Here is a 436,778-nt window from a genome sequence, read left to right as displayed (position 1 = left end):
TTCCGGTAACGAACAAGGTGGGAAGGTTGTTCCCGACGTTCTCCGCAGCGGAGCCCGTCGCCTGTGAGAACTCGACGGTCACACTGTCGTCGTTGTTTATCGTATAGGTCGTCGTGGTCTGCGGACCCAATGTTAAAGTGCCATCGGAAGTGGATAATGAAAATACAATATCCTCATCTGGTTCTACCTCAGAATCATCTGTTATTGAAAGCCCTGTAATTGGTAAATTAGATGGAGAAGTATAATCAGCGGCAGGGATTACCACCACCTGTGGACTGGTAAAGGCATAGTCCGTGCCCGATGTGGCGGTCCCCGTCCCGGCGTCCGTGACCGTAACAGAAGTATCAGCGCCAAGTACACCCCCAGACACTATGAGCTCAGGGAGGTTACCACCATTAGCCTCGGCATCCGAACCAGTGGCCTGTGAGAATTGGACATTAATCTGCCCAAACCCTACTCCAATCCCTAAAAGAAAAAAAAGTACAAAGAAAATGTTTCTACGAGCTGCAATGCTCCGCAGTGGATTTGAGGGATTTTTAAAGAAGGTCGACATCACCAATACTATCAGTTTCAGTTTGTTTTAAAGCTAAATGTAGGTTGGTAATTTGGGAGCTACCAATATTACGAAAAAGGCAAGGAACATCCTTGCCTATTTAGTTTAAATCTCTATTTATTCGGATAAACTGTGATACCCAATTAAGAAACTTCGGCAGAACTGGTTTCTGCCTCGCGATGTATTTTCTTTACCAAGCCTTGCAATACCTTACCTGGCCCTACTTCCACAAAGGATGTGGCACCATCTTTCACCATTTGCTGTACGCTTTGCGTCCACTTTACCGGGGCGGTCAATTGCAGTATCAGATTCTTTTTGATTTCCTCGGCATCGGCTACGGCCGTAGTGGTCACATTTTGATAAATAGGACAGCTTGGCGTCTTAAATTCCGTAGATTCAATGGCTGCTGCCAATTCTTCCCTTGCCGGCTCCATCAATGGTGAATGGAAAGCCCCTCCAACAGGCAATAAAAGTGCTCTTCGAGCTCCGGCTTCTTTCATCTTTTCACAGGCAACGTTTACAGCATCCACCTCTCCGGAGATCACCAACTGCCCGGGACAGTTATAGTTAGCGGGTACTACAATACCTTCAACTTCATTACAAATCCTTTCTACCACCTCATCTTCCAAACCTAAAACTGCAGCCATGGTACTAGGTTGAATCTCACATGCTTTTTGCATGGCCAAAGCACGTTGCGAAACCAGTTTTAAACCATCTTCAAAATTCAAGGTGCCGTTGGCGACCAAAGCGGAAAATTCACCTAAGGAATGACCTGCCACCATATCCGGTTTAAAAATATCGCCTAACACCTTGCTCAAAATCACGGAATGCAAAAAAATGGCCGGTTGGGTCACCTTGGTCTGTTTAAGATCATCAGCTGTTCCTTCGAACATAATATCCGTAATGGAAAAACCCAATATCTCATTGGCCTTTTCAAAGAGTTCTTGTGCTTCGGAGTGGTTTTCGTACAGGTCCAAGCCCATACCTACAAATTGCGCTCCTTGTCCTGGAAAAATATATGCGTTCATAGTTGTCGAGTTTTTTTGAGTGGGACAAAAATAGGGAATATTCTTCGATAGCTTTTGGTATAGTTGGATTGTTGGATTTTCGGATAAATAGACTTTAGGATTGGTGGCCTATGGTACCTGAACCTATTGGTTACCTAATCTTCCTTAAACCAGCTGGAATATTTTACGTAATTATTGGCAATCCTATCTATTTCGCCTTTGGAAAGCTCCGGGCTGATATCCTTTATTTTTTTTGCGGGCATTCCTGCATAAATACTTCCTGCTTCAACCTTTGTTCCCGTGGTCACTACCGCTCCGGCAGCTATAATGGAATTGCTTTCCACCACGCAATCATCCATAATTATACTTCCCATTCCTACCAAAACATTGTCTTTAATAGTGCATCCATGTACAATGGCATTGTGGCCAATGGACACATTATTTCCTATTGTGGTCGAGGATTTTTGGTAAGTACAATGTATAACGGCCCCATCTTGCACATTTACCTTATTGCCCATTTTTATAAAATGGACATCTCCCCTGATCACTGCATTGAACCAAACACTGCATTGATCTCCCATGCTAACTTCACCTACAATAACAGCATTCTCGGCAATAAAACAATCTTTTCCAATTTCGGGGGACTTACCTCTTACGGGTTTAATGATCATTGAAATGAATTTTAAATTTTTATTAAAGCATATTCGACCATGGTCGGTGTGACCATTTATTGAAAATACGACAATAGATCGGCTTTTTTGGATGCGGACACGGAAAGTTCCTTGCCGTTGGACAGCACCACACTGCCTCCTTTTCCTTTTTTATATTTCACCACTTCGGTTACGTTTACCAAATACGATTTATGGATACGAGCAAAAGAATAGGACTGTAAGGCCTCTTCAAAATACTTTAGTGTTTTGCTCACCACGATTTTTTTCTTTTCGAGATAGATTTCGGTATAGTTGTCATCTGCTTTGCAGAAATAGATATCGGACACATCCAGCACTTGAAAACCATCTTGCTGAGGCAATGTTATTTTACCTTCTGCCCGAGCAGGTCGGGCCTGTAGTACTTGTCCTTCCAAGGCATTTTCCTTTTCCTTAATGGCCCTTACATAATCCACTGCCTTGATCAATTCATCAATATTGATGGGCTTCATCAAATAATAAGCAGCATGATGGTTTAGCGCATCCATGGCATACTGATTATAAGCCGTGACGAAAATAGTCTCAAAAGTACGATCTGGAATCTGGTCCAACAGGTCAAACGCATTGCCAAATGGCATCTCCACATCCAAAAACACCAGGTCCGGATGCTGTTTTTTGATTTGAACCAAACCTTCTTCAATAGTGGCGCCCTCGCCAAGCAAGGTGATATTTTCACAGTATTTCGCCAAGTAGTTCCGAAGGATTTCCCTGCTATTGGCTTCATCTTCCACAATGACCGCTTTGAGTTCCATTATTGTTTTTTGAGTCTTAGGGATACCCGCGTACCCGTTTGGTCGTTATTTAAATCGGAAATGGATACCTCCACCCTATTTTTGTACATGTCGTTCAAAATTCGGATTCGTTTTTGAATGTTACCCATTCCTTTGGACTTCTGTTTTTTCTGATTGGCCGTCTTCAACGCGGCCGATTTTTTTCTTCCAATACCGTTGTCCTCAATACAGATTTCGAGCATATCCTTGGTTAGCTGCCTTACTTTGATCTTTAAAAATCCTTTCTCATCCTTGTAGCGCAAGCCATGCCAAATGGCGTTTTCGATATACGGCTGAAGTAACATGGGCGGAATATGGAAAGCATCAATATCGATTTTTTCATCCACCTCAATTTCATAATCAAACTTTTCGGAGAAGCGGGAATGTTCCAGTTTCACATAAAGTTCCAGCAACTCCAATTCTTTCGCCAAAGGGATAAAGTCCTCTTCGGAATTCTCCAACACACTGCGCATAAGCACCGAGAACTCGCTTAAAAAACGATTGGCACTTCGTTCATCGCTCTTGGCAATGTAATTGTTCACAGAGTTGAGCGCGTTAAAAATAAAATGGGGGTTCATCTGTGTACGCAGCGATTTCAATGCCAACAGGTTGTTCGCCAGTTTTTGCTGTTTGTTGCTTCGGTAGTACAAAAATGCCGTGAGTGCCAGTGAGGCAATTCCAAATATCAACGAATAAATGATCCACTTTTGGCGCTTGCTGGTCTCCTCGTACAACTGCTGTTCCGTTACCGCCAAGCTGTATTTACTTTGACTGAGTTCTCTTTCTTGTTCCAAGCTCGAGATTCGGTTCTGTGTATTTGCGATCTCTCGGTTAAAGCGGGCTGCTCTCGATATTTCCTGCTCCTTTCTTACGTACAGGCTATCTACCACAGCTACATAATCCTGATAAGACTCCAAAGCCTTGGTATAATCTCCTTTATTCTTGTACACTTCGGATAATTTTCGTGTCGCATCCTTTTGCACCACCAAATCATCGTCCTTATCCGCTTCCACAATACTCTTTTCAAGGTAAGGAATGGCCTCGTCCAACTTATCTTGGGCAATATAGGCATTGGCTATTTTATAGTTGATGCGCTGTGAGGTAATGGTATCCCTGGTTAGTGAAATTCCTTGGTCCACAGAAGCCACTCCCGGTCTGGCAAGCGAATTCAGTTCATTCAAGTTTTTTTTACGGAGCTGGATCTCATCATTGTAGCGACTTTTTTGATTGTAAAAATCAGCCACTTTTTCACTTTCCTGAATCAGTCTTTCCGGCGCCACTTTTTTGGAAAGGTCCAAAGAGTTTTGATAAAAACCTTCGGCCTCGATCACTCTGTCCTCACTGGCAAATACATCTGCTATCTTCGAACTCAGATCAATCTCCTTTGGAGGGATTTGATTTTTTTCAGCAATAAGAAGTCCTTCTTGATAATATTCCTGGGCCCGTTTTAGGTTTGAGAGCCCTTTATTGGCGTCACCTAAAGCTTCATAAAGTTCTATCCGCTGATAGGGAACCATGTTTTTAACTGCCACCAAAGGTTCTAAAACAGCTATTGCATTTTCATGATCGTCATTCAACACATACGCCTGACCCAACAACAACTCGGTTTTGTTGGACTTTTGCGCAGCCAAGGCATCCTTAAGGTTGGTGATGGCCAAATCGTACTGCTTGTGAAACATATAAATTTCACCAAGTGCCCTTAAAGAAGAGGATAGCTCCCTTTTATTACCAGAGTTACCCAGAGATTCCATGGATTGGGCAATAAAATCGATGCTTTTCTCAAAATCGGTCTTTTTATAAAAATTGGCCGAATCCAAAAAGCGCTGATGGTCCATCAAACTATTTCTGGATGGGGGTGCTTCGCGCTTTTGCTTACGGGAAGAAGCTGTGGCTTCATAGCCCTTTACGAGCACATCCACATCTTCATCTGATTTGATTCGATAACGCACGGTTTCCAACTCGGTGCCTTCAAAAATCAACAGGTCTCCTATTGCCGCCTTTATTTTAAATTCTCCTAAGGCATTGGTTGTAGTGTACGCGCCCTTATCCGTAGTGACTTGTACCCCGGAAATGGGTGCACGGCTCTCCATTCCCTTCACGGAACCCTTTATTTCCATTTCTGCCCTGGCATTTCCAACTTGCGCCAAGGTACCCAAGGACGTTAACAGCAACAATAATACTATGTAAGCCTTTTTCACCATAACTATAGGTAAACATACTATTTTAAAAAATGACCTGTTATTGATTTTCACGAAAAAACATGCTGATTTTCCCGGATTACGAAGTTGCAGGTATCAGTTGCTCATTTTAACCCTCCTTTCACTCATTCTGGATTTTTTTTGCCGAAAGTTGCCGATAGATTTACCTCAACATTAAAAATTATTGCATCATGAAACATATCAATTACATACTGGGCTCAGCACTTTTGTTGTTTATGACCGGTACTTCCTATGGCTGCAACCTCAAGGCCCACACCAAAGAAAAAACTACATTGATCACCCCACATGCCAGTAAAAAGACCAAAGAACAATTTGTTAAGATCGCCTTGTTGTTGGATACCAGCAACAGCATGGATGGACTCATCAATCAGGCCAAGGCACAATTATGGGACATTGTAAACGAATTTACCCATGCCAAATGCGGCACCAATGCGCGACCATCCCTTCAAATTGCCCTTTACGAGTACGGAAACGACAATCTTTCGTCCCAAGAAGGTTACATAAGGCAGGTTTTGGGTTTCAGTAACGACTTGGATGAGATATCGGAAAAGCTTTTTTCACTTACTACCAACGGAGGCGAGGAATATTGTGGACAAGTAATCCACACTTCGTTAAAGCAATTGGATTGGGGCAAAAACGCGGATGACCTTAAAATGATCTTCATTGCCGGGAATGAACCATTTACTCAAGGAAAACTGGATTTTAGGGATGCAGCGACCAATGCCAAGGAAAAGGATATTATCGTAAACACGATTTTTTGCGGTAATTATGAGCAGGGTATTTCCACTTTGTGGAAAAAAGGCGCCATGCTCACTGGCGGTGAGTACATGGCCATTGACCATAATAGGCACGTTGTACATATACACACTCCATATGATGACATTATCATCCGTCTGAATTCAAAATTGAACAACACCTACATTTCCTATGGTTCCATGGGCATGCGAAAGAAAGAACTACAATATGCCCAGGATGCCAATGCGGCAAATCTAGAAGAGGCCGTTGCGGTTAAACGAGCTGTGAGCAAAAGTTCAAGGTTGTACAAAAATTCACAATGGGACTTGGTGGATGCGGCAGAGGCTGACGAAGTCGTCATCTCAGAATTAAAGGACGCAGACCTGCCGAAAGAACTCCAAGGAAAATCCGAAATTGAAATTATGACCTACATCAAACAAAAGAAAACGGAACGGGAAGAAATCCAACAAAAGATACAGGAACTCAATGCCAAACGTGAAGTTTATATTGCCGAGCATCAAAAAGAGGAAATGGGAGAGCTTGAAAATGCCATGCTATCGGCCATAAAGGCTCAGGCCTCCAGGAAAAATTTTACCTGGGATTAGTGGTATTGTTGAACAGCTGATTCTAAATGGTCCATCGATATCGGTGGGCCATTTTAATTATTGGCAGCAGGACAATAGCAATCATATCGTTTTCCTTGATCGTTCTGTCCAAATTCGTAACCCAAGGTGATCTGATGAAAACCACCATTATCAAAACGAATATCGCCCGATTGATAGGAGTAATTGTAAGAGAACATAAACCTGTTCACATTCACCCCAATAATCGGTGTGAATAATTGCAGTCGTTGCTCACCAAATTGACCATTGGATTGAAATTGTGCCCCATCAAAACTGCGACGATAGGACAATCCTGCCCATACTGTTCCAAAACTTACATCGCGGTATACCTTAGCGTTCAGGTCCACGGTCTTCTCTTTGGTAAAGTCCGTCATCTGAAACAAAATGGATGGTTCTATTCTTGTTTCCCTGCCAAAAACATATCCCACGGAGAACAAGTACCTCCTTAAGTTATCAAACTCAGCAGCTGTGTACAGGTCTCGTCCAGTACCCAAAATATTAAGAACGGCAGCATGGGCATAGAATTCGAACAAGTTGTAGGAAACACCAAGATCCATGTTAAAATAACTGGTAGTGTTTTTTACCCCGGTCACCACAGGGTCTGGAATTACAGATCTAAATTCTGTTTCGTCCAAACTACTCAAAATAACGCCCGCACTTAAACCAAAAGACAGCTGGTTGAGCGTCCTAAAATCGCCCCCTAATTGAAGATGGTGCGCATAGGTAGCTTTGAAGCCGGTTTGCGAATGGTAACCATTGGAATCGTTAAAAAGTATACCCCCTATTCCACTGCGCTCACCTACCCTGGAATTTATATTCAATGTTTGCAGGCTAGGTGCCTCGTCCACATTAAACCATTGTTTTCTGGCCGTAAGACGAATTTTGGTGCCCTCTGCAATACCTGCCATGGATGGATAGACCAAATAATAATTGTCCGCCAAGTAGTCAAAATACACTGGGATTCCCTCCTGTGCCTTGGCCATACTTCCAAAAAACAGGGTTATAATAATTGAGGTTAAGATGCGTCTCATGTGACGGATGGGGCTAATGGTTGTTCACTACAATAAAACAATAAGATAACGGAAAGCCGCATACATTATTATAATATTTTGCTACGCATCTGAACTATTGGTATTTTTGCATTAAATATTCAAGATGAAAGAGTACAATATCACGATAGTTTCGACCAACAACCCCAAAATCATTAAATTGGAAGCCAACCATTTTTTGGTAAAGGGCAACTACGAATATAAAAATATAGACGAGGCCAAAAATTCGCCACTGGCCCAACAACTTTTCTACCTTCCGTTTGTAAAGACCGTTTACATTGCAAGCAATTTTGTGGCTTTGGAAAGGTTCGACATTGTAGAATGGGAGGATGTAAAGGACGAAGTGGCCCAACAACTGGTGGAGTACCTCAATGCAGGGGAACCCGTGGTAAACGAAGAGGATGTGAAAAAGAAGCAACCCATTACAGTTTACGCCGAGGTAACGCCCAACCCTGCGGTAATGAAGTTCGTATCCAACAAAAAAATCGTACCCAGCACCTACGAGTTCAAGAACATCGATGAGGCAAAAGAATCGCCTTTAGCGATGGAACTGTTCCACCTTCCTTTTGTTAAGGAGGTGTTTATGGACGAAAACTATGTTTCCGTAACTAAATATGAAGTAGCCGATTGGGAAGAAATCAATATGCAACTCCGAGAATTTATTAGGGACTATCTGGCCGATGGCAAAGATGTTGTGACGGCGGAAGCCATTCAAAAAAGCAAGGAAACCGTAGAGCAAAACAAGGCTGGCACGGATTACGATGATACATCGCTCCAAATCATAGATATTTTGGAAGAATATGTAAAACCGGCGGTTGCAGGTGATGGAGGTAACATTCTTTTCCAGTCGTACGAAGAGGAAAGCGGAACGGTGAGCGTAATCCTCCAAGGTGCCTGTAGCGGTTGCCCATCCTCTACTTTCACTTTGAAAAACGGAATCGAAACCATGCTAAAGAACATGATGGGTGAAAAAATCAAAGAGGTTGTTGCCCTAAACGGTTAATTAACTTGATTTTACTGCCATTTTCCCATCAAAAATTGTTAAATTTTAGGGAATCAAAAAAACACATTAACCATGGCAGTTTTAAAAGTTATCGAAGTATTGGCGAATTCCAACAAAAGTTGGGAAGACGCGACCAACAAAGCATTGGAACAAGCTTCAAAATCAGTTAAAAACATTCGTTCCATCTACATCAATGAGCAAAGTGCCACTGTAAAAGATGGAAAAATTGATGACTATAGGGTAAACGTAAAAATCACCTTTGAAGTACAGTAAAAGAATGAAAGAAAAGAGAATGCGTCCCGAACGGACGCATTTTTTTATGCTTAAACATAATGAGGTAATGAAAAAAGTACTTTTCTTCATACTAGTTTTAACAGCAGCCTTAAGTTGCAAAAAAAAATCCGACGAAGTGAGCCATAAACATACCAATGACCTAATCCACGAGACAAGCCCATACCTTTTACAACACGCCCATAACCCCGTGAATTGGGAAGCATGGCATCCCGAAGTACTGGAAAGGGCCCAAAAGGAAGATAAGCTTCTTCTCATCAGTATTGGATATGCCGCTTGCCATTGGTGCCATGTTATGGAAAAGGAATGTTTTGAGGACGAGCAGGTGGCCCAAGTGATGAACGATAACTTCATCAACATAAAAATTGACCGTGAGGAACGGCCGGATGTGGACCAGATCTATATGGACGCCATACAAATGATATCCGGACAAGGTGGGTGGCCCCTTAACATTGTTGCCCTGCCCGACGGGAGACCTTTTTGGGGAGCTACCTATGTTCCCAAGGACAATTGGATAAAATCATTGGAACAACTCGCTGAGCTTTACAAAAAGGACAAACCGCGGGTTACCCAATACGCCAGTGATTTGGCCAATGGGCTACATGCCATCAACCTCGTGGAAAACGAAAAGGACAGTGAACTCTATTCTTTAGAACAATTGGACGCCTCCATACACAATTGGACACAATATTTTGATACGTTTTTGGGAGGACATAAGCGTGCTCCAAAATTTATGATGCCCAATAACTGGGATTTTTTATTGCATTATGCCACCGCAACCAACAATCCCGATATTATGGATTTTGTGGACACTACGCTCACACGTATTGCCTACGGAGGCGTTTACGACCATGTTGGCGGAGGGTTTTCCCGATATGCCGTTGATGTAAAATGGCATGTACCGCACTTCGAAAAAATGCTGTACGATAACGGTCAACTGACAAGTTTGTATGCGAAAGCCTATGCCGTAACAAAAAATGACCTGTACAAGGATGTTGTTAATGAAACCGTGGCTTTTGTAAAAGAAGAGCTTTTGGACCAAAGCGGTGGTTTTTATTCCTCTTTGGATGCCGATAGTTTGGACGAAAATGGAAAATTGGAAGAGGGTGCCTACTATGTTTGGACGAAAGAGGAACTTACACAACTGTTGGGCAACGATTATGAAGTGTTCCAAGAATATTACAACATCAATTCCTATGGGCATTGGGAAGATGAGAATTATGTACTCATACGGGACAAATCCGATAAAGAGATTGCTGAAAAATTTCAAATCCCCGTTCCAGAGTTGAAAGCCAAAATAAACACGGACCTGACGCTTCTCAAAAAGGAAAGAAACAAACGCCCAAGACCAAGACTGGATGATAAAATATTGACTTCTTGGAACGGATTGATGCTCAAAGGACTTGTGGATGCCTATCGATATTTGGGCGAAGAAGAGTACTTGGACCTGGCATTGAAGAATGCAGCATTCATCCAACGGGAAATGATCCGGGAAGATTATTCACTTTACAGAAATCACAAGGAAGGTAAGAGTACCATCAATGCCTTTTTGGACGATTATGCCACCGTAATCGATGCGTATCTCTCCTTGTACGAAGCAACTTTTGATGAAAAATGGCTGGATTTGTCCAAAAATCTACTTGACTATTCCATAAAACATTTTCAGGATGAAGAATCGGGTATGTTCTTTTACACCTCGGACAAAGACCGTTCCTTGATTCGAAGGACCATTGAAATCGATGATAATGTGATTTCTTCCTCGAATTCCATGATGGCCATTAACTTGTTCAAAATGCATAAGATTTATCCGGAAGAAACCTATGGAGCTGCATCCAAACAAATGTTGAAAAACGTTCAAAAGGATTTTGATAAGAGAGCGCAAGGGTTTTCCAACTGGCTGCATTTGGTTCTGTTCGAAAACCAAAATTTTTATGAAATCGCAGTGCTTGGCGAAAATTACAAGTCCATGGGTCAAGAGCTGGCAAAGGCGTATGTTCCCAATAGCATTTTGGTAGGATCAGCAAAAGATGGCCATCTGGAACTGCTGAAAAACAGGACAGTACCTGGAAAAACATTAACTTATGTCTGTATCGAGGGAGCATGCAAACTCCCTGTGGCCAGTGCCGAAAGGGCTTTGGAACAATTATAGATGGCTTTAACATTAACATTTGTTTAAAAACCTTTTCTTTTATTTCATTTGAATATTAACTACGTTGCTATTTAAACTAAAAAACCATTATGGAAGAACTAGAAAATTATCAAGATTACCTAGACCAAGCAGTTGAATGGGCAATTGGCATAGTACCAAGTCTTATTACGGCCATTGTCATATTTTTTGTCGGTCTTTGGGTGATTACATTCATCAATAAAATGGTGCGTCGCTTTTTCAAGAAAAAGGACTACGACGAAACCTTGGAATCCTTTCTCCAAAGTTTTATCAGCATTACCCTAAAAGCTTTGTTGTTTGTTTTGGTTATTACGCAGTTGGGTGTCAAGACCTCATCTTTGGTGGCCATAGTGGGTGCTGCCGGTCTTGCCATTGGTTTGGCCCTACAGGGCTCCCTGGCCAATTTTGCAGGTGGTGTCCTTATTTTGATTTTCAAGCCTTTTAAAGTAGGTGATTTTATTTCTGCCCAAGGCGTGGACGGAACCGTAAAGGAAATTTCTATTTTCAACACAAAACTGAGTACGTTCGGTAACCAAATTGCCATCATCCCTAACGGACAACTGTCCAACGGAAACATTATCAACTACAATATGGAAAACACCCGTAGGGACAAAATAGATGTTGGTATCGGCTATGGCTCCAACATTAAGGAAGCCAAAGAAATTCTTTTAAAGATATGTGCCGAAAACCCTAATATTAACACAGAACCTGCCCCCGAAGTGTATGTAGGTGCCTTGGCAGACAGTTCGGTAAACCTCACCTTGCGTTTTTGGGCCAATAACGATGTATTTTGGCCAGCACACTTTTATGTGATCGAACAAACAAAATTACGCTTTGATGCTGCTGGAATAGAGATTCCTTTCCCACAACGGGTTATGCACAAAGCTATGGAAGATTAATTTTTCTTCTTTTTTTGCTGAAGTACAAAGTCCTTGAGGTAGTATGGTTCAAAATAGGCAACATCCTCAAATTGATTGGACTTGAACTTCTGGAAAGCAATTGGAGCCATCTGTTTTGCAGAGGGAACAACAGAATCGTTAAAAACAAAATTGGGGTGTTGCAAGACACCCCTACATTTTTCTGCACCGCTCCCTGCAACGTAAACTTTATGGCCAGAAACATAATCGGCAAAAGATGCTTCATTGATAACTTCTGCACGGGTTTCGCGTATTTCTTGGTAATCGTTATTATAAACGCAAGCGTATACTTCCATACGTCTGGCATCCAGAACAGGAATTACCATTTCCCCCGGTTCTAATTGCACTTGATGCGCCATGCTTTGCAAAGTTGGAATGGAAATCAAGGGCAAATCCAGGGAAAAACACAATCCTTTTGCCGCAGACACCCCAATTCGGAGTCCCGTATAAGAACCTGGCCCCTTACTTATGGCAATGGCATCCAAGTCCGAAAATAACAAAGAAGCCTCTTCCAAGGCTTCTTTTATAAATACGTGCAATTGCTCGGAATGCGAATAATTCGCCGCATTGTTCTCTTTTAGGACAACAACTTTATCGTCCTTTGAAATGCTCACGGAGCAATTGGTAGTCGCAGTTTCTAAATTTAATATTATGGCCATAGCGGCCACAAAGATACTAGTTTAATGCAATGGGTATACCAAAATAGAATTCCAAAATTTTCAATCGGAAAATGTAGTTGTACTTGGTCCTGATCACATCTGCCTGGGCATTTTCCAGTCTAGCCTGTGCTTGACTAAAATCAAAGGCGTTCATTAAACCAACATCGTAACGCTCCTTGGCATATTCGTAGGACAAACGCCTAGCCTCCAAAGTTTTTTCGGCTGCAACATAGGCTTTCTCGAAAGTACCCACATCCACATAAGCCTGTTGTATAGCGTTTTCCAAATCCAGCTTATCCTGTTCCAACTGTAATCTTGCTTTCTCCAAGCTAATTTTTGAACGTTTTACATTGTTGCGTGTGCTCCATCCGTTAAAAATGGGAACACTTAATTGTGCACCGTAACTAATACCATCAAAAATCCAAAGCTGATCGGTAAAATTAGGAGTATAAGGAACACCGTTTCCATCAGGTATCTGGGTTACATCAGAATACCGTGTACCGTACTGGAAGAAACCGGACAAAGTTGGCAAGTAAGCCCCTTTGGCAATCTTAAGATCTTGCTCGGCCACTTCAACATTGGTTTCAGAGAACTTGATATCATTTCTAAAGCCCAATGCCTTATCAAAAATCACCTTAGGAGAATTGTCCAAAATATCGGAAGGTGGAATATCGAACTCTTCTTCCGCTATATCAAAGTTCTCGTAATCGGTGATCTGAAGTAATTGTGCCAAATTCACCCTGGAAATAACAACCAAGCTCTCGCCGTTGATTATTTGCTGTTCTTGATTGGCAGCTGTAGCCTCAATTTCCAAAAGGTCCCCTCTGGGAACAACTCCCGATTCCACCAATTCCTTGGTTCTGATAAGGTCTTGTTCCGTAACTGCGTATTGCGCCTTAAAGGTTTTAAGCTGCTCTTTATTGGAAACCACTTGCAAATAGGCATTGGCGACGTTCAACCGGATATCGTCCTTTAGGTTTTCCAAACGGTATTGATTGGCTATTGCACTCATTTTTGCCCTGTTCAAGCGGTTGATATTCCTTAACCCGTCAAAAAGGGTTACGTTGGAACTAAACCCGGCATTCACGTTGAAAGCGGTGCTATTGGTGGGCAAGTTGTTCGTTGGATTAATGGAGAAACCCGTATTACTTGAGGCCGACGTGGACCCGTTCAAGCTGGGAAGAAGATTCCCCAGGGCATCTGATTTATCGATTTTGGCATTCTCCAAATCCAGTTCAAATTGTTCTACGGTCAAATTGTTTTCCACTGCATATGCCACGCATTCCTCAAGTGTCCATTTGCGTATTTGAGCACTCGAAAAGGTAACGGCGAACAACAGTAGTACTATCGTTATGCTATTTTTCATTCGTTTTTTGATTTTGGTTTTAAAAATGATTGTGAGCATCGATTAACCTTCGTCAGATTTCTTCTCAAGCTTGTTCCAAACTTTGATCTTATCATCTTCTCCAATGCCTGAAACGATTTCTACATCTATACCATCACTGACACCCAATTCAAGGTCCCTGCGCTCAAATTCATTTTCGCCGGTTTGCACTTCCACATATGGCTTTTCTGTCTCCTTGTCAAACTGAAGCAAAGCTTCTTTAATGGACAGCACATCTTTTTTCTCTTCCAATACAATGGATGCGTTGGCACTGTAACCTGCTCTTACATAAGAAGTACTATCGCTATCTTTTACATCCAGATCACCCTCGATCTTAAATTGAACCGCACCTTCCTCTTCTACACCTTTAGGTGCAATGAACTTAAGTTTTGCATCGAACTTTTGCTCTTCCAGCGCGCCAAGACTGATTTCCAATGGCATACCGACATGCAGTTTACCAACTTCAGCCTCATCCACCTCTCCTTCAAAGATCATCTTGTTCATATCGGCGATGGTTGCAATAGTAGTACCTTCGTTAAAGTTGTTACTTTGAATGACCTGATCTCCCTCTTTAACGGGAATCTCTAGGATGGTCCCGGAAACAGTGGCCCTAATATTGGTGTTGGCACTCGCCGAACCTCCAGCAGAACCTTTTCTAATAATCTGATAATCAGCCTGTGCATTTTTCAATTCTTGCATGGCCTGCTCATAGGTCAGCTTCAAATTGTTGAAGTCCTGGTTCGAAATCACCCCTTTGTCAAATAAGGTTTTATTTCTATCGTACTCCAATTTAGCATTGGACAGTGCCAATTCGGCATTTCGGACCCTACCTGCCGCTTGGTTCAAAGATTGCTCATTGGGAACTACCTTGATTACGGCAATAAGGTCTCCAGATTGTACTCTAACACCCTCTTCCAAAAGGATCTTATCGATGATACCGGAAATTTGAGGTTTGATATTGATCTCATCCTCAGGAATAACCTTTCCGGTAACGATTACCTTATTTACGATGTCCTTTCGTTCTGCTGTTTCGGTTTTATACAGCTCTACAGGAGTACTGTTCTGCTTTAAAAAGTAGACTAAAGCGGCCAAAATACCAATGACCACTACCCCTATCAATCCGTATTTTACATACTTGTTCATTCTTGTTTATTTGATTTCGTTATTTAATTGTATTGATGATTATTCTTCTCTTAATGCATCTATGGGTTTTATTCTTACAGCTCGGTTGGCCGGCAACAATCCGATGAGCACGCTCAGTCCTACCATTAAAATGAATGATATGATAAACTGCGGCACACTGATCATTGGTTTTACAAATGGAAAATCATCCCCACTGCCCCACATGGCATTTAAAATGGACAATATCCCAACTGCAATGGCAAAACCTACCAAGCCGGCAAATGCCGTTAACACAATGGCCTCTACAACAATCTGACGTTTCACTATCTTGGGTGTTGCCCCCAGGGCCCTTCTTACCCCGATTTCCTGTGTACGCTCTTTTACAGTAATCAAAAGGATATTACTGATCGCGATTACACCTGCCAAAAGGGTAAAGATTCCAACGAAAAATGAAAATCCTTTTAGAACCGTGGTAAACGCAGTGATATTGTTGAATATTTCGGACAAATCGAAGCTACCAATGGCACGTTCATCATCTGGATGTATATCGTATTTGGCCTTTAAAATGTCCTTTATTTGTTTTTCAACGACCGGTACCGGAGTGCTTTCTTCCACGGCTATGGCCATCCAGCCCATTCTATCTCCAGAATTAAATGCTTTTTGGAACGTGGTAAAGGGTATAAAAACCGCATTTTCTCCATCAATATTGATGTTGTTGTTCGGTTTATAAATCCCTACGACCGAGAAATAAATACCATTGATACGAATGTCCTCGCCTATGGCTTTTTCTCCTTTATCGAATAAGAGTTTATAGGTTTCCTCCCCGATCACACATACTTTTTTTGAACCTTCAATATCGGTTTGGTTCAAAAATCTACCTTCCACCAACTTCTTTTTGGTGATATTGTCTATTTCCGGAAAATCACCATACACAGCGGAACCACTTGTTTGTCCGTTTCTGTAAACGGTTACGATTCCCCTATGGTTCCCCAATTCAATTCGAGGGGCCAATACTTCAATTTCAGGAATCTGTGTTTTCAGAATGCTTGCATCTTCAAGTTTGTATCGGATTCTTCTTCCCCGCTCAAAACCTTTGTAAGGCTCGGAGGTTGATTGTCCCCAAACAAACAAGCTGTTCGAAGCCGTTCCGGCGAAAAGCTTATTGAACCCATTGCTCATACCATTGGCAGAGCCCAATAACAGAACCAAGATGATCATAGCGAAGATAACTCCAAGCATGGTCAAGAAGGTCCTTAGCATATTCTTGCCCAGGGTATGAAAAATTTCTATCCACAAGTCTTTATCAAATAACCACATAACTATTTATCACTTAGTGCAACAATGGGTTTAACATTTGCAGCTTTCATGGCGGGCAGCAAGCCTGCCAATACTCCTGCAATTACCAATACAATAGTGGCCGTGACCACGACTGAAAGGCTTACGGATGGATTGCTAAAAGCCGGTGTCTGAATCGTAGGGCCTATGGCGGCCAATATCATCCAAGCAAACAACAATCCCACAAAACCTGAAATTGCCGTAATAAAAACCGACTCCAACAGTACCAAGTTCACAATTTGGCTGGGCCTTGCTCCAAGAGCTTTTCGTATTCCAATTTCTTTGGTTCTCTCCTTAATGGTAAATACCATGATATTGCCTATACCCACAATACCCGCAACCAGTATTAAAAACCCGACACCGATACCAATCCCCTTCAAAACAGCCGTAAAACTACTTATGTTGTCATAAGCCTCTGCGTAATTGAATATGTAGAGGCCCGATTGATCTTCTGGGTCAATTTTATGGCGACGCTTCATTATGTCCTCCAATCTACTCGAAAACTCCAATGAGGTAGAAATGTCATAGGTTGGATTGTAGGTCAGAGCGATCATGTTTATATCATTGGTGTTCTTATAAATCCGTTGATAGGTGCTTATGGGAGCATATATCCTTCTTTCGGCATTGTCATCGCCATCATCCGTAAAGACTCCGATGACCCTAAAGGGCAATCCATTGAATTCCACAAATTTGCCCAAGGGGTCTTCATCTTTAAAAAGATCCTCCGCCACTTTTCTTCCGATAACTGCAACTTTGGCCTTGTTAACGATATCGGCCTCATTGATGTATCTACCGGAAACCACCAATGTTTTTTCTATGGCCTGATGATCGGGGTGTACAGCTTGCACAGAATAAGAACCGGTCTCATCTTTGTACCTTGCCGTTGCGTTGGCATAATACCTTGCGCTTATATACTCGACATCCTCAGGAAAGCTTTGCTTGATATATTCCACATCATCGTTTTCCAATTGGATTCTTCTACCTTCTTCAAAACCACCATAGGCTTTGGATGTAGTTCCCGGGCGCACAAAGATGGAGTTGGTAGCGTCATCGTTGAACTGGTTGTAAAAACCATTTTCCATGCCGTTCACAGAGGCAAGGAGCATTACCAATATAAAAATGGCCCACCCCACTGAGAAACCCGTTAAAAAAGTTCTGAGCTTATTGGTCTTCAGCGTATTGAATATTTCCTGCCAAACGTCACGATCAAACATACTGTTCCGCTCTTACTTGTTCGATTTTTTTATCCTCCACGATAACACCATCCTTTAGGTGTACTATTCGTTTGCACATGTGGGCAATGTCCTCTTCGTGGGTCACCACCAAAATGGTATTGCCATCATCATTGATTTTTTGGATAAGGTCCATTACCTCATAGGAAGTTGTACTGTCCAATGCACCGGTCGGCTCATCTGCCAGCAGCACTTTTGGCTCTGCAGCCATGGCCCTTGCAATTGCCACCCTTTGCTTTTGACCACCGGACAACTCACTTGGTAAATGATCTGCCCATGGTTTTAGGCCAACTCTTTCCAAATACTTCATGGCCTTTTCTTGGCGCTCTTTTCTAGGTACTTTCTGATAATAAAGTGGAAGGGCAACATTCTCCAAAGCACTTTTATAATTGATCAGGTTAAAAGACTGAAAGATGAATCCCAAAAATTTGTTTCTATATTGGGCAGCTTTGGTTTCGCTCAAATTTTTGATAGGTACACCATCTAAAGTATACTCACCGGAATCCGCGCCATCCAACATTCCCAAAATATTCAACAAAGTAGATTTTCCAGACCCTGAAGAACCCATAATGGCCACCAGCTCGCCTTCTTCTACTTTAAAATTTATCCCTTTTAAAACATGAAGGACGTTACTCCCCATTTTATAGGATTTATGAAGATCTTTGATTTCTATCATGATTGATGATGTTAGCTATCTTACTTTTACTTCTGCTAGTAAGACATATAAGTTGTTAAAATGTTACAATAAATATTACTTTTTTTTCCGAAGGTGGTTGGTTATCGGCTATTCCTCGGCCAATGCGTTCCATACTTTAACTTTGTCAGTGACCGCTATGCCTGACTTCACCTCCACAAAAATACCATCACTCACACCCAATTCCACCTCTTTTCGCTCAAAGTGCTGATCGGCGGTTTCTACTTCAACAAAGGGCGTTTTGGTATCATCATCAAACTGTACCAAAGCTTCTTTTACTGCCAAAACACTATCGGCACGGGCTAAAATAATGGATGCGTTGGCACTAAGACCTGCTCTTATAAATACGGTATCGTTCTTTTTAAGTGTTCCCTTTATTTCAAATTGAATGGCGCCATTCTCCTCTTTTCCCTTGGGCGCGATATAATCCAGAACAGCATCAAAAACACGATTTTCGATGGCTCCCACGGTTATCTCCAATGGAAGGTCTTCTTTTATTTTACCCACTTCGGATTCATCCACTTTCCCTTCAAATATCATTTTGTCCACATCGGCAATGGCAGCAATCGTGGTACCCTCGTTAAAGGTGTTGCTCTCGATCACCTGATTACCGACCTCAACGGGCACTTCCAGAACCATTCCGCTCACTGTGGCCTTGATCATGGTATTGGCCGAACTGCTCAAGCCGCTCGTGGTTCCCGTTTTTACAATATCATATCTTTTATTGGCTGCCGCATAGGCCTGTTTTGCTTGATCGTAGGACACCTGTGCACGTTCCAAATCAGTTTTAGGGATGACCCCTTTTCCAAAAAGTGTGGATTGGCGTTCATAATTACGTTTTTGATCGTCCAGATTTATTTTAGCTTCATCAATGGCATTTCTGGCATCATTTAGGGCCGATAGGTTAGGCACTACTTTTATTTTTGCCAAAAGGTCTCCTGACTTCACATAATCTCCCCCTTCTACATAAATCTCCTCGATCACACCCGAAATATTGGGTTTGATCAACACTTCTTCCAAAGGAAGAATACTCCCCGTGGCCACTGCCTTTTTTACAATGGTCTGTTTGGAAGGCGTTTCTGTTTGATATACCACTGGGTCCTCAGCATTTTTCTGATACAAGTAGTACATGGAGCCACCGAACACTATTACGATGAGCAACAAGATGACTATGGTTACCGATTTTTTCATTATAATTTCTGTTAATTGATTGATTCTTACCTATTATTCTGTTCGCAATGCTTCAATGGGCCTAACACGTATGGCACTCTGTGCAGGTATAAACCCAGCCAGTAGCCCCGAAACCATTAAAATAGTCAAGGCCCCGGTCACCACACCAACGCTTACACTTGGACTCATGAACATATCCACAGGTCCTACACTATCCAACAGGGAATTGATCCCAAAAATGACCAGGGACCCGAATATGATACCGACCATTCCCGAGATCAAGGTCAGGAAAATGGATTCCATCAAAATTTGTTTTTTTATGGACCAAGGTTGTTCTCCCAACGCCCTTCGTATACCTATTTCCTTGGTACGTTCCTTCACCACGATGAGCATAATGTTGCTCACCCCTATAATTCCGGATAGCAAAACCATAATACCCACGATATAAGCAACTGCTTTTAATGCTCCAAAAAGACTTTCGACACGGTTGTATTGCTCATAGAGATCAAAATAGCCTACTGCGCGGGTATCTTCGGGATGTACTTTATGGCGTTGCTTCATCACATCCACAATTTTGTCCTTGAGCTGGGAAATGGAACTGCCATCGTTTGCTGTAATAGCCATCCACCCTACATCCTCTCCCCTATTAAAGGCTTGGGAAAATGAGGTGAAAGGAACAAAAATTTCCTTTTGGCCTTCTTCTCCCCCTCCGCTGCTATTCTTTTTGTAGGTTCCTATGACCATGAAGTTGACTCCTTGTATTTTGATATAGGTTCCAAGCGCATCTTCATCTTTATCATAAAGATCATTTTTCACCCCTTGACCGATAATGGCCACTTTTCTTTTTTCCTTAATATCGTTGTAGTTCAAAAAGCGTCCGGAGGTCACCGCCATAGGGTCTTGGTTAATGATTTCGGGATAATCCCCATATACATTGTAAGCTCCGGTTCGGATGCCCCGAACCACATTGTTGTTGCCGCCAAATCCACCCAGTTGGTTACGTGGGGAAATAAATCGAAGATTAGGCACATTATCCCGCAATGCGTCTACATCGTCTATTTTAAACTCAAAACGTCGCCCTTTGGGCAATCCTTCATAACCTTTGGTGGTGGCCCTGGTCCACATAAACATGGTATTGGTGGCAATATTCCCAAAATCCTGTTTAATGCCATTCTCCAATCCCTTTCCTGCGGCCAACAGTACAATCAGGATAAAGATGCCCCAGCAAACCCCAAAAGCCGTAAAGATGGTTCGCCACACATTGGTTGTGAGCACCTCTATAATTTCCCGCCATCTATCTTTATTGAACATATCAGCTTTGCTTATTCGTCCCTCAGGGATTCGATTACTTTAACTTTTGCCGCTCGGTAAGCTGGCACAAAACCAGCCAGGGTTCCTGCGACTATCAAAACAATTACAGTGGAAAAGGCCACGTTGAAGTTTACGGAGGGATTCATAATGTAATCCACTTCTATATTGGGGCCGACCAGTTCCAACAGGGCCATACTGAATATCAATCCTCCAAAACCAGAAATTGCGGTAACAAAAATGGCCTCGTGAAGTATCATGGCGATAATGGACCATGGTTTCGCGCCCAAGGCTTTTCTAATTCCTATTTCGCGGGTGCGCTCCTTGACCACGATCATCATAATATTGCTTACCCCTACCACACCGGCAATAATGGTACATACCCCTACAAACCAGAAAAACAGTTTAATGTTATTGGTGAGTCCATAGTAGCGCTTAGCCTCTTCCATCGCACTCCAAACCTCTATAGCTCCAGTATCGTCGGGAGCAATGGTATGGGTTTGCTGTAAATATTCTCGAAGTCCGTTTTTAAAATCTACCGCTTGGGCAACGGCCTTATCAAAATTTTCAACTGGAGGTAATGTAAAGGACAAATTATTCACCCTATTGCCACCATTAAAAGTCCTTTGGGCAGTTGTAATAGGAATATAAATTCGCTCTTCTTCACGATCTTCCATTTCTTTGTAAACACCGATTACCTTAAATGGGATTCCCGAGATATCTATAAACTCACCTATAGGGGTATCGACATCCCCAAAAACATCTTTTTTTATTTTGTTGCCGATAATAGCCACCTTGCCATTGGAAGCTTCATCTTGGTAATTGATAAATCTTCCCTCAATCATTTTGGCGTTTTCTATAAACTGAAAATCAGAAGCCACACCCTGAACTCCGTAGATGAGAGCCTCTTTTCCATAATTTACACTAACACCACGTACAAATATCCTTGCCGAACCATACTCAATATCGTCATTGAACATGGCGCTGGCTTTATTATAGTTTTCGTTTACAAGTTGAATACGTCGCCCAGGGTTTAGTCCTTTGTATTCTTTGGAAGTTACGCCAGGCCAAACCCAAACACTGGTAGAGGCATCTTGCTCGAACTCATGCTCAATACCATTGCGCATGCCTTGACCAAAACCCAAAAGAATTACCAAAATAAAAATACCCGAGGCAACGGAAAGCCCGGTTAAAAAGGTGCGGAGTTTGTTCTTTCTTATGGTGTCAAATATTTCTTGCCACCGTTCCAGGTCGAACATGGGTTAGCGATTTTTGATTGATGAGTGACGCAAGCGTTCACTAATAAGACAATAAAATCCGCTAAATGTTACAGTTTGAAGTAAAAAAAGGCAGATTTAGCCTCTCATTTTTCTATAAATGAAGTAAAACAGCCCCGCCACAAGAACATATGGCACAGCCATTAGATAAACAATTCCATTATTAATGGCTTCGGCAGTTTTTCCACCAGACTCGCTTTCGACCACTGCGCGGCACATGGCACATTGGGCCTCTGACACCGTTGGAATTACCAACAAAACAATAAGTATGATCAGAAATCTTGTTTTCATGGAAAATCAATATTGATAATATGGTGAAATCATAATGTAGACCAAAACACCTGTTATGGCAACGTACAACCAAATGGGAAAGGTATACTTGGCCCATTGTCTGTGACTTTCAAAATCGTCCAAATAAACTTTTGAATACGTGATCAATACCAAAGGAATCACCGAAATGGACAACACAATATGCGTCATCAAAATAAAGTAATAAACAAACTTGATGGGGCCCTCTCCTCCAAAAACAGTGGTTTCGGATGTCATGTGATAGGCAACGTACATTACTAAAAATAATGCTGAAAGTATAATGTTGGTTGTCATTAACCTTTGGTGGATACGTTCTTTACCATTTTTAATGGCGATAAAGGCAGCAATCAATAAAACTGCAGTCAAACCATTGATTCCCGCATAAATGGGCGGTAAAAAAGATAGGGGTTCGGCGTTTGGAATCTTATAACCAAACAATAGGGCAACCACTAAAGGTATTGCAATGGAAATTACGGTTATCAACCTATTGAACCGTTTTTCTTTTAATGTAACTTCCTCGGTCATTCTGCCAATAATTTTTTAATATCCTCCTTTAAAATGGTGATCTGCTGTGTCTCTCCATCAGAATTCACCCCTTGCGCCTCGGTTATTGTTCCACGATAGTAAATCAACGGATTACCAAATTCATCTTCACGCGAGCGAATATACCCATTTTTGTCAACCAGCGCGAACATACCTGAATGTTCAAATCCCCCAGGGGCATCCTGATCTTCACTGGCAAAGATGTAAAAGCCCTGCTGTGCCAATTCATATATTTTCTCATGGTCGCCTGTCATCAAATGCCAATCTTCGTCCATAATCCCATATTTCTCCGCATATTCCGTTAATACGGATGGAGTATCATATCGTGGGTTGATGGTGAAAGATGCCACGCCAAAATCAGGATCATCTTCAAAAGTATCTTGTAGTTCTACCAGATTTTTGGTCATTATGGGACATATGGTGGGGCACGTAGTGAAGAAAAAATCGACCACGTAAACTTTACCCAAGTAATCCTTATTGGTGACCAAAACACTGTCTTGATCATAGAATGAAAAGTCGGGCACTTTACGCTTTTCTCCTTGATTGACCACAAAACCCACTTTGGTGTTTTTAGAACTAACGCTCATTCGGTCGTTTTCCACAATGGTGCCACCTTTTACACGCTTTGTAATTTCGTAAACCGCAAAGATTCCAAAAATCAAAATAATTGCGGACACCCAGATGTAGGTATACTTTTTCTTATTTTTCGCTCCTGTTGGCATTGTTCTTTTTTAGTGCCAGACGATACTCCGCCAAGATAATTTTGACATCGTCCACCATTTTATTGTTCAGTTCTGCTACGGAAGAGGTATCATAACCATATTTGACCCCTTCATCCTCGTCATCGGTACGCCCTCGTAGGCTCAGGTCTTTATCAACTATGAATACATTTGGAGTGGAAAGTTCCTCATCCAATGTAAGATTGGTTTGCAATGATTTGAACAACACTTTAATTTGATCAGTGGTACCAAACGCAAATTTCCATTTGTCTATGTTGGATAGTTTACCCAATTCACCTTTTAATTCATCCACTTGCTTTTCATTACCTTCCCGAACGACCATAATCATTTGAAAATCGTTGAATTCCCCAAACCTTTTATAGATTTTTTGGTTAAGGTTGAAGGCATTCCCTTGCATCCCTTCCACATTATTTCCCAAAAATCCCAAAATGGTGATCTTATCTTTGAGTTGCAGATTGGAATCTATACTGGAAACATCCGATACATTTTCGGTAAGTGTGGGCAACCTTCCAAAATTATTCACCCCCGATGCAAAAAATAGATACACCACCACCGGGAGGATAAAAAGGACTCCTAATACGATTTTCTTTTTCATAGTTTTTTAACCCTACAAAAATAAAAAAAGACGGTTGGAAAACCGTCTTTTAAATTTGTTAAATGCTTTATTGTTAGAAGTTCCATGTTATGAACCCATCCCTATATACATTATGAATATAATCTGCTTCAAAAAGCAAGATGAATATCAAGTAACAAATAAGAAATACAGGTGTCCATACGATCACTCTTCTCAACGAAGTCTTTTCATCCCTTAAGTGCATAAAGTCCCACGCAATATAATAGGCCTTCACCAAGGTTAAGATGATGAAAATCCAGTTAAGCAATTTCATCCCCAAAAGATAGCTGTGGGTTAAAGCTCTTGGCTTAACAATACCCAAAGCAACTTCTACGGTGGTTACTATAGAAAGGAATATAAGTACCCCCCAAATTTTCTGGGTATTCGACTTGAATTTTAAAAGTCCTCTAAAAATCTCTAGTTTATGTTCGTGTGCCATCTATAATCAATGTTTTTATACCAAATAAAAGAATGTAAATACGAATACCCATACCAAATCCACAAAGTGCCAGTACAGTCCAACTTTTTCTACCATTTCATAGTGACCTCTGCGTTCGTAAGTACCCAAAATCACATTAAAGAATATAATGATGTTAATCACTACCCCGGAGAATACGTGGAATCCGTGGAATCCTGTGATAAAGAAAAAGAAATCGGCGAACAATCGATGTCCGTATTCGTTGTGTACCAGGTTTGCTCCCTCAACCACTTGATTGGCTTCCAAAATTTTCGCCAAGGACTGTTTTCTGTCCAAAAGGGTCTTTTCACCTTCTTCGTTCAATTGTTCTGTACGGATAAGAATATTCGGTGTTGCCTTAAAACCTTCAACAACCTCGTTCAACGAATAAGATGTTTTGTATCCTTCCGATTCGAACCAAATACCTTCACTAGCTTGGTGTTTCACCCTTTCTTCCGGCAAGGTTTCGGCAAAGTCGGCCAAAGCGGCCCTTTTACCTGTTTCGGCATTTACAAACTGAAGGATTCTACCTGAGTTTGTCTCAACCGCTCCGTAATCACCTTTTATAAAAGTTGCCCATTCCCAAGCCTGTGAGCCAACGAAGATGGCACCACCGATAACGGTAAGGAACATATAAAGGATAACACTTTTCTGCTTCATTTTATGACCTGCATCCACTGCCAACACCATGGTTACAGAGGACATGATCAAAATAAAGGTCATAAATGCCACATAATACATGGGTGCTTCAACACCGTGCAAGAACGGAAAGTGGGTAAACACTTCATCGGCAATAGGCCAAAGTTCTATGAACTTAAATCTTGAGAAACCATAGGCTACCAAAAACCCGGAAAAGGTCAAGGCATCCGACATGATAAAAAACCACATCATCATTTTTCCATAGCTAGCGCCCAGAGGTCTATTTCCACCACCCCAAACGCTGTCTTCTGTACCGGTACTTACCGTTGCATCCATAAAAAAGGTCGTTTTATTAAAACTTTCACAAATTTACATTTTTTGATGTATTGTAAAAGACAAAGTTGAATGAAAACTGCTTCAATCAAATTTTATTTCACGAAATACATAAATAGAATTAGATATACCCAAAGAAAATCCAGGAAATGCCAAAAAGTAGCTCCCAGTTCCATGCCCAACATGTTCTCCGGTGTATATTTATTTCCCAACTGTCTTACCAGCACCACCAAAAGGGATATCAAACCTGCTACTACGTGTGCTATATGTACAGCCGCAATCAAAAATACGTAGGACATTTTTATATTACTAGTGGGGCCGGTAAAATAATACCCATTCTCCAACATTTGGGAGAATCCGACGAATTGCAGTGATATAAAGGTGATGCCGAGCGCCAAGGTGACAAATAAAAATATAGTGCCCATTTTTTGATTGTTCTTGGCAACTGATCGTTTTGCGATCAAATACGTGACACTGCTCAAAATAATCATGGCAGTACTGATAAAGAATGCACTTGGCAATTCCAAATCGCTTACCCAATCTTCTCGTTTGCTACTAACAATATAGGCACTGGTCCAACCGGCAAAGCCCATGATCAAACTCACAATGCCAAACCAGAGCATCATTTTTTTTGCCCTTTTGTTCTTTTCTTCTACTGTTCCTTGGGTTAAATCCATTTTTAGCTTATAAACTTATCTATTACGTATACTATTTGAATCAATGATATATAGGTAACACTGGCCAACATCAACTTTCGCGCTGATGGATTGTCTCTGTTTTCATATAATTTGACGGCAAAAAATAGCATTACCAAACCGGATAGCAATACAATTACCGCTGCAGGAACGGACAAATGCAAACGCCCAGTAAATCCGAACACGGGTATAATGGATATTACAATCATCCAAATGGTATACAGGATAATCTGAATTGAGGTCCCTTTATCTTTTTTTCCTGTAGGCAACATTTTAAAGCCCGCTTGCTTGTAATCTTCATCCAACATCCAACCCAGAGCCCAAAAATGGGGAAACTGCCAAAAAAATTGAATCATAAATAAAGTTCCGGGTTCTATTCCAAAATCATCGGTTGCGGCCACCCAACCTAACATAAAAGGTATGGCCCCTGGAAAAGCCCCAACAAAAACCGATAAAGGGGACTTTGTTTTTAGTGGCGTGTAAACACTGGTGTACAAAAATATTGAGATTGCCCCGAACATGGCAGTCTTGGGACTAAGTGCCAGGAGGGACAACACCCCTAGTACCGTTAGTGTTACTGCAATGATCAATGCGGTTTTCACCGACATCCTTCCCGAGGGAATCGGCCTGTTCCGGGTGCGCTTCATTAAAGCGTCCAAGTCCTTTTCTATAATTTGATTGTATGCATTTGACGCTCCCACCATGCAATAACCTCCAAACATTAATAGTAGCAAGGATACCACGTTAACTTGATAGGCCCCAAGAAAATACCCGGCAATGGAAGAGAACACCACGCTAATGGCCAACTTGGCCTTGGTTATCTCCTTAAAATCAGTAAGTAGTAAGGAAAGGGTATTATTTTTTACGGAACCTACGGCAGATTTCATCCACATCTTTATTGGCTGGCAAAGATAACGCCACCGATTCTCATTTCCAACCTATTGACGGTCTTTGTATTATTTTTGACAATGAACTACTTTAATGAAAAATCCAAAACAGAACATTATGCGCAACATCTTAAGTTTGATACTCCTAACATCCATATGGGCAACACATGCCCAAGATGATGAAGTAAATATCACTATTGACACCTTGACCCAAAATACATTTATGCTCACGGGAAGAGGCGGCAATATAGGTATTTACGTGGGGCAGGATAAAGTTTTTATGATAGATGACCAATTTGCTCCGCTGAGCAAAAAAATTAAAGAAACTATCGAAACTCTTACCGATAAGCCCATCACCTACCTTGTGAACACCCATATGCATGGTGACCATACGGGTGGAAATGTCAACTTCAACACTGATAACACCATTTTAGTGGCTCAGGATAATGTTAGAAAACGCCTAAAGGTAAATGGACAGGAGAAGATGTCGGCCAACGAGCTGAATCAAAAAGATTTTGAAAAATCATTGCCAGAAATCACTTTTTCTGAAGACCTGACTTTTCATGATGGTAAGGAAACGGTTATGCTTTTTCATGTACACAATGCACATACCGATGGAGACACCATGATCTATTTTGTCAATGAAAATGTATTGCACATGGGAGACACTTATTTCTCGGGCCGATATCCCTATATCGATTTGAACAGCGGAGGAAGTATCAATGGATATATCGAGGCCCACAAAAAAGCCTTAATGGTAATCGATTCGGACACTAAAATCATCCCTGGACATGGCGAACCGTCGAACAAGTCGGAATTGGAAAACTATATTACGGTCTTGGAAGACGTAAAGCAAACCATCCAAAAGGAAATAACCGCAGGAAAATCCTTGGAAGAAGTAAAGGGCAACAACGAGCTAACTTCCCAATATGACGCCCAATATGGAACTGGGTACATTAATCCTGAAAGGATACGGGAAACTATATACCTCAGCCTTACCTCTTCCATTGAAGAGTAAAAAAAAGCCCTGACGTTTCCATCAGGGCTTTTCTCATTCCTGCCTCGACAGGAATCATATATATCTTCTTACTGAAGCTTAAATGTAATAGGAATACTGAAAGGAACCTTCACTGGTCTACCTCTTTGCTTTCCAGGAGTCATTTTAGGCAATTTTTGGATAATTCTCATTGCCTCAGCTTCCAAGTTCTTATCTGGTCCACGCATTCTAATGTTTCCGATGCTTCCATCTTTTTGGATAACAAAAATTACACTTACCCTACCTTGAACTCCCATTTCTTGGGCAATTTCTGGATAACGGAAGTTTTTACGGATGTGTTTCTGCATCATTTCCTGGAAACAAGCTTTTTTATCACTCGCTCCTTCACAACCTGGGAATACCGGCACGTCCTCGATAACAGCAAAAGGCACACTAATGTCCTCTTCTACCTCTTCCACTTCAACTTCTTCGATTTCGATTACCTCTTCCTCTTGGCTAGTTTCAGTAGACTCGATTACGGTCTCTTCCACTTCTTCCTCATCTTCTACAACCTCGATTACTTCGGGGGCAGCAGGTGGCGGTGGTGGCGGTGGAGTCTTAATTTGCTCCGTCATTGGTACTTCTTCGTCCAACTGATCCTCAACATTCATAGAAATGTCGTAATCATTTACCTTGTCATATTTTTTCCACTCCATGGCTCCGTAGACCAATGCCAAAACAGCAGCCAATCCTATAACGAAATATAGTGCGCTGTTTCTTCCTACATCTGCTTTCGGGTTCTTTTTTGGTTCCATCCTTTTCTCCTTTTCTAAATTTAGTGTTTGCTAATTTAATTATTAATTGGTTAAATAAACAATTAAAATTTCCATTTTAACGGGTTTTTCTTAGAAAAAACCCACCGAATCAGTCCTATTCCTGCAAATGCCCCTAACGTATTTGCCAGAACATCGCCCCATTCGGCCATTCTATCGGTTGTGATCGTGTATTGTAATACCTCAATAAGTATACCATATAATATAGCGAAAAACAAAACAATAATCAAGGTTTTGCGCAAACCAAGGTTTCCCGTCGTTCTTTCCCTCAAACTTAGACATCCCACAAAAGCGAATGTGAGATAAAATATAAAATGGGTGATTTTATCGGCATATGGGATATTCAGGCTCCCCGTATCCAAATCCATGCTCGAGAAAGAAAATAAGCTGAGCATTGTGATGACAACTACCCAGCTTACAAACAATAAGGTATATATATAATTCTTAAGCACCTATCAATGCCTTGTAATCGTCGGCACTCATTAAATCCTCCACCTCGGAAGGTTCACTCAATTTTATTTTCACCATCCATCCATCGCCATAAGGGTCGGAATTTACTTTTTCTGGCTCGTCCTCCAGTGCTTCATTAAACTCAACGATCTCTCCGCTCAACGGCAGGAACAGATCGGAAACGGTTTTTACGGCCTCAACGGTTCCAAAAACCTCTTCTTTGTCCAATGTTTCGTCCAAGGTTTCCACTTCAACGTAAACGATATCCCCTAGTTCGCTTTGGGCGAAATCCGTAATACCCACAGTAGCGGTGTCTCCATCTATCTTGACCCACTCATGGTCTTTTGTGTACTTTAATTCTGATGGTATATTCATTACTTTTTGTTTGAATTAGTCGATGGACAAATGTAACGGATTGCGGAAAGTTTTTCAAAGAAACTTTCCGACAAAATAAAGGTAAGCATAAAAAATGCCAATCTTAGTTTCCAAAGTTGTATCGTAACGTAAAGCCCGTATTGATAGTGGTCTGCGGAAATGCCGTGGAAACCGCAAATTCCGAGAAGGAATGATCGTAGAAGAACAGGGCGTTCAAACTTTTGCTCAACGCATAGTCGGCGGTGAACTTTATGGACATCAATCTCTGGCCAGAAGTGATTTGATTGTTATCGATATCCAAGTTTCTGATTATGGTTATGTTATCTCGAAGTGACAGGTCCGCCTTCAGGTTCAAGTCTCCCTTTAAACGAGTTTTCTCGCCCCCGATATTCGTTACGAATTTCACATCTTTAAAGCGGTATCCCAACCCCACGGTATATTCGTTACCATTGATCTCCGTCAATAAATTATTGTCAAAACTCAAGGACAAGGTTCTACTGGTCCGCACCTCGGCCAAAAAGCTGAAGGAATTCTGCATTTCAAAATCCACACGCATCAAGGGGCTGAACTCATCTGTCAAAACCACATTATTGATCAATGTTTTGGGCAATAGATCCCCGTTTTCCTGGTCAAATGTGGTGTTCTGTCGCTCCAAATTGGTCTGGAACGAATTTACACTGTAGGCAGCACGATAACCATGGCTCAACGAAAAACGCTTGAATTTCTTTTTGAACCATCTGTTCTTCATCAAACCTGTGTATTTTATGTTCCAGTTAGGAATTGGGATTTCACGGAAAGCATCCATATTCACCCTATCCACATCCTGTCCTGTATATGCTGCAAAGAATGCCGGAAGCAATACCTCTTGCTGGGTTTTACCATAGCGTTCCGGAAAACCGTCCTCATCCAAGGTACCTGGACTTTCTCCCCTATCGGATACCAGTCTGTTGGCAATAGTAATCCTGTTTTGTTTGAATTGCTCAAAGGTTTCGGAATCAAACTCGTCACTTTTGTTAAATACAGTTCCTATCATCATAGTGGAGATACTAAAGTTCCCCATCTCGTTGATCAGTCCATCTTGGCCGTTCATCCATTCTTCCGGACTATAGCTTTCTTGCAGCGAACTCATATAATTTCTATCGGCGTTCAAGTCTATGGTCAAGTCTTGGGTCGGCTGTGCCGTAGCCGTAATGTTGAGTTGTTTGTTGGTGTTCTGCATAAACTGATTGCTGTACTCTGGGTAATCGGTAAGCCATCCTCTACGTGCGGCCTCGAACCTTACATCTGCCTGGCTACCGAAAACAAAGCCCAAAGTAGGGCGAGTAGTACCGATGAATCCGATAGATTGTGTATATCCCGGCAATACCGTTCCTCGGTTTTCGCTATAATTTACGTTCACCCTTTTTACCATGGTCAGGATATCCACCAAAGTATTGAACCCTTTGCTTGTTTTTCGCGGACTATTGGTTTCTTCACCATTGGCAGGGTTGCCTGCCTTATCTCTTCTAACTCCAGCTTGGTTTGCGGTTACTTTTCCATCACGCTTTTTTAGACCCAAAAAGTCATAAAAACGCTGCATGCTCATATTAGCGGTCAAGTTGTGGGTACTGGCGTTCTGTACCGTGTTGATATTTTCCCCCGCTACTTCAAGAAGCGCATCGCCCCCACGTTGCCAATCAAAATTACTGGTGTAGGTATATTGGGCATTGATAAAACTGAGGAATGGAATCTTGCTGAACGGTAATTCGTAGTTCAACTGCATTTGCTGTGAATGCCTGTTCGGTTCACCAATGTCAAAAAAGCCATCCCACAAATCCAATGCCTGGTTGATTCCGGAATCGCGATCATCGTCCACATTGAAATAATTACGGACAATATTATTGTTGGAGGCGGTCAGATTCAACCTTAGGGATTTTGTCAAACTATAATTGAGGGCATATTGCCAGTTAAAAAGATAGTTTCGCTGTTGCAACAAAGGTAATTCCAAAGCATCCACACCTGGCTCCAGTACATCTCGATATCTTTGTTGGTTAAAGGAACGGTTATAATTCGCGTTTACGGACAAACTTGTGGGTAGTGCGTTAAAGTTCAAATCCTTCAGCCATTGCCAATATTTTCCCGTAAGCATGGAGTCCTTTTTAGCAAATGGCGCCACGGGAGCGGGCCTAAAGTTGTGATTGTATACGAATCCTGTGGACACGTTTTGGTCACGAAGCTCTGCAACCTCGAAGTCCCGGTGGTCGGTTTCGTTATAGGAATAATTAAAGGTAAAGTTTTCCACATCAAAGAAATTCTCTTCGGCTTCCTCTCCCCTGTTTTTTCTAACCCCAATCAAGTTAATGCTGGTACGTTTTGTGTAATCCTCTGCCTGTTCTTTAATAGCTTCTGCCTCTTCTTGCGTTGCTGCCGCGGCAATCCTGTCATCCAACCTTAGGTCATCATAAACAGGATCGAACTCGGGTGTAATCAACGTTTCGGAAATTCCGTAATTGAACGGTAGCTGCAGATTCCACTTTTTCGGGAACAATTGTCCCACGTTCACATTCGTGACCACATCATAGGAGATGGCGTCTTCCAAGGCTCGCTCTGTCGGTGTTTGATCAATACTGCCAAAGCCCGATGTACTTCTGCTTCCGGTAGCGGTCACATTTGCAAAATCGGCCATGTTTGCATCCAAGGCAGCGGTTGCGGCCCAACCACCATTGTTTTCCAGACCTGCCAAGCGGAGCTCATTGAACCAAACTTCACCCCGAGCTGGAATATCATCAATGTTTTTGATACCCACCATCATACCTCGAATACTTCCCAAAGATGGATTACCTCTTATTCCTATTCGAACCCTTCCCACGGTTCGAGGAGCAAATTCATCAACAAGCACGGCCTCGCCATCCACAATTTCATAGTAATTGATTTCATCCAAAGTCTGATTGGATATCCCTTGGGATTTTACCTTGTTCAAATCGTTCAACGCCACATCTATTTCGTTGACATCGGGCCAAATCTCTTCTGCAGATGAGGCTCCGAACGAAGTAAATTGAAGTGGCAGCTCAATCTGATAGAAATTTTCGGAGAAATCGGTACCGATTCTTAGGAACCCTACCAATGGCGTATCGCTATCAGAGTAATCGGTATTGAATATTTTTTCGGCGTGCATGAACATTTTCAAACGCTTGTACTGACGCACATCGATATTTACATTTTTGAAGACCCCTCGAGCATCCTGAGACTCCAAATTCTCTACCACAAAAGACAGGGATTGCTCATTTTGACGGATAATCGTATTGTTGTTGTTCAGCTGCTCACGTACTACTCCAGGGGGCAATACATAAGGTATGGGTTGTCTTCCGTAATTCTCTTCGATGTTCACTGTATTCACATCGGTCACGGTTGCATCGTCCGAAGGGTCGTTGTCCACATTGGGCTGCAAAGATTTGGTATAAGTTCTCCAATCTCCACGCACCAAATCCAAGGTTGCGAATCGAAGTACAACATCGTCCGAAAACCCGGTAAGGTACATCCGCATAAAACTAATCGACCTAAAATCCGAGATTCCACCTACGGCATCGGTAAAATCACTCAATGGAATTTTGTACTGAATCCATCTGCGGTTCAATTGTGTACCATTGGGCAATGTTGGTGTTTGCCCTTCGCGGATATCGGTGACATATTGATCATCAATAGTAGTGTTTGGCTTTATCTGGATGCGGTATTCGTAATAACTGTTCACCGTATTCATGGTCAAATCCCTGTCAATATCCTCAACATCCGGTAAAGTAGTGGAACCTCTATTGGTATTGGTCACTTCTACCGGGGAGTTTCCCTGCGTGTTGTTGAAATCAAAATAACGCTCCAAGATCCCACCTTCTCGGTTCAGGTAATATTGATAATTGTCCAAAGCAGGGTCTTCTGCAGGACCATTGTAAATTGTAGCTTCCTCGGCATCACCGTAGCCGTCCAATCCAACATCCTGGGCCGATCGATTGGTCTCATCCGCATCAAAAGCATATACTAAAGACTGGGTCGAAGGCACTTGCCCCCAAATAGTTTCCCTAGGCACTTCGTTGTTGGTGCTAGCCGGTAATCCATTTTCGTATTGCTTACGACCATCCTTCAGGATATCCTCGGAAATATTTCCCAAATTCAGCACTAGCTCCCCAGCGTTGGCGTCCGTTGTTTCGCCATCAATGTAGGGGTCCAAGACCCAAAATTGGACAAATTCCACGTTGGACTGCTCAAAGTTGGTACTGCTCAAAGGCCTCATAATTCCGCCCCACTTAGTATCTGGCGTTTCCGATTCAAAACTTGGGTTGGCATTGTACGGTCCTTTCTCATTCGGATAATAAACAATATCCAAGGTACTTTGCACCTGCGTTTGTCCTTGGGCGATATCGGTTTCGGTAAATACCTCATCAATAAAAACCCTACGGGTGGAGTTCAAAGAAATATCGTTGTCCGACATTCCGGAAGGTCTTTGATTGGTGTAAAAAATGGGATCGATGGTGTACCACGCCATTTTTGCACGTTCGTAACCGACATCGATTCCAGTTCTATCGTTCAAAAATTCAACTGGGGGACTCGCCAAAGTCCATCCCAATGATGATCGGATATCAATCAATGCCTGTGCGCCTTCAAAATCATCCAGATAGGTGGTGGTTTCTCCCCTAAAGTCTGCATTTTTGGGCGAATTAGGTCTCAAAAAGGCCACCTCACCGCGCAAGGACAGGTTGGAAGGTACGTCCGTGTCAATATTAGGCAACTTATTGGCCAATCTTGTCAAAAAGGGTATTTCGGTACTGAAATTTCCGTTCAGTCCAAAAATGGTATTGTTGACGGGCTCAATCCCGTAATTTGATTTTTGTGTCAGTGGTCGCTCGTTCAAATTGAGCAAGGTTCCCCCCAGAACAAACTTATCGTTGAATTTGTGCTCTACGTTCACCCCTGCAAAGCGTCTTGTCTGTTGGCCAAAGACCGCATTGTTCTCCACAGAAATATTGATGGGTGTATTGGATGCTTCCAAACTTGGGTCGAGAAGCTGAACCGTACCTGCCTGATAGTTCACCGTATAGTCAATACCTTCTTGCAACTGTCTCCCACCAGCGGTCACGGTCACCGAACCTTGCGGCACATTAAAGGCACCGATTGGAATACCGTTATTGGATTGTGAGGTATACTGTCCTTTTATCTGGAATCTGTTTTTTTCGGCGTCCTGTAACGAAGCGGCTTTAGTTTTGGCGTACATGTTTCGGAATACATACTTCCTCTGGTTTGGATTGTATCCTTGGTCGTTGTCCACATCATAAACGCCACCACCCAATCGTTCGAAAAGATATTCCCCAAATGGTTCCACCTTGGTGAAAATAATACGCCCTGATTGGGAATCTACGGTAATCCCTTCTACATAATCAAAAAATCCATCCCCACCTGGCTGCACATCGTTGTAAGTGTTAAGCCTGTCCAGATTAAATACGCTCAATAAAATCTGATCTTGTAATCCCGTAGGCCAACCTGCATTGGGATCCACTGGTGTGATGTAGTTTCTTGGGGTAGGATCGGAATATAAAATGTTTAATTTAAAGTCTTCTTGATTCAGTTGATAAGCTCCCGTGGAATAGATATTTTTCATCATCAAATCCCAAATAGGATCTTGGACATTGGTAATGTTACTCTTTAGCAACTTTAAAACCAATGCATTGTTTTCTATCAAATTGGAGTTTGGCGGAATCGTGGTGGCATCTACCCCTCCATTGGCAAACTCTCCCACCTGGAAAACCTGTCCGTCATACGTATATTGAAAAGCAACACCCAACACCTCATCGTTGCTCAGACTTTGGCTCAAAGAAATGTATCCCAATTGGGAATCAAACTCATAATCACGCCCAGGCTCCAATTTTCTTGCGTTCTCCAAAATAGCATAATCAAAACCTTGATTTACGTTATATCCTGGAATATTGAACCCAGCTTCCACCGTTGCAATGTCTCGAATGGATTGTGTTAGCGCCCCGCTTCCAATTTGATTGGGGTCGTAGGCATTGGCACCGTTCTGAGGCAGTCCGGTTGCAGTAGCTTGGGCATTAAAAAAACCTGCTGGGTCACCATTATTGACACCAATACGGGTATTATCCGAAATGCCTTCGCCCAAATCCTGGATAGCCACAACGTTCCTAACGTTTTGTGTTTGTTGGTTTCGGTTGGTTACCCAAACCTCCAAACGGGTAATCTGCACCTTGGTCTGTATGAATGGATAGAACTCCAGGGCACGGTCATAATTATCTCGGAAATAATGTGCCAAGAAAAAGTGCCTGTCCTCATCGTAATCCAAAGCCGTAAGGGAAAACTCGTTTACGGTGCCACCCCCTTGGGCCACCACGGTATTGTTTTGTGAACGTTGCTCCGAAAAGACCGCAGTCACCGTGGTTTTCCCAAACTGAAGTTGTGTTTTGACACCGAATAAACTCTGGGCACCCGTAATCAAGGAGCTATTGAGTGGCATGCTCACATTACCCACTTCTATTTTTTGAAGGATGTCGTCCTCTGTCGGTGTATAATCCAACTTCACCAAGTTCTGGAAATCGAAAGTAGCTTCGGTATCATAATTTGCGGTAACCTGAAGACGCTCGCCAACTTTCCCTAGCAAACTCAAACTGATTCGCTGGTCAAAATCAAAAGAAAGATTGGTTCTGTTCCTCGGCGATAACGCAGGGTTGTCATTTTTTTGCCACAGCACACCCAAATCCATGGCCACGGACCCTTGCGGGATTACCTCAATGGTATTTCCGCCAAAAATGGTCTCAAAAAAGTTACTGTTCACATAAAAATTGGGCAAAAGATTTCGTCGTGCTTCCTCACTTCCCTCTTTCTTTCCTGCATAGGCATCTGCCTTTTGCTTAAAGTAGGATTTCATCTGCTCCTTTTCCACCAGATCATAATACTGTTCGGGAGTCAGGATTACAGGATAGTTTACATTGAAGTCTCCTATGCTTTCTGTATAAACGTATGTATTGGTCTTGGGGTCGTAGGTATATTTTGCAACAATACTATCCGGGTTTTCCATGATGAGGCGACCCAGCTCAACTCCTGTTTTTACGGAATCTTGAGCCTGTTCGTTAGTTTCCTGAGCCATTAGGTTGGATATGGACAGCAAACAAACAACAAAGAAAATGTACTTAAAACGAGCTCGTTTAAGTATTGGTTTTGCCCCTCTTTTCAAACTTATTACAAATTTTTCAGCGCCTGTTTAATAATGTTCTCTACGCTTAACGAAGTGTCTTGGGAAAGTACCTTGTCCACCACCTTTTCGGATTGCTTTCTGGTAAAACCAAGAACCTCTAATGCAGATAACGCTTCTTCTTTATTTGTATTGTTTGATTGTTGTGAAACTTCGCCCATGTCGTAGACTTTTAAAATCTTGTCCTTAAGGTCCAAGATTACACGCTGGGCAGTTTTGGCGCCAATCCCTTTTACAGACTGGATTGTGGGCACATCGCCATTGGCTATGGCATCCCTAACATCGGTTGGAGACAAAGAAGACAACATGGTACGGGCAGTGCTCGCTCCTACCCCCGAAACCGATATCAATAAACGGAACACTTCGCGCTCAGCCCGATCGGCAAATCCGAACAGGGTGTGGGAGTCTTCTTTGACCAGTAAATCGGTATAAATAAATATACTTTCCTCATCTGGAAGCAAGGAAAAGGTGTGCAGTGATATATTTAGAAAATAACCCACCCCATTACATTCCACAATGGCATAAGTTGGATTCTTTTCTACCAATTTTCCTCTTAAATGGGTAATCATATGTAGTTGGTTTGGTCGGGATTATTCCCCTTGTATTTTTGCTTTTCTTCGTTTCTCTCGTTCTTGGGCATCAATCACGGCTACAGCGGCCATATTCACCATTTCGTCCACACTGGCTCCCAACTGCAGAATATGGGCTGCACGGGTAAGACCGACCATTATAGGACCTATGGAATCGGCATTGTTCAGGCCTTTCAGCAATTTATAAGTGATATTGGCGGATTCCAGATTGGGAAAAACCAAGGTATTGACCTTTTTACCGGAAATTTTGGAAAAAGGGAAGTTTTTATTGCTCATCTCTGGATCAAGAGCGAAATCTGTCTGAATTTCTCCATCAACGACCAAATCAGGGTTTCTTTCATGCAAAATCTTCACCGCTTCCCGTACTTTTTTAGCATGCGGATGGCCCGACGACCCAAAGTTCGCATAGGACAATAGGGCCATTACCGGATTAAAACCAAAGGTTTTGGCCACGTTGGCCGTCATTTGGGCAATCTCGGCAAGCTCCTCCGCATCGGGATCGATGTTAATGGAAGTATCCGCCAAAAACAATGGCCCCCTATCAGTGATCATAATATTTACCGTGCTGGCATTCTGAACATTTTTGGCCCTTCCCAACACTTCAAATACAGGTCTGAGCACTTTTGGGTAAGCTCTGGAATAACCCGATATCATTCCATCGGCATCCCCTTCTTTGAGCATCATTGCACCAAAATAGTTACGCTTGCCCATGTTCACCCTTGCACTATATTTTGTTTCCCCTTTTCTTTTTCTGAGCTCCCATAACTTTAAAGCATAGGCTGTCCTCATCTCCTTAAATTCGTCGGAACGGGGGTCAATGATGGGGACTTCGGCATCAAATTCGAGTTCCTTTTTTAAACTCTCAATAATTGCTTTGTTCCCTAACAATATAGGTATGGCAATACCTTCGTCGTGTACGATTTGTGCTGCTTTCATCACGTCCAGCAACTCGGCTTCGGCAAAAACAATACGCTTTGGGTTAACCTTTGCTCTATTGTGCAGTAATCTAACAACCTTGTTGTCGTTTCCAGACCTTTGGTAAAGCTCTTCTTCATATTTCTCCCAGTCTTGAATTGGCAAACGAGCCACTCCGCTTTCCATGGCCGCTTTAGCGACAGCTGGAGGTATCTTGGTGATCAAGCGTGGATCAAATGGTTTTGGGATGATATAATTTCTGCCAAATGTTAGCCTTGTGGCATCATAAGCAATATTCACTTGTTCGGGTACGGGCTCACGGGTTAAATCGGCCAAAGCTCTTACAGCAGCTTTTTTCATCTCCTCGTTGATTTTTGTTGCCCTTACATCCAATGCCCCCCTAAAAATAAATGGAAAGCCCAATACATTGTTTACCTGATTCGGGTGATCGGAACGACCTGTGGCCATAATAATGTCTTTCCTTGTTTTACAGGCCAAATCATATTCAATCTCGGGGTCAGGGTTGGCCATGGCGAACACAATGGGATTCGCTGCCATGGAGTTGAGCATTTCAGGAGATACGATATTGGCAATGGAAAGCCCAATAAACACGTCCGCATCTTTCATGGCTTCCTCCAGGGTATCTATTTTTCTGTCGGTCGCGAATTCTTCCTTTTGTGAAGTAAGGTTGTCCCGGTCGCTACGGATAACACCTTTGCTATCCAACATTACGATATTTTCGGCCTTGGCCCCAAAAGATTTATAGAGACGTGTACATGAAACCGCAGCGGCCCCTGCGCCACTCACAACGATTTTGACCTCCTCGATTTTTTTATCTGCAATTTCCAGTGCATTCAACAAAGCAGCAGCGGAAATGATTGCGGTCCCGTGCTGATCATCGTGCATTACGGGAATATCGAGTTCCTCTTTCAACCTACGTTCGATCTCAAAGGCTTCAGGAGCCTTAATATCCTCTAAATTGATGCCTCCAAAGGTCGGAGCGATTGTCTTAACGGTCTCGATAAAACGATCAACATCCGTGGTATCCAGTTCCACATCTATTCCATCGATATCAGCAAAAATCTTAAACAAAAGGCTCTTTCCTTCCATTACAGGCTTTGAAGCTTCCGGACCAATGTTACCTAGACCCAAAACCGCTGTTCCATTGGAAATTACCGCGACAATATTCCCTTTTGCGGTGTATTTATACACATCGTCTTTGTTCTTTTCGATTTCCAGACAGGGTTCCGCTACCCCTGGAGAATACGCCAATGCCAAATCCCTTTGGGTAGAATAGGGTTTTGTTGGTACAATCTTTATTTTTCCTGGTTGTGGCTTTGCGTGGTATAGTAACGCTTCGCGTCTCTGCTTTTCCTTGCTCATATCGTCGAAAATGAATTGGTAAAGTTAGGGTATTCCAAGCTTTTATTGGAAAATCCGAAGAATCAATTTCTACTAAAATAAAAACCAAAAAGGTTTGCACCCAATGTAACCTCAGTCAAACTGATCAAGCGTCCAATGGATATTCTTCCTTCGCTTTTGATACATTGAGACGCATGGCCAAAACAGCAGCGATAAGGAAAAATACGGCAGCAAACAACATGGCATTCACTGAGTTGGCACCAAGAAGGTTTTTAAAGATGGGACCAAAAGTCAATGTTTCGATTCCCATTGGGATTACTATCATCATATTCAATATTCCCATATACACGCCTCTTCTCTCTTGAGGTACGATTTTTGAAACCATGCTGTACGGTATTCCCATCATGGCTGCCCATCCGATTCCGAAAAGCACCATGGGGAACAACACATAAACAGGATCTTGAATATATGGGATTGAAAATAGCGCGATTGCAGTACCGAAAAGACTTAGCGCATATATCTTTTTTCCTCCAAATCGCATGGTCAATGGAACCAATACCAATGCCACTACTGCAGTGACAATATTATAGGTCGTGCTCATTTTTGCAGCTTGGGCAGCTGCCTCGGAAGTATCATAACCCAAAGACACCCTGAACAAAGGGGTTATGTATTGCCAGTATACAAAAAGGGCGTACCACTGAAACAGGTAAACTCCTGATAACTTCCACATGAACTTTGGCATTTCCTTTACTGCATGGATGATTTCCACAAAAGGTACCTTAAACCGTTCCATAAAAGGCAATGCTTTGTGCTTGTTGATGTCGGCCAACTCTTCATCTGTTGGTGGGATTTCTGGGGTTTTGAAAACTGACCATAAAATGGTGGCTATGGAAAGAAAAGACCCTATAAAAAAGGAATAGTACAACCATTTGGGAACTGTACCTTCAATTTCCTTTCCGCCTCCGAACCAGTCCTGAAATAAAAATATGGAGGCATTGGCCAACAGGATACCTGCGCCTACAAAAAGACTCTGCATCTGATAACCTATACTGAACTGTGACTCGGGTAATTTATCGCCCACAAATGCCCTGTAGGGTTCCATGGCCATGTTGTTCCCAACATCCAAGATCCATAGCAAACCAACAGCAAACCATAAAGCAGGACTTAAGGGAAATGCAAACAAACATAAACTTCCCATTAGCGCCCCGATCAAAAAGAAGGGTTTTCGCCTTCCCCAACGAGGAGACCAAGTTTTATCTGATATCGCACCGATTATGGGCTGCACTATCAACCCGGTTATGGGCCCGGCTATATTTAAGATTGGTAATATCTCCTCCTTAGCACCCAAAAAAAGAAAAATTGGATTTATGGCACTTTGTTGAAGGCCAAAACTATATTGAATCCCAAGGAATCCAACATTCATATTAAAAATTTGCCAAAAGCTTAATTTGGGTTTTTTGATTTTAATCATCTTATCTGTTTAGCTAGTCATCAATATAATCCTTGGAAAAATAGGAATATCTCAAGAATATTGCTCAATATAGTGTTTTTTCTTTTTGAGCTAAACCCATAAAACCAGTTTTGAGCAAACAAGACACGGTCTATTTTTTCAAAAAATCAATATTTCGTTTTAGACCGGATAGTTTTGTTCGTTTTACCGCTGACTTTTTGAAAACTTTCTTAAAGACATCTTCCGTGATTTCCTCCCAATCTTTTTTACTAAATGATAACAGTTCCGGATTTGGATTGAACAAGGGCTCATTGTGAGATTTTGAAAATCGATTCCAAGGACAAACATCCTGACAAACATCACAGCCAAACATCCAATCATCCAATTTTCCTTCAAATTCGGATGGAATCTCATTCTTTAATTCTATGGTAAGGTAAGAAATACATTTACTGCCGTCTACCACATAAGGTTGCACAATGGCATCTGTGGGACAGGCATCGATACAAGCAGTACATGTACCGCAATGATCTGTAACAGGTGTATCATATTTTAGCTCCAGATCTACGATCAACTCCGCAATAAAGTAATAGGACCCCACTTGTTGGGTAAGCAAATTACTGTTCTTCCCAATCCATCCCAGACCACTTTTCGCAGCCCAGGCCTTATCCAACACAGGAGCGGAATCCACAAAAGCCCTTCCGTGAACCTCACCGATTTCCTCTTGGATAAAATGAAGTAAATCTTTGAGCTTGTCCTTTATCACAAAGTGATAATCCATTCCGTAGGCATATTTGGAAATCTTATAGGAATCTTGGTTTTGTTCTTCAGAGGGGAAGTAATTCAACAAGAGTGATATTACCGACTTTGAGCCTTCCACCAATTTTGTGGGGTCCAGCCGCTTATCAAAATGGTTTTCCATGTACTGCATTTCCCCATGCATTTTTTGGTTAAGCCACTTTTCCAAACGTGGAGCTTCCTCTTCCAAAAATTCGGCTTTGGAGATACCACACGACAAAAAACCGAGACGCTTGGCCTCGGTTTTTATCAACTGTGTATGATCTTCGGCATTCACGCCTTAAAGTTAATCTATATAAATCAGTATTTGAAAAATGCTTCTCAATTCACTTCCTTGATATAGCCCCATCCTTTTTTTTGGAGCATCACAATTTCAAAAATACCGTCTGGGACAGATCTTATACCAGGAATAAGGTCATCCATTTCCATTTCGTGCCTTTTCATGGTCTGTGCACAAACTACTACGGAAACATTATCCCTTTTGACCACTTCTTCCAAAGTTTCCCCGGCAGCGGATGATTTTCTGTCCACCATTTTTATTGCTCCGCTGTAGACCACCAGTTCAAACTCAGAATCTGGATATGCCTCCGCCATTAATCTTAAATGTTTGGCAGCGGTCCTGTGCACATCGGGATTACTGCTGGTTACATCAAACACTACTTTGATGGGTTCGCTCTGTGCCAATGTTAATCCTGACACCAATAACAGTAAACTTAAGATGAGGTTTTTCATGTTCAAATGGTGTTTCCCGCGAAAATGTATCCACAGCCTTCTTCTTGGGCTCTTCCCAATGCCCAGACTCCAGAAGGTACTATTTGAATTCCGGGCAATACGGCTTCTTTCCATTCTTCATACACTTCACCTGCATCTTTTCCCATTTGTTGAGCGGCCGCACCGCTATACACTTGCAGAGCAAGGTTACAGACACAGAACATGGCTCCACGTCCCATCATGTCTTTAATACCTTGGATTACCGGCATAGGAAAATCTCCTTCTTGTGGTTCGTAATATGGGTTTCTGTCATATATAGCGCCATCGGCTGTTTTTACATGGAACATTTCGCCTAAGGGATATTTTTTCCAAAGGTCGGAATGAAGTGCAAATGGTATGGCATCGTGCCTTAAAACGGTCATTGCCGTAACTTCATCATCTGGTGATCCCATCTCGTTGTTGGACAAATAATAGGCCCAGTTCCAAATTATTGGGAACCCATGATGTGGGTAAGATCCATCGTATACCACCCTATGTTTTCCCTTGATTGTTTTCATCCAAGATTCAGCATCGTTCATTTCTGAATCGGTAAAATCCGTCATTCCCGCGAATACGGGATTTGTAAAAGCCGATAATGTGGATGCAGTGGCACCCAGCATCACAGCTCCCATAAAATTTCGTCTTGATGTTGTCTCTGTTGTTTTCATTGTCACGTTTGTTTATTTGGTTTTACGCAGTTGATGTTCCTTTTGGTAGTAATCCATAATAGGTTGGAACGGACCTAATTGGTGCTGTTCGGGAGAGAATGGGTCCACATATGGACCGTAGGGGGTAGAAACTGGTTTTTTAACCAGGTCGGGGAAGTCTTTTTCTCTGTTAGACTTTGTTGGCCTTAATTTTTGGTTGATGTAGCCTGCTACGTCGTAAGCCTCTTCATCGGTAAGTGTAGGGTTATCAAAGGTGATACCAAAAGGCATGTTTCCTTTGATGAATTGGGCGGCGGTAATCACACGTGTCATACCAGCTCCGTTGTTATAAGAATCGTTTCCCCAGAGTGGTGGGTAAAGATATAAGTCGTTCTGTGGTAAACGCTGGCCTTGCCCATCGGAGCCATGACAGATTACGCAATGTTTTTCATATACACTTTCCCCATGGGCCAAATCAACCGCTCTTTCCGGGAGATCTACTTTTAAAAATCCTTGTCCTTCTATTTTTCCGTTTGATGGCGCGGCACGGCCCAACCAATCCATATAAGCAACCATTGCTTCCATTGCATCACTGTTTTCCGGCAATTTTCTTCCGTTCATACTGCGCTCCATACATCCATTGATTCTTTCCTGAATAGTTCCGATTTTATTCTCGCGTCCTCTAAACTGCGGAAATCTTTTGACCACTCCAATCAACGGTGCCGCATAGGGCTTGGTACCTCCATCTAAATGGCAACTTGCACAGGCAAGGTTGTTGCCCGCATATATCTGTGATGAATCCTTTTGTTTAGGACCAATGTGCAATGGTGTATTTCTGAAAATGTCAAATCCCTTTTTTACAAGTATGTTTTTTTCGGTCAAAGGTAAGTTGCCCACATTGTAATCCATGTAGTACACTCCGTCCGGAATTGAGGCAAACCCTTTGTCGACATTGCCAAAATTAAATCCGAAGCGAGACATCATAATACCAAAGGCAATTACGATCATCAATGCTGAAAAAATTCCGATATACATAACCAATTTACGTATTTGACCAGTGACAAGCTGAACATCATCCATTTCGGATGTTCCTGAGTTTTTAAGGTTATCCCCCATGATTTCAATAAGTATTAATAGAAAAGTTTCCGAAAGGAAATAAATTCCTTTTGGGTAAAATTTGGGAGTAAAATCTTGAATTTATGGAGTCTATGATTGCGGATGAGTTTCCCACAAAAATCGTAAACTTACAACCCTCTGTAAACCAAAATAATATATCAATATACAAAAAAGTATTTAATTATTGGTAAATATGTTTGGTGGTGAAGGGAGAAAAATTGAACTGGAAGAATTAGAAAAGTCCTCCTTGTGTTCCTCCTTTTACCCTGCCCAAATGTTTGTAAGCAAGTTCGGTCACTTCCCTTCCCCTTGGGGTACGCATTATAAAACCTTGCTGAATCAAGAATGGTTCATAAACCTCTTCAATGGTTTCGGCACTTTCGGATACGGCGGTCGCCAAGGTGGTTATACCCACAGGACCTCCTTTGAATTTATCTATAATGGTACTTAAGATTTTGTTATCCATTTCGTCCAGTCCATGGGCATCCACATTCAAGGCTTTAAGTCCAAATTGAGAAATTTCAAGGTCAATATTTCCAGTGCCCTTTATCTGTGCAAAATCCCGTACTCTGCGCAAAAGGGCATTGCATATCCTAGGCGTACCCCTGCTACGTCCGGCAATTTCTATAGCTGCATCGTTGGTGATGGGTACTTGAAGAATATCTGCACTGCGCTCCACTATTGTAGACAATAGTTCGGTATGGTAATATTCCAATCGACTTTGAATACCAAATCTGGCACGCATGGGTGCCGTGAGCAGACCGGACCTAGTGGTTGCCCCTACCAGTGTAAACGGACTTAAATTTATTTGTACGGAGCGGGCATTGGGGCCCGTCTCAATCATAATATCAATTTTATAGTCCTCCATAGCGGAGTACAGATACTCCTCAACAATGGGACTCAACCTATGTATCTCATCTATAAAAAGTACATCACGCTCTTCCAGATTGGTCAACAATCCAGCTAGATCCCCTGGTTTATCCAGTACAGGGCCGGATGTAACTTTTATATTTACTCCAAGTTCGTTGGCCAAAATATGGGCCAAGGTAGTTTTACCCAAACCTGGAGGTCCGTGAAAAAGGGTGTGATCTAAGGCCTCCCCCCTTAAGTTAGCTGCCTGCACAAAGACCTTCAGGTTTTCCAATACTTGTTCCTGCCCAGTAAAGTCATCGAAACTGATGGGACGTAAAGCTCTTTCTATATCGAGCTCTTCAGGAGAGAAATTCTCGGCTGATGGATCTAAGTTTTCGTTCATGGTTCAACAAATATAATTGAAAAGCCCCGCTACTGGAAACCAAGTATTGGTGCAAGACAAATATTACTCCTTTTTAATAATCTGTGCAGTATCCAGAAATTCCTTGATGGTTATATGGGGTGTGCCATACAAATAAATACGTGAGTCTGCAGTTGCAGCAATTTCGATATCGCTGAATGTATATACTCTTGCACTGGTATTTCCAGTAACATTAAGTTGGCACGAACTCACCTGCATAGCTTCACCTTTATATTTGGCATAATCCAGCATATTGACTTGTAGTCTCTCCGATGTCCCTTCCATGGTCAATGAGGAGTTTCCATCCAAACCCAACAAACCCGTATTTATTTGGGCATATACATAGGCCTGGGTTCTGTTGTTCAGGTTAATGTTCAAAGAATCAACTTCCACATTAAAATCACCACTGCTGGTATCTTCCAAATTGATATCCATAACCGTAACATTTGCCTTTAAATCCATCCGGGTATTGTTAAATCCATCCACGAACAACTCATCGGATTCAATAACATCTTTGGATATAATGCTTCCGTTTTTTAAGGTGACGGCTTTAAGTTCCGTATAATTCACGGTTATGTCCAATTCCTTTTTGGCGGTAATATTATAGTAGGAACTAATGACCAAAGTACCGTCTTCGACCTCAAATTTTAAGATATCTATCAAATTATCATCAGCAGTAATGCGATACCCGGGGCCAAAGGACCTTTCAAGGTTAATTTCAAGATCATCGTTGAGTACAATTGCATTGAAAGGCGGAAGCTCTTCGCTCACCTGTGTTACTATACGGCTTCCCTTGATTTTTGGCTTACGTTGGGCATTGGACATTATCGGGGATAGTATAAGTAATAGGATAAGCAACTTTTTCATGATGTTCTCTTTTGATGGGGAAATGCTTTTTAAAGATATACAATTCACCTCAAAATCTATTCCAACAAAAAGCCCATCCAATTGGACGGGCTCTTTCACTAATATAAAAATCGTTCTAATGGTTGAGTTCTTCTTCGTTCTCCTGAAGCGGAACGTTTTGCGGAACAAAATCCTGTCCTGCAATAATGTACTCACCATTCTCGTAAGTTTTACTGTAATCGTAGGCCCAACGGTAAACATGTGGAATTGCTCCAGGCCAGTTTCCGTGTATATGCTTTTGTGGAGTTGTCCATTCCAATGTATTGGAACCCCATGGGTTTACAGGTCCTCTTTTACCGTAGAAGATACTTGAAATGAAGTTGTAAACGAATATCAGCTGTGCCAAACCTGCAATAATTGCAAATACGGTCATCAATACCTGAACGTTCGTCAACTCATCGAACATTGGGAACGCGGTGTTCTCATAGTAACGACGTGGCACCCCTGCCATTCCCACAAAGTGCATTGGGAAGAATACCCCATAAGCACAGACTGCGGTTATCCAGAAGTGTACATAACCCAAGTTCTTGTTCATCATGCGTCCTTGGAACATTTTTGGGAACCAGTGATAAACCCCGGCAAAAAGTCCGTAAAGTGCCGATATTCCCATTACCAAGTGGAAGTGGGCAACAACGAAGTATGTATCGTGAACATTGATATCCAAAGTACTATCACCCAAAATGATTCCTGTAAGACCTCCAGTAATAAATGTTGATACCAAACCAATGGAGAACAACATAGCAGGGTTCAGCTGCAGGTTACCTTTCCAGAGTGTAGTGATATAGTTAAATGCCTTTACCGCTGACGGGATGGCTATCAATAGTGTTGTAAAGGTAAATACAGATCCCAAGAACGGGTTCATACCTGATACGAACATGTGGTGACCCCATACAATTGTAGATAGAAACGCAATGGCCAAAATAGATGCTACCATCGCCCTATATCCAAAAATCGGTTTTCTTGCATTTGTTGACATTACTTCGGATGTAATACCCAAAGCCGGCAACAATACGATATATACCTCTGGGTGGCCCAAGAACCAGAATAAGTGCTCATACAAAACCGGTGAACCTCCTTGATAATGTAGCACTTCACCTTGGATAAAGATATCCGATAAGAAGAATGATGTTCCAAAACTTCTATCCATGATCAATAACAAAGCTGCTGAAAGCAATACGGGGAAAGAAATCACCCCAATAATTGCTGTCACAAAAAACGCCCAGATGGTCAATGGCAAACGTGTCATGGACATTCCTTTTGTTCTAAGGTTGATTACCGTAACAATGTAGTTCAAAGACCCCAACAAAGAGGAAGCGATAAATATGGCCATGGATACCAACCAAAGTGTCATACCCAAACCAGAACCTGGCTGCGCCATCGGCAATGCACTCAATGGCGGGTAAATGGTCCATCCTGCGGCAGCTGGTCCTGCTTCAACAAACAAACTGCTCACCATTATGGCCGATGAAATGAAAAACAACCAATAAGAAACCATGTTCAAAAATCCAGAGGCCATATCCCTGGCCCCAATTTGCAATGGAATCAATAGGTTACTAAAAGTACCACTCAGTCCTGCAGTTAAAACGAAGAAAACCATTAGTGTACCATGAATGGTAACCAAAGCCAGATAGATGTCGGCATCCATTACACCATCCGGTGCCCACTTGCCCAAAACGGTTTCAAAAATTGCAAAGGATTCGCCCGGCCAAGCCAATTGCATTCTAAATAGCAGTGACATGGCTATACCTATGAATCCCATAATCAGACCAGTGATGAGATATTGCTTGGCTATCATCTTATGGTCCTGACTGAAAATATATTTTGTTATGAAAGTTTCCTTATGGTGATGTCCGTGATCATCGTGGTGATCATCGTGACTTACATGGGCTACTTCAGACATATTCCAATTAGTTTTTTTCGTTAATCTTTTTTATTTGTTATTCTTCCGAAGCTACTTCTTCTTCAATATCAACACCATCTTCCGTGTTGAATGCTTGCTCCTCTTCTACCGTTTCATCGACCATCACGGTTTCTTTAAACGACTTTTGTTCTGCAAGCCATTTATTGAACTCTTCTTCGGTTTCCACTATAATCTTCATCTGCATATTATAGTGTGATTTTCCGCATATTTTATTACACAACAAAACGTAATCAAACTCCCATGGTTCAGAATTAGGTCTTCCTTCTGCTGCCCACTCGGCCCTAAGGGCATTGGTCCGCTTTACTTTGTCAACAACATCCGGATTCAGGCGCATTTCCTCTGTTGTAACTGTCGGAGTAAAAGAAAACTGGGTAATCATTCCTGGAACACAGTTCATCTGGGCTCTAAAGTGGGGCATGTATGCGGAGTGCAAAACATCTTGGGACCTCATTTTAAAGTTTATTTTTCTACCTACAGGCAAATGCAATTCCTTAACAATGATATCATCTTCAGAATTGGGATCGGACTCATCCAAACCAAGTACATTGGCGCTCCCGATATCGATTAACCTAACGTTGGCATCCCCTAATACGTTATCTTCCCCACCATATCTTGCCGTCCAGTTAAATTGTTGTGCGTAAAGTTCAACAACCAATGGATCATCGTCTTCGTTGACATCCATGATATTGGTCCAAGTATACAATCCCCAAAGGATCAAACCTGCCAATACAATTACCGGGATAATCGTCCAGATAAATTCCAACCTGTCATTATCTGCAAAAAACAATGCTTTTCTTCCTTTTTGGCCTCTGTACTTATAACCGAAGTAATGTAAGAGTGCCTGGGTCACAGTTTGCACAAAGAATATAATTCCCATGGAAACCAACATCAACTGGTCGTATTCACCACCATGTTCGGAAGCAGCTTCCGGCAACAAGGCTTTGCCATATTTCACAAAACTGAAAATCGTGATTCCATAAATGAAGATCAAGAACATAAATAATAGGTAACCATTGTTCTTGTTGTCGGAATCGTTCGCTATCTCAGCCTTTTCTGTTTTAGTTTGCGATAATTCAAAAATCTTGGTCATCTGCCAAATAGCAATCGCAACTAATACTAAAACAGCTAATGTTAAAAATGCAGTCATCGTTTATCTATCTAAGACTTAAATCGTATTAATAATGAAAATGTCTACTTTCCTCAATAAATGGGTTTCTTTTGGGTTGTAATGGGGCTTTTGTCAAAGCAGTAAACACCCAGAACACAAATAAACCTCCAAAGAATAAAATACCACCAATCTCTGGTAAGCCAATGTACCATTGATCACCAACCGTTGCAGGCATCACCATATTAAATATATCCAAATAGTGGCCTAAAAGAACCACAATACCGGTCATGATAACAAACCAGTTCACCCTTTTGTAATCACTGTTCATAAGTACCAACAATGGGAAAACAAAGTTCATGACCAACATCCCAAAGAACGGTAATTTATAATCTTGAAAACGCGCTATATAATACGTTACTTCTTCCGGAATATCAGCGTACCATATCAACATAAACTGTGAGAACCACAGGTATGTCCAGAATATACTAATACCGAACATGAACTTGGCCAAATCGTGAACATGGCTGTCATTGACTTGCTCCAAATATCCTTTTGATTTCAGGTATACGGTAACCATGGCAATAACGGTAATACCAGAAACAAACATACTCGCGAACACATACCATCCAAATAGTGTACTGAACCAGTGTGGGTCCAAGCTCATTATCCAATCCCACGACATCATGGATTCAGAAATTAAGTAAAACACCAAGAAGGCCGCTGACCATCTAAAGTTTTTGACAAAATTACTGTTGTCGTCGGACTCGTCTTGTGCCAGGGACAATTTTCTAGAGTATTGACGATAGAAAATCCATCCGCCCAAGAATATGGCAGCCCTGATCAAAAAGAAAGTTGGATTTAAATAACCCGCTTTTCCTTGCAATAATTCGTCATGTGCTACGGTTTCGGCATCCATCCAAACAAACATATGGTTCATGTGCAATGTGGACAGCAATAAAATCACGAATACAATAATCCCTCCTGGGACCAGGTAAGCGGTGATCCCTTCCATTACCCTAAACAATAAGGGGGACCAACCGGCTTGGGCAGCACGTTGTACGGCATAAAATGCCAACACGCCCAAAGCGATCATAAAGAAAAAGAATGCGGCTACGTAAAGAGCAGACCAAGGTCTGTTCTGTAATTGGTGCAACAAATGTGTGTCATGGGAAGCATCGTGCTCTTCACCATGTGCGGCTTCTGCACCGTGACCTTGTTCTTCGCCATGAGTTTCGGCCGCTTCTGCATGCCCTCCACCATGACCATCATCATGTGCTGCCACCATGGCCTTGGCTTCTTCCACTGTCGAAGGAGCTGACAAAAATCCAATTGCCAAGAAAATAACTCCAAGCCCCATGGCTATGAAAGATCCTATTCTAAGTTTGTTTGAAAAGGTATACATAGTTTATTCTTATCCTATTATTTTGTTAGGTCTTCCTTTAATTTCATCACATATTCGGATACTTGCCACATTTCTTTTTCATTGGCAAACTGAGAGGCATAAGACCCCATAGAGTTCAAACCATAATAAATAGTGTGGTATGTAGTTCCAACAGTAATGTTTCTAGCTGCATCGTCGTAGCTGGGAACACCCAATATTTTTTCTCTTTTCACAAGATTTCCTTGACCATCTCCTTTAGAACCATGGCATATGGCACAGTAAACTCCGTAAAGTTCGGCTCCTTTTGCCAGGTTTTCCTCTTGGTTCAACGAATCCAAAGGGCTGGTGTTCATTCTTGCTAATTCTTTACCTTCCGGAGTGTTTTCGAACTCATAGGGCATGTATCCTCTGTTTATGGTCCCTTCCGGGGGCAACAAGGCTTCCGTTCCATCTGGGAACAACCCATTGTCCACACCTTGATAGGCCTCATATCCTACAGGTTCGTACATGTTTGGCATGAATTGGTAGTTTGGACTGTTCTTATCCGCGCAAGAGGCAGCGAATATCATTAAGACCAAAACAACACTTATTTTACCTAATTGTTTCATATTATTAAGACTCCTTTTCTGTAACTTTTACTTCTACCGCACCTGTTTCCCACAACAAATCGGCAAGTTCATTTTCGTTATCATGCACACCTAACTCCATCAAAAAATGGTCGTCGGTAGTACGTTTATCCGGGTTTTCGGCTTTCTTGAAAGGCCACATTCTACTTCTTAAGTAAAAGGTAATAACCATCAAGTGAGCTGCAAAGAAAACCGTAAGCTCGAACATGATAGGAACAAAGGCCGGCATGTTTTCCAAATAACTAAAACTTGGCTTACCACCAATATCCTGTGGCCAATCCTCAATCATGATATAATTCATCATAACTATGGCAACCGTTAACCCCAAACATCCATAAAGGAAAGAGGTGATAGCTATTCGGGTATCCGCTAAGCCCATTGCCTTATCCAGACCGTGAACGGGAAACGGAGTGTACACCTCTTCAATATGGTGGTGCTCTGCCCTAACCTTTTTTACAGCATGCATCAACACATCGTCATCGTTGTAAAGTGCTTGTATAACTTTTGATGCCATAATTATTTTTCTTCGTTTAATTTTTTAGCCTGACCTGCCCAATCATCACGTTGTGCCCTTCCTGGGAAAGAACCTGTGATAGAATCCAACAAGTTATATTCTTTTTCGGTCATTCTGCTCACCTGAGCGAACGTATAAATACCTATCTGGTTCAGGGCCTGTTCCATTTGAGGACCAATACCCTTGACTTTTTTCAAATCGTCAGCAGTTTCCGTTTCAGCATCAAAAGTTCCAATTGCCTCCAGCAGTGTGGACACATGCTCATGACTTGTATCAACTTTTGGAGCCTCTTCCACCTTGGTTTCACCTTTTGCCTCAGGCATTTCGTACAATGGTTTACCAGCTTCCCTCAATTTTTTGTATTTCTCACCAGAAGCTTTCAAAATGGATTTCACTTCTGCCTGTGCAATTACCGGGAATGTTCTGGAATACAACAGGAACAATACGAAGAAGAATCCTATGGTTCCCACAAATATTCCGATATCAACAAAAGTTGGGGAGAACATTGTCCAAGAAGATGGCAAGTAATCCCTATGCAATGAGGTAACGATAATAACGAAACGCTCGAACCACATTCCTATGTTTACCACGATAGAGATAAAGAAGGAGAACATGATACTGGTTCGCAGTTTCTTGAACCACATAAATTGTGGTGAGAACACGTTACAGGTCATCATGGACCAGTATGCCCACCAGTAAGGACCAGTAGCCCTGTTCAAGAAAGCATATTGTTCATACTCAACTCCAGAGTACCACGCAATAAACAACTCGGTGATATAGGCACATCCAACGATAGAACCGGTAATCATGATTACAATGTTCATCAATTCGATATGCTGTACGGTAATATAAGCTTCCAAGCTACACACCTTACGCATAATGATCAAAAGTGTGTTCACCATGGCAAATCCAGAGAAAATCGCACCAGCAACAAAGTATGGTGGGAAAATGGTGGTGTGCCATCCAGGAATTACCGAGGTAGCAAAGTCAAAAGATACGATGGTGTGTACAGAAAGCACCAAAGGTGTAGCCAAACCGGCCAGTACCAAAGAAACTTCCTCAAATCGTTGCCAATCCTTTGCCCTTCCTGTCCATCCAAAACTTAGAATGCTGTATATTTTCTTTTGGAAAGGTTTTACGGCCCTATCACGAATCATGGCAAAGTCAGGCAAAAGACCTGTCCACCAGAAAACCAATGACACGGAAAGATAGGTTGAAATCGCAAAAACGTCCCAAAGCAAAGGTGAGTTGAAGTTCACCCAAAGAGAACCAAATTGGTTAGGGATTGGAAGTACCCAGTAACCCAACCATGGACGACCCATGTGAATAATAGGGAACAAACCTGCCTGTACTACCGAGAAAATGGTCATCGCCTCAGCAGAACGGTTGATCGCCATTCTCCATTTTTGACGGAAAAGCAAGAGTACAGCTGAAATCAGTGTACCTGCGTGACCAATACCTACCCACCATACAAAGTTGGTGATATCCCAGGCCCAGTTAACGGTTCGGTTAAGACCCCAAACCCCAATACCTGTGGAAACGGTATAAATGATACATCCTAGACCCCAGAGGAATGCCACTAATGCAATGGAAAATACAATCCACCATTGTTTATTGGCCTTTCCCTCAACCGGACGGGCAATGTCCACTGTTACATCGTGGTATCCTTTGTCTCCGACCACTAAGGGCTTTCGAATAGGTGCTTCGTAATGCGACGCCATAATTTATCTTCTAGTTACTTCTTTTTTTATTGATTAAGCCTCGTTGGTGTTTCTAACTTTAACATGATAGAACACGTTTGGTTTAGTGCCTACATGCTCCAACAAATGGTACATTCTATCATCCTCTTTCAACTCCGCTACTTTACTGTCATGATCATTGATGTCACCAAACACCATAGCCCCACTGCTACAAGCTGCAGAACAAGCGGTCTGGAACTCACCATCCTTGATAACCCTTCCATCTCTCTTGGCATCCAAAATGGTTTTCTGAGTCATTTGGATACACATAGAGCATTTCTCCATAACACCTCTTGAACGCACATTAACATCTGGGTTAATCACCATTTTACCCAAATCGTTGTTCATATTAAAGTCAAACTCGTCATTGTTACTGTACAAGAACCAGTTGAACCTACGAACTTTATATGGACAGTTATTGGCACAATATCTAGTACCCACACATCTGTTGTAAGCCATGTGATTTTGGCCCTGTCTACTGTGAGATGTAGCAGCTACAGGACAAACAGTCTCACAAGGCGCATGGTTACAGTGTTGACACATTACAGGCTGAAAGGCTACTTGCGGGTTCGCAGATGGGTCTTCCATCTCCCTGAAACCTCCAAGGGAACCTTTATCTCCCCAAAGACCTTCCATTTCTTCTTTCTTCTCGTTATCCTCTTCAAAGGTCTCCTCGGAAGAATAATACCTATCGATACGCAACCAGTGCATATCCCTTGAACGACGCATTTCACGTTTTCCTACAACAGGAACGTTGTTCTCTGCATGACATGCGATAACACAAGCACCGCAACCGGTACAAGCATTCAAATCGATGGATAGGTTAAAATGATGTCCAATGCTTCTGTCAAATTCCTCCCAAAGGTCGGCATCTGGTGAAGTCACTGGTATTTCGTTGTGATTCAAAGACACATGAGGCATTGGATTCCACTCTTCATGGTCTTTGGTATTGAAGATTTCCAAGGTAGTTTCCTTGATGATATCCCCCCTACCCATTAATGTTTTATGTGACTGGATACAAGCAAACTCGTGTTCTCCGCCCGATTTTTCAACGGTTACGGATTGCACATCGGAGAAGTTGCTATACAAAGTATAGGCATTGACACCAGTTGCCATCTCCTCCTGCATTCCAGCTTTCTTTCCATAACCGAAAGACAGACCTACAGTACCTACTGCCTGACCTGGTTGAATGATGACCGGCACATTTTCCAACACCTTGCCATCAACGGTCAATTTTACGTAGCTACCATTAACTCCACCATCGGCTTCGATTGTATTTTCAAGTCCCCAGGACTCTGCATCCGCTTTGGATACAGTTACGTAGTTATCCCAAGATACTCTGGAAATTGGGTCTGGGAACTCTTGCAACCATGGGTTGTTGGCCTGACGACCATCTCCCATACCCACTTTAGAGTACAACACCAATTCGGTGCCCGAGCTAGTTGCATTCACCAAAGAACGTACTGCAGACGCGATCGGAACAATTTCTGGCTGCTCTTCTTGCGAATCTTCCTGAGCGGTAGTTGCCTCGGCATCATCAACCATCATTGCAGGTGCTACATAAACACCATCTTGCAATGCTTTGTTCCAAGAGCCACCTTGAAGTATATCCACACTCCAAGTTTCTTTGATGTATTCGTAATATGTTTTCTCGACGCCCATCCACGTTAAAAGCGCTGTTTGAAACTGCTTTGTATCAAACAACTCTCGAATAGCGGGTTGCATCAAGCTGTATTGTCCTTTTTTAAATTGGGCATCACCCCAAGACTCCAAATAATGTGAAGCGGCCGCCACATAATTAGAGGCTTGCGCAGTTTCATCATTGGTATAAGCAAAGTCTACCGACACATCTACCTGCTCGAGTCCAGAAAGGAATTCTTCGGCATTTGGTAATGTATAAGCTGGGTTAACACCATCCATGATCAATGCTCCAACTCGACCTGCATTCATATCAGCGATCAACTTACTTACTTTTGCAGCATCTCCTTGGCGCACATATTTTGGCTTTTCTGGATCAAACGCCTCACTGGCCAACAATTTGTTGATGGCCAAAACCACTGTTTGTGCATTTTCATCGTTAAGACCACTAACAACAACTGCTTTGCTACCGGCCTTTTTGATTTCAGCAGCTACCCTGTCAACAGCTTCATCCACATCGGACGTACCTCCACCAACACTACTGCCGTTCAATTTGCCGTACAATTTGGCAAGGGCGATCTTTTGTTGGGTAGGGGTCATCGGGTATCTCTTATCGGCATTGGCACCGGTCAAGGACATATTGGACTCCAACTGTACGTGTCTGGACATTTTTCCATTCTTGGGAACACGACCCCTGGCATAACCGGAATCATATCCACCACCTTGCCAGTCACCAAGAAAATCGGCACCGAAAGAAACGATAAGCTCTGCTTTCTCAAAATCGTAATCGGCCAAGGCACGTTCACCGTAAGCCTTGTTGTATGCATTTATTGCGGCATCCTCGGAAATGGCATCATAAACCACATGGTTCACATTGTCTCCATAAGCCGCCTTAAACTCAGATATTAATTTCGTGGTTGATGGACTAGCATAAGTCTGGGTCAACAACACCACTTGTTTGTTGGAACCTTTCAAAGCATTCAATTTCGCCTTTACGGTAGCATCCAACACCTTCCACTCCACAGGTTCCCCGTTGGCCATTGGACCTTGAACCCTTTTACTATCGTACAAAGTCAGTACGGACGCCTGCACTCTCGCATTGGCTCCGCCATTTACTTTTGCATCGGTATTGTTTTCAATTTTGATAGGCCTTCCTTCCCTGGTCTTCACCAAGATACTGGCAAAATCAAAACCATCGGCAATGGTAGTTGCGTAGTAGTTGGCAACACCGGGAACAATGTTGTCCGGCTGAACTACATATGGAATAGATTTGTGAACCGGGCCTTCGCACGCCGCAACCGTAGCTGCCGCAGTACTGAAACCTACATATTTCAAGAAATCCCGACGGGATGTGTTCGAGGATGACAGGTTTTCCTTGTCGCCCAAAAATTCATCAACGGGAATCTCTTCGGTAAACTCGTTGTTTCTTAGCGCCTCAACAATGGAATCGTTCGGATTCAACTCCGCTTCACTTTTCCAATATTTTTTGTTTGATGCCATACGATATATCTGAGATTATCTTCTTTTAATTCTTAATAGTGACACTTTCCACACTCTAGACCACCCATCATTGCAGCAGTCAATTCCTCAACACCATACTTTTTGGACAACTCCTCGTGAATTGCCTCATAGTATTCATTGCCCTGAACCTTAACATTGGTTTCACGGTGGCAATTGATACACCATCCCATGGTCAAAGGAGCATGCTGATACATGATTTCCATTTCTTCAACCGGACCGTGACATGTTTGACACTCAACACCAGCAACAGATACGTGCTGTGAGTGGTTGAAATACGCAAAATCAGGGAGATTATGGATCCTAACCCACTCTACCGGTTGTGTCTCACCAGTATAGCTTTGATTTTCCTCGTCCCATCCAACGGCCTTGTACAATTTCTTTATTTCTCCTGTGTAGAATTCATTGGTGTATCCGTTGGCCAAGTCTTCGGCAGATGGTCCTTCTGGATTACCGGTATATTCATAAATGGACTTATGACAGTTCATACAAACATTTAACGACGGTATCCCGGAATGCTTGGACACTCTTGCAGAAGAGTGACAGTACTTACACTCAATACCATTGTCCCCTGCGTGAATTTTGTGCGAGTAGTGAATCGGCTGAACAGGTGCATAACCTTGATCAACACCAACCTGCATTAAATATCCATAAGCAAAATATGCACTGGCCAGCAACAAGAAAACAACGCTCACCAAAACCAAGAACTGATTTTGAACAAAAGCCTTCCAAATGGGTAAACGCTTTTCTTTTTCTTTTTCCAATACTACCCCGTTTGCCTCGGCAATTCTGCGCAAAGTCTTGTTCACCAAGATCAACATGATGACCAAAAGCCCAAACACCAAAGCCAGTGCCCCAAGAATCATATCATTGGAAATCCCAGAGCTTGGACCTGCAGATTCACCAGCAGGGGCAGTAGCTGTTGTGGCAGCCGGAGCCGGAGGCGGAGCAGCCGTGTAGGCCAAAATATCATCTATATCCTCGTTGGACAATGTCGGAAAAGGCGTCATCGCCGCCTGATTGTACTCATCGTAAATTTTGTTTGCATAAGCATCCCCGGAAGAAATTACACCAGGACTGTTTTTCACCCATGCGTAAATCCATTCTTTATCCAACCCTTCATCCTCGGCCAATCTAGTTTCCACATTAGCCAATGCAGGCCCCGTCATTTTCCTATCCAAGGCATGACATGCGGCACAGTTCTGATTAAACAGTTGTTTTCCTTTTACCGGATCTCCCCCAACAGCCTCTGCTGTTTGCTCAGTAGCAGCGTCGGTTGTAGCCGCGGCTTCTTCCTGCGCATAAAAAGATGTGGAGAATAATAGGAGAGTTAAACCTAAAACTTTAGAAAATAGATGGCGGTATAAAACCTTTTTCATATTCGTGAAATTTCTATCGAAATCTTTGGCATGGTTCTTTCTATTGAGTATGAGAGCAATAGCCTTTCACCCTACCAAGAATGGCAACAAAAGTAAGACATACAGTCATTTTTTAAAATCTTAAGGTATTCATAACACATAATTTATAAAGATTCTAAATAACTTATGCTCGACTTGGTTAATCTTTAATAATCTACATTTGCAGTAAGCATAAATCATACAACACGTAAATATCATGAAAACGGCTGTATTTAGCATAATTTTACTCGGTTTAACAACTCAAGTTTTGGCCCAGGAAGGACAGGTCACGATTCAACAAGACCCAAAAATCAAGGAGTTGGTGAAACTTTACACCAAGGTTCATGAAAATACGGGATATTATCAAATTCAGGTTGGTTTTGGCAACTACAATAGGGCCCAAGAGCTTTTGGACCAGGTTGAAATCGATTTTCCGAACTGGTACTCCAAAATAGAGTTTGAATCCCCTACTTACCGAGTTAGGCTCGGTAGGTTCAGAACTAAATTGGAAGCTGAAAGAAAATATTTGGAGGTTCGCAAAAAATATCCGGACGCCATGTTGTTGAAACCAGAAGAGAAAAAATCAAAGTCATAAAAAAATCCCGCTAGCTAGCGGGATTTTTTGTTTTTGATCAACTTTTATTTCCTGTTACAGCTTTTTCTTAACCGCAACTTCTTGGAAGGCTTCAACTATATCGCCCTCTTTAATATCGTTGTAATTTTTAATTTGAAGACCACAGTCGTATCCTTTGGAAACTTCCTTAACATCATCTTTGAAACGTTTCAAGGAAGCTAACTCCCCGGTATAGATCACTACACCATCCCTAATCAATCTGATGCGTGAGTTTCTAAAGATTTTTCCACTGGTCACCATACAACCTGCAATGGTTCCAATTTTGGAAATCTTAAAGGTCTCCCTGATTTCCGCATTACCAGTAACTTCTTCTTTCATCTCCGGAGACAACATTCCTTCCATTGCATCTTTCAGGTCGTTGATGGCGTCATATATAATGGAGTAGGTTCTGATATCGATTTCTTCTTTATCCGCAATCGACCTAGCGTTGCCCATTGGCCTTACGTTAAACCCTATAATAATCGCATCGGAGGCACTTGCCAACAATACATCGGATTCTGTGATGGCGCCAACACCTTTATGGATGATATTTACCTGAATCTCATCAGTAGAAAGTTTCTGGAACGAATCAGTCAGTGCCTCCACAGAACCATCCACATCACCTTTAAGTATGATGTTAAGCTCCTGGAAGTCTCCCAATGCGATTCTTCGTCCAATTTCATCAAGTGTAATATGACGTTGCGTTCTAACGGATTGCTCACGTTGCAATTGTGAACGCTTGGCGGCAATCTGTTTTGCTTCTCGTTCATCTTCCAATACATTGAACCTATCACCAGCTTGTGGTGCTCCGTCCAATCCCAAAATAGAGATTGGTGTCGACGGCCCGGCACTTTCTATATTGTTCCCTCTTTCATCTTGCATCGCCTTGACCTTACCACTGCAAGTTCCGGCCAATACATAATCTCCGATTTTCAAAGTACCAGCTTGGACCAAAATTGTAGCAACATATCCTCTACCTTTATCCAAAAATGCCTCTACAACCGTTCCTGAAGCCAGTCTATTGGGATTTGCCTTAAGCTCTAACAATTCTGCTTCCAGCAACACTTTTTCAAGGAGTTCATGAACTCCTTGACCTGTTTTTGCAGAAATATCTTGGGATTGAACTTTTCCTCCCCAATCTTCCACCAACAAATTCATACTGGCCAAGCCTTCTTTGATCTTATCAGGGTTTGCCGTTGGCTTATCAACTTTGTTGATAGCGAATACAATGGGAACTCCTGCTGCTTGCGCATGACTAATGGCTTCTTTTGTTTGAGGCATGATGTCATCATCCGCGGCAATTACGATGATAGCAATATCCGTTACTTGGGCACCACGGGCTCTCATTGCGGTAAACGCTTCGTGACCCGGTGTATCCAAGAATGTGATTTTTTGTCCATCTTCTAGGGAAACACCATAAGCTCCAATGTGCTGGGTGATTCCACCACTCTCGCCTGCGATCACATTCTCTTGACGAACGTAATCCAGCAAGGACGTTTTACCGTGGTCAACGTGACCCATAACAGTTACAATGGGTGCACGAGGCTTCAGATCTTCTGGGGCGTCCTCGACCTCCTCTATGGTCTCCTCGATTTCAGCGGTAACGAATTCAACTTCGTAACCAAATTCATCGGCAACAATGGAAAGCGTTTCAGCATCCAGACGTTGGTTCATTGTCACCATGATACCTAGGGACATACATGCAGAAATAATCTGTGTCGTGGAAACATTCATCATGGTTGCCAGTTCGTTTACGGTAACAAACTCGGTGACCTTAAGGATTTTGCTTTCCAACTCCTGTTGTTCAAGATCTTTCTCCGTTTGCTGACGGTGCTGATCTCTCTTCTCCCTGCGATATTTGGCTCCTCTACCTTTACTGGATTTACCTTGAAGTTTTTCAAGGGTCTCCCTTACCTGCTTTTGTACTTCTTCTTCGGTAGGCTCCACTTTAGGCGCGGATGAACGCTGTCCCTTTCTGCCAGAACCTCCTCTATTGTTACGGCCACCTCCTGATTGAGGACCGTTCTTTACTATTCTTCTTCTACGTTTTTTACGTTCCCCTCCATCAGATGAACCGCCTTTGGATTTTTGACTATCCTCTTTTTTCTTCTTGGCAGGTTTTTTGAACTGCGAAAGATCGATTTTATCTCCTGTAATTTTAGGACCTGAAAGTTTTTGGTACTTCGTCTTTATGGTACCAGTCTCAGTATCCTCGGAGCCTTCTTTGCTTTCAGCAGTCTCCTCTTTGGACTCTGCCACCTCTTCCTTTTCGGCCTTTTCCTTTTCGGGAGCTTTGGGCTTTTCTTCCTTGGCTTTTGCCGGCTCGGCTTTTGGAGCTTCTTCTTTCTTTGGCTCTTCCTCTTTGGGCTGTTCGGGTTTTTTATCCAAATCTATCTTGCCCACGGTTTTGGGTCCGGAAAGCTCGGCTTTGGCTTTTACCACTTGCTGCTCTGCTTCCTTCTTCTCCTTGGCCAACCTGCGCTCTTCCTGTTCTTTTTCCATTCGGATTCGGATAGCTTCCTTCTCCTTGCGCTTTTCCTCACCAACTTCCTTGGAAGCGACCTTTTTACTCTTATCCGTTTGGAACTCATCCAACAGAACTTGATACACCTCATTCGATATTTTGGTAGTAGGACGTGCCTCTACCTCATGCCCCTCCGAGGCCAGGTAATCGACTGCCCTATCCAGTGAAATGTTCAATTCTCTGAGAACTTTGTTAAGTCGTATTGTTGGATTTTCTGCCATAAATAATTTTACTTGCCCTAAATTTTCGCTGCTAATATAAGCCTAATCTTCAAATTCTTCCTTGAGGATGCGAACGACCTCTTGGATTGTTTCTTCTTCTAGATCGGTTCGTTTTACCAAATCTTTTACATCTTGTTCCAAAACGCTACGTGCGGTATCCAATCCAATCTTCTTGAATTCTTCAATAACCCAGCTTTCGATTTCATCGGAAAACTCGGTCAACTCCACGTCTTCTTCGACGCCTTCACGGAACACATCTATTTCGTAACCAGTCAATTGCCCAGCCAAACGAATGTTGTGCCCACCTCTACCGATTGCCTTGGAAACTTCCTCTGGCTTTAGGTATACTTGAGCTGTTTTTTTCTCATCGTTCAATTTAACCGACGACACTCTTGCAGGACTCAATGCACGGGTCACCATCAATTGTGGATTGTTCGTCCAGTTGATCACATCGATGTTTTCGTTGCCCAATTCACGTACGATTCCATGGATACGAGATCCTTTCATACCCACACAGGCACCAACTGGATCAATTCTATCATCATAGGAATCCACGGCAACCTTCGCTTTTTCTCCAGGAATGCGCACTGCCTTTTTTATGGTGATCAGACCATCGAACACTTCTGGAATTTCCTGGAAGAACAATTGCTCCAAGAATTTGGGGGAGGTCCTGGACATAATAATAGCAGGCTTGTTACCTTTAAGCTCTACGCTTTCAATAATTCCACGAACATTGTCTCCTTTACGGAAAAAGTCGGAAGGTATTTGCTTTTCTTTTGGAAGAATGATTTCATTGCCTTCATCATCCAACAAAATAACCGCACGATGTCTGATGTGATGCACCTCAGCGGTATAAATTTCACCTTCCAAGTCTTTGAATTGCTTGTAGATGGTAGTATTGTCATGCTCATGGATCTTGGAAATCAAATTCTGGCGCAAAGCCAAAATCGCCCTCCTACCAAGATCGATCAATTTCACCTCTTCCGAAACATCTTCCCCAACTTCAAAATCGGGCTCGATTTTTCTAGCCTCGGACAAGGATATCTCTTCATTAGGTTCTTCTACTTCACCATCTTCAACAACGACACGGTTTCTCCAAATCTCCAAATCCCCTTTGTCCGGGTTGATAATAATATCAAAATTGTCGTCAGAACCAAATTTTTTCTTGAGCGCACTTCGGAATACTTCTTCCAAAATCGCCATAAGGGTCACCCTGTCAATAAACTTATCGTCCTTAAACTCCGAAAAGGATTCGATGAGCGCTAGGTTTTCCATTTTCTACTACAATTAAAATTTTAATTTAACTTTTGCCTCTTGAATATCAGAAAAGGCGATTTCCTGCTTTTTCTGCACTGTAACTTTTCCTTTACCCACTGGTTTGGGCTCTCGTGCCTTCCACTCCAAGGTAATGCTATTTGTCGAGGTTTCCACCAGTGTTCCTTCAAATTGTTCCGAACTGGTCTTCACCTGTAATTTTCTTCCGATATTTTTATTGTACTGACGCGGTAACCGTAATGGCGAAGTGGCACCCGCGGATGTCACTTCCAAGGAAAAATCCTCCTCTTCACGATCCAAATTGTGTTCTATGGCCCTACTTACATTCATACAGTCCTGCAAGCTTACTCCTTGGTCGCCATCCAACACTACTTTAATACTGTTGTCTCCACCAACGGTAAAATCAACCAGAAACAAGGAAGTGTATTCCTCCAGTGCCTTGTTCAACAATGATTCCACTTTATCCTTCAACATAAGAAACCAGTAATAAAAGAGGGGACTCAAAGTCCCCTCATGAATACTTTTATATCCGTTCAGTTTTGCAAATATACGATAATTAATAGTGTTTTTGCAACCCAACCGAACACAAAAAACATGTTAAAAACTATTTTTCAATGAATTACACGGAATTAGGGATTTACATGGTTCAATTTTTGAATTGATTCATGCCCAACGGATTTGACAAACAAAATCATCAATTACACAACAATCTTTTCGCAACGCTCTGTGTTTATCCTATTTTTCCACGATGTTTTAAAATTTGACGATCCTGTCAGGATAAGTCAAATCGAATCAATTGCTTATGAAATTTTCTTTGGGAAGTACATTTAAAATACTTTTTGTTTTAGGAGTGGCTGTAATCGCCTCAGCAAGGGTTAGCGCCCAATCTTTAGGCGATTACCGTTCTGTTTCCTCGGCCAATTGGACCAATGTATCAATTTGGCAGGTCTACAATGGGACAAGTTGGACAGCAGCTACGAGTTATCCCGGGCAATTGGTTGGGACCAACGATGTTTACATTCAAGGAGGGTACAGCGTTACCATTTCTTCCAATATCCCAAATGCAGTAAATTCGCTTACCGTTGGGGATGGCTCTGGAAGCACTGATAATTTTTACATAGGCAGCACCTCCAGCCTACAAACACAATTGATTACGATAGCGGATGGCGGATTGGCCGAATGGATTTCGAACGTTAGCTTTTCCCTCCCTTCAGGAGCAGCATTTGTTATCGATCCCGGAGGGACATTGGCCAACGATAATCCCTGTAATTCCGCAAAACGTTTGATCATTGGCTCTACGGTCTATTCAACATGTAATGGTGGGGCTGGCACAGACTACAGTTTTGATGATTTAAATGACTCCGGGGGTTCTATTTCTGTTTCTGCTTCATCCAATAGTCCCATTTGTGATAATGAAACCTTGAATCTATACAGCAATCCCTCTGGTGCTGGATCATCGGGAGCAACATATAGTTGGACAGCAACGGCTGGACCAGTGGGCTACACCTTCAATTCCACTGATGAAAATCCTGTGGTGACCAATTTATCTGCTGGCTCCTATACCTTTTCGGTGACCATTTCGGATGGCACCGTTACCAACACCGACAGCGTGGATGTTACCGTAAATTCTTCGCCAACCATTGTTTTACAACCCACCGACCAAACCGTGGCATTGGGCAACAACGGCAATTTTTCCGTTACAGCCACAGGTGCGGACACCTATCAATGGCAAGTAAGTACCGATGGGGGCAGTAATTTTGTTTCTACTGCCGATGGCAGTGAATACTCGGGATCCCAAACTTCCAATCTAACGGTGATTTCACCCGACCCAAGTAAAAATGGATATATCTACCGTGTACTCGTATCCAACTCCACTAATTCCTGTAGCCCTACGACTTCCGACGAGGCAACCTTAACAATACAAACCGGAACAGTTATCACTAATAGAAAAATCACTTTTCGCGTAAATCAAAACTAAAACGGACCAACGATAGCCTCCGGTTAATTTGGTTTGCTTGATTTTTTTTCAAATCACCGACCATCTACTTTTAGAATAAATCCTGATTATCCGATAATATTGTAAGGTCATCTATGGTCGATGGAACGGTAAATTCCTGTGCATAGTTAGTCTTCGCCATCGTGATGTGGTTTGAATAGTTCATGTACCCCCTGCTTGATTTCATTACCTATCAAATAATGTATTCAAAATTCTGAAAATGAAATAATTGAAAGTGAAACACGCCTAAAATGGTGATTTATCCTCCTAACCAATTGAATAATATCTCGTGATATACCTAAAATATCCGGTTGCACCTTAAATTAGGTTTTGACCATCAAACCATACCATCAAAATCAAATTCACGCTACCTTTACCGCATGACCCTGTTATCAAGTCCAAAGTTTGTTTATCATGTAAAGCGTATTTTACCTTTCGGTATTATTTGGTTGGTGCTAAGCTGGTTTATCCTTCTCATCGAGTCCATGGCTACGGAGTATCAGAATCAGCGACCGGAAACGGACATCACCGTAACTTGGAACATCTTTGTGTTCGCCTCCCTAGCTGTTTTTTTAGTGGGCATGGCAATGGGCGCCGTGGAAGTACTTTGGTTGGGCAAACGATTTAAACGCAAGGCATTTTGGCAAAAAATCCTGTATAAAATGGGGTTTTATCTATTATTTATGCTGGTCATCAATCTTGTGACTTTTCCAATTGCCGCAAGTATTGAACTTAGTTCTTCTATCCTGGATGCCCAAGTCTGGCATAAATTTTCGAATTATATCGTCAGTCCCACATTTTTGAGTACCATGGTTTCGTTAACCTTTAGCATTTTTGTTTCGCTCATCTATTCAGGTATCAGCGAGCATCTTGGACACAACGTATTGCTCAATTTTTTTTCGGGCAAATACCATCAACCTAAAGAGGAGTCCCGCGTTTTTATGTTTTTGGACATGAAATCTTCTACATCATTCGCGGAACAATTGGGCCACAAAAAATATTTTCGCTTTTTGAGCGACTACTACAACCAATTGTCAAATGACATTATTCAATATAAAGGTGAAGTATACCAGTATGTTGGAGATGAAATTGTGGTTACCTGGAAAAGAGAGGATGGCCTACAACACCATAATTGTATCCGTTGTTTTTATGCAATGAAGCAAAGTCTACAAAAGAAACGCAACTATTTTGAAGAAACATATGGAGTAGTACCCTCATTTAGGGCAGGATTACATTTGGGGCAGGTAACCACCGGAGAAATAGGAGCCCTGAAGAAAGAAATCTTTTTTACTGGAGACGTTTTGAACGTTACTGCACGTATCCAACAACTTTGCAAGCCATTACAACAAGAAATCATCATTTCTGAAGAGTTGGCAGAACAATTGAAATCGGATGGTCTACGATTAAAATCTTTGGGGAACATGGAGCTCGAAGGCAGAAAAAAACCTGTGGAGCTATTTGCAGCTCAATTAGTTTAGCTGAACACTTTAATCTTGTGACAAAAATTGGAATTCCTCCAAATATTTGGTGTTCATTTCCATGGCGTCCGTATCAATCGTCAAAAGTTTCTCCATGCCATTGTTATAACTTGGCCATTCGGGTAATCCTTGACCATTCGGGTTGCCATTCTTGGCAAAATTCACCCAATAGGCCGACATCTGATTTTCAAGTTGGCGCTCTTCGGACTGCCATGGTCGCTTCCATTGGTCAAGAGTATGCAGCGCAAAAGGCACTTCTGATGTATGGAATGCACCGTAGTTTGGAAACCCTGGTTTATCTGTTGGCACATGGGTGAATTCGTAGAGCCACACCTCCTTATCCATGTATTTGGCAAGCAGGTAAGAAGGCAATCCCGCAAAACTTAACAAGTTCATTTTTTGTTGGGATCGGAGCGCCTCTTCATCGGTTTTGGCTGGGAACATTTTCAAAAACTCGTCCGCATCCGGACCAAAACGTTCTTGGGCCATTGAGCTAAAGCTTTCCTTGGTCACTTCTCCTGTTGGCAAAAGATTGGAATCCCCAGTTACCCAACCTGTCATAACACTGACCTGATTGTGGTTTCCTTCTTTAAAGTGTCCCAATAAATCCTTCGGTAAGAAATAATCATCGAGCACCACCCCGAATCTTCCCATGTCAGGATTATTGCTCAGCTCTTGCAATTTTGTTGCTGGCACCTCCCTTAATTCATCAATGGAAGACACGTTGGCAGACTCCATAAACTTGAGACCTTGTGCTTCAGCCATATTTAAATCTTGCATTAAACGCCCTCCCAAAATGCCTCCACTCTGACAAATGGCCTTATCAAAATATCCACTCGCCAAAGGTGATGCGATTTGGGCATTTACACTAAAGGAGCCTGCGGACTGGCCTGCGATGGTCACATTGTTCGGGTCCCCTCCAAATGCAGCAATGTTTTCCTGTATCCATTTTAAGCCTTGCAATTGATCCATAAAACCATAATTGCCCGATGCATTATGACCAGATTCCTTGCTCAACCCAGGGTGTGCCATAAAACCAAGCACCCCTACCCTATAATTAAGGCTTACAAAAACCACACCTTGTTCCGCCATTTGTTTTCCATCATAAATATCGCAATTGGCACTGCCAGAGCTTAGACCTCCACCATATATCCAAACAAAAACAGGTAGCTTTTCATCCTTTTTATCCGTAGGGGTCCACACATTTAAGTACAGGCAATCTTCGCTCAATGGTTCGGGTTTGGCTATAAATTCCTCTGTCCAGCACAAAAATGGTTCTGGAGTATTTTGAATAGGGCTCGGACCAAACTCCATACATTCCTTTACACCATTCCAATCTTTAACGGGTTGCGGCGCTTTCCATCTCAATTCACCAACAGGCGGCTGTGCAAATGGAATACCTTTAAAAATTTGAATTTCACCCTCGGTGTAACCTTCCACTTTTCCGTTTTGGGTTGCTACAACATTTTGCTTTTCCACATTATTTTGGGCACAACCCAAACAAATACTTACTACGTAAAGAAACAGGATGGTTTTTTTCATGAAGTTGCTGTGTTGTTTTTAAAAATGCTTGTTTCTGAAAAGATAATGTTTTTTAAAAATCTAGTACTATGACAAGAACACATCTTTAATTTAGCACTGCACTTCAACAACTATGTCTCGAACCTTTATTCCTCTCTGGAAGTAATTCTCAAATAATAGCCGTCGGGATCGACCAAACGAAAATCAGTAAGACCCCATGGTTGTGTTTTTAAAGGATCATGAATGGGGTATCCACTTGATTTTACCTTTTCATAAACTGCTGCAACACTATCCACTTCCAACACGATTTCCACTCCATATCCATTTTGAACAGGTTGAACACCGGGATTAAAATGATGGTCTTTGGAAAGTTTGTCCAAGGGGCCTATCCCCAAGATAACATGTCCTCTTTTTACCGGTTGATAGGCATTGTTCATTTGCCCGCCTTCCATTTCAAAACCAAGGATTTCGGTATAAAAATCAACTGATTTTTTCATGTCGGAGGTGAATAGCTCTAAGCGCAAAGTCATGCCTTCTTGAAGGGATCTGCCTTCTCCCATCTGACATGAAAGGCTTAAAAAAAGTAAGGTGGAGAATACTATTGTGTTCAGTCTCATTTGAATTGTTATTGTGAATTCTTTACCCAGTTATGTTTTAGTTTGGGAAGCAATAAATCAACTACCCTTCTCTCGGCAAACTTATACAAGATGAACAATCAAAATCTTAATCTTCTTTAAGAAAAACTGGCTTGGGTTTAGAAATGCATCTTCATGCCTTCATGGGTACCCTTGAACCCGAGCGACTCATAAAAACGGATAGCATCCGGGCGTTCTTTATCGGTGGTCAATTGAAGTAAATGGGCGTTTCGCTCCTTTGCTCTCGCAATGGCCCACTCAAAAACTTTTTTACCGATGCCAAGACCACGATGTTCTTTATGAACGCGTACCCCTTCAATCTGGGCTCGAATACCGCCTTGGTAGGTCAAATAAGGAATGAATGTCATTTGAAAAACAGCAATGATCTGCCCGCTTTCGTTTTCAACCACCTTCAGTTCTTGGTTGTGGTCCGAATCGATGCGCTCAAAGGCATCATAATATTCTTTGGGCAATGGGATGGTATAGTTTTCCCGCTTACTGCCCAAAGCGTCGTCGGCAATCATTTCAACGATGGTCGGCACATCCTTGGTTGTTGCTTTTCTAAATTTCATGACCTTAAGAGTTGTTAATTGGCGCCAATGTTCTTCTCCATTTTTTCTTTTATGGGTCTGAAATCCACCCAATATATCCCCATCATCATCTACTCCCCTATGGAAGAACAAATACTTGCCATCCGGGGAAACACTTGCCGTCATTTCGGTTTGATCAGTGTTTATTTTAGGTCCCAGATTAAAAGGTTTTGTCCACGCACCATCTTTATTAAAACTGATGTACAAATCACTTTCCCCATACCCTGATTCATGTTCAAAATCATAGATCATATAACTTTCGTCCGGTGCAATAAATGAATGAGCTATCAATTTGCCCGAAGCGTTTATTTCCCCTTCCATTCTTTTGATACTTATATATTGACCATCTTCCTTAATTGAATTATAAATAACCCAATCTTCTGGTTTGTCACCTTTTTCTCCAGTGGTAAAATATAAATTACCATTCTCTGAAGATGTTAAGTACATTATTACAGACCTGTCCACAAATGGCTTTTCCAATGGTTTTGGCTTACTCCAACCGTCGACGCTTTTTTTACTGTACCATTGATGTAACCCTGTTGATCCAACTGTATCGTTAAGGGGCCTTAAACTTCCAAAATATAGTTTATCTCCTTTAGGGTTGATATGGGGCTCAAAATCCCATCCTTCGGTTGCAGTAAAAAATGCTGATTTAGGTTTAGACCACTTGCCATCAGTTAATTTCATGGCATAAATTTCATTGTCCTCTTCTGGTTTTCTCCGCGTAAAATACATTTCGTCCATTTCTGGGGAGAAGGTAATGGCAAAATCCTTCGCTTCTTTTATGGAAACAACTCCAGGACCAAAAACCAATGGCTCATCCGTTGGGATTTGATCGTCCAACAACGAAAGGTTCGATCTTTCACTTTCCCGACAGGATGAAATCAAGAAGATCAGTAAAGATAAAATGACAGTGGATTGTATTTGATTCATGCTCGTTTTTTTGTTTGATGATTGATAAATATAAAGATTATTGCCGCTATTTCTTCTTTAATAAAGTTGTGACCAATAGTAGCGTAAATGCAAGTCCAAATCCTAAAATACCAATATTGATTCCGAAAAGTGTTTTCTCACTCCCGTCCAAATATTTCATAGATCCGCCATATAGATCCTTCAAGCAAAAGGCCAATAAGAAGCCACCAGTAACCAACATACTTGTAACTGCACCGATTTTTATTTCCTTTTTTATCCAGACCAGCCATAGACAAAACAACCCAATTCCTGAGTTGGTAATCAATTGCCAGACTTCATGAATCCTCATATGGGGCGTCCAATCCGGATTGAACACGTGGGTGTTGTTTATTTCCAAAAATGGAACCGCAATGGCATACAGCACAATGCTGAAGGTGATTATATATTTGTTCATTTTATGATTGATTATTATTTCAATTTCATATGTAAAATAGGGAAAGGTCAATTTTAAAAGCATTCATGGTCAATGTTATCCTCACTTGATGAAATAGAGTCGAAACAACATGTATGCTTACTCATTAAAATTGACCTTGGTTACTGTTCAAAGTGAGCTTTGGTAAACAGCGTTTACTGAGCCGTTTGCATCACTTTATTCCAAACACCTGTTTTTGCTGTTTCCTTCACGTACTCCTCGAAACTCTTTGGCTTGCGTTTGAGCACTTTTTCTATATCGTTGGTGGTTTCTGAAACCATAGGATTTCCCAACACTTCCGTGAACAAATATTCGATCAACCAAACAAAGTCCGCTGGTACACCATGTTCTTTCATGGCCACCACATATTCTTCAATGGAAATCGGAGCAAAACCTATTTCTCTGTTTGTGGCTTTCGCAATTTCCGCAATGGCTTCCTTAAAAGAAAAAGTCGTTGGACCCGTAAGCTGATAAATATGCCCATTATGCTCATCATGAAGCAGCGCTTCCACTACCACATCGGCAATGTCGCCAGTATCCACATAAGGCACTTGCACATTTGCTTGTGGCAATGCGACAAATCCCTGTTGGATAGGTTCCAAAAAGAAACTTTCGCTAAAGTTTTGACTGAACCAACTGGCACGTACAATGGTATAATCCAATCCCGAGTGAATGACCACCTGTTCACAAAGCTCTGCTTCCCGTTCACCCTTCCCAGAAAGTAGCACCACTTTTTTCAAGTTCTTTTTCTTTGCCATATCGATAAGTTGTTCAATGGATTGTAATGCTCCGGGTACTGCCAGATCGGGCTGATAGGTGATGTACATTTTATCTACTCCTTCAAGAGCTTCTTCCCAGGTATCTTCATTGTTCCAATCGAATGCTGGTTGTGATGATCTTGAACCTATTCTTACGTTTTGGTTGAGGAATTCCAAACTTTCAACAACCTTACGTCCTGTTTTACCGGTTCCTCCGATGATTAAAAAATTGTCTTTTTTCATGATTATAAATTTATATTTGAATTGATTTGATTTTGTAATAGGGCAAGGATCAGTAGCAAAAATGATAGTGCCGAGGTAATGGTCCTAATCAGATGTAGTCTGTTCCATTTGTTCTCAAAGCTGTTTCGTAGTGCCTTCAACTGATCTGCGGAAGAGTTTTCCAGATTGGTGCTTTCCAACATCTCATTTAGGGGTACGTTACCAAATATGGTAATCACCACAACTCCGGCCACAAATAGTATCCCTGCTGCAAAAAGCATCCAAAAAACCAGGTTGGGCTGTTGTCTGTTGAGATATATGTTGGCAATGTGGGCAAAAAACGGTCCAAAAAACACCACCAAAAAAAGCGGGTTGATAATGGCCCTGTTCATTTCTTGAAAGGATTGTAAGTATCCAAGATCATCCAAACGACCTATTCCCTGTGTTATGGCGTTGGTCCAAGTAAAGCAAAGTCCTGCGGTTAAACCTGTAAGCAAGATGGTGCTAATCGTTGTGATTGTGTTTATAGAGAATTCCATGGCAGTCTTATAATCGGTTTATGGATTTTACTTGTTCCGGACGGACCCTTGCATACCAATAGAGGGTAGCAACAGCCACAAATTCCAATGCTATCAACCAGAAATCGGCGGAACCAAAAAAGCTGGCGTAGGTTCCACCGTAGGGGATAATCAACATGGGAACAGTGATCAAGGCATCCAATGTGGCACTGGACAATAACATCAACAATCCCAGAACAAATCCCTGAGGGGACTTCTCTTTTTTATAATACATCCATGCTCCCAACCATACCAATGGAGGGACAACCAATGCCAATCCTATATTGGCCTGCAAATAGCGGTCTTCCATAATCGGCAACATGTATATGGCCGAAAAGGCAGAAACTCCAAGAGTCCAAACCAAGGTTCCAATTGCCAAAGCTTTTACTGTCTTCATTTTTCCTGTTTTTTAGATTACAGGACAAAACTACACTGACGGTCAAGCCTTTATTTATTCCAAAAGGAGTATGATTTGTTGGAAAGGGAGTTTACTTGATTTGGCTGGGACGGTAACCAAATTTTTTCTCGAAGGCATTGGAAAAGGAACTCAAACTATCATAACCAACATGCCATGCCGCTTCCTGTACGGTTGCTTCTTTGCTACTGATAAGTTCATGGGCGGTTTTCAAACGTTCGTTCTGTAGGTATTTAAATACCGGCACCCCAAAAAGTTCTTTAAAATTCTTTTTAAGGCTATAGCTATTCAGGCCTATTTTGCGCGACAGCTCGGACAGTGAAGGAGGATTATCCAGGTTACCGATCAAAATTTCCTTGGCCTTATACAACTTATCCCGTTCCGCAGTATTGATTTTTTCAGTTTGCAAGGTGGCCAATTGTCCGAAAAAATGGGACAGCAAGGCCGTCATTTGGCTACGGAAGAACATCATTTTGGTTTTACCGTGGTATTGCATGTTAAAAACCGAATCCACAATCCGATCCATATCGGGGGTCATAAAAAATTTTGGTCCTTCCACATAGTGATCCGAAGGATTTACCAATTCATTCAATAAGGATGAAAAAATTTCACCTTCTTCATTGGGGAGATTGTCCAAGTTTCTCAAAGCGGTTGCAATAAGGACACACCGAAGTGGCTTTTCTGGCGAAACGGTATGCTCGAACTCAACATTGGAATCGGCATAAAATGAAAGTGCCAATCCTTTTGTATAATTGAACGCTTTGGTTTTACTACCGTATTTTACCTTTAGGTCTACATTGCCCGATCCATAAAAAGCAACGGCAACTACGGGTTCATCAAAGTAACAGGCATCCACAACAACATTTGTGCTGGTAGCTTCCTCTACCAATATGGTGAAATCGTTGATATCAATAAAGTCGCGGGTCATAACAATGATAAAATCCTTTAAAGATAAACAACCTACCATAAACACCATCTTTAAAATAATTTACACATCTCTACTCCTTGCCTCTCAGTTAGTATGCTTTTTCATAATGAAATTACTTTTCTTATTTTCACAATAAACGTAAGGTCAGTCTAGGACGGCTAGCTTTGACATGGAAAAATCCTGCTTTACTTTTTCATGAGAGAAATTTGATTACATCTAAATAATTGGAAACAACCATTTTTATTATTGTACCTAGTGGGGTCCACCCTTTGGACCTAACCGGTCCTGCCCAGGTTTTTTATGAAGCAAAGACCCTTGGTGCCGATTTTGAATTGACATATGCAGGAATTGAGAACGTGGAATCGATACATTCCAGTGCAGGGATAAAATTCGGGGGATTACGTTCCTGGCAAGATATCGCTCTAAAGGAAAATGACATTATTATTTTACCTGGTGCACAAATGGAACAGATGCAGAAGTACAACCGAGACACGTATTGCGATTTTTATGATTGGTTGGTGCTTCAATATCGAAAAAAGGTGTGCTTATGTTCTATTTGTACCGGAGCCTATTTTTTAGGTGTTGCAGGATTGTTGAACGATTCATCATATACCACACATTGGCGTTATCACGATTATTTTCGCAAAGCCTTTCCCTATGGCAAACTGGAAACGGACCATTTTTTTGTTTCAAACGGCAACCTGATTACCAGTGCAGGCATTAGCTCTGGGATAGATCTATCCCTACATCTTGTAGAAAACCGATATGATAGTGCCTTGGCGGCCGAGGTAGCCAGAGAGTGTGTCCTCTATCTTCGTCGTGGACCATCTGACCCCCAGTTATCGGTGTTTATGGATTACCGAAATCATATTGATGATAGGGTTCACAAAGTGCAACAATATATTTCTGAAAATTTGGATACTTCGTTGCGAATTTCAGAATTGGCCGAAATTGCAATTACCAGTCCCAGAAACCTTACACGTAGGTTCAAAAAGGTAACAGGTATTACCATAGGCACCTACATTGACCGCCTTAGAGTTGAATATGCCTATCAACTACTAAAAAAAGGCTTGGTTTTCTCCTCCGTTACACGGCAATGCGGTCTAAAAAGCGAAGAGCATCTAAGAAATTTACTCAAAAAACATCGAAATCAACTCCCTTCGGACATTCTGTCCTAATACCAAGGTATTGTGTCCTTTTCTTGACATTAGCTTTTCAAGTTATTTGTACCTGTAATCAAACTACATGATTTAAGTATGAAGTCTAAAGTAACGTCAAACAGGTTAAAAAGCAATGTTGTTTTATTAATGGTCGCCATGATTCCTCTATTGGAAGCCAAGGGAGCTGAATCAGATACGATGTACTCCCCAATACAATCACCATCAATCTGTCAAACAAGTAATTTAAAAATGAACCCCACCCCAAAAAAGCAACTACGAGTCGCGGTATTTCTACATGAAGGGATCGAGATTCTAGACCTTGCTGCACCGTTGGAAATATTTACCATTGCCGGAATGAACGTATTTACAGTAGGAATCACCGACCAGCCGGTAACCAGTCAAGGAGTACTTACCCTAACCCCCACCTACACCATAGAAAATGCTCCAAAAGCCGACATTGTGGTATTCCTTGGTGGAAATGGGAGAAGAGCATCTGAAAACACAAAAATTACAGATTGGATAAAGAAAATATCCCCGGAAACAGAACAATTTGTTTCAATTTGCACTGGAGCCTTCTTCTTGGCCGAATCGGGTCTGTTGGATGGTAAAACCGTAACCACCTTTCATGATGCAGTGCCACAACTTAGGAAAAAAGTCAGTAATGCAACGGTTCTGGATAATACAAGATTTGTGGACGACGGTACCATTTTCTCTACAGCTGGTGTTTCGGCCGGTATTGACGGAGCCTTGTACTTGGTGGAAAAATGGATGGGGAAAGATGTAGTACAACAGGTTTTGGAATATACAGAGTATCAATGTTGGGATCGGGACTCAGGGCTTATCCTGAAGCATTGAAGACTATCCCAAGGACATTTTTATTAAAATTCAAACAAAAAAAACAAACACAATGAAAACATATTTGATATACCTCGGTCTTTTGATTGTATCATTTTGGTCCTGTAAAGAATCAAAGAAAACAATGGATGTTACGCAATATCAATGCGTACCCTGCGATCTTAGCTGCGATAAGGAAGTTTTCGACCACGAGGGAAAATGTCCTCATTGCAACATGGCCTTGGTCCCAATTGCAGATGAAGACTTTTCCATAGATAAATTAACATTGCACCAAGGGTCAGGATCATTTCCCATGCAAGTGAAAACAGAAAGCTGTCCAAAAGACATTTACGTATTCTATCACATGCCCAAAAATTTTGATCCAGAATCCAAGGTCCTGATTGTAATTCCAGGATCGGGTCGCAATGGTGACGACTACCGTGATACGTGGATAAGAGCTTCTGAAAAACACAATATATTGGTTCTAGCTCCAATATATCCAGAGCCTACCTTCGGATTTGACCAATACCATCTTGGAGGAGTATTGACCGACTTGAACATTATGGAAATTGCTACACCCGTAAAAGGCACTAACCAAGTTCGCCTCGACGAGTCATTGCTTCAATATAAAACGGTCCCAAATAGTGAGTTTTGGATTTTCGACGACATGGACCATATTTTTAACGCTGCAGTTAAAGCGACAGGGTCCCATGCCAAAACTTATGATGTATTTGGACATTCGGCCGGGGGGCAAATCCTTCATCGATTTGCCATTTTCCATCCAGAATCAAAGGCAAATAGAATTCTTACCGGAAATTCAGGGTTCTATACCCTACCGGATTTGGAGCATCCACTATTTTTTGGGTTAGGCGAAAGCCCTATTAACACAAAGAGCCTAAGAAAATCCTTCAAGAACAAACTGGTGGTTTTTCTTGGGGAAAAGGACAATGCTTCAGAAACAGGAGGCACTTTATTACTATCGCCTACGGCGAACTTGCAAGGACATCACCGATTGGAACGAGGACACTATTTTTACAATTTTTCCAAAAAACTTGCCGATTCCCTTCAGGCTGATTTCCAATGGAAGCTTCATGTGGTCCCCGGCGTTGGGCATGAGTACAAGAAAATGAGTGCGGCGGCGGCGGAATACCTTTATTCTTTGGGCGATTAATCATTTTTAAACAATACCATCCAGAAGAAAGGTTTATCAACCGTCCAAAATAAAAGGTTCGCAGATCAATGTTTTGCTGGATAGGTAGGAGACAAATACTTTTCCTATTTTAATTGCTTATGTATTAAGCAAAGTATAAGCCAAAAAACAATCCCTGCAAACACAAATTTGCAGGGATTATCAATTCAACCTTAATTGAAATCAATCATTGGACATTTCAACTTCCAACAACATGGTATCCAGCTTATCTCTGCTAAACCAAGTACCTTTGAGCATAACCCCTTCAATTGATTTTGTATTTCCGATATCTTCAAGTGGGTTTTTATTCAACAAAACCAAATTTGCATTTTTTCCCTCAGAAATTGTTCCTTCAGAAGCCAAAACATCTAAATATCTAGCTGGAACAATTGTGCTTGATTTTAATATTTCATAGGGTGTTAAACCCACTTCTTGTAGAAATTCGAATTCCTCATGCAGTGAAAATCCCGGAATCACCATTCCAAAGGTGTCACTACCTGATAGCATGGGTATATCATATTCGGACAATATTTTGGTGAATACCTTCATCCATTCATAATAACTTTCGAAAAACTCCAATGGGTCCATTCCCAAATCAATTCTATCCTTGCCATTTGCAAAATCTGCGCGGTAATGATTTTCATCGGACAACCAATACATAGCATCCTTTTCCCGAAGATATTTGGCCAAGTCATTTGCTTTTAATTCTGTGAACCTTTCTTCATCAAGATACTGGGTTATCATTTCGAAAATCACTAAAGTGGGAGCCACATAAACTCCGCTATCCTTGATCTGTCTTGCAGCTGCATTTAGAAAATCCAAATCATGGTTTAAATAAGTGAAATCTTCTGAGGTATTAAAAATATAAATGAACTCCTCCACGTGTTCAATGGATTTCATCCTTAATGAGAACTCCAATGGCAATTTATGTTGTGCATGACCGATAACAGGAATGTTTGACCTTTGTGCCTCTTCCAGCAAGTTTAGATAAACTTCTTTGGCAATTTCCCTTCCATCGCCAATTTTAATAAAATCGTAACCTCTGTCCTTATGCTGCCGAACAACCGCTATGACATCTTCAATGGTTTGCAACCTATCGGCTTGCAAATAGGGTCCCGTGGTATAATAGTTTGGACCAAATAAATGACCTTTATTGATTTTATCCCGAATTGCAATATGATCCTGCCCAACATATTCGCCCATGTTTCTTACCGTGGTAATACCGTTGGCCAACAATAGTTTGAACTCGGTTTCTATATTCCGATCATTGTTTCTCCAATGATAGTGCATCTCGGAAAGTCCGGGTATCAAATATTTATCTGTTCCATCAATCAGCAAATCAACAGGGGTTTTAGGGTTGATTGTGTCGGTTACTCGGATGTCCATTATCTTACCGTTCTCAATCAAAACATCCTGATGTTCAAGAACATTCTCCTCATGCATTGGTATGACATTGACATTTTCAATTAAAGTGGTTTTTACCGTGTTCTTGTTCAACCATACATTTCTTAAACGTAACTTGAAGGGTTCCGGATTATCGACTGATACAATGTGTCCGTCTTGAATGATCAATCCAACCTTATCCAAATATTCTTGATAGTTTATCGGTTGGGGACCCACCACATGTTTTCGCATAAACGAACCGATAGAAGGATAGGTCATCTCTGTGATATCCTCAATCAATTCATCGTCCATGAACGGGTTATTTTTGCCATATTTTTCAGACAGCTCTTTTATCAACGACAATAAACTTCTTTTCCCATTGCTTTCTTCCCGCATCAGGATATCCAAACACATTGCAATTAGTGCTCCCTTTCGATATACATTGGGGTAGTTGACTTTAAATTTTTTAGTTAAAATGTTTTCACTCATGGTGGTGAAACTCAAAGAATCATTAAATTTTTTTGAATCTTTGATCTTATAGGCCATTTCACCATAAAAATCCTCCTCCGAGACTAGGTGCTGATCAACTTTGAACAGTTTGGAAAAATATTCGGTAACCCCCTCGTACAGCCATAGATGTTTTGAAAATGTTGGTTTATTGTAATTAAAATAATGAATGTCCTCAGAATGGATCGTCATGGGTGTCACGATATGAAAAAACTCGTGCGCCATCATATCGAACATGATGCTATATAGCTTTGTTTCTTCCCAATATTCCGGCATTACGATCACTGTGGATGTATTATGTTCCAGTCCACCAAATCCTTTTGGGGAATCCTCCTTACCATCTGACAAGTACACTATGATGCTGTAGTTTTTGGCACCTTCAAAATCCTTGAGATAGGCTACTTGGGCCTTCAACATTTGTAGCAGGCTCTTTTTTATCTTGTTGGCAGTATAAAGTTGGTTGGGAGAATAAACACCCAATTCAAAATTTACATTGCCCACTTCAAACCTTTCGACATCCAAATCGCCAAGCATCACGGGATTGTCCGTAAGGTAAAAATAGCGCGGGGCGATATATTTTAAGGTTCTTTTTTCTCCATCAACTGAGAGTTCTTTGGTCGAATACTTTAAGGCTGACGTATATTTAAAATTTACGGGAGTTGTTATCTCCAGTTCATAGGGACTGTTTTTGAGCGAATCGAAATAACCCACAAAACCATGGAGATTCAAGACAAAAACACCTGGTTCAATGTTTGTACCGGACGGTGAAAGCGGAATATTTGGAGTGCCCGACCTTTCCATATCAAAAGTATCGTTTACCCAATACTGAATCTTGTCCAGATTTTGTGCATTGCGGATTTCCCAGGAATTGGCATCCATCTGTAATACCAACAATTCGTTGCCATCGTAATCAAAGGCTTTAAATTGTTCAATAAACCTACCATAGTTTCCAATAGCATAAGTTCCTTGAACAACCTTGGGCAACCTATAAACAACCAAATCAACATCAAGGCTGTCGGGATTGACCGTAACAGGGACTTTATCATTGGCCGCCATGGTCAAATCTATGGAAGCAACTATTTTGGGTTCCACATTTTCTTGTCCACTTACACGAAAAGTACTCAATGTCCAAATGACAAATAGGACAAAGAAAGGGGGAATTACATTTTTCATTTTGTTCAATTATTATTAGTCCAACATGGTTCATCCAATTCATGCATTAAAGGGAAGGGAATACAAAATCTTGAGGTACCCTCCTTCCCTTCAGAACCACAAACCATAGCAAACTATATTTCCAACTAATTGGAATGACTTTAGACCGCTTCTTTTACTTGATAATTCCCAGGAACAAACCTGAAGGTTTTCATCAAGCGGGTCCATGTATTGATTTGGGATATCGCCAACGTTAAATAGCAAATCTCTTCCTTGCTAAAATGCGGGGTCAATGCATCAAATGTTGCTTCGGGCAAAGGATCTCTGCTCAACTTGGTAAGTGTATCGGTCAGGTTAAGTGCCGCCTCTTCTTTTTCGGTGAAATATGGGGTCTCTTTCCATACACATAAGGAAGAAAGCCTTAAATCCGACTCTCCAAGGTGTTTTAGTTCCTTGTGGTGCATATCCACACAATAGGCGCAACCATTTTTTTGGGCAACCCGCAATCTTATCAATTCCAACAGCTTAATTCCTAAAGGGGATTGATTGATGAAATTTTCGGTTGTCATTAAATTTTCGAACATTCCTTTTGGAATATCTTGATAGGTAATTCGTTCCATAATATTTGTTTTTGATGTTTTTAATTATTGTTATTTCATGATTGTTTTCATTCGTAGCTTGTCAATTTGATTTTTACACCGGGATTACTTCCTTATTTTTCATTCTTTCTGGAATCAACGGGTCATGTGAAGGCAAATAAATAGTTGGGTTTTCTCTTGAAAATGCCAGTATGTTTTCAAGGGTTCCAATGCTCTCAACAGTACCTATTCCATCAGGCACCATATTGAGCAGATTTTCTTGGGTGTAAGAAGTGTCCCCTGCCAAGAAATAATATATCCCATCTATTTCTACTATCACGGAAATGTGATTGGCCACATGCCCCGGAGTGGCAACGATCATTACTTTGCCGTCCTTGGTAATGGGCATACTCCTATCAAATGAAAAATAAGGTTTATCCGGAAGGTCTATGAGTATTGGATCAAGCCATTTGGGCCATCTGTGCGGTAAATATCCTGCCAGGATACCTTTTAATCCGGATGCATTTTCAAACTCTTTCCTTTCAATAAGAATATCAGCATTGGGAAAATGATGTAAGCCTCCGGCATGGTCTGTATGTAAATGCGTTAATACTACCTTATTTACATCTTTCTCGGGATCAATTCCCATTTTTAATAATTGTGGACCAATTTCATCTTCTGGCTTTACATCAAAATCTACGGCCAATGCGTAATAAGGGTGCCATTTCGGAAGATATCCTTTTACACTTGTTTTATAGGTTTCGCCCGTGTCAACGACTATGAAACCTTCTTCATGTTCAATCACCCATGCATAGATCGGAACCCAATCGGCCCATTTTCTACTGAACAATACTTTGGCCATTGGAGGGATGACTCCTTTGGTCCTGCTTATCTGACTTTTTTTGATTCTAACTTCCCCTGTTTGTATTCGCTCTATTTTCATTACCTACATCTTTAAATTTTCAATACTATTTGGGTAATTCTTCAGACACCATTGCTAGGCCCCACATTTGGTTTCGTACTTGGTCTCATTATTTTTCACCTCCATCAATCCTGAGCTACAAACCCCGGTTTCGGGCAAGTGTAATTCCACATTTTTTGCGCTTACATAATCCCCGTTTATATGGGCGACAATCGACCTTACCTGTTCGTATCCTGTTGCCATTAAAAAGGTGGGGGCCCTACCGTAACTTTTCATGCCCACGATGTAAAAATCTTTTTCCTTTTGCCTTAGTTCTGCCTCACCATGGGGACGAACAGTTCCACAGCTATGAATATTGGGATCGATCAAATCTGTCAATGCCGGAACACATTCCAAAAATGAATCGGTTTCGAATCTGACTTCCCTTAAAAAACTAAAATCGGGCCGTGTGCCGGTACTGCTGATTATTTCATCAATTCCACTCAATTGGAATAATTCTTCTTGTTTAGTGCCCCTGATGAGCAATCCATTTATTGTTTTTCGTATTTCATCGATGTAAACCGGTGTGTGTACTTCCACGGCACCACTATTGACCAGCTTTTCTATGGCAATGCCCAAAGCTCCCCTAGATTTAAATTCATCGGCCTCTAGACCACCATAAACATCTTCGACTCTTTCCTTTCTCAGGATCCAATGAATCTTGGTATTTGGAAATTCCTTGGAGATTGAGTTCAGAGCCAATATGGACCCAATTGCCGAGTGTCCTCCTCCAACGACCAAGATGGATTTGTTAGCGAATGTTTCCCGTGCCTTGCCTTTAACGTCGGGCATTCCATAATGTATGAATTTACGATTCTCAAGTTCGCCAACAGCAAATATCCCCCCAGAACCCATGGGGTTGGGGTTATGCCATGTGCCTGAAGCATCTATCACCCCTCTTGCCGAATATGTTTTAAATTGACCATTTTCTTTTACCTGAATGGAAAAAGGCAATTTTTCCCTACCAAGGGTTTTTGTTTTATCCAGTCCTTTTCGGCCTACGGCCAGAACCCGGGAATTTAAATGGATGCTTTCTTTTATCCCTTTCAATTCTGCGAGTGGTTTCAAATATTGATGGACAATTTCATTTCCGCAGGGAACACGTTCTTTGTTGGGAATTCGAACCATTGCTGCTCTTAACAACTTTTCCGCAACTTTGTCGATATTGTATTCCCAAGGAGAAAATAAATTCACATGCCCCCACGAAAGGATGTTGGCCCCGACTTCTTCTGCAGATTCGAAGAGAACAAAATTTTGGCCGCAATTTTTTAAATGAGCTGCTGCTGCCAGACCAACTGGACCACCTCCAATTATTGCTATAGGTAATTCAAGGATTTGAGATTTTTTTGTTTCATCAAACTTATTCATTTTGTTTGAATTTATGTACTATATTGGTTTTTTTAGTACTAGTGGTTTAAAAAAATTTAGTCTACCATGATACCATTAAGAAAAACATTCGTTACCTCAGTATAAATGTCTTGACTGTTCATGTTCAAAAGATCGATATATCTATTTTTTAAGGGCAACTCCATAAGATTGAAATAGATTGCGATAATTACATCCAGATTCACATCACTTTTAACAATACCTTCGTCAATTCCAATTTGGAATAACCTTCTATAATACTTATTGATTCGCTCTATTCTGTTCTTTTGATATTCATCCCAGATATCAGGTGTGTTTATTTCTAAATCTTTTAAAAATTCCTCACTGACATTCAACAATAAATTTCTGGTGAAATCAGAAATAGCGTCTAGCTTTCCTTTAAAGTTATTTTGATCATCTTCTAAAATTTCTTCGAGTTTAGCGTTTATTTCTTTGTTCAAACTCTCCATAACAGCCTTGACCAATTCTTCTTTGGAAGAAAAATGATTGTACAAGCTACTCTTACTGGTCCTGAGTTCCTTAACCAAACTATCCATGGATACTTTATAGAATCCATACTTTAGAAACTTCTGTTTGGCTACGTGCAATACTCTAGTTCGAACATTCATGATAATATGTACTATTATAGTTCATTTAGTACAAATATAGACAAAATTTTTTAATTTCATTTAAATCATCCCATTTGGATAGGAATTAAGCCTAATAAAAAAACCCTTCCAAATCAAACGACTTAGAAGGGCTTTTGTTGACCCACTAGGACTCGAACCTAGAACGACTGGACCAAAACCAGCTGTGTTGCCAATTACACCATGGGTCAGTGCCTTATTTGAGCGTGCAAATTTAAAACAAAGTTTGGTTTCAACAAATATTTTTGGCAAGAATACATGCTATTTTTCTTTATAACGGGTGTTAAAGGTTTTCCAAAAAGCGTTAGGCTTCTGTTCTATATTTACTAAATTCGCCACAATTCGGTTAACAACCAACTCTATGTTTGCAAAAGACTTCAAAAAATGGGACACCATCCTCGGGTGGGTTTCCTTCGCCATCGCGTTTATAGTTTATGCCCTGACCGTTGAACCCACAGGAAGTTTTTGGGATGCAGGGGAGTATATTTCCACCTCGGCAAAATTGCAAGTAGGACACCCTCCAGGAGCTCCATTGCTTCAAATGATAGGTGCTTTTTTCGCCATGTTCGCCTTTGGTGATGAAACCAAAATAGCACTGATGGTCAATGCGGTATCCATAGTTTCAAGTGCATTTGCGGTTTTGTTCACCTTTTGGACCATTACCAATCTGGTAGGAAAAATGGTTACCAAAAAAGGTGATTTATCAAACAGTAAGGCCATTGCCATATTGGGAAGTGGTCTTGTTGGAGCATTGGCCTTTACTTTTTCCGATAGTTTTTGGTTCAATGCCGTGGAAACCGAAGTATACGCCATGGCCAGTTTAATTATGGCTCTATTGCTATGGTTGGGTTTAAAATGGACAGACAATTTGGGCGACCCCAGAGGACACCGTTGGCTTATGCTTATCTGTTTTGTAATCGGGCTGACCTTTGGAATACAGTTTATGGGATTCTTGGCAATTCCGTCCATTGGGTTGCTCTATTACTTCAAAAAATACAAAACCACTACGGTAAAGAACTTTTTACTGGCCAATATTGCCGTGGTGGCCGTTCTTATTTTAGTTTATAAATTCTCATTGACCTATGTATTGGAGCTATTTGGTTGGAGCGAGGTATTTTTCATCAACGAAATTGGACTTCCGTTTAACTCAGGTTCCATTATTATGGGGCTCCTTTTTATAGCTGCTTTTTATTTTGGACTGAGATATACCCGAAAAAACAATTACTACAATGCGAACATAATTGTTATCTGCCTCATGTTCCTTATTCTTGGCTTCTCCTCTTGGTTGATGCTACCCATAAGAGCTAATGCAAAAACCGTAGTCAACGAAAACAACCCTGCCGATGCAAGGGCCTTGCTGGCATACTACAATAGGGAACAATATCCGGGTGTGGACAGTCCAGTGTACGGAGCGTATTATTCGGACACCTTTGCTCCCGCCGGAGAAGACAGGGATGACAGCCCCAAATATGAGAAAGATTTGGAATTGGGGAAATATGTGATCGTAAATCATTACAAAGGAGCTATTCCAGGGCCCAACGAAAAACACGTGGGCATTTTACCCAGAATGTGGAGCGATCAGCATGCCGAAAACTATATGCGCTATTTCGGAGCGTTGGATTTCCGGATTAAATCAGAATATATCTCGAACAACGACCTTCGCGAAGCTGTAAATCAATTTAAAACAGCTTACTCCCAAGGCGAGTTGGATAGTGAGCAGTACATTCGCTTTTTGCGTGAGTTTGGGGAATACATAGAAGTAGAGCCACCAACATTGGGGCAAAACCTGGAGTATTTATTCGATTTCCAGTTCAGTTACATGTACATGCGGTACTTTATGTGGAATTTTGTTGGAAAACAGAATGATGTCCAAGGTCGTTACGATGAAAACGGTAATTGGCTAAGTGGTATAAATTTTATTGATAGTATTCGACTGGGCAGCCAGGAAAACCTCCCCAGTGATTGGAAAAACAACAAAGGCCGCAACACCTATTTCTTCTTACCACTGCTTTTGGGAATTCTAGGGATTGTCTTTCAAATATCCAAAAACCAAAAACAGTTTTGGGTCCTGTTCGTATTTTTCATGTTCACGGGACTTGCCATTCAATTCTATACGAACCCATACATCTTCCAACCCCGGGAAAGGGATTATTCCTTGGTGGGATCCTTTTACGTTTTCTGTATTTGGATAGGGATCGGTGTTTATGGCCTATTTGAAGAATTTAAAAAATTGATTTCGGCTAAAATTGCAGCACCCGCTATCACAACATTATGTTTGTTGGCCGTTCCCCTTTTGATGGGATATCAGAATTGGGACGACCACGACCGTTCCAATAGGTATACCGCACCATCCACCGCAAAAGCTTATCTCGACTCGTGCCAAGAAGATGCAGGAGCCATACTCTTTACCATTGGAGACAACGATACATTCCCAATTTGGTATGCTCAAGAAATCGAAAAATACAGAACTGATGTTCGAGTAGTCAACACCAGTCTTTTTGCCACCGATTGGTATATAGATCAAATGAAGCGCAAAGCCTACGAGAGCGATCCAATCCCTTCTCAACTCACCCATGACAAGTATAGTTATGGAACAAGGGATGCCGTGTACTACAGGGGAATAACGGACAATCGTTGGAACATCAAGGATTTCATGAACTGGATCGGGAGCGATAAGCCCCAAACAAAATTCAGGCACATTTTAAGTACCCAAGGAGCCGATTTGAATCAATATTCGGAAAGCACCCTGGACATTGTGTACTATCCAACCAATAAAATCAGGATTCCTGTCAACAAAAAGAATGTATTGGAAAGTGGTCTGGTAAAAGAAAAGGATTCTGCCCTAATTGTGGATTATATCGATATTGATCTGCCACAAAGCGCACTTCCCAAAAACAGGATATTAATGCTGGACCTAATTGCCAACAACGATTGGAAACGTCCGATCTATTTTTCTGGGGGAAGTTTTGATAGTGCTGAATATATTTGGATGAAGGATTACCTACAGCTGGATGGTCTGGTATACAAATTAGTGCCCATTAAAACCCCGAACCGAAACTCCTTTGAAATGGGTCGTATTGATTCGGATTTGATGTACGATATCGTGAAAGACTGGGATTGGGGCAACTCTGGAAGTGATAAAATTTATCATGACCCACAAACACGATCACAAGGGTTGTCATTCCGAAGCAATTTGGCCCGTTTGATGGAAACGCTGATCGAAGAAAATAAGATTGACAAGGCCAAGGATGTAATCAACATCGCCATGGACAATATGCCGGTAGACCATTATGGCTACTATGCTTTTGTTGAACCTTTTGTAGATGGGTATTACAAAGTAGGTGAAACCGAAAAGGCCCGAGAACTGTTCGAAAAACTCAAAAAAGTATATCAAGAACATCTGGAATATTACGCCAACATCCCTCTGGACGAGCAATACGATAAAATTGACGACATCCTATCCGATATGCAGGCATACCGAAGAAACATTGATATCCTAATCGATAACGAGGACAAACAGCTCGCTGAATCCGAGACCATTATTTTTAATGAATATATAGATATGTTCTCGCAGTTTGTGGATGATGGAGAAGATGTACTGGACGAACCAATGCCAATGGATCCGGACATGGGAGATTCGACAATACAACTGGAAACAACGGATAGCATACCGGAGTCTATAATTCCGGATGAAGAATAGTAAAAAAAAAGCGAGGCCAAAACCTCGCTTTTTTATTGGATATATTCATTTAGGATTCCTATGAGTGTATTAGCATCTTGCTCACCACTTTGGCGCCATACCATCTCTCCTTTTTTGTAAATCATTAAAGTTGGCAATCCCTTGATACGAAGTGCCTGTGAAAGTTCCTTGTTCTTGTCCACATCAATTTTTATAACCTTTCCCTTATCGCCAAGGGCTGCGGCCACATCACTCAATACAGGATGCATGGAAGTGGATTGTTCGTTCCATTCTGCATAAAAATCTAACAATACTGGAACTTGTAAATCTATGAGTTCACCAAATTTGGACATGTATTCTAAGGTTTACAGTCAAAAGTAAGAAAAAATGTGAATGTTTTACATCCAGTATGTTACTTACACTTACCTACAATGAATTATATACTCGGTGGTTCAAAACCAATCAACCTCATCATATCAAAAACGACGATTTCATTAGGCTTCCTTCTTTCTAAAGACCAAAAATCATATTCTGTTTTAAAAATTGAATTTTATCGTTATTTAACGGTTAGTTGTCAGGGTATTATGTAGTTCATCGGATTTATGACATTTATCATTACTTTTAGTCTACGTAGTTTATAGGTTTATACCAGAAATAACTTTACAGCAATTGACTGACCATTAACTTATTATTCAGCCACTTACTGTGTAAAACCTCAACAAATGAAAAATATTCTTTTTACACTTGGTGCTCTTTTCATGACCACAGTCACATTTTCGCAGGCCGGACATATTATGCAAGGTGTTGGCTCGGTAAATATGTCAATGGGAGGTGCAGCAACTGCACAGCCTGTGGATATCTCCGGGGCATTGCATTGGAACCCTGCAACCATTTCCGCATTCGATGAGGACATTATCAAATTGGATGTTGGACTCTTCTTTTCCTCTCCAGAACTAAGTTCTACCGTTCCTGAATTCGATAATGAAGGACAGCCCACGGGCAACTTTTACAGTGGAACTACCGAGGATGACCGTGGAATTTCCCCGCTACCCGCACTTGCAGCTGTGTGGAGCAAGCCCGACAGCAAACACACCTTTGGTGCATCTGCCTTCGGTATTAGTGGGTTTGGCGTCACTTTCCCTGAAAATATGTCCAATCCCATAAACATGCCCCAGGCCAATGGTGGATTTGGTAGGATTGAATCCGACTATATGCTTTTACAAATTGGATTTGCTTGGGCCTATGAAATTACTGATGAACTTTCAATTGGGCTACAGCCAACATTCAATTATGCTGCTTTGGAATTAATGCCAAATCCAACAGCGAACCCGAACCAAGCTGGTTACCCTTCAACCGATAAAGCTTCTGCATATGGTTTTGGTGGACAACTTGGATTATTTTACAACTCTAAATCTGGGTTTAAAGCCGGAGTTTCCTATAAAACAGAACAAAATTTTGGGGAGTTTGAATTGGAAAACACCTATTTGGACGGTTCTACTAGCACCAACAACTTCACTATGGACTATCCCTCCATTTTCTCCGTTGGTTTAGGGTACTCATTAGGAACCATAGACCTTGCTCTTGATTATAGAACTGTGGATTACGAAAACACAGATGGTTTCTCTTCAGTTGGTTGGACACAAACAGGCTCTGTGGCCGGGTTCGGATGGGAAAATATCACTATAATTTCCGCAGGGATTCAATATAAGGGAATCAATAAACTTCCTTTACGTTTTGGATACACCTACAGTTCCAATCCAATCAATAGCGACGTGGCGTTCTTTAATATACCCGCAACGGCAATTATTAAAAATGCGTTTCAAGTTGGGCTAAGTTATGAAGTGAGCGATAGGTTCCAATTAGACGTACTTTACCATTATGGTTCAAGTGGCGATGCCACTTCGGGTCCAGTACTGAACCCACAGTTTATTCAGAACTCCCCACCTTATGGAGCAATTCCGGGCAGTGAAGTATCTTATGACATGACTACCTCTATGATAGGCATAGGGGCTTCATTAAAGCTTTAAAAGATAATTAGCAACATAACCAACTTAAACTAAAAAAGGCACTGAAATTGATCAGTGCCTTTTTGTTTTGTTAAAGTTTGGTCTAAGCCAGTCCCTTTTTCTTCAAGGTAATCACCGAAATCTCCGGCCAAATACCAAAACGGCCTGGGTAACCTATAAATCCAAACCCTCTGTTTACGTTAATAAACTGCTCCATTTCCTTATAAATACCTGCCCAATATTTGTAGCGCCATTTTACGGGGCTCCACTTTACCCAACCAGGGATTTCGACACCAAATTGCATACCGTGGGTATGTCCGCTCAAGGTCAAATGAAAATGGTAATCATCATGGATCACTACATCTTCCCAGTGCGAAGGGTCGTGGCTCAACAATATTTTAAAATCTTCTTTGGAAACGCCTTCTTTGGCTTTTTCTAGATCACCTGCTTTCTTAAATCCACCACGGCCCCAGTTTTCGACCCCGACCAAAGCAATCTTTTCACCATCTTTTTCCAAATATCGATTGGAATTCAATAATAGATCAAAGCCCATTTCCTTTTGCATGGTCTTTAAGTCCTCCAAGTTCTGTGCTTTTTCTTCTTCGGTATCCCAAACAGCATAATCACCATAATCGTGGTTGCCCAAAATGGAGTATACCCCATCCTTGGCATCCAAACGAGAAAAAACATCTTTCCATGGTTCCAATTCCTGGGAGCGGTTGTTTACGATGTCACCTGTAAAGAAGATCACATCGCTTTTTTGTTCATTGACCAGATTCACCCCGTACTCCACTTTTTGGTAATCATCAAAACTACCACTGTGTACATCGGAAATCTGCGTTATCTGATAATTATGGAAAGCATCGGGTAGGTCATCAAATTCCAATTCGTACTTCAATACTTGATAATTATATTTTCCGCGGTACATTCCGTACAGCAGGGCACCAAAAGGCAAAGCCGCCAAACCAAGGGCAATACCGCTGATGAACTTTCTCCGCGAAGGAAAATAACCCGTATCTACATCGGAAACCCCAACAATCTTGTTGTATCCATAACCTACTACGCGAATAACATCCTCCAACAAAAGAAAAAAGCCCAACACCATTGCCAACAAAAAGAAAGCTGCAAAAATAGTTCCTGCAATCGCTGCGGTACCCTTAAACCCATCACCGGGGTCGTAGGTCATTACTTTTATGGTCAAAAAAATCAAGGCGCCCAAAAACAGAATAATATACGCCCATTGCATTAACGGGCTCTTGAACAGTGTACGGAATGCCTGAAAGCCATAAACGGCCAGCACCACATATAGGATTGCCAAAATGATAAATCGGGACATACAATTTTTTTACAAAATTAGTGCTAATCTGCTATTAAACAGCGTATTTAAATTTTATTTAACGGCTTTGACCATAGAAGCAAGCGTATCTAAATTCGAAATGGCAACCTTGTTCTCCACCAAATGCTTGCTGGAATTCATACTGATTTTCCCTTCCAGATTCAGTTCATTCCCAAATGAAGTGCCCGAACAGTGAATAGCGCTCAGACCGATATCCTTGAATTTTAATGCATTATTGGGCGATGCTCCTCCCCCAGCCATAATGGTGATTGATGTTTCTCTTTGCCATACACCTAAATTTTTGATCCCCTTTTCTGCCGATGGTTCTCCACCAGAGGTTAGAATGGTCTGAACCCCAATTGCTTCAAGCTGCTTGATGGCTTCCAAAGGCTCTGAAATCCAATCAAAAGCTCGGTGAAATATAAAATGCATTGGTGTTGCCAATTCCACCAAGGCTTTTGTTCTTTCGACATCAACGGAAAAATCTTCCATCAAAATTCCAGAAACAATGCCATGTACCCCTAATGCCTTGCACGCCAAAATATCGGCTTTCATCACTTCAAATTCAGCATCCGAATAGGTGAAATGCCCACCTCTTGGACGAACCAGGACATGAATAGGAATGGTCAACTCCTTTTTTACCAATTGAATCAATCCAGCGGATGGGGTAATGCCCCCCACACCAAGCTCCGAACAAAGTTCAATCCTATCCGCTCCTGCCCTCTCAGCATTCCTTGCCGATTGCAAGGAATTGGTGCAAACTTCTACAAGCATATTGTATATTTATATTTCCTAAAATTAAACATACCAACCCATGGAACGACGCAAATTCCTTAAAAATTCCAGTCTGTCCGCCGCAGGACTGGTTTCCGCCTCCACACTGGTCGCCTGTAAAACGGAGCCAAAGCCCGAAACTGTCCCAGCAGCAACAATTCCAACCCCTGCCCCCATAAAACCGATCGTGGTCTGCACTTGGAATTTTTTCAAAGCTTCCGAAAAGGCATGGGAGGTCCTAAAATCTGGAGGTAACGCCCTGGATGCCGTGGAACAAGGTGTTATGGTCGAGGAGGCCGATGAAACCAACGAGACCGTGGGCAAGGGCGGGCGACCCGATCGTGATGGGAACGTAACCTTGGATGCTTGCATTATGGACAAGGATGGCAATTGTGGTTCCGTGGTATGCATGCAAAATATTGTACATCCCGTTTCCGTTGCCCGAAAGGTGATGGAAGAAACCCCACACATCATTTTGGCGGGCAAGGGTGCCGAAAAATTTGCCTACGAACAAGGTTTTAAAAAGGAAGACCTGTTGACCGAAAGCACTCGAAAACAATACGAAGAATGGTTGAAAACTTCCAAATATGAGACTACCATCAACATAGAAAACCACGACACCATTGGTATGCTCGCCATTGATGAAAACGGGGATATTGCCGGGGCCTGTACCACTAGCGGTATGGCCTACAAAGTAGCGGGGCGCGTTGGTGACTCCCCCATTATTGGCGCTGGACTGTTCATCGACAACGAAGTGGGCGGTGCCACGGCCACAGGGGTCGGTGAGGAAGTGATTCGTACTGTAGGCAGTTTTTTGATCGTGGAATTGATGCGACAAGGAAAAAGTCCACAGGAAGCCTGCGAGGAAGGCGTAAAACGTATCATGAAGAAAAATGAAGGTCGAAAAGATTTCCAAATTGGGTTCTTGGCCATCAACAAAAATGGGGAAACCGGCGGTTACTGTGTGCACCCGGGATTTACTTATCGTGAATATTCCGACAATGGGCACGAAAATCGAGAGGTGGTCAGTTTTTATGAGTAGACCTTTATACCGTTTTGCCCTTGGGTTCAACTATCGGATGCCGAGACCTCTAAAATCTAATAGCTCTCATCTTACATCTTTTTAAACCGCAATTCGTACTTTTAATCCCCCACTCTATTTTGGGTACTGCTAATTGTTTATTGAACATTCTTAACCAGATAAAATGTCCGACCAAAAAAGACTCTTTCTTTTAGACGCCTACGCGCTTATTTTTCGCGGCTACTATGCCCTCATCAAAAATCCAAGGATCAACTCAAAGGGAATGGATACCTCCGCCATTATGGGATTTGTGAATTCCCTTTTTGATGTGATCAAACGTGAGCAGCCCGATCATTTGGCCGTTGCCTTTGATAAGGGAGGTAGCGTAGAGCGTACAGAAATGTTCGAGGAATACAAAGCAAACCGGGACGAAACACCAGATGCCATACGTATCGCCGTACCCTATATTCAGCAAATTTTGGAAGCCATGAAAATCCCCGTGGTGGAATTGGAGGGCTATGAGGCCGATGACCTTATCGGTACCTTGGCCAAACAGGCCGAGAAGGAAAATTACAAGGTGTTTATGGTAACGCCCGACAAAGATTTTGGCCAGTTGGTGAGCGAAAACATTTTTATGTACCGCCCTGCCCGAATGGGAAATGGTATCGAGATTTGGGGCATCCCTGAAGTACAGAAGCGCTTTGGTGTAAAGCGCCCCGAACAGGTCATCGATTATTTGGGAATGATGGGAGATGCCAGCGACAACATTCCGGGACTTCCTGGCGTGGGCGACAAAACGGCCAAAAAATTCATCGATCAGTTCGATTCCATGGAAGGACTATTGGCGAATACCGACCAGCTCAAAGGCAAAATGAAGGAGAAAGTCGAGGATAATGCAGAACTGGGAAGATTATCCAGAAAATTGGCAGAGATAAAGACCGATTGCGATGTACAATTCCATGCAGAGGATTACGAGATGTGTCAGCCCGATGCCGAAAAGGTCCAAGAAATATTTGAGGAACTCGAATTCCGGAGACTAAAGGACCAATTCATTAAAATATTTACAGGTGAGGTGGAAGCAAGCACCCCAGTAACAAACACCAAAACGGCCAAAGAAGAGGCCAAAGTTGCCGGCAGCGGTCAGTTTACCTTGTTTGGCGGAGACCCTTCGGAAGCCGGTGCCACTATCAAGGATGTAAACAGCCGAATGACCATTGGTGATGTGCCCCATTTTTATCAGAATGTGCAAGATGGCATGGGGATGGAACTCTTTTTGGAAATGCTGATGAAACAACCTTCGGTCTGTTTTGATACCGAGACCACTTCCCTTAATCCATTGGAAGCTGAATTGGTGGGAATTGCTTTTAGCTGGTCACCCGGCAAAGGGTTTTACGTACCCTTCCCCGATAATGAAAACGATGCCCATCCTTTGATTGAAAAGCTACGTCCATTTTTTGAATCCGAGGACATTGAAAAGGTTGGGCAAAACCTCAAATACGACATCAAAGTGATGCAAAATTACGGTGTGGAGGTCAAGGGCAAGTTGTTCGATACCATGTTGGCCCACTACCTCATCAACCCGGATATGCGCCACAATATGGACGTACTGTCGGAGACCTACCTCAACTATACCCCTATTTCCATTACCGAGCTTATTGGCAAAAAAGGTAAGAATCAGCTCAGTATGCGCGAGGTTCCTTTGGAAAAACAAACGGAATATGCCGTGGAGGATGCCGATATCACTTTTCAGTTGGGTCTAAAATTCACACCAGAACTGAAAGAGGCCCATACCGATAAGTTGTTCGATGAGATTGAAATCCCACTGCTTCGCGTTTTGGCGGATATGGAATTGGAAGGCATTAATCTGGATAAGGGGTATTTGAATAGCCTTTCGGAACAATTGGACAAGGATATCAAAGAGCTGGAACAGAAAATTTATGAAGAGGCGGGAGAAGAGTTCAATATTGCATCCCCAAAACAGTTGGGCGAAATTCTTTTTGGCAAACTGAAGCTGGTGGACAAACCAAAAAAGACCAAAACAGGTCAATTTTCCACCTCGGAAGACGTGCTGTCCTACTTAGCAAAGGACCACGAAATCATTAAAAATGTGTTGGACTATCGCGGCCTGGCCAAACTAAAAAGTACGTATGTGGATGCATTGCCCAACGAGGTACAGGAAAAAACAGGGCGGGTGCATACCGATTATATGCAGACCGTTGCCGCTACGGGGCGTTTGAGCAGCAATAACCCCAACTTGCAGAACATCCCTATACGTACCGAACGGGGACGACAAGTGCGAAAGGCTTTTATTCCACGAGATGAAAACTATGTGTTGTTGGCTGCGGATTACTCCCAAATAGAATTACGGATCATCGCTGCCTTGAGCGAAGAGGACACCATGATCTCTGCTTTTAAAAATGGAGAAGATATTCACGCTTCCACGGCATCCAAAGTATTTAACGTACCTATTGACGAAGTGACCCGTGAACAGCGTAGCAATGCCAAAACGGTGAACTTTGGAATCATTTATGGGGTGTCGGCTTTTGGGTTGAGCAACCAAACAGATTTGAGCCGTTCCGAGGCCAAGGAACTTATCGATACCTATTACAAGACCTACCCCAAATTGCGTAATTACATGAGCGAGCAAGTAGATTTTGCCCGCGAGCATGGTTATGTGCAAACGGTGTTGGGAAGGCGTCGATATCTAAAAGATATCAATGCTGGTAACCAAGTGGTGCGCGGGGCAGCAGAACGAAACGCCGTAAATGCTCCCATCCAAGGTAGTGCTGCGGATATTATCAAAATTGCGATGATCAACATCCATAAAAAACTTTCCGAAGGCAAGTATAAGACCAAAATGTTGCTGCAGGTGCATGATGAATTGGTGTTCGATTGCTACAAGCCCGAGTTGGAGGAAATGAAAAAACTCATTAAAACCGAAATGGAACACGCCTACGAACTATCCGTACCGTTAGATGTGGAAGTGGGTATTGGTGAGAATTGGTTGGAGGCGCATTAGGAGTTCAATATAAAATCTAACATACGCTAACTATCAAATGACCAAGATCCTTCTCAAAGCAAAACATTGGCAGTTATTCTTGCTCATGATTGGGATTCCATTGCTTTCCCAAATCTATATGTATTCCAGAATCTGGATGATTGAATCCACCTCGTCAACAGTGGAAAGCAAAGAAGGATTTACACAAGTCTTGAATGAAAAATTCATTCAGTTTGACTGGTACCCTTTTATTTTCCTGTTGTTTTCATTGTTATTTTTTGGTTGGCTATGGTCATTGGCCATCGGATTACAAAAATGGGGGCCTGCAGATATACACATGAAAACCTCCACGTTCAAGGTATTCTTCTTTATCCCTTTAATTTATATTTTACTTATAATTTCCTCTATGAGCGGGGTTTTCAGTGGAAATGGATTTTTATTGAACCCAAGAACCATTATTGCGGTGATTGTACCCCTGCACCTTTTTTCAATGTTCTGTATTTTCCACTCCATCTATTTTGCTGCGAAAACCTTGAAAATTGCGGAATTAAAAAGGAAGATTGTGTTTGGGGATTTTATTGGTGAATTTTTTCTTTTATGGTTCTATTTTATCGGAATCTGGATAATTCAGCCAAAAGTGAACAAATTTGTTACAGATGAAAAGCACTTTTGAACCAACATAATCACTCAATTAACACCCTTTATCAAATAGTCTAACACCATAAATGAAACCCTCCAAACTCATACTACCCGTTATTGTGTTGTCCCAATTTTGCTGTACATCACTTTGGTTTGCGGGCAATGGGGTTATGCCGGATTTGGTAACCACTTTCGGGTTAAGTGAAAGTGCTGTGGGACATTTGACCTCGGCGGTGCAATTTGGTTTTATCGTGGGCACCCTGGTCTTTGCCATTTTATCCATTGCCGACCGCTTTTCTCCATCCAAGGTATTTTTTAGCTGTGCCATTTTGGGAGCACTTTTCAACTTAGGGGTGGTTTGGGAAGGCAACAGCCTAGGCAGCCTTCTGAGTTTTCGATTTTTCACGGGATTTTTCCTAGCGGGCATCTATCCCGTTGGAATGAAAATAGCCGCAGATTATTTCGAAAAAGGATTGGGCAAATCCCTGGGCTTTTTGGTCGGTGCTTTGGTGGTAGGCACCGCTTTTCCTCATTTATTAAAACAAATGGCCAACACTTTTTCTTGGAAAGCGGTTTTAATGGCCACTTCCTGCTTGGCCGTTTTTGGGGGGCTGCTCATGATGAGTCTGGTTCCAGATGGCCCCTACCGAAAACCAAGTCAAAAAATAGAATTATCAGCTTTTTTTAAAGTGTTCCGGAATGGCAGTTTTCGTTCGGCGGCCTTCGGATATTTTGGGCACATGTGGGAACTCTATACCTTTTGGGCCTTTGTTCCCATCATGTTAACCACATATACACTGCTTCATCCAACCATTACCTTCAATATCCCTTTGTTATCGTTCTTGATCATAGGTATTGGCGGTTTAGCTTGTGTAATGGGAGGCTATTTGGCACAACTCATGGAAACCAAGCGGGTCGCATTTATGGCTCTGTTGCTCTCCGGTGCTTGTTGTGTGATATCCCCATTGCTATTCGCTCAGGATTCCGAAGTACTATTTGTTGCTTTCCTAATATTTTGGGGTATGGTGGTTATTGCGGATTCTCCCCTATTTTCAACCTTGGTGGCCCAAAATGCATCGGCGGAAATAAAGGGAACGGCACTAACGATTGTGAACTGTATAGGTTTTGCCATTACCATTGTCAGTATTCAATTGCTCAATGAAATGCGAACTTGGACAAATTCCAATATGGTTTATATGATTTTGGCACTTGGGCCTATTTTGGGTTTGATTGCCCTGATTTCAAAGGACAGCTCATCGAAGGCCAGACAGTCAACCTAACTATCACCAAATAAATCCCTATCTTGAATCATCACTTTAATAACCCTCATCAAATTCAACCACACAAAATGAAAACTATCAAACTCCTGTCACTGCTGATTACAATCGCAATGGCAAGCTGCGGCAATCCAAACCCCGAGACCAAGGAAACGCCAGAAACTCCAGAAAGTGTAGAGGAAGGACGGGAATTTTATCAACTTAAAATCTACTCCTTTAGTTCTGATGCACAAGTGGCCAGGGTGGACAACTACCTAAAAAATGCCTTTATCCCTGCCGTTAAAAAACAGGGCATCGACAAGGTCGGGGTATTTAAATTCCGTACCAACGAAACCGATACCATCCAAAAAACATATGTGCTTCTTCCTTTTGAAAGTTTGGAACAGTTTCATGAGTTGGACAGTAAACTACTGGAAGACGATACATATACCGCCACAGGGAGTGCATATATCGATGCGAATTACGACAATCCGCCCTACGATCATATAGAGTCCATTCTATTGCAGGCCTTTACCGATATGCCGATGATGAAGGTCCCAAATTTGGACGGTCCAAGATCTGAACGAATCTATGAGTTGCGCAGTTATGAATCACCCACCGAAAAATACTATCGCAATAAAGTGGATATGTTCAACGCCGGCGGTGAGGTAACACTGTTCGACCGATTGGAGTTCAATGCTGTATTTTATGGTGAGGTGCTTTCTGGGCCAAAAATGCCCAATTTAATGTACATGACCACCCATGCGGATATGCCCACTAGGGATAAAAATTGGGAAGCCTTTGTAGATTCACCTGAGTGGAAAGAACTGATTGCCATGCCCAAATATGAAAATAATGTGAACCATGCCGATATTTGGTTCTTATATCCTACGGAATATTCGGATTATTGATCTCAAGAAATCCATATGACAGAAACGCGAACCATAGACCTCATTTATTTTACGGGCAAAACCTGTGGTGTCTGTAAGGTGTTAAAACCAAAGTTGCTGGAAGCCGTAAAGGAAAATTTTCCAAATGTGAACATCAGAGTGGTAGATGTGGAGGAGGAAGTGGAATTTACAGGACAATCCATGGTATTTACTTTACCGGTTGTCATCATAAAAGCAGACGACAAGGAAATGTACCGTTTTGCCCGAAGTTTCTCGGTATATGAGGTGTTACAAAAATTAAAACGGCTTAGTGAGGATCAGTCTAACTTTTAAATAGTAAAAAAGGCACCCAATCGGTGCCTTTTTCATTCCTTTTCATAGCTTAATGATCAATTGCCAAAACTATTGGCCAATCGTGGTTTTTGACTTTTGCTCCCCATAAACAAATCCGTAAGCGGTTTAAAGTGTCGCTTCCACTGGTAGGGAGAAAAGTCAAACCACAATTTAACTTCAGGGGCATTGCCTTCTTCCACCGTAAAACCATTTTCAATCTGAAAATCCAAACGGTTGAACGAATTGGCCGATTCGGCTACCCCATCCCGGTAAATAAACTGGTTGCCCCAACCCGCTGTATAAAAGCGAAAAGCTTTGTATTTACCTTCCGGCAAGGAAAGCACGCTTTTGGAACGTATAAAGTTCCCTGAAGCAATTCCTTTTAGGGTTACTGGGTTCTGACCGGGAAAATCTATAATAAAGTGCTCATTACCGTGCTCATCGATTGCAGAGAACTTGGTAATGTTAAGGGACATTTCTGAAACATGGTGCGCCGTTGCGGCCTCATTTTTCAAGATCAACTCAGTTCCATGCGTTTCAGCAGCATAGTTAGCTGTCATAATACTTGGGACATATGGAACTGTTGACCACATTGTCGGATAAAAATTCGTGTTTTTCATAGCAGTTGTATATCTAAGTTATACAGGGACAAAGTTGAGGTGGTTTTATTGCCCCAACGTCCAATGGATTGTCCAGTTTATATGCTCAATTAACACAAAATCCACATTTTAAGATTTTATTAGGGTAAAATGACACAAATAACAAGTTTACTATCTTTAGTACTCCAACACGAGCACATGAAAAACATTGTTTTAGGCCTGGTGTTCATACTAGGCTGTAATACGCATATCTGGTCGCAAGAACCCGATGCCTTGATGATCAATACCTTTAATCGAAAAACCACATCCCTCAATGGGCCATGGCATTACATTGTTGATCCATACGAAAATGGGTATTACAATTATCGCTATGAACCGTTCGACCAACAAGAACAGGTTTCGGCCAATGCCTATTTTACCAACACAAAGGCCAAGCGTCCTTCAGATTTAATCGAATATAATTTTGATGAATCCGATACTTTGCAAGTCCCTGGGGATTGGAACACCCAAAAAGAGAAACTCTACTATTACGAAGGCACGATCTGGTACAAGAAATCTTTTGATTATACCAAGACGGAAGATAGCAACAGGGTGTTTTTATATGTAGGAGCTGCCAATTACAAAACAGAAGCCTACTTAAATGGTAAAAAGCTGGGTACTCACCTTGGGGGGTTCACGCCTTTTAATTTTGAAGTAACCCATCTATTGAAGGAAAAGGACAACTTTATCATTTTTAAAGTGGACAATAAGCGGTCCAAAGAGGGTGTCCCTACCCTAAATACCGATTGGTGGAACTATGGCGGCATAACGCGTGATGTAAAATTGGTCGAAACACCATCAACCTACATTCTTGATTATTTTGTCCATTTGGATACTGAGGACAACCGTATCATCAAAGGGGAGATCAACCTAAAAGGTGAAGTCAATTCTGCTCTTGAAGTTACGGTGGAAATACCAGAATTGGGTATCGAAAAGAAGTTGGTCACAGATGCTTCGGGCCAGGGCAGTTTCGAAATCAAATCCAGAAAAATTGACTACTGGTCACCCGAAAATCCCAAGCTATATGAAGTATCTTTTTCAACGAATAAAGAACAACTGAAAGACCAAATAGGATTCCGAACTATTAGCACCCAAGAAGATGACATCCTTTTGAACGGAGAACCCATATTACTGAAAGGTATCAGTCTACACGAAGAAAGCCCTATTACCAAAGGAAGAGCGAATTCCAGGGCAGATGCCGAGAAAGTTTTGGGCTGGATCAAGGAAATGGGCGGAAACTACGTTCGGCTGTCCCACTATCCGCATAATGAGCACATTGTTAGGCTTGCGGACGAGCTGGGTATTTTGGTCTGGGAGGAGAATCCAGTCTATTGGACCATTCAATGGAACAACCCGAATACCTATGCGAATGCAGAAAATCAGTTGCAAGAAATGATACAACGGGACAAAAACCGGGCTGCGGTCATCATCTGGTCCATGGCCAACGAAACTCCCGTGAGCGATGTGCGGACAGCTTTTCTGACCAATCTCATTAAAACAGCTAGAAAAATAGATCCCACCCGACTGATCAGTGCCGCATTGGAACAGAGTAGCAACCCGAACAATCCAAACATAAAACATATTGATGATCCCATGGCCGAATTGGTGGATGTACTCAGTTTTAACCAATACATAGGATGGTACGGCGGCACCCCCGATCTGGCAAGAATTACGGAATGGGAAATCACTCAAAACAAGCCCGTTATAGTTTCTGAGTTTGGGGCAGGTGCCAAACAGGGTCTTCACGGTGATAAAAACACAAGATGGACCGAGGAATACCAAGAATATCTGTATCAAGAAACTTTGGCAATGTTGCAGAAAATTGATCAGTTAAAAGGCATGTCCCCTTGGATTTTGGTGGATTTTAGATCGCCCCGAAGACCATTGCCCAACATACAGGACGATTATAACCGAAAAGGATTGATCTCGGAAGAGGGTAAAAAGAAAAAAGCCTTTTGGGTACTGAAAGATTTTTATGATACTTGGGAATAAGTCAGGAAACAAATAGCATAAAAAGAGTACCTTTCTTTTTCTAGGAATCGGTAAGTCGTGAAGATAAGCTACATTTTTCTCATATTGGCTTTGGCAGCGGAAATCATTGGTACCATTGGTGGCTTCGGTTCTTCTGTGTTTTTTGTGCCACTCGGTAATTTTTACTTTGATTTTTACTCGGTTCTAGGCATGACAGCGATTTTCCATCTGTCCAGCAACGTCAGTAAAATATTCCTGTTTAAAAAAGGGTTGGACAAAAAGCTATTATTGTACATCGGGGTTCCTTCGGTACTATTTGTTATTGCAGGTGGGTTTTTATCCAAAATAGTGGATAGCGGCTCATTGGAAATTGTTTTGGGGATATTTCTTGTTTTTTTCAGCCTACTGTTTTTGATCAAGAATGAAATTGTGGTACTTCCCAACAAAAGGAACTCCATAATCGGAGGTTCACTATCTGGTTTTTCGGCGGGATTATTGGGTACTGGAGGGGCCATTAGAGGACTTACCATGGCTGCGTTCAATCTGGAAAAACATGCCTTTATCGCCACCTCTGCCTTTATTGATTTTATGATTGATTTTTCGCGAACTTTTGTCTATTACGAAAATGGATATATCGGGAAGCAGGAATTAACCTATCTCCCTTTTTTATTCCTTATTGGTTTGGTGGGCACCTATTTAGGAAAAAGAATACTGCATTATATTCCGCAAGAAAAATTCCGAAGGTTAAGCCTTATCTTTATTTTACTTATCGGATTGGCCACTATAGCCAAGTTGACTTTTGACCATTTGAACTAATTTTCTTCATAATTATCCCCTATCGTATCCAAAACCTTTAAAAAGATTTCAAATTCCGAAGCATCCACACCTTTGACCGCTAGTTTTCGCAAAGCCAAGGCACTGGGCAGCGTAATGTCCAAAATTTCTTGCCCTTTAGGTGTCAGTTCCAGTTTAAATCGTTTTTGGTCACCATCAAAACGGGTTTTGGAAATCCAGCCTTTGCGCTCCAACCCACCGATTACCCTAGAGGTGGTGGCACGGTTTCGAAAGTTCTCGTTTACAATATCACGCTGACTGGCGTTCTCCCCTAATTGGTGGATTTGATAAAGAATCACCCATTGCTCAATGGTCGTATCAACACCGAGTTCATCAAACTTACGCAGATAAGCTTTTTGGATCTTACGGAGTACCAAATCCAAATGGAACCCCATCCCCTGTATTTCATCTATACGACTGAGCATTTATTTAAGAATAGCCACAAAAATAGGGATTCCCTTTTTTCCAAGAATCATCCATCAAGGTCTTCATTAATTTTAACTCAAATTTCAGTCAACAAAATCCCTTTCGTATTTCAAAATTACTATTTTTGTTGTTGATGCAACAAAATAAAACTGAACAATAAAAAAACAGAATACATCATGGAAACATCAATACTTCCCAAAGGAGCAAATACATCTGAAGATTTTATGCCCATTAACGGGACCGACTATGTAGAGTTATATGTAGGGAATTCGAAGCAAGCAGCCCATTATTACAAATCAGCTTTCGGGTTTCAATCGTATGCGCAAGCTGGGCTTGAAACTGGACTAAAGGACCGTGAGAGCTACGTAGTGGTGCAGGATAAAATCCGTTTGGTATTGACTTCTCCATTGAAAAGTGGAACAGAAATAGGAAAACACATTGACAAACATGGTGATGGGGTCAAAGTTGTGGCCCTATGGGTGGACGATGCCACTGTGGCCTACAACAATGCCATGGAAAGGGGTGCCACCTCCTACATGGAGCCACGAGTTGAAGAGGACAAGGATGGAAAGGTGGTTCGCTCCGGAATCTACACCTATGGTGAGACCGTACATATTTTTGTGGAACGCAAGGATTACAACGGAACCTTTCTCCCTGGCTTTAAAAAATGGGAAACCCCTGATTATAATCCAGAACCAACCGGTCTAAAATTTGTGGACCACATGGTAGGTAATGTTGGTTGGAACAAGATGAACCATTGGGTAAAGTTTTACGAGGATGTACTCGGCTTTAAAAACATTCTTTCTTTTGACGACAACGATATTTCCACCGATTACACTGCTTTGATGAGCAAGGTGATGAGCAACGGAAACGGACGTATCAAATTTCCGATCAACGAACCTGCCGAAGGAAAGAAAAAATCCCAAGTGGAGGAGTACCTCGACTTTTATGAGGATGAAGGCGTGCAGCACATTGCCGTGGCCACGGACGATATCATCCAAACCGTTCGCGATCTTAGAAGTCGTGGAGTGGAATTCTTGAGAGTTCCCGCCACATATTATGATGCCGTAACCGACCGTGTCGGTGAAATTGACGAGGACATTGCACCCTTGAAAGAATTGGGCATCCTGGTAGATCGAGATGATGAAGGATATTTGTTGCAAATCTTTACCAAGCCGGTAGAACCCAGACCAACCATGTTTTTCGAAATAATCCAAAGAAAAGGTGCACAGTCGTTTGGAAAAGGTAACTTTAAAGCATTGTTCGAAGCCATAGAACGTGAACAAGAGCTTCGCGGCACATTGCACTAAAAATTATAAATTATAAGTGTTAAGTTTTGGGCAAGCAATGTGCTCATCACTTAACACTTATCACTTAAAACCAAAGCAATGCCTATTTATCATAAACTCGGGAAAATTCCGCAAAAACGGCATACCCAATTCGAGAAACCCGATGGTGGACTCTATTACGAGCAGCTTTTTGGAACTATCGGTTTTGATGGGATGTCCTCGCTTTCCTACCACGTTCACCGACCTACTCAGGTCAAGGAAATTGGGAAAGCATTGGATGTAAGTCCGAAGATTGCGGTAGAAAAAAATATCACTAGCCGCAAGTTTATCGGCTTTGATGTAGCTCCCAAAGATGATTTTCTTGAAGCACGAGAACCTCTGTTGGTGAACAACGATGTTCATGTGGGTTTGGCAGCACCTCGAAAATCTGTTACGGACTATTTCTATAAAAATGCCGATGCAGACGAAATGCTCTTTATCCACAAAGGAGCGGGAACCTTGAAAACCTTTTTGGGGAACATTCCGTTTGAATATGGGGATTACCTCATCATTCCCCGCGGAATGATTTATCAAATAGAGTTTGATACAGAGGACAACCGTATTTTGTATGCTGAGTCCTTCCATCCTATTTATACCCCAAAACGTTATCGCAACTGGTTTGGCCAACTTTTGGAACATTCCCCTTTTTGCGAGCGTGACTATAAATTGCCGCAGGACCTTCAAACTTTTGATGAGAAAGGAGAGTTTTTGATGAAAATCAAAAAACAGGGTATGTTGCACCAACTCGTTTATGCCACACATCCTTTTGATGTAGTTGGATGGGACGGTTACAACTTCCCCTACGGATTTTCCATCCATAATTTTGAACCGATTACGGGGCGCGTACACCAACCGCCACCTGTTCACCAAACTTTTGAAACAGGTGCGTTTGTGGTTTGCTCATTCTGCCCAAGACTGTATGATTATCATCCGAAATCGATTCCCGCACCTTACAATCACTCGAACATAGATTCCGATGAAGTATTGTACTATGTGGATGGTGATTTTATGAGCCGAACAGGAATTGGGCCAGGATATATTTCGTTGCACCCGGCGGGTATTCCGCACGGACCGCACCCTGGCACCTATGAAGCCAGTATCGGTAAAAAAGGCACGGAAGAATTGGCTGTAATGATAGACACCTTCAAACCATTGCAAGTAACAGAAAACGCCCTCAAAATAGATGATGGCAAGTATTATAAATCGTGGTTGGAGTAGATTAATTATATGGTCATAGATATACCTGAAAATTCAGATTTTTCGATTCACAATATCCCTTTCGGTATTTTTTCAACGCGGGACCGAAGCCCACGAGTAGGTGTTGCCGTTGGGGAATACATTCTGGATTTGGCTGCAGTTGCTGAGTTGGATGTGTTCGACTTCAATACAGTATTGTTGGAAAAAGACACCTTAAATGATTTTATTTCCCTTGGGAAAGAAATCACTTCACGAGTCCGAAAAAAGATTCAGTATTGGCTGAAAGACGATAATTCCGTTTTAGCCGGAAAGCCCGAACTCTTCGTTAGGCAGTCCGAGGCCCACATGCATATGCCCGTAGCGGTCGGAGACTATACCGATTTTTATTCCAGTTTGGAACACGCCACCAATGTAGGGAAAATGTTCCGCGACCCGGAAAACGCCCTTTTGCCCAATTGGAAACACATTCCCGTGGGTTACCATGGCAGGGCAAGTTCCATAATTGTAAGTGGGCAGCCCATTCATCGTCCCAAAGGGCAGACAATGCCGAAGGGTACCGACTCTCCTGTTTTTGGCCCTACAAAACGCTTGGATTTTGAGCTTGAAATGGGCTTTGTCTGTGGAAAAGAAACCCAATTGGGCGAATCCATTTCCACCAAGGAAGCCGAGGATTATATTTTCGGACTGGTACTGTTCAACGATTGGTCCGCTCGTGACATTCAAAAATGGGAATATGTGCCCCTTGGTCCGTTCTTGGCCAAGAATTTCGCATCATCCATATCGCCTTGGGTGGTGACACTGGAAGCATTGGAACCTTTCAAAACCAAAGGCCCCGTACAAGAGCCCGAAGTATTGCCCTATCTAAAATATGAAGGCGAAAAGAACTATGACATCAACTTAGAAGTAGACATCAAACCGGAACAAGGCGAAGAAACCACCGTTTGCTTGAGCAATTTTAAGCATATGTACTGGAATATGGCCCAGCAATTGGCTCATCATACTGTAAACGGGTGCAACATCAATATTGGGGATATGATGGCCTCGGGAACCATTTCAGGTAAAGAAGAAAACAGTTTTGGCTCCATGCTTGAATTATCTTGGGGAGGCACAAAATCCATCAAATTAAAAGATGGAACGGAACGAAAATTTATTGAAGATGGTGATACGGTAACGATGAGGGGTTACGCCCAAAAAGACGATATTAGAGTCGGGTTTGGTGAAGTGACCACTAAAGTGTTGCCAGCCAACTAATTAATAAAATTTCAGATGACATATGGAGTGCAGTCGAAATGTCATCTGGAGTATAACCATATCTCGACTGCGCTCGATAGGACAAAAAAAAATCAATCTTAATGATCAAGACCTTAGACCCAACTACAATACCTCAACCGGAACTTTACAGTATTCTATCAACAGCTGTGGCGCCAAGGCCGATTTGCTTCGCCAGCACGGTGGATGCCGAAGGTAATGTAAACTTGAGCCCATATAGTTTTTTCAATGTCTTTAGTTCCAACCCTCCCGTAATGGTATTTTCACCAACACGCAGTGGCAGGGACAATTCCTTAAAGCACACCCACCAAAATGTGGTGGAAGTACCCGAAGTAGTGATCAATGTGGTGAACCATAAGATGGCGGAGCAGATGTCCCTCTCTAGCACGGCCTATGGGAAAGACGTGAACGAGTTTGTAAAAGCTGGTTTCACCGAAGTGCCCAGTGTAAAAGTAAAACCCCCACGTGTGGGCGAATCTCCCGTATCTTTTGAGTGCAGCGTATTGGAAGTAGTTGAATTGGGACAAATTCCCGGGGCAGGGAACTTGGTGATCGCACAAGTGGATATGATACACATCAACGACGAATACTTAACGGATGATGTGCTGGACACTGAAAAGTTGGACCTAGTAGGCCGTATGGGTGGCAACTGGTATATCCGAGCCATCAAAGAATCCTTGTTCGAGATTCCAAAACCTATCCGTACCCATGGAATTGGTGTGGATGCGTTGCCCAAGGGCATACGTCAAAGCGATGTGCTCACAGGAAACAATTTGGGCCGATTGGGAAACTTGGAAAGTGTTCCCTCCACGGCAGATATTAAAACCATCGTAGCCAACGAAGGAGTGGAAAATGCCTCCAAAACCGAACTGCATACCATGGCCAAAAACCTATTGGAAGAGGGCAATACGGAAAAAGCAATGGCGTATTTATTGTTTGCGGAGAGTTTATAGTATTATGAAAAAAGAATAATGGTTTATCCTTTAATCATTATTCATAAATACACTTACAATGGGGAATAAACCCAAAATGAATTGACGTGTTAAAGAAATATAAATATTTAGTCTTTTTCATTTTAATCTTAGGTTCTTACATTTTTTCAAAAGTGACTGAAAAAAGAAATAAAAAAAATGAATTTTTAGAAGGTTATGAAGGGATAATTACCGAAATGCGTTACGACACAAAAACTATCCCATTTATTACCATCAACGATAGTTTGGAATATTATCTCGGCAATTTCCCCATACAGAAACATAATAATTTAGAAATTGGAGATTCAGTATTTAAAAAAGTGAACAGCAATATTTTTAAGCATTATAAGAAATACGAGAACGGATATTACTTATACGAGACTTACAGAATTTCAAAATGACAAAAAACATCAAATCCATATTCAAGGCCCATTTGGTGCCCAAAGAGGTTTATAAGGGCGGAAAAAATATTCCCCCGACCGATAAAAAAATATACAAGTTGTCATCCAACGAAAACCCCTTGGGCGCATCCCCAAAAGCTGTTGCTGCAATGAAAGCAGCGCTGGACAAGATTGACATCTACCCCGACCAGACCGACATTCGCCTGCGCGAGGCCTTGGTCCAAGATTTTGATGGTCAGCTGAGCGCCGACCAGTTTTTATGCGGCAATAGTGGATCGGAGGTCATTGATATGCTACTTCGGGCTTTTATCAACGAAGGGGACGAAGTGATTTTTTCCAACCCTTGCTTCCTGCCCTACTCTGTTTTTTCCAGGTGGTATGGTGCCCATCAGGTGGACATCCCGCTCTTGGCCCCTAACTACGAGTTGGACGTGGAAGGCATTTTGAATGCCATCAACGATAAGACCAAAATCATATTCTTGACCAGTCCCAACAACCCTACCGGCACTTATATTCCAAAACCGGTTATGGATGATTTTATGGCCCGTGTACCCAAGAACATTCTTGTGGTGTTCGATGAAGTCTACCGCCATTTTGCTGATGCCGAGGATTATGTGACCGCATTGCCCTATGTTTTGGAAGGCCACAATGTGGTTGGGCTTAACAGTTTTTCCAAAACCTATGGTCTAGCAGGTCAGCGAATCGGATATGGCTATACCACTCCGACCATTGCCAATTATGTGCGCTTGATCCACAAACCCTTTTTACTTCCGTTGACTTCCATTGAGGCCGCCATCGGGGCTTTGAACGATAACGAATTCATCGAAAAAACCGTAAAGACCGTTTTGGAAGGCAGAAAATATGTTGCCTATGCATTTGATGAACTGGGAATCAAATATTGGCCAAGTCAAGCCAACTTTTTTATCATTGACCCGCCGTTGCCCGAAATGGAATTTACGGACAAAATGATGAAGGAAGGTATAATGGTACGTCCAGTTTCACAATTTGGAGCCCCCGGCAAGGTTCGCATCACCATAGGTAATGCCGAGGCGAATGAAGCTTTGGTGAAGGCGCTTCGGAAAATCACAAGCAGTTAGTAAAATGTCATTCCTGCGAAAGCAGGAATCCAGGCAACTTTATTGAGGTTTGTCAATTCGAGTGATTTTTGAGGCAAAGCGAAAAAATTGTATCGAGAATCAGAACTTCTAATGAAGCCTGTTTTTCGATACTTTTTCCTAAAGGAAAACACTCGTACTGACTATTGGATTCCGCATCAAGTGCGGAATGACAATTACAATACAAATCGATAGGTAGCCTTCAACAAAAAGATATTGTGCGGTTTTTGTCCAAAAATGTTATCCCCCAAACTAGGTAACAACCCTTCGGCGGGATTTCCCGATTGGGTGACATCTTGCGACCATACCAAAAATATTTCCGAGCCGGGAATGTACTCCCAGCGAATCACCAAATTGGAACGGAACTGCACAAAGGAGAAATCGGGATTGCCAAAACTAAAATCGGTAACACCGTCCAAGTCCTCATCAATGGCGTAGGTGCCGTCGGATAAAGTTGTTTGGTTGGCAGTGTACTGTACAAAGCGGTCTTCAAAAGTTTTGGCTACTGGATCGGTAATATGTTTAAAGTTCGAATACCTTCCCCTTGAAATAAAGGGTTGTCCCCAATATTGAATGGTCAGGTTGGGATTGATGGTATAGTTTAATCGAAATGACATACTCAAGGTTCTCTGATTGATTTCCCCATTAAGGTAGCGCGGAGACCCATTGACATCATCAAAATTGTCAATGAACTGCAATTTATCGTGATTGATTCGCAAAGATGGAAAAGCAGAAATCCGCAGCGCATTTAATGGCTGATACACAAAACCGCCTTCCATATAATAGGTCTTTATGGAATTATCCAACGCTTTTCGTCCATTATGGAAAAAGGAAAAGCGCAATTTTTTCCTGTAGTCAGTGTTAATACTGTTCCAAAAACTCATCCATGGAGATTGCCGTAACCTTGGTCCTCCCCGTAAAGCAAAGTTGGAATATTCAATGGGTGCAAAATTAAACCCGATATTGGTCCGGTAATTATTTTTCCAGTTTTGCCAGCTATTTGTGTTGAACTGTAAATAATTGTGGTTACCCTGAAAATCCCAAGCTGTCCAATGGTTATAATTGATACCCACTCGCCTAAAGGTGCTATCGGGTTTCAAAGTTTGGTAGCCAATCCATGTATAGTGCCGCACATCGTCGGCCTGTCGTTGAAAACCGATATCGTTAAGCTCCAATTCCGGCGAACGCCAAGTAGCACCGGATTCAAACTTCCAATGGCCGTTACCTACCTTACCAATTTGAACATTCCCACCAGTTCCTGTCAGTGATGTTATTGTTGTATCCACAGCAACATGTTCCGCACCTACCCTATTGAACAAATGTGTGATGGATTGCTGCGTATTGGTGATGGCCTCTTCACTACCTCGGACATGGCTCATTGTAATATTGCCTCCAACATACCAATCCCGATTGGCCCATTGGTGTTTAAAGTCGAAACCTCCCGTGTAGGCGGCATCATGTAAAAAATTGAGCTGTTCGGGGATTTGTTCGCGGTTGGTAGCCGTAAAAATCCCACCAATGTAGGAGTTTCTTTGGTTAAAGTCTTTTTGTAATCTACCCACAAAATAATTGGTGAGGGGTTCCACCATTTCCTTACGAGTGTCTCCATCTCCATTTAAAATGGTAGCAGTTCGCCGAGCGGTCACACTTTCGAGCACACCAATGGCCCATCCATCTTTGGTCTTGCCACTAAACTTTGCCGCACCGATAATCGGCGTATTATCGGGTTGGTCCACAAACTCTCCATCAGAAGTATTCGGATATCCTTGTGGACTCCTACCAATTCTTCTTGAATAAAATATGTTATCGGAACCAAATGTATTTCCTGCCTGTGATTGGGAAACCCTGAAATCGAAAATGTTTTTGTTTTCCACAAAAAATGGACGTCGCTCCTGAAAGAATATCTGGAAACCGTCCAATGCAATGGCCGATGGGTCGGCATCCACTTGCCCAAAATCGGGGTTAACGGTCAAATCCAACGTAAGATCGTTAGTGATGCCTATCTTGGCGTCAAGCCCAGCTGTTATATTGTTTTCGCTCCCATCTCTAAATGGATTGCCCTCTTCAGCTTCGTAGGTTTCGGTTTTTGCAACTGTGTAAGGTTGAATTTCCAACTGCTTTTGCGGCTGAATGTTCTTTAGCCCATGCAATTCACCAAACTCGCTCACCCATCCAGGCTGGTCCACAGGTTTACGCTGCCAAACCGAGCGCTCCTCATTCCTAAAAAATCGTCTGGTGGACTGAAACCCCCAAACTTGCTCTTTGGCACTTCCAAACTTTAATTGACTTAAGGGTATACGAAGTTCAGCGGTCCAACCCTCATCATCCACATGTGCCTTGGCATACCAGATGGGGTTCCAACTGGAATCCCAATTATTTCCGTTATTGGAAATAAACTCATCACCCTTTACCCCAGCAGCGGTAATCGTAAAAGAAAACGCGGTACGTTTATCAAAATAGCTGTCAATGTTGAATTCGACCCAGTCCCCATCAAAACCATCCCTTCGGGACAGCCTTTTTACAATTTTATCCGGTTCTGAATCGTAACAGCGTACACCTATATATAGGTTCTTGCTATCATACAGTATTTTAAATTTGGTTTGATGGCTTGGTGGCGTATTTTCGTCCGGCTGCCATTCGATATAATCACCTCCCCATTCCACGAGATTCCAAGCCTCGTCTTCCAATACACCATTGATAGTAGGAGCGGCATAATCGCCCAAAGCCTGTGTAGTATACTTTTTTTTACTGATGACTTCCGTAGAATCTTGTGCTTGGGCAAAATAAATGAAGAATAGGGTCAGAAAAACCAGCGCTGCGTTTCTCACTTGAACGTTTTTTGATTAGATTGATATCGTAAAGACCCGTAAAATTGTAAGAAGTTACAGTCTATTGTTTTTTTAGTCTTTTTTTAACAGTTGATAGGGGTATCTTGCAATTGATATTTGGACCCGAAGATTGAATTTGAAAAAAGTGCAAAAATATTCCCAACCAACCGTTTGTAATTCAATCTAATAATTGTACATTTGCAGCCCGTTAATCGGGATAGGTTATTTAAATCAATAATATTCGAGAAGTGGACACATTAAGTTATAAAACTATTTCCGCCAATAAATCTACTGTTGACAAGCAATGGTTATTGGTTGATGCTGAAGGACAGACCTTAGGAAGATTGGCGTCTAAAGTAGCCAAAATACTTAGAGGGAAATATAAGACCAACTTTACCCCTCATGTTGATTGTGGAGACAACGTTATTGTCATCAATGCAGAAAAAATCGACATGTCCGGTAACAAATGGGACGATAAGGAATATCAAAGATATACTGGATACCCAGGTGGGCAACGTTCCGCTTCCGCTAAAGAAGTATTGGAAAAGCATCCTGAGCGAATCATTGAAAATTCGGTAAAAGGAATGCTTCCAAAGAATAAACTTGGAGCTGACTTGTTCAGAAACCTTAAGGTTTATGCCGGTGCCGAGCACGGACAAGAGGCGCAAAAACCAAAAGCTATAAACTTAAACGACTACAAATAATGGAAGTGGTTCATAAGATAGGTAGAAGAAAAACCGCTGTGGCTAGAGTATACGTTTCAGAGGGATCAGGAAACATCACAGTAAACAAAAGAGATCTTAACGATTATTTTACCACTGGTACATTGCAGTATAAAGTGAAACAACCTTTCACTTTAACCGAAACTGATGGTAACTACGACGTAAAAGTAAATGTTTACGGTGGAGGAATCACCGGTCAAGCAGAAGCCGTTCGCTTGGCATTGTCCAGAGCAATGTGCGAAATAGATGCTGAGAACAGAGCTGTTCTTAAGCCAGAAGGGTTGCTAACAAGAGACCCAAGAATGGTGGAAAGGAAGAAATTCGGTCAGAAGAAAGCCCGTAAGAAATTCCAATTCTCCAAACGTTAATATATTTTGGGTGCTTCGGCACCCAATCTCAATAAGTTCATTGAAAACCCTGAAAGTGTACATATTTCAGGGTTATATTTTTAACCAAGTTGTCGTTGTTCCAAAAGGGATGAACAATTCAACTTTTTGGAAACTAGTTTAGCATCTAAATGTGCCGGGCGAACAAAATTTTGTGACCACCAGTACATTGCTACTTACAACGGAACGTAAACTAAGTACAAAAAATGGCAAGTAAAATCGAAGTAAAAGACTTACTGGAAGCAGGTGTGCATTTTGGGCACCTAACAAGAAAGTGGAATCCCAACATGGCTCCTTACATCTACATGGAGCGTAACGGTATCCACGTAATCAATCTCTACAAAACGGTTGCAAAATTAGAAGAGGCCAACGAAGCCCTTAAAAAAATTGCATCATCAGGAAGAAAAATCCTTTTTGTAGCCACAAAAAAACAAGCAAAGGACATTGTCGCGGACAAAGTATCCAAAGTGAACATGCCATACATCACCGAAAGATGGCCAGGTGGTATGTTGACCAACTTTGTAACCATTCGTAAAGCCGTTAAGAAAATGGCAGCTATCGACCGCATGAAAAAAGATGGCACCTTCAACACGCTATCCAAAAAAGAAAGATTGCAAGTTGACCGTTTGCGTGCCAAGTTGGACAAAAACTTGGGCTCTATCGCAGACATGACCCGTTTGCCCGGTGCACTTTTTATCGTGGACACCATGCGTGAGCACATCGCCGTAAAAGAAGCCCAAAAATTGAACATTCCAATTTTTGCAATGGTCGATACCAACTCCGACCCTCGCGATGTAGACTACGCCATTCCATCAAACGATGATGCCGGTAAATCCATAGAAGCTATTATGGAATCTGTGACCAACGCCGTTGCTGAAGGCTTGGAAGAGCGCAAGAGCGAGAAGAGCAGTGGTAAGGATAAAGAAAAGGAAGAAGCTAAAGCTGCCAAAAAAGAGGAGGCTCCAAAGAAAGAGGAAGCTCCGAAGAAAGAGGAAAAAGCAGTTGAAGAAAAGCCAGCAAAGAAAGCTGAAGCTGCTCCAAAAAAGGAAACCAAAAAAGAGGCTAAACCGGACGACCTGACCAAAATTGAAGGGATAGGACCAAAAACCGCTGAAGCTTTGGTAGCCAATGGAGTAACAACCTACGCTGAACTTGGAGATAAGGATGCCGAAACAATCAAGGAAATTTTGACAGAAGCAAGCTCAACCTTAGCTCACTTGGACCCAACATCTTGGCCAAAACAAGCCAAAATGGCTGCCGATGGAAAATGGGACGAACTTAAAGAATGGCAAGATAGCGTAAAAGGTGGGGTTGAATAAACCAACCGATTAAACATTATCCTAAACAAAAACACTCCTACAGTGTTTTACTTTACATAAAATTTAAAAAGAAAAGAAAATGGCAAAGATTACTGCCGCAGAGGTAAATAAATTAAGAAAAGCTACCGGAGCTGGAATGATGGATTGTAAAAAAGCTTTGGTTGAAGCAGAAGGCGATTTCGACCAAGCTATTGAAATCCTAAGGAAAAAAGGTCAAAAAGTTGCAGCAAAAAGAGCTGACAGAGAATCTTCAGAAGGTGCAGCTATCGCAAAAGTAAATGGCGATAACACACAAGGTGTAGTTATCTCACTAAACTGCGAAACCGACTTTGTTGCCAAGAACGATAGCTTTGTAAAACTTGCAAACGACTTGGCCGATTTGGCACTTGGTTTTGATAGCAAGGATGATTTCCTAGCCGCTTCTATTGATGGGATGACGGTAGCTGATAAATTGACCGAGCAAACTGGCGTTATCGGTGAGAAAATCGAGATTGGAAGTTTTGAAAGATTGAACGCACCGTTCGTGGGATCTTACATCCATGCTGGAAACAAAATCGCCACATTGGTAGGTTTGTCCGCCAATGTTGATGGTGCTGCAGAAGCTGCAAAAGATGTAGCCATGCAAGCTGCCGCGATGAACCCAGTTGCCTTGAACGAGGAAGGTGTTGACCAATCCATCATCGATAAGGAAATCGAAATCGCAAAAGACCAATTGCGCGAAGAAGGTAAACCAGAAGAAATGTTGGATAAAATCGCTCAAGGTAAATTAAAGCGTTTCTTCAAAGACAACACTTTGGTGAACCAAGCTTTTATAAAAGATAGCAAGCAGAGCGTTTCCCAATACGTTAAATCTGTAGATTCCAGCTTGGAAGTTACCGGATTTACGAGGGTAGCTCTTGGTTAATTCACCAACGGCATAAATACACGAAACCGCTTCTGAAAAGAAGCGGTTTTTTTATGCACATATCTAACCAACAATTCTTCATTTCCCGTAAAAATTTTTGATTATTTTTGTCCGGACTTCAAGAAACTTTCAATGCATTACAAAAGAATTTTACTAAAATTAAGTGGGGAAGCCTTAATGGGCGAACAACAATACGGAATAGATGCCAAGCGATTGGACGAATATGCCGAAGAAATAAAGTCCGTTGTTGAGAAAGGTGTTGAAGTTGCCATTGTAATTGGAGGTGGAAATATTTTTAGAGGCCTGGCAGGAGCAAGTCAAGGTATGGATAGGGTCCAAGGAGACCATATGGGGATGCTTGCCACCGTAATCAATGGTTTAGCCCTGCAGAGTGCTTTAGAATTAAATGGGGTTCAAACCAGACTCCAATCCGCCATTCAAATCAATGAAGTAGCAGAGCCCTTCATTAGAAGGAGAGCCATAAGGCATCTGGAAAAAGGACGAGTTGTAATTTTTGGCGGCGGAACAGGAAATCCTTATTTCACCACGGATTCTGCTGCTGTTCTTAGAGCCATCGAAATAAAGGCTGATGTGATCTTAAAAGGAACCCGTGTGGACGGAATTTACACATCAGATCCTGAAAAGGACAAAAATGCCACGAAATTTGATTCCATTTCCTTTAATGAAGTGCTCTCCAAGGGACTAAAGGTAATGGATACAACGGCATTTACTCTTAGTCAAGAAAACGAATTGCCCATAGTGGTTTTTGACATGAACACGAGGGGCAACTTAATGAAAATAGTTTCAGGAGAAAATATAGGAACAGTGGTCAATGTATAGGTTGGCACACACTTTGGTTTCAGTTTTATAAATTTGAAAGTTATGAACGAAGAAGTAAAATTTATTCTTGATAGCACAAAAGAAAGTATGGAAGCAAGTATTTCCCACTTGCAAAAAGCACTGACCAAAATCAGGGCCGGTAAGGCAAGCCCAATGATGCTTTCCACTGTAATGGTGGATTACTATGGTTCCCAAACCCCACTTTCCCAAGTATCCAATATCAATACCCCCGATGCTCGTACCATTTCGGTACAACCATGGGAGAAAAGTCTTTTGGCCGATATCGAAACTGCGATCATGAACGCCAATTTGGGCTTTAACCCAATGAACAATGGAGAAATGGTAATTATTAACGTACCACCCTTGACAGAGGAAAGAAGACTACAATTGGCAAAACAGGCCAAAGCTGAAGCCGAAGATGCCAAAGTGAGTATCCGCAGTGCAAGACAAGATGCCAACAAAGAGCTAAAAGCACTGGATATTTCGGAAGATTTGTTGAGCAACGCGGAAGTTGATGTTCAGGAACTGACCAATTCTTATGGCGACAAAGTGGATGCCATTTTATCCACAAAAGAAGCCGAGATCATGAAGGTGTAAAACTTGGATTTTGACCTCCACCTTTTCTAGGAACACAACATATCATTTTCTACCTTTGCGCCCAATAAAACCCACATGGTAGCAAAGCTCACTAAAGGATTTTGGCCTAAGGTCGCAAGAATTATACTCAGGAATAGGATTCTTATTCTTTTAGGGGTTATAGGTTTCACTGTATTCTTGGCATTACAATGGAAAAACATGAGGTTTTCCAATACGGAAGCCAATATTCTACCCGACGACCATCCGGCCAGTATTCAGTACAATGCCTTTACCAAAATATTTGGTGAGGAGGGCAACGCCATTGTTTTGGGCATTAAAGATTCTGCTCTATTTACGCCGAAAAATTTTAATCGCTGGAATGTGCTCAGCAAACAACTCGAGGCCTTTCCGGAAGTTGATTATGTTATTTCCCTCGAAAACCTTAAGGAGCTGATCAAGGATAACGACACCCAGACATTTGCCATGGAACCCTTGATTTCCACTCCACCGCAGACCAAACAGGAAATCGACTCCCTAACAAACCATCTTTTTAAGGAACTTCCTTTTTACGATAATCTGGTATACAACCCCAAGACGGGAACCATTCAAACCGTGGTATATCTGGACAAGGATATTATGAACACGGCGGTAAGAAATGAATTTATCCTGAACGACCTTGCGGAGCTCGTAGAGGATTTTGAAGAAGAAACCAACATGGATGTACGGATCTCGGGAATGCCATACATCCGAACCTGGAACACAAAATCCATTGTGGACGAAATCGGTCTATTTATCGTTGGTGCCCTATTGGTCACTTCCATTATCTTTTTCTTTTTCTTCAGGAGCTTTAGGGCCACATTCATTTCCATGTGCGTTGTAATCATCGGTGTTATGTGGGCCTTTGGAATACTTGGTCTTCTTAAGTATGAAATCACCATTCTTACAGCATTGATTCCACCATTGATCATTGTAATCGGTATTCCCAACTGTATTTTCTTGATCAATAAATATCAGCAAGAAGTAAAAAAACACGGAAATCAAGCTCTATCCTTACAACGGGTAATTTCCAAAATTGGCAATGCCACCTTAATGACCAATATTACCACGGCTTCCGGTTTTGCCACTTTCATTATTTTGGACAGTGATCTGCTCAAGGAATTCGGCATCGTGGCCTCCATCAACATTATAGGCATATTCATCCTTTCCTTATTGATCATACCCATCATTTATAGTTTTATGCCGCTGCCCAAAACAAAGCACCTAAAGCACTTGAACAAAAAGTGGATGGACTTCTTTGTCAATTGGATGGAAAACATGGTCAGAAACCATAGAATTGCCGTTTACATTACCACCGTAGCTGTTTTGGTATTGAGCATTATCGGAATATATCAGATGCGCATTACAGGAAGCAGGATCGAAGACCTCCCCAAAAAAAGTCACTTTTATAAGGACATTCAATTTTTTGAGGCAGAGTTTGATGGTATCATGCCCATGGAAATTGTTGTGGACACCAAGCGAAAAAATGGTGTAGTTAAGCCCGCCACCTTAAAACGAATGGACCGATTGGGCACTGTTATAGATGAAATACCGGAGCTTTCAAGGCCCATATCAATCGTTGACCTTGTTAAATATTCCAAGCAGGCCTTTTACAACGGAATCCCAAAATACTATCAACTGCCCACCAGTCAAGAGAACACTTTTATAATGAACGCTGTTCAAAAATCATCGACCGAAGGGACCAATGAGCTTTTACAAAGTTTTGTGGACAGCACGGGGCAAACGGCACGTTTGACCACCTATATGCGCGATGTGAAAATCGATCGTATGGAGGAAATCGAAAAAGACGTGCAACAAGCAATCACCAAAGAATTTCCAACGGAGCGATATAATGTTTTCATGACAGGCAAGGCCTTGCTTTTCCTAAAGGGAACAAAGTATTTGGTGAAAAATCTATTATTATCGCTCGCCTTGGCCATTGGGTTGATCTCGCTGTTCATGGCATATCTTTTCCGGTCATTTAAAATGGTGATCATTTCTTTGGTACCCAACCTACTGCCCTTGGTGATCACTGCTGGGGTCATGGGTTATCTGGGTGTACCTATTAAACCGTCTACCATCTTGGTGTTTAGTATAGCCTTCGGTATTTCAGTGGACGACACCATTCACTTCTTAGCTAAATACCGTCAAGAACTTTCTACCCACCGTTGGCATATAAAGCGATCGGTGTATGCTGCTTTGCGCGAGACAGGTGTTAGCATGTTCTACACCTCCATAGTGCTCTTTTTCGGTTTCTCCGTTTTTATCATTTCTAGTTTTGGAGGCACAAAAGCTTTGGGAGGCTTGGTTTCGGCCACCTTGTTATTTGCCATGCTATCCAATTTGATCTTATTGCCATCGCTACTTCTATCTTTGGAAAGGAGCATAGCCAACAAACAAGTACTCAAAAAACCTCAAATCGACATTTTACCGCAGGACGAGGACAATCCCAAGGACAAATAGTCTTGGAAAGAGCCATAAATTAGGCCATTACATTGCTATCGTTTTTTATCAAAAACCTATCTTTACCAACTAAATTACGATAGTTTTAGAATGATGTCTTATTCCATAAAAGAATTGCTAGAAAAGCAACCCGTAGGAGATTCCGTTGAAGTAAATGGATGGGTAAAAACATTTAGAAGTAACCGATTTATCGCCTTAAACGATGGTTCCACCATACATAACCTACAATGTGTCGTAGATTTTGAAAATTTGGACGAAGCATTGCTCAAACAAATTTCCAGTGGAGCTGCCCTAAAGGTAACAGGGACTTTGGAAGAGAGCCAAGGTCGAGGTCAAAGCGTGGAAATACAGGCTACCGATATATTTGTTCACGGTACTGCCGACCCCGAGACCTATCCTATTCAACCCAAAAAACACTCTTTGGAGTTTTTAAGGGAAAAAGCACACCTTAGAGTAAGAACCAACACTTTTTCTGCGGTAATGCGTGTAAGATCGGTACTTTCTTTTGCCGTACACAGCTACTTTCAACAGAATGGATTTTACTATATGCACGCCCCGATCATAACCGGTTCGGATGCCGAGGGTGCAGGTGAAATGTTCCGGGTAACTACTTTGGATGACAAAAATCCACCGGTGAACGATACCGGTGAAGTGGATTACTCCGAGGACTTTTTTGGAAAAGAGACCAACTTGACCGTTTCGGGACAGTTGGAAGCTGAGACCTATGCCATGGGATTGGGCAAAGTCTACACCTTTGGACCAACCTTTAGAGCAGAAAACTCCAACACATCGCGCCACTTGGCCGAGTTCTGGATGATCGAGCCCGAAATGGCATTCTATGATCTGGATGCGAACATGGACCTTGCCGAGGATTTCATTAAATATATTATCCAATACGTACTGGACCATTGCCAAGACGATCTTGCATTCTTGGAAAAACGCCTATTGGACGAAGAAAAGACCAAACCTCAGAACGAACGTTCAGAAATGGCCTTGATCGAAAAATTAAAGTTTGTTGTCGACAACAATTTCAAAAGGGTTTCCTATACGGAAGCCATTGATATATTAAAGAACAGCAAACCGAACAAAAAGAAGAAATTCCAGTTTCCAATTGACGAATGGGGAGCGGACCTACAGAGTGAGCACGAACGCTTCTTGGTAGAGAAACACTTTAAGTGCCCCGTTATCCTTTTTGATTACCCTGCAAACATCAAAGCATTTTACATGCGATTGAACGAGGACGGAAAAACGGTGCGCGCCATGGATGTACTTTTTCCTGGTATCGGTGAGATTGTCGGAGGTTCACAAAGGGAGGAACGATTGGATGTACTGGAACAAAAAATCAAGGAGCTGGATATCGATGCCAAAGAACTTTGGTGGTATCTGGACCTGAGAAAATTTGGTACGGCCGTACACAGTGGTTTTGGCCTTGGATTCGAGCGCATGGTACAATTCGCCACTGGAATGGGCAATATTAGGGACGTAATCCCTTACCCAAGAACACCGCAAAATGCCGAGTTTTAATTTGAATTTATTATTTTAAAAGAAGGTAAGATTGTAAATCATCAATCCATATGCTGAAACAACATCTACAGTTTAAGCTTTCCCAAAAACTGTCTCCACAGCAGATTCAGCTCATGAAGCTCATTCAATTGCCAACCCAGGCTTTTGAACAGAGATTAAAGCAAGAGTTGGAGGAAAACCCTGCATTGGAGAGCGGTAAGGAGGAAACTGATACTTTGGATGATATTTACGAGGACACCTACGATGATTCGGCCGACAATGAAAATATCGATACAGAGGAAATCAATATTGATGATTACCTGAGCGACGATGAGATACCGGATTACCGTACCCAAACAAACAACTACAGTGCAGATGACGATGACAAACGCGTACCCTACGCCGCTGGAACATCGTTCAACCAATATTTGCTCAACCAATTGAACACGGTTTATCTTGATGACCAAGAATGGGCAATTGCCGAGTTTTTGGTAGGCAGCGTGGATGAGAGCGGGTATATACGCCGACCACTTCCAGATATCATGGACGACCTTGCCTTTACTCAAAACATTTATGTGGAAGAGGATAAAATCGAGGAAGTTCTTAAAATTGTACAGGATTTAGACCCTCCCGGTGTGGCCGCACGTTCCTTGGATGAATGTTTGATAATCCAACTTAAAAGGAAAGAACAAAAACCATCTGTAGCGCTGGCCATAAATATTTTGGAACGATCTTTTGATCATTTCACCAAAAAACATTATTCCAAACTTTTACAAAAACACCATGTTTCCGAGGAAGAGCTTAAAGATGCTATATCGGAGATAGAAAAGCTCAATCCAAAGCCAGGGGGCTCCTACTCTGGGAACACCCGCATGATCGAGCACATTGTTCCCGACTTTTCAATAAAAATCGTGGATGGTGAACTGGAACTCACCCTAAACGGCAGAAATGCTCCAGAGCTGCATGTCTCCAAAGATTACAGCAACATGTTGGAAGGCTATAAAAACGCCAAGGAAAAGTCCAAATCCCAAAAGGATACGGTGATGTTCATCAAACAGAAGCTGGATGCCGCCAAATGGTTCATAGATGCCATTAGACAGCGCCAGCAAACCTTGTTTGTTACCATGAACACCATTATGGAGTACCAAAAAGAGTATTTTATGACCGGGGACGAGCGTAAATTACGTCCCATGATCCTAAAGGATATCGCCGATAAAATAGACATGGATGTATCCACGGTATCAAGGGTCGCCAACAGTAAGTATGTGGACACCCCTTATGGCACCAAACTGATCAAGGATTTCTTTTCCGAATCCATGAAGAATGAACAGGGGGAGGATGTATCCACAAGAGAAATCAAAAAGATTTTGGAGACCGTAATCCGTGATGAGGACAAGAAAAAACCGCTCACCGATGCGAAACTGGCAAAAATGCTAAAAGACAAAGGGTATCCCATAGCCCGACGAACCGTGGCCAAGTATCGGGAACAACTGGATATCCCAGTGGCAAGGCTACGAAAAGAAATTTGATGCGCCACGTATACAACATTATCTCTTACATTTTTCACCCATTGTTCATACCGATCGGAGGTACGATAGTGTACTTTAAGGTGGCTCCGTACAGTACGTTGGAGACCCAAAGTGGCAACATACTGCCAATTTTTATACTTACAGTAATCATTCCCATCATATTTTTCCTGATATTGAAAAATCTAGGGGTAATCAATTCCATATTCCTGCCAACGTTACAAGAACGTAAATACCCACTTTACATAAGTTGTATCATCTTTTTGATGATATTGTACAAAGTAATACCCAATAACTACGTACACGAGCTCTTTTATTACTTTACAGGGCTTTTGACCGCTACAAGTGCAACACTGATTCTGCTCTTCTTCAAATTTAAAACCAGCATGCATTTATTGGGCATGGGAAGTATTTTGACTTTTATGGTGGCCCTGAGCATTCATTTTGAGATAAATATCACCATTGCCATTAGCCTCTTTACGCTATTCACGGGAATGGTGGCCACATCCAGATTATACTTAAAAGCCCATACCAAAAATGAACTATTGATTGGTTTTCTACTTGGATGTTGCTCTCAGCTGATTATTTTGAAATATTGGTTATAGGATGTAAAAAATCAAGCCTATTCTAAGAACACTTAAATCTATTGGGTTACCCTCCAGCGAAGCTTCCTCCTTAAGTAAAGGATTTAATCCATAATACGCATGTACATTCCACGTGTTATACCCGAAATTGAGTGTAAGACCATATTGAAACGGCTCAATATCATCATTTGAAAACGAATCATTTCCATTGTCCGTAACCAATTTTGACCTACCGGAAAATACATATCCCAATTTGGCCCCAGCATAAATCCTCCAAAACTTATAATCTTTTGCATTGGAAGTACGCCATCGGATTTCGAATGGGAATTCGATGGAATGGGTTGCCAACTTACTCCTATTATAATCGGCTTGGGGAATAATTTCATAAACAACTGTATCACCATTTTTTGTAGCAACCAAATTGGAATAATATGAACTCACAGCATATCCAAAACCCAATCCAATACCGAAATTTCTATTCTGGTTAAATGGAATATCCTTAATAAATCCCATGTGAAGATTATAGGAAAGATTACGTTGGTCGAGATTGTCCGGCTTATCCAATAAAACATTATAGCCAACACCAAAGTAAAATTGATCTTCAAGATATCGAGGGTCGCTATCCTGCCCCTGATCATCGTTTATTTGACCGTAGGTCGACGCAGAAAGCAGCAAACAAATAATACCTAATACAAACGAAAATACGTTACGATCCATGAATATATTTTAAACAAAAAACGCCCCAAATTAAAAATTTGGAGCGTTTCCCACTAAATCTAAGCTATTGCCTACTGTAGATTGTTAAAAGCATCTCCTTCGTAAGTGGTATAATTCACTTTAAGGGCATTTACTTTTCTCAATTCTTGCTTAATATCAGTGATAAGACCCATATTGGCGTTCTTGTCCACTTTTAAAGCAGTAGTCAATACATTTTGAAGTTCTTGCGGTTTCTTTGCACGTTCTGCCAAAATAAATGAACCTACTTCGTCCACATTGGCAAATTTATCATTCAACTGGATTTTTGGTTCTGTACCAAAAACCTTTTGATATTCTTGAGTAGGTGTACCTACATAAATGTAAATTACGCGATCCTTCTTTTCCAACTTCTTTATTTCAGAAGCATTGGGAAGGGTATTAGCAACCATTAAGGAACTATCTTTCATTGTGGTTACTGTCATAAAGAAAAATAACAACATGAAAACGATATCAGGCAACGAAGCTGTTGACACCGCTGGCAAATCGCCATCTTTCTTTTTGGTAAACTTAGCCATATTAAATATAGTTTAATTGGTTGTTGTTTCAGCTTCTGAAAGCTTTTGTGGGAACATATCTTGAATACGCTTCACTTTATCTTTCAACTCATCTCTTACGTTTGAAGGAGTTTCCGGATTAAGGTACTCCGCCTCCATATCTGTAAAATCCCTTCCATAAATACGTTGGGCTTCACGGTTACGTAAGTCGTTGTATGCACCTACCAGTTCGTTCTGAACGGTAATGTAGGTACTATACTTGGTTTCCCGATCATTTTTCAATGAAATAATGGCTTTCGTTGGATTATCTGATGAGGCAGGATCTTTTCTACCCTTGCAGTAATCGCAAGAACCATCAGCTCCATTTTCAAGAAACTTAGAAGCAGCCTCTCTCAAATCACTGATTTCCATTAATTGATCTTCAACCAAAAGCTGACCATTCCTGTTGATGTTCACAGTAAAAATGTTTTTCTGCTTAATTACAGGCGGTTCTTCATTTGGCGGCTCGAACGGCGGCAACATACGATCCAACCCTGCATCTGTTTCTATGGTGGTAGTCACCAAGAAAAAGATAAGCAAGAGGAAAGCGATATCCGCCATGGAACCGGCATTTACTTCCGGTGCTCCTTTTCTTCTAGGCATAATAAAACTTTTTACTTAACAAACATTCTTTTCAATCCTGGGAAAACCATTAGAATCACCGCGATAACGGTTAGGATAAAGAATACGTTCAATCCCATTCCAATATTTTTCACAGTTCCTTCCGTGGTCTCTACGCCTCTTTCGGACATAGCTTCAACCACAGCCATGTTATCAGAAGAAAGCCCGTATGATACAGCTACTACAATAGCCAATCCTCCTATTGCGAAAAGAGCTTTCTTTAAACTTCCTTTTGTGGTAAACAGTTTTGCTAATCCGAAAACTACTGAAGTTACAACTGCAATAGCCAACAAGATGTACATAATGATGAACATGAAGTTCATTGATCCACTGTTTATGGCACCTGGATCATCGGCAGACGGAAGAGAGAACCAAAGAACGGCTGCAACCAATCCGATGACGATGAGTAATATTTTTACTATTTTATTCATGATTCTCGATAGTTTTTAATTCGTAATTATTTCTTATGGGCAGCCAACATGTCAATCAATGCAATTGAGCTGTCTTCCATGTCATTTACGATACTATCGATTTTAGCAATAATATAGTTATAGAAAATCTGAAGGATAATCGCTGTGATCAAACCGAATACGGTTGTTAACAACGCTACCTGGATATCACCTGCAATCAAGGAAGCACTCAAGTTACCTACAGCAGCAATTTTCTGGAAGGCCTGAATCATACCGATTACCGTACCCATGAACCCAAGCATGGGAGCAATAGCGATAAACAAAGACAACCAAGAAACATTTTTCTCCAATTGACCCATTTGAACACCACCGTATGCAACTACAGCTTTTTCAGCAGACTCGATTCCTTCATCAACTCTATCCAATCCTTGGTAGTAGATAGAAGCAACAGGTCCTTTAGTGTTTCTACAAACTTCTTTAGCAGCTTCAACACCACCTGAAGTCAAGGCGTCCTCAACTTGTTGTTTCAACTTAGTGGAATTTGTAGTTGCCAAATTCAAATAAATAATTCTTTCGATGGCTACAGCCAATCCCAAGATCAAACATAGAAGTACAATACCCATAAAGGCAGGACCCCCTTGGATAAATTGCTCTTTTAACACTTGGGTGAAACCTTTGCTGGCTTCAGCTTCTTCTTGCAACATTGCTGCAGATGCAGTTGTAGTTCCCATCACAAACATTCCGGCAGCCGCCAGAGTAAAGGATATTTTTTTCATTTTACTTAAACTTAAATTTAGTTAGTTAATAATGTTAAAGATATAAAAATTTTATAATAGAAAAACTAAAATACCTTGCAGAGAGGAAGGGATTCGAACCCTCGATACACTTTTGGTGTATACACACTTTCCAGGCGTGCGCCTTCGACCACTCGGCCACCTCTCTATTGTTTCATTTAGGGCGACCAATAAACAAAAAAATAATTAGTTATAGAAATTTGAAGCGTTAATTTTACACCATTTCACCACGAAGTGGCGTCTCGAAAATTGTCTTGAACAATTTGTCGGGAACCCCTGTCCCCAATAGGTACATCGCCTTTGTAACAGCAGCCTCGGTTGTAATATCCTTGCCGTTAACCAGTTGCATCTCCCTGAGTTTTTCACTGGTCTCGTAATGCCCCATAAAAACACTTCCTCCCGAGCATTGTGTCACATTGATTATGTGCAATCCATTTTCCACTGATTTTTTTATCGCATTCAGAAACCATTCGTCCATAGGAGCGTTCCCCGCACCATAGGTTTCCAAAATCAATGCCTTTAAATCGGGAATAGCAAGGACTGATTGCAGTACATTTTGGTTGATTCCGGGAAATAACTTTAGTATGGCCACCCGATTGTCCATTTTTTTATGGACCTGCAACGACTTGTTTTTGGTCACTTTCTTGATCAAATAGTTATGATGCACCTTTAAGTGAACACCCGATTCCACCAAAGGTGGATAGTTCAATGAATCAAAAGCCTCAAAATGTTCGGCATTTATCTTGGTGGTGCGGTTCCCTCTATAAAGTTTGTATTCAAAATACAGCCCCACTTCCTGCAATACCGGTTTCCCTTTTTTCTGAAGTGCAGCAATCTCGATGGAAGTAATCAGGTTCTCCTTGGCATCGGTGCGCAAATCACCTATGGGCAATTGAGAGCCCGTGAAGATAACCGGCTTCTGCAAATTTTCCAACATAAAGCTCAATGCCGATGCAGAATAACTCATGGTATCACTGCCATGAAGCACCACAAAACCATCATTATCCTCATAATGCTCCTCTATAATGGATGCAATGACCGCCCAATAATGCGGATTCATATTGGAGGAGTCTATGGGATCATCGAATGACACGCCCCTTAGGTTACAGTCCAATTGTTTCAACTCTGGAATATTCTTTACCAGTTCATCAAAATTGAACGCCTTGAGCGCGCCGGTTTTATAATCCTTTACCATACCGATGGTACCCCCGGTATATATCAGCAATATGTTGGTCTTTTTTTTCATAGATCAGATCCCAAAGATTTCCTTGGAGTTTTCCGTAGTGATAGCCGCGATCTCTTCTTCAGGCTTATTATATATCGAAGATAGTTTTTCCAACACCTTTATGATATAAGAGCTCTCGTTACGTTTTCCGCGATAGGGCGTCGGTGCCAAATACGGAGCATCCGTTTCCAGCACAATGTGTTTCAGGTCGATTTCGTTCAAAAATTTATCGATTTTACCATTTTTAAAGGTGGCCACACCACCAATACCCAACTTCATGTTGTAGGATAAAGCTTGATGGGCCTGTTCCAAAGTTCCCGTAAAACAATGGAAAATCCCGAAGAGGTCCTCTCCTTTTTCCTGTTCCAGCACTTCGAAAACCTCATCAAAGGCATCACGACAATGGATCACTATCGGCAACTGATGTTTTTTCGCCAACCGAATCTGATAAGCAAAGGCTTCTTGCTGCTCCTTCAAAAAAGTCTTGTCCCAATAAAGGTCTACCCCTATTTCACCAACGGCATAAAACTTTTTCTTGGACAACCACTTTTCCACATGGGCCAATTCGTCTTTATAATTTTCTTTGACGTGTGTTGGGTGCAAGCCCATCATCAAAAAAACATTATCGGGATAATCGGTTTCCAAATCCAACATGGATTGGGTGTAGGTTGAATCGATAGCGGGGATAAAAAAGCGCTTCACCCCTGCTTCTATGGCACGTTGCATCATTTCACTTCTATCCTCATCAAAGGCTTCACTATATAAATGGGTATGGGTATCGGTAACAATCATATCGCAAAAATAGGCTTATCTTAGACGTCCCAAAACTTTGTTTCTGATTAAAGATTCGTCAAGAGCATATTTTTCTATGGCATCACTCAAAAAATTCCTAAAATCCAAAGCATACATTAAAATACCTTTGGTATTGACCGAAACCAACCACTTTGAACTTATTGCCAGCATCAACGGCGTTACGGGCAAGTTCATATTGGATACGGGAGCCTCCAACACCTGCGTGGGAATGGATAAAATCGAATTTTTTGAAATGGCCTCAGAAGCTACGGACATTAAAGCGGCCGGTGCCGGTGCGACGGAAATGGAAACGTTAATATCCAACAAAAACAAAATCCAGATAGGGGACTGGAAAAAGAAAAAGCAGAAGGTCGTTCTTTTTGATCTCACCCATGTAAACCAAGCCTTGATAGCCCACAATGCCCTGCCTGTAGATGGAATCATTGGTGCCGATGTGCTTAAAAAAGGAAAGGCCGTGATCGATTACAACAAAAAATGCCTCTACTTAAAAAAGTAAAGGCATTTGTTCCTAGACCTCTCGCTTGCACTTCAACTTCGCTCAGCGGCCGTGCTCGAGGTGGCATTATTTTATAATTCCAACGCTTTTTTAACGTTGCCGTCCATCAACAATTCTTCTGGACTTTCCAATGCTTCTTTAACGGCAACCAAGAACCCAACGGATTCCTTACCGTCTATAATTCTGTGGTCGTAAGAAAGTGCTACGTACATTACAGGTGCAATGGCAATGGCCCCGTCCCTAACAATCGCGCGCTCCACAATGTTGTGCATACCCAAAATTCCACTCTGTGGTGGGTTAATGATCGGGGTAGACAACATAGAACCAAACACACCACCGTTTGTAATGGTAAAGGTACCACCTGTCATCTCATCCACAGTGATCTCACCTTCCCTGGCACGAATGGCCAAACGTTTTACTTCGGATTCGATTCCCCTAAATGAAAGGTTTTCAGCATTTCTGATTACAGGTACCATCAAACCTTTAGGTCCGGAAACTGCAATACTGATATCACAGAATTCGTAGGTGATCATTTCCTTACCATCGATCATAGAGTTAACGGCCGGGTACATTTGCAATGCACGAATTACCGCTTTGGTAAAGAAGGACATAAATCCAAGGCTTACACCATGTTTTTCTTTGAATTCTTCTTTATACTGTTTGCGCAACTCAAAGATGGCGGACATGTCCACTTCGTTGAAAGTGGTCAACATAGCCGTTTCGTTCTTCGCTGCAACCAAACGCTCGGCCACTTTTCTACGCAGCATGGACAATTTGGAACGGCTCTCCCCACGGCTACCGCCTGTTGGTGTCCCCATGGATGGTTTTGCCTTTACAGCATCGTCCTTGGTAATACGTCCATCTTTTCCACTTCCTGAAACGGATGAAGGTTCGATGCCTTTTTCGTCCAATATCTTTTTGGCGGCTGGAGATGGTGTTCCGGAAGCATAAGTTTCCTTTTTGGACTCCTCTTTCTTGGGCGCTTCTTTCTTAGGTTCTTCTTTTTTGGGCTCCTCTTTTTTCTCGGATGAGCCAGATGAACCTTCAGGCTTTTCCGCACTCGTATCGATGAGGCAAACCACCTCGCCAACGGCTACGGCGTCTCCCACTTCGGCCTTAAGGGTAATAACTCCGCTTTCCTCTGCAGGAAGCTCCAATGTTGCCTTGTCCGAGTCTACCTCGGCTATGGCCTGGTCCTTCTCCACATAGTCTCCATCCTCTACCAACCACTCGGCGATTTCTACCTCTGTAATGGATTCCCCCGGTGAGGGAACTTTCATTTCTAAAACCATTCTGTTATAGTTTATACTTGTATTATCTTAATTGCATGTTATCCTTACTCTTGTCAAAAACGTAGTCCAGTACTTGGGCATGACGTCTTTTTGAACGCACAGCACTACCTGCAGCCGGTGCACCATAGAATCTTCGGGATGCCACCCTAAACTGCTTGGCCTCATCCAAATGCATCAACATGTGGCTCCAAGCCCCCATGTTTCTTGGCTCTTCTTGGGCCCAAACAATATCGTCTGCATTTTTATATTTCTTGATAATGCTTCGCATTTCTTTTGCCGGTAATGGGAACAACTGCTCCACACGCACCAAAGCAACATCATCCCTTTCGAGCTCTTCTCGTTTTTCCAAAAGATCATAGTAGAATTTACCTGTACAGAAGACCAAGGTCTTCACCTTGGTTGTCTTCGCATCGGCGTCATCTATCACCATCTGAAAACTGCCATTGGCCATTTCCTCTTTAGTGGAATGTACCTTGGGGTGCCTCAACAGACTTTTAGGCGTAAAAACCACCAAAGGCTTACGGAATTTGGCTTTCATTTGCCTACGGAAGAGGTGAAACAAGTTCGCCGGGGTGGTCACATCCGCTACGAACATATTGTCCTTGGCACACAATTGCAGGTACCTTTCCATACGCGCCGATGAATGCTCCGCCCCTTGTCCTTCATAACCATGTGGCAATAAAAGCACCAATCCATTTTGCAGTTTCCATTTGTCCTCTGCAGAAGACAGGTATTGATCAATGATAATCTGTGCTCCGTTACTGAAGTCTCCGAATTGTGCCTCCCAGATGGTCAAAGTTTTTGGGCTTGCCATGGCGTAGCCATAATCAAATCCCATTACGGCATATTCCGAAAGCAATGAGTTGTAGATATGGAACTTTCCATTTTGGTTGTCACCCATTTCATTCAACAACACTACTTCTTCCTCGTGCATCTCTGTTTTGATGACGGCATGTCTGTGCGAGAAGGTGCCCCTTTCCACATCTTGACCTGTCATCCTAACATCGTAACCTTCTTCGATCAGTGATCCATAGGCCAAAAGTTCACCCATGGCCCAATCGAGCTTGTTATCCTCAAAATACATTTTATGGCGACCTTCCACCAATCGCACCAATTTTCTCAAAAATTTCTTGTTCTCGGGTAGCTTGGTGATGCTTTGGGCCACCTCATCCAATTTTTTAAGGTCGTATGTGGTATCCATAGGTTTCAGCATGACCTCCTCGGTCACTTGCTCAAACCCTTCCCATTCATCTTGCATGAAAGGGGTTATCCTGGTCTTCTCGATTTTACGGGAGTCCAAAAGATCCTCCTCGAGATCGTTCTTATATTTTTCTTCAAGTTCCTTTACGTAGTTCTCATCGATCACCCCTTCGGCAATCAATTTCTCCGCATAAATGTCCCTTGGGTTCTTGTGTTTGGAAATGGATTTGTACAATAACGGTTGGGTAAACTTGGGTTCGTCACCTTCGTTGTGCCCATACTTTCTGTATCCCAACAAATCCAAGAAAATATCGCGCTTGTATCGCATTCTATATTCCAATGCAAAAGTTGTGGCGTGCACCACGGCCTCGGCATCATCGGCATTTACATGAAGTACCGGTGAAAGGGTCACCTTGCCCACATCTGTACAATAGGTAGATGATCTTGCATCCAGGTAGTTCGTTGTAAACCCAATCTGGTTGTTCACCACAATATGAATGGTTCCCCCTGTTGTATATCCATCCAGGCGAGCCATCTGAATTACTTCGTATACTACGCCCTGTCCAGCAAAAGCTGCATCTCCATGAATCAGAATAGGAAGCACTTCCGTGATATCCTCCTGATGGTCGCGATCCTGCTTGGCCCTGGAAATTCCTTCAACGATCGAATTAACGGTCTCCAAGTGGGATGGATTCGGGGCAATGTTCATATTGACAATTTTGCCAGAGTCCGTTTCACGGGTAGAAGTCCATCCCAAGTGATATTTTACATCACCATCAAAGATGGTTTCCTCGTAATCCTTGCCGTCAAACTCGCTAAAAATATCCTTTGGTGACTTACCAAAAATATTGGTGAGCACATTTAAACGTCCCCTGTGGGCCATACCCACAACAAATTGTTTTACACCTTGATCGGCTGCCTTTTCAACAATGACATCCAACGCTGGAATCAAGGATTCGCCACCTTCGAGAGAAAATCGTTTTTGCCCCACATATTTGGTATGCAAAAAGCTTTCAAAAGAAACTGCTTCGTTTAACTTCCTTAGGATATTCTTCTTTTCGTCGGCCGTGTAATTTGGGTGATTGTGGTTTTTATTGAGCCAATCCTGAATCCATTGGATACGTTCCGGGGTTCGTATATACATGTACTCCACCCCTATCGCATCACAATAGATGCTTTCCAAGTGACGAATAATTTCTTTTAATGATGCCGGTCCGATACCCAGTATCTTTCCTGCATCAAAAACCGTATCCAAATCCTCTTGGTTCAGACCAAAGTTTTCGATGTCCAAAGTAGGGGCATACTTTCTTCGCTCCCTTACGGGATTGGTTTTGGTAAAGAGGTGTCCACGAGAGCGGTAACCATCAATAAGGCGAATTACCTGGAACTCCTTCTGAAGGGCTTCAGGCATCTCCACTTTCCTTCCATTGGAAAGCACAACCATTCCACCTTTGTCAGATTCGACCCCCAAATCTTCGAGGGAACCTTCCAAACCAAAATCAAATCCTTGAAAAAAAGCCCTCCAACTGGGCTCTACGTTATCGGGATTCGTTAGATATTTATCGTATTGCTCCGCAAAAAATGAAGTGTGCGCAGCGTTTAAAAATGAATATTTGTCCATTCTTTCTGTTTCTCCAAAACTTTATGGAAAATTTTGTCAAAAATACGGGTTTTAGCATTTATATGCTTGTATTCCCTTTAATTTCTTATTCAAATTTACAACTATATCACAGAATGAACATGAAAGCAATAAAAATGAAATTTTTAACTCAAATTAACAGGGGAAACTAAAAATAATTTAACTTGAACGCCTAGCTAAACCAACTTAACATGTCCAAACTTAAAAATAGGTACCTTTCCCTAGATGTTTTCAGGGGTCTGGATGTTGCCTTAATGATCATTGTGAACTCACCAGGAAACTGGTCCACTACATTTTCACCTTTATTACATGCCGAATGGAACGGTTTTACGTTGACCGACCTTGTATTCCCCACTTTTTTGTTTGTAGTTGGAAATTCCATGAGCTTTAGCATGAAGAAGTACGAAAGCATGGGACAATCCGCTGTTTTCAAAAAAGTCTTAAAGCGAACAGCGATTATATTCTTGCTCGGCTTTTTAATGTATTGGTACCCATTTTTTGATGATGGACAGTTAAAGCCCTTCTCGGAGACCCGGGTTTTTGGGGTTTTACAACGTATTGCCCTCTGCTACATGTTTGCCTCGATTATTCTTCATTTTGTGAAGACAAAAACAGCTATTTGGCTGAGTGTGGCATTTTTGGTCGGATACCATCTTATTTTAATTGGTTTTGGCGACCTCACCTTATCGGGCAATGCTGTGTTAAAACTTGACGAATGGCTTATCGGCGCCAACCACATGTACCATGGGGAAGGCATCGCTTTTGACCCAGAAGGCTTGTTGAGTACACTTCCCGCCATTGTCAATGTGATCATCGGTTATTTGGCCGGTCGATTTATCCAGAACAATGGTCAAAACTTCGAAACGGTGGCCAAATTGATGATGGTCGGGTTTGCCCTGGTTTTTGCAGGATTGGCATGGGACCTTATTTTGCCCATCAACAAAAAACTTTGGACAAGTTCCTTTGTATTGCTTACCTGCGGCATAGACCTTTTTGCCATTGCCATTCTTATTTACATTCTGGATATGAAGAAGGCCAAAGGTTGGAGTTACTTTTTTGAGGTTTTTGGCAAAAATACCTTGTTCATTTATTTATTATCGGAGTTGTTCATAATCACCCTTTTTGCGATAGACATTAATGGAGAGTCACTTTACAGATGGATTGCCAACAATGTATTTATATCGTGGTCGGGCGGACATGTTGGCTCTTTACTATTTGCCCTTTGGGTAATGCTCACCTGCTGGATCGTGGGCTATTTTATGGACAAAAAAGGTATTTACGTAAAAGTCTGACCAAAGGTCAGCTGCTATATTTGGCCTTGTACCAAACTTTTTGCCATTCCCTTTTTAAAAGTAAAAAGGATACCTCTGCCGAAATATCAACAACATCGGACGGAGCTATCCTTTTGACCTCATCTTCCGATATATCCACTACATATAATAGGTTGAGGTACTCTGGGAACTTTTCCACGATCAAAAAATAGATTTTTTCGTGAATGATGGTTTTAAGTTCTTCAGGAGATACGTCCAATGGAAGGTTTATAGGCACATTGGCCAATTCAAAATCCTTTTTGAGCTGGTGTATCAATTTTTGATAGAGTTGCTCTTGCTGAACGGTCTTCAGCAACTCCAAACTGTTATTATGGTTGGACAGCATACCCTATTTACGTACAAATTGGAGTTTGGGATTATTCTACCCTAACTTCTTATGATTTTCTCCCACTCCCATGCAGATTTCATAGCGTCGTCAAGGCTGGATTTTGCCTTCCAACGCAAAACCTCATTTGCCTTTTTAGTATCGGCGTAAGCTTGGGTAATGTCCCCAGGCCTCCTGTCCACTATTTTGTAGTTCAATTTTTCCCCAGAAACACGTTCAAAACTTTGGATGACCTCCAATACGGAGCTTCCTTTTCCCGTACCCAAATTAAACACTTCGTAATTGTCTTCATTCTTCCCTTCCAACAAACGCTGCAGTGCGGCAACGTGTGCCTTGGCCAAATCGACCACATGGATATAATCTCTTATGCAAGTACCATCTTCGGTAGGGTAATCATCGCCAAAAACAGAAAGTTGTTCCCTTAAACCTATGCCTGTTTGGGTGATAAAGGGCACCAAGTTTTGTGGCACTCCTATGGGCAGTTCTCCGATTTTACCCGATGGATGCGCCCCGATCGGGTTAAAATAGCGTAGGGCAATGGCTTTGATCTCTGGATGTACCTTGCAGGTGTCCCTTATAATTTCCTCGCCCACCTGTTTGGTGTTGCCATAAGGGGATTCGGCAGGTTTTACAGGAGCGGCCTCGGTAATCGGCATTTCATCGGCCTGACCATAGACGGTACAAGAACTACTGAAAATAAAGCTTGCGCCCCCTTTCTTCTTTAATTCTTGAAGAATATAGACCAATACTCCAAGGTTGTTTTCGTAATACAGTAAAGGGTTTTCCACGCTTTCGCCCACCGCTTTGGATGCCGCGAAATGGATAACCCCTACAATATCGCTATGTTCTTGAAAGAAATCTTGAACCTTTGGTTTGTCCCGGAGATCGAACTCTTCAAAAATGGGTTTTTTACCTGTAATGGCTTCTATGCCGTTTAACACACCTATAGATGAATTGGAAAGATTGTCCACAATGACCACTTCAAATCCTTCATTTTGCAATTCAACAACAGTGTGCGAACCAATAAAGCCCAACCCACCTGTTACGAGTATTTTCATTCTTATTTGTTTACAAAGTCGATTACCAAATTGGTTATGTGTTCAATTTGCTCATCATCCAATTCTGTATGCATGGGAAGGGAAATCACTTCGTTCACCAACTGATTGGTGACAGGGAAATCATCTTCGTTGTAACGGTCGTCCGCGTAAGCCTTTTGTTTGTGCAACGGAACTGGATAATATACACCACATGGAACGTCATTATCATTTAAATGTTGTACCAGCTCATCTCGTTTTCCATTGGTAACCCTCAAGGTATACTGGTGAAATACGTGGCAATCGCAAACGCTTTTCTCGGTATCGCAGCCGCAAGATATTTTTGGCGCGACAATATGCACTTGTCCTTTAAACGCCTTGGAATATTTTGCTGCCGCTTCCCAACGCTTTTGGTTGTAGAAATCCAATTTGGGCAATTTGGCACGTAACACAGCCGCTTGAATGGAGTCCAAGCGTGAATTTACACCAACTACATCGTGGTAATACCTTTTGTACATCCCATGATTTACAATACCTCGAATGGTATGCGCCAAATCATCATTATTGGTGAAAATGGCACCTCCATCTCCATAACAACCCAAGTTTTTGGACGGAAAGAACGATGTTGCACCAACATGCCCAATACTCCCTGCTTTTTGTTTGGAACCATCTTTGGAGAAATAAGAACCTCCTATAGCCTGTGCATTATCCTCTATTACGTATAAATCATGCTTTTTGGCCAACTCCATAATCCCATCCATATCGGCACATTGTCCAAAAAGATGTACAGGAACAATGGCTTTTGTTTTAGGCGTAATTGCCTTTTCAATGGCCTTCACATTTATGTTGAAGGTATCGGGTTCCACATCTACTAAAACAGGTGTGAGTTGTAACAGACCGATTACTTCCACGGTAGCCGCAAATGTAAAGTCCGCCGTGATCACTTCATCCCCTGGTTGCAATCCAAGTCCCATCATACATATTTGAAGTGCATCGGTACCATTGGCACACGGTATCACATGTTTTACACCCAAATACTCTTCCAGCTCATTCTGAAATGCGTGAACATGGGGTCCATTTATAAATGCAGAGGAATCCAAGATTTCCGCAATGGCTTCGTTGACCTCGGTTTTTATGCCTTCGTACTGACCTTTTAGGTCAACCATTTGTATTTTTTTCATTGGAATAAATTAATAGGTCAAAATTAAGAAATTAAGATGCCATAATGGTCTCTGACCGAAAGAATGTATTTTAGCGAAAAATGATGCCCTTGCGTTTTCTATATAACATCCTGATCAACCTCGCTTGGCTTGTGCTAAAAGTGGTCGCGCTTTTCAATGCTAAAATCAAATTGTTCGTGCAAGGCAGAAAGAGTACTTTTCCCTTGTTGGAAGAGCAACTGAGCCAAACGGACAAAACCATCTGGATGCACGTAGCTTCCCTTGGCGAGTTTGAACAAGGCCTGCCCATTTTGGAAAGATTACGCTCCAATTATCCTGAACATAAATTGGTTCTCAGCTTTTTTTCACCCTCGGGATACGAGGTCAAAAAGGATACTCCGGTTGCCGATGTGGTAGTTTATCTGCCTATGGACAGTAGTTACAAAGCAAAGCGCTTTTTAAGTCTAGTGAATCCAGAGCTGGCCATTTTTGTCAAGTACGAAGTCTGGCCCAATTACCTATATCATCTCAAGAAAAGAAATACTCCTACCATTTTGGTCTCGGCCATTTTTTCGGAGAGGCAGATCTATTTTAAATCCTTTGGGGGATTTATGCGAGAGAGTTTGCGGAAATTCGATCATTATTTTGTTCAGGATAAAAAGTCCAAAGTGCTTTTGGAATCCATCGGCCTAAACAATTCCAGTATTGGTGGCGATACCAGGTTAGACCGTGTTTCCGAAATATTGAAGCGCGACAACCATTTGGATTTTATGGATCGTTTCAAGAACAATCAAATGTGTTTGGTAGCGGGCAGTACTTGGCCCGAAGATGAAAAAATCCTGATCAATTACATGAACAACTCCAACGAAAAGGTAAAGTATGTGATAGCTCCCCATGAAATAAAGCCTACTCATATCGATAAAATTGCCTCTGCTCTAAAAAAAAGCGTGGTACGTTATTCGGAATTGGGCAACCAAAATCTAAAAGAGGTCGATGTCCTCATTATTGATACCATTGGATTGCTGACCAAAATTTACAGTTATGCTAACATCGCTTATGTGGGCGGAGGTTTTGCCACGGGATTGCACAACACTATGGAGCCTGCTGTTTTTGGAATTCCGATTATCATTGGGCCCCAATTTGAAGGCTTCAAGGAGGCAGAAGACTTGGTCAACGAAGGTGGTATCATTCCCGTTTCCAGTCAGGATAGTTTCGATAATTTAATGGGCGAGCTGTTAAACAAGCCCATTTCCATTAAAAACATAGGGGACATCAACTCCAATTATATTATCTCCAACCGAGGTGCAGCTGACTTGATCATGAAATACATTTCCAGCATTTTGTAAAATTTGGTTAGCTTTAACAAAATTCATCCCATATGGACAAGCGTATTTTTAGAATTTCATTGACAGCGGCCCTAGCGGGCTTTTTGTTTGGGTTCGACACAGTGGTTATTTCCGGTGCCAACCAACCTATAAAAGAAATATGGGACACCAATTGGTTTTTGGGAGACTCCATTTTTACTTTTCACGGCATCTTTATTATGTCCATGGCGCTTTGGGGAACCGTTTTAGGCTCACTTTTCGGCGGTATTCCCACAGATCGTTTGGGAAGAAAAAAAACCCTGTTTTGGATAGGGGTGCTTTATTTTGCATCGGCGATCGGTTCCGCCTTGGCGCCAGAGCCTTATAGTTTTTCGCTTTTCAGGTTTATAGGTGGTGTAGGTGTAGGCGCTTCTTCGGTAGCGGCTCCCGTATACATCTCCGAAATTTCTACTGCACAGACTCGTGGAAGGTTAACGGCCATGTACCAGTTCAACATTGTTTTTGGAATTTTGATTGCTTTTATATCCAACTACCTCATCGGGATAATTTTTGATGAAAACATAGCTTGGCGATGGATGTTGGGTATCGAAGGATTGCCAGCGCTCATTTATACCATCATGGTGTTTAAAATACCTAACAGCCCAAGGTGGTTGTTAATGAAAAACCATGCAGATGCCATAGTAATCGAATCCATTACCCTCCTAGGGATTGCAAAAGATAGGGCTTCCGTTCATTTGGAACAGATAAAGGTTGCTTTGTTGGACACTACAGAGAAGACCAAGGACAATCTGTTTTCCGGCAAATACAACAAATCGTTGGTACTAGCCTTTTTAATCGCATTTTTCAACCAACTGTCCGGTATTAATTTTGTGTTGTATTACGCTCCGGAAATATTGGAACGGGCAGGATTGGCCTCCGGGGAATCGCTCTTTAGTTCCATATCCATCGGGGTCATAAATTTGATTTTCACATTTGTGGGAATCTCTCTTATTGACAAACTGGGTCGTAAGCAGTTAATGTATATTGGCTCCATTGGCTACATTGTAAGTTTGGCCATGGTGGGATGGTGCTTTTATTCTGGAGCGAATTCTGTGCTTCTCCTCAGCTTTATTTTGATATTCATCGCATCCCACGCTATCGGCCAAGGTGCTGTGATATGGGTTTTTATTTCTGAAATATTCCCGAACAAAGTTCGCTCGTATGGGCAGTCTTGGGGAACTGGGACACATTGGGTATTCGCTGCTTTGATCACCTTGCTCACACCTACCTTTTTAGATGCTGAAATAGGTGTGTTCAAAGATAACCCTTGGCCTATATTTATCTTTTTTGCCGTTATGATGGTGCTTCAATTACTTTGGGTAATCTTTATGATGCCCGAGACGAAAGGAATCTCATTGGAAGAGCTGGGGAAACTGCTCAGCAGAAAACAAGAAGACTCCAAATAATTGGTTTACAGCACATGGTATAAATACATCCGTTAATCGAATATTGGGTTTCCATGTAAAGGTAATGCGCAAATAATTCCGTAAATTGAAGGAAATTACACTATTATGGCGGATGAAATTAGTTTTGGAAACAAACTCATGGTCGGCTTTTTGCGGGTCATGGTTTTTGTATTGATCGTAATACTGATAGCAATTCCTGTTTTAATTGCTTTGGACCTTTTAGGGGTATTGGAAGCCATAGGGCTCTCTTCCTAAAAAATAACATCTTGCTCTCCCATTGACTTTGTCACCAACTTTATGTAGGAGTCTATAGTTTTGTTTACATTAGCAGGCTCTGTTACGTCCACTTCTCCCCTCCAAATCAATTCTATTTCTTTTCCAACACATATACAGTACAGGGAAGTTTCTGCATGGTAAATATTGAAGGTATCGTAATATTCAGGGTCGAAGTAAATCTCTTGGTGCTCTAAATAATCCGTAGAGAAACGCATCAACATTCTATCCACATCGTTTATATGCTCCCTAAATGTTCTTCTGTTCTCTGTACCCACAACTTTAGTGAACAAAATAGCATCAAAGCCTTTATCCAAAAGTTGTTGCTCCACTTCCTCCAATTCCTTTTCGGACCTTTTCCCTGAAGTAAATTCTACATCAAAAACATCCATACTGCGCACCGCATCAATACCTTGTTGCTTTAAAGCATCCGCAAAACCGGTCTCGAACTCCATCCGGGCATTGTCATCTTGTATCATACCCACAACCAGCACTTGGTAAGCATCAAAAAGAACGATATCCGGGTTCTTCCAGGTACTGACCAACCTAGTGGAGGAACAACCCATTAGTAAAAGCAGGCTTAAAGCAATTAATTTTGATTTCATGACAATAGTTTTAACGATTGATGCGCAGAATGGATTTGTTTTTATTTAGTGGGTAGCAAATGTAGCTTGCCTTTTTTCTAACTGTCTTTTTAAATCTTCAATGGTATTTGCCATGGATTTTTCAAAATCATCCGTATTGGACTTTGCAAAAATCCTAGGACCCGGGGCACTCAGTTCTATTTCGCAAATTTTGCCTTCTCCAGAACTGTAGTTCTCTTCTTTAAAAAGTACGTTGGCTTTGATCAACCAACTGTATTTGTTTTCTAAACCCTCCAGTTTTTTCATTAACAATTGGGTCAATGATTCACTGGTCATCATTTTTTGATATTGAACATGTACTTCCATGATTATTGTTTTGATTACATTCAAATCTATAACTACTAAAGAAAAGATTTAATGACAATTGTCAGTTTAAATTGCTTCCATCTATCCTAAAGAAAAAGGTTGCCCCGTACTTTGTAGTACCGAGAACCAAAACTCTCCTTCAATGTCTATTTTTTTTCGTTTTTTAGTGACTTCGGAAATGGGCACATACACATATCGATTGTTGACCCTACTGGCCACAAATTTGGTTTTACCTGCCATTGCACCATGTACTGCCTGGTAGGCCAACCTACTGCAGAACACGCTATCGCTGGAGTTTGCCGGAGCACACCGAACAATGTAACTGGGGTCGATATATTTTATGGTCACAGGGCTTTTACCCTCGAAGTATTCCACGATTTTTTCCTTGAGTAAAACTCCAATATCCTCGTGCTGAATGTTCCCAGATGCGTCTTTAACGATCTTTCTGTCCTTAAAGAGTTTTTGTCCCGCTCCTTCGGCAACTACGATCACCGCATGTTTTTTTTCGTGAAGGCGCTGTTCCAATACTTTTAAAAACCCTTTTTCTCCTTCCAGGGCAAAATCCATTTCGGGAATCAGTACAAAATTTACCACGGGCATAGCCAAAGCGGCAGAAGCAGCGATAAAACCACTATCCCTTCCCATTAACTTGATAATGGAGATTCCATTATAAGCTCCTGTCGCTTCATTATGGGCATCTCGCAAAATAGGACTTGCCACATCAAAAGCAGTTTCAAAACCAAAGGATTCATCGATCAGGTCGATATCGTTATCAATGGTCTTTGGTATTCCTACCACACTGATTTTAGCGTTTCTCCTTGAGATTTCTTCACCTAAGGCGTTTACGCCTTTTAAGGTTCCATCACCTCCAATGGCAAATAGCATATCCACCTTGTTTTCCTCCAAGGTATCCACCATCACGGAAACATCTTGCGCCCCTCTGGACGAGCCCAAATATGTACCTCCAAATTGATGGATATCCTTTACTTTTTCTGGCGTCAATTGTATCAAGTCATGTCCTTTTTCTGGATTAAGGCCTTCATAGCCATATGGCACCCCTATAATTTTTTTAACTCCATAGAAATAATGTAGTGCCATCACCAAACCCCGTATCACATTGTTAATACCAGGACATAAACCTCCACATGTAACTATGGCCGCAGTAGCCTTATCCGAATCAAAAAAAAGATTTTGCCGTGGGCCCGCCTTTTCCAAACAAAGCGGCTCTTCCCCATTTTTTAAACATTGTTGGTAATGTTCCATGGAAAGGTCAAAGACCAGCTTATCGGATTCTCTGATAAAATCGAATATATGGTCCCCCTTTAGCGTACTTAGCTCAAGGGGCGACTTGAATTTAGGCGCCCCCAAGCTTTCTATATGAAATCTATTTGTGCTATTCACTTTATTTAGGTCTTAAAGATGTTCCGTTAAACTATGGTGCGAATCAATTAGCGGACCACCATTCATAATTTCCTCCGAAGCTTGGCTTGCAAACTTATCGAAGTTGATATGGAACGAATGCGCCAATTGTATCGCTTTGCTTACATAAGCTCCTTTTTGCAACCAAGTATTCATTGGGTCCAACATTTCCGTAGGAACGCCCGGGCAATATTTTGGCATATGTAATCCAAAAATGGGGTGCGTATCAAAATCCACATCGTCCAATTTACCTTCGAGAATGGCAGAAATCATTGCTCTCGTATATTTCAGTTTAATTCTAGACCCCACTCCGTAAGGTCCTCCACTCCATCCGGTATTGATCAGCCACACATTAACTCCGGAGGCTTTCATTTTTTCGCTTAGCATTTCAGCATAAACTGTGGGGTGCAATGGCATAAAAGGCTCTCCAAAACAGGCCGAGAACGATGGCACGGGCTCCGTAATACCTGCCTCTGTTCCTGCAACCTTAGCCGTATAGCCCGAAATAAAGTGGTAAGCTGCTTGGCCTGGGGTCAATTTAGATACCGGCGGTAATACGCCAAATGCATCACAAGTTAAGAAAAAGATATTTTTAGGGTTGGATGCATAGGATGGCTCTTGTATGTTATCGATATGGTAAATAGGATAACTTACCCGTGTGTTCTGTGTGATGGAACTATCGAAGAAATCCACTTCTTTTGTTCCTTCTTTGAACACCACATTTTCCAATAGCGCTCCAGGTCTGATGGCCCTGAAAATGTCAGGTTCCTTTTCCTCGGTAAGATCGATTACTTTGGCATAGCACCCACCTTCAAAGTTAAAGATGGTGTCCTCTTTGGTCCAACCGTGCTCATCGTCCCCGATAAGTTTACGCTCTGGGTCTGCGGACAAAGTGGTTTTACCTGTTCCGGACAATCCAAAGAAAATTGCGGTGTCCCCAGCTTCACCAACATTGGCGGAGCAGTGCATTGGGAGCACCTCTTTTTCAGTGGGCAGGATAAGGTTTAGTGCGGAGAAAATACCTTTTTTCATTTCCCCGGTATAGGCAGACCCGCCTACCAAGGCAATTTTTTTGGTGAAATTAAGGATGGAGAAATTTCCGCTCAATATGCCATATTCAGATGGATTTTGGGCTTCATAACCTGGTGCACAAAGTACTAACCACTCTTCTTCAAAATCCTCGAGCTCGCTCTCATCCAAACGCAGGAACATGTTTTTAATGAAGTAGTTGGACCAAGGATATTCGGTGATGGTTCTAACATTCATTCTGTATTTTGGGTCTGCGCACACGTAGGCATCCCTTACAAAAACTTCCTTGCCATCGAGGTAATTTGTTATCTCATCGTATAACTTGTCAAAGTTCTCAGGGGATACAGGTTTGTTGATCCTGCCCCACCATACTTTGTCCTTGGTATAATCATCTTTTACCAAAAACCGGTCTTTGGGCGACCTTCCTGTAAACTTTCCCGTGTTCACGCAAAGGGTGCCATTTTCGGTTTCTACTCCCATGCCCTTTTCAAGTGTAAGTTTTTGTAACGTTTCAGCATCAAGATTCCATTGCGCCCGGACATTTTTCAATCCATACTTACTAAGATCTTTGGTTGTGCTCATAATTGTGGTTTTAATGGTTAGAAGCTCCATATCCATGGAACCAATACTAATGTTGCTATAAAGAAAAGCAGGAGCAAAGGCCCACCCACTTTTACGTAATCAATAAATTTATATCCGCCCGCTGCCATTACCATGGCATTGGTAGTTGTCCCCACAGGGGTTAAAAACGCAGTCGAGGCACTTACCGCAACAGCAATCATAAAGGGTTTTGGCGAAACCCCCAAGGTAGTGGATGCCATAATAGCGATCGGCGCCATTAATACTGCAGTTGCCGAATTGTTTATGGTTTGACTAAAAGCTGCAGTCAACAAGAAAATACCTGCCAATAAGGCTACGGGATGTATACTTCCCAAGGTATCCACTAGACTATTGGCCGCCAATTGTGCCACACCTGTTTTTTGCAATGCCAATCCCATAGGTATCATGGCCGCGATCATCACCACACTTGTCCAGCTGATCCCCTTGTATGCTTTTGATATGGGAACACATCCAGTCAACATCATGATTCCCGCACATACCAGTGCTGCAATGGCCCCGGGCAATATATTGAGCACCAAAAGCAGAATCATCAACACTAAGGTCCCTAAAGCAATATAACTCCTTGTAGTGAGTTGATCCACATTTTTGGACAGAGCTTCAGGACTTCCGGATATCACCAGATTCTCGTACATCGATTTCAGCGCTATAATATTTTCCCATTGGCCACGAATCACAAAGGCATCTCCTGCTTTGATTTTTATTTTTCCCGTTAAGGGGGCATTGTCCCGTGATACGGCCAATAGTTGCACCCCGGTCTTACGAAGGTAGTGACCCAAATTAATGGTCTTGCCCACAAAAACAGATTTTGGTGTAATGATCATTTCTGCCATCCCCACCTCTTGGTTGATCAGTTCTTTTTTGAGCATATCCTTTTCAGGCTTAAGTGGTATTACACCCAAATGGAACTTTAAAACGAGACGATCCACATCTTCTGGTTCACCTTTCACAGTAATAATATCGTGATAACGCATTTCGGTATCCAATCCGGGCATTTCCACAAACTGTGGTATTCGGTGCAGTTTATTGGGGTGTCTGCGTTTTAATCGCATTACCGAAACCTTGTGCTCGCTCTCAAAATCCCATTCCCCTATTGTGGTATTTATCAATTGGGACATGGACCGGATACGTAATCGGTAAAGATTATCACCAATACTGTAGTTTTCTATCCATTTGTGCATTTCCTGATCTATGGCCATGGGCTTGTTATTTGTCCTGTGGTCGGGAAGCAATTTGTAACCCAGATACCTAAAATAGAGGACGGAAACAATAAGGAGCGGCACTCCTATCAATCCAAATTCAAAGAACGAAAAACCCGTAAATCCATTTTCGGACAAAGCATTGCTCACAATAATATTGGGTGGTGTACCTGTTAAGGTGAGCAGTCCGCCCGTATTGGAACCAAAGGCCACGGGAATCAATAATTTTGATGGCAGTGTTCCCGCATTCCAAGCTGCAGTTACGGTAACTGGAAGCAATGCAGCAACCGTCCCTGTATTGCTCACAAAACCGGAAAGCAAACTGGATCCCAAGGTAACAATGACCAATAAGCGGGAAATATTCTTTCTGGCCCATTTCACGAAAAACTGACCTGCCATAGCCGTCCAACCAGTTCTGGAAAGTCCTTCCCCAATGATAAATAGGGCCGCAATCATAATTACCGTTGGATTGCTAAACCCTGCCAAGGTCTCACTAATATTCAAAATTCCTGTGAGAAAAAGTGAGAGCATGGCCATGAGAGCCACTACATCCGGAGGGAATTTACCCCATACAAATAGAAAAATGGTAACCCCTAAGATAATCAGCAGTGGCAGCATGCTAAGCAATAAAGGTTTAAGTTTAGTCCAGGGCCAGCACCGGAATCTCCGAGTGCAAGGTCAATAGTTTGGTCAACCGTCCTTCGGATGGCTCACTCCTTTCCGTATGGTTTCGTGGCAATATGGTCAACATATCAATGTTTTTCTCTGCGATATAATCCAATATGCCCTGTTCCACATCATCATTTTTACTAAAGGAATGATCCTCATAAAAATGCTCTAAATAATATTCCAACAGATTCTCGTTGGATTCCTTAATCGCCTTTTCATCGTAGATGGAATCCTTGTAAATGGTAAGGGCATGAACACGGGCGTCAAAAGTACGGGCAATGTCCAAAAGGGTCTCCAAAACTTCTTTGTCATCAATTTTTTCGCCCCCCATCACCAAGGCAATGTTTTTGGGGTCCTTAATACTTGTTCCATAAGGAATTGAGATTACAGGGCAGTTGGCCTTTAAAACCAGTTGCGAGGTATTGGTGATAGCTTCATCCGTGATTTTATCGCCCATGGTCCCCATCATGATGATATCGGCATTACTTTTTTCTTGGGCCGAAAGAATGGTTCCGATCACTTCACCTGTATCCGTCATAAAACTTGGTGCAACCTTCAATCTAACATCAAAAGACTGCATTACCTTGGAAAAATCGTTTTCCAATTTTTTACTGTCCGCTTCACTAATGGCCATATTGCCCACATACAAGCCTAAAATGCCAATGGAACGTTCTGTTCCAACAAAGTTGACCACATATTCCAAAGCATTTATGGATGCCTCCGAAAAATCAAAAGGAACTAATATTTTTTTTAAACTGCTCATACCTATTTTATTTATTTCAATACACAATCAAAAGTAGAATCGACCCATCACCTAAAACATGACAGAAGTCAGTATTTCTAACTTTTCCATGATATTAGCAAAAATTCCGTCCCCATAAAAATACGGTAAGTTATTTTTTTTGATACCATATTGGTTATATTTAAAAACCTAAAAACAATTCGACTTTACATATGGATTTAGTAATTGGTGTTGATATTGGAGGAACCAAAACCAAGATAGGTCTGGTGGACGAACATGGTGAATGCTACGAAAAAACATTTTTTAGGACCAAGGAGTACCCCAACCTAGACGATTATCTGGACAAAATAAAATCTACTGTAGACGAACTTTTGGAGCGATTTGGAGAAGGTGCCAATGTGATTGGTTGCGGTATTGGTGCACCAAATGCCTCCAGCAAAAATGGAACTATTGAAAGTGCCAGTAATTTGGCTTGGAAAGGAAGTGTGCCATTGGTAAAACTTTTAAAGCAACGCTTGGACATGCCCATACGTATTATGAACGATGCCAGTGCAGCGGCCTTGGGCGAAATGTTGTTTGGAGGAGCCAAGGACATGACGGATTTTATCGTAATCACTTTGGGCACCGGTTTTGGGGCAGGAATCGTAGCCAATGGTCAACTCATAGATGGGTTTGATGGGTTTGCAGGTGAATTGGGCCATGTAGACATGACCATCGGCGACGGTAGGTTAACGGGACTTGGAGTAAAAGGAGGTTTGGAGGCATACGTATCCGCTACTGGATTAAAGCGAACAATCATGTACATGCAGAGCAAGTATTTGGTAGATAGCAGGTTTAGGGGTATTGCATATAACGACCTTCACGGAGAAGACATTACCCAAGCTGCCGAAGAAGGGGACGAAATTGCCCTTAAAGCTTTCGATTACACGGCCCGCATCATGGCTCAAGCATTGGCCAACTTTACTGCCTTTACACAGCCAGAGGCATTTATTTTAATGGGAGGATTGACCAATAGCGGTAAATGGATCATGACTCCTTTGGAAAAATATTTTAACCGATTCTTGTTAGATGTTTATAAAGGAAAGGTAAAACTTCTACACTCAAGTATGCATGGTAAAACGGCTGCCATATGTGGAGCTGCGGCCCTTATCTGGGAAAATAAAAAGAAAAAACGGGTCTAAAACAGTCTGTTTTTATAACAACGAACAGACATATGATAAGTATCATACTATATCCTATGTAATAGTGAAAACCTTTGTACTCCAACAATCCAAAACCATAGATTATGGGGTATACAAAGTATTTTTCGGGATTGCTTTGTTCCATAGTACTCTCAGTCCTTTCAACACAATCGTTTTATGCCCAAAACTCAGAAGAAAATGAATATGGTTCTTGGCTTGTGCTATGTGGCACAACCAAAATTCACCAAGATTGGAGCATCCCTACAGTAGGTATTGTTCGACACCACCATATGTTGGATACATATGGATTTTTCTTTTTTAGAACTGGTGCATCCTACCGGGTAAGTAAGAGCTCCACTTTTACAGGTGGATTCGCCTTGCTCAATTCAAATTCCTATTTGGAACCCAACGATGTGGTCAACACCAATCAGCTTTGGATATATGGGGAATACACCCTAAAATCCAAGTTCATTGATAATTCCATTGCACATCGCTTACGTCTAGAAAACCGAAGGTTGGTTAATACTGAAGATGCCAAGATCAATAATAGGATTAGATATCGTTTGCAATTTAAAAGGCCCGTATATAAGGATATTTATTTCAAGGCCTTTGATGAGATCTTTATTGACCTAAAGGGCAGCACATTTAATCAAAATAGGGTGTTTGTGGGCATAGGCCAACAAATCACCTCTAGTTTGAATGCAGACATAGGATACTTCAACCAAAAGTTTAAAAATTCCACTGAGCACATGATCAGGTTAAGTCTATCTTTTAATATCGACCTCACCAAAAATGAGTTGGCCCTAAACCCCGATTAAAAACATAATTCGTTAAAAACTAGAGAGTTTCGCTCCAAGGGCAAACCTGATTATTATCATATTTTTTGATTTTTAACCAAGTTACCTTTAACCTAGTTAAATAGTAAAAGTCATGAAACCAAAAAAGAACCCAAACGCCGAAATTGGACGCAATAGCAGTCTTTATTTCATGATAGGACTTACTTCGGTATTGTTCATGACATGGCAATCCTTCGAAGTAAAGTTTTATGAAGAAGAATCCAAAGCTACAGAAGTCGTACAAGTTACCGATGAGCTTAAGGAAGATGTACCCGTTACCGAAATATTAAGAACCACCCCACCACCTCCACCGCCATCCGCTCCGGAGATAATAGAAATTGTGGAGGACGTGGAAGACGTGGAAGAAACTGTAATTGAAAGTACAGAAAGTAGCCAGGAAACCTATATTGAAGATGCCGTTGTAAGCATTGATGATGTTGATGTGGAAGAGGTGGAAGAAGACATTGTTGTACCCTTTGCAGTAATAGAAAACGTTCCGGTTTTCCCAGGTTGTGAAAGTTTACAAAGCCAAGCAGAACGCAAGGAATGCTTTAACCAAAAAGTACAGGAGCACATTAAAAAGAATTTTAGTTATCCTCCAGCTGCTTTGGATATGGGAATTACGGGCAGAGTATATTTACAATTTGTAATAGACTCCAAAGGCCATGTGAGCAATATTCAAAAAAGAGGTCCCGATAAACTATTGGAAAAAGAGGCTGAGCGTATTATAGCTTCCTTGCCCAAGGTAAAACCTGGGGAACAACGAGGAAAACCAGTAAGCGTGAAATACAGTATTCCAATTAATTTTGTAATGCAACACTAAACATAATCCAAATAAATCGAGGTCCAAGTTAGCGCTTGGGCCTTTTTTTTATTTCTATTTCCGGAACCACTCAGTTTGGGCATATTCCGAAGATTTGGACGCACGCTCCCTGTTTTTGGCAATTAAATGGGTTCTGTCAAACTTTCTTGCCCTATACCCCAACAAGTGAAAAAATGATTTGGCGAAAAATCGGGCCACCTTTTGATCTACCATTAAGGTATCTTTTTTATCCGACTCCCATTGTACCCCGGGCAACTTCACTAAGATATGATCCACCTTAAACCTTCTCAGCTTTTTGGAAATCCATAATAGTATTGTTGGGATTGGCCTTATAAAATAGAAGCCTTCATTACCCTGTTTTTGGTATAGGGGCATAAAAATCTGCCGTTTTCTTGTTGTTTTTAACTCCACCCCATCCACAACGGCCAAGCCCACACCTTTGGGTATCTTTTGAAAATTGATAAACCCGGGAAACATTTTAAAGTCGTTTTGGGGACCTATATCGTGCTGATGATATATTTCATAAAACCTATTTGGAACAGTACTCGATTTTAATATTTCTTTTTTTAACTGTTTATACTCCTTTTCGGAAACATTCACAGATTGGGTCAACGCCAAGGAATAACGAATAAAATCAATACTGTTATGTACCGCCTTTTCATCATCGTGCTGGCCACTTTCAAAACCAAGTGAAACATAGCCCAACTCGTTTATATAGCTCAATAAGGCACCCTTTAAATATTCTTCGATCCCCAAAATAATGGGCAACGGATAGTTGGAAGCGTATTTTCGATTCAGCAAACTATCGTTCAATACCATAAACGGGGAAGTGTCGCTCGAGGTCGTGTGAAGATCCAAAAAGTAAAATGGCGGAGTTCCGGTATCCAGAATATTTTCCAATAGCAGGTACAGGTCGTTGAGCTCATTTTCCTCGTTATGATCAACTTCTTTGTTTTTAAGAATATTTTCGATACGCTCTGGAAACCATATCCGATTCAAATCTTCTTTTTGAAATCGTTGCCTGCTTTGAAGAGCGCCCAGATTTCCTGAAACAGCATATATTTCGCCGTTAACGGTTTTTTTTTGCGACCTGATTTCTTGGAACATTTCCTTTAAGGCAAAAACTCCGGCCGTTTCATTCCCATGTACACCTCCAAAGAAAACTACCGTGGGACCACCTTTAATTCCTTGAATATGGTCAATTACACGGTCTACCTCCAGAGTTTCATCCAATGCTATGCTATGAACTAAAGACATGTTTTACAAATCTACTTTACTAATTATTCCTACAGTATGGGTGTCCACACAAACAGGCAAACATCCAATTTGGTGGTCTTCCATTAGGCTTTTTGCAGTTTCTATTTCTGTTCTGGGCTCTACGGTTATTACATTTTTAACCATAATATCCGATACCCTTGCCTCTTTTGTGTCCAATTTTTTAAACTTTTCTATATGGCTCCATGTAAGCAATCCCACTAATTGCCCTTTTTCGTTTTCAACAGGAATATGGTGGATATTGTTCCACTGCATAATGGCTATGGCCAAATTGGCATAATCATCCTCATAGAGCTTCATCAGTTTTGTCGACATGATCTGTTTTACCCAATGGAAGGATTCCTTTGTCTTGGCCATTCCCTCAATAGGCTTCCATAGATGTACAGGAACCTCGGTTTCTTGGTTATTGTACATTGCCTTAGTGAGCTGAACAATAGCGCTGTCCAATTTCATTTGCTTTTTAAGTGCCCTAAAGTTTTTGATTTGCCATTCGGCACCAGTACCATATTTGGTTCTGGCCTCGATAATTCCTAAAAGTCTGGCAATGTCCCCTTCATCAATATCAAGTTTTCGCAATCCATCGTATGCTATGGGCAACAGCTCTTCCTTGATTATCTTTTTTACCGTCATGGTCTTGTCCAACCAAGAAAAGACGGTATGCCTTCCGCTCATGGCCGCTCTTATAAAGTTGAGTTTGGCCACCTTAAAATCCATAAGTCCGGACATATCGTCGTACTTTTTTGGTCTTCCTGCCATTAAGCCCACCCAAAAAGCAAAATTGGCCATTTCATCAATAACAGTGGGACCAGATGGAATATATCTGTTCTCAATACGTAAATGGGGTTTTCCATTTCCTACCCCATAGCAGGGGCGGTTCCAGCGGTATATGGTGCTATTGAACAGGCTCAGTGCTTCCAGCTTTGGTATTTTATTCTCTTTTAGCAGGTCCAACGAACTTTTTTTAATTGGTTTGGTCAATAAAATTCGGTGGGTGGAAATATCTTTTTTAAAAATTTCGGCAACTGACTCCTTTTGCCATTGTTCACCAAAACCAACCCTGGCGACTTGTTCTTTTACCGCCTTTGTCCAGACCCGTGTATCCAAACTTTGTTGGAACAGGGCAATTCTAGTCTCTCTCCAAAGTTCTTTGCCCAGTAATAAAGGAGAGTTACAGCAAATTCCCAAAACCGGTCCCGAAATGGCCTGAGCCCAATTATAACTTTTGATAAAATCATCCGGTGCTATCTGCAAATGCAGTTGAAAACTCGTATTGCAAGCTTCAAAAAGTACCGAATCATGATGCAACGAAAGCTCATCCGCACCTTTGATCCTAACCCAAAAATCGTCACCCCTCCAAGCCTTCAATACTTCATTTATACGATAATATCTGGGAATTGGAGTCATAAAATCCATACCCAGTTCACCCTTACTAATGGTGGGAAGTATTCCCGTCAAAACAACTTTGGTGTCTCGCCCGGTGGCAGCTTTCTTAACCTTACCCAACAATGTTCGCAATTGCTGTTCCATATCTGTAAAGCATCCCTTTTCCAGCGTATAGGGATCTAGGTTCACTTCAACATTATAGGTGGCAAATTCGGTTGTGAAATGGGAATCGTCAATATCCTTTAATATGTCCAAGGAGTTTGGAGAAGGTCTATAATCATCCTTTATCAAACATATTTCTTGTTCGGCACCAATTCGAACAATATCATCTTCGATCAATCCGTCTTTGATCATATTCTCCAAGGCTTGGATATCATCAATAAGGTGCTGAACAAAAACTTTCCGCTCCTCTTCGCTAAATGAGCTTTTCTTGATATGTTCTCCCATAGGAATAAAGTTTAAGCGTATTGGACCATCCTATAAAAGTACAATGGGAAAAGAAGGAAAAATATGATAGTCATCAGGGAACAACACGGAGTCTTTTACCGCTAATACCGCAATACTGACAATTATCATGTTTTTTGAGACCTGTCCAAGGTAATTTTGAACTATAATGAAATGGTATGTAGCTTATGTGCGAATTAGTTCAAAAATATAATGTTCCAGGTCCTAGGTATACGAGTTATCCAACGGTACCTTATTGGGATTTGGACACTTTTTCCGGAAAAAAATGGAAATCCAGTGTACTGAAAGCCTTTGAGGAGAGTCCCCAAGAAGGAGTCAGTGTTTATATTCATCTACCCTTTTGTGAAAGTATGTGCACCTTTTGCGGATGCCACAAGCGTATCACCAAACGACACGAAGTAGAAAGTCCTTATATAAAAGCGGTTTTAAAAGAATGGGAACTATATGTCGCCCTATTGGGTTCAAAACCCATTATAAAAGAACTTCACTTAGGTGGCGGAACCCCCACTTTCTTTTCTCCCGAGAATTTAAAAATGCTGATCAAGGGCATTCTCCGCTTCGGCAAGAAAGCAGATGAAATTGAATTTAGTTTTGAAGGACATCCGAACAATACGACTAAAGAACATTTACAGGCACTTTACGATGTAGGTTTTAGAAGAGTTTGCTTTGGCGTACAGGACTATAATCTGACTGTTCAGCGTGCCATAAACAGAGTACAGCCTTTTGAAAATGTAAAAAATGTTACCGATTGGGCCAGGGAGATTGGCTACACATCGGTTGGACACGATATTATTTATGGTTTGCCATTTCAGGACACTTCCGATGTGGAGAAAACCATAATGAAGACCAATGCCATAAAACCGGACAGGATTGCATTTTACAGCTATGCACATGTGCCCTGGTTAAAGGGTAACGGACAAAGAGGGTACAAAGAATCCGACCTTCCATCATCCGTAGAAAAAAAGGCCCAGTACGAAATGGGTAAAAAAATGCTCGCAGCATTTGGGTATAAAGATGTTGGCATGGATCATTTTGCCCTTTCAACCGACAGCCTGTACCAAGCGCTGGAAAAAGGAACATTGCACCGAAACTTTATGGGCTACACTCCTTCAAAAACCAAACTAATGATAGGTCTGGGAGCATCGAGCATTAGCGATAGTTGGTACGGTTTTGCCCAAAATGCAAAAAACGTGGAGGAATATGAAAATTTGGTTTCACATGGAGTTATCCCTATTTTTAGGGGGCACATCCTCAATGAAGAAGACGAAATCTTAAGAAGACATATTCTTAATATTATGTGTCAATTTGAGACTACATGGAACGCAGAGGAAGAGCAAATAGTTGATTTCGGGAACATCTTGGCCAACCTATCCGAACTGGAAGCGGACGGATTGGTAGAAATAAATGGCACCAAAATCAAAGTAACCGATAAAGGGAGACCCTTTGTAAGAAACATAAGCATGGCATTTGATTTGAAAATGCATCGAAAAAAACCAAATACCCGAATATTTTCCATGACCGTTTAACCTCAAAAACCAATAAAATGAAAAATATAATCGTACCGGTCGATTTTTCCGATCAATCCGAAAAAGCCCTAAAGGTTGCTGCTTCATTGGCAAGACAGCACAAGGCAGAATTATTTGTTCTCCATATGTTAGAGCTTTCCCCTGCCATAATGGGCGAGTCTGGATACATATCCCAAGAACAAGTTGTGCATCTTATAAAAATTGGCGAACAAAGGTTTACCGACTTTTTGGATAAACCTTATTTAAAAGATATTAAAGTCACACCCGTAATCAAACATTACAAAGTGTTCAGCGAAGTGGCCGAAGTGGCCGAAAAACATAAAGCCGACCTTATTGTAATGGGATCACATGGCGCAGATGGCTTACAAGAAATCTTTATAGGATCAAATACCGAACGTGTAGTTAGAACTTCAGAAGTTCCCGTATTGGTAATCAAAGGCGATATCGAAGACTTTCAACCAAAGAATTTCGTATTCGCTTCGGATTTTGAGGAGGAGAGTGCCCCAGCCCTTAAGAAAGCCAAAGAAATGGCTGATTTATTAGGATCCGACCTTCATTTGGTATACATAAACACCCCAGGGGACGAATTCTTGAGCACTAATGATGCAAATGATAAAATCTCAAAATTTTTGAATGCTGCCAATGTGGGAATGGAAGTAAAAATATATAACGACTATACTGTAGAAAAAGGTGTGCTCAACTATAGTGAAGGAGTATCTGCCGATCTTATCGGTATTCCAACACATGGTAGACGAGGCTTATCCCACTTCTTTATGGGTAGCATTGGTGAAGATATCGCCAACCATTCAGAAGCACCGGTGATTACCTTTAAAATTTGATGGGTTGCATTTTTGATTGGTTTCATGCAATTCAAAAAAAGAGGGGGCAATTTTAAAATTGTCCCCTTTTTTGTACTTCAAATTTTGATATTAACCATGGAACCGTTCGTAGGCCGCCTTTTCCAGCGCTTCCCTATGATCGGGGTGCGCAATGGAAATCAAAGCTTCGGCTCGCTGATGCAGGTTTTTCCCAAAGAGATTCACCACACCATATTCCGTGGCCACATAGTGCATATGGGCACGTGTTGTGGTTACCCCTGCTCCCTGTTTTAAGAAAGGCGTTATTTTGGAAACTCCTTTTTTGGTGGTGGACGACATGGCTATTATGGGTTTACCTCCTTTTGAAAGTGATGCCCCTCTCATAAAGTCCATTTGACCGCCCACACCGGAAAATTGGTAACCTCCAATGGTATCCGCACAAACTTGACCGGTAAGATCAATTTCTATGGCACTGTTAATTGCCGTTGCTTTTGGGTTTCTTCGAATTCTGGCTGTATCGTTGGTATAACCGGAGTCCCTAAAGTCACAGATTGGGTTATCATCAATAAAATCATACAGTTTTCGTGAGCCCACGGCAAAACAGGCCACAATTTTACCGCGTTTTACCGCCTTTTCCTTTCCATTGATCACACCTGTTTCCAGCAGAGGCAATACCCCATCAGAAAACATTTCGGTATGTATGCCAAGGTTTTTATGATTGCCCAAATTGGATAGAACCGCATTGGGTATGTTCCCGATTCCCATTTGCAAGGTAGCGCCATCTTCTATCAAAGATGCCACATGCCTCCCTATTTGATGCTCCACTTCCGATATTTCGGTCGGGTTATGTTCATGAATTGGCCTATCGACCTCAATGGCATAAGCTATTTCATCAACATGAACGATTCCGGTACCATGGGTTCGGGGTACATGTGGATTTATCTGCGCAACGATTTTTTTGGCCGTTCTAACGGCTGGCAAGGCAACATCGACAGAAACTCCCAGTGAGCAATAGCCATGCTTGTCCGGTGGGGAAACCTGAACAAAGGCCACATCCAATGGGAGGTATTCGTCCGCGAACAACCAGGGTATTTCACTCAAAAAAACAGGAATGTAATCACCCATATAGGTGTTTACATAACTTCTTACGTTGCCCCCAACAAAACACGCGTTCAAAGTAAAGGAATCGCAATAGGGTTTTCTTGTATATTTTGCATCCCCTTCGGTATGGATGGAAATAATCTCGATATTCTCAAGTTCTTCATGCCTATCACATAAGGCATCGATCAGTTCATTTGGGGTCATGGCCGCCCCTTGGAAAAAGACTCGGTCGCCTGATTTAACAATTCCTACCGCCTCTTTCGCTGATGTTATTTTCATTGTGGATTTGATTTTTTAAGGTTGATGGCATTCTATGGTCGCCGTTACTGAATCTGTGGGCGCTGGTTTTGGGGAAACATAAGGTATTCCCAACCCCAGTCCACGTACAATAAACAAAATACCTATGATGACCACAAATACCGGTATCAATTTTCGTATTCTAGATTTTACCGAGGTACTGAACATTCCTCTGGAATATACCACCAAGGACATCAGTGGCACTGTACCAAGACCAAAAATCATCATGTAGAGACCTCCCTCCAAAGGACTTCCCATGGCAATAGCTCCCAAAAGGGCCATATAAACCAGTCCACAGGGTAAAAAACCGTTCAAAAAGCCAATGGTCAAAAAGGTATCGGGGGTCTTTTTTTTGAGTTCGGCCCCAAGTTTGGATTTCACCTTGCCAATAATGGAGTAAATGGGGGACAACAACTTGTGTCCGTTCATATATTTTGCTGGAATCAATACCAAAACGATCATGAGCACACCAATACCAATGGAAAGTTTCTGCTGGATGCCGAACAAGGACAACCCCTTGCCCAAAAGCCCGAACAGTATTCCTATGACCCCATAGGCCAATAGTCGTCCAAAATGGTAAATAGAGAGCTGTAGTGTCTTCTTAATATTGTTACTTTGGTCCAAAGGCAGCATAAAGGCTATTGGCCCGCACATGCCCAAGCAGTGCAAGCTTCCCAAAAGCCCCAAAACCAATGCGGAGGTCAACATGATCAGTACACCAATTTTTGTTTATGCAAAAAGGAATTACCTTCGTATTCCCAGTTTATGGAAATGTCCCAGCGACCGTCCACCAAGCGATTGTCAGGTATGAGCAAATGTGTTTTGGACAAACTTATAGGAAAGTTGGTATCCAAGTGCTTGTTAGACGGTCTGTATAGGGACACTGTTCCACTTATTTTTTTTGGGTCGAAACGCTCTGGAAAATAAATCATCAAACCCCCATCAGTTTTTTCAACGGTAATGTTGGCATTCATTTCCACAGCGGTTTTTGATGCATCTATCTGCTGTTGATAGGACAATTCTTTTTTGTAATATTCCTCCGTCACCAAATCATGGTTGGCACTATCATCGGTACTCATCCTTATCACAAAATATAGGATAAACCCTATGAAGCCAATAAACGCCAACACAATTCCCGTTCCCCAATTAATTTTCATCTCTATCTTTTTTAATTATAACTCCTTGGTGCCAAAAATTGGGTCACCGTAGTTTCTATGAGCTTATCTCCACTGTAGACCCCTATCTTCAATTTATCCTTGTCGCCGTTCAGTGCCGAAGCATTTATTTCGATGAACAACGTTCCTTCTGCAAGTTCCTCGGCGGGAACAGTGAACGTATCCTGTGATACCATTTTGATTTCTCCGTTGTGGGACATCAACTCAAAAGATACATTTTCAATATCCTTTGTGGTCTTGTTCACCAATTTATAGGTATATACATTACTGATGATGTTGTTCTCCTTGCGCTCGTACAACTGTCCTGGCAAACGCAGTATATTGGCCTCGACTTCGTTCCGCATAAACAACATCCCGACAAGAATACCGATCAGCACAACCAGCACTGCCGTATAACCTTTCATACGAGCGGTAAACTGAAACTTGTTGTTGTTGGTTATCTCATCTTCACTGGCGTATCTGATCAAGCCTTTGGGCTTATGGATACTTTCCATAATGTGATCACATTCATCAATACAGGCCGTACAGTTCACACATTCCAATTGTGTCCCGTTGCGGATGTCTATCCCCGTTGGACATACATTCACACATTGAAAACAATCGATACAATCTCCATGTCCAAGGGCTTCCCTGTCTTCATTTTTTCTGAACTTTTTGCGCCCGTTTTCACCTTCACCACGTTTATGGTCGTAGGCCACGACAATGGATTTATCATCCAAAAGCACCCCTTGCAATCTTCCATAAGGGCACGCAATAATACACACCTGTTCCCTGAACCACGCGAAAATGAAATAGAACACTCCGGTAAAAATCAACAACGGAACCATAGTGCTCAAGTGCGCCATCGGACCATCGGTGACATAGGCGACCAATTGATCACCACCAATCAGATAGGCCAAGAAAACGTTGGCGATGAAAAACGAGATAATGAAGAATATAATCCACTTCAATACTCTTTTTCGAATCTTTTTACCGGTCCACGGAGCTTTGGCCAACCTCATTTGTGCGCCCCGGTCCCCATCGATCCAATATTCGATACGACGGAAAACCATCTCCAAAAAAATGGTCTGGGGACACATCCATCCACAAAAAATACGACCATAAGCGACCGTAAAAAGTGCGATGAAAATGACTCCGATGATCATGGACACTACCACTAAGTGAAAGTCCTGGGGCCAAAAGGGAAGTCCAAAAATATTGAACCTTCTATCCAGCACGTTGAATAGTAAGAATTGGTGCCCATTGATCTTAACAAATGGAGCGGCTATCAAGAAAATCAGTAGAAAGTAACTTACATACTTTCGATAATCATAATACCGTCCACTGGGTTTCTTTGGAAAAATCCAATTCCTTTTACCTTCTTCTGTGACTGTGCCTATGGAATCCCTAAAATTTTCTTCCATCGCATTTGTGGTTTATGGATAATTATTTAGCTGCCAAAAAGCCCCCAATGGGACTATTTCATGGCAACTTCTGTTGAATCCGCGGCCTGCTCCATTTCTTCCGGTGCAGTTTCTTCCGTCTCGGATTCTGTTCCATTGGTGTCTTCCGGAGCATCTGGGTCTATCCAGATTTCGCCTTCAGGCTCCTTTGGATTGGCAGGTGTGGTTCCGCCCAATGAGATTACATAACTGGCGACCTGAGCCATTTCAGCGGGCTTTAAGCTTTGCTTCCATGCAATCATTCCTTTGCCGTCACGACCACCTTCAGAAATTGTTGTAAAAACATTTTTAATGCCCCCGCCCAATATCCAATATTTGTCGGTTAGGTTAGGACCTATTCCACCTCCACCATCTTGGGTATGACATACAACGCAGTTGGCTTGGAAGATTTTCTCCCCAGCTGCCAAGTCGGATTCATCCGAAAGATACTCGACCGTACTTGCATCCACCAAGTCTTTGGCGGTTCTTTTGTATTCCTCTATGGCCTGCTGTGCTGCGGCGACTTCTTGTTCATATTCCAGTTCTTGGTCATAATCACCAATGACATGGAAACGCACCAAATACACTACCGCAAAAACAATGGTCGCATAGAACAGGTACACCCACCATGGCGGCAATACATTGTCCAGCTCTCGGATCCCATCGTAATTATGGTCCAAAATAATTTCACCTTCGCGCTCGATGGAGCGGCTTTTGGTCAATCTTTTCATTAGGTTTTTGGCCCACGTCCATTCAAACTTCTTGCTTTTAGCTTCCAAGTAACGCTCCTTGCCTTCTTCTGAAAGGGTTTGGAACATAATGTTCTCTATGGAGGCCAAAATCAATTCTATGGCTATAAGAATCATCAGCACCAACAGCATAAAAAACTGTGTGATGGGATATTCAATAATTGCGGGTTTATCACCAGAGTCTATAAATAATTCCATCAATCCGAAGATCAAAAAGAATAAAACTGGGACTCGTATCCACCAAGGCGTTCTTGTACTCATAATGTTATAGTTTGTTTTGTTGATCTTCGTTATCCAATGGCAGTTCGGACATCTCCCTTATGTGTTCCTTGGTAGCGGTCAACACCCACCAGAACAATAGCACGAAAAACACAAAGAAGATTAGCAAGGAAACCATGGGATAGTTGGCTATCCCATCTATGGTTTCCATATGTTCTTTTACAAATTTCAACATGGTTATTTGTTTTGAGATATGGTTTCTTCAGTTCCTTCAATTTTAATATCGGTACCCAATCGCTGTAAATAAGCGATCAAGGCTACGATTTCACGATCTCGCATTTCCACAAAATCCAATCCGTTTTCCTCGGCGTATTTTTTATCCGCTTCGTACGTTTTTTCGAATTCTGGGTCTGCGTATAGGCTCTTTTCTATTTGAGCTGCCTGCTCTGCCATGGATTGCGGAGCATTGGCGATATCTTCTTCCGTATAGGGAACACCGAGTTTTACCATGGTTTCCATTTTGGCCTGAACATCGCTACGATCATGCTCATCGGTAACCAGCCATTCGTAAGATGGCATAATGGAACCGGCTGACGTACTTTGCGGATCGTACATGTGGTTCAAGTGCCAGTTATCGGAGTATTTGCCTCCAATACGCAACAAATCGGGACCTGTTCGTTTACTACCCCATAGGAATGGGTGGTCATAAACAAACTCCCCTGCCTTGGCATATTCACCGTAACGCTCCACCTCACTACGGAACGGACGTATCATTTGCGAATGGCAGCTTACACAACCTTCTCTGATATAAAGGTCCCTACCTTCCAATTCCAAAGGTGTGTATGGTTTAACACTCGTAATGGTTGGAATATTGGATTTTACCAATATGGTCGGTATAATTTGAACAACACCTCCGATCAAAATGGCAATGGTAGCCAAGATGGTCAACTGAACCGGTTTCCTTTCCAACCAGTTATGGAAGGTTTCCCCAGCTACTCTTCTTTTGGCAACACGTTCCAATGCTGGTGCTTCTGCCGCTTCATCTTCGACCTTGCTGCCCGATCTAATGGTTCTTACCACGTTATACAGCAGTACGAACATACCCAAGATGTATAACGAACCTCCAATGGCCCTCATCCAGTACATTGGAATGATCTGGGTAACGGTCTCCAAGAAGTTACCGTAAACCAAGGTACCATCCGGGTTGAATTCTTTCCACATCAAAGCTTGTGTAAATCCAGCTACGTACATTGGTAGGGCATAAAGCACAATACCCAATGTTCCGATCCAGAAGTGGAAATTCGCCAATCCTTTTGAGTGCAGTTCTGTTTTGAACATTCGAGGCACCAACCAATAGATCATACCAAAGGTCAAGAACCCGTTCCAGGCCAAGGCACCAACGTGAACGTGAGCAATGATCCAATCACTAAAGTGGGCAATGGCATTTACGTTTTTCAAGGAAAGCATAGGTCCTTCGAACGTAGCCATACCATACCCTGTAATGGCGACCACCATAAATTTCAAGGTGGCATCGGTACGCACTTTATCCCATACCCCGCGCAGTGTCAATAATCCGTTGATCATACCACCCCAAGACGGTGCGATCAACATTACGGAGAATACGACACCAAGGTTCTGTGCCCAATCTGGCAAAGCAGAGTACAACAAGTGGTGAGGACCTGCCCAGATATAAATGAATATCAACGACCAGAAGTGGACGATGGACAGCCTATAGGAATAAATGGGACGGTTGGCTGCTTTTGGAACAAAGTAGTACATCAGCCCCAAGAAAGGAGTGGTCAAGAAGAAGGCCACCGCATTGTGACCGTACCACCATTGCACCAGGGCATCCTGCACACCGGCGTAGACCGAGTAACTCTTCAATGCCGTCACCGGTAATTCCAAGCTATTGAAAATGTGCAGTACCGCAACAGTAACAAACGTGGCCAAATAAAACCAGATCGCCACATATAAGTGTCTTTGTCTTCTCTTTAAAATGGTACCTATCATGTTCCAACCAAAAACTACCCAGACCGCGGCAATCGCCAAATCGATCGGCCATTCCAATTCTGCGTATTCTTTGGATGTTGTGTACCCCAGGGGCAAGGTCAACGCTGCGGCGACAATAATCAATTGCCAACCCCAGAAGTTAATGTTGCTCAGAGCGTCACTGAACATTCTTGCTTTCAACAATCGTTGCAGTGAGTAATAGACTCCGGCAAAAATGGCATTACCCACAAATGCAAAGATTACGGCATTGGTATGCAATGGTCGCAATCGGCCAAAACTCAACCAAGATATCCCTTCTGTAACATTGGGGAATAAAAACATAAAGGCCAACAATAGGCCTACTGCCATACCCACCACGCCCCATAAAATAGTGGCGTATAAGAACTTTTGTACGATTTTGTTATCGTAACGGAACTGTTGTATTTCCATATTTATTGGTTTGTACTTTTAGTTTGTTTGATTTCCTTTTTATTTAGGTTTGATTTATCCTTGTCCTTGACCACCTCATCTTCAAACAACATTCTTACCGATGGGGTATAGGTATCGTCGTATTGTCCGCTTTTTACAGAAAAAACAAAGGCTATAAAAAAGATTATGGCCACCGTTATGCTTATGGCCAGCAACACATAAATAACACTCATACCTGCCTGAATTTAGGTGTAAAACTACTCTGATGGTATGCTTCAAAAAATGACATATATCAGCTTTCTAAAGTTTTTAATTCTTTACCGAGATAATTTGTTGTCAAGGTGGTGAACACCACAATACTAATGGAGCTCAACGGCATTAAAATAGCGGCAATAACAGGCTGCAACTGACCTGTGACGGCAAAATACAACCCTACGACATTGTAGCAGAGTGACAACAAAAAGCTCATTTTTATAATGCGAACGGACTTTTTGGACAGTTTTATGAACTTTGGCAGCATTCTCAACTTGCTTGCATCCAAAATCCCATCGCAAGCTGGCGAAAACACGTTGATGTTCTCAGAAACTGCCAATCCCACATCGCTCTGGGCCAAAGCACCGGCATCGTTCAATCCGTCGCCCACCATTAAAACTTTATGTTTTTCCTGTAGGTTTTTGATGTATTCCAACTTGTCCTCGGGCTTTTGGTCAAACATCATCTTTGTCTTTTCAGGAAGTACTTTTTGTAATTGTGACCTCTCTCCATCATTATCCCCCGAAAGAATGCCCAGTTCCAAATCATCTGAAAGTTCATTGAATATTTGGCTCATCCCTTCCCGGTAGGCATTCTTGAACACAAACCTTCCTTTTACATCTTCGTCGGCACTTACATAAACCGCGGTATTCGTAATGGAACTGGATCTGCTTTTCCCCACGTAAGCTGCAGACCCCACTTTTATGGAATGCTGGTTGTATTTCCCCTCAATTCCTTTTCCAGTATGCTCCTGGAACTCTTCCAAGGTCATTATGGCATTGGATTTTAGAATATCGTAAAGAGATCGGCTCAAAGGATGGTTGGATGCCCTCAGGGTTGTTTTTAAGAGTGCGGTTTCTTCTTCTGTGAGCTCCATCCCTTCATAATGGATGGTATCTTTTTGATTGGTGGTGAGCGTTCCCGTTTTATCAAAAATGGCCGTGTCTATTTTGGACAAGCGCTCAATCACATTGGTGTTTTTCAGGTAGAATTTATACTTCCCAAAAATGCGGAGCATATTGCCAAGTGTGAACGGAGCTGCCAACGCAATGGCACAGGGACAGGCAATGATCAGAACCGAAGTGAATACGTTGAGTGCCAAGCTTGGATCAAAAATCAGCCAAAAAACAGTGGCCACCGTAGCTATGCTCAACACAGCAACTGTAAATCGTTTGCCAATGCTATCGGTAAGGGTCTGGAATTGGCTTGCTTTATCTTTTGAAAACACGGAGTTGCCCCACAATTGGGTCAAATAACTTTGGGAGACGGATTTCAATACCTCAACTTCCAACACTCCCGACAATTGTTTCCCGCCAGCAAACAGTTTTTCACCGGATTCCTTCAGTACAGGGTCGGACTCCCCCGTTACAAAACTATAATCGATTTCGGCAGTTCCTTTGATCAAAATACAATCTACAGGAATAATCTCATGGCTACGGATCAGCACCCTATCCCCTACTTCAATGTTGTAGATCTGGATATTCTCCTCTTCCCCATTTTTCTTCAAACGGGTAACAGCAATGGGAAAATATGACTTATAATCACGCTCAAATGATAGGTAGGCATAGGTTTTCTGTTGAAAAAATTTCCCCAACAATAAAAAGAATACCAAACCTGTGAGACTATCAAAAAAGCCAGAGCCCAAATCAAACACGATATCTACCGTGCTCCGTAAAAAGAGGACCAATATTCCCAAAGCAATGGGCACATCAATATTCAATAATTTGGAACGGATTCCTTTATAAGCGGAAATAAAATAATCCTGGGCAGCGTAAAACACGACCGGTATTGAAAACGCAAACATCAACCAGCGAAAGACGTGTTTGTACTGATCCAACCAAAATTCCTCTACCTCAAAATACTCGGGAAAGGAAAACAGCATGACATTCCCAAAGGCAAAACCGGCCACTCCCAACTTATATATAAGGGAACGGTCGACTTTTTTTCCTTTTTTGTTGTATTCCTCCAAGGAGATATAGGGCTCGTACCCAATGCTTCCCAATAAAAGCACTAACGCTTTTAAAGAGAAATCTTCTGTTTTATACGTAACCCGAATGGTTTTCTTTGGAAAGTCGACCTGGGAAAAAGTAATGGCCGAATGCAGCTTGTTCAGGTTTTCGAGCACCCATATACAAGAACTGCAATGTATGGTAGGTATACTTAGACCAACAACCTGTACACCCTCTTCATTGAACTCCACCAATTGTTGTACAATTTCCTGGTTGTCCAAAAAATCATATTTCTGACGGATTTCGTTGGGTGTTGTTCCTGCCTTTCCTTCTATTTCGTAAAAAGTGGACAGGCCATTTGATGTAAAAATCTCATAAACGGTCTTACAACCATTGCAGCAAAAATCTTTATCATCAAACTTAACGCTACTTTTTCCGCACTCGTCACCACAATGATAACAGGTCGAGTCTGCCATTTCACATTTGCTTTACCTGAGGCAAATTTGCAACACTCTTATCCCTTAAAATATGATATTTATCAGTAAATTGTGTTTGTTTATCAACTATTTTTGTTGAATCAGGTAAACTAATCATTATGGAAAGCAGGTGTGAAAATTGTATCATCCGACAGTTCAACTCCCTCCGTGCCATGAGCAAAGAGGAATTAAAAAAAGTATCCGACTCCAAAACCACCAAAACCGTTAAAAAGGGAGAACCCTTATTTGAAGAGGGTGATAAGCTCAATGGGGTCTATTGCGTAAGAAATGGTGTTTCCAAGCTTTCCAAGTTGAGCGCCAATGGAAAAGATCAAATTGTAAAATTGGCCACCAAAGGTGAAGTTTTGGGTCAGCGCTCGGTTATTTCACAAGAAAGCACCAATCTATCCGCCATTGCCGTAGATGATATGGAAGTTTGCTTTATTCCAAAAGAAAGTATCAACAATACCCTTCAAAAAAATCCAAATTTCACTTTAGAGGTCCTGCGCCATATGGCCCATGACCTGAAAGAAGCCGATGATGTTATCGTCAATATATCCCAAAAAACGGTAAAACAACGTATGGCGGAAGCTTTCCTTTATTTAAAGAACAATTTTGGAGAGGACGAAGATGGATTTTTGTCACTCACGCTATCTCGCGAAGACATTTCCAACGTGGTGGGCACCGCTACGGAATCTGCCATCAGGATCATTTCGGAATTCAAAAAGAAAGGTTTGATTCATACCTCCGGCAAAAAAATCGGCATCAAGGATGAACGCAAACTTTTGGAAATGGTCGAAGGCTTCTGACCCATTTTTAAAAAGCTGACATTTGTCATAGTATCCCCTACCCCATAGGTCTAATTTTATGCATCATAATCTTAGTCAGATGCAGAAGATTTTAATACCTACGGATTTTTCGGAAAATGCATGGAACGCAATTGATTACGCCATGCAATTGTTCCGCAACAGGCGTTGTAAATTTTATTTACTCAACACCTATACCCCTGTTATCCCCAGTAGCCGATTTATGGCCAAAATGATTGATGGAGTTCGTATCGTGGATGCGGTAAGAGAGAATTCTGAACAAGGATTGAACAAAACCGTGGATCGGATCAAAACCAAATATGGTAATCCAAACCACAGTTTTGAGACTATTTCTTCTTTCAACCTTTTGGTGGAAGAGGTAAAAGATATTGTGGAGACTTTTGAAATCAACTTGGTCGTAACCGGTACCAAGGGAGCCTCGGGCGTGGATGAAGTATTTATGGGCAGTAACACGGTACGGATCATAAAGAGCACCAAAAAATGTCCTGTTCTCGCCATTCCATATCATTTTGAATATGTTACCCCTTCGGAAATTGCGTTTGCCACCGATTTTAATCGGTTCTATACCTCTTCGGAGCTGTCACCACTTTTGGAAATGGCAAAAATGTTCAATGCCACCATTCGAATTGTACATGTCCAGTATGGCATAAAAGCGCTCACCGAGCTACAGCAGTTTAACCTAAACATGCTAAGACGCTATTTGGGCGATATTGAACATTATGTCCACACCGTTTCCGAACTCAATTCGGTTTCCCACACTTTGGAGACATTTTCAAAAGAATTGGACATCCATTTGTTGGCCATGTTGAATTATCAGCATAGCTATATGGAAAAAATGACCCGTGAACCCATCATCAAAAGAACAGCGTTCCATACCCAGATACCTCTGTTGGTAATTCCTGAATTGGGAATGGAGGGTATTTCCAAAGAATCAAAAGAAGAAGAGGAAGAGGTAGAGTCGCACAATTAACCTTCGGTAGTTATCTTTATGCCATTAAAAACCGGTATAAGGCTTTCTATGGACAAACAACAACTAATTGACTGCCATGAGCGGATAAAACCTTTTATCCATAAAACCCCCGTGCTCACTTCGAGGCTCATAAACAAAATAGCTGGAACCCATCTATACTTTAAATGCGAAAACTTTCAACGGATGGGCGCTTTTAAAATGCGTGGTGCCGCCAATGCCATCATGCAACTTACGGATGAGCAGAAACAAAATGGAGTGGTTACCCATTCTTCCGGCAATTTTGCACAGGCCCTATCGCTTTCTGCGCAAAGTTTAGGGATAAAGGCCTATATCGTGATGCCAAGTTCGGCTCCACAGGTAAAAAAAGAGGCGGTTAAGGGCTACGGCGGTCATTTGATCGAATGTGAACCCAACCTCGAGGCCAGAGAGCTGGCATCCCAACAAATTGTAGAAAAACATGGTGCCACGTTCATCCATCCCTCTAATGATGACCAAGTAATTTTAGGTCAGGGAACTGCTTGCAAAGAACTGTTGGAACTACATCCTGATCTTGATTTTGTGGTAACCCCTGTTGGTGGTGGTGGATTGATCGCCGGTTGCGCACTATCTGCCCATTACTTTGGAAACAATTGCAAAACCATTGGAGGAGAACCATTTGAAGTGGATGATGCCTACCGTTCCTTAAAAAGTGGAAAAATAGAAACCAATGCCACGACCAATACTATAGCAGATGGGCTAAAAACTCAATTAGGTGATAGAAATTTTCCTATCATTCAAAAACATGTGGACGAAATTATCCGTGTTACGGAAGAGGAAATTATTGCGGCCATGCGATTGATTTGGGAGCGACTTAAGATTGTATGCGAACCCTCCAGTGCAGTAGCCCTGGCGGCCGTTTTAAAGAAAAAAAATAAGTTCAAGGATAAAAAAGTAGGTATTGTGATATCCGGCGGAAATGTGGACCTAAGCCATTTACCCTTTTAAAAAAGGCTAATTGCTTTTGTAAAAAGTGATGATAAAGGTTGTACCGATATCCAATTCGCTATCCACTTCGATTTTTCCACCCATGGCCTCTACTTGTGTTTTCACCAAATAAAGTCCAAAGCCTTTTCCCTCGGTAGCACCACTGAGTCTACCGTACATATCAAAAATCTTTCGTTCCTTTTCCGGGGTAAGTTCCATTCCTATGCCGTTGTCGACAAACTTCAGCACTATGGAATCTTCATTTTGTTCTGATGTTATTTGAACAATTGGCGGAACTCCTTTTTTAGTATAATTGATAGCGTTTAAAATAAGGTTGTAAAAAATGTTCGCTACATAACTTTTAGCAGCGAACACGGTATCCACTTGTGAGAAATCCGTTTTGATCGTTGCTTTGTTTTTGATAATTTCTTCAGATAAAAGACCTTCAACTTCTTTCATAACATCAGCAAAAGCTACTTCCCTGAATTTTTCCCTGTCAGCAGATTTCAACGACAGCGATAAATGGAGGTCCTTTATGGTCTGATCAAGTGCTTCGGTGGTATTTTCAATCTTTTTTACAATGTCATCGTTGGTCTCGTCCTTGCCCCATTCGTAGATTTTGGATAACATTAAAAGGTTGGAAATGGGACTGCGAAGATTATGGGATATGATCCGTACAAAATTTTGAAGCTCGTTGTTTTGCTCAACAATCTGTCGGTTCGATAACACTTCCCTGGTAACATCTTGCGTTGTACCGCTCATGCGTACAGGCTGCCCATCCTCATTGTAAAAAGCCTTTCCCTTTTGGTGTACGTACCTAATTTTCCCATTATTGATTACGATTCTATGGGTAATATCATGCTGGGATCTTTCCTCTATGCTTTGGGTCACATCCTCATCAAAAGCTTTTCTATCATCCGGGTGGATAATACCCATCAATGATTCATAATTCGCTTCAAATGTTTTGGGATCCTGTCCAAAAATCCTAAAAAGTTGATCGGACCAGGTGATTTCATTTTTCACCATGTCCCAGTTCCAGTGCCCTACATCGGCAACTTCCTGAGCTTCGCGATACTTCCTTTCACTTTCCCGCAAACGATGGTTATTGTCCACTTCCTGCGTGATGTCCTTTTGCCAGATACAGCAGCCAACCACCTCTCCGGAACTGTTCATAAAGGGTTGGAAAGAAAACTCGTGTACTACAATTTCGCCATTATCCTCAAAAGTATGTTTGGAAGTGGTAGCGTATCTCTTCAGCGCCCTTTCACAGCCTTGCTTGCACGGATTGAAAAAGCCTCCGCCATTGTAGATTTTCTTAAGATCCATACCTCGCTGTGCATCCCCCAAATTTTCAAGTTTAAGCCGAGCTTTAAAAGAAGAGTTAAAAGCAGTCAGCCTATAGTGTTCATCCATAGCCCAAACAATATCGTCACCATCCTCAACGATTTCGACCTTGTTATGGATTACTACCTGATTATGTTTCACGGGCTAAGATTTATCCAAATAAATATAAAGCTTATGGTCTGGGGAAACTATAATTTCTTTTCAATAAAAGATTACAATTCTATTTGTTATAACTCTGTAAGTAATCTTCTAAATGTTCAATTTTCAAGGGCTTGGTGATAAATTCCTTGACGTACTTCCCATATTTTTCGGCTTCTTCCTTATCTGCATCGGACTCTGATGAGGTTACCAAGAGAACTTCGTTGGATTCAGGGAACTCCTCTAGCATCATAAACTCCAAAAATTCAAAGCCGCTCATTTCCGGCATATTGATATCCAACAAAATAAGTGTTTTGGTATTTGGTTCATCTCTGTACCTGAGGTCGTCCAGGGCCAGTTCAGGGTTGGTAAAACTTTTAACCCTGTCCTCCATTCCCATTCTTCTAAAGTGAATCGCATTCACCGTATTAACGAGGTCTTCGTCATCGACCAAATATATTTCCTTGTACATAGCGGTTGGTCTTAAGTTTTAGTTAGTTTCAGTTTGGTTATTATCAAAAATTGACAAATATCAATATTTTGCAGTAATTAAAACTGAAATTGCTGCATTTTATTGCAAAAATCCTTTAGCAACAATGAAATTATTGCTTTCAACACTATTCTTCAATATGTAATCTGGGAACTTTTCTTTTGAATCCAATTATTATAAATTTATAATTATTCCCTTGTTTTAGCAAAAAATCAACAATTAAATTGATTAATGATATCTATTTGTTTTTTTGATGGTTTTTTATGAAAATTCAGAAATCAAGGCTGTAAATAGACTTCAAATCAAAAAACGCATAACCCAACAATTCGAGCGTTTAATTTTTAAGCTAAACAAAGAGCTTTCACCGGATTCCATCCTACTAAACTATTTTATGCTTGTAACAGAAGCCGGATTTTGGAATGAAGCGTTGAAACCGGTACAGTGCAGAAAGGCCCGAAAATAAAAAAGCTTCCCGAAAATTGAGAAGCTTTTGTGCGGGTGAAGGGAGTCGAACCCCCACGCCTTGCGGCACTAGATCCTAAGTCTAGCGTGTCTACCAATTCCACCACACCCGCAAATTGGAGTGCAAATATAAATCAATTTTCCGATTTGCAAATGCACTCTCTTTAAAAACTTGTTTTTTGTACTTTTAGTGTCCTTTTTAATACATATATGAAAGACATAAATAATTACATCAGTACCAACAAGGACAGATTTATCAATGAGTTAATAGACCTCTTAAAAATCCCCTCCATCAGTGCCGATAAGGCATATGCCAAGGATGTTCTGGAAGCGGCAAAGGCTGTTAAAAAATCCTTGGACGATGCAGGTTGCGAAAACACGGAGATTTGCGAAACCAAAGGATACCCAGTGGTGTATGGCGATAAGATCATAGACCCGAACTTGCCTACCGTTTTGGTTTACGGGCATTACGATGTACAGCCGCCAGACCCGATGAACTTGTGGGACTCTCCACCGTTCGAGCCGGTAATAAAAGAAACGGAACTACACCCCGACGGGGCCATTTTTGCAAGAGGAGCCTGCGACGATAAGGGTCAGTTTTTTATGCACGTCAAGGCAGTGGAGTATATGATCCAAAACGATACCTTGCCCTGTAACGTAAAGTTCATGATTGAAGGTGAGGAAGAAGTGGGAAGTGATAGTTTGGAAGATTTTCTAAAGGAAAACAGCGAAAAACTCAAAAACGACATTATCCTTATATCGGATACTGGAATGATCGGCAACGACACACCATCGATTACCACGGGACTACGCGGACTGAGCTACGTGGAAGTGGAAGTGACCGGTGCCAACCGAGACCTTCACTCCGGGATCTACGGCGGAGCAGCTCCCAACCCGATCAACGTGCTCGCTAAAATGATAGCTCAACTACATGACGAAAACAACCATATCACCATTCCAGGTTTTTACGATAAAGTAGAGATCATTTCAGATGAGGAGCGCGCCGAAATGGCCAAGGCACCTTTTGATTTGGAAGCCTACAAAAAATCACTGGACATTGATGATGTTCATGGCGAAAAAGGATATACAACACCTGAACGTTTTGGTATTCGACCTACGTTGGATGTAAACGGTATCTGGGGAGGTTATATGGGCGAAGGTGCAAAGACCGTGATAGCCAGTAAAGCCTATGCCAAAATCTCCATGCGATTGGTTCCAGACCAAGATTGGCATGAGATTACGGATTTATTTACCAAACATTTTAAATCCCTTGCACCAAAAAGTGTAAAAGTAAAAGTGACTCCCCACCATGGGGGGCAGGCATACGTAACCCCTATTGAAAGTGATGGTTATCAAGCGGCTTCCAAAGCCATGGAAACTACCTTTGGAAAAACACCCGTTCCACAACGAACCGGGGGTAGCATTCCCATCGTTGCTCTTTTTGAGAATGTTTTTGACAGTAAAACTATTTTACTGGGCTTTGGATTGGACAGCGATGCCATACATTCGCCCAACGAACATTTTGGCGTTTGGAATTTTTTAAAGGGAATCGAGACCATCCCTTACTTCTACAAATATTATACAGAGATGAAGGCCTAGAGCTTTTTAACGTATTTGGTGATAATAACTATTTGTTGACCATCTACTTTGCCTTCGATATACTCGGCATTTTCGTGATCCAGGGAAATTCGTCTAACGGCGGTTCCCTGTTTTGCGACCATGCTGGAACCTTTTACTTTTAGGTCCTTTACCAATACAACACTGTCGCCATTCTCCAAGATGTTGCCGTTTACATCCCTGTGGATTATTTTTTCACTTTCTTCTTCACCCTCTCCGGTAGATCTGGCCCATTCAAGCGTTTCATCTTCCAAATACATCATATCCAAAAGGTCTTGGGGCCATCCCTCGGATTTTAATCTGTTCAGCATGCGCCACGCAACTACCTTTACGGCATCGTGCTCGCTCCACATGCTATCGTTCAAACAACGCCAATGATTGGCATCTGTTGTATCGTGATTTTCTATCTGACCAATGCAGGTAGCACAACCTAAAAGGGAACCATCAACCCCTCCTGTGGAAATCGGAGGAACTTCATATACCTGTAAATTATCCGTTGCCCCGCATAGTTCGCAGGTATTTCCACTTCGCTCCTTTAAGTCTTCCAGTAAACCCATGATGTTCAAATTTGAGGGCAAACTTAACATTTTAGGATAGCATTATCACCCCTTATTCAATTTTAAAATTACTCTACATTTGTAGAATTTAAATAATTGCTCTATGTTTGTAGAACAAAATCTGGAATAGCTTTGAAAATGCAGTTGTCAAAATCGGAAGAGGAGTTAATGAACATTGTTTGGAAACTAAAAAAGGCCTTCATGAAAGACCTATTGGATGCCTACCCCGAACCCAAACCGGCTACCACCACGGTAGCAACATTGTTAAAACGTATGGCGGACAAAGGTTTTGTAGCGTACAAAACTGTTGGAAGAAGCAGGGAATACTACCCTTTGGTAAAGAAGAAGGATTACTTTTCCAAACATGTAAACGGACTCATAAAAAACTTTTTTAACGATAGCGCCAGTCAATTTGCCTCATTCTTTACCCAAGAGACAAATTTGAGCAAAAGTGAGTTGGAAGAATTGAAAAAGCTAATCGACAACGAAATCAAAAAGAAGTAATTATGCTAGTCTTCCTTATAAAATCGACCGCATGTCTCGTTATTTTTCTGGCCTTCTACAAACTGGTTTTGGAAAAGGAAAGCATACATCATTTTAAGCGATTCTTTCTTTTGGGTGCACTTATGGCCTCTTTTCTTATTCCGAATATTGTTTTTACCGAATATGTGGATATTTCACCCAACACCGTAAATGTCGTCAGTCCAACAACCGGTAAAATTTCCGAAATCGATACATCCCGAACACTTTTTGGAGAATCAATCTTTGATTGGAACGCTGTGCTTTGGGGCATCTATGCCCTTGGAGTGTTGGCATTTGGGTTCCGTTTTGTTGTACACCTTATCCAAATTTGGTCTCGCATCCGTTCCAATACCAAACTCAAGGAAAATTTCATCACTAAGGTACTTTTAAAACAATCCCTCCCTCCCCATACTTTTTTCAATTATATCTTTTTGAACCAACAACAATTTGAGGAGAAGAACATACCCCAAGAAGTCCTATTACATGAAGAAACCCATGCCAAGCAACGGCACAGTCTGGATATCCTATTTATTGAACTTGCCCAAGTATTACTATGGTTCAATCCCATTATCTACCTATTTAAATCAGCTATAAAGCTGAACCACGAATTCTTGGCGGACAGGGCCGTGATTGTCAAGAACAAGGACCGTTCACATTATCAAAATACTATCTTATCGTACTTATCACACGATAATTTTAATAAACATCAGTCGATCGGCATTGCAAATGCCATTAATTATTCATCAATCAAAAAACGTTTTACAGTCATGAAAACAAACACATCAAACAGATCATTTGTATTGAGAAGTTTTTTACTTCTGCCACTTACTGCCCTATTGTTATTTGGGTTTAGTGAACATCGTCAAATTGAAAGAGAGGGTTCCTTTGAGCAAATCATAAAAATGAACCTCCTTGATAACGGCAGTATAGCATTGGGAAATCAAAATTTTCATTTTAATGAAATCCCGAAAATCCTAAACCAAGACTATCTGCAAAGCTATGATGCTTCAGAAACCAAAGTGGAAATCACGACATTTCAACCAGTACATTACAATACCCTAACAAACTTGTCAAAGGTTATAAGAACAACAGGCATTGATTTGATTGAAGTAGTTGTAGAGGAGGTGGTTATGGACAAAGACCAGTTCAAAGAAAACGTTCCAATCACTTCAGCAACGACCCTTTTAAATGCCAAAAAAATGACCGTGGTCGACAACAAGGTACAATTACAACAAAGTGCTTCACGTGAAGAAATGAAAGAGTACAATGCCTTGGCCAAAAAATACAATGATATGGACCATAACAACATGGTCATCAATAAGAAGGAGGTCATGCGGTTAAAAGTCATTTATGGGAAAATGTCAGAAAAACAGCGTGCAGACGCCGAACCCTTTCCTAATTTTCCACCGCCACCACCAGCACCTAGTGCTACAAGACCTCCAATGCCTCCATCGGCCCTTAAAAGTGTAAAAGAAGTAAAAACCACAGCACCCGCTGTGCCTCCAGCACCTCCTGCACCACCAAAGCCTATTGAACACATCAAAAAAATGGTAGCTAAAGGGGCTAGCTTTACCTTGAACGGAAAGGAAATATCCGGTAAAAAAGCCATTGAGGTGGTTCAAAAAAACCAACACATAAACATTGATGCCCGCGAAGCCAATGGAACCAATCCCGTTGTTAAACTATCCACCGAACCCATTGTCATCGAAAACTAAGTTTCCGAGACATAAAAATTGTTAAAAGCCCCTATTTTGGGGCTTTTTATGTAACAAATCACCTAAAATCACGTTCTAATATCCTATCAATCAAAGAGAACACGATATGTTACAACGCTTTTTTATTTTCTGCTCGGGCGCGGACACCCAAATTTTAGAAACTTGTTCCAACGGGGAACGCAACAAATATGCAGGTATCGGTGCCACGGTATTCTTTACGGCCGTAATGGCTTTTATCGCTTCAGGCTATGCCCTTTACACCGTTTTTGACAACATTTATATAGCCACATTCTTTGGTTTGATATGGGGTCTGCTCATTTTCAACTTGGACCGATACATTGTGTCCACCATAAAAAAAAGGGACAATTTTAAGGGCGAATTATTGCAAGCGGCTCCGCGAATCGTATTGGCCTTGATCATTGCCGTAGTGATTTCCAAACCTTTGGAAATGAAGATTTTTGAGAAGGAAATCAATCAGGTGCTTTTGGAGGAAAAAAATGCCATGACCTTGGACAACAAAGAACAGTTGGCACTCCAGTACACTCCAAAAATTGAAAACCTGAACCAAGACATTGCCAACCTGAAGAGTGAAATTGCGACCAAAGAAGCAGAGACCAATGCCCTTTACGACACCTACATTACCGAGGCCGAAGGCACGGCAGGAACAGGATTGTTGGGCAAAGGTCCCGTCTACAAGGAAAAACGGGAAAAGCACGATGCCGCATTGGCAGAACTCAATACATTAAAAGAAACGAACGGCGATAAAATTGAAAATATTGAAGCGCAAATAGCGACTTTGCAATCCGATTACGATACCGCCGTTGCAAATTCCCAACCGATCATTGATGGTTTTGATGGACTAATGGCACGTATTAATGCCCTGGGCAAGCTACCTTGGTTTCCATCGTTTTTTATCTTTTTACTGTTCTTAGCTATTGAAACTGCTCCGATAATTGCCAAATTGTTGGCCCCAAAAGGAGAATACGACTATAAATTTGAAGAGCAGGAAAGTGTGGTGGCTACTTGGGTGACCCAAAAAGTGGAACAACGCAAATTATTGTTGTCAACCGATGGTGAAATCAACCAGCAAATTTATGCGGACATTAAATCTGAAGAGGAACTGTACCGTTACAAAAAAGAAAAAGCAGAAGAGTTGCTTCGCCTACAGGCCGATTCATTTCACAATGTTCAGGTAAAAGGACTTTAATCCACGATATCCATATTTTTTAGCAGGAAAGAAGCATTCATATTTTGGCAGACCCCTTCTTTGAACTTATAATCGAAGAACAGTTCCCCATTCACGATTTGTGCGTCAAAATAGCGGTTTTCCACTTCGGGAAGTTCATCGGCCAAAGTACAAAGGCTCAAATCGTGGGTGGCCACCATTCCCGTAGATCCATTTTTCACCAATCGTTCCACAAACTTTTTGGAACCTTCGGCTTTGTCAACACTGTTGGTGCCTTTTAAAATTTCGTCCAATACTACAAAACAATCTTCTTTTTCCAGTTCATCCACTATATACTTTAAACGCTTGAGTTCTGCATAGAAATACGAGGTTTCATCCGCCAAGGAATCTGAAGAGCGCATGCTGGTCAATAACCTCACAGGATTGTATTTTACTTCGCTTCCTTTTACCGGCAAACCCATATTCGCCATTACAATTTGCAAAGCAACCGCCCGTAAAAACGTACTTTTTCCTGCCATATTCGCCCCCGTAACAATACAAAAGCGCCCTTTTCCTATTTCAAAATCGTTCAACACATTTTTATTAGGGTCCACCAAGGGGTGTCCAACTTTTTTGCCACTCAACACCATATCGCCCTCCACCAAAGTTGGATAGCTATGGTCAGGATGGTTGAAAGCATAGGTTCCCAGTGTAATGTAGGCATCAAACTGGGCGATGGCAGCGAACCAATCTTCCACATGGTGCCCATATTTTTTTATCCAAGACTCAACCCTAAAAGCGTAGTAAAGGCTATACAGGCCAAGACCTTGGGCAAATATGGAAACAATCAAGTTGAATTGCTGTTCCAACATGGTCATACTTTGAGAGAAGCGTTTTAAAATTTTGGATGTTGTTTCACCCTGGATCAACAATTTCTTTTGGAGCTCGCATAGAAGTTCGGATGTAAAATGCTGTTGTTCCAGTTCAGAAATCAACTGTTGATGTTGTTGTATGGTTTCTTGTGCCTCGGATACTTTTGCAGTAAATGCAATAATATTTTTTGCATACCGACCCACGACCCCAATACCTATAAAGTACCAAAATAGTACCAAGCTTTCCGGTACAACCCCCATAACGGCCAAAGTAATTGCCAAAATTGACATTAAAGCAAAAATTGGAGGAACGATTCCTGCCCATTTGGGCACAAAGGATTTATGATTTTTCATCCAATCGGAGACCAGATCAGATGATATTTTGGGTTGGGTCTCCCCTGCCAAGGCGGAAAAATGTTGTCGCCACTCGGGCATCTCTGCCAGTTCTTGAATGGCTGCTTGTTTTTTGGAAATATCCCTTGGATATCCATCCAACAAAAATTCAGAAAGCACTTCCCTGCCCTGCATCAAAATGGTACGATTGGCATATTGATAAAAAGAACCTCTACCAAAAAGATCTAAATCCTGCGCATAGGGATGTTCAGGTTTCAAGAATTGTTTCCCATCCGGCAAATCTTGGTAACGTCGATCCAAGATTTGCAATTCCCTATTATTGATGGCAACAAGCCTTTCCAAATACTTTTTATGGCGTTTCACATTACTGAATCGCGTTACCAAATAGAGAAATAAGACTATTAAAAGTGGTAGTATCACAACTAAGGCCGTCGCGCCCCAAAACAGATAAATCGCAGCCCAAAAACACACAAAAACCAAAAGTCTGAGCGTGGCTAAAATGGATAGCTTCTTCTTTTCTCGCTGTTGCTCCGTTTGATGTTTATCTCTTTGATTGGTATAAAATTCCTTTAATTCCGTCATCTAAAATCAATCTAAAGCGTTAAGCTCCCGTTGCATTTTTTTTGTGAGACTGGCCACTACCAAATCATACGAGTGATCTATAAGGTCTTTGATCAAGTCTGAAGGTAATTGTTCTATAAAAAGTGTGTTCCAGTGGGTTTTGCTCATGTGATATCCCGCAGTGATGACCCCATCAAATTCCTCTCGCAGCTCCATGGCTCGTTCCGGATCGCATTTAAGATTGCATTGGGGTGGAAGTCTTTCCAAAGGCACCAAGGCAAACATTTTGCCCATTACCTTGAAGACCAATGTGCTTTCATCAAACGGAAACTCTTCGGTCACACCTTTTTTGGATATACAAACTTCGCGAAGAACCTCTACATTCATTGCGCAATTCCTTCAGAATCATAAACTATCACCTTTTCCCAAAGGTCTTCGCACTCCTCAATAAAAACAAGGTGCGGAGGTTCTGTTTGATAGGCTGCCTGATCTTCGGCCGATTCAAAAGAGAGAATCAAGGAATAGGTAAAAGAGTCGTCTACCACATCACGAACCGCCTTTGGCGGTTTACCGATAAACTTGGTTTTCGCATACTGGGAATTGTTCAAAAACTTGGTCAAGGATGCTTCAAAAGTAGCTCTATCGGACTGACTTTCTGGGTTTTTGAACCAGAAATAAACCACATGGGCAAAAGTATGGTCAAAATTTTCTGCTTCGTTTTTGATTTGCACACAACTGTTTGCAAATACAGCCACCAAGAGCAAGGTTATGATTTTTGTTTTCATGCTATTCTTCTATAAGTTGTTTTTCCTTGTTGGGTATTTCCAAGGCCGAATAATCCAATGTCCACCCAATGGTCTCTACAATTTTCTCTACTACCAAAACGGCCTGCAAAGCTTCATTTCTTGCAGTTTCCATTAACCCGCTCTCCGGTATTTTTTGTCTGATGTGCTCCTTGGCCTCCTGATTAAGATTTGTCAGGTCTGTCGGTGAAAAGCTATTGAATATCCCGTTTTTAATATCATAAAACTGCAGATCCGGCTCAATGGACAATACTTCGGGTTCGGGAAAGTGGCTCAGGATAATTTTCTTTCTATCGTTGTCCGCCTTCATATCCAGTTTGTTGAGGTCGTAGCCAATATGTGCCTTTGCTTTGATTACGATCAATGCCTTTTTTTTGCTACGGAACAAGCTCATAAAACTGTCCTTGGTATTCTCATAATGATAAATTTCGGCAAAATCCCCTTCGACAGAAACGAGTTTACAAACGCTTCGTATTTTGTTGAGGATTACCGTAGACTGTTCTTCGGTAATTTCTTTGTTCTTCTTTTTTCGGAAAAGGGAATAAACCCAATACATGAGTATTGCGCCCAAGATCAACCCTAAAACGATGTTTACAACTTCACCCATTTTATGTACCTATTTCACCCAAATGGGTAAACTTAAACCCTTTGTCATATTTTAATCCGTAGCCCAACATTCTGTCAAAAGAGGCGTGTGAGAACAAAATTATTCCAATCAACTGGCATAAAGGTATGGAAAAGTAGATGCCTGCGAGATAAACCAGTATGGCAACTCCTTTATGGTGGAACAAATTATAGGAAAAGGCCCCAACCCTGTTCCCGAAAAGGTACCCTAACATTCCAATGTCGGGGGTTAGGATCAACACCAAAAACCACCACCAGGCATAATCCAACAGGCTAAAAAGGTAAATGCCCAAAACGAGCATCATAGCCTCTTCCAATTTAAGGGTTGTCTTCATTTATTGTTTTTCAATTTTATACAGCACTGGCCTACTGGGGCTCGCATCATTCTCAAAAGGGGCCACTTGCAGGTTTAAAAAATAGGTGCCATCCTCAACAGGATTGGGCACATAGATAAACTCTGTGATGGTCGCCTTTTTTCTCGGTTTGCCATTCATGTTCCAAAAGGCCTTGTGCGCCAAAAGTTCTCCTCCGTCTTTTTCCTTATCCACGGAAGGAAGGTCTACAAGAAGGTGCTCCACCCCTTTTTTAACCAGATGTTTGGCGGCTGCCTCGGTCAGATAGGTGGGATTGGTATCCGAATATTTTTTTGAGCGCTTGTCTCCCAAATTGGGAATGGTTCTAATAACCACAGCCTGTCTTTTCTTGTTGCCCAGAGCGTATTTTATCTGCTTTTCCGAAATCACAAAGTCCTCCCCCATTTGTTCGGGCGCCACGGTGATCACCTCTGCCAAAAAGAAAAACTTCTTTAGCTTTTTATTGATGGAATTGAACTCTTCGGATATATGCCCCAAACATTCGGTATGTGTTACGTGCGAATGCGGGTTGAACCAAATATCGTTGAAATTGGTGGATGCGCCCTCGCTAACCTTGCCCACAAACCCATCCTGTTCGTGCGGTGCGATTTTAGGCGGGTCCAGATACCATGCGTTCACGTTTTTGTCGCCACCTTTAAGGGGTATGGAAATATCAAGTGGTTTGGTCAGGTCTATTTTGTAGTTTCGGGAGTTGTGTTTTATACTGGCTATCAAATTTAGGTTACTTTTAATCTTTCCCGGTACTATCGGGAATTAATTCAACTTTATGGATTCCTGATTACACAGGAACGACAATTTACTATTTTAAATTAAGCATAAATAAATCAGATGCAATCCCATCAGCCAAAAACTTGCCTTTTTTGGTGGCGAGCAATTTTCCGTCCTCGATAAGCAGTAAGCCCTGTTCTAGAAATTTGGATGATTGCTGATTGATATACATTTGGTAATTCTTCCCGAATTCCGAAGCTATTCTATCCAAATCCACGCCCCAAATGGTACGCAGGCCCGTCATCACATATTCGTTGTACCTGTCCGTGGTGGAAAGTGCCTCAGTTTCCATGGGCAAAACACCCGCTTCTATTTTTTTGATGTAGGTTGGATTGTTTCGGATATTCCAACTTCGATGTTTTCCATCAAAAGAGTGTGCCGATGGCCCAACGCCCAAATACCTCTTGCCCAACCAGTACGCCGTATTGTTTTGGGAGAAAAACCCAGGTTTCCCAAAATTGGAAATTTCATAGTTGACGAAGCCCTCAGCTTCCAACATATCCACCAGAATATGGAACTGCTCTTGGGCCTGTTCATCATCAACATCGGGAACGAGACCTTTTTCAATAAACTTTTTCAGGGCAGTTCTAGGTTCCACGGTCAGGGCATAACTCGAAATATGGGGCAGACCAAAATCCAAAGCTTTTTGAACATTGGCTTTCCATCGTGCATTGTCCATACCCGGGATGCCATAAATCAAATCAATGGTGATATTATCAAAATACCGAATGGCTTCTTGGATGCACTGTTCGGCTTCGGAGGCATTGTGTGCCCGGTTCATCAATTTTAAATCTTCTTCAAAAAAGGATTGGATACCTATACTGAGTCGGTTTATTGGACTTTTGGATAGTTGGACAATTCGATTGCGGGTCAAATCATCTGGATTGGCTTCCAAAGTGATTTCTGGATTGTCAATTACTTTGTAATTGTCATACACGGTTTGGGTCAAACGCTCAATTTCAGCATTGGATAAAACTGATGGGGTTCCTCCTCCAAAGTAAATGGTCTCAACCTCATCATCAACCTCCGATTTTCGCAAATCCAGTTCTTTTGCTATGGCATTGACCATGGCTTCCTTTTTTCCCATTTGTGTGGAAAAATGGAAATCACAATAATGACAAGCTTGCTTACAAAAAGGGATGTGGATATAGATTCCGCTCATTCAATGGACAATTTGCAATGAACTATTACTTCTTTTTAATTCTTGATTGATTCTGCTTTACAAAAGCTTCCCAACCTGTATAACTTTTCCCGACTTCTACCCTGCCTTCGTTGTAGAAATGACATACCGCAGCAGCCAGACCATCGGTACTGTCCAAGTTTTTTGGCAAGGATTTTAATTTCAACACACTCTGAAGCATTCTGGCCACTTGCTCTTTACTGGCGTTCCCATTGCCCGTAATGGCCATTTTTATCTTTTTGGGCATATACTCCGTTATCGGAATTTCCCTGGACAGTCCAGCTGCCATCGCAACACCTTGCGCACGGCCCAATTTGAGCATGGACTGCACATTTTTACCAAAAAATGGGGCTTCAATGGCTATTTCGTCTGGGTGATAGGTATCAATGAGTTCCAAGGTACGCTCAAAAATGAGCTTGAGCTTGGTATAGGGATCATCATATTTACGGAGCATCAATTCGTTCATCTGTACAAAGTGCATTTGTTTGTTGATCACCTTGATGATGCCGAAGCCCATGATCGTGGTTCCAGGATCTATTCCCAATATAATTTTTTCTGTTGCCAAATTAGTAGGTATTTAAAACCAGTGGAAGCCTAAAGCGAAGACTTACTGGGTTTCCTCTTTTTAATGCGGGTGCCACCGTGGTCAAATCGTTCAAACGTGCGGAGATTTTGGTATTGAAATCCGATATTTCATTGAGCACGGATGTTTTTTCCTCTACGTTCAACACCGACATAAAACCATGCTCATCAATCAAAAAATCGATATAGACCGTATCGTTCATATCGTTGCGCACTTGGAAATTGAGTCCCGCCAAAGCTTCGGAAAAATATTCGGTGATCACGTTTTGGAAGCACTCCTGTTGCGCTTCTTTGGGGGCCGTTTCGTCACAATCGTCAAAAAGTGGATATTGATCTACGTCGTTCCAATCAATCGCCAAAAGCTCCTCATTGACCAGTTTTTGGGTCTTATCCTCCTTGGACTCGAACAACTCGCAGGATACGAGCAAACCCATAAAAATGATTAACAAAACAAACTTCTGCATGACAGCCCCTAGAATTTGGCTGAAATTACGACATTTTGAAGAATTTGCTTAGGTAAGTAGCATTCCATTTGCAACAACCAAAGCCGATGTTTGCGCACCGGCTTTGAAAAAATATTAACAGAAAGAGAACAAATATCCTCTTCAAATTGACGAGTTATTGCAATTTAAAAGTGATTGGAATTGCAAAAGGTACTTTTACCACCTCTCCCTCATGTTTTCCGGGTTGCATTTTGGGCAAGCGTTCTATGATTCGTACTGCTTCATCTTCCAACAATTTATCTGGACCTCGCTTTTTAATGGTAGTTATCTCACCATTGGTATCAATTGTAAACAATACGGCCACCCTTCCCTGTATACCTTGTTCTTGGGCCGCTTCGGGATAATGAAAATTTTTACGAATGTGTGCTTGTATTTTTTCCTGAAAACAAGCTTTTTTGTCAACGGCATCTTCACAGCCCGGGAAAATGGGAACTTGATCGATTGTGGCGAAGGGAACGGAATTATCACTTTCTTGAGCGGACTTTTTCGTTTGGTCCCCATCGTCAATTTTAAAAGTTATTGGGATGGAAAACGGAACATTCACAAATTGTCCATCTTGTTTACCCGGCTGCATTTGAGGTAGTTTGGACAAAATCCTTTCGGTTTCCTTTTCCAAAAGTTCGTGTGGACCTCTCATTTTTATATCTACTACATTCCCCTCTTGATCAATTATAAAAATGGTGCTTACCCTACCCTGGATGCCTTGTTCCTGAGCCGCTTCTGGATAATGAAAGTTTTTGCGGATATGTGCTTGCATTTTTTCTTGAAAACAAGCTTTTTTATCCTCGGCATCTTCACAACCCGGAAAAACAGGTACTTCGTCCACTACACCGAATGGTACTTCTTTAACGGTGGTCAAGGGCACACTAGCATCAAGTTCTCCTTTATTTTCTTCATTACCGACCTCACAAGAAGTATACACCAACATGCCCAACACAAGGGGCAACAACAATACATACTTTAACTGCCATACGGCTCTGGACTTCTTTTTTTGTAACATGACTATTCGCTTTTTGATTAGTGATTTATTGAAAAATTGATTGACAAAACTGATATTCTGTGTGTTGAATGCTTCAGACAACAACATCTCGAAATGCCCTGTCTTGTTTTGTTTGACTGCTTTTTCATCGGCAATAAACTCGTGCAGTTCCGACACTCTACTTTGATAGATATACACCAAAGGATTAAACCAGAAAACTATTCGGGCCAACTCAAAAAAGAGAAGATCTAAGGAATGCCATTGCTTTACATGCACCAATTCGTGAGCCAGAATATTGGGCTCCTTGTCCTTTTTGATTTCTTCTCCCATAAAAATGTTTCGAAAAAAGGAGAAAGCGGAAGTACTTTTGGGCACTGTGACTTTCGTGAATTCCTTATAATTCTCCACAACACTTTTATTACGGAGTCTGCTAATTTGAATTAACTTGTAAACAAACCATATCGTTGCCAATGTACTCCCAAGACCCAAAACCAAGTATGGCCAAGAAATACGTTCGAGCCAACTAGCTTGTTCCATGCCGGGCCCGAGCACTACTCCGTTCAACTGGGCAAGAAATACTGTTGTGGTTTCCAACTCCTGCGGCATTGAGGTCTGTAGGGCCCGTATTTTTACCCACGGCAATATGAGGGAAAGAGCAAACGTGACCAGCATATATGCACGGTTCCATTGAAAAAAGGTCTCTTTCTTTAAAAAAAGATCATAGGCCAACAAAAAGACGAGTTGAAACGCTAAAGATTCTAGAATGTAGGTAATCATTGTTCTTTGTCTTTAATGTTTTTCATAATTTCTTCGAGTTCCTTTAAACTGATGTCGTTCTTCTTCATAAAAAAGGACACCATACTGGAGAATGAGCCTTGGAAATACCCATCCATCAATTTGTTCAGGCTCTGATTACTGTACTCTTCTTTTTTCATCAAAGGAAAGTACACATGCCCCTTGCCCACTTTTTCGTGAGACACAAAACCCTTGTCCTCCAAAATCCGAACAATGGTGGAAACCGTATTGTAGGCTGGCTTGGGTTCTGGCAATTCTTCCAAAATTGCGGCAACATTGCCCTTTTCAATTTTCCAAAGGAGCTGCATTACCTCTTCTTCTGCCTTGGTGAGTTGCTTCATTTTTTAACTAACTTTTTAGTTCAACACGAAACAAATATAACTAAATATTTAGTTTAAACTAATTTTTTAGTTAGAAAATAGATAAAAAATCCGCCAGCGTAGTTTTCTGGCGGATAATTATTTAGAAAGTTACGGTAATCTTTCCTCGTAGGTAAAAAGGTGTTCCCGGTGTAAAATGAATCTCTTCAAAAGAATTAGGCTCATTGAACAAACGACTTTCCGTAGCGAACTGTGTCTCGTTCCATTCGGTATCGAACAAATTTTCCACAATCAGGCCAAAGGTCCAATTGTTCACACTATAATTCAACGTGGCATCAGTGACAAAATAACCTTCTGCTATAATCGAATTGTCCTCATTGGCAGGTCTATCGTCAATATACCTATAGTTAAATCCTCCCGAAAAACCTTGGTCACCTCCCGTGGTGACACCACCCGCCATTGTAAAATCGGGTGCCAAGGGTATGTAATCTTCTCCTTCGGCTTCTTCGGTGCTACGAGCGTGGGTATAGTTAGCATCGGTATAAAAGTAGATCCAGTCCATAGGTTGGTACCTCGCTCCCACCTCAATTCCCATTCTTCTGGTTTTTCCGCTGGGCTCGACTATAGCTGCATCTCCAACATAAACAAACTCTTGATCTAAAAACAAGGTCCATACGGTGGCGTTCAAAACCAATTTATCCGCTGGTTTAATGATGGTTCCTAAATCCACCCCATAGGCAGCCGGTAAAATTTCTTCACCCTCATTTGCTACAACCACCCTAGTATCGTTGGAATGAAAACCGATTCCTGTTTTTAAGAAAAACTGGGTATTTTGAGTTGGACTGTAAATGGTATTGAATTTAGGGCTAAAAGCCATTTTTTCCTCACTGCGACTGTCGTAAAGCTCACTCATCTTGTCAACATAATCGAACCGGAAATAATCCATACGAAGGGCGGGCTCAAAGGTAAATTTACCTGATTTGAATTCAGCTCCAGCAAAGGCGTAGCCATTTACCTCATCCACATCTCCATAGGCCAATCGTTCCAACAACTCTTGACGGTTCAAGGTGTGGGACAGTTGGTTATCATCTAGATTATCGTACCTAAAACCCATTCCTGCGTTGTATTTAAAATCCAAGTTGCCCAAATTGGCCGAATTATCCTGAAAAACGGTTTTTGCACCTGCCAGCATCCGGTCTTCAAATTGTTTGATCTGGTCCCCGTTCACAGCATCCTCCAAGAAAAATGTGAAGTTGGAATAGAGCTCAAAATCGTAATGGGACACAAACGCCATGGTATTGATCGATTTCCCCATACCCAAGCTCTTGTTGTGGTTCAAAACGAAATTGGTCCTGCTTGTTTGTCCGCCTTCCGTATCATCAATGGCTCCAAAACGGCTTATCAGTCCTTGATCAACGGCCCGTTGCGGTATTTGGCCCGATGCATCCCATTTGCTCGAAAAGTGCGAAGCCGTTAACAGCAACTCTTGATCGCCAGGCAAAGCATAGTGATATCTTCCCAAAATATTGATTCGATTAAAGTTCTGTGGCGACTCAAACGGTCCATCTGTCAAATACAATTCCGAAGCCAAGTAAGCATTGGTGTTTTGGTTCTCCAACACATTGAACATCCCTATAAACCTGCGCGCGCCAAATTGTCCAACTTCGGTGGAAAAAACGCTTTTGTCCAAGCTTTTTCTCAGCTTTAAATTCACGTAACCCGCGGTATTAAAATTCCCTTGATCGGCATAATAGGGTCCTTTCCCAAAATTTACATTCTCAATGGTCTCAGGAATAACAAAGTGAAGATCCGCATAACCTTGACCATGGGCATGGGAAACCATATTTACCGGCATGCCGTCCACATTAATGGCCACATCGGTTCCGTGATCAACATCAAAGCCTCTCAAGAATATTTGTTCGGCCTTTCCGCCGCCGGCATGCTGACCAATGATCAGGCCGGGAACCTTCCTTAAAATTTCCTGTGATGATTTTACGGGATTGGTTTTTACATCCACATCCACTACTCTGCTCAAGGCGTTCACCTTGGATACCAAAACTACTTGGTCCAATGAAATGGAACTTTCCTCAAGTACAATGGTAATGGTATTTTGTAAATCCGTTTCACTCACCACTCGGGTGAGCGTGGCATATCCCAGTCTGGAAAAGTAAATTGTATCGTTTACTGAAGTCCTGTCCAGAACAAAATGTCCTGTTCCATCGGTATGGCTGTGTTGTCCACTGGTTTTGTTGAAAATTCCAGCATCCTCTATGGGGGAACCAGCTTCATCTACCAGTTTTCCCTCTATGTTTTGTGCAGCAATAATGCCCATGAACAGCATGAACAATGCCGTCATAAAATATTTCATGTCGTTGTCTTTTAATTTGATTTGATAAAAAAGTCTGAACAATTGAAGTACCAGACCACCCCAAAAAAAGATTGGAACTCGTTCTTAAAAATTGGCCTAGCCTATTTTTCAACCATGTTGGGGAGGCGGTGTAGTTACGTTTTGGCACCAAAATGGAGTTATGCTTTGATAAGCCCAATTGTTGTTACCTACCGGCAACAAACCTATTTCATGTTGAAGACTAATTTCTTCGGAAACATGTTTATCCAATTTAAAGCTGATCCCATCCTTGGATTCTTGTTCATCGGGCTGATGGGCCTCCAACAATTCCTTTAAGGCTTCCAATGCTTCGTGAGAGTGGCCCGCCATGGCTTCCAAAGAAGAATAATCTATGGCTTCGCGATCAGTAGCAAAATGATGGTGGTTGGTTTCCGGAGAAACAATGTGGGAGACTTCATGCAAGGTCTCCAACACCAGTCCGTTAAAAAGTCCAAGTAAATAAAACAGACACATCACAGCACATCCTATACTGATGAACTTTGATTTTGTATGTGTTTTATTCGGTTTAATGACCTTTTGATTGTTGGTTTCAAATTTACCTACGAAAAAATTAAGGGTAGGGTTTCATTTTGATTTTGTTTGTAACAATTGTCGGTTACATTTGTCTAACAGTAAAACACAACCATGGACATAGCATTGCTCATTTTGGGGTTTCTTTTGATGCTGGTCGGAATACTCGGTAGCTTTTTGCCCGTTTTGCCCGGTCCGCCTATCAGCTGGGTGGGATTGTTATTGCTCTACTTAACTAGAGCTGTACCAGATAATTGGTGGGTTTTGGGAGTAACCTTTGTCATCGCGATCACCATCACCATTTTGGATTATATAATACCCGCCATGGGTACCAGACGGTTCGGTGGCAGCAAAGCTGGCATGTGGGGAACCATCATAGGCCTACTTGTCGCCCTTTTTGTTCCCATATTCGGACCCTTGGGTATTATTATTTGGCCATTTATTGGTGCATTGGTCGGAGAATTGATGAACAAAGCCAATAAAAAAACCGCCATGAAGGCGGCCTTTGGTTCGTTTTTAGGGTTTTTGACGGGTACTTTTATGAAACTTGTGGTAACCGTTATGTATACCGTATTCTACGTATACATCACCATCAAATATGCAGGGGACCTATTTACTTTTGGTTAATCCAGCCACTGTACTTTTTCAGAAACAGGGGTTCTATCGGATCTTTCCACTTCACCATCATAATAGCCCATAAAAAGAAATCCGAGACATCTTTCACCTTCCTTAAGGTCAAAAAATTCATCCATAAACTTTATAAGTCCCGGTGATGCCCAATAACATCCAATACCAAGTTCTGTGCAGCACAACCACATATTTTGGACAGCCATGGCCACCGATGCAATCTCTTCCCACTCGGGTAGGCTTTCTTTTGGGTCCCGTTGCATGCAGATGGCGATTACGGCTCCAGAGTTGGATGGGTTAAATTGCAGTTTTTTGATTTTCATCTGCTTCGGCTTGGGGTCCACTTCTTGATATTTATTGGACAAAAAAGCACCTAATTCCTGTTTCTTTTCCCCCATTAATACCTTAAACCGCCAAGGTTCTGTTTTCTTATGCGTTGGGGCCCAATTCGCAGCTTCCAAAATTTTCTCAATGGTTTCTCTTGAAATGGGTTTATCATTAAATTGAGGAGGAAAAATACTTCTTCTTTCCTTGATCAGATCAAAAATCATAATGCACTATTAAGTTGAATTCCAAAGTTACGCTCCAAAACGTTGTTATCATAATTTCAGGAGCAAGTCCATACATTTTTGAAGGGCAGGGTTTCTATTATCCGTTTTCCAAACCATGCTCAAGATGGCACGTTGTTTTATTTTTTTCATTTCAATGAATTTCACCTTCATCTGGAACCCGTACTGAAGCGTTGTTGGTACAATGGCTATGCCCAGTTTATTCTCCACCAATTTAAAAATGGTCTGTGCGTGCACCGATTTGTGCGAAACATTGGGCACAAAACCACTATCCTCACAAATACTTAGGACAGTATCGTAGTACATGGGACTATAATCTTGGGAAAACAGAATAAAATCCTCATCCGCCACCTGACTGATGTTCTTAAAATTCGCTTCATCCAAAGGATGGTCTGCCGGTAGCACCAAGGAAAAGGTATCCTCAAAAACAGGTTTTACATCGAGTCCCTTAGGAACGCGGGACAATCGGACAAAGCCCAAATCCAATCGATCGGCCAATATCGCATTGATCTGCGCTCGGTTGGAAAGCTCTTCCAAAGTGGTATGGACCGTTGGAAACTTTTCTTTTAAACCCAGTAATAAATTGGGGACCACATTTTGCATGGCCGAACCCAAAAAACCGATACGTACCTCCCCTAATTGCCCATCCCCGATAAGTTTCACCTGCTTTTTGGTCTGCTCCAGATGATTCAAGATAAATTCCACCTCTTTTTTCAAAAACTCTCCTGCGGGGGTCAAACTCACCTTTTTCTTGTCCCTTATAAAAAGTTGGGTTCCCAATATCTCCTCCATCTGTTTGATTTGCGTACTCAATCCAGGTTGGGAAATAAACAGCTTTTCAGCAGCCTTTCTGTAGTGAAGCTCTTCGGCCACGGCCAAAAAATAGATGAAATGTCGAAGTTCTATTTGATAATTCATACTTATTGATTATTACAAAAATAAGTATTGGCAATTATTAAACCTAAATGGTAATTTTATTCCAAAGAAAAACACACATGGCGATAGACCGAACATTTCAATTTGGCGAAGACCATTTAACCGCAAGTATAGCTTTGGGCATGGCCCATGGCACCATAAAAGGTATTTTCTCCGACGAATGCCTGAAAAATGTAAATGCGAGTTACCAACGCGTGCAGCGTATTGTGGAAAAAGGCGATACGGTGTATGGCATCAATACAGGGTTTGGTCCTTTGTGCAATACCAAAATATCCAAAGAGGACACCAAAATACTTCAATCCAATATATTGCAAAGCCACAGCGTGGGGGTGGGTGATCCCATCTCCAACGAATTGGCAAAGATCATGTTGATCCTAAAAATCCATGCCTTGGCGAAAGGTTATTCAGGTATTGCCGAAACCACCCTGCAACGTATGCTTTGGCATTTGGAAAACGATGCCATTCCCGTGGTTCCTTCCCAGGGTTCTGTAGGAGCATCCGGTGATTTGGCTCCACTCTCCCATCTATTTCTTCCATTGATTGGACTTGGGAAAGTGGAATACCAGGGAAAAACCATCCCGACCGAAGAACTATTCCATCAAACGGGGTTAAAACCATTGGAATTGGGTCCAAAAGAAGGCCTTGCATTGATCAATGGCACCCAATTCATTGCAGCCCATGGGGTAATGGTCTTGCATAAATTGCAGTATTGCCTGCGCCATGCGGATATTATTGGCGCCATGATGCTGGAAGGACTACAAGGTTCCATGAAACCATTTTTTGAGGAATTGCACCAACTCCGCCCGTTCAAAGGCAACCAACATGTGGCGGGACGAATACGCACCCTGCTCCAAGGTTCCGAAATTTTGGAAGACCATATCGATTGTGAACGGGTACAGGACCCCTACTCCCTACGTTGTATGCCACAAGTACATGGAGCATCGCGCAATGCTTGGTTACACTTGAAAGAATTATTGGAAATCGAGCTCAACTCGGTCACAGACAATCCCGTCATTATTAATGATGAACTCACCATAAGTGGAGGTAACTTTCATGGACAGCCCTTGGCCATGGCTTTGGACTATGCCGCTTTGGCTGCGTCGGAAATTGGAAATATATCCGACCGGCGAATTTACCTGGCGCTCGAGGGCAACAGTCCGGGTGTTCCGAAATTGCTGATGAACGATACAGGCATCAATTCGGGCTATATGATTTTGCAGTACACCTCTGCGGCATTGGCGAGTGAGAACAAAAGCCTGTGTTTCCCTGCCAGTGCCGATAGCATTCCTACCTCGTTGGGACAGGAGGACCATGTGAGCATGGGGTCCATTAGTGGTAGAAAAGCACTGAACATTATTGAGAATGTAGAGAAAATCCTGGCCATCGAACTATTGACCTCGGCCCAGGCATTTGAATACAGAAAACCTTTAAAATCGGGTGTTGTATTAGATGAAATCCATACATTCCTTCGAACCAAGGTTGCTTTTGCCGAAAACGACCGTGTTTTTGCCGATGATATTGAAAAGGGAATCGAAATCGTTCAGAATCGCGAAATCATTGATTTGGTGGACCGTGTAATGGATGAGAAAAAATTGAAGTGGAACGCCCCACACCTTGATGAATTTGAAACATATTAACATGAACAGACCACTATTGATAGGACCCTTTACCCAATTGCTTCCCATGACGGGACTCCCCTTAAAAGGAGCGCTCAAAGACGAGCAACTGCACATCATCGAAAATGGGGGCATATTGGTTTCCGAAGGGAAAATTCTAAAAGTCGGTGTTTTTGATGAATTAAAATCAGATGATGTCGACATCCAGCATATTGAAGGACAAAAAGTTTGCCTACCGGGTTTCGTGGACTCGCATACCCATATTTGTTTTGGTGGAACTCGTGCCCGTGATTATGCCTACCGCAATGCAGGAAAAACCTATTTGGAGATTGCCAAGGCGGGCGGTGGTATTTGGGATACCGTAACCCAAACGCGAAAAGCATCACAAGAGGAGTTGGTCAAAGGGATTGTTTCCAGGAGTAAAAAACATCTCAAGAACGGCATCACCACCATCGAAGTGAAAAGCGGTTATGGTCTTTCTGTAGATGAAGAATTGAAAATGCTACGCGCCATCAAACGAGCCAACAAAACCACAAATGCTTCTTTGGTCCCCACTTGTTTGGCAGCCCATATGAAACCGAAAGATTGGAGTGAGGACAACGATTATCTGGACACAATCATAAATGAATTGTTCCCAATCATAAAAACCGAAAACCTGGCCAATCGCGTGGATGCCTTTGTGGAAGAAAGTGCTTTTTCGCCAGAGGAAATCAAACCTTATTTTAAAAAAGCGAAAGAAATGGGATTTGATATTACGGTCCATGCCGACCAATTTACTACAGGAGGTAGTCAAGTAGCAGTGGATTTTGATGCGGTAAGTGCCGACCATCTGGAAGCCAGTACCGAAAAAGAGATTCAATTGTTGGCAAAAAGCAATACCATAGCCACAGCATTGCCCGGGGCTTCCATTGGTTTGGGATGCGCATACACTCCTGCACGTAAAATTTTGGATGCCGGCGGTGCTTTGTCCATTGCCAGCGACCATAACCCCGGATCTGCTCCCATGGGCGACCTATTGACCCAAGCCAGTATTTTGGGAACTTTTGAAAAACTCTCCAATACCGAAGTTTTGGCCGGTATCACTTCCAGGGCAGCAGCGGCTTTGCGTTTGGCAGACCGAGGAAAACTGGAAACCGGTGCAGTAGCAGATTTTGTGGTTTTTCCCACGGATAACTATCAAGAAATCACCTACCATCAAGGACAATTAAAGCCTCATATGGTTTGGAAAAAAGGGGAACAAATCCATTAAAAAATTGAATCATGACCGAATTTCAGCAACAAATATTACAAGGCATACCGGAGCGACTACCCACAAAAAATCCATATCCCAAAAATGGCAACCCAGCGCCAAAACGAAAGGATATCCTATCCAATGAAGAGAAGAAATTGGCCGTAAAAAATGCACTACGGTATTTTCCGGAGGCTTGGCACAAAGAACTCGCACCAGAATTTGCGGAGGAACTGAAAAACTATGGTCGCATTTACATGCATCGGTTCAAGCCCGATTATGAGATGTATGCCCGACCTATTTCGGAATATCCAGCCAAAACCCATCAGGCAGCGGCCATTATGCTTATGATTCAAAATAATTTGGATCCTGCTGTGGCACAGCATCCCGAGGAACTTATCACCTATGGTGGCAATGGTGCAGTATTCCAAAACTGGGCGCAGTACCTGCTCACCATGAAATATTTGGCAGAAATGACCGAGGAACAGACCTTGAACATGTATTCTGGCCATCCTATGGGACTTTTCCCATCCTCCAAAGAAGCTCCAAGAGTGGTGGTCACCAATGGTATGATGATTCCCAACTACTCCAAACCCGACGATTGGGAGCGTTTCAATGCACTTGGCGTAACACAATACGGACAGATGACCGCAGGTTCCTATATGTACATCGGTCCACAGGGCATAGTCCATGGAACGGCAATCACGGTCATGAATGCTTTCCGAAAAGTATTGCAGAAAAACGAATCACCTGAAGGAAAAATATTTTTGACCGCAGGATTGGGCGGCATGAGCGGTGCCCAACCCAAAGCCGGAAACATAGCAGGGGGTATCACCGTTTGTGCGGAAGTGAATCCAGAAGCTGCCAAAAAAAGGCACGATCAAGGCTGGGTAGATGAATTGTTGGTGGATTTAGATCTATTGGTTGTCCGCACTAAAGAAGCCATTGAAAACAAAGAAGTGGTTTCCTTGGCGTACATCGGCAATGTGGTGGATGTCTGGGAACGCTTTTACGAAGCCAACATTTTTGTTCATTTAGGCTCCGACCAAACCTCTTTGCACAATCCTTGGGCAGGTGGTTACTATCCCGTTGGACTTTCTTTTGAAGAATCCAACGCCTTGATGGTGGAAAACCCCAAAGCCTTTAAGGAAAAAGTACAGGAATCACTTCGTCGTCAAATCACTGCCATCAATAAGCACACTGCAAAGGGTACTTACTTTTTTGACTATGGCAATGCCTTTTTGTTGGAAGTTTCCCGAGCAGGCGGCGATGTAATGGCCGAAAACAATATCGACTTCAGGTATCCATCCTATGTACAGGATATTTTAGGACCCATGTGTTTCGACTACGGATTTGGCCCATTTCGATGGGTCTGTACTTCGGGCGACCCAAAAGATCTTCAAAAAACGGATGCCATTGCCTTGGAGGTGATGAAAAAGATAAAATCTGAAGCTCCCGAAGAAATCCAACAGCAAATGCAGGACAATATCAAATGGATTTCGGAAGCGGAACAGAATAAACTGGTGGTGGGCTCGCAAGCTCGAATCCTCTATGCCGATGCCGAGGGGCGAAGCAAGATTGCGGACGCCTTCAATACAGCCATTGCCAAGGGAGAAATCAGTGCTCCCGTAGTATTGGGGCGCGACCATCACGATGTAAGCGGAACGGATTCACCCTTTAGAGAGACCAGTAATATTTATGACGGCAGCAAGTTCACCGCCGATATGGCCATTCAAAATGTGATTGGCGATAGTTTTAGGGGAGCCACTTGGGTTTCCATTCATAATGGTGGCGGCGTTGGCTGGGGAGAAGTGATCAACGGAGGTTTTGGTATGGTACTCGATGGTTCCACGGAAGCATCCAACCGATTGAAGAAAATGTTGTTTTTTGATGTGAACAACGGGATTTCCCGTAGAAGCTGGGCAAGAAACAAAGAAGCCCGCTTTGCCATTGAACGAGAAATGAAACGCTCCCCCGATTTAAAGGTAACTTTGCCTTATCTTGTAGAATCCAATATTTTGGACCAGCTTTTTTAATGTGATGAAACACTACGACCCCCCGAAAAAAGACCTTTGGACAGGTAGAATCTCCAATAAATGGCTGTATCTGCACGAAAAAGTGCATTGTACCCCCTTGGAGGAACTCCCAGAAGCCCAAAAAAAATCCATTGCCCTTTTGGGCTATGCCTGTGATGCTGGAGTGCACCGGAACCAAGGTCGGGTTGGAGCCGAGGATGGGCCGGATGCCATTAAAAGTAGTTTTGCAAAAATGCCCAACCATTTGGGGAGCAATGTGCTGTTGCACGATGTGGGCTCAATTACCTGTGCCAATAGCGATATGGAGTCGGCCCAAGAACAACTCGCCGAAGCTGCCAAGACCCTTTTAGAAAAAAAACAGTTTCCCATTGTTTTGGGTGGTGGGCACGATATGGCCTACGGGCACTACAGCGGAATCAAAAAATATTTGGACGCCAAGAAAGAAGGACAGACCATCGGCATCATCAATTTTGATGCACATTTTGATTTGCGGAAAAACTCGGAGCAAAGCAATTCGGGGACCCCGTTTTATCAGATAGCGAAAGACTGTGAAAAAGAGGGTATCGATTTTAATTACCTCTGCCTCGGTATCCGAAAGGATGCCAATGATCGAAATCTCTTTCAAACAGCTAGGGAACTCGATGTGATCTATGTGATGAACGACACCTTCCAAATTCCCCTACTGAATGAAATTACGACCTGGATCAATGCTTTTGCCAAAAATGTGGACCATATTTATGTAACCATTGACTTGGATGGATTCTCCTCTGCCTATGCGCCTGGCGTTAGTGCCGCTTCTCCAATGGGTTTTAGCCCATATATGGTTTTGGAATGTTTAAAAACGATTATCGGGTCTGGAAAATTGATTTGCATGGACATCGCCGAGATGAATCCCAAGTACGATGTTGACGGACAAACGGCAAAATTGGCCGCTTCTCTGGTACACCATGTGGCACACGCTATTACCCAAAGTTAATCTTACTTAAAAATTGTCATTCTGAGCAAAGCGAAGAATCTATTATGACTGTTATGTCTCAGCTTGCTTGACACGAATTCCACGAATTTCCACTAATGTTTTTCATCTGTCAAGTCGGGCGCAGAGGAGATGGGAGACCTTTGCCAGTAAGAACTATTGACTGTGATTGAGATAACACCCATACTTATATTCACACTTTCCACCACAAACAAAAAAAGCCTCCCAAAAGGAAAGCCTTTCATTGGCGAGCATCAATTTGATGCTTCAACCTGATTCCAATCATCGCGACTGGAATCCAACACAACGGTGCAAAGATATAATGATTTTTCGGAAAAATAGCAGCAGGAGTTGTTGATATTTATTTTTTGGAATATTTCCATTTTATAGGAATATTTCCATAATTTAGCTTTCCTTCAGCTAAACAATGGAAAAGACGATTTTGCATCTAGACTTGGATACTTTTTATGTATCCGTGGAACGCATCATCAATACAGAGCTTAAAAACAAGCCCTTATTGGTAGGCGGCACCAGCGACCGTGGTGTGGTGGCCGCTTGCAGTTACGAGACCCGTGGGTTTGGGGTCCATTCGGGCATGCCCATGAAAATGGCCAAAGAACTTTGTCCGGAGGCCGTAGTGATTCGTGGCAATGCGGGTACATACAGCAAGTATTCGGATGTGGTCACGGAAATCATCAAGGAACATGTACCCGTTTTCGAAAAATCGAGCATTGATGAGTTCTATGCCGACCTATCGGGCATGGACCGCTTTTTTGGCTGTTACAAATACGCCACGGAAATACGCCAGAAAATCATTCGGGAAACAGGATTGCCGATTTCGTTTGGGCTATCGGTGAACAAAGTGGTTTCTAAAGTGGCTACCAACGAGGCCAAGCCCAACAATCAGCTCAAAATAGATTTTGGTTTGGAAAAGCCTTTTTTGGCCCCGCTTTCCATCAAAAAAATTCCAATGGTGGGCGATAAAACCTATCAAACCCTTAGAAATTTGGGAATACGGCAGGTAAAAACCGTTCAGGATATGCCCATGGACATTATGCAACGGGTATTGGGTTCCAATGGCAGAGTAATCTGGAAAAGAGCCAATGGCATAGACAATACGCCCGTGATTCCCTTCCACGATAGAAAATCCATCTCCAACGAGAGAACATTTGATAAAGATACCATTGATATCACCAAACTAAGGGGCATTTTGATTGCTATGACCGAAAACCTGGCCTACCAACTACGCCGGGGCGATAAATTGACGGCCTGCGTTGCCGTAAAAATTCGATATTCCGATTTCAACACCTATTCCAAACAATCGCGTATTCCATACACGAGTGCAGACCACACGCTCATACCAAAAATATTGGAGCTGTTCGACTCGCTGTACAATAAACGGATGTTGGTACGTCTCATCGGTATTCGATTCAGCCATTTGGTCTCGGGCAATTACCAAATCAACCTTTTTGAAGATACAGAGGAGACCCTGAACCTATACCAAGCCATGGATTATGTCCGTAATAGGTTTGGAAGTAGGAGTGTGCTGCGTGCTTCCGCCATGAGTGCAAAGACCATTGGCAGCATGCACAACCCCTTTAATGGGGAACCCCCTGTGGTTTTGGCTCACAGAAAACAGTAATTGCTTGTCACCTCGAGCGCAGTCGAGAGGTCATTTGAATTCAAAATTTACACATAGGTCTTGCATCCCGACTGCGCTCGATATGACAGCTCGACCTCATAATTGAACATTGACAATTGTATTTAAACTGCCACACATATTACAGTTTACGGTTCGGGACCTTCTCGGAGGTGGAATTGTTGGCATTGGCACAACAAAACCATGTGACCCAATTGGTGCTTACGGACATTAACAATACTTCTGCGGGATTGAATTTTGTTCGAAAGGCACCGGAATTTGCCATAAAACCGATTTTGGGCATCGATTTTAGAAATGGGACCCAGCCCTGCTTTATCGGCATTGCACAAAACAACGAAGGGTATCTGGAACTGAATGCTTTTTTGTCCCGCCACCTTCATGATGGTTCAAAGATTCCAGACCGTGCCCCAAACTTTAAGAATGCCTTTGTGGTATATCCGTTTGAACAGGTATTGCTCAATGAATTGGATAATTTTCAGGAACATGAGTTCGTCGGAATCTCCATCAAAGACCTGCGCAGACTTCCCTTCTCAAAATTGGCGTCCCTTACCAACAAGTTGGTGGTGCAGCAGCCCGTTACCTTTCGGAACAAACAGGATTTTAATGCCCATAGATTGCTAAGGGCCATAGACAATAATGTACTGTTGAGCAAACTTCCAAAGGAAGAAGAGGCCAATGAGGAAGAAAAAATGTATCCTGTCCAAAATTTGGCCGCAGTGTTTTCCGAATTTCCCTTTATTCTGGAAAACACGGAAAAACTGCTCAACAAGTGCTGCATCCATTTTGATTTTTCGAAGGACAGAAAACCCCAAAACCTGAAAACCTATTCAGGAAGTGTGGAAGAAGACGAACAGCTTTTGGAAAAACTTTGCGCCGAGGGACTCCCCTATCGGTATGAGAGGGTGAACGACTCCATCAAAAGTCGGTTGAACAAGGAGTTGGCACTCATTAAAAAAATGGGGTTTGTCTCTTATTTTTTAATCAATTGGGATATTGTTTCCGAAGCAAGGCGCAACGGTTTTTTTTACGTTGGCCGTGGTAGCGGCGCCAATAGCATTGTGGCCTACCTGCTCCGAATTACCGATGTGGACCCCATGGAGCTCAACCTCTATTTTGAGCGCTTCATCAATTTATACAGGGCCAATCCACCCGATTTTGACATCGATTTTTCGTGGAAGGACCGCCCTGCCATGACAGCGTACATTTTTAAGCGTTTTGAACATGTTGCCCTTCTTGGTACCTATGTTACTTTTAAGGAACGAGGTGTTATCCGGGAATTGGGAAAAGTGTTCGGGCTGCCACCCCAAGACATTGATTTTTTATTGACGGGAAGATACAGATTGGAACAACTGGACCATGTATCCAAACTCGTAATAAAATACGGTAGCTTGCTCAAGGGAAAACCCAATTATTTGAGCATTCACGCAGGGGGTATTTTAATCAGTGACAAGCCCTTGCATTGGTTTTCGGCCACCTATTTACCACCAAAGGGCTTCCCCACTACGCAGTACGATATGGTCATCGCCGAGGATGTTGGATTGTACAAGTTCGATATCCTTGGTCAGCGGGGGTTGGGCAAGATCAAGGAAGCCTTGGAAATCGTTGCTTACAACCAACCCGAAAAATACGGCGCGATCGACATTCATGATATCAAAGGGTTCAAGAAAGACCCTGTAATCAACAACTTGATCAAGACCGCACAATGCATGGGCTGTTTTTATGTGGAGTCGCCAGCTATGCGCATGTTGCTCCAAAAACTACAGGTCGACAATTATTTGGGATTGGTGGCCGCCAGTTCGATTATACGTCCAGGCGTTGCCAAAAGCGGCATGATGAGGGAATACATTTTGCGTCATCGCAACAAGGGTAGAACCAAGGAAAAGGCACATCCTATTATGTTACAAATTATGCCCGACACCTATGGGGTTATGGTCTATCAAGAAGACGTGATCAAAGTAGCCCACCATTTTGCCGGTCTGGATCTTGGCGAGGCCGATGTCCTCCGCAGGGGCATGAGCGGAAAGTTTCGTTCGCGGGACGAGTTCCAAAAAGTACAGGACAAGTTTATTTCCAATTGTAGAAAAAAGGGTTATGCCGAATCCTTGATTTCCGAAATATGGAACCAAGTGGCCAGTTTTGCGGGCTATGCTTTTGCAAAAGGCCACTCCGCTTCGTACGCCGTGGAAAGCTATCAAAGTTTATTCCTGCGAGCCTATTTTCCTTTGGAATATATGGTGGCCGTACTCAACAACGGAGGCGGGTTTTACCGTTCGGAATTCTATGTGCACGATGCCCGTATGATGGGCGCGACCATCCATCCGCCCTGCGTGAACAAAAGTATGGCCGTAAACCGTATTTATGGCACACATATTTATTTGGGCATGATGTACCTCCGCGATCTGGAGAGCAGGGTCATGGAACGTATACTAAAAGAGCGTATGCTCCATGGAAGTTTTTCCTCTCTCGAAGATTTCTTGGACCGTGTGTTCATCCGAATGGAACAACTTTCCATTCTAATCCGTATCGATGCCTTCCGCTTTACGGGAACCAACAAACATGAACTGCTCTGGAAAGCCCATTTGATGTTATCCAAAAACGACCGATTGGAACACCCCAAACTGTTTCCACCAAGGCATCAAAAATTTCAGATGCCCCAGCTCAATACCACCGCTTTGGAGACTGCTTTTGAACAATTGGAACTCTTGGGATTCTGCCTTTGCAGCCCTTTTGAATTACTGGAAGAACCTCCCAAAAACACCAACGGTCAAAAAGACCTCCAACGATACCTCAACAAACATATAGATATTTATGGGTATTTGGTAACGGTAAAGAACACCTCAACAAACCAAGGGAAACGCATGCATTTTGCCACCCTGGTGGACCAACACGGAGAGGTCTTCGATACGGTGCTCTTTCCGCCTGTAGCGGCCAAATATTACTTTCGCGGAAAAGGCATCTATCGATTTTATGGCAAAGTGGTGGAAGAGTTTGGTTTTTTGAGCATAGAGGTCATCAAAATGAAAAAGGAAAACTACGTCCAAGACCCTCGCTATGCCGATATGAGAACGAGCAAAAAGTTATTTGATTCGAAGAAGTGAACGGAATGCCTTAACTTACCAAGACGAATTGAAACCATTACATGAAAATCAGAATCAAAGGCAATTCCATACGGTTTAGATTGACCCAAAGTGAAGTAAAGCAACTGTCCGAAAAGGGTTCAGTAACGGAAACCACGGAATTCGGCCACAACACTTTTCAATATCAGGTCAAACTGATGCCGGCTATAAAACAGCTACAAGCATCGTACTCCGACAACAATATCCTGATGATGGTTCCCGAAAATGATGGAAAAAATTGGTTCCACAACAACATAGTGGGCTTTGATTATGAAATGCAGCTTCCCAAAGGAAAAAAACTGCATTTGTTATTGGAAAAAGACTTCACTTGCCTTGAAAACAGAGCGGAAGACCAATCGGACAATTATCCCAATCCAAAATTGCAACACCGACCATGATGGAGAAAGAAACAAAGCGCAACGTTTCCCTTACCGGGGATATCAAGTTTACAGGGCTTCGATTAAAAGGGCCAATGCAGACCTCAGCCGGGTTTTTGGGCGTAAAAGAAGCCTTACGACACACCTTTAAGGAAATGGGCATAGTGCGTTCCATGAGAGGTTTGTTGGAAATGAACCAAGAAGAAGGTTTTCGTTGCCCCAGTTGTGCCTGGCCCGTTCCCCAACACCCATCCAAAATTGCCGAATACTGTGAAAATGGTGCAAAAGCATTGGCCGATGAAGCTACCCGAGAAAACGTAGGAGCCGATTTTTTTGCGGAACATTCCGTGGAAGAATTATCCAGACTGAGTGATTTTGAACTGAACAAATTAGGGCGCGTAGTAGAACCTATGGTCCTAAAACCGGACAGTATCCATTACGAACCCATTACTTGGCAAGATGCTTTTGAGTTGATTTCTGATGGACTGCACCAACTAAAAGACCCAAACGAGGCCATTTTTTACACTTCGGGCCGATCGAGCAACGAGGCCGCTTACCTATACGGTATGTTCGCCCGTGCGTTTGGCACCAACAATTTGCCCGATTGCTCCAATATGTGCCATGAATCGTCCGGAGTGGCACTTTCAGAAACTTTGGGGATTGGAAAGGGTTCCGTAAAATTGGATGACCTATACGGTGCAGAGGTTATTATGGTAGTGGGACAAAATCCGGGCACCAATCATCCTAGAATGCTATCCGCCCTGGAAAAATGCAAAAAGAACGGTGGCAAGATCATAAGTATAAATCCATTGGCCGAAACGGGATTGGTCAATTTTAAAAACCCGCAAAGTGTTTCCGACATGTTAGGGAACGGACAACCCATTGCCGACATTCACCTTCCCGTAAAAATCAATGAGGATATTGCCCTGGCAAAACTGATCTTGAACAAATTGGTGGCACTCGATGCTAAAAATCCCAATGTTCTTGACCATGAATTTATAGTGGAGTATGTGGACGGCTACGATGATCTGTTGAAAGATTTGGAGCGGTACGACATGGAAAGCCTTCAACGTAAAAGCGGGGTGTACATGCGAAAAATAGACAAGGTGGTGGAACTGTTGGCAGAAAATTCCAAAATTGTCGTCTGCTGGGCCATGGGAATCACCCAACATAAAAATGCGGTGGACTGCATCAAGGAATACGTAAATATCCTATTGCTCAAAGGAGCTGTTGGAAAACCCTTTGCCGGAACTTGTCCTGTGCGAGGACATAGCAATGTGCAGGGCGATCGTTCGGTGGGTATTATGCACTACGTGAGCAAAACACTGAACGAGAATATCCAGAAACATCTCAATTTTGACCCTCCTACTGAAAAAGGCTACGATACGGTAGAGGCTATCAAGGCCATGCACGATAAGAAGGCCAAGGTTTTTGTTTGCTTGGGCGGCAATTTTTTGATGGCTGCTTCGGACACCCAATACACTGCAGAGGCGATTCAAAATTGTGATTTAACCGTGCAAATTAGTACCAAACTGAATCGTAGTCACTTGGTTACTGGCAAAACTGCATTGTTGTTACCGACCTTTGGCCGTTCCGAAAAAGATGAAAAGAACGGTGATCTCCAATTTTTGACGATGGAGAGCAGCACGGGCAAGGTCCGGCAGAGCAAAGGACTATTAAAACCGGCTTCAGAACATATTAAAAGTGAACCTGAGATCATTGCACTCTTGGCGCACACATACTTTAGGGGAAACCACTCCATGAATTGGTACGAGTTGGGTCAAGATTACAATCTCATCCGAAAATTGATAGATAAGACGGTTAAAGGATTTGAAAATACCAGTGAACAATCCAAAGGATTTGGATATTATTTGCCTAATAACGTTCGTAGCCGTGATTTTAGAATGCTGCCCAACGGCATGGCACAATTGTCCATTACCCCATTGCCCGACCATCAATTAAAAGCTGACGAGCTATTGTTGATGACCATTCGTTCCCATGATCAGTTCAACACAACCATTTATGGATTGGACGATCGATATCGTGGCATCCATAACGAACGTCGTGTGGTTTTTATGAACAAGGAAGATATGGCAGAAAAGGGATTGACACAATTGGATGTTGTTAACCTACATAGCAACTATGATGGTATTCAGCGAACCGCAGAAAAATTCCTGGTGGTAACATACGATATCCCAAAGGGAAATATGGCTGCTTATTTTCCTGAAACGAATATGCTAGTACCACATAATCATTTTGCGGACAAAAGCCAGACACCTATCAGCAAATCCATTAAGGTGACCGTAGAGAAAATGCTACAAACTTGATTATTTGAACGCAGGGATTCCCGTAATATCGGCTCCAGTGATCAGCAGGTGAATATCGTGCGTACCCTCGTAAGTGATCACACTTTCCAGGTTCATCATGTGGCGCATAATGCTATACTCCCCAGTGATTCCCATTCCACCTAACATTTGCCTTGCTTCGCGAGCGATTTTGATGGCCATTTCCACATTGTTACGTTTGGCCATGGAAATTTGCGCTGTAGTGGCTTTGCCTTCATTTTTTAATTGTCCCAAACGGAAAGCCAATAACTGGGCCTTGGTAATTTCGGTGATCATTTCGGCCAATTTCTTTTGCTGAAGCTGATATGCTGCAATGGGTTTTCCAAATTGCACCCTTTCCTTGGCATAACGGAGTGCGGTATCGTAACAATCCATGGCAGCACCGATAGCTCCCCATGCGATACCGTAGCGTGCGGAATCCAAGCAACCCAGTGGTGCTCCCAATCCATTTTTGCCCGGTAACAGATTTTCCTTCGGGACTTTTACATTATCAAAAATAAGTTCGCCCGTGGCAGATGCCCGCAAAGACCATTTGTTGTGGGTCTCTGGTGTGGAAAAGCCTTCCATTCCACGTTCAACGATCAATCCGTGAATCCTACCTTCCTCATTCTTTGCCCAAACTACGGCGACATCGGCAAATGGCGAGTTGGAAATCCATAATTTGGCACCATTCAGTACATAATGATCACCGCCATCCTTGAACTTTGTCTCCATTCCACCTGGGTTGGAACCATGGTTGGGTTCTGTAAGTCCAAAACAGCCCATCCACTCCCCAGTGGCCAACTTGGGCAAATATTTTTTACGCTGTTCTTCAGTTCCATAAGCAAATATGGGATACATCACCAAAGAAGACTGTACAGAAGCTGTGGAGCGAACTCCACTATCGCCACGCTCGATCTCCTGCATGATCAATCCATAACTGATTTGGTCCAAGCCTGCACCCCCGTATTCTTCGGGAATGTAGGGACCAAAAGCACCTATTTCCGCCAATCCTGCAATAATTTGTTCAGGGAATTCCGCTTTTTGGGCATATTCCTCAATAATTGGGGATATATCGCGCTTTACCCATTGGCGGGCCGCATCACGAACCAGTTTATGTTCCTCGGAAAGTAAATCATCAAGGTTGTAGTAATCTGGGGCTTCAAATAAATCGGGCTTCATTCAGAATAATTTTTAAGTAAATATAACATTTCATTCGCGCATTGTTACATTTTTAAATAAAATGCTTGGGTCAATTCAATGTATTCCTTGGTATACTGGTGTCGACCTTCTTCAATGACCAAGGAATCAATATATGGCTTATTTTGATGAAAGCTGAATTCCATTAAACTTCTTTTAAAATCAGCTTCAGGATTTCCCTTGACCCTGGTGATTCTATTTGGAAGCAAATCAACATTTTTGGCTAAATCAATAAAATTCCCTTCTTCTTTATATGGGATGATTGCCGCAAAATTTCCATCTTCCGTCAAAAATCGGGATACACCTTGAACCAGTTCATCGAATGGTAAAGAACTGCTTTGCCGTGCATTGTCCCTGGATTGATCGCCACTAGACACATCTTCAGCATAAAATGGGGGGTTGGACACGATCAAATCGTACTTATCTTCCATTTCATCCACGAACTCATCAAACCCTGCATGATAACAGAATAGTCTGTCTCCCCATGGAGATGTTTCAAAATTACCAACACATTGCTCGTAGGCAGCGGCATCCAACTCAATAGCATCTATGGTTTCCGCTGATGAACGTTGAGCGAGCTGCAAAGCAATGAGCCCCGTTCCCGACCCTATGTCCAAAATTGATTCGGGATGTTTTTCCAACGAAACCCAAGCACCCAGCAAAACACCATCGGTACCTACCTTCATGGCACATTTATCTTGGTGAATGGTAAATTCCTTGAATTTGAAAGGCTTCATTTTCTCAAATTATATCAGCATAAAAAAATCAAGCTAATTGTAAAATTCTATCTACTATATTATTTATCCTAGATACAAGTCCACCAACCCTTCTGGTGTTTTTACGTAGATGGTTTTGTTTTCCCGATCAATTTTGGTAATAATATCATCACTTACGGGAATCAACAACTCCTTGTCCCCTTTCTTTATTTCGAACAAATCTTGTGAAGCACTATCGTTCACGGATTCCACAGTACCAATTTCGCCGTGCACCTCATCCATAACGGTAAATCCGATCACCTCATGGTAATAGAATTTATTTCCTGTAAGTGGGGGTAACATGGTCAAGGGAAGATATAGTTCGGAGCCGATAATCTTATCAGCGGAAGATTCGTCCTTTACCTCTTCAAAATCGATGCGGAGCAAGTTGGATTTATGCAAACGGCACCTATCAATAAAAAATGGAACCAGGTTGTTTCCCAAAGAAACAAGTACTGATTCCATATTTTCGTAGATATCGGGCTCGTCGGTGTCCAATTTAACCAACACCTCGCCCTTAAAGCTATATTTTGAAACGACTTTGCCCAGGTAGAAACAGTCTTCCTTGCGCATCGTCCTACGTTTCTATTCTTCTTCTTTGGCAGCTTCTTCAGCAGCAGGAGCCTCTTCGGCAGGTGCTTCAGCTTCTGCAGAAGTTTCCTCGGTTGCAGCCTCAGCAGTTTCTTCGGCAGCTTCCTCTGCTACTTCCTCTTCAGGTAGCGCAGCAGCAGCTCTCTTTTCACTTACTTCTTTTTCTGCCTCCAACGCTTTGGCTCTAGCTTCAGCTTCTGCTTTGCTCAAACCATCTTTTTTAGCTTGGATTTTTTGTTCTTTCTCTTCCAACCAAGCTTTGAATTTTTCCTCGGCTTGCTCTTCCGTCATTGCACCTTTACGAACACCTACTGCAAGGTGGTGCTTCATCATCACACCTTTGTAAGAAAGAATAGCTCTAGCTGTATCAGTTGGTTGTGCCCCGTTCTGTAACCATTTTACGGAACCATCAATATCAAGATTGATTGTAGCTGGATTGGTATTTGGGTTGTAAGTACCCAATTTTTCCAAAAATTTACCATCTCTTTTCGCTCTTACATCTGCAGCGACTACCCAATAAAATGGTTTACCTTTTTTACCGTGTCTTTGAAGTCTAATTTTAACTGGCATATCACATTAATTTGTAGGGTGCCCGACCCTGATTATTAATTCTTTTTAATCGCTTATCGGTAAAGCGGGTGCAAATATACACTTATTTGTTTATAGGACAGTGTTTTCGGTAAAAAAAGTTAAATGCCTTTAACAACTGGGCCCAATCCCGTTAAACCTATTATAAACCATCGCAACTATTTGGTATTCTGTATTTTAACCTTATCTTATAGTTGGATGTCATCGAGAGCCGATGGCCATTAACCGATAAAATGAAGAGAGATTATGAAGTACACTGTAGAAATGTCGAACAAATTGAACGAACTTTTGGAAAGAACCTATGATGCTGAAAAAGGATTTAAACAAGCAGCTGAAAAGGTGGACAATAAAACCATTAAGCAATTCTTTATGGACAGCGCCAAGAAAAGATACAATTTTGGCCAAGAATTAAAAGCTGAGATTATGTCTTTTGGACAAACCCCGGAAAAAGGAGGAAGTGCCAAAGGAACCTTACACAGATCTTGGATCGATTTTAAATCGCTGTTCACTACCAATAATGAAGAAGCAATGCTAGAAGAAGTGCACCGTGGCGAAAAAGAAGCTATTGCCACTTACAATGATATATTGCACGATAAGGATTTTGTATTGCCACCATCCACTGAAAGTCTATTGATGAAGCACAGAAATGCTATCAGGGAAACCCTGGAGACAGCAAACATTTTCGAAACAGCAGTATCATAATTCCAAAAGTCACTAGATACAATCAGAAGAAAAAGCTGGGATTTATTCCCGGCTTTTTTTAGTTGATAACTCATCAAAACTCTTTTTTACCAAATCTATCTTCTTCCGTACTTTTATCTATTCTTTTTTTGACCGAGACAGATAGCCTATGTATTTGATTTTTGATACGGAAACCACTGGTTTGCCCAAACGCTGGGATGCTCCCATTACCGATACCGACAACTGGCCAAGATGCGTTCAGATAGCATGGCAGCTGCACGACGAACTCGGTAATTTAATAGAGCACCAAGATTTTTTGGTACAACCCGAAGGGTTTAATATTCCGTACGAGTCGGAACAGATACACGGTATATCCACTGCATTGGCAGAAGAAAACGGGGTACCCCTGAGCGAAGTTTTGGAAGCTTTCAACAAGGCATTGGAGCAGACCAAATTTGTAGTGGGCCAAAATGTTGGATTCGATATCAACATTATGGGATGCGAGTTCCACCGTATGGGGGTGGAAAGCCCATTGACGGAACTACCAGTGCTCGACACTTGTACCGAGCATACCGCGGAACTTTGTAAAATTCCCGGAGGCCGTGGTGGTAAATTTAAATTGCCCACATTAACAGAACTCCACGAGTTCTTGTTCGGTGAGCCTTTTGCCGAAGCGCACAACGCAACGGCCGATGTGGAAGCCACAACACGCTGTTTTTTGGAATTGGTCCGTAAAAAGCAGTATTCATATCAGGAACTGGATGTTCAGCCCGATTATTTTGAGCGCTTTTCGGAAGCCAACCCGCAAGAAATAGAACTCATTGGGCTAAAGCACATCAACCTAAAGGCAGCATCAAAAGAAATAGCCGATGCCCTTTGGGCAGAAGATACTGGTGGAGTTTCCGACGAGGAAATCCAAGAGAATGTGGAGACCTTGGAAGATGAATCCTTTGTACACCTGCACAACCACTCCCAGTTTTCGGTACTCCAGTCCACCATCAACATTAAAGATTTGGTAAAGGCCACGGCCAACCATGGCATGCCCGCCGTTGCGTTGACCGACCACGCCAATATGATGGGTGCCTTTCACTTTGTGAAAGAAGTGATGGGGCACAATAAAGCCGTAAAGGCCAAAAACGAGGAGCTTATAGCCAATGGCGAGCAACCTACTGAAAAAGAAATCACACCTATTGTTGGTTGTGAATTTTTTGTCTGTGAGGACCACACCAATAAAAACGTAAAGGACTACGGGCATCAAATTGTGCTCCTGGCCAAGAATAAAAAGGGATACCACAACTTGGCGAAAATGTCCTCTATAGCCTACACCGATGGATTTTACTACGTACCAAGAATCGACAAAAAGGTAATTGAACAGTACAAGGAAGATGTAATAGCCCTTACGGGAAACCTGTATGGTGAAGTCCCCAATAAAATCCTGAATGTTGGAGAAAATCAGGCGGAAGAAGCACTTTTATGGTGGAAAGAACAATTTGGCAACGATTTTTACATCGAAATAATGCGACACGGTCAAGAGGACGAAGATCGTGTAAACCAGGTTTTGGTGCGAATGGCAAAAGAGCACAACGTTAAACTTGTCGCCACCAACAACACCTATTACTGTGATAAAAAAGATGCCGAGGCACACGACATTTTATTGTGCGTGAAGGACGGGGAAAAACAATCCACTCCCATTGGCCGAGGTCGGGGCTATCGATACGGTCTGCCCAACCAAGAGTACTACTTTAAGTCTTCCGATGAAATGAAGGAACTCTTCAAGGATCTGCCCGAGGCCATTTTGAATATTAAGGAAATCGTGGACAAAATTGAGCCCTACGACCTTGCCAGCGATATTTTATTGCCCAAATTCAGTATTCCTGAAGAATTCAAGGATCCGGAAGATGACGTTGATGGTGGTAACAGGGGGGAAAATGCCTACTTAAGACATATCACCTACAAAGGGGCCGAAAAACGATATGGGGAACTTACGGATGAAATTAGGGAACGTATAGATTTTGAGTTGGAGATTATTAAAAACTCAGGGTATCCGGGATACTTTCTGATCGTGGAGGACTTTATCCGCGAAGCACGGAACATGGATGTGTCCGTAGGGCCAGGCCGTGGCTCCGCTGCTGGTTCGGTGGTAGCGTATTGTTTGACGATCACCAACATCGACCCCATGAAGTACGACCTGCTTTTTGAGCGGTTCCTGAATCCGGACAGGGTATCCATGCCCGATATCGATATTGATTTTGATGACGAGGGCCGTAGCCGTGTAATGGACTACGTGATCAATAAATATGGGGCAAATCAAGTGGCGCAAATCATTACGTACGGTACCATGGCGGCCAAATCGTCCATTAGGGACACTGCCCGTGTTCTGGATTTGCCACTGGGTGATGCCGACCGTATTGCCAAGTTGATTCCGAACATGTCCAAGCTGAACAAAATATTTGGGATCGACGAGGCTGACTTAAAGAAAAAGTTCCGTTCCGATGAACTGGAAAAGGTGCATGAACTGCTCAATATTGCAGAAACGGACGACCTTGAGGGACAAACCGTTAAAATGGCCCGCGTCCTCGAAGGTTCGTTGCGAAATACGGGAATCCACGCCTGTGGGGTAATCATTACGCCCGACGACATTACCAACTTTGTTCCTGTATCCGTTGCCAAGGATTCCGACCTGTACGTTACCCAGTTCGACAACTCCGTAGTGGAGAGTGCCGGACTGCTGAAAATGGATTTCTTGGGGCTGAAAACCTTGACCCTGATCAAGGACACGGTCAAAATTGTTAAGGCAAGGACAGGAATAGATTTGGTTCCCGATGATTTTCCATTGGATGATGAAAAAACATACGAACTTTTCCAACGAGGGGATACGGTAGGAATATTCCAGTACGAATCCCCAGGCATGCAGAAGCACATGAAAAACCTAAAACCCACGGTTTTTGATGACCTCATTGCCATGAATGCCCTTTACAGACCTGGGCCAATGGAATACATCCCAAGTTTCATTGCCCGTAAGCACGGAGAAGAGGAGATTACCTACGACCTTCCAGAAATGGAAGAATACCTTCAGGAAACCTATGGGATTACGGTTTACCAAGAGCAGGTGATGCTGCTCTCCCAAAAACTGGCAGGATTCTCCAAAGGTGACGCGGATGTGCTCCGTAAAGCCATGGGTAAAAAGATTTTTGCCCTTCTGGAAAAATTAAAGCCGCAGTTTTTAAATGGTGGAGAGAAAAACGGGCACCCACGTGATATACTTGAAAAAATCTGGAAGGATTGGGAAGCTTTCGCCTCCTACGCCTTCAACAAGAGTCACTCGACCTGTTATGCCTATATCGCTTACCAAACGGCTTATTTAAAGGCCCATTACCCTGCTGAATATATGGCAGCCGTGTTGTCCAACAACATGAACGATATTAAGCAGGTCACCTTTTTTATGGAGGAATGTAAACGAATGGGGTTGGAAGTATTGGGGCCGGACGTCAACGAATCCTACTACAAATTTGCCGTGAACAAGGACAATGCGGTACGTTTTGGAATGGGGGCCATTAAAGGTGTGGGGCGCTCCGCCGTAGAGACCATTGTGGAAAACCGAAAAGAAAACGGGCCTTACAGATCCATCTTTGACCTGGCCAAACGTGTGGATTTACGTGCCGCCAATAAAAAAGCCTTCGAAAACTTGGCATTGGCAGGTGGATTCGACTCATTCGGTGATACCCACCGTGCACAATATTTCCATGATGAGGGCGATGGCATAACCTTTTTGGAAAAAGCCGTTAAGTATGGATCCAAGTTCCAGGAAAATCAAAACTCATCACAGGTAAGCCTTTTTGGCGAGGCGAGCGAGGTTCAGATACCAGAGCCAATCGTGCCCCCTTGCGAGGAATGGGGAACCATGGAAAAGCTGCGTCGTGAGAAAGAAGTGGTGGGTATCTACATTTCGGGCCACCCATTGGATGATTTCAAAAAAGAGATAAAAGCATTTTGCAAGAATACGGTAAGCGATTTCTCCCGTTTGGAAGAGTTTGTGAACAGGGAACTTACCGTGGCAGGTGTGATCACCGATGTTCAGCACCGGGTCTCCAAAAACGGCAAAGGTTGGGGATTGTTCACCTTGGAAGATTATAATGAGTCCTTCGAGCTAAGGATTTTTGGTGAGGAATACCTAAAGTTCCGTCATTTTTTAATGATCAACTCCTTTGTACATGTTAGGGCATTTGTGAGAGAGGGCTGGGTAAACCGCGATACGGGCAAAAAAGGAGACCCACGGCTTCAGTTCAACGACTTTAAACAGCTTCAGGATGTGATGGATGCCTTTGCGAAAAAGCTGACCATCAAACTGAACATAGATAGGCTGCAAGAAAAGCGTATCCAAACCTTGAAGGACACTTTAACATTACATAAAGGCGATCATCCCATAAGTTTTGTAATTTATGAGATGCAGGAGGAAATCAAACTCAAACTATCGAGCCGAAAACAGAAGGTGAAGATAAACAGTGATTTACTTTCCGAACTGGAAGCGAATGAAATTCATTATAAATTAAATTAGACCATAATTATTGTCAATGGTGCAATAATTAAAACGAATATGCTGAATGTAAGTTACATGGGCATTATTTGACTAACTTTGTAAAATATTAAAATAAATAAGATGGCACTAGAAATAACAGATGCAACTTTTGACGAAGTAGTTTTAAAAAGTGACAAGCCTGTCCTAGTAGATTTTTGGGCAGCATGGTGCGGGCCTTGCAGAATGGTAGGTCCGATCATTGAAGAAGTAGGACAAGAATACGATGGCAAAGCCGTTGTTGGTAAGGTTGATGTAGATGCCAACCAGCAGTTTGCCGCCAAATACGGTGTACGTAACATCCCTACTGTTTTGGTTTTTAAAGATGGTGAGGTTGTTAACCGTCAAGTGGGCGTATCCCCTAAAAAAACCTACACAGATGCAATTGATGCTGCACTGTAAAACGAATTTTGGAATTAGATTTTAAAAAAGGTTTGGCAAATGCCAAGCCTTTTTTATTTTATCTTGTCCGCAGAAATCAGTTATGGACGTAAGATCGGAACTTAGCAGAGCGACCCTCTTCCAAAATTTGGAGCTTTTGGCCCACCAAATTGTGGAGGGATTTATCAGTGGTATACACAAAAGTCCGTTCCATGGCTTCTCGGCGGAGTTTGCCGAACACAAAATTTACAATCCCGGACAGAGCACCAAACATATTGACTGGAAGCTTTTTGCCCGAACCGACCGTTTGTACACCAAACGTTTTGAGGACGAGACCAACCTGCGCTGTCACATGATCTTGGACAACTCGGCCTCCATGTATTATCCGGAAGTGAAGGAATATTCCCTGGACAACCTCAACAAAATTGGTTTTGGGGTGCTTTCCATTGCCGCCTTGATGCAGATTTTAAAAAAACAACGGGATGCGGTAGGGCTTAGCATCTATTCCAATACGTATGACTTCCACGCGTCGGAAAAGAACAGCGAACGCCATTATCAAATGTTGTATTCCAAACTGAACGAGGTAGCATTGCATAAACCAAAAACAAAGGAGACCAAAACCTACACCTTTTTACATCAAATTGCCGAGAAAATCCATCGAAGAAGCTTGATCTTTTTGTTTACCGACATGTTCCAAACGGAAACTGAAGAGAATAAACTCTTCGAAGCCTTGCGCCATCTTAAATACAACAAACATTCCGTGGTACTTTTCCACCTGTTGGACAAAGAGCATGAACTCTATTTTGAGTTTGACGATACACCCAAACGTTTTGTGGATGTGGAAACAGGTGAACAGATAGATTTGTATGCCGATTCCATTAAGAAAGCATATTCGCAAAAAGTATTGGAATATCAGAAGGACCTAAAACTGAAATGCGCACAATACCAAATAAAATATGTGGGGGTAGATGTTCGCTCGGACTTCTCCCAAGTGTTGAATTCCTTTATGATCGAGAGACAAAAATTTGGTTGATCATTTTTTTAAAAAAATGTTTTGCCATATCCGAAATGAGAATGTATATTTGCACTCGCTTTAAAAAAGCATTGAACAAGATTTGAATCCGACTGTTGTCGGAGTCTTGAAAAGATAAAATCATTGGTCTGGTAGTTCAGTTGGTTAGAATACCTGCCTGTCACGCAGGGGGTCGCGGGTTCGAGTCCCGTCCAGACCGCAAAAAGCTCCGATTTCTCGGAGCTTTTTTCGTTTTTGAGTATTTTATCTCCATAGTTTACACCCTAATAAACCGTTATTTTTAATTCCACAGCCATTAGGTGGAGTTCAAGCCATATTTCAACTGTCTTAGTTATTTCATTTCTAAAAGGCTTAACCTAAACTAGACAGGAAAAGCCAAATTACCGTTCAAGACGTTTACTTAAGTCATTGTTTTACAGCTTTAAAGAATAACTCAAATATCATTCAGTTAAACTTGCTTTTGTCTTTTCAACCCCGTTTCATCATTAGTTTTATACGGTTCATCGAATAGAACAGCTACCTTTTTTTGTTCTCTTCAATCTTTGATAGTTTAAAAAAGATACTTAAACACAAACCTGTTTCTATATGAATACGCGATTATCATTATTGTTTTTAGCCCTTATTTTTATATCATCCTGTCAAAAGGATTCTTTGGAGGAAACCTTAGAGCAATCTGCATTGCAGACCAAAGCTACAAATCAAGCAGAGCTAGTCCTTATTTGTCATTACGATTCCGATCTTGATGAATACAAGCAAATCGAAGTGGCCCAACAAAGCGTTCAAGCTCATTTAAATCATGGTGACAGCACTGGTGATTGCAATAAGGATGGTACTTATGTTCCTGATGACGCTTTTGAACAGCTTCTGATAGACCAAGGATATGACGATGTTCTGGATGACTATGTGGCGACCGAAAATATAAATACGATTGAGACATTATTGATCAATAATTGCGGTGGAATATATCCCGTGGCCGACCTAACCGGTATAGAGGATTTTGTTGCCCTTACAGAACTCACCATAGCTTGTTCCCCCCTATCCTCATTGGATTTAAGCAATAATACCACTCTTACTTTTATACGACTTTATGAGGTGAGTACAACTTCGTTGGAATTGGGGAACAACACAGCACTCAACACTTTAAAAATCCAAAATACACCTTCCTTAACAAATCTGGACCTGTCTTCCACCCCAAACCTGACAGAATTGGAATTGATTAGCGTTCCCCTTGCATCATTGGACCTTAGTATGAATACAAATCTTACTAGATTTCAACTTCGAGACTTTAATACAATAGACAATCCAAGCATACCCATCACTATATTAGATTTAACCAACAATACAAACTTAACTTTTGTATCTATTAGAGCTTTTGAACTCACAAACCTTACACTGCCCACTGCCCCCGATTTATCATTTCTTAATCTATTGGCCCCTCTTACGGGCACCTTTGACCTTAGCCCCTATACTCTATTGGAAAATGTGGCTTTTCGAATTACAAACTTGGAAAGCATAGACCTATCGAACAACGCTGAATTAAGAAGTGCAGTTATCGGCGGTAATGAGGCTTTAAAAACCATCAATCTGCAAAATGGCACCAACGCAGCAAATAATTTACAAGTCACAACTGTTCTTGGCAACCCTAATTTGGAATGCGTCCAAGTAGATGATGTAGACTATTCCACTAATAATTGGAGCTTTTTAAGCGGTATCGGAGCTAGCGGGGTTTATTCCCTGGATTGCGGCTATTAAATTATGGCATTACATAAAGAAGTAATCCCACATTTCATTTAAAAATGCACTGATATATTTCTACATGGGTATGTTCGATATTCCTTTTTTAACCTCTTGATATTACAATTAACAAAAAGCTCCGAGAACTCGGAGCTTTTTGCGTTTTAATCATTACCGGCGAACTCCATGGCTTTTCCTTTAAAGTATCACAAAAGATACATGGAGGGAGCACTTTTAACATTTGGGTCAAAAAATATAGTTTGTCACAAAATTAATTTGGTGCAAGTTACTCTGATTGAACACGTTGATAGGGTCAGAATTGTTCAGGTTCCTTTTGTACACATAAAGAACATCAAAATTAAGGCCTTCAAAAAAGCCCTGTAACTCATAATGTAATCTTGTGTTTATCTGATAATATTCATCAATATTGTATTTGTTGAATTCAAACTCGTTTATTCCGGGACCAAACACTTCGGTAACTTCCAACCCCAGGTTCAATCCATCTATATCAAAATCGTAATCAGTATACAGGGTAAAAACATTTACATCTCCCAGACCTTCCAATCGAGAGCGGGAGAGCGAAGTAAAAAAGTTGTCTCTTCCCAATTCTTTGGGAAACAGAAACCTTCCAGTATCAAAGGCCCTTGTGTAAGCAACTCCAAAATGCCAATGTTGGGGATCATAAGCCAGTTTACCACTTAATACCTGACCGTTTTCCCCAGGCTGCATATATCTTTCGGCGTAGTCCAAGCTTTTTTGGAATCTATCGGAAAACTGTAATGCATATTGCAGACCCAAGGTCCAATCGCCCTTTTTATAATCCAATTCTATCAGACTCGTATTTGAAATATGGTTGATATAGTAGTGATTGGCCCTAAATTCAAATCGGTCAAGTTGTGTTTCATATTGCAAAGAGGCGATACCTTTTGATGCTGTTTTGTCTCGATAATCCGATAGGGTTCCATCTGGCTGAAAGCCATTGTTCGACAACCCGATGGCTTCATTGAAGCTATACCATTCCACTGTACCTCTGGGCGAAATACGGTCCAACCAACTTATATTGAACACATGTTTCTTTCGATGCAAATGAAACCAAAACCCCTTGAAGGCAAATGGTTTCATCCTACCATCTGTTTCGTTGAGCAAGGGGGTTTCTTCAATGGCAAGTTTTCCATAGGTAAAATAACCAGAGTTAAAATTGTACTTTACATATAATTCCTCCAACCTATCCAGATCGTTTTGATTATTGTAGTCGTTAATATCGTAAAGTTCGTGTTCCCATTTTGAAACCATTCCGGTAGTTGGGTCGGGGTCATTTAAATTGGATGTGAACGCTTCAAAGGTGAATATGCCCTTTACACCAAGTTCAAAACCTTTGTATTCCATTGTTTTGAAAGAGATGGAACCTCCTATGGCGTCGGTGTAATAATCTTTCAAAGACCCCTCGTTAATAGTGGACATAAAGTAATTTCGAATATGCCCTTCTACTTCCCCGTTCGCAAATATTTCCTTTAAGCTCTCCGCTTTATCAGGTGCTTTTTGATGCTGTGCCATGGAGCTCAACCCCCAAAGCAAAAAAATACTGTGTTTTACTATTTGTTTCATGTTAGAAAAATATGGGAAGGATAAAATAATTCTCAATTTGAAAAGGACGCTGCCCGTCAAAAAACATGGATATCCAATAAAGTAAGTCCAACCTGAATATTAAAACAGAACTGTCCTAGCCGAACAATTCCTTATAAAGAATATATATACCCATAAGGAGCACAAACCAACCAAAGGATTTTTTCAGGTGTTTGTCGTTGATGAAATTACTCAACCAGATTCCCAAGAAAATGCCAATCACGGACAAAGCTGTGAACGATAGTAGAAAGGTCCAATCAATGTTTTGGTTTTGTACATCTCCCAAAAATCCGATCAACGATTTTATGGCAATGATCAAAAGTGAGGTCGCCACTGCCCTCTTCATAGGTAATTTGGCAAAAATGACAAGTGCAGGAATTATTAAAAATCCACCACCAGCTCCAACAATACCTGTCAACACCCCGACCACAACACCTTCCAGGATGATAAAAGGAAAATTATATTGGACCTCGGTGTCGTCGTCATCACCATTTTCGGACCTGCCCCTGATCATTGATATGGAAGCCATCAACATAATAATTGCAAAAAACACCATTATACCAATGTTCTTCGTCACGGCGAGATCGCCAATATTGAACAAATGCTCCGGAATGGCGGGCACCAAATATTTTCTTGTTGCATATACCGCTATAAAAGCAGGAATAGAAAATACAATGGCAGTTTTTAGGTCGACAAGTCCTTTTTGGATATTCTTAAAAGCGCCGATCAACGAAGAGATTCCAACCACAAAAAGTGAATACGCGGTGGCCGTCACAGGGTTTATATACATCAAGTATACCAAAACAGGAACGGTAAGTATAGAGCCTCCACCACCAATCAATCCAAGGACTACGCCAATTAACAAAGCCCCAATATATCCAAGAATTTCAAAAACTTCCATATTCATTATTGTTGTGCGGTTAAGATAATTTGCCTTTGAAAGCCTTACAGTAACATCGGTTACAAAGAGCTTAAAAGGTTAATAACGCATAGGTAGGTTCTTGTACAGTTCAATATATCAGGAGGCAGTTTATGATTCTAACATATATAATGATTATCGGAATCTTGAAGGCTTTTCCATGCAGCAATTCCATTGTACCCAAAGCTAAACGAATTAAAGTTAGCAATAATTCACATAGCCTGAAGCGGTAATAATTCAAAACAAAGAGAAGTATTCAATAGAAAAACACCACTAAACTCAAAAACGGCAATCCAGTAAAATCGATCTTAAGAATATTTAACGTTCCATAGCTAAACTTTAAGCAATCCTTATAATAATCCATCGAGTAACCCAAAATGTACTCCCAAAATTTTGGCAGAAACGTTAGAGAAAACATAAACCTCAGTATTATTGGGATTTAAGGGCTGTTTTACTTACCTTTGCACCAATGAACGTTAAGCTCCACGAGAGAAAAAACTGTAGAATTCTAAGTTTTACTTATCTGGTATTCAGAAACCAGCCCAATAAGTTCATTCCGCCTACCCTATAATTACCTTCCCTTTTGGGAAGTAGTGCCTATACCTTGGGAACCAAGTGTGATTTACTTGTATTTCCATTTTGCCCGATTCGAAACCGTTAACTAATAACTAAAAAATCAGAACTATTATCGTTCAAAACAACATGGTAATCAAGACCTACGATGCCTATACTAGACTTTCAACCATGGAAGCTAACAGGTTCGCCAACTTCCTTTTTGAGCATCAAGAAGGAAAAAAAGCTACAAAGAAAGCTATTAGGAAGGCCATTCAATACTCCACCAAAGACATTCCTGGTTTGGGCGGTTATGTTTTTGCCATGGAGGAAAAAGATGAAATATTAGGGCTGGCCGTTGTGAACAAGACAGGTATGGGAGACTATATTCCCGAGAACTTTCTGGTATTTTTTGTAATACACGGAGAGCACAGGGGAGGCGATATTGAAAAGAAGCTACTGGATTATACGCTCCAATATTGCAAGGGGGACGTTGCCATCCATATTACAGATGAAAACCAATATCCAAACAAAAAATTTTTTGAAGAAAAAGGGTTCAACGCAACCCATTTAGAAATGAGATTGAACAGATAAACCATTATATGCTAAAAATTGAAGTTAAATCAGGTGAAAGTATTGAAAGGGCTCTAAAACGCTACAAAAGAAAATATAGAAACACGAAGCGTTTGGACCAAATACGTAGCCGTCAAGAATACATTAAAAAATCAGTAGAGCGCCGAAAAACATTGAAAAAGGCACAATACAAACAAAAATTCCTGAACGAACAGGAAGACCAATAACATCAAAAACAAAAAAGTATCAACAACAAAATGAGACTTTCAAGAATTAAAAGGGAAACCAGATATGAAAAACGCTATAGCGTTAAAATGGGGGAGCTTACCACCCGTGTTACATATGTAAGAAGGTATATTATGGGGCTTCCCGTCCGCACTTTGCACAAATACCGAGCAACTTACAACGGTAAAATCAAAGATTGCAAAGAATGCAATGTATTAGCATAACACCATTATAATTTATTTTATAACCCTTTAATAAAAACAATGAAAGTATTGGTTATTGGCGCAGGTAACATGGGGCTTACCTATGCCACAGGTATGTCTAAATCCAAATTGTTGAAAAAACGCAACATTATGGTGCTGGACAAGTCAAAAGAAAAATTAGAAGAAGTAGGTAAAATTGCCTATTTCGATGCCATTGACAAGATTGAAGACTGCGTACCACAAGCAGACATCATCTTTTTGGCCGTAAAACCCTATCATGCCGAAGAACTTTTTGAGCGCATGAAAAAATTGGTGAATCCGGAGCAATTGTTCATTTCAATAATGGCCGGGGTTACCATCAACTTTATACAAGAATCCCTAGGAATCAAAAAAGTGGTTAGGGCCATGCCCAATTTGCCCGCTCAGGTTGGCAAGGGCCTAACCAGCTATGTATCCGCCGAAGAGGTTTCCCGTTTGGAACTTTTTATGGTAGAAGGCCTGCTGGACACCACTGGAAAATCCCTTAGGGTGAAAAATGAAAAATTTATTGATGCATCAACGGGAATTTCAGGAAGTGGTCCCGCATACGTATTCTACTTTATGCAGAGTATGATGGAGGCCGCGCTTCAAATGGGATTCTCGGAGAACGTTTCCAAGGTATTGGTAAGCCAAACCTTTACAGGTGCGGTGGAGCTGTTCAACCAAAACAACCTAAACCCCGACACTTGGATGGAAATGGTCGCCTCCAAAGGAGGAACCACTAGGGCCGCCCTGGATTCCATGGAAGACAATAATGTAAATGAATTAATCAAAGAAGCCGCCTTCGCAGCATTTGGTAGAGCTGTGGAACTTGGCGAAGAATACTAAAACATGTATAAAGAACTAGTGGTCATCAAAGTAGGTACAAATGTGATGACCAATAAAGACAACAGAATTGTAAGACCTGTACTCAACAGTTTGGTACAACAAATTGCTGAGCTATACGAACGAGACATCATGACCATTTTGGTTTCTTCTGGATCGGTAATCGCCGGTAAAGAAGTGCTGGGAAAAGCGAAAATCAAAGATAAAACCCAACGTAGGCAAGTATATTCCGCCATTGGGCAACCCAGAATGATGAGGCACTATTATAATATATTCAATGATTACGGAATGAAATGTGCCCAGGTACTCCCTACAAAAAGGGATTTTAACCCTGGAGTGCACCGCGACAACATGATCAATTGCCTTGAAGGGCTCCTTTCTGAAGGAGTTATCCCAATAGCCAATGAGGATGATGCAGTTTCCGTTTCCATGTCCATGTTCTCGGACAACGATGAGCTGGCCACTTTGTTGGCACAGTTGATGAAAGCCGACAAACTTATCCTGATGACGGACATAGATGGCCTTTACGACGGACACCCCGAAAAAGAGGAGTCCAAAGTAATAGACAAAGTTGAGCCGAAAGAAGACTTGGAGAAATACATTGAAGAAGGAAACAAACAAGAAGGAGAAGGCCGTGGCGGCATGGGTTCAAAATTGAGCTATGCCCAAAAAGCAGCAGCCGACAATATTCCATCTTACATTGTAAACGGAAAACGAGAAAACGTAATCCTGGATATTGTAGAAGGAAAAAACGTAGGAACAGAAGTTTCAAAATAACAGTAATGAAATTATTGAACACAGATTTAAAAAATAAAGTATTAAAAGATATGGAGCGTATCCTTGATGAAAATCGGGACGAATTGCTCCAAGCAAACAAAAAAGATCTAGACGCATTTAACCGCGACGATCAAGCATTGTACGATCGTTTGGTAGTGGACCAAAAGAAAGTGGATCAAATGATCCAGGCCGTAAAGGAGGTTCGTTTGCAAGATGACCCCGTTAACAAGGAAATCTCGACAAGGGAATTGGACAACGGGTTAAAGATCATCAACAGAACAGCTCCTTTTGGCACTATAATGATTATTTACGAATCCCGCCCTGATGTTACTGTTGAGGCTGCCGTACTTGCATTTAAGGCCAACAATAAAATCTTGCTCAAAGGAGGTAAAGAAGCCTACCACAGCAATAAAGCCTTGGTTAAGTTTTGGCACCAGGCCTTGACAGAAAATGGCCTGTCCGAGGACTTTATCCAGTTCTTGGAAATGGACAGGACACAAACACAGGAGTTCTTAAGGAATCCAGACCAGGATTTAGACCTCATTGTACCGCGTGGCGGCGAACGTTTGATTGCATTTGTAAAAGAACACGCCAAGTGCGCTGTACTGATCAGCGGTAGGGGAAACAACTTCCTGTATGTTCACAAGGAAGCTGATTGGGAAAAAAGTTTAAAAGTAATTTTGAACGCAAAAACCCACAAGATTTCCGCCTGTAACGCATTGGACAAAATTTTGATGGATACCCAAATTGATGGTTACGAGGATAAGCTCAAGGAATTGCAGCAGGTACTCACCGCCAACAAAGTTTCCATTATAGTGGATGACGAGGTCAAAAAAGTATTGACGAACGAGGACACCATTACCGACGATTCCATTTGGCAAGAAGAGTTTTTGGCCATGAAATGTGTTATCGGTGCAGTCAACAATATTGACGAAGCCGTGGAAAAAATCAACAACAATTCCGGTGGACACTCCGCTTCCATAATGACAGAGAACAATGATGTTGCCAAAACATTTATGGAAAACGTGGACTGTGCAGCTGTGTACCAAAACGCCTCCACTCGATTTACCGACGGTGGACAAATGGGGGTCGGTGCAGAACTCGCCATTAGTACGGACAAATTACACCATAGAGGTCCATTGGGCCTAAAACAATTGGTCACCAACAAATACTATGTATTCGGTGACGGTCAAATTAGGGTGTAACAGATATAAAAACACAATGTTAAAAGGAGGCTATTCGCCTCCTTTTTTTATGACAATCATCATAGTACTATTACAATTTCATGACCCAAAAGCCTAAAACTTTATTTTATTGATATTTTTCACCTCTTTTATTGGTCATTTTTTAAGAAAATATCTAGATTTATTACTTAAAATAGAATAAATATGGGAAAATTTGAGATTAAAACGGATAAGGCTGGAAAGTTCCGGTTCAATTTAAAAGCTGGAAACGGTCAAGTTATTTTAAGCAGCCAAGGATATTCATCCAAAGATGCTTGTGAAAATGGTATCGAGTCTGTGAAAAAACATTCACAGGACGATGGAAATTTTGAAAGAAACAAGGCAAAGGACGGAAGCCCATACTTCAACCTAAAGGCATCCAACGGCCAAGTTATTGGAAACAGCGAAATGTATTCCAGCGAATCCGCTATGGAAAACGGTGTTGCCTCCGTTAAAAAGAATGCTCCCGATGCATCGGTAGAAGAAGTTGAATAAACAATACTTTTCAAACCATATGGAACAGCCCTTTTAGGGCTGTTTTTTTTTACCTCATTTTCTTCCTCAAACCAAAAAGGGCATTGGTTAGTTGAAAAAGCCCATCCGTAAAATGAGGTGCTTTTAAATCAATTTTAGGTTTTATGTTTGTTCCGCAACAATGCGTTAAGTACAATTGAAATACAAAAACAATTTTTAACGTATGCACATATAGCAATTCACTTTTGACGAGTATTGGTCATTAAAGTGATTAGTTTAGTTGAGGTTTCCGTTACGCCAAGGAATTTTAAATTCCTTGGTCGTAATGGTTTTTATTCAAAAACCCTCCATTTCTGGTTTTCTCCGAAACTCTTCAATGTTTCACAATTCTTCAGTTTTACTCCTCGTTATCAAAGCTTTCATAAATCCAACTTCATTATCCATCAATTGAAAGTGTCCATTCGTTTATTCCCCTAGTTGTCATAACCTTATTTGTACTCTATTTGTTGTGATTTAAAAAAACAACCTGGACCTGAACCTTTAGGTCTAACAAAAATGTATTTAAACATGTTTTCAAAAAAAATTTCACTGGGCATAGTGTTCTTCATATCGGTGTATATGCTTAAAGCCCAATCCTATGAAGGCCTACTTACTGATAATTACAGTGGGGTACATGGTATTATTTCAAACCCTGCCAACATAGCGGACTCCAGGCTAAAATTGGATATCAACCTAATAAGTGCAAGTGCCTTTTTTGGCAACGATTATCTCGGTGTCGATTTAGGTAATGCCTTCAATGACTTCAACAAAACCTTTGATGAAGCCAAAACAACCCCAAAGGAAAATAATTTCCTGGTTGCCAATGTTGATATCTTAGGACCATCGGCCATGTTCACCTTGTCCGAAAAACACTCAGTAGGCGTTTACACAAGGGGTAGGCTCTTCCTCAATGTAGATGATATCAATGGAACCACCATAGATAAAGAAGGTGGTTTCGATGAGAATGAGGACTTCTTTATCGATGAAGGGAATATATCCGGAGCATTAAACCTGTGGACGGAAATTGGGGCCACCTATGCGAGGGTACTGGCGGATGGGGGTGAACATTTCCTTAAAGGAGGGCTTACCCTTAAGTATCTTACCGGAATACACCATATCTATATTGATGGTTCAGAGGTAAGCATTGACCATAATGCTGCAGCAAATGAGGTCACTACCAATGGAACATTGACATACGGAACCGACACTCAAGGCGATAAAAATTATGGTCGATCCACCGGTTTTGGAACAGACCTTGGGTTTGTTTATGAATGGAGGCCTGATCACGAAGACCAGCAGTTGGTAAATATGGACGGTGAACCCATTTCCAACCGAGGTGTGAACAAGTATAAGTTAAAGTTTGGTGCATCCATCTCAGATATTGGAAGTATAAACAACCATAGAAGCACGGAAGACACCTATGACCTTAACAAGACACAGAGTACGGATAATTTTGATGGTCTGGAGCTGGATGATGCGTTGGACAACAACTTTGATGCCATCAGTTCCCTAGAAAAATCATCAAAATCGGTACTGCCCACCGCATTGCATGCCAATGTGGATTGGAACATAAATTCAACATTCTACCTAAACCTGAACTCCGATATTTCATTAAAGGGAAAAAACAACATCAACACCCAACATATCCATAATCAAGTTTCACTTACACCAAGGTTGGAAACTGCATGGTTGAGTATTTATTCTCCTTTCAGCGTAATGAATGGAGCCGGCTTTCGTTGGGGAGCTGGACTCAGGGCAGGACCATTTTTTTTAGGGTCTGGTTCAATCCTGACATCGCTATTTGGACAGAGCAAATCATTGGATGCCTATGCGGGTGTCAAAGTTCCTATATATCAGAGCAAATTGCGGGATAAGGACAAGGATGGCCTAAAAGACGATGTGGACCATTGCCCAGAAACACCTGGCCCCATAGAAAACAATGGATGCCCTTGGAAAGACACCGATGGTGACGGCATTCTTGATAAGGATGACAACTGCCCCAGCGAAGCAGGGCCAGAAGAAAACAATGGATGCCCTTGGAAAGATACCGATGGAGATGGTGTTCTAGACAAGGACGATGATTGCCCCAATGAACCAGGAAACAAAGAGCACAACGGATGCCCGGATACCGATGGTGATGGTATCATCGACAAAGATGATCGTTGTCCAAAAAATCCAGGAAGCATGGAACATAAAGGATGCCCAGATACCGATGGGGACACCTTGGTGGACATTGACGACGAATGTCCTAACGTAGCTGGCCCAATAAGCAATAATGGTTGTCCCGAGGTAACAAAAGAAGTCCAAAAGCAATTGAACGAATATGCAAAAACAATTCTGTTCGACACAGGCAAGGCCTCCATCAAATCAGAATCGATTTCTATGATCGTAGATATTATCCAAATCCTGAACGAATACCCAAATGCCAAATTCACCGTGGAAGGGCACACAGATAGCGTGGGAAGCAACGAGAGCAACCAAAGACTCTCAGAAGCAAGGGCAAATTCCGTTAGGGATCTCTTGATCAACGAAGGAATTTCTGGAAGCAGACTCACCGCAATAGGATATGGAGAAGAAAAACCAATAGCCTCCAATACCACAAAACTCGGAAGAAAACAGAACAGAAGGGTAGAAATTAACCTGATAAAATAACCATCCTACCCATATTTGATGATTGTTTTTTTAGTACCCAAGGTTTGGGGTAACTTATAAATTCTCCAATAATCAAGGGTTGTAAAGCCACCAAGAAATTCTTGGTGGCTTTTTTTATCCAAAATACAGATGTCAGAAAACACCTGTAAACACAACACTCTGGAACTCAAATTCATTTCTCGTACGTTGATCCATTCATGCCATTCATCAATTCTAACATTGCATAGGTTAATTAGGTGTCCCCAAGTACCTGAATAGTAGCTTATTTTATACTTCCCAAAGCATTTCTTGTCTCTTCCTCAACAAGAAAAAACAAAAGACCTACTTACTATGATAAAATCTTTACTTCATTTATCTTTTACTCAAACCCCTGAAAAAAAAACCTCGTGGTTTAGCATATATCATAGGCCATTGCAAAGTATCCTCCTAACAATAGGAACGATATTCATGCTATTATTGAGCGGTCAAATATTTGGTCAACAAGTGGACACCTGGTTTACAGCAGACAGGGCTGTCAACTCACCCCCTCTACCTACACCTGGGCAATTTCAACTGTTCACACCATTGGCTCCCGTAGATGGAACTCCTGTGAAACTTTGGTACGATTTTGTGGATTATAATGCGCAAGATGCAGTCCCCCACCCTGCCCCAGTAGACTATCCATTGGCATATCCAACAGGATTGGCAAATTCATTTGGCACACCTGCCTATTTGAACCCTGCCGGCACCATTCCCGGTATACCCACACTTCGCAGAAACAGTTTCAACTTTAATCCATCAGTGGAATTTGATGGCAGTGGAAATGGACAGGCCCTGCATTTTAGGTCCAATTCCAGAAAGGAAATCACGGTTTTTATTGTCTTTAAAGGCAAGGGGATGGGAAACTCCGCACAAACACAGCGTCTTCTTTTCGGAGGGGATATCGACACTTACCATAGTTCGACCACCAACCTTTCCATAGGAATTTCCAATGGAAACAGATTTTCCATAGGTCGTACATGGAACACCTGGAATTACTTTCAAAGCGGTGGCATAGATTTACAAGAAGCACCGACTATAGGCACATTGGTCAGGAAAGTGGATATTGATCCTTTTTTGAAGGATGAAGTATTTACAACTTGGGTCAATGGACTTCCAGATTTAAATGTAATAAGAAACGCTGTTGGAGCGGAAAGAGACCTTTACCTGTACAATAGACTCGGAAAACATTTTAACAGTTCCAATCAAAACCGAAATCTAACCGGACACATTGCTGAAGTTTTATTGGCAGATGGTCCGCTCAACTCCAACAGTATTCAAAGGATAGAAAGTTATTTGGCCATAAAATATGGGGTTACACTAAATAATTCTGGAGGACAATTGGGCAGTGTTGTGGGTAATCTGGGCTATGATTATCTCGCCGCAGACGGAACAGTCATTTGGGATCCCACAGTAGATCCAAACTATCGATACGATATCGCAGGTTTAGGTAGGGACCGTTTTGAAGACTTTGAATCAGGTTTACCAGGTAATGTTGGTGACCTCAAATTGCGATATAACCTACACCAACGTATTTCCAAAAGTGAAAATACGGAAGCCATGGTTACCATGTCTTCCAATACCAATTTTGGAACTGATAATCTAGATCAATCCAGAACTGAAATCGATAATACAACCTGGGGATCACCTTCATTATTCTCATATCTACACAATTATTTGCTATGGGCAAACGATCATAATGGACTCAACCAGGTTGCCACCGAACTCCCACCCCAGTTTGTTTCCAGAATAGAAAGAGAATGGAAAATTCAAAAAACCGTTTCTCCAGGAGGAGTAGACCCTATTTTAGGGGTCAGTGTTCGAGTAGATCTGTCAGGATCTGACATTCTTGACAATGGGAACTGTGGAGAATTATCTTTGATCATTGATACGGATGGTGATGGGGATTTTCTTACCGGACCAATAACAACGATTCCTGCAACAAGTATTGATGCGTTCAAAAATGCATATTTTGATGGAGTGGATTTTGAACACCTAGATGTTTTTACAGTCGCATTTACTGATAACATCTCCCCTACCGCATCCAATCCAGACCCGATTACCGTTTGTGATACAGTACCTGCACCAGACCCAAATGTTGTAACGGATGAGGCTGACAATTGTGCTGTGGCCGCTGTCACATATATAGGGGATGTTTCGGATGGACTTTCAAATCCCGAAACTATTGCACGTACATATAGAGTCACGGATATCTACGGTAACTATACAGATCTCCTACAGACAATTTACGTTTTTACAACTCCAAAAATTGATTCACTGGCAGATGTTGAAGCTTGCGATTCATATATATTACCTCCAATTACAGGAACAGATTTATCCGGAAATGAAGCCTATTATGATGCTTCGGGAGGCCCTTCAGGAGGTGGTACGTTATTCTTTCCTGGTGATTTGATCAACACTAGTATGACCCTTTATATATATGATGAAACTGGTGTCGCACCCGCTGTCTGTTTTGACGAGAGAAGTTTCAAGATCAATATAACAACTAAACCATTTATAGACGTTGACTATTTCTCCGACCCCACCAAATGTGGCAGTGACGATGGATCGATAACATTCATATTCTCCGATGTTCCCGATGGCATTTACGATATTATGTATGATGGGGGAACTTTCAACGCCGTTACTGTCAGTGGTGGGAGTGCAGTTGTCAATGGCCTTCCCCCTGGCAACTACCAAAACTTTCGTATAACTGTCAATGGTTGTATCTCTGCGGTCGATGGCCCGGATGTAACCCTTACGGCACCTGAACCGCCCAACATCGACCCCTTGGCAAATGTGACAGCCTGCGACCAGTACTTGCTGCCAATGATCACTGGAACAAACCTAACAGGCAATGAAGCCTACTACGACCTGCCCGGAGGATTTGGTGGTGGTGGCAACCAATATTTAGCCGGAGTCTCGTTCAACATTGCTGGTACAACGACACTTTATATCTACGACGAGAACGGTACATGTACTGACGAAGAATCCTTCGTGGTCACTATCAATATCACCCCACTTGCAGATGCGCCGGCCGATGTCGAGAGCTGTGATGCCTACACCCTGCCTGCACTGGCCAACGGTGACTATTTTACCGGAAGTGGTGGAACTGGAACCCCTCTATTCGCAGGGGACGTGATCACCACAACGACAACCATCTATGTCTTCAGCTCCGCAGGGGCATGTCCCAAGGTGGAGAACTCCTTCCAGGTAACCATCAACGATACCCCACTGGCAGATGCGCCGGCCGATGTCGAGAGCTGTGATGCCTACATCCTGCCTGCCTTGGCCAACGGTGACTATTTTACTGGAAGCGGTGGAACTGGAACCCCTCTGTTCGAAGGGGACGCCATCAGCGCCACCACCACTATCTATGTCTTCAGTCCAGGTATGGGGTCCTGCCCCGATGTGGAGAACTCCTTCCAGGTGACCATAACACCAGCGCCCATAGTGGACGCAGGGTCAGACGAGGAAATATGCCAGGGGGAAGTGCTCGACCTATCCACATCCATCACAAATCCAAGTGCCTCCAACACCAGTTCATTGCTGTGGTCCTCCACAGGCGACGGCTCGTTCGATGATAACACAGCCCTGATGTCCATCTATACACCTGGAGCAAATGACATCATCAACGGTTCGGTAACCCTTACCCTTACCGGCAACGGGAACGGGAGCTGTCCGCCCACATTCGACTCCATGACCTTCACCATAACACCGATGCCCATCGCCGATGCCCCCGCCGATGTCGAGAGCTGTGACGCCTACATCCTACCCGCACTTGCCAACGGTAACTATTTCACTGGAAGTGGTGGAACCGGAACCCCTCTGTTTGCAGGGGACACCATCACTTCAACGACCACTATCTATGTCTTCAGTCCGGGTACGGGATCATGCCCCGATGTGGAGAACTCCTTCCTGGTCACCATCAACAACACCCCACTGGCCGACGCGCCCGCCGATGTCGAGAGCTGTGACTCCTACATCCTGCCAGCCTTGGCCAACGGTGATTATTTCGACGCGCCCAACGGAGCAGGAAACGCCCTATTTGCAGGGGATATCATAAACTCAACACAAATTATTTATGTCTTCAGTCCAGGAACCGGGTCATGTCCAGACGTGGAGAACTCCTTCCAAGTGACCATCAACGACACCCCACTGGCGGATGCACCAGCAGACGTTGAGAACTGTGACACCTACATCCTGCCTGCCTTGGCCAACGGAAACTATTTTACTGGAAGCGGTGGAACCGGAACGCCTCTGTTTGCAGGGGACACCATCACTTCAACGACCACTATCTATGTCTTCAGTCCGGGTACGGGATCATGCCCCGATGTGGAGAACTCCTTCCTGGTCACCATCAACAACACCCCACTGGCCGACGCGCCCGCCGATGTCGAGAGCTGTGACTCCTACATCCTGCCAGCACTGGCCAACGGCAACTATTTCGACGCGCCCAACGGAGGGGGCAACGCCCTATTCGCAGGGGACCCCGTGAGCGCAACCACCACCATCTACGTCTTCAGCCCCGGTACGGGATCCTGCCCCGACGTGGAGAACTCCTTCCAAGTGACCATCAACGACACCCCACTGGCCGACGCGCCCGCCGATGTCGAGAGCTGTGACGCCTACATCCTGCCTGCCTTGGCCAACGGAAACTATTTTACTGGAAGCGGTGGAACCGGAACGCCTCTGTTTGCAGGGGACGCCATCACCACAACCACCACCATCTATGTCTTCAGTCCCGGAACCGGGTCTTGCCCCGATGTGGAGAACTCCTTTGTGGTCACCATTAACAACACCCCATTGGCAGACGTACCGACCGATGTCGAGAGCTGTGATACCTACATCCTGCCTGCCTTGGCCAACGGTGACTATTTTACTGGAAGCGGTGGAACCGGAACGCCTATGTTCGCAGGGGACGCCATCACCACGAGCGCGACCATATATATCTTCAGTCCTGGGCAAGGAAGTTGTCCAGATGTGGAGAACTCCTTCCTGGTCACCATCAACAACACCCCACTGGCGGATGCACCAGCGGATGTCGAGAGCTGTGACACCTACATCCTGCCCACACTGTTCAACGGTGACTATTTCGATGCGCCCAACGGAGGGGGCAACGCCCTATTCGCAGGGGACAATATCACTACAACCACCACCCTCTATGTCTTCAGTCCGGGAACCGGGTCATGCCCAGACGTGGAGAACTCCTTCCAGGTCACCATCAACAACACCCCACTGGCAGACGCACCGACCGATGTCGAGAGCTGTGACGCCTATATCCTCCCCGCACTGGCCAACGGTGACTATTTTACTGGAAGTAATGGAACTGGCACACCTCTGTTCTCAGGGGACGCCATCACCACAACTACAACCATCTATGTCCTCAGCCCAGGTACGGGGTCATGCCCCGATGTGGAGAACTCCTTCCAAGTGACCATCAACGACACCCCTGTGGCAGACGCCCCCGCCGATTTCGAGAGCTGCGACGCCTATATCCTACCGCCACTGGCCAATGGTAACTACTTTGATGCGCCCAATGGAGGGGGCAACGCCCTCTTCGCAGGGGACAATATCACTACAACGACCACCATCTACGTCTTCAGTCCCGGAACGGGATCTTGCCCCGATGTGGAGAACTCCTTCCAAGTGACCATCAACGACACCCCACTGGGCGATGCGCCCACCGATGTAGAAAGCTGTGACGCCTATATCCTGCCGCCACTGGCCAATGGTAACTACTTTGATGCGCCCAATGGAGGGGGCAACGCCCTCTTCGCAGGGGATAACATCACTACAACGACCACCATCTACGTCTTCAGTCCCGGAACGGGATCCTGCCCCGATGTGGAGAACTCCTTCCAGGTCACCATCAACAACACCCCACTGGCCGATGCACCAGCGGACGTCGAGAGCTGTGACACCTACATCCTGCCAGCCTTGGCCAACGGTGATTATTTCGATGCGCCCAACGGAGGGGGCAACGCCCTATTCGCAGGGGACGCCATCACCACAACGACCACCCTCTATGTCTTCAGTCCAGGAACCGGGTCATGCCCAGACGTGGAGAACTCCTTTGTGGTCACCATTAACGACACCCCACTGGCGGATGCGCAAACCGATGTCGAGAGCTGTGACGCCTACACCCTGCCCGCAATTACCAACGGTGACTATTTTACCGGAAGTGGTGGAGCTGGAACTCCTCTGTTCGCAGGGAATATCATAAACTCAACACAGATTATTTACGTCTTCAGTCCGGGAACCGGGTCATGCCCAGACATGGAGAACTCCTTCCAGGTGACCATCAACAACACCCCACTGGCCGACGCGCCCGCCGATGTCGAGAGCTGTGACTCCTACATCCTGCCAGCACTGGCCAACGGCAACTACTTCGATGCTCCCAACGGTGCAGGCAATGCACTTTTCGCAGGGGACGCTATCACCACAACCACCACTATCTATGTCTTTAGCCCTGGAACAGGGTCGTGCCCCGACGTGGAGAACTCCTTCCAAGTGACCATCAACGACACCCCACTGGCAGACGCACCGGCAGATGTCGAGAGCTGTGATTCCTATATCCTACCGACACTGGCCGATGGAGACTATTTCGATGCGCCCAACGGAGGGGGCAACGCCCTATTCGCAGGGGACGCCATCACCACAACGACCACCCTCTATGTCTTCAGTCCAGGAACCGGGTCATGCCCAGACGTGGAGAACTCCTTCCAAGTGACCATCAACGACACCCCACTGGCTGATGCGCCCACCGATGTCGAGAGCTGTGACACCTACACCTTGCCCGCCTTGGCCAACGGCAACTACTTCGATGCTCCCAACGGTGCAGGCAATGCACTTTTCGCAGGGGACGCTATCACCACAACCACCACTATCTATGTCTTTAGCCCTGGAACAGGGTCGTGCCCCGACGTGGAGAACTCCTTCCAAGTGACCATCAACGACACCCCACTGGCAGACGCACCGGCAGATGTCGAGAGCTGTGATTCCTATATTCTACCGGCACTGGTCAACGGTGATTATTTCGATGCGCCCAACGGAGGGGGCAACGCACTCTTCGCAGGGGACGTGGTCACTACAACGACCACCCTCTACGTCTTCAGCCCCGGAACAGGGTCGTGCCCCGATGTGGAGAACTCCTTTCAGGTCACCATAACACCAGCGCCCATAGTGGATGCAGGATCAGACGAGGAAATATGCCAGGGGGAAGTGCTCGACCTATCAACATCCGTCACAAAACCAAGTACCTCCAACACCAGTTCATTGCTGTGGTCCTCCGCAGGCGACGGCTCATTCGATGATGCCACCGCCCTGATGCCCGTCTACACTCCTGGTCTGGGCGACATCACCAACGGTTCGGTAACCCTTACCCTTACCGGCAACGGGAACGGAAGCTGTCCGGCCACATTCGACTCCATGACATTGACCATAACGCCTATACCGATTGCCGACGCGCCCACCGATGTCGAGAGCTGTGATTCCTATATCCTGCCCGCACTGGCCAACGGCTACTATTTCGATGCGCCCAACGGAGGGGGCAACGCACTCTTCGCAGGGGACAACATCACCACAACGACCACCATCTATGTCTTCAGCCCGGGGACGGGGTCATGTCCCGATGTGGAGAACTCCTTCGTGGTCACCATAAACGACACCCCACTGGCCGATGCGCCTGCCGATGTCGAGAGCTGTGACTCCTACACCCTGCCCACACTGGCGAACGGCAACTATTTCACTGGAAGTGGTGGAACCGGAACGCCTTTGTTCGCAGGGGACAATATCACCACAACGACCACCATCTACGTCTTCAGCCCCGGAACGGGATCCTGCCCCGATGTGGAGAACTCCTTCCAAGTAACGATCAACAATACCCCAGTGGCAGACGCACCGGCCGATGTCGAGAGCTGTGATACCTACATCCTGCCCGCACTGGCCAACGGTGACTATTTTACTGGAAGTGGTGGAACTGGAACGCCTTTGTTCGCAGGGGACAATATCACCACAACGACCACCCTCTACATCTTCAGCCCTGGGCAAGGAAGTTGTCCAGATGTAGAGAACTCCTTCGTGGTGACCATCAACAACACCCCAGTGGCAGACGCGCCCGCCGATGTCGAGAGCTGTGACTCCTATATCCTACCGGCACTAGTCAACGGCAACTATTTTACCGGAAGTGGTGGAACCGGAACTCCTCTGTTCGCAGGGGACGCCATCACCGCGAGCGCGACGATATATGTCTTCAGTCCGGGAACCGGGTCATGCCCAGACCTGGAGAACTCCTTCCAGGTGACCATCAACAACACCCCACTGGCCGACGCGCCCGCCGATGTCGAGAGCTGTGACTCCTACATCCTGCCAGCACTGGCCAACGGCAACTATTTCGACGCGCCCAACGGAGGGGGCAACGCCCTATTCGCAGGGGACCCCGTGAGCGCAACCACCACCATCTACGTCTTCAGCCCCGGTACGGGATCCTGCCCCGACGTGGAGAACTCCTTCCTGGTCACCATCACTGGATTTAGCGTTACCACTATTGTTCAGAATGAAACGTGTTGGGAGAGTAATAATGGTTCCGTTTCTGTAGAGATTGGAGATGCTGTTTTCCCGGTTATCGTTCAGCTCAACGATATGGAACCTATACTTTTCAATACGGATTCCTTCTCAATAGACAATCTGTCTCCTGGAGAATATGAAATGAACATAATTGATGATACTGGATGTGAAACCAATACGAGTTTTGGAATCCAATCTGGGGGGGCGAAACTTGGTGGCTCTGTTGATATAATGTATTTCTGCGACAACAATCTTCCATCAAACAGCCTTGTAGTGACTTTATCTGACCCCTCAGTAAGTAATGATGTGCTCTATGCCCTGGATTCAACTGACCTGAATGATTTCATCCTAAGTCCTGATTTTGGAAATATCAGTGCTGGCAATCACAGTTTGTTCATAATGGACAACAATGGCTGTGTGGGAGAGATTCCATTTGAAGTTGAAAGCTTTGTGCAATTAGGGTTGACATTGACCAGCGAATATGCGAATCAAATCACTGCAAATGTTACTGGTGGTGCCGCTCCATACACCTATTATTTCGATGATAATGGTGCAACATCCAACAATACATATACCATAGACCGAAGTGGAACTTTCACAGTAAGGGTTGTGGACAGTAATGGCTGTGAGGCAATACAAAGTATTGCGATGAACATGGTGGACATAGATATCCCGGATTTTTTCACTCCCAACTATGATGGTCAAAATGATACTTGGGGACCCAGGAATACCGAATTATTCCCTGATATCGAAACGTCCATTTTTGATAGGTACGGAAGAAAAATCCACATTTTGGGTCCAACAGATGCTTGGGATGGGGAATATGACTCCAAACCAATGCCTTCTGGAGATTATTGGTATATAGTGAAACCCAATGATGGCTCTGGACGTGAATTCGTTGGACACTTTACACTTTATAGATAAAATCTAAACGATAAATGAAGAGAAGTATAGTTTTCTTAATGTGTATGAACTTATTCTTTGCAAAAGGACAAGAATTAACCATACCCCAATTGTCGCAATATTTATCCGACAACCCTTTTTTAATGTCTCCATCCTTTGCAGGCATAGGTAATTACGTAAAGGTGAGGATGAACGGGGTCACCCAATGGGTGGGTATCCAAGATGCACCTGATACCCAATCCCTTTCGGCAGATGTACGATTGGGGAATCGATCGGGGATTGGAATGGTCATCTATAATGATTCGAATGGTGAAACCAAACAGCGGGGCGGAAAAGTTTCCTTTGCTCATCACCTCACCATTGACAAATATAATGACCATTATTTCTCATTTGCCCTGTCTTTTAACCTCAATCAATTTAGAATCGACACTGAAAACTTTGATCCAAATAATGATCAAGCCATTGTAAATGACAGGTCCTCTAGCAACCCTAACTTTGATGTGGGGGTTTTATACCGAAGAGAACGGTTTTATCTCAGTGTCAATGCTTCCAATATTCTAAACAAAGAATTTAAAAAGTTCAATCCTGTATTTGAACCCAATACTTTACGCAATTATTATGTTTATTCCGGCTATAAGTTTAGAAAAAGCAGAAGAGCGGATTTTGAAATAGAGCCATCTGTTTTTTTTCAATACTTTGAAAGTGATGGAAGGTCAATTACAGATATAAACACAAAATTTAAATGGTTTGACTTTCTAGACTATTACTACGCTGGCTTCACTTATAGATTTCTTAACGATCAACTGGGTTCGCCACTTTATATCGCCCCGATCGTAGGAATTAAAAAAGGAGACTTTTACTTTGGGTATTCTTACCAAGTAATTATGAACGAAATACTGGGTTATTCTACCGGGACCCATGTAGTAACCCTTGGAATAGACCTCTTCCAAGGAATTTCTAACTGTACATGTACTTATTAATTGAGAGATTATGAAATCACTATCTAAATTGTTACAAAAATTTTACTTGCTCCTTGCTATCCTTTTCATTTGTTGTATATCATGTGGAAAGGACGAGGGTGCTTTTCTTCCATCAATGCAATTTCCAGAGGTTACGCTAAGGAATTCGACTCTGGACACTATTGTCTATGCTATGGTGGACCACGAAAAAATCCCGATTTACATGTCCATACCATCTGGATGCGATACCAACAATTTTCCCGCTGTGGTGGTAATGCACGGATCCGATGGAATGTGGCTGGACCATGATCCTGAAACTGGTGAAATGTCCGGTCAAAACAAAGAATGGCGTAAGTTGTTCGATGCTAATTGTATTATAGGAGCTTATGTGGACAGTTATTCCGGAAGGGGAGTGTCCAGACGAACAGGAAAATGGAAGACAGCTCCCGACAACTTTAAAATAAGTTCTCAGTTTATTCGACCTAAGGATGCCTATGCGGCTCTGGAGGTACTTAAAAAGCTAAAAAATGAAGATGGCGAAACTCTTGTGCGCAAAAAAGATATAGCCCTGTTGGGTTTTTCTGATGGGGCAAGTGCCGTGGCTTCAGCATTATACGATACGGACCTTACACCTAAAGATTGGGAATGGACCCAAAATTTTGACGGCAAGGAATATGATTCCTCCTCAGGTGTACTTCCGCCGGACCAGAAACCTGATTTTGGATTTGCGGGTGGTGTGTTCTATTACGGAGGATCGGGCGGATATGACTATTGGGGTGCAAGTCCGTGTGGGAACAACGCGTGGGAGGGGAATATTTATATGCCCTATGCGCCAATATTATTTCAAATTCCCTCAGAAGGTTATTTAACGGAAAACACGCTGTGTCTTGTTGATTTGTTAAAAGAAAAGGGAGCTGCCGTTGAACTTAACGTCTATAAAGGTGTTGGACATGGGTTCGATTTTGATGACAATCCTCAAAGTCCAATCGCTAGATTGAATACTTTGAACTGGTTAAATAAAATTCTACATATATAAAAATGAAGTTTTTTGTAAAAAAATCTTCTCTTTAAATAATTAAGTATCCTTTCCAACCTCCTGTTTTTATGTGCTCCCGTTACGTAAAACAGTACATTTTCTGAAAAGCCCGTTCCATTCCAAAAAAAGGCTTATAGGAAATCGATCTGGGAGCAAAATCTTCAACCTCTATAAAACAAATTGAACCAATAGCTCAATGCTGAGCTAAAACCAGAATGCCTAAAACTTAAATGATAATGAAAGAAAAGTTTCTAGAAAAATGGATTTTAGACCTAGTAAAGTCTGAATATGAATTTGGAAAAATCCCAAAGCAAGCATCTTATAAACAAAGGGAGAGAATGGATGACTTCATAGAAGTTACAATAGAATGGATGGACCAAGAAAACAATAATTTTAAAATAGTATATAATGCAAGGTCCTATGACAAAAAAAAGGTGAACAATAGTTTGGAAATTGCCAAAGATTCCATATTTGAGCTAGAGAATTACTATACTCTTGAGATTCATACTTACATAAACCACATAAAGCGGAATTATATCACTAGAAAAATTGCCAACTATGATGTAATGGGAATTGTAGGCCAATTGGAAAAATCCCACGACACTTAAACCCTAGGGACAATTGTTCTTTATTGTAATGATCAGTTCTTGGTAAACCCGCGATAAGCTCTTGTAGCTTGTTTATTTTTTAGTTGATAAAATAAATGCATTTCGTCCAAAAAAACCATGCGTTTAATCGACTGATTCCCATCCGTCAATTGAGAAGGCCCATCGGTCCATTTATAGGCTGAACTTAGCATTTTTCTTTGTTATTTGAGATGTGATTTAAAGTTCCCAATTATTTAATCAAAAGAAAGTTATGCATTTGTTAACCATCATATGGGCATTGATTTGTGCTGCGGTAATAATTGGATACCCAATATATCTTATAAATAGATCGAATCCTTTAACGAAGAGCAACAAAAAATGTCATCAACCGGTTGAACCCGATACCGTGGAACTGTTATCTTTTGATATTAGGGAACAATTGCCAGGGTGGTCCCTCACTTTGGATGTTCCCCAAATTACCGAAGAAATACTTCAGAGAAACCCAATATTGTTCTATTTGGAATCAGATGGTTCTTATATCAAACTTCCAATACGCAATGCGCGAATGGGATACACGGCGAACGTATACAAAAATGTGGGAAAAGTCTATGTAACCTTTAAATCAATAAAAGATGGTGTATCCCATTTTTATGTTCCAAACTGGCACTTAAAAAAACTTAAGGTTTTAATTATTAAATCCAGAGACCAAAAAATTTATGGAGACTGGGGCATTAATCCATCCAAATCAACAATACACAAAAGTTTAACAAATGCCGGTATTAACATCAATGACTACGAGGAGGTCCTAAGATATTTGAGCAACATAGCCTCAATAGACTTCAAGGGCCATTTCATTGCCAAAATGCCCAAGAAAAAAAGGAAGACAACCCTTAAAGCTTATGTAAAAGAGCAAGAATTGCATTACACTGCTTGACCTATTATTTACTAACCGAAATTTTTAGTGTTCTCTTGTAAATGTAAAATGGGAATCCTAATAACAGGAATTCCCATTTTACAATTGTTAAAACCTAAATAAACCCAAAAAGGCCATCTATAAAGTGAAAACCAACTTACATCAAGTGACCTACAAGTTTTAAAGGAAAGCATGGTAGATTTAACCATTGAGTATTTTGAATACCGGGCTGCATGACAAACAGATTTTGTTACTGTCTTCAGTTCTGGCGATGAAGACAGTGCAGCCCAAAATTTATAACTATATCTGACAACTCACCATTAGTAATTTCTTGAGCTGAAAGCAAGTATGGGGTTATGCTGCGCAACAGTTGATATAAGAAAAGAAAGTGGTGAGTTACTTTTTTATTTTAAAATGACCTAGTAAGCCAAATTTAATACGATGTAAACATACCTTGTTGTCCAAAAGTACCGTGCAACTGAATGTGGTTAAAGCATCATCCGAAGAAATTAAACCAAAACCCAACCAAACAATATCCTTTTCAACTCTGCTATACTAAATGCTCTTATCGACTAACAAAGTAATTCTTAAAATTGATACGGTGCCCGCCCTAGCTTACCTGCCAAAATTTGGTAAATTGGGCAGGAATATCCCCGAGAGTTCCCACATGGTCACTGCTATACTTGCTGAAGAAAAAACTCCTTTAACGTCTTATCTTGAGTTAGGGTGTTTAAGATTTGATACCTCGTTTGAACATACCTTGGAAATTGACAAAAATCTTGAAGTTGAAAATATAGAGGTTCCTTTAATGCTCATGAAATCATTGACAAGTTCGATGCTAACGGAAAATCAATTGGCCCGAGAGTAATAATAAAAATATACAACCCTAAAATAACCCTATGGTTTTAAAAGCAGTAATTATCGAAGATGAAAAACATGGCAGGGAAATCCTAAAGTCCATGTTGGAAGAATTTTGCAAAGACGTTCAAGTAATCGCACTGGCCGGTTCTGTAGAAGAAGCCGTAAAAGTTTTGTCCATTTATAGCCCAGATATTGTCTTTTTGGATATTGAATTACAATCTGGGGTAGGATTTGATGTCCTCAACCAAATAAAGGAGCCCAGTTTTGAAGTTATATTCACTACAGCATTTGAGAAATATGCCATAAAGGCCATAAAGTTCAGTTCACTGGATTACCTGCTTAAACCAATTGATCTTGATGAACTGCAACAAGCTGTAGAAAAAGCAAGGACCAGAATGGATACCAATGTTTATAGGGAACAATTGGACACTCTGATGGAAAGTATTTCGCGAGGAAATATTCGGCCGGAAAAAATTTGCTTGGCCACAACAGCTGGTATGGAATTTATTGCCATTGATGATATAATCGCTTGCAAAGCTAATGGCTCATATACAAGTTTTGTTCTAGAGGACAATAACAATCTTTTAGTCAGCAAACACTTAAAGGAATACGAAAACCTACTTTCGGAACACCAATTCATGAGGGTTCACAACAGCTATCTCATTAACTTAAAAAAGGTAAAAAAATACATTAAGTCGGACGGAGGCTACCTTATTATGAGCAACGACCTGCAAGTAAATATTTCTTCCAGAAAGAAAGACGATTTAATTGAAGCAATGAAACGGTTGTAAGACTCAATCCTTTTTGTTGACCAACCCTTTGGTAAACTCGTTCAAGGCCTCAACCTTTTGCTCAAAATCCCCCTTAAGGGTCTTGCGGTATTCGTTAAGATTGTTCACCAAGTCGTCAATGTTTTCGGGTAGTACATCTTCAAAAAATTGACGTAGCCGCTTGGCCGTGGTCGGTGATTTTCCATTCGTGGAAATAGCAACCTTTACATGGCCCTTCGTCACGATTCCACCCATATAAAAATCGCAAAACGGTGGATTGTCCGCCACATTCACCAATTTGCTCAACTTTCTGCAATCATGGTACACCTGCTCGTTCACTTCGGGTTTGTCCGTGCAGGCCACTACCATATGTTTCCCTTCCAAATACTTGTCAGCATAAACATCCTTGGTAATTTCAACATCATGCTTTTTGGCCAGTTCCAAGGTATCCGATAAAAACTCCGGGGCCACCATTTGTACTTTGGCCGAAGGGCTCGATTTCAATAAAAAGGTCAATTTTTCCAAACCTACGTTTCCTCCTCCAACGATCAACACATGTAAGTTGGAAACCTTTAAAAAAACGGGATATAGCTCATTCCTCTCCATAGCAGATCAATTTTAGCGGCATATTACAAAGCTAAAGATACTCACTATTTCTGGCTGAAGAATAGTGCGGTCTAAAATGTGGGGGCTTCTTTTTGTTTTTTGGGAGATTTGAACTCATAACGAACAAACAATTCATGTGAACCTCCCGTGTAACTGGCCAAATTGGATGTAGTCAGGTCATAGGCATAGCCCGCACTAAAATTTGGGTTGATTTGCATGCCCAACAAGGTTGAAAAAGAATCGTCCCACCGGTAGGCCAGCCCAAACGTGAAGGTTTCCTTGAGCAATGCATTTACCGAAATATCGGCTATAATCGGAGCACCAGGCACCCATTTTACGAAAAAAGCGGGTTTCAATTTCACATCTGGGGTCAAATCCACCGCCTTACCTCCAATAAAATAATAGTGCAAACGCTCCGCAGCTATTTCCTGTTCCTCTCCATCATAGTGTTTCTGAGAAAAAAAATTGGGTATGGCAAAGCCTAAATATCCTTTCTTCGTATCATAATAGAGCCCTGCACCAATAGTCGGGAAGAACTTGCTTTTTATATTATTTTGAAAGGCCACATCTTCATCTTCGGTAAGGCCCTTGGAAAAATCAACATCAAAAATACGTCCCCCCAGCTTCATCCCAAAAGAGAGCTTACTGTTGGCACTATCCAATTGAATGGTATAGGACACATTTCCGTCCACCGATATTTCGGAAGAAGGCCCCAAAGCATCTCGAGAGATAATCCCCCCTACTCCAAGTTTGTTTTCCAACGGCGTATCCACTGCCAACACCTGCGTGTTCGGAGCGCCATTTATACCTACCCATTGCGAGCGGTGCAAAAGCAAAGCGGTTAAATGTCCATTGTTGCCTGCATAGGCAGGGTTAACGCTCATAGTATTATACATATACTGGGTAAATTGAGGGTCCTGTTGTGCATGTATGGAAATGGAGCACAGGGCAAGCAGCAGCAAACATAGTAGCTTACATCCTTTTGTTCTATATTTTGATGCTATAATCCCCATTTTTTATCTGTTTAAATACAACCAGTCCGTTCGTGGTTCGGAGCCATCGCCCAAATCCAATACATAGTAATAGGTACCCACCGGTAGTTGATCTTCAGGTTGAACCATAGCACGTCCATTGGGCGTACCGTCCCAATCATTTTTATAGGATTTTGTCTGGAACACAATATTGCCCCATCGGTTGTACACCTGAAGTGTATTGCCTGGGTAACGTGAAATACAATCAATCTTAAAATAATCGTTGACACCGTCTCCATTTGGAGAAAACTCATTGTACACTACCAAACAGCTAGGCTCTACAAAAGCCTCGGCAGTATTGTTGCCTTCATCCGTATCCCATTGATCCACATAGGCCAAACTGACCCTGTTCAGGTAATCCTCTATATCCTGAACGGCTACGGTAAGCGATAGTGTTGCTGTTTCGGAAACAGCCAAGGATTCAATCTCCCAAAAAGAAGAATCGGAATCATAGGTACCCACTGTAGTCTCGAAACTGATGAATTCGTAGCCCAAAGGCAATTCTTCCTGTATACCAATATTTGTTGCATTGTCAATACCTTGATTGGTCACCGTAATCTCAAAAATAACCTCGTCGCCAATATTGGGCATTGCAACGTTCACACTTTTTGTAATAGCAATATCACTGGATTGTGGCACCACAAAAGCGGTTGCTTCATCATCATCTGTAACACCATCTGTTAAATCATCCTCAACAATCCCTGTTGATGGATCACTGTCAGGATCGGCATACAAACTAGCAGAAACAAAAGCCTGGTTCAAATATTCGTCTTCGGCACCTGTTGGGGGGTTGACCACGGCTAAAATTTCCAAACTTTCCGTATCCTGGTTCAAAAGGGTTCTGTTCAAGTTCCAAACCCCGGAAGCAGCATTGTAGACCCCTGCGGTTGAAGTATGGGACTCGTAGGTATACCCTAATGGCAATAGATCTGTTACCTCCACATTTCTGGCGTCGGACGGACCATTATTGGTAACACTGACCACAAAACGGACCGTATCACCCACATTGGGGTTGGCATTATCGACTGTTTTTGACAAGGAAAGATCGCTCAGCCCATAAGGCACTGGAGTTACAGTTGCTTGATCGTCCTCGGAGCCCAAATTATTGTTTGGTTCGGAATCTGGGTCGTACGTGTCCAAAACAATCAGTTCGGCCGTATTCTTGTATTCACCACTCGAAAGGACAACAGCCCTTATTTCCAAAGTTTCGGTTGAGGCATTGGCAAGAGTCGGCAAATCCCAAGAACCTGCAATTTCATCATAAATTCCGGACGATGTTGTGGCGGAAACGAATTGGTACCCGTCCTCCAGTTCATCCCCAATTATTAACCCTGAAGCATCGTTGGGGCCTTCATTATTTACCTCGATAGTAAATACAATCTCATCCCCGACCTCTGGGTTCATATCGTTAACCGTTTTGGATACCGAAATATCGGTTACGTGTCTTGGCGTGACAGTTTGTTCGTCTTGATCATCTTCTAAAAGCATATTATTGTCCGGTTCGGAATCAGCATCGAAGAAAGTAGCATCCACCACTTCGGTTCTTACGGTATAATCACCTGAAGGATTCACTTCAGCTACAATATTCAATTCCATTTGTGATTCCAATGCTAAACTCCCAACATCCCAAAGACCATTGGAAGGATTAAACAACCCTCCAGAATCGTCCGAAACATAGGTAAAGCCATCTGGCAGTATGTTTTCAACTTCAATTCCTATGGCATTACTTGGTCCTTCGTTCCATAACATGATGGTAAAGGTCACTTGGGTTCCCACATCGGGAGATTGGTTGTCCACACTTACGTTCAAAGCTAAATCTGCCGAGGGAATCGGTGTGGTGCCGGCATTGTCCTGATCGTTTTCAAAAACATTGTTGTTGTTCGGAATGGAATTGGGATCATACTGGTCAGCAGCAAATACTTCTGTCACATTAAAATAATCGCCTGTATTGTTAACAGTAGCTACAATGGAAAGGGTTTCTGTGCTGCCATCGGCCAAACTACCATTGAGCGACCACATCCCAGAAGTGGCATTGTAAATTCCTGCCGTGGTGCTGTGGGAAACATAGGTATATCCATCGGGCAACAAGTCCATTACCTCAACTCCCGAAGCATCACTTGGCCCTAAATTGGTGATATTGATGGTAAAAATCACTTCTTGGCCGATATATGGACTCAATACGTTCACAGATTTACGCAACAACAGGTCGGCCACAGGAATCACGATTGGCTCTACGGTCTGTTGGTCATCCTCAGATTCATTGTTGTTATTTGGACTTGAATCCACATCGTTTTCACCAACATTGGTCAACTCAGCCGTGTTCGTATAATTTCCTGTTGACAGTACTTCCACCAACACGTCCAGAGTCTCAGAAACTCCATTGCCCAAATCACCTACGACCCACGAGCCATTGGTCTCATTGTATGTGCCTATTGAGGGTGTAGCATTGATCAACTGATAACCTGATGCCAACAAATCCGTAACCACAATATTGGTGGCATCGCTCGGACCATCGTTCTGGACCGTTACCGTAAAAAGTATTTCCTCTCCTACCTCTGGAATAAATTGGTCCACCGATTTGGTCACTGAAATATCCACCAAAGGTTCTGGAACCACGGAAACGCCGTCTTGGTCATCCTCACCAGGACTATCGTTGTTAGGACTTGAATCCACATCCACTTGATCGTGACCTGTGATCTCCGCAATATTATCGTAATCTCCGGATGGGTTTACATTGCACAGGATATTTAAACTGACCGAACTGCCATTGGCCAAGGATCCTACATTCCAAATTCCCGTATTTGCATCGTAACTACCTCCACTATTATCGGAGACGTAGGTATAACCTGATGGCAGCAGGTCGGTCACTTCCACAGAAGTAGCATCACTTGGGCCATCGTTGTTTATGGTAAGCGTAAATCTTACATTATCACTCACCAAAGGCGGTGATTTGTCAATTGTTTTTGTCAAAGAAAGGTCAATCAATGCTTCAGGAGTTACCACTACATCACTTTGGTCATCTTCAGAGGATACTCCGTTGGAAGGGGTTGAATCGATATCAAAGGCATCAGAAGCAATGACCTGTGAGGTATTGGTATAATTTCCCGAGGCATTTACAACAACATCAATGGTAAGGGTCTCAGTATCTCCATTGGCCAAAGTACCTACCTCCCAAAAACCATTGGCAGGATTATAGGTGCCTGTTGTAGCGGAATATGACATATAACTAAAGCCGGACAACAATTGATCTACTACCCTCACATTGGTGGCATCGTGTGGTCCGTTGTTGGATACGGATATTTCAAAACTGAGCTGTTCACCCACATAAGGCGATAAATCCCCGCCCACCACTGATTTGATCAATGATAGATCCGCCTGCAGCGGAGCGGCCGTAATATTGTCCTCATCATCTTCGTTTTGGTCACCATCATCGTTGTTCGGTGTGCTGTCAATATCCAACTGGTCTGCGAAAATCACTTCGGCAATATGGGTATATTCTCCAGCAGCCGCTGTTGGAGTAAGAACGGTCGCATCAAAATTTAAAGATACCGTGTTGCTTCCAATGGGAACATTGATCCCCGTCCAAGTAACATTGTCCGTCAAAAAACTATAGGTACCGCTATTATCAATTGCTGTTACGTTGTTAAAACCGGCAGGAACAAAGTTTTCAATGGCTACTCCAGTAGCATCCACATCTCCAAAATTGCTCAGGTTAATCGTAAATGTGACCACATCTCCGATATTGGGAAGCGGATTACTGGCAACGAGCTCCAATTCCAGGTCTATTCCTTCTATGGTAATGCCCACGGTGTCCGAAGCTGTATCACAAGTAGCATCAGAAACGGTCCATTCAAAAATATAGGTACCTAGGGTTGTATTGAAAATTTGGGTATTCGGATCGTTGGAATCATCAAAAGTCACCAAGGTGGGGCCCGAAAGTTGCGTCCAGGATCCCGTGCCCACGGGTGGTGTGTCTGCACTTAAAAACACCGAAGTAGTCTGATCAAAGGTTTGATCAGAACCTGCATTGACCGCACAATCTTGTGCATACCCCGCCCTAGATAAAACGAGCACAAGAAAAACCATCAATATAGAACACCTGGAAAAAGGGTTGAAATGGGGTTTGGTCATAGCTTAGTTGATGAGGTTCACCTTACGTAGTAAGGCCTACCCAAACTTATCAAGAACAGTGTAGAATGGAGAAGTTATGTTGTATGGTAAGACGGTTTTGTTGTGAAATGGCACATTACTGATGAAAGAAACATCCCGCTTTGACTATATATCAAAACAAAAAAAGGTCCCGATTTTATCAGGACCTTTTTTCTTTTTAGGATTGGTTATTGGCTATTTATGCCTCGCAGCTCACACAATCTTTCTTTTGCTTGAATTTTTGTGCGGCATTCATGCTGTGCTGGTAATACAAGGATTTTAGACCCAGTTTCCATGCGGTAACGTGTATTTTATTGATATCTTTTGTAGGCATATCGGGGTGTACGATAATATTCACAGATTGTCCCTGATCAATATGGTTTTGTCTGTTGGCAGCTTGATAAATAATATCCAACTGATCTAATTCTGAATATGTTTTAAATACAGCTTTTTCTTCTTCGGTCAAGAATTCCAAATGCTGTACGGAACCATCCATATCGCGGATACTCTTCCAGACTTCAGCGGTATTTTGTCCCTTTTCTTCCAACAGTTCCATTAAAAATGGATTTTTGATGGTGGTCTTGATCTTCGCGATATCCTTTACATAGCAATTGGACCAGATAGGCTCAATTCCTTGGGACACCTGACCCAAAATAAATGCTGAGGAAGTAGTGGGTGCAATTGCATTCAATGTAGCGTTACGTCTTCCATAGCCCTTTAATACTTCCGGCTCTCCAAAACGTTCCGCCAATTGTTCCGAAGCCTTGTAAGAGCGTTCTTTGATCTCCCTAAAAATCTCGCTGTTCAGGTTATAGGCTTCTTGGCTGTTGAAGGCCAATCTTTTAGACTGTAAAAGAGAGTGCCATCCCAATGCACCTAGACCCAATGAACGGTTTTGTTTTGCAAAATTGTAGGCTCTTTCCATAAACAGGAAAGTTTGTTGGTCATCCCTGTCAGATGAATCTCTGTACGTCTCCAATTTTTCGATAAACTCGGTGATTACGGCATCCAAGAAGTGAACCATGGTCTCCACGGCATCCGTCTTTTTCCATTTGTCGTAATGCATCAGGTTGATACTGGAAAGCACACATACAAAAGACCAATCATCGTTAGATGGCAACATAATTTCTGTACACAAGTTGCTGGCGTGGATACGGTGGTTTTTATCTTTATAAACATCCGCGGCACCATCGTTGGCATTGTCGGAGAAGAATACATAAGGGTATCCCATTTCTCCTCTACGCTGCAACACTTTGGCCCAAACGGTTCTTTTTTCAACATCACCCTCGATCATTTCCTGCATCCATTGGTTCGTCACCGTTACACCGTGGGTCAATTGTTGGATAGGGTTTCCTTCAGTACCGATTTCCAAGAATTCCATAATGTCCTTATGGTCAATAGGTAAATATGGAGAAAAGCGACCGCGACGAACCGATCCTTGACTCACCACATCGACCATGGATTCGAACAACTGCATAATATGCACAGCTCCAGAAGCTTGTCCATTGTTTTTAACAGGTGCTCCCCTGTGCCTGATCTTACCGAAAAAACCAGATGTTCCACCCCCAAGTTTGGACATCATCCCCACCTCTGACTGGGTGTAAAGGATGTTCCCCATATCATCGTCAATATGCGAGCCAAAACAACTGATTGGCAACCCCCGCTTTTTTCCAAAATTGGACCATACCGGAGAGGCCAAAGAGAAAAAACCTTCGGACATGTAGCCGTAGAATTTGTCCGAATACCCCGGAATCTGCAAAATCTCCTCTGCCCTATCTCCAATCTCACGGATACGTTCCTCCGGGCTCACCCCTTCGGTAAGGTATCCTGATGCCAAAAATTGGCGGCTATACTGGTTCAACCATTCAAATCCCTTGCTTTCCTCACTCTTGAGTTTGGACAAGGTATCCTTTCTTGCGTTTACAAGTTCTTGTGTTTTGTTGTCTTGTTTTTGGTCAGTGGTCGGGGTTATTTGTGTTCTCTTCTCCATAATTTAAAAAAGGTCGTCGCTAGTTATACTTTGTGTTCTTTTGCTATAGTTGATGGATCTTTTTACAAAAAAGTCTCCGTGTTTTGTTCCAATGATTTCGTCGTCGAACCATTCGGTCTGCTCCAATAGTTTTTGGTCGACATCGAATATTTTGGAGATTCCGATGCTCTCCAATGAATTGTTGAATCTGTTTTTGATGAATTCGTTCACCAAATTTTTAGGCAAGAAATCCAGTTCACCCGCCTCAAAAATCCAATCCACTATTTTACTCTCCGCCTCAAATGCTTTCTCACAGATATCCTGGATCATTGCCTTGTATTCATCATCGAACCACTCTGGGTGTTCTTTTTTGATGATGTTGATCACATCAATACCAAAATCCCCATGGATCTGCTCTTCTTTGGAAGTGGCCTCTACAACATTGGAAATTCCCTTCAATACATTTTTGTGCTTATTGAATGCCATGATGATCAAAAACTGGGAGAATAGGGACACGTGCTCAATAAAAAGAGAGAAGAGCAAGATGGATTCCGCATACTCCTTGTTGTTCTCACTTTTTGCATTTTTAAGTGCAGTCTCCAAATACTGCACCCTTTTCATGATCACGGGCTTTTTCTTCAGGGTCTCGAACTCCCTGTTCAATCCCAAAATTTCCAATAGGTGTGAATAGGCATCGTGGTGACGAACTTCACTTTCGGCAAAGGTGGCTCCAACAGAACCTATTTCTGGTTTGGGCATTCTGTGGTAGATATCTCCCCAGAACGTTTTTACCGCTACTTCTATTTGTGAAATGGCAAGCATGGTGTTTTTGATGGCACTTCGCTCAACCTCCGTCAACCCGGATTTAAAATCCTGGATGTCGCTCGTGAAATTGAATTCGGTGTGAATCCAGTATGAGTGTCGGATTGCCGGTACGTACTCATACAATTGTGGATACTCGTAAGGCTTCAGGTTGATACGTTTCTCGAAAATATCCGACTCACGCATCTGAGCCCTTTTGTTCCTATAAATAATGTAGGCTTTTGCCGCATCGTGGAACTCACTATCCATGAGTTCGTTCTCAACAACATCTTGAACTTCCTCTACGGTCGGCAAATAATGTTCGTCTTGACTTTTTCTCTCCAACAACACATTATTTACGTTGTTGGCAATGGTCTGCGCATCGGTGATCTGGCCATGCTCCACAGCTGTCATGGCTTTCAAGATTGCATTTGTAATCTTGTGTAAATCAAATTCTTGCGTACTAAAATCCCTCTTAGTTATGTGAGTAATCTGCATGAAGAAAACGGTTTGGAGTTGTAAAAAATAGCTTGAACGTAAAATTCACATTTTCTTTACTTCGATTTTAAGTTGCCCCGATCAGGTTCTTAACACTTTTATCAACATTTGTGTTTTGTAACAACAAAAACCCTTCGGAACAAACGTAGAATAAGGGCTCGGGAAAAAAGCCGCCAACACCCGTAGGGTTTAAAATTTTTTTCACAGTTTTTTAACAAAAACTGTTAGTAAGAGATTTGAACCCAGTAAGCATATGGGATTGAGTAAAAATCAAAGAAAAGAAAAAGAACTCCAGACAATTTTTAGACCACTTCAAAAAGATTGGGCATCCACATATTAAAAGGTCTTATCAACAATAGTTGAGACCATCGATCAAACAGAAAAAGGAAAAAATCAAATTTAGGGAACCAGAACGCTCAAAGCCTTTTCTTCAATGGTGACACATATTTCAGATTCATTCAAATGATACAGTTCCCCATCAGCCTGTATGAGACGACCTTTTCTTTTCTCCTCGAAAGACAACTTTAGCTCTTTTACTTTAAAATACTTTACTTTTTTGAGATACTGGTTGAGTCTGAGCAGGACAAAAAAACCGAGTACAAATATTTCACCTCTTGTCAAGTTATCAATGATGACCACATCCAACAATCCATCTTGTAAAGAAGCCATTCTGGTCAAAGAAATATCATAACCCATCACTTTTGAATTTGATACAAAAAACATGAAAGGGTTTGTATTGTATGTCTTTCCATTGAGCTCTACTTTGATCCTTTCATTGTTTTTAAAATCCTTAATGGATTTTATGACGGCTTTGAGATAGGCCCAAAGTCTTCGTTGTCCACTGGAATTATAGTTGGAGATTACCTTTGCGTCAAAACCGATTCCCATATTGCTAAAAAAGGGTCTGCCATTTACCATGGCCACATCTATCCCATTTGTTTTGTTCTCTTTAATAACTTGGACCGCTTTTTTAATGTTTCGAGGTATCTTAAGGCTTTCCGCCAATCCATTTCCAGAACCCATGGGTACAATTCCCAATAAAACATTGGTATGGACCAAACATGAAGCCACTTCGTTGATCGTTCCATCGCCTCCGCAGGCCACAATTATTTTTGCGCCATCATTAAGGGACTCCTTGGTAAGTATTGTGGCATGTCCAGCATAATCGGAGACTTTTATGGTTATTTGGTATTCCGTTGTATTGAAGTATTTGTACAAAGTGGCCATATCCATCACAGTCCCTCCCTTGCCAGCTATAGGGTTTACAATAAAATGGATATTTTTCATTTCGCAAGGTTCGCATCAAGCCCTCCATGGTTGTAGAGATAATCGGCCAATTGGTAAAAAGAAATGGTCTCGTTTAAAAAAAATGTGTCCACGGATTCCTTTTTCAAACTATTGTCCTTTTGGTCCCATTTATATTGATTGGCCGTCTTTCCATCTCCCAAGACCATCAAATCATTTGACCTCAACAACCCAAGTTTCCTGTAGTTTCCGATAAACGCCCTTTGTTCCGAAGGTTTCATGCTGAAGACATCCCTTCCGAAAAAGTTGTTTTTATACTCCCATCCCAAAAGTGAGAAAAGGGTTGGAATCACATCGATCTGTGAACATTGCTGATCAATCCGTTTTGGCTTAAACCCATCAAGATTTACAAGTATGGCCGGAATACGGTAATGGGCCACATCCAACTCCCATTTACCTGCACTACTTGCGCAGTGGTCGGCCATAACAATAAACACCGTATTCTTGTACCAGGATTTGGTCTTGGCTTTTCGAAAAAAGTCTCCAATAGCGTAATCCGTATACTTTACCGCTCCACTCCTTCCTGTTCCGGAAGGAATATCGATTCGCCCTTCCGGATAGGTATAGGGCTTGTGATTGGAAGTGGTCATTATAAAGTTGAAAAAAGGTTTTCCTTGGTTTGAAGCCAAATCGGCCTCTTTCAAAACCTTGTTAAATATATCCTCGTCGCACACGCCCCAAGCATTTTCAAAGGTCACCTCATCATCTTCGATGTTCTTTCGTTGGGTAACAATATCCCCTGATGGTAAAAAGCCTCTTCCCCTATCCACAATATTGAATCCATTTCCACTGAAGAACTTGTCCATATTGTCGAAATAGCCATCTCCCCCATAAAAAAAAGTCCTACTATATCCCTTACTTTTAAACACTTCGCCGATAGTAAAGAGGTCTTGGTTGTGTTCCCTTTTTACAATGCTCCGTCCCGGTGTTGGGGGAACTGCCAGGGTTATGGCCTCCATTCCGCGAACCGTTCTTGTTCCCGTAGCATATAAATTGGTAAAATACGTCTCGGCCTTGGCAATGGAGTCAAGATTGGGTGTTAGTCCATCTTGGTTCCCAAAAACACCCAAATAATCCGCACTCAAACTCTCCACGCATATCAGAATCACATTGGGTCTTTTTTCCAAGCCTCCCTTTACTAGTCTTAGAATGTTCTTTTCTGGAAAAAGAAGACTGTCCGAAGGAGTTTTTAGATGTTTCTCCACAGCAACGAGGGCTTTCTTTTCCGGTAAGGTTCGATAGAAGTCGGTGTAGCTGAGCTCATTGTTCCTGAATGCAGCAAAGAATGAATATATACCTGCCTTGGAGAGTTCATTGTTATATCGGTTGTTTGATAGTTCTGCTTGCTCATTTTCCACGGTCCCACTGTAAAAAATCATAACAGCCAACGCAAAAATGGTAGGCACCAGCTTTTGACGAAAACCATCTGTTGAACCAAACGCCCTTTTAAAAACCCCTTTTCTCTTAAAAACCCATATGGTAAGTACAACCAGAAGCAACATACCCCCAATAAGAAGGGGCAAAGGATAAGACTCATTAATATTCTTGACCACCTCGTAGGTATAAATAAGGTAATCCACGGCAATAAAATTGAATCTTCTTTGGAACTCATCCCAGAAAGTGATCTCGGCAAAAAAGGAAAAATAAACCACCAACAAACCGATCGCCAATCCAAAGTAAGACAATACCCGGTCAAAAATTGAACCATAAAATCTCTTTGGCAACAGCAAAAAATATAGGGCACCCACAACATAGAAAAAAGATATGGTGCCTACATCAAAGAAAAAGCCGACGAAGAAAACCTTGATCAATCCAAAAAAAGAATGTTCAACTTGTGAAAAATCCAGGGTCAAAAAAATAGCCCGAACCAAGGAAGAAACCATCAAAAACAACACTGTAAAGGCATTGATAATTGAAAAACGAGATGGGAAAATATTTTTAAACATTGGTGACCTGTTATTTTTAATCCATTACAAACTTGAATCCCAACCCAAAATAATTGGCTTTGAGACCCGTGGTCCTGTAATAGTTGTTATACTTAAAGTCGATACTCTTGAGCCCAAAATGCCATGTCCTGAATTTGGTGAAAATATCCGTGTAGCTGACCCCAAACCCAACCTGATGGGCATCATAGGCGGATAGATCAAAGTCGGAAGTGTAATACTGTTCTGTGGATAGATGGGTATCGAAAGGGGCAAAATAATCTATCTGATTTTGCGTGTAATAACGGTAGGAAGGATACAATGTAAAGTTCTGCGAAACCTTAACAGGAACCTCTATACTTGCCGTGTGCGCCCGTAGCCCCCAATCATCAAAATAATATCGGTAATAGGTACGCACGGTAACCACCTCATTAAAATAGTGGTTCAGTCGCAATCCTACGGGGAACTTCATTCTGTTGTCTGGCAACCGCTCCATATCATCTGCCAACATAAAAACATCGGCGTTTCTGGAAGAAGAGTAATATGGTATACTGGCCGGGTTTCCAATAAAATAATTTGGGACATCGGCAAAATACACACGCTGCATCGGATTGGCGAGCCATCCTTGTTGATTCACCACATCGGCAAACACCGACATTTGGGTATTCTTGCCCAAGATCTGGGAAAAAGATAGCGATAGGGCAAAACTGTTCCGTTTTTTGTCAGAAATCAAACTAAACCCATTAACAGGTCTCCAGGTGTTTGCTCCGTTTTTATCTGTCACAGCACCGCTACTGTCCAAAATATCAACTCCATTGAAAAATCCACTGTTCAGGTTGTTTCCCGCTTCCAGATAACTATCCAACTCGGTGGGGTATCTGGGCAACCACGTATCCAAAAACACACTGCCCTTTATACTTATTTCGGTGTTTTTTTCATTGAGTAACTTCGTAATTCCACCTCCGAAGCCCAAAGACAGGTAGTCATACTCCGTGGCAAAGGACGCATTGGCATTCCATATCTGGTTTCTATCATCTGAGCTATGAGCATATGCTACTGTTATTCCTCCCCAAGTATCCTGTCTGGAAGCTCCGGAAGAAGCGGCCCAAGGGCTTCCGATAGCACCTGAATAATTACTACCGTTGTCATCATCAAATTCATCATCGTCGTCACCACCTCCCCCTACCCCAGAGGTGCCAGATGCACCACTTACACCAGAGCCGGAATTGGTCAAATCGAATGGATTCAAATTACTGGAAGATGCCGAGGTATAGGTCGAAATACCGGCATCCACTGTCAAAACATCATCGTCATTTAATGGAATACTTACCACAATGGATGGTGCGACATCCGTTAATTGTTCTGTACCGATACCACCCGTGACAGAGGCATTGTTTCCAGTTTGTTCATAATAGCTGGAAAGAATATCCACCTCAGTGGACTCCAATACGCGTTTTTTATATCCCTCGGTATTCGATTGTTGCGCCAGGCCAAATAGTGGACATAAAAACAATAGCCAGATCGCTCTTTGCATCTTTAGATCAATTGCATCCACAGCCACCTCCTGTTTTACCACCATTTCCACCCGATGCACCTTCACGATATACCTGATAATTGGTCTCAAACTTTGCGAACTTTTTATCGGCCAGAACCATATCCGGATCATTGATGTTTACTTTATCATATTCGTGCAGTACCACACAGGACGACATGCTGAACAAACCGCACAAGGCAATTAAAATTTTCTTCATATTTAGCTTTATCTACTTTGCTTTTCTATTTCTTTCAAGGCAATATTTTTAGAGGTCATCACCTTATTGTCCTGGTCCACAATAATGCATTCCACTCCTTTTAACTGATTGATAAAATCAAGACCGGTTTCGACACCCATTACAAATATTGAAGTGGCCAAGGCATCTGCCAGTTCAGCATTCTGGGTAAAAATCGTGGCGCTCAAAATCCCTTTGCTGGGGTACCCGGTCCTAGGGTCGATGATGTGAGAGTAACGTTCACCGTTGAGGATGATATATTTTTCATAATTTCCGGAGGTGACGACAGACTGATTTTTTACTGGCAGCCATGAAAAAACCTTGCTTTTGTTCAACGGGTTAACAATGGCCACCATCCAATCCTTACCGTTGGGCTTGGTGCCCCAAGCATTTAAATCTCCTGACGCATTGATAATCCCTGACTTTACACCTTGCTCCACCAATAATGCCTTGGTCTTATCCGCGGCATATCCTTTACCTATGGCACCAAAACCAATTTTCATTCCTTTATTTTTTAGAAAAACAGTTTGGTTGTCGCGGTCCAATATGATGTTTTGGCACCCTACCTTGGCCACAGATTGTTTTATAGTTTCCATGGGGGGCATTTCCGTAACAGAACCATCAAATTTCCAGATACGGTCCATGGAAGCATAACTGATATCAAAAGCACCCTGGGTCAAATTGGAAACTTTTAGTGCTCTTTCGATAAGTTGAAATAGCTCCAGGTCCACTTTAACGGGTTTTAATCCGGCATTGCGATTAATGGCAGAAGTCTGTGATAAGGGGTCCCAAGATGAAATAAGCTTTTCAATTCTGGAAATCTCCGATATGGCCAAATCAAGATACTCATTGCCCTTTTCTTGATTTTCCGCCACCACGGTAAGATCGAATCGACTTCCCATCAATTTTAAGGTCCGCTGATACACTTTTGGTTCAGTCGTTGTATCACTTAAGTTAGTCTGCAAACTTTGTGAATACCCAAAGGTCGAAAGGAAAAGGAACAGCACGGAGGTGATTTGCCTTATTATCAACATAACAGCATCCTTAAAAAGAGTTCAACTTGTTGAAATAGGCTTTCGGACTTGTTTTTTCGTAACCGGTTTGTCCCAAAACTTTTCCAGATGAATTTAATACCACCACGTAGGGGAAATAACCGTTTGGGTTATACTTTGCGGCCAAGGATTTGTTCCTTGCCTCCTGTGCTTCGGGCAATTGATTCTTTTTTCTTCGGGGAAAATCGGCCTTGAGCATCACAAAACGATCTTTTGCCAAATCCTGAAACTCACTGGAACTCCATATTTCGCGATCCAGCTTTATACATGGCGCACACCAGTCGGAACCTTGGAAGACCAAAACAATGTTTTTATTGTTCTTTTGGGCCAAATCTTGAGCCTCATCAAAGTCGATCTGCCAATCTTGAGCCATAAGATTCTGGCAGAATAAAATACAACCGATGACCAAGAGAGCAAACCATTTTTTGTTGTCCATAACTAAGTATTAATTTCTTTTTCTATTAGTTAGACAGCCAAAAAATGGAACACCCTATTTTTTTCTAATTATTTTTGTGGACTACGTTAAAGTAGTTTCGCCCAAAACAAATCATGACACAGGAAGAACCATCCATTTGTGAACAGAAAACCTACAATCAAATATTTCGTGCACACTACGAGGCGGTGACACGATTCGTTTATTATAAATGTGGGGACCTACAACAGGCCGAGGACATTGTACAGGATGTTTTTGTGAAACTCTGGAAATTGTGTTCCACTGTCTCTTTTTCCAAAGTAAAGGCATACTTATATAGGGCGGCCAACAATTCTTTTCTCAATGAAATGGCGCATGAGAAAATTGTATTGAAGCATTTACAAAAGACGGCACCTTCGGTGGACAATGAAAATCCAGAATATTTAATGCAAATGGATGAATTTCACGTAAAACTAAAGACCGCCATCGCTTCCTTGCCCCAAAAGGAAAGGGAAGTTTATCTTTTGAGCAGAGTGGAAAAGAAAACCTATTCCGAAATCGCTGAAATATTGGGGCTTGGCATAAAGGCCATTGAACGTAGAATGAGTAAGGCTTTATTGTTGTTGAGGGACCAACTTGGAAAAGAATTAAAATTTTAATAGGGTAAATGGTTGTTCAACTGTCATTTAAATAAGAGAGCAAATGCCTATGAAGGATACATACGCCAATGAAGATTTTTTGGCCCGTTGGATTGCCGATGACTTAAGCGAAGAAGAGTTGTCCGGGTTCAAGACATCCGATGTCTATAAGGAAATTATGGCCATCGACGATGCGGCCAAATCATTGAGCGTAACTGAAATTGATGTGGAAAAGGCGCTCTCCCTTGTTACTTCCAAAAATCAAAATACCCAAAAAGAGAATAAAGTAAAACGTTTGTGGGTGTTTTCAGCTGCCGCAGCTTGTATTGCCATCTTATTTGTGGGCTACACCTATTTCTATGGTACCAGAACCTATTCTACCGGAATCGGCGAAAAAGAGACCTTGCTTCTTGCTGATGGGTCCATAATTGAATTGAATGCCAACTCCACAGTATCTTATAAACGTTTTAATTGGGAGGAAGATCGTGCGGTTGACTTTGACGGAGAAGCATTTTTTGACATTAAATCCGGAAAAGGTTTTACAGTGAACACCAACAAAGGAACAGTTTCGGTTTCAGGGACCCAATTTAACATTAACAACCGTAGGGATTTAAAGGTACAATGCTATGAAGGGTCCATTACATTTAGCCCTATGAACGCAAACCTACCCGGACTGGAGCTTACCCAAGGAATGGAAATACAAGTGGTAAATGGCAAAATCCATCAAAAGGAAATTTCCGAAAGCACTCCGGACTGGACGAATGGATTCTCCAGCTTTTCAGAGCAGCCACTTTCGGAGGTATTGGACGAACTTATGCTCCAATACCCTGTCGAGTTTAGATGGAACTCAATTGATGTAAACCGAAAATTCACCGGAAATTTTACTCATAACAATCTAGAAAACGCCCTAAAAACCACAATGGAACCCATGGGCATCGAATATCATGTTTCAGCAGACAAAAGAATTGTTACCTTGTCTGAATAAGAAATGAGGTGTTTTATAACTGCATTATTTGTGTTCCTTCTGGGCATTTTCACATCCCATGCCCAAGAAAATCTATTCCTTGAATTTAGGGAAACCCCTTTAAAGGATGTGATCCAACAACTGGAAAAGGAAGTAAACCTTAATTTCTCGTACGCCGAAGACCTTGTGGAGAACAAAAGCATTACTGTTTTGGCAGAAGGTTTATCTTTTGATGAAGTTCTTGGTCTTCTGGAAGCTCAGACAGGGTTACATTTTGAAAAAATAGATGGACAACCACAGGTAATCATTGTTCCCGTACCACTTAAAAAAAATAGCTGTATTTACCTTTTGGATCAAGATACGCGCTTACCCATTTCTGAAAATGAGGTGATAGTGGACTCAACTATAGTAATTGAAACTGACAAAAGAGGGTTGATCCAATTTGAAAACCCCAAAAAAACAGAGTATCACATAGAAGCGGCCGGATATAAGTCCATAACCATAAAACCCAAAGAAACCTGTACCTCCATATACCTTACACCCGCTTACAAGGTGCTCAAAGAGGTTATCGTCACTTCCTATATAACTACAGGGATCGATAGGAATCGGGATGGGTCTATAACCGTCGCCCAAAAGCCATTGGGGTCTATCCCCGGACAAACCACCCCCGATATCTTACAAAGTATTCAACTTATTCCAGGCGTTTCCAGTTTGGACGAATCGGCTTCCGGAATACAAATACACGGAGGCACCTCCGATCAAAATTTGGTGCTTTTTGACCATATCCGAGTATTCAATTCAGGGTATTTGTATGGTATGTTGTCAAGGTTTAACCCTTATGCTACCGAGAAAGCCACTATTTTTAAGACCGCCACCAGTGCCGCTTATGGTGATAGGGTTTCAGGAATTATTGATCTTAGTACTGATAGTGATGTGGCCAAAGAGTTATCGGGGGGTCTTGGAATTGATGGATTGAGCATTGATGGCTATATAAGGGCACCGATTTCAAAAAAGTCGTCCTTATCGGTTTACGCCCGAAATGCCTATTTGGACATTTACAAGACCCCTACTTATGAAGCCTATGCCAAGAAAATTTTCAACAATTCCGGTCGAATTACCGATAGTAGCGGTAACGCCTTAAACGTAAGTTCCGATGATGGCTACACTTACGATACCAGTGAAAATGAATTTAGGTTTTACGATGTCAATGCAAAATATGTATATCGGCCATCGGTGGAAGACAAGATTTCCATTAGTGCATTAATGACCAGGAACCGTACACTGTTTTCCTTTGCCAGTGAGGGCGAAACCAAAAATGATTCCCTGGCAACGGGCAATGGGGGCATCAGCATTAATTGGCTGCACAGCACCTCTTCAACACAGACCGATCAAATCACAACCTACTTTTCATCCTACGATTCCTATTATCAAAATGAAGAATACGTAGGGCAAACACTGGAAGAAACCAATATTAGGGGAAATAGGATAAGTGACTTTGGGTTGGAGCTAAAATCGGATAGGACCTTTAAAAGCAATGACCTGCTAAGCTATGGTTACCAACTCTCGAACACCAATCTGGAAATTGATCTGAGCAGTATATCCAATATTGACCCAAACAACACTATGAGCCTGCCCGTACGGGACAGTAACCTAAAAAATGTTCTATTTGGGGAATATTCCTTCAGAAGGAACAATGGGGGAATATTTAGGTTTGGGCTTAGAGCTGTTCATTATGGCAGTTTGGGAAACTTATATCTGGAGCCCAGACTAAACTTTGAAATTTCTGTAAACAAATCACTTAGAATCAGGACGGGATTAGAGCGGAGAAACCAGCCCATTTCGCAACTTATTGAGTTCAATCAAACAGAGCTAAGATTGGATAATAATTTATGGAGACTGTCGGACAATGTAAATTATCCCCTACTAAAGGGCAACCAGTTTTCGACAGGTTTGCTTTTTAATAAGAATGGCTGGACCCTTGATGCCGAAGCTTACTACAAAAGTTTAAAAGGACTAACTTCCTACAGTCAAGGTTTTAATCTGCCCCAACCCTACCTTAGCGAAGGAAAAAGTAGCATTATTGGAATGGATATACTTTTAAAGAAACGCATTCAGAACTACAGATTTTGGGTTGGCTATTCTTATAATAATGTGAATTTTACTTTTAATCAGATCCTGGAAAATAGTTTTGCCGGAAACAACGACATTCCCCACAGTTTTAGGATATCCAATAGTTTGGATGTAAAGAACTTTCAATTTTCAATAGGTTGGCAATACAGGTCTGGAACACCATTTACCCCAATAAAAAACTATGATGAAGAAACTAAAGAGGTTGTTTTTGAAACCCTGAACAATGGTCGATTACCTAATTTTCACAGATTGGACGCTTCCATAAATTACAAGTTCCCGGTAGATAAGAATTCTTCGTTTATGCAGATTGGTTTTTCAGCATTGAACATTTACAATCGCATTGTTCCGCTCGCCATTGTCCATAGAACCATTCAACAAAACAATCAGCTCCTTTTGGAGCAGGTAATACAGAGGAGCTCATTGGGCTTTACACCAAATCTTACCTTAAGGGTATTTTTCTAAACCTCTTGTTTTTAAAACAGACCCAAATAAAAAGCCCCGACATAATTGTCAGGGCTTAAATTTTAAGTACCTTGGGAGGGAATCGAACCCTCACTCCCGAAGGAACTGGATTTTGAATCCAGCGCGTCTACCAGTTCCGCCACCAAGGCATTGGCACCACATTTTCAAATGCGAGTGCAAAGCTAAAAAATATTTTTTATTTATCACCAAAAAATACTTTGATTTATCCTTTAGCAACCCGAATTAATTATTAAATTTGCACCTCCTTATTAAAAAGTACTTTAAAACGCTAGTTAACAAGAGATTGTAATGGCCTATCAAGTTCCGGAACCAAAAATTTTTGCTTGTACCCAAAGTGTTGAACTGGGCAAGAAAATCGCAGCTTCCTATGGTGCAGAATTGGGGAAAGTCCAATTCTCACGTTATAGTGATGGCGAATTTCAACCTTCGTTCGAGGAGTCTATAAGGGGAGCAAGGATTTTTATCATCGGTTCTACCAACCCAAGCTCCGAAAACTTGATGGAAATGTTGTTGATGTTGGATGCCGCCAAAAGAGCTTCTGCACGACACATTACTGCCGTTATGCCCTACTTTGGTTGGGCCAGACAAGACAGAAAGGACAAGCCCCGTGTTCCTATTGCCGCTAAATTGGTGGCCAAAATGTTGGAAACCGCCGGTGCCACCAGAATCATTACCATGGACCTGCATGCAGACCAAATTCAAGGGTTCTTCGAAAAACCCGTGGATCACCTGTTTGCTTCCACACTGTTCTTACCTTATTTAAAAGGGTTAAATCTGGACAACCTATGCATTGCATCGCCAGACATGGGAGGTTCCAAAAGAGCCTATGCCTATTCCAAAGCGTTGGAGTGCGATGTGGTGATTTGTTATAAACAGCGGGCCAAAGCCAATGTAATTTCCCATATGGAACTTATTGGTGATGTAAAAGGAAAGAACGTAGTCTTGGCAGATGATATGGTCGATACAGCTGGAACACTGACCAAAGCAGCAGATTTGATGATGGAAAGAGGTGCAGCGAGCGTTCGTGCTGTAACCACCCATGGATTGCTATCCGGTGATGCCTACGAAAAAATAGAAAAGTCAAGGTTAACGGAATTAATTGTAACCGATTCCATACCTATTGACCAGAATAAAGATAAAATAAAGGTATTGTCTTGTGCCGACCTGTTTGCGGATGTAATGCACAGGGTTCACCACAATACATCAATATCTTCAAAATTTTTAATGTAAATCAATTTTAATATATAACAATGAAGTCAATTACAATCAAAGGATCCCAAAGAGAAAGCGTGGGCAAGGTTTCTACCAAAGCCTTACGTAATGCTGGAAAGGTCCCTTGCGTGCTGTACGGAGGGGATAAACCAGTGCATTTTTCAGCTGATGAAATCGCATTCAAAGACTTGGTGTACACTCCCAACGCGCACACCGTAGTAATTGAATTGGAAGATGAAAAGTTTGCCGCCGTTTTGCAGGATATTCAATTTCACCCTGTCACGGACAACATTCTTCACATAGATTTCTATCAATTGTTCGAAGACAAACCAATTACCATGAAAATTCCAGTACGTTTGGAAGGGAATTCCCCAGGGGTAAAAAATGGTGGTCGATTACTTTTCAGAAAGAGAAAGCTTTCTATTCGTGCATTGCCCGATTTGCTTCCGGATTTCATCACAATCGATATTTCCAAGTTGAGAATCGGCCAGACCATTGCAGTGGAAACCGTTCTAAACGACGATTACACATTCTTGCACCCAGATAGTACTGCTATCGTTCAGGTTAAAGCATCTAGAACTTCTGTTGATGAGGAACTGGAAGATGAAGATGAAGAAGGTGTAGAAGGTGCAGAAGGCGAAGCTACCGAAGGTGGTGAAGCGCCAGAAGCAGAAGCTGCGGAATAGCACTTTTTAAATTTAATAAGAGCATCCCTTTTTACTTAGGTAATTTGGGATGCTTTTGTATTTTTAGAAAAACTGAACGCTGTCGATGCTCAAATTATTCAATAAGCTTTTTGGTTCTTCAAAACAACTACTGCAAGAAACGGACCCCATGAAAAAATTTTTGATCGTTGGTCTTGGAAACATCGGACCGAAATATGATGACACCCGCCACAACATCGGATTCAAGATTCTTGATTTTTTGGCGGAACAAGAAGGTTTTACATTTGAAAGTTCCAAACTGGGAGCTGTTGCCACCTTTAAACACAAAGGAAAAAGTGTAGTTTGCCTAAAACCCTCCACTTACATGAACCTTAGTGGCAAAGCAGTAAAATATTGGATGGACAAGGAGAACATAAACTTGGAAAACCTATTGGTGGTCACGGACGACATCAATCTTCCCTTTGGCTCCTTACGGCTAAAAGGTAAAGGCAGTGATGGCGGCCACAACGGGTTAAAAGACATTCAAAATGTGTTGCAGACCACAAAATACAATCGTTTTAGATTTGGTGTTGGCTCCGATTTCGGTAAAGGCAAACAAGTGGATTATGTCTTGGGACAATGGGACGATGACCAGCAAAAAGCCATGCCCGAACGTTTAAAAAAGTCTGCCGACCTCATCAGGTCATTCATATTTGCAGGTGTAAAAAACACCATGAACCAGTTCAATGGCAAATAAAAAACCTAGAGCACTTTAAAATCGAACACCCCCGAATCCGAGGTATTGCCCTCTAGATCGGTGGTTACCACCCTCCAATAGTAAACAGCTCCAGAAACAACACCAACAGGCAGTTCCATAGTAGAGGCGTTTGTTAACCCAACAGATGTAGTCGGCGGGTTAGTTTCAGAAAAAAACACCTCAAAATATGCAATGTCGTTGTCAACATCTGCGCCGGACCATTCCAAAAGCACTTCGTTTGCAATATCCTGTTGGACCGTAGCGCCGGATTGGGGGTTTTCCAGTTGTGCTGGAAAAGGTGCGTATGTAGTTTGTGACCCCGCATTGTAGAACAACCAGGTTTCACTAGAGGCCACCTGATCGGATTCCGAGTTCCGGGAAGTTACGGACCATGCGAAAGGTGTCCCCTTGGTAATGGTCAGACTCGCCGAAGTTGATGCTGTGGAGATATTCTGCGGAACATTGGAATCTAAATTAACAACACTCAAGGTATAAGTGTCGGTATTGTCGGAAGCCATCCAACGAAATGTGACTTGTGTGGATGTTTGATTGACCTCTGTTCCTGTAGTGCACTCAGAATTTTCCTGTGGAAACACCAAAAGAGCTCCTTGAGGGGCTGGAGGCGGACCATCATCACCGCAAGAAACCAACAAAGCCAATATGGATAGCCTAATTATATTCCGAATCATCGTTTTATAAATTTAAACATTTCTTTTGCCCCTGCTTTTTCAACTCTCAGATAATAGATTCCTTTGGGTAAATGGGATAAATTCAATTCAAGGTCATCGCCATGGACTTTTGCCCTTCGGGTATGAACCAATCTTCCATTGGCCGTAAAAATTTGAATTCCCACTTCACCACCGTATCCTCCCAAATATATTTTTGTGGTACTCTCTACCGGGTTCGGCGAAATAATGGGCTTGGAAGAATAAAACAACGTCTTTTCCAATACACCCTGACACGGTAGGTTTGAATAAACTCTCAAGGTATTGACGCCCTCCTGCAAATTCAGTTGGAGCTTTGATGCTTCAGTTTGAGTGACCAATCCATTCAACTCTACATTATAAAAGGAAGCACCGCTCAATTCCAAACTCAAAATGCCCGTATCTATCAATGCATTCATATCCAATACATCCGGTTGTGTGATTACAGCTTTGAAACACACCTCTTCATAAGTTATCATTCCATTGGTTCCCGTTATACAAAGCGAATAATCCCCAGCCGTTAGGTTGTTAAAGATTTGTGAGTCGGTAAAATCAAAAGAATCCGTACCATTGGGTCCGTTCAGCACAGCGGTATAGGTTATAGAAGTATCAAAAGGTGTAACCGTAATGGAACCATTATTACTGCTGCGGCAGGTCTCACTTTCAATTTCAATCTCAAAATTATCTGATGCAAACCTGTAAATGGCACACCCATTGGTATCTACCTCAACTCCTTTGGGAGTTCCCAAACAAAGATCGTCACCATCATCAAAAACCCCATCATCATCTTCATCTGGACGATAATTTCCTTCTATGCACATATCCAAAGAAAAGCCAATCAGTGTTCCTCCATCACTCGCTGCCGTGTCCTGTATTTCCAATATCCACTCCCCTAAGATAGATTCTCCCTTTAAAGAGGCCAATGAGCCGAGAGGCGTAACGGCTCCAGAAATAGCCGGACTTCCTGTACATTCGATAGGGCTTCCGTCATCATCGAAAACTGCATTGATATTATTCAAGTCTCCACATGTATTGGAGATCAAAGTCACCTCCGTTCCTGAAGGGGAAATAAGGGTAATGACCAAATCTTCCAAGTAGGTATGGTCCAACTCCAAGTTTACATTTATATCGGAAACGGGCAAATCTTCTAAAAAGAATACAGAGGCAGTAATGGTTGGTGTACCTGAAGATGGAATATTGATCGGTAAGTTATTTGCTTCCCTATTCTTACAGTCTACCTGTGAGGTAATAAAACTAAAGGGAGGTCCAAAAGTTCCTGTTCCACAACCATTGCTTGGCCTAACTCTCCAAAAATATTCTGTTTCCGCTATTAAACCAGTGGTTCTGTAGGTGGTAAAAGGTACCGTTGCAGACTCAACTATATTTGTAAAACCGACATCCGTGGCCACTTCTACATCATAAACGGAGTATAAGGGGTTTTGCTCCCAACTAAGCTCGGCATCCAAAGAAATTCCAATACCTCCATTAGTAGGTGACAATAGTACAACATCCGAAAAAACACCATCTTGTACGGATACTGATAGAATCACTGTTTTGGTTACAGAGGCAGCGGTGGAAGTAACAATTATATCATAAATCCCGGCGGCAATGGTATTTGTATTGCTCAGGGTTAAATCTACCGCTGTATTATCGGCATTGGCATTTGTCAGCGAAAAAACGGCGGACAACCCTACGGGCACATCTGCAGAAAACGTAGAGTTCTCATTAAATCCGGCATAGGTTTCATATGTAAAGGGAATCACCAAATCGTCCGGTTGGCAAACCTCATAATTCAATGTATCGAAATTGAGAACCACTTGTGATTCTTCAATGGTAAAATCGGCACTGTTAACGGCATAAAATATATTATCGCTGGCCTTTACCATTATTCGAGCTGTAGTTGTGGCATCCCCTGGCAATAGCACCTCTTCGGATCCATCATTTAAAGTGTTCTCGGACAATGTAATAGGAAAGCTTTGCCCCCCATCCAACGAAAGAAAAATATCAACGTTTTGAGCATTTACCGGAGCAATATTGGTATTGGCCACATCCCAAGTAATTTCTTGGATAGAACCTGCCTGATAAACCTCACCTGCTGTTTGGGATGTTATTACAAATGGTCCTGCTGCTTTTACCACCATTACATCCAATAAATCTGAAACCACCTGTCCTCCTCCTGGAGCATTGTCCCGAACGGTGCAAGCAAAGCTAAAGTTGCGCTCCACATCCGATACAGTTTCCCAGGCATCCCCTATTACCGGTGCAACCTGGGTTAAATTACCCTGAACAACCTCGGACAGTTTTGGGAAATATCTTGAAGGTTCTGTGGTTGGAGGAAGTGATCTAAAGTTTGCCCCACTGGGATTGGACGGACCAAAGGAAGAGACGGTCACCACCCCATCATCTATTTGTTCCCAAGTATAGGTAAGCACATCCCCTACATCGGGATCGGTCGCGTTACCCTCCAAAACAAATGCAGTTCCCTTTGGGATAGTAAAATCATTTACCGGAGTAAGCTGAGGTGGAGAGTTGACCAATGCCGTGGTTTGGGCACAGGATGTTGTTTCCAAATAAGTCGATATTTGAAGAATACTGTTGTAATGAAAGTAATCATCCCCATTGGCAGCCACGTTATTCTCGCCAACAATCCCGGCATACCCCATTATTGTGGTTCCACTGGCCGGCTCAGCTTGTACTCCCGTTCCTTCAGATTCGAATGACCAGGTATGGTTGGCCCCAAACTGATGCCCAAGTTCGTGGGCCACATAATCAATATCGAAAATATCTCCTTGGGGATTAAACGCTGAAGAGAAAGCACTACCCTTTCTATTATCGATACAAACAGCACCAACAAAACCGGCATTACCATTATCTTCCCCTTCCCCAACTTTATGAAAAAGATGGCCAACATCATAATTCCCTTCACCAATTATGGAAGTGATTGTTGCCTGTACCTCAGCATTCAAACTGTTATCATAAGGATCATTAACGGCATCGGTGAATATGATAAGGTCATTATTCGGTATCAACTCCAGTGTAACCCCAAGGTCCGTTTCAAAAACCTCGTTCACCCTTGTTATGGTAGCGTTGATCCCTGCAAGTGCATCCGCAACAGTTCCTCCCATTTCCTCAGTATACTCACCCGTTGCCGAAACAGCGATTCTATATTTACGCAACAATTGGTCATCTACCAATGGACTCAGCGTTTTTCCTGTAGTATTCGATGATTTACCGCTCCCTCCAAATAAATCTTTACTGGTCGCGCAAATAAAATTCTGATCTTTAGCGACCCTTGAGTCCTTATCGTACAAAACATATGCATCCAACATATTGGAAACAGGTTCCATGAAAGCCGTTTTGTTGTTTTGCTGGTCTACCACCATAGCTTGTAATCCTTTATGGGAGCTACTGAGTTTCACTTTGTACCTTCCATTGGAGCTTACCCCGGTGTAAGATTTTATATTCGGGTATTTCTTGGCCAAATCCGGATGTAAGACCGGTGTTTCCCTTAAATTGAACTGAACGATGTCTCCTTGGTTGTCCGGCAGATACACAACTTGCGTATTTCCCTTTAAAGTTGAAAAAGATTTCATCTCGTCGGAAAAAATCTTTTCATCCAGTGTCAAAACCTTTTTCACACCAGAAATGTCCTGTAAGGAGGCACTTCGTAGGTTAGGCTGTTTGGGCACTGTTTTCCAATAACCTTGCTGTCCATAAATACAAAAGCAGCTAAAAAATATGGTTATTGAAAAAACAAGATGTAATTTAGCTTTCATACACGGTTAGGGCATAGTATAATTTCAAATGTAAGCCTTTTTTTATTTCTTGATAGTTGGAAACAATCCACAACATTTCTGATTTTAAGGACATTCCGCACCATACAGTGGTGACCATCGGCACCTTTGACGGTGTACATCTTGGACATCGCAAGATACTTGAACGTCTCACAAACAATGCCAAAAACACAGGGTTAAAATCCACAGTGCTCACTTTTTTCCCGCATCCGCGAATGGTATTGCAAAAAGATGTGGACATCAAACTGTTGAACACACTTGAAGAAAAAAAGCAAATTTTGGACACCTTGGGGCTCGATTATTTGATCATCCACCCTTTTACCAAGCAATTTTCGAGACTTTCCGCTATAGATTTTGTACGCGACATTCTTGTGAACAACATCAAGGCAAAAAGAATAATTATTGGTTACGACCATAGATTTGGCCGTAACCGAAATGCCAATATACAGGACCTGATTTCCTTTGGAAATACTTTTGACTTTGAAGTTGAGGAAATTCCAGCCCAAGAAATAGATGATGTTTCCGTGAGTTCCACAAAAATCAGAAAAGCCCTTTTGGATGGAGATGTAGAAACCGCCAACAATTACTTGAGTTATGCGTACATGCTCACTGGAACCGTTAAAAAAGGAAAAGGCTTAGGCAGGGATTTTGGTTTCCCAACAGCTAACCTTCATATTGAGGAAACCTATAAACTTATTCCAAAAAACGGCGCTTACGTGGTTAGAAGTACCATTGAAGGGCAAGAGTACTTTGGAATGATGAATATTGGTTTCAACCCAACTGTGGACGGTTCCCAAAAAAGCATTGAGGTTAACTTCTTCGACTTTGAAGGAGACCTCTACAACAAAAAGATTCAGGTAGAACTGCTACACCGCATACGGGACGAGCATAAGTTCAATTCAGTGGAAGAACTTAAGGAACAATTAAAAAAGGATAAAAGCCGCTCTTTGGATCTAATCTCCAAATAAATTCAACCAGTTTCTTTTTTAAAAAGATTGACAACGCACAACCTGTGGTTTTCAGGGTGTTTTATGGACTATTGGTCAGCGCCGAATGTGGATTTGACCTGTGTTCCGTGCAAACATTTTGCCGACTACGCTCGGATTCTGCCTTCTCCATGGGAATAAAGTTGGGCACTTCTTCAGATTAAATTAAATTTGCGGCTCAAAACAAGGCCATGCTTCAAATACAGAACATCAGGGAAAACAAAGAAAGTATCATTACCGCTTTAAAAAAGCGTAACATCGATGCAGCACCTATGATATCAAAGGTTTTGGAACTCGACGAAAAAAGACGTTCCATCCAAACCGAACTGGATGCTACCCTGGCCGAATCCAACAAGCTATCCAAGGAAATTGGTATGCTTTTCAAAACAGGAAAGGCACAGGAGGCCAATGCTCTAAAGGAAAAAACTGCTGGACTCAAGGAAGCATCCAAAAAATTAGGGGAAGACCTGAACGCCGTTGCCGATGAACTTCAGCAGCAATTGTATTTGATTCCCAACGTTCCTCACGAATCTGTTCCTGCAGGCAATTCCGAAGAGGACAACGAAGAGGTTTTCAAGGAAGGGGATATCCCGACCTTATCGGAAAAAGCACTTCCTCATTGGGAATTGGCAAAAAAATATGACATCATCGATTTTGAGCTCGGTGTTAAAATTACAGGAGCTGGCTTTCCTGTGTACAAAGGAAAAGGTGCCCGTTTGCAACGTGCCCTTATTGCCTATTTCTTGGACAAAAATACCGAAGCTGGCTACACTGAAATGCAGGTGCCATTAATGGTCAACGAGGATTCTGGTTATGGAACCGGCCAATTACCCGATAAGGAAGGCCAAATGTATCATGTTCAGACAGATGACCTGTATCTTATTCCAACGGCTGAAGTTCCCGTGACCAACTTGCACAGAGGCGATATTTTGGCAGAAAGTGATTTCCCTATCAAATATACCGGCTACACTCCTTGTTTTCGTCGTGAAGCCGGAAGCTACGGGGCGCACGTTCGCGGTTTGAACCGTTTGCACCAATTCGACAAGGTCGAAATCGTACGAATGGAACACCCGAACAATTCCTACCAAGCTTTAGATGAAATGGTCGAGCACGTGAAAAACATACTTCGCGAACTCAAATTACCTTACCGTATTCTGCGTCTTTGCGGGGGAGACCTTGGTTTCACATCGGCCCTCACTTTTGATTTTGAAGTGTTCTCGACCGCACAAGATCGGTGGTTGGAGATAAGCTCCGTGTCCAATTTTGAGACCTTCCAGGCCAATCGCCTAAAGCTTCGTTACAAGGACGAAAACGGAAAAAGTCAATTGGCCCACACCTTGAACGGAAGTTCATTGGCATTGCCAAGGGTATTGGCAGGAATCTTGGAGAACTATCAGACCGACGAGGGCATAAAAATACCCGAAGTCTTGGTTCCTTATTGTGGTTTTGACACCATCGATTAAGGTTTTCTACGATTAATTTGGATTCGCTTAACAGAATCCCCCATATTTCTGCGTTATATTTGGGATAAAACAAACTATTGCAACGTCTTTTATTTCTCATATTGATTTTATCCAGCTGCATTGGATGGGCACAAGAGGATTTCTTGGCCAAACAATACTTCAAGGATGGTGATTACGAGAAAGCCGTGGTTTTTTACGAAAAATTGGTGGATACCAACCCAAGGCGCACCGATTATGCTGAAGGATTGGTGGCCTGCTACCAACAATTGGAGCGCTACGATGATGCGGAAGCATTTTTACTTCAAAAAATAGAGGACAGTTACGCTTTCCCTACTTTCTATATTGAACTAGGGTACAATTTTACTTTAAAAAATGAAGCTGAAAAGGCCAATACGTACTATGATAGGGCCATCAAAAAAATAGAGGACAATCCTAATTATGGATACAGTGTCGGGTATCGTTTCCAAAAATACGCCCTATTGGACTATGCCATACAAGCCTATACCCGGGCAATGGAACTAAAGCCCGACCTCAACTACGATTTTCAGTTGGCACGCATATATGGTGAGCAGGGCGATATCGCAAAAATGTACCAATCCTACCTCAACCTTATTTGGGAAGGACGTACCTCACGCTCCAATGTGCTGCGCAATATTGATGATTTTATATCCGAGGACCCATCCAACGAAAACAATGTGCTGCTGCGAAAAGTCTTGCTACAAAATGCACAGAAGGCCCCAGATGTACTTTGGAACGAGCTCTTGAGCTGGCTTTTTGTACAGCAAAAGCAATACAACAGTGCCTTTGGTCAGGAAAAAGCCATTTACAAACGTAGCGAGGGGCAATCCGTGGACCGATTGGAAAACTTGGGAAGCATAGCTTTGGAGGATAAGGAGTGGGAAACCGCGACCGAGATTTACGAATATATCGTGGACAACACGGAAAATCCCCGAACCAGACTCAATGCAGAACTCAACCTAATAGACATTGCCTTGGAAAATCCTACGGAAAAGGTCTTAGAAGATGTGGAAGAAAAGTTTGAAGACTTGGTGGAGGAATATGGCAACCAGAGCATTACCTTGCAGCTACAGATTGCCTACGCAAACTTCCTTACCTTCAAAAAAGAAGAGCCTGATCCTGCCATTGCCATGCTCAAAGAAAGCTTAGAACTCCCGATGGGACGGATGACAATGGCCTATGTGAAATTGGCTCTTGGTGATATCCTTGTGTTCGATCAGAGGTTCAACGAAGCCTTAATCCTTTTTACACAAGTTCAAAAAAGCGTCAAAAACGATGTGCTTGGTCAAGATGCACGGTTTAAAGTGGCACAGACCAGCTTTTACAAAGGCGATTTTGACTGGGCCCTTACTCAATTGAAAGTGCTGCGGAGTTCCACATCGCAACTTATAGCCAATGATGCTATGCAATTGAGCTTGCTGATTTCGGACAACTCCTTAGAAGACTCCACACAAACCGCCTTGAAAAAATATGCCAGGGCAGACTTGCTGGCCTATCAAAATAAAGACAAGGAAGCCATTGAGGTACTTGAAGATATTTTAGAAAACCATAAAGGTGAAAAAATCGAGGACGAAGCTTTGCTAAAACAAGCCGAACTTTTAGTGGAACAAAAAAACTATGAAAGTGCCGAGTTCAACTATCAAAAAATTGTAGAGTTCTATGCTGACGGTATTTTGGCGGACGATGCCCACTTTGCCCTTGGAGAACTTTATGAAAAAACCCTGAACGAACCCGAAAAGGCCAAGGGCCATTACGAAAAAATCATCTATAATTATGAGGACAGTTATTACTTTCCTCAGGCCCGCAAGAATTTTAGGAGACTGCGCGGGGACGCCATTAACTAATTCTTTCCTACTTTAGCCGCAATAAACAAAAGGCAAATGCTTATATATAATGTTACCATCAATATAGATGAAAGTGTCCACGACCAATGGTTGGATTGGATGAAGGACAAACACCTGCCCGATATGCTGGCCACTGGAAAATTTTCCCATGCCAAAATGGTCAAGGTTTTGGTGGAGGAAGATATGGGCGGCATTACCTATTCCGTACAGTATACCACGCAGAGTAGGGATACTTTGGAGGCCTATTACAAAGAAGATGCGGAGCGTTTGCGTGCGGATGCCCAAAAAATGTTCCCCAACAAATTCGTTGCCTTTAGAACCGAACTCGAAGTCATCAGTCAACAAATACCATAGCCTTTGGAATATCTGTTTTCCTACGGAACGCTTCAGGACCTGCAAGTGCAGCAATATATTTTTGGTCGATTGCTCAAAGGAAGAACCGATGCTGCACTGGGATTCAAAAAACTGGAAAATGCCGTTTACGGTCGTTATGCGTTGGTCATCAACACCGATAATCACGAAGACAAGGTCATGGGAATGGCCTATGAAGTCAATGAAACCGACTTGAAAAAGGCGGATATTTACGAAACCAGCGCTTACAAGCGTCAAAAATTTTCGTTGGAATCCGGGGATGAAGCTTGGATCTATATCGAAAATTCCGACTAACTTGCAAAAAAACCATCCGTGTCCAAAAAGAAACGAAAAAAGTACTCCAACAGCAGTCAATACAACCCAAAACATACGCAAAATGATGGCGCTGTAAAGGCAAAAAAGCATTTAGGCCAGCATTTCCTTAAAGATGAGTCCGTAGCAGAAAAAATTGCGCAGACGCTATCGTTGGACGGTTATAAAAATGTGCTGGAAATAGGTCCCGGGATGGGGGTGCTCACCAAACATTTACTGCAACGGGATTTAAATCTAGTGGCAATGGACCTGGACGAAGAATCCATTGTGTACCTCAACCACAGTTTTCCTTTGGAACATGCAGCGATCCTAAAACAGAACAATCGCCTGAATGTCATAGAGGCCGATTTCCTCAAATTCGACCTTACCGAACTCTATGGCGAGGAACAATTTGCCATTACGGGCAACTTTCCTTACAATATTTCCAGTCAGATTGTTTTTAAAATGTTGGACATGAGGCAACAGGTCCCCGAATTTTCGGGAATGTTTCAAAAAGAGGTGGCCAAACGCATTTGCGAAGCACCGGGCAGCAAAACTTACGGGATACTTTCCGTATTGGTTCAGGCGTATTACAAAGCAGAGTACTTATTCACTGTTCCACCGGGGGTTTTTGATCCACCACCAAAGGTAGATTCGGGCGTTCTAAGATTAACGCGCAGAAAAGAACTAAACCTCCCTTGCGATGAACGCCTATTCTTTAAAGTGGTGAAAACCGCTTTTAACCAAAGGCGAAAAACCATCCGCAATAGTCTTAAAACCTTCAACCTTTCCGATAATCTAAAAGAAGATGCTATCTTTGACCAACGCCCCGAACAGCTAAGTGTAGCTGACTTTGTAACGTTGACACAGAAGATAGCCAATGACCCCATTTAAACTCACAGACGAACTTTTAGAAGAAATCAGGCAACTGATTGCCGATAAAAAGAACGCCGCGCTTCAAACCATGATGAAGGAGTTCCACTATGCGGATATTGCCGAGATAGCGGACGAACTTGAGGTTGAAGAAGCCACCTACCTGATCAAACTTCTGGAAAGTGAAAAAACTTCGGACATCCTTGCCGAAATGCATGAGGATATTCGAGAGGCGGTACTTAAAAACCTGACTGCGAAAGAAATTGCGGGCGAGCTGTCCGAACTGGACACGGATGACGCGGCCGATATCATCAACGAACTTCCAAAAGACCTTGTTCAAGAGGTAATATCGGAAATTGAGGACCGTGATCACGCTAAGGACATTGTAGACCTCTTGCGATATGAAGAAGATTCTGCTGGTGGTCTGATGGCGAAAGAGTTGGTGAAAGTCAACGAAAACTGGACTGTAACATCCTGTGTTAAAGAAATGCGGGCCCAAGCAGAAAATGTGACTAGGGTCCACTCCATTTACGTAGTGGACGACGAGGGAAAACTCAAGGGCAGACTTTCCTTAAAAGATTTGCTTACAGCGCCCACCAAAAGCCATATCAAGGATATTTACATTCCCAAGGTGGATTCCGTGAATGTCAACGAAAAAGGAGAGGAAGTGGCCAAAATTATGTCCAAGTACGATTTGGAGGCCATCCCCGTGGTAGACGAAATAGGTAGGCTGGTCGGGCGTATCACCATTGATGACATTGTGGATGTAATCCGTGAGGAAGCCGATAAGGATTATCAAATGGCGGCAGGTATTTCCCAAGACGTTGAGGTAAGCGATAGTATTTGGATATTGACCCGTGCCCGTTTGCCTTGGTTGATACTTGGGCTTTTAGGAGGGCTAGGTGCTGCAGCCATCATGGGAACTTTTGAGGACATGATTTCGAAACATGCTGTTTTATTCTTCTTTACACCTCTGATTGCAGCGATGGCCGGTAACGTAGGAGTACAATCCAGTGCCATTGTGGTGCAAGGTCTGGCCAACGACGACTTGAAAGGTAGCGTTAGGAACCATTTGCTAAAAGAAATGCTTTTGGCGCTCTTAAATGGGTTTATCCTCGCTATTTTGCTTTTAATCTTTACTTGGATTTGGAAAGATGCATTTTCTACAGCCTTGGCCATATCACTATCCTTGGTTGTGGTAATTGTTGTTGCCGGATTGATAGGAACCTTTATTCCTTTGTTTCTTCACAAAAGAAATATCGACCCCGCTATTGCCACAGGGCCATTTATCACAACAAGCAATGATATTTTTGGAATCTTGATTTATTTCTGGATAGCCAAAATGATCTTGGGGATTTAAAACCACTTCATGAAACCAATCAACCTAAAACAAAAACACGCCGAATTCACAAAGCAATGGCACCCACATCAAATTGCAGTGGTGGACGATATGCAAGTACTATTGGCCAAACTGCAGGGTGAGTTTGTTTGGCACGCCCATGAAAACGAAGATGAATTGTTTCAAGTGGTCAAAGGTAGGCTGTACATGCAATTTCGCGATAGAACCGAAGTGGTTAACGAAGGTGAAATCATCGTGGTACCCAAAGGTGTAGAGCACAATCCCATGACCAAAAATGGGGAAGAAGTGCATGTGCTCCTGTTCGAAAAAATGAGCACCGCTCATACAGGGAATGTGCAGCATGAAAAAACACAGACCCACTACCCAAAAATCTAGGAATTGTATATTTGCCCCCATGAAAGTTCTCCACCTCGACACCAATCATCCCTTGCTTATTGAGCAATTCGCAGAGCTTGGGTATGAGAATCACGAAGACTATACCTCGACCAAAGAAGAAATCGAAAAAAAGATACACCGCTACGATGGGATCATTATCCGAAGCAGGTTTACCATAGACCAACAGTTTTTGGACAAGGCCACCAACCTAAAATTTATTGGAAGGGTCGGAGCTGGATTAGAGAATATAGATATAGACTATGCCAAGTACAAGGATATATTTTTGGCATCTGCACCAGAAGGCAATCGCAATGCGGTAGGCGAACACACCTTAGGTATGTTACTTTCCATAATGAACCAGATGTGCAAAGCCAATCGCCAGGTAAAAAAAGGAAAGTGGAAGCGCGAGAACAACCGGGGCGTAGAACTGGACGGAAAAACTGTGGGCATTATTGGCTACGGAAATATGGGCAAAGCCTTCGCCAAAAAGCTCCGTGGCTTTGATGTAGAAGTCATCTGTTACGATATTGTTGGAGGTGTGGGCGATGAAAATGCACGTCAAGTTGGTATCATGGAATTTCAACAGCGATCAGATGTAGTCAGTTTGCACGTTCCAGAGACCCAAGAAACCATCGGCATGGTAAACTCCAAATTTATTGAAGGATTCCACAAACCTTTTTGGCTGCTGAACACAGCCCGAGGAAAATGTGTAGTGACCAAGGATTTAGTGGAAGGTTTAAAGTCGGGCAAAATACTCGGCGCAGGATTGGACGTCCTGGAATACGAAAAAAAGTCCTTTGAAAATATGTTCGCCAAAAAACCAAAGGCATTCAAATATCTACGCAAGGCCAAGAATGTATTGCTTACCCCCCATGTGGCAGGTTGGACTGTGGAAAGCAAGGAAAAATTGGCACAGACCATTGTTGACAAAGTCAAAGAAAGATTTTCTTAACTTTAAGTACCAATTCTACCCTGCTTTTGGCTCTGGCATTGGATAAAACCAAACCAGACTATGACCATAGATGCCAAAACACCGGACGAGTATATCGAAAAACTCCCTGTTGAGCGGAAAGAAGCTGTTACCAAACTTCGGGATACCGTTAAAAACAACTTACCAAAAGGTTTCGAGGAGTGCATCAGTTACAAAATGATAGGGTTTGTGGTGCCCCACACTTTATACCCAGATGGGTATCATTGTGACCCCAAGCTTCCACTACCTTTTATCAATATTGCTTCTCAGAAAAACTTTATCGCCTTATATCACTCTGGAATTTATGCTGATACAAAACTCCATGACTGGTTCGTTGGGGCGTATCCAAAACATGTAAAAACAAAATTGGATATGGGTAAAAGTTGTATCCGGTTCAAGAACACCAACACCATACCCTATGAGTTGATAGCGGAGCTTTGCCAAAAAATGACACCGCAAGAATGGATTGCACGGTATGAAAAAAACATCAAAAGATCATGAAAAACAGAGTAACAGGATTAGGAGGATTTTTCTTTAAAAGCAAAGACCCTAACAGCATTAAGGAATGGTATAAAAATCATTTGGGATTGAACACGGGTCAATATGGGTGCACATTTTGGTGGAAGGACAAGGAAGGCAATGATTGTTCCACGCAATGGAGCCCCATGGATGAAAAAACAGCATACTTTAAGCCCAGCGAAAAGCAGTTCATGATGAATTTTAGGGTTGAAAACTTGGTGGAACTGCTAGAGGTATTAAAAAAAGAAGGGGTTACGGTTGTAGGAGAAATGGAGGAATACGAGTATGGGAAATTTGGTTGGATTTTAGATCCCGAAGGCAACAAATTGGAACTTTGGGAGCCTGTTGATAAAGCCTTTCTTTAAATAATGAATTATTTGCTACATTTAACATACATTAACCAACACATTAGAACCATGTCAGAAGAAGAAAAAAAAGACTTTGGCGATAAAGCTGAAGAAGCAGCAAAAGATTTTAAAGAGGATGTGAACAAAGCCTTTGACCCTGCCAACCCAGAAAGCGGAAAAACGGTTGCTATTGTTGCTCACTTAACTCTTATTGGATGGGTAATTGCCTTAATAATGAACAGTAGCAACAAAACAGAGCTTGGCTCTTTCTATATAAGACAAACCTTGGGTATTGGATTGCTCGGTTTAGTTTTGGGACTTATTCCCGTCATTAACTTTATTGCATGGATTTTCCCACTTATTCTATGGATTGTTAGCTTAGTAGGAGCTATAAACGGGAATAAGAAACCTGTTTTCTTGGTGGGTGAGTACTTCCAGAGTTGGTTCAAGGGCCTCTAAACGTATTTAAAAGTCAGATGATAAAACCTTCTGGCTTTTTTTTAGACCATTATTCATCGTAATATTACAATAATACCTTTTATACATATGGTTATCAGAAATATGAAAACTTCGGACTGGGAAGAGGTCTCCAGAATATATTTGGAAGGAATAGCCACAGGATTTGCCACTTTTGAGACCCAGGCACCTACTTACGAACATTGGGACAATGCCCATTCCAGCGAATGCCGTTTAATCGCTGAAACGGATGGCGAAATCATGGGTTGGGCGGCACTTTCCCCTGTTTCCAGTCGATGTGTTTATGGCGGTGTCGGGGAGGTGAGCATTTATATTTCGGACAAAAGTCGTGGTAAGGGTGTTGGCAAATTACTGATGCAGCATTTGATCGACGAAAGTGAAAGGGCTGGTTTTTGGACGCTGCAATCAGGAATATTCCCTGAGAATACGGCAAGCATCAAATTACACGAAAAAATGGGCTTTCGCTATATTGGTAAGCGGGAGCGTGTGGGCAAAATCCACGGAGTTTGGAAAGACAATTTACTGTTCGAGAAACGCAGCTGCAATGTCGGTGTCGATTAATCCTCTTCTGATGGGCCATTACCCTCTGCCACCTTGCGCTCAAGCTCCGCCTGGAATTCTTCCATCACAGGTTTAACGGTACTTTCAGGTAAATCCGCAATTCGGATATACATTAACCCATCCACCGAGTTATTGAACAAGGGATCCACATTAAAGGCCACCACCTTGGCATTTTGTTTGATATATTTTTTGATCAATACGGGCAATCGTAAACTCCCTGGCTCCACTTCACTGATCAGTTTGTCAAATTTGTTCAGGTCGGCCTGTGTTTCGTCGAAAACAAACTCCTTATCGGCATCCTTAAGCTTTACCTTGAATTCTTTTTTAGGACGTATATATTGGGCTACATAAGGATCCCAATAATTGGATTTCATAAACTCGATCATCAACGACTTGGAGAAATTGGAGAATTGATTACTGATACTTACCCCACCTATCAAATATTTATGCTCCGGGTGTCTCAAAGTCGTATGGACGATTCCTTTCCAAAGTAAAAACAGGGGCATGGGTTTTTGCTGATATTCCTTTACAATGTATGCCCTTCCCATCTCAATGGATTTTTCCATCATACCATAGAGCTCGGGTTCAAACCGGAACAGGTCTTGAAGATAAAAACCATCAATCCCATAATTTTTAAATATTTCCGAACCCAATCCCATTCTGTAGGCACCAACAATGGTTTTGGTGTCATTGTCCCACAAGAACAAATGGTGGTAATACGAATCAAACTTATCCAGATCTATGGCATTGTTGGTCCCCTCGCCCACTTCTCTAAAGGTAACCTCGCGCTGCCGGCCAATTTCGTTCAGGCAAAAAGGCATATCCTTGGCCTGGGCAAGAAAAACCTCGTAATTTTTGCTTTGCAGCATACGACAATCTTTCTCTCGTAATTTTTCAATCTCGCCCTCCAGAACCTTTGCACTGATGGCAGTGGCTATTTTTTTGGGTGGTTTTGGAATTTTCAGCGACGTGGGTACTTTATCAATAAACCGCTCCTTTTCAAAAACATTGGCCAACAAATACGTTTTTTTACGGAGCAACTCCGCAAAACCTTCCAAAGTTTCTTCCTCATTTTGTGTATTTACCGAAATAGGCTGACCTATTCTAACCTTAATCGGACGCAAGCTCTGTGAAGTAAGTTCCGAAGGCAATTTGGCGGTACGGAATACATCATCAATTTTGGACAACCGGTAAAACAACCTGCTGTTCCGCGCATGAAAATAAATGGGCACTACGGGTACCTCGGCCTTTCTTATCAATTTTATGGCCGCTTCTTCCCACGGACGGTCCACAACCAACTTCCCATCACGATACGTAGAAACTTCACCTGCCGGGAAAATCCCCAACGGATGACCATCCCTTAAATGTTTGAGCGCATTCTTAAAACCTACAATACTGCTCTTGGCGTCCTTATGGTTTTCAAAAGGATTCACTGGCATTATATATGGCTTTAATGGCTCTATGCGATGCAATAAAAAGTTGGCGATTATTTTATAATCGGGTCGCTCGTTCAGTAATAATTTAAGCAACAACACCCCATCAATACCGCCCAACGGATGGTTACTGATTGTGATATACGGACCAGATTTGGGCAAACGTTTAATGTCCTCTTCCGGAATTTCGAAGTCGATTTCGTAATGATCTAAGATGGAATCAAGGAATTCGGGCCCTGAAAGGTCCTTGTTCTTGTCGTAAAATCTGTTGATAGTGCTAATTCTGGTAGCTACCATTAAAAGCCATCCCACAAAAGTGCCCAAAAAGCCATATTTGTCCAGATGGATGACTTTCGCCACCTCTTTAGCAGAAACCAAGCCCATAGAAAAAGTATTTAGGTCCCTGTAAAGATAGAAAATAAACCCTATAGGCTTTTTTGCCTAACTATTTGGCATAATCTCTTATTTTACAACCAATTGAACAGTTTCCTTACCTCTTTGCTCGACCAACACCGATTTTCCATTTTGAAGGGATTTGACCGATTCATCATTAAAATGGCGAATGGTATACAGTGATACATCTTCATGACAGACCACTTTAAATTTTCGCTTAAGTTCGTCCAGCAAAGGCGGTAATCCCCTGAATTTATTGTCCAAGCAGACAGAAAAACTAATGGCCGAGTTCTGTATAAGGTCCACTTTTAATCTGTGGTCGTGGAACAACTTGAAGATTTCACTGATATTATTCTCTACTATGAAGGAAAAATCAAGAGAAGAAAGTTTCAACAATACCTGATTCTTTTTTACTATAAAACAGGGCACCTTTGGCTCTATGCCATTTCCTTTACCCACTGTTGTGCCTTTGTCCTTGGGATTTACAAAGGATTTTACCCTTAAAGGGATTTCCTTGCGCTGTAAGGGTTGCAATGTTTTTGGGTGAATTACGGAAGCTCCGTAAAATGCGAGCTCAATGGCTTCGCGGTACGATATTTTGTCCAATAATTGGGCATTCTCAAAATTTCTGGGGTCCGCATTTAATACTCCAGGAACATCTTTCCAAATGGTAACCGATTCCGCATTAAGGCAATAGGCAAGGATTGCTGCAGAATAATCGGAACCTTCCCTACCCAAAGTAGTGGTAAAGTTATTGTCGTCGCTTCCCAGAAAACCTTGGGTAATATTTAATTTTGAAACATCTACCTTGGACACTACTTCCTCTTGGGTCCGTTCCCATTGCACTTGGGCATCCCTATAACTGTTGTCCGTTTTAATGAGTGTTCTAACATCCAACCATGTATTGGAAACCCCGACCTCGTTCAAATATGCACTCACAATGGTTGTGGAGAGCAGTTCCCCGTAACTTACCACTTGATCGTACACAAATCCATATTTGGGCGATTTGTTCCAAGCCAAGAATCCTTTTACTTCTTCAAAAAGACCCTTCACTTTTGTATAAACAGGATGATTCGGGTTTTGGAAAAGTTCGGACAATATCCCGTTATGATAATCAATCACCTCCTGAATGGAGGCATTAACCTCATCCTTGTCGTTAAAGTAGGATTCCACCACTTTTTCCATAGCGTTGGTCATTTTTCCCATGGCGGAAATGACCACCAAGGTATCGTTATACCCCACTTCCTGTAAAACGTTGACCACATTTTTAACCGCATCTGCATCTTTAACGGATGCTCCTCCAAACTTAAATACCCTCATGTATTTATATTCTTGAATTTTGAATGCCTAGTTCAGGCTTTCGATATAATTTTTGATTCCTTTTTCATCCAATTGAACCACATCCCAATCCCTTAGGACATTTGCCCCTTTCTTCTCATAAAACTCGATGGCAGGTTCGTTCCAATCCAAAACTTCCCAGCAGATGCGTTTTACGCCCAAACTATCTCCGTACTTTACCACCTCATCCAGCAAAGCCGTCCCGAGACCGCTTCCACGCATCTTTTCGGACACGATTAAATCCTCCAAATGAATGGCAGGACCTTTCCAGGTGGAATATCGGGGATATACCAAGGCTATGCCCGCTATGCCATCTTGGGTATCGGCAACAAAACAATGGAACATCTTTTTTGTCCCAAAACCATGGGTTACCAAATCCTCTTTAGAGATTTCCACTGCATCCGGTTCCTTTTCAAAATTGGCCAGTTCCTGTATCAAGCTTAATACTTGCTCCATATCCTCTGGTTTGGCCTCTCTGATTGTATATTCCATAATTGTTACAAATAAAACTCAAAGTTATAAAATTACATAATTAAAGTCTTTCGAAAACGTTGTAGTTTCACAAAATGCCCGATATTTGTCCATAAATAAAACAGCCTTTCCATGTTTGAAAAGCAACATCGCACTCTTGGCGAATTCATTATCGCCAATCAAAACTCATTTCAATATACTTCCGGGGAACTATCAAGACTGTTGAACGGCATCCGTTTAGCCGCAAAGGTAGTGAACCACGAAGTTAACAAAGCGGGATTGGTCGATATTATCGGTGCCGCCGGAGACACTAATATCCAAGGTGAAAACCAGCAAAAATTGGATGTCCTTGCCAATGAAAAGTTTATTCAAACCTTAAAAAATCGCGAAATCGTATGTGGAATCGCTTCGGAGGAAGAAGATGATTTTATCAGCATCAACAGTTTTGACAAACAGCACAAGAACAAGTATGTTGTACTTATTGATCCTTTGGATGGCTCCTCTAATATTGATGTAAACGTTTCCGTAGGAACCATTTTTTCGATTTACAGACGGGTAACTCCAGAGGGCACTCCTGTAACATTGGAAGACTTCCTACAACCTGGAAGAAACCAGATAGCTGCAGGATACATTATTTATGGAACGTCGACCATGTTGGTCTATACCACTGGAGATGGTGTCAATGGTTTTACCTTGAACCCTGCTCTGGGTACTTTTTATTTATCCCATCCAGATATGCAGTTCCCTGAAACAGGCAAAATTTATTCAGTGAACGAAGGAAATTACATTCATTTTCCACAAGGGGTCAAGGATTATATTAAGTACTGTCAAATGGAAGAAGGTGACAGACCTTACACCTCAAGATACATAGGGTCTCTTGTTTCGGATTTTCACCGTAACATGATCAAGGGAGGTATTTACATGTACCCCAAAAGCAGCAAAGCCCAAAATGGAAAATTACGGTTATTGTACGAATGCAACCCTATGGCATTTTTGGCCGAACAAGCCAAAGGAAAGGCCAGCGATGGATACCAGCGCATAATGGACATACAACCTACCGAATTGCACGAACGCGTACCTTTTTTCTGTGGAAGTAAACAAATGGTCGAAAAAGCGGAGGAGTTTATGGCCAATGCCTAGTTACACTCACGCTTTATCAATACATGGTAATCTTCGAAGGCAATCTGACCAGAGAAAATAGCGATGGACTTATCGATGATTTCGGATGCTTTTTTAGGGGCAAAACCTAAACCAACGGCATATTTTTCAACAATCTTGCGCTCGTCGTCATCTATATAATGATCAGAAAAAATAATCTGGAAAAACTCGAATAGCCTTTTAAATCTTTTTTCGCCACTATGTGGAGTTTCAATAGGATATTTGTTCTCCCTTTTCATCACCTCCTTAAACTCATCCTCACTAATATTGAGCTTAAAGGCAAATTTTTCCAAAACGGCCATCTCCTTTTCGTTGATATCCCCATCAACAGCTGCCAAACTTGCCAAAGTGGCAAAATGGGCCAAATTTGTCCTGTGATCTCCGTGCTCGTATAAATCTAAAATTGGCATATCGAAAATTTTGTGGCACAAATATAAATTTTTAAAACAGATTAAAATATGAAAAAAGTCACCAAAAGAAATTTGTAATTTACCACTGCTATGAAAACACCTTTGCTCCAATTCACCTCCAAAGGGATTTATTGTAAAAAAGCGGATGTTTATTTGGATCCTTGGAAACCAGTGGACAAGGCCATTATTTCACATGGGCATGCCGACCACAGCCGTTGGGGGCACAAAAAATACATCACTCACCACAAGAATATACCCATAGTACAACATCGCTTGGGAGAAGTATCCATTTCCGGGAAAGATTGGGGTGAAACATTTACGGTAAACAATGTAAAATTCAGTTTTTACCCTGCAGGCCACATTGTTGGGTCTTCGCAAATAAGGGTAGAACACAAAGGTGAGGTATGGGTCTTTACTGGAGATTATAAAACCGAAGATGATGGGGTCACAACTCCTTTTGAGCTTGTAAAATGCAATACTTTCATTACCGAATGCACCTTCGGGTTGCCCGCTTTTCAGTGGAGACCGCAGCAAGAAGTGTTCGATGACATTAACCAGTGGTGGGCGCAGAACCGATCGGAAGGAAAAACCTCAGTTCTTTTTGGTTATTCTCTCGGCAAGGCACAACGTCTGATCAAGCATTTGGACACTTCCATAGGCAAAATATATACACATGGGGCAGTGGAAAATATGACGGATGTACTACGCCCCTTGATTGATCTACCTCCAACCCATTTGATTACAAGGGAAACCAAGAAAACCGAACTTTTAGGTAACATTGTTGTTGCACCACCAAGTGCACATGGAAGCACCTGGATTAAAAAAATGGTCCCATATGTTACAGCCACGGCCAGCGGTTGGATGGCCTTTAGGGGAGCGCGAAGACGCAGGGCCATTGACAAAGGTTTTGTACTTAGTGACCATTGTGATTGGAAAGGACTACTGGAGACCGTCGAAGCCACAGGAGCTGAAAAAGTAATATGCACCCATGGCTACACCGATATTTTCTCCAAATATTTGATGGAACTGGGCTACGATGCCCGAACCGAAGCCACACAATACGAGGGCGAACTATCCGAAATCAATACTTCGGAAAAAGAAAAATCGGAAGCAGAATGAAACAGTTCGCCCAACTCATAAAAACTTTGGATGGCACCAACAAAACGAATGTAAAGGTCCAAGCGCTGTCCCAATATTTTAAAGAAGCCAGCAGTCAGGATAAGGTTTGGACCATAGCCATTCTTTCCCATAGAAGGCCCCCACGACCAGTAAATACAACCTTGTTGCGTACTTGGGCCGCTGAACTATCCAAGATTCCGATATGGTTGTTCGAGGAAAGCTATCACATTGTTGGCGATTTGGCCGAAACCATAGCCTTGGTGGTGCCCTCCACAGAAAAAGGCACTGACAAATCATTGACATCCTTTTTGCAAGAGATGCTAGCTTTGAAACAAAAACCAGAAACCGAGAAAAAGAAATATCTTTTCCAGCATTGGTCCGTACTGGATTATTACGAGCGTTTTGTCTTCAACAAGTTGATTACGGGCAGCTTCAGAATCGGGGTCAGCCAAAAACTAATGACCCGTGCACTTTCAAAAGCAACAGGTATCGAAGAGGATATTTTAGCTTATAAATTAATGGGGAATTGGGACCCGAACCGTATTACCTTCCACCATCTGGTTTTGGAAGAAAAGGAGAGCGATTACCTATCAAAACCCTACCCTTTCTTTTTGGCATATGCTGTGGAAGACGATGTTTCTGAACTGGGAAATGTCAACCAATGGTCCGCAGAGCACAAATGGGACGGCATTAGGTGCCAGGTCATCCTACGTAATGATGAACTATTCGTTTGGAGTCGAGGAGAAGAACTGGTCACCGACAAATATCCAGAGTTTGAAGCATTTGTGGGCGTTGTTCCCAACGGAACAGTGTTGGATGGAGAATTGCTACCGTACCCCAAAGGAGAAATCGGTACTTTTAAAGATTTACAGACCCGAATTGGGCGAAAGAACATTTCAAGATCACTTTTGGAAAAAATCCCGGTCAAATTGAAGGTCTATGATATGTTGGAGTGGAAAGGAATAGACATCAGGAACAAAAGCTATTTGGAGCGAAGAGGTATCCTGGAAGTTTTCTATAAAAACACGATAAAATCAAACAAAGGGGCAATACCCTTGCTTTTATCCGAACGGATGCAATTCAATTCTTGGGACCATGTTGCACAAGAAAGAGACTTGTCGAGAGAAAAACATAGTGAAGGCCTGATGCTCAAACGTAACGACTCCACCTACCAAGTAGGACGAAAAAAAGGCGATTGGTGGAAATGGAAGGTCGACCCGCTTACCATCGATGCAGTACTCACCTACGCTATGCGGGGCCATGGTCGACGAAGTAACCTATTCACCGATTACACCTTTGCACTCTGGGATGAAAACGAACATGGTGAAAAAGAACTGGTCACCTTTGCCAAAGCCTACTCCGGGCTTACGGACAAAGAATTTCGGCAAATGGATGCCTGGATCAAGAAAAATACGTTGGAACGCTTTGGTCCCGTGCGAAGCGTTACCCCTCATCATGTTTTTGAAATCGCCTTTGAAGGCATTGCTCCCTCCAAGCGCCATAAAAGTGGCGTAGCAACACGCTTTCCCAGAATTTTACGCTGGAGAAAGGACAAAAAAATCGAAGAGGCCAATTCTTTGGATGACCTAAAAAGTTTGATTATCTAAATGAAGCAAAAAGAACTTTTTCAAATTGCCGAAAATTGGTTTCAAGATCAAAATTGGAAACCATTTCCTTTTCAAAAAGAGAGTTGGAAAGCATTTTTAGATGGCAAGCACGGGCTTTTAAATGCCCCCACAGGTAGTGGAAAAACCTATGCCCTTTGGTTTCCGATCGTTCTCAACTACATCAAAAACCATCCAAACTACAAGACTAAGCACAAGAAAGGGCTAAAAGCTATTTGGATCACGCCATTACGGGCGCTTTCCCAAGAAATAAAACAATCTGCGGAACGCATCACCAAAGATTTGGGAACCCAAATGACCGTGGGTATTCGAACGGGCGATACTTCGGCAAAAGAACGGGCAAAAATGCGCACCAACATGCCCGATCTATTGATTACTACTCCGGAAAGTTTACAGTTGTTGTTATCATCCAAAGGCTACGAAAAAACCTTTAAGGACTGCTCAGCTATTGTGGTAGATGAATGGCACGAACTTTTGGGCACCAAGCGTGGTGTTCAAATGGAATTGGGTCTATCTCGACTTAAAACGGTCTGTGAAACATTACGGATTTGGGGTATATCGGCCACTATTGGAAATCTGGAGCAAGCCCGTGAAGTCTTATTGGGACCTTCATCCCCAGAATTGGAAAATTCGATTCTGGTCAAGGCCGACCTTAACAAAAAAATCACGGTAAAAAGTATTATTCCAAAGGAAATGGAAACTTTTCCTTGGCGTGGACATTTGGGATTGCACCTTTTAGATCAGGTTGTTCCCATCATCAACAACAGTAAAACCACTTTGCTCTTCACCAACACGCGAAGCCAATGCGAGATATGGTTTCAGAAAATACTGGAAAAATATCCCGAGTTTGCCGGAGAAATGGCAATGCACCACGGTAGCATCAATAAAGAAACCCGTCTTTGGGTGGAACAGGCTATTCGGAACGAAAGCCTGAAGGCCGTGGTCTGCACATCGAGTTTGGATCTGGGAGTCGATTTCGCGCCGGTGGAAACGGTAATACAGATTGGAGGCCCCAAGGGGGTGGCCCGATTTTTACAACGTGCGGGGCGCAGTGGCCACAGACCGGGAAAGGAAAGCGTCATTTATTTTTTGCCCACACACGCCATTGAATTGGTAGAGGCCTCGGCTATGCAAAAAGCGGTTTTGAACAGTGCCGTGGAAGACCGTATTCCCTACTTGAGCAGTTTCGATGTCCTCATCCAGTATTTGACCACCTTGGCAGTTTCGGATGGGTTTTATCCTGATGAAATCTATCCAGAGATCAAACAAACATTCTGTTATCAAACCTTGACCGAAGAACAATGGCAATGGCTACTCAATTTTTTGGTGATGGGAAGCCAAAGTCTGAAGAGTTACGACGAATACAAAAAAGTAGAAGTCGAGGAAGATGGCAGATTTAAAGTGAACAGCAGGGCAGTGGCGATGCGGCATCGTTTCCAGATCGGAACCATTGTCGGGGACGCCACAATTTCAGTACGTTATCAAAAAGGGGGGTACATTGGTAGTATTGAGGAATACTTCATCTCCAAATTGAGCCCTGGCGATGTCTTTACCTTTGCAGGCCGAAATCTGGAATTTATACGGATCAAGGGGATGGCCGCACACGTGCGCAACTCCAAAAAAAGGACGAACAAAGTACCCAGCTGGATGGGCGGGCGCTTGAGTTTTTCCGCAAAAATGTCCGAGCTGTTGCGACAAGAGCTCTACACAGCAGCGTTGGATTTTTCGGACCAGTCGGCAGAAATCCAAGCATTACAACCTATGTTTGCCAAACAACGAGAAGAAAGCATTGTTCCAAAGCCCCATCAATTTTTGATTGAAACCTTTAAAACTCGAGATGGCTACCACCATATGTTCTACCCCTTTGAAGGTAGGGCCATCCATGAAGGAATGAGCAGTTTATTGGCCTATCGCATCAGCTTGCTGGCACCCATTACCTGTTCCCTTGCGTTTAACGATTACGGTTTTGAATTGCTATCGGACAGGGAAATCAACATTCAGGAAATTTTGGACAACAATCTTTTTACACCAGAATATATGCTGTCCGACCTTCAAAAAAGTTTGAACTCCAACGAAATGGCGCGTAGAAAATTCCGTGACATTGCCGTGATCAGTGGTATGGTGTTCACCGGATATCCCGAAAAAGGAATCAAAATGAAACATCTGCAAAGCAGTTCGGAATTACTGTTTGATGTTTTCCGTGATTTTGAGGATGATAATTTGCTCTACCAGCAAGCCTACACCGAAACTTTTGAGCATCAACTGGAAGAGGGTCGATTACGTTTGGCCCTGGAACGGATTGCCCAACAAGAAATTATCTGGAAGCCATGTTCGCAGCCCACCCCTCTCTCCTTTCCCATTATTACGGATAGGTTGCGGGAAAAATTGTCCAACGAAAAATTGGCGGACCGTATTAAAAGAATGATGGCTAAATTGACCAAATGAAGCTAACGATCCATAATCAAGAATTTCAACTACATCCTTTGGGTGGACTGTTTTGGGAGGAAAAATCACTTTTGCTGATCAGCGATGTGCATTTGGGCAAGGTATCCCATTTTAGAAAGTTCGGGGCTGCCGTTCCCCGAAAGGCCATTCACAAAAACTTTCTGCTTCTGGATAAGATCGTTTCCGATTTTCAACCCTTTCAGATCTGCTTTTTGGGCGACCTATTTCATTCATCGTTGAACAAAGAGTGGGAATTGTTTGAAAATTGGGTGGGCAAAACACCTGCCGAAATACTATTGGTAGCAGGTAACCATGACATTATTGCGCCGGAAAAATTCGAGAAGCTCAAGATTTCCATATTTCCAGAGTTGGTGATTGGCTCCTTCCTATTAACACATCATCCTGAGGAAAGAGAGGAGTACTTTACGTTTTGCGGACATATTCACCCATCCATAAAACTCAAAGGTTTTGGAAGGGAACGCATAAAACTGCCCTGCTTTTTTAAGTCCAGCAACCAAATGATCTTGCCTGCCTTTGGTCAATTCACGGGCACTCATTCCCTTGATCCTAAAGATTCTGATGAAGTGTATGCCATTGTGGAGGATAGCATTATTAAAGTTTAGACCCGCAAGGTTATTTCTAAATGAAATGCAAAGCATCGGTTGAGAAATCTTTCCGAAATGGGTAAGTTCAAAACAATGGGCAATAAAAAGTGACTAATGAAGGGGATGTCATTCCGCACCTGATGCGGAATCTACCAGTTTTCAAGTGGATTCCTGACTTCATAGGAATGACATACCCTTTATTTGAGATAAGTCGTGCCAATTCTGTCAAACTTTTGGCGTATCCGTAACCAATAGATCCTTCGCTTTACTCAGAATGACCAGGTATTTTTGAGCATGGAAGAGAAACCCAAAAAAACATTTTTAGTAAACCTTTTCGCGGTTTATCTTTGCACCAAAGTTTTTTGGATTGACCAAAACCCCGATTTCCCAACTTTTTGAACAGTCTCCCCAACTTGGGAAACTGAGGGATAGTATTGCCCAAACACGGGACAACGAATCCGCTGCATCACAAAAAATCAATATAAAAGGGCTTGTCGGCTCCTCGCTTTCCTTTGTGATTTCCGAAGCTTTTAAATTCGCTGAATCCCCATTTTTGCTGATTTTAAACGATAAGGAGGAAGCTGCTTATCATTTAAACGACTTGGAGCAACTCATCGGTGAAAAAGACGTGCTCTTTTATCCGGGAAGTTATCGTAGACCCTATCAAATTGAGGAAACCGACAACGCCAATGTACTTTTGCGTGCCGAAGTGCTCAACCGCATCAATTCCAGAAAAAAACCCGCGATAATCGTCACCTATCCCGATGCGCTTTTTGAAAAAGTGGTCACACGGAAGGAACTCGACAAGAATACCCAAAAAATAAAAATAGGCGACGAGATCTCGTTGGATTTTTTAAACGAGATCCTTTTTGAATATCAGTTCAAACGGGTGGATTTTGTGACCGAACCAGGAGAATTTTCTGTTCGGGGCGGTATTGTAGATGTTTTTTCGTTCTCGCACGATGAGCCATACCGTATCGAGTTTTTTGGGGATGAAGTGGACAGCATCCGAACGTTTGATGTGGAAACACAGCTCTCAACGGACAAAGTAAAAAAGATTACCATTATCCCGAATGTGGAGAACAAGTTCACCGAGGAAATTCGGGAAAGCTTCTTGAAATATATTTCTGCCAAAACGGTGGTCTTTGCCAAGAATCCGGCTTTGATCTACGATCGTATTGATTCCTTTTTTGAAAAAGCGGAGGAGAGTTTTGCAAAATTGAGCGAGGAAATAAAACATGCGAAGCCCAAAGAACTGTTTTTGGATTCAGCTTTGTTAAAAGAGCAATTGCAGGATTATTTATGTGTTGAGATTGGAGTTTCTAGTGAGACCCTAAAACAAGTTCAGGGTGACGAAATCCAGTTCAACATCAAACCCCAACCTTCCTTCAATAAAAAGTTTGACCTGCTCATTGAAAACCTCAACGATAATCGTGATTCTGGTTATAGCAATTATATTTTCTGTTCCACGGAACAACAGGCCAAGCGTTTTCACGATATTTTTGATGAAGTGGATGAAACGGTACACTATCAGACCATCATTTTCCCGCTTCACCAAGGTTTTGTGGACCAAGATTTAAAAATTGCCTGCTATACCGATCATCAAATTTTTGAACGCTACCACAAATTCCATTTAAAGAATGGCTATGCCAAAAAACAGGCCATCACCCTAAAGGAACTCAACAAATTGGAAATTGGGGATTATGTTACCCACATTGATCACGGTATCGGCAAGTTTGGTGGATTACAAAAAATTGATGTGGAGGGCAAAAAACAAGAAGCCATCAAACTTATTTATGGCGACCGTGACATTCTCTATGTCAGCATCCACTCACTCCACAAAATATCCAAATACAACGGTAAGGACGGGGCACCACCAAAAATATTCAAGCTGGGTTCGGCTGCTTGGAAAAAACTAAAGCAAAAAACCAAGGCTCGGGTCAAAAAAATTGCCTTCGACCTTATAAAAGTCTATGCGAAGCGTCGATTGGAAAAAGGTTTTCAATACGCTCCGGACAGCTATCTACAGCACGAATTGGAAGCGTCTTTCTTGTACGAGGACACTCCAGATCAGGAAAAAAGCACCCAAGATGTAAAGAAGGATATGGAGAGCGAAAGGCCAATGGACCGCTTGATCTGCGGGGACGTTGGTTTTGGGAAAACGGAAGTTGCCATTCGTGCCGCGTTCAAGGCCGTGGACAACGGTAAACAGGTAGCTGTTTTGGTACCAACGACCATTTTGGCCTTTCAGCACAACAGAACCTTCAAGGAGCGATTAAAAGAGATGCCCGTGTCGGTGGATTATCTCAACCGTTTCCGTACCGCCAAAGAGAAGAAGGATGTATTGGAGCGATTGGCCTCTGGTAAGATCGATATTATTATCGGGACCCATCAGTTGGTTAACAAAAACGTTCAGTTCAAGGATTTGGGCTTGCTGATAGTGGATGAAGAACAAAAATTCGGGGTTTCGGTAAAGGAGAAATTACGTTCCATTAAAGAAAATGTGGACGTGCTCACCTTAACGGCCACTCCAATTCCGAGAACCTTGCAATTTAGTTTGATGGCAGCCCGGGACCTTTCCGTGATCAACACCCCGCCTCCCAACCGCTACCCTATCGAAAGCCAAGTGATTCGATTGAACGAGGATATTATTCGGGATGCCGTGTCCTATGAAATCCAAAGGGGCGGACAGGTTTTCTTTATCCATAACCGCATTGAAAACATCAAGGAGGTGGCAGGGATGATCCAACGCTTGGTTCCCGATGCCAAAATTGGAATCGGCCACGGGCAAATGGAAGGTAAAAAACTGGAATCCTTAATGCTCGCTTTTATGAACGGTGAGTTTGATGTATTGGTTTCCACCACGATTATTGAAAGTGGTTTGGACGTTACCAACGCCAACACCATTTTTATCCATAATGCCAACAATTTTGGGTTGAGCGACCTCCACCAAATGAGAGGACGTGTGGGGCGGAGCAATAAAAAGGCCTTCTGCTACTTCATTACCCCTCCATATGAAGTCATGACCACCGAGGCCCGAAAGCGTATCGAAGCTTTGGAGCAATTCACAGACTTGGGAAGTGGTTTCAATATTGCGATGAAGGATTTGGAAATTCGTGGGGCTGGAGACCTTTTGGGAGGTGAACAGAGCGGTTTTATCAATGAGATCGGATTTGAGACCTATCAAAAAATATTGTCCGAAGCCATTGATGAACTCAAAGAAAATGAGTTCAAGGAACTGTATGATGAAGTAGAGGGCGACAAGGAAAAAGTATATGTGAAAGAGATGCAGCTAGACACGGATTTTGAACTGCTGTTCCCGGATGATTATATCAATAATATAACCGAGCGCCTCAACCTGTACACCCAATTGAACGATGTAGCGGATGAGGAAGGTCTACAAAAATTTGAGGCACAATTGGTGGACCGTTTTGGCGAATTGCCAGAGTCTGTGGTCGATTTGATGAACTCTGTTCGCATTAAATGGATTGCCATCCATATTGGTTTGGAAAAAGTAATTATGAAAAAGGGTAAGTTCATCGGTTACTTTGTAGCGGACCAGCAATCCAGTTTTTACCAGAGTGCCGTATTTACCCAAATACTGCAATACGCACAAACGCACCAACAAGTGGTAAAACTCAAGGAAAAACAGACCCGAAACGGATTACGATTATTGCTAGTGTTTGATAAGATAACGAGTGTGGATAAAGCGTTGCAGGTTCTTCAGCCTTTTACTCCTCAAAAGGAAAATGTTTCGGCATAATCTGCGTCATGACGAACTCAGTTCATCATGTCATTCCGTGTCGAGTGCACTGAATTATCCCAAGCTATAAAGCCTCATACACCTGTTTTACGAACTCCCCAATTTTTGAAGGTTCCAGCCAGCGCGTTACGATGACCAGTCCACTTTTTTGGTCCACCACGATAAAGTTACCGCCAAAACCAGCGGCGTAGAACACATGTTCGGGAACACCTTCCCAATGTCGGCCACCTTGCTGGTTGAGCCACCACATATAGCCATAATTTACATTCGGAACTGACGGGGTTGTAGCTTTCTTGATCCAATCTTCACTAATGATTTGGTCATCTTCCCATTTCCCGTTGTTCAAAAACAGAGTGCCAAAACGGGCCATATCCTCCGTGGAAATAAAAAGTCCGGCACCGGAGTGTCCGCCACCTGTTACGGATTTCATTTTAATGCCATCCACCACAGTCCAAGCGTTATCGTACCCAAACCATCTCCATGATGTGGTAGCGCCTATTTTATCCATCACCTCTTCTTTGAGTACCATGGGTACAGGTTTTCTCCACACATGGGTAAGCGAATAAGCAAGCACGTTCACACGGACGTCGTTATATTCCATTACGGTACCTGGTTCATTGAGCGTTCGGAATTTCCAATCGTCCAGACCGCCTTCACTTGGTGGACGATCCGCCCAATCTTTTCCGCCCCAAAGTTCACCGGACCAATCGGAATTTTGCTGCAACAAATGCTCCCAAGTTATCTTGGAATTATGAGCACCATCAAAAGTGCCATCCCAGATGTAATCAATCACCTTGTCCTTGGTGTCTTTTATCAATCCCTGATCTTCGGCAAGTCCGGCAACCGTGGACAAAAAGCTTTTGGTAACACTAAAGGTCATATCCACCCGTTTGGTATCTCCCCACGAAGCCAGCACATAGCCATTTTTCATGATCATGCCCGCAGGACCGCCTCGTTTTTTAGTTGGACCTAGAATTTCATGAAAAGGTTCACGTTTAAAACCCTCCAGAATAGCTTGTCGGATATCTCGTGAACCGGAATACTCGTTGGCATTGGCATATTCCACCGCTTTGTTCAGCTTTACTTCATCATACTTGAATTGCCCCTTTTCTGCAGGCTTCCAAGTTTCATAGCGTTTGGGGAAATTGATTTGTTGTGCGCTGGTGTCCAGTGTTGTCGTGAATGCAACAAGAAGAGCTGCTGCAACTAGCATGTTTTTCATTTGTCGGAGGTTTGGTTTTAAGCAAGAAAGGTAGTGATTGTTGCCGAATTTATCCACCCATCCCAATCGGTGTATTTTAAAAGGGATTCTTCGCAACGCTCAGAATGACAATATTTCCTAAAACCTTTTTTTATGAACTTGGTCGCCCTGTTTATCATAATAGCGCCAAGTACCTACTTGCTCGTCATTGCGGAAGCGGCCACGGATTTTCCGAGTACCGTCCGGATAAAATTCCTCATAACGGCCATGCTTTAAACCATCTTTTAAGTCCACTTCAAACCGTATGTTTCCGCTGGGGTATTTTTTACTGAAGGATTTGGCATTTAAATCCGTTGGATAGATAGGATTTAGATCGAAAACCGCATCAGTGATCTCGGTTGAAACCGTATTTTGAGTTTTTGGAGTCGTTGTGTTGATACTTTTTGGAAGACCGATCGCTTTCTTTACTTCCTCCACATCTTGATAGTTGAGCACCAAACGACTTTCGAACAAATCATCTTCAGGGGTCAGTTGCAATCCCACTTGAGGGAAACAAATAATGAAATCCTTGTTCTTGCGCATTTTTTGTTTGGTCGGGGCATCAGCCAAGGCATACATATTATCAAACAGCAAAAGCACGTTGCTGTAAACGAACACGGTGGATTCCGAATCAAACTTTTGATCAAAATTTTTGAACCTTTCCGAAGTCGCAAGTATATCTCCTTCTGAAACCTTATCAATTATACCCTTTAGGGTATTGGGGCTATCACTAAAAATCACAAAGTCATCGATCTGGGTGAAGTAAGGTTTGTCAAACTCCTCGAACCTACCACCCAAGAGCATCTTGAAAAATCCTTTGATGGAGAGGAAATTGATTTCGTAGTCCTTGTAATTTACCGCCTTGAACTTTACGGGTGTTTTTTTGCGGATCTGCTCCACCACAAAATCCAAATTGGTTTTGGCATCTTTAGCATCGTTGGCTTTGAGCACAAGCGCAACATCATTTTTACCTTTGGTAATGTGGGATTGAATTTGAAGTACGGCGATTTCATCACCGATCCAACTCACAAAATTTTCCTTTATATCGATTTTGAGGATTTTTTCCACCTTGCCAATTCCCTCTTGATAGCTCTCGAACTGTTCGGGGTCGTTCTGCTGTACCATCTCGAAATTCCTGTAGAACTCGGTGAAGCTATCAAACCCATAACTAATGTAGAGTGCTGTGCTATTCGGTGCCACTTCGGGAATGGAGCGCTCTGCCTTGCCCGATTTTTGCAGTGCTTCCAAATAGTATTCGTTCACGGCGCTGATGTTGGTATATCCGTTGGCCGTAAGCGTGCTGTTATCATCCAAATCAAAATAGAAGCCCGAGAACAAAAAGTTTTCGCTAACCCGTTTTACCCAATCGGAAGGTCTGTCCGAATACATTTTAATGTAATCATCAAAATAATGGTACTGGGTGTACAATCGAAACAGATCTTCATGCCCGACTTTCTGATTGATTTCCAAAAAATTGAGGTTACGTCCCAAAACCGGTTCCATATACTGATCAATGGAAGCTTCGACCAAGGTATGTGTATAGGAAGCCACCAACTGGTTTTTGATAAAGGCCAGATACATGGTTTCCTTGCTCTCCCTGTCGTGTACTTCCAAAATTTCGTGTTTGTGGTACGTCCGTTTGCTTAGCACATAACCATCATCCAATAAAGTGTTCAAATAGGTTTTGAGCAATTGCAGTTTTGCTATTCGTTTAAGGTCCAGCACATAAAAAATCCCATAATCCTTTTGGGAAATCATATGGATGGATATAAACAGGGAACGGTTGTCAAAAAACTCGAATAGTTTATGATTGTCGTTGAAAACAGAATCTACTCTTTGAATATTTTCGGTAAGATCGGAAAAATAGTCGTTCTTTTTAAGGTGGTGCCAGGCTTCGCTCTTACTGATTTTTTCCCAACTTTCTACGGGTTGTTCCGATTCAATAATGAAAACAGCATCCTTCGGAATCAAGTAAATGGACTGCAGGTTGGTCCTCGGAGATAGTATAAAAATATAGGCCAAATAGCACAGGTACAGTACTATTAAGCCTAGAATACCGTAAAGAATCCTTTTCTTGGTCATTATTTCCAAAAAGTGTCTCCATCAAGAACGAAGAAGATGGCTTTTTAGTTTAGACCTGTAAAAAGGAAACCTATTTTAAAGTGATTTTAAGTCTTTTATTGTTTTGAAAGCAACGTCTACCTGTTCATCGTTCACCAAAATAGTAAACTCGTTGGTTGTGGAAATCACCTCATACAGCACAATACCCTCCCAGGCCAATCGCTGAAAGATGAAGTAATAAATTCCGGGTACGGAAACGTTCTCGGCGGGCAACTTCACGGTAATGGAAGAAAGTCCTTCCGCCTTTTGGGTGCAGCGCTCCATTTTAAAATACTTTTCCACTACCCCATCCATTACATTGCTGATCACAATGTTGATTTCGTTTACACCTCGCGAAGAGGTATAGAAAACATCTTGGTTGGCGTTTACCTCCTCCAACAATCTAGCTTGTTGTTGCAGTATCGTATCGGAAGCCAGAAAGGTGTAATCCGTCAGGTTGGAACGCACTGTGATCTCACCAATATTTTTGAGCACTTTTACAATTTTGTGGGTGGCCCTAAACTCCAAATCATCCGAAAGACGTTTGAGCGCCATAACAATGGCGCCATCCTTTACATCTTTACCCAATTCTTCGGCGATTTCAGGTTTTATTTGTCGAGATAAAGAGGTAAGGTTGATGATCCCTTGAGCCAAGGCTGTCTGAAGGAAAGGTTTCTTCTTGATGTAATGCTCTACTACAGCAGATATTGTTTTCATTATTTAGGTTGCTTTTGAACAAAAATAACATATTGTTACAAAACAAACAAATGGTTAAAAATGATAGAACGCGTTTTCAAAGTGCTCAATTTCAAAATCATTGCTGTTTTTTATCACGGTGATCACATCAAATCTCACCTCCAAATCGGTATCGATTTCCTCTAAATAATGATTGGCGGCCATGGTCAAAAGTTTGATTTTTTTAGGCGAGATCACATCGGAAATATCTTCGAGGAACCCTTTGTTTCTTGACTTTACCTCAGCAACCACCAAGATGCCATCCTTTTCGGCGATGATATCCACTTCGGCGTTGAGATAACGATAGTTACGTACTTTGATTTCATACCCTGAAGCCTTTAAAAAGTCTACGGCCTTTTGTTCTCCGAGTTTCCCAAATGTGTTATGATTTGCCATAGATTTTGCAAAGATTTAAAAAAATTATGCATTTCATCGAAAAATTTGGTCGTTCATGGATATTAGAGCGTTAAGATTGTAATTTGTTGGCTCAATTGAACCACATCCAACACTAGCATAAGCATATAGTTGCCCCAAAACTATGTACCAAATTAACGCCAGAAATTGCTATGGACTACTTTATCAATTGTAATTCCTCAACCTTGGCGCCGTACACTACTCCATTGGACAAGTTACGTGCTGCCCACTTGTACCGAAGGCTTGGTTTCAGTGCTTCGGTGCAAACCATCAATGCCGCTGTTGGACAAACAGCCGATACTTTAGTCGATAATTTGGTAAATCAAGCGTTGGCCGCGCCCATCATACCAGCACCTGAATGGGCGGATTGGAACGATGCCAATTACCCTGCAGACGAGGATATGGCTCGCCAATTACGTAGGGCTCAAATTGAAGATTTTACTACCACATATGGAAATGCTTTAGTAAGTAATGAGTTGCTGGACAGAATGAGCTTTTTCTGGAGCAACCACTTTGTAACCCAGTTGGAAACTTATAGTTGTCCACAGTTCTTGTATTATTATATGAATTGCTTGCAGCGAAATGCCTTGGGCAATTTTAAGACCTTTACCAGCGAAATTGGCCTTACCAGTGCCATGCTCTATTATTTGGATGGTGTTCGGAACAGAGGGGATAACCCCAACGAAAACTATGCACGTGAACTGTACGAGCTATTTGCCTTGGGAGAGGGAAACAACTACACCGAAGACGACATCATCGAAACTTCCAAAGCTTTATCAGGATATACGGAACGCGGTGAGGAAGGGTGTACCCAAGTAACTTTCGACCCAACAGAATTCAATACCGAGAACAAGACCATATTTGGTCAAACAGGAAATTGGGGATACGATGATGTTATCGATATCCTATTTAATCAAAGGCCAGATGAGATTGGCTGGTTCATCTGTAAAAAATTATATGAGTTCTTTGTTCATCCCGATTCCACCAACGAAGATGGAGGAATCGCACCTCAGATTATTGATGGGTTGGCCCAAACCTTTATTAGTAATGGTTTTGAGATAGCACCTGTATTACGCCAGCTTTTTAAAAGTCAACACTTTTTTGATGAAACCGCCATTGGGGTCATTATAAAAAGTCCTGCAGACCTATACTTCAACTTTCTAAAGGAAACCGGTTTCTCTTATGATGATGGAACTGTTTTAAATATGATCGATGCTTGTTCCTTGATCGGACAACGTTTTTTTCAACCTCCCGAAGTGGAAGGATGGCAACGAGACCGAACGTGGATCAACACCAATTTCATTATTGGGCGATGGCTCACCATGGAGGTGTTCATAGACCGTTTTTTTCAAAACGACCCAGAACAGTTCAGAACTTTGGCCATGGATGCCGTTGGCCCCGCCGACAGCAATACCAGTAATCCGGAGATAGTGGTGAGGGCATTGGTGAACAAATTTACGCCCAAGGGCCTTTTAACGGATGCTGATTTTGAAAAAGCCGTGGATGCTTTCAAAATAGATGATGTCCCGGAGGAATATTATTCATCGGATTATATTCCTGGCGGTAACGGATGGTGGGTGCTATCATCAAGTATGGAAGTTCCTACCCAAGTCTACGTTTTATTGCGTCATATATCAAGAGAACCCGAATTTCAACTCAAATAACCTCATCATCATGTGCGACAATCACCATAAACACGATAATTCTCCTCACAAGGGCCTCGAACACGATGGCCATGATCTAGAACATAAAAAATGGAGTCGACGTTCCTTTATCCAAGCTTTGGGAATCGCAGGTTCGGGTTCCATGTTTTTGGGAAGCCATATGATATCTGCTTCAGCACCATCGCCACTTACGGCTGCGGTTGCTGCTGCGGAAACAGACAATATTTTAATCCTGATACGATTATCCGGCGGGAACGACGGGCTCAGTACCGTAATCCCAATTCAACAATATGATACTTATGCAAATGCAAGGCCCAACATCTATATCCCAGAAAGTAAGGTCCTGAAACTTACCGACGATTTTGGGGTGCCCACGTATATGAGTGCCCTAGAGCCCCTTTGGGGAGATGGCCAATTTAAGGCTGTGCACGGGGTTGGCTATGAAAACCAAAGCCTCTCCCATTTCACAGGTTCGGATATTTTTGCCAATACGGATTTGACCACAACCGGTTTCTCTGGTGAGAACACGGGCTGGATGGGCCGTCACTTTGAGGAGCTTTATCCAGATTATCTGATCAATCCACCAGCAGCCCCGGCAGCTATTCAAATTGGAAACTTGGCGAACTTGGTCTTCCAAGGTGAAGAGACCAACTATGCCTTTGTGACCAACAACGTAGATCAATTAGAGCAAATCGCAGAGACCGGAACCTTTTACGATATTGAAAATGCCCCGTTTGATGATTGTATGTACGGAGATCAATTGAAGTTCCTTCGTGGTGTGGCAAACACTACTTACGAATATGCCGGCATTATTCATGATGCCTACATGGCAGGTCAAAATCAAGTCGAGTATCAAGACAATGGCTTTGCAAGACAATTGGCACTGTTGGCTCGTTTGATCAAAGGAAACTTGGGCACCAAAGTGTATATGATCTCTATGGGAGGATTTGACACCCACGGAAACCAACCCATTGTACACGAACGTTTGATGTCCAACTTATCCGTTGCAATCAATAATTTCTACGAAGACCTCGCTTTTACCGAACAGGACGATAAGGTATTGAGCATGACCTTTTCCGAATTCGGTCGAAGAATATTCGAAAATGGCTCCAACGGTACCGATCACGGAAAGGCTGCACCTACCCTGTTTTTTGGGTCAGGATTAAGTGGAAGCGCTTTTATTGGCGACCACCCATCCTTGGACGAACCCAATAACCGTGGAAACCTCGAATATACCATGGACTTTAGAAACCTATATGGAACTGTATTGGCAGAATGGCTCTGTGTTCCAAGAGCATCCGTAGAACAACATTTGTTGGGGCATCCCTATCAGGCAATCGACCTTGGGTTTAATTGTAGCGGGGAAACATTTGATGATATTGCCATGGACAACGATCCACCAATATTGCCGGAAACACCACCAAGTCAAGACCCCTTGGACCCCAATATTGATATTTTGGATACCATACAACATGCAGCAGTATACCCAGCAACATCTCCAAAAGATCCATACATCCATTTGGAAATGCCGGTTACGGCCCATGTAGATATTGAACTCTTCAATATTTTGGGACAACGTGTGGGAACCTTGTTCAACGAAATGATGTTGGAAGGCGCAGTGGACATCAATATCCGTGAACGTATGCGGGATAGTTTATCCACAGGAAAATATATATACCGAATCTCCGTAGGAGAAAAAAAGATGAGCAAATCAGTAATGATTGCGTAAAGAAGCGGGACAATTTGTTATCCATTTTGTGGAGCCCTTCGATGATGCACCCCTCACCCCAAACAGGGTCGCATTTTCGGAGGGTTCCTTTTTTATGTCTATCCCGTTAAAATCAGTATTTTTGGGGCCTAATAAAAATTAAATGGCTCAAAATACATCACCTTCCAGGTACACCATTACTGCGGCACTCCCCTACACCAACGGTCCCATTCATATTGGGCACTTGGCCGGAGTTTACGTCCCCGCGGACATCTACTCCCGTTATTTAAGGTTAAAAGGAAACGATGTAGCCTTTGTTTGTGGGAGCGACGAGCATGGAGTGGCCATTTCCATGAAGGCCAAAAAAGAAGGTGTAACACCAAAAGAAATTATTGATAAGTACCATAGCATCATCAAAAAATCTTTTGCTGATTTTGGAATTTCTTTTGACAATTATTCCAGGACCTCGGCGAAGGTCCACCACGAAACTGCTTCGGAATTTTTTAAAAAAATGTATGAGCAAGGAGATTTTATCGAGGAGGAAACAGAGCAATTGTACGATGATGAGGCCAAACAGTTTTTAGCCGACCGCTTCGTCATTGGAACATGTCCCAAATGCGGGCACGAAGAAGCCTATGGCGACCAATGTGAGAATTGTGGATCCTCATTGAATGCTACCGATCTTATTAATCCAAAATCCACCATAACCGGGACCGTTCCTTCTTTGAAAAAGACGAAGCACTGGTTTTTGCCATTGGACCGCTACGAAGGTTTTTTGAGAAAATGGATCTTGGAAGAGCATAAATCCGACTGGAAACCCAATGTATATGGACAATGCAAGTCTTGGATAGATGAAGGCCTTAAACCCCGCGCCGTTACCCGTGACTTGGACTGGGGTATCCCGGTGCCCGTTGAAGGCGGCGAAGGAAAAGTACTTTATGTATGGTTCGATGCTCCCATCGGCTACATTTCCTCCACCAAGGAGTGGGCCAAACGCGAGGGCAAAGATTGGGAACCATATTGGAAGAACAAGGACACCAAATTGGTACACTTTATCGGTAAGGACAACATTGTGTTCCATTGTATCATCTTCCCGAGTATGTTAAAGGCCAATGGTGATTTTATATTACCCGATAATGTACCCGCCAATGAGTTCTTGAACCTTGAAGGGAATAAACTTTCCACCTCCAAAAACTGGGCGGTTTGGTTGCACGAATATTTGGAAGAGTTCCCGGATATGCAAGATGTGCTTCGCTACGCCCTAACGGCCAATGCGCCCGAAACAAAGGACAACGATTTTACTTGGAAGGATTTCCAATCGAGAAACAACAACGAACTGGTAGCCATTTTTGGGAATTTTGTGAACCGAGTGGCTGTGTTGACACATAAATATTATGGAGGTGAAGTGCCGACTCCATCTGACTTTACTGAGGTTGACAAACAGGCTTTGAATGATTTGAAGGAGTATCCAGAAATTCTTTCCAATTCTTTAGAGAGGTACCGTTTCCGTGAAGCGAGCCAACAATTGATGAACTTGGCACGGTTGGGTAACAAATACCTGGCAGACCAGGAACCATGGAAACTCATTAAAACAGACGAAGAGCGCGTAAAAACCATAATGTACGTGGCACTTCAGATCGCGACGGGATTGGCCATTTTAAGCGAGCCTTTTTTACCGTTTACTTCAGAAAAATTGAAGAAAATATTACATCTTGGCTCAAGTGATATCGAGACCGATTGGAGTGGGATTGCAACTGCCGAAGCTTTGCTTCCGGCAGGACACACCATCAACAAAAGTGAATTGCTCTTCAGAAAAATTGAGGACAAAGAGATTCAACAACAATTGGACAAATTGGAAGCCACCAAAAAATCAAATGCCCAAATGGACAAAGAAGTAACTCCTCAAAAAGACACCATAACATTTGATGATTTCTCCAAATTGGATATGCGTGTCGGGACCATTATTGAAGCCGAAAAAATGCCCAAGGCCAACAAGCTTTTGGTATTGAAAGTGGATACAGGATTGGATACCCGAACTATTGTATCGGGTATAGCCAATAGCTTTAAACCCGAAGACATTGTGGGCAAAAAAGTAACCGTTGTTGCCAACTTGGCCCCTAGAAAACTTCGTGGAGTAGAAAGTCAGGGGATGATTTTGATGACAGAAGACAAGGATGGCAAACTCGTATTCGTTAACCCGGATGAAGAAAATGTAAGCAACGGGGAGACAATTAATTAAGTCCATTAATCACTGTAAAGTGAAATGACCTTGTTAAAAATTCAAAAAAGCTATGCGACTTGTTCCCTATATCGTTCGCCACACCAACCTTTCGGAGAAAAGTGTGGAGAACACCGTGGCTCTTTTAAACCAAGATTGTACCGTTCCTTTTATTTCTCGATATCGGAAGGAGCTAACAGGTAATCTGGACGAGGTCCAAATCGGTTCCATCGTTGAGTTCAAAAACCAGTTCGAAGCGCTGGAAAAGCGAAAAGCGGCCATCATCAAAGCCGTTAAGGAACAAGATGCGCTTACTCCAGAATTGGAAGCCAAGTTTTTGAACTGTTCCGACCTGACCAGTTTGGAGGACCTTTACCTGCCATTTAAGAAGAGTAAAAAGACCAAAGCCGAGACTGCGCGTAAAAATGGATTGGAGCCTCTGGCCAAGATCATTATGGCGCAAAGGAGTGATGAAATTGAGTACATTGCCTCCAAATACCTCAGCAAGGACATCATCAACGAAGATGATGCCCTCGAAGGAGCCCGTCATATTATTTCTGAATGGATCAATGAGCGTACCGATATCCGCAACCAATTGCGGGGTCAGTTGGAACGGCATGCCTTGATTACTACCAAGGTGGTCAAAACCAAAAAAGATGAAGAAAAGGCCCAAAAATTTCGCGACTATTTTGATTGGAGCGAACCCTTGAACCGATGCCCATCTCACCGTTTTTTGGCCATTATGCGAGCGGAAAAGGAAGGTTTTATCCGAGTAAAGGTTGAAATTGATGATGAACGCGCACTACAGCATATGGAACGCCGCTTGATCAAATCCAATAATGCCTGTGCAGAGCAAGTAGAATTGGCCATCGCAGACGCCTACAAAAGACTACTGTTCCCATCATTATCCAAGGAAATTCTGAATATCGCCAAGGAAAAGGCAGATGCCGCTGCTATTCAGGTTTTTTCCAAAAACTTAAAGCAGTTGTTGCTCGGCGCCCCTCTTGGGGAAAAACGAATTTTGGCCATTGACCCTGGTTTTAGGACGGGCTGTAAAGTGGTATGTTTGGACGAGCAGGGCGATTTAAAACACAATGAAACGATTTATCCCCATCCACCACAGCGTGATAGTTCGGGGGCCATAAAAAAAATAAGCTCCTTGGTGGATGCCTATAAAATCGAGGCCATTGCCATAGGCAACGGAACTGCATCTCGGGAAACGGAGCAATTGATAAAGCGCGTCCCTTTTAAAAAGAATATCGACGTTTTTGTGGTAAGTGAAGCTGGGGCATCCATTTACTCGGCTTCCAAAATTGCACGGGAAGAATTTCCAAATTACGATGTAACGGTGAGGGGAGCAGTTTCCATTGGTCGTCGTTTGGCAGACCCCTTGGCAGAATTGGTGAAAATTGATGCCAAGTCCATTGGAGTTGGGCAATACCAGCATGATGTGGACCAGACCCAACTAAAAACTTCTTTGGACACAGTAGTGGAAAGCTGTGTGAATTCCGTTGGAGTGAACATCAACACGGCAAGTGTACCACTGTTAAGCTATGTATCGGGCATTGGCCCCAAACTCGCGGAAAACATTGTCGCCCACCGAAACAAAAACGGGGCATTCAAAAGCAGGGAAGAAATTAAAAACGTATCTCGATTAGGGGATAAAGCATTTGAACAGAGTGCAGGTTTTCTGCGCATCAAAAATGGCGATAATCCCTTGGATGATTCGGCCGTACACCCTGAGAGCTACGGCTTGGTGTCAAAAATGGCCAAGGACCAGGGTGTTTCGCTCAATGAAATTGTTGGGAACAAGGCCGCTTTGAAAGACATCAACCTGAAAGCCTATTGTACGGACACCATAGGAATGCCCACCCTGGAGGATATTTTAAAGGAATTGGAAAAACCTGGGTTGGATCTTCGAGAAAAGGCCAAGGTGTTCACCTTTAATCAAAACATCAAAGAAATTACCGATTTGCGTCAAGGTCAACTACTACCTGGCATTGTCAACAACATTACCAATTTTGGGTGTTTTGTGGATATCGGAATCAAGGAGAGTGGACTGGTGCACATTTCCAATCTATCTGATACTTTTGTAAAAGATGTCAACGAACATGTAAGCCTTCATCAACAGATAGTAGTAAAAGTATTGGACGTAGACGTACCTCGAAAGCGGATACAGTTGGCATTGCATAAACAAGGTGCTTAAATGCTCAAAATAGCCTATCACCCCATCTATAAACATCCATTGCCCTTGGGACATCGGTTCCCGATGATCAAATACGAGCTTTTGCCACAGCAATTACTTTATGAGGGTACTTGTACCGAGGACAACTTTTTTGAGCCCTCCTTTCCCCAGGACCATCATATCTTGGCAGCCCACGATGAATCTTACTACAGGAATTTAATCAACTTGGAGCTATCCAAAAGAGAAACCCGAAAAATTGGTTTCCCACTAAGTGATGAGTTGGTCAAGCGTGAACGCATCATAGCTGACGGAACCATAAAAGGTTGTCATTACGCAATTGAAAATGGAATTTCCATGAATATTGCCGGAGGAACGCACCATGCCTATTCAGATAGAGGTGAGGCTTTCTGTATGCTGAACGATCAAGCCATTGGGGCTCGGTATCTTTTAAGGAACAAATTGGCCGAAAAGATATTGATCGTGGATTTGGATGTACATCAAGGCAATGGCACAGCCGAAATCTTCAGGACCGACACTTCTGTTTTTACCTTCTCCATGCACGGCAAGAGCAATTACCCTTTTAAAAAGGAAACTTCGGATTTGGATATCCCATTGGAAAAGGGCACTGCGGATGAAGAGTACCTATCCATTTTAAAAAAGACCCTGCCCGAATTATTGGAGGAGGTCCGTCCAGATTTTATTTTTTACCTCTGTGGGGTTGATGTGCTGGAAACTGATAAATTGGGCACCTTGTCCATGACATTGGACGGTTGCAAGGAACGGGACCGTTTTGTACTTAAAACTTGTAATGATGCCAAGATTCCGGTTCAATGTAGCATGGGTGGCGGTTATTCACCTGAGATAAGAATTATAGTGGAAGCACACGCCAACACTTTTCGCTTGGCACAAGATATTTTAACATAAATGCTTGTGCTGTAACTCTAAAACGTTAAATTTTATTTAGATTGATTTAAAATAGTTATTTTAGTCCTCTATTTCGCTTCTACCTATGGGAAAGAAAAAGGACAAAAAGAAACTCAAAAAGGCAAAACTTAGAGATTTACCACCAACCGGGAAGGTAAAATCAAAATGCTGTAAAAAATATAAGAAAAGTGAAAGCAAGCGCTGTAAAAAATGTCCTTGCTTTGATCTATTTAAAAAAGTGGCATAAACATCACTCGGCCAACTGCCTGTATACTCTCCCCCTGTCCCACCAAAGGTTGCTTTATTTGTGCTATTTTTAGGGCAAACTAGAAACCATGATCAAAAAAACCTCCCTTTTATTTACCATGCTCGTTGTTTGCAGCATTTCGATGTTGGCACAGGACAAGGATGCTACAATTGAAGCAATCATTCAAGAAGCCAATAAAAACTCTCAACTGGAAATCTTAGGCCATCAGTTAATGGATGGCATAGGACCCAGGTTGGTGGGCACGCCACAAATGAAGAATGCCCACGATTGGGCCATTGCCAAATACAAAAGTTGGGGAATTCCCGCTCGCAACGAACAATGGGGTGAATGGAAAGGCTGGGAACGTGGAATTACACATATAGACATGGTACACCCCAGAGTACAGAGCTTAAGGGGAACCCAATTGGCTTGGAGCCCTAGCACTCCCAAAAAAGGTGTTACCGCAGAATTGGTGGTTTTACCAACCGTAGCGGACTCCTTGGAATTCGCGAACTGGCTACCCAATGTTAAAGGTAAACTAGTTATGATCTCTATGCCGCAACCCACAGGTAGACCCGATTATAATTGGGAGGAGTTCGCTACCGAAAAGTCTTTTGAAAAAATGAAGAAAGAGCGTGATGCACAAAATGATGCCTGGAGAGAGAACATGCAAAACACTGGACTCAACAGAAGAACATTGCCCGTTGCTCTCGAAGACGCTGGTGCGGTTGGTATTGTTGCTTCCTATTGGTCCAGAGGTTTTGGCGTAAACAAAATATTCGGGGCATATACCAAAGAAATCCCGACCGTTGATTTGGAATTGGAAGACTATGGAATGCTATATCGATTGGTAGCATCCGGACAAAAACCAGAACTACATATTGTAGCGAAATCCAAAGAATTAGGCAAAGTACCCACATTCAACACCATTGCTGAAATAAAAGGTTCTGAAAAACCAGATGAATATGTGATTCTATCAGCACATTTTGATTCTTGGGATGGCGGAACTGGCGCCACGGATAACGGCACAGGAACTTTGGTAATGATGGAGGCCATGCGCATTTTGAAAAAAGCTTATCCCAACCCAAAGCGAACTATTTTAGTTGGCCATTGGGGCAGCGAAGAACAAGGATTGAACGGATCACGAGCTTTTGTTGAGGACCATCCAGAAATTGTGGCGGGCGTACAGGCTGTTTTTAACCAAGATAATGGAACTGGGAGAGTAGTTCGAATTTCCGGCGGTGGGTTTTTGAATTCCTACGATTATTTAGGCAAGTGGCTACACGAAGTGCCTAGAGAGATTACCGATGAAATCGAAACGACCTTTCCTGGAACCCCTGCTCGCGGCGGGTCGGATTATGCATCGTTCCAAGCCGCTGGAGCCCCAGCATTTAGTTTGAGTTCTTTAAGCTGGTCCTACTGGAACTATACATGGCACACTAATAGGGACACTTACGACAAAATTATTTTTGATGACGTAAAAAACAATGCCATTCTAACGGCAATTCTCGCCTATATGGCAAGCGAGCATCCTGAAAAGACATCTAGGGAAAAAGCAGTGCTCCCCATAAGCAGTAGAACGGGAGAACAATTGGAATGGCCTACCCCACGTTCACCTGAAAGAGATGGTGGCCAGAACTAAATCTGAGCTATAAGGGAATACTAAAAAGGCGCTCGATTTAATCGAGCGCCTTTCGTATTAACTAACTAAAATGCACATTAAAATATTCGAGGGGAAGCCACTTGAACTAAAGTCCCAATTGCTTCTCTGGAAAAATTTTCGTTGATTTCAAAGGAAAAATATATACTTGCCCGTTCGTAGTAATAATAGCTATGGGCACAATGGTTTCCGCAAGTTTTGGCATGCTCCGAATATGCAGCTCTTTTAGCTACCATATAACTATTGTAAGCAAGATCGTCCTTGGTTTTTAAATCCTTTTCGTAGCGATTTTGATCTTTCCAAAAATCCTTTTCATCCTCTAAGCTGGAAAAGGTAGTGGATTGTTCTTGATGGGCATCTTTCCAAGCCTGCTTTTCATAAAAAGGAACGTCCTTTTCTTGCCCCAAAGCCATGGCCGCCAACGCTAAAGTAAACCATACGGTGATGTGAACTTTTAATCTCATTTGTTTGAGTTTTACTAAATACCTTGTTCATTTACAAAAGTTCTGGCGTTCAGCTATGTAACAACTTAAAAAGGATTTACCCTAACACAAAAACCAAAAAAAGGGACCGTCGTCCCTTTTTAGTCGTTATACCATCCACACACTTACTTTCCGAGCATCAGTAATTCGTTACATTTGATTTCCGTAATATATCTTTTCTCGCCTTCATTGGTCTCGTAAGTGCGATTCATTAGTTTGCCTTCGATCATGACCTCTTTGCCCTTGGACAAAAAATCTTCAGAGATTTCTGCCAACTTTCCCCATGCCACAATATTGTGCCATTGCGTATCGGTAATCTTTTCGCCCTTGGCATTCTTATAGGTCTCGTTTGTAGCGAGAGAAAACTTGGCCAATTTGGTTCCATTTTCCATAAGGATTATTTCTGGGTCATTACCCAAATTACCAATCAATTGAACTTTGTTCTTAAGTGAATTCATAATAGTAAGATTTAAGTTTAAAAATTTAGTTATCGAACTCTCATTGTCCGACAGGGCAAACTTAAAATCACCCTAAAACGATATTCGGTTTGTAATCATTTGTTTTCGTTTGTAAACGTATGTAATCAATTACACTTGTTTAAATGTGACCTACGCGATAATACTGTGTCCAATTGAGCAACCGAAAACCCGCTGCCCAATGCACATTAGAACTATCCATAAGTACAAAGTCATCAAAAGGTTCAGCTTCTGTAAAAAAATGTATGATATAGCCGAAACGATATATATTCAGGAAAAAGATCTTACCCATGCAAATCCTCAAAAAGTATTTGGTCAGGAGAAGGAACATTTGACCGACATATCTTCTGAAGTTTATGAATCTCTTTGCAAAGGCTTCATTATTAAAGACGACAACGACTCAATAAACCAAAACAAATCCCAATAAGCGTTAAATTACGTTAAACAATTGGTTTTCTGCAACATACACATATCTTTTTATGTGTGCAATGTTAAAGACATCTATAAAAATGATGATTGAAAGGGCAGGAATTCCACTGATTCACCCTGTTTAGGTTACTCAAAAACCTATTGCATTAAGAATTACATCGTTACAATCAATCCTCACGGCTATTGACTTGTACATTTACAGTAAACAAATCAAAAATCTATTATATGGAAGCTATTAAAGCAAAAAATAAAACATTTAAAAAACTAGGATTTACTTACTTGGAAACAGCTGAAATCGTGGTCAGTTTGAACACACTATTGGCCAACTACCAAGTATTTTATAATAAACTGAGAAATTTTCACTGGAATATTGAAGGACCAGACTTCTTTGAACTCCACGAGGAATTTGAAAAAGAATACAACACGGTAAAAGAAAATATTGATATCGTAGCAGAGCGTATCCGGGTGTTTGGTGTAAAAACCAACTTCACTATGAAGAAAACATTGGAGCTCTCCAAAATTGAAGAAAAGGATAAAAATCTTTCTCCATTGGAAATGGTAAGAGAGGTATTGCATGACTATGAAGTATTGCACGATAGCATGTTGGATGCCGTTAATGCATCCCTCGAAACTGGAGACGTTGTCACAGAAAACATGCTGACTGAATTTATGACCGAGTTGGAGAAAAGACACTGGATGTTCACTTCTTTCTTAAAGTAAGAGACATAAATTTATTCCAGAGAACTGATTTATTAACCGCAAAAAACAAGACTATGAAAAAGCTATTCACTATACTATCAATCGCAACTTTAACAGCCTTTGCAGGATATGGGCAAAGCCAAAACTCTGGGGTCATGAAAGCGACCACACAGCTCAATACCTTTACCGTATCTGAAAACGGTGTTGAAAAAGAATACAGCGTAAAAGTGATGGAACGCAGAAAATATGGCATGAAATTGAACAATAAGGATAAAGGAATGGTCAATCAAGACAGAAAACTTGCCTCGCCTTTTGTGACGAAATTGGTAGCCATTGACAGTGATTCCGATGCAAACTATGATGAATACATGGTACTTAAATACAAGGGCACCGAAAACAATGACTTTGAACTTGTACAGACCGATAACGGTTTTGACATCAATGTTGATGACAAATCCATGCACTACAATGTGCTGGAGAACAACTATCTCGTGAACAAGAAGAACAAAAACTTCTTTATTATCGAGGAATTTGAATCGAAATAGTTGATATAATTTCGTTTTTTGATTGATGTAAAGCCAGGGTTTTTCCCTGGCTTTTTCTTTGTTTAAATCGATGGATTAAAACTTATATTTGAACCATAAATTCAACCTATGGATTCTTGGTTACGTCCCATACAATTGGAAGGCGAATTGGTAAAGCTCGTCCCCTTGCAGAAATCACAAAAAGTGGATTTGGTATTTGCCGCATCGGACGGAAAACTTTGGGAACTATGGTACACCTCGGTACCCTCGCCAAAAACCATTGATTCCTATTTGGACATTGCCCTATCGCAACAGGCATCCGGACATGCATTGCCTTTTGCCATCATCAACAAAAAAACCAACACCATTGTGGGGAGCACCCGCTTTTTAAATGTGGATGCAAAAAACAAACGGGTGGAAATCGGTGCGACATGGTACGCGAAAAAAGTACAGCGAACCGGAATAAATACGGAGTGCAAGTACCTTTTGCTAAAATATGCTTTTGAAAGCCTCGACTGCATAGCCGTGGAGTTCCGTACCCATTTTCACAACCATCCATCCAGAAATGCCATTCTCCGTTTAGGGGCCAAACAAGATGGCATTTTAAGAAATCATCGCATTGACGACTCTGGAAATCTTCGGGATACTGTGGTATTTTCCATTTTAAACAGTGAATGGAAAACGGTAAAAACAGCGTTGGAGTTTAAGATGGGTAGTAACCAAGTAAGCTAGCCTTTGCCCAACTTCAGCAAATGGGCAAAATTATAACTGGCCAATTCAAGGTTTTCTACCGTTTTGGCCTTGGCATTTTCCAGGTTTCCTATTTGATTCAAGATGGAAACGGCATAACCCAATCCCATTTCTTGCATTTCTTTTATGGATACATCAATGGAACCACAAAATGCCGCTATGGGAACATGATGCTTTTTGGCAGCCTGCACCACTCCATTTATGGTTTTTCCGGAAAAGGTTTGGCCATCCAACTGCCCCTCGCCCGTAATCACCCAATCAGCTCCTTCCAAAACTTGATCGAAATTGGCAAGCTCCATCACCAAATCCACACCAGAGGCCAATTCTGCATTTAAAAAAACCACAGCGCCGCCACCTACACCACCAGCAGCTCCAGCTCCAGGAATGTTTTGGACATCAACATCAAAAGTGGATTTTAGAACCGCTGCAAAGCTTTCCAAACCTTTGTCCAAAAGCGCTATTTCTTCCGCTGAGGCCCCCTTTTGTGCCCCATAAATTTTGGCCGCACCATTTTCACCATAAAAGGGATTGTTCACATCGCAAGCTACTTGGATTTTGGCATCGTATACCTTTGGATTTACTTCATCTGTTTGAATTTTCTTCACCTCGCTCAAATTTTTCCCTATCGGTTCCAATTCGTTTCCATCCACGTCCAAGAACGAATAGCCCAGGGCCTTGGCCATGCCCATGCCCCCATCGTTGGTTGCACTGCCTCCAATCCCCAATACAATATTCTTCGCCCCTTTTTCAAGGGCATCCAAAATCATTTCACCTGTACCCAAGGTGGTGGTATCCATACAATTCATTTCAGAATTTTGCAGCAACTTATAGCCCGAAGCTTCGGACATTTCTATAAAAGCGGTTTGCTTGTCCTCCGAAAGCAGATATTGCGTGCTGATTTTACGAAAAAGCGGGTCTTTCACGTGAACAGAAACTTTTGAGGCATTGAGATAATCAGCGACCACATCAATGGTACCATCGCCACCATCGGCCAAAGGCCTATGTATAATTTCCGAGTTCGGAAAAACTTTTCCGATACCTCGGGCAACGGTTTCACAAAATTCACGTCCTGTAAGGGAGCCTTTATATTTATCGGGTGCCAAAATAAATTTCATATCTACAATGTACTCAAGTTAATCCATTTAACCAGAGAATTTAATTAACACAAGGGTTAAATACAAAGCGGCACAGGTTTTGAACATAAGGCTTAAGTATATACCTTTAATAAAATTACATCATGAAAAAAGCAATCATTTTTATAGTCACGGTTTTATGCAGCACCACAATTTTTGCCCAGACCAAAAACTTTCTGGACACCCCATACTTGGAAACACAGGCCAGAGTGGACACTATGGTTACCCCCGATAAAATATACCTCAACATCATTATCCAAGAAAAGGATACCAAAGGCCGAGTTTCCGTGGAAGAACAGGAAAACCAAATGGCCGAAAGGTTTAAAGCCATGGGAATAGATTTAGAGGAGCAACTCGTGATCAAGGATGCCAGCAGCAACTTCAAAAAATACTTTTTACGCCAAAAAGAAGTGCTCAAAAGCAAACAATACTCTCTTTTGGTGTATTCAGGAAAGGAATTGGGGGAAGTGATGATGGCCCTCGAACAATTGGACATTGCCAACACCAGTATTGAAAAAACGGAATATTCCAAAATAGATGAACTGGAACTGGAGCTTAAGACCAGGGCCGTAAAAAAAGCCATGCAAAAAGCTGAGGCCCTGACCAAGCCGCTAGGTCAGAAAGTGGGCATGGCCATACATATTGCGGATAATTCACAATACTATCCCAGATACAACCAAGCTCCCATGATGGAAATGAAAGCTGTTTCTGCAAACATGGACAAGGCACAACCTTTGGACATAGACTTTGAAAAAATTAAAGTGGAGACCAACGTCAACGTAAAATTCGCTTTGTCCAATTAGGCAATCAATTATCAAACAAAATCAATCATGAAATCAATTGCACTTATTTTAATGTTCAGTGCGGGACTGGTTACTGCTCAAGAAACCATGCAACTCACAGAAGGACAACCGTCCCCCAAGGCAAGTTTGGAGGATGTTTCCTGGATAGAAGGCCATTGGAAGGGAGAGGCTTTTGGCGGTATTGCAGAGGAAATATGGAGTGCACCCTTGGGCAATTCCATGATGTTCGTTTTCCGGATGGTGAACGATGACAAAGTCTCCTTTTACGAATCGGGACACATCCAACAATTGGACGATTCCATTATACTGCAGCTCAAACATTTTGATGGAAATATGAGGGGTTGGGAAGAAAAGGATAAAACCATCGATTTTAAGTTGGTGAAAGTAGAGCCGAACAAGGTGTATTTTGAAGGACTCACTATGGAAAAAATAAGCGACCACCAAATGAATGTCTGGGTCCTTGTGGAAGAAGATGGTGACACAGAGGAAATCCTTTTTGCCTACAAAAGAGCAAAGTAATTTAGTTTCATTGGAAGAAGTTGAATTAGTATCTTTAACAGACTAACTAATTCCAACACTCTCGTGAAACTAAGACTTCTACTTTTATGTGCCATGTTATTGGTATTGCATCCCATGGATGCCCAACGCAGAAACAAAAAATCAGACCAACCTTCCATTGTAGTCAACGACTCCCTTTTTCCAGGATTAAAATGGCGAAATATCGGCCCGTTCCGTGGCGGGCGAAGCGTCACTTCGACCGGGGTTGTGGGACAGCCCCACACCTATTACATGGGATCTACTGGTGGTGGTATATGGAAAACTACAGATGACGGCATCACTTGGAAAAACGTTTCCGATGGGTTCCTAAAAACAGGCACCGTAGGCGATATTGCCGTTTCCGAAACCAACCCGAACATCGTTGTCGCTGGAATGGGGGAACATGCAGCTCGGGGCGTAATGACCTCTATGGGGGATGGAGTTTACAAATCCACCGACGCAGGAAAGACCTGGAAACACATTGGGCTGGATCATACCCGTCATATTTCCGATGTGATCATTCACCCCGCCAATCCCGACATTATTTTTGTCGCGGCCCAGGGTGCGCAGTATGGACCATCCGAAGACCGGGGCATTTACCGCACTACCAATGGAGGGGAAACTTGGGAAAAGGTACTTTACGTAAACGAAATCACTGGAGCTTCGTCCCTTAGCATGGACATGAACAATCCCCTGATTTTGTACGCCGCCCTATGGCAACACGAAAGAACCCCTTGGACGATTACTTCGGGAGGAGCCTCATCTGGATTTTATAAATCCACCGACGGAGGGACTACCTGGGACAAGATGGAAAAAGGTTTACCTAAAGAATTTGGAAAATCCGGTATCTCCGTTTCCAGGGCAAATTCGGATGTGGTATATGCCGTACTTGAAGCCGAAGGTGAACAAGGTGGCGTATACAAAAGTATGGACGCAGGAAAAACGTGGAAACAGACCAATAAAAACCGAATCAATATTGCACGATCTTGGTACTACATGGAAATATTCGCCGACACCCAAGACGAAAACATCGTATATGTACTGAACGCTCCAGTGACCAAATCCATTGATGGTGGCAAAACCTTTAATCCCGTTTCAACCCCACATGGAGACAATCATGACCTTTGGATACATCCTGAGAACAATCAGGTCATGGTCAATTCCAATGATGGGGGCGCCAATGTGTCCAACAACGGTGGTATGAGCTGGAGTTCGCAACAATACCAACCCACCGCACAGTTTTACCGAGTAATCACGGATAATTTAGTGCCATACCATGTGTATGGAGGACAACAGGACAATTCTTCCGTTGCTATTGCAAGTAGAACAAGAGATCGCGGTATAGATTGGAAGGACTGGTATGCCGTTGCAGGTTGCGAGAGTGCGTATTTGGCCTTTGACCCTGATAACCCGGAGTTTGTTTACGGTGGATGCTATCAGGGAATCATTGAAAAATGGGTCAAAGCTTCCCGCGAGGCAAAACCCATAAAAGAATATCCAGAATTGGGGCTGGGGAACATTCCAAAGGATTTTAAATTCCGTTACAATTGGAATGCTCCCATCATTAGTTCACCCCATGACCGTAACACAATTTATCATGCTGGTAACGTAGTTTTTAGAACAACTGACGGAGGATATAGCTGGGATGTGGTAAGCCCAGACCTTACAAGAAATGAAATTGAGAAACAGGGACCCGGAAGCGGGCCATATACCAACGAAGCCGCAGGTGGTGAAAACTATAACACCATCATGTACTTGGTGGAGTCGCCCCATGAGCAAGGGGTCCTTTATGCAGGTTCCGATGATGGACTGGTTCATATTACGAAAAATGGTGGTGAAACTTGGGAGAACATCACCCCTCCGAACATTAAAGAAGGTATCATCAACAGTATTGAGGTATCTCCACACGATCCTGCTAATGCCTACATTACCTTAATGCGATACAAGTTCATGGATTTGGACACCTACATTTTCAAAACAAAGGATTATGGCCAAACTTGGACAAAGATCACCAATGGAATAGATGGGGAACACACCTTTGCACGCGTTGTCCGTGAAGACAAAAAACAAAAGGGATTGTTATACGCCGGAACAGAGACGGGACTATATGTTTCCTTGGATGACGGGCAAAATTGGCAACCGTTGCAATTGAATTTGCCTGTTGTTCCGATCAATGACCTTATCATTCAAGATAACGATTTGGTTGCTGCTACAGCAGGAAGGGCTTTTTGGATTTTGGATGACCTAGGCGCCATTCAAAATAGTTTGACCCCTGCCAATTCACTTCAAATTGTAACACCTAAACCATCATACCGAATTTTTAACGGTAGCACTGACGAATATGTGCCAGGATTGGGTCAGAACCCTAAATCTGGAGTAACATTCGATTACTACCTGCCCAAAAAATTGGATTCCACCGAGCTAAAACTGGAAGTACTCTCGGGCGGAAAGGTCATCAGAACCTATACCAACCAAGCTCCCAAAGATTTCAAGAGCTGGCCTGGTGGACCCTCAAAACCAAAGGTGTTGTCAGCAGCCAAAGGGTACAACCGATTTACTTGGGATTTTTACCGTGAACCCTCACCTTCTATAGAAAATGTTTTTGGCTATGATGGTTATGGAAGTTCACGAGTGGCACCAGGCACCTACACACTTCGCCTATCCATGGAAAATGAAACAGTAGAAACCAAAGCGGTGGTAATGGCAGATCCATTGATCGATGCCACTGCTGCCGATTATGCAGAACAACAGTCCTACTTGACACGAATTGACGAAACTTTGGTGAATATGCACAAGGCGGTCAACCAAATGCGCATGGCAAAAAGCCAGCTCAAAAAATATAAGGAACTGCTCAAGGACAATGAAAGTGCCAAAGAATTGCTGGAGAAAGGCGATGCGCTTTTGGAGCGCATCAATACTTGGGAAGAGAATTTGATTCAGCCCAAACAAAAAACCTTCCAAGATGTAGTAAACTTTAGCAGCAAGCTAAATGCCGATTTTATGCATTTGAGAGGTTTTATAGACGTGGCCGAGCCCAAAGTAACCGAAGGGGCTAAAGAACTCTTCAGGGACAACATGGCCGAATGGAAAACCTTTGAAGATGAGAAAAATGATATTGTAGGAAACGGCATGAAAGAATACAACAACATGTTTAAAGCGTTGGACATACCTGCTATTATTTTAACAGGAGAGTAATGGCATCTAACTTTTGGACGGATCAGGAGTTCACAAAACAGGATTATACACAGCAAAAATTGCCCAAGGGCGATTACGAAAATTGCCGTTTTGTGGACTGCCTGTTCGCCGAGGGGTACTTGGACAACCAAAATTTTGTGGATTGCACCTTTGAGGGCTGCGATCTCACCAATGCCAATATTGCCCATACCACTTTTAACAATGTAACTTTTGAAAATTGCAAAATGGTAGGGGTCCGGTTTGAAACCTGCAACCCACTTTTGTTGTCCTTACATTTTATAGGGTGCAATCTTTCTGTGGCATCTTTTAACGGTTTAAACCTACCCGGTATCGTATTCCAAGGTTGTAAATTTCATCAAACCGATTTTTCGGAGGCTATTTTAAAACAAGGCAAGTTTCCATACTGTGATTTTGAAAATGCCTTATTTGATGGTACCGAACTAGAGCAAGCTGATTTTACTTCTGCGATAAATTTTACTATCGACCCCGCCATCAATCACCTGAAGAAAGCCCGTTTCAGCAAAGAAGGATTAATCGGTTTATTAAAAAAGTATGATATTGTGGTGACCTAATCTTATCCTATGCCCGAAAGAAAATGTTTGGTATGCGGTGAAAAGCTACTGGGCCGTATAGACCAAAAATACTGTTCCGACCATTGCAGGAATGCCTATAACAATCTGCTCAACAGAGATAGCAAAAATCTAGTGCGAAATATCAATAATAAGCTTCGCAAGAATTATAGGATTTTGGATAGCTTTCCTCTTAGGGACGGTAAAACAAAGACCACAAAAATGCGCTTACTGGACAAAGGTTTTGATTTTGAGTACATCACCAACCTGTACACCACCAAAAAGGGCAGCACTTACTTTTTCGTCTACGATCTTGGCTATTTACCGCTCGACAACGACTATTTTATGATTGTTAAAAGGGAGTAAACTATTTCCAACTATGGGAAGTAAGCTTTAAAGCCGCAACAACAATATCCTTTCGGCTGATCTGCCCTACCAAAACATCGTTTTTCATTACAGGGAGCCTGCGCCTATTATGCCTGTCAAAAACACCGGCCGCATCAAATATGGACATGTCGTGCGGGATGGTCTCCACATTTTTGGTCATAAACCGCTCCACGTTCTTATCCAAAATAGGTTGATTAAAATATCGGCTTTCGGATATCTGTTTCATACAATCCGCCTCAGAAATAATTCCGACCAAAAAGCCATTGTTGTCAAGAACAGGCCCACCAGAGATATGGTGTTTGGCAAAAGTCTCCATTACTTCCAGAATGGATTGGTCTGGAGAAAAGGTGATCAATTTCTTGGTCATGTAATCTTCCACCAAAATCGGGGCATTGTATTTCTTCTTGTTCTCTTCCTTAGACCTTACGCCTTGAAAACTCTTGATTGCCATACGGTTAGATTTTAAAGTTGTCTAATAAATATAGCTTTTTTTGGTGAATAACCTAATTTTACCCATCAAAATATGAGAACCTTTCATAATTTCATACTTTTAAGATTCAACAAGCCAACACAATGAAATTTTCCCGAACCCTTGCCTTGATCCTGCTATTTTTTGCAGTGTATTGGAGTTTTAAATCCTTGATGCCTTCATATAACGCCAATGAAGATGTATCTATTAATTCCTTTTCGACCGACAGGGCTCTGGAGCATGTAAAACAGTTGTCCAAAGAACCTCATGCCGTTGGTTTTCCTGGACATGCACGGGCTAGAGCTTATATAATATCAGAGCTCAAAAAAATGGGATTGGAAACCATCACACAAGAAGGGTATACTGCCGGTGATTGGGCAAACCTAAGCAATGTGACCAATATTTTGGCCAGAATTAAGGGAAGTGCGAGTGGGGATGGAAAAGCCCTACTTTTGCTTTCGCATTACGATAGCAATCCACATTCTTCTTACGGAGCCAGCGATGCGGGAAGTGGTGTTGCCACCATTTTGGAAGGAATCCGTGCCTTTTTAAGTGAGAACAAAACTCCAAAGAATGATATCATTATTCTTATTTCAGATGCTGAGGAACTGGGCCTTAACGGGGCCGACCTTTTTGTAAACAACCACCCATGGGCAAAAGATGTTGGGCTTGTCCTAAATTTTGAAGCCCGAGGTAGTGGAGGCCCGAGCTATATGCTTATTGAAACCAACCGTGGCAATGGTACATTGATAAAGGAATTCACAAGGGCCAATCCAAAATATCCGGTGGCCAATTCGCTCGCATACAGCATTTATAAAATGCTTCCGAACGATACCGACCTCACAGTTTTTAGGGAGGATGCTGATATCGAAGGCTTCAATTTTGCTTTTATAGATGACCATTATGATTATCATACGGCATTGGACACTTACGAAAGATTGGACAGAAACACCTTGGCACACCAAGGCAGCTATTTAATGCCACTGCTTACTTATTTTAGTGATGCTGACCTAAGTAACTTAAAAAGCTTGAACGACCATGTATATTTTAATATGTCGTTTTTTAAACTTATCTCCTACCCTTTTGAATGGATTTGGCCCATGTTCGGTATTGCTGTTCTAACGTTTATACTATTGTTGTTTACAGGATTTAAGAAAGAGGTGCTTAATACAAAGGATATTTTTAAAGGGTTCGTGCCTGTACTTGTCGCCCTCATTGTTAACGGACTGGCGGGTTATTTTTGTTGGTCCATAATTACGTGGTGGTACCCCGACTTTAAGGATATCTTACAAGGGTTTACGTACAATGGTTACACTTACATTACCGTGTATGTGATGTTCTCCTTGTTTGTTTGTTTTTATACCTATCATAAATTCCGAAAAACAAGTACGCCCAATTTATTGGTGGCACCCATTTTTATTTGGTTGGTCATCTGTGGGCTGGTGGCTCAGTACTTAAAAGGGGCAAGCTTTTTTATAGTCCCTTTGTTCGGCCTATTGGCAGGTCTGTTGGTAACCATCAACCAAAAAAAGCCGAATTCCTTTTTAATGGTGTTTTTGGCTTTGCCCGCCGTACTGATCTATTCGCCTTTCATTAAAATGTTTCCCGTGGGGCTTGGCTTAAAAATGATGGTGGGAGCAACCCTCTTTACCACTTTATTGTTTTTCTTGGCCCTTCCATTTTTTGGACAGCTAAAAAGTAAGGGGAGATTGGCTTACCTATTTTTGCTCCTCTTCTTCGCATTTGGTATCACAAGCCACATCCAATCAGATTTCTCTGAGGTAAGGCCAAAACCAAGCAGCTTGATGTATGTATACGATGCGGATAATGATTCAAGTTTATGGGCCACCTATGACAATGTATTGATTGGATGGAACGGTCAATTCTTCAAAAACAACAAAAGAGAAGCTAACGGGCAGACCATATCCAGTAAGTACCGTACAAATCTGAGTTACGTAGCAGATGCACCTAAAAAAGATATTCAATTGCCCTACATTGATACTGTTATCGATACTATTATAGGTGACGATAGAATGATTGAACTTTGCATCACTCCAAAAAGGGATGTAAATAGACTGGAGGTATTTACAAATCCCATTGATTTAAAGTCCGCTACGGTAAATCGTGTTGAATTATCGTCCTACTTTCTGGAAAACCGAAGGAGCAAATTGGTAACGCACTACATTAGCAATAATGATTTTACGGAATTACAGTTGAAATTCCCAAAAGATTCCGTTTTGGAGCTGACTTTGTATGAAGCTTCCAATGATCTTTTGAAACATCCGGAATTTAGCATTCCAGAGCGTCCAAAAAACAGTATTCCGATGCCTTTTGTACTGAATGATGCTATATTGACCATAAAAACTTTGCGATTTGAATAAAAACGTTGGTGTTTTAGGCTGTGGATGGCTGGGGTTGCCCTTGGCTAAAACATTGGTTGAAAAGGGATACACAGTCCACGGCTCCACAACCTCTTCGGGTAAGTTGAACACTTTGGAGAAAAAAGGGATTACAGCTTTTGAAATACATTTATCAGAAACTGGAATCCAAGGCAACATCCAAGGTTTTCTTTCTCCTATCGAAACCTTGATCATTGATGTGCCGCCCAAACTTCGCGGTAAAAACAGCGAAAACTTTGTGGAAAAGATGAAGTATCTGCATGCAGAAATCAAAAAAAACAAAGTGTCGAAAATCATCTTTGTGAGCAGTACCGCTGTTTACGGGGAAGCAGAAGGTAAAGTGTCGGAAGAGTCCCCTACATCGCCCGTAACAGAATCGGGCAAGCAACTGGTGGAATGCGAAAAAATATTTCGGGATGATGAAAGTTTTAAAACTACCATCATAAGGTTTGGAGGTTTGATAGGTCCAAACCGCCATCCAGTGACAACCCTATCGGGCAGGGAAAACCTAAGCGGGGGAAACAATCCCATCAACCTCATACATTTAGATGATTGCATCCATATGATCACTACCATTTTGGAGCAAAGGTATTGGGGAGAGATTTTCAACGGTGTATATCCTCATCATCCCAAAAAGCAAGTCTACTATTTTGAAGAAGCTCAGAAAAGAGGGTTGCCAGCTCCCCGTTACAAAACCGAATCATCCCAAAATAAGGGGAAATTGGTTCTGGGCAAGAACTTTTTGGAAAAAGGACATACGTTTCACACCTCTGTTGTTTCCTAAAAATCCCTGCAATCACTTATTTAATTCTTAACAGATAGGTTGGGATTATTTTGTTAGATTTGGCGCACTAAATTGAAGATCAATGAAAAAGACAGTACTCTTATTGCTCCTTTTGGTGGGCTTTACTGGTATTTCGCAAACAAACGATGCCCTTTTGAAACATTACAAAGCCTATTACAATGAAATGCGCTTACAAGGCGATGTAAATGGCGTAATAAGTGCTTTGACACACCTGAACGTTATTGCCCCTTCCAAAGAGCGTAGGGATACTTTGGCCTTTGTATACATGAACAATGGCAGGCACATGCAAGCGCTTAACACGATAGGGATAGAGAAGAATGCCGATGACTCTGACCTTGCGGTTCAAGTAAAGGCTTTTTCCCTAAAGGCTTTGAACCAGCCTAAAAGGGCATTGGAGCATTTCGAAGAATTGAATTCCAGAAACCCATCGCCTTATTTGGCCTATGAAATGGCCGACTTAAAAATTCAAACAGGTGATATGGCCGGAGCCGGAGCCAATATCGATTATGGTATTGCCAATTCCACCGATGATATGAAATACGCTTTTTACGAGAGACAGCAACCTTACGAGGTGCCTTTAAAAGCCGCTTTCTACCATTTAAAAGGTTTGGCCGATTTTAATCAGGACAAAGAAAATATTGATGGTGCCATTGCTTCTATCGACGAAGCCCTTAAAATTGCGCCTAACTTTAACTTGGCGAGCTTAAGCAAGCAGGCGCTGGAATCCAGAAAAAAAGAGCCTACCGAGGGAGCTGAAAACTAAATTACTGCTTCTTTTTTAGTTCCTGCAGGAGTTCATTATCCTTTTCTTCCTTGATTTGGATAAGTTCCGCCACATTTTCGTTTGGAACGGCTATAGACAACACGTAATGGGCAATTTTCCATTGCCCATTTACTTTTTTGAGCACTCCCGAACCACGACAAATCTTCATTTGGGTGTCCAGAAGTTCATCAAACCAAGCAAAGGTTTTTGATTCGTTCAAATAAATGTTTCGTTGAACCGATGTAAAGCTCCATGCCTTACCCTTATCAAAATAGGGTTTGGAAAAGGTTCGGAATTCTTCATTCTGCCAATTCTCCATGGCATCTGTTCCCAAAAACACACCGTCATCTGTCATTTTATCAAAATAGGCATCAAAATCGGCATTGGCAGCTGCCAAGTGCCAACTATCCAACACCTCATTTATCTTTTGCTTTTCTGAATTCTGACCATAAAATGTTATGGAAGCCATGAACAAGGTCAACAAAATAATTTTATGCTTCATCTAAAATCAGTTTTTTATCCAACTGGCTATTTACGAGCACATTTAGCTGTCGGCGGATATTATTGTATGCTTCCAATACAGCTATCGTTGGCTCCGTGGTGGGTTGATTTTCCAATATACTTGCTTTTACCTTGTACAAAAAAGTACGAAGCACCCTTTGCCTGCTTTTTACTTGAAAGGTGTCAAAAAGTTCAGGGTACTCTCCATCGGCCATATTCTTTTCCTTTTCTATAAGGTCATCAATAGCTAATGCCAAATCTTCGTTATTAGTGGATTTATAGAGTACATCAATGCTGGAATTCAGCGCTTTGAACTCTTCCCATTTTTCTACAATGGCCGTTGCTTCCGGGTTTATTCCAATTTTATCGGGCATTTTCTGATAATTGAATTCCAAATCCGCATTTTCAACCACGGCCGTAGTTTTCTCGGTTTTTTTGCAAGCGCCAAAAACCAAGAACAAGACAAGTATGCCTAACAATTTTCGCATAGGCGAATGTACAAATTTTAATAAAGGGTATCTTTGCCATTAAACTAAATTAACTTCGATTTTAATGCACAAACCTATTTTGATCATCGGCGCATGTGGGCAGATTGGAACGGAACTCACTTTTGAACTAAGAAGCAAATACGGAGCTGAAAATGTAATCGCAAGTGATATTCGCGAGGGGGGAGAAGCTCTGATGCAATCGGGACCTTTTGAGCTTTTGGACGCTACCAACTACGCTGCAATTGAAGATGTGGTGATGCACTACGAAATTGATGAGGTTTATTTAATGGCAGCCATGCTGAGTGCTACTGCGGAAAAATTTCCCATGCGCGCATGGAACCTCAACATGAATTCCCTATTCAATGTGCTTAACTTGGCGAAGGAGAAGAAAATATCCAAGGTGTTCTGGCCTTCCAGCATAGCTGTTTTTGGCCCTAACACCCCTAAGCAAAATACGCCCCAGAGTACTGTTATGGAGCCTAGTACGGTTTATGGCATCAGTAAACAATCGGGAGAAAGGTGGTGCGAGTACTACTACAAAAAATATGGTGTTGATGTTAGAAGCGTTCGATATCCCGGGTTGATCAGCTGGAAGACCATGCCTGGTGGGGGAACCACCGATTATGCTGTGGAAATTTACCACGAAGCTTTAAAAAAAGGCTCCTATGAATGTTTTCTGGATAGCGATACGGAACTTCCCATGATGTATATGGACGATGCCATTAGAGCTACCGTAAGCCTAATGGATTCTCCGGCAGAAAAAATTAAAGTCAGGTCTTCTTACAATTTGGCGGGCATGAACTTTACCCCAAAACAAATGGCAGAAAGTATTGCCAAGCACATTTCCGCATTTAAAATAAGCTATGCCCCGGATTTTAGACAAGAAATCGCAGATTCTTGGCCTAGTAGTATAGACGATTCGGCCGCAAGAAAAGAGTGGGGCTGGGAACCAAGGTTTGATTTGGACCAAACAACCCAAGAGATGCTTAAAAACTTAAAGGGATAGGGATTTATTCGTCGTCCTCATCTTCTTCTTCGGAATCCGAGAAGTTTTCGTCATCCTCGGGAATCTTATCGTAATCTTCGGAGTCAAAATCATCATCGTCATCATCCTCATCGAAATCGGCCATGGTCCGTTCTAATTTGGAACTGATTTTCACCAGATATTTGGTGTCCTCGGTAGAAACCTCTACGGCCTCGATATATTCGCCTTTAATATTTTTGAAGTTGATGACATCATCGTCCCCATATCCATCAGGATATTTGTCCACCAAAAGCTTGAGTACCTCGGAGGTCAGTTTTTTATAGTCTACAATTACGCGTTTGAGGTTGTTCATGACATGGTGATTACTTCTTGCTCTAAGTTAGAACAAATGTGATTGTATGTAAAAATTATAAAAAAAAATTTGGGTTGTCAAAATTGAGGCGATTTTATCGACCAAAAATGATGTTAACTTGAAAATGGTATTGAAAAAGTGTGAAGTACTAAAGTAAAAGTAGCCCCGGCAAGAATCGAACTATTTTCCCGGACCCCTTGTTTTATTGGGGTTTTCACTTTTCGATTTCAAAATGTTGACGATTTGTGAACTCTTGTTATTGATTTGCCTTACGTCATATCAAAAATAAATAAATTGGTTTAAATAATAGATTTTAAGCAGATTTCACAACAGCTTTAATTATGCACATAATAATTTAATGGAGGATTACATTCACACACTGATTTTTGTGCATTTGAACATAGGCCTAGTAATTAGCCAAGAATCAAGTAGATAATACCAAACAATATTAGATTGTCCAATACATCTAAACAATGCTCTAATAAAATATGATGATTCTGGTTTTGAGTATTAGCAATTCATGATTAGCCAGTTTCCCTTTTCTATATATTGTTTCTTTTGAAAAGAATAACAAATCTTAAAACCCATCATAACTTTTTGATTATCAAATCCCTCTCCAAATGACATAAAATCTTTGGCATTTTCGGGTAGGGTTGGTCCCTTTCAGGTTGTTACTTTTACAAACAATATAAATCTCAAAATCTTAAATTTTATGCAACCTTTTTTGAAAAATGTCGGTATTACTATGGGAGTAGCAATCATGATGTTTTCTTGTAGTAAGGATAATGAAAATGGAAATCCAGAAAGTGAAACCTACAGTACAACCTACAAAATCACGGATGCGCCCGTGGACAATGCCGAAATCGAAGCTGTCTTTGTCACAGTTTCCGATGTAAGGGTGGACGGCACCTCTTTAGAGGGCTTCAACAAGACCACATTCGACCTTTCCGCATTGGTAAACGGACAGACGAAGACCTTGGGCAACCTCCAAATGGAAGCCGGTTCTTACAGCAATATCGAATTGGTATTGGACTATGATGCCGACATGGACGGCAATGCTCCCGGATGTTATGTGGAAATGGCCGATGGAACGAAGGACAAGATCGAATCCACTTCGCAATCCATTGACATTACGGATAGTTTTGAAGTATTTGCAACCAATACCAATGAAATCATCATTGATTTCGACCTGAGAAAGACCGTAAAGGAAGAACAGGGAACTCTGGAAAGTGATTTCAACTTCGTGACCGCTTCTGAGCTCAGCGCTGGCCTACGAACCGTTAATCAGGAGGCTACAGGTGAAATTAAGGGCACTGTCAACGATGCGGAGAACACATCGGACAAAATCGTGGTATATGCCTATGAAAAGGGCACGTACAATGCGGAAGTAGAAACCCAGGGACAGGGCGAGAGCAACATCCGTTTTGCCAATGCCATTACAAGTGCCGAAGTGGGGGGCATCAACAATTCCTACAGCCTTAATTTTTTGGAAGCCGGTGAATACGAGCTGATCTTTGTGTCCTATACACAGGATGGCAACCAATTCTATTTCAATTCCACCTTGGAAGTGGAGTCCACCACAGGTCTTGACCTAGGAGCCTTGGAAGTAACCTCGGCACTTCAGTTGAGTGCCAATGTGACTGTAATTGGGACAACTTCCTAAGAAGGCATGATCAATCCATTATACCAAAAAGCCCCGAAACAGGGGCTTTTTTTATTCAACTTTATTTTCCTCCATGGGCCTGGAGATCGTCGAGACATGCCTGATCCAATATGGGAATGGTTCCCCCACTTATCATATTCACCAGCCCCTCACCGGTTTCCGCGGTCCAATACATCAAACAATCCTCGGTCGTACAATGTCTGCCATGTTCTACATCCTGGTGTTGACTTTGTAACGGTGTTCCCGCATTGACCAGTCCCATCAAATGGCCAAATTCATGGTCCAGTACCGTACTCTCCAAAACCGTGGTACTCGGGGAAAGCGGCTGGCCACTGAATTCCCTGATGGTCTCGGAGAAAAGCACGAACGAAGTATTTCTGTAAGCTACGCCCAATACTGAACCGCTTTCGGTATTCTCAGCATATTCACCATCCAGAAAAAGCCCAAAAACCTTCAATGTCGAGCCCTCGTTATATGCCGTCCTGGTCTCGTCCTCTATTTTTCGGACATCTGTAATGGAGTAAACATCCTGTCCAGGGGAATCCATTTCAAACAATTCGATGTTAATTCCGTCCGGTTTGTTCAATCGATCATTTAGAAACCCCTTGAAGTGTTCAACAGTTTCCGAGCTTGGACGGAGCCCCTGAACATAATAGATTTCAATGTATAGTGAGGTAAAGCCATTATCCTCCAACAATTCTTGCGATGATTCTCCCACCGCTTGTTGATTGGCTGCTTTATCAATAGTCTCTTCCGGAGCCTGTACCTGCTCACCTGAATCCCCGTTGGAGGAACAACTTATTACAAAAAACACCAGTACCCAATGTAAATTTCTTTCTACTACTCTCATAAGCATCAAACTTTATAAGTATAACGTCCATAATGGAAATCATTGTGATTGGGATAGATAAATCTCTACTTAACAGGTGAAAATCAGTATCGTTTATTTGAACTTGTATAGACTTTTTTCATTCAACCCAATTATTTAAACAATACTTCCTAATCCATTTTCTTTTTTGTGTCATCGGAACTTAGGCCTTTAGATATCAATGATTTACTGTAATCTAATTAATTCATTTATTACGGCTTATTGTTTTGAATAAAATAAACAACAGAATGAGATTTACCCTTCTTACAATTTTATCTTTGCACTCAATACATAGCGTTCTAAATTACCTTCATCCCGCGCGTCTCGATTTATACTTGCTCCCAGAAAAACTTTTGCGGAAACGTATAGATTCTGATTCAATGAATATCCCAAACCGGCAATCCCTCCAAAATTTACTTTTGCGATCTCACCTAACACAGATTGAAAACCAGGTTGGTTTTCATAATCACCCCTCAAGTTATAATCAAATACTACCCCAGTTTCAATAAATAAACTGGAGTGCTCGGTCAAAAACATGTAATGTCTACCTCCCAAGTTTAAGATTAGTTGATTCAGATCAAGGGTAGCAACCGTTGCCGGTTCTGAATTGATTTCCGTGATTCCACTTGTTGAATAGGAGGCATATTGGCCAGATAAGAACACAGACCATTTATTGTTGTTAAATGGTAAAATTGTTTCAACCTCCAATCCCACAGTAGGACTTATCTTGCCCTCAAACTCTGCATCCTCACTATTTACAATGGTTTCAAAATTGTAGCTCACTATACCTGCAAGAAGTAACAGCCTGGTCTTGCTTTTTCCTTTGCCTTTGATAACATCATTTACTTTGGTAGTTGGATCTAGGCATAGATTATAGGAAGAAATGTATTTCTTTAATGATTTTTCGGTATAATCCACTGTTTGAATGTTGATGGAAGAATCACAACTCAGGTATTCAAGTAGTTGACCTCTAAACGTGTTGTTTTTATAGATGTCGTTGGTTCTTTTTATGTATTCTTTATATAGTAACGGGAAGGGCAGGTCATCATGTACTTGTAATAGAAAGACTTGGTCGTTATCTCCTCTGTATTTATATAATGAAGCTTGACCTTGAAGTATCTGCTCAACAAACACTGTTTTGTGCACGAGCTTGGGATCATATTCAATTCCCTTTTTAGCTATGAACTGGTTGGTGACCGGAAAATCTGTTGTGATGCTTATGAATTTAGGCCCACCATTTACTTGAAATTCAGAAACAGTCGTTGCGTCAAAAGTTTGTGTTTCCCCTTCCAGTTCCTGCTTAAAGGATATCTTTGATGGAGCATTCATCCAATTGAGGTTTTTTATAAATCCGTTTTGTCTATTGCCGGAATTTGTTATTACGTAGCCTTTTTCGTAGTTGGTTTGTGCATTTATGAATGTTCCATATAATAGCAGTAGAATGGTAATAGCTTTTTTAGTCATTTATATATATAGTTTGCCTAAATATAGTTTTATATTGGATAATATTGAAAGAATATTCTTTCAATATTATAACTAATCAGACAATTGGGTCTTACATATTAAAATGACTCCTTCTTAATTAATTATAAAATAGTGTTTTATTCTGCGGTCATCAGAAATCCGTTAGCGTATTATGCTTCAATTGAAAGTCCAAACTTTATTCCATGGTGCTCACCCGTGCATATCCAAAAACCATAACCTGAAAGTTCAAATAAACGGTAGAATGTAAACTATTTATTTAGTACGGGGAAATGAACTTTAACAAACCAGTGGACTCGTTTTTCAATGAAAGTTCAATAAAACGGTGCCTTAAAATCCCCTAGTTCAAAATGATATTCCAAACAAAGGCGAGCGCAACGAAGTGGAGTGCTGCAAGCCCCAGATCTTACCCTTAACTAATTTACTGAGCGAGGTAAATTTTATCCCAATCAGAATTGTGTTTTTCAATTTTCCGTGAAAAACACCTTAATTTTACTGGGCTGAACTCTCTTTTCCGTGGAAAAGGCAATTTCTTCAAATAGCAGGACGCTGCCCTAAATAGAATTGAAGAAACCCGATGCAAAAACTCCAAAAAGCCATTTTTAAGCTAAAAATTCCTTGGTTTCATTGGGCTGAGAGCATTTTTAAGCTAAAAATGATTCATACGACAATAACCAGCATTTTACAAAATCCCTTAAAATAGGGCCTTTTCCGAAGGAAAATGAATCAATAGCGTTGCGTCAGCACGCTATCCTCTCGCTCTTCATATTTTCTTTGCCAGCAAAGAAAACATAAATAGCCATGTTCAATAAGATGGAACATTGAAGTCCTTAATTATTACAAATAGGTTCATTGCACCCTATTTCAATTTTATTTCACGCTTATCTTTCCGATTGCTATAAAATCGAAACAGGAACCATGTGCAAAAGTTGAGGTAAGGATTTGGGGAGCGGCTCTTTGCTATGCTTCGTTTGCTTTTCTTTTGGCACTTGATGCATTAGGAGATTCTAGTTTGCTTCTCAAAACTTCCATGTCTTCACTAACCTTCCTCTCTAAAACCTTGGCATATATCTGAGTCGTGGTAAGCTTACGATGTCCCAACATCTTTGAAATGGTCTCTATAGGAACACCATTGGTCAAGGTAACCGTCGTAGCGAACGTGTGCCTTGCCATGTGAAATGTCAGATTTTTTTTAATTTTTGCTTCACTGGCTATCTCCTTCAAATAAGCATTCACCTTTTGATTTGAGATTCTCGGGAACAATGTATTAGTTAAGATAGATTTAGGGTCTGTCTTATATTTTTCAATCAAGTGCAGGGCTTTTTTTAATAGCGGTATTTTAACGGGATTTTGGGTTTTCTTCCTCTCAGTGATTATCCAATATCTCTTATCCAAACCCATGACTATGTTATCTTCTGTCAGAAGCATTAAATCAGTATAACATACTCCTGTGTAGCAACTGAACACAAAAAGGTCCCTAACCGTTTGTAACCGCTTACAATCAAGGTTCAATTCCTCAAGTGAGGTCAATTCCTCAGATGAAAGAAATCCCCGTGTTGTTGGGGTCAATCTTTGTTTGAACTGTCGAAAGGGGTCTTTATCTATCCACTCCAATCGATAGGCCAAGGAGACCATTTTCCTTAATCTTTGAATGTGCTTCATTACAGCATTGTTACCAATTTGCTTTTGATAATGATTGGGTTTATGCTTACGAAGAAAATTTTCAAAGTCAAGGATAAACTTATAGTTCAATTCATCAAGTCTGATGTCTTCCCTTTTTAATTTAATTTTCAAGAATAAAAATATATACTTCTGGCTTGTCAGGTAAAGTCTTGAAGTATTACCGTGCAGCTTGGGAAACATATTCGAATTATGGTAAGACACTAATTCCCTCATGGTAAAATGTTGATTTTCGATTTCCTCATCCATAAATCTAGCCTTTACACTCTGAGGAGTGATGTGCTTACCCTCTATGCGTAATTGTTGAAATGAATGGAAAAGACCGGAGTAGAACTCATCTAGATATTGGTTGGTTGATTTAGCATGAATAGAAGAAGTTTTTACACGCTGTTTGTTTGAATCCCATTCACTGATTTGGATTCTTCGCTTTAAACTGATATTTAGTTTTTTCCCATTTACAGAAATCCTGGCATAAATGGGAGCTTTGCCATTTTTTGACCTACCGGAATAAAGCCAAAACAGGACGGAAAAAGTGGAATTTGACCTCATAATTGTCTTCTTTAAGTTAAATGTTGACGAAGACGAAAGTCAAATCAAATCGAGTATATCAACTAAATTACTGAATTTTAATCACTTATATTAAAACAGTAACCTTAAAAATGTTGACGATTTGTGAACTCTAAAAGCCAAAATCAAAGGAATTCAATTGAAACCAAAAAATATTAAATGCTTGATTTTCATTTATTTAATTATTTTTTGAATCATTCGGAAGTCAAAAAGTAGCCCCGGCAAGAATCGAACTTGCATCTAAAGTTTAGGAAACTTCTATTCTATCCATTGAACTACGGGGCCATTTACATAAATGGACTGCAAAAATAGGTTTTTTTAAAAACTTTTTGCAACCGCTCGAATCAAATTAAAGGTATGTAAGGTGAAAGCCTACCAAGAGATTTCGCAACTATTCAACTGTTCGCTTTTTCTCCTCTTTTTTTAGGATTTTCTCCAAATACGACCGCGATAAAGGTTTATCCACATAACCGGCAATCAATCCATGATCCTTGGCAATGGCTCGGTCCGAAGTATTAGTAAAGGCCGAAAGCACATATACACTTGGCAGTTCATGCTCTTTGAACAAATTTTTGAGATTTTCCAAGAATTCCCAACCGTTCATCCCGTCCATTACAAGATCTAAAAAAATAATATCCGGTAACTTGTCGCTTTCCTCTACTGAACTAAAACAAGCTTGAATTCCCTCTTCACCACTGGAACAGGTAACTATGTTAAAATCACCATGGGATTGCTGTATGCAGTATCGTGTCGCAAACTGGGACACCAGGTCATCGTCTATGATAAGCGTGGTAAGCTTCATAATGGGACTATTTAGTAAGATTGGGACCATCAAAGCTATAAGCTTTTATCAAGCCGACCATTCATTTTCGTTGTTTGACCCAAATATCCCGTTAAGTCAACCTTAATGCGGCAATTTACCCCTCACTGCACCATATACAAAGGCGCCTATCAATGATCCTACAAGCACGATCAACACAGGCCAATAGCCCGCACCGGTCAAAATGTATATGGGACCAGGACAAGATCCGGCCAATCCCCATCCCAAACCGAAAATGGTACCACCAAGTATGTATCGGGTAAACGAGGGTTCTTTGTCTGCAATCTTGATTTCTTCCCCAAAAAAGGATTTTGTCTTTGATCTTTTGATCAGTTGAACAAAGATGATTCCCAAAATCAGTGCGGAACCAATGATACCGTACATATGGAATGAATCAAATTTGAACATTTCATAAATCCGAAACCAAGAAGCTGCCTCCGATTTGTAGAGAACAATTCCAAAAAATGTGCCTATGGCGATAAATGTCAAATTCTTCATGATCCAAAAATTATAGGGTACAACAAATGAACCATTACTAGTCCGCCGATAAAGAATCCGATTACGGCGATAAGCGATGGTTTCTGCAAATTACTCAGTCCGGAAATAGCATGCCCCGAGGTACAACCCGATGCATAGCGTGTACCGAATCCAACCAAGAATCCGGCTGCCAACAGGATAATCCAGACCTTGGGTTCGGACAACGCCTCCATACTGAACAGTTCAGTTGGTAAATAGGCGGTACCTGCACTTTCAAAGCCAAGTTCCTGTAAACTTTCCACTGTTTTTGGAGAAATATCCACAGCTTGGTTTGGCGTCAGATAATGAGCGGCGATAAAACCACCAATTGCTGAGCCAAGAACCACAAAAAGGTTCCAACGCTTGGATTTGACATCCATTTTAAAATAATCGACGAATTTGCCCGCACCACCAATAGAACAGAAGGTTTCAAGATTTGAGGACATGCCGAACTTTTTTCCCATTAGGATCAGTATTGCCATCAAAATGGCAATAAGCGGCCCTGCGACATACCAGGGCCAAGGTTGATAAATCATTTGTTTGTTTTAATTAATTATTATCTTTCAAAATAAGTAAAATACCTTAATAATAAAACCCAAAACATGGTATTAAGCACTATTTTTTTCAGAATCTGAAATACCAAATTTTTTCAAGATATCTTCCAGTAAACACCACTTGGTCAACGATGACTGCAAAAGATTGGCCCCGACAAAAGCGGCAAACCATAACCAGTTGATATTCACATAAATAGCTAAAGCTAAACTTATCAGGATAAAAGTGCCTGCCACTCCTCTTACAATTCTATTTCTCATCTTTGATTTTTATACGGTTCTTTCAATTGGAATTTCTACTGCCCTTATAGGGTTTGTTGTTTCACTTTCTGTATTGAATTGCTTGATCAGTGCAAACAATTCGGTTACTTTTTCTTCTTTTGTGAAGGAGAAAAACATATTTGATGCCGCCCCTCCCTTTTCACTGGGAAACCAACTGCTTGTGTACATTAGTGGCGCAGCACTTTTATAGCCATCAATATCGGATTCACTAAAGCTTTCTACGCCGGCCTTTTTAAACAACTTAAAGACCTCGCTTTTATATTCCTCAACTGTGGTAACAATGATCATTTTCATGTTAGTTGTAATTTTTACGTTCAATCATATAATAAACCAATGGGACTACCAATAGTGTCAAAACAGTGGACACAATGGTTCCTCCCATAAGTGATATGGCCAACCCCTGGAAAATAGGGTCAAACAAAATCACAAAAGCTCCGATAACCACGGTCCCCGCAGTCAATAAAATGGGCGTGGTACGCACTGCACCGGCTTCGATCACGGCTTGTTTTAAAGGAATGTCTTCTTTTAACCTCAAATTGACAAAGTCAATCAACAATACCGAGTTCCGCACCATAATACCTGCCAAGGCAATCATACCGATAAAAGAAGTCGCGGTAAAGAAGGCTCCGAGCAACCAATGCCCCAGCACAATACCGATCAACGACAATGGTATGGCCACCATCATCACCATAGGTGCCTTAAAGTTCTGGAACCAGCCTACAATAAGCATGTATATGATCACGATAACACCCAAAAAGGCAATTCCCAAATCACGGAACACTTCAAGGGTTATCTGCCATTCCCCATCCCATTTTACGGTATAGTCATCTTCAAATTGAGGCTGTTCCATATAGAGTTCATTGATGGAATATCCTTTCGGGAGCTCCAATTGGTTCAACTTATCGGTCATACCCAAAATGGCGTACACGGGGCTTTCGAGTTCACCGGCCATGTCGGACATGACATACACCACTCGTTTCTGGTTTTTTCTGTAGATGCTCTTGGCCTTGGTCCCCTCTTTTACTTGAACCAGGTCTCCTACAGATACCATATTCCCTTGTTGGGATGTTATTTTCAATTGTTTGATTTGATCCAAGGATGATTTGTCCTTTTCACTTATGGACAAAACAATTCCGATTTGGTCAAAAGCATCTTCGTGATAAATATGGGATACGGGCCTTTCCCTGAAAGCCATTGCCATCACTTGAACAATCTGTTGTGGGGTTACTCCATAAAGCATGGCTTTTTCCTTGTCGATCACAAAATCATATTCCACTTGATCGTCTTCCACCATCCAGTCGACATCCACGACATCGTTGGTGTTGTTCAAAATGCCCTTTATCTTATCGGCGAGCTCTATTTGTTTGTCATAATCCGGGCCATAGACTTCGGCAACTATGGTAGACAATACAGGAGGTCCCGGTGGCACCTCAACAACCTTGATGTTCGCTTTGTACTTTTTACCCAACTCTTGGATTTTTGGCCTGAACAATTTGGCAATATCATGACTCTGCACGCTTCTATCATGCTTATCCACAAGGTTGACCTGAATGTCGGCCATATTGCTACCGCCACGTAGATCGTAGTGCCTTACCAAACCATTGAAGGTTATCGGTGCGGATGTGCCCACATAACTCTGATAGTTGACCACTTCGGGTCGCGTGGACAAATATGCCCCTATTTCCTTGGTAACCGCGGAAGTCCGTTCCAAAGTGGTTCCTTCGGGAAGGTCGATCACTACCTGAAACTCATTTTTGTTATCAAAAGGAAGCATTTTTACCGCTACAGATTTTGTAAAGAACATGGCCACAGAGGCAATCAACAAGAAGAAGGTAATTCCCAAGAACATCCATCTTTTTTTCTTGCTCTCTATCAAAGGTCTTTCGAACCTAGCGTAGGCTTTGTAAATAAAAGTGTCCTGTATTTCGACCGCTTCTTTTTCCTTTTTCTTCTTTTTATCCTTCTCCCTTAGGAAGATATATCCCAAATATGGGGTTATCGTAAGCGCAACAAACAATGATAATAACATGGCGATAGATGCACCGATGGGCATGGGCGACATATAGGGTCCCATCAAACCGGATACAAATGCCATGGGCAATACGGATGCAATAACCGTAAAGGTGGCCAAAATGGTCGGGTTCCCTACTTCATTAATGGCGTAAATCGCAGCATCTTTGAACGGCAAGCGTTTCATCTTAAAGTGGCGGTGCATGTTCTCCGCGATGATGATCGAGTCGTCCACCACAATACCCGTTACAAAAACCAAAGCAAACAAAGTGATTCGGTTCAAAGTGTAATCGAGCATGTAGTAGCTCAACAAGGTCAATGCGAATGTTATCGGTACAGATAGGAACACTACCAATCCACCTCTCCATCCCATGGCCAACATTACCACAAAAGTCACGGCGATGATCGCACCGATCAAGTGCATCAATAATTCAGATACTTTTTGTGATGCGGTTTGCCCGTAGTTTCGGGTTACCTCGACCTTTACTTCATCTGGAATAAGAGTTGATTTGAGGTGATCTACTTTTTCCAACACCACATCCGCAATCTTCATGGCATCGGCCCCTTTTCTTTTGGCGATGGAAATGGTTACAGCTGGATATTCTGATTTATAGGTTTCCGCTTTTTCACTTGCCGCGCCAAATCCTAAGGAAACGTAGTTTTTAGGAAGTTCCGGACCATCCAAAACCGTTGCCACTTGTTTCAAGTAAATGGGCTGACCCTGTTTGGTGCCCACGATCAGATTTTCCAGGTCTTCTTTTGTTTCCAAAAAGTTGCCTGTACTGATGTGGAACTCCGTGTCATTGGAAAGAAAATTACCGGCATCCATTTGCTGGTTGTTGGCCTTGATCATTTGGGCCACGGCCAACATATCGATTCCGGATTCGGCCATTTTATCCTTGTCCACGACAACCCTTAGCTGACGGTTTCGTCCTCCAATTTTTTTGGTAATCGAAACCCCGTTTACCTTTTCGATCTCGTTGATCAATTCACCAGAAATCCTTCTTAATTGAAAATCGTCGTATTCATCACTCCAAAGCGTAAGAGCAAGCATGGGCACATCATCAATGGCACGGGTTTTTACCAAAGGCATGGTAACACCTTCCGGCATTTGATCCATGTGTTTGTTGATTTCATCGTACAAACGCACCAAAGATCTTTCGATATCCTCACCTACATAGAATTGTACAATGGCCATTCCCTGCTCTTGCATAGAAGTAGTGTACACATACTCCACGCCTTTAATGTTCGATATTATTTTTTCCAGTGGTTTTGTGATCCTGGATTCCACCTCAGTTGGGCTGGCACCAGGGTACCCCACAAACAAATCTGCCATGGGCACATCTATCTGAGGCTCCTCTTCCCTTGGGATAAGAAAAGAACTGTACACCCCTATGACCATAAATACGATCATAAGGAGCACCGTAAGTTTGGAACCCATAAACCCTTTGGCTATTTTTCCTGCAAGTCCGTCTTTCATTAGTACCTTTTTTAGGTTATTGAATGGTTACTTTGGCTCCGTTGTAAAGCTTTCCTTCGGCCGATACGATATATTGATCTCCTTTGGACAAGCCGGACAATACTTCTACTTCTTCTCCATAATTCTCGCCCAATCGCAACCAGCGTAAAAGGGCAACATTATCCTGTCCTAAAGTATACACTCCTGTTAGCTGACCTTTATGCACCAAGGCTTTGGACGGAACGGTGACAACTGTCCTACCTTCACCTTGATCTTCCGCCTCCAGCCTAACGGTTACATACATACCTGACAAAATTTCGGCTTCTGTTCTGTCCAATAAAACCTTCATCAAATATTGTCCGCCCGTATGCTGTGCCGAAACACTTAATTCTGATACTTTACCTGTAATCGTGGTATCCAATGCCTTAACCAGAACGTGAGCTTTGGTTCCCACTGCTATACCAGAGATGTTGTTTTCAGCTACTTTGGCCACTACCTCAAATCCACCAGGGGACTCTACGGACACCAACGGAACACCCGGGTTGGCCATATCACCCTCATCGATATACGTATTGGTCACGACTCCGCTGAAGGGTGCTCTAATATTCGCGTAGGCAAACTGGGAGTTTACCTCGTTCTTCATTTGGTTTGCAGCTTCCAATCTGGCCTTTGCCATTTCGTAGCGAGCGGTCATATCATCCAACTCCTTTTGTGAAGCACTGTTTTCATTGAAAAGGTTCTGGAACCTCTCATAATCTTTCTTGGCATTGTTAAAAGCCACCTGCGCCTCGGTTATGGATGCTTCCACTTGTGCTTTTTTGGCTCGTAGGTCTACATTGTTTATGGAAATCAGCAAATCCCCTTTATTTACTTTTTGACCTATTTTTACAGGTAAGGACTCCACATAGCCCATCATTCGAGTGCTCAATGTGGCACTGTTCACGGCTTTTACTTGACCACTTCCTGCCAAAATGGTGGAACTATCGCCCATATCGACATCGGCAACGGTTACTGGAACTGCTTCCCTGTTGTCCGCAGTTTGTTTTTCGTCACTGCCACATCCCATTAGGACCAATCCCAAGGACATGGTTAAAATGAAGCTTTTATATATTGTAGTGTTTTTCATCTTGCAATTATTCTTTGGTTAAAAATGTTAGTAAGGATTGTGCTTGATTGTATTCAAAAATGGTTTGATAATATGCCAATTGCTTTTCGGCATAGCTAGCTTCGGCCATTAATAAATCGGTTGTTTTTTCCAAGCCTTCCTTAAATCGGTTGGTACGAATCCTCAGTGATTCTTCAGATTGCTCCATAGCCAATTTTGAGGTCTGGAGCCTGCTTTTCGCATCTTCGACCATCCGTTTGGTGCGTTGTAGCTCCATAGTACTTTTGGCAATGTACTGTTCGTATTCTTGTTTCGCTTTTTCATAACTTGTTTTGCTCTTTCCTGCTTTGGCAAATCGCTGAGAACCTTTAAAAACATCCCAACTTAAGCTTGCCCCGATAATGTATCCTTTTGCATCGGCCTGAAAGATCTGATCGTCGTACATTTCGTAACTGGCAAACGCATTGAGTCTTGGTAAAAAGGTCATATTATCGGCTCGCATATTGGCTTTGTAGGCCTCAGAAACCAAATCCATAGCTTTTACATCTGCCCTGTTTTCCAGGGAACCCTCTACTGTTCCACCAAGATCATCCGGCACTAGATCTTCGGTTGGTTCGTAAACCACATCCCCCTGTTCGTTCATTAAAAAAGCCAAATAGTCCGATGCGTTTTTCACATTGCTCTTGGCTGTTTTCAATTGATCGGAAACCTCGGTAACCCGAACTTTTACTTCCAACAAATCTGCTTTTTGAAGCAAGCCTTGATCAAAGCTGTTTTGTGCCATGTTCAAGTTTGCATTTGCGGCATCGTATGCTTTTTGAAGTACCGACACTGCTCTATGTGCCAATTGCAATTGTCCATAGGCTTTCTGTGCTTCAAAATCAAGATAGTCCCTAGTTCGCATGGCTTGTAGCTCTTTGGCTTCCATAGTGGTTTTGGCAGCTTTACGCTGATAAAACCCATCCAAGTTGATCAAAGGCTGTTCCACGGAAACTTTTGTGGCATAGTTCTCAATCTGATCGGGGTCGTTCAACAAATCAGGATTGAAGTCTGCCTGGGTCAAAATCTCTTGGTTGAGTTTGGAACCAAAAGCCATCAAAGGGTTTGTTGTTGCCATTCCTGTATGTGAAACAGAGATCTGTGGCAAAAAGATGGAGTTTGAGAACCTATAGTCGTACTTGGCCATCTTGGCCTCTTGCTCCGACACCTTTATACTGGCGTTGGACTCTTGTACCCTCATCAATACATCCTGTAATGAAATCTTTATAGGATCTTGGGCAAATATCTGTGCCTGTGCATAAAAGAATATTATTAAAACAAACAATCGTTTCATATACCTAATTAATTTGTGCCAAAATTATATTTGTTAACATACCCTCACAGTAACCTGTGTTACTGAGAAAATTGCATAAAAGAAAACCTCAATACAGAGAAATCTTTACAAAATAAATCGGTATTGAGGTTTTGAACAATGATGAAAATCAGGGCTTAAGCATTTATATCATATAGCCCTCGATGCGGCAAAATAGACTTTGATTATTGTAATATGCTATCGGATTCAATTGCACTGTTCGTGCGAACCATCCAAAATTGTCTCATATTCTTCTTGAGTAAGAAATTGTGGGGTATAGGTCTCCCCCAGGTTTTCGATGCTCTGAACAAAACTTCTTAAATGATTTCTAGAACCACACTGCAAACTTGAAAACACATCGGCAATGTCCATATTGGAGGTGGCCTTTATATGTTCTTCCAGGTCAACAATGTCCAAATCTTCAATGGTAGCACCTACCGTTAGCGCCGCTACCTCATCAACTATTCCATCTTGAACAAATGTGTCGTACCAGTTCTGGAGGTCCTCATTCTCGAACACGCCATCTTCCAATATTTCATATTCAATATCGTAGGCAACCAATAAGGTTTCCACGGCATCCATATGGGATTGTTCACTTTGCATAATGTTCTCAAATTGGACCATGCCCCAGTATTCGTTCAAAAACTTATAGGTATCCCTTGCGAGTTTCTCCTCTTCCAGCATAAACAACAATGCATCTTCATCATCTACTGTAAGCGTAGAAACGTCGTCGGAAACATCATCATTGGTGTCGTCATCAATACTATTTTCAATTTGAGGGTCAAACGGATCATCATTTGAATCCGAACAACCAAAAATCATCAAGGATACCAACAATATCATAATAAAAACAGGGGCAATTCTTTTCATAAGTAAATTCATAGCTTTTTTCTATAAAAATCACCATTACCCAAAATAAACTCTGTAACAATGGTTACCATACCCATTACTTTCAACAAAACATTAACAAAAAAAGACCCCGCTAATTCAGGGTCTTTAGGTTTGAGTTTGTTTATAATCCGCAACAATTTTGTTGAGGAGGTCATATTAAATATTCCTTTTAAATTCCGTTAATGGGTTGAATCCGCTGTATTTGGTAATTGAATCCGCGCGATAATTTCGGTTTCCATAAGTAACAACAATCAGTACATCAAAAATAACCTTATCAGCAACTTTGTTAGGTTGCCCATTTCACAAACAAAATGGATTTAACATAAAACATACATCGTTATGTTAAATCCATTTCTTAAATATGTGGCTAGTGTTTACTTTTTACCACTGTTCATCATGGCCAAAACCGCTACAATAAGTATTATGACCACTAGGGCGAACAGTCCTATCATCCAGATACCGTTCTCCCAAACTACCAAAGGAATATTAAGCGTCTTCAAAATGTATTGGTTTTTATTTGAACCAAAATTAATCGGAAAACCTCCATCAAAATATGATATTCCTCAGGAATACGATTTTCTATGGGTTTGCTGTTAAACGTTCTTGCCTTTCATCATTTTGTTCCAATACAAATAAGGCAATCCGTACTTTTTCAGCATCCAAAGCCTCCAATGTTCTTTGGCACTGTTAAATACCAGCATGCGCTTGAGTTTTGGGTCTGGTATAAAATTGTTGTTATAATCGAATTCTGCCAAAGTCATTTTGCCATATCCTGTAACCAAAGGGCAAGAGGAATACCCATTATAGGAATGGTTCTCAACAGTTTTTCCTTGCATCAAACTCATAATGTTATCAACTACAATAGGAACTTGCTTACGAACCGCTGCTCCCGTTTTTGCCGTGGGGAGAGCGGCTACGTCGCCCAAACCAAAAATGTTTGCATACTTATTGTGCTGCATGGAGTAATGGTCAACATCCAACCAGCCTGCCTCGTTGGACAAAACTGATTCGCGAACAAATTTTGGTGCTGCCTGTGGAGGGGCAATGTGCAACATATCAAACGGAACTTGGATATCCACATCCCCGATCATTTTCTCGCCCAGTTCATTATCTTCATTTATAATACACCTGTTCTCCTCGGGAGCTGTATGACTAAAGTGTACTATTCTGTTTTCAACATCAATTTCTTTGGGAGCATAAAATGGTTTAAAGTGAATGCCATAACGATCGATGACCTTGTTCAAGGTTTCACGAATCTCCTTTACACCAAAAATCACAGATCCCGGAGTGGCAAAAATCACATTTGCACTGTCTTTGAGTCCCTGCTTTCTGAAATAGTCCGCTGCTAAATAGGCGATTTTCTGTGGTGCACCACCACACTTAATCGGCGTTGTGGGCTGGGTGAAGAGTGCATTTCCTTTTTTAAAGTTTCTTATGGTCTCCCATGTAAACTCTGGGTCGATATAGTTGCTGCAGGCCACTCCCTTTTCCAAAGCCTCCGGAAGTCCCTTGATCATACTCGGTTCCATGACCAACCCAGTAGCCACCACCAAATAATCGTATGTAATATCTCCGCTGCTTTCTGTAGTTACCGAATTTTTTTCCGGATCAAAACCAGCAGCCTTGTCCTTGATCCAATCCACCCCTTTTGGCATAACTTCCGACATGGGCTTTTTGGTTTTATTGAAATCATAGGTTCCAGCTCCAACAAGGGTCCATGCTGGTTGATAATAATGTGTTTCGGAGGGTTCTATTATAGCTATATCAAGCTTTTTATTTTTCCTCAACAATTGGCCAGCTGTCATAATACCGGCTGTTCCTCCTCCAATTATTAAAATTTGATAATGTGATTTCATGTTTGTTCAATTAAATTCAATTATCGGTAAAATATTGAGGAAAGTCTTAAAAAAATGTAACCAGGGTTACACAATCGACAATTTTTGACATAAAAAATGAATTTTATCATTTTTTAACTTCAAGATCTGGCATAGAACAAAAAAAGCCGCTCTTAGTAGAGCGGCTTCCTTTTATCAATCAACTAAAAAACCTAATTCTTGACCTTGCATGTGTTAATCCCAAACAGGGTGTACAAAGGACAAAAACTAACAAAGCTTGTAAGGACAAATATGACTGCCAATGCCAGCAGTATATATGCCAAAGTTCCTGTAATCACATTAAAATAATACAATGCTCCAACACCAAGTGCCAAGATAACGCGAATTGTACGGTCTGCGCCGCCCATGTTTTTTTTCATAATTGATAGTTTATGATTCTTAACACAAGTTACCAAAAAGAAACTGATCATCAGCACCTTATCCATTACGGTTTCCAACGGAGCTTATACCAAAAGTAGGTTTTGGTAATGAAAACCATGGTAACCTTGGTTACACTGCTCTCTATATTTTTAAAGTATATTTAATTTTGTTGCATATTGATAAGTTCTAATTGGAATGCACGACTAAACATTGAATGATTATGACCGAATATTTTGATGCCCTCGCCAATGGTTTTTTAGGAACGGTGCGCTGGACATGGAAATCGATTTTGTTTGAAGTTCCCTGGTACTCCAATTATTTTTGGGGCCTTATTATTATCTCGCTTTTGGTCTGGGCATTGGAAATCCTGTTTCCTTGGCGCAAAGACCAATCTATTTTCAGGAAAGATTTTTGGTTGGATGCATTTTACATGTTCTTCAACTTTTTCATTTTTGCCATTGTTATAAGTGGGGTTTACAAATTACTTGGTGTGATTTTTAAGGATTTCGGAATCACTGCAACAACCTTGACCATCGTAGATATTGCACATTGGCCACAATGGGTCCAATTGCTCGTATTTTTTGTGGTGCTGGATTTTGTGCAGTGGTTCACCCATGTACTTTTGCACAAATACCCAGTGCTTTGGCAATTCCATAAAGTGCACCATAGTGTAAAAGAGATGGGGTTTGCCGCCCATTTGAGGTTCCATTGGATGGAAAACATTCTTTACAAGCCTTTAAAAACAATAGGAGTAATGGTTCTTGGTGGGTTTGAACCCGAGCAGGCCTATATTGTCCATTTTACAGCTATTGCCATAGGCCATTTTAACCATTCCAATATTAAATTGACCTACGGGCCATTGAAATATATATTGAACAATCCGGTAATGCATTTGTACCATCATGCCTACACCATTCCCGAGGGTTCATATGGTGTAAATTTTGGCATCAGCCTAAGTATATGGGATTATATTTTCAAAACGAATTACATTCCCGAAAGCAGTGGCAAGATTAAATTGGGATTTCCGGGCGACGAGAAATTGCCCAAAGGGTTTTGGGGACAGTTGGTATATGGGTTTAAAAAGCCGAAAAACTAAAAAATCCCTAGTTCCCACTGTTAGAGGCATCAAAAACAATGCTCCATATGCCTCGAACCTCATCTGGTCCGTCCCCTGTAGCCCTATCATCTGGATAAAGTTGTGATAAATGGGTCAATACTTCAGGAGCAATATTTTTCTCTGGGGTTCCATGGCAGTTTAAACACATGGTATTGGTAACAATAGGATAATAGAAATAGACTTTACCGTTCGATTCCTTTACAATGGGCTCAACAGATTCCCCATAGGCAACCTGTTTTTTAAAAGTTGATATGTGTGCCAATTCCCCAGCATTGGCTTTATTGTTAGGATTTCTAGGTTTGTCGGAAACTCTTTTTATTCGGGCATTGAACTTTATGGACATGCTATCTGTCAGCGGATAGGCTCTTTCATTACAAAATACAACAGCTGCTTCAACTCCTTTATTTTGAATGGTTCCCATGAGGTTTTTTCCCAGTACTTTTTGGGTTTCCAGGGCATATTTCATTCCCAATTCTTTAGGGCTTTCCTCTTTGGATGAGACCATTGATTTTTTTCCCTTGTTGTATAAGGAGTCACCCCTGCGATCCATCCAATGTTCTTTGAACCAATCGGGTTCTTCAATCTGATAATCGAAAATATACTCGGCAATCTTTCGGATCTCCTCTTCATCAAATTGTTGGGAAGGCATCAATCCAAATCGGCGGACGGCGCCTCGCATTTTGGTATTCTCTTCCGAAGGTGATTTTACAAATTCCGAAATACCTTTTACAAATGCATCTTTATCCTTGTAAACATCCAGATAATGCGCTTTTACAGCAACCATAGGTGGGCCAATACGTTGGCCATTCTCTGGGGTAGATGGATTGTGACAAACGTAACATTTGGTTTCCATCAACTTTTTGCCTTCTTCTGAAGAAGTAGCCAATTGCACTACCTCCTCTGGATCTGCATCAGATGTTTTGGGCCCCTGCTTGCATGAAAGCATGAGAAGGACAAACAATATGGAAATGGAAATTGTTCTCATTATGGCGCCATTTTACCACTAGCACAACTTACAAAGGATTTAGCTTTTTCGACAATGCTGTTGTCATCATCGATAGTGGGGTAACCAAGATTCCTAAGGATCTCTTTAACTAAGGAAGCGTCATCGGCGCTTTGATGATCAAAGCTAACCGATGAGCTATCCTTCTCCACAATCACATCGTTAATTTCTTTAATTTCCGAAAGCCTTTTGGAAATGGATTTGGCACAACCACCACACTTGAGGTTTTGTACTTGGAACGTGGTTTTCATCTTATGCTATAACCGATTAATACGTCCATGTCCTATATCCCCCACGGAGGTCGTATACTTTGGTAAATCCCATTTTCACGAGTTTTCGGGCTGCCCTTTGGCTTCTGTTCCCAGATTGGCAGTATAAGTATACTGGTTTGTCTTTATTCAATTTTGAAAAAGCGGACTCAAACGCAGACCCTTGAAAAAGGTCAATGTTCTTAGCCCCTTTGATATGGCCAGACATAAACTCGCCTTTAGTCCTCACATCTACCATTTGAACCTTTCCTTTGGAAATGGCCTTTTTATAATCCTCTCTATCTAAGATTTCAACTTCATCGGGAAGTGTTTTCCCTTTGAACAAAAAACTTAATAATGACATATGTTGTTTTGATATTTATATAGGGCAAAATACCTAGGATAAAAAGTCTGGTCAGTAACGATGGTTACACAAGAAAAAATAAAGCGAAAACCTATTGGTTCCTTACCCAATCCATGTATCCGCCAGAGTAATCGAAAATTTTGGTGAAGCCTTCACGTTCCAGAATTTTTGCTGCATAGGCACTACGTGACCCAACAGCACAGTACAAATAAACAGGTAGGTTTTTGTCCAAGGTATTGATCTGTTCCATAAAAGTCGTTTGTCGGCTCAAATCAAAATTGACGGCATCGTCGATGTGTCCGGAATTGTATTCTCCCGGGGTCCTTACATCCACAAGCTGCACCTCCTTGCCAACAACATCCGCCATAACGGTCTCCTTGTCAATTTTATGAATGGTTGTTTCTTGCTGTGATTGGCAAGAAACAACATTCATAAAAAACAAAAGGTATAGGGTAAGTCTTATAACACTTTTAATTAGTCCCATTTTTTATTTAAGGGTTGAAGGGCAGACATAATCGGTTACGGGAGTTCCCACCTTTTTAATGTCTTCAAAACCTCCGGAAACATCCACTAGGTTATGAATTCCCCTACTTTTAAGGATAGACGCGGCCACCATACTTCTGTAACCACTTCTACAATGGATATAGAAAGTTTCCTCTTCTGGAAATTCGGCAATATGGTCGTTCAAATAGTCCAATGGTGTCAAATGTGCATCCACAACGTGCTCTGCCTTAAATTCGGACTCCTTTCTTACATCGAATACGGGAACACCTTCATCCACTTTTTCCTTAAATTGCTCAGCGTTCACATTGGCAACGGTATCCACTTCCTTGCCAGCTTTTTCCCAGGCTTCAACACCACCTTCCAAGTATCCCAAGGTTTTGTCAAAACCAACTCTAGAAAGTCGGGTGACGGTTTCTTCTTCCCTTCCTTTGGGAGTAACCAACAAAATGGGCTGCTCAACATCGGCAATAAGGGCTCCCACCCAAGGTGCAAAGCTTCCGTCCAACCCAATGAAGATAGATCTTGGCACGTGTCCCTTTGCAAAATCGTCTTGATGACGGACATCAAGAATAACGGCACCGGTCTCATTTGCTGCAACTTCAAAAGCATCGGGACTCAAAGCTTGGGTTCCTCTCTCCAAGACAGTATCGATATCCTCATAACCCTCCTTGTTCAATTTCACGTTCAATGGGAAGTATTGAGGCGGTGGCAAAAGGCCTTCAGTAACTTCTTGGACGAATTCTTCCTTGGTCATATCGGCCCTAAGGGCATAGTTCATTTTCTTTTGGTTGCCCAAAGTGTCCACGGTCTCCTTCATCATGTTTTTTCCACATGCCGATCCCGCTCCGTGAGCCGGATAAACCGTTACATCATCGGCCAAGGGCATAATTTTGGTTCGAAGACTATCGAACAAGGTCCCTGCCAATTCTTCTTGGGTCATGTGTGCTGCCTTTTGGGCCAAATCGGGTCTACCTACATCCCCAAGGAATAGGGTGTCTCCACTAAAAATGGCAACGTCCTTCCCGTTTTCATCCTTCAAAAGGTAGGTGGTACTTTCCATGGTATGCCCTGGGGTGTGCAATACCTTAATGGTAACTTTTCCCAATTTGAATTCCTGTCCATCTTCGGCAACCAAGGCCTCGAAGGCCGGATTTGCAGTTGGTCCATAAATAATGGGTGCTCCTGTTTGTTTGGATAAGGTAACGTGTCCACTCACGAAATCTGCGTGAAAGTGTGTTTCAAATATGTATTTGATCTTTGCTCCATTATCCTCAGCTTTTTTGATGTAAGGCTTTACCTCTCTCAACGGGTCCACGATGGCCGCTTCTCCTTCACTTTCAATGTAATACGCCCCTTGCGCCAAACATCCTGTGTAAATCTGTTCAATTATCATGTGCTATGGTTTTTCCCAAATATATAATTGTAGTTTGAAAACTTGTGTGACTAAAGTTACAAACTCTATTTCTTTGTTTGAAGTGAGACTTTTTTTTGTATCGTACTTCGTTCCAAGGCTTTATGACAAGTATCAACGGCCTCAAAAGTTTGTGCAAAGAGGTTTTCGACTCCCAGTGTCTCCGTAATACCACTGTTTTGAAGTATGTCCCTAGTAGGCCCAATGGCCCCGGCAATAAGAAATTGAATGTTTTTTTTCCGAAGTTCTATAATTATCCGTTCCAATAATACGGCGGCACTACTATCTATATAATTTATGGCCTCGGCATTGAGAACCACAAACCTTAACGCAGTACCCTTTTTTCGGATTTCTTGATAAAGTTGTTTTTTGAAATAGTCCTTGTTCCCAAAGTAAAGTTGTGCATCAAAGCGAATAATCAATGTATCCTCGTACACCTCCACATCTTCCGAAAAGCGGGTAATGTTCTTAAAATAGTTTGTTCCCTTTATCCTGCCCAAAATGGCAATATGGGGTTTGGAGATTCTATAAACGAGCAATAAAAGGGAAAGCAACACGCCCAAAAGAATCCCCTCGATCAACCCTATGGAAAGTGTCATCACAAAGGTTGCTATCAACAAAAGGAATTCATCCTTTCTATTTTTCCAAAGAAACAATGGATACTTGATATCAATCAAACCAAAAACGGAAACAATGATTATTCCGCCCAAAACCAATGTTGGAAGATCGTGGAACAGTGGGGTAAGAAACAATAGGATAGCAGCTATGACCAGCGTACTAAAAACAAGGGACATACCTGTTTTTCCACCGGCTTCATCATTTACCGCCGTTCTGGAAAATGAGCCGGAAACCACAAAAGACTGAAAAAAAGAACCTAAAAAATTAGACATTCCCAACGCGCGGAGTTCCTGGTTCACATCCAATTCGTATTCCGAATGCTTTTCCTCCACTGTTTTGGCAATGGAAATGGATTCCATAAAACCAAACAAAGCTACTGTAAGTGCAATGGGCAAAAACTTGCCCAACTTGTCCCATTGGGGCAACGGCAACTGAAAATTGGGCAAACCTTTCGGTATTTCACCCACAACTTGAATTCCTTTGGCCTCAAGACCAAACAATCCCACAGCCAAGATACCGAGCGCTACTATTAATAGTGGTATGGGCAACTTTTTGCTTATTTTTCTCAAACCGATAATGAGAAGTATCACAAGGACACCCAAGCCAAATGTCAAAAGGTGTACCTGTCCCAAATTTCTAAAAATGCTACCAAACAATATGTGTATTTTTCCCGATTGGGGCAATTGTATACCGAGAATGTGCTTCAATTGCCCCAGACCAATCAATATGGCAGCGGCAGAAGTAAATCCATTGATGACAGGTTTGGACAAAAAATTGACAAAGGAGCCCACTCTAATAATACCGAAAAGCAATTGGACCATTCCGATAAGCATTGTCAAAAATATTACTGCAGAAATATAATCTTCTGTCCTGGCAAAATGCATGGCTCCGACTCCAGCTGCAACCAATAAGGAATCCATGGCAACGGGGCCAACCGCCAATTGTCTGGAAGTTCCCGTAATGGCATAGACGAATTGTGGCACCAAGGAAGCGTACAAACCATAAATTGGTGGCATGCCGGCTATCATGGCGTAGGCCATTCCCTGTGGAAGGATCATAATACCCAATGTGACCCCCGCTATAAAATCCCCGTACAAGGTAGCACGGTTATAGTTGGGTATCCACGATAAAAAAGGAAAAATCCTTTTGAGCATGTAATCGGTTTTTGAAAAAATTGAAGTCCTAAAAAGGAGGGGTTATGGTAAAAGTGTCCTCTTTATAGGTCTTTAACATGAATATAGTTTCTGTGGAGTACTAGCTTTTTCATTTTTTCCAGTTTTTTGAGCAATCTGGAAACTACTACCCTTGAGGTATGCAAGTCATAGGCAATCTCTTGATGTGTACTTTTAATGCGATTATCCTTGGTTACCTCAACTTTCTTTTTGAGATAATCCATAAGTCGTTGATCTAAATTTTTAAAGGCAATACTGTCCACAGTCTGAAGCAGCTCGTTTAAGCGATTTTGATAACTATCAAAGACATAATTTCGCCACCCTTTGTACTTTGCCATCCATTCCTCCATTTTCTTGACAGGGACCATCACAAGTTTTGTTTCGGTCTCTGTAATCGCCCTGATTTCACTTTTTGTATGTCCCATACAACAAGCCATAGTTACCGAACAGGTTTCACCTTGTTCCAAATAATACAAAAGCAATTCATCGCCCTCTTCATCTTCTCGAAGAACTTTTATGGCTCCAGATAACATTAATGGTATACTTCTTATGTATTGGCCAATGTCCATTATGGTTTCGCCCGCAGGGACTTCCATTAATTTCCCCTCTTCAAGTATCTCATCAATAAGGGGTTGTTCAAAATAGTTGCTGAATATTCCTAAAAGTTCTTCTTCCATATAGTTAAAATACACTGCCCCTAAGGTAACTATTTTGGGAAAAACCGCAGCTATTATTCAGTCGCCCCCAATAGAAAGACCCGCACCTATGTACGGGTCTTTTGCATTCATGCTAACTAATAAACTGAATCAAACCTACTTAAACTTATAATTTTACGGGGCTACCTTTAATTTCTATGGCAATAGGCATTCCCAAGATTTTTAATATTGTTGGTGGAAACCTTTATGGTCATATTAGCAGCGGAATTATCGGAGCAAGACGTTACACTTGATTTTAAATGGCTATTTTCATTGTGATTTTAATCTTGTCAAATGTATTGGATAGGTTTTGATGTTGGTAGCTCCTCTATAAAAGCTGCATTGGTGAACGTACATGATGGTAGTGCCGTCGATATTGTTCAGTTCCCAGAAAAAGAAATGTCCATCATTTCCAAGAAAAGTGGTTGGGCGGAGCAAGACCCTGAAATTTGGTGGCAAAACCTATGTGCCGCAACCCAAAAATTACTCTCAGAAAACAACATTAAAAATTCGAGTATCAAAGGCATTGGTATCTCCTATCAAATGCACGGTTTGGTAATTGTCGACAAAAAGTACAATCCGCTCCGGCCTTCAATAATCTGGTGCGATAGCAGGGCTGTGGATATTGGAGAAAAATTGTTTCAATCGGTCGGTGAGGATAAATGCGTTGATCATTTGCTCAATTCTCCCGGAAATTTCACTTTATCCAAGCTTAAATGGGTCCAAGAAAATGAACCTTCCATTTACAAGAAAACCCACAAATTTATGCTTCCTGGTGATTATATCGCTTTAAAATTATCCGGGGAATGCATCACTACGCCTTCAGGACTTTCCGAAGGTATTATGTGGGACTTTAAAGAAAATCAACTTGCAGCATGGCTTTTGGGAAATGCCGGGGTCGATCCTTCTTTGGTTCCAGAGATCCGACCTTCATTTTCCGAACAAGGTGCCGTAAGCAAAAAAGGAGCCCTCGAATCCGGACTTCCGGAGGGAATACCCATTATGTACAGAGCCGGTGACCAACCCAACAATGCCCTTGCCCTAAATGTAATGGAACCAGGACAAGTTGCTGCCACAGGTGGAACCTCTGGGGTTGTCTATGCCATTTCTGAACAACAAATCACAACCGAGCACACAAGAATAAACAGTTTTGCACACACCAACCATTCCATGGAAAAAACACGGATTGGAAAACTATTGTGCATTAATGGAACAGGGATTCAGTATAGTTGGATAAAAAATGAAATGAGCCCAAACCTATCTTACAATGAAATGAACAAACGGGCAGAGTCCATCCCGATCGGTTCTGATGGCCTTTGTATTCTTCCGTTTGGAAATGGGGCGGAACGCATGTTGGAAAATCGAGGAAAAGGCTCCCAAATCCTTCATCTTAATTTCAATATCCATAAAGCCGCACATGCATATAGAGCAGCTTTGGAAGGTATCGCCTTTTCGTTTGTATACGGAATGGGTGTTTTAAAAAATGACGGAGTCAATATCTCTACGATAAAAGCGGGAAATGACAACCTTTTTAGGTCAAGGGTATTCTCAAAAACGATAGCCACGCTAACTCAAGCCAAAATTGACATTGTAGAGACAACTGGAGCTATTGGAGCGGCCAGAGCTGCAGCATTTGCTTTTGGTGACTTTAAGAGCATTGCAGAAGCTACGGCATCCGATACCGTACAAAAAACATACGAACCCGACTCCTCGACCAACGAATACCAAAATGCCTACCAAGTATGGGAGCAGGCACTAAATGAATATATGGATTAACTGAACAACATAAATATGATTACCACAGGAGACAAAGAATTTTTTAAAGGAATAGATAAAATTCCATTTGAGGGAAAATCATCGGACAACCCATTGGCATTCAAGTACTACGAACAAGACCGTAAAGTAGGTGCCAAAACCATGAAAGAGCATTTTAAATTTGCTGTTGCCTACTGGCATACGTTCACTGGGGTAGGGTCCGACCCTTTTGGAGCACCAACCAAGAATTTTCCTTGGTTACAAAGTTCGGACCCTGTACAACAAGCCAAGGACAAGATGGATGCGGCTTTTGAATTCATTACCAAAATAGGTGCTCCCTATTTTTGCTTTCATGATTTTGACTTGATCGCAGAGGGCAACTCACTCGCAGAATCCGAGAAAAGATTACAGATCATTACGGATTATGCCCAAGAAAAAATGAAGCATTCCGGAGTTAAACTACTTTGGGGCACCGCAAATTGTTTCAGTCATCCCAGATACATGAACGGGGCAGCGACCAATCCAGATTTTGATGTGGTGGCAGCTGCTGGGGCACAGGTAAAAAATGCACTGGATGCAACCATAAAGCTAGAAGGTGAAAATTATGTTTTTTGGGGAGGAAGAGAAGGCTACATGTCCCTTTTGAACACCGACATGGGACGGGAACAAGAGCATATGGCGCGTTTTCTACATATGGCCAAGGATTATGCGAGAAAACAAGGATTCAAAGGAACATTTTTTATTGAACCCAAACCCATGGAACCTACAAAACATCAATACGATTTTGATGTGGCAACAGTGATAGGTTTTCTTACCAAATATGACCTTTTGGATGATTTTAAGCTCAATATAGAAGTCAACCATGCAACTTTGGCACAACACACTTTTGAACATGAACTCCAAGTTGCCGCGGACCATAATCTTTTGGGAAGTATAGATGCCAACCGAGGAGACTACCAAAACGGCTGGGACACTGATCAGTTCCCAGTGGATGTTTATGAGCTTACCCAAGCCATGTTGGTTATTCTACAGGCAGGAGGCTTTAAAGGTGGCGGCATTAATTTTGATGCTAAAATGCGCAGAAACTCGACAGATCTGGAGGATATCTTCTATGCACATATTGGAGGAATGGACGCCTTTGCCAGGGCATTGCTGGCAGCAAACGACATTTTGGAAAATTCCAATTATATTAGCATGCGCAGAAATCGCTATGCATCTTTTGATGCGGGTTCTGGTAAGGCTTTTGAAGACGGTAAACTCTCTTTGGAAGACCTTCATGCCCATGCAGCAACCCATCAAAACATAAAAAGCATCAGTGGTCAGCAAGAGTTGTTCGAAAATATTATCAACCAATATATTTGATCAACAACCAACTAAACAAACCGTTTTGGCCCAAAACCAAAACATAAAACTTTAATTTATGGCACTTATTTCGTTTTTAGGATTCACGCTTTTGGTAGGGATAATATCGTGGTGGTCAGTTAGAAAAACAGATGAAACATCATCAGATGGTTACTTTTTAGGAGGCAGGAGTCTTACCGCAGGTGTAATAGCAGGATCATTACTGTTAACCAACCTATCCACAGAACAAATCGTTGGTCTAAACGGAAGCGCCTATAAAGATGGGCTTTCTGTAATGGCATGGGAAACGTTGGCCGCACTCGCCATTGTGGTCACCGCCTTATTTCTTTTACCTCGTTATTTAAAAGGTGGACTTACAACAGTACCGCAGTTTTTGGCCAAACGATTCGATGTTACCACTAAAACGATAACATCCGGTCTATTTCTAACAGGGTATGTAGTTGTACTACTACCGGTAATTCTATACTCAGGTTCTGTTGCCATTAGCGGTATGTTCAATGTTCCAGAGCTACTGGGGGTTTCCGATTCCACAGCATTGGTCATTTGTATTTGGGGGATTGGCATTATAGGTTCTATTTACGCCGTTTTTGGAGGGTTAAAGGCTGTTGCCGTTTCAGATAGTATTAATGCGGTAGGACTCATAATTGGTGGTATTCTTATACCTGTATTTGGTTTGATGGCCATTGGCGACGGAAGCGTTTTTGGCGGTTTGGAAACTTTGATGGCAGCAAATCCAGAGCGTTTTGATTCTACTGGAAACCCAGGGCAAGAAGTTCCCTTTGCCACGATTTTTACTGGAATGATGTTGGTTCAGCTTTTCTATTGGGGAACAAACCAACAAATCATCCAAAGGGGATTGGGGGCAAAAAACCTTGCAGAAGGTCAAAAAGGTCTTTTATTGGCCGCCTTTTTAAAGATTTTGGGGCCCATCATCCTGGTTTTGCCGGGAATGATCGCCTACTACTATTTTGAAGGAGGACTTGCAAGCAGTGACCTTGCTTACCCAGAATTGGTAAGGGCCGTGCTTCCGAAACCATTGATGGGATTCTTTGCCGCAGTATTGTTCGGTGCGATTTTGAGCTCGTTCAACAGTGTGCTCAATAGTTCCGTTACCTTGTTCGGAATAGATATATACAAACAGCACATCAACAAAGATGCTTCAGAAATGACCGTGGTAAAATATGGTAAAGTGTTCGGTGTGTGCTTGGCGCTTGCAGCAATGTTCATAGCACCACTGATCGCCAATGCGGGAAGTTTGTTCAATTATTTGCAAGAGATCAACGGAATCTATAGCATTCCAATTTTCACGATTATCGTAGTAGGGTATTTAACAAAAAGAGTACCTGCCATTGCTGCAAAAATTGGTATTCTGTCCGGATCCATTCTATATATCATCAGTCAGTTTATAGTGGGGCCAAAAATGGTGGCCAATGCCCTTGCAGAGGCCAAGGCAAATGGAATTACCGACCCTGTGGAACTAAGTCTAGTTGAAGCCGGGGCATACCCCCACTACCTTCATGTGATGGCTATATTGTTCGTTTCCAACATAGCTATCATGCTCATTATCGGTAAATTCTATCCAAGAAAAGAACCATTCCAATTGGAGTACACCAAACAGGTATCCATTGAACCTTGGAAGCATGTTAAACTGGCGAGTGGGTTTATCACTATTGTGGTAATTGCCATATATATCTACTTCGCGAAGTAGAAATTCGACCTAAAAAATCTAAAGCCCGGCAATTTCGCCGGGTTTTTTATTATAAAATACTTTTCAAGAAGTTGTCTTTATAGGCTCTGCCCATAGGTATTTTGGCAGCATTGGTCAAGAGTACCAAATTCCCGGAAATCCTATCAATCTTTTTCGTATTGATGATATGGGATTTGTGTATCTGATAAAATTCACTGCCGCCCAGAACTTCCACCCAATGCCTCAAAGGCTCGTTGGACAATATTTTCTTATCCTTTAAATGGATCTCAGTGTAGTCGGAGTCCGAGGTAATGGTATAAATGTCCTTTACCAATACCTTGATATGCTCGTGGCTGGACTTTACATAGATTTCGGTGAGTGGAGCACTTTCATTCTTGGAAATCATGTGCTCGTGTTTGGCGTTCACCTTGTTCACGGCTTGTAAAAAGCGTTGAAACGAAAAAGGCTTCAGCAAATAATCCACAACATTTAAATCATAACCTTCCAAAGCGTATTCAGAAAATGCAGTAGTCAAAATTACATGTGGCGGGTCTGGAATACTTTTAAGAAAATCCAACCCATTGATTTTTGGTAAATGAATATCCAAGAACATTAGATCTATGGATTCCGTGTTCAGGAACTCCATGGCTTTTAAACCATCGGAAAACACCTCTACCAATTCCAGCGTGGGCACATCTTGGATAAATTTTCTCAATATCCGCTGGGCGGGCGGTTGGTCTTCAACAATAATACACCTCATAACCTATACTTTTTCCAATTCCAATTTTAGCAGCACCTTATAGGAATTGTTCGCCTCTTCTATGTGCAAGAGATGCTTTTTCGGGTACAATAGTTCCAAACGTTTACGCACATTTTGCAATCCTATACCCTTGGCAATACTATCCAAACTAAAACCTGGCTCGTAATTGTTCTTACAACGAAATTCCAGGATAGAGTTGTTCAGTTTTACGGAGATATCGATTTCAATATCGGACGATTGACCAGATTGACTATGTTTAAAGGCGTTTTCAATAAATACGATCAAAATCAAGGGTGCGATCTTATACTCCCCTTTAATCTTCTCCACATCAAAATGAACCTCTCCCCTATCTTCTATCTGAAGCTTGTACAATCGGATAAAATTGCCCAATTGCTCCAATTCCTTTTTTAAAGGTACGAACTGTTCCTTTGATTCATAGAGCATGTATCGCAAAACACCGCTCATTTCAAGAATAATTTCCGGGGTTTTTGGTGATTCCTGTAGTGCATAGGAATACAAGTTGTTCAGGTTGTTGAACAGGAAGTGCGGGTTGATCTGACTGCGCAAAAATTGTAGTTCACTTTCTTGTATGGTGCTCTGTAGCTCGTCTATCTCGGCTTGTTTTTTTAGGGCGTCCCATCCAAATTTACATCCGGAAAGAATAAACATTACCGGCAAAATCCCCAAAAGTGAAACATAAACGCCCGGAAAGGTATCCCCTCTTCTGGTTCCAGGAAATATAATGGGCTCCAATATTACTTCTTCAATGGTAATAACGACCGCTACCACTAAGGCACAGCCAAGGAAAAATTGCCAATATTTTTTCTTGTACAAAAATTTCGGCATCAGGTAGTACGTAATAATTAAAGTGGCGGCACCATAAAACAAAATGAATATGGCCCTGTGCACTACAATATTCCCCGTGTTTCTGTCAAAAGAAAAAAACAGAAGAACCAGTATGTGCAATACTATTTGAAAAAGAAGTTCTTTCTTGGAAATCAATGTACCACGATTATTTGAGCCTAAATTATAGATAATACTCCTCTAAAAGAAAAGCAGCTTTACCAACAACCAAATTTACCCTGTGAACGACATTTTACACTAATAATCTATTTAATCGATTGGTTGATTGGAGGTTAACCTATGTCGTTGGCAGAAAAAATTTATGGTTTGCAGTTGGATTGCCCATATTTGAAATTGCAATCTCTATGGAATTGTAAAATTATAGCGAACACATAAAATCACACAATCATGAAAAAAGCATTTTTTACATTGGCATTTTTGACCAGTTTAATGGTAGCCGCCCAATCCACATGGAAGTCGGACGGGGCACACTCAAAAGTAGGCTTCGCCATTACCCACCTAATGATTTCCGAAGTTGAGGGCCATTTCGGTGAATTTGACATCATTGCTACGGCCACTGATACCTTTGATGAGGCGGAATTTTCCGTAGACATTAAAACTACCAGTATAGATACCGACAACGATAGACGTGATAACCATTTGAGAAGTGCCGATTTTTTCGACGCGGAAAAATACCCATCGATTACCTTTAAGAGCAACAGTTTTGAAAAAACAGGAGACAAAACCTTTAAACTTACCGGTGATTTGACCATGCACGGAGTTACAAAAACAGTTACCTTGGATGGAAAGGTAAATGGAATTATAACCGACCAACGAAGCGAAAAATTGAAGGCAGGATTAAAACTCACCGGTACCGTTAACCGATTGGAGTTTGGCGTAGGTGGAGATACGGCAACTTTGGGCGATGATGTGGAAATGACCATTAACCTTGAGATGGCACAGCAATAAAAATAGTATTATATTTACTGCGAAGAAAGGCCCCAACGCCTTTCTTCGTTTATTTTATACAAACTTAACCATGGGAAGAAAATCAGAAAACACCTTTAGGGAATTCCACCGTTACCTCGGATTCTTTTTGGCCGGTATTATGGCCGTTTATGCCATTAGTGGTATTGTACTTACTTTTAGAAGTACCGACTTTTTGAAAAGTGAATACGAGGTGAATACGACCCTCGAAGCCAACCTTAACGAAGAGGCCCTTGGCTCTGCTTTAAGAAAACGTGGGTTTACCGTAGACAAGACCGAAGGTGACCTTATGTATTTTGCAGGAGGAACCTACAATATGAAAACTGGTGAAGCTTCTTATACCGAAAAGCGTTTGCCCGCAGTTTTGGAAAGCATGAACAAACTACATAAAATGCATACTGGAAATCCTTTGTTCTGGTTGGGCATCTTCTTTGGTATTGCCTTGCTGTTCTTTGCGGTTTCGGCCTTTTTTATGTTTAGGCCAAGCGCCCCCATCTACAAAAAAGGACTCTACTTTGCCGCTGCTGGCTTTTTATTGACCATTGTGCTTTTATTGGTGTAAGGCCATCTTAAAATAAAAACAAACTTATTGGAAAAAAGACCACCGATCGGTGGTCTTTTTGTTTAAAAGGTACAGGAAATGTTTTAAATTAACTATCGTTCTGTATTGTACCAGATATAGTACTGTATACAATAAAAACCAAACCAAATGTTCAAGACCATTCTTAAAGCGATTATACCAATAATAATTTCGGCCCTGGGAGGGGCAATGATGGTCTTTTCCAGTTATGATGATTCCCCTGGTGGATCGTTGCTTGGCCTCATGCTTATAGTGATAGCGGGTATTATGGCTATTAAATAAAAAAGGCCCAACATTAATGTTTTGCCTTTTTTACACTATGCTCCCTTTTGTTCAAAGGTTTAGCATAAAGCATTGTATGTCCGGATTTGTTGAAAAAAAAGATGATCAAAAGATTATTCCTTTTTCAATTCATTGGCTACCGTATCGTAATATTCTTGGGTTAATACTTCGGTCCAGGTAGTTGGTTGTGTTCCTCCATATAATGCTAAATACGTAACGTCTTCTTCTTTTGATGAAGCATGCCAATGTTCGGTTTCTTTATCACATTTAATAATATCACCTGTTTTCATTCGAATAGGTTTCTTACCACGTTCTTGATAGTACCCTTCCCCTTTAACTATGATCAACACCTGTGCAGAACTATGGAAGTGCCAATCTAGTGTAGAATTGGCCCTAAATGTTGCCTTAGTTATTCCATAGGGCAGTTCTTGATCCGACTGGAGTAAACTATTTAACCATGCATCTCCTATATAATGGGTGTTAGGCGCTCTAATGCCTTTATCATTGTAAGATGTGATCTCGTATTCACTTTGGGAAAATACAATCATAGGAACGCTCAAAAAAAGGAAATAAATAATCTTTTTCATTTTAAATTCTTTTAGATATCCAATATAAAAAAACGGCTACACTTTGAAAGTATAGCCGTTTTAAAAATTTTTGCTCCCCCTACTACACTATTTTCGAACCAATTCTATCAAGATGCTCGTAAACCCTTCGAGGTAACCGAATCGCGCTACATTTTCATTCAATATAAGAGATTACATCCCATAATATGATTGAACCATTATTTTATACTTAAAGTATAAACTTGGGTTGTCAACTTCTTTGTTTGTTATTGGTTATCTTTAATACAATCAACAAGTAGTTTCTGGAACAGAATTAATACATTATGTATACCCGGCTTCACTAATATTTTTTAAAAAAACATCCTATTGAGAGGAACAGTTTTGATATCATTTGCAGCTATTTCAAACCTCGTACCTATGCTAAAAATGAAATCCTCCTCTCTGAAGGGCAGATCTGTGAAACCAATTATTTTGTTAACGAAGGCTGTCTTAGGTTCTTTAGTTTGAATAAAGACGGTACTGAATTAACACGGTATTTTGCGTTCCCCGGTAAGTTTGGAACAGCACTTTCAAGTCTAATTGACCAGAAGCCATCCTTTGAGTATATCGAAAGCATAGAGAACACCGTGGTCCTTGAAATATCCCGCAAGGATTTTTTTGATTTGGTTGAAAGATTTCCCGCTGTCAACTATTTGTAAAGGGATGTTCTGGAAATGGCTTACATCACCTCACAGGAGCGAATCTATGGGCTCCAGGGTGCAACTGCACTTGATCGTCTTAAATGGTTGATGGAATACCATCCAAAGATATTGAGTAAGATTTCAAACAAAGTAATTGCATCGTATCTGGGCATTACTCCTTACACCTTAAGTAGGTTGAAAACAGAGCTTTAAGTTAAAAGTCTTGCCATAGAGCAATTAATTTCTCGTCGGCCCTTCCTATTTTACCTCTTAAATAATTCAATTATGAATGGAGTGAAATTTAAATGGTTGGGAACGATATTCTTAATTCTTGTAACTTGTACTATTCATGCGCAAAAGCCGGAACCGCCCATTCCTATTGAGGCCTTTTTTGGAAATGAAGCCCTTTATTTCCAGTTGGTTGTAAAGAAAAAATTTACGCCTGAAAGTAGGTTTAATTTCTTTACCGTGGCAACTTATACGGCAGACTATGAAAACAACCCCGACGAAAATAGTATAGTTATGCCCGTACAGTTAAGTTATGATGTTGCAGGAGGTTTTGGCATTATGGCAGGTACAGATATAAATTCAATTTCCGGTTTTTCTGCCATTGTTGGCCCTCAGTTTAATTATGCTTCTAAAGAATGGTTAATTGTAAATGTTGCCTCCATATTTTTAAATGAGGACAATGACTTTAAACTTTTCGGTCTTTACGAGTACAAACCGGCGTTTAACGAGACTTGGAGCCTTTACACAAGAGTTCAGTATATATTTAACAGAAACTTGAAGTTGGGTACAAATAACCAGAAATATCTTTATCTAAGAGCTGGATTAAAAAAAGACCGATTCATTTTTGGATTAGCCGCAAATATTGAACAGTCGGGTCCATTAAAGAAAAAGGTGAAAACTACGGCCTATTTGTGCGATGGGAGTTCCGTTAGATCTATACTTATTAGAGAATGTTACAAATCTCATCAATCAAAATATTCTTACATTACAGATTCTAATCGAGAACAAGCACTATTCGGATAACCCAACCCAATGAAAATACCAAACGAATTTACTCAACTGGAAACATTACAAGAAGAACAATTGCCTGTTCCCAGTCATAAACTACATCACTGGAGTCACTTTGCAGGGCTATATGCCGCCGAGCATGTGGCTGCTACGGAGTTTGTAATAGGTGCTACTTTTGTCGCTTTAGGCGCCAAGACTATGGATATTATCCTTGGTCTACTTATCGGAAATATTTTGGCAGTGCTTAGTTGGACCTTAATTACTTCTCCAATCGCAGTTGATACCCGCTTGAGCCTTTACACCTATCTCAAAAAGATTGCTGGAAAGAAAATGTCCTATTTATATGATTGGGCCAATGTGTTAATTTTTACGGTTATTTCAGGTGCCATGGTAACCGTTTCAGCCACAGCGGTTCGGTTTGCTTTTGATATTCCTGCTCAATTGAACTGGTATCCTACAAATGTTTGGTTTGTCCTTATTGTCATATTAGTTGGCCTTTTCGTTGTATTTGTTGCCATGTACGGCTTTAAAGCTGTTTCCGAATTTTCTGGTATCTGTGCTCCCTGGCTGTTCGCCATGTTTGCGAGTGGAGCAATGGTCCTATTACCTGCTTTGTCTTTATCTGTAATTGACAAAACCATTCCTGAAAATTGGTCAGAACTCATCAGTATTGGAAATCAATCCATTTGGACCGGGGTAAATAGCCAAGGAGAACAGGGAATTGGTCTGTTGGAGGTCATCGGTTTCGCATGGGCGGCAAATACCATCACCCATTTTGGATTGATTGATATGGCATTGCTACGATTCGCCAAAAAGAAAATCTATGGTCTGGCAACAAGTACAGGTATGATGTTCGGACATTATATTGCCTGGATTGCTGCTGGAATCATGGGGGCTGGTACTGCCATTATTTTAGGAAAAGCGATTGTTGAACTCGACCCTGGTGACGTTGCCTACTATGCATTGGGTTGGTCTGGATTTATTATTGTGATTGTGGCGGGCTGGACAACTGCGATTACCAATTTATATCGTGCCGGTTTGGCAGCACAAGCTATTTTTTACAATCATTCAAGAAAAAAAACTACTCTAATGGTGGGGCTGTCCATGATTGGTATCGCTTGTTTTCCCTTTGTATTTTCGCAAATTTTGCCACTCCTCACTTATGCAGGATTGATTGTTGTGCCTGTTGGCGCCATAGTATTTGCAGAGCACCAAATTTTTCCAAGGATTGGGTTTACCAGGTATTGGTCTAAATTCCAGGAATTCGAGCATAGCTTGCCTGCAGTAGCTTCCTGGGGCTTGGGTCTTGCTTTTGGATTTGGCCTGAATTATCTTCAGGTAATGTCCTTTTATTATTTGTTTATTCCTACTTGGATTTTCACCATTATCGTCTATACGTTCCTGGCCGGGACAATATGGTGCAAAAAAGTCCTACCCTGAGGCAGAAGATAAAGAGGTGCGATTCAATGAACTGGTCGAAAAATACCATGAGAAATTGGCAGAAGAACAACCGGTTGTTGTCAAAGATCATTCTGTTTTCACCAAAATTTTAAAGGTCGTTGCGGTTGCCACTTTAGTAATAACCTTGGTACTGGCAGGTATAGTATTATTCGGAAGTGACCATGAAAGTGCTTACATAGACAACCGGGAAACCTTTTACTCCTATGGTTTTATTTGTACAATTATCTACTTTGTCTCTGCTTATTGGGCAATGAAAAGAGGCAAAACAAGCCATTCTACAAGCTAAAAAATCATCGAAATGGAATTGAATCAATGTAATATTTCTGCAATTTCCAAAAAAGTGTCCTGTCCATCTTACAACAGGGCATCTCTAAAATCTGGGATAATCCACATTGGTGTTGGCGGATTTCACCGATCTCACCAGGCCTATTACATACATAAGTTATTGGAGAAATATCCTGGGTTTGAATGGGGAATCTGTGGCGTTGGTCTGCGAGAGAGTGACAGGACGATGAGCCAAGTATTCGAAAAACAGGATTGCCTTTACACCCTGGTGACCCAGTACCCTGATGGATCAGATAAAAGTGAGGTGATAGGCTCTATTCATGAATTCCTCCTGGCGGTGGATACCCCTGAATTGGTCATAGATAAAATGGGCCACCCTGACACAAAAATTGTTTCGCTTACCATTACCGAAGGAGGTTATAATTTCAATACGAGTACTGGAGCATTTAATTTTGATAATCCCGACATAAAGCATGAAATAGCCCATCCCAATGAGCCTAAAACAGTCTATGGGTACTTAACAGCAGCATTGAGAATACGCAAATCCAATGGCCTACCTCCTTTTACCATTTTGTCATGCGATAACATCCAACACAATGGCCATATCGCTCGGGAAATGGTGTTATCTTTTGCAAAAAAACAGGATGCAAAGCTGGCGGAATGGATTGCTGAAGAAGTTTCTTTTCCCAACACTATGGTAGACCGAATTACCCCAGTAACGACACCTGAAGTTATAGAGTACCTAAAAACCAACTATGAATTAAAAGATGAATGGCCGGTGGTCTGTGAACCATTTATTCAATGGGTGGTAGAAGATGACTTCTGTAATGGGAGACCGCCCCTTGAAAAGGTTGGAGTACAGATTGTTTCCGATGTAACCCCATACGAAACAATGAAAATTCGCCTGTTGAATGCAGGACATTCGGTTTTAGGGATACCAGGGTCCATCCACGGCTATCCGACTATAAACTCTTGCATGAAGGATCCTGTTATGGCCACCTTCATGCGAAAATTTATGGATGTTGAAGTCACCCCGGTTTTAGGCGCTGTGGAAGGCATTGATGTTGAAAAATATAAAGATAATCTGGAAGAGCGTTTTGCTAATCCGAATATCAAGGACAGCGTAAGTCGTATTTGTTCTGAAAGTTCCGCCAAGTTGCCGAAGTTTTTGATTCCAACACTATTGGAAAATTTGGCCTCCCAGGGGAGTATCAAATACGCTACATTCATTTTGGCAGCCTGGTGCTATTACAGCGATAAAGGAATCAATGAAAAAGGCGAACCACTGGAAATTATAGATGCACAAAAAGAGGAATTAAACCGTGCCGCCAAAAACACGGAAAATGACTGGACTTCTTTCCTTAACCAACCAGAAATATTTGGAGAGCTTCCTAAAAATGGGCGGTTTGTAAAAGAATATACTTCTGCATCCCGCCTTATCTACGAAGAAAGAAACATCAGGAAATTGATGAGTGACATTTTGTGACCTCAAATATCAATTCATTAAAAGAAGTCTCTAATTTGAAATCCGAGCTTTTATAAAAACAAAAGCCACCGAAATCGGTGGCTTTTGTTTTTCTGCTCCCCCTCTTGGGGTGCAATTATTGTTTTATTATAGATGAGATACAACTTCAATATACCTAAAACCCTTTATTTTACTGTATTTTGAATTGTAATCAATTTATAGAAATTGTATTTGGTTTCAAATATGTTGGATAAAATGTTGGATAAAATATCCAACATGACTAACTTTCAAATGTTCAAAATGTTTTCAAAATGGCAAATATCAAATTCTACCCTCACAAAGGGACTGGTTCATCCAAGGTATATCTAAGGCTCAACATTGGGCGTGAAAAAGACTTTCGACTTTCCAGCGGTCTAACAATTGAAAATGCAAAGGACTGGAACCACACCACTAACCTACCCAAGGAGAACACCCCTAAGAACAAGAAACTAAAAAATCGTCTCAACGATCTTTCCAAGGAATTGGGCAAATTCATTGATGATATCGAGAAAGATGAGGCCAAAGGATTGTTTGATATTGAAAGCAAGCACATAAAAAGCATAATTCAGAAGTTCAATAACTTAGAGCCTATCAAAGAAAAAGAATTTTTGGTGCCATATTCTAAATGGTTCAGTAATGACTTAAAGAGAAGGACCTATATCCGGAATAACGTCAAACTGTATTACAAACAAAATACGGTTGACAAATACCTCAATTTTTCGAAAATCCTTGAGAAATACCAAAAACACAAAGGCCATAAGTTGAAAATAAAAGAGGTTAACACCCGTTTTGCAGCCGATTTTCTTGATTACCTGACCGACATAGAGAAAAAGAGCATAAACACCAAGGGAAGATACATTAAGCGCCTTAAAACGATCGTGAGAGATTCTCAATTGAACGGATGCAAGGTAGACCCTGATTATATGAACATCAAAGGGTTTCAAGATGAAAACATTGTTACCTTCTTGACTTTTGAAGAAATAGACCAAATCATCAAAAAGGAAATGCCAAACGAACGACTGCAGATTGCTAAGGATTGGTTCATTATTTCCTGCTACACCGCCCAACGAATTTCAGACTTGCACCGCTTTACCAAAAGCAACATCCAGACTATAGATGGAGACAAATATATTGTTCTTAAGCAATTCAAGACGGGAAAGAATATTGAGGTACCAATTCACCATATAGTGCGCGATATACTGAAAAAATATGGAAATGATTTTCCTCCTAAATTCACCGATAATGAACAAAGCCAACGCAGCATTTTATCATCTCTGATAAAAGACGTTTGCCGTATATCTGGGTTAAGACAAAAAGTACAGGGCAGGTACAACGGCAAAAAAGGCCTTTATCCAAAATATAAGTTAATTAGCAATCATACAGGAAGGCGTTCATTTGCTTGTAATTTTTATAACCTAAAGGATTGGTCCACACAGTTAATAATGAACATAACGGGCCATGTCAACGAACGGAATTTTTTGACCTACATTGACAAGTCCGACCCTACACTTTCAAGAATTGCAAGTGCAAAATTTGATGCAATGGAAAAAGAATATCTGAGTAAAAAGGAAGCGCAATTAAAAGTAGTAAACGAATAATTAAATCTAAATATCATGGAAAACGTTAAAACCCAAAACCCAATTAAAGCAGAACAAATTTTAAACAACGCTTTGGACCAATCCGACCCTAAAGAATTGAGAGAATCACTAAGGAATATTCTATTTGATGCGTTGCGATCAGATTTTACAGACAACAAGGCCGACCGAGCGGAATATTTAGCGGATTTTGAAGCCATGGAAAACCTATTAAAAGATTTGGAAGGATATCAACTTTCTACCCAAAGCCATGATTAAATCAATCAAAAGATTTCTGATTAAAATAGCACGTTTTTGCATTAAATCATTTCTGTGGGTAATAAGAATGTATAGGGGGCGAAACGATAAATCTTGTACCTCAAAGTATTCTATTCAACCGAAGCCCTTTGCGAACAAAGAAGGAAATAAACCCAAGTATTTAAACGAAGCCCACAGGAAGAGCGAGGAAGCCAAGGGGAAATACCTAGCATCCTTAAATCCTTCCGAGATAGATTGGAAAAAGGAGAAAGAAAGGCAGAAAATTAATGCTATAGATGACTCTCCCCAAAAAGTCCATGAAAGTTCCAAAAAAAGCAAATCCGAAATAAGTTTAATGAGCATGTCGGAACATAGGGAGTGGTTCAACAAGGAAGCAGCCAGACTAGAAAAAGAACAATACCCACCAAACGATATAGAAGCCACGCAACCACATCCATTTGACTATACTAAATTGACCAAAAAGGAACTTGATACACTATACCACCAAATTATTGATAAAGCCTTGGAAAACTACGAATATCGATTTTACGTACTTTTCAAATGGAAAATCAACCATGAACAATTTCATTACAGAGCCGCGGCCAGTCTAGCAACAAGGATTAGACGGGAAGAACAAAGAATGAAAAAGCATGATATTATCGGTGCCTATCTTAAAAAGCGATGGGCCAATATGACACCAGAAGGGGTTGAAGCCAATCGGGAATGGATTAGGGACCAAGGAAAATTAAGAAATCCGAATTAACGATGAGAAGAAATCCTGCATTCGACATTAATGAAGACTACCATGGTTTTCGCACCAATTTTATTAAGGGCATTAATGAGTTGCTTTCCAAAGAAACCTTCAAATCGAAAAAAGAAGAGTTAGAAGCCGGCCTTGAGGTGGCAAGAATGTTACATTTCATTTGTGAATCAGAAGATTTGGAAGTAATTATTTCAGAGGTTAAAAAGGCTGAACTTCTTATTGAAACCGAAGAAGTAGATTATCAATTAAACCAAATAATCAAAGATTCTAACCTTACACAATTTCAAGAGACACGGTTTAAGGCTATTGTTTATTCGCAGTACATTAAGTATCTCATTGGACGATTAAATTTTTCAAACTTATTTCCAGAAGGTTTCCCTTTATTCGATTTCACTATTCACAACGATGAGGTCCGAACTACAATAGTGCCTTTAGAGCGAGAGATTTCAGAAAGACAAAACAAAAAACCAACTAAATCGACTCCAATAAGAGTTAAAATTGGGGCATTGTTTCTTTCAGGTGAAGCAGATCAAGCCTATAATAAGTATGGTTCATGGTCAAAAGTTGCCACCCATTTCAATTTTAAAAAATTTAGAGGCCAATTTTCTGCAACTGCAAAAAGAGAAAATTCGGAAAATGAGAATGATGTTTTCCAATCACATCAAAAGGAAATACTGGATTACTGTAAATCCAATAATACCCCTATCAATCACAAAGAGTATCTAAGGCAAGAATGATACTGGATTGATACTAAGTATCATCTTTTAGTATCATTCCCCCTTATTGAATTTTGAGCATTGTTAATCATTAAAGCAATGCTATTATGAACCAGATTCAATTTATCGGCACAACGCCACAACAATTACGAAACGACATCAATAACGATGTCAGAACACAGATTGACGAACTCAAAAAGAGTTTCCAACCAAAGAACCCCGAGGAACTTCTATCAAGATCTGAAACCGCGGAACTACTTAAAATCAATTTAAGCACATTGTATTTATGGACCAAAAAAGGAAAACTCAAATCCTACGGTCTTTCCGGAAAGGTTTATTACAAGCGCAGTGAAGTTGAATCGGCATTAATCGCCCTAAACGATTAATGCCATGGAGAAGTTCAAAAACCGCATATTCAGTAAATCCGTTTACGATAGAAAAGGTATTAACGGTGGTTCCATGAAATTTAAGTACCGCGAAGGAATTAGGCCAGTTAGTGATTGGATTAAAATCACAATTGATATGGGCCGTTCCAATGCAAAGGGTGTTACAAAGTGGTTAACCGAAATGGACAACCTTTTGGAGAACCGGCAGCCTACAACAGGAATGTTTAAAACTTCGCAGCCCAGATGGACCTTCGGTGATTTAAATAACAAGAAACACCTTTTGATATTTGAATTGACCCAAGGAGGTAAAATACTAAATATCTACTACTTCAAAGATTATTACCCCAGAAGCCCTAAAAGGTTCGCCCTAGAATTTGCACACGCAGAAGTGAAAAAAGAAGGGGGCATTTAGCCCCCTATCTATTTTGTTCAAAAATGTTATCCGCATAGACAACAGAGTAAAGATAATGATTGATTTCGTTAAAATAAAAGTAGTTGACTGTGATATTGACAAACTCACGAATCACCCTTTCTTGGAGTTTCATCGCACTGTTTCAGAAAAGACAGGGGAACTGGGTACATTTATGATTGCTTCATATCACAAGTGCAAAATTAAAGTCTACGATAGTGGAACTATTTTTTTCTCCGGCAGCATCCATAAAATGTTTAATTCAATCAAAGGTGTAGAAGCGCCGAACGGAGACCCCAAAGGATTTAACGGCAACGAGTTCTATTATCAAGACATAATTGAAATAAGAGAACATATCTGTTCGCTTTTTAACGTCATCCCGGAATGTTTGGTACTTCAAAATATTGAGTTAGGACTTAACCTCAACTCCTTCTTCAATCCACAAGACTTTATTAAATGGTTATTGTTTTTTGAGGGAAACGAATTTGGATTTCATTTTGATGGTCTATACGCTCAATCCATACATCAGCAATATATCATTAAGATTTATAATAAGGGCAGACAATATGGTATGCCAACCAATACACTAAGATTTGAAATTAAGGTCCTTAAAATGCAACACCAATTAAACCATGTTGGCTTCAGAACAATGGGGGATATTGACCTTAACACATTAGGGCTTGCATTTGATTATCTAATAAAGCAATTACAAAAAGTACTTTACTATGATATCACCATCCAAACGAAAGGCATACCAGACAAACAAAAAGGCAAATTAAAAGACTATAAAAACCCTCGATATTGGTCTGAGTTAACTCCAAAAGAAAGACATAGAGATAAAAAGAAATTAAATGCCCTGATTGAATCAAAAAGTAAAAATCTTAAATCCGAACTGGCCCTATTGCTGAACAAAAAAAGGGAACAATTTAACCGACTTTCTGAAACAATCTCAAGGGAACAATTTAACCATTCAAATATAGGGTTAAATAATACTCATTTGGAAGATAGAATTTGCCCAGTAACGGGCATGGATATTTCAATGCAAAAGGAATGCTCAAAATTACTTTCCAATACCGGTTTAAGACACCTTGAAAAATCAAATCTAAAAGAGTTCAAAAGACTGCAGTCAATACTTCTTACTGGACAACACAACAAGTTTGAAAAAACAGTTTATGATATGATGAGCAAGCAGATAAGGAACTACTATTTCAACAATCGTATAAATTTTACTTCACCAAAACTATTTTAGAATCAATTAGACCTCAAATTTATCTTTAGACTAGAAACCTTTGGGTGAATCTTTTTTAACTCCTCAATTAAGATTTCCGTAAAAAGAAAAATAAAGTTAGAGCCATTTACTTTAAATCTTTCCCGCCTGGTCTTCCTCTGTATAATTATGTTGTAAATCATGTTTGTACACAAAGTAGTCAACTCAAAATCTCTTTCAGGATTTAATGTATCAGTATTTATGGTTCTCATGTTTTTATGTTTATCAACAGTTTGATAAGATATTGAGCCCTGTAAATCAAAACTTATTTCTTTGGATTTATCTCCGGGTATTGATAAATGCATTGATTTTAAAAATGGTAGCAATCTCACACCATGCTTGAATGAATTCAATTGCCCTCGATTATCAGTTATTTCTCGACCCAAATATTTGAGAATAAAATCTAAAACCATAACACTTTCCTGTATATCCTTTTCCTCCGGTAAATCAAAGATTCCCTTGTAAAAAAGATATCTCAAAGTAGAGCAATGGCGTTTAATTTCACCTTCCTTACTTTTATGATGTATGGTCCAATTCAATCTTTCAAAGTTTCCCTTACTACCATTTATCCACTTCTCTAAGTCTTTATAATAAAATTTTCCCTTGGATAAATTATCTACAATATGGCTACCCTGCAACCTTTGTTTATGATCTGGAAGCAATGCAAATAACAACTCAAAAAGTGTATCAATTGACCACAAACAAGTCAACCGAATATCCATTTTAACTGTACTTTTAAATTCATTGACTTCTGAATGATATATACCATTCATTAATTTCTCGATGCTGTCGTCATCAAGACCCAACAAATATTTATTCGCATTTTGCTTGTAGTCAAAAAAATTAAGTTGATAACTATTATAGAAATCTTCAGATGTAAACATGTTAAACTATTAGATTCTTTAAATTTAATTGAAATTAAATCTATAAATGAAGCATATTAAAAAGCGATTCTTAGTACAGGGGAAAGAAAATGAAATAAATTTTGACAAGGATAAAGCAGAATTATTAGAGTTTACTGAAGAATCTACAATATTAGAAAAAGTCAAGGGCAAACAAGGATTCATGGCTCTCTTGAGAACCCAAGATGATTTAATGATAGGAGGATTCATTCATAAACTTGAAGGAAAGGAATATATCTTTCCTGTTCCAGACCCTACTTTGATATACTTCAATAACGCTCAGGGTTATTTGCGAGTTATTAAGGAGAGAAAGACGGAATTACTAAAAAAACTCAATCTTGATACTACAAAATTGAATGAACCCGCCTTAAACGAACTATATGCTTTCTACGGAGCAACCAGCGGTTTTGTAATATTTCTTTTTACTTCTATTGAATCATTTATAAATCAAATGGTTCCAAGAGAATATGAATACTCTAAATCAGGACCAAGAAAAACAGAAACCTACAATATGAGGCAAATTCAAGAGTATTTAGATTTTAAAACTAAAATCAAGGATGTCTTACAAGAAGTAACGGGAAAAGATTTCTTTGCAAAGAACACTCCCACTAACCAATTAATTTGGAACCTAAAAAATTTTAGAGATGAGATTATCCATACTAAGGCTAATGAGAATCCTTTGAAGTATGAAAAACTGATAAAGACATCATTAAATTTCAAATATGAAAAAACTTTATTGGCTACAGCAAAGTTTATGAATTTCTATAAAAAGGATTTTATAATTGAGTGTGATTGTGGCCAAGACTTTTAATGGTTTATGTCTGCTAATTAAAATTAGTTTAATTATATTATACTAAATGTTCACCATTCAAAAACCCAAAAAACTTAACCCTTATAACTCAAATCAACCCCCATGGGGTTAAAAAATCCAATTTTCTTAATACGATTATTCTCGTGTTAACTGTATTACCTCCCGGGGTTCCTATCGTGTACAAATTAGATTAATAGTATCTCGTTTTATCCTTTAATTTTTTAATTAAGTTTATAAATCTGTAAGCCTCCCCTTTTTCTTTAAAGGCGAACCCTCTTGCACTAGCATTTTTATCTGGAGTAGATATACAATTGTTGAATTTTATTCTTTCATCACAATTAAACTTGACATAACCAGCAATCTTTATCCCTTGGAGAATAGTGTTTCTGGTATCATATGACATTTTAATATCAAAAATATTAATCTGATTATCCTCAATATCTAATGTTTTAGAATCCAGATTAAAATAAATCTTTCCTTTGTTTGGGTCACCTGCACTCGACATATAAACTGCGTTGATTTCTACCATTATATCATCTATTTCCTTTTGACCAAAAATCAACATTGAAAACAAACTAGCAAGAATCGTCAACAAACCTCTCATAAACAAAACACCCCGCATTAGAGCGGGGAATTACAATTTACAAAATTCATCAAAACCATAATTGTATTCAATAGGATTCAAGCCTACAATTCTTGGAACGCATTACATACTCAAAGATTAACAGTAAGGAATTCAAACCCTATATTCATCTTTATAACAACTTGATTTACTGTTGTTTGTATTTTATTTTTAAAGATAATTATCTGGGGATAATGAAATTACATATATATCAAATGTATTGCTCGAAGTTACTTTTTAAGAATTGTTGAGGTTGTACTCATCCCACTGTTTGAGCGTGTGAGTCCACAATAACCAATTTGCAGTCCATTTCATCAAGCAATTTTAAAAGGGAATTTAAAGTAATATTATCGGCCTGTCCCCTCTCAATCTTACTATACCAGGTCCGTTGGACCTTGGCGAATCTGCAGAAGTCGGCCTGACTAATTCCATTCACCTTTCTCCACTCTTTTAACAAGGCGGCCACTTCTTGAAACGATTCTATTTCTGTACTTTGCATACATTTAGTTTTAGGAGCGTGGTTCCTTTAAAATAGTGTTTTAGGATTATTTTAAGTCATATAAATATCTGAATGCCATCACAAATTGATACAAGGCATAACCAATCAGTATTCTAAATACGTTATCTATAAGATAAAGCCAGTTCTTAATAGAACCGTAATAAGAACAATCCATCACCAACCCTAGTAGGCTTTCCGTTCTATGCGCTGGATTTAATAAATGAAATAATAAACCCCAATTTGCAAAATAACAATCCAAACATTCAATTGATAGCATTAAAATGAACAACCCTTCAAAAATTATTAACCCAAGCATCCAAAGAAATGACCTTAACAATGACAGGCCAAACCTATTAGAAATCCAACCTAGACTTAATGCTAAATTAAATTTCCCATTTTCGTTATGCCACCTTTTTTCAAATGCGCGAAAAATACGTTCATATTTAAGATTTCCTTCAACCTGATATGATGACTTTAACTTTAAAATAGCAGAAAGTTGAGAATTCTTATAGGTGTTATTTTCAAGAATATTTATATAAGACCAATCGAGATTCCTCAGTATTAATTTATTAAATGTACACTTATAATGAAATTCGAACAATGTTGGATTTTTCCCATTTATAAAAAGTGTACTACCCCTCGGAGTCCTTTTAGTAAAGTTGATATCGGAAATAACTAATAAATCTTCTATCCTATTTGGGCCAAGTCTCAATTTTGAGGGTTCAGATAAAGTCATATTCCCCAAGTTGGACATTTCCATATTAACTATTTCATTACCCATAATACAGGCATCAAAAAATGATAAACCTTGAATAGTCAAGGTATCAGAATTGTTTCCAAAGCAATTTAAATTATTTGTAAAGTTGTTCCCAATGAATATCCGGTTAAATTTAACATTATGATTTATTTCAATTTTCTCCGATATAATATCATCAACATGAATATACTCCTCCAGTGGATTTCCTGCTTGAACACAGGTATTATTGAAAATTGATAATAGAGAAAACTCCCCCCTAACGCCTATTTTAGAGAATTTACCGGAATTCACAGATAATCTAGTTGCATTCCCATTAATCATCAACCAATTAGTCTCTATATCATCAAATTCAACATTTATCGGAATAGATTTAGACTCTAATACAACTTCGAATAATGAGAATGTACTGTAAGGGTTTTGAACCCAATCATTGAATTTTAAATTCAGAAATCTAATGTTGACCTTTTGAATAATTGAATTGACCCCAATTAATTGATTAATAAAAGTATCATTGATTTCCAATTTCGCACCTTCAAACTTACTTGGAAATACTTTTTTTTGTAAAAACTGAATATCTAACTTACACAACTCCCCTTCATCAATCTCTTCTATCAATATTCCTACAGTAATTTCAAATCCATAACTCACATGAAACTTTAAAGACCTACCTATTTGTCCACGTTCAATAAATCTTATTATGTCCCCTAACTTATTACCAAAGAAAAAGTCTGTTGTAAGCTTCATGTGCAATCCTAAAATTGGTTAGTAAAGTTTTAAATTTCTATACAGAACATTGATTATTGGATTAATTTATATTAGTTATATTGAAAAACCTAAATACTTTATAATCAGTTATCAACTGTTAAAAAATACCTCTCACTTCGCTTGCATTAATCTTTTCCAACTCTAAAAATATGCATCAACATTTTAAAAATATTAACAGTTATAACTAACTTAATACCAGCAACTTCAAAACAACCTCAACCATGTGCTACGATGTAAATGCCCAACTTGATTCCCAACTCAAAAGGGCAATGCGGGATGCAGACGAACATGCCATCAAGGAAATCAAGGAAAAGATGCTAAGGGAAACCGATTTACCTCTTTTCCATGTTACTGGATTCCAACACCCAAAAATGTTCATATATACCAATGAAAGCCCTAACTACCCTACTGTTTCTCAATGGGGGTTAGTCCCCAGTTGGGCAAGAGATAAAAAAGACATATGGAATAAAACGTTGAATGCCAGGGGCGAAACTATTTTTGAAAAAAACTCTTTTAAAAAGTCTGCTAAGGATAAACGTTGTATTATCTGCATTGATGGTTTTTACGAACATCACCATCAAGGAAAAGAGACCGTTCCATATTATATTTCTAGAAAAGATAAAAAGCCAATTTCATTGGCCGGATTATGGAATGAATGGACTGATAGAGAAACGGGAGAAGTATTGAACACCTTCTCGATAGTAACAACGGAAGGTAATCCAATGATGGCAGAAATACATAACAACCCAAAACTAAAAGGGCCGAGAATGCCCGTTATATTGCCTGACGAATTGGAAGATGAATGGTTGGCAGAATACAAAGACGAATTAGACCAAAAAAAATTAGAAGAACTTTTAAAGTCATATCCTGAATCGGGAATGACCGCACACACCGTTGGAAAGCTTCGCGGTAAAAATGCGGTTGGCAATCAACCGGAAGCAACTGAGTATTTTGAATATGATGATGTAAAAGTTGAATACTAATGGGTATCTACGAATTTTTAATGTTATCCAACGAAGAACAATGGGACACTCTATGGGATAAGGGTGTATATCTAACTTCTTTCAAATCTATTGACTGCTCTTTCCGACTATATGCAATTGACAAGTTTTACGTTGAAGTGGAAATGTGTATCACCAAAGATTCACCCATCGGAATGGGGGTGTTCGCGGAAGGTAAAAAATTGGAAAAGTATTTGGAAGATGGAAAATTAAACCTTCCATAAACAACACAATCAATGATTCAACCTTTTAAATTAGCAGACCAAATCCAAAAGAGCGAAGATTTCAAAATATTGTTGTTGGCTAATTACATGGAGCATAGCAATGGAGTTTCCATGCAGCAATATGCGAAGTCAGAAAAACAATTATTGTCATTGGGCACTTATGGAGTCGAGGACTTTCAGAATTCGGTTAGTTCCTACATTGATTTTTTGGGAGGGATAATTGATTAATTAATTGGCAGGCAAACTATCTTTCATTTCAAGATAGTTCAATAAATCATTAAATGAGATATCTTCATATCTTATTCCATATATTGAAATTATTCTAGATTTAGAACTACCTAAGTTTCTTCTTATCCTAGGGTTTATGGGGCCTGGATTCACTATCAACAATAGTTTCTTATACTCTTCTTTTAGTTTTTTACAGGTTTCAACCTCTAAAGTTTTACAGATTCTATTTAGTGCCAAATGAGAATCTTTTTCAATTATTTTGGTTTCCAAATCTGAAGATTGAAACGTATTATAAAGAATCACCCCAAAAATAAGTGCTGTGCTAATTATCAAAAATAATCTTTCACCCTTATCGAATAATGCCATAATTAAAAAACTTAATATGCAGATGGTTTTTAAGTTGTCTATAAATTAAAAATTTCCATAGATAAACAATTTACTAAATACAAAGGACATAATTAGCATGCACTAGTCATAGGTGACAAAAGAGAAAATAAAAAAGACCCTAACAATTTAAAATCGATTGAATAGGTATTTCATCCAGTACGGGTGAAGGAAGCAATACCTAAAATTCTATGATGCTTTTATTTAATGAATCAATAAACAATTCACTTTCTCGTATATTGGATAAAATGTTGGATAAAAAAGATATGTAAAAACAAAAAACCCAGTAAGTATAATACCTACTGGGCTATCTCTGCTCCCCCTCTTGGACTCGAACCAAGGACCCTCTGATTAACAGTCAGATGCTCTAACCAACTGAGCTAAGGAGGAATATTTTACCTTAAGCGGGTGCAAATATAATGGATTCTTTTTTACACCACAAACAAAAAAATTGCTTTTCTATTTAAAAAGCCATTTATATAAATCGTTACCGTTGGCAAACAGCAACAAAGCAATTAAAATAAAAAAGCCGATCATTTGGGCATACTCCAAGAATTTATCGCTTGGCTTGCGCCCTGTTACCATTTCATACAACAAAAAGGCCACATGCCCACCGTCCAGAGCAGGAATGGGCAAAATATTCATAAAGGCCAAAATAATGGATATAAAAGCCGTTGTGGCCCAAAAAGCCGGCCAGTTCCAAGTATCCGGGAACATACCACCGATAGCGGCAAATCCACCCACTTCTTTATAGGCACCGGTATCCGGGTTAAATATTTTCTTCATTCCCCTTATATAGTCCGTAAGGGTTTTAACGCCTTTGTTCCATCCTGCGGGAATCGATTCCAAAAAAGAGTATTTTAACGTCTTTTGCTCTAGGTATCCTGCTTCCTTGTATTCTTCCGGGGTCATTCCCAAACCAACTCCCAGAGCTGCTTCTTCAGAAACGTTCAATGTCAAATCGACCAGTTCACCGTTACGTCTGACCTTTACGGGCACCGTGCCTCCCTTATTGGCTTCAAGTATAGGAATCACCTGGTCTTTGTACTCTACCGGTGCCCCTGCCATTTCAACAACGGCATCCCCTTTTTGTAGACCACTGTCCACGTTTGGCGATTTTTTGGGAATCGCACTGATCACGAAAGGGACTCGGTAATAAATAAAGCGTGCTTTGTCCTTGTCTTCGGACAACGTCTGTATAAAATCAACCGGGATTTTCTTTTCTATGACCTGCCCGTCCCTTTCAATGGTGTAGCTTTCACCATAAACCATTTCCGGAAGTATCTGCTGTAATGCTTCAATTTTTTTACCATCAACGGACAAAACTTTGTCCCCGGTCTTAACTCCCAACTCGTCACCCAGACTTTTCTCGGTCACCCAAATTCCATCCCTTAGACTATCGTTGGCGATGTACTGCTCTCCATATGTAAAGACCAGTCCAATAAAAATAATGACCGCCAAAATAAAGTTAACGGTCACCCCGCCAAGCATAATGATCAATCGCTGCCAAGCCGGTTTACTTCGGAATTCCCAAGGTTTAGGTTCTTCCCTCATCTGCTCCTTGTCCATGCTCTCATCGATCATCCCGGATATTTTCACATATCCGCCCAAGGGCAACCAACCGATACCATAAACAGTTTCCCCTATTTTCTTTTTGAACAACGAAAACTTAACATCAAAAAAGAGATAAAACTTCTCCACCCTGGTCTTGAACAGCTTTGCCGGGATAAAGTGTCCCAGTTCGTGAAGCACGATTAAAAGCGATAAGCTCAGAAAGAATTGTATGGTTTTTATAACTATTGGAGTCATCCGTCGTATTTTCTTAAAACGAACAAAAGTAACCTTTTAGGGATTGATAAAAAAACCTCGGTTTTAATCCCACTTGTTATTTAAGAAAGATTTAGCAACAAAAGATAGCTTTCTCCTTGATGAATAACCCTTTGGACCGTAATTTTGTAACCATGGGATCATTTTTTGCCAAGTACAAGCTGTTCGGAATCGTAATGTTGGGGTTGTCCGCCGTAATTATTTATCTTTTCTACAACGCACTTCAACCCCAAAAAATGCTGCCGGTATACCAGCCATCCATGGTAGACAAATCTTTGGTAGACAGCACATTGCATTACACTAAAAAATACCATAAAGTAGCCGATTTTGCTTTGGTCAATCAAAATGGGGACACCATAACCCAAGAAAATTACAAGGACAAAATATATGTGGCCGATTTCTTTTTTACCACCTGCCTGACCATTTGTCCCATTATGACCAAGAACATGGGGGAAATACAAGAAGCCGTTAAGGGCGACCCCGATATTATGTTGCTCTCCCATTCGGTTACCCCACAAATAGATACCGTTGCCCAACTTAAAAGATATGCGCTGGAAAAAGGCGTGATCGATAGCAAATGGAATCTGGTGACAGGGGATAAAAAGCAAATCTATGAGCTGGCCCGAAAGTCGTATCTGGCCGTAAAAAATGATGGGGACGGTGGTCCATTTGATATGATTCATACCGAAAACTTTATTTTGGTGGATAAGGAAAAGCGGATACGGGGTTTTTATGATGGTACCAATCGGGAAGAAATAAATAAGCTTCTTGAGGATATCAAAATCCTTAAAGCCAGTTACAAGGAATAACCCTCTAAACCTTTATCCATGATAATCACTTGTAGTTTTTCATTTTTACCTATTTTTGTTCTTAATTAAATTTATTCTAAATAAATACAGTGGTGACCGTTGCAGATTTACGATATGGACAAAAGGGAATTATAAAGGATTTTACGGAACACATCCTTCCTATCAAATTGTTGGAGCTGGGCTGTCTCCCCGGCAATAGTGTGGAACTTTTACAGATTGCTCCCTTTAACGATCCCATCTACATCAATCTTAGCGGAAGTCATTTGGCAATAAGAAGGTCTTTGGCAGCACTTATAGAGCTGGAAATTATTGAAGAAACACAGGCCAAATGAGCAAGAACATCAACGTAGCCTTAATCGGAAATCCAAATACGGGAAAAACTTCAGTTTTTAATCAACTTACCGGACTCAAGCAAAAAGTCGGGAACTATCCAGGTATCACGGTCGAAAAAAAAGAAGGCATCTGTAAACTTCCACGAGGAGTTAAAGCCCATATCCTAGACCTTCCCGGCACCTACAGTTTGAACACGACCTCTCTGGATGAAAGTTTGGTAGTGGAACTATTGCTCAACAAAAACGATAAGGATTACCCAGATGTCGCCGTTGTAATCAGCGACGTCGAAAACCTGAAAAGGAACCTGTTTCTTTTTACCCAGATAAAAGACCTCAAGATTCCCACCATTTTGGTGGTGAACATGGCCGATAGAATGGAACGCAAAGGAATTTCGTTGGATGTGGAGGCCATGGAGAAAAAACTGGACACCAAAATCGCCCTGGTCAGTACTCGAAAAAACACTGGCATTGAACGCGTTAAAGAACTCATTGCAGATTATAAGAGCATTTCTTCCAAACCCATTTTGGACCCCAATAGAATTTCACCTGAATATTTTGACCGCCTAAAAAAGACGTTCCCACAAAACGACCTTTACAAACTATGGCTCGTAATCACGCAAGACGTGAATTTTATGCCCATTGAGAAAAAGCGGATTCAGGATGCTACGGATTTCACTACAAAGTCCAAGGAGGAACTCAAAAAATTACAGCATAAAGAAACAGTACTCCGCTACCAGCTGATCAACAATATCCTAAAAGAAACCTACAAGGTGGATTTTATGGCCGCCAAAGGACTGCGTGCGTCCCTCGATAAGATTCTGACCCACAAAGTTTTCGGATACCTCATCTTCTTTGTGATCTTGCTCACCATTTTCCAGGCAATTTTTGATTGGAGCGGATACCCCATGGACTTTATCGATGAGCAATTTGCGATGGCAGCCGAATGGATCAAGGATACGTTGCCACCAGGCTTATTTACAGATTTATTGGCCGAGGGTATTATAGCAGGTATCGGTGGAATCGTAATTTTTATCCCCCAGATCGCTTTCTTGTTCCTGTTTATTTCCCTTTTGGAGGAGTCAGGATATATGAGCCGTGTGGTATTTTTAATGGACAGGCTGATGCGCCCTTTTGGATTAAGCGGAAAAAGCGTGGTTCCCTTGATTTCAGGAAACGCATGTGCCATTCCCGCAATTATGGCCACACGTACCATTGAAAACTGGAAAGAAAGATTGATCACCATTTTGGTGACACCTTTTACCACATGTTCCGCAAGACTGCCCGTGTATTTAATTTTAATCGCCCTCGTTATTCCCGAGGGCAAGTTTATGGGACTCAGCTATCAAGCGTTGACCCTTATGCTACTTTACATGATCGGATTTGGGATGGCACTGTTGTCCGCCATGGTGCTGAATAAGGTCCTCAAGATTAAAACGAGGTCCATTTTTATGGTGGAAATGCCCACCTATCGCCTGCCCTTGTTGAAAAATGTTGCCTATACGGTGATAGAAAAAACAAAAAGCTTTGTTCTGGGCGCGGGTAAGATCATCTTGGCCATTTCCATAGTATTATGGTTTTTGGGGTCCAATGGATATTCCGATGATTTTGAAAACGCCGAGAGCATTGTCACCGAAAGAATAGAAAAACAGGGATTGACCACTTACAGTAAAAATTATATCCAAAATAACATCGAGTCGTACCGTGAATCTGCCCTAAACGAAGGCATGGCACCCAACGCTCTGCAGGATTCCGTTGCGGTTTTAGCTTCGGAACTTTCCGAAAGGGCCGTCGCTCAAGAAATTGCCAGTTACAAATTGGAGCATTCATACATCGGTCAGGCAGGAAAAGCTTTTGAACCTCTTGTAAAACCTTTGGGCTACGATTGGAAAATTGGGATTGCCGTATTGACCTCCTTTGCCGCGCGTGAAGTTTTTGTGGGGACCTTGGCCACCATTTATAGCGTGGGCAGCGACGAGGAAGAAACCATTAAAAATAGAATGGCCGCTGAATTGGATGAAGATGGTAAGCCATTGTTCAACCTGGCATCCGGTATTTCCTTAATGTTGTTCTATGCCTTTGCCATGCAATGCATGAGCACACTCGCCATTGTAAAACGAGAGACCAACTCTTGGAAATGGCCCTTGATTCAGTTAGGCTTTATGAGTGTTTTTGCCTATATTATAGCATTGATAGCCTATCAAATTCTAATTTAATACCAGCATGATTCAACAATTATTGGCATACGGGACTTTATTGCTAGCGGCCGGCTATTTGGTTTGGAAATTTTTACTTCCCAAATCGCTCTTCCGCAAAGGAAACCAAAATTCCAGTTCATGTGGGCAGGACAACTGTGGCTGCAGTTGATTTCCTGGGTATTTTTACACCTCTTTTTCATCAAAATTGGGTAGATTGTAGCACAATTCCACACCAATGAAAAATCTTGTACTTATCCTGTCCCTAACATTTATTATGATGTTGGGAAGTTGCTCTTCAGGCAAAACTACTGCTTACAATGGCAATCTGGCCGAAGAAATAGCCGACAAAAACAACAAAACCATTCCGTTGTTGGACAGGATTCGGCGTTTGCCAGGAATCACCCTTAGGGGAGGCATACCTTATTTTATGAAATCGGCCAACCAAATTTCCGGGACCGCGACCGAACCTTTGTACGTTTTGAATGGTTATATACTGGGCAACTCCTTCGAATCCCTCGATCAATTGGTGGATAGCGCAACCATAAAAAGTATAAGTGCTTTATCCAGCTCAGAAGCTGCCTCATATGGTTCCAGAGGTGCCAGTGGGGTAATAAAAGTAACCACCTATTAACTACTCTTTCTCCCTAATTAGTAAAAAAACACATTTTTTTTACACCCACCTGTAACCTTTTACAATTTCCCGACTATATAAGATAAACGCCAACTAAAAAACAGCATTTGGAAACGCTTTCAGATGAAATGATCATGCAAAAAGTATCCGAGGGAAACTTGGATTTACTCAAGGAGCTTTTTGACCGGCACCACAAACACGTGCACAATTTTCTGTACAAAATGTCGGGCGATCGCATGTTGGCCGAAGATCTTACACAGGATGTTTTTTACAAACTGATCAAGTATCGGAACTCATACAGCAACGGGTCCTTTTTGTCGTGGATGTTCACTATAGCTCGCAATAGCCTAAAAACATATTACACAAGAAACCATAGGTCCCATGACAATATTGAGGTCTTGACATACACAGCAGTGGAGGAAGAAAATGATATGGGCGAAAACAATGCGCATTTGCAATATGCCCTTAGCCAACTTGACCCCTACGACAGGGAACTTGTGATTTTGAACCGATACAAGGAAATCAAATACGATGATCTAGCGGAAATTATGGGAAGTACCCCGGGCGCAGTAAAAACCAGAGTGTGTAGAATCTTAAAAAAATTGAAGAATATTTATTTAGAAAGTATATAGCCATGGAAAAGAATCATGTTTTTGACCAAATACCAGATTATCTGGATGGCAATTTGAACAAATCCGCCAAGACGGCATTCGAAAAACACGTAAATCAATGTGCCGATTGCCAAAAGGAAATGGAAGAGATGAAAATGTTTTTCAACCTGTTCGAAGAGGAAGTACCAACGCCATCAAATAGACTTAGGGCAAAGTTTGAATCGGCCCTTGAGCGGGAGAAAAGCAATCAGGGCAAAGTAGTTCATATGAGCGGGAAGAAATCGTCAAACTGGACAGCAAGTACTTTGAAAATTGCAGCTAGTTTTGCTTTACTGGTGGCAGCCTTTCAACTGGGAAGTCTTTTTCAACAACGAAAAGTGAGCGATGACATCGTTCAACTTCAGGACGAGGCCAATCAGATGAAGCAAACGGCCATGCTATCCTTGATGGAAAACCAATCGGCGAGCAAACGAATTCAAGGGGTCAATTACATCGAAGAGTTTGAACAGCCCGATGAAGCCATCATCCAAGCACTTGCCAACCGATTGCTCTACGATGAAAACGACAATGTTAGGATGACCGCTTTTGAGGCATTGGCCAACTTCAGTTCCTCTGAAACTGTCAAAAACGCTTTTATAGAAGCCTTGGGGCAAGAAAAGAACCCAAGTATTCAGGTGGCCATTATTCAGGCCTTGGTTCAAATTCAAGAGAAAAAAGCCGCCGAACCCATGAAAAAATTATTGGAAAAAGAAGACACACAACCCTTTATCAAAAATCAGATCAGGGCAGTATTGCCAAGTATAACATAAACATCAAAAAGCGAATATCATGAGAAAATTCACATTCATTTTAATGGCCCTTTTTATGGGCACCATCGCCAAGGCGCAAAACGATTACACCAAATCCCTAAATGGAATCCAATGGGTTAAAATCGATTCGAAAACAGACATTGTAGTGAAAACCCACAGTGCCAACGAACTGTTGATAAAATCCGGGCCGGAAGTAAAAACACCCGAGCGCGCGAAGGGCCTAAAATTGGTCGGTGAAGGGGGTACGGACAATACCAATGTTGGCTTTTCCGTGGTGCAGAATGGCAACACCCTGATCGTTTACAACTTACGCAAAAACAAAGGGGCCGAGATCTATTTACCAGCCTCACAGAACATTGCCGTAAAAAGTACGTGGAACGGGGATATCGACATTGAAGGGTTTTCCGGGGAAATAGAAGCCAATGCGCAACTAAATGGAAGTATAAAACTAATCGACGTAAACGGACCTGTCACCGCCAATTCATTAAACGGCTCACTGGAAGTGGTCTTCGGAAAAGTAACCCAGAGCTCCCCTATTTCCCTTTATTCCACAAACGGAGCCGTGGATGTCAGCCTTCCTTCGAACACGCCGGCAAACTTAGCGCTGAGCACCCTTAACGGCAACGTATATACCGACTTTGACGTACAAGCCGATGAGAAGGACGGATTAAAATCTGTATTGGGAAGAAACATCAACGCATCCATTAATGGCGGGGGCGTAAAAATATCCATGAAATCCACTAACGGAAACATGTATCTCAGAAAGAAATAAGTTTTAAAGTGTCACATCGAGCACATTCGATATGTACTTATCCATCTTTCAAAGGAGCTTGTCTTGAGCGAAGTCGAAAGGCCCAAGATGACAAAACATCAATTAAATACTAAAATCAAAAATCGAACAATCATGAAAAAATTCATCATCACCGCATTTGTGGGGTTGGCCACACTGACCTTGAGTGCGCAGAAAACCATTGAAAAAAACTTCAACTATTCTGGGCAATCCATTGAATTGGATGTAAAATTTGCCAAGGATATCCAAGTAAAGACTTGGGACAAATCCACCATTTATTTTAAGGCCGACATCACTATAGAAGATGGAAAGTACCTGGATAAATTTAAACTGGATATCGATGAAAACGGTAGTTCCTTAACTATTGCTTCCAATGTAGAGGATGTCTTTGAAGCCTTTAAAGCGGAATGGAAGAAAACAAACCCCGACAAAAAAGGATACTATTTTACAGGGGACACCTACGAGTTCAACTATGTGCTTTATGTTCCCAAAGGGACCACCTTTAAGGTGAGCAGCATAAACGGTGACCTTACATCGGATATCATCGAAGGTGATTTCACCGCTGAATTGATCAATGGGGATATTGACATTGCAGAATATAATGGGGATATGGATCTACAGACAATCAACGGGGAAATAGATTTGGTAATGAAGAATTCCAGATTGGTCGCAGAGACCATCCATGGGAATATTTACGCCGATGAGGAGATGAACCTGACCGTGTCCGATCGTTACGTGGGCCAAAAAGTGGAAGGTAGATTCGACAATGCCGCCCATCGCCTAAAATTGAATACGATAAACGGAAACATGTACTTGCGTCTTTAAATCAAATTGGAAACAAAGGAATAGAGCAAAAGGGCCCAACCCACGACCAAAAGCAGTCCCCCAAGTGGGGTTACAGGGCCGAGAAACCGAGGTTTGTTGCCTTTTGCTGCCCCCAAACAAAGGGCATAAATGCTAAAGGAAAACAAAAGGGTCCCGAAGATAAAGCAGTTGACTATCCAAGAATCCAGCGATTTATCAAAGCTTAAATTAAATCCCAAGACCAATAACACGATAGCGTGGTACATTTGATATTTGACCCCTGTTTCAAAACTGTACAGCAGTTCGGGGGTCAATTTCTTTTTTAATGCATGGGCACCGAATGCTCCCAATATTACTGCCAAAAGTCCGTATAGCGCACCCATCAATTGGGCCATAAAAATTGTTCCCATACTATTATAGATCTATATGGATTTCGTGGTCCGAACTCATTTTAAAGGCACATTCATTGAACTTGGGCGGACCAAATGTTTTCATCTTACCCCTGGAAAAGGCAACCTTTTCTTTGGGAATTCCCAACCAATTGGTATCCAGTTTTCCATTATTGTTCTCATCATGAAAAATGGCAAGTGCATATTCCCCTGCTGGTAGATTGGGAATGTGCAACACCACACTTCCTTCATTGGCAATCACACTGTTTGTCTTCAACACATGATCAAAGGACAAAAAAGCTTCGTCGGAATCGTAAACAGCCACACTAACCATTCCTTTGGCGGACTCAACGTTGTTGACTTGGACAGAAAGCGTGTTTTGAGAAAATCCGATAACTGGCAATAGCAATAAAAAAACAATGGCTTTCATACTTATTGGACTCCTTTGGCTGTTTCTTTGTTGTTCAACAATTCAGTCTGCAAAAATGCAAATAATTCCTCGGTTTTTATACTATCCTTAAGGTTCACATACATTTTAAGGGAATCGTGGTGCACCACTTTTATTTTTTGCTGATATAGGTCGTCCACAAAAACATAAACTTTGGTATTGGTAATGGAGTCGTTAAAAACTCCTTTTTCTTTTTCCATCCAAGAAAAACCACTGGAACGTTCCATTTCGGGCAACTTTTCTACTAAAAGAACACTGTCCAGCTCGGCCAAAGGTATTTTTTGATAGTAAATCCCAGAGAGGATCTTCAGGTTCCCCTCTTCAATTTTGTGCCAGTTTTTATAGTGTTCCACAAAGGCAAGAACACATAATATCACGGTCAGGACGATCAAAACGTTCCACAACCAATGTCTTTTTTTTGATGTCATAGTATTTCTCGAAAAACCTTTTGCCCCAGAAGCATTTTGTTAGGAACAAAAGTAATTAATAGAACAACATTGGAATCTGTACAATATTGTGCCCTAACTTATTATCTTTAAACAAACCACTGACCATGCCGACCATTTTCAGAAAAATAAGGAAAGCCCTATTGTCCGAAAACAAGTTTTCCAAGTACCTATTATATGCTCTTGGCGAGATTATTCTGGTAGTAATCGGAATTTTATTGGCTTTACAGATCAATACCTGCAATAACGAAAAGATTCAGGATGGGAAAGAGCAGTTTTATCTGAGCGAAATAAGATCCAGCCTTGTTCAAGATTCGTTAACCATTAAAAAGGTATTGGAGTTTAACATTAAAAAGAAAAAAGTTGTCAGCGATATGATGGGAACCTTCTCCGACACACTGAACAACCAACAACGTATCGCTGTTTTTAACCAGTCTTCGGATGTTTTTGTGGACTATCGCCTTTTTGAACCCAGCACAACTACCTTCAACAATATGCTTTCCGCAGAAACTATCAGCGTGATCAAGGATAACCAACTTAAAAATATGTTGACCAATTATTACGAATACAATTATTCGGAAGGGGTTCAAGAACGTTTGGTACAGATGAACCGAAAAGTTGTGGACGAGGCATTTCCCGAATTCTTTACCCGAGAATTTGCCAAGGCTCAATTAAATCTGGACACAGAACTCAGACCCATTGACCAAGTCGAGTTTCATAAAAGTTCTGTTTTAATTTCCGATCTTTACGGCATAGGTTATCTTCTCGTCATGCAAGACAATTTTCTTAAAACCACCTTGTCCGACATTGATAAGCTCATCAAAAAAATAGACCAGAATTTAGAATAGCTATAGTTAAACATATGGATTTTACTGGAAAAAACGTATTGATCACGGGTGCCTCCAGGGGCATTGGAAAAGCAACGGCCATGGCATTTGCCAAAAAAGGAGCCAAAGTAGGCATCAATTATAGAAGCAATGACGAGGTTGCAAAGCAAACCTTGGCTGAATTGCCTGGTGATGGACACCAACTTTTTAAAAGGGATATTTCCCGAAAGCAAGAAACCGAAGCCTTGATCAATGATTTTGTAGCGGAATTTGGTCGCTTAGATGTATTGGTGAACAATGCGGGCATTTCCATTTTCCATGAAATTGATAAAGTTGACTTTGACCATTGGACCAATGCTTGGGAAAAAACCTTCGAAACCAACTTATTTGCCGTTGCCAATTTGTGTTATTGGGGAGCCAATGCAATGATGAAGACCGGTGGTGGACATATTGTGAGCGTGTCCTCACGTGGCGCTTTTAGAGGAGAGCCCACCAAACCAGCCTACGGGGCCAGCAAAGCTGCACTGAATTCCATGAGCCAGTCCCTGGCCAAAAAATTGGCGCCGCACCACATTTATGTAGGGGTAGTCGCGCCTGGGTTTACCGAAACCGAAATGGCCAAAGAAACCCTCACCCCTGCCGAGCGGGAAAATCTGTTGCGTGAATCTCCCTTTAAACGAATGGCACAACCCGAAGAGGTGGCCTACGCCGTATTGTTCCTGGCATCGCCCGAGGCAGCTTACTCTTCTGGAACAATTATCGATGTAAACGGCGCATCCTACCTAAGAAGTTAAGTTTATGAAGGCCGCTACCGTCGCTCAACTCAAAAAAGAACTCCAATTCAAGTCGCAAGAAGAGGTAATGCAACTTTGTCTGCGTTTGGCACGATTTAAAAAAGAAAACAAGGAGTTGCTTACCTATCTTCTTTTTGAGTCCGACAGCGAGGAAGGATACATAGAAACCGTAAAAGAAGAAGTTGATGCCATGTTCGCCGAAATCAACATCAACAGTTATTTCTACATCAAAAAAAGCGTTCGTAAAATACTTCGCACCATAAAAAAATATATTCGATATTCTGGGAACAAGGCCACCGAGGTGGAGCTTTTGCTATATTTCTGTGAAAAAATGAAATCATTTCGGCCTTCCATTAACCGAAATACCACCCTTAAGAATTTGTACAACCGACAATTGGAGTACATCAAAAAGAAAATCCCTTTGCTCCATGAAGACTTGCAACACGATTACGGTGTGGTTCTCGAAGAACTCTATTATTGACCACCCCAATAAAACGCAGCAAATTCTTTAGAATGTCTCAAAATATGCAAGGATTTGGGTTATTTGGCTAAATTTTCTCATCGATATTGAGTAAATTGTATCTTTATTCTAACTACTCATAACCAACCTTGACATCATGAGAATGCCAACAACCTCTATGAAGACATGGATGCTACTTTCCATGCTTTTTTCAACCTTATTTATTTACGCACAAAATGCATCACCCATTACCGTTGATACCAGTTTTTATAGCGGTTTTGAATGGAGGAACATTGGCCCTGACCGGGGCGGACGTTCTTTAGGTGCCTCTGGAAGTCCATCAAGACCTAACGAATATTATTTTGGAGCTACGGGCGGTGGTCTTTGGAAGACCATCGACGGAGGAAATACATGGAAATGTGTAACCGATGGCCAAATAACCAGTTCATCGGTAGGGGCCGTGGCCGTGGCCGAAACCAATCCGGACGTGGTTTACATTGGAATGGGGGAAACTCAGCTACGAGGAAGCATTACCCAAGGTGATGGTGTTTACAAAACAACAGATGGCGGAAAAAATTGGACCCACATAGGATTAGAAGATACCCAAGCCATTTCCAGAGTTCGAGTAGATCCTACAAATGAAGATATTGTTTACGTTGCCGCTTTGGGACACCCCTACGGAGATAATGAGGAACGCGGTGTTTTTAAATCGGTTGATGGAGGCGAAACATGGAAAAAAGTCCTTTATGTCAGCGACAAGGCAGGTGCCGCCGATTTGATCATAGACCGGAACAACCCAAATGTTCTTTATGCCAGTACTTGGCAAGTATACCGTAAAGCATGGAAAATGTGGGGCGGTGGTCCCGATTGTAAACTTTGGAAATCCATAGATGGAGGAGAAACTTGGACAGACCTAACCAAAAATCCGGGAATGCCCGACGGTCCTATCGGAAAAATCGGTGTTACCGTTTCCCCTGTAGATTCTAATAGGGTCTGGGCCATCGTGGAAGCCAACGAAGGTGGTGTTTTCCGTTCGGATGATGCTGGTAAAACTTGGGAATTGACCAACAACGAACGTAAACTAAGGCAACGTGCCTTTTATTACTCCCGTATTTATGCGGACCCCAAGGACAAAGATGTAGTGTATGGCCTAAATGTAGGTTTCTTTAAATCTACCGATGGAGGAAAAACATTCGATGAAAGGATAACAACGCCACATGGCGATAACCACGATCTGTGGATAGACCCCAATAACCCCGATAGAATGATAAACTCCAATGATGGGGGTGGCGTGGTAAGTATCAACGGAGGGGAAACCTGGACCGAACAGGACTATCCAACATCACAGTTTTATCATGTAATGGCCACTAGCGATGTCCCTTATCATGTAGTTGGTGCCCAACAAGACAATTCCACCTTGGCCATGCCAAGTGATGGATGGGATTTTAAGCAAGCCCGTGGTCCAAACCATGGGTGGTACTATGCCGTAGGTGGCGGGGAAAGTGGTTGGATCACCCAAAGTCCGACCAATCCCGATATTTTTTACGCGGGAAGCCAAGGCGCATTGTTAACTCGATACGATCGAAGTAACGGTCAGATCAGGGATATTCAAGTATACCCACGGTTTTTCTCAGGGGAACCAGCAAGTGCACTACCGGAGCGTTGGCAATGGACGTTCCCCATTATGTTCGCGCCCAAGGACCCCAATGTAATGTATACCTGCTCCCAACACGTTTGGAAAACAACCAACGATGGGCAGACCTGGGAAAAGATAAGTCCGGACCTTACGTATGCCGACCCGGAAACCTTGGGTAAAACGGGAGGTATTTTAACCATGGACATGAACGGACCAGAGATTTATGCAACCGTGTTCGCTTTGGCTCCGTCCAATCACGATATCAATACCATTTGGGCAGGTTCCGACGATGGAAAAATTCACATTACACGAGATGGTGGAGCAAACTGGGAGGATATTACTCCTGAAGAACTTCCAAAATATTCAAGGGTAAGCATTATTGAGGAATCCATCCACAACCCTGGAACTTTGTACGTAGCTGCCAATAGATATCAAGTGGATGACAGGGCTCCCTATGTTTTTAAAACACATGATTATGGAAAAACCTGGACTAAGATCATTACAGGAATAGAGGACGGACATTTTGCAAGGGCGATTCGCGAAGACCATAAAAGGGAAGGCCTATTGTTCTTGGCTACCGAACACGGTGTTTATTTTTCCATAAACGATGGTGCTGAATGGCAATCGCTTCAATTGAACTTGCCCGATACCCCGATCAGGGATTTGGTCATCAAGGACAACGATGTAGTTCTGGGATCCCATGGTAGAGGATTTTGGATTTTGGACGATATTCAACCCTTTAGGGAATATTCAGAGGATTTAAAAAGTCAGAAAAACGTATTATTTAAGCCTACCGATGCCATTAGAGGTGTTTACAATGCCAACTTCCAATACTATTTGGAAGAAGAGGTGGATACGGTGACTTTTTCCATTTTTGATGTCAACAATAACCTCATTGAATCTTTCGGAGGCAACAAACCAAAATACGAAGATGATGGCGGCTCATCGTGGTGGAGTCGTTTTAGCAGCACCAAACCCACCACGGCCAAAGGCATCAACACCTTTACTTGGAACTTGAGATATCCCGGCCCTACCACTTTTGACGGTATTATTATTTGGGGGGCATCTGCCGAAGTGGGCCCCAAAGCCCCGCTCGGCACCTATACGGTACAAATGAAAGTCGGACCAGAAGTCATCAAGAGCTATCCATTTAAAATAGAAATGGACCCCAACCTAAAAGGAATAACGGCGGAAGACCTTCAAAAACAGTTTGAACTGGCTTCCAAAATCACGGAAAAAGCCACTATTGCCAACGAAGCGGTCATCCAAATAAGAAGCATACGCAAACAAATTGACAGTTTGGGCAAGGGGATTTCCAGTAGAAAGTTCACAAAGCTATCCGAAGATTTTATGGAAACCTTGACCGAAATCGAAGAGGATCTCTATCAGACCAAAAACCAATCTGGTCAAGATCCTTTGAACTTCCCCATCAAATTGAACAACAGGTTCAATGCCTTACAAAGAAGCATTGAAAATGGGGATGCAAGGCCAACGGATGCCGCCTATGTGGTATACGATGAGCTTACAGCCGAATTGGACAGCCATATGGCCAAACTGAACAGCGCATTGGAAAAAGAGCTTCCAAGAATAAATACCATTTTAGAGGATAACGGAAAATCCACTATAAGTTCGGATTAGGTATTCCAACAGCCAAGACCATAAAGAGCAAATCGTTACCTTTAAGGATATCTGTACATAAACCAACTGTTATGAACCGTTCCTTTATAAAAGTGATGATTTGCTCTTTCTTTTTAATTGCTTTCTCATGCAGAGAAAAACAAGATGAAAAGCATGATTCGCCCATAGAAAATGCCAAATGGTGGAAAGAGGCCATCGTATACCAGATTTACCCTCGTAGTTTTAAAGATTCTGATGGTGATGGGGTCGGTGACCTACAAGGTATCATTCAGGAGTTGGATTACATCAAAAGTTTGGGCGTTACAGCTATATGGCTTAACCCCATCTATACTTCACCCAATGCAGACAATGGTTATGATGTGAGCGACTACAGGGATATTATGAAAGAATTCGGCACTATGGCGGATTTTGACAGTTTACTTGCAGGAATGCACCAACGGGACATTAAATTGGTAATGGACATTGTGGTAAACCATAGCAGTGATGAGCACGAATGGTTTAAACAGTCCAGAAGTTCACGGGACAACCCTTATCGAGATTATTACCATTGGTGGCCGGCCGAAAAGGGCGAACCCCCTTACCGTTACAGTTTGTTCGATGCCAAGGGCGATGCATGGCAATACGATTCCATTACGGATGCGTACTATTTACACTATTTTGCCAAAAAACAGCCAGACCTCAACTGGTCCAATCCCAAAGTACGGCAAGAAGTCTACGACATCATGAAATTTTGGGCCGACAAAGGTGTGGACGGGTTCCGTTTGGATGCTTTCCAGTTTGCTGCGAAAAACACTACCTACCCCAAGTTTCCAGATGGTTTCGAAAGCGACTTTATTCAATACTATGCAATGCAGGATGGATTGCACGGCTATTTAAAGGAAATGAACGAAGAAGTATTTAGCCAATACGACGTGATGAGCGTTGCCGAAGGGGCTGGCCGAAATTTTGAAGATGCCCATAAACTTGTGGACCAAAATCGCAATGAACTGAACATGGCCTACGCTTTCGAAGGTGTGGACATTCCCAAATATGAAGGATACGACCTAAAGACCATGAAAGATGTGTTTACCAAGTGGGACAAGGAATTCGCCGAAGACGGTTGGCTTTCTATTTTCTTGGCAAACCACGACCAAGCTAGAATGGTAAGCAGATGGGGCAACGACAGCGACGAGTTCAGAAGCGCCTCTACCAAACTCTTGAATACCTTTATACTCAGTATGCGGGGTACACCCTATTGCTATTACGGAGATGAATTGGGCATGACCAACATCGATTTTGACTCCATATCACAATATCAGGATATTGCCGCGATCAATGGATACCAGAAAGCGGTTTCTGAAGGAGAGGACATGGAACTTTTTATGAAGAAGCTCAATTTTGGATCCAGGGACAACGGGAGAACTCCTATGCAATGGAACAATTCCGAACATGCTGGTTTTACCAATGGAAAACCGTGGCTTCCTGTGAATGACAATTATGTGGATATCAATGTGGAAGATGAAAACGCTGATCAAAACTCCGTCCTGAACCACTTTAGGGAAATGACGCGGCTAAGAAAGCAAAATCCTGTATTAGTGTATGGAGTTTATGAACTAGTAGCTCCAGAACATCCTGATATTTATGCCTATACAAGGATTTTGGATGATAAAATGGCACTGATACTGTTAAACTTTTCTGAAGAAACCTCAGAAATAAAACTCAAAGATGAGTGGGACAATCATTCTATATTGATCAATAATTATTCTGACGTTGAATTCTTTGAGAATTCTGTAAAAATGAGACCCTATCAGGCCATTATTTTTAACATTGAGCGGTAAACCCATAAAATCAGATTAATTCTAAATTAGGCACAGTCATTTATCCTACAGCGTATTATTCTTAATTTTACGTTGTCAGGATGAACAAAATTGTAACCATAGGGATATCCCTGCTCATTTTACTCCAAAGTGCCAACATCCATTTCAAGGATTTGGTGGAACTCGGGCAACTAGTTGAGCATTACCAATTCCACAACGAGGAATATGGTGATAGCTTTATGGTTTTTGTTTCCAAACACTACGGGGAGCTCAAAGCTTCACACAGCGAAAAACACCAAGAAGAACAAAAAGAGCACGAAAAATTGCCTTTTCAGCATCAGACCCAATGTGCACAGGCATTGGTTTTTGTTCTTGGCGTTGACAATTTTGTTGGCTCCCGTTCCGAAATACCAATAGCTTCCAAAGGAAATTTTCACTATCAGATATCTTACTCCCACATTTGGGGAGACGATCCTTTTCAGCCGCCAAAACAAGCATAATTCATATTTTTTTTCAGCTTAGCTGAAGACTTGTATCAAGCCTTATTCCATTTTAATAATGCTATCATTTATATGAATCATGTTTTCAAAAATTATCAACTTTAGTATTAGGAACAAGTTTATTGTTCTACTTTTTACAACGGCCATAGCCATTGTGGGTTTATACTCACTATCCCAAATACCCATCGGGGCCGTTCCCGATGTTACCAACAATCAGGTTCAGGTAATCACTACCTCGAGGAGCTTGTCCACACAGGACATGGAAAAGTTTGTCACCTATCCAGTAGAACTGGAAATGGCCAACCTCCCGGGCGTAAAGGAAATCCGTTCGGTATCCAAGTTCGGGCTATCGGTGGTTACCATCGTCTTTGAAGACGATTTGGGCACCTTTTTGCCAAGGCAGCTCATCGCCGAAAAAATTAAATCTGCATCCAGCCGAATCCCCGAAGGATTTGGAAGCCCTGAGATGGGTCCCATCACAACAGGGTTGGGAGAAATCTACCAGTACATTCTGGATGTAAAGCCCAAATATAAAGATCAGTACTCTTCCACAGAGCTGCGCACCATCCAAGATTGGATCGTAAAACGTCAGCTTTCGGGTATTCCAGGTGTGGTCGAAGTAAATACATGGGGAGGACACCTCAAGCAATACGAGGTGGCCATCCAGACCCAAAAGCTCAATGCCTTGAACATTACGGCAAGAGAGGTCTTTACTGCATTGGAAAAAAACAACAGTGTTACCGGTGGCGGTTATATCGAAAAAGTGAACCAAGCATATTTTATTCGCGGCGAAGGATTGGTGAGTAATCTTAAGGACATCGAAAATATTGTGGTGACCACAAGAAATGGTATCCCTATATACATTAAAGACGTGGCCAAAGTTGGGTTCGGAAGTGCGCCCCGTTTTGGTGCCATCACAGGAAATGGTGAAGGCGAAAAAGTGCTCGGCCAGATCATGATGCTTAAGGATGCCGATTCCAAACGCGTCATCGAAGCGGTCAAGGAACGAGTGGATGCCATTTCCAAATCGCTTCCGGAAGGGGTTTACATTAACCCATTTCTGGATCGCAGTGAGCTTATCGGAAGAACAACATTCACCGTTACCGAGAACTTGGTCTTAGGGTGCTTAATTGTGATTTTTGTAGTGGTACTGCTGCTGGGCAACTGGCGTTCGGGCCTTGTTGTAGCCTCTGTAATACCCCTTTGTTTGCTTTTCGCACTCACCTTAATGAACATTTTTGGGGTCGATGCAAACTTGTTGAGTCTTGGGGCCATTGACTTTGGTATCATCATAGACGGAGCCGTGATCATTGTGGAGTACATCGCATTCCAAATCTCACGAAAACAGGCAGAAATTACCAATTTAAACAAAGGAGCTGCTCAAACCATTAAAGATAAAATCACTGTAGAGGGAGCCACTAAAATGATGAACTCCGCCGTATTTGGACAGCTCATTATTTTAATCGTTTTCATCCCGATATTATCGCTTAGCGGTGTAGAGGGAAAAATGTTCAAGCCCATGGCACTGACATTCAGTTTTGCCCTTTTGGGAGCTGTTTTGTTATGTTTTACCTATGTGCCCGTAGCTTCTGCCCTATTCTTAAAACCAGCAAAGGAATCTTCAAAAAACATATCTGTTCGTTTGGTCAACTGGATCAACAAGCAATATGAACCCGTAATCGAATGGGCCATGAAAAGCAAAAAATTGGTCCTCTCCATTGCCGCTGCGCTGCTGGTAGGGGCCATCTTGTTGTTCTCTTCCATGGGAGGGGAATTTGTACCGACTTTGGACGAAGGGGATTTTGTGATCCAACCGGTACTCAAAACCGGAACATCCTTGGCCAAGACCGTGGAAACGACCACTAAAATCGAACAGATTTTAATAGATCAGTTCCCAGAGGTAAAACAAGTGGTGAGCCGTATCGGTGCAGCTGAAGTGCCCACGGACCCCATGTCGATGGAAGAAAGTGATGTGATTATCGCATTAAATCCAAAAGATGAATGGGTCTCCGCCGAAACCAAGGATGAATTGGCCGATAAGTTCAAAGAAGCCTTGGCTGTGATTCCAGGAATGGAGGTCGAGTTTACCCAACCCATTGAAATGCGTTTCAACGAATTGATTACTGGGGTACGTGCCGATATTGCCATCAAAATATTTGGGGAGAGCCTGGAAATTTTGAACCGAAAGGCCAACGAGATCAAAGATCTTATCCAAAATGTGGACGGGGCATCCGATATTATTGTGGAAAAAGTGGAAGGTCTTCCGCAGATGAACGTATCCTTCGATCGTGCCAAAATTGCCCGTCACGGGCTTAACATTGCCGATCTCAATGAAATGATTTCCATGGGATTTGCAGGCAAGGTTGTGGGGAGTGTTTTCGAAGGAGAAAGACAGTTTGACCTTGCTGTTCGATTGGATTCAGAGAATCGCCAGGATATATCCAACCTCAGAAACCTTTATGTGGATATTCCCAACGGCGGCAAAATCCCGATGAGTGAACTTGCGGAGATCACCTATCAAAAAGGAGCAGCCAAAATTTCGCGGGATGATACCAAAAGGCGTATTGTAGTGGGCATCAACGTAAGGAACCGAGACCTTCAATCCGTTGTGGATGATGTGCAACTCTTGGTTGATGAAAACATTTCATTGCCTCCTGGGTACATTATTACCTACGGTGGGCAGTTCGAGAACCTTCAAAATGCTAAAGCAAGATTAATGATCGCTGTGCCCATTGCATTGTTGCTCATCTTTATCATGCTCTACTTTGCTTTTGGCTCGGTGAAGGAAGCTTTGCTTATTTTCTCTGCTATTCCACTTTCCGCAGTGGGCGGTGTACTACTGCTTTGGTTACGTGACATGCCCTTTAGTATTTCCGCTGGAGTTGGGTTTATTGCCCTTTTTGGTATTGCAGTGTTGAACGGAATTGTATTGATCGAGCATTTTAAAGAACTCAAAGGAAAAGACTTTGATTCCATGGAGGACCTGATCAAACGGGGAACCAAGGATAGGCTTCGCGCTGTATTGTTGACAGCTTCCGCTGCCGCTTTGGGATTTTTGCCGATGGCGGTATCCACCAATGCAGGTGCCGAGGTGCAACGGCCACTTGCTACCGTGGTAATCGGTGGATTGGTGACGGCCACCATGCTCACATTGGTAGTATTGCCCGTTTTATATGCCTATACCCACAACATAAAATTCCGTGGTATGAGAAAAAGAAGAAAAGAAAGAAGAATGAGAAAACGAAACGCATTGACAATTATGCTGCTATTGGTTTCTCTTTCAGGTTTTTCGCAAATCAAATTGAACCTTGAAGATTTGATGGCCCTTTCGTTGGAAAACAATAAGGGAATCCAAGCTGGTTCTTTAATGGTAGATCAAGCAGAAACCCTTAAAGGAACCGCTTTTGAGTTCGATAAAACTGATGTTTACTACCAGTATGATGAGAACAACTTGGCATTGAACGGAGAGCCCCTCAAGGTTTTTGGAGCGCAACAACAGTTCGAGTTCCCCACGGTGTACGGCGCCAAGAACAGGCTTCAAAAATCGAATTATGAACTTCAGAAATCATCGTTTGAAATTCAGAAGAAGCAACTGTACCAAGCGTTGAGCAATGCCTACTATCAATATCAGACATTAAATCAAAAAGCAAAACTTTACAGTACACTCGATAGTATTTACAGCAAATTCGCCCATGCGGCCAACAGACGGTTTGAACTCGGCGAGACCAATTATTTGGAAAAAGTAACGGCCACCGCCAAACAACGCCAGATTGCGAACACCTATTCGAAGGTAAAGCAACAAATCCTGACTACTTATGGCCGGATTGTGAGTTTGGTACAGAGTGAGGATACTTTGCAAATTGTGGATGAAAAACCAGTAAAGCTCGTGGTACTGAATTCCCAAGGGATGTTGCAAACGGAAACCTCCTTTTTGGACAATCGCCAAGAGCTGAGCAATGCCCAAAAGAGTCTGGAGGAAAATAGATTGTTGCCCGACCTCAACTTGGAATATTTTCAAGGAACCAACAGTGGTCTTGGAACATCTTTGTACGGCATTCAATTAGGGGTCCGTATCCCAATTTTCTTCTTTGGACACAGTAGTAAAGTGAAGTCGTCCAAAATCCAGACAAAGATTACAGAGATGGAGAACAACGAAATCACTGTAGCCATGAACCAGCGTTATAAAACGTTGCTAGGGCAACTCGAGCAACAGGCCAAGGAACTCTCTTATTATGAGGACGAAGGCGGTCTGCTTTCCGATCAAATCTTGAAAGCGGCCTCCGGAAACTTTCAAAACGGGGAAATCGACTTTTTCCAATACATACAAAGCTTGGAAAACGCCTACGACATCCAGCTCAATTATCTGGATGTCCTCAACCAATACAATCAAACCGTAATCGCCATTAATTACTTGACAATAACATTATAACAATGAAACATATATTTCAAATAGCCGCTGTTTTCCTTCTATTGATGGGCTGCGGCGATAAGAGCAACGAAGCATCCGCTACCGAAGAACAAGGGGAAGAATCTGGAATTGTGGTCACACAGGATCAATTCGACACTAACGATCTTATGATCGGTGCAATGGAAAAAAGAACCTTTCCCAAAATGGTGGAGACATCCGGAATGATCGATGTTCCACCAGAAAACCGGGCCAGTATTACTGCGTTTATGGGAGGTTTTGTGAAACAGACATCGCTACTTGTCGGTGATCAGGTAAAAAAAGGACAACTATTGGTAGTGTTGGAAAATCAGGAGTTTGTACAAATGCAGCAGGATTACCTTGAGGTATTCAATCAATTGGATTATCTAAAGGCAGAGTTTGAAAGGAACCAAACACTGTTTGATGAGAAAATCGCCTCCCAAAAGAACTTTCTTCAAGCAAAAAGCAATTACGAAACCGCCAAGGCACGCTATCAAGGTTTGAAAGAACAATTGCAAATGCTGAATATTTCACCAAGTAAAGTGGAGCAAGGGAATATCTCATCACAAGCGGCCATTTATGCTCCCATTGCCGGAAGCATCACCAAAATGAACGTGGCCAAGGGAAGCTATGTTTCGCCAGCTACCGAAATTTTGGAAATCGTTGACAATGACCATGTACATTTGGAGCTCACGGTTTTTGAAAAGGATATTTTAAAAGTGAAGAAGGGTCAAAAAATCCAGTTCAGGATTCCAGAAGCATCGGAAGAAGCCTTTGATGCGAAAGTACATTTAGTGGGAACATCCATTGACGATGCCAAACGAACAATTAAGGTCCATGGACACTTGGCCCACGAAGAGGACGGCAACTTTCTGCCGGGAATGTTCGTAGATGCGATGATCATGACCGATACAACCAAAACTTGGTCGTTGCCCGAAGAAGCGGTAATCGAATCTGAGGGCAACTATTATGTGCTTAAGTTAATCGAGCAAAAAGACGGAGGCTACCGCTTTGAAAGGGTAGCTGTAAAACAAGGTGGCACCTTTGATGGGTACACCGAGATCATATCGACGGGACTTAACGAAACAGACCAGTTTTTGGTCAAGGGTGTCTTTGATCTGATCGGAGGATAGGTCAATTTACCCCAGCCCCACATCCAAGGTCATCATAATAATAAATCCACCGATAAAGCCCATTGTGGCGATATCGGTGTATTTATCTTGTTGCGTTTCGGGAATTACTTCTTCCACCACAACAAAGATCATAGCACCAGCAGCAAAGGAAAGCGCATAGGGCAATATGGGCTCAAATGTCAGTACTGCCCAAGCCCCCAATACACCGGCAATGGGTTCTACCAAAGCAGATGCCTGACCGTACATCCAACTTTTTCTTCGGCTGAGACCATGCCTACGCATAGGTACCGCAACGGCAAAACCTTCTGGAAAGTTTTGCAAACCGATGCCCAACGCCAAAGCCACAGCACCACCAATGGTTGCCCCTTCAAAGCCTGAGGCTACTCCTCCAAACAGAACACCAACCGCCAATCCTTCTGGAATATTGTGCAATGTAATGGCCAAGACCAATAAGGTGGTACGATGCCAAGGCGTCTTTACCCCTTCTGCCTCATCTATTTTAAAATTTATGTGCAAGTGAGGCAAAATTTTATCCAGCCCGAAAATAAAGGCTGCTCCCATTAAAAAGCCAACGGCTGCTGGAATCACTTTAACAAAACCGTCACCAGGACTCATTTCAATTCCTGGCGCTAACAAGCTCCAAAAACTGGCAGCTACCATTACACCTCCAGTGAATCCCAACATTCCATCCAACAGGGCCCGATTCGGGCTTTTGAACAAAAACACCAGACCAGCCCCAGCAGCAGTCAGTCCCCAAGTAAAAAGTGTAGCGTAAAAAGCTGCCAATACGGGGTCTAATTCTTGAAAATATTGAATTACGTGTTCCATCAGTCGTTCTTTTTTACATAAAGGTTAGCTGCAATTTGATGTGATATTCGCATTTCTTTTCCTTCCATTTGAATACGAAGGGAATTGTCAAAATCTTCTTTGTCCATTACTTTAATGGTGTTCCCAAGAGCGATTTTATTCTTGTCCAAGAACTTTAAAAAGGGTACTGAAGAATCTTTGACTCCCACACATACTCCTTGGGAGTTGATGGGAATTTCACTGAGCAATTTTTCATCGCGCTCCTGAAACTTTCCATCTTTGGTTGGAATGGGGTCCCCATGCGGATCGTATTTGGGAAAATCAAGAAGCTCATCGATCTTATCGATCAACTTTTCACTTTTGATGTGTTCCAATTGTTCCGCCACCTCGTGTACCTCATCCCAAGTAAAGTCAAGCTTTTTTACCAAAAAAACTTCCCACAAACGGTGCTTTCTAATAATGGACAAAGCTGTTTTCACCCCAGCATCGGTTAACGACACACCTTGATAGCGAACATAATCCACCAATCCTTTTTCCGATAATCTTTTGGCCATATCGGTTACCGAAGATGGTTTTGTTTCCATCTGCTCCGCAATGGCATTGGTGGTAATGGACTTGGAATCGCCACCTCCCAAATGAAAAATCGTCTTTAAATAATTCTCCTCTGATCGGGTCATCAAAAAATCTTTTTTCAAAAATACATTTTTATTTAACAAAATCTATTTTTAGTTTTGTCTAAATTTAAATTTTTATTGATTGAAATCAATCTGTAGACATCTCGCCTTCTTATGGATAGCTTTGGCTTGCAATTATTGTTTTGCCCAATCGGCATCTTTGAACGGTAAGGTGACCGACAATGGAGCGCCCTTGCCCTTAGCCAACGTGCTGTTGAAAGAAACTGAATTAGGAACGGCCACGGATATTGATGGTTTATTCTCCCTTACCAACATTCAGGCGGGGGATTATGTGGTATTGGTGACTTCATTGGGGTATCAACCATATCAGACCAAAATCAGCCTAGGAGCAGGAGCCAATAAAACCATCAACATACAATTGGAACCCTCCGCACAAAGTTTGGAAGAAACAGTAGTGACGGGCACCCTAAAACCTGTAAGCCGATTGGAAAGTCCTGTACCCGTAGAGGTCTACTCCCCAACGTTTTTGAAAAAAAACCCTACCGCCAGCGTTTTTGATGCCCTTCAAAATGTGAACGGGGTTCGTCCACAAATCAATTGTAACGTGTGCAACACAGGCGATATCCATATCAACGGATTGGAGGGGCCGTACACCCTGGTTCTTATCGATGGGATGCCCATTGTTAGTGGTTTGGGTACGGTATACGGCCTCACAGGCATCCCAAACTCCCTGATCGAGCAGATTGAAATCGTAAAAGGTCCTGCTTCCTCACTTTATGGTAGCGAAGCGGTCGGTGGACTGATCAATATCATCACAAAAAATGCATTGAGTGCCCCCGAATTTTTTGCGGATGGCTTTGCCACAGGCTGGGGAGAGTACAATTTGGATGTGGGCAGTAAAATATCTGTCAGTGATAAAACGAACCTGCTTTTGGGCCTCAACTACTTCAATTACGATGTTCCCGTGGACAATAACGGTGATAATTTTACCGATCTGACCCTTCAGGACCGCATCTCCATATTTCAAAAATGGGATTTTGAACGAAAAGATAATCGATTGTTCTCTTTGGCAGGACGGTTTTTCTACGAGGACCGTTGGGGCGGTGAAATGCAATGGACGCCAGAATATCGTGGCGGGGATGAAATCTATGGGGAAAGCATTTATACCCGAAGATGGGAATTACTAGGGAAATATCAGTTGCCCTTCAAGGAAAAGTTCCTCCTCTCCTTCTCCTATAACGATCATAACCAGAACTCGGTATATGGCAATACAGAGTATTTGGCGGACCAACGCATTGGTTTTGCACAATTGACCTGGGACAAGACCGCTGGGAATCACGATTTGCTGTTCGGGAGTGCGGTGCGTTATAATTATTATGATGACAATACTCCAGCAACCACCGAGGCCGACAATATTTGGATTCCAAGTGTATTTGCACAGGATGAATACAGTTTTGCCCCCAAACATTCTTTCTTGGCCGGATTACGATACGATTATGACCAACGGCACGGCAACATTCTAACCCCACGCGCCGCTTACAAATGGAAGATTTCCGACAACGATATATTTCGGGTGAATGCAGGTACCGGATTTCGAGTGGTCAACTTGTTTACAGAGGATCACGCTGCCCTCACAGGTTCCCGAGATGTTGTGATTGTCGAAGAGTTGAAACCCGAGCGTTCTGTCAATGTAAATATCAATTATTTAAAGAAAATCTATAGCGACAATGGTACTTTCATCGGGTTGGATGCTTCTGCATTTTACACTCGGTTCTCGAACGTTATCCTCCCAGATTATGAGACTGATCCCAACCAAATCATTTATGATAACCTAGACGGAAAATCGGTTTCCCAAGGAGTAAGTGCCAACTTGGACATTGCATTTCCGAGCAGTTTTAAGATTATGGTCGGGGCCACTTGGCAAGACGTAAGCAGCACCGAAAATGGGGTTACCCAACAACAAATCCTTACCGAAAGCATTACCGCTACTTGGAACTTATCGTACACTTTTCATTCCCTTAAGCTTACCGCGGATTATACAGGGAATTTGTACGGACCGATGCGACTGCCTCTTTTGGGCGATATGGACCCACGAAGTGAATATTCACCCACGTGGAGTATTCAGAACATTCAATTTACATTCAAAGGACTGAACAATTTTGAGGTATACGGAGGAGTAAAAAACTTGTTGGATTGGACACCGAACCGTGGCAACCCATTTATTATCGCACGGGCCAACGATCCTTTTGATAAGGAAGTCACGTTTGACAATAGCGGCAATGCCGTGGCAACTCCGAACAATCCCTATGCACTTACCTTCGACCCTTCTTATGTGTACGGACCCAATCAGGGCATACGTGGTTTTTTTGGATTACGGTATACGGTTTTTTAGGAAAAGAAGAATGGCTATCTTGTTAAGGAATAATCCGGACCAATGACCAAACCAAAATTCTATTTTTTTGCCTCACTGACCATTTTTATTACGGTAGCTATACTATTGATTACAGGCTCATTTGTTTTGACGGAGCCACTGTATAATGGCAGTACAATCCCTATGGGCACACCATTGACTTGGCTAGGTATCATGTCACTGCCCTTGGCCGTTTATTTTGGGGTTGAACGATATAGAAATCCAACCAAAATCTACAAATTTCTACCGCAACTGCTCAAATTTTCATTGGCCGCTGCCGTACTTTGGGTGCCAATTTCTTATTTACTTGCTGGTAATTTATCCTTTTCATTTAGTGAAAAAGAAATGTTTCAAGGGGGGCAACTAGCCATGAAATGGTTTTGGGGCTATAGCTATGGGGTGGTTATTTTACCCCTTTTTTTATTGATTGTTCATTGGGTCTTGAAAGTGGTGAATATGATACGAAAATAATAAGCTTTCCTAACTTGATATCAAGGTTTTTGTTTTAGACTCATTTAAATCTTCACTATTTTATTTCTGCCATCAAACTTCGAGCCTCCTTTTCTATCTTTGACATCATGTCCAAGTACGATTACATCATCATAGGAGCGGGAGCTGCTGGCCTTTTGTTGGCCGATGCCTTGGGCAAGGACGACTTCTTTGCTTCCAAATCCATTTTGGTACTGGATAAGGACAACAAATCCAAAAACGACCGTACCTGGTGTTTTTGGGAACGGGGCAATGGCCCTTATGATGGGTTGATCCATAAAACTTGGGACCATATTTATGTAGGCGGACAACAACTTCAAAAATCAACTTCCATTGCACCATACACCTACAAGATGTTACGCGGTATTGACTTCTACAATCACTATTTACCTAAGGTAAAAGCCTATCCCAACATTACCTGGGTGCAAGAGGAAGTTACCAATGTTGATGAGCAAGAAAAAGAGGTTTTGGTGATCACTGCCTCTAAAAAATATACGGGACAAACGGTATTTTCCAGTCTGTATGATGCTTCAATCCCTTTAAAACAAAGTAAATTCCCCGTTTTGCAACAACACTTTGTAGGATGGATAATAAAAACCGAACAGTCGGTATTTAAATTTGGAGAAGCCACTTTTATGGACTTTTCGGTCCCCCAAAAAGGCAACACGCGTTTTATGTACGTGCTTCCTTTTTCGGAAAATCAAGCCTTGGTCGAGTACACCTTGTTCTCTGAGCATCTATTGGAAACAAATGAGTACGAGGAAGCCATCAAAACATATATTAAAACCAAGTTTGGCGATATACCATTCGTTATTGAGGAAACCGAATATGGTAGTATCCCCATGACTTGCTATCCGTTCCATAGGCACAATTCCGACCGGATATTTTATATTGGAATTGCCGGTGGATGGGCAAAACCAAGTACAGGTTATACCTTTTACAACACAAGTAGACAAGTGCCCAAATTGGTGGAACATGTAAAGGCACGCAAACCATTATCCCAATTTTACCAAAAAAGTAGGTTTACTTTTTACGATATGCTTTTGTTGGATATTCTGTACGAGAACAATCACCTAGGACACGAAATTTTTGAGTCGATGTTCAAAAGAAGAAAAGCTTCGCTGATCTTAAAATTTCTCGAGAATGAAACCAATTTATGGGAAGAGCTCAAAATTGTAACGGCTCCCAAGCCCATGCCGTTTATTAAAGCTTTGTTTAAGCGGATCTTTTAAGTGGTCCGCTCCATCAAACTTTCGCCAAATTGCTTTAGCAATGCCTTGTTTTTATCTGGAAGTTCGGTTTCCGCTAAAGCATCAAACGCCTTTTGAGTAAAACTTTTTATGGCCTTTTTGGTTTCTTCCACGGCCCCACTTTCCTTAAAAATAGTTGTTACCGCGGCTACTTTCGCGGTGGAATCTTCCGGTTTAATGGAGTATAGGTGCAACAAACCATCTTGATCGTCCTTAGAGGCTTTTTCCAAGGATTTTAAATACAAATAGGTCTTTTTGTTTTCTATAATATCACCCCCGACCTGTTTACCAAAAGTTTTGGGGTCGCCAAAAGCATCCAAGTAATCGTCCTGCAATTGGAATGCAATACCTAGATTACGACCAAACTCATAAATGGCGTCTGCGTCCTTCTCGGATGCATTGGCCACAATGGCACCCATCTTCATCGCAGCAGCGACCAGAACCGAAGTTTTATATTCGATCATTTTCAAATACTCAGGGATTGTTACATCGTCACGGGTCTCAAAATCCACATCATATTGTTGGCCTTCGCATACCTCAAGGGCCGTTTTACTGAACAACTTGGTCAGTTTAAAATATGTTTCTGCCGGATAGCTTTCAAAAAATTGATAGGACAAAATCAACATGGCATCGCCCGAAAGGATTCCCGTGTTCACATCCCATTTTTCATGCACCGTAGTTTTTCCCCTTCGTAATGGTGCATCGTCCATAATATCATCGTGTACCAAGGAAAAATTATGGAACATTTCCACTGCCAATGCGGCATCCAGCGCATCTTTGGCTTTTCTGCCAAAGGCCTCAGCCGTCATTAAAGTAAGTATGGGCCGCATTCTTTTGCCTCCCAATCCCAAAATATATTGTACAGGCTCGTACAAATTCCTAGGCTCCCCCAACTGAGTCCTTGCCTTAAGGTCCGTAACAAACTGCTCTCTATACTGACTAATGATATCGATATCTGACATGGGGCCAAAAATACATTCAAATATTGAATTTGGGATGAAGACAACAGCTTAAAACATGGATTCGTAGTTTCCAAATTTGAAAAATGGCCACCGTTTTGAAAAAAAAATCATGAAAACTGCAATGGAATAAATTTTCTTCGTCTCTATAAGTGAAATGCAACCTGATCCAACTGAATGGCAAGCAAAACCGATAACCGAAACAACCTGGCCAACTTCTTTAATGAGGAGTACGGATCGCTGCGTTCCTACGTGAAGTCCAAGATCAGGGACACATCGGAGCGCGATGCCGAGGACATTGTACAGGATGTTGCCTTACGGATGTTTTCTCGATCGGATGATGCCCTGCCCATAACCAATGTGGGCGGTTTTGTGTACAATGCCATTCGAAACAGGATTATAGACATTATGCGGGGCAAAAAAGAAAGAAAGTTACCCGACGAAGATATTGATCAACAATGGCGGGAATTTGTGGAATTGTTTTATGACGATGCGGACAACCGTTATTCCCCAGAAATGGAGCAAGCCGTTAAAAATGCCGTTGAAGAGCTAAAACCTGCCCACAGGGATATTGTGATCGCCATAGATTTTGAAGGATACAATTACAAACAAATAGCAGAAAGAACAGGAATACCGGAAGGCACTTTAATGTCCAGAAGGCACAGGGCCATGTCGGAATTATCAAAAACATTGGAGAATATAAAAGAATCGAGTTATGGAACATAAAAAAGAATTTGAGAAAGCTGTAGAAAAGAAGGTGGAGAATACCGTAAAAAAAGTGGTCAAAGTTATAGCCATGGTCATACTGGGCTTACTGATATTCCTGTTGGCCAACTACTTGTTGATGAGACTTTGGAACTGGCTCATGCCCGATCTTTTTGGTGTGGGAACGGTTACCTATTGGCAGGCACTTGGAATTTTAATCCTTGCTAAACTATTATTCGGCTTTGGAGGAGGTGGCGGTGGAAAAAGCAAGGGCGGTCCAAGTCACAAAAAGAAAACCAGATCGTCCAACAAGTGTATGCCCTGGAGAAGGGATTTTGATGAGTGGAAACACTATGACCAATTTTGGAAAGAGGAGGGCGAAGAAGCCTTTAAAGCATATGTTGAAAAAATCAAAAACGAGAATCATGATAAAGCAAAAGAAGAATAGCCGTAAAAAGAAATACGTACCACAATTCAGTCCTTTTTTTTGGCGATTGGGCAAAATTGATGCCGACACCGAGAACAAGGATCCCCAACTTAGCCCTGTGTTGGTAAATGGAAAGAGATCCATTTAAACAAAAAATCAATCCTTCGTTAAAAAAATGTAAAACCATGGAAACTTTTTTTGTTTTTAAAGTTTCCATGTATACATTTGACCCCTCATTATGAAGGAAAGTATTATACAAAAAGCATCTGAAATGTTTTTGAACCTAGGGTTCAAGAGCGTTACCATGGACGATCTTGCCAATGAAATGGGGATATCCAAAAAAACGATTTACACCTATTTCAAAAACAAAAGTGATTTGGTCGAACAAACAACCATGACCATGTCCGAATTTATCACATGCGGTATCAACGATATCATTTCGTTGGAAAAGAACCCTATTGAAGAGCTCTACGAGATCAAAAAATTCGTCATGGTCCATATGAAAGATGAAAAATCCTCACCATTGTACCAACTACAAAAATATTACCCCAAAATATTCAAGTCCCTCATGGAAATACAGTTTGAGTGCACCAATAAATGTGTCTCGGAAAATGTAAAACGGGGCATGGAAATGGAGATATACAGGGACAATCTCAATGTTGAATTTGTATCCCGAATTTATTTTACCGGGGTTATGGCCATTAAAAACAACAAACTTTTCCCCACCGATATTTTTAGTCAACCCCAATTGTTGGACAACTATTTGGAATATCACCTAAGAGGCATTGTTACACCAAAAGGAAGAAAAATACTCAACTCAATCATCAATTCAAATCAAGAATAAATGCGAAAAACGTTAATCAGTCTACTACTCATACTTCCCTGGATAGCATCTGCTCAAGATACCATACCCAGCTTTAGCTTGGACCAGGCGATATCCTATGCATTGGAACACAATTACAGCGCTATCAATGCCTCTAGGGACATTGTGGATGCACAAAAACAAAAATGGGAGACCATTGCAGATGGACTACCTCAAATTTCCGGGGCAGTGAGTTATCAAAATCAATTAAAGCAACCCGTTGCCCAGATACCTGCGGAATTTTTTGGTGGGGAACCTGGAACATACCAAGAAGTTGTTTTTGGACAAGCACAATCCATGTCGGCAACAGCGACATTGACGCAACAAATTTTTGATGGCTCCTACATTGTTGGAGTGCAAGCAACCAAAACCTTTTTGGAATATAGTCAAAACAACAAGGAAAAAACCGAACTGGATGTTCGAAAATCCGTTGTAGAGGCTTATGGCAACGTACTACTGGCCCAGGAGAGCGTATTGATCTCGGAGAGGAACAAGGCTACACTTGAAGAAAATCTTTATGAAACCAAACGCATTTACGAAAACGGACTAGGTGACGAAGAAAGTGTGGACCAATTGCAGATAACCCTATCCACGGTGGACAACCAACTTAAAAATGCCCGTCGCATGGAGGAAATCACCTTACAAATGTTGAACCTTGTTCTAGGGCTTCCCATTGAAAGCCCAACCGTGCTTACGGAAAACTTGGACGACCTTACCCAAAGTAAAATCGATTTGGGATTGATTGATTCCGAATTCAACATAGAAAACAATGTGGACTACAAAATGGCCGCTAACCTTAACCAACAAAGGGCATTGGAGTTAAAATTGGCCAAAAGCTATGCTTTGCCCACATTGAATGCCTTCGTGAATTATGGAGGAAACTCCTTCAGCGACAATTTCAACTTTTTAAATAGCGGCCAACAATGGTTTGGCTCCTCCATTTTAGGGGTAGACCTTAATATTCCGATTTTTAGTTCCTTAAAAAGAAGTGCAAGTACCCAACGGGCCAAGATTGCTTTGGAAAAAGCGAAAACGCAATTTACAGAAGCACAGGCGCAGATCCGCCTTCAATTGGAAAGTGCCAAAAGTGATTATATCCTGGCCATAGAACAGTATGGTACCTCCAAGGACAATTTGGAACTTGCGGAGCGCATCGAAAAGAAAAATCAAATTAAATATTCCGAAGGTTTGGCAACAAGTTTTGAGCTGAGGCAGGCCCAGACCCAATTATATAACAGTCAACAAGAGTATTTACAATCCATGGTCGATGTCATCAACAAAAAGACCGAGCTGGAAAACATTTTAAATCAATAAACAAGAGAAAACCATTCCATCATGAGAAAAGCAATATATATAACACTAACAGCGGCGGTTCTGGCATCATGTGGGGACAATAGCGGCAAATCTGTGGAAAAAGTAATGGCCAGCAAGGATGTTGAGGCCATTCGTGCCAAGCACGCAGAGATTTCCTCCGAAAAGAAAGCTCTGGAAATGCAGTTAAAATCCTTGGATTCCGCCATTGCCCTTTTAGACGATAGGGCCAAGCTTCCCCTAGTGACCACCATAGAGGTTCATCCACAAAAGTTTGACCACTACTTAGAACTTCAAGGAGATGTGATGACCAAACAGAATGTGCTGATTTATCCTGAAATGTCAGGAACCCTTAATAGGGTATATGTAAAAGAGGGACAAAAAGTATCCAAAGGACAATTATTGGCCACCATTGATGATGGCGGGCTATCCAGTCAATTGGCACAGCTTAGAACACAAGCAGAATTGAGCAAGACCACTTTTGAGCGTCAAAAAAGACTTTGGGAACAAAATATCGGTTCGGAAATACAGTACCTACAGGCCAAAACCAATTACGAAGCACAGCAAAGTGCCGTAAAACAAATGGAAAGTCAAGTAGGAAAAAGCAGTATTCGAGCCCCATTTGCCGGAATTATAGATGATGTGATCAAAGATGAGGGTACTGTTGTAAGCCCTGGTCCGGGTGCAGAAGTATTCCGGATCGTAAACCTTTCCAACATGTATATTGAAGTGGAAGTGCCCGAGAGTCACTTGCCCAATGTAACTCCTGGAAAAGACGTAAAAGTTTATTTTCCAGTGCTAGGTGATAGTGTCTCTACCAAGATCAGACAGACCGGTAATTTTATTAATCCAAGCAACCGATCTTTTACCGCAGAGATTCCCGTTCCCAGCCACGAAGGTAAAATAAAGCCCAATCTTACGGCAAGGGTCATGATCAACGATTATACCAGTGACAATGCCATTCTTATCCCTCAAAGTATTCTATCCGAAAACGCAGAGGGTGAACAGTACGTTTTCCTTGTCGAAGCAGATTCTGTTCAAAATGACCCAGTGGCCAAAAAAGTGGTCATAAAAACTGGAAAAACCCAAGGAGACTATGTAGAAGTGCTTTCCGGTATTAACGAAGGGGATGCCATTATAGATGAAGGTGCCAGAAGCGTAAAAGAAGGACAAAAAGTCAATATAAAAAATAGCTAGGACAGCCAAAGCAAGAACAAATTATGAGCAAACAAAAGAAAAGTGTAGATAAGGAGTTTCGGTTGTCCTCCTGGGCCATCGATAACCAGACCACCATGTACGTGCTGATTTTGGTTATCCTGATTCTTGGTGGCATGGCCTACTTTAGCATGCCCAGGGAAAGCTTTCCAGAGGTAAAAGAAACCAAGATATACATCAGTTCCATCTATCCGGGAAATACAGCCGAGGATATCGAAAAACTGATCACCGACCCCTTGGAAGATGAACTCAAAACCGTGAGCAACCTGGTAGAGATTACTTCCAACTCCCAAGAAGATTATTCCATGATCATTGTGGAGTTCGATGAAAACATTTCGGTGGAAGCCGCTTTGCAAAAAGTAAAGGACGAGGTAGATTCCAAAACAGCAGGTGAAGACTGGCCCACCTTTAACGATGCCAAAGTAGAGCCCAATGTTTTCGACTTGAGCCTGTCGGAGGAAATGCCCATACTCAACATTAATATTTCCGGGGATTATCCTATTGAGAAACTGAAAGAATATGGTGAATACCTCGAAGACGAAATAGAGGGTCTTTCAGAAATCAAACAAGTAGATATACGTGGAGCCCAAGAAAAAGAAGTTGAAGTTGCCGTGGATATATACAAAATGATGGCCGCCAAAGTCAGTTTTAATGATATCATAAGTAGTATCAGCAACGAAAACTTGACAACTTCAGCCGGAAACCTTGTTGCCAGTGGGCAACGAAGAACCATCAGAATTGTTGGGGAAATAGATGAGCCTCAAGAGCTTGAAAATTTTGTGGTAAAATCGGAAAATGGAAATCCTATTTACCTTAAAGATTTGGCCAAGGTCACTTTTAAGGAAGAGGACAAAACAACCTACGCCAGAGAGTTCGGGGAACCTGTGGTAATGCTGGATGTGAAGAAACGTTCCGGTAAAAACATGGTGGCTGCCGTAGATCAAATCAAAGTGATCGTTGACGATGCCATTGAAAATGAATTTCCACAAGACCTTAAGGTTACCATTGCCAATGATCAATCTTCCAAAACCATTGGTCAAGTGGATGATTTGGTGAACAACATCATCTTCGGAATCATATTGGTGGTAACGGTATTGATGTTCTTTTTAGGGTTTAAAAATGCCTTGTTCGTTGGTTTTGCCATCCCCATGTCCATGTTTATGTCCCTCATGATATTGAATGCCATGGGATACACCATGAACACCATGATTCTTTTTGGACTGATCATGGGATTGGGTATGTTGGTGGATAACGGTATTGTGGTTGTGGAGAACATTTACAGACTCATGGACGAGGAAAACATGCCACGAATCGAAGCGGCCAAAAAAGGTATTGGAGAAATCGCATTCCCTATTATCATATCTACATTGACCACTGTTGCAGCATTTGTGCCGCTAGGTCTTTGGCCGGGTATTATGGGGCAGTTTATGAAGTATTTCCCCATAACACTTTCCGTGGTTTTGGGCTCCTCGCTTTTTGTGGCCATCTTCTTCAACTCGGTTCTGGTATCGCGATATATGACCACCGAAGACAAGGAAATGCCTTTAAAACAAATCATTCGCATCACTTCCATTATCTCGGCAATAGGTATTCTCATCATCATTTTTGGTGGCGATTATAGGGCCTTGGGAAGTGTAATGGTGGTAACCGCCATCTTACTATGGATTTATCGCCTGTTCCTGAGAAACTGGGCCAGTATTTTTCAAAACAGCATATTGCCCCGATGGGAGAGCTTTTACGAGAAAACTTTGCGATATGCCTTGGCTGGACGAAAACCCATTTTTATTGCGATCACCACTTTTATTTTATTATTGATTGCCTTTGTTGGGTTCGGCGCCTCGGTAGGAAGCCAGAGAACCAAAGTGGAGTTCTTCCCGGACAACAAGCCCAACCAGATCATTGTATATATCGAATACCCGGAAGGCACCGATATTGAAAAGACCAATAAGATCACCAAGGATATTGAGGGAAGAGTCTACGACATTATCAATTCCGAGGCCTACATGCACGGGGATTACAATTTTATGACGGAGAGTGCCGTATCCCAAGTTGGAGAAGGTGCCGGTAATCCACAAACGGACGGTGGTTCAAGTGCCGAAATGCCGAACAGGGGTAAAATTACGGCTACACTCCGTGAGTTTAAATATCGTGAGGGTGCGGACAGTCAGGAATTGCTGAGAAAGGTCCAAGAAGCCCTGAAAGATGTTTATCCAGGCGTTGCCATTTCCGTGGAGAAGGATGCCGTTGGCCCTCCTGTAGGATATCCCATCAACATAGAATTGGAAGGGGAAGATTATACAGAGTTGATCGCCACTGCTGAACGAATGCGAAACTTTATTAATTCGCGTAACATTCCAGGAATCGATGAACTTAAAATAGATGTCAACAAATCAAAACCCTCCCTACTGGTCGACGTAGATCGTAAAAAGGCCGGTGAGCTTGGTATAGCCACAGGTCAAGTAGGTCAACAATTGCGAAGTTCCATTTTTGGCTCCAAAGCAGGTATTTACAAAGAAGGCGGTGAAGATTACGACATTTATGTGAGGTTTAATGAAGAAGACCGATACAACAAAAGCGCTTTGTTCAACCAACGCATAACTTTTAGAGATCCTTCCAGTGGCCAAATCAAGGAGGTTCCAATTTCCGCTGTGACCAAACAAACAAGCAGCACAGGATTCAGCGCCATAAAGCACCGCGATGTAAAACGAGTGGTTACGGTGTACTCTGCATTGGCTTCAGGCTATACGGATGCCGGTGCCATTGTAGGTAAGATTCAGGAAGAGATGAATGATTTTGAAAATCTTCCGGACAACATCAAAATTGATTACACTGGACAAATCGAGGAGCAGAACAAGCAAATGGCCTTTTTAATGGGCGCCTTTTTCACAGGACTCGGCCTTATCTTTTTTATACTGATATTCCAATTCAACTCCATCAGTAAACCAGGGATAATCATGCTTGCCATTTTCTTGAGTTTGATAGGTGTTTTCGGTGGAATTGTTGCAACAGGTAGTGCCTTTGTGATCATGATGACCATGATGGGGATTATTTCCTTGGCGGGAATTGTGGTGAACAATGGTGTGGTACTTTTGGACTACACACAACTGTTGATTGACCGAAGAAAAGTGAAATTAGATCTGGAGGAGGACGAATTGTTGGAGCCGGATGACTTTATGGAGGCTGTTGTAAAAGGTGGGAAAGCGAGATTACGTCCCGTATTGCTTACGGCAATAACCACCATCCTAGGTCTGATTCCATTGGCCACAGGGTTCAACATCAACTTTTTTACATTGATGAGCGACTTTGATCCGAATATCTATTTTGGTGGGGACAACGTAATTTTCTGGGGACCTTTGGCTTGGACAGTTATCTATGGATTGTTGGTGGCCACCTTCTTAACATTGGTGGTTGTTCCCATACTGTTTAGTTTGGTGTATAAATTAAAACTAAGGATTCGAAAAAGAAAATTGGAAAAACAAGGGCGCAAGCAAGAAAGGATGGAGCCTGTTTCGGTATAACCTTTATAAAACGCTCAACAAAAAAAGCCCCGACCTAATGGTCGGGGCTTTTTCTTAAACACTGATTTTACTATTGGTTTACCGTAACGGCATCGCCTTGGCTCCAATTTTTTACTTCTACAATACGGTTATCCGTAAAGTCCACTTCGCTTAATTCATCACTCTTCCAAAAGAACCATTTGCCGGTCTTTTGTCCGTTTTCGTATTGGCCAGTGGCAATTTTTTTACCTTCGACATTGAACATGACCCAATCCCCATGCAACTTTCCGTTCAACATATAACCTGTTTGGGCAATCTCGCCATTGTCGTGAAAATAAGTGGCTTTCACCATATTTCCCATTTTTTCAAAGGTCGGTTCGGTATCTTGTGCAGATACGCCAACCACAAACATCACCGCCAAAAATAATACTGCTTTTTTCATATGATATGGGATTTTAATATTGTTATTACCTAATGATAACGTAACAAAGTTACTTAAATTTTACATTAATCACACATTTACGTAACATTTAGTTTACATTAAATTAACTTTAAATTTATAAACATCTGTATTACAATTAGTTAAATATTTTATAAATGTTTTAAATTTGGGTTTTAAGGTCGAATTTTAGGCTTTTATCCGCTACAAAATCTCTAAAATGTATCCAAAATGTTAACTTAACGTTATCTGAATATCTGAGATTCATCAGTTTCTTACCGATAAAAACCCTAGCGAGCAGAAAAAGGACATATCTCCTAAAAATTACCCACATTCCTATTAAATTTGCGCTCTTATAATTAACATCATGTACAGAAGCAATACTTGTGGTGCATTAAGGGCATCGGACATAGGTTCAGAAGTTATTTTAAGTGGATGGGTACACAAAGTACGCGACAAAGGTTTTGTGGCCTGGGTCGACCTACGCGACCGCTATGGTATTACTCAATTGGTATTTGACCAAGAACGAACTTCCAAAGATCTTTTGGAAAAAGCCCGTGAACTGGGTCGTGAAACCGTTATCCAAGCCAAAGGTGAAGTGATAGAACGTGCTTCAAAAAACCCAAATATTCCCACAGGAGACATAGAAGTTCTTGTTACAGAGCTTACCATTCTGAACAATTCCTTACTCCCTCCTTTCACTATTGAAGATGAGACCGATGGTGGCGAAGATATTAGAATGAAGTACCGATACTTGGACATTCGAAGGAATCCTGTAAAAAACAAACTTATCTTCAGGCATAAAGTCACCATGGAGGTCAGAAAATACCTTTCTGACCAAGGTTTTATCGATATTGAGACACCTTATTTAATCAAATCCACTCCCGAGGGAGCTAGGGATTTTTTGGTGCCAAGTCGCATGAACGAGGGGCAGTTCTACGCCCTGCCACAGTCTCCGCAGACTTTTAAACAATTGTTGATGGTCGGCGGAATGGACAAGTATTTCCAAATTGTGAAATGTTTTAGGGATGAGGACCTTCGTGCCGACCGCCAACCCGAGTTTACTCAAATTGACTGTGAAATGGCGTTTGTTGAGCAAGAAGACATTTTGAATACTTTTGAAGGTTTGACAAAACACCTTTTGAAAGAAATAAAAGGTGTAGAGGTGGACGAATTCCCTCGCATGACCTATGATGATGCCATGCGACTTTATGGTAACGATAAACCCGATATTCGATTTGGAATGCAGTTCGGTGAACTGAACGAAGTGGCGCAACACAAAGATTTCAATGTGTTCAATTCCGCAGAATTGGTGGTTGGGATTGCTGTTCCGGGAGCTGCTTCCTACACCCGAAAAGAAATTGACAAATTGGTGGATTGGGTAAAACGTCCACAAGTCGGTGCCAAGGGAATGGTTTATGTAAAGTGTAACGAAGACAGCACCTACAAATCTTCCGTGGACAAATTCTATGACCAAGAAGATCTGGCAAAATGGGCCGAGGTAACAGGAGCTCAACCCGGAGACCTTATATGTGTGCTTTCTGGAAACACCAACGAAACCCGTGCACAATTAAGCGCATTGCGCATGGAATTGGCCACCCGTTTGGGCCTCAGAAAATCGGATGAGTTTGCCCCATTATGGGTAGTCGACTTCCCATTGTTGGAATTGGATGAGGAAACAGGTGCTTACCACGCTATGCACCATCCGTTCACCTCACCAAAACCAGGTCAGTTGGAATTGTTGGACACAAAGCCCGGCGAGGTAAAGGCAAATGCCTACGATTTGGTACTGAACGGAAATGAAATCGGCGGAGGCTCCATCAGGATTTATGATAAAGAGACCCAAGCAACCATGTTCAAACATTTGGGCTTTACCCCTGAAGAGGCCAAGGCACAGTTTGGATTTTTAATGGATGCCTTCCAATACGGGGCTCCACCCCACGGCGGTATTGCGTTTGGTTTGGACAGATTGGTAGCTATTTTGGGAGGACAGGAAACAATTCGGGATTTTATCGCTTTTCCTAAAAACAATAGCGGACGCGATGTTATGATCGATGCCCCCGCCAATATTGATGACGAGCAACTAAAAGAACTCCATTTAAAATTGGACCTATAATCTATTGAAATCCCGCGATAAAGCGGGATTTTTTAATACTTTTAGTAGTATTATAGACTTCGATGCCCTACAGCACTAAAAAACTGCTAACCCGTTTTCTCAAATGGCGATATAGAAATATCTCCAACAGGACTTTTATTCAAATAATGAGTCTAATCGTAGGGTTTTTGGCTGGTTCGGTGGCCGTTACCTTAAAAAACTCCACCTATTTTATCGAATCCCTATTAAAAAAAGGAATCGTTTTTTCGGAGAACCAACTGTATTTTATACTACCGACAATAGGGCTTACCCTAATCTATTTATATGTAAAATTTGTTCACAAAGAACCACTGCAACACGCTGTCTCCTCAATTATATTCTCCCTTTCCAAAAAAAGAGGATTACTCCGGCTTAAGGACATCTACACTCCTTTGATTACCGCTCCGCTCACGGTCGGTTTTGGTGGTTCCGTGGGTTTGTTGGGACCGGCCGTCAAATCGGGTTCAGCAGTAAGCTCCAACCTAAGTCGTTTTTTCCATATCGATGCAAAGACCAGAACCCTTTTGGTAGCTTGTGCCTCTGCTGGAGCTATTGCTTCGATTTTTCAGTCCCCCATTGCCGCCATCATATTTGCTGTGGAGATTTTTACATTGGACCTTACCATGATGTCCATGCTGCCCTTACTTTTAGCATCAATCTCAGGGGTGCTGACATCCTATTTCTTTCTGGGAAATGAAATCCTCTTCAGTTTTTCCCTTTCCGAAGGATTTAAACTGGAGGATACCGCTTTTTACATTTTATTGGGTGTGGGCACAGGATTTGCTTCCATTTATTTCACCAAAATGTATTTTGCAATACTCTCTCTTTTCAAAAAATTAAAGAGTCCAAAGTATAAGCTCTTAGTAGGTGGAATTGCCATAGGGGCAATGCTCTACGCAATCCCTCCACTCTACGGTGAAGGTTTCGGTTTCATAAACAATTTGTTGGAGGGCGACCATTTAAAAGCACTCGGCACTACTCCTTTTGACGATTATACCCACAATATTTGGGTCGTTATTGCCCTTTTGTTCGGAATTACCATTTTTAAGGCAATTGCCATGACAACGACCATTGGTGCCGGAGGTGCAGGTGGCGTATTTATTCCAACCATGGTCATGGGAAGCGCACTTGGAAATGTAGTGGCCAAAGTAATCAATAACCTGGGCTTGGGATTCTCTGTTTCCGAAAGTAATTTTACCCTAATAGGAATGGCAGGTTTGATCGCAGGGGTAATCCATGCTCCACTGACCGCCATATTCTTGATTGCGGAAATCACAGGGGGTTACCAGCTCTTTGTCCCTTTGATGATTACAGCAGCAATTTCCTATTTGATTACCAAAAACGCATTGGACTACACCATTTACACTAAGGAACTGGCCAAAATCGGAGCGCTTTTATCACACAACAAAGACCAAATGGTGCTAGGACTAATGGAAATGGACGATGTGATAGAAAAAAATTTCAGGCCCGTACTTCCACAAATGACCTTGGGAGAAATGTTGCATCAATCCGTATCCAAATCCAAAAGAAACCTTTTTCCCGTTTTGGATGATGATAAAAAATTAATCGGAATTATAGTCCTCGACGATATCAGGCCCATGATGTTCGATACCGATCTGTACGACACTGTTTTTGTTAAAAATTTGATGCATGCGCCACCAGAGGTTATCTTTTACGAAACGGACAACATGAAACAGGTCATGAAAAAATTTCAAGATAGTGGCGCTTGGAACCTGCCTGTCATCAAAAACGGTAAATACGAGGGCTTCATCTCCAAATCAAAAATGTTGACCGCCTATCGTAGAAAATTGATCAATTATTCCCAATGAAAATAAAACTGAAACATATTATTTTCCTCATTATGCTGGCATCGCTAGGTGCTATTTTTTATGGGCTGTCCTTGGAAGAAGGGCACCCACAGGCTCCAAAATACATCGGAGGTGGTACCGTTGGGTTATTTTTGGTGGCCATGCCCCTTTTTCTTTGGAAAGAGAGTAAGGTGAAAAACATGAAAGATTACATGCTTACCCATGAAAATATTAAGAAAATGCAAGAAAAAGAACGCAAAAACCCTGAAAATCAATAATTTTCCTCAGATTTAAAGTTCTTTTCATACAACCACCCACAAAATAAACTACTTTCGTATTTTAACATTTTATTTATTTTTTTAATGACTGGTACAGTAAAATTTTTCAATGAGTCCAAAGGTTATGGGTTCATTACGAACGACGACACAGGAAAAGACATCTTTGTTCATGTTACGGCATTGAACGGAGTGGAATTGAACGAAGGCGACAAAGTAGAATACATCGAAGAAGAAGGAAGAAAAGGAGTGGTTGCTGCACAAGTGCAAGTAATCGGATAATAATATTTTATTTTGATTTTGATTTAAAACCTCGGCAAAGCCGGGGTTTTTTATTTAATTCAGGTTTCTCCGTTGGATGAAGAATCGTTTCAGAAGTTCCGCGGCCTCTCTTTCCATGACTCCGCCCACCAATTTGGTTTTAGGGTGCAAATGCCCCCCCATCACACTAAATCCGCGCTCTAGATCGGCTGCTCCATACACCACTTTTGAAATTTGGCTCCAATACAATGCTCCTGCACACATTTGGCAAGGTTCCAGAGTAACGTACAACGTGCAGCCCTGAAGGTATTTCCCTCCCAAAAAGTTTGATGCGGCCGTAATTGCCTGCATTTCGGCATGTGCCGTAACATCCTTTAACCGTTCGGTCAGGTTGTGGGCCCTCCCAATTATCCTGTTGTTCACCACAACAACGGCACCAACGGGAACTTCACCATTTTCATAGGCGATTTCGGCCTCTTGCAAGGCCTTCTTCATGAAATAATTGTCATCAAAAGGGTTCTCCACAATTATTATGTCATTTTTCAACAGATTGCTAAGCTACACATAAAATAATTTTAGGGAGAATCGATACTTTTGTTTTTTATCCATTGGAAAGATTGTTGACACATATCGAATCCCCCGAGGACCTCAAAAAATTGAACTTGGACGAGTTGCCCAAACTTGCCCAGGAATTGAGGGAATTCATCATTGACATTGTTTCGACCAAAGAAGGCCATTTAGGTGCCAGTTTGGGGGTTGTGGAACTCACCATAGCCCTGCACTACGTGTTCAACACACCTATTGACAAACTTATTTGGGATGTGGGACACCAGGCCTACGGACACAAAATCTTGACCGGCCGCAAGGAAATTTTTGAAACCAACCGCCAATTGGGCGGCATAAGTGGTTTTCCCAAACGAAGCGAGAGCAAGTACGACGATTTTGGAACAGGGCACAGCTCTACCTCCATTTCTGCGATACTTGGAATGGCAATGGCCTCTAAATTGAAAGGCGACTTTAAAAAACAGCATATTGCCGTTGTGGGCGATGCATCCATTGCCAGCGGAATGGCCTTTGAAGGACTCAACCATTTGGGAGTGACCCAGGTAAATGCACTTATTGTGCTTAACGACAATGCCATTGGGATTGACCCTAGCGTTGGCGCCTTAAAAAAGTATCTAACCAACGTTAAGGCGGGCACTGCCAAGGACGAAAATATTTTTGAATGCCTCAACCTCAACTATACAGGCCCCATTGATGGGCACGATGTAAAAGCTTTGGTAGCAGAATTGGAACGTTTGAAACATGTTGACGGTCCAAAATTGCTCCATATCATCACTACAAAAGGGAAAGGATTAAAACAGGCAGAGGAAGACCAAGTGGTGTACCATGCCCCCGGAAAGTTTGATAAAATCACAGGGGAGCGCTTAAAGAAATCCGGGCAATTGCAACCACCCAAATATCAAGATGTGTTCGGGCATACCATTGTGGAATTGGCTCAAATAAATGAAAAAATTGTTGGGGTCACCCCTGCCATGCCCAGCGGAAGCTCCCTGAAATTTATGATGGACCGAATGCCCGACCGAGCGTTCGATGTCGGTATCGCGGAGCAACATGCCGTAACATTGGCAGCGGGAATGGCCACCCAAGGTTTGGTGCCTTTTTGCAATATTTACTCCACTTTTTTACAAAGGGCCTACGATCAGGTGATACATGATGTCGCCCTGCAAAAGCTTCCCGTTATTTTTTGCTTGGACAGAGCTGGTTTGGTGGGACAGGATGGTCCAACACATCATGGCGTTTTTGATATGGCCTTCTTACGTTGTGTTCCCAACCTCATCGTTTTTGCCCCAATGAACGAGATGGAACTTCGGAATATAATGTACACCGCGCAATTAGGTCTGGACAAACCCATTGCGATAAGATATCCCAGAGGACGAGGTGCAACCATTGATTGGAAAAATCACTTTGAGCCGATTGAGATAGGTAGAGCAAGATGTTTGAAAAAAGGATCTAAAATCGCCATACTCACTATCGGGCATATGGGTAACGGTATTTCCAAACTCATTGAAAGTTTGGATACCCCTGAAGCCGTAGGGCATTACGATATGCGTTTTGTAAAACCTTTGGACAAGGATTTGCTTCGCACCATTTTCAATTCCTACGAACACATTGTAACAGTTGAGGATGGCGCAAAAATGGGTGGTTTTGGTTCAGCAGTGCTTGAATTTGCCAATGATGAAGGACTATCAAAACCCATTAAAATTTTCGGTGTTCCCGATCAATTTGTGGAGCAAGGGACCATACCTGAAACCCATAAACTGGCTGGTATGGATTTTGATACGATACATTCTTATATACAATCAACCTTAGACCAATGCGAATAAATTGTTTTTTAATTCTATTCCTTACTGTTTTCCTTTCTGCCAATGCACAGATAACCCGTTTAAAGGTTTTTGAACCCGACAGTACTGATTCTGGGTTTAAAATTGTTCGTATCAAGGATGTTAAACTAAAATACTTGACCAGGAGTGCCAAGCTCACCGACCCCCGTACTGTTTTAAATAGGGTAAAGCCATTGAGCATTTGGTACAATCGGTTCCATCCCACATCATTTTGGAAAAAAGTCAACAAGTTCGGACTTAACATAAGTGAAGTTTCCTTTGTAAACTGGAATGCAGGGGGCGATAACTCCGTGTCAGCACTTGCAAGTGCAGATTTTACCCGAAACTATAAGTTTCGGTACTTAAGTTGGAACAATGAGGCACAACTTCGGTACGGTCTCAATGCACAAGAGGGTAGAAAACTTCGGAAAACGGACGACCAAATCCGATTGTCCACCACGCTCAGTTTTAGGAAGGACACCATAACCAACTGGTACTATTCCGTAAAGGCCAATATAAGGACCCAGTTTTCCAATGGTTATAAATATCCTGATCGGGAAACACCGATTTCCAGGTTCATGGCCCCTGGGTATTTGTTTGTCGGTGTCGGTACATCCTACATTCCACCCAAGGACCAGTTCAACCTTTATATTTCACCTGCCACTATGAAATCTACCTTTGTGTTGGATGAGGCGCTCTCCAACCAAGGTGCTTTTGGGGTCGAGAAAGGAAAAAACCTCTTTTTGGAACTTGGTTTCTTGATCACCAATACCTGGGATACCCAAATTGCCAATAATGTCCAGATGAGCCATCGGCTCAATCTGTATACCGATTATCTCCAAAGTTTTGGAAACATAGATGTGGATTGGGAGTTGAACTTTAATCTCAAGGTAAACGAATATCTGAATGCCAACATCGGCACCCACATCATCTATGATGATGACATTAAGTTTGATGAAGAAATTGCGGAGGACGGTACCGTGATCAACCCTGGCGTGGCCAAAATCCAGTTTAAACAACTACTTGGGGTTGGATTGCTCTATTCTTTTTAGATGTTACGTCCTGTTAGTTTATCGTGGATATGTACCGCTGCACTATCGGACAAACTGGCCACAAAACAACTCGTATCCAACAATATTTTATAAAGCGATGCATCCGTGTTCCTGTAATTTTCAGGCAAGCTTTTAATAAGCAATCGATCGTAATTGGTATCGTTTCCCTCCTTCACATTGATCAAGGCAGTGGTATACATGTCCAATAAGTCAGATATGATTCGGTAACCCGCCAGTTCCTTATCGATTACTTCAGTGGATTGATAGATTTTCTCCACGCTCAATTTAATGATGTCTTCCACCTGTGCAGTATACTTGCCTTTGTCCAGCAACGAAACATTGAACTCGCCTTTTAGGATCTTGGCTTCGTTCTTCACAAAAACGTCGACTGCATCCCCTATCAAAGTACTGATGGCAAGTGCCCGTAAATAGCTCAATCGGTCACTTGAGGTGGTCATGGCATTGTATTTTTTGGTATTGATGTTATCCTTCACCAGATTGATGAGATATTCCAAAGCATATTCCTCGGGAATCAACCCTAAATTTATGCCATCTTCAAAATCAATGATGGTGTAGCAAATATCATCTGCTGCCTCGACCAAATAGGTCAATGGATGTCTCAAAAATCCCGTTTCTGGATGTGTTGGGTTGGGCAATAAACCGATTTCTTCCACGAGTTCATAAAAAAACTCCTTTTCGGATTGAAAAAAGCCAAATTTCTTATCGGAAATATTTTTGGACGGTTTCTTGGGCAATGATCCTTTTGGATATTTGATAAAAGCCCCCAAAGTGGCATAACTCAACCGTAGGCCGCCTGGAACCCCTTCCCTAGATTCGGTCAAAAGTTTAAACCCATTGGCATTGCCTTCAAAGTCGATAAGGTCCTGGTATTCCTCTGGTGTCAACGCATCTTCGTAGAATTTCCCTTTGCCCTGTTTAAAATAATTGCCAATAGCCTTTTCCCCGCTGTGCCCGAATGGAGGGTTCCCAATGTCGTGGGCCAAAGCCGCAGCGGCCACAATAGCACCAAAATCATTAAAATGGTGTCCGTGGACCTCGGACAAAAATGGGTATTTGGTCAAAATCTGTTGTCCGGCAATTCGACCAAGGCTTCTTCCCACGACCGATACCTCCATACTATGGGTCAATCGGGTGTGCACAAAATTCTTTTGTGAACCTACGGCAATGGGCATGGGAAACACTTGGGTCTTATCCTGTAAACTCCTAAAAGCGGACGAAAAAACAATTCGGTCGTAGTCCACCTCGAACCCTAGTCGGGTCTCATTTTGTTCCTTTCGTAGTCGCTTTCCTGTATCTCCGTGTCGTTTTAAAGAGAGTAACTGCTCCCAGTTCATTGGCCATTGATTTGTAGCGAAGATATATCAAAAGATGAACCTATGTCCAACACATTGAAAATATTGATATTTTTGGGGCCGTATTTGGTAACATTTTGTTAACCTTAGTGCGGATTTATAATGGCATTTTTGTCATATTTCTGAAAGAATGGGGGAGAATATTTACATTTTCATGGTTGTGGCGCTCGGCATATTGGCCATAACCGATTTGGTTGTGGGCGTTAGCAACGATGCCGTTAACTTTTTGAACTCGGCCATTGGGTCCAAAGCGATTTCTTTTAGGACCATAATGATCGTTGCCAGCGTAGGTATCGCATTTGGTGCCATCTCCTCTAGTGGAATGATGGAAGTTGCAAGAAAAGGAATCTTTAACCCTGGTGAGTTCGTGTTCGAGGAAATCATGTTCATTTTTATGGCCGTGATGATTACGGACATTCTCCTACTGGATTTTTTCAACACCCTTGGAATGCCTACTTCTACCACGGTATCCATTGTTTTTGAGCTGTTGGGTGCTTCTGTGGCCATTTCCCTCATCAAAATAGCCGATACGCAAGGTGGTTTTTCAGATTTGGCCACTTACATTAATACAGACAAAGCCGCTGAAATTATATTTGGAATTCTCCTCTCCGTTTTCATAGCATTTTCCATTGGTGCCTTGGTGCAATTTGTCTCCAGAACATTGATTTCTTTCAAATTTCAAAATAGGTCCAAGTGGGTAGAATCTGTTTTTGGTGGTCTGGCCATAACAGCCATAGTTTATTTTATATTGGTAAAAGGACTTAAAAGTGCCGCTCTTTTTGATGGCGTGCTTTCGGAGTTTGTTGCAACCCAACCTTTGGCTTTTTTAGCTGGTAATTTTGTGTTCTGGACCATGGGTTCATTTATTGTGGCCAACCTATTAAAATGGAACATTTATAGAATAGTTATTGGTTTTGGAACCTTTGCCTTGGCCATGGCTTTTGCAGGTAACGACTTGGTCAACTTTATCGGAGTGCCAATCGCTGCACTTCAATCTTATCAGGATTGGCAAGCTTCCGGCATAGCTCCCGGGGATTTTAATATGAGGGGATTGGCAGCAGCTGTACAAACACCAACCATGCTATTGTTGCTTTCCGGAGCGGTCATGGTGATAACACTTTGGTTTTCATCAAAAGCGAAAGGAGTTGTAAAAACGAGTGTCGATTTGGCGAGACAGGACGAGGGCGACGAACGCTTCCAGCCTAATTATCTGTCCAGACAAATTGTAAAATTCAGTATAGGTGCCTTTGAAAATATTTCCAAAATTGTTCCGCCATCCATTCAGTCCAAAATAGATAAGCAGTTTGTTTTACCACAGACCTACGTGCCCAAAAGCAAAACACAAGAACAACCTGCATTTGACCTGGTCAGGGCTTCTGTAAACCTTATGGTGGCAAGCGTGCTTATCTCCATTGCCACTTCTATGAAACTACCGTTGTCCACCACTTATGTAACCTTTATGGTGGCCATGGGTACTTCTTTGGCCGATAGGGCCTGGGGAGCGGAAAGTGCGGTGTACCGTGTAGCCGGGGTACTCAATGTTATAGGTGGATGGTTCTTTACCGCTCTTAGTGCGTTTGTTGCTGCAGCTTTAATAGCATATTTGTTGTTTGTCGGAAAATTTGTGTCACTGGTTTTGATGTTGATTGCCGCAGCCGCCATTTTGCTGCGCAATTATATTTCCCACAACAAAAAAACCAAGGAAATTAAGGCAGAGGATAGCTTAAGAAGAGCCGAAAGTAGTTCCATTCAAGGTGTTATCGAGGAAACAGCCGCCAACATTGCCAACGTGGTAAAACGTAGTAACCGTATTTACTCCAATTCTATGCAAGGATTATCCAAGCACGATCTTGATTTCTTGAAAAAGAACAAGAAGCAGAGTAAAAAATTGGCCAATGAAATCGAAGGATTGCGAAACGATACGTTCTACTTCATCAAAAATTTGGATGAAGCCCATGTAGGTGCCAGTAACTTTTACATCAATGTTATGGGCCACTTAACGGACATGTCCCAGTCCTTGGAATATATTGGCAAGGTGAGCTACAACCATGTGAACAACAATCACAAAAAATTAAAGTATAACCAGATCAAAGAGCTCAAAGAAATCGATGCCGCTTTGGAAAATGTGTTCAACAGCACCCAAAAAGCTTTTGAAGACCGTTCTTTTGAGCAAATTGGCACGGTTCTAAATTCCAAAGAGAAGCTTTACGAGATGGTTTCGCAGAAAATCAATCAGCAGGTTTCCAGAACCAGGACCGAAGAATCCAGTCCAAAGAACACCACCCTCTATTTCTCCCTATTATTGGAAAGCAAGGATTTGATCACGGCCATGATGAACCTTTTGGAGCAGTATTATGCCGAGCATGACAGTTCCATAACTCCAGCTACCATAGAAAAGAAATAAAAAGCGGTATCTTTCCTATCAACTTAATCAATTTGATATGAAAAGATATTGTTTAGCTTTCTTAACCCTTGGGTTATTTTCCGTTGTTGTTAGTGCTCAGAATCTTTCTGCGGAAGAGGTATTGGAGAAAGCCATTGCTTATCATGACCCCAATAACAATTGGGCTAATTTAAACACTACTTTTAAAGTAGTTATGGAAACCCCAAGTCGTCCAAAACGTACAAGTCTTATTGGACTGGATTTTCCTCAGCAAAAATTTACTTTGGACGTTGAACAGGATGGCAATACATACGCCTATTCTTTTGATAAAGATTCTTGCGAAATACGCTTGAATGGAAGTACCGATTTTTCGGAAGATGAAGCTGAAGAATTCAGATTGAACTGCGAGCGTGGTGAATTCATGAAAGACTACTATACCTACTTGTACGGTCTTCCCATGAAATTAAAAGACCCTGGCACCCATCTAGACCCTGAAGTCCAAAAAAGGACATTTAAAAACAAGGAATATTTGGTGCTGAACGTCACCTATGATTCAGAGGTAGGCACAGATGAATGGTACTTTTATTTTGACCCCACTACTTACGCAATGGAAGTTTATCAGTTTTACCATGATGAAAGCAAAAATGATGGCGAATATATTCTTTTGGAAGGCCTGGAAGAAATCAACGGGATAAAAATGCCAAAGACCAGGGCTTGGTATGTTAACAAGGATGATAAATACTTGGGAACAGATACATTGGAAAAAATTTAAAATTGATGAGAACAGCAATTCTATTCCTATCCTTTCTTTTACTTTCTCTCACCAACATATTTTCACAAACCAAAGAAAAAGAATGGATGTTGGGACCATTTAAGCGTCCAGATAATGCTCGACCAATCTTACAGAAAGATGGTGCATCTACCTTTACCGACCCCATAACCAATAAAAAAGTTCACTGGGAATCCATGGCCACTTTTAATCCTGCTGCAATAGTTAAAGAGGATTCCATCTACGTTCTCTACCGCGCCGAAGAAAAATTGGGGGAGAAAGAAATCGGTGGGCACCGTTCTCGGATCGGTATGGCCACTTCTTCCGATGGGCTCAGGTATAACAAATGGCCAGCACCTGTTTTTTATCCAAAGAACGACAATCAAAAAACCAACGAATGGCCGGGCGGAGTTGAAGACCCAAGAATCGTGGAAACCGAAGACGGGCTTTATGTGCTGACCTACACCCAATGGAACAGAAAAGTACCCAAACTAGCTGTTGCCACATCAAAAGACTTAGTGAACTGGGAGAAACACGGTCCTGTTTTTCAGCATTACAAAAACGGTATCTATCACGAAAAAGAGAGCAAATCGGGGGCCATTGTCACCGAACTACGGAATGGAAAATTAGTTGCTGCCAAAATCAATGGAAAATATTGGATGTACTACGGTGTGCCCAACATTTGGTTAGCTTCTTCCACGAATTTGATAGATTGGGAACCTGTGGAAACCTATGAAGGAAATTTAGCTCCAGTTTTAAGCCCTAGACCAGGCTATTTTGATTCTTGGTTGGTAGAGGCCGGTCCACCACCATTGCTTACCAGTAATGGCATTGTATTGCTTTACAACGCAGGAAATTCACAAAACATCGGGGTGAAAGATCTTGGAAATAGAATTTATACCGGCGGACAGGCTCTTTTTGACGTCAATGAACCATGGAAACTGTTGGACCAAACTGACGAACCCTTCATTAAACCTGAATTGCCTTTTGAAAAATCGGGACAATACAAAGACGGAACAACCTTCTTGGAAGGACTTGTTATGTTCAATGGAACATGGTATTTGTATTATGGAACTGCCGACAGTATGGTGGGCGTGGTCACCGCACAAAAATAGGGCTACCTGTAAAAGTTCATTTCATCCATGTACTTCCATACAGCATGTGGAAGCAACGGGCGCACATTTTTACCCTCCTTGTGCGACTTACGAATAAATGTCGATGAGATTTCCATAATGGGCGCATCAACTTTTGTGATTTTTGAGTGCCCCTTAAATTGATGCTCTATCTCACCGTGAGAAATCCTGGGATACACATAAATGGTATGAAGTTCTAAAATGGCCTCATAATTTTTCCATTTATGGAAACCTTTTAAATTGTCTTCTCCCATAATAAGCGAAAATTGATGATCATTGCCATATTTATCATCCAAATGGGCAAGTGTATCGGAGGTGTAATTGGGTTGGGGCAAATCAAATTCGATTTTACAGGGTTGTAGCTTGGGATAGTCCTGCACAGCCTCGAACACCATTTGATAGCGATGGTTGTTATCTAAAAGTGATTGTTTTATTTTAAATGGGCTTTGTGGCGTTATAACGAACCAAACCTCATCCAAATCGGAATACTCCACCAAATGGTTGGCAATTACCAAATGGCCGATATGTATGGGGTTAAAGGTTCCAAAAAAGAGCCCTACCTTTTTCATACCTAATCTTCTTTTGGGGGTATTTCCGCTCCCACGAAATCAGCGACCAATTTATGCGCCTCGTCCAAGGCTACATCAAGGTCATAGTTTTTAATGATTTTATCAAACTGGGGTGCAGTGGCAAGTTCCACGGATGCCTTGGCAATCCTCATGTTGATTTTATCGTCGCTTTCCGTGCTCCGTTTCTTCAGTCTGATTTTAAGTTCATCAACACTTGGGGGCTTTACGAACACGGCCAAGGTTTTTTCCGGGAACTTTTTTTTGATTCGCAATCCACCTGAAACATCAATGTCAAAAATTACGTTTTTACCTTCTGCCCAGAGTCGTTCCACTTCACTTTTAAGGGTCCCGTAAAAGTTATCTCGGTATACTTCCTCCCACTCTAAAAAATCACCGTCTTTTATGTGTCTTTTAAATTGGGAAACGGACATAAAGTAATAGTTGACCCCATTCTTTTCCTTTCCTCTACGCGGACGGGATGTGGCAGAAATGGAAAATGCCAGATTCAATTCAGGCTGATTCAGCAGATGCTTCACGATTGTGGTTTTACCACTGCCCGAAGGTGCCGAGAAAATAATAAGTTTACCGCCTTCTGTCATAACACATTGAGCATTTGTTCCTTTATTTTTTCCAGTTCATCTTTCATCTGGACCACCAACTGCTGCATTGGGGCGTAATTGGCCTTGGAACCGATGGTATTGATCTCCCTTCCGATTTCTTGGGAAATGAACCCAAGTTTTTTTCCATTGGAATCACCTGAATTCAAGGTGGTTTCAAAATATTTTAAGTGGTTGGCCAAGCGGACCTTTTCCTCGGTGATGTCATATTTCTCCAGATAGTAGATCAGTTCTTGTTCAAACCTATTGGCATCCAGTTCCACCTTAAGGTCGGCCACTGCTTTCTCCAATCGCTCCCGGACCGTGGCTAAGCGTTCTGGGTCCATTTTGTTCACTTTCTCCAACAACTCGTTCAAATTATTCAGCCGTGTCACAAAATCTTCTTCCAAGACTTTACCTTCTTCGTTCCTGAACTCGACTATTTTGGAAAGTGCCTCGTCCATGGCCTGTTTTATTGCATTGTATTCTTCCTCATCAATGTCATCCTTATCGGTTTTGAGGGTATCGGGCATCCGCAGGGCCATTTCCAATAATTTTATGTCGTCGCCTTTGGCTATATCGGCCAATTGGTCCATATAGTTTCTCACCACCCCTTTGTTTACCTCAGCGGTGGTTTCCTCTCCGGTAATTTCAACGTACAGACTAAAATCTATTTTGCCCCTGTTCAAAGCACTAGCGATCATTTTACGTAGTTCCAGTTCTTTTTCCCGGTAAAATTGGGGAAGTCTGGCATTGATGTCCAGGTTTTTACTGTTGAGCGACTTCAACTCAATGGTGATTTTCTTGGAAGGAAGCTGCACTACATGCTTCCCAAAGCCTGTCATGGATTGAATCATATACCTATGATAAATTTTGCCAAAGGTAACCAAAATAGGTTTTTGGCCCTTTTAGTGGATTTCTATTTTAAAATTGGGTTAAGGGAGCTAATCCAGTTCCCTTACCCAAATATTCCTATAACTTACCCTGCTGTTATCGCCGTGGTCCTGAAGTCTTAGCGGTCCCTTTCCATGTGGTGGGTTTTTGGGCCATCCGATATATGGAGTGGTTCCCTTGATCTCCACATGATCCTGGATCAAAACGCCATTGTGGATCACCGTCAACGTACCCGATTTTACTTTTTGGCCCTTTTCGAACTCGGGTGCATGGTAAATAATGTCGTACGTGTTCCATTCACCAGTAGGCACCGAAGCCATTGCCAAGGGCACATGTTGTTTGTAAATGGAGCCTACTTGCCCGTTTACATAGGTGTCGTTGTCGTTGTTGTCCAATACCTGGACTTCATAGAGGTTATTCAAAAACACTCCGCTATTGCCTCGGTTTTGACCATCACGCTGTACTTCTGCGGGCGATTTCCACTCGATGTGAAGCTGTACACTTCCAAAATTTTGTTTGGTCTGAATATCGCCGGTCCTATCGTTTACGGTCATGCTTCCATCTTCATTTAAAATCCATTTTGCCTCAGTACTATCTCGGGAACTTATCCATTTATCCAAAGACGTGCCATCAAAAAGTACAATGGCATCACTGGGAGGTGCACCATTTTGTCCTGGGGTAACTTTAGGGGGAACGGGCTCATAAAATTCCGTTTCCTCGGGGGTGGTCGGTTCTACCTCTTGTGCGGTGATAAATCCGGCAATAAGCAGGGACAAAACCAATAGTCTGTTTGTTAATCTTGACATACTACAATTCTTTAATTTTAATATTTTTGAAGGCTACCATGTTCCCATGATCTTGTAGTCCTATTTTACCCGTTTTAAAAGCGGCAAAACCTTCCCATTCAGCAAATTTTGAATTGGCGACCAACTCTTCCCATTCCGGTCCTTGGACCGGGAACTCCACAATTTTGGTCCCATTTAAAACAACGTGGCCTTCGTTGGTTTTATGGTTCACCATTAACTCAACTGAGTTCCATTCTCCTGCAGGCTTAACTGCATTTTCCGATGGAGAGACCATATCGTACAAAGCACCGGCCAAGCGATCGGTTCCATTCTGTGCATCTGGATGTCTCTCATCGTCCAGCACCTGTATTTCTGGTCCGGTAAGGTATGGTTCCCCATATTTTTCATCCTCTTTTACTCCCCAAAAGAAACCACTGTTGCCCCCTTCGGCAATCTTCCAATCCATGGTAAGCACAAAATCGGTAAACTCTTGATCGGTCACCAAATTATAATTGGCACCCTCTGGTCTTTCCTCCGGTGGGTAAAGCACCATGGCTCCATCTTCCAATTTCCATGGCTCGGTGACTTCTCCACCATTGTACATGTGCCAACCATCAAAACTTGTTCCGTCGAATAACGTGACCCAATCGGATTCTTCTTCCTCTGTTGCCTCAACTGTCTCTTCCATTTCCTCCTGGCTTTCTTTTGGTTTATCCTTACAGGCAAAAACAAGAGCAAGTGCTACAAACCATATTGATTTTCTCATAGTCCCAATATATTTTTAAGTTTTTGTTCATCTATATCTCCGCCAGCAAAGTCATCAAAGGTCTTTGTGGTTGCCTCGATGATGTGGTCCTTGATGAATTTGGCTCCTTCCCTTGCTCCTTGTTCAGGACTTTTTATGCAGCATTCCCATTCCATTACGGCCCAAACATCACAACCGTATTGTGTCAATTTTGAGAAAATGGTCTTGAAATCGATTTGGCCATCACCTAGGGAACGGTATCTTCCAGCCCTGTCTCCCCAATCGTTATATCCTCCAAAGGCACCTTTTTTTCCTGTTGGGTTAAATTCAGAATCCTTTACATGGAACGATTTGATGAACTCATGATAAAAATCGATGTACTCGATGTAATCCAATTGCTGTAAAACAAAATGACTTGGATCGTACAAAATGTTGACCCTTTTATGGTTTCCCGTTGCTTCCAAGAAACGTTCAAAAGTATCTCCATCATGCAGGTCTTCCCCTGGGTGAATCTCATAACAGACATCCACACCTTCTTCATCAAAATGATCAAGGATGGGCATCCATCTTTTTGCCAGCTCCTCAAAACCCATTTCCACTAAACCGTCCGGCCTTTGAGGCCAAGGGTGCATAGTATGCCACAAAAGTGAACCGGAGAAGGTTGCATGTGCCTTTAGACCTAATCGTCGACTGGCCGTAGCCGCCTTTTTTACTTGGTCGACCGCCCATTTGGTACGTTCTTTCGGTTTTCCTTTTAAAGCATCTGGCGCAAAATTATCGAACATAATATCGTAAGCCGGATGCACCGCTACCAATTGCCCTTGTAAGTGCGTGGACAGTTCGGTGATCTCCAACCCGTACGAATTGATTTTCCCTTTTAGTTCGTCGCAGTAATCTTGACTTTCTGCCGCTTTGTCCAAATCTATCAGGAACGACTCCGTTGTTGGAATCTGGATACCCTTATAGCCTAGATCAGAGGCCCATTTACATATTCCATCCAAAGAATTGAACGGAGGCTGACTGTCCACAAATTGTGCTAGGAATACTGCTGGTCCTTTTATTGTTTTCATTGAATTTAATTTTTAGGAATTAGGAAATCCCAAATAAATTGGGATTTATCTTCTATATTTAAGAAAAAAACTATGCTATTTTCAAATCTCATGTGGTAAGAGATAAATATAGGGATTCGTTAACAATTAAAACAACATTAAAGTGATTGAAACCAAAGTTTATGATGCTATTGTTGTAGGTACAGGAATAAGTGGTGGTTGGGCAGCCAAAGAACTATGCGAAAATGGCCTTAATGTTCTTGTACTGGAACGTGGCCCTATGGTAAAGCATGTTGAAGACTACAAAACCATGAACGACGATCCTTGGGATTATCCTTTTAAAGGGGAACTTACCCGTGATGACAAAGAAAAATACCACAAGCAACTCAGGGTGGGGTGGGCTCCAAAAGATGATGTAAAGCACTTTTTTGTAAACGATCTGGAACATCCGTATCAAGAAACCAAACGTTTTGATTGGATTCGAGGCTACCAAGTTGGTGGGCGATCCTTAACTTGGGGGCGTCAAAGTTACCGATGGAGCGACATTGATTTTGAAGCCAACAAGAAAGAAGGCATTGCAGTGGATTGGCCAGTTCGCTATAAAGATATTGCTCCTTGGTACGACAAAGTGGAATCCTATATTGGTGTTAGCGGTCAAGCTTTAGGGCTTAAACAACTGCCAGATGGTAAGTTTCAGCCGCCTATGGAGTTGAATTGTGTTGAAAAAGATTTACAGGCATCCTTAGGAAAGAATTTTAAGGATGGGCGTTTGCTCACTATTGGAAGAGTAGCCCATATTACTGAAAACACAACGGATATTGAAGGTCGCGGACCTTGCCAATATCGTAATCGTTGTTGGAGAGGATGCCCCTTTGGAGGCTATTTCAGCAGTAATTCCTCTACCCTTCCCGCTGCGGAACGAACCGGGAATATGACCCTAAGGCCAAACTCCATCGTTTATGAAATCTCTTATGATCAAAACAGCAAAAAAGCAACCGGGGTAAACATAATCGATGCGGAGACCCATGAAAAAATAGCGTTTAAAAGTAACATTGTATTTCTCTGTGCTTCGGCAATGGCCTCTGTTGGGATCTTATTACAATCCAAATCCAAGGAGTTCCCCAATGGCATGGGAAACAATCACGATCAATTGGGGCGTAACATCATGGACCACCACTATCAATTAGGGGCATCTGCTAAAGTTAATGGCCATTTGGACAAGTACTATAAAGGAAGGAGACCGAACGGTTTTTACATCCCGAGATTTGTCAACCTTGATGAGAAAACAAAGCGGACAGATTTTTTACGTGGTTTTGGCTATCAAGGTGGGGCAAGTAGGGGCAGTTGGTCCGAAACGGTTGCTGAACTTGGACATGGGCCGGCCTATAAAGAGGCGATTTTAAAACCTGGTGGATGGGAAATAGGCATGACCGGTTTTGGCGAAATGTTGCCACATCATGATAATCGGGTTACTTTGAGCAAGGATAAAAAAGATCAATGGGGACTTCCACAATTGAATTTTGATGTGGAGTTCAAGGAAAACGAATATAAAATGCGAGAAGCCATAAAAGAGGAAGCTGCTGCCATGCTAAAAGCTGCTGGTTTTACTGATGTCCACACATACGATACCGAGACGGGCCCGGGACTTGGGATACACGAAATGGGAGGTGCACGCATGGGACACGACCCGAAAACTTCTGTATTGAACAAGCACAATCAATTGCACTCGGTTCCCAATGTTTATGTAACCGATGGTGCTTTTATGACTTCTGCCAGTTGCGTAAATCCATCGCTGACCTATATGGCCTTTACCGCAAGGGCAGCAAATCATGCCGCTGAACAATTCAAACAACATAAATTTTCTTAAAACCTGCTTATGGAAAATGCTTCTGCCCGAAATCTGTGGGGCGATTTTTTGGATGCCCATTTAGAGTTTGCTTCTGAAGATGCTCCCAAGGTCATTCATTTTTGTGATAATGAAAAAGATGCCGATGTATGTGCCGATTTGATATCCAAAGAAGCTAAAAGAGCTACCAGCCATGCTTTACAAGGGTTGCAACTACGTAATGAGGCCTTACCGAAAATCGGGGATTTCTATGTGGTCACCGATTGGAATGGAAATGCTAAATGCATCATCCGAACGACCAGGGTAAAACTACTGCCCTATTTCAGCATTCGCGAGGAGCATGCGCGTTTAGAAGGTGAGGGCGATAAAAGCCTTGATCATTGGAAAAAAACACATTGGGATTACTTTACCCGAGAACTTGCGGAGTTTGGCAAAACTCCCAAGGAAAGTATGATCGTGGTTTTTGAGGAGTTTGAGATGCTCTACAAAAAATAATGGCCGCCAGTAGGCAGCCATCATTCCTGTTTTTTGGGTTTCCTATTAATCCATGTCCACCCAAATATTACCTTGTTTATGGGAAGCTACGGTATTCTCAATAAAATTGAGGCCCCTAACCCCATCTTTCATGGTTGGGAATTCTCCGCTGTTGTATTCCTCTCCTCGGATGGCCTTGGCAACCCCTAGGTAAATGTTGGCCATGGCATCAAATATACCTTCCGGGTGTCCTGGCGGTAATTTTGTACCGTCCAAAGACAATTTGGAATTGTACTCGTGTCCTGGTTTATACACCTGTAGTGGTTCAGGATCGTTCAATTTGTATAAATAATTAGGGTTTTCCTGTTCCCATTTTAATCCTCCTTTTTGACCGTAAATAGCAATGGACAGGTTGTTTTCTTCCCCCGTTGCCACTTGACTGGCCCTAATTACGCCTTTAACGTTCTTGTCCATACGGATAAGCGCTGTGCCATCCATATCCATCTGGTTGTCGTCATAGAGATAATTAAAATCGCACAATAGGGACTGTACCTGTAACCCAGTTGTGTACTCGACCATATTGAATGCATGGACGCCAATATCTCCCATGCAAGAACTTATTCCCGCTTTTTTAGGGTCCAATCTCCAAACCGTACCACGCTTTTCCTTGTCGTGGATAATTGGATTCATCCAACCTTGATAGTATTGTACATCTACTTTGTGAACCTTTCCAATAACACCTTCTTTGATCATTTCACGCATTTGCCTAACCATGGGGTACCCCGTATAGGTATGGGTTACGGCGAAAACGGTTCCCTCTTTTTCCAAGGTTTCCTGCAACACTTTAGCCTCCTCGTACGTAGTGGTCATCGGTTTTTCGCAGATGACATTGAAACCGTTCTCCAATAACTTTTTCGCCATTGGAAAGTGAAGGAAGTTCGGTGTAAGGATTGAGCAAACTTGGATACGTTCATCTTCGGGCAACTTCATCTCTTCCTCGACAAGCGTATCAAAATCTTTGTAAATTCTATTCGTAGGAATGTCTATTTCCTTGGCGAACTGCATATTGTCCTCAAAATCAGGGTTGAATACAGCTCCTACGATTTCATAATTGTCATTAATGAAAGAGGCCACTCTGTGCAACACCCCAATAAGAGAATCGCCTCCTCCTCCAAGAATTCCAAGTCTAATCTTTTTAGGCATTTTTCTTTATGATTTATATTCTACTTTTTCGTTTTTAAATATTAATGCGAACAACACAAATACTACGGCTGCAAATCCTGCAGGATACATCCAAATGGTTTCCCATGCATGTGCTCCATCATCCATTGTTAGCGAATCTGTTATTTGTCCTGCAATCCAGAAACCGATAAGCATACCAACACCGTAAGTTGCCAAAGTAATCAGTCCTTGTGCAGCGCTTTTGTACTTTTCTCCTGCTTTTGTATCCGTATAGATCTGTCCGGAAACAAAAAAGAAGTCGTAGCAGATTCCGTGCAATGCGATACCAATGATCAACATAAAGGATAGTTCGTCCGCATTACCGTAAGCGAACAATATGTACCGTACCGTCCAGGCCAACATTCCCACCAAAATGGTTTTTTTGAATCCGAATTTTGTAAAAAAGAATGGTAGTGCCAGAATAAACAGTGCTTCCGATACTTGACCAATGGCCATTTTGCCCGTTGGATTGGGAAGTCCTATTTCAGCTAAGAACGGATTGGCATTTTGATAATAGAAAGCCAGTGGTATGCAGATCAAAACCGAAGAAATAAAGAAAACCAGGAAGTTTTTATCCTTCAATAGTTTGAGGGCGTCCAAGCCCAACACATCCGAAATGGCAACTTTTTCACTTTTGTCCACTTTTGGAGGTGTCTTTGGCAATGTAAAACTGAAAACCCCCAAAATTGCGGAGGCGATACCTGCCATCAAAAATGTATTTTTAAGCATTCCCGCTTCCAAGGCCTCTGGAGAGTCCCAAACAAACAGATAACTTATCACCAATCCAGCAATGATCCATCCGATGGTACCAAAAACCCGAATGTTGGAAAACTCCTTAGCCGGGTCTTTCATTTGATTAAAAGAAATGGAGTTAACCAGAGCCAGTGTAGGCATATACAGGATCATGTAACCCAACACATACGGATAGAAGGCCACAAAATCTGTTGATTGATACATTTGGTACATCAAAAATGCACCTACCAAGTGCAGCACACCCAAGATTCGTTCGGCATTGAAATATCTGTCGGCTATCAATCCAATAATAAAGGGTGCAATAATTGCCCCCCACGACTGTGTTGAAAATGCCATTGATGATTGTCCTGCTGTAGCTTCAAGATTGTTACCCAGAAAAGTCCCCAAAGTAACAAACCAACCGCCCCAGATAAAAAATTCCAGGAACATCATAAAGGACAGTTGAAATTTGGTTTTAATATTCATGTTAAGTCTTTAGTTAGTAGTTATCTTTTGTAATGTATATAATCCAAAGGTTTTGGCTCAACTCCAGAGCTCCTCAATTCCATCATGATTTGCCCTCTGTGATGAGTGGTATGATTAACTATGTGAAAAAGTATATCCTTTAACACACTTGAATAATTCTTTCCTTCACTGTTTGTATACTGCACTCGTTTTTCAAAAGTATCCGTATTGGAAACAATTTCAAAAGAAGTACGTTGGTTTTCGTAATGGATATCTTCCCATTGGTCCATTTGGTGTTTGTCCCAAACACCAAACTCCGTGGGCGTACCCAAAATTCTATGGTTCCAAATATGATGGGCATTGAGCATGTGACTAAAAAGTCTAATGCAGTTGTCCGGAACATGGTCCAGACCACTGCATTGTTGCATAATTTTTTTATTACAGTAAAAATTGTAATCGAAGAGTTGTTTCAAAAATCCCTTCATCGGCCCATTTTAACATTGGATTATTCCAATATTCTTTCCAAAAGTTTTTTGGTTGCCAAAATCCCTTCTTCCTCACCCAGTTCCGAGCCTTCATATTCGACACCTACAAAACCTTCGTATCCAGAATCCAAAACTATATCCATAATTCTTGGGTAATCCACTCTAGTTTCATTTCCTTCTTCATCAAAGCTGTAGGATTTTGCACTAACACCTTTGGCGTATGGCATCAACTCCTTTGTTCCCTTATAGCGGTCATATTCTTCCAAGCATTCGGATGAATAGTAATCACCCTCTTCCCTTTTGATACAGAAATTGCCAAAATCGGGCAAGGTGCCACAGTTGTCCATTCCCACTTTTTCCATTACCTCTGCCAACATCTGCGCGTTGGAAGAAGGACCTCCGTGGTTTTCGACGATAATATTTATGTTCTTGTCCTTGGCATAGGTTGCCAATTGTTTCAATCCTGCCACTGATGCCGGCATCCAAACCTCTGGCTCCATACTTCCGTTCAGGTTAACACGAATGGAATGGCACCCTAGGGCTGCTGCTGCATCCACCCATTTATAATGGTTTTCCACTGCTTCTGTTCTTGCGGTTTCATCGGGAACGGCGATATCTCCTTGCCCGTCCACCATGATCAAAACATTGGTTAGACCGTATTTTTCACTTTCAGCCTTGCTTTTTTCCACCCAATTGTTCATGGCTTCTTCAGAAAAGTTTGCCGCCTGCAGTTCCTTATAATAAAGTGCGCTCACATACTCAAGACCTTCAAATCCCCACTTACTTGCTTTTTCTGCAAAAGTGTAAGGGTCCACGCCTTCTTCAAAAATCATTTTGTGGATAGACCATTGTGCCAAAGAGAGCTTAATGTCCGGTTTGGATTCTTCTGCCGCTACTGCTTCAGTTGTTGTTTCTTCGGTTGTTTCCTTTTTTGGGTTCTGTTTACAGGAATAAAATCCGAATAAAGCCACTGCTATGAGTGTAACAATACTTTTTTGTGTTAATCTACTTCTGTTCATATTATTGCGTTAGTTAATTTCGTGCGGAATCCAAAAACTACAACGTTATAGTGCTGAATTCTCAATAAACATAGGGATTAAATGTAGAAAATTAATTTAATAATTAATACATTTATCAAATAAACAATCCGAATAAATGAGTAAATTTTATTACAATCAGGAGCAGGAATCCTATGATGCCATCGTGGTAGGTACGGGTATCAGCGGTGGTTGGGCTGCCAAAGAGTTGTGCGAAAACGGTCTCAAGACTTTGGTCTTGGAGCGTGGGCCCATGGTAAAACACCGTGAAGATTACCCAACTGCAAACATGGATCCATGGGATTTTCCTCATGCGGGAAGAGCAACCCGAGAAGACGTTAAAAAACAAGAGAAACAATCAAGAACCGGTTATACCACTGGAGCAGCTTCCAAACATTGGTTCGTAAACGATTTGGAACACCCTTACAATGAAACCAAAAGGTTTGATTGGATGAGAGGTTACCATGTTGGTGGACGTTCCATAATGTGGGGACGACACAGTTACCGTTGGAGCGATATTGATTTTGCTGCAAACAAAAATGACGGAATTGCCGTAGATTGGCCCGTACGTTACAAGGATATAGCACCTTGGTACGATAAGGTTGAAAGTTACATTGGTGTTTCCGGTGAAAATTTAGGTTTGGCACAACTGCCCGACGGACAATTTGAACCCATGATGGAGCTCAATTGTGTAGAAGATCATGTAAGAGGCAAAGTTGCCGAACATTTCAATGGTCGTGTAATCACAGCTGGTCGAGTTGCGCATATTAACAGTGACAAGCAATTTGAAGGTGATGGTCGAGTGCGTTGCCAATTTAGGAACCGTTGTATCAGAGGATGTCCTTTCGGAGCATACTTTAGCAGCGTATCGTCTACACTGCCAGCAGCAGAGGCTACAGGTAATATGACGCTAAGACCGGATTCAATTGTTCATGAAGTGATTTATGACCCTAATACCAAAAAAGCTACCGGTGTCAAGGTCATCGATAGGGAAACCAAAGAAGAGTTTGAGTTCAAAGCCAAGGTAATTTTCCTTTGTGCCTCGGCTATCGCTTCAACTTCCATATTGATGCAATCCAAATCGGATAGATTCCCTGATGGATTAGGTAACGATTCCGGAGAATTGGGACACAACGTAATGGATCACCACTTCTTGGTAGGGGCACGTGGTAAGTTTGAAGGTTACGAAGACAAATATTATAAGGGTAGAAAACCTAATGGAGTATATATCCCAAGATTTAGAAACCTTGGCGGTGACTCCAACATGAAAGACTTTATCCGTGGATATGGTTACCAAGGTGGTGCCAGTAGAGGCAATTATGAAGAAATGATAGCCGAAGCTGCATACGGAAAAGACTATAAAGATGCTATGATGACACCTGGAGGGTGGAACATGGGCATAAATGCTTTCGGTGAGACACTTCCGTACCATGAAAACAAAATGACCTTGGATTATGACAAGAAGGACCAATGGGGCCTACCTACCGTAACCTTCGATGCCGAAATCCAAGAGAATGAGTACAATATGCGTAAGGACATGCAGGAACAAGCCGTGCAAATGCTTGAAAAAGCGGGAGCCAAAGATGTTACTCCTTTTGATGCTCCTTATGCACTTGGACTTGGTATCCACGAAATGGGTACTGCACGTATGGGGCGTGACCCTAAAACCTCCGTGGTCAATGGATTTAACCAAGTTCATGCCTGTAAAAATGTTTACGTTACCGATGGCGC

At 41.8% G+C, this 436,778-nt stretch carries 385 protein-coding genes, 7 tRNA genes and 1 pseudogene; 189 read left to right on the top strand and 204 right to left on the bottom strand.

All coding sequences use genetic code 11. From position 1 onward, the window contains the following. The 5 genes from J0X13_RS12865 to J0X13_RS12845 all read right to left on the bottom strand — a co-directional run. A partial coding sequence (locus tag J0X13_RS12865) for a Calx-beta domain-containing protein (protein ID WP_207071809.1) occupies positions 1-553 on the bottom strand: 553 nt, incomplete at its 3' end. Between the two features lie 143 nt (positions 554-696). Further along, on the bottom strand, positions 697-1,581 hold the full coding sequence (gene fabD, locus J0X13_RS12860; RefSeq protein WP_207071808.1) for an ACP S-malonyltransferase: 885 nt from the start codon (positions 1,579-1,581) through the stop codon (positions 697-699). A 134-nt stretch (positions 1,582-1,715) separates the two neighbouring features. After that, positions 1,716-2,231: a gamma carbonic anhydrase family protein gene (locus tag J0X13_RS12855; RefSeq protein WP_207071807.1), complete on the bottom strand. Its 516-nt coding sequence runs from the start codon at positions 2,229-2,231 to the stop codon at positions 1,716-1,718. 56 nt (positions 2,232-2,287) lie between these two features. Continuing rightward, the gene (locus tag J0X13_RS12850) at positions 2,288-3,019 is read right to left on the bottom strand and encodes a LytR/AlgR family response regulator transcription factor (RefSeq protein ID WP_207071806.1); all 732 of its coding nucleotides are present in this window, start codon (positions 3,017-3,019) and stop codon (positions 2,288-2,290) included. Next, the gene (locus J0X13_RS12845) at positions 3,019-5,238 is read right to left on the bottom strand and encodes a tetratricopeptide repeat-containing sensor histidine kinase (RefSeq protein ID WP_207071805.1); all 2,220 of its coding nucleotides are present in this window, start codon (positions 5,236-5,238) and stop codon (positions 3,019-3,021) included. Before J0X13_RS12845 ends, J0X13_RS12850 begins: the two co-directional genes overlap by 1 nt. Before the next feature lie 188 nt (positions 5,239-5,426). Here J0X13_RS12845 and J0X13_RS12840 point away from each other — a divergent pair, with 188 nt between their 5' ends. Next, on the top strand, positions 5,427-6,596 hold the full coding sequence (locus J0X13_RS12840; RefSeq protein ID WP_207071804.1) for a vWA domain-containing protein: 1,170 nt from the start codon (positions 5,427-5,429) through the stop codon (positions 6,594-6,596). 53 nt (positions 6,597-6,649) lie between these two features. On the opposite strand, the gene J0X13_RS12835 is transcribed toward J0X13_RS12840, so the two are convergent. Continuing rightward, a complete protein-coding gene (locus J0X13_RS12835) occupies positions 6,650-7,645 on the bottom strand; it encodes a PorP/SprF family type IX secretion system membrane protein (protein ID WP_207071803.1) in 996 nt (331 codons plus the stop codon). A gap of 124 nt (positions 7,646-7,769) precedes the next feature. Here J0X13_RS12835 and J0X13_RS12830 point away from each other — a divergent pair, with 124 nt between their 5' ends. From J0X13_RS12830 to J0X13_RS12815, 4 genes are all read left to right on the top strand, one after another. After that, positions 7,770-8,666 (top strand): NifU family protein, encoded by an 897-nt coding sequence (locus tag J0X13_RS12830; RefSeq protein WP_207071802.1) that lies wholly within the window; start codon positions 7,770-7,772, stop codon positions 8,664-8,666. A 72-nt stretch (positions 8,667-8,738) separates the two neighbouring features. Beyond that, positions 8,739-8,939, top strand: a complete 201-nt coding sequence (locus tag J0X13_RS12825) for a dodecin family protein (RefSeq protein WP_207029564.1) — start codon at positions 8,739-8,741, stop codon at positions 8,937-8,939. A gap of 67 nt (positions 8,940-9,006) precedes the next feature. Further along, complete coding sequence (locus J0X13_RS12820; RefSeq protein ID WP_207071801.1) at positions 9,007-11,106, top strand: thioredoxin domain-containing protein; 2,100 nt, start codon at positions 9,007-9,009, stop codon at positions 11,104-11,106. A gap of 89 nt (positions 11,107-11,195) precedes the next feature. Then, complete coding sequence (locus J0X13_RS12815) at positions 11,196-12,023, top strand: mechanosensitive ion channel family protein (protein ID WP_207071800.1); 828 nt, start codon at positions 11,196-11,198, stop codon at positions 12,021-12,023. Here the strand turns inward: J0X13_RS12815 and tsaB are convergent. From tsaB to cyoE, 17 genes are all read right to left on the bottom strand, one after another. Continuing rightward, the gene (gene tsaB / locus J0X13_RS12810; RefSeq protein WP_207071799.1) at positions 12,020-12,700 is read right to left on the bottom strand and encodes a tRNA (adenosine(37)-N6)-threonylcarbamoyltransferase complex dimerization subunit type 1 TsaB; all 681 of its coding nucleotides are present in this window, start codon (positions 12,698-12,700) and stop codon (positions 12,020-12,022) included. The genes J0X13_RS12815 and tsaB overlap by 4 nt on opposite strands. Before the next feature lie 16 nt (positions 12,701-12,716). Then, the gene (locus J0X13_RS12805) at positions 12,717-14,066 is read right to left on the bottom strand and encodes a TolC family protein (protein ID WP_207071798.1); all 1,350 of its coding nucleotides are present in this window, start codon (positions 14,064-14,066) and stop codon (positions 12,717-12,719) included. Positions 14,067-14,108: 42 nt separating this feature from the next. Further along, positions 14,109-15,227: an efflux RND transporter periplasmic adaptor subunit gene (locus J0X13_RS12800; protein ID WP_207071797.1), complete on the bottom strand. Its 1,119-nt coding sequence runs from the start codon at positions 15,225-15,227 to the stop codon at positions 14,109-14,111. A 39-nt stretch (positions 15,228-15,266) separates the two neighbouring features. Beyond that, complete coding sequence (locus J0X13_RS12795; protein WP_242535729.1) at positions 15,267-16,466, bottom strand: ABC transporter permease; 1,200 nt, start codon at positions 16,464-16,466, stop codon at positions 15,267-15,269. 59 nt (positions 16,467-16,525) lie between these two features. After that, complete coding sequence (locus J0X13_RS12790) at positions 16,526-17,755, bottom strand: ABC transporter permease (protein ID WP_207071795.1); 1,230 nt, start codon at positions 17,753-17,755, stop codon at positions 16,526-16,528. After that, positions 17,748-18,449 (bottom strand): ABC transporter ATP-binding protein, encoded by a 702-nt coding sequence (locus J0X13_RS12785; protein WP_207071794.1) that lies wholly within the window; start codon positions 18,447-18,449, stop codon positions 17,748-17,750. Before J0X13_RS12785 ends, J0X13_RS12790 begins: the two co-directional genes overlap by 8 nt. Positions 18,450-18,557: 108 nt before the next feature. Next, the gene (locus tag J0X13_RS12780) at positions 18,558-19,658 is read right to left on the bottom strand and encodes an efflux RND transporter periplasmic adaptor subunit (RefSeq protein WP_207071793.1); all 1,101 of its coding nucleotides are present in this window, start codon (positions 19,656-19,658) and stop codon (positions 18,558-18,560) included. A gap of 33 nt (positions 19,659-19,691) precedes the next feature. Next, positions 19,692-20,948 (bottom strand): ABC transporter permease, encoded by a 1,257-nt coding sequence (locus J0X13_RS12775; protein WP_207071792.1) that lies wholly within the window; start codon positions 20,946-20,948, stop codon positions 19,692-19,694. Between the two features lie 11 nt (positions 20,949-20,959). Continuing rightward, on the bottom strand, positions 20,960-22,204 hold the full coding sequence (locus J0X13_RS12770) for an ABC transporter permease (protein WP_207071791.1): 1,245 nt from the start codon (positions 22,202-22,204) through the stop codon (positions 20,960-20,962). 96 nt (positions 22,205-22,300) lie between these two features. Next, on the bottom strand, positions 22,301-22,513 hold the full coding sequence (locus J0X13_RS12765) for a hypothetical protein (protein ID WP_207029553.1): 213 nt from the start codon (positions 22,511-22,513) through the stop codon (positions 22,301-22,303). Between the two features lie 6 nt (positions 22,514-22,519). After that, positions 22,520-23,056: a DUF420 domain-containing protein gene (locus tag J0X13_RS12760; protein ID WP_207071790.1), complete on the bottom strand. Its 537-nt coding sequence runs from the start codon at positions 23,054-23,056 to the stop codon at positions 22,520-22,522. Beyond that, positions 23,053-23,796: an SCO family protein gene (locus tag J0X13_RS12755; RefSeq protein ID WP_207071789.1), complete on the bottom strand. Its 744-nt coding sequence runs from the start codon at positions 23,794-23,796 to the stop codon at positions 23,053-23,055. Before J0X13_RS12755 ends, J0X13_RS12760 begins: the two co-directional genes overlap by 4 nt. Further along, positions 23,774-24,409, bottom strand: a complete 636-nt coding sequence (locus J0X13_RS12750) for a hypothetical protein (protein WP_207071788.1) — start codon at positions 24,407-24,409, stop codon at positions 23,774-23,776. Before J0X13_RS12750 ends, J0X13_RS12755 begins: the two co-directional genes overlap by 23 nt. A 73-nt stretch (positions 24,410-24,482) precedes the next feature. Then, positions 24,483-24,866 (bottom strand): cytochrome C oxidase subunit IV family protein, encoded by a 384-nt coding sequence (locus J0X13_RS12745; protein WP_207071787.1) that lies wholly within the window; start codon positions 24,864-24,866, stop codon positions 24,483-24,485. A gap of 15 nt (positions 24,867-24,881) precedes the next feature. Beyond that, a complete protein-coding gene (locus J0X13_RS12740; RefSeq protein ID WP_207029548.1) occupies positions 24,882-25,859 on the bottom strand; it encodes a cytochrome c oxidase subunit 3 in 978 nt (325 codons plus the stop codon). Between the two features lie 92 nt (positions 25,860-25,951). Further along, entirely contained in the window at positions 25,952-26,533 is a 582-nt protein-coding gene (locus tag J0X13_RS12735) for a cytochrome c oxidase subunit 3 (protein WP_207071786.1), read from the bottom strand. A gap of 2 nt (positions 26,534-26,535) precedes the next feature. Continuing rightward, on the bottom strand, positions 26,536-27,438 hold the full coding sequence (gene cyoE / locus J0X13_RS12730; protein WP_207071785.1) for a heme o synthase: 903 nt from the start codon (positions 27,436-27,438) through the stop codon (positions 26,536-26,538). A 118-nt stretch (positions 27,439-27,556) separates the two neighbouring features. On the opposite strand from cyoE, the gene J0X13_RS12725 reads away from it, so the two are divergent. Further along, complete coding sequence (locus J0X13_RS12725; protein WP_207071784.1) at positions 27,557-28,456, top strand: MBL fold metallo-hydrolase; 900 nt, start codon at positions 27,557-27,559, stop codon at positions 28,454-28,456. A gap of 68 nt (positions 28,457-28,524) precedes the next feature. Here the strand turns inward: J0X13_RS12725 and J0X13_RS12720 are convergent, their stop codons facing one another. From J0X13_RS12720 to J0X13_RS12620, 21 genes are all read right to left on the bottom strand, one after another. Further along, positions 28,525-29,229 (bottom strand): energy transducer TonB, encoded by a 705-nt coding sequence (locus tag J0X13_RS12720; RefSeq protein ID WP_207029544.1) that lies wholly within the window; start codon positions 29,227-29,229, stop codon positions 28,525-28,527. A gap of 62 nt (positions 29,230-29,291) precedes the next feature. Then, positions 29,292-29,642, bottom strand: a complete 351-nt coding sequence (locus tag J0X13_RS12715) for a VanZ family protein (protein WP_207071783.1) — start codon at positions 29,640-29,642, stop codon at positions 29,292-29,294. A gap of 49 nt (positions 29,643-29,691) precedes the next feature. Then, on the bottom strand, positions 29,692-30,072 hold the full coding sequence (gcvH, locus tag J0X13_RS12710) for a glycine cleavage system protein GcvH (protein WP_207029542.1): 381 nt from the start codon (positions 30,070-30,072) through the stop codon (positions 29,692-29,694). Positions 30,073-30,175: 103 nt separating this feature from the next. Next, entirely contained in the window at positions 30,176-37,279 is a 7,104-nt protein-coding gene (sov, locus tag J0X13_RS12705; RefSeq protein WP_207071782.1) for a T9SS outer membrane translocon Sov/SprA, read from the bottom strand. A gap of 5 nt (positions 37,280-37,284) precedes the next feature. Next, positions 37,285-37,866, bottom strand: a complete 582-nt coding sequence (gene ruvA / locus J0X13_RS12700; protein ID WP_207071781.1) for a Holliday junction branch migration protein RuvA — start codon at positions 37,864-37,866, stop codon at positions 37,285-37,287. A gap of 21 nt (positions 37,867-37,887) precedes the next feature. Continuing rightward, a complete protein-coding gene (locus J0X13_RS12695) occupies positions 37,888-40,185 on the bottom strand; it encodes an NADP-dependent malic enzyme (protein WP_207071780.1) in 2,298 nt (765 codons plus the stop codon). A 124-nt stretch (positions 40,186-40,309) separates the two neighbouring features. Then, complete coding sequence (locus tag J0X13_RS12690) at positions 40,310-41,635, bottom strand: MFS transporter (RefSeq protein ID WP_242535727.1); 1,326 nt, start codon at positions 41,633-41,635, stop codon at positions 40,310-40,312. Positions 41,636-41,765: 130 nt separating this feature from the next. Beyond that, positions 41,766-42,686 carry a tRNA epoxyqueuosine(34) reductase QueG gene (queG, locus tag J0X13_RS12685; RefSeq protein ID WP_207071779.1) on the bottom strand — a complete coding sequence of 307 codons (921 nt, stop codon included), beginning with the start codon at positions 42,684-42,686 and terminating at the stop codon, positions 41,766-41,768. Between the two features lie 44 nt (positions 42,687-42,730). Then, positions 42,731-43,141: a DsrE family protein gene (locus tag J0X13_RS12680; protein ID WP_207071778.1), complete on the bottom strand. Its 411-nt coding sequence runs from the start codon at positions 43,139-43,141 to the stop codon at positions 42,731-42,733. Positions 43,142-43,143: 2 nt separating this feature from the next. Next, entirely contained in the window at positions 43,144-43,827 is a 684-nt protein-coding gene (locus tag J0X13_RS12675; RefSeq protein WP_207071777.1) for a Tat (twin-arginine translocation) pathway signal sequence containing protein, read from the bottom strand. Positions 43,828-43,839: 12 nt separating this feature from the next. Further along, positions 43,840-44,922 carry a c-type cytochrome gene (locus J0X13_RS12670; RefSeq protein WP_242535726.1) on the bottom strand — a complete coding sequence of 361 codons (1,083 nt, stop codon included), beginning with the start codon at positions 44,920-44,922 and terminating at the stop codon, positions 43,840-43,842. Positions 44,923-45,154: 232 nt separating this feature from the next. Continuing rightward, positions 45,155-46,177 carry a Holliday junction branch migration DNA helicase RuvB gene (gene ruvB / locus J0X13_RS12665; RefSeq protein WP_207071776.1) on the bottom strand — a complete coding sequence of 341 codons (1,023 nt, stop codon included), beginning with the start codon at positions 46,175-46,177 and terminating at the stop codon, positions 45,155-45,157. 63 nt (positions 46,178-46,240) lie between these two features. Further along, on the bottom strand, positions 46,241-47,062 hold the full coding sequence (locus J0X13_RS12660) for a GIN domain-containing protein (RefSeq protein WP_207071775.1): 822 nt from the start codon (positions 47,060-47,062) through the stop codon (positions 46,241-46,243). 115 nt (positions 47,063-47,177) lie between these two features. After that, a complete protein-coding gene (locus tag J0X13_RS12655) occupies positions 47,178-49,001 on the bottom strand; it encodes a cytochrome c oxidase subunit I (protein ID WP_207071774.1) in 1,824 nt (607 codons plus the stop codon). A gap of 37 nt (positions 49,002-49,038) precedes the next feature. Continuing rightward, positions 49,039-50,169, bottom strand: coding sequence for a cytochrome c oxidase subunit II (locus J0X13_RS12650; protein WP_207071773.1), 1,131 nt, complete (start codon positions 50,167-50,169; stop codon positions 49,039-49,041). A gap of 28 nt (positions 50,170-50,197) precedes the next feature. Next, entirely contained in the window at positions 50,198-51,532 is a 1,335-nt protein-coding gene (locus J0X13_RS12645; RefSeq protein WP_207071772.1) for a quinol:cytochrome C oxidoreductase, read from the bottom strand. A 17-nt stretch (positions 51,533-51,549) separates the two neighbouring features. After that, entirely contained in the window at positions 51,550-52,119 is a 570-nt protein-coding gene (locus J0X13_RS12640; RefSeq protein WP_207071771.1) for a c-type cytochrome, read from the bottom strand. A gap of 4 nt (positions 52,120-52,123) precedes the next feature. Further along, positions 52,124-52,651, bottom strand: coding sequence for a DUF3341 domain-containing protein (locus J0X13_RS12635; RefSeq protein ID WP_207029529.1), 528 nt, complete (start codon positions 52,649-52,651; stop codon positions 52,124-52,126). Positions 52,652-52,653: 2 nt separating this feature from the next. Then, a complete protein-coding gene (locus J0X13_RS12630) occupies positions 52,654-54,372 on the bottom strand; it encodes a helix-hairpin-helix domain-containing protein (RefSeq protein WP_207071770.1) in 1,719 nt (572 codons plus the stop codon). 33 nt (positions 54,373-54,405) lie between these two features. Next, positions 54,406-57,528, bottom strand: coding sequence for a TAT-variant-translocated molybdopterin oxidoreductase (locus tag J0X13_RS12625; RefSeq protein ID WP_207071769.1), 3,123 nt, complete (start codon positions 57,526-57,528; stop codon positions 54,406-54,408). A gap of 32 nt (positions 57,529-57,560) precedes the next feature. After that, a complete protein-coding gene (locus tag J0X13_RS12620) occupies positions 57,561-58,925 on the bottom strand; it encodes a c-type cytochrome (protein WP_207071768.1) in 1,365 nt (454 codons plus the stop codon). 235 nt (positions 58,926-59,160) lie between these two features. Between J0X13_RS12620 and J0X13_RS12615 the strand changes: the two genes are divergently transcribed. Beyond that, positions 59,161-59,538 (top strand): SPOR domain-containing protein, encoded by a 378-nt coding sequence (locus tag J0X13_RS12615; RefSeq protein WP_207071767.1) that lies wholly within the window; start codon positions 59,161-59,163, stop codon positions 59,536-59,538. A gap of 54 nt (positions 59,539-59,592) precedes the next feature. Here J0X13_RS12615 and infB read toward each other — a convergent pair whose 3' ends face one another. Genes infB through rimP form a run of 3 tightly spaced genes read right to left on the bottom strand, consistent with a single transcriptional unit; the run spans position 59,593 to position 64,050 of the window. Next, a complete protein-coding gene (infB, locus tag J0X13_RS12610) occupies positions 59,593-62,301 on the bottom strand; it encodes a translation initiation factor IF-2 (RefSeq protein WP_207071766.1) in 2,709 nt (902 codons plus the stop codon). A gap of 42 nt (positions 62,302-62,343) precedes the next feature. Beyond that, the gene (nusA, locus tag J0X13_RS12605) at positions 62,344-63,576 is read right to left on the bottom strand and encodes a transcription termination factor NusA (RefSeq protein WP_207071765.1); all 1,233 of its coding nucleotides are present in this window, start codon (positions 63,574-63,576) and stop codon (positions 62,344-62,346) included. A 12-nt stretch (positions 63,577-63,588) separates the two neighbouring features. Continuing rightward, positions 63,589-64,050 (bottom strand): ribosome assembly cofactor RimP, encoded by a 462-nt coding sequence (rimP, locus tag J0X13_RS12600; protein WP_207071764.1) that lies wholly within the window; start codon positions 64,048-64,050, stop codon positions 63,589-63,591. Positions 64,051-64,378: 328 nt separating this feature from the next. Here rimP and J0X13_RS12595 point away from each other — a divergent pair, with 328 nt between their 5' ends. Next, positions 64,379-65,554 carry a PKD domain-containing protein gene (locus J0X13_RS12595; RefSeq protein WP_207071763.1) on the top strand — a complete coding sequence of 392 codons (1,176 nt, stop codon included), beginning with the start codon at positions 64,379-64,381 and terminating at the stop codon, positions 65,552-65,554. Between the two features lie 398 nt (positions 65,555-65,952). Then, on the top strand, positions 65,953-67,050 hold the full coding sequence (locus tag J0X13_RS12590) for an adenylate/guanylate cyclase domain-containing protein (RefSeq protein WP_242535725.1): 1,098 nt from the start codon (positions 65,953-65,955) through the stop codon (positions 67,048-67,050). Between the two features lie 9 nt (positions 67,051-67,059). Here the strand turns inward: J0X13_RS12590 and J0X13_RS12585 are convergent, their stop codons facing one another. From J0X13_RS12585 to J0X13_RS12550, 8 genes are all read right to left on the bottom strand, one after another. After that, positions 67,060-68,592 carry a carboxylesterase/lipase family protein gene (locus J0X13_RS12585; protein ID WP_207071762.1) on the bottom strand — a complete coding sequence of 511 codons (1,533 nt, stop codon included), beginning with the start codon at positions 68,590-68,592 and terminating at the stop codon, positions 67,060-67,062. A 125-nt stretch (positions 68,593-68,717) separates the two neighbouring features. After that, a complete protein-coding gene (locus J0X13_RS12580) occupies positions 68,718-69,101 on the bottom strand; it encodes a VOC family protein (protein ID WP_207072057.1) in 384 nt (127 codons plus the stop codon). 224 nt (positions 69,102-69,325) lie between these two features. Continuing rightward, complete coding sequence (locus J0X13_RS12575) at positions 69,326-70,729, bottom strand: GNAT family N-acetyltransferase (protein ID WP_207071761.1); 1,404 nt, start codon at positions 70,727-70,729, stop codon at positions 69,326-69,328. 46 nt (positions 70,730-70,775) lie between these two features. Continuing rightward, positions 70,776-71,162, bottom strand: coding sequence for a hypothetical protein (locus J0X13_RS12570; RefSeq protein ID WP_207071760.1), 387 nt, complete (start codon positions 71,160-71,162; stop codon positions 70,776-70,778). A gap of 173 nt (positions 71,163-71,335) precedes the next feature. Then, positions 71,336-72,181 (bottom strand): NAD(P)H-binding protein, encoded by an 846-nt coding sequence (locus J0X13_RS12565; RefSeq protein ID WP_207071759.1) that lies wholly within the window; start codon positions 72,179-72,181, stop codon positions 71,336-71,338. Positions 72,182-72,183: 2 nt separating this feature from the next. After that, positions 72,184-72,699 carry an anthrone oxygenase family protein gene (locus J0X13_RS12560; protein ID WP_207071758.1) on the bottom strand — a complete coding sequence of 172 codons (516 nt, stop codon included), beginning with the start codon at positions 72,697-72,699 and terminating at the stop codon, positions 72,184-72,186. Positions 72,700-72,706: 7 nt separating this feature from the next. Beyond that, positions 72,707-73,114, bottom strand: a complete 408-nt coding sequence (locus J0X13_RS12555; RefSeq protein WP_207071757.1) for a DUF5367 family protein — start codon at positions 73,112-73,114, stop codon at positions 72,707-72,709. A 91-nt stretch (positions 73,115-73,205) separates the two neighbouring features. Beyond that, positions 73,206-74,099 (bottom strand): helix-turn-helix domain-containing protein, encoded by an 894-nt coding sequence (locus tag J0X13_RS12550; RefSeq protein WP_242535723.1) that lies wholly within the window; start codon positions 74,097-74,099, stop codon positions 73,206-73,208. A gap of 185 nt (positions 74,100-74,284) precedes the next feature. On the opposite strand from J0X13_RS12550, the gene J0X13_RS12545 reads away from it, so the two are divergent. From J0X13_RS12545 to J0X13_RS12535, 3 genes are all read left to right on the top strand, one after another. Then, positions 74,285-75,238, top strand: coding sequence for a GlxA family transcriptional regulator (locus J0X13_RS12545; RefSeq protein ID WP_207071756.1), 954 nt, complete (start codon positions 74,285-74,287; stop codon positions 75,236-75,238). Between the two features lie 78 nt (positions 75,239-75,316). Continuing rightward, complete coding sequence (locus J0X13_RS12540; RefSeq protein ID WP_207071755.1) at positions 75,317-76,075, top strand: DJ-1/PfpI family protein; 759 nt, start codon at positions 75,317-75,319, stop codon at positions 76,073-76,075. A 52-nt stretch (positions 76,076-76,127) separates the two neighbouring features. After that, positions 76,128-77,225: a heavy metal-binding domain-containing protein gene (locus J0X13_RS12535; protein WP_207071754.1), complete on the top strand. Its 1,098-nt coding sequence runs from the start codon at positions 76,128-76,130 to the stop codon at positions 77,223-77,225. 201 nt (positions 77,226-77,426) lie between these two features. Here J0X13_RS12535 and J0X13_RS12530 read toward each other — a convergent pair whose 3' ends face one another. The 6 genes from J0X13_RS12530 to J0X13_RS12505 form a co-directional block, all read right to left on the bottom strand. Beyond that, the gene (locus tag J0X13_RS12530; protein ID WP_207071753.1) at positions 77,427-80,306 is read right to left on the bottom strand and encodes a M61 family metallopeptidase; all 2,880 of its coding nucleotides are present in this window, start codon (positions 80,304-80,306) and stop codon (positions 77,427-77,429) included. Positions 80,307-80,446: 140 nt separating this feature from the next. Further along, on the bottom strand, positions 80,447-80,905 hold the full coding sequence (locus J0X13_RS12525; protein ID WP_207071752.1) for a carboxymuconolactone decarboxylase family protein: 459 nt from the start codon (positions 80,903-80,905) through the stop codon (positions 80,447-80,449). 73 nt (positions 80,906-80,978) lie between these two features. After that, positions 80,979-81,806, bottom strand: a complete 828-nt coding sequence (locus J0X13_RS12520) for an N-acyl homoserine lactonase family protein (protein ID WP_207071751.1) — start codon at positions 81,804-81,806, stop codon at positions 80,979-80,981. Between the two features lie 54 nt (positions 81,807-81,860). Continuing rightward, positions 81,861-83,192: an NAD(P)-binding domain-containing protein gene (locus tag J0X13_RS12515; RefSeq protein WP_207071750.1), complete on the bottom strand. Its 1,332-nt coding sequence runs from the start codon at positions 83,190-83,192 to the stop codon at positions 81,861-81,863. 56 nt (positions 83,193-83,248) lie between these two features. After that, positions 83,249-83,818: a TetR/AcrR family transcriptional regulator gene (locus J0X13_RS12510; RefSeq protein WP_207071749.1), complete on the bottom strand. Its 570-nt coding sequence runs from the start codon at positions 83,816-83,818 to the stop codon at positions 83,249-83,251. Between the two features lie 137 nt (positions 83,819-83,955). Then, positions 83,956-84,027 (bottom strand) — tRNA-Gln (locus J0X13_RS12505). A 170-nt stretch (positions 84,028-84,197) separates the two neighbouring features. Between J0X13_RS12505 and J0X13_RS12500 the strand changes: the two genes are divergently transcribed. Beyond that, the gene (locus tag J0X13_RS12500) at positions 84,198-87,536 is read left to right on the top strand and encodes a glycosyltransferase family 117 protein (RefSeq protein WP_207071748.1); all 3,339 of its coding nucleotides are present in this window, start codon (positions 84,198-84,200) and stop codon (positions 87,534-87,536) included. Between the two features lie 32 nt (positions 87,537-87,568). Here J0X13_RS12500 and J0X13_RS12495 read toward each other — a convergent pair whose 3' ends face one another. Next, on the bottom strand, positions 87,569-87,868 hold the full coding sequence (locus J0X13_RS12495) for a thioredoxin family protein (RefSeq protein WP_100817192.1): 300 nt from the start codon (positions 87,866-87,868) through the stop codon (positions 87,569-87,571). A 369-nt stretch (positions 87,869-88,237) separates the two neighbouring features. On the opposite strand from J0X13_RS12495, the gene J0X13_RS12490 reads away from it, so the two are divergent. Then, positions 88,238-89,542 carry an OmpP1/FadL family transporter gene (locus tag J0X13_RS12490; protein ID WP_207071747.1) on the top strand — a complete coding sequence of 435 codons (1,305 nt, stop codon included), beginning with the start codon at positions 88,238-88,240 and terminating at the stop codon, positions 89,540-89,542. Between the two features lie 82 nt (positions 89,543-89,624). Here J0X13_RS12490 and J0X13_RS12485 read toward each other — a convergent pair whose 3' ends face one another. Together J0X13_RS12485 and J0X13_RS12480 are read right to left on the bottom strand one after the other, a co-directional pair. Further along, positions 89,625-90,857, bottom strand: coding sequence for a metallophosphoesterase (locus tag J0X13_RS12485; protein ID WP_207071746.1), 1,233 nt, complete (start codon positions 90,855-90,857; stop codon positions 89,625-89,627). A gap of 54 nt (positions 90,858-90,911) precedes the next feature. After that, positions 90,912-91,631 carry a copper homeostasis protein CutC gene (locus J0X13_RS12480; RefSeq protein ID WP_207071745.1) on the bottom strand — a complete coding sequence of 240 codons (720 nt, stop codon included), beginning with the start codon at positions 91,629-91,631 and terminating at the stop codon, positions 90,912-90,914. A 40-nt stretch (positions 91,632-91,671) separates the two neighbouring features. On the opposite strand from J0X13_RS12480, the gene J0X13_RS12475 reads away from it, so the two are divergent. The 6 genes from J0X13_RS12475 (at position 91,672) to J0X13_RS12450 (ending at position 98,768) form a co-directional block, all read left to right on the top strand. Continuing rightward, a complete protein-coding gene (locus J0X13_RS12475; RefSeq protein WP_207071744.1) occupies positions 91,672-92,673 on the top strand; it encodes an isoaspartyl peptidase/L-asparaginase family protein in 1,002 nt (333 codons plus the stop codon). A gap of 163 nt (positions 92,674-92,836) precedes the next feature. Further along, a complete protein-coding gene (gene polA / locus J0X13_RS12470) occupies positions 92,837-95,671 on the top strand; it encodes a DNA polymerase I (protein ID WP_207071743.1) in 2,835 nt (944 codons plus the stop codon). Between the two features lie 37 nt (positions 95,672-95,708). Next, a complete protein-coding gene (locus J0X13_RS12465) occupies positions 95,709-96,323 on the top strand; it encodes a hypothetical protein (RefSeq protein ID WP_207071742.1) in 615 nt (204 codons plus the stop codon). A gap of 52 nt (positions 96,324-96,375) precedes the next feature. After that, positions 96,376-97,569, top strand: coding sequence for an MFS transporter (locus J0X13_RS12460; protein WP_207071741.1), 1,194 nt, complete (start codon positions 96,376-96,378; stop codon positions 97,567-97,569). A gap of 68 nt (positions 97,570-97,637) precedes the next feature. Then, complete coding sequence (locus J0X13_RS12455) at positions 97,638-98,456, top strand: NIPSNAP family protein (RefSeq protein ID WP_207071740.1); 819 nt, start codon at positions 97,638-97,640, stop codon at positions 98,454-98,456. A gap of 15 nt (positions 98,457-98,471) precedes the next feature. Further along, positions 98,472-98,768 carry a thioredoxin domain-containing protein gene (locus J0X13_RS12450; RefSeq protein ID WP_207071739.1) on the top strand — a complete coding sequence of 99 codons (297 nt, stop codon included), beginning with the start codon at positions 98,472-98,474 and terminating at the stop codon, positions 98,766-98,768. 56 nt (positions 98,769-98,824) lie between these two features. Here the strand turns inward: J0X13_RS12450 and J0X13_RS12445 are convergent, their stop codons facing one another. Next, positions 98,825-99,328: a hypothetical protein gene (locus tag J0X13_RS12445; protein ID WP_207071738.1), complete on the bottom strand. Its 504-nt coding sequence runs from the start codon at positions 99,326-99,328 to the stop codon at positions 98,825-98,827. A gap of 237 nt (positions 99,329-99,565) precedes the next feature. Here J0X13_RS12445 and J0X13_RS12440 point away from each other — a divergent pair, with 237 nt between their 5' ends. Beyond that, complete coding sequence (locus J0X13_RS12440; RefSeq protein ID WP_207071737.1) at positions 99,566-101,398, top strand: glycoside hydrolase family 2 protein; 1,833 nt, start codon at positions 99,566-99,568, stop codon at positions 101,396-101,398. A gap of 57 nt (positions 101,399-101,455) precedes the next feature. Then, positions 101,456-102,193, top strand: coding sequence for a sulfite exporter TauE/SafE family protein (locus tag J0X13_RS12435; protein WP_207071736.1), 738 nt, complete (start codon positions 101,456-101,458; stop codon positions 102,191-102,193). Here J0X13_RS12435 and J0X13_RS12430 read toward each other — a convergent pair. Continuing rightward, on the bottom strand, positions 102,190-102,636 hold the full coding sequence (locus J0X13_RS12430; protein WP_207071735.1) for a MarR family winged helix-turn-helix transcriptional regulator: 447 nt from the start codon (positions 102,634-102,636) through the stop codon (positions 102,190-102,192). The genes J0X13_RS12435 and J0X13_RS12430 overlap by 4 nt on opposite strands. A 177-nt stretch (positions 102,637-102,813) precedes the next feature. Here J0X13_RS12430 and hppD point away from each other — a divergent pair, with 177 nt between their 5' ends. The 5 genes from hppD to J0X13_RS12405 all read left to right on the top strand — a co-directional run bounded on the left by hppD (position 102,814) and on the right by J0X13_RS12405 (position 108,900). After that, positions 102,814-103,947, top strand: coding sequence for a 4-hydroxyphenylpyruvate dioxygenase (gene hppD, locus J0X13_RS12425; RefSeq protein WP_207071734.1), 1,134 nt, complete (start codon positions 102,814-102,816; stop codon positions 103,945-103,947). 78 nt (positions 103,948-104,025) lie between these two features. Further along, positions 104,026-105,183, top strand: a complete 1,158-nt coding sequence (locus tag J0X13_RS12420; protein ID WP_207071733.1) for a homogentisate 1,2-dioxygenase — start codon at positions 104,026-104,028, stop codon at positions 105,181-105,183. Between the two features lie 9 nt (positions 105,184-105,192). Continuing rightward, entirely contained in the window at positions 105,193-106,413 is a 1,221-nt protein-coding gene (gene fahA, locus J0X13_RS12415; RefSeq protein ID WP_207071732.1) for a fumarylacetoacetase, read from the top strand. A gap of 101 nt (positions 106,414-106,514) precedes the next feature. After that, positions 106,515-107,384: a flavin reductase family protein gene (locus J0X13_RS12410; RefSeq protein ID WP_207071731.1), complete on the top strand. Its 870-nt coding sequence runs from the start codon at positions 106,515-106,517 to the stop codon at positions 107,382-107,384. Positions 107,385-107,799: 415 nt separating this feature from the next. Further along, entirely contained in the window at positions 107,800-108,900 is a 1,101-nt protein-coding gene (locus J0X13_RS12405) for a pyridoxal phosphate-dependent aminotransferase (RefSeq protein ID WP_207071730.1), read from the top strand. Positions 108,901-109,094: 194 nt separating this feature from the next. Here J0X13_RS12405 and J0X13_RS12400 read toward each other — a convergent pair whose 3' ends face one another. Continuing rightward, on the bottom strand, positions 109,095-111,746 hold the full coding sequence (locus J0X13_RS12400) for a DUF5916 domain-containing protein (protein ID WP_207071729.1): 2,652 nt from the start codon (positions 111,744-111,746) through the stop codon (positions 109,095-109,097). A 248-nt stretch (positions 111,747-111,994) separates the two neighbouring features. On the opposite strand from J0X13_RS12400, the gene rplM reads away from it, so the two are divergent. The 10 genes from rplM (at position 111,995) to J0X13_RS12350 (ending at position 122,626) form a co-directional block, all read left to right on the top strand. Continuing rightward, complete coding sequence (gene rplM, locus J0X13_RS12395; protein ID WP_207029486.1) at positions 111,995-112,450, top strand: 50S ribosomal protein L13; 456 nt, start codon at positions 111,995-111,997, stop codon at positions 112,448-112,450. Then, entirely contained in the window at positions 112,450-112,836 is a 387-nt protein-coding gene (rpsI, locus tag J0X13_RS12390; RefSeq protein WP_207029485.1) for a 30S ribosomal protein S9, read from the top strand. Before rplM ends, rpsI begins: the two co-directional genes overlap by 1 nt. Positions 112,837-113,060: 224 nt before the next feature. Next, a complete protein-coding gene (rpsB, locus tag J0X13_RS12385; protein ID WP_207071728.1) occupies positions 113,061-114,173 on the top strand; it encodes a 30S ribosomal protein S2 in 1,113 nt (370 codons plus the stop codon). A 79-nt stretch (positions 114,174-114,252) separates the two neighbouring features. Continuing rightward, the gene (gene tsf / locus J0X13_RS12380) at positions 114,253-115,077 is read left to right on the top strand and encodes a translation elongation factor Ts (RefSeq protein ID WP_207071727.1); all 825 of its coding nucleotides are present in this window, start codon (positions 114,253-114,255) and stop codon (positions 115,075-115,077) included. Positions 115,078-115,209: 132 nt separating this feature from the next. Next, a complete protein-coding gene (gene pyrH / locus J0X13_RS12375) occupies positions 115,210-115,917 on the top strand; it encodes a UMP kinase (protein WP_207071726.1) in 708 nt (235 codons plus the stop codon). A gap of 42 nt (positions 115,918-115,959) precedes the next feature. Continuing rightward, the gene (frr, locus tag J0X13_RS12370; RefSeq protein WP_207071725.1) at positions 115,960-116,514 is read left to right on the top strand and encodes a ribosome recycling factor; all 555 of its coding nucleotides are present in this window, start codon (positions 115,960-115,962) and stop codon (positions 116,512-116,514) included. Positions 116,515-116,589: 75 nt separating this feature from the next. Next, the gene (locus tag J0X13_RS12365; RefSeq protein WP_207071724.1) at positions 116,590-118,992 is read left to right on the top strand and encodes an efflux RND transporter permease subunit; all 2,403 of its coding nucleotides are present in this window, start codon (positions 116,590-116,592) and stop codon (positions 118,990-118,992) included. Between the two features lie 90 nt (positions 118,993-119,082). Then, entirely contained in the window at positions 119,083-120,516 is a 1,434-nt protein-coding gene (gene asnS / locus J0X13_RS12360; protein ID WP_207071723.1) for an asparagine--tRNA ligase, read from the top strand. Between the two features lie 50 nt (positions 120,517-120,566). After that, entirely contained in the window at positions 120,567-122,024 is a 1,458-nt protein-coding gene (gene rpoN / locus J0X13_RS12355; protein WP_207071722.1) for an RNA polymerase factor sigma-54, read from the top strand. After that, positions 122,024-122,626: a hypothetical protein gene (locus J0X13_RS12350; protein ID WP_207071721.1), complete on the top strand. Its 603-nt coding sequence runs from the start codon at positions 122,024-122,026 to the stop codon at positions 122,624-122,626. The genes rpoN and J0X13_RS12350 overlap by 1 nt, the downstream gene beginning before the upstream one ends. Here the strand turns inward: J0X13_RS12350 and J0X13_RS12345 are convergent. The 8 genes from J0X13_RS12345 to J0X13_RS12310 all read right to left on the bottom strand — a co-directional run bounded on the left by J0X13_RS12345 (position 122,621) and on the right by J0X13_RS12310 (position 127,736). Next, positions 122,621-123,322 (bottom strand): porin family protein, encoded by a 702-nt coding sequence (locus J0X13_RS12345; RefSeq protein WP_207071720.1) that lies wholly within the window; start codon positions 123,320-123,322, stop codon positions 122,621-122,623. The genes J0X13_RS12350 and J0X13_RS12345 overlap by 6 nt on opposite strands. Before the next feature lie 71 nt (positions 123,323-123,393). Next, entirely contained in the window at positions 123,394-123,876 is a 483-nt protein-coding gene (locus J0X13_RS12340; protein WP_207029475.1) for an ExbD/TolR family protein, read from the bottom strand. Positions 123,877-123,888: 12 nt separating this feature from the next. Further along, complete coding sequence (locus tag J0X13_RS12335) at positions 123,889-124,497, bottom strand: ExbD/TolR family protein (RefSeq protein WP_207029474.1); 609 nt, start codon at positions 124,495-124,497, stop codon at positions 123,889-123,891. Positions 124,498-124,508: 11 nt separating this feature from the next. Then, a complete protein-coding gene (locus J0X13_RS12330) occupies positions 124,509-124,946 on the bottom strand; it encodes a hypothetical protein (protein WP_207071719.1) in 438 nt (145 codons plus the stop codon). 26 nt (positions 124,947-124,972) lie between these two features. After that, positions 124,973-125,701, bottom strand: coding sequence for a MotA/TolQ/ExbB proton channel family protein (locus J0X13_RS12325; RefSeq protein ID WP_207029472.1), 729 nt, complete (start codon positions 125,699-125,701; stop codon positions 124,973-124,975). A 78-nt stretch (positions 125,702-125,779) separates the two neighbouring features. Beyond that, positions 125,780-125,867, bottom strand: a tRNA-Ser gene (locus J0X13_RS12320). Between the two features lie 66 nt (positions 125,868-125,933). Continuing rightward, on the bottom strand, positions 125,934-126,965 hold the full coding sequence (locus tag J0X13_RS12315) for an asparaginase (protein WP_207071718.1): 1,032 nt from the start codon (positions 126,963-126,965) through the stop codon (positions 125,934-125,936). 3 nt (positions 126,966-126,968) lie between these two features. After that, positions 126,969-127,736: a TatD family hydrolase gene (locus J0X13_RS12310; protein ID WP_207071717.1), complete on the bottom strand. Its 768-nt coding sequence runs from the start codon at positions 127,734-127,736 to the stop codon at positions 126,969-126,971. 76 nt (positions 127,737-127,812) lie between these two features. Here J0X13_RS12310 and J0X13_RS12305 point away from each other — a divergent pair, with 76 nt between their 5' ends. After that, the gene (locus tag J0X13_RS12305; RefSeq protein ID WP_207071716.1) at positions 127,813-128,253 is read left to right on the top strand and encodes a retropepsin-like aspartic protease family protein; all 441 of its coding nucleotides are present in this window, start codon (positions 127,813-127,815) and stop codon (positions 128,251-128,253) included. Positions 128,254-128,324: 71 nt separating this feature from the next. Here the strand turns inward: J0X13_RS12305 and odhB are convergent, their stop codons facing one another. Together odhB and J0X13_RS12295 are read right to left on the bottom strand one after the other, a co-directional pair. Then, the gene (gene odhB, locus J0X13_RS12300) at positions 128,325-129,545 is read right to left on the bottom strand and encodes a 2-oxoglutarate dehydrogenase complex dihydrolipoyllysine-residue succinyltransferase (RefSeq protein WP_207071715.1); all 1,221 of its coding nucleotides are present in this window, start codon (positions 129,543-129,545) and stop codon (positions 128,325-128,327) included. Positions 129,546-129,567: 22 nt separating this feature from the next. Then, positions 129,568-132,366 (bottom strand): 2-oxoglutarate dehydrogenase E1 component, encoded by a 2,799-nt coding sequence (locus tag J0X13_RS12295; protein ID WP_207071714.1) that lies wholly within the window; start codon positions 132,364-132,366, stop codon positions 129,568-129,570. 209 nt (positions 132,367-132,575) lie between these two features. Here J0X13_RS12295 and J0X13_RS12290 point away from each other — a divergent pair, with 209 nt between their 5' ends. After that, positions 132,576-133,676, top strand: coding sequence for an acyltransferase family protein (locus tag J0X13_RS12290; RefSeq protein WP_207071713.1), 1,101 nt, complete (start codon positions 132,576-132,578; stop codon positions 133,674-133,676). A gap of 7 nt (positions 133,677-133,683) precedes the next feature. On the opposite strand, the gene J0X13_RS12285 is transcribed toward J0X13_RS12290, so the two are convergent. The 3 genes from J0X13_RS12285 to J0X13_RS12275 are packed head-to-tail and all read right to left on the bottom strand — an operon-like array spanning position 133,684 to position 136,255. Beyond that, positions 133,684-134,040, bottom strand: coding sequence for a hypothetical protein (locus J0X13_RS12285; RefSeq protein ID WP_207071712.1), 357 nt, complete (start codon positions 134,038-134,040; stop codon positions 133,684-133,686). A 41-nt stretch (positions 134,041-134,081) separates the two neighbouring features. Beyond that, entirely contained in the window at positions 134,082-135,098 is a 1,017-nt protein-coding gene (gene galE / locus J0X13_RS12280; RefSeq protein ID WP_207071711.1) for a UDP-glucose 4-epimerase GalE, read from the bottom strand. 2 nt (positions 135,099-135,100) lie between these two features. Then, positions 135,101-136,255, bottom strand: a complete 1,155-nt coding sequence (locus J0X13_RS12275) for a DegT/DnrJ/EryC1/StrS family aminotransferase (RefSeq protein ID WP_207071710.1) — start codon at positions 136,253-136,255, stop codon at positions 135,101-135,103. A gap of 83 nt (positions 136,256-136,338) precedes the next feature. Between J0X13_RS12275 and J0X13_RS12270 the strand changes: the two genes are divergently transcribed. The 3 genes from J0X13_RS12270 to J0X13_RS12260 all read left to right on the top strand — a co-directional run bounded on the left by J0X13_RS12270 (position 136,339) and on the right by J0X13_RS12260 (position 139,259). Then, the gene (locus J0X13_RS12270) at positions 136,339-137,580 is read left to right on the top strand and encodes a 3-deoxy-D-manno-octulosonic acid transferase (RefSeq protein ID WP_207072055.1); all 1,242 of its coding nucleotides are present in this window, start codon (positions 136,339-136,341) and stop codon (positions 137,578-137,580) included. A gap of 32 nt (positions 137,581-137,612) precedes the next feature. Further along, a complete protein-coding gene (locus J0X13_RS12265; protein WP_207071709.1) occupies positions 137,613-139,004 on the top strand; it encodes a sugar porter family MFS transporter in 1,392 nt (463 codons plus the stop codon). Between the two features lie 105 nt (positions 139,005-139,109). Then, on the top strand, positions 139,110-139,259 hold the full coding sequence (locus tag J0X13_RS12260; protein WP_207071708.1) for a hypothetical protein: 150 nt from the start codon (positions 139,110-139,112) through the stop codon (positions 139,257-139,259). On the opposite strand, the gene J0X13_RS12255 is transcribed toward J0X13_RS12260, so the two are convergent. The 6 genes from J0X13_RS12255 to J0X13_RS12230 all read right to left on the bottom strand — a co-directional run bounded on the left by J0X13_RS12255 (position 139,256) and on the right by J0X13_RS12230 (position 145,924). Next, complete coding sequence (locus tag J0X13_RS12255; protein ID WP_207071707.1) at positions 139,256-139,882, bottom strand: hypothetical protein; 627 nt, start codon at positions 139,880-139,882, stop codon at positions 139,256-139,258. The genes J0X13_RS12260 and J0X13_RS12255 overlap by 4 nt on opposite strands. A 45-nt stretch (positions 139,883-139,927) precedes the next feature. Beyond that, positions 139,928-140,227: an HPF/RaiA family ribosome-associated protein gene (locus J0X13_RS12250; RefSeq protein ID WP_207071706.1), complete on the bottom strand. Its 300-nt coding sequence runs from the start codon at positions 140,225-140,227 to the stop codon at positions 139,928-139,930. An 81-nt stretch (positions 140,228-140,308) separates the two neighbouring features. Then, a complete protein-coding gene (locus tag J0X13_RS12245; protein WP_207071705.1) occupies positions 140,309-141,628 on the bottom strand; it encodes an ATP-dependent 6-phosphofructokinase in 1,320 nt (439 codons plus the stop codon). Between the two features lie 12 nt (positions 141,629-141,640). Beyond that, positions 141,641-143,257 carry a phosphoenolpyruvate carboxykinase (ATP) gene (pckA, locus tag J0X13_RS12240; protein WP_242535722.1) on the bottom strand — a complete coding sequence of 539 codons (1,617 nt, stop codon included), beginning with the start codon at positions 143,255-143,257 and terminating at the stop codon, positions 141,641-141,643. Between the two features lie 17 nt (positions 143,258-143,274). Continuing rightward, the gene (locus tag J0X13_RS12235) at positions 143,275-145,110 is read right to left on the bottom strand and encodes an SLC13 family permease (RefSeq protein ID WP_207071704.1); all 1,836 of its coding nucleotides are present in this window, start codon (positions 145,108-145,110) and stop codon (positions 143,275-143,277) included. Positions 145,111-145,132: 22 nt separating this feature from the next. Continuing rightward, entirely contained in the window at positions 145,133-145,924 is a 792-nt protein-coding gene (locus J0X13_RS12230; RefSeq protein ID WP_207071703.1) for a universal stress protein, read from the bottom strand. A 191-nt stretch (positions 145,925-146,115) separates the two neighbouring features. Between J0X13_RS12230 and J0X13_RS12225 the strand changes: the two genes are divergently transcribed. The 3 genes from J0X13_RS12225 (at position 146,116) to J0X13_RS12215 (ending at position 148,743) form a co-directional block, all read left to right on the top strand. Continuing rightward, complete coding sequence (locus J0X13_RS12225) at positions 146,116-147,084, top strand: ROK family protein (protein ID WP_207071702.1); 969 nt, start codon at positions 146,116-146,118, stop codon at positions 147,082-147,084. 104 nt (positions 147,085-147,188) lie between these two features. Continuing rightward, positions 147,189-147,902, top strand: coding sequence for a DUF2490 domain-containing protein (locus J0X13_RS12220; RefSeq protein ID WP_207071701.1), 714 nt, complete (start codon positions 147,189-147,191; stop codon positions 147,900-147,902). Between the two features lie 112 nt (positions 147,903-148,014). Further along, entirely contained in the window at positions 148,015-148,743 is a 729-nt protein-coding gene (locus J0X13_RS12215; protein WP_207071700.1) for an energy transducer TonB, read from the top strand. Between the two features lie 54 nt (positions 148,744-148,797). Here J0X13_RS12215 and J0X13_RS12210 read toward each other — a convergent pair whose 3' ends face one another. Beyond that, positions 148,798-150,000: a succinylglutamate desuccinylase/aspartoacylase family protein gene (locus J0X13_RS12210; RefSeq protein ID WP_207071699.1), complete on the bottom strand. Its 1,203-nt coding sequence runs from the start codon at positions 149,998-150,000 to the stop codon at positions 148,798-148,800. Positions 150,001-150,003: 3 nt separating this feature from the next. Continuing rightward, positions 150,004-151,848 carry a CBS domain-containing protein gene (locus J0X13_RS12205; RefSeq protein WP_207071698.1) on the bottom strand — a complete coding sequence of 615 codons (1,845 nt, stop codon included), beginning with the start codon at positions 151,846-151,848 and terminating at the stop codon, positions 150,004-150,006. Between the two features lie 185 nt (positions 151,849-152,033). Between J0X13_RS12205 and hemN the strand changes: the two genes are divergently transcribed. Beyond that, positions 152,034-153,392 (top strand): oxygen-independent coproporphyrinogen III oxidase, encoded by a 1,359-nt coding sequence (gene hemN / locus J0X13_RS12200; protein ID WP_207071697.1) that lies wholly within the window; start codon positions 152,034-152,036, stop codon positions 153,390-153,392. 17 nt (positions 153,393-153,409) lie between these two features. Beyond that, the gene (locus J0X13_RS12195; protein WP_207071696.1) at positions 153,410-154,231 is read left to right on the top strand and encodes a universal stress protein; all 822 of its coding nucleotides are present in this window, start codon (positions 153,410-153,412) and stop codon (positions 154,229-154,231) included. 90 nt (positions 154,232-154,321) lie between these two features. On the opposite strand, the gene J0X13_RS12190 is transcribed toward J0X13_RS12195, so the two are convergent. The 9 genes from J0X13_RS12190 to J0X13_RS12150 are packed head-to-tail and all read right to left on the bottom strand — an operon-like array spanning position 154,322 to position 164,267. Further along, a complete protein-coding gene (locus tag J0X13_RS12190) occupies positions 154,322-155,590 on the bottom strand; it encodes an acetyl-CoA hydrolase/transferase family protein (RefSeq protein ID WP_207071695.1) in 1,269 nt (422 codons plus the stop codon). 15 nt (positions 155,591-155,605) lie between these two features. Continuing rightward, on the bottom strand, positions 155,606-156,316 hold the full coding sequence (locus tag J0X13_RS12185) for a sulfite exporter TauE/SafE family protein (RefSeq protein ID WP_207071694.1): 711 nt from the start codon (positions 156,314-156,316) through the stop codon (positions 155,606-155,608). Positions 156,317-156,318: 2 nt separating this feature from the next. Continuing rightward, a complete protein-coding gene (locus tag J0X13_RS12180; RefSeq protein ID WP_207071693.1) occupies positions 156,319-156,765 on the bottom strand; it encodes a FixH family protein in 447 nt (148 codons plus the stop codon). A gap of 11 nt (positions 156,766-156,776) precedes the next feature. Further along, positions 156,777-158,186: a cytochrome c oxidase accessory protein CcoG gene (gene ccoG / locus J0X13_RS12175; RefSeq protein ID WP_207071692.1), complete on the bottom strand. Its 1,410-nt coding sequence runs from the start codon at positions 158,184-158,186 to the stop codon at positions 156,777-156,779. A 53-nt stretch (positions 158,187-158,239) separates the two neighbouring features. Next, positions 158,240-159,214, bottom strand: a complete 975-nt coding sequence (locus J0X13_RS12170) for a cbb3-type cytochrome c oxidase N-terminal domain-containing protein (RefSeq protein WP_207071691.1) — start codon at positions 159,212-159,214, stop codon at positions 158,240-158,242. 4 nt (positions 159,215-159,218) lie between these two features. Then, on the bottom strand, positions 159,219-159,407 hold the full coding sequence (locus J0X13_RS12165) for a CcoQ/FixQ family Cbb3-type cytochrome c oxidase assembly chaperone (protein ID WP_207071690.1): 189 nt from the start codon (positions 159,405-159,407) through the stop codon (positions 159,219-159,221). A gap of 2 nt (positions 159,408-159,409) precedes the next feature. Next, positions 159,410-161,611, bottom strand: a complete 2,202-nt coding sequence (ccoN, locus tag J0X13_RS12160; RefSeq protein ID WP_207071689.1) for a cytochrome-c oxidase, cbb3-type subunit I — start codon at positions 161,609-161,611, stop codon at positions 159,410-159,412. 2 nt (positions 161,612-161,613) lie between these two features. Continuing rightward, positions 161,614-161,823, bottom strand: a complete 210-nt coding sequence (ccoS, locus tag J0X13_RS12155; RefSeq protein WP_207071688.1) for a cbb3-type cytochrome oxidase assembly protein CcoS — start codon at positions 161,821-161,823, stop codon at positions 161,614-161,616. A gap of 59 nt (positions 161,824-161,882) precedes the next feature. Then, positions 161,883-164,267 (bottom strand): heavy metal translocating P-type ATPase, encoded by a 2,385-nt coding sequence (locus J0X13_RS12150; RefSeq protein WP_207071687.1) that lies wholly within the window; start codon positions 164,265-164,267, stop codon positions 161,883-161,885. A 119-nt stretch (positions 164,268-164,386) separates the two neighbouring features. On the opposite strand from J0X13_RS12150, the gene J0X13_RS12145 reads away from it, so the two are divergent. The 3 genes from J0X13_RS12145 (at position 164,387) to J0X13_RS12135 (ending at position 167,048) form a co-directional block, all read left to right on the top strand. Continuing rightward, positions 164,387-165,076 (top strand): Crp/Fnr family transcriptional regulator, encoded by a 690-nt coding sequence (locus J0X13_RS12145; RefSeq protein WP_207029440.1) that lies wholly within the window; start codon positions 164,387-164,389, stop codon positions 165,074-165,076. A gap of 79 nt (positions 165,077-165,155) precedes the next feature. After that, a complete protein-coding gene (locus tag J0X13_RS12140) occupies positions 165,156-166,064 on the top strand; it encodes a universal stress protein (RefSeq protein ID WP_207071686.1) in 909 nt (302 codons plus the stop codon). A 48-nt stretch (positions 166,065-166,112) separates the two neighbouring features. Further along, positions 166,113-167,048, top strand: a complete 936-nt coding sequence (locus J0X13_RS12135; protein ID WP_207071685.1) for a pyridoxal-phosphate dependent enzyme — start codon at positions 166,113-166,115, stop codon at positions 167,046-167,048. A 6-nt stretch (positions 167,049-167,054) separates the two neighbouring features. Here J0X13_RS12135 and J0X13_RS12130 read toward each other — a convergent pair whose 3' ends face one another. The 3 genes from J0X13_RS12130 to J0X13_RS12120 all read right to left on the bottom strand — a co-directional run bounded on the left by J0X13_RS12130 (position 167,055) and on the right by J0X13_RS12120 (position 169,574). Next, entirely contained in the window at positions 167,055-168,512 is a 1,458-nt protein-coding gene (locus tag J0X13_RS12130; RefSeq protein ID WP_207071684.1) for a sensor histidine kinase, read from the bottom strand. Between the two features lie 79 nt (positions 168,513-168,591). Next, on the bottom strand, positions 168,592-168,981 hold the full coding sequence (locus J0X13_RS12125) for a response regulator (protein ID WP_207071683.1): 390 nt from the start codon (positions 168,979-168,981) through the stop codon (positions 168,592-168,594). Between the two features lie 511 nt (positions 168,982-169,492). Then, positions 169,493-169,574: transfer RNA gene (locus J0X13_RS12120), tRNA-Leu, on the bottom strand. A 97-nt stretch (positions 169,575-169,671) separates the two neighbouring features. Between J0X13_RS12120 and J0X13_RS12115 the strand changes: the two genes are divergently transcribed. After that, positions 169,672-171,060: a dipeptidase gene (locus tag J0X13_RS12115; RefSeq protein ID WP_207071682.1), complete on the top strand. Its 1,389-nt coding sequence runs from the start codon at positions 169,672-169,674 to the stop codon at positions 171,058-171,060. On the opposite strand, the gene J0X13_RS12110 is transcribed toward J0X13_RS12115, so the two are convergent. Next, complete coding sequence (locus J0X13_RS12110) at positions 171,057-171,635, bottom strand: PhnA domain-containing protein (protein WP_207071681.1); 579 nt, start codon at positions 171,633-171,635, stop codon at positions 171,057-171,059. The genes J0X13_RS12115 and J0X13_RS12110 overlap by 4 nt on opposite strands. 138 nt (positions 171,636-171,773) lie before the next feature. Here J0X13_RS12110 and J0X13_RS12105 point away from each other — a divergent pair, with 138 nt between their 5' ends. The 3 genes from J0X13_RS12105 to J0X13_RS12095 all read left to right on the top strand — a co-directional run bounded on the left by J0X13_RS12105 (position 171,774) and on the right by J0X13_RS12095 (position 175,079). Further along, positions 171,774-172,139: a BlaI/MecI/CopY family transcriptional regulator gene (locus J0X13_RS12105; protein WP_207071680.1), complete on the top strand. Its 366-nt coding sequence runs from the start codon at positions 171,774-171,776 to the stop codon at positions 172,137-172,139. Positions 172,140-172,141: 2 nt separating this feature from the next. Continuing rightward, a complete protein-coding gene (locus J0X13_RS12100; RefSeq protein ID WP_207071679.1) occupies positions 172,142-173,872 on the top strand; it encodes a M56 family metallopeptidase in 1,731 nt (576 codons plus the stop codon). Positions 173,873-173,978: 106 nt separating this feature from the next. After that, the gene (locus J0X13_RS12095; protein ID WP_207071678.1) at positions 173,979-175,079 is read left to right on the top strand and encodes a DUF4407 domain-containing protein; all 1,101 of its coding nucleotides are present in this window, start codon (positions 173,979-173,981) and stop codon (positions 175,077-175,079) included. Here J0X13_RS12095 and J0X13_RS12090 read toward each other — a convergent pair. The 13 genes from J0X13_RS12090 to J0X13_RS12030 form a co-directional block, all read right to left on the bottom strand. Then, positions 175,076-176,845 carry a MutS-related protein gene (locus J0X13_RS12090; RefSeq protein ID WP_207071677.1) on the bottom strand — a complete coding sequence of 590 codons (1,770 nt, stop codon included), beginning with the start codon at positions 176,843-176,845 and terminating at the stop codon, positions 175,076-175,078. The two genes, J0X13_RS12095 and J0X13_RS12090, sit on opposite strands and share 4 nt — an antisense overlap. 6 nt (positions 176,846-176,851) lie before the next feature. Beyond that, positions 176,852-177,211: an MmcQ/YjbR family DNA-binding protein gene (locus J0X13_RS12085; RefSeq protein WP_207071676.1), complete on the bottom strand. Its 360-nt coding sequence runs from the start codon at positions 177,209-177,211 to the stop codon at positions 176,852-176,854. Further along, positions 177,208-177,609 carry a Dabb family protein gene (locus J0X13_RS12080; protein WP_207071675.1) on the bottom strand — a complete coding sequence of 134 codons (402 nt, stop codon included), beginning with the start codon at positions 177,607-177,609 and terminating at the stop codon, positions 177,208-177,210. Before J0X13_RS12080 ends, J0X13_RS12085 begins: the two co-directional genes overlap by 4 nt. Position 177,610: 1 nt before the next feature. Next, positions 177,611-178,234, bottom strand: coding sequence for a DUF4230 domain-containing protein (locus J0X13_RS12075; RefSeq protein WP_207071674.1), 624 nt, complete (start codon positions 178,232-178,234; stop codon positions 177,611-177,613). A gap of 1 nt (position 178,235) precedes the next feature. Next, entirely contained in the window at positions 178,236-178,586 is a 351-nt protein-coding gene (locus tag J0X13_RS12070) for a DUF4260 domain-containing protein (RefSeq protein WP_207071673.1), read from the bottom strand. Continuing rightward, on the bottom strand, positions 178,587-179,339 hold the full coding sequence (locus J0X13_RS12065; protein WP_207071672.1) for a cyclase family protein: 753 nt from the start codon (positions 179,337-179,339) through the stop codon (positions 178,587-178,589). 85 nt (positions 179,340-179,424) lie between these two features. Continuing rightward, positions 179,425-180,555, bottom strand: a complete 1,131-nt coding sequence (gene hemW / locus J0X13_RS12060) for a radical SAM family heme chaperone HemW (protein WP_207071671.1) — start codon at positions 180,553-180,555, stop codon at positions 179,425-179,427. A gap of 25 nt (positions 180,556-180,580) precedes the next feature. After that, the gene (gene ruvC, locus J0X13_RS12055) at positions 180,581-181,138 is read right to left on the bottom strand and encodes a crossover junction endodeoxyribonuclease RuvC (RefSeq protein WP_207071670.1); all 558 of its coding nucleotides are present in this window, start codon (positions 181,136-181,138) and stop codon (positions 180,581-180,583) included. A 1-nt stretch (position 181,139) separates the two neighbouring features. Next, the gene (locus tag J0X13_RS12050) at positions 181,140-181,589 is read right to left on the bottom strand and encodes a hypothetical protein (RefSeq protein ID WP_242535721.1); all 450 of its coding nucleotides are present in this window, start codon (positions 181,587-181,589) and stop codon (positions 181,140-181,142) included. Positions 181,590-181,773: 184 nt separating this feature from the next. Beyond that, a complete protein-coding gene (locus tag J0X13_RS12045; protein WP_207071668.1) occupies positions 181,774-183,414 on the bottom strand; it encodes a M56 family metallopeptidase in 1,641 nt (546 codons plus the stop codon). Continuing rightward, positions 183,411-183,773: a BlaI/MecI/CopY family transcriptional regulator gene (locus tag J0X13_RS12040; RefSeq protein WP_207029420.1), complete on the bottom strand. Its 363-nt coding sequence runs from the start codon at positions 183,771-183,773 to the stop codon at positions 183,411-183,413. The genes J0X13_RS12045 and J0X13_RS12040 overlap by 4 nt, the downstream gene beginning before the upstream one ends. A 121-nt stretch (positions 183,774-183,894) precedes the next feature. Then, on the bottom strand, positions 183,895-186,120 hold the full coding sequence (locus J0X13_RS12035) for a TonB-dependent receptor (protein WP_207071667.1): 2,226 nt from the start codon (positions 186,118-186,120) through the stop codon (positions 183,895-183,897). Between the two features lie 108 nt (positions 186,121-186,228). Then, the gene (locus J0X13_RS12030; protein WP_207071666.1) at positions 186,229-186,612 is read right to left on the bottom strand and encodes a hypothetical protein; all 384 of its coding nucleotides are present in this window, start codon (positions 186,610-186,612) and stop codon (positions 186,229-186,231) included. A 171-nt stretch (positions 186,613-186,783) separates the two neighbouring features. Between J0X13_RS12030 and J0X13_RS12025 the strand changes: the two genes are divergently transcribed. Beyond that, positions 186,784-187,296, top strand: a complete 513-nt coding sequence (locus tag J0X13_RS12025; protein ID WP_207071665.1) for a DUF456 domain-containing protein — start codon at positions 186,784-186,786, stop codon at positions 187,294-187,296. Here the strand turns inward: J0X13_RS12025 and J0X13_RS12020 are convergent. Together J0X13_RS12020 and J0X13_RS12015 are read right to left on the bottom strand one after the other, a co-directional pair. After that, positions 187,293-187,847 carry a nitroreductase family protein gene (locus tag J0X13_RS12020; RefSeq protein WP_207071664.1) on the bottom strand — a complete coding sequence of 185 codons (555 nt, stop codon included), beginning with the start codon at positions 187,845-187,847 and terminating at the stop codon, positions 187,293-187,295. The genes J0X13_RS12025 and J0X13_RS12020 overlap by 4 nt on opposite strands. Before the next feature lie 48 nt (positions 187,848-187,895). Then, positions 187,896-188,783 (bottom strand): LysR family transcriptional regulator, encoded by an 888-nt coding sequence (locus J0X13_RS12015; RefSeq protein WP_207071663.1) that lies wholly within the window; start codon positions 188,781-188,783, stop codon positions 187,896-187,898. A 77-nt stretch (positions 188,784-188,860) separates the two neighbouring features. Here J0X13_RS12015 and hutH point away from each other — a divergent pair, with 77 nt between their 5' ends. The 8 genes from hutH (at position 188,861) to J0X13_RS11975 (ending at position 202,134) form a co-directional block, all read left to right on the top strand. After that, positions 188,861-190,438, top strand: coding sequence for a histidine ammonia-lyase (gene hutH / locus J0X13_RS12010; protein WP_207071662.1), 1,578 nt, complete (start codon positions 188,861-188,863; stop codon positions 190,436-190,438). A 1-nt stretch (position 190,439) separates the two neighbouring features. Next, a complete protein-coding gene (gene hutI / locus J0X13_RS12005; RefSeq protein WP_207071661.1) occupies positions 190,440-191,666 on the top strand; it encodes an imidazolonepropionase in 1,227 nt (408 codons plus the stop codon). 11 nt (positions 191,667-191,677) lie between these two features. Beyond that, positions 191,678-193,681: a urocanate hydratase gene (gene hutU / locus J0X13_RS12000; protein ID WP_207071660.1), complete on the top strand. Its 2,004-nt coding sequence runs from the start codon at positions 191,678-191,680 to the stop codon at positions 193,679-193,681. 4 nt (positions 193,682-193,685) lie between these two features. Continuing rightward, entirely contained in the window at positions 193,686-194,657 is a 972-nt protein-coding gene (gene hutG / locus J0X13_RS11995; RefSeq protein WP_207071659.1) for a formimidoylglutamase, read from the top strand. Between the two features lie 424 nt (positions 194,658-195,081). Then, positions 195,082-196,296: a DNA polymerase IV gene (gene dinB / locus J0X13_RS11990; protein WP_207071658.1), complete on the top strand. Its 1,215-nt coding sequence runs from the start codon at positions 195,082-195,084 to the stop codon at positions 196,294-196,296. A gap of 116 nt (positions 196,297-196,412) precedes the next feature. Then, positions 196,413-199,412 (top strand): DNA polymerase III subunit alpha, encoded by a 3,000-nt coding sequence (locus tag J0X13_RS11985; RefSeq protein WP_207071657.1) that lies wholly within the window; start codon positions 196,413-196,415, stop codon positions 199,410-199,412. 41 nt (positions 199,413-199,453) lie between these two features. Continuing rightward, positions 199,454-199,828, top strand: a complete 375-nt coding sequence (locus J0X13_RS11980; protein WP_207071656.1) for a DUF7009 family protein — start codon at positions 199,454-199,456, stop codon at positions 199,826-199,828. Next, complete coding sequence (locus tag J0X13_RS11975) at positions 199,828-202,134, top strand: FdhF/YdeP family oxidoreductase (RefSeq protein ID WP_207072053.1); 2,307 nt, start codon at positions 199,828-199,830, stop codon at positions 202,132-202,134. Before J0X13_RS11980 ends, J0X13_RS11975 begins: the two co-directional genes overlap by 1 nt. Here J0X13_RS11975 and J0X13_RS11970 read toward each other — a convergent pair whose 3' ends face one another. From J0X13_RS11970 to J0X13_RS11955, 4 genes are all read right to left on the bottom strand, one after another. Then, positions 202,135-203,313: an acyl-CoA dehydrogenase family protein gene (locus tag J0X13_RS11970; RefSeq protein ID WP_207071655.1), complete on the bottom strand. Its 1,179-nt coding sequence runs from the start codon at positions 203,311-203,313 to the stop codon at positions 202,135-202,137. A gap of 44 nt (positions 203,314-203,357) precedes the next feature. Continuing rightward, entirely contained in the window at positions 203,358-204,068 is a 711-nt protein-coding gene (locus J0X13_RS11965; RefSeq protein WP_207071654.1) for a tRNA1(Val) (adenine(37)-N6)-methyltransferase, read from the bottom strand. 63 nt (positions 204,069-204,131) lie between these two features. Continuing rightward, complete coding sequence (rimM, locus tag J0X13_RS11960; protein ID WP_207071653.1) at positions 204,132-204,659, bottom strand: ribosome maturation factor RimM; 528 nt, start codon at positions 204,657-204,659, stop codon at positions 204,132-204,134. A 12-nt stretch (positions 204,660-204,671) separates the two neighbouring features. After that, on the bottom strand, positions 204,672-205,247 hold the full coding sequence (locus tag J0X13_RS11955) for a 30S ribosomal protein S16 (protein ID WP_207071652.1): 576 nt from the start codon (positions 205,245-205,247) through the stop codon (positions 204,672-204,674). Positions 205,248-205,511: 264 nt separating this feature from the next. Between J0X13_RS11955 and J0X13_RS11950 the strand changes: the two genes are divergently transcribed. The 6 genes from J0X13_RS11950 to J0X13_RS11925 all read left to right on the top strand — a co-directional run bounded on the left by J0X13_RS11950 (position 205,512) and on the right by J0X13_RS11925 (position 213,685). Further along, complete coding sequence (locus tag J0X13_RS11950; RefSeq protein WP_207071651.1) at positions 205,512-205,967, top strand: ferritin-like domain-containing protein; 456 nt, start codon at positions 205,512-205,514, stop codon at positions 205,965-205,967. 148 nt (positions 205,968-206,115) lie between these two features. Next, complete coding sequence (gene dnaE / locus J0X13_RS11945; RefSeq protein WP_207071650.1) at positions 206,116-210,501, top strand: DNA polymerase III subunit alpha; 4,386 nt, start codon at positions 206,116-206,118, stop codon at positions 210,499-210,501. Between the two features lie 102 nt (positions 210,502-210,603). Next, on the top strand, positions 210,604-210,921 hold the full coding sequence (trxA, locus tag J0X13_RS11940; protein ID WP_108246432.1) for a thioredoxin: 318 nt from the start codon (positions 210,604-210,606) through the stop codon (positions 210,919-210,921). 82 nt (positions 210,922-211,003) lie between these two features. Next, entirely contained in the window at positions 211,004-211,933 is a 930-nt protein-coding gene (locus J0X13_RS11935; RefSeq protein ID WP_207071649.1) for a DUF58 domain-containing protein, read from the top strand. A 125-nt stretch (positions 211,934-212,058) separates the two neighbouring features. After that, positions 212,059-212,132 (top strand) — tRNA-Asp (locus J0X13_RS11930). Between the two features lie 386 nt (positions 212,133-212,518). After that, positions 212,519-213,685 carry a hypothetical protein gene (locus J0X13_RS11925; RefSeq protein ID WP_207071648.1) on the top strand — a complete coding sequence of 389 codons (1,167 nt, stop codon included), beginning with the start codon at positions 212,519-212,521 and terminating at the stop codon, positions 213,683-213,685. Positions 213,686-213,913: 228 nt separating this feature from the next. On the opposite strand, the gene J0X13_RS11920 is transcribed toward J0X13_RS11925, so the two are convergent. Further along, a complete protein-coding gene (locus J0X13_RS11920; RefSeq protein ID WP_207071647.1) occupies positions 213,914-215,272 on the bottom strand; it encodes a hypothetical protein in 1,359 nt (452 codons plus the stop codon). A 115-nt stretch (positions 215,273-215,387) separates the two neighbouring features. Further along, positions 215,388-216,191: a sulfite exporter TauE/SafE family protein gene (locus tag J0X13_RS11915; protein ID WP_207072052.1), complete on the bottom strand. Its 804-nt coding sequence runs from the start codon at positions 216,189-216,191 to the stop codon at positions 215,388-215,390. A 720-nt stretch (positions 216,192-216,911) separates the two neighbouring features. On the opposite strand from J0X13_RS11915, the gene J0X13_RS11910 reads away from it, so the two are divergent. The 14 genes from J0X13_RS11910 to J0X13_RS11845 all read left to right on the top strand — a co-directional run bounded on the left by J0X13_RS11910 (position 216,912) and on the right by J0X13_RS11845 (position 238,427). Then, positions 216,912-217,355: a GNAT family N-acetyltransferase gene (locus J0X13_RS11910; RefSeq protein ID WP_207029396.1), complete on the top strand. Its 444-nt coding sequence runs from the start codon at positions 216,912-216,914 to the stop codon at positions 217,353-217,355. Between the two features lie 8 nt (positions 217,356-217,363). Continuing rightward, positions 217,364-217,561, top strand: a complete 198-nt coding sequence (gene rpsU / locus J0X13_RS11905) for a 30S ribosomal protein S21 (protein ID WP_207029395.1) — start codon at positions 217,364-217,366, stop codon at positions 217,559-217,561. Between the two features lie 261 nt (positions 217,562-217,822). Beyond that, positions 217,823-218,629 carry a pyrroline-5-carboxylate reductase gene (proC, locus tag J0X13_RS11900; RefSeq protein WP_207029393.1) on the top strand — a complete coding sequence of 269 codons (807 nt, stop codon included), beginning with the start codon at positions 217,823-217,825 and terminating at the stop codon, positions 218,627-218,629. Positions 218,630-218,632: 3 nt separating this feature from the next. Continuing rightward, complete coding sequence (proB, locus tag J0X13_RS11895; RefSeq protein ID WP_207071646.1) at positions 218,633-219,403, top strand: glutamate 5-kinase; 771 nt, start codon at positions 218,633-218,635, stop codon at positions 219,401-219,403. A 5-nt stretch (positions 219,404-219,408) separates the two neighbouring features. Then, positions 219,409-220,608 carry a glutamate-5-semialdehyde dehydrogenase gene (locus tag J0X13_RS11890; RefSeq protein WP_207071645.1) on the top strand — a complete coding sequence of 400 codons (1,200 nt, stop codon included), beginning with the start codon at positions 219,409-219,411 and terminating at the stop codon, positions 220,606-220,608. Positions 220,609-220,791: 183 nt separating this feature from the next. Continuing rightward, a complete protein-coding gene (locus J0X13_RS11885; protein WP_207029387.1) occupies positions 220,792-221,121 on the top strand; it encodes a YegP family protein in 330 nt (109 codons plus the stop codon). Between the two features lie 546 nt (positions 221,122-221,667). Next, positions 221,668-223,791 carry a DUF5723 family protein gene (locus J0X13_RS11880; protein ID WP_207071644.1) on the top strand — a complete coding sequence of 708 codons (2,124 nt, stop codon included), beginning with the start codon at positions 221,668-221,670 and terminating at the stop codon, positions 223,789-223,791. Between the two features lie 447 nt (positions 223,792-224,238). Then, positions 224,239-233,301 (top strand): T9SS type B sorting domain-containing protein, encoded by a 9,063-nt coding sequence (locus J0X13_RS11875; protein WP_207071643.1) that lies wholly within the window; start codon positions 224,239-224,241, stop codon positions 233,299-233,301. Positions 233,302-233,315: 14 nt separating this feature from the next. After that, a complete protein-coding gene (locus J0X13_RS11870) occupies positions 233,316-234,260 on the top strand; it encodes a PorP/SprF family type IX secretion system membrane protein (protein ID WP_207071642.1) in 945 nt (314 codons plus the stop codon). Positions 234,261-234,375: 115 nt separating this feature from the next. Then, positions 234,376-235,275, top strand: coding sequence for an alpha/beta hydrolase (locus J0X13_RS11865; RefSeq protein WP_207071641.1), 900 nt, complete (start codon positions 234,376-234,378; stop codon positions 235,273-235,275). Positions 235,276-235,613: 338 nt separating this feature from the next. After that, complete coding sequence (locus J0X13_RS11860) at positions 235,614-235,883, top strand: hypothetical protein (RefSeq protein ID WP_207071640.1); 270 nt, start codon at positions 235,614-235,616, stop codon at positions 235,881-235,883. A gap of 385 nt (positions 235,884-236,268) precedes the next feature. Continuing rightward, complete coding sequence (locus tag J0X13_RS11855) at positions 236,269-236,796, top strand: hypothetical protein (RefSeq protein ID WP_207071639.1); 528 nt, start codon at positions 236,269-236,271, stop codon at positions 236,794-236,796. Positions 236,797-237,334: 538 nt separating this feature from the next. After that, positions 237,335-237,643: a hypothetical protein gene (locus J0X13_RS11850; RefSeq protein WP_207071638.1), complete on the top strand. Its 309-nt coding sequence runs from the start codon at positions 237,335-237,337 to the stop codon at positions 237,641-237,643. Between the two features lie 31 nt (positions 237,644-237,674). Continuing rightward, a complete protein-coding gene (locus J0X13_RS11845; RefSeq protein ID WP_207071637.1) occupies positions 237,675-238,427 on the top strand; it encodes a LytR/AlgR family response regulator transcription factor in 753 nt (250 codons plus the stop codon). A 3-nt stretch (positions 238,428-238,430) separates the two neighbouring features. Here the strand turns inward: J0X13_RS11845 and J0X13_RS11840 are convergent, their stop codons facing one another. The 11 genes from J0X13_RS11840 to J0X13_RS11790 form a co-directional block, all read right to left on the bottom strand. Further along, positions 238,431-239,012 (bottom strand): precorrin-2 dehydrogenase/sirohydrochlorin ferrochelatase family protein, encoded by a 582-nt coding sequence (locus J0X13_RS11840; protein ID WP_207071636.1) that lies wholly within the window; start codon positions 239,010-239,012, stop codon positions 238,431-238,433. Positions 239,013-239,083: 71 nt separating this feature from the next. Beyond that, positions 239,084-240,025, bottom strand: a complete 942-nt coding sequence (locus tag J0X13_RS11835) for a PorP/SprF family type IX secretion system membrane protein (RefSeq protein ID WP_207071635.1) — start codon at positions 240,023-240,025, stop codon at positions 239,084-239,086. 3 nt (positions 240,026-240,028) lie between these two features. Then, positions 240,029-244,117 (bottom strand): T9SS type B sorting domain-containing protein, encoded by a 4,089-nt coding sequence (locus J0X13_RS11830; protein ID WP_207071634.1) that lies wholly within the window; start codon positions 244,115-244,117, stop codon positions 240,029-240,031. Between the two features lie 274 nt (positions 244,118-244,391). Further along, positions 244,392-246,182, bottom strand: a complete 1,791-nt coding sequence (locus J0X13_RS11825) for a ribonucleoside-diphosphate reductase subunit alpha (RefSeq protein ID WP_207071633.1) — start codon at positions 246,180-246,182, stop codon at positions 244,392-244,394. A 3-nt stretch (positions 246,183-246,185) separates the two neighbouring features. Then, positions 246,186-247,460 carry a ribonucleotide-diphosphate reductase subunit beta gene (locus J0X13_RS11820; RefSeq protein WP_207071632.1) on the bottom strand — a complete coding sequence of 425 codons (1,275 nt, stop codon included), beginning with the start codon at positions 247,458-247,460 and terminating at the stop codon, positions 246,186-246,188. 399 nt (positions 247,461-247,859) lie between these two features. Further along, on the bottom strand, positions 247,860-248,747 hold the full coding sequence (locus J0X13_RS11815; RefSeq protein ID WP_207071631.1) for a diacylglycerol/lipid kinase family protein: 888 nt from the start codon (positions 248,745-248,747) through the stop codon (positions 247,860-247,862). Next, positions 248,744-250,711 (bottom strand): LTA synthase family protein, encoded by a 1,968-nt coding sequence (locus J0X13_RS11810; RefSeq protein WP_207071630.1) that lies wholly within the window; start codon positions 250,709-250,711, stop codon positions 248,744-248,746. The genes J0X13_RS11815 and J0X13_RS11810 overlap by 4 nt, the downstream gene beginning before the upstream one ends. 16 nt (positions 250,712-250,727) lie before the next feature. Next, a complete protein-coding gene (locus tag J0X13_RS11805; protein WP_207071629.1) occupies positions 250,728-252,221 on the bottom strand; it encodes a DUF3570 domain-containing protein in 1,494 nt (497 codons plus the stop codon). 7 nt (positions 252,222-252,228) lie between these two features. Further along, positions 252,229-252,438: a DUF4266 domain-containing protein gene (locus tag J0X13_RS11800; RefSeq protein ID WP_207071628.1), complete on the bottom strand. Its 210-nt coding sequence runs from the start codon at positions 252,436-252,438 to the stop codon at positions 252,229-252,231. An 8-nt stretch (positions 252,439-252,446) separates the two neighbouring features. Then, entirely contained in the window at positions 252,447-253,481 is a 1,035-nt protein-coding gene (locus J0X13_RS11795; protein ID WP_390822364.1) for an FAD:protein FMN transferase, read from the bottom strand. A 19-nt stretch (positions 253,482-253,500) separates the two neighbouring features. Next, positions 253,501-253,944 (bottom strand): thioredoxin family protein, encoded by a 444-nt coding sequence (locus tag J0X13_RS11790; RefSeq protein WP_207071626.1) that lies wholly within the window; start codon positions 253,942-253,944, stop codon positions 253,501-253,503. 113 nt (positions 253,945-254,057) lie between these two features. On the opposite strand from J0X13_RS11790, the gene J0X13_RS11785 reads away from it, so the two are divergent. The 3 genes from J0X13_RS11785 to J0X13_RS11775 are packed head-to-tail and all read left to right on the top strand — an operon-like array spanning position 254,058 to position 258,114. Further along, entirely contained in the window at positions 254,058-254,579 is a 522-nt protein-coding gene (locus tag J0X13_RS11785) for an RNA polymerase sigma factor (protein WP_207071625.1), read from the top strand. A gap of 43 nt (positions 254,580-254,622) precedes the next feature. After that, entirely contained in the window at positions 254,623-255,543 is a 921-nt protein-coding gene (locus tag J0X13_RS11780) for a FecR family protein (protein ID WP_207071624.1), read from the top strand. Between the two features lie 3 nt (positions 255,544-255,546). Next, positions 255,547-258,114, top strand: coding sequence for a TonB-dependent receptor plug domain-containing protein (locus tag J0X13_RS11775; RefSeq protein ID WP_207071623.1), 2,568 nt, complete (start codon positions 255,547-255,549; stop codon positions 258,112-258,114). Between the two features lie 67 nt (positions 258,115-258,181). Here the strand turns inward: J0X13_RS11775 and J0X13_RS11770 are convergent. Next, positions 258,182-258,263 (bottom strand) — tRNA-Leu (locus J0X13_RS11770). Positions 258,264-258,423: 160 nt separating this feature from the next. On the opposite strand from J0X13_RS11770, the gene J0X13_RS11765 reads away from it, so the two are divergent. From J0X13_RS11765 to pth, 3 genes are all read left to right on the top strand, one after another. Next, on the top strand, positions 258,424-259,365 hold the full coding sequence (locus J0X13_RS11765; RefSeq protein ID WP_207071622.1) for a ribose-phosphate pyrophosphokinase: 942 nt from the start codon (positions 258,424-258,426) through the stop codon (positions 259,363-259,365). Positions 259,366-259,385: 20 nt separating this feature from the next. Beyond that, positions 259,386-260,033, top strand: a complete 648-nt coding sequence (locus tag J0X13_RS11760) for a 50S ribosomal protein L25/general stress protein Ctc (protein ID WP_207029326.1) — start codon at positions 259,386-259,388, stop codon at positions 260,031-260,033. Between the two features lie 85 nt (positions 260,034-260,118). Then, positions 260,119-260,748, top strand: a complete 630-nt coding sequence (gene pth / locus J0X13_RS11755; RefSeq protein ID WP_207071621.1) for an aminoacyl-tRNA hydrolase — start codon at positions 260,119-260,121, stop codon at positions 260,746-260,748. A gap of 5 nt (positions 260,749-260,753) precedes the next feature. Here pth and J0X13_RS11750 read toward each other — a convergent pair whose 3' ends face one another. Next, entirely contained in the window at positions 260,754-261,437 is a 684-nt protein-coding gene (locus tag J0X13_RS11750) for a hypothetical protein (protein WP_207071620.1), read from the bottom strand. Then, positions 261,434-265,228, bottom strand: coding sequence for a reprolysin-like metallopeptidase (locus J0X13_RS11745; RefSeq protein WP_207071619.1), 3,795 nt, complete (start codon positions 265,226-265,228; stop codon positions 261,434-261,436). The genes J0X13_RS11750 and J0X13_RS11745 overlap by 4 nt, the downstream gene beginning before the upstream one ends. 56 nt (positions 265,229-265,284) lie before the next feature. On the opposite strand from J0X13_RS11745, the gene J0X13_RS11740 reads away from it, so the two are divergent. From J0X13_RS11740 to J0X13_RS11680, 13 genes are all read left to right on the top strand, one after another. Then, positions 265,285-266,214, top strand: a complete 930-nt coding sequence (locus tag J0X13_RS11740; RefSeq protein ID WP_207071618.1) for a bifunctional riboflavin kinase/FAD synthetase — start codon at positions 265,285-265,287, stop codon at positions 266,212-266,214. A 209-nt stretch (positions 266,215-266,423) separates the two neighbouring features. Further along, positions 266,424-267,695 carry a serine--tRNA ligase gene (gene serS, locus J0X13_RS11735; protein ID WP_207071617.1) on the top strand — a complete coding sequence of 424 codons (1,272 nt, stop codon included), beginning with the start codon at positions 266,424-266,426 and terminating at the stop codon, positions 267,693-267,695. Between the two features lie 77 nt (positions 267,696-267,772). Further along, positions 267,773-269,557, top strand: coding sequence for a tetratricopeptide repeat protein (locus tag J0X13_RS11730; RefSeq protein WP_242535720.1), 1,785 nt, complete (start codon positions 267,773-267,775; stop codon positions 269,555-269,557). A gap of 36 nt (positions 269,558-269,593) precedes the next feature. Beyond that, positions 269,594-269,911 carry a DUF4286 family protein gene (locus tag J0X13_RS11725; RefSeq protein ID WP_207071616.1) on the top strand — a complete coding sequence of 106 codons (318 nt, stop codon included), beginning with the start codon at positions 269,594-269,596 and terminating at the stop codon, positions 269,909-269,911. Positions 269,912-269,914: 3 nt separating this feature from the next. Continuing rightward, positions 269,915-270,223, top strand: coding sequence for a gamma-glutamylcyclotransferase family protein (locus tag J0X13_RS11720; RefSeq protein WP_207071615.1), 309 nt, complete (start codon positions 269,915-269,917; stop codon positions 270,221-270,223). Positions 270,224-270,241: 18 nt separating this feature from the next. Then, positions 270,242-271,114, top strand: a complete 873-nt coding sequence (rsmA, locus tag J0X13_RS11715) for a 16S rRNA (adenine(1518)-N(6)/adenine(1519)-N(6))-dimethyltransferase RsmA (RefSeq protein WP_207071614.1) — start codon at positions 270,242-270,244, stop codon at positions 271,112-271,114. Continuing rightward, complete coding sequence (gene mgtE / locus J0X13_RS11710) at positions 271,101-272,453, top strand: magnesium transporter (protein WP_207071613.1); 1,353 nt, start codon at positions 271,101-271,103, stop codon at positions 272,451-272,453. Before rsmA ends, mgtE begins: the two co-directional genes overlap by 14 nt. A gap of 9 nt (positions 272,454-272,462) precedes the next feature. Further along, complete coding sequence (locus J0X13_RS11705; protein ID WP_207071612.1) at positions 272,463-272,828, top strand: cupin domain-containing protein; 366 nt, start codon at positions 272,463-272,465, stop codon at positions 272,826-272,828. Positions 272,829-272,847: 19 nt separating this feature from the next. Next, the gene (locus J0X13_RS11700) at positions 272,848-273,780 is read left to right on the top strand and encodes a 2-hydroxyacid dehydrogenase (RefSeq protein ID WP_207071611.1); all 933 of its coding nucleotides are present in this window, start codon (positions 272,848-272,850) and stop codon (positions 273,778-273,780) included. 60 nt (positions 273,781-273,840) lie between these two features. Beyond that, positions 273,841-274,299, top strand: coding sequence for a DUF1801 domain-containing protein (locus tag J0X13_RS11695; RefSeq protein WP_207071610.1), 459 nt, complete (start codon positions 273,841-273,843; stop codon positions 274,297-274,299). Continuing rightward, on the top strand, positions 274,296-274,682 hold the full coding sequence (locus J0X13_RS11690; RefSeq protein ID WP_207071609.1) for a VOC family protein: 387 nt from the start codon (positions 274,296-274,298) through the stop codon (positions 274,680-274,682). Before J0X13_RS11695 ends, J0X13_RS11690 begins: the two co-directional genes overlap by 4 nt. Before the next feature lie 51 nt (positions 274,683-274,733). Further along, positions 274,734-275,123 (top strand): YtxH domain-containing protein, encoded by a 390-nt coding sequence (locus J0X13_RS11685; protein WP_207029297.1) that lies wholly within the window; start codon positions 274,734-274,736, stop codon positions 275,121-275,123. A gap of 87 nt (positions 275,124-275,210) precedes the next feature. After that, on the top strand, positions 275,211-275,702 hold the full coding sequence (locus J0X13_RS11680) for a GNAT family N-acetyltransferase (protein ID WP_207071608.1): 492 nt from the start codon (positions 275,211-275,213) through the stop codon (positions 275,700-275,702). On the opposite strand, the gene J0X13_RS11675 is transcribed toward J0X13_RS11680, so the two are convergent. The 3 genes from J0X13_RS11675 to J0X13_RS11665 form a co-directional block, all read right to left on the bottom strand. Beyond that, positions 275,699-277,519: a GNAT family N-acyltransferase gene (locus J0X13_RS11675; RefSeq protein WP_207071607.1), complete on the bottom strand. Its 1,821-nt coding sequence runs from the start codon at positions 277,517-277,519 to the stop codon at positions 275,699-275,701. The two genes, J0X13_RS11680 and J0X13_RS11675, sit on opposite strands and share 4 nt — an antisense overlap. Positions 277,520-277,597: 78 nt before the next feature. Further along, positions 277,598-278,848, bottom strand: a complete 1,251-nt coding sequence (locus J0X13_RS11670; protein ID WP_207071606.1) for an aspartate kinase — start codon at positions 278,846-278,848, stop codon at positions 277,598-277,600. A 27-nt stretch (positions 278,849-278,875) separates the two neighbouring features. Beyond that, positions 278,876-279,358 carry a GNAT family N-acetyltransferase gene (locus tag J0X13_RS11665; RefSeq protein WP_207071605.1) on the bottom strand — a complete coding sequence of 161 codons (483 nt, stop codon included), beginning with the start codon at positions 279,356-279,358 and terminating at the stop codon, positions 278,876-278,878. A gap of 111 nt (positions 279,359-279,469) precedes the next feature. On the opposite strand from J0X13_RS11665, the gene fbp reads away from it, so the two are divergent. Then, a complete protein-coding gene (gene fbp, locus J0X13_RS11660; RefSeq protein WP_207029286.1) occupies positions 279,470-280,477 on the top strand; it encodes a class 1 fructose-bisphosphatase in 1,008 nt (335 codons plus the stop codon). Here fbp and J0X13_RS11655 read toward each other — a convergent pair. Beyond that, positions 280,474-280,905: a tellurite resistance TerB family protein gene (locus J0X13_RS11655; RefSeq protein WP_207029284.1), complete on the bottom strand. Its 432-nt coding sequence runs from the start codon at positions 280,903-280,905 to the stop codon at positions 280,474-280,476. The genes fbp and J0X13_RS11655 overlap by 4 nt on opposite strands. Before the next feature lie 90 nt (positions 280,906-280,995). Here J0X13_RS11655 and J0X13_RS11650 point away from each other — a divergent pair, with 90 nt between their 5' ends. From J0X13_RS11650 to mfd, 5 genes are all read left to right on the top strand, one after another. Then, positions 280,996-282,024: a ligase-associated DNA damage response exonuclease gene (locus J0X13_RS11650; RefSeq protein WP_207071604.1), complete on the top strand. Its 1,029-nt coding sequence runs from the start codon at positions 280,996-280,998 to the stop codon at positions 282,022-282,024. Beyond that, positions 282,021-283,631, top strand: a complete 1,611-nt coding sequence (locus tag J0X13_RS11645) for an ATP-dependent DNA ligase (protein ID WP_207071603.1) — start codon at positions 282,021-282,023, stop codon at positions 283,629-283,631. The genes J0X13_RS11650 and J0X13_RS11645 overlap by 4 nt, the downstream gene beginning before the upstream one ends. After that, a complete protein-coding gene (locus J0X13_RS11640) occupies positions 283,632-286,094 on the top strand; it encodes a ligase-associated DNA damage response DEXH box helicase (protein WP_207071602.1) in 2,463 nt (820 codons plus the stop codon). Continuing rightward, the gene (pdeM, locus tag J0X13_RS11635) at positions 286,091-286,717 is read left to right on the top strand and encodes a ligase-associated DNA damage response endonuclease PdeM (RefSeq protein WP_207071601.1); all 627 of its coding nucleotides are present in this window, start codon (positions 286,091-286,093) and stop codon (positions 286,715-286,717) included. The genes J0X13_RS11640 and pdeM overlap by 4 nt, the downstream gene beginning before the upstream one ends. 349 nt (positions 286,718-287,066) lie before the next feature. Next, positions 287,067-290,462 (top strand): transcription-repair coupling factor, encoded by a 3,396-nt coding sequence (gene mfd, locus J0X13_RS11630; RefSeq protein ID WP_207071600.1) that lies wholly within the window; start codon positions 287,067-287,069, stop codon positions 290,460-290,462. A 64-nt stretch (positions 290,463-290,526) separates the two neighbouring features. On the opposite strand, the gene J0X13_RS11625 is transcribed toward mfd, so the two are convergent. From J0X13_RS11625 to J0X13_RS11610, 4 genes are all read right to left on the bottom strand, one after another. Further along, positions 290,527-291,675, bottom strand: coding sequence for a serine hydrolase domain-containing protein (locus J0X13_RS11625; RefSeq protein ID WP_390822362.1), 1,149 nt, complete (start codon positions 291,673-291,675; stop codon positions 290,527-290,529). Between the two features lie 126 nt (positions 291,676-291,801). Then, positions 291,802-293,784 (bottom strand): DUF3352 domain-containing protein, encoded by a 1,983-nt coding sequence (locus tag J0X13_RS11620; RefSeq protein ID WP_207071598.1) that lies wholly within the window; start codon positions 293,782-293,784, stop codon positions 291,802-291,804. 75 nt (positions 293,785-293,859) lie between these two features. Further along, positions 293,860-294,519 carry an aspartate kinase gene (locus J0X13_RS11615; protein WP_119607470.1) on the bottom strand — a complete coding sequence of 220 codons (660 nt, stop codon included), beginning with the start codon at positions 294,517-294,519 and terminating at the stop codon, positions 293,860-293,862. A gap of 54 nt (positions 294,520-294,573) precedes the next feature. Beyond that, the gene (locus tag J0X13_RS11610) at positions 294,574-294,933 is read right to left on the bottom strand and encodes a YraN family protein (RefSeq protein WP_207071597.1); all 360 of its coding nucleotides are present in this window, start codon (positions 294,931-294,933) and stop codon (positions 294,574-294,576) included. Positions 294,934-295,103: 170 nt separating this feature from the next. Between J0X13_RS11610 and J0X13_RS11605 the strand changes: the two genes are divergently transcribed. From J0X13_RS11605 to J0X13_RS11580, 6 genes are all read left to right on the top strand, one after another. Continuing rightward, positions 295,104-296,615: a DUF1800 domain-containing protein gene (locus J0X13_RS11605; protein WP_207071596.1), complete on the top strand. Its 1,512-nt coding sequence runs from the start codon at positions 295,104-295,106 to the stop codon at positions 296,613-296,615. A gap of 10 nt (positions 296,616-296,625) precedes the next feature. Then, positions 296,626-298,344, top strand: coding sequence for a DUF1501 domain-containing protein (locus J0X13_RS11600; protein WP_207071595.1), 1,719 nt, complete (start codon positions 296,626-296,628; stop codon positions 298,342-298,344). Positions 298,345-298,486: 142 nt separating this feature from the next. Beyond that, on the top strand, positions 298,487-300,562 hold the full coding sequence (metG, locus tag J0X13_RS11595) for a methionine--tRNA ligase (protein ID WP_207071594.1): 2,076 nt from the start codon (positions 298,487-298,489) through the stop codon (positions 300,560-300,562). A gap of 52 nt (positions 300,563-300,614) precedes the next feature. Further along, positions 300,615-302,747, top strand: coding sequence for a Tex family protein (locus J0X13_RS11590; RefSeq protein WP_207071593.1), 2,133 nt, complete (start codon positions 300,615-300,617; stop codon positions 302,745-302,747). After that, entirely contained in the window at positions 302,748-303,650 is a 903-nt protein-coding gene (locus J0X13_RS11585) for a histone deacetylase family protein (protein ID WP_207071592.1), read from the top strand. Positions 303,651-303,985: 335 nt separating this feature from the next. Beyond that, positions 303,986-305,539 (top strand): M20/M25/M40 family metallo-hydrolase, encoded by a 1,554-nt coding sequence (locus tag J0X13_RS11580; RefSeq protein ID WP_207071591.1) that lies wholly within the window; start codon positions 303,986-303,988, stop codon positions 305,537-305,539. 77 nt (positions 305,540-305,616) lie between these two features. Here J0X13_RS11580 and J0X13_RS11575 read toward each other — a convergent pair whose 3' ends face one another. Next, the gene (locus tag J0X13_RS11575; protein WP_207071590.1) at positions 305,617-306,021 is read right to left on the bottom strand and encodes a hypothetical protein; all 405 of its coding nucleotides are present in this window, start codon (positions 306,019-306,021) and stop codon (positions 305,617-305,619) included. Between the two features lie 143 nt (positions 306,022-306,164). After that, positions 306,165-306,497, bottom strand: a complete 333-nt coding sequence (locus J0X13_RS11570; RefSeq protein WP_207071589.1) for a single-stranded DNA-binding protein — start codon at positions 306,495-306,497, stop codon at positions 306,165-306,167. A 199-nt stretch (positions 306,498-306,696) separates the two neighbouring features. Between J0X13_RS11570 and J0X13_RS11565 the strand changes: the two genes are divergently transcribed. The 4 genes from J0X13_RS11565 to J0X13_RS11550 all read left to right on the top strand — a co-directional run bounded on the left by J0X13_RS11565 (position 306,697) and on the right by J0X13_RS11550 (position 308,899). Continuing rightward, positions 306,697-306,942, top strand: coding sequence for a hypothetical protein (locus J0X13_RS11565; RefSeq protein WP_207071588.1), 246 nt, complete (start codon positions 306,697-306,699; stop codon positions 306,940-306,942). A gap of 227 nt (positions 306,943-307,169) precedes the next feature. Further along, on the top strand, positions 307,170-307,664 hold the full coding sequence (locus J0X13_RS11560) for a Dps family protein (RefSeq protein ID WP_207071587.1): 495 nt from the start codon (positions 307,170-307,172) through the stop codon (positions 307,662-307,664). A gap of 53 nt (positions 307,665-307,717) precedes the next feature. Next, positions 307,718-308,188, top strand: a complete 471-nt coding sequence (locus J0X13_RS11555) for a hypothetical protein (protein ID WP_207071586.1) — start codon at positions 307,718-307,720, stop codon at positions 308,186-308,188. Between the two features lie 108 nt (positions 308,189-308,296). Further along, positions 308,297-308,899, top strand: a complete 603-nt coding sequence (locus tag J0X13_RS11550; RefSeq protein WP_207071585.1) for a GNAT family N-acetyltransferase — start codon at positions 308,297-308,299, stop codon at positions 308,897-308,899. Here J0X13_RS11550 and J0X13_RS11545 read toward each other — a convergent pair. Next, a complete protein-coding gene (locus J0X13_RS11545) occupies positions 308,896-310,032 on the bottom strand; it encodes a glycerate kinase (protein ID WP_207071584.1) in 1,137 nt (378 codons plus the stop codon). The genes J0X13_RS11550 and J0X13_RS11545 overlap by 4 nt on opposite strands. Positions 310,033-310,154: 122 nt before the next feature. Between J0X13_RS11545 and J0X13_RS11540 the strand changes: the two genes are divergently transcribed. From J0X13_RS11540 to J0X13_RS11520, 5 genes are all read left to right on the top strand, one after another. Then, the gene (locus tag J0X13_RS11540; protein ID WP_207071583.1) at positions 310,155-310,853 is read left to right on the top strand and encodes an SIMPL domain-containing protein; all 699 of its coding nucleotides are present in this window, start codon (positions 310,155-310,157) and stop codon (positions 310,851-310,853) included. Between the two features lie 27 nt (positions 310,854-310,880). Beyond that, positions 310,881-311,372: a DUF6265 family protein gene (locus tag J0X13_RS11535; protein WP_207071582.1), complete on the top strand. Its 492-nt coding sequence runs from the start codon at positions 310,881-310,883 to the stop codon at positions 311,370-311,372. Positions 311,373-311,435: 63 nt separating this feature from the next. Continuing rightward, the gene (locus J0X13_RS11530; protein WP_313786731.1) at positions 311,436-314,585 is read left to right on the top strand and encodes a VPS10 domain-containing protein; all 3,150 of its coding nucleotides are present in this window, start codon (positions 311,436-311,438) and stop codon (positions 314,583-314,585) included. Then, the gene (locus J0X13_RS11525; protein ID WP_207071581.1) at positions 314,585-315,157 is read left to right on the top strand and encodes a pentapeptide repeat-containing protein; all 573 of its coding nucleotides are present in this window, start codon (positions 314,585-314,587) and stop codon (positions 315,155-315,157) included. Before J0X13_RS11530 ends, J0X13_RS11525 begins: the two co-directional genes overlap by 1 nt. Before the next feature lie 9 nt (positions 315,158-315,166). Continuing rightward, positions 315,167-315,520 carry a hypothetical protein gene (locus J0X13_RS11520; protein ID WP_207029231.1) on the top strand — a complete coding sequence of 118 codons (354 nt, stop codon included), beginning with the start codon at positions 315,167-315,169 and terminating at the stop codon, positions 315,518-315,520. Between the two features lies 1 nt (position 315,521). On the opposite strand, the gene J0X13_RS11515 is transcribed toward J0X13_RS11520, so the two are convergent. Continuing rightward, positions 315,522-315,992 carry a CBS domain-containing protein gene (locus tag J0X13_RS11515; RefSeq protein ID WP_207071580.1) on the bottom strand — a complete coding sequence of 157 codons (471 nt, stop codon included), beginning with the start codon at positions 315,990-315,992 and terminating at the stop codon, positions 315,522-315,524. A gap of 122 nt (positions 315,993-316,114) precedes the next feature. Between J0X13_RS11515 and J0X13_RS11510 the strand changes: the two genes are divergently transcribed. The 3 genes from J0X13_RS11510 (at position 316,115) to J0X13_RS11500 (ending at position 319,977) form a co-directional block, all read left to right on the top strand. Then, positions 316,115-318,391: a M28 family peptidase gene (locus tag J0X13_RS11510; protein ID WP_207071579.1), complete on the top strand. Its 2,277-nt coding sequence runs from the start codon at positions 316,115-316,117 to the stop codon at positions 318,389-318,391. Further along, positions 318,384-319,193, top strand: coding sequence for an SDR family oxidoreductase (locus J0X13_RS11505; RefSeq protein WP_207071578.1), 810 nt, complete (start codon positions 318,384-318,386; stop codon positions 319,191-319,193). The genes J0X13_RS11510 and J0X13_RS11505 overlap by 8 nt, the downstream gene beginning before the upstream one ends. Positions 319,194-319,275: 82 nt before the next feature. After that, complete coding sequence (locus tag J0X13_RS11500) at positions 319,276-319,977, top strand: tetratricopeptide repeat protein (protein ID WP_207071577.1); 702 nt, start codon at positions 319,276-319,278, stop codon at positions 319,975-319,977. Position 319,978: 1 nt separating this feature from the next. Here the strand turns inward: J0X13_RS11500 and J0X13_RS11495 are convergent, their stop codons facing one another. Together J0X13_RS11495 and J0X13_RS11490 are read right to left on the bottom strand one after the other, a co-directional pair. Next, positions 319,979-320,479 carry a nuclear transport factor 2 family protein gene (locus J0X13_RS11495; RefSeq protein WP_207071576.1) on the bottom strand — a complete coding sequence of 167 codons (501 nt, stop codon included), beginning with the start codon at positions 320,477-320,479 and terminating at the stop codon, positions 319,979-319,981. After that, positions 320,469-320,966 (bottom strand): hypothetical protein, encoded by a 498-nt coding sequence (locus J0X13_RS11490; RefSeq protein ID WP_207071575.1) that lies wholly within the window; start codon positions 320,964-320,966, stop codon positions 320,469-320,471. Before J0X13_RS11490 ends, J0X13_RS11495 begins: the two co-directional genes overlap by 11 nt. Positions 320,967-321,030: 64 nt before the next feature. Here J0X13_RS11490 and J0X13_RS11485 point away from each other — a divergent pair, with 64 nt between their 5' ends. Next, positions 321,031-321,972 carry an NAD-dependent epimerase/dehydratase family protein gene (locus J0X13_RS11485; protein ID WP_207071574.1) on the top strand — a complete coding sequence of 314 codons (942 nt, stop codon included), beginning with the start codon at positions 321,031-321,033 and terminating at the stop codon, positions 321,970-321,972. 4 nt (positions 321,973-321,976) lie between these two features. On the opposite strand, the gene J0X13_RS11480 is transcribed toward J0X13_RS11485, so the two are convergent. Next, the gene (locus J0X13_RS11480) at positions 321,977-322,303 is read right to left on the bottom strand and encodes a hypothetical protein (protein WP_207029215.1); all 327 of its coding nucleotides are present in this window, start codon (positions 322,301-322,303) and stop codon (positions 321,977-321,979) included. A gap of 712 nt (positions 322,304-323,015) precedes the next feature. Between J0X13_RS11480 and J0X13_RS11475 the strand changes: the two genes are divergently transcribed. Then, positions 323,016-323,966 (top strand): DUF4382 domain-containing protein, encoded by a 951-nt coding sequence (locus J0X13_RS11475; protein ID WP_207071573.1) that lies wholly within the window; start codon positions 323,016-323,018, stop codon positions 323,964-323,966. Between the two features lie 61 nt (positions 323,967-324,027). Here the strand turns inward: J0X13_RS11475 and J0X13_RS11470 are convergent, their stop codons facing one another. From J0X13_RS11470 to J0X13_RS11400, 17 genes and pseudogenes are all read right to left on the bottom strand, one after another. After that, positions 324,028-324,816 (bottom strand): membrane metalloprotease, encoded by a 789-nt coding sequence (locus tag J0X13_RS11470; RefSeq protein WP_242535718.1) that lies wholly within the window; start codon positions 324,814-324,816, stop codon positions 324,028-324,030. Between the two features lie 282 nt (positions 324,817-325,098). Then, positions 325,099-326,298: a hypothetical protein gene (locus tag J0X13_RS11465; RefSeq protein WP_207071572.1), complete on the bottom strand. Its 1,200-nt coding sequence runs from the start codon at positions 326,296-326,298 to the stop codon at positions 325,099-325,101. A gap of 978 nt (positions 326,299-327,276) precedes the next feature. Further along, on the bottom strand, positions 327,277-328,245 hold the full coding sequence (locus tag J0X13_RS11460) for a site-specific integrase (protein ID WP_313786735.1): 969 nt from the start codon (positions 328,243-328,245) through the stop codon (positions 327,277-327,279). Between the two features lie 21 nt (positions 328,246-328,266). Continuing rightward, a pseudogene (locus J0X13_RS15700) lies at positions 328,267-328,545 on the bottom strand (Arm DNA-binding domain-containing protein); the annotation flags it as partial. Positions 328,546-328,776: 231 nt separating this feature from the next. Continuing rightward, positions 328,777-328,848: transfer RNA gene (locus J0X13_RS11455), tRNA-Arg, on the bottom strand. A gap of 106 nt (positions 328,849-328,954) precedes the next feature. After that, positions 328,955-329,365 carry a response regulator gene (locus J0X13_RS11450; protein ID WP_207071570.1) on the bottom strand — a complete coding sequence of 137 codons (411 nt, stop codon included), beginning with the start codon at positions 329,363-329,365 and terminating at the stop codon, positions 328,955-328,957. 102 nt (positions 329,366-329,467) lie between these two features. Continuing rightward, positions 329,468-329,881 (bottom strand): YeeE/YedE family protein, encoded by a 414-nt coding sequence (locus J0X13_RS11445; protein ID WP_207071569.1) that lies wholly within the window; start codon positions 329,879-329,881, stop codon positions 329,468-329,470. Continuing rightward, positions 329,878-330,435: a YeeE/YedE family protein gene (locus J0X13_RS11440; protein WP_207029175.1), complete on the bottom strand. Its 558-nt coding sequence runs from the start codon at positions 330,433-330,435 to the stop codon at positions 329,878-329,880. Before J0X13_RS11440 ends, J0X13_RS11445 begins: the two co-directional genes overlap by 4 nt. A gap of 72 nt (positions 330,436-330,507) precedes the next feature. Beyond that, positions 330,508-330,711: a YgaP family membrane protein gene (locus J0X13_RS11435; protein WP_207071568.1), complete on the bottom strand. Its 204-nt coding sequence runs from the start codon at positions 330,709-330,711 to the stop codon at positions 330,508-330,510. A 9-nt stretch (positions 330,712-330,720) separates the two neighbouring features. Next, entirely contained in the window at positions 330,721-331,026 is a 306-nt protein-coding gene (locus J0X13_RS11430) for a hypothetical protein (RefSeq protein ID WP_207071567.1), read from the bottom strand. Position 331,027: 1 nt separating this feature from the next. After that, a complete protein-coding gene (locus tag J0X13_RS11425; protein ID WP_207071566.1) occupies positions 331,028-334,222 on the bottom strand; it encodes an efflux RND transporter permease subunit in 3,195 nt (1,064 codons plus the stop codon). A 16-nt stretch (positions 334,223-334,238) separates the two neighbouring features. Beyond that, positions 334,239-335,327: an efflux RND transporter periplasmic adaptor subunit gene (locus tag J0X13_RS11420; protein ID WP_207071565.1), complete on the bottom strand. Its 1,089-nt coding sequence runs from the start codon at positions 335,325-335,327 to the stop codon at positions 334,239-334,241. A 7-nt stretch (positions 335,328-335,334) separates the two neighbouring features. Beyond that, a complete protein-coding gene (locus J0X13_RS11415; protein WP_207071564.1) occupies positions 335,335-336,639 on the bottom strand; it encodes a TolC family protein in 1,305 nt (434 codons plus the stop codon). A 225-nt stretch (positions 336,640-336,864) separates the two neighbouring features. Next, a complete protein-coding gene (locus tag J0X13_RS11410) occupies positions 336,865-337,527 on the bottom strand; it encodes a DUF2202 domain-containing protein (RefSeq protein ID WP_207071563.1) in 663 nt (220 codons plus the stop codon). Positions 337,528-337,922: 395 nt separating this feature from the next. Continuing rightward, complete coding sequence (locus J0X13_RS15665) at positions 337,923-338,048, bottom strand: hypothetical protein (RefSeq protein ID WP_262896928.1); 126 nt, start codon at positions 338,046-338,048, stop codon at positions 337,923-337,925. A gap of 93 nt (positions 338,049-338,141) precedes the next feature. Beyond that, positions 338,142-339,404, bottom strand: a complete 1,263-nt coding sequence (locus J0X13_RS11405; RefSeq protein WP_207071562.1) for an NAD(P)/FAD-dependent oxidoreductase — start codon at positions 339,402-339,404, stop codon at positions 338,142-338,144. Between the two features lie 191 nt (positions 339,405-339,595). Then, complete coding sequence (locus J0X13_RS11400; RefSeq protein WP_119607428.1) at positions 339,596-339,802, bottom strand: YgaP family membrane protein; 207 nt, start codon at positions 339,800-339,802, stop codon at positions 339,596-339,598. Positions 339,803-340,023: 221 nt separating this feature from the next. Here J0X13_RS11400 and J0X13_RS11395 point away from each other — a divergent pair, with 221 nt between their 5' ends. Beyond that, on the top strand, positions 340,024-340,899 hold the full coding sequence (locus tag J0X13_RS11395) for a sterol desaturase family protein (protein WP_207071561.1): 876 nt from the start codon (positions 340,024-340,026) through the stop codon (positions 340,897-340,899). 7 nt (positions 340,900-340,906) lie between these two features. Here J0X13_RS11395 and J0X13_RS11390 read toward each other — a convergent pair whose 3' ends face one another. From J0X13_RS11390 to J0X13_RS11360, 7 genes are all read right to left on the bottom strand, one after another. After that, positions 340,907-341,905 (bottom strand): c-type heme family protein, encoded by a 999-nt coding sequence (locus J0X13_RS11390; RefSeq protein WP_207071560.1) that lies wholly within the window; start codon positions 341,903-341,905, stop codon positions 340,907-340,909. Continuing rightward, positions 341,905-342,174: a heavy-metal-associated domain-containing protein gene (locus J0X13_RS11385; RefSeq protein ID WP_207071559.1), complete on the bottom strand. Its 270-nt coding sequence runs from the start codon at positions 342,172-342,174 to the stop codon at positions 341,905-341,907. The genes J0X13_RS11390 and J0X13_RS11385 overlap by 1 nt, the downstream gene beginning before the upstream one ends. Positions 342,175-342,190: 16 nt before the next feature. Further along, positions 342,191-342,535: a rhodanese-like domain-containing protein gene (locus tag J0X13_RS11380; protein ID WP_207071558.1), complete on the bottom strand. Its 345-nt coding sequence runs from the start codon at positions 342,533-342,535 to the stop codon at positions 342,191-342,193. 91 nt (positions 342,536-342,626) lie between these two features. Next, a complete protein-coding gene (locus tag J0X13_RS11375; RefSeq protein ID WP_242535717.1) occupies positions 342,627-343,019 on the bottom strand; it encodes a rhodanese-like domain-containing protein in 393 nt (130 codons plus the stop codon). Between the two features lie 3 nt (positions 343,020-343,022). Next, positions 343,023-344,432, bottom strand: coding sequence for an MBL fold metallo-hydrolase (locus J0X13_RS11370; protein ID WP_207071557.1), 1,410 nt, complete (start codon positions 344,430-344,432; stop codon positions 343,023-343,025). 65 nt (positions 344,433-344,497) lie between these two features. Then, positions 344,498-346,222, bottom strand: a complete 1,725-nt coding sequence (locus J0X13_RS11365; RefSeq protein WP_207071556.1) for a SulP family inorganic anion transporter — start codon at positions 346,220-346,222, stop codon at positions 344,498-344,500. Positions 346,223-346,284: 62 nt separating this feature from the next. Then, on the bottom strand, positions 346,285-346,917 hold the full coding sequence (locus J0X13_RS11360; protein ID WP_207071555.1) for a Crp/Fnr family transcriptional regulator: 633 nt from the start codon (positions 346,915-346,917) through the stop codon (positions 346,285-346,287). 312 nt (positions 346,918-347,229) lie between these two features. On the opposite strand from J0X13_RS11360, the gene J0X13_RS11355 reads away from it, so the two are divergent. The 3 genes from J0X13_RS11355 to J0X13_RS11345 are packed head-to-tail and all read left to right on the top strand — an operon-like array spanning position 347,230 to position 351,760. Beyond that, a complete protein-coding gene (locus J0X13_RS11355) occupies positions 347,230-348,711 on the top strand; it encodes a xylulokinase (protein WP_207071554.1) in 1,482 nt (493 codons plus the stop codon). A gap of 15 nt (positions 348,712-348,726) precedes the next feature. Further along, the gene (xylA, locus tag J0X13_RS11350) at positions 348,727-350,052 is read left to right on the top strand and encodes a xylose isomerase (RefSeq protein ID WP_207071553.1); all 1,326 of its coding nucleotides are present in this window, start codon (positions 348,727-348,729) and stop codon (positions 350,050-350,052) included. A 58-nt stretch (positions 350,053-350,110) separates the two neighbouring features. Then, on the top strand, positions 350,111-351,760 hold the full coding sequence (locus J0X13_RS11345; protein ID WP_207071552.1) for a solute:sodium symporter family transporter: 1,650 nt from the start codon (positions 350,111-350,113) through the stop codon (positions 351,758-351,760). 49 nt (positions 351,761-351,809) lie between these two features. On the opposite strand, the gene J0X13_RS11340 is transcribed toward J0X13_RS11345, so the two are convergent. Then, positions 351,810-352,499, bottom strand: coding sequence for a LytR/AlgR family response regulator transcription factor (locus J0X13_RS11340; RefSeq protein ID WP_207071551.1), 690 nt, complete (start codon positions 352,497-352,499; stop codon positions 351,810-351,812). Positions 352,500-352,502: 3 nt separating this feature from the next. Next, positions 352,503-353,501, bottom strand: a complete 999-nt coding sequence (locus tag J0X13_RS11335) for a sensor histidine kinase (RefSeq protein ID WP_207071550.1) — start codon at positions 353,499-353,501, stop codon at positions 352,503-352,505. A gap of 249 nt (positions 353,502-353,750) precedes the next feature. Here J0X13_RS11335 and J0X13_RS11330 point away from each other — a divergent pair, with 249 nt between their 5' ends. The 3 genes from J0X13_RS11330 to J0X13_RS11320 all read left to right on the top strand — a co-directional run bounded on the left by J0X13_RS11330 (position 353,751) and on the right by J0X13_RS11320 (position 355,191). Beyond that, positions 353,751-354,311 (top strand): YceI family protein, encoded by a 561-nt coding sequence (locus tag J0X13_RS11330; protein ID WP_207071549.1) that lies wholly within the window; start codon positions 353,751-353,753, stop codon positions 354,309-354,311. Between the two features lie 70 nt (positions 354,312-354,381). Further along, positions 354,382-354,891: a PepSY domain-containing protein gene (locus J0X13_RS11325; RefSeq protein WP_207071548.1), complete on the top strand. Its 510-nt coding sequence runs from the start codon at positions 354,382-354,384 to the stop codon at positions 354,889-354,891. A gap of 147 nt (positions 354,892-355,038) precedes the next feature. Continuing rightward, positions 355,039-355,191, top strand: coding sequence for a hypothetical protein (locus J0X13_RS11320; RefSeq protein ID WP_207071547.1), 153 nt, complete (start codon positions 355,039-355,041; stop codon positions 355,189-355,191). A 113-nt stretch (positions 355,192-355,304) separates the two neighbouring features. Here J0X13_RS11320 and J0X13_RS11315 read toward each other — a convergent pair whose 3' ends face one another. Continuing rightward, entirely contained in the window at positions 355,305-355,778 is a 474-nt protein-coding gene (locus J0X13_RS11315; RefSeq protein WP_207071546.1) for a cupin domain-containing protein, read from the bottom strand. 344 nt (positions 355,779-356,122) lie between these two features. On the opposite strand from J0X13_RS11315, the gene J0X13_RS15715 reads away from it, so the two are divergent. From J0X13_RS15715 to J0X13_RS11255, 12 genes are all read left to right on the top strand, one after another. After that, positions 356,123-356,455: a Crp/Fnr family transcriptional regulator gene (locus J0X13_RS15715; RefSeq protein WP_207072047.1), complete on the top strand. Its 333-nt coding sequence runs from the start codon at positions 356,123-356,125 to the stop codon at positions 356,453-356,455. Positions 356,456-356,722: 267 nt separating this feature from the next. Beyond that, positions 356,723-357,469: a hypothetical protein gene (locus J0X13_RS11305; RefSeq protein ID WP_207071545.1), complete on the top strand. Its 747-nt coding sequence runs from the start codon at positions 356,723-356,725 to the stop codon at positions 357,467-357,469. Positions 357,470-357,478: 9 nt separating this feature from the next. Continuing rightward, positions 357,479-358,894, top strand: a complete 1,416-nt coding sequence (locus J0X13_RS11300) for a purine-cytosine permease family protein (RefSeq protein WP_207071544.1) — start codon at positions 357,479-357,481, stop codon at positions 358,892-358,894. Positions 358,895-358,949: 55 nt separating this feature from the next. Next, positions 358,950-359,201 (top strand): hypothetical protein, encoded by a 252-nt coding sequence (locus tag J0X13_RS11295; protein ID WP_207071543.1) that lies wholly within the window; start codon positions 358,950-358,952, stop codon positions 359,199-359,201. A 12-nt stretch (positions 359,202-359,213) separates the two neighbouring features. After that, a complete protein-coding gene (locus J0X13_RS11290) occupies positions 359,214-360,686 on the top strand; it encodes a mannitol dehydrogenase family protein (protein ID WP_207071542.1) in 1,473 nt (490 codons plus the stop codon). Positions 360,687-360,976: 290 nt separating this feature from the next. Next, positions 360,977-362,302 carry a tyrosine-type recombinase/integrase gene (locus J0X13_RS11285; protein WP_207071541.1) on the top strand — a complete coding sequence of 442 codons (1,326 nt, stop codon included), beginning with the start codon at positions 360,977-360,979 and terminating at the stop codon, positions 362,300-362,302. Between the two features lie 15 nt (positions 362,303-362,317). Then, positions 362,318-362,557: a hypothetical protein gene (locus J0X13_RS11280; RefSeq protein WP_207071540.1), complete on the top strand. Its 240-nt coding sequence runs from the start codon at positions 362,318-362,320 to the stop codon at positions 362,555-362,557. Continuing rightward, entirely contained in the window at positions 362,550-363,299 is a 750-nt protein-coding gene (locus J0X13_RS11275) for a hypothetical protein (protein WP_207071539.1), read from the top strand. The genes J0X13_RS11280 and J0X13_RS11275 overlap by 8 nt, the downstream gene beginning before the upstream one ends. Before the next feature lie 2 nt (positions 363,300-363,301). After that, positions 363,302-364,036 (top strand): hypothetical protein, encoded by a 735-nt coding sequence (locus J0X13_RS11270; protein WP_207071538.1) that lies wholly within the window; start codon positions 363,302-363,304, stop codon positions 364,034-364,036. 86 nt (positions 364,037-364,122) lie between these two features. Further along, positions 364,123-364,401 (top strand): helix-turn-helix domain-containing protein, encoded by a 279-nt coding sequence (locus J0X13_RS11265; protein WP_207071537.1) that lies wholly within the window; start codon positions 364,123-364,125, stop codon positions 364,399-364,401. Between the two features lie 4 nt (positions 364,402-364,405). Next, positions 364,406-364,813, top strand: coding sequence for a hypothetical protein (locus tag J0X13_RS11260; protein ID WP_207071536.1), 408 nt, complete (start codon positions 364,406-364,408; stop codon positions 364,811-364,813). Positions 364,814-364,868: 55 nt separating this feature from the next. Continuing rightward, positions 364,869-366,059, top strand: coding sequence for a hypothetical protein (locus J0X13_RS11255; RefSeq protein WP_207071535.1), 1,191 nt, complete (start codon positions 364,869-364,871; stop codon positions 366,057-366,059). Positions 366,060-366,061: 2 nt separating this feature from the next. On the opposite strand, the gene J0X13_RS11250 is transcribed toward J0X13_RS11255, so the two are convergent. Continuing rightward, a complete protein-coding gene (locus J0X13_RS11250; RefSeq protein ID WP_207071534.1) occupies positions 366,062-366,961 on the bottom strand; it encodes a hypothetical protein in 900 nt (299 codons plus the stop codon). Positions 366,962-367,007: 46 nt separating this feature from the next. Between J0X13_RS11250 and J0X13_RS11245 the strand changes: the two genes are divergently transcribed. Then, complete coding sequence (locus J0X13_RS11245) at positions 367,008-367,790, top strand: hypothetical protein (protein ID WP_207071533.1); 783 nt, start codon at positions 367,008-367,010, stop codon at positions 367,788-367,790. Between the two features lie 190 nt (positions 367,791-367,980). Here the strand turns inward: J0X13_RS11245 and J0X13_RS11240 are convergent, their stop codons facing one another. The 3 genes from J0X13_RS11240 to J0X13_RS11230 all read right to left on the bottom strand — a co-directional run bounded on the left by J0X13_RS11240 (position 367,981) and on the right by J0X13_RS11230 (position 370,412). Further along, entirely contained in the window at positions 367,981-368,412 is a 432-nt protein-coding gene (locus J0X13_RS11240; RefSeq protein WP_207071532.1) for a hypothetical protein, read from the bottom strand. Between the two features lie 259 nt (positions 368,413-368,671). Next, positions 368,672-368,911, bottom strand: a complete 240-nt coding sequence (locus J0X13_RS11235) for a helix-turn-helix domain-containing protein (RefSeq protein ID WP_207071531.1) — start codon at positions 368,909-368,911, stop codon at positions 368,672-368,674. 46 nt (positions 368,912-368,957) lie between these two features. Then, positions 368,958-370,412 carry a hypothetical protein gene (locus J0X13_RS11230; RefSeq protein WP_207071530.1) on the bottom strand — a complete coding sequence of 485 codons (1,455 nt, stop codon included), beginning with the start codon at positions 370,410-370,412 and terminating at the stop codon, positions 368,958-368,960. Positions 370,413-370,654: 242 nt separating this feature from the next. On the opposite strand from J0X13_RS11230, the gene J0X13_RS11225 reads away from it, so the two are divergent. From J0X13_RS11225 to J0X13_RS11215, 3 genes are read left to right on the top strand one after another with little or no spacing between them, the layout of a single operon-like run. After that, positions 370,655-371,416: an SOS response-associated peptidase gene (locus J0X13_RS11225; RefSeq protein WP_207071529.1), complete on the top strand. Its 762-nt coding sequence runs from the start codon at positions 370,655-370,657 to the stop codon at positions 371,414-371,416. Beyond that, positions 371,416-371,658 (top strand): hypothetical protein, encoded by a 243-nt coding sequence (locus tag J0X13_RS11220; RefSeq protein WP_207071528.1) that lies wholly within the window; start codon positions 371,416-371,418, stop codon positions 371,656-371,658. Before J0X13_RS11225 ends, J0X13_RS11220 begins: the two co-directional genes overlap by 1 nt. Before the next feature lie 12 nt (positions 371,659-371,670). Further along, the gene (locus J0X13_RS11215; protein WP_207071527.1) at positions 371,671-371,886 is read left to right on the top strand and encodes a hypothetical protein; all 216 of its coding nucleotides are present in this window, start codon (positions 371,671-371,673) and stop codon (positions 371,884-371,886) included. On the opposite strand, the gene J0X13_RS11210 is transcribed toward J0X13_RS11215, so the two are convergent. From J0X13_RS11210 to rseP, 3 genes are all read right to left on the bottom strand, one after another. Further along, the gene (locus J0X13_RS11210; protein WP_207071526.1) at positions 371,887-372,252 is read right to left on the bottom strand and encodes a hypothetical protein; all 366 of its coding nucleotides are present in this window, start codon (positions 372,250-372,252) and stop codon (positions 371,887-371,889) included. It abuts the gene before it with no gap. A 334-nt stretch (positions 372,253-372,586) separates the two neighbouring features. Beyond that, positions 372,587-372,660, bottom strand: a tRNA-Asn gene (locus J0X13_RS11205). A gap of 69 nt (positions 372,661-372,729) precedes the next feature. Then, positions 372,730-374,079, bottom strand: coding sequence for an RIP metalloprotease RseP (gene rseP / locus J0X13_RS11200; RefSeq protein WP_207071525.1), 1,350 nt, complete (start codon positions 374,077-374,079; stop codon positions 372,730-372,732). Positions 374,080-374,231: 152 nt separating this feature from the next. Here rseP and J0X13_RS11195 point away from each other — a divergent pair, with 152 nt between their 5' ends. From J0X13_RS11195 to J0X13_RS11160, 8 genes are all read left to right on the top strand, one after another. Then, positions 374,232-374,906, top strand: a complete 675-nt coding sequence (locus J0X13_RS11195) for an SCO family protein (protein ID WP_207029127.1) — start codon at positions 374,232-374,234, stop codon at positions 374,904-374,906. A gap of 89 nt (positions 374,907-374,995) precedes the next feature. After that, positions 374,996-375,238 carry a FeoA family protein gene (locus J0X13_RS11190; protein ID WP_207029125.1) on the top strand — a complete coding sequence of 81 codons (243 nt, stop codon included), beginning with the start codon at positions 374,996-374,998 and terminating at the stop codon, positions 375,236-375,238. Next, positions 375,235-377,451: a ferrous iron transport protein B gene (gene feoB / locus J0X13_RS11185; protein ID WP_207071524.1), complete on the top strand. Its 2,217-nt coding sequence runs from the start codon at positions 375,235-375,237 to the stop codon at positions 377,449-377,451. The genes J0X13_RS11190 and feoB overlap by 4 nt, the downstream gene beginning before the upstream one ends. Positions 377,452-377,668: 217 nt before the next feature. After that, positions 377,669-378,064, top strand: a complete 396-nt coding sequence (locus tag J0X13_RS11180) for a TonB-dependent receptor plug domain-containing protein (RefSeq protein WP_207071523.1) — start codon at positions 377,669-377,671, stop codon at positions 378,062-378,064. Between the two features lie 107 nt (positions 378,065-378,171). Then, positions 378,172-378,696: an RNA polymerase sigma factor gene (locus J0X13_RS11175; protein ID WP_207071522.1), complete on the top strand. Its 525-nt coding sequence runs from the start codon at positions 378,172-378,174 to the stop codon at positions 378,694-378,696. A gap of 2 nt (positions 378,697-378,698) precedes the next feature. After that, positions 378,699-379,484, top strand: coding sequence for a HEAT repeat domain-containing protein (locus J0X13_RS11170; RefSeq protein ID WP_207072046.1), 786 nt, complete (start codon positions 378,699-378,701; stop codon positions 379,482-379,484). A gap of 19 nt (positions 379,485-379,503) precedes the next feature. Then, positions 379,504-380,256 carry a DUF4097 family beta strand repeat-containing protein gene (locus J0X13_RS11165; protein WP_207071521.1) on the top strand — a complete coding sequence of 251 codons (753 nt, stop codon included), beginning with the start codon at positions 379,504-379,506 and terminating at the stop codon, positions 380,254-380,256. A gap of 132 nt (positions 380,257-380,388) precedes the next feature. Further along, positions 380,389-381,099, top strand: coding sequence for a DUF4097 family beta strand repeat-containing protein (locus J0X13_RS11160; protein WP_207071520.1), 711 nt, complete (start codon positions 380,389-380,391; stop codon positions 381,097-381,099). Here J0X13_RS11160 and J0X13_RS11155 read toward each other — a convergent pair. Genes J0X13_RS11155 through J0X13_RS11145 form a run of 3 tightly spaced genes read right to left on the bottom strand, consistent with a single transcriptional unit; the run spans position 381,096 to position 382,343 of the window. Further along, positions 381,096-381,488, bottom strand: coding sequence for a DUF423 domain-containing protein (locus J0X13_RS11155; protein WP_207071519.1), 393 nt, complete (start codon positions 381,486-381,488; stop codon positions 381,096-381,098). The two genes, J0X13_RS11160 and J0X13_RS11155, sit on opposite strands and share 4 nt — an antisense overlap. A 4-nt stretch (positions 381,489-381,492) precedes the next feature. After that, a complete protein-coding gene (locus J0X13_RS11150; protein ID WP_207071518.1) occupies positions 381,493-381,897 on the bottom strand; it encodes a DUF2141 domain-containing protein in 405 nt (134 codons plus the stop codon). Between the two features lie 2 nt (positions 381,898-381,899). Beyond that, complete coding sequence (locus J0X13_RS11145; protein WP_207071517.1) at positions 381,900-382,343, bottom strand: hypothetical protein; 444 nt, start codon at positions 382,341-382,343, stop codon at positions 381,900-381,902. Between the two features lie 125 nt (positions 382,344-382,468). Here J0X13_RS11145 and J0X13_RS11140 point away from each other — a divergent pair, with 125 nt between their 5' ends. The 8 genes from J0X13_RS11140 to J0X13_RS11105 all read left to right on the top strand — a co-directional run bounded on the left by J0X13_RS11140 (position 382,469) and on the right by J0X13_RS11105 (position 395,571). Then, positions 382,469-383,209 carry a DUF6090 family protein gene (locus tag J0X13_RS11140; RefSeq protein WP_207071516.1) on the top strand — a complete coding sequence of 247 codons (741 nt, stop codon included), beginning with the start codon at positions 382,469-382,471 and terminating at the stop codon, positions 383,207-383,209. 14 nt (positions 383,210-383,223) lie between these two features. Further along, positions 383,224-383,982, top strand: coding sequence for an SDR family NAD(P)-dependent oxidoreductase (locus J0X13_RS11135; RefSeq protein ID WP_207071515.1), 759 nt, complete (start codon positions 383,224-383,226; stop codon positions 383,980-383,982). Between the two features lie 4 nt (positions 383,983-383,986). Beyond that, positions 383,987-384,463, top strand: a complete 477-nt coding sequence (locus J0X13_RS11130; RefSeq protein ID WP_207071514.1) for a hypothetical protein — start codon at positions 383,987-383,989, stop codon at positions 384,461-384,463. A 136-nt stretch (positions 384,464-384,599) separates the two neighbouring features. Then, a complete protein-coding gene (locus J0X13_RS11125; RefSeq protein WP_207071513.1) occupies positions 384,600-387,716 on the top strand; it encodes a VPS10 domain-containing protein in 3,117 nt (1,038 codons plus the stop codon). A 71-nt stretch (positions 387,717-387,787) separates the two neighbouring features. Further along, positions 387,788-389,533 (top strand): glycoside hydrolase family 13 protein, encoded by a 1,746-nt coding sequence (locus tag J0X13_RS11120; protein ID WP_207071512.1) that lies wholly within the window; start codon positions 387,788-387,790, stop codon positions 389,531-389,533. Positions 389,534-389,613: 80 nt separating this feature from the next. Next, a complete protein-coding gene (locus J0X13_RS11115; protein WP_207071511.1) occupies positions 389,614-390,012 on the top strand; it encodes a hypothetical protein in 399 nt (132 codons plus the stop codon). Between the two features lie 79 nt (positions 390,013-390,091). Continuing rightward, entirely contained in the window at positions 390,092-394,441 is a 4,350-nt protein-coding gene (locus tag J0X13_RS11110; protein ID WP_207071510.1) for a CusA/CzcA family heavy metal efflux RND transporter, read from the top strand. Positions 394,442-394,443: 2 nt separating this feature from the next. Beyond that, complete coding sequence (locus J0X13_RS11105) at positions 394,444-395,571, top strand: efflux RND transporter periplasmic adaptor subunit (protein WP_207071509.1); 1,128 nt, start codon at positions 394,444-394,446, stop codon at positions 395,569-395,571. Between the two features lie 6 nt (positions 395,572-395,577). On the opposite strand, the gene J0X13_RS11100 is transcribed toward J0X13_RS11105, so the two are convergent. Together J0X13_RS11100 and J0X13_RS11095 are read right to left on the bottom strand one after the other, a co-directional pair. Beyond that, on the bottom strand, positions 395,578-396,399 hold the full coding sequence (locus J0X13_RS11100; protein ID WP_207071508.1) for a ZIP family metal transporter: 822 nt from the start codon (positions 396,397-396,399) through the stop codon (positions 395,578-395,580). After that, on the bottom strand, positions 396,399-397,055 hold the full coding sequence (locus J0X13_RS11095; protein WP_207029089.1) for a metal-dependent transcriptional regulator: 657 nt from the start codon (positions 397,053-397,055) through the stop codon (positions 396,399-396,401). The genes J0X13_RS11100 and J0X13_RS11095 overlap by 1 nt, the downstream gene beginning before the upstream one ends. 79 nt (positions 397,056-397,134) lie before the next feature. Here J0X13_RS11095 and J0X13_RS11090 point away from each other — a divergent pair, with 79 nt between their 5' ends. The 3 genes from J0X13_RS11090 (at position 397,135) to J0X13_RS11080 (ending at position 401,144) form a co-directional block, all read left to right on the top strand. Continuing rightward, positions 397,135-399,405 (top strand): TonB-dependent receptor, encoded by a 2,271-nt coding sequence (locus J0X13_RS11090; RefSeq protein ID WP_207071507.1) that lies wholly within the window; start codon positions 397,135-397,137, stop codon positions 399,403-399,405. 42 nt (positions 399,406-399,447) lie between these two features. Further along, positions 399,448-399,894: a hypothetical protein gene (locus J0X13_RS11085; protein WP_207071506.1), complete on the top strand. Its 447-nt coding sequence runs from the start codon at positions 399,448-399,450 to the stop codon at positions 399,892-399,894. Positions 399,895-400,001: 107 nt separating this feature from the next. Then, on the top strand, positions 400,002-401,144 hold the full coding sequence (locus tag J0X13_RS11080) for a lycopene cyclase family protein (protein ID WP_207071505.1): 1,143 nt from the start codon (positions 400,002-400,004) through the stop codon (positions 401,142-401,144). On the opposite strand, the gene J0X13_RS11075 is transcribed toward J0X13_RS11080, so the two are convergent. Next, positions 401,141-402,124, bottom strand: a complete 984-nt coding sequence (locus J0X13_RS11075) for a polyprenyl synthetase family protein (RefSeq protein ID WP_207071504.1) — start codon at positions 402,122-402,124, stop codon at positions 401,141-401,143. The two genes, J0X13_RS11080 and J0X13_RS11075, sit on opposite strands and share 4 nt — an antisense overlap. Positions 402,125-402,298: 174 nt before the next feature. Here J0X13_RS11075 and J0X13_RS11070 point away from each other — a divergent pair, with 174 nt between their 5' ends. The 7 genes from J0X13_RS11070 (at position 402,299) to J0X13_RS11040 (ending at position 410,159) form a co-directional block, all read left to right on the top strand. After that, positions 402,299-402,847 (top strand): RNA polymerase sigma factor, encoded by a 549-nt coding sequence (locus J0X13_RS11070; protein WP_207071503.1) that lies wholly within the window; start codon positions 402,299-402,301, stop codon positions 402,845-402,847. Then, a complete protein-coding gene (locus J0X13_RS11065) occupies positions 402,837-403,274 on the top strand; it encodes a hypothetical protein (protein ID WP_207071502.1) in 438 nt (145 codons plus the stop codon). Before J0X13_RS11070 ends, J0X13_RS11065 begins: the two co-directional genes overlap by 11 nt. Next, positions 403,252-403,401: a hypothetical protein gene (locus tag J0X13_RS11060; protein WP_207071501.1), complete on the top strand. Its 150-nt coding sequence runs from the start codon at positions 403,252-403,254 to the stop codon at positions 403,399-403,401. The genes J0X13_RS11065 and J0X13_RS11060 overlap by 23 nt, the downstream gene beginning before the upstream one ends. A 90-nt stretch (positions 403,402-403,491) precedes the next feature. After that, positions 403,492-404,097 carry a TetR/AcrR family transcriptional regulator gene (locus J0X13_RS11055; RefSeq protein WP_207029076.1) on the top strand — a complete coding sequence of 202 codons (606 nt, stop codon included), beginning with the start codon at positions 403,492-403,494 and terminating at the stop codon, positions 404,095-404,097. Then, entirely contained in the window at positions 404,098-405,429 is a 1,332-nt protein-coding gene (locus J0X13_RS11050; RefSeq protein WP_207071500.1) for a TolC family protein, read from the top strand. It abuts the gene before it with no gap. A 21-nt stretch (positions 405,430-405,450) separates the two neighbouring features. Next, positions 405,451-406,623 (top strand): efflux RND transporter periplasmic adaptor subunit, encoded by a 1,173-nt coding sequence (locus tag J0X13_RS11045; protein ID WP_207071499.1) that lies wholly within the window; start codon positions 405,451-405,453, stop codon positions 406,621-406,623. A gap of 23 nt (positions 406,624-406,646) precedes the next feature. Next, positions 406,647-410,159 (top strand): efflux RND transporter permease subunit, encoded by a 3,513-nt coding sequence (locus tag J0X13_RS11040; protein WP_207071498.1) that lies wholly within the window; start codon positions 406,647-406,649, stop codon positions 410,157-410,159. A 70-nt stretch (positions 410,160-410,229) separates the two neighbouring features. On the opposite strand, the gene J0X13_RS11035 is transcribed toward J0X13_RS11040, so the two are convergent. Next, the gene (locus J0X13_RS11035; RefSeq protein WP_207071497.1) at positions 410,230-410,580 is read right to left on the bottom strand and encodes a toxin-antitoxin system YwqK family antitoxin; all 351 of its coding nucleotides are present in this window, start codon (positions 410,578-410,580) and stop codon (positions 410,230-410,232) included. A 364-nt stretch (positions 410,581-410,944) separates the two neighbouring features. Here J0X13_RS11035 and aspS point away from each other — a divergent pair, with 364 nt between their 5' ends. The 4 genes from aspS to J0X13_RS11015 all read left to right on the top strand — a co-directional run bounded on the left by aspS (position 410,945) and on the right by J0X13_RS11015 (position 415,076). Further along, complete coding sequence (aspS, locus tag J0X13_RS11030) at positions 410,945-412,693, top strand: aspartate--tRNA ligase (protein WP_207071496.1); 1,749 nt, start codon at positions 410,945-410,947, stop codon at positions 412,691-412,693. A gap of 62 nt (positions 412,694-412,755) precedes the next feature. After that, a complete protein-coding gene (locus J0X13_RS11025) occupies positions 412,756-414,540 on the top strand; it encodes a chloride channel protein (protein WP_207071495.1) in 1,785 nt (594 codons plus the stop codon). Continuing rightward, positions 414,537-414,797 carry a hypothetical protein gene (locus tag J0X13_RS11020; protein ID WP_207071494.1) on the top strand — a complete coding sequence of 87 codons (261 nt, stop codon included), beginning with the start codon at positions 414,537-414,539 and terminating at the stop codon, positions 414,795-414,797. The genes J0X13_RS11025 and J0X13_RS11020 overlap by 4 nt, the downstream gene beginning before the upstream one ends. 84 nt (positions 414,798-414,881) lie before the next feature. Further along, entirely contained in the window at positions 414,882-415,076 is a 195-nt protein-coding gene (locus J0X13_RS11015) for a cold-shock protein (protein WP_163624136.1), read from the top strand. A gap of 54 nt (positions 415,077-415,130) precedes the next feature. Here the strand turns inward: J0X13_RS11015 and J0X13_RS11010 are convergent, their stop codons facing one another. Continuing rightward, positions 415,131-415,580 carry a nucleoside deaminase gene (locus J0X13_RS11010; RefSeq protein WP_207072045.1) on the bottom strand — a complete coding sequence of 150 codons (450 nt, stop codon included), beginning with the start codon at positions 415,578-415,580 and terminating at the stop codon, positions 415,131-415,133. An 83-nt stretch (positions 415,581-415,663) separates the two neighbouring features. On the opposite strand from J0X13_RS11010, the gene dxs reads away from it, so the two are divergent. Next, positions 415,664-417,442: a 1-deoxy-D-xylulose-5-phosphate synthase gene (dxs, locus tag J0X13_RS11005; protein WP_207071493.1), complete on the top strand. Its 1,779-nt coding sequence runs from the start codon at positions 415,664-415,666 to the stop codon at positions 417,440-417,442. Continuing rightward, positions 417,433-418,491 carry a DUF3078 domain-containing protein gene (locus J0X13_RS11000; protein ID WP_207071492.1) on the top strand — a complete coding sequence of 353 codons (1,059 nt, stop codon included), beginning with the start codon at positions 417,433-417,435 and terminating at the stop codon, positions 418,489-418,491. Before dxs ends, J0X13_RS11000 begins: the two co-directional genes overlap by 10 nt. Here the strand turns inward: J0X13_RS11000 and dgt are convergent. After that, positions 418,488-419,846, bottom strand: coding sequence for a dGTP triphosphohydrolase (dgt, locus tag J0X13_RS10995; protein ID WP_207071491.1), 1,359 nt, complete (start codon positions 419,844-419,846; stop codon positions 418,488-418,490). The genes J0X13_RS11000 and dgt overlap by 4 nt on opposite strands. A gap of 148 nt (positions 419,847-419,994) precedes the next feature. Here dgt and J0X13_RS10990 point away from each other — a divergent pair, with 148 nt between their 5' ends. The 3 genes from J0X13_RS10990 to J0X13_RS10980 are packed head-to-tail and all read left to right on the top strand — an operon-like array spanning position 419,995 to position 424,131. Continuing rightward, positions 419,995-422,268, top strand: a complete 2,274-nt coding sequence (locus J0X13_RS10990) for an inorganic phosphate transporter (protein WP_207071490.1) — start codon at positions 419,995-419,997, stop codon at positions 422,266-422,268. Positions 422,269-422,305: 37 nt separating this feature from the next. Beyond that, positions 422,306-423,019 carry a DUF6503 family protein gene (locus tag J0X13_RS10985; protein WP_207071489.1) on the top strand — a complete coding sequence of 238 codons (714 nt, stop codon included), beginning with the start codon at positions 422,306-422,308 and terminating at the stop codon, positions 423,017-423,019. Between the two features lie 5 nt (positions 423,020-423,024). Next, positions 423,025-424,131 (top strand): glycoside hydrolase family 130 protein, encoded by a 1,107-nt coding sequence (locus tag J0X13_RS10980; protein WP_207071488.1) that lies wholly within the window; start codon positions 423,025-423,027, stop codon positions 424,129-424,131. Positions 424,132-424,133: 2 nt separating this feature from the next. Here the strand turns inward: J0X13_RS10980 and nadD are convergent, their stop codons facing one another. The 6 genes from nadD to J0X13_RS10950 form a co-directional block, all read right to left on the bottom strand. After that, positions 424,134-424,718: a nicotinate (nicotinamide) nucleotide adenylyltransferase gene (gene nadD, locus J0X13_RS10975; protein ID WP_207071487.1), complete on the bottom strand. Its 585-nt coding sequence runs from the start codon at positions 424,716-424,718 to the stop codon at positions 424,134-424,136. Between the two features lie 2 nt (positions 424,719-424,720). Continuing rightward, entirely contained in the window at positions 424,721-425,317 is a 597-nt protein-coding gene (gene gmk / locus J0X13_RS10970; RefSeq protein WP_207071486.1) for a guanylate kinase, read from the bottom strand. Next, complete coding sequence (locus tag J0X13_RS10965; protein WP_207071485.1) at positions 425,314-426,171, bottom strand: YicC/YloC family endoribonuclease; 858 nt, start codon at positions 426,169-426,171, stop codon at positions 425,314-425,316. The genes gmk and J0X13_RS10965 overlap by 4 nt, the downstream gene beginning before the upstream one ends. Positions 426,172-426,258: 87 nt before the next feature. Continuing rightward, positions 426,259-427,014 carry a 3-keto-disaccharide hydrolase gene (locus J0X13_RS10960; RefSeq protein WP_207071484.1) on the bottom strand — a complete coding sequence of 252 codons (756 nt, stop codon included), beginning with the start codon at positions 427,012-427,014 and terminating at the stop codon, positions 426,259-426,261. A 1-nt stretch (position 427,015) separates the two neighbouring features. Further along, positions 427,016-427,759, bottom strand: a complete 744-nt coding sequence (locus J0X13_RS10955; RefSeq protein ID WP_207071483.1) for a 3-keto-disaccharide hydrolase — start codon at positions 427,757-427,759, stop codon at positions 427,016-427,018. Continuing rightward, positions 427,756-428,808, bottom strand: coding sequence for a sugar phosphate isomerase/epimerase family protein (locus tag J0X13_RS10950; protein ID WP_207071482.1), 1,053 nt, complete (start codon positions 428,806-428,808; stop codon positions 427,756-427,758). Before J0X13_RS10950 ends, J0X13_RS10955 begins: the two co-directional genes overlap by 4 nt. A gap of 142 nt (positions 428,809-428,950) precedes the next feature. Between J0X13_RS10950 and J0X13_RS10945 the strand changes: the two genes are divergently transcribed. After that, positions 428,951-430,654, top strand: a complete 1,704-nt coding sequence (locus J0X13_RS10945) for a GMC oxidoreductase (RefSeq protein ID WP_207071481.1) — start codon at positions 428,951-428,953, stop codon at positions 430,652-430,654. Between the two features lie 9 nt (positions 430,655-430,663). Then, positions 430,664-431,128, top strand: a complete 465-nt coding sequence (locus tag J0X13_RS10940; RefSeq protein ID WP_207071480.1) for an ASCH domain-containing protein — start codon at positions 430,664-430,666, stop codon at positions 431,126-431,128. Between the two features lie 45 nt (positions 431,129-431,173). Here the strand turns inward: J0X13_RS10940 and J0X13_RS10935 are convergent, their stop codons facing one another. From J0X13_RS10935 to J0X13_RS10920, 4 genes are read right to left on the bottom strand one after another with little or no spacing between them, the layout of a single operon-like run. Then, positions 431,174-432,310, bottom strand: a complete 1,137-nt coding sequence (locus J0X13_RS10935) for a Gfo/Idh/MocA family protein (RefSeq protein WP_207071479.1) — start codon at positions 432,308-432,310, stop codon at positions 431,174-431,176. Positions 432,311-432,316: 6 nt separating this feature from the next. Continuing rightward, a complete protein-coding gene (locus tag J0X13_RS10930) occupies positions 432,317-433,546 on the bottom strand; it encodes a nucleoside permease (protein ID WP_207071478.1) in 1,230 nt (409 codons plus the stop codon). Between the two features lie 20 nt (positions 433,547-433,566). Beyond that, complete coding sequence (locus tag J0X13_RS10925) at positions 433,567-434,010, bottom strand: DinB family protein (RefSeq protein WP_207071477.1); 444 nt, start codon at positions 434,008-434,010, stop codon at positions 433,567-433,569. A gap of 20 nt (positions 434,011-434,030) precedes the next feature. Further along, entirely contained in the window at positions 434,031-435,029 is a 999-nt protein-coding gene (locus tag J0X13_RS10920; RefSeq protein ID WP_207071476.1) for a sugar phosphate isomerase/epimerase family protein, read from the bottom strand. Between the two features lie 136 nt (positions 435,030-435,165). On the opposite strand from J0X13_RS10920, the gene J0X13_RS10915 reads away from it, so the two are divergent. Continuing rightward, positions 435,166-436,778, top strand: a 1,613-nt coding sequence (locus J0X13_RS10915) for a GMC oxidoreductase (RefSeq protein WP_207071475.1), incomplete at its 3' end; no start/stop codon positions are given.

The organism is [Muricauda] lutisoli (nom. illeg.) (assembly GCF_017313105.1).
Taxonomy (GTDB): Bacteria; Bacteroidota; Bacteroidia; order Flavobacteriales; family Flavobacteriaceae; genus Flagellimonas; species Flagellimonas lutisoli.
The sequence above is the reverse complement of the archived record's forward strand: the minus strand, read 5'-3'. Positions and strand labels throughout refer to the sequence as shown.

What these genes read in the sequence shown, in the direction of transcription:
- fabD (WP_207071808.1), bottom strand. Translation starts at nt 1,581, where the DNA reads ATGAACGCATATATTTTTCCAGGACAAGGAGCGCAATTTGTAGGTATG.
- J0X13_RS12855 (WP_207071807.1), bottom strand. Translation starts at nt 2,231, where the DNA reads ATGATCATTAAACCCGTAAGAGGTAAGTCCCCCGAAATTGGAAAAGAT.
- J0X13_RS12850 (WP_207071806.1), bottom strand. Translation starts at nt 3,019, where the DNA reads ATGGAACTCAAAGCGGTCATTGTGGAAGATGAAGCCAATAGCAGGGAA.
- J0X13_RS12845 (WP_207071805.1), bottom strand. Translation starts at nt 5,238, where the DNA reads ATGGTGAAAAAGGCTTACATAGTATTATTGTTGCTGTTAACGTCCTTG.
- J0X13_RS12840 (WP_207071804.1), top strand. Translation starts at nt 5,427, where the DNA reads ATGAAACATATCAATTACATACTGGGCTCAGCACTTTTGTTGTTTATG.
- J0X13_RS12835 (WP_207071803.1), bottom strand. Translation starts at nt 7,645, where the DNA reads ATGAGACGCATCTTAACCTCAATTATTATAACCCTGTTTTTTGGAAGT.
- J0X13_RS12830 (WP_207071802.1), top strand. Translation starts at nt 7,770, where the DNA reads ATGAAAGAGTACAATATCACGATAGTTTCGACCAACAACCCCAAAATC.
- J0X13_RS12825 (WP_207029564.1), top strand. Translation starts at nt 8,739, where the DNA reads ATGGCAGTTTTAAAAGTTATCGAAGTATTGGCGAATTCCAACAAAAGT.
- J0X13_RS12820 (WP_207071801.1), top strand. Translation starts at nt 9,007, where the DNA reads ATGAAAAAAGTACTTTTCTTCATACTAGTTTTAACAGCAGCCTTAAGT.
- J0X13_RS12815 (WP_207071800.1), top strand. Translation starts at nt 11,196, where the DNA reads ATGGAAGAACTAGAAAATTATCAAGATTACCTAGACCAAGCAGTTGAA.
- tsaB (WP_207071799.1), bottom strand. Translation starts at nt 12,700, where the DNA reads ATGGCCATAATATTAAATTTAGAAACTGCGACTACCAATTGCTCCGTG.
- J0X13_RS12805 (WP_207071798.1), bottom strand. Translation starts at nt 14,066, where the DNA reads ATGAAAAATAGCATAACGATAGTACTACTGTTGTTCGCCGTTACCTTT.
- J0X13_RS12800 (WP_207071797.1), bottom strand. Translation starts at nt 15,227, where the DNA reads ATGAACAAGTATGTAAAATACGGATTGATAGGGGTAGTGGTCATTGGT.
- J0X13_RS12795 (WP_242535729.1), bottom strand. Translation starts at nt 16,466, where the DNA reads ATGCTAAGGACCTTCTTGACCATGCTTGGAGTTATCTTCGCTATGATC.
- J0X13_RS12790 (WP_207071795.1), bottom strand. Translation starts at nt 17,755, where the DNA reads ATGTTTGATCGTGACGTTTGGCAGGAAATATTCAATACGCTGAAGACC.
- J0X13_RS12785 (WP_207071794.1), bottom strand. Translation starts at nt 18,449, where the DNA reads ATGATAGAAATCAAAGATCTTCATAAATCCTATAAAATGGGGAGTAAC.
- J0X13_RS12780 (WP_207071793.1), bottom strand. Translation starts at nt 19,658, where the DNA reads ATGAAAAAATCGGTAACCATAGTCATCTTGTTGCTCATCGTAATAGTG.
- J0X13_RS12775 (WP_207071792.1), bottom strand. Translation starts at nt 20,948, where the DNA reads ATGTTCAATAAAGATAGATGGCGGGAAATTATAGAGGTGCTCACAACC.
- J0X13_RS12770 (WP_207071791.1), bottom strand. Translation starts at nt 22,204, where the DNA reads ATGTTCGACCTGGAACGGTGGCAAGAAATATTTGACACCATAAGAAAG.
- J0X13_RS12765 (WP_207029553.1), bottom strand. Translation starts at nt 22,513, where the DNA reads ATGAAAACAAGATTTCTGATCATACTTATTGTTTTGTTGGTAATTCCA.
- J0X13_RS12760 (WP_207071790.1), bottom strand. Translation starts at nt 23,056, where the DNA reads ATGACCGAGGAAGTTACATTAAAAGAAAAACGGTTCAATAGGTTGATA.
- J0X13_RS12755 (WP_207071789.1), bottom strand. Translation starts at nt 23,796, where the DNA reads ATGCCAACAGGAGCGAAAAATAAGAAAAAGTATACCTACATCTGGGTG.
- J0X13_RS12750 (WP_207071788.1), bottom strand. Translation starts at nt 24,409, where the DNA reads ATGAAAAAGAAAATCGTATTAGGAGTCCTTTTTATCCTCCCGGTGGTG.
- J0X13_RS12745 (WP_207071787.1), bottom strand. Translation starts at nt 24,866, where the DNA reads ATGGCACACGAACATAAACTAGAGATTTTTAGAGGACTTTTAAAATTC.
- J0X13_RS12740 (WP_207029548.1), bottom strand. Translation starts at nt 25,859, where the DNA reads ATGGATGCAACGGTAAGTACCGGTACAGAAGACAGCGTTTGGGGTGGT.
- J0X13_RS12735 (WP_207071786.1), bottom strand. Translation starts at nt 26,533, where the DNA reads ATGGATTTAACCCAAGGAACAGTAGAAGAAAAGAACAAAAGGGCAAAA.
- cyoE (WP_207071785.1), bottom strand. Translation starts at nt 27,438, where the DNA reads ATGAAATCTGCCGTAGGTTCCGTAAAAAATAATACCCTTTCCTTACTA.
- J0X13_RS12725 (WP_207071784.1), top strand. Translation starts at nt 27,557, where the DNA reads ATGCGCAACATCTTAAGTTTGATACTCCTAACATCCATATGGGCAACA.
- J0X13_RS12720 (WP_207029544.1), bottom strand. Translation starts at nt 29,229, where the DNA reads ATGGAACCAAAAAAGAACCCGAAAGCAGATGTAGGAAGAAACAGCGCA.
- J0X13_RS12715 (WP_207071783.1), bottom strand. Translation starts at nt 29,642, where the DNA reads ATGCTCAGCTTATTTTCTTTCTCGAGCATGGATTTGGATACGGGGAGC.
- gcvH (WP_207029542.1), bottom strand. Translation starts at nt 30,072, where the DNA reads ATGAATATACCATCAGAATTAAAGTACACAAAAGACCATGAGTGGGTC.
- ruvA (WP_207071781.1), bottom strand. Translation starts at nt 37,866, where the DNA reads ATGATTACCCATTTAAGAGGAAAATTGGTAGAAAAGAATCCAACTTAT.
- J0X13_RS12695 (WP_207071780.1), bottom strand. Translation starts at nt 40,185, where the DNA reads ATGAGCAAGGAAAAGCAGAGACGCGAAGCGTTACTATACCACGCAAAG.
- J0X13_RS12690 (WP_242535727.1), bottom strand. Translation starts at nt 41,635, where the DNA reads ATGATTAAAATCAAAAAACCCAAATTAAGCTTTTGGCAAATTTTTAAT.
- J0X13_RS12680 (WP_207071778.1), bottom strand. Translation starts at nt 43,141, where the DNA reads ATGAAAAACCTCATCTTAAGTTTACTGTTATTGGTGTCAGGATTAACA.
- J0X13_RS12675 (WP_207071777.1), bottom strand. Translation starts at nt 43,827, where the DNA reads ATGAAAACAACAGAGACAACATCAAGACGAAATTTTATGGGAGCTGTG.
- J0X13_RS12670 (WP_242535726.1), bottom strand. Translation starts at nt 44,922, where the DNA reads ATGGGGGATAACCTTAAAAACTCAGGAACATCCGAAATGGATGATGTT.
- ruvB (WP_207071776.1), bottom strand. Translation starts at nt 46,177, where the DNA reads ATGAACGAAAACTTAGATCCATCAGCCGAGAATTTCTCTCCTGAAGAG.
- J0X13_RS12660 (WP_207071775.1), bottom strand. Translation starts at nt 47,062, where the DNA reads ATGAAAAAGTTGCTTATCCTATTACTTATACTATCCCCGATAATGTCC.
- J0X13_RS12655 (WP_207071774.1), bottom strand. Translation starts at nt 49,001, where the DNA reads ATGTCTGAAGTAGCCCATGTAAGTCACGATGATCACCACGATGATCAC.
- J0X13_RS12650 (WP_207071773.1), bottom strand. Translation starts at nt 50,169, where the DNA reads ATGACTGCATTTTTAACATTAGCTGTTTTAGTATTAGTTGCGATTGCT.
- J0X13_RS12645 (WP_207071772.1), bottom strand. Translation starts at nt 51,532, where the DNA reads ATGTATACCTTTTCAAACAAACTTAGAATAGGATCTTTCATAGCCATG.
- J0X13_RS12640 (WP_207071771.1), bottom strand. Translation starts at nt 52,119, where the DNA reads ATGAAACAATTAGGTAAAATAAGTGTTGTTTTGGTCTTAATGATATTC.
- J0X13_RS12635 (WP_207029529.1), bottom strand. Translation starts at nt 52,651, where the DNA reads ATGGCATCAAAAGTTATACAAGCACTTTACAACGATGACGATGTGTTG.
- J0X13_RS12630 (WP_207071770.1), bottom strand. Translation starts at nt 54,372, where the DNA reads ATGGCGTCGCATTACGAAGCACCTATTCGAAAGCCCTTAGTGGTCGGA.
- J0X13_RS12625 (WP_207071769.1), bottom strand. Translation starts at nt 57,528, where the DNA reads ATGGCATCAAACAAAAAATATTGGAAAAGTGAAGCGGAGTTGAATCCG.
- J0X13_RS12620 (WP_207071768.1), bottom strand. Translation starts at nt 58,925, where the DNA reads ATGAAAAAGGTTTTATACCGCCATCTATTTTCTAAAGTTTTAGGTTTA.
- J0X13_RS12615 (WP_207071767.1), top strand. Translation starts at nt 59,161, where the DNA reads ATGAAAACGGCTGTATTTAGCATAATTTTACTCGGTTTAACAACTCAA.
- infB (WP_207071766.1), bottom strand. Translation starts at nt 62,301, where the DNA reads ATGGCAGAAAATCCAACAATACGACTTAACAAAGTTCTCAGAGAATTG.
- nusA (WP_207071765.1), bottom strand. Translation starts at nt 63,576, where the DNA reads ATGGAAAACCTAGCGCTCATCGAATCCTTTTCGGAGTTTAAGGACGAT.
- rimP (WP_207071764.1), bottom strand. Translation starts at nt 64,050, where the DNA reads ATGTTGAAGGATAAAGTGGAATCATTGTTGAACAAGGCACTGGAGGAA.
- J0X13_RS12595 (WP_207071763.1), top strand. Translation starts at nt 64,379, where the DNA reads ATGAAATTTTCTTTGGGAAGTACATTTAAAATACTTTTTGTTTTAGGA.
- J0X13_RS12590 (WP_242535725.1), top strand. Translation starts at nt 65,953, where the DNA reads ATGACCCTGTTATCAAGTCCAAAGTTTGTTTATCATGTAAAGCGTATT.
- J0X13_RS12585 (WP_207071762.1), bottom strand. Translation starts at nt 68,592, where the DNA reads ATGAAAAAAACCATCCTGTTTCTTTACGTAGTAAGTATTTGTTTGGGT.
- J0X13_RS12580 (WP_207072057.1), bottom strand. Translation starts at nt 69,101, where the DNA reads ATGACTTTGCGCTTAGAGCTATTCACCTCCGACATGAAAAAATCAGTT.
- J0X13_RS12575 (WP_207071761.1), bottom strand. Translation starts at nt 70,729, where the DNA reads ATGAATCAAATACAATCCACTGTCATTTTATCTTTACTGATCTTCTTG.
- J0X13_RS12570 (WP_207071760.1), bottom strand. Translation starts at nt 71,162, where the DNA reads ATGAACAAATATATAATCACCTTCAGCATTGTGCTGTATGCCATTGCG.
- J0X13_RS12565 (WP_207071759.1), bottom strand. Translation starts at nt 72,181, where the DNA reads ATGAAAAAAGACAATTTTTTAATCATCGGAGGAACCGGTAAAACAGGA.
- J0X13_RS12560 (WP_207071758.1), bottom strand. Translation starts at nt 72,699, where the DNA reads ATGGAATTCTCTATAAACACAATCACAACGATTAGCACCATCTTGCTT.
- J0X13_RS12555 (WP_207071757.1), bottom strand. Translation starts at nt 73,114, where the DNA reads ATGAAGACAGTAAAAGCTTTGGCAATTGGAACCTTGGTTTGGACTCTT.
- J0X13_RS12550 (WP_242535723.1), bottom strand. Translation starts at nt 74,099, where the DNA reads ATGGTAGGTTGTTTATCTTTAAAGGATTTTATCATTGTTATGACCCGC.
- J0X13_RS12540 (WP_207071755.1), top strand. Translation starts at nt 75,317, where the DNA reads ATGAAGTCTAAAGTAACGTCAAACAGGTTAAAAAGCAATGTTGTTTTA.
- J0X13_RS12535 (WP_207071754.1), top strand. Translation starts at nt 76,128, where the DNA reads ATGAAAACATATTTGATATACCTCGGTCTTTTGATTGTATCATTTTGG.
- J0X13_RS12530 (WP_207071753.1), bottom strand. Translation starts at nt 80,306, where the DNA reads ATGAAAAATGTAATTCCCCCTTTCTTTGTCCTATTTGTCATTTGGACA.
- J0X13_RS12525 (WP_207071752.1), bottom strand. Translation starts at nt 80,905, where the DNA reads ATGGAACGAATTACCTATCAAGATATTCCAAAAGGAATGTTCGAAAAT.
- J0X13_RS12520 (WP_207071751.1), bottom strand. Translation starts at nt 81,806, where the DNA reads ATGAAAATAGAGCGAATACAAACAGGGGAAGTTAGAATCAAAAAAAGT.
- J0X13_RS12515 (WP_207071750.1), bottom strand. Translation starts at nt 83,192, where the DNA reads ATGAATAAGTTTGATGAAACAAAAAAATCTCAAATCCTTGAATTACCT.
- J0X13_RS12510 (WP_207071749.1), bottom strand. Translation starts at nt 83,818, where the DNA reads ATGAATGTTCGAACTAGAGTATTGCACGTAGCCAAACAGAAGTTTCTA.
- J0X13_RS12500 (WP_207071748.1), top strand. Translation starts at nt 84,198, where the DNA reads ATGTTTGCAAAAGACTTCAAAAAATGGGACACCATCCTCGGGTGGGTT.
- J0X13_RS12495 (WP_100817192.1), bottom strand. Translation starts at nt 87,868, where the DNA reads ATGTCCAAATTTGGTGAACTCATAGATTTACAAGTTCCAGTATTGTTA.
- J0X13_RS12490 (WP_207071747.1), top strand. Translation starts at nt 88,238, where the DNA reads ATGAAAAATATTCTTTTTACACTTGGTGCTCTTTTCATGACCACAGTC.
- J0X13_RS12485 (WP_207071746.1), bottom strand. Translation starts at nt 90,857, where the DNA reads ATGTCCCGATTTATCATTTTGGCAATCCTATATGTGGTGCTGGCCGTT.
- J0X13_RS12480 (WP_207071745.1), bottom strand. Translation starts at nt 91,631, where the DNA reads ATGCTTGTAGAAGTTTGCACCAATTCCTTGCAATCGGCAAGGAATGCT.
- J0X13_RS12475 (WP_207071744.1), top strand. Translation starts at nt 91,672, where the DNA reads ATGGAACGACGCAAATTCCTTAAAAATTCCAGTCTGTCCGCCGCAGGA.
- polA (WP_207071743.1), top strand. Translation starts at nt 92,837, where the DNA reads ATGTCCGACCAAAAAAGACTCTTTCTTTTAGACGCCTACGCGCTTATT.
- J0X13_RS12465 (WP_207071742.1), top strand. Translation starts at nt 95,709, where the DNA reads ATGACCAAGATCCTTCTCAAAGCAAAACATTGGCAGTTATTCTTGCTC.
- J0X13_RS12460 (WP_207071741.1), top strand. Translation starts at nt 96,376, where the DNA reads ATGAAACCCTCCAAACTCATACTACCCGTTATTGTGTTGTCCCAATTT.
- J0X13_RS12455 (WP_207071740.1), top strand. Translation starts at nt 97,638, where the DNA reads ATGAAAACTATCAAACTCCTGTCACTGCTGATTACAATCGCAATGGCA.
- J0X13_RS12450 (WP_207071739.1), top strand. Translation starts at nt 98,472, where the DNA reads ATGACAGAAACGCGAACCATAGACCTCATTTATTTTACGGGCAAAACC.
- J0X13_RS12445 (WP_207071738.1), bottom strand. Translation starts at nt 99,328, where the DNA reads ATGACAGCTAACTATGCTGCTGAAACGCATGGAACTGAGTTGATCTTG.
- J0X13_RS12440 (WP_207071737.1), top strand. Translation starts at nt 99,566, where the DNA reads ATGAAAAACATTGTTTTAGGCCTGGTGTTCATACTAGGCTGTAATACG.
- J0X13_RS12430 (WP_207071735.1), bottom strand. Translation starts at nt 102,636, where the DNA reads ATGCTCAGTCGTATAGATGAAATACAGGGGATGGGGTTCCATTTGGAT.
- hppD (WP_207071734.1), top strand. Translation starts at nt 102,814, where the DNA reads ATGGAAACATCAATACTTCCCAAAGGAGCAAATACATCTGAAGATTTT.
- J0X13_RS12420 (WP_207071733.1), top strand. Translation starts at nt 104,026, where the DNA reads ATGCCTATTTATCATAAACTCGGGAAAATTCCGCAAAAACGGCATACC.
- fahA (WP_207071732.1), top strand. Translation starts at nt 105,193, where the DNA reads ATGGTCATAGATATACCTGAAAATTCAGATTTTTCGATTCACAATATC.
- J0X13_RS12410 (WP_207071731.1), top strand. Translation starts at nt 106,515, where the DNA reads ATGATCAAGACCTTAGACCCAACTACAATACCTCAACCGGAACTTTAC.
- J0X13_RS12405 (WP_207071730.1), top strand. Translation starts at nt 107,800, where the DNA reads ATGACAAAAAACATCAAATCCATATTCAAGGCCCATTTGGTGCCCAAA.
- rpsI (WP_207029485.1), top strand. Translation starts at nt 112,450, where the DNA reads ATGGAAGTGGTTCATAAGATAGGTAGAAGAAAAACCGCTGTGGCTAGA.
- rpsB (WP_207071728.1), top strand. Translation starts at nt 113,061, where the DNA reads ATGGCAAGTAAAATCGAAGTAAAAGACTTACTGGAAGCAGGTGTGCAT.
- tsf (WP_207071727.1), top strand. Translation starts at nt 114,253, where the DNA reads ATGGCAAAGATTACTGCCGCAGAGGTAAATAAATTAAGAAAAGCTACC.
- pyrH (WP_207071726.1), top strand. Translation starts at nt 115,210, where the DNA reads ATGCATTACAAAAGAATTTTACTAAAATTAAGTGGGGAAGCCTTAATG.
- frr (WP_207071725.1), top strand. Translation starts at nt 115,960, where the DNA reads ATGAACGAAGAAGTAAAATTTATTCTTGATAGCACAAAAGAAAGTATG.
- J0X13_RS12365 (WP_207071724.1), top strand. Translation starts at nt 116,590, where the DNA reads ATGGTAGCAAAGCTCACTAAAGGATTTTGGCCTAAGGTCGCAAGAATT.
- asnS (WP_207071723.1), top strand. Translation starts at nt 119,083, where the DNA reads ATGATGTCTTATTCCATAAAAGAATTGCTAGAAAAGCAACCCGTAGGA.
- rpoN (WP_207071722.1), top strand. Translation starts at nt 120,567, where the DNA reads ATGCTGAAACAACATCTACAGTTTAAGCTTTCCCAAAAACTGTCTCCA.
- J0X13_RS12350 (WP_207071721.1), top strand. Translation starts at nt 122,024, where the DNA reads ATGCGCCACGTATACAACATTATCTCTTACATTTTTCACCCATTGTTC.
- J0X13_RS12345 (WP_207071720.1), bottom strand. Translation starts at nt 123,322, where the DNA reads ATGGATCGTAACGTATTTTCGTTTGTATTAGGTATTATTTGTTTGCTG.
- J0X13_RS12340 (WP_207029475.1), bottom strand. Translation starts at nt 123,876, where the DNA reads ATGGCTAAGTTTACCAAAAAGAAAGATGGCGATTTGCCAGCGGTGTCA.
- J0X13_RS12335 (WP_207029474.1), bottom strand. Translation starts at nt 124,497, where the DNA reads ATGCCTAGAAGAAAAGGAGCACCGGAAGTAAATGCCGGTTCCATGGCG.
- J0X13_RS12330 (WP_207071719.1), bottom strand. Translation starts at nt 124,946, where the DNA reads ATGAATAAAATAGTAAAAATATTACTCATCGTCATCGGATTGGTTGCA.
- J0X13_RS12325 (WP_207029472.1), bottom strand. Translation starts at nt 125,701, where the DNA reads ATGAAAAAAATATCCTTTACTCTGGCGGCTGCCGGAATGTTTGTGATG.
- J0X13_RS12315 (WP_207071718.1), bottom strand. Translation starts at nt 126,965, where the DNA reads ATGAAAAAAAAGACCAACATATTGCTGATATATACCGGGGGTACCATC.
- J0X13_RS12310 (WP_207071717.1), bottom strand. Translation starts at nt 127,736, where the DNA reads ATGATTGTTACCGATACCCATACCCATTTATATAGTGAAGCCTTTGAT.
- J0X13_RS12305 (WP_207071716.1), top strand. Translation starts at nt 127,813, where the DNA reads ATGGCATCACTCAAAAAATTCCTAAAATCCAAAGCATACATTAAAATA.
- odhB (WP_207071715.1), bottom strand. Translation starts at nt 129,545, where the DNA reads ATGGTTTTAGAAATGAAAGTTCCCTCACCGGGGGAATCCATTACAGAG.
- J0X13_RS12295 (WP_207071714.1), bottom strand. Translation starts at nt 132,366, where the DNA reads ATGGACAAATATTCATTTTTAAACGCTGCGCACACTTCATTTTTTGCG.
- J0X13_RS12290 (WP_207071713.1), top strand. Translation starts at nt 132,576, where the DNA reads ATGTCCAAACTTAAAAATAGGTACCTTTCCCTAGATGTTTTCAGGGGT.
- J0X13_RS12285 (WP_207071712.1), bottom strand. Translation starts at nt 134,040, where the DNA reads ATGCTGTCCAACCATAATAACAGTTTGGAGTTGCTGAAGACCGTTCAG.
- galE (WP_207071711.1), bottom strand. Translation starts at nt 135,098, where the DNA reads ATGAAAATACTCGTAACAGGTGGGTTGGGCTTTATTGGTTCGCACACT.
- J0X13_RS12275 (WP_207071710.1), bottom strand. Translation starts at nt 136,255, where the DNA reads ATGAAAAAAATACAAATGGTTGACCTAAAAGGTCAGTACGAAGGCATA.
- J0X13_RS12270 (WP_207072055.1), top strand. Translation starts at nt 136,339, where the DNA reads ATGCCCTTGCGTTTTCTATATAACATCCTGATCAACCTCGCTTGGCTT.
- J0X13_RS12265 (WP_207071709.1), top strand. Translation starts at nt 137,613, where the DNA reads ATGGACAAGCGTATTTTTAGAATTTCATTGACAGCGGCCCTAGCGGGC.
- J0X13_RS12260 (WP_207071708.1), top strand. Translation starts at nt 139,110, where the DNA reads ATGGCGGATGAAATTAGTTTTGGAAACAAACTCATGGTCGGCTTTTTG.
- J0X13_RS12255 (WP_207071707.1), bottom strand. Translation starts at nt 139,882, where the DNA reads ATGAAATCAAAATTAATTGCTTTAAGCCTGCTTTTACTAATGGGTTGT.
- J0X13_RS12250 (WP_207071706.1), bottom strand. Translation starts at nt 140,227, where the DNA reads ATGGAAGTACATGTTCAATATCAAAAAATGATGACCAGTGAATCATTG.
- pckA (WP_242535722.1), bottom strand. Translation starts at nt 143,257, where the DNA reads ATGAGCACAACCAAAGATCTTAGTAAGTATGGATTGAAAAATGTCCGG.
- J0X13_RS12235 (WP_207071704.1), bottom strand. Translation starts at nt 145,110, where the DNA reads ATGCTGCCACTGCTGATTATCTTAGGGGTTACCATTTTTCTATTTGTA.
- J0X13_RS12230 (WP_207071703.1), bottom strand. Translation starts at nt 145,924, where the DNA reads ATGAGCAGTTTAAAAAAAATATTAGTTCCTTTTGATTTTTCGGAGGCA.
- J0X13_RS12225 (WP_207071702.1), top strand. Translation starts at nt 146,116, where the DNA reads ATGGATTTAGTAATTGGTGTTGATATTGGAGGAACCAAAACCAAGATA.
- J0X13_RS12220 (WP_207071701.1), top strand. Translation starts at nt 147,189, where the DNA reads ATGGGGTATACAAAGTATTTTTCGGGATTGCTTTGTTCCATAGTACTC.
- J0X13_RS12215 (WP_207071700.1), top strand. Translation starts at nt 148,015, where the DNA reads ATGAAACCAAAAAAGAACCCAAACGCCGAAATTGGACGCAATAGCAGT.
- J0X13_RS12210 (WP_207071699.1), bottom strand. Translation starts at nt 150,000, where the DNA reads ATGTCTTTAGTTCATAGCATAGCATTGGATGAAACTCTGGAGGTAGAC.
- J0X13_RS12205 (WP_207071698.1), bottom strand. Translation starts at nt 151,848, where the DNA reads ATGGGAGAACATATCAAGAAAAGCTCATTTAGCGAAGAGGAGCGGAAA.
- hemN (WP_207071697.1), top strand. Translation starts at nt 152,034, where the DNA reads ATGTGCGAATTAGTTCAAAAATATAATGTTCCAGGTCCTAGGTATACG.
- J0X13_RS12195 (WP_207071696.1), top strand. Translation starts at nt 153,410, where the DNA reads ATGAAAAATATAATCGTACCGGTCGATTTTTCCGATCAATCCGAAAAA.
- J0X13_RS12190 (WP_207071695.1), bottom strand. Translation starts at nt 155,590, where the DNA reads ATGAAAATAACATCAGCGAAAGAGGCGGTAGGAATTGTTAAATCAGGC.
- J0X13_RS12185 (WP_207071694.1), bottom strand. Translation starts at nt 156,316, where the DNA reads ATGTTGACCTCCGCATTGGTTTTGGGGCTTTTGGGAAGCTTGCACTGC.
- J0X13_RS12180 (WP_207071693.1), bottom strand. Translation starts at nt 156,765, where the DNA reads ATGAAAATTAATTGGGGAACGGGAATTGTGTTGGCGTTTATTGGCTTC.
- ccoG (WP_207071692.1), bottom strand. Translation starts at nt 158,186, where the DNA reads ATGGAAGAAAATTTTAGGGATTCCATAGGCACAGTCACAGAAGAAGGT.
- J0X13_RS12170 (WP_207071691.1), bottom strand. Translation starts at nt 159,214, where the DNA reads ATGAGTACAAGAACGCCTTGGTGGATACGAGTCCCAGTTTTATTCTTT.
- J0X13_RS12165 (WP_207071690.1), bottom strand. Translation starts at nt 159,407, where the DNA reads ATGTTGAAATTTGTAAAAGAACATATGGAAACCATAGATGGGATAGCC.
- ccoN (WP_207071689.1), bottom strand. Translation starts at nt 161,611, where the DNA reads ATGGAAATACAACAGTTCCGTTACGATAACAAAATCGTACAAAAGTTC.
- ccoS (WP_207071688.1), bottom strand. Translation starts at nt 161,823, where the DNA reads ATGAGTGTTATTTATGTGTTGCTGGCCATAAGCATAACGGTGGCCATA.
- J0X13_RS12150 (WP_207071687.1), bottom strand. Translation starts at nt 164,267, where the DNA reads ATGGCAGACTCGACCTGTTATCATTGTGGTGACGAGTGCGGAAAAAGT.
- J0X13_RS12145 (WP_207029440.1), top strand. Translation starts at nt 164,387, where the DNA reads ATGGAAAGCAGGTGTGAAAATTGTATCATCCGACAGTTCAACTCCCTC.
- J0X13_RS12140 (WP_207071686.1), top strand. Translation starts at nt 165,156, where the DNA reads ATGCAGAAGATTTTAATACCTACGGATTTTTCGGAAAATGCATGGAAC.
- J0X13_RS12135 (WP_207071685.1), top strand. Translation starts at nt 166,113, where the DNA reads ATGGACAAACAACAACTAATTGACTGCCATGAGCGGATAAAACCTTTT.
- J0X13_RS12125 (WP_207071683.1), bottom strand. Translation starts at nt 168,981, where the DNA reads ATGTACAAGGAAATATATTTGGTCGATGACGAAGACCTCGTTAATACG.
- J0X13_RS12115 (WP_207071682.1), top strand. Translation starts at nt 169,672, where the DNA reads ATGAAAGACATAAATAATTACATCAGTACCAACAAGGACAGATTTATC.
- J0X13_RS12110 (WP_207071681.1), bottom strand. Translation starts at nt 171,635, where the DNA reads ATGGGTTTACTGGAAGACTTAAAGGAGCGAAGTGGAAATACCTGCGAA.
- J0X13_RS12105 (WP_207071680.1), top strand. Translation starts at nt 171,774, where the DNA reads ATGCAGTTGTCAAAATCGGAAGAGGAGTTAATGAACATTGTTTGGAAA.
- J0X13_RS12100 (WP_207071679.1), top strand. Translation starts at nt 172,142, where the DNA reads ATGCTAGTCTTCCTTATAAAATCGACCGCATGTCTCGTTATTTTTCTG.
- J0X13_RS12095 (WP_207071678.1), top strand. Translation starts at nt 173,979, where the DNA reads ATGTTACAACGCTTTTTTATTTTCTGCTCGGGCGCGGACACCCAAATT.
- J0X13_RS12090 (WP_207071677.1), bottom strand. Translation starts at nt 176,845, where the DNA reads ATGACGGAATTAAAGGAATTTTATACCAATCAAAGAGATAAACATCAA.
- J0X13_RS12085 (WP_207071676.1), bottom strand. Translation starts at nt 177,211, where the DNA reads ATGAATGTAGAGGTTCTTCGCGAAGTTTGTATATCCAAAAAAGGTGTG.
- J0X13_RS12080 (WP_207071675.1), bottom strand. Translation starts at nt 177,609, where the DNA reads ATGAAAACAAAAATCATAACCTTGCTCTTGGTGGCTGTATTTGCAAAC.
- J0X13_RS12075 (WP_207071674.1), bottom strand. Translation starts at nt 178,234, where the DNA reads ATGGGTGAAGTTGTAAACATCGTTTTAGGGTTGATCTTGGGCGCAATA.
- J0X13_RS12070 (WP_207071673.1), bottom strand. Translation starts at nt 178,586, where the DNA reads ATGAAGACAACCCTTAAATTGGAAGAGGCTATGATGCTCGTTTTGGGC.
- hemW (WP_207071671.1), bottom strand. Translation starts at nt 180,555, where the DNA reads ATGAGCGGAATCTATATCCACATCCCTTTTTGTAAGCAAGCTTGTCAT.
- J0X13_RS12050 (WP_242535721.1), bottom strand. Translation starts at nt 181,589, where the DNA reads ATGGGTTTGCTCGTATCCTGCGAGTTGTTCGAGTCCAAGGAGGATAAG.
- J0X13_RS12045 (WP_207071668.1), bottom strand. Translation starts at nt 183,414, where the DNA reads ATGATTACCTACATTCTAGAATCTTTAGCGTTTCAACTCGTCTTTTTG.
- J0X13_RS12040 (WP_207029420.1), bottom strand. Translation starts at nt 183,773, where the DNA reads ATGAAGCAACTCACCAAGGCAGAAGAAGAGGTAATGCAGCTCCTTTGG.
- J0X13_RS12035 (WP_207071667.1), bottom strand. Translation starts at nt 186,120, where the DNA reads ATGAAATATTTTATGACGGCATTGTTCATGCTGTTCATGGGCATTATT.
- J0X13_RS12030 (WP_207071666.1), bottom strand. Translation starts at nt 186,612, where the DNA reads ATGTGTCTGTTTTATTTACTTGGACTTTTTAACGGACTGGTGTTGGAG.
- J0X13_RS12025 (WP_207071665.1), top strand. Translation starts at nt 186,784, where the DNA reads ATGGACATAGCATTGCTCATTTTGGGGTTTCTTTTGATGCTGGTCGGA.
- J0X13_RS12020 (WP_207071664.1), bottom strand. Translation starts at nt 187,847, where the DNA reads ATGATTTTTGATCTGATCAAGGAAAGAAGAAGTATTTTTCCTCCTCAA.
- J0X13_RS12015 (WP_207071663.1), bottom strand. Translation starts at nt 188,783, where the DNA reads ATGAATTATCAAATAGAACTTCGACATTTCATCTATTTTTTGGCCGTG.
- hutH (WP_207071662.1), top strand. Translation starts at nt 188,861, where the DNA reads ATGGCGATAGACCGAACATTTCAATTTGGCGAAGACCATTTAACCGCA.
- hutI (WP_207071661.1), top strand. Translation starts at nt 190,440, where the DNA reads ATGAACAGACCACTATTGATAGGACCCTTTACCCAATTGCTTCCCATG.
- hutU (WP_207071660.1), top strand. Translation starts at nt 191,678, where the DNA reads ATGACCGAATTTCAGCAACAAATATTACAAGGCATACCGGAGCGACTA.
- hutG (WP_207071659.1), top strand. Translation starts at nt 193,686, where the DNA reads ATGAAACACTACGACCCCCCGAAAAAAGACCTTTGGACAGGTAGAATC.
- dinB (WP_207071658.1), top strand. Translation starts at nt 195,082, where the DNA reads ATGGAAAAGACGATTTTGCATCTAGACTTGGATACTTTTTATGTATCC.
- J0X13_RS11980 (WP_207071656.1), top strand. Translation starts at nt 199,454, where the DNA reads ATGAAAATCAGAATCAAAGGCAATTCCATACGGTTTAGATTGACCCAA.
- J0X13_RS11975 (WP_207072053.1), top strand. Translation starts at nt 199,828, where the DNA reads ATGGAGAAAGAAACAAAGCGCAACGTTTCCCTTACCGGGGATATCAAG.
- J0X13_RS11970 (WP_207071655.1), bottom strand. Translation starts at nt 203,313, where the DNA reads ATGAAGCCCGATTTATTTGAAGCCCCAGATTACTACAACCTTGATGAT.
- J0X13_RS11965 (WP_207071654.1), bottom strand. Translation starts at nt 204,068, where the DNA reads ATGAAGCCTTTCAAATTCAAGGAATTTACCATTCACCAAGATAAATGT.
- rimM (WP_207071653.1), bottom strand. Translation starts at nt 204,659, where the DNA reads ATGCGCAAGGAAGACTGTTTCTACCTGGGCAAAGTCGTTTCAAAATAT.
- J0X13_RS11955 (WP_207071652.1), bottom strand. Translation starts at nt 205,247, where the DNA reads ATGCCAGTTAAAATTAGACTTCAAAGACACGGTAAAAAAGGTAAACCA.
- J0X13_RS11950 (WP_207071651.1), top strand. Translation starts at nt 205,512, where the DNA reads ATGAAGTACACTGTAGAAATGTCGAACAAATTGAACGAACTTTTGGAA.
- dnaE (WP_207071650.1), top strand. Translation starts at nt 206,116, where the DNA reads ATGTATTTGATTTTTGATACGGAAACCACTGGTTTGCCCAAACGCTGG.
- trxA (WP_108246432.1), top strand. Translation starts at nt 210,604, where the DNA reads ATGGCACTAGAAATAACAGATGCAACTTTTGACGAAGTAGTTTTAAAA.
- J0X13_RS11935 (WP_207071649.1), top strand. Translation starts at nt 211,004, where the DNA reads ATGGACGTAAGATCGGAACTTAGCAGAGCGACCCTCTTCCAAAATTTG.
- J0X13_RS11925 (WP_207071648.1), top strand. Translation starts at nt 212,519, where the DNA reads ATGAATACGCGATTATCATTATTGTTTTTAGCCCTTATTTTTATATCA.
- J0X13_RS11920 (WP_207071647.1), bottom strand. Translation starts at nt 215,272, where the DNA reads ATGAAACAAATAGTAAAACACAGTATTTTTTTGCTTTGGGGGTTGAGC.
- J0X13_RS11915 (WP_207072052.1), bottom strand. Translation starts at nt 216,191, where the DNA reads ATGGAAGTTTTTGAAATTCTTGGATATATTGGGGCTTTGTTAATTGGC.
- J0X13_RS11910 (WP_207029396.1), top strand. Translation starts at nt 216,912, where the DNA reads ATGGTAATCAAGACCTACGATGCCTATACTAGACTTTCAACCATGGAA.
- rpsU (WP_207029395.1), top strand. Translation starts at nt 217,364, where the DNA reads ATGCTAAAAATTGAAGTTAAATCAGGTGAAAGTATTGAAAGGGCTCTA.
- proC (WP_207029393.1), top strand. Translation starts at nt 217,823, where the DNA reads ATGAAAGTATTGGTTATTGGCGCAGGTAACATGGGGCTTACCTATGCC.
- proB (WP_207071646.1), top strand. Translation starts at nt 218,633, where the DNA reads ATGTATAAAGAACTAGTGGTCATCAAAGTAGGTACAAATGTGATGACC.
- J0X13_RS11890 (WP_207071645.1), top strand. Translation starts at nt 219,409, where the DNA reads ATGAAATTATTGAACACAGATTTAAAAAATAAAGTATTAAAAGATATG.
- J0X13_RS11885 (WP_207029387.1), top strand. Translation starts at nt 220,792, where the DNA reads ATGGGAAAATTTGAGATTAAAACGGATAAGGCTGGAAAGTTCCGGTTC.
- J0X13_RS11880 (WP_207071644.1), top strand. Translation starts at nt 221,668, where the DNA reads ATGTTTTCAAAAAAAATTTCACTGGGCATAGTGTTCTTCATATCGGTG.
- J0X13_RS11875 (WP_207071643.1), top strand. Translation starts at nt 224,239, where the DNA reads ATGCTATTATTGAGCGGTCAAATATTTGGTCAACAAGTGGACACCTGG.
- J0X13_RS11870 (WP_207071642.1), top strand. Translation starts at nt 233,316, where the DNA reads ATGAAGAGAAGTATAGTTTTCTTAATGTGTATGAACTTATTCTTTGCA.
- J0X13_RS11865 (WP_207071641.1), top strand. Translation starts at nt 234,376, where the DNA reads ATGCAATTTCCAGAGGTTACGCTAAGGAATTCGACTCTGGACACTATT.
- J0X13_RS11860 (WP_207071640.1), top strand. Translation starts at nt 235,614, where the DNA reads ATGGATGACTTCATAGAAGTTACAATAGAATGGATGGACCAAGAAAAC.
- J0X13_RS11850 (WP_207071638.1), top strand. Translation starts at nt 237,335, where the DNA reads ATGCTCTTATCGACTAACAAAGTAATTCTTAAAATTGATACGGTGCCC.
- J0X13_RS11845 (WP_207071637.1), top strand. Translation starts at nt 237,675, where the DNA reads ATGGTTTTAAAAGCAGTAATTATCGAAGATGAAAAACATGGCAGGGAA.
- J0X13_RS11840 (WP_207071636.1), bottom strand. Translation starts at nt 239,012, where the DNA reads ATGGAGAGGAATGAGCTATATCCCGTTTTTTTAAAGGTTTCCAACTTA.
- J0X13_RS11835 (WP_207071635.1), bottom strand. Translation starts at nt 240,025, where the DNA reads ATGGGGATTATAGCATCAAAATATAGAACAAAAGGATGTAAGCTACTA.
- J0X13_RS11825 (WP_207071633.1), bottom strand. Translation starts at nt 246,182, where the DNA reads ATGGAGAAGAGAACACAAATAACCCCGACCACTGACCAAAAACAAGAC.
- J0X13_RS11820 (WP_207071632.1), bottom strand. Translation starts at nt 247,460, where the DNA reads ATGCAGATTACTCACATAACTAAGAGGGATTTTAGTACGCAAGAATTT.
- J0X13_RS11815 (WP_207071631.1), bottom strand. Translation starts at nt 248,747, where the DNA reads ATGAAAAATATCCATTTTATTGTAAACCCTATAGCTGGCAAGGGAGGG.
- J0X13_RS11810 (WP_207071630.1), bottom strand. Translation starts at nt 250,711, where the DNA reads ATGTTTAAAAATATTTTCCCATCTCGTTTTTCAATTATCAATGCCTTT.
- J0X13_RS11805 (WP_207071629.1), bottom strand. Translation starts at nt 252,221, where the DNA reads ATGCAAAGAGCGATCTGGCTATTGTTTTTATGTCCACTATTTGGCCTG.
- J0X13_RS11800 (WP_207071628.1), bottom strand. Translation starts at nt 252,438, where the DNA reads ATGAAGAAAATTTTAATTGCCTTGTGCGGTTTGTTCAGCATGTCGTCC.
- J0X13_RS11790 (WP_207071626.1), bottom strand. Translation starts at nt 253,944, where the DNA reads ATGGACAACAAAAAATGGTTTGCTCTCTTGGTCATCGGTTGTATTTTA.
- J0X13_RS11785 (WP_207071625.1), top strand. Translation starts at nt 254,058, where the DNA reads ATGACACAGGAAGAACCATCCATTTGTGAACAGAAAACCTACAATCAA.
- J0X13_RS11780 (WP_207071624.1), top strand. Translation starts at nt 254,623, where the DNA reads ATGCCTATGAAGGATACATACGCCAATGAAGATTTTTTGGCCCGTTGG.
- J0X13_RS11775 (WP_207071623.1), top strand. Translation starts at nt 255,547, where the DNA reads ATGAGGTGTTTTATAACTGCATTATTTGTGTTCCTTCTGGGCATTTTC.
- J0X13_RS11765 (WP_207071622.1), top strand. Translation starts at nt 258,424, where the DNA reads ATGGCCTATCAAGTTCCGGAACCAAAAATTTTTGCTTGTACCCAAAGT.
- J0X13_RS11760 (WP_207029326.1), top strand. Translation starts at nt 259,386, where the DNA reads ATGAAGTCAATTACAATCAAAGGATCCCAAAGAGAAAGCGTGGGCAAG.
- pth (WP_207071621.1), top strand. Translation starts at nt 260,119, where the DNA reads ATGCTCAAATTATTCAATAAGCTTTTTGGTTCTTCAAAACAACTACTG.
- J0X13_RS11750 (WP_207071620.1), bottom strand. Translation starts at nt 261,437, where the DNA reads ATGATTCGGAATATAATTAGGCTATCCATATTGGCTTTGTTGGTTTCT.
- J0X13_RS11745 (WP_207071619.1), bottom strand. Translation starts at nt 265,228, where the DNA reads ATGAAAGCTAAATTACATCTTGTTTTTTCAATAACCATATTTTTTAGC.
- serS (WP_207071617.1), top strand. Translation starts at nt 266,424, where the DNA reads ATGCTTCAAATACAGAACATCAGGGAAAACAAAGAAAGTATCATTACC.
- J0X13_RS11725 (WP_207071616.1), top strand. Translation starts at nt 269,594, where the DNA reads ATGCTTATATATAATGTTACCATCAATATAGATGAAAGTGTCCACGAC.
- mgtE (WP_207071613.1), top strand. Translation starts at nt 271,101, where the DNA reads ATGACCCCATTTAAACTCACAGACGAACTTTTAGAAGAAATCAGGCAA.
- J0X13_RS11705 (WP_207071612.1), top strand. Translation starts at nt 272,463, where the DNA reads ATGAAACCAATCAACCTAAAACAAAAACACGCCGAATTCACAAAGCAA.
- J0X13_RS11700 (WP_207071611.1), top strand. Translation starts at nt 272,848, where the DNA reads ATGAAAGTTCTCCACCTCGACACCAATCATCCCTTGCTTATTGAGCAA.
- J0X13_RS11695 (WP_207071610.1), top strand. Translation starts at nt 273,841, where the DNA reads ATGACCATAGATGCCAAAACACCGGACGAGTATATCGAAAAACTCCCT.
- J0X13_RS11690 (WP_207071609.1), top strand. Translation starts at nt 274,296, where the DNA reads ATGAAAAACAGAGTAACAGGATTAGGAGGATTTTTCTTTAAAAGCAAA.
- J0X13_RS11685 (WP_207029297.1), top strand. Translation starts at nt 274,734, where the DNA reads ATGTCAGAAGAAGAAAAAAAAGACTTTGGCGATAAAGCTGAAGAAGCA.
- J0X13_RS11680 (WP_207071608.1), top strand. Translation starts at nt 275,211, where the DNA reads ATGGTTATCAGAAATATGAAAACTTCGGACTGGGAAGAGGTCTCCAGA.
- J0X13_RS11675 (WP_207071607.1), bottom strand. Translation starts at nt 277,519, where the DNA reads ATGGGCTTGGTTTCTGCTAAAGAGGTGGCGAAAGTCATCCATCTGGAC.
- J0X13_RS11670 (WP_207071606.1), bottom strand. Translation starts at nt 278,848, where the DNA reads ATGAGGGTATTTAAGTTTGGAGGAGCATCCGTTAAAGATGCAGATGCG.
- J0X13_RS11665 (WP_207071605.1), bottom strand. Translation starts at nt 279,358, where the DNA reads ATGGAATATACAATCAGAGAGGCCAAACCAGAGGATATGGAGCAAGTA.
- fbp (WP_207029286.1), top strand. Translation starts at nt 279,470, where the DNA reads ATGTTTGAAAAGCAACATCGCACTCTTGGCGAATTCATTATCGCCAAT.
- J0X13_RS11655 (WP_207029284.1), bottom strand. Translation starts at nt 280,905, where the DNA reads ATGCCAATTTTAGATTTATACGAGCACGGAGATCACAGGACAAATTTG.
- J0X13_RS11650 (WP_207071604.1), top strand. Translation starts at nt 280,996, where the DNA reads ATGAAAACACCTTTGCTCCAATTCACCTCCAAAGGGATTTATTGTAAA.
- J0X13_RS11645 (WP_207071603.1), top strand. Translation starts at nt 282,021, where the DNA reads ATGAAACAGTTCGCCCAACTCATAAAAACTTTGGATGGCACCAACAAA.
- J0X13_RS11640 (WP_207071602.1), top strand. Translation starts at nt 283,632, where the DNA reads ATGAAGCAAAAAGAACTTTTTCAAATTGCCGAAAATTGGTTTCAAGAT.
- pdeM (WP_207071601.1), top strand. Translation starts at nt 286,091, where the DNA reads ATGAAGCTAACGATCCATAATCAAGAATTTCAACTACATCCTTTGGGT.
- J0X13_RS11625 (WP_390822362.1), bottom strand. Translation starts at nt 291,675, where the DNA reads ATGCTAGTTGCAGCAGCTCTTCTTGTTGCATTCACGACAACACTGGAC.
- J0X13_RS11620 (WP_207071598.1), bottom strand. Translation starts at nt 293,784, where the DNA reads ATGACCAAGAAAAGGATTCTTTACGGTATTCTAGGCTTAATAGTACTG.
- J0X13_RS11615 (WP_119607470.1), bottom strand. Translation starts at nt 294,519, where the DNA reads ATGAAAACAATATCTGCTGTAGTAGAGCATTACATCAAGAAGAAACCT.
- J0X13_RS11610 (WP_207071597.1), bottom strand. Translation starts at nt 294,933, where the DNA reads ATGGCAAATCATAACACATTTGGGAAACTCGGAGAACAAAAGGCCGTA.
- J0X13_RS11605 (WP_207071596.1), top strand. Translation starts at nt 295,104, where the DNA reads ATGGACTACTTTATCAATTGTAATTCCTCAACCTTGGCGCCGTACACT.
- J0X13_RS11600 (WP_207071595.1), top strand. Translation starts at nt 296,626, where the DNA reads ATGTGCGACAATCACCATAAACACGATAATTCTCCTCACAAGGGCCTC.
- metG (WP_207071594.1), top strand. Translation starts at nt 298,487, where the DNA reads ATGGCTCAAAATACATCACCTTCCAGGTACACCATTACTGCGGCACTC.
- J0X13_RS11590 (WP_207071593.1), top strand. Translation starts at nt 300,615, where the DNA reads ATGCGACTTGTTCCCTATATCGTTCGCCACACCAACCTTTCGGAGAAA.
- J0X13_RS11585 (WP_207071592.1), top strand. Translation starts at nt 302,748, where the DNA reads ATGCTCAAAATAGCCTATCACCCCATCTATAAACATCCATTGCCCTTG.
- J0X13_RS11580 (WP_207071591.1), top strand. Translation starts at nt 303,986, where the DNA reads ATGATCAAAAAAACCTCCCTTTTATTTACCATGCTCGTTGTTTGCAGC.
- J0X13_RS11575 (WP_207071590.1), bottom strand. Translation starts at nt 306,021, where the DNA reads ATGAGATTAAAAGTTCACATCACCGTATGGTTTACTTTAGCGTTGGCG.
- J0X13_RS11570 (WP_207071589.1), bottom strand. Translation starts at nt 306,497, where the DNA reads ATGAATTCACTTAAGAACAAAGTTCAATTGATTGGTAATTTGGGTAAT.
- J0X13_RS11565 (WP_207071588.1), top strand. Translation starts at nt 306,697, where the DNA reads ATGCACATTAGAACTATCCATAAGTACAAAGTCATCAAAAGGTTCAGC.
- J0X13_RS11560 (WP_207071587.1), top strand. Translation starts at nt 307,170, where the DNA reads ATGGAAGCTATTAAAGCAAAAAATAAAACATTTAAAAAACTAGGATTT.
- J0X13_RS11555 (WP_207071586.1), top strand. Translation starts at nt 307,718, where the DNA reads ATGAAAAAGCTATTCACTATACTATCAATCGCAACTTTAACAGCCTTT.
- J0X13_RS11550 (WP_207071585.1), top strand. Translation starts at nt 308,297, where the DNA reads ATGGATTCTTGGTTACGTCCCATACAATTGGAAGGCGAATTGGTAAAG.
- J0X13_RS11545 (WP_207071584.1), bottom strand. Translation starts at nt 310,032, where the DNA reads ATGAAATTTATTTTGGCACCCGATAAATATAAAGGCTCCCTTACAGGA.
- J0X13_RS11540 (WP_207071583.1), top strand. Translation starts at nt 310,155, where the DNA reads ATGAAAAAAGCAATCATTTTTATAGTCACGGTTTTATGCAGCACCACA.
- J0X13_RS11535 (WP_207071582.1), top strand. Translation starts at nt 310,881, where the DNA reads ATGAAATCAATTGCACTTATTTTAATGTTCAGTGCGGGACTGGTTACT.
- J0X13_RS11525 (WP_207071581.1), top strand. Translation starts at nt 314,585, where the DNA reads ATGGCATCTAACTTTTGGACGGATCAGGAGTTCACAAAACAGGATTAT.
- J0X13_RS11520 (WP_207029231.1), top strand. Translation starts at nt 315,167, where the DNA reads ATGCCCGAAAGAAAATGTTTGGTATGCGGTGAAAAGCTACTGGGCCGT.
- J0X13_RS11515 (WP_207071580.1), bottom strand. Translation starts at nt 315,992, where the DNA reads ATGGCAATCAAGAGTTTTCAAGGCGTAAGGTCTAAGGAAGAGAACAAG.
- J0X13_RS11510 (WP_207071579.1), top strand. Translation starts at nt 316,115, where the DNA reads ATGAAATTTTCCCGAACCCTTGCCTTGATCCTGCTATTTTTTGCAGTG.
- J0X13_RS11500 (WP_207071577.1), top strand. Translation starts at nt 319,276, where the DNA reads ATGAAAAAGACAGTACTCTTATTGCTCCTTTTGGTGGGCTTTACTGGT.
- J0X13_RS11495 (WP_207071576.1), bottom strand. Translation starts at nt 320,479, where the DNA reads ATGAAGCATAAAATTATTTTGTTGACCTTGTTCATGGCTTCCATAACA.
- J0X13_RS11490 (WP_207071575.1), bottom strand. Translation starts at nt 320,966, where the DNA reads ATGCGAAAATTGTTAGGCATACTTGTCTTGTTCTTGGTTTTTGGCGCT.
- J0X13_RS11485 (WP_207071574.1), top strand. Translation starts at nt 321,031, where the DNA reads ATGCACAAACCTATTTTGATCATCGGCGCATGTGGGCAGATTGGAACG.
- J0X13_RS11480 (WP_207029215.1), bottom strand. Translation starts at nt 322,303, where the DNA reads ATGAACAACCTCAAACGCGTAATTGTAGACTATAAAAAACTGACCTCC.
- J0X13_RS11475 (WP_207071573.1), top strand. Translation starts at nt 323,016, where the DNA reads ATGCAACCTTTTTTGAAAAATGTCGGTATTACTATGGGAGTAGCAATC.
- J0X13_RS11470 (WP_242535718.1), bottom strand. Translation starts at nt 324,816, where the DNA reads ATGAGAGTAGTAGAAAGAAATTTACATTGGGTACTGGTGTTTTTTGTA.
- J0X13_RS11465 (WP_207071572.1), bottom strand. Translation starts at nt 326,298, where the DNA reads ATGACTAAAAAAGCTATTACCATTCTACTGCTATTATATGGAACATTC.
- J0X13_RS11460 (WP_313786735.1), bottom strand. Translation starts at nt 328,245, where the DNA reads ATGGATGAGGAAATCGAAAATCAACATTTTACCATGAGGGAATTAGTG.
- J0X13_RS11450 (WP_207071570.1), bottom strand. Translation starts at nt 329,365, where the DNA reads ATGAAGCTTACCACGCTTATCATAGACGATGACCTGGTGTCCCAGTTT.
- J0X13_RS11445 (WP_207071569.1), bottom strand. Translation starts at nt 329,881, where the DNA reads ATGAAGAATTTGACATTTATCGCCATAGGCACATTTTTTGGAATTGTT.
- J0X13_RS11440 (WP_207029175.1), bottom strand. Translation starts at nt 330,435, where the DNA reads ATGATTTATCAACCTTGGCCCTGGTATGTCGCAGGGCCGCTTATTGCC.
- J0X13_RS11435 (WP_207071568.1), bottom strand. Translation starts at nt 330,711, where the DNA reads ATGAGAAATAGAATTGTAAGAGGAGTGGCAGGCACTTTTATCCTGATA.
- J0X13_RS11430 (WP_207071567.1), bottom strand. Translation starts at nt 331,026, where the DNA reads ATGAAAATGATCATTGTTACCACAGTTGAGGAATATAAAAGCGAGGTC.
- J0X13_RS11425 (WP_207071566.1), bottom strand. Translation starts at nt 334,222, where the DNA reads ATGAAAGACGGACTTGCAGGAAAAATAGCCAAAGGGTTTATGGGTTCC.
- J0X13_RS11420 (WP_207071565.1), bottom strand. Translation starts at nt 335,327, where the DNA reads ATGAAAAACACTACAATATATAAAAGCTTCATTTTAACCATGTCCTTG.
- J0X13_RS11415 (WP_207071564.1), bottom strand. Translation starts at nt 336,639, where the DNA reads ATGAAACGATTGTTTGTTTTAATAATATTCTTTTATGCACAGGCACAG.
- J0X13_RS11410 (WP_207071563.1), bottom strand. Translation starts at nt 337,527, where the DNA reads ATGAAAAGAATTGCCCCTGTTTTTATTATGATATTGTTGGTATCCTTG.
- J0X13_RS11405 (WP_207071562.1), bottom strand. Translation starts at nt 339,404, where the DNA reads ATGAAATCACATTATCAAATTTTAATAATTGGAGGAGGAACAGCCGGT.
- J0X13_RS11400 (WP_119607428.1), bottom strand. Translation starts at nt 339,802, where the DNA reads ATGAAAAAAAACATGGGCGGCGCAGACCGTACAATTCGCGTTATCTTG.
- J0X13_RS11395 (WP_207071561.1), top strand. Translation starts at nt 340,024, where the DNA reads ATGACCGAATATTTTGATGCCCTCGCCAATGGTTTTTTAGGAACGGTG.
- J0X13_RS11390 (WP_207071560.1), bottom strand. Translation starts at nt 341,905, where the DNA reads ATGAGAACAATTTCCATTTCCATATTGTTTGTCCTTCTCATGCTTTCA.
- J0X13_RS11385 (WP_207071559.1), bottom strand. Translation starts at nt 342,174, where the DNA reads ATGAAAACCACGTTCCAAGTACAAAACCTCAAGTGTGGTGGTTGTGCC.
- J0X13_RS11380 (WP_207071558.1), bottom strand. Translation starts at nt 342,535, where the DNA reads ATGTCATTATTAAGTTTTTTGTTCAAAGGGAAAACACTTCCCGATGAA.
- J0X13_RS11375 (WP_242535717.1), bottom strand. Translation starts at nt 343,019, where the DNA reads ATGGGACTAATTAAAAGTGTTATAAGACTTACCCTATACCTTTTGTTT.
- J0X13_RS11370 (WP_207071557.1), bottom strand. Translation starts at nt 344,432, where the DNA reads ATGATAATTGAACAGATTTACACAGGATGTTTGGCGCAAGGGGCGTAT.
- J0X13_RS11365 (WP_207071556.1), bottom strand. Translation starts at nt 346,222, where the DNA reads ATGCTCAAAAGGATTTTTCCTTTTTTATCGTGGATACCCAACTATAAC.
- J0X13_RS11360 (WP_207071555.1), bottom strand. Translation starts at nt 346,917, where the DNA reads ATGGAAGAAGAACTTTTAGGAATATTCAGCAACTATTTTGAACAACCC.
- J0X13_RS11355 (WP_207071554.1), top strand. Translation starts at nt 347,230, where the DNA reads ATGTATTGGATAGGTTTTGATGTTGGTAGCTCCTCTATAAAAGCTGCA.
- xylA (WP_207071553.1), top strand. Translation starts at nt 348,727, where the DNA reads ATGATTACCACAGGAGACAAAGAATTTTTTAAAGGAATAGATAAAATT.
- J0X13_RS11345 (WP_207071552.1), top strand. Translation starts at nt 350,111, where the DNA reads ATGGCACTTATTTCGTTTTTAGGATTCACGCTTTTGGTAGGGATAATA.
- J0X13_RS11340 (WP_207071551.1), bottom strand. Translation starts at nt 352,499, where the DNA reads ATGAGGTGTATTATTGTTGAAGACCAACCGCCCGCCCAGCGGATATTG.
- J0X13_RS11330 (WP_207071549.1), top strand. Translation starts at nt 353,751, where the DNA reads ATGAAAAAAGCATTTTTTACATTGGCATTTTTGACCAGTTTAATGGTA.
- J0X13_RS11325 (WP_207071548.1), top strand. Translation starts at nt 354,382, where the DNA reads ATGGGAAGAAAATCAGAAAACACCTTTAGGGAATTCCACCGTTACCTC.
- J0X13_RS11320 (WP_207071547.1), top strand. Translation starts at nt 355,039, where the DNA reads ATGTTCAAGACCATTCTTAAAGCGATTATACCAATAATAATTTCGGCC.
- J0X13_RS11315 (WP_207071546.1), bottom strand. Translation starts at nt 355,778, where the DNA reads ATGAAAAAGATTATTTATTTCCTTTTTTTGAGCGTTCCTATGATTGTA.
- J0X13_RS11305 (WP_207071545.1), top strand. Translation starts at nt 356,723, where the DNA reads ATGAATGGAGTGAAATTTAAATGGTTGGGAACGATATTCTTAATTCTT.
- J0X13_RS11300 (WP_207071544.1), top strand. Translation starts at nt 357,479, where the DNA reads ATGAAAATACCAAACGAATTTACTCAACTGGAAACATTACAAGAAGAA.
- J0X13_RS11290 (WP_207071542.1), top strand. Translation starts at nt 359,214, where the DNA reads ATGGAATTGAATCAATGTAATATTTCTGCAATTTCCAAAAAAGTGTCC.
- J0X13_RS11285 (WP_207071541.1), top strand. Translation starts at nt 360,977, where the DNA reads ATGGCAAATATCAAATTCTACCCTCACAAAGGGACTGGTTCATCCAAG.
- J0X13_RS11280 (WP_207071540.1), top strand. Translation starts at nt 362,318, where the DNA reads ATGGAAAACGTTAAAACCCAAAACCCAATTAAAGCAGAACAAATTTTA.
- J0X13_RS11275 (WP_207071539.1), top strand. Translation starts at nt 362,550, where the DNA reads ATGATTAAATCAATCAAAAGATTTCTGATTAAAATAGCACGTTTTTGC.
- J0X13_RS11270 (WP_207071538.1), top strand. Translation starts at nt 363,302, where the DNA reads ATGAGAAGAAATCCTGCATTCGACATTAATGAAGACTACCATGGTTTT.
- J0X13_RS11265 (WP_207071537.1), top strand. Translation starts at nt 364,123, where the DNA reads ATGAACCAGATTCAATTTATCGGCACAACGCCACAACAATTACGAAAC.
- J0X13_RS11260 (WP_207071536.1), top strand. Translation starts at nt 364,406, where the DNA reads ATGGAGAAGTTCAAAAACCGCATATTCAGTAAATCCGTTTACGATAGA.
- J0X13_RS11255 (WP_207071535.1), top strand. Translation starts at nt 364,869, where the DNA reads ATGATTGATTTCGTTAAAATAAAAGTAGTTGACTGTGATATTGACAAA.
- J0X13_RS11250 (WP_207071534.1), bottom strand. Translation starts at nt 366,961, where the DNA reads ATGTTTACATCTGAAGATTTCTATAATAGTTATCAACTTAATTTTTTT.
- J0X13_RS11245 (WP_207071533.1), top strand. Translation starts at nt 367,008, where the DNA reads ATGAAGCATATTAAAAAGCGATTCTTAGTACAGGGGAAAGAAAATGAA.
- J0X13_RS11240 (WP_207071532.1), bottom strand. Translation starts at nt 368,412, where the DNA reads ATGCGGGGTGTTTTGTTTATGAGAGGTTTGTTGACGATTCTTGCTAGT.
- J0X13_RS11235 (WP_207071531.1), bottom strand. Translation starts at nt 368,911, where the DNA reads ATGCAAAGTACAGAAATAGAATCGTTTCAAGAAGTGGCCGCCTTGTTA.
- J0X13_RS11230 (WP_207071530.1), bottom strand. Translation starts at nt 370,412, where the DNA reads ATGAAGCTTACAACAGACTTTTTCTTTGGTAATAAGTTAGGGGACATA.
- J0X13_RS11225 (WP_207071529.1), top strand. Translation starts at nt 370,655, where the DNA reads ATGTGCTACGATGTAAATGCCCAACTTGATTCCCAACTCAAAAGGGCA.
- J0X13_RS11220 (WP_207071528.1), top strand. Translation starts at nt 371,416, where the DNA reads ATGGGTATCTACGAATTTTTAATGTTATCCAACGAAGAACAATGGGAC.
- J0X13_RS11215 (WP_207071527.1), top strand. Translation starts at nt 371,671, where the DNA reads ATGATTCAACCTTTTAAATTAGCAGACCAAATCCAAAAGAGCGAAGAT.
- J0X13_RS11210 (WP_207071526.1), bottom strand. Translation starts at nt 372,252, where the DNA reads ATGGCATTATTCGATAAGGGTGAAAGATTATTTTTGATAATTAGCACA.
- rseP (WP_207071525.1), bottom strand. Translation starts at nt 374,079, where the DNA reads ATGACTCCAATAGTTATAAAAACCATACAATTCTTTCTGAGCTTATCG.
- J0X13_RS11195 (WP_207029127.1), top strand. Translation starts at nt 374,232, where the DNA reads ATGGGATCATTTTTTGCCAAGTACAAGCTGTTCGGAATCGTAATGTTG.
- feoB (WP_207071524.1), top strand. Translation starts at nt 375,235, where the DNA reads ATGAGCAAGAACATCAACGTAGCCTTAATCGGAAATCCAAATACGGGA.
- J0X13_RS11180 (WP_207071523.1), top strand. Translation starts at nt 377,669, where the DNA reads ATGAAAAATCTTGTACTTATCCTGTCCCTAACATTTATTATGATGTTG.
- J0X13_RS11170 (WP_207072046.1), top strand. Translation starts at nt 378,699, where the DNA reads ATGGAAAAGAATCATGTTTTTGACCAAATACCAGATTATCTGGATGGC.
- J0X13_RS11165 (WP_207071521.1), top strand. Translation starts at nt 379,504, where the DNA reads ATGAGAAAATTCACATTCATTTTAATGGCCCTTTTTATGGGCACCATC.
- J0X13_RS11160 (WP_207071520.1), top strand. Translation starts at nt 380,389, where the DNA reads ATGAAAAAATTCATCATCACCGCATTTGTGGGGTTGGCCACACTGACC.
- J0X13_RS11155 (WP_207071519.1), bottom strand. Translation starts at nt 381,488, where the DNA reads ATGGGAACAATTTTTATGGCCCAATTGATGGGTGCGCTATACGGACTT.
- J0X13_RS11150 (WP_207071518.1), bottom strand. Translation starts at nt 381,897, where the DNA reads ATGAAAGCCATTGTTTTTTTATTGCTATTGCCAGTTATCGGATTTTCT.
- J0X13_RS11145 (WP_207071517.1), bottom strand. Translation starts at nt 382,343, where the DNA reads ATGACATCAAAAAAAAGACATTGGTTGTGGAACGTTTTGATCGTCCTG.
- J0X13_RS11140 (WP_207071516.1), top strand. Translation starts at nt 382,469, where the DNA reads ATGCCGACCATTTTCAGAAAAATAAGGAAAGCCCTATTGTCCGAAAAC.
- J0X13_RS11135 (WP_207071515.1), top strand. Translation starts at nt 383,224, where the DNA reads ATGGATTTTACTGGAAAAAACGTATTGATCACGGGTGCCTCCAGGGGC.
- J0X13_RS11130 (WP_207071514.1), top strand. Translation starts at nt 383,987, where the DNA reads ATGAAGGCCGCTACCGTCGCTCAACTCAAAAAAGAACTCCAATTCAAG.
- J0X13_RS11125 (WP_207071513.1), top strand. Translation starts at nt 384,600, where the DNA reads ATGAGAATGCCAACAACCTCTATGAAGACATGGATGCTACTTTCCATG.
- J0X13_RS11120 (WP_207071512.1), top strand. Translation starts at nt 387,788, where the DNA reads ATGAACCGTTCCTTTATAAAAGTGATGATTTGCTCTTTCTTTTTAATT.
- J0X13_RS11115 (WP_207071511.1), top strand. Translation starts at nt 389,614, where the DNA reads ATGAACAAAATTGTAACCATAGGGATATCCCTGCTCATTTTACTCCAA.
- J0X13_RS11110 (WP_207071510.1), top strand. Translation starts at nt 390,092, where the DNA reads ATGTTTTCAAAAATTATCAACTTTAGTATTAGGAACAAGTTTATTGTT.
- J0X13_RS11105 (WP_207071509.1), top strand. Translation starts at nt 394,444, where the DNA reads ATGAAACATATATTTCAAATAGCCGCTGTTTTCCTTCTATTGATGGGC.
- J0X13_RS11100 (WP_207071508.1), bottom strand. Translation starts at nt 396,399, where the DNA reads ATGGAACACGTAATTCAATATTTTCAAGAATTAGACCCCGTATTGGCA.
- J0X13_RS11095 (WP_207029089.1), bottom strand. Translation starts at nt 397,055, where the DNA reads ATGACCCGATCAGAGGAGAATTATTTAAAGACGATTTTTCATTTGGGA.
- J0X13_RS11085 (WP_207071506.1), top strand. Translation starts at nt 399,448, where the DNA reads ATGACCAAACCAAAATTCTATTTTTTTGCCTCACTGACCATTTTTATT.
- J0X13_RS11080 (WP_207071505.1), top strand. Translation starts at nt 400,002, where the DNA reads ATGTCCAAGTACGATTACATCATCATAGGAGCGGGAGCTGCTGGCCTT.
- J0X13_RS11075 (WP_207071504.1), bottom strand. Translation starts at nt 402,124, where the DNA reads ATGTCAGATATCGATATCATTAGTCAGTATAGAGAGCAGTTTGTTACG.
- J0X13_RS11070 (WP_207071503.1), top strand. Translation starts at nt 402,299, where the DNA reads ATGGCAAGCAAAACCGATAACCGAAACAACCTGGCCAACTTCTTTAAT.
- J0X13_RS11065 (WP_207071502.1), top strand. Translation starts at nt 402,837, where the DNA reads ATGGAACATAAAAAAGAATTTGAGAAAGCTGTAGAAAAGAAGGTGGAG.
- J0X13_RS11060 (WP_207071501.1), top strand. Translation starts at nt 403,252, where the DNA reads ATGATAAAGCAAAAGAAGAATAGCCGTAAAAAGAAATACGTACCACAA.
- J0X13_RS11055 (WP_207029076.1), top strand. Translation starts at nt 403,492, where the DNA reads ATGAAGGAAAGTATTATACAAAAAGCATCTGAAATGTTTTTGAACCTA.
- J0X13_RS11050 (WP_207071500.1), top strand. Translation starts at nt 404,098, where the DNA reads ATGCGAAAAACGTTAATCAGTCTACTACTCATACTTCCCTGGATAGCA.
- J0X13_RS11045 (WP_207071499.1), top strand. Translation starts at nt 405,451, where the DNA reads ATGAGAAAAGCAATATATATAACACTAACAGCGGCGGTTCTGGCATCA.
- J0X13_RS11040 (WP_207071498.1), top strand. Translation starts at nt 406,647, where the DNA reads ATGAGCAAACAAAAGAAAAGTGTAGATAAGGAGTTTCGGTTGTCCTCC.
- J0X13_RS11035 (WP_207071497.1), bottom strand. Translation starts at nt 410,580, where the DNA reads ATGAAAAAAGCAGTATTATTTTTGGCGGTGATGTTTGTGGTTGGCGTA.
- aspS (WP_207071496.1), top strand. Translation starts at nt 410,945, where the DNA reads ATGTACAGAAGCAATACTTGTGGTGCATTAAGGGCATCGGACATAGGT.
- J0X13_RS11025 (WP_207071495.1), top strand. Translation starts at nt 412,756, where the DNA reads ATGCCCTACAGCACTAAAAAACTGCTAACCCGTTTTCTCAAATGGCGA.
- J0X13_RS11020 (WP_207071494.1), top strand. Translation starts at nt 414,537, where the DNA reads ATGAAAATAAAACTGAAACATATTATTTTCCTCATTATGCTGGCATCG.
- J0X13_RS11015 (WP_163624136.1), top strand. Translation starts at nt 414,882, where the DNA reads ATGACTGGTACAGTAAAATTTTTCAATGAGTCCAAAGGTTATGGGTTC.
- J0X13_RS11000 (WP_207071492.1), top strand. Translation starts at nt 417,433, where the DNA reads ATGCGAATAAATTGTTTTTTAATTCTATTCCTTACTGTTTTCCTTTCT.
- dgt (WP_207071491.1), bottom strand. Translation starts at nt 419,846, where the DNA reads ATGAACTGGGAGCAGTTACTCTCTTTAAAACGACACGGAGATACAGGA.
- J0X13_RS10990 (WP_207071490.1), top strand. Translation starts at nt 419,995, where the DNA reads ATGGGGGAGAATATTTACATTTTCATGGTTGTGGCGCTCGGCATATTG.
- J0X13_RS10985 (WP_207071489.1), top strand. Translation starts at nt 422,306, where the DNA reads ATGAAAAGATATTGTTTAGCTTTCTTAACCCTTGGGTTATTTTCCGTT.
- J0X13_RS10980 (WP_207071488.1), top strand. Translation starts at nt 423,025, where the DNA reads ATGAGAACAGCAATTCTATTCCTATCCTTTCTTTTACTTTCTCTCACC.
- nadD (WP_207071487.1), bottom strand. Translation starts at nt 424,718, where the DNA reads ATGAAAAAGGTAGGGCTCTTTTTTGGAACCTTTAACCCCATACATATC.
- gmk (WP_207071486.1), bottom strand. Translation starts at nt 425,317, where the DNA reads ATGACAGAAGGCGGTAAACTTATTATTTTCTCGGCACCTTCGGGCAGT.
- J0X13_RS10965 (WP_207071485.1), bottom strand. Translation starts at nt 426,171, where the DNA reads ATGATTCAATCCATGACAGGCTTTGGGAAGCATGTAGTGCAGCTTCCT.
- J0X13_RS10960 (WP_207071484.1), bottom strand. Translation starts at nt 427,014, where the DNA reads ATGTCAAGATTAACAAACAGACTATTGGTTTTGTCCCTGCTTATTGCC.
- J0X13_RS10955 (WP_207071483.1), bottom strand. Translation starts at nt 427,759, where the DNA reads ATGAGAAAATCAATATGGTTTGTAGCACTTGCTCTTGTTTTTGCCTGT.
- J0X13_RS10950 (WP_207071482.1), bottom strand. Translation starts at nt 428,808, where the DNA reads ATGAAAACAATAAAAGGACCAGCAGTATTCCTAGCACAATTTGTGGAC.
- J0X13_RS10940 (WP_207071480.1), top strand. Translation starts at nt 430,664, where the DNA reads ATGGAAAATGCTTCTGCCCGAAATCTGTGGGGCGATTTTTTGGATGCC.
- J0X13_RS10935 (WP_207071479.1), bottom strand. Translation starts at nt 432,310, where the DNA reads ATGCCTAAAAAGATTAGACTTGGAATTCTTGGAGGAGGAGGCGATTCT.
- J0X13_RS10930 (WP_207071478.1), bottom strand. Translation starts at nt 433,546, where the DNA reads ATGAATATTAAAACCAAATTTCAACTGTCCTTTATGATGTTCCTGGAA.
- J0X13_RS10925 (WP_207071477.1), bottom strand. Translation starts at nt 434,010, where the DNA reads ATGAAGGGATTTTTGAAACAACTCTTCGATTACAATTTTTACTGTAAT.
- J0X13_RS10920 (WP_207071476.1), bottom strand. Translation starts at nt 435,029, where the DNA reads ATGAACAGAAGTAGATTAACACAAAAAAGTATTGTTACACTCATAGCA.